The organism is Paracoccus sp. N5 (assembly GCF_000371965.1).
Classification (GTDB): Bacteria; Pseudomonadota; Alphaproteobacteria; order Rhodobacterales; family Rhodobacteraceae; genus Paracoccus.
In genome coordinates this window covers 140001-597353 of sequence record NZ_AQUO01000002.1, presented here as the reverse complement: position 1 = coordinate 597353, position 457353 = coordinate 140001, and the positions used below count along the sequence as shown (strand labels likewise).

At 67.9% G+C, this 457353-nt stretch carries 407 protein-coding genes and 5 pseudogenes (1 of these 412 cut by a window edge); 167 read left to right on the top strand and 245 right to left on the bottom strand.

Annotation, left to right across the window (positions count from 1 at the left end; translation table 11 throughout):
• Nucleotides 1-155 precede the first annotated feature (155 nt).
• The 3 genes from xylB to PARN5_RS0117230 all read right to left on the bottom strand — a co-directional run bounded on the left by xylB (nt 156) and on the right by PARN5_RS0117230 (nt 3334).
• Nucleotides 156-1613, bottom strand: coding sequence for a xylulokinase (gene xylB, locus PARN5_RS0117240; protein WP_018001018.1), 1458 nt, complete (start codon nt 1611-1613; stop codon nt 156-158).
• A 5-nt stretch (nt 1614-1618) separates the two neighbouring features.
• The gene (locus PARN5_RS0117235; protein ID WP_018001017.1) at nt 1619-2656 is read right to left on the bottom strand and encodes an NAD(P)-dependent alcohol dehydrogenase; all 1038 of its coding nucleotides are present in this window, start codon (nt 2654-2656) and stop codon (nt 1619-1621) included.
• A 213-nt stretch (nt 2657-2869) separates the two neighbouring features.
• Entirely contained in the window at nt 2870-3334 is a 465-nt protein-coding gene (locus tag PARN5_RS0117230) for a GatB/YqeY domain-containing protein (RefSeq protein WP_026155534.1), read from the bottom strand.
• Between the two features lie 167 nt (nt 3335-3501).
• On the opposite strand from PARN5_RS0117230, the gene carA reads away from it, so the two are divergent.
• Together carA and PARN5_RS0117220 are read left to right on the top strand one after the other, a co-directional pair.
• Nucleotides 3502-4650, top strand: a complete 1149-nt coding sequence (carA, locus tag PARN5_RS0117225) for a glutamine-hydrolyzing carbamoyl-phosphate synthase small subunit (protein ID WP_018001015.1) — start codon at nt 3502-3504, stop codon at nt 4648-4650.
• 101 nt (nt 4651-4751) lie between these two features.
• Complete coding sequence (locus PARN5_RS0117220; RefSeq protein WP_018001014.1) at nt 4752-6845, top strand: glycosyltransferase; 2094 nt, start codon at nt 4752-4754, stop codon at nt 6843-6845.
• Between the two features lie 266 nt (nt 6846-7111).
• Here the strand turns inward: PARN5_RS0117220 and PARN5_RS0117215 are convergent, their stop codons facing one another.
• On the bottom strand, nt 7112-9913 hold the full coding sequence (locus PARN5_RS0117215; protein WP_018001013.1) for a glutamine-synthetase adenylyltransferase: 2802 nt from the start codon (nt 9911-9913) through the stop codon (nt 7112-7114).
• A gap of 217 nt (nt 9914-10130) precedes the next feature.
• On the opposite strand from PARN5_RS0117215, the gene PARN5_RS0117210 reads away from it, so the two are divergent.
• From PARN5_RS0117210 to ilvN, 3 genes are all read left to right on the top strand, one after another.
• On the top strand, nt 10131-10970 hold the full coding sequence (locus PARN5_RS0117210; protein ID WP_018001012.1) for an arginyltransferase: 840 nt from the start codon (nt 10131-10133) through the stop codon (nt 10968-10970).
• A 167-nt stretch (nt 10971-11137) separates the two neighbouring features.
• On the top strand, nt 11138-12892 hold the full coding sequence (locus PARN5_RS0117205; RefSeq protein WP_026155533.1) for an acetolactate synthase 3 large subunit: 1755 nt from the start codon (nt 11138-11140) through the stop codon (nt 12890-12892).
• A 22-nt stretch (nt 12893-12914) separates the two neighbouring features.
• On the top strand, nt 12915-13475 hold the full coding sequence (gene ilvN, locus PARN5_RS0117200) for an acetolactate synthase small subunit (RefSeq protein WP_018001010.1): 561 nt from the start codon (nt 12915-12917) through the stop codon (nt 13473-13475).
• 6 nt (nt 13476-13481) lie between these two features.
• On the opposite strand, the gene PARN5_RS0117195 is transcribed toward ilvN, so the two are convergent.
• Both PARN5_RS0117195 and PARN5_RS0117190 read right to left on the bottom strand, forming a co-directional pair.
• Nucleotides 13482-13823 carry a hypothetical protein gene (locus tag PARN5_RS0117195; RefSeq protein WP_026155532.1) on the bottom strand — a complete coding sequence of 114 codons (342 nt, stop codon included), beginning with the start codon at nt 13821-13823 and terminating at the stop codon, nt 13482-13484.
• A gap of 240 nt (nt 13824-14063) precedes the next feature.
• Nucleotides 14064-14816: a M48 family metalloprotease gene (locus PARN5_RS0117190; protein ID WP_018001008.1), complete on the bottom strand. Its 753-nt coding sequence runs from the start codon at nt 14814-14816 to the stop codon at nt 14064-14066.
• A gap of 130 nt (nt 14817-14946) precedes the next feature.
• Here PARN5_RS0117190 and PARN5_RS0117185 point away from each other — a divergent pair, with 130 nt between their 5' ends.
• Nucleotides 14947-15198 carry a hypothetical protein gene (locus PARN5_RS0117185; RefSeq protein WP_018001007.1) on the top strand — a complete coding sequence of 84 codons (252 nt, stop codon included), beginning with the start codon at nt 14947-14949 and terminating at the stop codon, nt 15196-15198.
• Here the strand turns inward: PARN5_RS0117185 and PARN5_RS0117180 are convergent.
• Nucleotides 15195-15443 carry a DUF167 domain-containing protein gene (locus PARN5_RS0117180; RefSeq protein ID WP_018001006.1) on the bottom strand — a complete coding sequence of 83 codons (249 nt, stop codon included), beginning with the start codon at nt 15441-15443 and terminating at the stop codon, nt 15195-15197. The genes PARN5_RS0117185 and PARN5_RS0117180 overlap by 4 nt on opposite strands.
• A 101-nt stretch (nt 15444-15544) precedes the next feature.
• On the opposite strand from PARN5_RS0117180, the gene PARN5_RS0117175 reads away from it, so the two are divergent.
• Nucleotides 15545-16111 (top strand): nitroreductase family protein, encoded by a 567-nt coding sequence (locus PARN5_RS0117175; RefSeq protein ID WP_018001005.1) that lies wholly within the window; start codon nt 15545-15547, stop codon nt 16109-16111.
• Complete coding sequence (locus PARN5_RS0117170) at nt 16111-16812, top strand: EI24 domain-containing protein (protein WP_018001004.1); 702 nt, start codon at nt 16111-16113, stop codon at nt 16810-16812. The genes PARN5_RS0117175 and PARN5_RS0117170 overlap by 1 nt, the downstream gene beginning before the upstream one ends.
• On the opposite strand, the gene PARN5_RS0117165 is transcribed toward PARN5_RS0117170, so the two are convergent.
• Together PARN5_RS0117165 and mce are read right to left on the bottom strand one after the other, a co-directional pair.
• Entirely contained in the window at nt 16778-17038 is a 261-nt protein-coding gene (locus PARN5_RS0117165; protein ID WP_018001003.1) for a DUF1467 family protein, read from the bottom strand. The genes PARN5_RS0117170 and PARN5_RS0117165 overlap by 35 nt on opposite strands.
• Nucleotides 17038-17442 (bottom strand): methylmalonyl-CoA epimerase, encoded by a 405-nt coding sequence (gene mce, locus PARN5_RS0117160; protein ID WP_026155531.1) that lies wholly within the window; start codon nt 17440-17442, stop codon nt 17038-17040. Before mce ends, PARN5_RS0117165 begins: the two co-directional genes overlap by 1 nt.
• Nucleotides 17443-17578: 136 nt before the next feature.
• Between mce and PARN5_RS0117155 the strand changes: the two genes are divergently transcribed.
• A complete protein-coding gene (locus PARN5_RS0117155) occupies nt 17579-18307 on the top strand; it encodes a response regulator (RefSeq protein ID WP_018001001.1) in 729 nt (242 codons plus the stop codon).
• Nucleotides 18308-18407: 100 nt separating this feature from the next.
• Here PARN5_RS0117155 and PARN5_RS22520 read toward each other — a convergent pair whose 3' ends face one another.
• Nucleotides 18408-18785: a GNAT family N-acetyltransferase gene (locus PARN5_RS22520; RefSeq protein WP_018001000.1), complete on the bottom strand. Its 378-nt coding sequence runs from the start codon at nt 18783-18785 to the stop codon at nt 18408-18410.
• Nucleotides 18786-18811: 26 nt separating this feature from the next.
• On the opposite strand from PARN5_RS22520, the gene PARN5_RS0117145 reads away from it, so the two are divergent.
• Complete coding sequence (locus PARN5_RS0117145; protein ID WP_276269732.1) at nt 18812-19030, top strand: amidohydrolase family protein; 219 nt, start codon at nt 18812-18814, stop codon at nt 19028-19030.
• 56 nt (nt 19031-19086) lie between these two features.
• Here PARN5_RS0117145 and PARN5_RS0117140 read toward each other — a convergent pair whose 3' ends face one another.
• The 8 genes from PARN5_RS0117140 to PARN5_RS0117105 all read right to left on the bottom strand — a co-directional run bounded on the left by PARN5_RS0117140 (nt 19087) and on the right by PARN5_RS0117105 (nt 28195).
• Entirely contained in the window at nt 19087-20223 is a 1137-nt protein-coding gene (locus PARN5_RS0117140; RefSeq protein WP_018000998.1) for an ABC transporter permease, read from the bottom strand.
• Complete coding sequence (locus PARN5_RS0117135; RefSeq protein WP_018000997.1) at nt 20220-21146, bottom strand: ABC transporter ATP-binding protein; 927 nt, start codon at nt 21144-21146, stop codon at nt 20220-20222. The genes PARN5_RS0117140 and PARN5_RS0117135 overlap by 4 nt, the downstream gene beginning before the upstream one ends.
• Nucleotides 21143-22099 carry an HlyD family efflux transporter periplasmic adaptor subunit gene (locus PARN5_RS0117130; RefSeq protein WP_018000996.1) on the bottom strand — a complete coding sequence of 319 codons (957 nt, stop codon included), beginning with the start codon at nt 22097-22099 and terminating at the stop codon, nt 21143-21145. Before PARN5_RS0117130 ends, PARN5_RS0117135 begins: the two co-directional genes overlap by 4 nt.
• Complete coding sequence (locus PARN5_RS0117125; RefSeq protein WP_018000995.1) at nt 22096-22740, bottom strand: CerR family C-terminal domain-containing protein; 645 nt, start codon at nt 22738-22740, stop codon at nt 22096-22098. Before PARN5_RS0117125 ends, PARN5_RS0117130 begins: the two co-directional genes overlap by 4 nt.
• A 171-nt stretch (nt 22741-22911) precedes the next feature.
• On the bottom strand, nt 22912-24045 hold the full coding sequence (locus PARN5_RS0117120; protein WP_018000994.1) for a carboxylate-amine ligase: 1134 nt from the start codon (nt 24043-24045) through the stop codon (nt 22912-22914).
• A gap of 126 nt (nt 24046-24171) precedes the next feature.
• Nucleotides 24172-26109, bottom strand: a complete 1938-nt coding sequence (locus tag PARN5_RS0117115) for an ABC transporter permease subunit (RefSeq protein ID WP_018000993.1) — start codon at nt 26107-26109, stop codon at nt 24172-24174.
• Nucleotides 26106-27134: an ATP-binding cassette domain-containing protein gene (locus PARN5_RS0117110; protein ID WP_026155530.1), complete on the bottom strand. Its 1029-nt coding sequence runs from the start codon at nt 27132-27134 to the stop codon at nt 26106-26108. The genes PARN5_RS0117115 and PARN5_RS0117110 overlap by 4 nt, the downstream gene beginning before the upstream one ends.
• A 116-nt stretch (nt 27135-27250) precedes the next feature.
• Nucleotides 27251-28195: an ABC transporter substrate-binding protein gene (locus PARN5_RS0117105; RefSeq protein WP_018000991.1), complete on the bottom strand. Its 945-nt coding sequence runs from the start codon at nt 28193-28195 to the stop codon at nt 27251-27253.
• Between the two features lie 176 nt (nt 28196-28371).
• On the opposite strand from PARN5_RS0117105, the gene PARN5_RS0117100 reads away from it, so the two are divergent.
• Complete coding sequence (locus tag PARN5_RS0117100) at nt 28372-29076, top strand: response regulator (RefSeq protein ID WP_018000990.1); 705 nt, start codon at nt 28372-28374, stop codon at nt 29074-29076.
• Here PARN5_RS0117100 and PARN5_RS22515 read toward each other — a convergent pair.
• A complete protein-coding gene (locus PARN5_RS22515; protein WP_157404073.1) occupies nt 29073-31895 on the bottom strand; it encodes an ATP-binding protein in 2823 nt (940 codons plus the stop codon). The two genes, PARN5_RS0117100 and PARN5_RS22515, sit on opposite strands and share 4 nt — an antisense overlap.
• Nucleotides 31896-31971: 76 nt before the next feature.
• Between PARN5_RS22515 and torT the strand changes: the two genes are divergently transcribed.
• Nucleotides 31972-33057, top strand: a complete 1086-nt coding sequence (gene torT, locus PARN5_RS0117090; RefSeq protein WP_018000988.1) for a TMAO reductase system periplasmic protein TorT — start codon at nt 31972-31974, stop codon at nt 33055-33057.
• A 51-nt stretch (nt 33058-33108) separates the two neighbouring features.
• On the opposite strand, the gene PARN5_RS0117085 is transcribed toward torT, so the two are convergent.
• The 11 genes from PARN5_RS0117085 to PARN5_RS0117035 all read right to left on the bottom strand — a co-directional run bounded on the left by PARN5_RS0117085 (nt 33109) and on the right by PARN5_RS0117035 (nt 41132).
• Nucleotides 33109-34095, bottom strand: coding sequence for a beta-ketoacyl-ACP synthase 3 (locus PARN5_RS0117085; protein ID WP_026155529.1), 987 nt, complete (start codon nt 34093-34095; stop codon nt 33109-33111).
• Nucleotides 34082-35335, bottom strand: a complete 1254-nt coding sequence (locus tag PARN5_RS0117080; protein WP_018000986.1) for an adenosylmethionine--8-amino-7-oxononanoate transaminase — start codon at nt 35333-35335, stop codon at nt 34082-34084. Before PARN5_RS0117080 ends, PARN5_RS0117085 begins: the two co-directional genes overlap by 14 nt.
• Complete coding sequence (gene bioD, locus PARN5_RS0117075) at nt 35332-35943, bottom strand: dethiobiotin synthase (RefSeq protein ID WP_018000985.1); 612 nt, start codon at nt 35941-35943, stop codon at nt 35332-35334. Before bioD ends, PARN5_RS0117080 begins: the two co-directional genes overlap by 4 nt.
• The gene (locus PARN5_RS0117070; RefSeq protein WP_018000984.1) at nt 35940-37064 is read right to left on the bottom strand and encodes an 8-amino-7-oxononanoate synthase; all 1125 of its coding nucleotides are present in this window, start codon (nt 37062-37064) and stop codon (nt 35940-35942) included. The genes bioD and PARN5_RS0117070 overlap by 4 nt, the downstream gene beginning before the upstream one ends.
• Nucleotides 37061-38038: a biotin synthase BioB gene (bioB, locus tag PARN5_RS0117065; RefSeq protein WP_232419482.1), complete on the bottom strand. Its 978-nt coding sequence runs from the start codon at nt 38036-38038 to the stop codon at nt 37061-37063. The genes PARN5_RS0117070 and bioB overlap by 4 nt, the downstream gene beginning before the upstream one ends.
• A gap of 119 nt (nt 38039-38157) precedes the next feature.
• Entirely contained in the window at nt 38158-38790 is a 633-nt protein-coding gene (locus tag PARN5_RS0117060) for a GntR family transcriptional regulator (protein ID WP_018000982.1), read from the bottom strand.
• A gap of 75 nt (nt 38791-38865) precedes the next feature.
• A complete protein-coding gene (locus tag PARN5_RS22995) occupies nt 38866-39414 on the bottom strand; it encodes a hypothetical protein (RefSeq protein ID WP_026155528.1) in 549 nt (182 codons plus the stop codon).
• Entirely contained in the window at nt 39375-39671 is a 297-nt protein-coding gene (locus PARN5_RS22990) for a glycosyltransferase (RefSeq protein WP_026155527.1), read from the bottom strand. Before PARN5_RS22990 ends, PARN5_RS22995 begins: the two co-directional genes overlap by 40 nt.
• Before the next feature lie 21 nt (nt 39672-39692).
• On the bottom strand, nt 39693-39821 hold the full coding sequence (locus tag PARN5_RS25160) for a hypothetical protein (RefSeq protein WP_018000981.1): 129 nt from the start codon (nt 39819-39821) through the stop codon (nt 39693-39695).
• A gap of 294 nt (nt 39822-40115) precedes the next feature.
• Nucleotides 40116-40679, bottom strand: coding sequence for a glycosyltransferase family 2 protein (locus PARN5_RS23680; protein ID WP_157404072.1), 564 nt, complete (start codon nt 40677-40679; stop codon nt 40116-40118).
• 246 nt (nt 40680-40925) lie between these two features.
• Nucleotides 40926-41132, bottom strand: a complete 207-nt coding sequence (locus PARN5_RS0117035; protein ID WP_018000979.1) for a hypothetical protein — start codon at nt 41130-41132, stop codon at nt 40926-40928.
• Between PARN5_RS0117035 and PARN5_RS0117030 the strand changes: the two genes are divergently transcribed.
• On the top strand, nt 41131-41412 hold the full coding sequence (locus PARN5_RS0117030; RefSeq protein ID WP_018000978.1) for a hypothetical protein: 282 nt from the start codon (nt 41131-41133) through the stop codon (nt 41410-41412). The genes PARN5_RS0117035 and PARN5_RS0117030 overlap by 2 nt on opposite strands.
• Before the next feature lie 41 nt (nt 41413-41453).
• Here PARN5_RS0117030 and PARN5_RS0117025 read toward each other — a convergent pair whose 3' ends face one another.
• The 8 genes from PARN5_RS0117025 to PARN5_RS0116990 form a co-directional block, all read right to left on the bottom strand.
• Nucleotides 41454-41795, bottom strand: coding sequence for a hypothetical protein (locus tag PARN5_RS0117025; RefSeq protein WP_018000977.1), 342 nt, complete (start codon nt 41793-41795; stop codon nt 41454-41456).
• A 27-nt stretch (nt 41796-41822) separates the two neighbouring features.
• Nucleotides 41823-42008, bottom strand: coding sequence for a hypothetical protein (locus PARN5_RS0117020; RefSeq protein WP_018000976.1), 186 nt, complete (start codon nt 42006-42008; stop codon nt 41823-41825).
• Between the two features lie 27 nt (nt 42009-42035).
• The gene (gene glf / locus PARN5_RS0117015) at nt 42036-43181 is read right to left on the bottom strand and encodes a UDP-galactopyranose mutase (protein ID WP_018000975.1); all 1146 of its coding nucleotides are present in this window, start codon (nt 43179-43181) and stop codon (nt 42036-42038) included.
• 417 nt (nt 43182-43598) lie between these two features.
• Nucleotides 43599-44681 (bottom strand): ABC transporter ATP-binding protein, encoded by a 1083-nt coding sequence (locus tag PARN5_RS0117010; RefSeq protein WP_026155526.1) that lies wholly within the window; start codon nt 44679-44681, stop codon nt 43599-43601.
• 5 nt (nt 44682-44686) lie between these two features.
• Nucleotides 44687-45505: an ABC transporter permease gene (locus PARN5_RS0117005; protein ID WP_018000973.1), complete on the bottom strand. Its 819-nt coding sequence runs from the start codon at nt 45503-45505 to the stop codon at nt 44687-44689.
• The gene (locus tag PARN5_RS0117000) at nt 45502-46347 is read right to left on the bottom strand and encodes an ABC transporter permease (RefSeq protein ID WP_018000972.1); all 846 of its coding nucleotides are present in this window, start codon (nt 46345-46347) and stop codon (nt 45502-45504) included. The genes PARN5_RS0117005 and PARN5_RS0117000 overlap by 4 nt, the downstream gene beginning before the upstream one ends.
• Before the next feature lie 60 nt (nt 46348-46407).
• The gene (locus PARN5_RS0116995; RefSeq protein WP_051071040.1) at nt 46408-47535 is read right to left on the bottom strand and encodes a spermidine/putrescine ABC transporter substrate-binding protein; all 1128 of its coding nucleotides are present in this window, start codon (nt 47533-47535) and stop codon (nt 46408-46410) included.
• 116 nt (nt 47536-47651) lie between these two features.
• On the bottom strand, nt 47652-48545 hold the full coding sequence (locus tag PARN5_RS0116990) for a LysR substrate-binding domain-containing protein (RefSeq protein ID WP_018000970.1): 894 nt from the start codon (nt 48543-48545) through the stop codon (nt 47652-47654).
• Nucleotides 48546-48644: 99 nt separating this feature from the next.
• On the opposite strand from PARN5_RS0116990, the gene PARN5_RS0116985 reads away from it, so the two are divergent.
• Nucleotides 48645-49421: a creatininase gene (locus PARN5_RS0116985; protein ID WP_018000969.1), complete on the top strand. Its 777-nt coding sequence runs from the start codon at nt 48645-48647 to the stop codon at nt 49419-49421.
• 50 nt (nt 49422-49471) lie between these two features.
• On the opposite strand, the gene PARN5_RS0116980 is transcribed toward PARN5_RS0116985, so the two are convergent.
• The 3 genes from PARN5_RS0116980 to PARN5_RS0116970 all read right to left on the bottom strand — a co-directional run bounded on the left by PARN5_RS0116980 (nt 49472) and on the right by PARN5_RS0116970 (nt 53242).
• Nucleotides 49472-50686 carry a M24 family metallopeptidase gene (locus PARN5_RS0116980; RefSeq protein ID WP_018000968.1) on the bottom strand — a complete coding sequence of 405 codons (1215 nt, stop codon included), beginning with the start codon at nt 50684-50686 and terminating at the stop codon, nt 49472-49474.
• 413 nt (nt 50687-51099) lie between these two features.
• Nucleotides 51100-52053, bottom strand: a complete 954-nt coding sequence (locus tag PARN5_RS0116975; protein ID WP_018000967.1) for a hydroxymethylglutaryl-CoA lyase — start codon at nt 52051-52053, stop codon at nt 51100-51102.
• 1 nt (nt 52054) lies between these two features.
• Nucleotides 52055-53242 carry a CoA transferase gene (locus tag PARN5_RS0116970; RefSeq protein WP_018000966.1) on the bottom strand — a complete coding sequence of 396 codons (1188 nt, stop codon included), beginning with the start codon at nt 53240-53242 and terminating at the stop codon, nt 52055-52057.
• 106 nt (nt 53243-53348) lie between these two features.
• On the opposite strand from PARN5_RS0116970, the gene PARN5_RS0116965 reads away from it, so the two are divergent.
• Nucleotides 53349-54281: a LysR family transcriptional regulator gene (locus tag PARN5_RS0116965; protein WP_018000965.1), complete on the top strand. Its 933-nt coding sequence runs from the start codon at nt 53349-53351 to the stop codon at nt 54279-54281.
• Nucleotides 54282-54329: 48 nt separating this feature from the next.
• On the opposite strand, the gene PARN5_RS0116960 is transcribed toward PARN5_RS0116965, so the two are convergent.
• The 5 genes from PARN5_RS0116960 to PARN5_RS0116940 all read right to left on the bottom strand — a co-directional run bounded on the left by PARN5_RS0116960 (nt 54330) and on the right by PARN5_RS0116940 (nt 59633).
• Complete coding sequence (locus tag PARN5_RS0116960; protein WP_018000964.1) at nt 54330-55331, bottom strand: ABC transporter substrate-binding protein; 1002 nt, start codon at nt 55329-55331, stop codon at nt 54330-54332.
• A 14-nt stretch (nt 55332-55345) separates the two neighbouring features.
• Nucleotides 55346-56125, bottom strand: a complete 780-nt coding sequence (locus PARN5_RS0116955; protein WP_018000963.1) for an ABC transporter permease — start codon at nt 56123-56125, stop codon at nt 55346-55348.
• Nucleotides 56122-56871, bottom strand: a complete 750-nt coding sequence (locus PARN5_RS0116950) for an ABC transporter ATP-binding protein (RefSeq protein ID WP_232419443.1) — start codon at nt 56869-56871, stop codon at nt 56122-56124. Before PARN5_RS0116950 ends, PARN5_RS0116955 begins: the two co-directional genes overlap by 4 nt.
• A gap of 406 nt (nt 56872-57277) precedes the next feature.
• The gene (locus tag PARN5_RS0116945; protein ID WP_018000961.1) at nt 57278-59317 is read right to left on the bottom strand and encodes an ATP-binding protein; all 2040 of its coding nucleotides are present in this window, start codon (nt 59315-59317) and stop codon (nt 57278-57280) included.
• 1 nt (nt 59318) lies between these two features.
• On the bottom strand, nt 59319-59633 hold the full coding sequence (locus PARN5_RS0116940) for a hypothetical protein (RefSeq protein WP_157404071.1): 315 nt from the start codon (nt 59631-59633) through the stop codon (nt 59319-59321).
• A 491-nt stretch (nt 59634-60124) separates the two neighbouring features.
• On the opposite strand from PARN5_RS0116940, the gene PARN5_RS0116935 reads away from it, so the two are divergent.
• From PARN5_RS0116935 to PARN5_RS22975, 22 genes are all read left to right on the top strand, one after another.
• Nucleotides 60125-60739: a DUF4255 domain-containing protein gene (locus tag PARN5_RS0116935; RefSeq protein ID WP_018000959.1), complete on the top strand. Its 615-nt coding sequence runs from the start codon at nt 60125-60127 to the stop codon at nt 60737-60739.
• The gene (locus PARN5_RS0116930) at nt 60736-61395 is read left to right on the top strand and encodes a hypothetical protein (RefSeq protein WP_018000958.1); all 660 of its coding nucleotides are present in this window, start codon (nt 60736-60738) and stop codon (nt 61393-61395) included. The genes PARN5_RS0116935 and PARN5_RS0116930 overlap by 4 nt, the downstream gene beginning before the upstream one ends.
• Before the next feature lie 27 nt (nt 61396-61422).
• Complete coding sequence (locus tag PARN5_RS22985; RefSeq protein ID WP_018000957.1) at nt 61423-64233, top strand: phage tail sheath subtilisin-like domain-containing protein; 2811 nt, start codon at nt 61423-61425, stop codon at nt 64231-64233.
• Between the two features lie 23 nt (nt 64234-64256).
• A complete protein-coding gene (locus PARN5_RS0116920) occupies nt 64257-64709 on the top strand; it encodes a phage tail protein (RefSeq protein ID WP_018000956.1) in 453 nt (150 codons plus the stop codon).
• An 11-nt stretch (nt 64710-64720) separates the two neighbouring features.
• On the top strand, nt 64721-66082 hold the full coding sequence (locus PARN5_RS0116915) for a phage tail sheath subtilisin-like domain-containing protein (protein ID WP_018000955.1): 1362 nt from the start codon (nt 64721-64723) through the stop codon (nt 66080-66082).
• Nucleotides 66082-66777: a phage tail protein gene (locus PARN5_RS0116910; RefSeq protein WP_018000954.1), complete on the top strand. Its 696-nt coding sequence runs from the start codon at nt 66082-66084 to the stop codon at nt 66775-66777. Before PARN5_RS0116915 ends, PARN5_RS0116910 begins: the two co-directional genes overlap by 1 nt.
• Before the next feature lie 10 nt (nt 66778-66787).
• Nucleotides 66788-67414: a hypothetical protein gene (locus tag PARN5_RS0116905; RefSeq protein ID WP_026155523.1), complete on the top strand. Its 627-nt coding sequence runs from the start codon at nt 66788-66790 to the stop codon at nt 67412-67414.
• A gap of 10 nt (nt 67415-67424) precedes the next feature.
• The gene (locus PARN5_RS0116900) at nt 67425-67613 is read left to right on the top strand and encodes a hypothetical protein (protein ID WP_018000952.1); all 189 of its coding nucleotides are present in this window, start codon (nt 67425-67427) and stop codon (nt 67611-67613) included.
• Between the two features lie 3 nt (nt 67614-67616).
• A complete protein-coding gene (locus tag PARN5_RS0116895) occupies nt 67617-68888 on the top strand; it encodes a hypothetical protein (RefSeq protein ID WP_018000951.1) in 1272 nt (423 codons plus the stop codon).
• Nucleotides 68885-69439, top strand: a complete 555-nt coding sequence (locus PARN5_RS22980; RefSeq protein WP_018000950.1) for a phage baseplate assembly protein V — start codon at nt 68885-68887, stop codon at nt 69437-69439. The genes PARN5_RS0116895 and PARN5_RS22980 overlap by 4 nt, the downstream gene beginning before the upstream one ends.
• A 12-nt stretch (nt 69440-69451) precedes the next feature.
• Nucleotides 69452-70348, top strand: a complete 897-nt coding sequence (locus PARN5_RS0116885) for a hypothetical protein (RefSeq protein ID WP_018000949.1) — start codon at nt 69452-69454, stop codon at nt 70346-70348.
• A 1-nt stretch (nt 70349) separates the two neighbouring features.
• Nucleotides 70350-70739, top strand: a complete 390-nt coding sequence (locus tag PARN5_RS0116880; RefSeq protein WP_018000948.1) for a DUF4150 domain-containing protein — start codon at nt 70350-70352, stop codon at nt 70737-70739.
• Between the two features lie 2 nt (nt 70740-70741).
• Nucleotides 70742-71161 (top strand): GPW/gp25 family protein, encoded by a 420-nt coding sequence (locus tag PARN5_RS0116875; protein ID WP_018000947.1) that lies wholly within the window; start codon nt 70742-70744, stop codon nt 71159-71161.
• A 3-nt stretch (nt 71162-71164) separates the two neighbouring features.
• The gene (locus PARN5_RS0116870; RefSeq protein ID WP_018000946.1) at nt 71165-73441 is read left to right on the top strand and encodes a putative baseplate assembly protein; all 2277 of its coding nucleotides are present in this window, start codon (nt 71165-71167) and stop codon (nt 73439-73441) included.
• The gene (locus tag PARN5_RS0116865) at nt 73438-76161 is read left to right on the top strand and encodes a phage tail protein (protein ID WP_157404070.1); all 2724 of its coding nucleotides are present in this window, start codon (nt 73438-73440) and stop codon (nt 76159-76161) included. The genes PARN5_RS0116870 and PARN5_RS0116865 overlap by 4 nt, the downstream gene beginning before the upstream one ends.
• Nucleotides 76145-77458 (top strand): hypothetical protein, encoded by a 1314-nt coding sequence (locus tag PARN5_RS0116860; RefSeq protein ID WP_026155521.1) that lies wholly within the window; start codon nt 76145-76147, stop codon nt 77456-77458. Before PARN5_RS0116865 ends, PARN5_RS0116860 begins: the two co-directional genes overlap by 17 nt.
• A gap of 4 nt (nt 77459-77462) precedes the next feature.
• Entirely contained in the window at nt 77463-78635 is a 1173-nt protein-coding gene (locus tag PARN5_RS0116855; protein ID WP_018000944.1) for a hypothetical protein, read from the top strand.
• 4 nt (nt 78636-78639) lie between these two features.
• Nucleotides 78640-80916, top strand: a complete 2277-nt coding sequence (locus PARN5_RS0116850) for a hypothetical protein (RefSeq protein ID WP_018000943.1) — start codon at nt 78640-78642, stop codon at nt 80914-80916.
• Nucleotides 80917-80919: 3 nt separating this feature from the next.
• Nucleotides 80920-82509: a hypothetical protein gene (locus PARN5_RS0116845; RefSeq protein ID WP_026155520.1), complete on the top strand. Its 1590-nt coding sequence runs from the start codon at nt 80920-80922 to the stop codon at nt 82507-82509.
• Complete coding sequence (locus PARN5_RS0116840; protein WP_026155519.1) at nt 82506-89927, top strand: annexin; 7422 nt, start codon at nt 82506-82508, stop codon at nt 89925-89927. Before PARN5_RS0116845 ends, PARN5_RS0116840 begins: the two co-directional genes overlap by 4 nt.
• Nucleotides 89928-89933: 6 nt before the next feature.
• Nucleotides 89934-91310, top strand: coding sequence for an SUMF1/EgtB/PvdO family nonheme iron enzyme (locus PARN5_RS24990; protein ID WP_018000942.1), 1377 nt, complete (start codon nt 89934-89936; stop codon nt 91308-91310).
• A 180-nt stretch (nt 91311-91490) separates the two neighbouring features.
• A complete protein-coding gene (locus PARN5_RS22975; protein ID WP_018000941.1) occupies nt 91491-92030 on the top strand; it encodes a response regulator transcription factor in 540 nt (179 codons plus the stop codon).
• A 516-nt stretch (nt 92031-92546) separates the two neighbouring features.
• Here the strand turns inward: PARN5_RS22975 and PARN5_RS0116825 are convergent.
• The 8 genes from PARN5_RS0116825 to PARN5_RS0116790 all read right to left on the bottom strand — a co-directional run bounded on the left by PARN5_RS0116825 (nt 92547) and on the right by PARN5_RS0116790 (nt 110755).
• Nucleotides 92547-96107, bottom strand: coding sequence for a hypothetical protein (locus tag PARN5_RS0116825; RefSeq protein ID WP_157404069.1), 3561 nt, complete (start codon nt 96105-96107; stop codon nt 92547-92549).
• A 23-nt stretch (nt 96108-96130) separates the two neighbouring features.
• Nucleotides 96131-104128, bottom strand: a complete 7998-nt coding sequence (locus PARN5_RS0116820; RefSeq protein ID WP_026155518.1) for an SdrD B-like domain-containing protein — start codon at nt 104126-104128, stop codon at nt 96131-96133.
• 264 nt (nt 104129-104392) lie between these two features.
• On the bottom strand, nt 104393-106468 hold the full coding sequence (locus PARN5_RS0116815) for an ASKHA domain-containing protein (protein WP_232419440.1): 2076 nt from the start codon (nt 106466-106468) through the stop codon (nt 104393-104395).
• Nucleotides 106452-107411: a methyltetrahydrofolate cobalamin methyltransferase gene (locus PARN5_RS0116810; protein WP_018000938.1), complete on the bottom strand. Its 960-nt coding sequence runs from the start codon at nt 107409-107411 to the stop codon at nt 106452-106454. Before PARN5_RS0116810 ends, PARN5_RS0116815 begins: the two co-directional genes overlap by 17 nt.
• A gap of 30 nt (nt 107412-107441) precedes the next feature.
• On the bottom strand, nt 107442-108554 hold the full coding sequence (locus PARN5_RS0116805; protein ID WP_018000937.1) for a methylenetetrahydrofolate reductase: 1113 nt from the start codon (nt 108552-108554) through the stop codon (nt 107442-107444).
• Complete coding sequence (locus PARN5_RS0116800) at nt 108551-109129, bottom strand: methylenetetrahydrofolate reductase C-terminal domain-containing protein (RefSeq protein ID WP_157404068.1); 579 nt, start codon at nt 109127-109129, stop codon at nt 108551-108553. The genes PARN5_RS0116805 and PARN5_RS0116800 overlap by 4 nt, the downstream gene beginning before the upstream one ends.
• Nucleotides 109130-109318: 189 nt before the next feature.
• The gene (locus PARN5_RS0116795; protein WP_018000935.1) at nt 109319-110029 is read right to left on the bottom strand and encodes a DUF1638 domain-containing protein; all 711 of its coding nucleotides are present in this window, start codon (nt 110027-110029) and stop codon (nt 109319-109321) included.
• Nucleotides 110030-110059: 30 nt separating this feature from the next.
• Nucleotides 110060-110755 carry a cobalamin-binding protein gene (locus PARN5_RS0116790; RefSeq protein WP_018000934.1) on the bottom strand — a complete coding sequence of 232 codons (696 nt, stop codon included), beginning with the start codon at nt 110753-110755 and terminating at the stop codon, nt 110060-110062.
• A 212-nt stretch (nt 110756-110967) separates the two neighbouring features.
• Between PARN5_RS0116790 and PARN5_RS0116785 the strand changes: the two genes are divergently transcribed.
• Nucleotides 110968-112536 (top strand): trimethylamine methyltransferase family protein, encoded by a 1569-nt coding sequence (locus PARN5_RS0116785; protein ID WP_018000933.1) that lies wholly within the window; start codon nt 110968-110970, stop codon nt 112534-112536.
• A gap of 79 nt (nt 112537-112615) precedes the next feature.
• The gene (locus tag PARN5_RS0116780; RefSeq protein WP_018000932.1) at nt 112616-113308 is read left to right on the top strand and encodes a hypothetical protein; all 693 of its coding nucleotides are present in this window, start codon (nt 112616-112618) and stop codon (nt 113306-113308) included.
• A gap of 12 nt (nt 113309-113320) precedes the next feature.
• Here the strand turns inward: PARN5_RS0116780 and PARN5_RS0116775 are convergent, their stop codons facing one another.
• The 8 genes and pseudogenes from PARN5_RS0116775 to PARN5_RS0116740 form a co-directional block, all read right to left on the bottom strand.
• Nucleotides 113321-114277, bottom strand: a complete 957-nt coding sequence (locus tag PARN5_RS0116775; RefSeq protein WP_346420789.1) for a GlxA family transcriptional regulator — start codon at nt 114275-114277, stop codon at nt 113321-113323.
• A 740-nt stretch (nt 114278-115017) separates the two neighbouring features.
• Nucleotides 115018-115791, bottom strand: a pseudogene (locus PARN5_RS24985) (transposase family protein); the annotation flags it as partial.
• Between the two features lie 19 nt (nt 115792-115810).
• Entirely contained in the window at nt 115811-116602 is a 792-nt protein-coding gene (locus PARN5_RS0116765; RefSeq protein WP_018000930.1) for an SDR family NAD(P)-dependent oxidoreductase, read from the bottom strand.
• 43 nt (nt 116603-116645) lie between these two features.
• The gene (locus PARN5_RS0116760) at nt 116646-117233 is read right to left on the bottom strand and encodes a DUF4142 domain-containing protein (RefSeq protein ID WP_051071057.1); all 588 of its coding nucleotides are present in this window, start codon (nt 117231-117233) and stop codon (nt 116646-116648) included.
• Between the two features lie 11 nt (nt 117234-117244).
• On the bottom strand, nt 117245-118639 hold the full coding sequence (locus PARN5_RS0116755; protein WP_018000928.1) for a cytochrome b6: 1395 nt from the start codon (nt 118637-118639) through the stop codon (nt 117245-117247).
• Nucleotides 118640-118763: 124 nt separating this feature from the next.
• Nucleotides 118764-119237 (bottom strand): DUF2269 domain-containing protein, encoded by a 474-nt coding sequence (locus PARN5_RS0116750; RefSeq protein ID WP_018000927.1) that lies wholly within the window; start codon nt 119235-119237, stop codon nt 118764-118766.
• A complete protein-coding gene (locus PARN5_RS0116745; RefSeq protein WP_018000926.1) occupies nt 119237-120526 on the bottom strand; it encodes an SDR family oxidoreductase in 1290 nt (429 codons plus the stop codon). The genes PARN5_RS0116750 and PARN5_RS0116745 overlap by 1 nt, the downstream gene beginning before the upstream one ends.
• A gap of 80 nt (nt 120527-120606) precedes the next feature.
• Nucleotides 120607-121488 carry an MBL fold metallo-hydrolase gene (locus PARN5_RS0116740; RefSeq protein WP_018000925.1) on the bottom strand — a complete coding sequence of 294 codons (882 nt, stop codon included), beginning with the start codon at nt 121486-121488 and terminating at the stop codon, nt 120607-120609.
• A gap of 190 nt (nt 121489-121678) precedes the next feature.
• Between PARN5_RS0116740 and PARN5_RS22485 the strand changes: the two genes are divergently transcribed.
• Entirely contained in the window at nt 121679-122632 is a 954-nt protein-coding gene (locus PARN5_RS22485) for an NAD(P)/FAD-dependent oxidoreductase (RefSeq protein WP_018000924.1), read from the top strand.
• A 190-nt stretch (nt 122633-122822) separates the two neighbouring features.
• Here the strand turns inward: PARN5_RS22485 and PARN5_RS22970 are convergent, their stop codons facing one another.
• From PARN5_RS22970 to PARN5_RS0116710, 5 genes are all read right to left on the bottom strand, one after another.
• Nucleotides 122823-123272: a hypothetical protein gene (locus PARN5_RS22970; RefSeq protein WP_018000923.1), complete on the bottom strand. Its 450-nt coding sequence runs from the start codon at nt 123270-123272 to the stop codon at nt 122823-122825.
• 205 nt (nt 123273-123477) lie between these two features.
• On the bottom strand, nt 123478-124773 hold the full coding sequence (locus PARN5_RS0116725; RefSeq protein ID WP_232419435.1) for a hypothetical protein: 1296 nt from the start codon (nt 124771-124773) through the stop codon (nt 123478-123480).
• 120 nt (nt 124774-124893) lie between these two features.
• Nucleotides 124894-125604: a sulfite exporter TauE/SafE family protein gene (locus tag PARN5_RS0116720; protein ID WP_018000921.1), complete on the bottom strand. Its 711-nt coding sequence runs from the start codon at nt 125602-125604 to the stop codon at nt 124894-124896.
• On the bottom strand, nt 125601-126998 hold the full coding sequence (locus PARN5_RS0116715; RefSeq protein WP_018000920.1) for an amidohydrolase family protein: 1398 nt from the start codon (nt 126996-126998) through the stop codon (nt 125601-125603). Before PARN5_RS0116715 ends, PARN5_RS0116720 begins: the two co-directional genes overlap by 4 nt.
• Entirely contained in the window at nt 126995-128338 is a 1344-nt protein-coding gene (locus PARN5_RS0116710; protein ID WP_018000919.1) for a solute carrier family 23 protein, read from the bottom strand. Before PARN5_RS0116710 ends, PARN5_RS0116715 begins: the two co-directional genes overlap by 4 nt.
• A gap of 140 nt (nt 128339-128478) precedes the next feature.
• Here PARN5_RS0116710 and PARN5_RS0116705 point away from each other — a divergent pair, with 140 nt between their 5' ends.
• From PARN5_RS0116705 to PARN5_RS0116665, 9 genes are all read left to right on the top strand, one after another.
• Nucleotides 128479-129495, top strand: coding sequence for a substrate-binding domain-containing protein (locus PARN5_RS0116705; RefSeq protein ID WP_157404067.1), 1017 nt, complete (start codon nt 128479-128481; stop codon nt 129493-129495).
• 539 nt (nt 129496-130034) lie between these two features.
• Nucleotides 130035-131411, top strand: a complete 1377-nt coding sequence (locus tag PARN5_RS24615) for a DUF6212 domain-containing protein (RefSeq protein WP_232419432.1) — start codon at nt 130035-130037, stop codon at nt 131409-131411.
• Nucleotides 131408-134023: a glycosyltransferase gene (locus PARN5_RS0116695; RefSeq protein ID WP_018000916.1), complete on the top strand. Its 2616-nt coding sequence runs from the start codon at nt 131408-131410 to the stop codon at nt 134021-134023. Before PARN5_RS24615 ends, PARN5_RS0116695 begins: the two co-directional genes overlap by 4 nt.
• Nucleotides 134020-134580, top strand: coding sequence for a hypothetical protein (locus PARN5_RS0116690; RefSeq protein WP_018000915.1), 561 nt, complete (start codon nt 134020-134022; stop codon nt 134578-134580). Before PARN5_RS0116695 ends, PARN5_RS0116690 begins: the two co-directional genes overlap by 4 nt.
• A 57-nt stretch (nt 134581-134637) precedes the next feature.
• Nucleotides 134638-136212, top strand: coding sequence for a hypothetical protein (locus PARN5_RS0116685; protein ID WP_018000914.1), 1575 nt, complete (start codon nt 134638-134640; stop codon nt 136210-136212).
• Nucleotides 136209-137465: a glycosyltransferase gene (locus tag PARN5_RS0116680; RefSeq protein ID WP_018000913.1), complete on the top strand. Its 1257-nt coding sequence runs from the start codon at nt 136209-136211 to the stop codon at nt 137463-137465. The genes PARN5_RS0116685 and PARN5_RS0116680 overlap by 4 nt, the downstream gene beginning before the upstream one ends.
• A 44-nt stretch (nt 137466-137509) precedes the next feature.
• Nucleotides 137510-138352 (top strand): glycosyltransferase family 2 protein, encoded by an 843-nt coding sequence (locus tag PARN5_RS22965; protein WP_157404064.1) that lies wholly within the window; start codon nt 137510-137512, stop codon nt 138350-138352.
• Nucleotides 138352-139158 carry a sulfotransferase family protein gene (locus PARN5_RS0116670; protein WP_018000911.1) on the top strand — a complete coding sequence of 269 codons (807 nt, stop codon included), beginning with the start codon at nt 138352-138354 and terminating at the stop codon, nt 139156-139158. The genes PARN5_RS22965 and PARN5_RS0116670 overlap by 1 nt, the downstream gene beginning before the upstream one ends.
• Before the next feature lie 103 nt (nt 139159-139261).
• Nucleotides 139262-139915: a sulfotransferase family 2 domain-containing protein gene (locus PARN5_RS0116665; protein ID WP_018000910.1), complete on the top strand. Its 654-nt coding sequence runs from the start codon at nt 139262-139264 to the stop codon at nt 139913-139915.
• Nucleotides 139916-140001: 86 nt separating this feature from the next.
• Here PARN5_RS0116665 and PARN5_RS24610 read toward each other — a convergent pair whose 3' ends face one another.
• The 3 genes from PARN5_RS24610 to PARN5_RS0116650 all read right to left on the bottom strand — a co-directional run bounded on the left by PARN5_RS24610 (nt 140002) and on the right by PARN5_RS0116650 (nt 142077).
• Nucleotides 140002-140220 carry a hypothetical protein gene (locus tag PARN5_RS24610; RefSeq protein ID WP_018000909.1) on the bottom strand — a complete coding sequence of 73 codons (219 nt, stop codon included), beginning with the start codon at nt 140218-140220 and terminating at the stop codon, nt 140002-140004.
• A 13-nt stretch (nt 140221-140233) separates the two neighbouring features.
• Entirely contained in the window at nt 140234-141082 is an 849-nt protein-coding gene (locus PARN5_RS25155; RefSeq protein ID WP_081615031.1) for a calcium-binding protein, read from the bottom strand.
• A 305-nt stretch (nt 141083-141387) separates the two neighbouring features.
• On the bottom strand, nt 141388-142077 hold the full coding sequence (locus PARN5_RS0116650; protein ID WP_018000908.1) for a Crp/Fnr family transcriptional regulator: 690 nt from the start codon (nt 142075-142077) through the stop codon (nt 141388-141390).
• Between the two features lie 164 nt (nt 142078-142241).
• Here PARN5_RS0116650 and PARN5_RS0116645 point away from each other — a divergent pair, with 164 nt between their 5' ends.
• Nucleotides 142242-143276 carry a hypothetical protein gene (locus PARN5_RS0116645; RefSeq protein WP_018000907.1) on the top strand — a complete coding sequence of 345 codons (1035 nt, stop codon included), beginning with the start codon at nt 142242-142244 and terminating at the stop codon, nt 143274-143276.
• Nucleotides 143277-143422: 146 nt separating this feature from the next.
• On the opposite strand, the gene PARN5_RS0116640 is transcribed toward PARN5_RS0116645, so the two are convergent.
• The 4 genes from PARN5_RS0116640 to PARN5_RS22455 all read right to left on the bottom strand — a co-directional run bounded on the left by PARN5_RS0116640 (nt 143423) and on the right by PARN5_RS22455 (nt 146968).
• Nucleotides 143423-143965: a hypothetical protein gene (locus PARN5_RS0116640; RefSeq protein WP_018000906.1), complete on the bottom strand. Its 543-nt coding sequence runs from the start codon at nt 143963-143965 to the stop codon at nt 143423-143425.
• Between the two features lie 65 nt (nt 143966-144030).
• Nucleotides 144031-145386, bottom strand: coding sequence for a TfuA-like protein (locus PARN5_RS22460; protein ID WP_018000905.1), 1356 nt, complete (start codon nt 145384-145386; stop codon nt 144031-144033).
• Nucleotides 145383-146600 (bottom strand): YcaO-like family protein, encoded by a 1218-nt coding sequence (locus PARN5_RS0116630; RefSeq protein ID WP_081615041.1) that lies wholly within the window; start codon nt 146598-146600, stop codon nt 145383-145385. The genes PARN5_RS22460 and PARN5_RS0116630 overlap by 4 nt, the downstream gene beginning before the upstream one ends.
• Complete coding sequence (locus PARN5_RS22455; RefSeq protein ID WP_198289618.1) at nt 146597-146968, bottom strand: GNAT family N-acetyltransferase; 372 nt, start codon at nt 146966-146968, stop codon at nt 146597-146599. The genes PARN5_RS0116630 and PARN5_RS22455 overlap by 4 nt, the downstream gene beginning before the upstream one ends.
• A gap of 234 nt (nt 146969-147202) precedes the next feature.
• Between PARN5_RS22455 and PARN5_RS0116620 the strand changes: the two genes are divergently transcribed.
• Entirely contained in the window at nt 147203-148969 is a 1767-nt protein-coding gene (locus PARN5_RS0116620) for a tetratricopeptide repeat protein (RefSeq protein ID WP_018000902.1), read from the top strand.
• Between the two features lie 13 nt (nt 148970-148982).
• On the opposite strand, the gene PARN5_RS0116615 is transcribed toward PARN5_RS0116620, so the two are convergent.
• Nucleotides 148983-149912: a CobW family GTP-binding protein gene (locus PARN5_RS0116615; protein WP_018000901.1), complete on the bottom strand. Its 930-nt coding sequence runs from the start codon at nt 149910-149912 to the stop codon at nt 148983-148985.
• A 2-nt stretch (nt 149913-149914) separates the two neighbouring features.
• Nucleotides 149915-151549, bottom strand: a complete 1635-nt coding sequence (locus tag PARN5_RS0116610) for an amidohydrolase (RefSeq protein WP_018000900.1) — start codon at nt 151547-151549, stop codon at nt 149915-149917.
• A gap of 105 nt (nt 151550-151654) precedes the next feature.
• Here PARN5_RS0116610 and PARN5_RS0116605 point away from each other — a divergent pair, with 105 nt between their 5' ends.
• From PARN5_RS0116605 to PARN5_RS0116575, 7 genes and pseudogenes are all read left to right on the top strand, one after another.
• The gene (locus PARN5_RS0116605; RefSeq protein ID WP_018000899.1) at nt 151655-152599 is read left to right on the top strand and encodes a LysR substrate-binding domain-containing protein; all 945 of its coding nucleotides are present in this window, start codon (nt 151655-151657) and stop codon (nt 152597-152599) included.
• A gap of 106 nt (nt 152600-152705) precedes the next feature.
• Nucleotides 152706-154298, top strand: coding sequence for an ABC transporter substrate-binding protein (locus PARN5_RS0116600; protein WP_018000898.1), 1593 nt, complete (start codon nt 152706-152708; stop codon nt 154296-154298).
• 18 nt (nt 154299-154316) lie between these two features.
• Nucleotides 154317-155288: an ABC transporter permease gene (locus PARN5_RS0116595; protein WP_018000897.1), complete on the top strand. Its 972-nt coding sequence runs from the start codon at nt 154317-154319 to the stop codon at nt 155286-155288.
• Between the two features lie 49 nt (nt 155289-155337).
• Nucleotides 155338-156171, top strand: a complete 834-nt coding sequence (locus PARN5_RS0116590; protein WP_018000896.1) for an ABC transporter permease — start codon at nt 155338-155340, stop codon at nt 156169-156171.
• A gap of 3 nt (nt 156172-156174) precedes the next feature.
• Nucleotides 156175-157164, top strand: coding sequence for an ABC transporter ATP-binding protein (locus PARN5_RS0116585; RefSeq protein ID WP_018000895.1), 990 nt, complete (start codon nt 156175-156177; stop codon nt 157162-157164).
• Nucleotides 157161-158111: an oligopeptide/dipeptide ABC transporter ATP-binding protein gene (locus PARN5_RS0116580; protein ID WP_018000894.1), complete on the top strand. Its 951-nt coding sequence runs from the start codon at nt 157161-157163 to the stop codon at nt 158109-158111. The genes PARN5_RS0116585 and PARN5_RS0116580 overlap by 4 nt, the downstream gene beginning before the upstream one ends.
• 342 nt (nt 158112-158453) lie before the next feature.
• A pseudogene (locus PARN5_RS0116575) lies at nt 158454-158654 on the top strand (efflux RND transporter permease subunit); the annotation flags it as partial.
• A gap of 17 nt (nt 158655-158671) precedes the next feature.
• On the opposite strand, the gene PARN5_RS0116570 reads toward PARN5_RS0116575, so the two are convergent.
• Both PARN5_RS0116570 and PARN5_RS0116565 read right to left on the bottom strand, forming a co-directional pair.
• Nucleotides 158672-159319: a glutathione S-transferase family protein gene (locus PARN5_RS0116570; protein WP_018000892.1), complete on the bottom strand. Its 648-nt coding sequence runs from the start codon at nt 159317-159319 to the stop codon at nt 158672-158674.
• 27 nt (nt 159320-159346) lie between these two features.
• Nucleotides 159347-159790, bottom strand: a complete 444-nt coding sequence (locus PARN5_RS0116565; protein WP_018000891.1) for an SRPBCC family protein — start codon at nt 159788-159790, stop codon at nt 159347-159349.
• A 225-nt stretch (nt 159791-160015) separates the two neighbouring features.
• Here PARN5_RS0116565 and PARN5_RS24605 point away from each other — a divergent pair, with 225 nt between their 5' ends.
• Entirely contained in the window at nt 160016-160297 is a 282-nt protein-coding gene (locus PARN5_RS24605; RefSeq protein WP_198289617.1) for a hypothetical protein, read from the top strand.
• 74 nt (nt 160298-160371) lie between these two features.
• The gene (gene choX / locus PARN5_RS0116560; protein WP_018000890.1) at nt 160372-161310 is read left to right on the top strand and encodes a choline ABC transporter substrate-binding protein; all 939 of its coding nucleotides are present in this window, start codon (nt 160372-160374) and stop codon (nt 161308-161310) included.
• On the opposite strand, the gene PARN5_RS0116555 is transcribed toward choX, so the two are convergent.
• The 3 genes from PARN5_RS0116555 to PARN5_RS0116545 are packed head-to-tail and all read right to left on the bottom strand — an operon-like array spanning nt 161299 to nt 164662.
• The gene (locus PARN5_RS0116555) at nt 161299-162264 is read right to left on the bottom strand and encodes a GlxA family transcriptional regulator (protein WP_018000889.1); all 966 of its coding nucleotides are present in this window, start codon (nt 162262-162264) and stop codon (nt 161299-161301) included. The two genes, choX and PARN5_RS0116555, sit on opposite strands and share 12 nt — an antisense overlap.
• Nucleotides 162265-162320: 56 nt before the next feature.
• Entirely contained in the window at nt 162321-163742 is a 1422-nt protein-coding gene (locus PARN5_RS0116550; RefSeq protein WP_018000888.1) for a carnitine 3-dehydrogenase, read from the bottom strand.
• Nucleotides 163739-164662 carry a 3-keto-5-aminohexanoate cleavage protein gene (locus PARN5_RS0116545; protein WP_018000887.1) on the bottom strand — a complete coding sequence of 308 codons (924 nt, stop codon included), beginning with the start codon at nt 164660-164662 and terminating at the stop codon, nt 163739-163741. Before PARN5_RS0116545 ends, PARN5_RS0116550 begins: the two co-directional genes overlap by 4 nt.
• A 96-nt stretch (nt 164663-164758) precedes the next feature.
• Between PARN5_RS0116545 and PARN5_RS24340 the strand changes: the two genes are divergently transcribed.
• Nucleotides 164759-165718: a helix-turn-helix domain-containing protein gene (locus PARN5_RS24340; protein ID WP_018000886.1), complete on the top strand. Its 960-nt coding sequence runs from the start codon at nt 164759-164761 to the stop codon at nt 165716-165718.
• A gap of 131 nt (nt 165719-165849) precedes the next feature.
• Here PARN5_RS24340 and PARN5_RS24975 read toward each other — a convergent pair whose 3' ends face one another.
• The 4 genes from PARN5_RS24975 to PARN5_RS0116525 all read right to left on the bottom strand — a co-directional run bounded on the left by PARN5_RS24975 (nt 165850) and on the right by PARN5_RS0116525 (nt 168472).
• Nucleotides 165850-165966, bottom strand: a complete 117-nt coding sequence (locus tag PARN5_RS24975) for a hypothetical protein (RefSeq protein WP_232419428.1) — start codon at nt 165964-165966, stop codon at nt 165850-165852.
• Nucleotides 165954-166400: an FAD-dependent oxidoreductase gene (locus PARN5_RS24970; RefSeq protein ID WP_232419426.1), complete on the bottom strand. Its 447-nt coding sequence runs from the start codon at nt 166398-166400 to the stop codon at nt 165954-165956. Before PARN5_RS24970 ends, PARN5_RS24975 begins: the two co-directional genes overlap by 13 nt.
• A gap of 88 nt (nt 166401-166488) precedes the next feature.
• Entirely contained in the window at nt 166489-166794 is a 306-nt protein-coding gene (locus PARN5_RS22960; RefSeq protein WP_018000884.1) for an FAD-binding oxidoreductase, read from the bottom strand.
• A gap of 1030 nt (nt 166795-167824) precedes the next feature.
• Entirely contained in the window at nt 167825-168472 is a 648-nt protein-coding gene (locus PARN5_RS0116525; protein ID WP_018000883.1) for a TetR/AcrR family transcriptional regulator, read from the bottom strand.
• A gap of 191 nt (nt 168473-168663) precedes the next feature.
• Here PARN5_RS0116525 and PARN5_RS0116520 point away from each other — a divergent pair, with 191 nt between their 5' ends.
• Both PARN5_RS0116520 and PARN5_RS0116515 read left to right on the top strand, forming a co-directional pair.
• Nucleotides 168664-169848: an HlyD family secretion protein gene (locus PARN5_RS0116520; RefSeq protein ID WP_018000882.1), complete on the top strand. Its 1185-nt coding sequence runs from the start codon at nt 168664-168666 to the stop codon at nt 169846-169848.
• Between the two features lie 3 nt (nt 169849-169851).
• On the top strand, nt 169852-171444 hold the full coding sequence (locus PARN5_RS0116515) for a DHA2 family efflux MFS transporter permease subunit (protein ID WP_018000881.1): 1593 nt from the start codon (nt 169852-169854) through the stop codon (nt 171442-171444).
• Nucleotides 171445-171451: 7 nt separating this feature from the next.
• Here the strand turns inward: PARN5_RS0116515 and PARN5_RS0116510 are convergent, their stop codons facing one another.
• The 7 genes from PARN5_RS0116510 to PARN5_RS0116480 all read right to left on the bottom strand — a co-directional run bounded on the left by PARN5_RS0116510 (nt 171452) and on the right by PARN5_RS0116480 (nt 179318).
• Nucleotides 171452-172135: a GNAT family protein gene (locus PARN5_RS0116510; RefSeq protein ID WP_018000880.1), complete on the bottom strand. Its 684-nt coding sequence runs from the start codon at nt 172133-172135 to the stop codon at nt 171452-171454.
• Between the two features lie 18 nt (nt 172136-172153).
• Nucleotides 172154-173335: a DUF1501 domain-containing protein gene (locus PARN5_RS0116505; protein WP_018000879.1), complete on the bottom strand. Its 1182-nt coding sequence runs from the start codon at nt 173333-173335 to the stop codon at nt 172154-172156.
• Between the two features lie 3 nt (nt 173336-173338).
• Nucleotides 173339-174706 (bottom strand): DUF1800 domain-containing protein, encoded by a 1368-nt coding sequence (locus PARN5_RS0116500; protein ID WP_018000878.1) that lies wholly within the window; start codon nt 174704-174706, stop codon nt 173339-173341.
• A 130-nt stretch (nt 174707-174836) separates the two neighbouring features.
• Nucleotides 174837-176612: an aspartate--tRNA ligase gene (aspS, locus tag PARN5_RS0116495; protein ID WP_018000877.1), complete on the bottom strand. Its 1776-nt coding sequence runs from the start codon at nt 176610-176612 to the stop codon at nt 174837-174839.
• Nucleotides 176613-176673: 61 nt separating this feature from the next.
• Complete coding sequence (locus PARN5_RS0116490; protein WP_026155513.1) at nt 176674-177330, bottom strand: CPBP family glutamic-type intramembrane protease; 657 nt, start codon at nt 177328-177330, stop codon at nt 176674-176676.
• A complete protein-coding gene (locus PARN5_RS22440) occupies nt 177306-178091 on the bottom strand; it encodes a GH25 family lysozyme (RefSeq protein WP_036744983.1) in 786 nt (261 codons plus the stop codon). The genes PARN5_RS0116490 and PARN5_RS22440 overlap by 25 nt, the downstream gene beginning before the upstream one ends.
• A gap of 252 nt (nt 178092-178343) precedes the next feature.
• Nucleotides 178344-179318 carry a hypothetical protein gene (locus PARN5_RS0116480; protein ID WP_157404061.1) on the bottom strand — a complete coding sequence of 325 codons (975 nt, stop codon included), beginning with the start codon at nt 179316-179318 and terminating at the stop codon, nt 178344-178346.
• Between the two features lie 109 nt (nt 179319-179427).
• Here PARN5_RS0116480 and PARN5_RS23655 point away from each other — a divergent pair, with 109 nt between their 5' ends.
• Nucleotides 179428-180300, top strand: coding sequence for a calcium-binding protein (locus PARN5_RS23655; RefSeq protein ID WP_081615028.1), 873 nt, complete (start codon nt 179428-179430; stop codon nt 180298-180300).
• Nucleotides 180301-180315: 15 nt separating this feature from the next.
• On the opposite strand, the gene PARN5_RS0116470 is transcribed toward PARN5_RS23655, so the two are convergent.
• Entirely contained in the window at nt 180316-181692 is a 1377-nt protein-coding gene (locus PARN5_RS0116470; protein ID WP_018000872.1) for an FAD-linked oxidase C-terminal domain-containing protein, read from the bottom strand.
• A 58-nt stretch (nt 181693-181750) separates the two neighbouring features.
• Nucleotides 181751-182719 (bottom strand): DUF808 domain-containing protein, encoded by a 969-nt coding sequence (locus PARN5_RS0116465; RefSeq protein WP_018000871.1) that lies wholly within the window; start codon nt 182717-182719, stop codon nt 181751-181753.
• 135 nt (nt 182720-182854) lie between these two features.
• Between PARN5_RS0116465 and cobS the strand changes: the two genes are divergently transcribed.
• The 5 genes from cobS to PARN5_RS0116440 all read left to right on the top strand — a co-directional run bounded on the left by cobS (nt 182855) and on the right by PARN5_RS0116440 (nt 189421).
• Nucleotides 182855-183829, top strand: coding sequence for a cobaltochelatase subunit CobS (gene cobS / locus PARN5_RS0116460; RefSeq protein WP_018000870.1), 975 nt, complete (start codon nt 182855-182857; stop codon nt 183827-183829).
• A gap of 26 nt (nt 183830-183855) precedes the next feature.
• On the top strand, nt 183856-184263 hold the full coding sequence (locus PARN5_RS0116455) for a hypothetical protein (protein ID WP_232419423.1): 408 nt from the start codon (nt 183856-183858) through the stop codon (nt 184261-184263).
• Nucleotides 184264-184351: 88 nt separating this feature from the next.
• A complete protein-coding gene (gene cobT, locus PARN5_RS0116450) occupies nt 184352-186214 on the top strand; it encodes a cobaltochelatase subunit CobT (protein ID WP_018000868.1) in 1863 nt (620 codons plus the stop codon).
• Between the two features lie 81 nt (nt 186215-186295).
• Nucleotides 186296-187561, top strand: coding sequence for an exopolysaccharide biosynthesis GT4 family glycosyltransferase EpsE (gene epsE / locus PARN5_RS0116445; protein ID WP_018000867.1), 1266 nt, complete (start codon nt 186296-186298; stop codon nt 187559-187561).
• A gap of 42 nt (nt 187562-187603) precedes the next feature.
• The gene (locus PARN5_RS0116440; RefSeq protein WP_018000866.1) at nt 187604-189421 is read left to right on the top strand and encodes an aminopeptidase P family protein; all 1818 of its coding nucleotides are present in this window, start codon (nt 187604-187606) and stop codon (nt 189419-189421) included.
• Between the two features lie 228 nt (nt 189422-189649).
• On the opposite strand, the gene PARN5_RS22430 is transcribed toward PARN5_RS0116440, so the two are convergent.
• Entirely contained in the window at nt 189650-190720 is a 1071-nt protein-coding gene (locus PARN5_RS22430) for a DUF475 domain-containing protein (RefSeq protein WP_036744981.1), read from the bottom strand.
• Nucleotides 190721-190805: 85 nt separating this feature from the next.
• On the opposite strand from PARN5_RS22430, the gene PARN5_RS0116430 reads away from it, so the two are divergent.
• Nucleotides 190806-191480, top strand: a complete 675-nt coding sequence (locus PARN5_RS0116430; protein ID WP_018000864.1) for a DUF1045 domain-containing protein — start codon at nt 190806-190808, stop codon at nt 191478-191480.
• Here PARN5_RS0116430 and PARN5_RS0116425 read toward each other — a convergent pair.
• From PARN5_RS0116425 to PARN5_RS0116410, 4 genes are read right to left on the bottom strand one after another with little or no spacing between them, the layout of a single operon-like run.
• Nucleotides 191477-192436, bottom strand: a complete 960-nt coding sequence (locus tag PARN5_RS0116425) for a magnesium transporter CorA family protein (protein ID WP_018000863.1) — start codon at nt 192434-192436, stop codon at nt 191477-191479. The genes PARN5_RS0116430 and PARN5_RS0116425 overlap by 4 nt on opposite strands.
• Before the next feature lie 48 nt (nt 192437-192484).
• Nucleotides 192485-193435, bottom strand: a complete 951-nt coding sequence (locus tag PARN5_RS0116420) for a D-glycerate dehydrogenase (RefSeq protein ID WP_018000862.1) — start codon at nt 193433-193435, stop codon at nt 192485-192487.
• A 13-nt stretch (nt 193436-193448) separates the two neighbouring features.
• Nucleotides 193449-194252: a pyrroline-5-carboxylate reductase gene (gene proC / locus PARN5_RS0116415; protein WP_018000861.1), complete on the bottom strand. Its 804-nt coding sequence runs from the start codon at nt 194250-194252 to the stop codon at nt 193449-193451.
• 37 nt (nt 194253-194289) lie between these two features.
• A complete protein-coding gene (locus PARN5_RS0116410; RefSeq protein WP_018000860.1) occupies nt 194290-194790 on the bottom strand; it encodes a YbjN domain-containing protein in 501 nt (166 codons plus the stop codon).
• A 216-nt stretch (nt 194791-195006) separates the two neighbouring features.
• On the opposite strand from PARN5_RS0116410, the gene cobD reads away from it, so the two are divergent.
• A complete protein-coding gene (gene cobD, locus PARN5_RS0116405; protein WP_018000859.1) occupies nt 195007-195957 on the top strand; it encodes a threonine-phosphate decarboxylase CobD in 951 nt (316 codons plus the stop codon).
• On the opposite strand, the gene PARN5_RS0116400 is transcribed toward cobD, so the two are convergent.
• Genes PARN5_RS0116400 through PARN5_RS0116390 form a run of 3 tightly spaced genes read right to left on the bottom strand, consistent with a single transcriptional unit; the run spans nt 195954 to nt 197742 of the window.
• Complete coding sequence (locus tag PARN5_RS0116400) at nt 195954-196997, bottom strand: 5-(carboxyamino)imidazole ribonucleotide synthase (protein WP_026155512.1); 1044 nt, start codon at nt 196995-196997, stop codon at nt 195954-195956. The genes cobD and PARN5_RS0116400 overlap by 4 nt on opposite strands.
• A complete protein-coding gene (gene purE / locus PARN5_RS0116395) occupies nt 196990-197478 on the bottom strand; it encodes a 5-(carboxyamino)imidazole ribonucleotide mutase (RefSeq protein ID WP_018000857.1) in 489 nt (162 codons plus the stop codon). The genes PARN5_RS0116400 and purE overlap by 8 nt, the downstream gene beginning before the upstream one ends.
• Before the next feature lie 45 nt (nt 197479-197523).
• A complete protein-coding gene (locus PARN5_RS0116390) occupies nt 197524-197742 on the bottom strand; it encodes a DUF465 domain-containing protein (RefSeq protein WP_018000856.1) in 219 nt (72 codons plus the stop codon).
• Between the two features lie 185 nt (nt 197743-197927).
• On the opposite strand from PARN5_RS0116390, the gene PARN5_RS0116385 reads away from it, so the two are divergent.
• The 3 genes from PARN5_RS0116385 (at nt 197928) to PARN5_RS22425 (ending at nt 199578) form a co-directional block, all read left to right on the top strand.
• Nucleotides 197928-198338 (top strand): Hsp20 family protein, encoded by a 411-nt coding sequence (locus tag PARN5_RS0116385; protein ID WP_018000855.1) that lies wholly within the window; start codon nt 197928-197930, stop codon nt 198336-198338.
• A gap of 13 nt (nt 198339-198351) precedes the next feature.
• Nucleotides 198352-198588 (top strand): DUF1150 domain-containing protein, encoded by a 237-nt coding sequence (locus tag PARN5_RS0116380; RefSeq protein WP_018000854.1) that lies wholly within the window; start codon nt 198352-198354, stop codon nt 198586-198588.
• 261 nt (nt 198589-198849) lie between these two features.
• Complete coding sequence (locus tag PARN5_RS22425; protein WP_018000853.1) at nt 198850-199578, top strand: Crp/Fnr family transcriptional regulator; 729 nt, start codon at nt 198850-198852, stop codon at nt 199576-199578.
• 7 nt (nt 199579-199585) lie between these two features.
• Here the strand turns inward: PARN5_RS22425 and PARN5_RS0116370 are convergent, their stop codons facing one another.
• The 4 genes from PARN5_RS0116370 to trxB all read right to left on the bottom strand — a co-directional run bounded on the left by PARN5_RS0116370 (nt 199586) and on the right by trxB (nt 202906).
• Complete coding sequence (locus PARN5_RS0116370) at nt 199586-200392, bottom strand: hypothetical protein (protein ID WP_018000852.1); 807 nt, start codon at nt 200390-200392, stop codon at nt 199586-199588.
• On the bottom strand, nt 200389-201168 hold the full coding sequence (locus PARN5_RS0116365) for a hypothetical protein (protein ID WP_018000851.1): 780 nt from the start codon (nt 201166-201168) through the stop codon (nt 200389-200391). Before PARN5_RS0116365 ends, PARN5_RS0116370 begins: the two co-directional genes overlap by 4 nt.
• 71 nt (nt 201169-201239) lie before the next feature.
• Complete coding sequence (locus tag PARN5_RS0116360; protein ID WP_026155511.1) at nt 201240-201899, bottom strand: hypothetical protein; 660 nt, start codon at nt 201897-201899, stop codon at nt 201240-201242.
• On the bottom strand, nt 201896-202906 hold the full coding sequence (gene trxB / locus PARN5_RS0116355) for a thioredoxin-disulfide reductase (protein WP_018000850.1): 1011 nt from the start codon (nt 202904-202906) through the stop codon (nt 201896-201898). Before trxB ends, PARN5_RS0116360 begins: the two co-directional genes overlap by 4 nt.
• A 163-nt stretch (nt 202907-203069) precedes the next feature.
• On the opposite strand from trxB, the gene PARN5_RS0116350 reads away from it, so the two are divergent.
• Both PARN5_RS0116350 and PARN5_RS0116345 read left to right on the top strand, forming a co-directional pair.
• Nucleotides 203070-203570, top strand: a complete 501-nt coding sequence (locus PARN5_RS0116350; RefSeq protein WP_026155510.1) for an Lrp/AsnC family transcriptional regulator — start codon at nt 203070-203072, stop codon at nt 203568-203570.
• An 84-nt stretch (nt 203571-203654) separates the two neighbouring features.
• The gene (locus tag PARN5_RS0116345; RefSeq protein WP_026155509.1) at nt 203655-204434 is read left to right on the top strand and encodes an ATP-grasp domain-containing protein; all 780 of its coding nucleotides are present in this window, start codon (nt 203655-203657) and stop codon (nt 204432-204434) included.
• A gap of 196 nt (nt 204435-204630) precedes the next feature.
• On the opposite strand, the gene pgeF is transcribed toward PARN5_RS0116345, so the two are convergent.
• The 3 genes from pgeF to lgt are packed head-to-tail and all read right to left on the bottom strand — an operon-like array spanning nt 204631 to nt 207325.
• Nucleotides 204631-205395, bottom strand: coding sequence for a peptidoglycan editing factor PgeF (gene pgeF, locus PARN5_RS0116340; RefSeq protein ID WP_018000847.1), 765 nt, complete (start codon nt 205393-205395; stop codon nt 204631-204633).
• The gene (locus PARN5_RS0116335; RefSeq protein ID WP_018000846.1) at nt 205395-206438 is read right to left on the bottom strand and encodes an SAM-dependent methyltransferase; all 1044 of its coding nucleotides are present in this window, start codon (nt 206436-206438) and stop codon (nt 205395-205397) included. Before PARN5_RS0116335 ends, pgeF begins: the two co-directional genes overlap by 1 nt.
• On the bottom strand, nt 206435-207325 hold the full coding sequence (gene lgt, locus PARN5_RS0116330) for a prolipoprotein diacylglyceryl transferase (protein ID WP_018000845.1): 891 nt from the start codon (nt 207323-207325) through the stop codon (nt 206435-206437). Before lgt ends, PARN5_RS0116335 begins: the two co-directional genes overlap by 4 nt.
• A 114-nt stretch (nt 207326-207439) precedes the next feature.
• Here lgt and PARN5_RS0116325 point away from each other — a divergent pair, with 114 nt between their 5' ends.
• Nucleotides 207440-207682 carry an accessory factor UbiK family protein gene (locus tag PARN5_RS0116325; protein WP_018000844.1) on the top strand — a complete coding sequence of 81 codons (243 nt, stop codon included), beginning with the start codon at nt 207440-207442 and terminating at the stop codon, nt 207680-207682.
• Here the strand turns inward: PARN5_RS0116325 and PARN5_RS0116320 are convergent.
• The gene (locus tag PARN5_RS0116320) at nt 207673-207978 is read right to left on the bottom strand and encodes a DUF6476 family protein (RefSeq protein ID WP_232419421.1); all 306 of its coding nucleotides are present in this window, start codon (nt 207976-207978) and stop codon (nt 207673-207675) included. The genes PARN5_RS0116325 and PARN5_RS0116320 overlap by 10 nt on opposite strands.
• Here PARN5_RS0116320 and PARN5_RS0116315 point away from each other — a divergent pair.
• The 3 genes from PARN5_RS0116315 (at nt 207977) to PARN5_RS0116305 (ending at nt 211212) form a co-directional block, all read left to right on the top strand.
• Nucleotides 207977-209002, top strand: coding sequence for a pseudouridine synthase (locus tag PARN5_RS0116315; protein WP_018000842.1), 1026 nt, complete (start codon nt 207977-207979; stop codon nt 209000-209002). The two genes, PARN5_RS0116320 and PARN5_RS0116315, sit on opposite strands and share 2 nt — an antisense overlap.
• A 65-nt stretch (nt 209003-209067) precedes the next feature.
• Complete coding sequence (rpoH, locus tag PARN5_RS0116310; RefSeq protein ID WP_018000841.1) at nt 209068-209973, top strand: RNA polymerase sigma factor RpoH; 906 nt, start codon at nt 209068-209070, stop codon at nt 209971-209973.
• Between the two features lie 219 nt (nt 209974-210192).
• Nucleotides 210193-211212 (top strand): hypothetical protein, encoded by a 1020-nt coding sequence (locus tag PARN5_RS0116305; protein ID WP_018000840.1) that lies wholly within the window; start codon nt 210193-210195, stop codon nt 211210-211212.
• A 4-nt stretch (nt 211213-211216) separates the two neighbouring features.
• On the opposite strand, the gene PARN5_RS25150 is transcribed toward PARN5_RS0116305, so the two are convergent.
• The 6 genes from PARN5_RS25150 to PARN5_RS0116275 form a co-directional block, all read right to left on the bottom strand.
• Nucleotides 211217-212317 (bottom strand): SPOR domain-containing protein, encoded by a 1101-nt coding sequence (locus PARN5_RS25150; RefSeq protein ID WP_018000839.1) that lies wholly within the window; start codon nt 212315-212317, stop codon nt 211217-211219.
• 71 nt (nt 212318-212388) lie between these two features.
• Nucleotides 212389-213021 (bottom strand): uracil phosphoribosyltransferase, encoded by a 633-nt coding sequence (gene upp, locus PARN5_RS0116295; protein WP_018000838.1) that lies wholly within the window; start codon nt 213019-213021, stop codon nt 212389-212391.
• Complete coding sequence (locus PARN5_RS0116290) at nt 213018-213986, bottom strand: adenosine deaminase (RefSeq protein WP_018000837.1); 969 nt, start codon at nt 213984-213986, stop codon at nt 213018-213020. Before PARN5_RS0116290 ends, upp begins: the two co-directional genes overlap by 4 nt.
• Complete coding sequence (locus PARN5_RS0116285; protein WP_018000836.1) at nt 213983-215176, bottom strand: phosphopentomutase; 1194 nt, start codon at nt 215174-215176, stop codon at nt 213983-213985. The genes PARN5_RS0116290 and PARN5_RS0116285 overlap by 4 nt, the downstream gene beginning before the upstream one ends.
• Nucleotides 215173-216450 carry a thymidine phosphorylase gene (locus PARN5_RS0116280; RefSeq protein WP_018000835.1) on the bottom strand — a complete coding sequence of 426 codons (1278 nt, stop codon included), beginning with the start codon at nt 216448-216450 and terminating at the stop codon, nt 215173-215175. The genes PARN5_RS0116285 and PARN5_RS0116280 overlap by 4 nt, the downstream gene beginning before the upstream one ends.
• Nucleotides 216447-216842: a cytidine deaminase gene (locus tag PARN5_RS0116275; RefSeq protein WP_018000834.1), complete on the bottom strand. Its 396-nt coding sequence runs from the start codon at nt 216840-216842 to the stop codon at nt 216447-216449. Before PARN5_RS0116275 ends, PARN5_RS0116280 begins: the two co-directional genes overlap by 4 nt.
• A gap of 148 nt (nt 216843-216990) precedes the next feature.
• Between PARN5_RS0116275 and PARN5_RS0116270 the strand changes: the two genes are divergently transcribed.
• The gene (locus PARN5_RS0116270) at nt 216991-219270 is read left to right on the top strand and encodes an NADP-dependent malic enzyme (protein WP_018000833.1); all 2280 of its coding nucleotides are present in this window, start codon (nt 216991-216993) and stop codon (nt 219268-219270) included.
• Between the two features lie 215 nt (nt 219271-219485).
• Entirely contained in the window at nt 219486-221390 is a 1905-nt protein-coding gene (locus PARN5_RS0116265; RefSeq protein WP_018000832.1) for a propionyl-CoA synthetase, read from the top strand.
• A 131-nt stretch (nt 221391-221521) separates the two neighbouring features.
• Here PARN5_RS0116265 and aroA read toward each other — a convergent pair whose 3' ends face one another.
• From aroA to uvrA, 28 genes and pseudogenes are all read right to left on the bottom strand, one after another.
• On the bottom strand, nt 221522-222856 hold the full coding sequence (aroA, locus tag PARN5_RS0116260; RefSeq protein WP_018000831.1) for a 3-phosphoshikimate 1-carboxyvinyltransferase: 1335 nt from the start codon (nt 222854-222856) through the stop codon (nt 221522-221524).
• A 73-nt stretch (nt 222857-222929) separates the two neighbouring features.
• A complete protein-coding gene (locus PARN5_RS0116255) occupies nt 222930-223631 on the bottom strand; it encodes a tRNA (guanine(46)-N(7))-methyltransferase TrmB (RefSeq protein WP_026155508.1) in 702 nt (233 codons plus the stop codon).
• Nucleotides 223632-223679: 48 nt separating this feature from the next.
• Nucleotides 223680-225356, bottom strand: coding sequence for a ribonuclease J (locus PARN5_RS0116250; protein WP_018000829.1), 1677 nt, complete (start codon nt 225354-225356; stop codon nt 223680-223682).
• On the bottom strand, nt 225349-226128 hold the full coding sequence (locus PARN5_RS0116245) for a type III pantothenate kinase (protein WP_018000828.1): 780 nt from the start codon (nt 226126-226128) through the stop codon (nt 225349-225351). Before PARN5_RS0116245 ends, PARN5_RS0116250 begins: the two co-directional genes overlap by 8 nt.
• A 5-nt stretch (nt 226129-226133) precedes the next feature.
• On the bottom strand, nt 226134-226901 hold the full coding sequence (locus PARN5_RS0116240; protein WP_018000827.1) for a biotin--[acetyl-CoA-carboxylase] ligase: 768 nt from the start codon (nt 226899-226901) through the stop codon (nt 226134-226136).
• Nucleotides 226894-228405: an NADH-quinone oxidoreductase subunit NuoN gene (nuoN, locus tag PARN5_RS0116235; protein WP_018000826.1), complete on the bottom strand. Its 1512-nt coding sequence runs from the start codon at nt 228403-228405 to the stop codon at nt 226894-226896. Before nuoN ends, PARN5_RS0116240 begins: the two co-directional genes overlap by 8 nt.
• Before the next feature lie 9 nt (nt 228406-228414).
• Nucleotides 228415-229956, bottom strand: coding sequence for an NADH-quinone oxidoreductase subunit M (locus tag PARN5_RS0116230; protein WP_018000825.1), 1542 nt, complete (start codon nt 229954-229956; stop codon nt 228415-228417).
• A 1-nt stretch (nt 229957) separates the two neighbouring features.
• Entirely contained in the window at nt 229958-232069 is a 2112-nt protein-coding gene (gene nuoL / locus PARN5_RS0116225) for an NADH-quinone oxidoreductase subunit L (RefSeq protein ID WP_018000824.1), read from the bottom strand.
• Between the two features lie 6 nt (nt 232070-232075).
• On the bottom strand, nt 232076-232381 hold the full coding sequence (gene nuoK / locus PARN5_RS0116220) for an NADH-quinone oxidoreductase subunit NuoK (RefSeq protein ID WP_018000823.1): 306 nt from the start codon (nt 232379-232381) through the stop codon (nt 232076-232078).
• Nucleotides 232382-232473: 92 nt separating this feature from the next.
• A complete protein-coding gene (locus tag PARN5_RS0116215; RefSeq protein ID WP_018000822.1) occupies nt 232474-233076 on the bottom strand; it encodes an NADH-quinone oxidoreductase subunit J in 603 nt (200 codons plus the stop codon).
• Complete coding sequence (locus PARN5_RS0116210; RefSeq protein WP_018000821.1) at nt 233073-233477, bottom strand: carboxymuconolactone decarboxylase family protein; 405 nt, start codon at nt 233475-233477, stop codon at nt 233073-233075. The genes PARN5_RS0116215 and PARN5_RS0116210 overlap by 4 nt, the downstream gene beginning before the upstream one ends.
• The gene (nuoI, locus tag PARN5_RS0116205; RefSeq protein ID WP_018000820.1) at nt 233474-233965 is read right to left on the bottom strand and encodes an NADH-quinone oxidoreductase subunit NuoI; all 492 of its coding nucleotides are present in this window, start codon (nt 233963-233965) and stop codon (nt 233474-233476) included. Before nuoI ends, PARN5_RS0116210 begins: the two co-directional genes overlap by 4 nt.
• Nucleotides 233965-234147, bottom strand: coding sequence for a hypothetical protein (locus PARN5_RS0116200; protein WP_018000819.1), 183 nt, complete (start codon nt 234145-234147; stop codon nt 233965-233967). Before PARN5_RS0116200 ends, nuoI begins: the two co-directional genes overlap by 1 nt.
• A 3-nt stretch (nt 234148-234150) precedes the next feature.
• The gene (gene nuoH / locus PARN5_RS0116195; protein ID WP_018000818.1) at nt 234151-235188 is read right to left on the bottom strand and encodes an NADH-quinone oxidoreductase subunit NuoH; all 1038 of its coding nucleotides are present in this window, start codon (nt 235186-235188) and stop codon (nt 234151-234153) included.
• A gap of 18 nt (nt 235189-235206) precedes the next feature.
• Nucleotides 235207-235980: a hypothetical protein gene (locus PARN5_RS0116190; RefSeq protein ID WP_026155507.1), complete on the bottom strand. Its 774-nt coding sequence runs from the start codon at nt 235978-235980 to the stop codon at nt 235207-235209.
• 5 nt (nt 235981-235985) lie between these two features.
• Nucleotides 235986-238004, bottom strand: coding sequence for an NADH-quinone oxidoreductase subunit NuoG (gene nuoG / locus PARN5_RS0116185; protein WP_018000816.1), 2019 nt, complete (start codon nt 238002-238004; stop codon nt 235986-235988).
• Nucleotides 238005-238091: 87 nt separating this feature from the next.
• The gene (locus PARN5_RS0116180; protein ID WP_232419419.1) at nt 238092-238553 is read right to left on the bottom strand and encodes a hypothetical protein; all 462 of its coding nucleotides are present in this window, start codon (nt 238551-238553) and stop codon (nt 238092-238094) included.
• Nucleotides 238550-238948, bottom strand: coding sequence for a DUF5333 domain-containing protein (locus PARN5_RS0116175; RefSeq protein WP_018000814.1), 399 nt, complete (start codon nt 238946-238948; stop codon nt 238550-238552). The genes PARN5_RS0116180 and PARN5_RS0116175 overlap by 4 nt, the downstream gene beginning before the upstream one ends.
• Nucleotides 238949-239097: 149 nt before the next feature.
• Nucleotides 239098-240393, bottom strand: coding sequence for an NADH-quinone oxidoreductase subunit NuoF (gene nuoF, locus PARN5_RS0116170; RefSeq protein ID WP_018000813.1), 1296 nt, complete (start codon nt 240391-240393; stop codon nt 239098-239100).
• Nucleotides 240394-240397: 4 nt separating this feature from the next.
• A complete protein-coding gene (locus tag PARN5_RS0116165) occupies nt 240398-240661 on the bottom strand; it encodes a DUF5337 domain-containing protein (RefSeq protein WP_018000812.1) in 264 nt (87 codons plus the stop codon).
• The gene (locus PARN5_RS0116160) at nt 240661-241230 is read right to left on the bottom strand and encodes a hypothetical protein (RefSeq protein ID WP_026155506.1); all 570 of its coding nucleotides are present in this window, start codon (nt 241228-241230) and stop codon (nt 240661-240663) included. Before PARN5_RS0116160 ends, PARN5_RS0116165 begins: the two co-directional genes overlap by 1 nt.
• Before the next feature lie 48 nt (nt 241231-241278).
• Nucleotides 241279-241977 (bottom strand): annotated as a pseudogene (nuoE, locus tag PARN5_RS0116155) (NADH-quinone oxidoreductase subunit NuoE); the annotation flags it as partial.
• Nucleotides 241977-243215: an NADH-quinone oxidoreductase subunit D gene (locus PARN5_RS0116150; protein ID WP_026155505.1), complete on the bottom strand. Its 1239-nt coding sequence runs from the start codon at nt 243213-243215 to the stop codon at nt 241977-241979. The gene PARN5_RS0116150 and the pseudogene nuoE, both read right to left, overlap by 1 nt.
• Before the next feature lie 2 nt (nt 243216-243217).
• On the bottom strand, nt 243218-243649 hold the full coding sequence (locus PARN5_RS0116145; RefSeq protein WP_018000809.1) for a thioesterase family protein: 432 nt from the start codon (nt 243647-243649) through the stop codon (nt 243218-243220).
• Nucleotides 243646-244260, bottom strand: coding sequence for an NADH-quinone oxidoreductase subunit C (locus tag PARN5_RS0116140; RefSeq protein ID WP_018000808.1), 615 nt, complete (start codon nt 244258-244260; stop codon nt 243646-243648). Before PARN5_RS0116140 ends, PARN5_RS0116145 begins: the two co-directional genes overlap by 4 nt.
• 4 nt (nt 244261-244264) lie before the next feature.
• Nucleotides 244265-244789 (bottom strand): NADH-quinone oxidoreductase subunit B, encoded by a 525-nt coding sequence (locus tag PARN5_RS0116135; protein WP_026155504.1) that lies wholly within the window; start codon nt 244787-244789, stop codon nt 244265-244267.
• The gene (locus PARN5_RS0116130) at nt 244789-245154 is read right to left on the bottom strand and encodes an NADH-quinone oxidoreductase subunit A (protein WP_018000806.1); all 366 of its coding nucleotides are present in this window, start codon (nt 245152-245154) and stop codon (nt 244789-244791) included. Before PARN5_RS0116130 ends, PARN5_RS0116135 begins: the two co-directional genes overlap by 1 nt.
• A gap of 422 nt (nt 245155-245576) precedes the next feature.
• Nucleotides 245577-248435, bottom strand: a complete 2859-nt coding sequence (gene uvrA / locus PARN5_RS0116125; protein ID WP_018000805.1) for an excinuclease ABC subunit UvrA — start codon at nt 248433-248435, stop codon at nt 245577-245579.
• Nucleotides 248436-248574: 139 nt separating this feature from the next.
• On the opposite strand from uvrA, the gene PARN5_RS0116120 reads away from it, so the two are divergent.
• Nucleotides 248575-248928, top strand: a complete 354-nt coding sequence (locus tag PARN5_RS0116120) for a GFA family protein (protein WP_026155503.1) — start codon at nt 248575-248577, stop codon at nt 248926-248928.
• On the opposite strand, the gene moaA is transcribed toward PARN5_RS0116120, so the two are convergent.
• Nucleotides 248925-249959: a GTP 3',8-cyclase MoaA gene (moaA, locus tag PARN5_RS0116115; RefSeq protein ID WP_018000803.1), complete on the bottom strand. Its 1035-nt coding sequence runs from the start codon at nt 249957-249959 to the stop codon at nt 248925-248927. The genes PARN5_RS0116120 and moaA overlap by 4 nt on opposite strands.
• A 117-nt stretch (nt 249960-250076) precedes the next feature.
• On the opposite strand from moaA, the gene PARN5_RS0116110 reads away from it, so the two are divergent.
• Both PARN5_RS0116110 and PARN5_RS24335 read left to right on the top strand, forming a co-directional pair.
• The gene (locus tag PARN5_RS0116110; protein ID WP_018000802.1) at nt 250077-250634 is read left to right on the top strand and encodes a hypothetical protein; all 558 of its coding nucleotides are present in this window, start codon (nt 250077-250079) and stop codon (nt 250632-250634) included.
• Between the two features lie 82 nt (nt 250635-250716).
• The gene (locus PARN5_RS24335; RefSeq protein WP_157404059.1) at nt 250717-250878 is read left to right on the top strand and encodes a hypothetical protein; all 162 of its coding nucleotides are present in this window, start codon (nt 250717-250719) and stop codon (nt 250876-250878) included.
• A 506-nt stretch (nt 250879-251384) separates the two neighbouring features.
• Here PARN5_RS24335 and PARN5_RS0116105 read toward each other — a convergent pair.
• Together PARN5_RS0116105 and PARN5_RS0116100 are read right to left on the bottom strand one after the other, a co-directional pair.
• Complete coding sequence (locus tag PARN5_RS0116105; RefSeq protein ID WP_018000801.1) at nt 251385-254174, bottom strand: bifunctional aconitate hydratase 2/2-methylisocitrate dehydratase; 2790 nt, start codon at nt 254172-254174, stop codon at nt 251385-251387.
• A gap of 298 nt (nt 254175-254472) precedes the next feature.
• Complete coding sequence (locus PARN5_RS0116100) at nt 254473-255129, bottom strand: GntR family transcriptional regulator (protein WP_018000800.1); 657 nt, start codon at nt 255127-255129, stop codon at nt 254473-254475.
• Nucleotides 255130-255392: 263 nt separating this feature from the next.
• Here PARN5_RS0116100 and PARN5_RS0116095 point away from each other — a divergent pair, with 263 nt between their 5' ends.
• Nucleotides 255393-256907 (top strand): NCS1 family nucleobase:cation symporter-1, encoded by a 1515-nt coding sequence (locus tag PARN5_RS0116095; RefSeq protein ID WP_018000799.1) that lies wholly within the window; start codon nt 255393-255395, stop codon nt 256905-256907.
• 15 nt (nt 256908-256922) lie between these two features.
• Nucleotides 256923-257648: an aspartate/glutamate racemase family protein gene (locus tag PARN5_RS0116090; protein WP_018000798.1), complete on the top strand. Its 726-nt coding sequence runs from the start codon at nt 256923-256925 to the stop codon at nt 257646-257648.
• Nucleotides 257649-257731: 83 nt separating this feature from the next.
• Here the strand turns inward: PARN5_RS0116090 and PARN5_RS24330 are convergent, their stop codons facing one another.
• From PARN5_RS24330 to PARN5_RS22420, 8 genes and pseudogenes are all read right to left on the bottom strand, one after another.
• Complete coding sequence (locus PARN5_RS24330) at nt 257732-258175, bottom strand: hypothetical protein (protein WP_157404057.1); 444 nt, start codon at nt 258173-258175, stop codon at nt 257732-257734.
• Nucleotides 258176-258323: 148 nt separating this feature from the next.
• Nucleotides 258324-259292, bottom strand: coding sequence for a GlxA family transcriptional regulator (locus PARN5_RS0116080; RefSeq protein WP_018000796.1), 969 nt, complete (start codon nt 259290-259292; stop codon nt 258324-258326).
• A gap of 58 nt (nt 259293-259350) precedes the next feature.
• Entirely contained in the window at nt 259351-260913 is a 1563-nt protein-coding gene (locus PARN5_RS0116075; RefSeq protein ID WP_018000795.1) for a BCCT family transporter, read from the bottom strand.
• Between the two features lie 39 nt (nt 260914-260952).
• A complete protein-coding gene (locus tag PARN5_RS0116070) occupies nt 260953-261879 on the bottom strand; it encodes a bifunctional 5,10-methylenetetrahydrofolate dehydrogenase/5,10-methenyltetrahydrofolate cyclohydrolase (RefSeq protein WP_018000794.1) in 927 nt (308 codons plus the stop codon).
• A gap of 345 nt (nt 261880-262224) precedes the next feature.
• The gene (locus PARN5_RS24955) at nt 262225-262581 is read right to left on the bottom strand and encodes a hypothetical protein (RefSeq protein ID WP_232419416.1); all 357 of its coding nucleotides are present in this window, start codon (nt 262579-262581) and stop codon (nt 262225-262227) included.
• Nucleotides 262582-263261: 680 nt separating this feature from the next.
• Nucleotides 263262-263414, bottom strand: a complete 153-nt coding sequence (locus PARN5_RS24950) for a TonB-dependent receptor (RefSeq protein ID WP_018000791.1) — start codon at nt 263412-263414, stop codon at nt 263262-263264.
• A gap of 223 nt (nt 263415-263637) precedes the next feature.
• Nucleotides 263638-263787 (bottom strand): annotated as a pseudogene (locus PARN5_RS25145) (hypothetical protein); the annotation flags it as partial.
• A gap of 64 nt (nt 263788-263851) precedes the next feature.
• Nucleotides 263852-264880, bottom strand: a pseudogene (locus PARN5_RS22420) (TonB-dependent receptor); the annotation flags it as partial.
• 396 nt (nt 264881-265276) lie between these two features.
• On the opposite strand from PARN5_RS22420, the gene PARN5_RS0116050 reads away from it, so the two are divergent.
• The 3 genes from PARN5_RS0116050 (at nt 265277) to PARN5_RS0116040 (ending at nt 266429) form a co-directional block, all read left to right on the top strand.
• A complete protein-coding gene (locus tag PARN5_RS0116050) occupies nt 265277-265615 on the top strand; it encodes a tRNA-binding protein (RefSeq protein WP_018000790.1) in 339 nt (112 codons plus the stop codon).
• 71 nt (nt 265616-265686) lie between these two features.
• On the top strand, nt 265687-265902 hold the full coding sequence (locus PARN5_RS0116045; protein ID WP_018000789.1) for a DUF2945 domain-containing protein: 216 nt from the start codon (nt 265687-265689) through the stop codon (nt 265900-265902).
• On the top strand, nt 265899-266429 hold the full coding sequence (locus PARN5_RS0116040; protein WP_018000788.1) for a DUF488 domain-containing protein: 531 nt from the start codon (nt 265899-265901) through the stop codon (nt 266427-266429). The genes PARN5_RS0116045 and PARN5_RS0116040 overlap by 4 nt, the downstream gene beginning before the upstream one ends.
• On the opposite strand, the gene PARN5_RS0116035 is transcribed toward PARN5_RS0116040, so the two are convergent.
• Nucleotides 266426-266890 (bottom strand): hypothetical protein, encoded by a 465-nt coding sequence (locus PARN5_RS0116035; RefSeq protein WP_018000787.1) that lies wholly within the window; start codon nt 266888-266890, stop codon nt 266426-266428. The two genes, PARN5_RS0116040 and PARN5_RS0116035, sit on opposite strands and share 4 nt — an antisense overlap.
• Nucleotides 266891-266902: 12 nt before the next feature.
• Nucleotides 266903-268111 (bottom strand): NO-inducible flavohemoprotein, encoded by a 1209-nt coding sequence (gene hmpA / locus PARN5_RS0116030; protein ID WP_018000786.1) that lies wholly within the window; start codon nt 268109-268111, stop codon nt 266903-266905.
• A gap of 114 nt (nt 268112-268225) precedes the next feature.
• On the opposite strand from hmpA, the gene PARN5_RS0116025 reads away from it, so the two are divergent.
• Entirely contained in the window at nt 268226-268657 is a 432-nt protein-coding gene (locus tag PARN5_RS0116025; RefSeq protein WP_026155501.1) for an Rrf2 family transcriptional regulator, read from the top strand.
• Here the strand turns inward: PARN5_RS0116025 and PARN5_RS0116020 are convergent.
• Genes PARN5_RS0116020 through PARN5_RS0115990 form a run of 7 tightly spaced genes read right to left on the bottom strand, consistent with a single transcriptional unit; the run spans nt 268654 to nt 279506 of the window.
• Nucleotides 268654-269172, bottom strand: coding sequence for a DUF2478 domain-containing protein (locus PARN5_RS0116020; RefSeq protein WP_018000784.1), 519 nt, complete (start codon nt 269170-269172; stop codon nt 268654-268656). The two genes, PARN5_RS0116025 and PARN5_RS0116020, sit on opposite strands and share 4 nt — an antisense overlap.
• Nucleotides 269169-269984, bottom strand: coding sequence for a peptidylprolyl isomerase (locus PARN5_RS0116015; RefSeq protein ID WP_018000783.1), 816 nt, complete (start codon nt 269982-269984; stop codon nt 269169-269171). The genes PARN5_RS0116020 and PARN5_RS0116015 overlap by 4 nt, the downstream gene beginning before the upstream one ends.
• A gap of 5 nt (nt 269985-269989) precedes the next feature.
• Entirely contained in the window at nt 269990-270790 is an 801-nt protein-coding gene (gene narI / locus PARN5_RS0116010) for a respiratory nitrate reductase subunit gamma (protein WP_018000782.1), read from the bottom strand.
• Between the two features lie 10 nt (nt 270791-270800).
• Nucleotides 270801-271496 carry a nitrate reductase molybdenum cofactor assembly chaperone gene (gene narJ / locus PARN5_RS0116005; RefSeq protein ID WP_018000781.1) on the bottom strand — a complete coding sequence of 232 codons (696 nt, stop codon included), beginning with the start codon at nt 271494-271496 and terminating at the stop codon, nt 270801-270803.
• On the bottom strand, nt 271493-273013 hold the full coding sequence (narH, locus tag PARN5_RS0116000; protein ID WP_018000780.1) for a nitrate reductase subunit beta: 1521 nt from the start codon (nt 273011-273013) through the stop codon (nt 271493-271495). Before narH ends, narJ begins: the two co-directional genes overlap by 4 nt.
• Nucleotides 273010-276768 carry a nitrate reductase subunit alpha gene (locus PARN5_RS0115995; protein WP_018000779.1) on the bottom strand — a complete coding sequence of 1253 codons (3759 nt, stop codon included), beginning with the start codon at nt 276766-276768 and terminating at the stop codon, nt 273010-273012. Before PARN5_RS0115995 ends, narH begins: the two co-directional genes overlap by 4 nt.
• Before the next feature lie 23 nt (nt 276769-276791).
• Nucleotides 276792-279506, bottom strand: a complete 2715-nt coding sequence (locus PARN5_RS0115990; RefSeq protein WP_018000778.1) for an MFS transporter — start codon at nt 279504-279506, stop codon at nt 276792-276794.
• A gap of 251 nt (nt 279507-279757) precedes the next feature.
• Here PARN5_RS0115990 and PARN5_RS0115985 point away from each other — a divergent pair, with 251 nt between their 5' ends.
• From PARN5_RS0115985 to PARN5_RS0115970, 4 genes are all read left to right on the top strand, one after another.
• Nucleotides 279758-280474 (top strand): helix-turn-helix domain-containing protein, encoded by a 717-nt coding sequence (locus PARN5_RS0115985; RefSeq protein ID WP_018000777.1) that lies wholly within the window; start codon nt 279758-279760, stop codon nt 280472-280474.
• A 74-nt stretch (nt 280475-280548) separates the two neighbouring features.
• Nucleotides 280549-281229, top strand: a complete 681-nt coding sequence (locus PARN5_RS0115980; protein WP_018000776.1) for a Crp/Fnr family transcriptional regulator — start codon at nt 280549-280551, stop codon at nt 281227-281229.
• Nucleotides 281230-281308: 79 nt separating this feature from the next.
• Nucleotides 281309-281743, top strand: a complete 435-nt coding sequence (locus PARN5_RS0115975; RefSeq protein WP_018000775.1) for a pseudoazurin — start codon at nt 281309-281311, stop codon at nt 281741-281743.
• Nucleotides 281744-281815: 72 nt separating this feature from the next.
• Nucleotides 281816-283024: an NnrS family protein gene (locus PARN5_RS0115970; RefSeq protein WP_018000774.1), complete on the top strand. Its 1209-nt coding sequence runs from the start codon at nt 281816-281818 to the stop codon at nt 283022-283024.
• 6 nt (nt 283025-283030) lie between these two features.
• Here the strand turns inward: PARN5_RS0115970 and PARN5_RS0115965 are convergent, their stop codons facing one another.
• The 9 genes from PARN5_RS0115965 to PARN5_RS0115925 form a co-directional block, all read right to left on the bottom strand.
• Nucleotides 283031-283531: a DUF2249 domain-containing protein gene (locus tag PARN5_RS0115965; protein WP_018000773.1), complete on the bottom strand. Its 501-nt coding sequence runs from the start codon at nt 283529-283531 to the stop codon at nt 283031-283033.
• 29 nt (nt 283532-283560) lie between these two features.
• The gene (locus PARN5_RS0115960; RefSeq protein WP_018000772.1) at nt 283561-284490 is read right to left on the bottom strand and encodes an FAD:protein FMN transferase; all 930 of its coding nucleotides are present in this window, start codon (nt 284488-284490) and stop codon (nt 283561-283563) included.
• Nucleotides 284480-285010: a nitrous oxide reductase accessory protein NosL gene (locus PARN5_RS0115955; RefSeq protein WP_018000771.1), complete on the bottom strand. Its 531-nt coding sequence runs from the start codon at nt 285008-285010 to the stop codon at nt 284480-284482. The genes PARN5_RS0115960 and PARN5_RS0115955 overlap by 11 nt, the downstream gene beginning before the upstream one ends.
• Nucleotides 285007-285825 (bottom strand): ABC transporter permease subunit, encoded by an 819-nt coding sequence (locus tag PARN5_RS0115950; protein ID WP_018000770.1) that lies wholly within the window; start codon nt 285823-285825, stop codon nt 285007-285009. The genes PARN5_RS0115955 and PARN5_RS0115950 overlap by 4 nt, the downstream gene beginning before the upstream one ends.
• Nucleotides 285825-286658 carry an ABC transporter ATP-binding protein gene (locus tag PARN5_RS0115945; RefSeq protein ID WP_018000769.1) on the bottom strand — a complete coding sequence of 278 codons (834 nt, stop codon included), beginning with the start codon at nt 286656-286658 and terminating at the stop codon, nt 285825-285827. Before PARN5_RS0115945 ends, PARN5_RS0115950 begins: the two co-directional genes overlap by 1 nt.
• The gene (locus PARN5_RS0115940; RefSeq protein ID WP_018000768.1) at nt 286659-287984 is read right to left on the bottom strand and encodes a nitrous oxide reductase family maturation protein NosD; all 1326 of its coding nucleotides are present in this window, start codon (nt 287982-287984) and stop codon (nt 286659-286661) included.
• Nucleotides 287984-289912, bottom strand: coding sequence for a TAT-dependent nitrous-oxide reductase (gene nosZ, locus PARN5_RS0115935; protein ID WP_026155498.1), 1929 nt, complete (start codon nt 289910-289912; stop codon nt 287984-287986). The genes PARN5_RS0115940 and nosZ overlap by 1 nt, the downstream gene beginning before the upstream one ends.
• Nucleotide 289913: 1 nt before the next feature.
• Nucleotides 289914-292193: a NosR/NirI family protein gene (locus tag PARN5_RS22415; protein WP_157404056.1), complete on the bottom strand. Its 2280-nt coding sequence runs from the start codon at nt 292191-292193 to the stop codon at nt 289914-289916.
• Nucleotides 292194-292307: 114 nt separating this feature from the next.
• A complete protein-coding gene (locus tag PARN5_RS0115925; protein WP_018000765.1) occupies nt 292308-292535 on the bottom strand; it encodes a hypothetical protein in 228 nt (75 codons plus the stop codon).
• Between the two features lie 127 nt (nt 292536-292662).
• Here PARN5_RS0115925 and PARN5_RS0115920 point away from each other — a divergent pair, with 127 nt between their 5' ends.
• Genes PARN5_RS0115920 through PARN5_RS0115895 form a run of 6 tightly spaced genes read left to right on the top strand, consistent with a single transcriptional unit; the run spans nt 292663 to nt 298052 of the window.
• Entirely contained in the window at nt 292663-293115 is a 453-nt protein-coding gene (locus tag PARN5_RS0115920) for a cytochrome c (protein WP_018000764.1), read from the top strand.
• Nucleotides 293116-293130: 15 nt separating this feature from the next.
• Nucleotides 293131-294528, top strand: coding sequence for a cbb3-type cytochrome c oxidase subunit I (locus tag PARN5_RS0115915; RefSeq protein ID WP_018000763.1), 1398 nt, complete (start codon nt 293131-293133; stop codon nt 294526-294528).
• A 4-nt stretch (nt 294529-294532) separates the two neighbouring features.
• On the top strand, nt 294533-295336 hold the full coding sequence (locus PARN5_RS0115910; protein WP_018000762.1) for a CbbQ/NirQ/NorQ/GpvN family protein: 804 nt from the start codon (nt 294533-294535) through the stop codon (nt 295334-295336).
• A gap of 4 nt (nt 295337-295340) precedes the next feature.
• A complete protein-coding gene (locus PARN5_RS0115905) occupies nt 295341-297263 on the top strand; it encodes a VWA domain-containing protein (protein ID WP_018000761.1) in 1923 nt (640 codons plus the stop codon).
• Nucleotides 297263-297799, top strand: coding sequence for a cytochrome c oxidase subunit 3 (locus PARN5_RS0115900; RefSeq protein WP_018000760.1), 537 nt, complete (start codon nt 297263-297265; stop codon nt 297797-297799). The genes PARN5_RS0115905 and PARN5_RS0115900 overlap by 1 nt, the downstream gene beginning before the upstream one ends.
• A 7-nt stretch (nt 297800-297806) precedes the next feature.
• On the top strand, nt 297807-298052 hold the full coding sequence (locus PARN5_RS0115895; protein ID WP_018000759.1) for a cytochrome C oxidase subunit IV family protein: 246 nt from the start codon (nt 297807-297809) through the stop codon (nt 298050-298052).
• Here PARN5_RS0115895 and PARN5_RS0115890 read toward each other — a convergent pair.
• From PARN5_RS0115890 to PARN5_RS0115840, 9 genes are all read right to left on the bottom strand, one after another.
• Nucleotides 298049-298747, bottom strand: a complete 699-nt coding sequence (locus PARN5_RS0115890) for a Crp/Fnr family transcriptional regulator (RefSeq protein WP_018000758.1) — start codon at nt 298745-298747, stop codon at nt 298049-298051. The two genes, PARN5_RS0115895 and PARN5_RS0115890, sit on opposite strands and share 4 nt — an antisense overlap.
• A 1550-nt stretch (nt 298748-300297) precedes the next feature.
• Nucleotides 300298-301467 carry a CaiB/BaiF CoA-transferase family protein gene (locus tag PARN5_RS22410; RefSeq protein WP_198289616.1) on the bottom strand — a complete coding sequence of 390 codons (1170 nt, stop codon included), beginning with the start codon at nt 301465-301467 and terminating at the stop codon, nt 300298-300300.
• Between the two features lie 14 nt (nt 301468-301481).
• A complete protein-coding gene (locus PARN5_RS22405; RefSeq protein ID WP_198289615.1) occupies nt 301482-302192 on the bottom strand; it encodes a TetR/AcrR family transcriptional regulator in 711 nt (236 codons plus the stop codon).
• Nucleotides 302193-302298: 106 nt separating this feature from the next.
• Complete coding sequence (locus PARN5_RS0115865) at nt 302299-303621, bottom strand: TRAP transporter large permease (RefSeq protein WP_018000754.1); 1323 nt, start codon at nt 303619-303621, stop codon at nt 302299-302301.
• Between the two features lie 3 nt (nt 303622-303624).
• Nucleotides 303625-304209 (bottom strand): TRAP transporter small permease subunit, encoded by a 585-nt coding sequence (locus tag PARN5_RS22955; protein WP_081615026.1) that lies wholly within the window; start codon nt 304207-304209, stop codon nt 303625-303627.
• Nucleotides 304210-304274: 65 nt separating this feature from the next.
• Nucleotides 304275-305303 carry a TRAP transporter substrate-binding protein gene (locus PARN5_RS0115855; protein ID WP_026155497.1) on the bottom strand — a complete coding sequence of 343 codons (1029 nt, stop codon included), beginning with the start codon at nt 305301-305303 and terminating at the stop codon, nt 304275-304277.
• 15 nt (nt 305304-305318) lie between these two features.
• The gene (locus tag PARN5_RS22395; protein ID WP_018000751.1) at nt 305319-307259 is read right to left on the bottom strand and encodes an AMP-binding protein; all 1941 of its coding nucleotides are present in this window, start codon (nt 307257-307259) and stop codon (nt 305319-305321) included.
• Between the two features lie 69 nt (nt 307260-307328).
• A complete protein-coding gene (locus tag PARN5_RS0115845; protein WP_018000750.1) occupies nt 307329-308093 on the bottom strand; it encodes an SDR family oxidoreductase in 765 nt (254 codons plus the stop codon).
• A gap of 35 nt (nt 308094-308128) precedes the next feature.
• Nucleotides 308129-309106: an acyl-CoA dehydratase activase gene (locus tag PARN5_RS0115840; protein ID WP_036745051.1), complete on the bottom strand. Its 978-nt coding sequence runs from the start codon at nt 309104-309106 to the stop codon at nt 308129-308131.
• A gap of 635 nt (nt 309107-309741) precedes the next feature.
• Between PARN5_RS0115840 and PARN5_RS0115835 the strand changes: the two genes are divergently transcribed.
• Together PARN5_RS0115835 and PARN5_RS0115830 are read left to right on the top strand one after the other, a co-directional pair.
• The gene (locus PARN5_RS0115835; protein ID WP_018000748.1) at nt 309742-310923 is read left to right on the top strand and encodes a 2-hydroxyacyl-CoA dehydratase family protein; all 1182 of its coding nucleotides are present in this window, start codon (nt 309742-309744) and stop codon (nt 310921-310923) included.
• Between the two features lie 26 nt (nt 310924-310949).
• Nucleotides 310950-312320, top strand: coding sequence for a 2-hydroxyacyl-CoA dehydratase family protein (locus tag PARN5_RS0115830; RefSeq protein ID WP_018000747.1), 1371 nt, complete (start codon nt 310950-310952; stop codon nt 312318-312320).
• A 368-nt stretch (nt 312321-312688) separates the two neighbouring features.
• Here the strand turns inward: PARN5_RS0115830 and PARN5_RS22950 are convergent, their stop codons facing one another.
• From PARN5_RS22950 to PARN5_RS0115810, 4 genes are all read right to left on the bottom strand, one after another.
• On the bottom strand, nt 312689-313282 hold the full coding sequence (locus tag PARN5_RS22950) for a PaaI family thioesterase (protein ID WP_081615024.1): 594 nt from the start codon (nt 313280-313282) through the stop codon (nt 312689-312691).
• A 14-nt stretch (nt 313283-313296) separates the two neighbouring features.
• Nucleotides 313297-314922, bottom strand: coding sequence for an AMP-binding protein (locus PARN5_RS22385; RefSeq protein WP_018000745.1), 1626 nt, complete (start codon nt 314920-314922; stop codon nt 313297-313299).
• Nucleotides 314923-314999: 77 nt separating this feature from the next.
• Nucleotides 315000-316382 (bottom strand): enoyl-CoA hydratase-related protein, encoded by a 1383-nt coding sequence (locus tag PARN5_RS22380; RefSeq protein ID WP_018000744.1) that lies wholly within the window; start codon nt 316380-316382, stop codon nt 315000-315002.
• A 123-nt stretch (nt 316383-316505) separates the two neighbouring features.
• Nucleotides 316506-316991 carry a MaoC family dehydratase gene (locus PARN5_RS0115810; protein ID WP_018000743.1) on the bottom strand — a complete coding sequence of 162 codons (486 nt, stop codon included), beginning with the start codon at nt 316989-316991 and terminating at the stop codon, nt 316506-316508.
• Between the two features lie 162 nt (nt 316992-317153).
• Here PARN5_RS0115810 and PARN5_RS22375 point away from each other — a divergent pair, with 162 nt between their 5' ends.
• The 6 genes from PARN5_RS22375 to PARN5_RS0115780 all read left to right on the top strand — a co-directional run bounded on the left by PARN5_RS22375 (nt 317154) and on the right by PARN5_RS0115780 (nt 323023).
• The gene (locus PARN5_RS22375) at nt 317154-317915 is read left to right on the top strand and encodes an enoyl-CoA hydratase-related protein (RefSeq protein ID WP_157404054.1); all 762 of its coding nucleotides are present in this window, start codon (nt 317154-317156) and stop codon (nt 317913-317915) included.
• 66 nt (nt 317916-317981) lie between these two features.
• Nucleotides 317982-318740 carry an electron transfer flavoprotein subunit beta/FixA family protein gene (locus PARN5_RS0115800; RefSeq protein WP_018000741.1) on the top strand — a complete coding sequence of 253 codons (759 nt, stop codon included), beginning with the start codon at nt 317982-317984 and terminating at the stop codon, nt 318738-318740.
• Nucleotides 318740-319666: an FAD-binding protein gene (locus PARN5_RS0115795; RefSeq protein ID WP_017998775.1), complete on the top strand. Its 927-nt coding sequence runs from the start codon at nt 318740-318742 to the stop codon at nt 319664-319666. Before PARN5_RS0115800 ends, PARN5_RS0115795 begins: the two co-directional genes overlap by 1 nt.
• Nucleotides 319667-319800: 134 nt before the next feature.
• The gene (locus PARN5_RS0115790) at nt 319801-320595 is read left to right on the top strand and encodes an enoyl-CoA hydratase-related protein (RefSeq protein WP_018000740.1); all 795 of its coding nucleotides are present in this window, start codon (nt 319801-319803) and stop codon (nt 320593-320595) included.
• Between the two features lie 13 nt (nt 320596-320608).
• Nucleotides 320609-321814: an acetyl-CoA hydrolase/transferase C-terminal domain-containing protein gene (locus tag PARN5_RS22370; RefSeq protein WP_018000739.1), complete on the top strand. Its 1206-nt coding sequence runs from the start codon at nt 320609-320611 to the stop codon at nt 321812-321814.
• Between the two features lie 51 nt (nt 321815-321865).
• Nucleotides 321866-323023, top strand: coding sequence for an acyl-CoA dehydrogenase family protein (locus PARN5_RS0115780; RefSeq protein WP_018000738.1), 1158 nt, complete (start codon nt 321866-321868; stop codon nt 323021-323023).
• 198 nt (nt 323024-323221) lie between these two features.
• Here PARN5_RS0115780 and PARN5_RS0115775 read toward each other — a convergent pair whose 3' ends face one another.
• The 3 genes from PARN5_RS0115775 to PARN5_RS0115765 form a co-directional block, all read right to left on the bottom strand.
• Entirely contained in the window at nt 323222-324262 is a 1041-nt protein-coding gene (locus tag PARN5_RS0115775) for a TRAP transporter substrate-binding protein (protein WP_018000737.1), read from the bottom strand.
• Nucleotides 324263-324421: 159 nt separating this feature from the next.
• Nucleotides 324422-325294, bottom strand: coding sequence for an SDR family oxidoreductase (locus PARN5_RS0115770; protein WP_018000736.1), 873 nt, complete (start codon nt 325292-325294; stop codon nt 324422-324424).
• A 241-nt stretch (nt 325295-325535) separates the two neighbouring features.
• Complete coding sequence (locus PARN5_RS0115765; protein WP_018000735.1) at nt 325536-326741, bottom strand: MFS transporter; 1206 nt, start codon at nt 326739-326741, stop codon at nt 325536-325538.
• 221 nt (nt 326742-326962) lie between these two features.
• On the opposite strand from PARN5_RS0115765, the gene PARN5_RS0115760 reads away from it, so the two are divergent.
• Complete coding sequence (locus tag PARN5_RS0115760) at nt 326963-327373, top strand: VOC family protein (RefSeq protein WP_018000734.1); 411 nt, start codon at nt 326963-326965, stop codon at nt 327371-327373.
• Here the strand turns inward: PARN5_RS0115760 and PARN5_RS0115755 are convergent.
• From PARN5_RS0115755 to PARN5_RS0115745, 3 genes are read right to left on the bottom strand one after another with little or no spacing between them, the layout of a single operon-like run.
• Entirely contained in the window at nt 327370-328179 is an 810-nt protein-coding gene (locus PARN5_RS0115755; protein ID WP_018000733.1) for an SDR family oxidoreductase, read from the bottom strand. The two genes, PARN5_RS0115760 and PARN5_RS0115755, sit on opposite strands and share 4 nt — an antisense overlap.
• A gap of 12 nt (nt 328180-328191) precedes the next feature.
• Nucleotides 328192-329055 carry a MaoC/PaaZ C-terminal domain-containing protein gene (locus PARN5_RS0115750; protein WP_026155493.1) on the bottom strand — a complete coding sequence of 288 codons (864 nt, stop codon included), beginning with the start codon at nt 329053-329055 and terminating at the stop codon, nt 328192-328194.
• Between the two features lie 4 nt (nt 329056-329059).
• Nucleotides 329060-330214: a CaiB/BaiF CoA-transferase family protein gene (locus PARN5_RS0115745; protein ID WP_018000731.1), complete on the bottom strand. Its 1155-nt coding sequence runs from the start codon at nt 330212-330214 to the stop codon at nt 329060-329062.
• 274 nt (nt 330215-330488) lie between these two features.
• On the opposite strand from PARN5_RS0115745, the gene PARN5_RS0115740 reads away from it, so the two are divergent.
• The gene (locus PARN5_RS0115740) at nt 330489-332045 is read left to right on the top strand and encodes an AMP-binding protein (RefSeq protein WP_018000730.1); all 1557 of its coding nucleotides are present in this window, start codon (nt 330489-330491) and stop codon (nt 332043-332045) included.
• A 73-nt stretch (nt 332046-332118) separates the two neighbouring features.
• The gene (locus PARN5_RS22365) at nt 332119-333147 is read left to right on the top strand and encodes a TRAP transporter substrate-binding protein (protein ID WP_018000729.1); all 1029 of its coding nucleotides are present in this window, start codon (nt 332119-332121) and stop codon (nt 333145-333147) included.
• Nucleotides 333148-333307: 160 nt separating this feature from the next.
• Here the strand turns inward: PARN5_RS22365 and PARN5_RS0115730 are convergent, their stop codons facing one another.
• The 8 genes from PARN5_RS0115730 to PARN5_RS0115695 form a co-directional block, all read right to left on the bottom strand.
• On the bottom strand, nt 333308-334066 hold the full coding sequence (locus tag PARN5_RS0115730) for an SDR family NAD(P)-dependent oxidoreductase (protein WP_026155492.1): 759 nt from the start codon (nt 334064-334066) through the stop codon (nt 333308-333310).
• Nucleotides 334067-334104: 38 nt separating this feature from the next.
• The gene (locus PARN5_RS0115725) at nt 334105-334785 is read right to left on the bottom strand and encodes a nitroreductase (RefSeq protein ID WP_018000727.1); all 681 of its coding nucleotides are present in this window, start codon (nt 334783-334785) and stop codon (nt 334105-334107) included.
• Between the two features lie 13 nt (nt 334786-334798).
• Nucleotides 334799-335851: a phosphotransferase family protein gene (locus PARN5_RS0115720; RefSeq protein WP_018000726.1), complete on the bottom strand. Its 1053-nt coding sequence runs from the start codon at nt 335849-335851 to the stop codon at nt 334799-334801.
• On the bottom strand, nt 335848-337092 hold the full coding sequence (locus tag PARN5_RS0115715) for an acyl-CoA dehydrogenase family protein (RefSeq protein WP_018000725.1): 1245 nt from the start codon (nt 337090-337092) through the stop codon (nt 335848-335850). Before PARN5_RS0115715 ends, PARN5_RS0115720 begins: the two co-directional genes overlap by 4 nt.
• 62 nt (nt 337093-337154) lie before the next feature.
• Nucleotides 337155-338792: an AMP-binding protein gene (locus PARN5_RS0115710; protein ID WP_026155491.1), complete on the bottom strand. Its 1638-nt coding sequence runs from the start codon at nt 338790-338792 to the stop codon at nt 337155-337157.
• A gap of 171 nt (nt 338793-338963) precedes the next feature.
• Entirely contained in the window at nt 338964-339752 is a 789-nt protein-coding gene (locus PARN5_RS0115705) for an SDR family oxidoreductase (protein WP_018000723.1), read from the bottom strand.
• 220 nt (nt 339753-339972) lie between these two features.
• The gene (locus PARN5_RS22360; protein ID WP_036744978.1) at nt 339973-341010 is read right to left on the bottom strand and encodes an MBL fold metallo-hydrolase; all 1038 of its coding nucleotides are present in this window, start codon (nt 341008-341010) and stop codon (nt 339973-339975) included.
• Between the two features lie 121 nt (nt 341011-341131).
• Nucleotides 341132-343873 (bottom strand): LuxR C-terminal-related transcriptional regulator, encoded by a 2742-nt coding sequence (locus PARN5_RS0115695; protein WP_157404053.1) that lies wholly within the window; start codon nt 343871-343873, stop codon nt 341132-341134.
• Nucleotides 343874-343997: 124 nt separating this feature from the next.
• On the opposite strand from PARN5_RS0115695, the gene PARN5_RS22355 reads away from it, so the two are divergent.
• The 6 genes from PARN5_RS22355 (at nt 343998) to PARN5_RS0115665 (ending at nt 352569) form a co-directional block, all read left to right on the top strand.
• Nucleotides 343998-345926, top strand: a complete 1929-nt coding sequence (locus tag PARN5_RS22355) for an AMP-binding protein (RefSeq protein ID WP_018000720.1) — start codon at nt 343998-344000, stop codon at nt 345924-345926.
• A 54-nt stretch (nt 345927-345980) separates the two neighbouring features.
• Complete coding sequence (locus PARN5_RS0115685; RefSeq protein WP_018000719.1) at nt 345981-347648, top strand: acyl-CoA dehydrogenase family protein; 1668 nt, start codon at nt 345981-345983, stop codon at nt 347646-347648.
• A 34-nt stretch (nt 347649-347682) separates the two neighbouring features.
• Nucleotides 347683-349227, top strand: a complete 1545-nt coding sequence (locus PARN5_RS0115680; protein WP_198289614.1) for an AMP-binding protein — start codon at nt 347683-347685, stop codon at nt 349225-349227.
• A gap of 46 nt (nt 349228-349273) precedes the next feature.
• Nucleotides 349274-350473 (top strand): ABC transporter substrate-binding protein, encoded by a 1200-nt coding sequence (locus tag PARN5_RS0115675; RefSeq protein WP_018000717.1) that lies wholly within the window; start codon nt 349274-349276, stop codon nt 350471-350473.
• Nucleotides 350474-350749: 276 nt separating this feature from the next.
• Complete coding sequence (locus tag PARN5_RS22350; protein WP_018000716.1) at nt 350750-351529, top strand: enoyl-CoA hydratase-related protein; 780 nt, start codon at nt 350750-350752, stop codon at nt 351527-351529.
• A 23-nt stretch (nt 351530-351552) separates the two neighbouring features.
• Nucleotides 351553-352569, top strand: coding sequence for an NADP-dependent oxidoreductase (locus tag PARN5_RS0115665; RefSeq protein WP_018000715.1), 1017 nt, complete (start codon nt 351553-351555; stop codon nt 352567-352569).
• 55 nt (nt 352570-352624) lie between these two features.
• Here PARN5_RS0115665 and PARN5_RS0115660 read toward each other — a convergent pair whose 3' ends face one another.
• Both PARN5_RS0115660 and PARN5_RS0115655 read right to left on the bottom strand, forming a co-directional pair.
• On the bottom strand, nt 352625-353098 hold the full coding sequence (locus tag PARN5_RS0115660; RefSeq protein WP_018000714.1) for a PaaI family thioesterase: 474 nt from the start codon (nt 353096-353098) through the stop codon (nt 352625-352627).
• A gap of 11 nt (nt 353099-353109) precedes the next feature.
• Nucleotides 353110-353871: a glucose 1-dehydrogenase gene (locus PARN5_RS0115655; RefSeq protein WP_018000713.1), complete on the bottom strand. Its 762-nt coding sequence runs from the start codon at nt 353869-353871 to the stop codon at nt 353110-353112.
• A 276-nt stretch (nt 353872-354147) separates the two neighbouring features.
• Between PARN5_RS0115655 and PARN5_RS0115650 the strand changes: the two genes are divergently transcribed.
• A complete protein-coding gene (locus PARN5_RS0115650; protein WP_018000712.1) occupies nt 354148-355056 on the top strand; it encodes a 3-keto-5-aminohexanoate cleavage protein in 909 nt (302 codons plus the stop codon).
• A complete protein-coding gene (locus PARN5_RS0115645) occupies nt 355043-355951 on the top strand; it encodes an SDR family oxidoreductase (RefSeq protein ID WP_018000711.1) in 909 nt (302 codons plus the stop codon). The genes PARN5_RS0115650 and PARN5_RS0115645 overlap by 14 nt, the downstream gene beginning before the upstream one ends.
• A gap of 89 nt (nt 355952-356040) precedes the next feature.
• On the opposite strand, the gene PARN5_RS0115640 is transcribed toward PARN5_RS0115645, so the two are convergent.
• The 5 genes from PARN5_RS0115640 to PARN5_RS0115620 form a co-directional block, all read right to left on the bottom strand.
• Complete coding sequence (locus PARN5_RS0115640; protein WP_026155487.1) at nt 356041-357684, bottom strand: long-chain fatty acid--CoA ligase; 1644 nt, start codon at nt 357682-357684, stop codon at nt 356041-356043.
• Nucleotides 357685-357756: 72 nt separating this feature from the next.
• Nucleotides 357757-358452: an ABC transporter ATP-binding protein gene (locus PARN5_RS22345; RefSeq protein WP_018000709.1), complete on the bottom strand. Its 696-nt coding sequence runs from the start codon at nt 358450-358452 to the stop codon at nt 357757-357759.
• Nucleotides 358449-359147, bottom strand: coding sequence for an ATP-binding cassette domain-containing protein (locus tag PARN5_RS0115630; protein ID WP_018000708.1), 699 nt, complete (start codon nt 359145-359147; stop codon nt 358449-358451). The genes PARN5_RS22345 and PARN5_RS0115630 overlap by 4 nt, the downstream gene beginning before the upstream one ends.
• The gene (locus PARN5_RS0115625; RefSeq protein WP_018000707.1) at nt 359144-360139 is read right to left on the bottom strand and encodes a branched-chain amino acid ABC transporter permease; all 996 of its coding nucleotides are present in this window, start codon (nt 360137-360139) and stop codon (nt 359144-359146) included. Before PARN5_RS0115625 ends, PARN5_RS0115630 begins: the two co-directional genes overlap by 4 nt.
• A complete protein-coding gene (locus tag PARN5_RS0115620; RefSeq protein WP_026155485.1) occupies nt 360136-360993 on the bottom strand; it encodes a branched-chain amino acid ABC transporter permease in 858 nt (285 codons plus the stop codon). Before PARN5_RS0115620 ends, PARN5_RS0115625 begins: the two co-directional genes overlap by 4 nt.
• 348 nt (nt 360994-361341) lie before the next feature.
• Here PARN5_RS0115620 and PARN5_RS24325 point away from each other — a divergent pair, with 348 nt between their 5' ends.
• The 5 genes from PARN5_RS24325 to PARN5_RS0115595 all read left to right on the top strand — a co-directional run bounded on the left by PARN5_RS24325 (nt 361342) and on the right by PARN5_RS0115595 (nt 366647).
• Nucleotides 361342-361479, top strand: coding sequence for a hypothetical protein (locus PARN5_RS24325; RefSeq protein WP_018000705.1), 138 nt, complete (start codon nt 361342-361344; stop codon nt 361477-361479).
• Between the two features lie 84 nt (nt 361480-361563).
• On the top strand, nt 361564-361935 hold the full coding sequence (locus PARN5_RS0115610) for a hypothetical protein (RefSeq protein ID WP_157404052.1): 372 nt from the start codon (nt 361564-361566) through the stop codon (nt 361933-361935).
• A 244-nt stretch (nt 361936-362179) separates the two neighbouring features.
• Entirely contained in the window at nt 362180-364771 is a 2592-nt protein-coding gene (locus PARN5_RS0115605) for a LuxR C-terminal-related transcriptional regulator (protein ID WP_198289613.1), read from the top strand.
• A 78-nt stretch (nt 364772-364849) separates the two neighbouring features.
• Nucleotides 364850-365560 (top strand): tyrosine-protein phosphatase, encoded by a 711-nt coding sequence (locus PARN5_RS22945; RefSeq protein WP_018000702.1) that lies wholly within the window; start codon nt 364850-364852, stop codon nt 365558-365560.
• 244 nt (nt 365561-365804) lie between these two features.
• Nucleotides 365805-366647, top strand: coding sequence for a DMT family transporter (locus tag PARN5_RS0115595; RefSeq protein ID WP_018000701.1), 843 nt, complete (start codon nt 365805-365807; stop codon nt 366645-366647).
• Between the two features lie 48 nt (nt 366648-366695).
• Here PARN5_RS0115595 and PARN5_RS0115590 read toward each other — a convergent pair whose 3' ends face one another.
• A complete protein-coding gene (locus PARN5_RS0115590; RefSeq protein ID WP_157404051.1) occupies nt 366696-369314 on the bottom strand; it encodes a LuxR C-terminal-related transcriptional regulator in 2619 nt (872 codons plus the stop codon).
• A gap of 212 nt (nt 369315-369526) precedes the next feature.
• On the opposite strand from PARN5_RS0115590, the gene PARN5_RS0115585 reads away from it, so the two are divergent.
• Genes PARN5_RS0115585 through PARN5_RS0115575 form a run of 3 tightly spaced genes read left to right on the top strand, consistent with a single transcriptional unit; the run spans nt 369527 to nt 372313 of the window.
• Nucleotides 369527-370744 (top strand): phosphotransferase family protein, encoded by a 1218-nt coding sequence (locus PARN5_RS0115585; protein WP_026155484.1) that lies wholly within the window; start codon nt 369527-369529, stop codon nt 370742-370744.
• Entirely contained in the window at nt 370744-371277 is a 534-nt protein-coding gene (locus tag PARN5_RS0115580; protein WP_018000698.1) for a hypothetical protein, read from the top strand. The genes PARN5_RS0115585 and PARN5_RS0115580 overlap by 1 nt, the downstream gene beginning before the upstream one ends.
• Before the next feature lie 28 nt (nt 371278-371305).
• The gene (locus tag PARN5_RS0115575; protein WP_018000697.1) at nt 371306-372313 is read left to right on the top strand and encodes a hypothetical protein; all 1008 of its coding nucleotides are present in this window, start codon (nt 371306-371308) and stop codon (nt 372311-372313) included.
• A gap of 139 nt (nt 372314-372452) precedes the next feature.
• Here PARN5_RS0115575 and PARN5_RS22335 read toward each other — a convergent pair whose 3' ends face one another.
• The 15 genes from PARN5_RS22335 to PARN5_RS0115500 form a co-directional block, all read right to left on the bottom strand.
• Nucleotides 372453-373772: an MFS transporter gene (locus PARN5_RS22335; RefSeq protein WP_081615017.1), complete on the bottom strand. Its 1320-nt coding sequence runs from the start codon at nt 373770-373772 to the stop codon at nt 372453-372455.
• A gap of 58 nt (nt 373773-373830) precedes the next feature.
• On the bottom strand, nt 373831-374856 hold the full coding sequence (locus tag PARN5_RS0115565) for a hypothetical protein (RefSeq protein ID WP_018000695.1): 1026 nt from the start codon (nt 374854-374856) through the stop codon (nt 373831-373833).
• A 21-nt stretch (nt 374857-374877) separates the two neighbouring features.
• Nucleotides 374878-375411 carry a hypothetical protein gene (locus PARN5_RS0115560; RefSeq protein ID WP_018000694.1) on the bottom strand — a complete coding sequence of 178 codons (534 nt, stop codon included), beginning with the start codon at nt 375409-375411 and terminating at the stop codon, nt 374878-374880.
• Entirely contained in the window at nt 375411-376625 is a 1215-nt protein-coding gene (locus tag PARN5_RS0115555; RefSeq protein ID WP_018000693.1) for a phosphotransferase family protein, read from the bottom strand. Before PARN5_RS0115555 ends, PARN5_RS0115560 begins: the two co-directional genes overlap by 1 nt.
• Before the next feature lie 249 nt (nt 376626-376874).
• A complete protein-coding gene (locus PARN5_RS0115550) occupies nt 376875-378524 on the bottom strand; it encodes an electron transfer flavoprotein-ubiquinone oxidoreductase (protein ID WP_018000692.1) in 1650 nt (549 codons plus the stop codon).
• 63 nt (nt 378525-378587) lie between these two features.
• Entirely contained in the window at nt 378588-380021 is a 1434-nt protein-coding gene (locus tag PARN5_RS0115545) for an NAD(P)(+) transhydrogenase (Re/Si-specific) subunit beta (RefSeq protein WP_018000691.1), read from the bottom strand.
• A 13-nt stretch (nt 380022-380034) separates the two neighbouring features.
• The gene (locus PARN5_RS0115540) at nt 380035-381612 is read right to left on the bottom strand and encodes a Re/Si-specific NAD(P)(+) transhydrogenase subunit alpha (protein WP_026155483.1); all 1578 of its coding nucleotides are present in this window, start codon (nt 381610-381612) and stop codon (nt 380035-380037) included.
• Nucleotides 381613-381741: 129 nt separating this feature from the next.
• Nucleotides 381742-382386: a 3-oxoacid CoA-transferase subunit B gene (locus tag PARN5_RS0115535; RefSeq protein WP_017999239.1), complete on the bottom strand. Its 645-nt coding sequence runs from the start codon at nt 382384-382386 to the stop codon at nt 381742-381744.
• Entirely contained in the window at nt 382386-383114 is a 729-nt protein-coding gene (locus PARN5_RS0115530) for a CoA transferase subunit A (RefSeq protein ID WP_018000689.1), read from the bottom strand. Before PARN5_RS0115530 ends, PARN5_RS0115535 begins: the two co-directional genes overlap by 1 nt.
• Nucleotides 383115-383185: 71 nt before the next feature.
• Nucleotides 383186-384103, bottom strand: a complete 918-nt coding sequence (locus PARN5_RS0115525; protein WP_018000688.1) for an SDR family NAD(P)-dependent oxidoreductase — start codon at nt 384101-384103, stop codon at nt 383186-383188.
• A gap of 12 nt (nt 384104-384115) precedes the next feature.
• On the bottom strand, nt 384116-385303 hold the full coding sequence (locus tag PARN5_RS0115520; RefSeq protein WP_018000687.1) for an acyl-CoA dehydrogenase family protein: 1188 nt from the start codon (nt 385301-385303) through the stop codon (nt 384116-384118).
• A 2-nt stretch (nt 385304-385305) separates the two neighbouring features.
• Nucleotides 385306-386175 carry a CoA ester lyase gene (locus PARN5_RS0115515; protein ID WP_018000686.1) on the bottom strand — a complete coding sequence of 290 codons (870 nt, stop codon included), beginning with the start codon at nt 386173-386175 and terminating at the stop codon, nt 385306-385308.
• Nucleotides 386172-386624 carry a MaoC family dehydratase gene (locus PARN5_RS0115510; protein ID WP_018000685.1) on the bottom strand — a complete coding sequence of 151 codons (453 nt, stop codon included), beginning with the start codon at nt 386622-386624 and terminating at the stop codon, nt 386172-386174. The genes PARN5_RS0115515 and PARN5_RS0115510 overlap by 4 nt, the downstream gene beginning before the upstream one ends.
• A 13-nt stretch (nt 386625-386637) precedes the next feature.
• Nucleotides 386638-387831, bottom strand: coding sequence for an acetyl-CoA acetyltransferase (locus tag PARN5_RS0115505; RefSeq protein ID WP_018000684.1), 1194 nt, complete (start codon nt 387829-387831; stop codon nt 386638-386640).
• A 4-nt stretch (nt 387832-387835) separates the two neighbouring features.
• The gene (locus PARN5_RS0115500; RefSeq protein WP_018000683.1) at nt 387836-389278 is read right to left on the bottom strand and encodes a hydroxymethylglutaryl-CoA synthase family protein; all 1443 of its coding nucleotides are present in this window, start codon (nt 389276-389278) and stop codon (nt 387836-387838) included.
• A gap of 161 nt (nt 389279-389439) precedes the next feature.
• On the opposite strand from PARN5_RS0115500, the gene PARN5_RS22330 reads away from it, so the two are divergent.
• From PARN5_RS22330 to PARN5_RS0115455, 9 genes are all read left to right on the top strand, one after another.
• Nucleotides 389440-390447 carry a phosphotransferase family protein gene (locus tag PARN5_RS22330; RefSeq protein WP_018000682.1) on the top strand — a complete coding sequence of 336 codons (1008 nt, stop codon included), beginning with the start codon at nt 389440-389442 and terminating at the stop codon, nt 390445-390447.
• Between the two features lie 10 nt (nt 390448-390457).
• Entirely contained in the window at nt 390458-391351 is an 894-nt protein-coding gene (locus PARN5_RS0115490; protein WP_036744977.1) for a MaoC family dehydratase, read from the top strand.
• Between the two features lie 49 nt (nt 391352-391400).
• Complete coding sequence (locus tag PARN5_RS0115485; RefSeq protein WP_017999987.1) at nt 391401-392549, top strand: acyl-CoA dehydrogenase family protein; 1149 nt, start codon at nt 391401-391403, stop codon at nt 392547-392549.
• A complete protein-coding gene (locus PARN5_RS0115480; protein WP_017999986.1) occupies nt 392546-393598 on the top strand; it encodes an enoyl-CoA hydratase/isomerase family protein in 1053 nt (350 codons plus the stop codon). The genes PARN5_RS0115485 and PARN5_RS0115480 overlap by 4 nt, the downstream gene beginning before the upstream one ends.
• Nucleotides 393595-394473 carry a 3-hydroxyisobutyrate dehydrogenase gene (mmsB, locus tag PARN5_RS0115475; protein WP_018000680.1) on the top strand — a complete coding sequence of 293 codons (879 nt, stop codon included), beginning with the start codon at nt 393595-393597 and terminating at the stop codon, nt 394471-394473. The genes PARN5_RS0115480 and mmsB overlap by 4 nt, the downstream gene beginning before the upstream one ends.
• Complete coding sequence (locus PARN5_RS0115470) at nt 394466-395236, top strand: enoyl-CoA hydratase-related protein (protein WP_018000679.1); 771 nt, start codon at nt 394466-394468, stop codon at nt 395234-395236. The genes mmsB and PARN5_RS0115470 overlap by 8 nt, the downstream gene beginning before the upstream one ends.
• A 216-nt stretch (nt 395237-395452) precedes the next feature.
• The gene (locus tag PARN5_RS0115465; protein WP_346420687.1) at nt 395453-396625 is read left to right on the top strand and encodes a DcaP family trimeric outer membrane transporter; all 1173 of its coding nucleotides are present in this window, start codon (nt 395453-395455) and stop codon (nt 396623-396625) included.
• 144 nt (nt 396626-396769) lie between these two features.
• Entirely contained in the window at nt 396770-397741 is a 972-nt protein-coding gene (locus PARN5_RS0115460) for a hypothetical protein (RefSeq protein ID WP_018000677.1), read from the top strand.
• 18 nt (nt 397742-397759) lie between these two features.
• A complete protein-coding gene (locus PARN5_RS0115455) occupies nt 397760-398383 on the top strand; it encodes a hypothetical protein (protein WP_157404050.1) in 624 nt (207 codons plus the stop codon).
• A gap of 22 nt (nt 398384-398405) precedes the next feature.
• On the opposite strand, the gene PARN5_RS0115450 is transcribed toward PARN5_RS0115455, so the two are convergent.
• Both PARN5_RS0115450 and PARN5_RS22325 read right to left on the bottom strand, forming a co-directional pair.
• Entirely contained in the window at nt 398406-399167 is a 762-nt protein-coding gene (locus PARN5_RS0115450) for an enoyl-CoA hydratase-related protein (RefSeq protein WP_018000675.1), read from the bottom strand.
• 66 nt (nt 399168-399233) lie between these two features.
• Complete coding sequence (locus tag PARN5_RS22325; RefSeq protein WP_018000674.1) at nt 399234-399767, bottom strand: MarR family transcriptional regulator; 534 nt, start codon at nt 399765-399767, stop codon at nt 399234-399236.
• Between the two features lie 219 nt (nt 399768-399986).
• Here PARN5_RS22325 and PARN5_RS0115440 point away from each other — a divergent pair, with 219 nt between their 5' ends.
• The 16 genes from PARN5_RS0115440 to PARN5_RS0115365 all read left to right on the top strand — a co-directional run bounded on the left by PARN5_RS0115440 (nt 399987) and on the right by PARN5_RS0115365 (nt 419454).
• Nucleotides 399987-401135 carry an acyl-CoA dehydrogenase family protein gene (locus PARN5_RS0115440; RefSeq protein WP_018000673.1) on the top strand — a complete coding sequence of 383 codons (1149 nt, stop codon included), beginning with the start codon at nt 399987-399989 and terminating at the stop codon, nt 401133-401135.
• Nucleotides 401136-401235: 100 nt separating this feature from the next.
• Entirely contained in the window at nt 401236-402381 is a 1146-nt protein-coding gene (locus PARN5_RS0115435) for an acyl-CoA dehydrogenase family protein (RefSeq protein ID WP_018000672.1), read from the top strand.
• A gap of 117 nt (nt 402382-402498) precedes the next feature.
• Nucleotides 402499-403374 (top strand): MaoC/PaaZ C-terminal domain-containing protein, encoded by an 876-nt coding sequence (locus tag PARN5_RS0115430; protein ID WP_018000671.1) that lies wholly within the window; start codon nt 402499-402501, stop codon nt 403372-403374.
• Between the two features lie 153 nt (nt 403375-403527).
• Nucleotides 403528-404709: an ABC transporter substrate-binding protein gene (locus PARN5_RS0115425; protein ID WP_018000670.1), complete on the top strand. Its 1182-nt coding sequence runs from the start codon at nt 403528-403530 to the stop codon at nt 404707-404709.
• Nucleotides 404710-404917: 208 nt separating this feature from the next.
• Nucleotides 404918-405418, top strand: a complete 501-nt coding sequence (locus tag PARN5_RS22320; RefSeq protein WP_018000669.1) for a TRAP transporter small permease — start codon at nt 404918-404920, stop codon at nt 405416-405418.
• 22 nt (nt 405419-405440) lie between these two features.
• Complete coding sequence (locus tag PARN5_RS0115415; RefSeq protein ID WP_018000668.1) at nt 405441-406733, top strand: TRAP transporter large permease; 1293 nt, start codon at nt 405441-405443, stop codon at nt 406731-406733.
• Nucleotides 406734-406976: 243 nt separating this feature from the next.
• The gene (locus PARN5_RS0115410) at nt 406977-408569 is read left to right on the top strand and encodes a long-chain fatty acid--CoA ligase (RefSeq protein ID WP_051071032.1); all 1593 of its coding nucleotides are present in this window, start codon (nt 406977-406979) and stop codon (nt 408567-408569) included.
• Nucleotides 408559-409347, top strand: a complete 789-nt coding sequence (locus tag PARN5_RS0115405; protein WP_018000666.1) for an enoyl-CoA hydratase/isomerase family protein — start codon at nt 408559-408561, stop codon at nt 409345-409347. Before PARN5_RS0115410 ends, PARN5_RS0115405 begins: the two co-directional genes overlap by 11 nt.
• 69 nt (nt 409348-409416) lie before the next feature.
• Nucleotides 409417-410568: an acyl-CoA dehydrogenase family protein gene (locus PARN5_RS0115400; RefSeq protein WP_018000665.1), complete on the top strand. Its 1152-nt coding sequence runs from the start codon at nt 409417-409419 to the stop codon at nt 410566-410568.
• Between the two features lie 71 nt (nt 410569-410639).
• On the top strand, nt 410640-411839 hold the full coding sequence (locus PARN5_RS0115395; protein WP_026155479.1) for an ABC transporter substrate-binding protein: 1200 nt from the start codon (nt 410640-410642) through the stop codon (nt 411837-411839).
• A gap of 21 nt (nt 411840-411860) precedes the next feature.
• On the top strand, nt 411861-413420 hold the full coding sequence (locus PARN5_RS0115390; protein ID WP_018000663.1) for a long-chain fatty acid--CoA ligase: 1560 nt from the start codon (nt 411861-411863) through the stop codon (nt 413418-413420).
• A 27-nt stretch (nt 413421-413447) separates the two neighbouring features.
• Nucleotides 413448-414209, top strand: coding sequence for an NUDIX domain-containing protein (locus PARN5_RS0115385; protein ID WP_026155477.1), 762 nt, complete (start codon nt 413448-413450; stop codon nt 414207-414209).
• A 410-nt stretch (nt 414210-414619) separates the two neighbouring features.
• Nucleotides 414620-417181 carry a LuxR C-terminal-related transcriptional regulator gene (locus PARN5_RS22940; RefSeq protein ID WP_018000661.1) on the top strand — a complete coding sequence of 854 codons (2562 nt, stop codon included), beginning with the start codon at nt 414620-414622 and terminating at the stop codon, nt 417179-417181.
• Between the two features lie 277 nt (nt 417182-417458).
• The gene (locus tag PARN5_RS0115375; protein WP_018000660.1) at nt 417459-418412 is read left to right on the top strand and encodes an acyl-CoA dehydratase activase; all 954 of its coding nucleotides are present in this window, start codon (nt 417459-417461) and stop codon (nt 418410-418412) included.
• A 2-nt stretch (nt 418413-418414) separates the two neighbouring features.
• Nucleotides 418415-418630 (top strand): hypothetical protein, encoded by a 216-nt coding sequence (locus PARN5_RS0115370; RefSeq protein ID WP_018000659.1) that lies wholly within the window; start codon nt 418415-418417, stop codon nt 418628-418630.
• Nucleotides 418631-418737: 107 nt separating this feature from the next.
• Nucleotides 418738-419454, top strand: a complete 717-nt coding sequence (locus PARN5_RS0115365) for a TetR/AcrR family transcriptional regulator (RefSeq protein ID WP_081615014.1) — start codon at nt 418738-418740, stop codon at nt 419452-419454.
• Between the two features lie 10 nt (nt 419455-419464).
• Here the strand turns inward: PARN5_RS0115365 and PARN5_RS0115360 are convergent, their stop codons facing one another.
• The 7 genes from PARN5_RS0115360 to PARN5_RS24320 form a co-directional block, all read right to left on the bottom strand.
• Entirely contained in the window at nt 419465-419986 is a 522-nt protein-coding gene (locus tag PARN5_RS0115360) for a PaaI family thioesterase (protein WP_018000657.1), read from the bottom strand.
• A 76-nt stretch (nt 419987-420062) separates the two neighbouring features.
• Nucleotides 420063-420770 carry an ABC transporter ATP-binding protein gene (locus tag PARN5_RS0115355; RefSeq protein ID WP_018000656.1) on the bottom strand — a complete coding sequence of 236 codons (708 nt, stop codon included), beginning with the start codon at nt 420768-420770 and terminating at the stop codon, nt 420063-420065.
• 1 nt (nt 420771) lies between these two features.
• Nucleotides 420772-421512 (bottom strand): ABC transporter ATP-binding protein, encoded by a 741-nt coding sequence (locus PARN5_RS0115350; RefSeq protein ID WP_026155476.1) that lies wholly within the window; start codon nt 421510-421512, stop codon nt 420772-420774.
• A 1-nt stretch (nt 421513) separates the two neighbouring features.
• Nucleotides 421514-422443, bottom strand: coding sequence for a branched-chain amino acid ABC transporter permease (locus tag PARN5_RS22310; RefSeq protein ID WP_018000654.1), 930 nt, complete (start codon nt 422441-422443; stop codon nt 421514-421516).
• A complete protein-coding gene (locus tag PARN5_RS0115340; RefSeq protein WP_026155475.1) occupies nt 422443-423339 on the bottom strand; it encodes a branched-chain amino acid ABC transporter permease in 897 nt (298 codons plus the stop codon). Before PARN5_RS0115340 ends, PARN5_RS22310 begins: the two co-directional genes overlap by 1 nt.
• Before the next feature lie 101 nt (nt 423340-423440).
• A complete protein-coding gene (locus PARN5_RS0115335) occupies nt 423441-424604 on the bottom strand; it encodes an ABC transporter substrate-binding protein (protein ID WP_018000652.1) in 1164 nt (387 codons plus the stop codon).
• A gap of 98 nt (nt 424605-424702) precedes the next feature.
• Nucleotides 424703-425848: an acyl-CoA dehydrogenase family protein gene (locus PARN5_RS24320; protein WP_018000651.1), complete on the bottom strand. Its 1146-nt coding sequence runs from the start codon at nt 425846-425848 to the stop codon at nt 424703-424705.
• Nucleotides 425849-426255: 407 nt separating this feature from the next.
• Between PARN5_RS24320 and PARN5_RS0115325 the strand changes: the two genes are divergently transcribed.
• From PARN5_RS0115325 to PARN5_RS0115310, 4 genes are all read left to right on the top strand, one after another.
• Nucleotides 426256-427404 (top strand): 2-hydroxyacyl-CoA dehydratase family protein, encoded by a 1149-nt coding sequence (locus PARN5_RS0115325; RefSeq protein WP_018000650.1) that lies wholly within the window; start codon nt 426256-426258, stop codon nt 427402-427404.
• A 28-nt stretch (nt 427405-427432) separates the two neighbouring features.
• Nucleotides 427433-428800: a 2-hydroxyacyl-CoA dehydratase family protein gene (locus tag PARN5_RS0115320; protein ID WP_018000649.1), complete on the top strand. Its 1368-nt coding sequence runs from the start codon at nt 427433-427435 to the stop codon at nt 428798-428800.
• A gap of 90 nt (nt 428801-428890) precedes the next feature.
• Entirely contained in the window at nt 428891-429715 is an 825-nt protein-coding gene (locus tag PARN5_RS0115315; protein WP_198289612.1) for an SDR family oxidoreductase, read from the top strand.
• 110 nt (nt 429716-429825) lie between these two features.
• Nucleotides 429826-431481: an AMP-binding protein gene (locus PARN5_RS0115310; RefSeq protein WP_018000647.1), complete on the top strand. Its 1656-nt coding sequence runs from the start codon at nt 429826-429828 to the stop codon at nt 431479-431481.
• 126 nt (nt 431482-431607) lie between these two features.
• Here PARN5_RS0115310 and PARN5_RS0115305 read toward each other — a convergent pair whose 3' ends face one another.
• The 11 genes from PARN5_RS0115305 to PARN5_RS0115255 form a co-directional block, all read right to left on the bottom strand.
• Nucleotides 431608-432645 carry a zinc-dependent alcohol dehydrogenase family protein gene (locus PARN5_RS0115305; RefSeq protein WP_018000646.1) on the bottom strand — a complete coding sequence of 346 codons (1038 nt, stop codon included), beginning with the start codon at nt 432643-432645 and terminating at the stop codon, nt 431608-431610.
• Nucleotides 432646-432778: 133 nt separating this feature from the next.
• Nucleotides 432779-433279 carry an acetone carboxylase subunit gamma gene (locus tag PARN5_RS0115300; protein ID WP_026155474.1) on the bottom strand — a complete coding sequence of 167 codons (501 nt, stop codon included), beginning with the start codon at nt 433277-433279 and terminating at the stop codon, nt 432779-432781.
• A 70-nt stretch (nt 433280-433349) separates the two neighbouring features.
• Nucleotides 433350-435665: a hydantoinase B/oxoprolinase family protein gene (locus PARN5_RS0115295; protein WP_018000644.1), complete on the bottom strand. Its 2316-nt coding sequence runs from the start codon at nt 435663-435665 to the stop codon at nt 433350-433352.
• Between the two features lie 20 nt (nt 435666-435685).
• Nucleotides 435686-437839 carry a hydantoinase/oxoprolinase family protein gene (locus PARN5_RS0115290; RefSeq protein WP_232419413.1) on the bottom strand — a complete coding sequence of 718 codons (2154 nt, stop codon included), beginning with the start codon at nt 437837-437839 and terminating at the stop codon, nt 435686-435688.
• Nucleotides 437840-437971: 132 nt separating this feature from the next.
• Entirely contained in the window at nt 437972-439813 is a 1842-nt protein-coding gene (locus PARN5_RS0115285) for a helix-turn-helix domain-containing protein (RefSeq protein ID WP_026155473.1), read from the bottom strand.
• Nucleotides 439814-439959: 146 nt separating this feature from the next.
• Nucleotides 439960-440394 carry a winged helix-turn-helix domain-containing protein gene (locus PARN5_RS22305; RefSeq protein WP_018000641.1) on the bottom strand — a complete coding sequence of 145 codons (435 nt, stop codon included), beginning with the start codon at nt 440392-440394 and terminating at the stop codon, nt 439960-439962.
• A 226-nt stretch (nt 440395-440620) separates the two neighbouring features.
• Nucleotides 440621-441559 carry a pirin family protein gene (locus PARN5_RS0115275; protein WP_018000640.1) on the bottom strand — a complete coding sequence of 313 codons (939 nt, stop codon included), beginning with the start codon at nt 441557-441559 and terminating at the stop codon, nt 440621-440623.
• An 84-nt stretch (nt 441560-441643) separates the two neighbouring features.
• Entirely contained in the window at nt 441644-442165 is a 522-nt protein-coding gene (locus PARN5_RS0115270; RefSeq protein ID WP_346420683.1) for a gluconokinase, read from the bottom strand.
• Nucleotides 442162-443535, bottom strand: a complete 1374-nt coding sequence (locus PARN5_RS0115265) for a GntP family permease (RefSeq protein ID WP_018000638.1) — start codon at nt 443533-443535, stop codon at nt 442162-442164. Before PARN5_RS0115265 ends, PARN5_RS0115270 begins: the two co-directional genes overlap by 4 nt.
• A 98-nt stretch (nt 443536-443633) precedes the next feature.
• A complete protein-coding gene (locus PARN5_RS22300; protein ID WP_018000637.1) occupies nt 443634-443915 on the bottom strand; it encodes a hypothetical protein in 282 nt (93 codons plus the stop codon).
• A 62-nt stretch (nt 443916-443977) separates the two neighbouring features.
• Nucleotides 443978-444739 (bottom strand): FCD domain-containing protein, encoded by a 762-nt coding sequence (locus PARN5_RS0115255; protein ID WP_018000636.1) that lies wholly within the window; start codon nt 444737-444739, stop codon nt 443978-443980.
• Nucleotides 444740-444875: 136 nt separating this feature from the next.
• Between PARN5_RS0115255 and dld the strand changes: the two genes are divergently transcribed.
• Both dld and PARN5_RS0115245 read left to right on the top strand, forming a co-directional pair.
• Complete coding sequence (gene dld / locus PARN5_RS0115250) at nt 444876-446585, top strand: D-lactate dehydrogenase (protein ID WP_018000635.1); 1710 nt, start codon at nt 444876-444878, stop codon at nt 446583-446585.
• 145 nt (nt 446586-446730) lie between these two features.
• A complete protein-coding gene (locus PARN5_RS0115245; RefSeq protein ID WP_036745025.1) occupies nt 446731-447294 on the top strand; it encodes a 2'-5' RNA ligase family protein in 564 nt (187 codons plus the stop codon).
• A 5-nt stretch (nt 447295-447299) separates the two neighbouring features.
• On the opposite strand, the gene PARN5_RS0115240 is transcribed toward PARN5_RS0115245, so the two are convergent.
• Complete coding sequence (locus PARN5_RS0115240; RefSeq protein ID WP_018000633.1) at nt 447300-447983, bottom strand: DnaA N-terminal domain-containing protein; 684 nt, start codon at nt 447981-447983, stop codon at nt 447300-447302.
• Between the two features lie 488 nt (nt 447984-448471).
• Here PARN5_RS0115240 and PARN5_RS0115235 point away from each other — a divergent pair, with 488 nt between their 5' ends.
• The 5 genes from PARN5_RS0115235 to PARN5_RS25140 all read left to right on the top strand — a co-directional run bounded on the left by PARN5_RS0115235 (nt 448472) and on the right by PARN5_RS25140 (nt 452701).
• Entirely contained in the window at nt 448472-449776 is a 1305-nt protein-coding gene (locus tag PARN5_RS0115235) for an AAA family ATPase (RefSeq protein ID WP_018000632.1), read from the top strand.
• Nucleotides 449773-450882, top strand: a complete 1110-nt coding sequence (locus PARN5_RS0115230) for a ParB N-terminal domain-containing protein (RefSeq protein WP_018000631.1) — start codon at nt 449773-449775, stop codon at nt 450880-450882. Before PARN5_RS0115235 ends, PARN5_RS0115230 begins: the two co-directional genes overlap by 4 nt.
• 121 nt (nt 450883-451003) lie before the next feature.
• On the top strand, nt 451004-451243 hold the full coding sequence (locus PARN5_RS0115225) for an AbrB/MazE/SpoVT family DNA-binding domain-containing protein (protein ID WP_018000630.1): 240 nt from the start codon (nt 451004-451006) through the stop codon (nt 451241-451243).
• Entirely contained in the window at nt 451240-451650 is a 411-nt protein-coding gene (locus PARN5_RS0115220) for a type II toxin-antitoxin system VapC family toxin (RefSeq protein ID WP_018000629.1), read from the top strand. Before PARN5_RS0115225 ends, PARN5_RS0115220 begins: the two co-directional genes overlap by 4 nt.
• 67 nt (nt 451651-451717) lie before the next feature.
• Complete coding sequence (locus PARN5_RS25140; RefSeq protein WP_018000628.1) at nt 451718-452701, top strand: DUF1403 family protein; 984 nt, start codon at nt 451718-451720, stop codon at nt 452699-452701.
• Here PARN5_RS25140 and PARN5_RS0115210 read toward each other — a convergent pair.
• Nucleotides 452658-453674 carry an AraC family transcriptional regulator gene (locus PARN5_RS0115210; RefSeq protein ID WP_026155470.1) on the bottom strand — a complete coding sequence of 339 codons (1017 nt, stop codon included), beginning with the start codon at nt 453672-453674 and terminating at the stop codon, nt 452658-452660. The two genes, PARN5_RS25140 and PARN5_RS0115210, sit on opposite strands and share 44 nt — an antisense overlap.
• A gap of 136 nt (nt 453675-453810) precedes the next feature.
• Here PARN5_RS0115210 and PARN5_RS0115205 point away from each other — a divergent pair, with 136 nt between their 5' ends.
• The 3 genes in view from PARN5_RS0115205 to PARN5_RS0115195 are tightly spaced (at most 12 nt apart) and all read left to right on the top strand, a layout consistent with a single transcriptional unit that may run on beyond the window.
• Entirely contained in the window at nt 453811-455463 is a 1653-nt protein-coding gene (locus PARN5_RS0115205) for an acyl-CoA synthetase (protein WP_018000626.1), read from the top strand.
• Nucleotides 455464-455466: 3 nt separating this feature from the next.
• Nucleotides 455467-456234 (top strand): SDR family NAD(P)-dependent oxidoreductase, encoded by a 768-nt coding sequence (locus PARN5_RS0115200; RefSeq protein ID WP_018000625.1) that lies wholly within the window; start codon nt 455467-455469, stop codon nt 456232-456234.
• Between the two features lie 12 nt (nt 456235-456246).
• Nucleotides 456247-457353: the 5' portion of an acetyl-CoA C-acyltransferase gene (locus PARN5_RS0115195; protein ID WP_018000624.1), read on the top strand. The gene runs 72 nt beyond the window's last position; the window shows 1107 of its 1179 coding nt (coding positions 1-1107); its start codon is at nt 456247-456249; its stop codon lies off the right edge, out of view.

Genomic DNA, 457353 nt, shown 5'->3' with positions numbered 1-457353 from the left:
CCGATACTTTTTTGACAGGGAATGCGCCGGAATTGAACCGTTCATCCGGCTCGGGCAAGGGGCTGGCGCCGCAAAGGCGAAACGCCCATGCCGCGATGCAGCGACATAGGCGCAAAGATGCTGCGAAAACCCGGGAAATGCCGGGAAATCCGCGGTCAGGCCGGCCAGCCGGGCAGGTCGCGCAGGGGGCGGTAAGCAGCGCGATAGGCCTCATACTTTTTCGCATAGGCCTCGGCCAGATTTGCATTGGGCACAACCTCCGCGCGAAGCGCCGGCCGCGAGAAGACCCGCTCGGACACATCGCCGGTGGCGCAGGCCGCGGCCAGCTTCGCCGCACCGAAGGCGGCGCCGAAATCGCCGTCCTCGGGCTCCAGCAGCGTGAGCCCGGTGGCCGAGGCGATGATGCGCAGCCAGGCCTGCGAACGCGCGCCGCCGCCGACCGCCCAGGCGGCCTCGATCGGCGTGCCGGCCTTGCGCAAGGCATGGACGCAATCGGCGAAGGCCATGGCAACGCCCTCCATCACCGCCTGCGCCAGGTCCGGCAGCCCGCTGGCACGGCGCAGGCCGATCAGCGAGCCGGCGGCGCCGGGGTCATTGAGCGGCGTGCGCTCGCCCGAGAGATAGGGCAGGAACAGCGCCGGCGAGGGCGCCGTCACATCGCCCACCTGCGCCGCGAGGTCCGGCACGGGTTTTCCGGTGATCTCGGAGAGCCAGGTCATGCTGTCGGTCGCCGACAGGATCACGCCCATCTGGTGCCAGGTCTCCGGCACGGCATGGCAGAAGGTATGCACCGCATCGCCGGTGTTCGGCGCATAGGATCCGGTCGCGGCGAACAGCACGCCCGAGGTGCCCAGCGACAGGAAGCCGGTGCCCGGCGTCATCACCCCCATGCCGCAGGCCGTGGCGGCATTGTCGCCGCCGCCGCCCGCCACCGGCACGCGCGGGATGCCCCAGCGCGCGGCCAGGTCGGCGCGCAGATGGCCGGAAACATCGCTGCCCTCGACCAGCCGCGGCATCTGGGCGCGGCTCAGGCCCGTCGCGGCCAGCAGTTCGTCCGACCAGTCGCGCTTGCCCACGTCCAGCCACAGGGTGCCCGCCGCGTCCGACATCTCGGCCACATGCTCGCCGGTCAGCCACAGCCGCAGGTAATCCTTGGGCAGCAGCACCTTGGCGACACGGTCGAAGATCCGGGGCTCGTTCTGCGCCACCCAGAGCAGTTTCGGCGCGGTGAAACCGGCCATGACCAGGTTGCCGGCAATGCCGTGGAAATCCGCCCGCGCCGTCAGTTCGGCGCATTGCGGCCCGGAACGGCCGTCATTCCACAGGATGCAGGGCCGCAGCACCTGGTCCGAAGCGTCGAGCAGCGTCGCGCCGTGCATGTGCCCGGACAGGCCGATGGCTTGCAGCCGGGCCATGGCGGCCGGATGCTCGCGCGCCAGCTGGCCGATGGCGGCTTCGCAGCCGGCGATCCAGTCGGCGGGCGCCTGCTCGGACCAGCCGGGATGCGGCCGGCTGACGGTCAGGGCCGCATGGGCGACGCCGATGGTGGCGAAATCCCCGTCCACCAGCATGGCCTTGATGCCCGAGGTGCCAAGGTCGATCCCCAGATACATGGCGCTTACTCCGGCATGACGATTTGCAGCTTCACGTCGGTCTCGCGGGCCTCGACGGCGCGGTCGAAGCCGGCGATGCTGTCGGCGAAGGGGATCGAGGCCGAGATCAGCGGCTTCAGGTCCACCTTGCCTGAGGCGATGAGCGCGATAGCCCGGTCATAGACATTGGCATAGCGGAACACGGTCTCGACCCGCAGTTCCTTGGCCTGCAACCCGACGATGTCGACCGGCACCGGATCGACCGGCATGCCGACCAGCACGATGGCGCCGCCGGGCCGGGCAAGCTGGTGCATGGACAGGATCGCCGGCGCGGCGCCCGAGCATTCGAAGACCACGTCCGCGCCCCAGCCGTCTGTCGCCTCGGCCACCGCCTCGGCCAGCGGGCGGTTGCGGATGTTGACGGTCTGGATGCCGTCATAGGCGCCGATGATGTCGAGCTTGGGCTGGGCCAGGTCCGCGACGATGACGCGGGCGCAGCCGCCCGCAAGTGCGGCCAGCGCCACCATCATGCCAATGGGGCCGGCACCGGTCACGACCGCGATGTCGCCGGGCTGGATGCGCGCCCGCAAGGCCGCCTGCATGCCGATGGCGAAGGGCTCGACCATCGCCCCCTCGGCGAAGCTGACATTGTCGGGCAGCTTGTAGGTGAAGGCGGCCGGGTGGATCACCTCGGGCGTCAGGCAGCCATGCACCGGCGGCGTCGCCCAGAAGGTCACGGCGGGATCGACATTGTAGATGCCGAGCTTGGCCGCGCGCGAGGTCGGATCGGGAATCCCCGGCTCCATGCAGACCCGGTCGCCGGGCTGCAGATGCGTGACCTCGGCCCCCGCCTCGATCACCGTGCCGGCGGCTTCATGGCCCAGCACCATCGGCTCGCGCACCACGAAATGGCCGATCTTGCCATGGGTGTAATAATGCACGTCCGAGCCGCAGATGCCGACCGTGTCGATCTTGATGCGGACGTCGCGAGGCCCCAGCGTGCCCGGAATCTCGAACTCCCGCAGCGTGAGCTTGCCCTTCTCCTCCAGAACCAGCGCCTTCATGTTTTCCTCGCTCTTCGCCATGCCGCGCCCAACCGGCGCCGTCCGGGCGGTGTTTGAGGCCGCCCTGACGGCGATGTAAACAAAAACCCGCCGCTTTGGCGAGCTTTTGCCCAATCAAAGAATAATTGTATCACGCATTGCGCCGAAATCGCTGGTCAGTTGCCCGGCGTGGGGTCTGGCAGGGGTTGTAAGCGCAGCCCGATTCGCGGGCCTTCACTTCATCAGCCGTTCCTTGACCATCGGCCCCACGGCGCCGAAATCCATCTGCCCGGCGTGGCGGGCGCGCAGCTCGGCCATCACCCGGCCCATGTCGCGGATCGACTCGGCGCCCAGCTCGGCGATCGCCTTGTCGATGGCGGCGCGGGTCTCGGCCTCGTCCAGCTGCCGGGGCAGGTAGGCCTGGATCACCTTGATCTCGGCCTGCTCGGCCTCGGCCAGTTCCAGCCGGCCGCCCTCTTCATAGGCCTTGGCGGATTCCTGGCGCTGCTTCACCATCTTCGACAGGATCGCCGTCAGGTCGGCCTCGCTGAGCCCGCTTTCGTCGCCGCCTTCGGTGCGGGCGGCGATCTCGCGATCCTTGATCGCGGCCGAGATCAGCCGCAGCGTCGACAGCCGCGCCGTCTCGCGGGCTTTCATCGCGTCCTTGGTATCGGCCAGAATGCGTTCGCGCAGTCCCATCATGTCCTCGCTGGCTTTCGGTTGCGCGGGGCGGATGCCCGGCTTGGTCACCGGCGTCAACCCTGGGCCTGCAGCCCCGGTTCCGCAAGCCCCCTTGGCCGCGGTTCCGCCTTGACGCCCGCAGCCCCTTTCCCTAGGTTCCCGGCGATTTAGCCGGAGAGTCGACGATGCCCCAGAAACCGACCGCATGTCTTGCGCTTGCCGACGGCACCGTTTTCTACGGCCAGGGCTTCGGCGCCACCGGGGAAGTGGTGGCCGAGCTGGTGTTCAACACCGCCATGACCGGCTATCAGGAGATCATGACCGATCCCTCCTATGCCAGCCAGATCGTCACCTTCACCTTCCCCCATATCGGCAATACCGGCGTCACGGCGCAGGATGACGAGGCGGCCGACCCCGTCGCCTCGGGCATCGTGGTGAAATGGGACCCGACCGAGCCCTCGAACTGGCGCGCCACGGCCGATCTGGTCGAGTGGATGGAAAAGCGTGGCCGCATCGGCATCGGCGGCATCGACACCCGCCGCTTGACCCGCGCCATCCGGCAGCAAGGCTCGCCCCATGTCGTGCTGGCGCATGACCCGCAGGGGAATTTCGACATCGCCGCCATGGTGGCGCGCGCCCGCGACTGGCAGGGGCTGGTCGGGCTCGACCTAGCGAAAGAGGTCACCACCCGGCAGAGCTATCGCTGGGACGAGGGGCTTTGGGAATGGCCAGGCCAGTTCGGTTCCGTCCCCGAGCAGAAGCCGTTCCGGGTCGTGGCGCTGGACTATGGCGCCAAGCGCAACATCCTGCGCTCGCTGGCGCAAAGCGGCGCCGAAGTGACGGTCCTGCCCGCCACCGCCACCGCCGAGGAGGTGCTGGCGCATGACCCCGAGGGCGTCTTCCTGTCGAACGGCCCGGGCGACCCGGCCGCGACCGGCGCCTATGCCGTGCCGATGATCCGCGACCTGCTGGAGAAGGACCTGCCGATCTTCGGCATCTGCCTCGGCCACCAGATGCTGGCGCTGGCGCTGGGCGCCAAGACCATCAAGATGAACCACGGCCACCACGGCGCCAACCATCCCGTCAAGGACATGGAGACCGGCAAGGTCGAGATCACCTCGATGAACCACGGTTTCGCCGTCGATGCCCAGACCCTGCCCGAAGGCGTGATCGAGACCCATGTCAGCCTGTTCGACGGCTCGAACTGCGGGCTGCGCATGGCGGAAAAGCCGGTGTTTTCCGTGCAGTATCACCCCGAGGCCAGCCCCGGCCCGCAGGACAGCGCCTATCTCTTCGACCGCTTCGCCGAGGCCATGCGCGCGCGCCGCGCCTGAGTTGCGACGGATTGCGGCCTGATCCGGCTGCGCGATTAACGGCTTCTTAACCCTCGGCGTGCAACAGAGGGTCAGGAAACGTCCAGACCCTGGAATCGCGCATGGCCGGCATCGCCCTTCTCAGACCCCTTCGCCCCGTGCCGCCGTCCGTCCCGGCGGCGGCGCCGGACACGGTCGTCGCGCCGCGCGACCTGCGCCCGCTGGGCCAGATCCTGATCGAGGATGGCGCCGTCGACCCGCGCAACCTGCTGAAGGCGGTGGTGATGCGCCGGCGCCAGCAGGCCCGGCTGGGCGAAATCCTGCTGGCGAACGGCTGGGTCCAGGAAGAGGCGCTGACCCGGGCGCTGTCGCGGCAATGGCGCAGCAGCGTGCTGGACCTGGCGGCGCTGCCGCCCGATCCGCGGCTGATCGACGCGATGGGCGCGCAATTCTGCCTGGCGCAGGGGCTGGTGCCCTGGCGCCGGGTCGGCGGCGTCACCTTCGTCGCCACCGCCCGCCCCGAGGCGTTCGACGCCCTGCGCGAGCGCATGCCGGCGGCTTTCGGCACCGTGCGCATGCTGCTCTGCTCCGAAACCGCCGCGCGCGAGGCCATCCTGGGCCTGCGCCGCACAGCGCTGATTCGCCAGGCCGAGACCCAGGTGCCCGCCGCCGAAAGCTGCCGCACCCGCAACGAGCGTCGCTTCGCCCGGCTGGCGGTGGCGGTGGTGATGCTGGTGCTGCTGGGGCTGGTCATGGCGCCGATCGCGGTCTTCTCGGCGCTGATGGCCTGGGCGGTGCTGACGCTGGTCGCCTCGATGGGGCTGAAGCTCTTGTCCTTCCAGGCGATCCTGCGCCGCACCCACAAGGAAAAAGTCGCGGCACGGGCCATGGCCGCGGGCCTGGCGGCCCGGCCGCAGATGACCGGCCCGCTGCCGGTGATCTCGGTCATGGTGCCGCTGTTCGCCGAGGCGAATATCGCCGACAAGCTGATCGGCCGGCTCTCGCGGCTGGACTATCCGCGCGAGCTGATGGACATCCTGCTGGTGGTCGAGGAAACCGACCGCGTGACCTGCGAGGCGCTGGCCACCGCGCGGCTGCCGCGCTGGCTGCGCGTGGTCAAGGTGCCGGACGGCCCGATCCGCACCAAGCCCCGGGCGCTGAACTATGCGCTGAACTTCTGCCGCGGCTCGATCATCGGGGTCTGGGACGCCGAGGACCGCCCCGAGCCCGACCAGCTGCACAAGGTCGCGCGCGGCTTCCATTTCGCCGCCCCCGATGTGGTCTGCCTGCAAGGCGTGCTGGATTATTACAACCCGCGCACCAACTGGCTCGCGCGCGCCTTCACCATCGAATACGCCTCATGGTTCCGCGGCACCTTGGCCGGGGCGGCGGCGCTGGACCTGGTGGTGCCCTTGGGCGGCACGACGCTGTTCTTCCGCCGCGACAAGCTGGAAGAGGTCGGCGCTTGGGACGCTTGGAACGTGACCGAGGACGCCGACCTGGGCGTGCGCCTGGCCCGGCGCGGCTATCGCACCGAGATGCTGGACACCGTCACGCATGAAGAGGCCAATTGCCGCCTGCTCCCCTGGGTCAAGCAGCGCTCGCGCTGGCTGAAGGGCTTCGCCATGACCTGGGGCGTGCATATGCGCGATCCGTTGGGGCTGTGGCGCGACCTCGGCACGCGGCGCTTCCTGGGGCTGCAGGTGCAGCTTTTCGCCTCGCTGTCGCAATATCTGCTGGCGCCGATGCTCTGGAGCTTCTGGCTCCTGAGCCTGGGGCTGCCGCATCCGATGCGCGGCGTGCTGTCGGGCATGCTGGGCGGCAATGCCATCGCCATCCTCTTCACGCTCTTCGTCTGCTCCGAACTGCTGAACATCGCCATCGGGCTCTGGGCGGTGCGCGGCCGCCAGCACCGCCACCTGATGCCCTGGGTCCCGACGCTGCATCTGTATTTCCCGCTGGGCTGCCTTGCCGCCTGGAAGGCGATCTATGAGGTGGTGGCGAAGCCGTTCTACTGGGACAAGACCCAGCACGGCATTTTCGAGGCCGGGCCCGAGGACAGCCCTGCTGCCAAGCCAGCCACCACGCTGGGCATGGTGCCGCTGCGCCAGGCCGCCCTGTCCGGGACGCATTCGCCCCGGCCCGTGAAGGCCCATGCCGCGCCCGCGCAAGAAGCCACCGGTCTTTCCGTGCTGGGTGAGATCGGAGGATCCTGAAAAGGATCTCTCGGCGGTCAGCGCAGAGGCGACAGCATGGAGGAGATGCTCCAACTTCGGCCAGGATCGTGGTCAGGCATGATCCAGTGCGGGTGATTCGGGCGTTGGCGCAAGCCGGAAGTCGGCCTGCGGCCGTCCCTGCGCTTCAACCTTAGGAAACCAGCCTTCGGCGAGGCCGATTTCGGTTCCCCCGACCGCTGGCTTCTCGCACCTCGCGCCGCGTTCCTCTGGATGTTTCTGCTGCCACCGCCCACCGCGAGCAGGCATCAGACGGCGGCAGCCGCGTCCTGGTTCAGCGCCTTGTCGATGATGCTGCCGGCGGTCTCGACGGTCTCAGCCAGCCGGGCGGCCAGTTGCTCCAGCGTCTCGCAGCCGGTTTCCCGCAGCAGGAAGGCCTGCCCGCCCTTGCCGATACTGTCCATGTCCAGGGCCTTTTCGGTCAGCAGCCGGCCGGCGCATTGCAGATTCCACAGGAAACGCCGGGCCGCGCTCAGCTGTCCGGCCAGATCGGCCGCGATCAGACCCGCGCGCGGGCCGGCCCGCAACTGCGCCAGCGCCGCGCGGGCCGGGGCGGCAGCGCGCAATGCGAAGCTCTGCGCCAGCAGTTCGATGTCCTGAAGCCCGCCGCGGCCGATCTTGGCCTCCCAGGCGCCGTCGGGGGCCTTGGCGGCAAAGATCCGCGCCCGCATCTCGGCCAGGTCGGGCAGGACGCGGGCGTCCGTGCCGCGCGCCGCCAGAACCTCGACCCGCAGCGCCTCGACCTCGGCGGCCAGCGTCTCGGAATCGGCGCCGCAGGTGCCGATCACCCGGGCGCGGGTCAGGGCCAGGTGCTCCCAGGTCCAGGCCTCGGTCAACTGATAGTCGCGGAAACTCTGCACCGAGGTCGCGACCGGACCCTGGCGACCCGAGGGGCGCAGCCGCATGTCCACCTCGTAGAGCCGCCCGGCCGAGGTCGGCGCCGAGATCGCGGTGATCATCGCCTGGGTCAGCCGCGCGTAATAGGCCCGCGTCGCCAAGGGCTTGGACCCGTCGGAACTGTCCTGCCCGGCCGCGTCATAGATCACGATCAGGTCCAGGTCCGAACTGGCGTTCAGCTGCCGCGCGCCCAGCGAGCCCATGCCCAGCACCACCGCGCCGCGCCCCGGCGGCGGGCCGTGCCGGCGGGCGAATTCGGCGGCGACCACCGGGAACAGCGCCGCGACCGCGGCATCGGCGATATCGGCATATTGGCCGCCGGCCTCCTCGGCACCGATCAGCGCGCGCAGGTGATGCACGCCGGTGCGGAACTGCCATTCATGCGCCCAACGCCGCGCCGCGTCCAGCGCCCGCTCATAGCCGCCGTCCGGCGCCGCAAGCACGCCCAGCAGCATGGCATCGAGCTGGCGGCGCAGCTCGATCGCCCCCGGCCATTCCGAGAAGAAGCTGCCGCCCAGCACCGCATCCAGCACCTCGGGGTGGCGGGCCAGATAGGCGGCCAGCGCCGGCGCGGTGCCGCAGATGTCGACGATCAGGTCGATCAGCTGCGGATTGGCCTCGAAAAGCGAAAACAGCTGCACGCCGGCGGGCAGCCCGGCCAGGAAGGCGTCGAAGCGCGCCAGGGCCTCGTCCGAATGGGTGGCGGCGACCAGCCGGTTCAGCAGCTCGGGCTCGATGCGGGCAAAGACCTCGCGGCCGCGCGCCGAACGCAGGGCCGGATAGCTGCGCCAGCGCTCGACCATGGCCTCGGCCTCGGGGGAAAGGTCGGGACGCGCGCGGCTTTCTCCGGGGGCGAAGAATTCGCCGGTCAGCGCCTCGACGCGATGCAGCCGGCCGACCAGGCGCCGGGACCAGGCGGCGGTATCGGCCTCGCCCATCAGGCGGGCGATGGTGTCGAGCCCCTCGGCCGAGTTCGGCAGCGAATGGGTCTGGGCGTCGTTGACCATCTGGATGCGGTGCTCGATCTCGCGGTGCTCGCGGTAATGCCCGGTCAGTTCGGCGGCGACATCGGCGGGAACCCAGCCCTTTTCGGCCAGCCGTGCCAAGCCTTCGACGGTGCCGCGCACGCGCAGGTCCGGGTCGCGGCCGCCGGCGATCAGCTGCCGGGTCTGGGTGAAGAACTCGATCTCGCGGATGCCGCCCTGGCCCAGCTTCATGTTGTGGCCGGCGGCCTCGATGCGGCCGGACAGGCCCTTGTGCTCGCGGATGCGCAGCCGCATGTCATGCGCGTCCTGGATGGTGGCGAAATCCAGGTGCCGGCGCCAGACGAAGGGCTCGAGCTCGCGCAGGAAACGAGCGCCGGCGGCCAGATCGCCCGCGCAGGGCCGCGCCTTGATATAGGCGCTGCGTTCCCAGGTCCGGCCCTCGGCCTCGTAATAGGCGAGCGCCGCCGAGATCGAGATGCAGACCGGCGTCACCGAGGCGTCGGGCCGCAGCCGCAGGTCGGTGCGGAAGACATAGCCCTGGTCGGTATTGTCCGAAATCGTCGCCGCCGCCTTGCGGGTGGCGCGGATCAGCGCCGCGCGGGCCTCGTGCTGGTCGTCGCGGGCATAGGCGCTGTCGTCGTAAAGCACGATCAGGTCGATGTCCGAGGAATAGTTCAGCTCGGCCGCCCCCATCTTGCCCATGGCAAGCGCGACGATGCCGCCGGCATCGGCCTGAGTCGGGGGCAGCTTGCCGCGCGCGCGTTCGGCCGCGACATGCACGCGCAAGGCCAGGTCCGCGGCCCGGTCGGCCAGTTCGGTCAGCGCGCCGGTGACCTGTTCCAGCGGCCAGACCCCGCCCAGGTCGGCCAATGCCGTCCACAGCGCGACCCGGCGCTTGGCGCGGCGCAGCGCCGGGCCGAGTTCGTCGGCAGTGAGGCTCTCGAACCCCGCCGTTTCGCGCGCGACGACATCCTCATGCGCCAGTGCCTCGGCGAGCCAGTCGGCCTCGCGGCCGATCAGCCCGGCGAGATAGGGGCTCGATCCGGCGGCGCCGCGGATCAGGTCGCCCAGGCGCGGGTCGAGGATGCCCGTTGCCTGCCAGGCGGACTGGCCGCGGGCGGGATCGACGGGAAGCGGCAGGCGGGTGATGCGGGCGGCGAAATCCATGGCCGCAGCCTAGCCGCAGGCCCCGCCGGGTCAATGCGGGAAAACCGCAGGCGGCGCGGCAAATCTTATGGTTTTCCATGCTTGGCGCGCGGGGGATCTGTTGCTAGGCTCTGGGCTCAGTGCAACCATCGATAGACGATCCGCCGCCCATGCGCGCCGAAACCACAGCGAACCGAAAGCGGGATTCCGGCCGCCCCGACCGCCGGGGGCGCGGCTGATGCGGCACAGCCTGCCCCATGCGCCGCAGTTCTACGTGACGGCACCGCAGCCCTGCCCCTATCTGCATGGCCGGGCCGAGCGCAAGCTGTTCACCGCGCTGGCGGGCGATTCGGCCAATGAGCTGAACAATGCGCTGTCGCGCCAGGGCTTCCGCCGCTCGCAGAACGTGCTTTACCGGCCCAGCTGCGAAAGCTGCGTCGCCTGCATGTCGGCCCGCATCCGGGTGTCCGAGTTCCAGCCCTCGCGCACGCAGCGCCGGGTGGCGCGGCGCAACGCGCATCTGCGCCGGCTGGCGACCAGCGCCTGGGCGACCGAGGAACAATACGAGCTGTTCCGCGCCTATCTGGACCAACGCCACGCCGACGGCGGCATGGCCGACATGGACATCTTCGAATTCGCCGCGATGATCGAGGAAACCCCGGTCCGCACCCGCGTCATCGAATATCGCGCGCATGAGGGCGGGCAGATGCCGCTGGCGCCGGGGTCGGACCGGCTGGTCGCGGTCTGCCTGACCGATGTGCTGGATGACGGGCTGAGCCTCGTCTACAGCTTCTACGACCCGGCGCTGGAGGAGCAGAGCCTGGGCACCCACATCATCCTGGACCATATCGAGCTGGCGCGCAGCGCCGGGCTGCCCTTCGTCTATCTGGGCTACTGGGTGCCGGGCAGCCGCAAGATGGACTACAAGGCCCGGTTTTCGGCGCTGGAGATCTACAAGGGCGGCGTCTGGCAGCCGATCGGCGATCCGGCGCAGCACAGTTCGGACATCCACCCGCTGTCGATCGACCCCATCGTCGAGCAGGTGGCGCGGATTACCCTGCCCCAGGCCGGCGGATGATTACCGAGAGGCGGCAGTTTCGGTAATTATATTTCAATATTTCGCCGGGTGGGGTCATTTTCTTGGACAATCGGCATTGACCCTGCCACGCGGCCCCCATAGTTTTCCGCGACGCGGCAAGACCCTTCCGGGCTGGCCGCGCCGTGTCTTACAGATGGAGAATGGGCATGTCCCGAGAAATGACCGGTGCAAGGATGGTTATCGAGGCTCTGCGCGATCAGGGCGTCGACACCGTATTCGGCTATCCGGGCGGGGCGGTGCTACCCATCTATGACGAGATCTTCCAGCAGAACGACATCAAGCACATCCTGGTTCGCCACGAACAGGGCGCGGTCCACATGGCCGAGGGCTATGCCCGTTCGACCGGCAAGCCGGGGGTGGTTCTGGTCACCTCGGGGCCGGGCGCGACCAATGCGGTCACCGGCCTGACCGATGCGCTGATGGATTCGATTCCCATCGTCGTACTGACCGGCCAGGTCCCGACCTTCCTGATCGGCACCGACGGCTTCCAAGAGGCCGATACCATCGGCATCACCCGGCCCTGCACCAAGCACAACTGGCTGGTGAAGGAGACCGACCAGCTGGCGGCGACCATCCACAAGGCGTTCCACATCGCCACCTCGGGCCGTCCGGGGCCGGTGCTGATCGACATCCCGAAGGACGTGCAATTCGCCACCGGCGACTATGTCGGCCCGAAGCAGATCGAGACGCCGAGCTATCAGCCGGCGAAGAAGGGCGACCTGGCCACCATCACCCGGCTGGTCGAGCTGATGGAGACGGCCGAGCGGCCGATCCTTTACACCGGCGGCGGCGTCATCAACTCGGGCACCGGCGCGAGCCAGCTCTTGCGCGAGCTGGCCGAGGCGACCGGATTCCCGGTGACCTCGACGCTGATGGGCCTGGGCGCCTATCCGGCCTCGGGCGGGAAATGGATCGGCATGCTGGGCATGCACGGACTTTACGAGGCCAACATGGCCATGCACGACTGCGACCTGATGATCGCGGTCGGGGCGCGCTTCGACGACCGCATCACCGGCCGGGTGGCGGATTTCAGCCCCGGTTCGGTCAAGGCGCAGATCGACATCGACCCGAGCTCGATCAACAAGGTGATCCGCGTCGACCTGCCCATCGTCGGCGACGTCGGCCATGTGCTCGAGGACATGCTGAAGATCTGGAAGGCGCGCGGCCGCAAGACCAATGCCGAGGGCCTGCGGAAATGGTGGGTGCAGATCGAGCAGTGGAAGGCCAAGAACTGCCTTGGCTATCGCGGCTCGGACAAGGTGATCAAGCCGCAATACGCCCTGCAACGGCTGCAGGCGCTGACCGCGGCCAGGAAGCCCTATATCACCACCGAGGTCGGCCAGCACCAGATGTGGGCGGCGCAGTTCCTGCATTTCGACGACCCGAACCACTGGATGACCTCGGGCGGGTTGGGGACGATGGGCTATGGCCTGCCGGCCTCGATCGGGGCGCAGGTCGCGCATCCCGAGGCGCTGGTGATCAACGTCGCCGGCGAGGCGTCTTGGCTGATGAACATGCAGGAGATGGGCACGGCGGTGCAATTCCGCGCCCCGGTCAAGCAATTCATCCTGAACAATGAACGGCTTGGCATGGTGCGGCAGTGGCAGCAATTGCTTCACGGCGAACGCTACAGCCAGAGCTGGTCGGAAAGCCTGCCCGATTTCGTGAAGCTGGCCGAGGCCTTTGGCTGCAAGGGTCGCACCGTCTCGGATCCGGCCGATCTGGACGCCGCCATCCAGGAGATGATCGACTATGACGGGCCCTTCATCCTGGACGTGCTGGTCGAGAAGCACGAGAACTGCTTCCCGATGATCCCCTCGGGCAAACCGCATAACGAGATGCTCCTGGGCGAGGCCGCGACCGAGGGTGCCATCACCGGCGCCGGCGCGGCCCTGGTCTGAGTTTTAGGAAAGCGAGAAGAACATGGCGGCACTGAATATCCAGAAGGGCGCATCCAGCCATTCGGCCTATGACCTGCGCGACCCGAATGCCGAGATCATCGAATCGCACACGCTGGCGGTCCTGGTGGAAAACGAGCCGGGCGTGCTGGCCCGGGTCATCGGCCTGTTCTCGGGCCGAGGCTACAACATCGACAGCCTGACCGTGGCCGAGGTCGACCACTTGGGCCACCGTTCGCGCATCACCATCGTGACGCGCGGCACCCCGGCGGTGATCGAGCAGATCAAGGCGCAGCTTGGCCGCATCGTGCCGGTGCATGATGTCCACGACCTGACCGTCGAGGGCCGCAGCGTCGAGCGGGAACTGGGTCTGTTCAAGGTGGCGGGCAAGGGCGAGAAGCGCGTCGAAGCGCTGCGAATCGCCGAGATCTTTCGCGCCAGTGTGGTCGATTCGACGCTGGAAAGCTTTGTCTTCGAGATTACCGGCACGTCCGAGAAGCTGGATGCCTTCGCCGATCTGATGCGGCCGCTGGGCCTGTCGGACCAGGCCCGCACCGGGGTCGCCGCGCTGGCGCGCGGCGCCTGATTCGCCCTAGCGGGCGGCCGCGATTTTCAGCGGCCGCTCGTGCAATCCCGAATCGGGGTTCGAGATCACCCGCAGCACCGGGCGCGGCATTTCGGGCTTTTCGCCGATCCCCCGCAGCAGGCTTGGCAATTCCGAACGCTTGTTGCCCGAGACGAGGCTCACGCTGCGCGCGTGGCGCAGATCCTTGATCGTCTCGATCTCAAGTTCGACCAGATCGCCCGCTTCGGGCCAATCGCCTGGAAAAACAAGGCTTTCTTTTCCCTGAAGATAAGCCAAGGCGCCATGATCCTCGCACCAGATCACCGCTTTTTCCTTGGCGGGACTGCTCCACAGAATAACCCCGATCATAAAAGCTCCTAAAAACCCGAACCGCTCGTGACCATGAACGGCGCACAACCCAGAACGGAAACTATCGGCAGTTTCTCGCCTATGAAAGCGAATTTTTGCTCGGAACACCACGTTCCTAGGCAAAATTGCGGATGAGCCTCCGGGAGCAGCGACACAACCGCAGGAATGTTGCAGGTTTCGTTAACCTGTCGTTTTCGGCAATCACGGTCCGGTGATGCGGGAATGTCACAAGCGGCGGAATTATCGCACCCGCCCGGCGCGATAGTCGCCCACGGCCCGCGCCACCTGCGCCATGCGCGAGACATTCGAGGGGTGCGTGCCCATGATCTTGTCGCCCGGGTCGGGAATGCGGGCAAAGAACTGCGCCCCGTGCTGCGGATCGAAGCCGGCATTCAGCGTGATGATGGCGCCCAGATAGTCGGCCTCGAGTTCCCAGTCCTTGGAATAGTAGCGGGCGCCGAACTGGGCGCCGAAATCCTGCGCCGACTTCACCGCATCGGCATTGCCGCCATAGGCGCTGGCCAGCCCGCCCAGGATCACCGCGCCCATGGTGGCGGCGCTGCTCTTGCGGTTGATGTGGCCCAGGATGTGGTGGCTGGCCTCGTGCCCGACGACGAAGGCCAGTTCGTCGGCATTGCGCGCCTCGCCGATCAGGGCCAGGGTAAAGCCGATCACCGGGCGTCCGGTCGCGTCCACGGTCTGGAATGCGTTCGGCTCCAACCCGGGGCGGTCGTCGACGACGAACTGGAAATCGCAGCTGATCGGCTGCTTGCGGCGCGCCACGCATTCGCGTTCGACCGCCGGCTCCATCCGGTTGATGACCGCGATGAAGGCCCGGGCTGAGGCGCGGGCCCCCGCCGGCGTGTCCGGCGCCGGCGCGGCCAGTTCGGGCAGCGGCCGTGTCGCGCCCGCCCCCGGCTGCGGCACGGGTGCCGCGACGCAGCCCGCCAAGGCCAGCAGAATCGCCGCCGCCGCTTGCCAGGTTCTGCCCATCTGCCGCCTCATGCCGTGCTTGTCCTTTTTCGCCACTCTAGCCGCCCGCCCGCGACGGCGCCAAGCCCCGCTCTTGCCCCTGCAGCGTTATCACGCAATTGTTGAGGAAAGCTGAACCGGAAAGGCCCGCATGTTCACCATCGAGCACGATTTCGACGCCACCGTCATCACCCTGATCGACGAATTGCCCGAGGGCGAGGCCGGCGCACGGCCGCTGAACGAGGATGTGGTGATCCAGAGCTTCGACGACCGCGTGGTGGTCGAGCAATTCGACCCCGACACCGGCGAGCTGGCCCAGATCGTCCTGACCATCGAGCAGCTCGAGGAATTGCGCGCCGCGCTGAACCTGCCCGAGGGCAACTATCGGCTGGAGCGGCGCTAGTCCAGCCGGAAGACCTTGTCGCGCGACGTGGCGCCGCGCAGCAGCGCCAGCCGCGTCTTGGCGACGCCCATCGCCTTGGCCAGCAGCTTGACCACGGCGGCATTGGCCTTGCCGTCCTCGGGCACGACGGTCACCAGGACGCGGATCGTCTCGCCGTCCAGCACCACCGCATTGCGCGAGGCGCGCGGCGTCACCCGCACGGCGATTTCGGCCCCGGGCCGGGCAAGATGGCGAAGGTCGGTCATGCGCCTTATCAAGCGCCGCGCGGCGAAAAAGGCAATCCCGACTGGCGCCGGCCGGCCTGCGTGGCTATCTGAAGGGCAAAAGCGCGCACCGGAGATCCGCCATGCAGCACACCGACCCCGCCACCCTGGCCTTTCTGCGCCAGCGCCGCTCGCACCCGCCGAAGCTGCTGACCGGCCCCGCACCGGACCGGCACGAGCTGATGAACCTGCTGGAGCTTGCCGCGCGCGTCCCCGACCACGGCAAGCTGGAGCCCTGGCGCTTCGTGGTGCTGGAGCGCGCCACGCTGGACCGGCTGGCCCCGCTGCTGGCCGAGGAGGTCACGGCCCGGGGCGGCGACGCGGCGGCGGCCGAGAAGGCGCGCTCGGCCTTTGCGTCGCCGGTGATCGTCGCGGTGGTCTCGGCGCCGGTCGACAGCCCCAAGGTGCCGGAATGGGAGCAGTTCCTCTCGGCCGGGGCGGTCTGCCTGGAACTGCTGAACGCGGCGCTGGCCGCGGGCTATGGCGCGGCCTGGCTGACCGGACCGGCGGCCGAGCCCGACTTCGCCCGCGCGCATCTGGGCCTTGGCGCGCATGAGCGCATCGTCGGCCTGATCCATATCGGCCAGCGCGGCGCCACGCCCCCCGACCGGCCGCGCCCCGACGTGGCGGCCAAGACGACGTTCCTGTGATGGTGCTCAAGGCGCTGTTCCTGGCTTGGGGCGATCTCGCGCGCCCGCGCATCTTCGGCGTGGTGGCGCTTGGCGTCGGGCTGACGCTGCTCTTGTTCGTGGGTTTGCAGGCGCTGATCTTCTGGGCCGCCGGCCATTTCGCGCCCGAGAGCCTGACCCTGCCCTGGATCGGCACCGTGCCGCTGGCCCCTGCCCTGTCCTGGAGCTCGCTGCTGCTGTTCCCGCTGATGAGCATCTTCCTGATGGCGCCGGTCGCGGCCGGCTTCTCGGGGCTTTTCGCCGAGCGGGTCTCGGAGGCGGTCGAAGAGACCCATTATCCCGCCAGCAAGGGCCTGCCGGTGGATTTCTGGGACGGGCTCTGGGAATCGCTGGCGGTGATGGGCGCGGTGATCCTGGTCACGCTGGTCACGCTGCTGCTGACGCCGCTGCTGGGGCCGCTCGCCTCGCTGCTGTTCTATGGCGGCAACGGCTGGCTTCTGGGCCGCGAGTTCTTCCAGATGGCCGCGCGGCGCCACCTGCACGAACCGCAGGCGACCGAACTGCGCCGCAGCCTGTCGGTGCAGGCCACGGCGCTGGGGGTGCTGATCGCGCTTCTGCTGACGGTGCCGGTGCTGAACGTGGTGGTGCCGGTGCTGGCGGCGGCGGGCTTCACCCACCTTTACCACATCAGCGCGTCCAGGCCTCGAGATCGGCGCGGGTGACGATGCCGGCGATGATGACATAGGCGATCGCGGCCCAGATCAGCGCCGCGATCAGCGTCGCCCAGATCAGCTTTTTCTTCAGCTTGGGCTCATGCGGCGCGCCGGCCGGCGTGCCCGGCGTCACCTGCCCCACGTCGGCCTGGCTTTTCTGGCCGATCGGCAGCAGCACGAACAGCACCAGAAACCACAGCACCGAATAAAGGACGATGCCGCCGGTCAGGCTCATCAGACCTGCTCCAGTTCGATCAGGCAGCCGTTGAAATCCTTGGGATGCAGGAACAGCACCGGCTTGCCATGGGCGCCGATCTTGGGCTCGCCATTGCCCAGCACGCGGGCGCCTTCGGCTTTCAGCTTGTCGCGGGCGGCCAGGATGTCCTCGACCTCGAAGCACATATGATGGATGCCGCCCGAGGGGTTCTTGTCCAGGAAGCCCTTGATCGGACTGTCCTCGCCCAGGGGATACAGCAGCTCGATCTTGGTGTTCGGCAGTTCGATGAAGACCACGGTCACGCCGTGGTCGGGCTCGTCCTGCGGCGCGCCGACCTTGGCACCCAGGCTGTTTTCATATTGCGCGGCCGCGGCCTGCAGGTCCGGCACGGCAATGGCGACATGGTTCAGGCGTCCGATCATCTGGTCCTCCGTCATTTCCCGCCCTTCTAGGCCGGACCGGCGACAGGGGAAAGGAAAAGACGCGGGCGTTAACGCCTTCTTAGGAGAATCGCGCAATCCTGAAGCTGGAAGATGATTCTCGGTAAGGATTTTAGCGATGACGGAACAGGACAGAATCGGTGAGGAAGAATTCCCCACCTGGCGGGTCACCCTGCCCAACCGCCCGCTGACCGGCCTGACGGTGCTGGTGGTCGAGGATTCGCGTATCGCCTCCGAGGCGGTGCGCCTGCTGTGCCTGCGCTCCGGCGCACGCATCCGTCGGGCCGACAGCATCCGCGCGGCCCTGCGGCATCTCCAGACCTACCGGCCCGGCGCAGTCATCATCGACATGGGCCTGCCCGACGGCAACGGCGCCGACATGATCCGCGCCATCGCCGGCGCGCTGCCGCGCGTCCCGGTGATCCTGGGCATCTCGGGCGACCCCGACAATCGCGAGGCCGCGATGCAGGCCGGGGCCGACGGCTTCCTGGTCAAGCCGATCGAAAGCCTGGCGGTGTTCCAGCACGCGATCCTGTCGGCCCTGCCGGTCGAGGCGCGGCCGCAGGGGCTGCGACTGCTGCCCGACGACGTGATCGCCGCCGACCCGGTGGCGTTGCGCGCCGATCTCAGCCATGCCGCGGACGCCCTGTCGCAGGCCGACGATACCGAAGCGATCGAGTATATCGCCCGCTTCCTGGCCGGCGTGGCACGCTCGGCCCATGACCGCATGCTCGAGGACGCGGCGACGGCACTGGCGCGCGACCACGCCGAGGGCCGGGCGCTGGCGATGGATCTGGCGCGCATCAGCGGGCTGGTGCAGGATCGGCTGGCGGCGGTCCGCATCTGAAGGGCCGGGCCACCCGTCGTACCGATGCGGCTTTCGCTGCCCAGGTCAGGTTCCCCGGCAGCTGTCAGCCAAGGCGCGGAGGGATGCGTGTCCTCGGCGATCAGGCTGATGCTGGCATGACCGGCCGCGGGGCTATGATTTCGGCATGCGCCAGCAAGGCGCTGCCCAATCCCCTGCCGCGAAAACTTTCGCAGGTGGCCAGGACGTTCAGATACCACGACCCCGGCGCCAAGGCCTCGAGTTGCAGCAGCGGCACGAAGAGCGGCAGCGTATCCGGGTCGATCGGGCCGGGCGCCGCCTCGGCGGCATAGCCGAGCAGGCAGGCGGCGACGGCACCGTCGACCTCGGCCAGCCAGGCGTTGCGATAGGAAAAATTCCCCGTCTCGCGCGCCGCGCGCTCTTGTCCCAAGGCCCAGGGATCGCCCTCGGGGCCGACCGTCTTGCGCCAGAAATGCAGCGGCAGGTCGTCCGCCGCCATGTTGATGAAGCGCCCGCGACGAGCGGCTGTCCCTGATGCAGGTGCTCCGCGCCTATACGGCGGGCGGTGCCTGGGCCGCGCACCGCGACCATGTCACGGGAACGCTGCGGCCTGGCCTGGCAGCCGATCTGGTGATGCTGGGCGGCGACATCGAGGCCTCGGACCCGGCCGCGATCCCCGATCTGGGCGTGGTCCTGACGATCTGCGGCGGCCGTATCATCCACGATGCCGGCCTGTCGGGCTGACAGCGCGGACCGGCAGTGATCGTCGAGGCGATGTGCACCCGCAACTGCCGCCTTCCTCAGTCCAGCGTCTGCCGGAACCTCAGCAGCGCGACCAGCATCAGCGTGATCGCGAAGAGTGCAAGCGCGGCGAGAGGCTGCGCCACGGCCTCGTAGCCCGCGCCCTTCAGCATGACCGCCCGGATGAAGCGCAGGAAATGCGTGAGCGGAAAGATCTCGCCCAACGCCCGCGCCCAGCCGGGCATGCCGCGGAAGGGGAACATGAAGCCCGACAGCATGATCGAGGGCAGGAAAAAGAAGAACGTCAGCTGCATGGCCTGCATCTGCGTGCGCGCCACGGTCGAGATGAGATAGCCCAGGACCAGAAGCGCCATCACGAAGATCAGGATGCCGCCCAGAAGCAGGGCCAGCGAGCCGATGAAAGGCACATGGAACAGCGCCCGCGCGGCGACCAGGACCACCAGCACCTGCACCGCGCTGACCCCGAGATAGGGCAGCATCTTGCCCAGCATGATCTCGAGCGGCGTCGCGGGCATCGACAGCAGGTTCTCCATCGTGCCGCGCTCGATCTCGCGGGTCAGGGCCATGGCCGTCATCATCACCATGGTCAGTTGCAGGATGACGCCCAGCAGGCCCGGCACGATGTTATAGGCGGTGATGCCTTCGGGGTTGTAGCGGCGATGCACCAGGACCTGCAACTGCGTGTCGCGGGCAGCGCCCGCCTGCGCCTCGGTGCCAAGCTCGCGTTGCAGGGCCTCGGCTGCCACCGTGCCAAGCGTCGAGACAGCGCCCGAGGCGACGGCGGGGTCCGTCGCATCGGCTTCGATCAGCATGACGGGATGGTCGCCGCGCAGCACGCGCCGCCCGAAATCCGACGGCAGCGTCACGACGAAGGAGACCGCGCCTCGTGCCAGCAGACGCTCGGCCTCGGCCGCCGAGACGCCGGGCGAGGTGAAGCGGTAATAGTCGGTCAGTTCCAGCGCGGAGACGATGGCGCGGCTGAAGCGGTCCTGCACCGGCGCGACCAGCGCCGCGGGAAGCTGCTTCGGGTCCGAATTGATCGCAAAGCCGAAAAGCAGAAGCTGCATCAGCGGCACGCCCAGCATCATTGCAAAGGTGATCCGGTCGCGCCGCAGCTGGATCACCTCCTTCCTGAGAAGCGCGAAGAGCCGCGTCAGCGAAAAGAACCGGCTCATCGCACAGCGTCCTCGGAAGCCGCCATGAGCTGGATGAACACGTCCTCCAGCATGGTCTCGGCGGGGTGCATGGTGGTGCCGGTCTCGCGCGCCACCGCCTCGGCCGATTGCCGCAGCGCGGCCGCGTCCCGGCCGACGACATGCAGCGTGGTGCCGAAGGAGGCGACCTGCTCGACCCCCGGCCTGCCCTTCAGGCGGCGCGCGGCCTCGGCGGTGTTCGGACCTGCCAGCACCACGGTGGTCAGGCCCGCCCCCGCCACGACATCGGCGACCTTGCCCGCCGCGATCAGCCGGCCGTTGGCGATGTAGTTGATGCGGTGGCAGCGCTCGGCCTCGTCCATGTAATGGGTCGAGACCAGCACCGTCAGCCCCTCGGCAGAACGGGCGTGGATTTCGTCCCAGAACATCCGCCGGGCCAGGGGATCGACGCCCGCCGTGGGCTCGTCCAGCATCAGAAGCCGCGGCCGGTGCATGATGCAGGCGGCCAGCGCCAGCCGCTGCTTCCAGCCGCCCGACAGCGATCCGGCCAGTTGATCGCGGCGGCCGGACAGCCCCAGATCCTCGAGCGTGTCGCGCACGATCCGCCGCGCAGGGGTCAGGCCGTAAAGGCCGGCGACGAAGGAGAGGTTCTCCGCGATGGTCAGATCCTCGTAGAAGGAAAAGCGCTGCGTCATGTAGCCGACCTCGCGCTTGATCCGCCGTCCCTGGCGCCGGATGTCGAAGCCCAGCACCCGGCCCTCGCCCGCGTCGGGGGTCAGAAGGCCGCACATCATGCGGATGGTCGTCGTCTTGCCCGAGCCGTTCGGCCCCAGGAAACCCGCGATCTCGCCGCGTTCGACCCGCAGCGATACGCCGTCGACGACGCGGCGGTTGCCGAAGATCTTCACCAGGCCGGTGACGGCGATGGCGGGCTCTTCGGTCATTCCGCCGCCCCGGGCAACAGGACATCGACGATCTGCCCCGGCTTGAGGCTGGGGCTCGCGCCCGTCGGGCGGGCCTCGACGAGGTAGACGAGCTTCTGCCGGTTCTCGAGCGAATAGATCACCGGCGGCGTGAACTCCGGGGCATCGGCGACATAGGTGACCGTCGCCGCCAGCCCCTCCGGGCAGCCGTCGCAGCGGACGGCGACGGACGAGCCGACCGCGATCGCCGCCGCATGCGCCGCGGGCATGTAGAGCCGCAGCTTCACCGCGCCATCCGGCAGGAAGGACAGCACCGGCTGCGCCGGTCCCGCGATCTCGCCCGCCGTGCGGATGATGTCGTAGACGGTCCCCGTGGCGGGAGCCGCCAGGCTGCGCTTCGACAAGGCCCAGACGGCCCGGTCGCGTTCCGCCCGGGCGGCGGCGCGGCCGGCTTCGGCGGCGGCTATGGCATGCGGGCGGGCCGGCAGCCTTGCCACCGCCAGATCGGCCTCGATCTCGGCCACCCGCGCCGCGGCGATCTCGGCGGCGGTCGCGGCATCCTCGCGCTGCGTCTGGGTGGCGCTGCCTTTGTCCGCCAGGCTGGCGAGCCGGACGGCCGTGCGCCTGGCTTCCGCGGCTTGCGCGCGCGCCGAGACCAGCGCGGCCTCGATCACCGCGATCTCCTCGGGGCGCTTGCCAAGGCGCAGGTCGGCAAGCTCCGCCTCGGCGCGGGCCAGATTCGCCTCGGCCTCGGCAAGGGCGATCTCCGCGGCCGCCCGGTCGAGTTCCACCAGCGGGGCGCCCGTCTCGAGATGATCCCCCCGGGCGACGAGCAGCGTGGCGATCTCGACCGTCTCGACCGGGGCGACCAGGACATATTCCCCCTCGACATAGCCGGTGGCAAAGGGCAGCGGCGGCGCGCAGGAGGCGAACAGCGCCGACAGCAGCGGGACCGAGCAGATCGTCAGGCTCATCGCGGGCCCCCCTGTGTCAGAAGCCGCAGGTTTTCGGCGATCACATCGCCGATCCGGCCTGCCTCGGCCGGGCCGATGGTCGGCCAATCCATCCTGCGCATGACGATCTCGCGGCCGAGCCGGAAATACAGCACCTGGCCGATCATGGCAAAGATCGAGAGCTTCACCTGCTCGCTGTCGGGATCCGTGCCGCTGGCGATCGCCCAAAGCTCGGAAAGCTCCGTGTGCTTCGGGCCGATGAAGCATTCATAGATCAGCTCGGTGGTCGGACCGCCGCGGCTGAGTTCCGTCAGCGCGAAATTCACCATCGGCCCGGCCTCGGGGGCGCTGCCGATGAAGGTCGCGACCCCGCGCAGCATGATCTGCAGGCGCCGGAGCGCCGCCGCCGGGGTCAGCCCCTCGGCGGATCGCGGCGCCCCCGCGATCGCCATCAGCCGCCGCGCCACTTCGCCGACGACGGCGCGGCGCAGGCCGTCCTTGCCGCCGAAGTGATAGGCGATCAGCGCCAGGTTCACCCCGGCCTTGGCGGCCAGTTCGCGCGTGGAGGTCGCATCGAACCCCTTCTGACCGAAGAGCAGCAAGCCTGCCTCGATCAGCGCCTTCTGCGCCCCTTCGGGCGGCTTGTCCGGAATCTCGATCATGGGTAATTGTAATCAATCGATTGATTAAATTCAAGCGCGACGCTCGTGCCGGGCGCAGTTCTGCACCGCCCTGCCCAACCCCCGGGCGCGGGACCCGCCGTGCCGCAAGATACTGGCCGCCGGATCACCAGCGGATGCACATCGGCAAGTGCTGCCGGGCCGGTGCCGCCGTCAGTCCAGCCCCTCGCGGAACTCCGCGATCAGCGCCTTCACAACCGTGACAAGGGCTTCCTCTCGCGTCGCGCCGGCGTTCATGGCCGCGGCATGCACCGCGCGTTGGCGTTCCGCGGAATTGCCCTCTGCCACCAGGGCGCGCAGCCGCGCCGCAGCGGGCTGGCTGTCGAGCGCATCCGCATCCTCGCCGATCAGTTCCAGCCAGTCCTCGGCCATCTCGGCAGCAGGCTTCAGGCGGTTCTCGCCAAAGTCGATCAGCCCTTCGGTCAACCCATAGCGGGCGGCCCGCCAGCGGTTCTCGGCCAAGAGGAAATTGTCGTATTGCCGCCAGCGCATGTTCCGCCGCGACAGCCGCCACAGCATGCGCAAGCTCGCCTGGATCAGCGCGGTCAGCGTCAGGGTGTCGTCAAGGCGCGGGCAGGCATCGCAGACCCGGGTTTCCAGCGTCGGGAAGCGCGACGAGGGCCGCAGATCCCACCAGATCTTGCTGCTGTCCTCGATCAGGCCCAGCGAAGTCAGCGCCTCGACCGAGCGTTCGTATTCCCCCCAGCTCGCCAGCCGCGGCGGCAGCCCGGTGCGGGGATAGCCGCCGAACACCGTGGTGCGATAGGAGGCGAGCCGCGTATCCTCGCCCTGCCAGAACGGGCTGGAGGCGGACAGCGCCAGAAGCTGCGGCAGGAAATACGAGAACTGGTTCATCAGGTCGATGCGCAGGCTGTCCTGGGGGATTCCGACATGCACATGCATGCCGCCGATCAGCATCCGCCGGGCCACGCCGCCCATCTCTTGCGACAGCTGGTTGTAGCGGCTCTTGTCCGTGTGGTCCTGGTCGCGCCAGTCCGCGAAGGGATGGCAGGCGACCGAGATCGGCGCCAGCCCGAAACCGGAGGCCTGATCCGCCACGGTCCGGCGCAGCCGCGTCAGCTGCCGCCGCGCATCCGTGATGTCCGTGGCGACCGGCGTCGCGACCTCGATCTGGCAGCGCAGGAATTCCGGGCTGACATGATCGCCGAGTTCGCGCCGGCAGGCCTGCATCAGGGCATCGGGCGCCTCGGCCAGATCGCCGGTCTCGGCATCGACCAGCAGGTATTCCTCCTCGATGCCGAGAGTGAAGTCCATGTCGCAGCCCATGCGGCCCTCCCGGCGGGTCGATTGCAGTTCGCCGGGTCAACGCTGCCGGCCGGGCGATGTTCCACGGAACGACCGTCCGGCCGGCGCCGAGCTTTGCGAACACCCCGTCACCGGAGCGGTGGGCGATCAGCCATGCAGCACCGCGCGACGCGCCGCCGACCAGCGCATCAGCAGGTGATCGACCATCAGCCCCATGAAGGCGACGGCCAGCCCCAGCACCAGCCCCTTGCCGACATCGGTGGCCGAGAGCGCCCGCTGCATCTCCTGCCCCAGGTCCTGCGTGCCGATGAAGGCGGCGATGATGACCATGAACAGCGCGAACATCACCGACTGGTTCAGCCCGACCATCAGCGTCGGCAGGGCCAGGGGCAGGCGCACCGACCAGAGCAGCTGGCGCCGGGTGGCGCCGCTCATCTCGGCGGCCTCGACGGTCTCGGGCGGGACGTTGCGCAGGCCCTCGACGGTATAGCGCACCAGCGGCACGGCGGCAAAGACCACCACCGCCGCGACCACTGCCACGTCGTTGACGCCGAACAGCATCACCACCGGGATCAGGTAGATGAAGCTGGGAAAGGTCTGGAACGTGTCGCAGGCCAGCAGCACCGCCTTGGCCCGGGTCTCGCGCCCGGCGGCCCAGATGCCCAGCGGCAGGCCGATCAGCAGCGCCAGCGCCACCGCCGTGCCGACGGTATAGACGGTGATCATCGCCCGGTCCCACCAGCCCGACAGCGCGATGGGCAGGATGAAGCCCAGGCAGACCAGCGCCGAGCGGGCGCCGCCGATGCGCCAGCCCAGGGCCGCCAGCGCCAGCAGCACGCCGACGAAGGGCAACCACAGGATCGCGTCGCGCAAGGGGATCAGCACCCAGGTGATCAGGAACCACCGCAGCCAGTCGGTCAGCGGCCGCACCACGCCCAGCAGCATGTCCATCACCGCGTCGATGGGGCCGGCGATGCTGAGCGCCTGGCTGCGCTCGACGACGTGGAAATAGGGCACGGCGCGGGCCAGCAGGAACCCCGCCAGCACCAGGCCGAACCAGACCAGCAGCAGCCGGTGCCGCGCGACCCAGCCGGCGCTGGCCTCGGCATGGGCAGGCTGGTGCAGCGCCCAGGCCTTGGACAGCCGATCCAGCGCCACGGCCAGCAGCACGATGGTGATGCCGATCTCGAAGGACAGGCCGATCTTCAGCGCCTGCAACAGTTGCAGCAGCTTCTGCCCCAGCCCCGGCATGCCGATGAACGAGGCCAGCACGACCATGGCCAGCGACTGCATGATGACCTGGTTGACGCCGATCAGGATCTCGGTCCGCGCGGCGGGCAGGCGCACCCGCGTCATCACCTGCCAGCGGTTGGCGCCGGCCATCTGCCCGGCCTCGATGATCTCGGGCGCGACGCGGCGCAGGCCCAGCATGGTCATGCGGATCATCGGCGGCACCGAGAAGATGATGGTGACGATGGCGCCGGACTTGGGGCCGACGCCGACAAAGACCACGACCGGGATCATATAGGCGAAATGCGGCAGCGACTGCGCCAGGTTCAGGACCGGGTTCAGCACCCGCTCGAACCGGGGCCAGCGCCAGCCCATGATGCCAAGGCCCAGCCCCAGCGCCACCGCGACCGGGGTGGCGACGGCGATTACCGACAGCGTCTCCATCGCCCATTTCCACTGGCCCATGACGGCGATCCAGACGAAGGTGCCGCCGGTCAGGGCCGCCAGCCGCCAGCCGCGCAGGGCATAGCCTGCCATGGCCATGGTGACGGCGACGACCACCCAGGGGATCGGGCCCAGATGCGGCCAGCGCGAGCGGCCGTAAAGCAGGTTCGCCGTGGTATCCAGCGCCGCCTCGACCGCGCCGGCGAAGGCGCGGGTGACGTGGATCAGCCCCAGGTCGTCGCGCAGGAAATCGAAGACCGCATTGATCCAGCCGGCAAAGGGCAGCACCAGCCAGTCCGGCGGCCTGACCAGCCCGGCCGGCAGCAGCGGCTTGGCCAGCACCAGCGCCAGCGCCAGGCCGGCCAGGATCCAGGCCGCCTGCGCCGGGCGCGCCGCCCTTGCCCCGCTCATGGCCGGTCCCCCAGGATCAGGTCGGTCGCCGCCTGCCGGTCGAGCAGCCCGAGCAGGCTGCCGTCCGCCGCCGCGACCGGGATCTGCGGCCGCGGGTCGGCCAGGATGGCGCGGGCCATGTCATGCAGCACCGCATCCCCCGGCAGCGCCGCGCCGTGCACGTCGCCCGCCGCCGGGGACGCCAGCGCCGCCAGCCGCACCACGCGGGCGCGGTCGATCTGGGCGGTGAACTTGGCGACATAGGGCGTCGCCGGCGCCATGACGATGCGGTCCGGCGTGTCGCATTGCTCGACCGCGCCGTCCTTCATGATGGCGATGCGGTCGGCAAGCCGCAGCGCCTCGTCGAAATCATGGGTGATGAAGACGATGGTCTTGTCCAGCGTGCCCTTCAGCCGCAGGAATTCGTCCTGCATCTCGCGACGGATCAGCGGGTCCAGCGCCGAGAAGGGCTCGTCCAGGAACCAGATCGCCGGCTCGATCGCCAGGCTGCGGGCGATGCCGACGCGCTGCTGCTGGCCGCCCGACAGTTCGCGCGGGAAATGCTCCTCGCGGCCGGTCAGGCCGACCAGCTCCAGCATCTCGCGGGCGCGGGCGATGCGGGCGGCGCGGGGCTGGCCGCGCATCTCCAGCGGAAAGGCCACGTTCTCCAGCACGTTGCGATGCGGCAGCAGGCCGAAGCTCTGGAACACCATGCCCATGCGGCGGCGGCGCAGCTCGATCAGCTGGGTCTCGGTCAGCGAGCCGATGTCCTGCCCCTCGACCGCCACCTGCCCGGCCGAGATGTCCAGCAGCCGCGACATGCAGCGCACCAGCGTGGACTTGCCCGAGCCGGACAGGCCCATCACCACCAGCATCTCGCCGCGCGGAATGGTCAGGCTGACGTCGCGCACGGCGGCGACGCAGCCCGCCGCGCGCAATGCCTCGGCCGAGGGATTGCGGGCCAGCAGCGCCTGCACCTGGTCGGGACGCGGGCCGAACACCTTCCAGACGTTTCGGCAGTCGATCACGGCATCGCGCTGGTTCATCGGGCCTCCGGCGGTGACGGTTCCATCCGGGGCCGTGCCGTGCTGGCCGGGCCGGGGTGACGGCGGGGCAAAGGCCGGGCCCTTGCGGGCCAGCCGATCGGGCGAAAGCAGCTGGTTCATTGCAGCCACGGCTTCCAGACCGTCTCGTTGCTCTCCATCCAGGCCTCGGCGGCGTCCTCGGGTTCCATGCCGTCGACATCGACCAGCTTGGCCATCTCGGCGATCTGGGCATTGGTGAAGGTGACCTTGGCCAGCGCGGCATAGGCGGCGGGCCATTTCTCCTTCATCCCGTCCCAGGCGGCGATCTTGAGATAGCCGTTCGCCGGGTTGCCGCAGTCATAGACCTTGTCCGGGATCGGGCCGACGGCGGGATCCTTGTCGCAGCCCTCTTCCCATTTCGGGAACTCGACGAATTCGCCGGGCCAGACCGCCTCGGCGAAATTCGGCGTCCAGTTGAACAGCACGATGGGGGTCTTGCTTTTCTCGGCCGCGGCCAGTTCGGCCCAGAGCGCGGCGGCCGAGCCGGCATTGACCACGGTGAAGTTCATGCCAAGCGCGTCGACCTTTTCCGCGTCATGCTTGAGCCAGTCGACCGGCCCGCCCAGGAAGCGGCCCTTGTCGCCGGTCTCGGCGGTGGCGAATTTCGCCGCGCAATCGTTCAGGGCGTTCCAGTCGGGCAGGCCCGGACAGGCCTCCTTGGTCCACAGCGGATACCACCAGTCCTCGCGCGTCACCGCCTCGTGGGTGGCGGCGTCATGCAGCCCGCCCTTGGCCAGCGCGGCGTTGAAGGCGGCGCCGAACGCGCCCTCCCAGACCTCGACCTCCAGCGCCACGTCGCCCAGCCGGATGGATTCATAGACCGTCTGGCTGTCGGACGAGACATATTCGACCGAATCGCCCAGTTCCTCGAACATGCGCCCGACGATATGGCTCATCACGATCTGGCTGGACCAGTTATGCGTCGGGATCACGATCGGGTCCGAGGAATCGGCGGCCTGCGCCAGCGAGGCCGTGACGGAAAGGGCCGCTGCCGAAGCAAGCAGCAGAGCTGTGTGTTTCATGGTCTTTCCCTGTTGAAGCGCCCTGTTTCGCGGGCAGGCGGGCGGTTGCATGGCCACCCTTCGTCCTTCGACGCTAGGATCCGGATGTGAACGTGTCAGGCCCTTGTGATGAATGGGCTATGGAATGATGTGAGAAAATGTTAACAGAATGCAGGGAGCAGCCAGGGAAACCGCCGATGACCGGCCGAGCCAGCCATATCGTGATCATCGAGGACGAGCCCGTCACCCGCGGGGCGCTGACCGCCTATCTGCAATCCTTCGGCCACCGAATCACGGAATGCGCCAGCGCCGAGGCGGCGGACCGCGTGCTGGGCAGCGATCCGGCCGACCTGCTGATCGTGGACATCAACCTGACCGGCAAGGACGGGCTGGAGATCACCCGCGAGCAGCGCGCGCGGTCGGAAATCGGCATCATCCTGCTGTCGGGCCGCACCGACGAGGTCGACCGCATCGTCGGGCTGGAACTGGGCGCCGACGATTACGTCTGCAAGCCCTTCAACCGGCGCGAGCTGGCGGCGCGGGTCAAGAACCTCTTGCGGCGCACGGCGGCCATGCGGCAGATGGCGCGGCGCACGGTGGAATTCGCCGGCTTCCGCTTCGACATCGCCGGGCGCCAGCTTTACGACACCTCCGGCGCGCTGGTGTCGCTGACCCGCGCCGAATTCGAGCTGCTGCGCGCCTTCGTCGGCAATCCCGGCGTGGTGATGGACCGCGACCGGCTGCTGGCCAATATCACCCACCGGGTCGATGACAGCAGCCAGCGCACGGTGGACGTGCTGATCCGCCGGCTGCGGCGCAAGCTCTGCGACGACCCCAAGGCACCGCGCATCCTGGGCACCGCGCATGGCGAGGGCTATGTCTTTACCGCCGCGCTGAGCTAGGCCGGCAACAGGGCAAGCTCGCGCCGCATCGCCTCGGCGCCCGCCCGGGCCAGGGCGGCCAGATCGTCCCACAGAGCGCCCGCCGCGCCGGTGCCGTCGGCCAGGGCGCATTCAAAACGCTCCAGCGCCGCCGTCAGGTCGGAAAGGCCGAAATTGCCGCTGGCCCCGCGCCAACGATGCGCCGCGCGGGCCGCCGCCGTGGCATCGCCCTGCCCCAGTGCCGCCTGGATCGCCGCCATGTCGCCGGCCATCCCGTCCAGATAGAGCCGCGCCAGCATGGCCACCTGCGCCGGCGGCAGGTCGGCCAGCGCCGGGGCCAGGACGGCCGCCGGCACCGGCTCCGCATTCGGCCGGACCGTCGCCAGCGCGCGCTGCAGATCGGCCGGAGCCAGGGGTTTCGACAGCACCTCGACCATGCCGGCGGCATGGCAGGCGGCGATTTCCTCGGGCTGGACATGGGCCGAGATGCCGATCACCGGCAGGCCTTCGGCGCGGCGGCGGATCGCGCGCGCCGCCTCGATCCCCGACATGCCGGGCAGGTTCACATCCATCAGCACCGCGTCGAAACGGTCCTGGTCCAGCCGGGCCAGCGCCTCCTCGGCGCAATCCGCCATCGCGAAAGCATGGCCCGCCTCGGCCAGGTAGCCGTCCAGCACCATGCGGTTGACCGGGTGGTCCTCGACCACCAGCAGGCGCAGCGGGCGGGCGGGGGCGGCCGGCGCGGCGGCGGCCGGGGCCTCGGCCGGCGGGAAACCGGCGCGGAACCGGAACAACGCGCCCTGCCCCGGCGCGCTTTCCACCGACAGCGTGCCGCCCATCGCCTCGGCCAGCCGGCGGCTGATCGCCAGCCCCAGGCCGGTGCCGCCATAGCGCCGGGCGGTCTCGGGATCCTCCTGCTCGAACAGGCCGAAGATCCGCTTCTGCGCTTCGGGCGCGATGCCCTTGCCGGTATCGGCGACCTCCAGCACCAGCACGATCCCGGCCGGACCCGGCTCGGTCCGCAACCGCAGATCGACCCCGCCCGCGGCGGTGAAGCGGATCGCGTTGGAGAGCAGGTTGAACAGCACCTGCCGCAGCCGCGCCGCGTCCCCCATCAGCCAGCCGCAATCCGGCGCGTCGATGCGCAGCCACAGCCCCTTGTCCTGCGCCGAGGCCGCCATCAGCATGGCCGTTTCCCGCACCAGCGCCGCCGGGTCGAAGGGCGCCGGCCGCAGCGCGATGTCGCCGTCCAGCGACTTGGCGTCGTCCAGAAGCGTGTTCAGCAGCGACATCAGCCCCTCGCCCGAGGCCAGCGCCGCCACCACCCGGTCGCGGGTCCGCCCCGCCAGGTCGTCCTGCATCAGCCCGTGCAGCAGGCCCAGGACGCCGTTCATCGGCGTGCGGATCTCGTGGCTCATCATGGCCAGGAACTGCGACTTGGCGCGGTCGGCGGCCTCGGCATGGGCGCGGGCCTCGGCATGGGCGGCAACCTCGCCGCGCAGCCGCTCGGTCTGCTCGTCGACCAGCTGGCGCAGCTCCTCGCGGTGGCGGCGCAGCTCCTCGAGATTGCGGTCGCGTTCGGCCGCCAGGGCGCGGTTCTCGAGCGCCTGCAGGCGAAAGACCTCGACCGCCTGCTCCATGCGCGAAATCTCGTCCTCGCCGCGCGGCACCACCTCCTCGTGCAGGTCGCCCGCCCGCAGCCCGCCCATGCGCGCGGCCAGCGCGTCCAGCCGCCGGGTGATCTTGCCGCGGACATAGAACCAGACCACCCCGGCCGAGACCATCAGCGCCAGGAATGAGCCGATGGCCGAGACGATCAGCGTGCGGCGGATGGCGGCCTGCGCCGCCTCGCCGGCGCGCGTGGCCCGGCCGACGATGCTGTCGGCCAGCGCCGCGGCCTGGGTGTCGAGCCGCAGCGCCGCGTCGCGCAACTCGGCCTGCGCCGCCGCCGTCTGCGCGTCCAGCGCGATCAGCCGCGCGGTCAGGCCGGGGAAATCCTCGGTCCCGGGCGGCGAGGCCGCGGCCGGGGTGATCCCGCGCAACAGCGCCAGCGCCCGCTCGGCCCGGCTGCGGTCGGGCACCGTTTCCAGCCGGCGGGTCACCACGCCCAGGCGCGCCGCCAGTTCGGCGCGCAGCTGCTCCAGGTCGTGCTGGCTGCGGGTCTCGCCGATGCGGTTCAGGAGCAGGGCGATTCCGGCGACATGGCCGCGCAGCTCGAACATCTGGCCCAGCTGGAACAGGTCGACCTCGATCAGCTTGTCCAGCATCTCGGCCAGCGTCTCACGCCGGTTCCACAGGTCATAGAGGCTGGCCACCCCGGCCGAGACCGCCACCTCGACATTGGCGGCCAGCGTGTCGGTGATCTCCAGAAGCTCGGTGGTCGCCGTCAGCCCCTCCTCCAGCCGGCGGCGCTGGTCGGCCTCGGCGGCCAGCCGGCGCTGCACCAGCTGGTCCAGCCGGGCGATGCCCTGCCGCACCTCGGATTCCGAACGCGACAGCGGCGCCGGGGGCGGCTGGCCGGTGCTTTCATAGCGCCGGATGCGGTCGCGCAGCGCATCGACCTGGTCGAACAGAAAGGCCGCACGTTCGCGCCGGACATGGTCGTCGGTCACCGCCGCCAGGTCCGGGGCAATGGCGACGACGCGGCTGCTTTCCTCAGCAAAGCCGCGCACCTCGGCGATGGCGGGGATGGTCTGGGCGATCAGCCGGCTTTGCCGGTCCGCCAGGTCGCGCAGCTCCAGCCAGCCCAGCACGCCCATCAGGCCCGGCGCGCCGGCGATGACCACAAAGGCCAGCAAAAGCTGCCAACCCAATCGCGACTTGCGCGTGAACAGCCCCAAGCACTACCCTCCGCCCTGCCGGATGCCCGCAGCGGGCCGGCCAAGGCTAATCGGAACCGGGGCCGAAGTCACCGCCATGTCGACCGCCATCTTCCCAGCCCGATGCCTGCGCGCCCTTGCGGCCGTCGCCACCCTGCTGCTCGCTGCTGGCCCGGCCCGGGCCGAGACTTGGCCCCTGCAGGTGTTTTCGCAGCCCTTCCGGGACGACAGCCCCTCGGTCCGACTGGATTATGCGCCCTTGGAGCACGCCGCGCGGCCCTGGAACCTCTGCGTGCTCTATCCGCATCTGAAGGATGCCTATTGGCTGGGCGTCAATTACGGCATGGTCGAGGAATCGCGCCGGCTGGGCGTCGGCTTCGACCTGTTCGAGGCCGGCGGCTATCCCAACCCGGCGCGGCAGATCGCGCAGCTGCACGCCTGCGCCGATCCGCGCTATGACGCGGTGGTGGTGGGCACGGTCTCCTATGACGGGTTGACGCCGGTGCTGAGCGAGCTGGCGCGGCAGAAGCCGATCATCGCCGTGGTGAACGACATCGAGCCGGGGCCGATCACCGCCAAGGCCAGCGTGCCCTGGCGCGAGATGGGCCGCGCCGCCGGGCTGGAACTGGCCCGCCGCCACCCCAAGGGCAGCCCGCCGGTCAGCGTGGCCTGGTTCCCCGGCCCGCGCGGCGCGGGTTGGGTGGGCTTCGTCGAGGACGGCTTCCGCGCCGCCATTGCCGACAGTTCCGCCCGCGTGACCAGCGTGCTTTACGGCGATACCGGCCGCGAGGCCCAGGCCCAGCTGGTCGAGCAGCTGCTGGCCGAGGGCCCGGCGCCCGACTATCTGGTCGGCAGCGGCCCGATGGCCGAGGTGGCGATCTCGATCCTGCGGGCGCGCGGCGAGCTGGACCGGGTCGGCATCATCTCGACCTATATCAGCCCCGGCGTGTTTCGCGGCATCATGCGCGGCCGCATCCTGGCAGCACCGACGGATTTCCCGGTGATGCAGGGCCGGCTGGGCATCGAGATGGCGGTGCGCGCGCTGGAGCACAGCCTGACCTTTCGCCACGCCGGCCCGGCCATCGTCACGGTCACGCCCGGCACGACGGCGGATTTCGACCATGACGCCAGCCTGGCCCCGGCCAGTTTCTCGGCGCGGTTTTCCTATCACGGCGAGGATTGAGAGCGGCCATGCGCCGGAAGCTGCATCGGCGCGCCGCTCGCCGAAGCGGCCTCAGGCTTGCCAGACGACCGAGCCCCACAGAAGCCCCGCGCCGAAGGCGGTCATCAGCATCGGGCCGGCAGGCAGCGGCCCCTCGGCGGCGCGACACGACAGGGCCAGGGGCATGGTGGCGGCCGAGGAATTGCCATGGCGGGCCAGCGTGCCCAGGCATTCGGCCCGGTCCAGCCCCAGCCGGGCGCCGACCTGCGCCAGGATGCGGCCATTGGCCTGGTGCGCCAGCCAGGTGGCGATCTCGGGTGCGGTCAGGCCCGCCTCGCGCAGCGCCGTCTGGCTGGATGTCGTCATCCCTTCGACCGCGCGGGCAAAGACGGCCCTGCCGTCGGGCATGTCCATCGCGAGCCCCGCATCGCCGGTCCGGAACGGCTGGCGAGAGCCGCCATTGGCGATGCGGATCAGGTCATAGCCCGCCCCGTCCGAGCGCAGGACCGAGGCCCGCAGCCCCTTGGCGGGATCGGACGACGCCGCCAGCACGACGGCGCCCGCGGCATCGGCGAACAGGGCGCGGGTCGCGATGTCGCCCGGCGCGATGCGGCGCGACAGGATGTTGGCGGCGATGACCAGCACCGCCTGCCCCGTCGCCCGGACATGGCCGGCCCCCAGCACCAGCGCCTGCAGGAAGCCCGCGCAGGCCCCGGCCAGGTCCATCGCCCCCGCGCCAAGGCCCAGGCGATGCGCCACCAGAGGCGCGGTCGGCGGCAGCAGGTGATCGGGGGTCGAGGTGGCAAGCAGCAGCAGGCCGATGCTGCCCGGCGCCAACCCCGCCTGCTCCAGCGCCATCCGCCCGGCCGGCACGGCAAGATCGCTGACCGCCTGATCCGGCGCGGCATAATGCCGGCTGTGAATGCCGGTGCGCGCGGCGATCCAGCCGGGCGGCAGGTTCAGATCGGCCTCGATCTCGGCGTTATCGACCCGCCGCTCGGGCAGGTAGTGGCCAAACCCCGCCATGACCACGCCGCGCGCTGCATCATCCAAGGACATCGGCGGCCTCCAGCATGGCGTCGTGACAGGCGCCGAGCTCGGCCTGGGTGCTGCAATAGGGCGGCAGCAGATAGACCGTATTGCCCAGGGGGCGGATCAGCAGGTTGCGCTCGGCAAAGAAGCGCAGCAGCGCCGGGCCGGTTTCGGCCATGTAGCGGCCGGGGCCGCCGATTTCCGCCGCAAGGATCGTGCCCAGCTGACGCGCGCCCGAGATCCCGGGATGCGCCGCCAGCCTTGCCAGCCCCTCGGCCTGCGCGGCGGCGACGGCGTCGATCCGGGCCTGGACCGGCTCCCTCTCCCACAATTCCAGATTGGCGAGGGCGGCGGCGCAGGCGATGGGGTTGGCGGTATAGCTCGAGGAATGGAAGAAGGTGCGCCGCCGGTCGGTCGAGAAATGCGACTGGTAGATCTCCTCGCGGCACAGCGTGGCGGCCAGCGGTAGGTGGCCGCCGGTGATGCCCTTGGACAGGCACAGGATATCGGGCACCACGCCGGCGTGATCGCAGGCCAGGAAGCGCCCGGTGCGGCCCCAGCCGGTCATCACCTCGTCGGCGATCAGCAGGACGCCATGGCGGGCGCAGATCGCCGCCATCCGGGCCAGGACGCCGGGGGGATAGAACAGCATGCCGCCCGCGCCAAGCGCCAGCGGCTCCAGCAGCAGGGCGGCGGTTTCGGGGTTGCGGGCAAAACGCTCCAGCGCGTCCAGGGTCGCCTGTTCCTGCCCCGGCGCGGGAAAGGGAAGGCGGTCCACGGCATAGAGCAGCGGGTCATAGGGTTGGGTGAAGGCGCCGCGCTCGCCCGCCGACATGGTGCCGACGGTATCGCCGTGATAGCCGTTCTGCATCACGACGATGCGGTGGCGCCCTTCGCCCCGGTGCCGGAAATGGCCGAGCGCCATCTTGATCGCCACCTCGACCGCCGTCGAGCCGCTGTCGGAAAAGAACAGCCGCGTCAGGGCGTCGGGCAGGCGCGCCAGCAGCTTTTCGGCAAAGCGCTCGGCCGGCTCATGGGTGTGGCCGGCAAAGATCACCTGGTCCAGCCGCCCGGCCTGCCGCTGGATCGCCTGCACGATATGCGGGTGGCAATGGCCATGCGTCACCACCCACCACGACGAGATGGCGTCGAACACGCGCTGGCCCGTGGCGTCGGTCAGCCAGGCGCCTTGCGCGCTGGCGATCGGGCGCATGGCGGGAAACAGCGCGTGCTGGGTGAAAGGGTGCCAGATCGGGCTCGTGGTCATGAAAAGCGGTCCAAGGGGAAGCAGGCGTCGAAGGCGGTGCGCAGGCTGCCGGGGGCCAGCTTTTGCAGCAGGGGCAGCCGGCCAAGCCGGCGGGTTTCGCCCATGCGGCAGATGGTCGATTCCACCGCGGGCGCCTCGGGGCCGATGAAGGCCACGCCATGCAGCGGCACCCCGGCGGCGCGCAGCGCGGCGATGGAAAGCAGGCTGTGGTTGATCGTTCCGAGCGCGGTGCGGGCGCAAAGGATCACCGGCAGCTGCCAGCGGGCGAAGACGTCAAGGAAGCTGGCGCGGTCGTTCAGAGGCACCATCAGCCCGCCCGCGCCCTCGATCACCAGCGGCCGGGCGGGCGGCAGGGTCAGGGCGGCCTCGTCGATGGTCACGCCCTCGGCCGCGGCGGAGAGATGCGGAGAGGCGGGCAGCGCCAGCCGCCAGGCTTCGGGCAGAACCGGGCAGCCGGACAGGCGGGCGACGGTTTCGCTGTCGGTCTCGCCCTCCAGCCCCGACTGCACCGGCTTCCAGTAGCTTGCCTGCAGGCGGGCGGTCAGGGCGGCGGCAAACACCGTCTTGCCGATGCCGGTATCGGTCCCGGTCACGACGAAGGCCGTCATCGGATCACCTCGTGCAGCGCGGCAAAGACGGCGGCCAGCGCCGGATCCTCGGGGTTCAGGGTCAGCGACAGGCGCAGCCGCTCGGCCCCCTTGGGGACGGTGGGCGCGCGGATGGCGCGGATGTCGAAACCCAGCGCCTGCAACCGCGCGGCGGCGGCAAGGCAGCGGGCGTCGCCGGGCAGGATGACCGGCTGGATCTGGCTGCCCGAGGGCACCAGGCCGATACCGCGCGCCAGGTCGCCCGCCCGCGCCACCCGGGCCAGCAGGGCATCGCGGCGGGTGGAATCGGCGGCCAGATGGGCAAGGGCACCGCGCAGGACCTCGGCCAGCAGCGGCGAGGGCGCGGTGGAATAGATGAAGCTGCGGGCGCGGTTGACCAGCGTGGCGATCAGCACCGGATCGGCGCAGACCAGCGCGCCCTGCACGCCCAGGGCCTTGCCGCAGGTGTGCAGCGTGATGACGTTTTCCCGCCCCGCCCAGGGTGCGGCAAGGCCCCTGCCCTGCGGTCCCCAGATCCCCGTCGCATGGGCCTCGTCCACGATCAGGAAGGCACCCTCCTCGGCGGCCAGATCGGCCAGCGCCCGGACCGGGGCAAAATCGCCGTCCATCGAGTAAAGGCTTTCGACCGCCAGCCAGACTTGCCCGCGCCGCCCTTCGGCCCGCCAGCGCCGCAGGGCGTCGCGCGCGGCGCCCGGGTCGTTATGGGGAAAGCTACGGGTTTCGGCCGCCCCCAGCCGCATCCCGTCCAGCGCACTGGCATGGATCAGGGCATCGTGCAGCACCAGGTCGCGCGCGGCGGGCAGGCTGGAAAAGATCGCTAGGTTGGCGCCATAGCCGGACCCGAAATAGAGCGCGCCGCCGCTGCCGAAATGCTGCGCCGCCGCCGTTTCCAGCGCCGCGAATGCCGCATGATTGCCGCGCAGCAGCCGCGCCGCGCCGGCGCCGGGGGCATGGCCGCGGTCCAGCGCATCGCGCGCCAGATCGCGCAGCAGGTCGGACCCCGCCAGCCCCAGATAGTCGTTCGAGGCGAAATCCACGCCCGAAACCGGCTGCAACGCCCGCGCCCGCCGGCGTTGCACCAAGGCTTCCAGCAGCCCGCGCTGGCCGTCGAGCGGGCTCATGCTTCGGCGCCGTCCCGGGCCGGGGCCTCGGGGCGCAGGCCCAGCCTGTCGAACAGCCGGCGGTCGCGGTCCTCGGCGGGGTTGGCGGCGGTCAGCAGCGTATCGCCCATGAACAGCGAATTCGCACCGGCCAGGAAGCACAGCGCCTGCATCTCGTCGCTCATGCCCGTGCGGCCGGCCGACAGGCGCATGTAACTGGCCGGCATCAGGATGCGGCCCAAGGCCACCACGCGCACGAAATCGAAGGGATCGACCGGAGCCGCCTCGGCCAGCGGCGTATCGGCCATCGGGATCAGCATGTTGATCGGCACGCTTTGCGGGTGTTCGGGCAGCGTGGCCAGCGCCAGCAGCATGTCGATGCGGTCGCCCGCGGTTTCCCCCATGCCCAAGATGCCGCCGGAGCAGACCTTGATCCCGGCCTCGCGCACGCGGGCCAGGGTGTCCAGGCGGTCGGCGAAGCTGCGGGTGGTGATGACCTGCGGATAGAACGCCTCGGATGTGTCGATGTTGTGGTTATAGTAATCCAGGCCCGCATCCTTCAGCCGCAAGACCTGGGTGTCGGACAGCATGCCCAGCGTCATGCAGGTTTCCATTCCCAGCGCGCGCACCCCGCGCACCATGGCCTCGATGGCCGCCATGTCGCGGTCCTTCGGCTCGCGCCAGGCGGCGCCCATGCAATAGCGGGTGGCGCCCGCTGCCTTGGCCTTGCGCGCCTCGGACAGGACCCGCTCGATCTCCATCAGCTTCGAGGCCGGCAAGGTCGAGCCATTGCGCGCCGACTGGCTGCAATAGCTGCAATCCTCGGCACAGCCGCCGGTCTTGACCGACAGAAGGCGGCTCATCTGCACCTGGTTGGGGTCGAAATTGGCGCGATGCACGCTCTGCGCCTGAAACAGCAGGTCCATGAAGGGCTGGTGATAGATCGCCTCGGCTTCGGCGCGGGTCCAGTCGGTCCGCAGGGCGGTGCGCGGCAGGTCTTTCGGCATGGCTCTCCCTTTCGACGCGGGAAATTATCTATAAAAATTCCGATTCCCGCGCCAATATGTGCCGAGAAATCTACCTCCTGTCCATTGCCGCGCGCGGATGGGATTAATTATCTATAATTCAGCCTAAGGCCTCGCCGGATGTGGCGGGACAGGATCTGCGCGGCCAGGTCGATGTCGCGCCCTTGCAGGGCCGAGAGCATGGCGCGGTGGTCGCGGTCCTCGCGCGGCAGGCCCGCCGGATGCCCGGCGCCCAGTTGCCGGGCCATGCGGCTGGCCGAAAGCTGCAGCCGCTCGATGGTCTGCATCAGGCGCGGCATCGGGCAGCCCTGCAACAGGAGGCTGTGAAAGCTCTGGTTCGCCGCCTCCCATTCGGCCGGGGTGGCGGCCCGCGAGCAGGCATGATCGGCCTCGGCAAGCACCGCCAGGTGGCCGGGCGGATAGGCCTCGGCGGCGTGACGCAGGGCCAGTGCCTCCAGCGCGGCGCGCATCTCGATGGCTTCGGCCAGGGCGGCGCGGTCGGCCAGGGCCACCCGCACGCCCCGGCGCGGCAGCGATTCCACCAGCCCCTCGGCCTCGAGCCGCCGGAACGCCTCGCGCACGGGGACGTGGCTGGCGCCGAATGCGGCGGCGATCTCGTCCTGGCGCAGCCGTTGGCCGGGGGCCAGTTCGCCCGCCTCGATCTGGCGGGACAGGGCGGCAAAGACGCGGTCGGCAAGGGTGGGGTCGGGCGAGCGGGTCATCCGGTCCTGCGCATGATGGCAATCCGGCCAGACCTAGCTTGAGACGCCAGGCCGCTCAAGCCTGGCGCGCGGCCTTCAAGCGAGCCGTGCCCGCAGCGCGGTCGAACGACCCGGACGGACGGTGCAGCGCGCGAGGTTCACCATTGCTCGGATCATCTCTCCGGACACCCGGATCGACCGGGCACCTGTGGGCGGCGCCGTCGAGCCAGTCGCGGATGATGTCACGGTGCCGCAAGATGCGCAGCAGCCGTTCGTCCACGGTGGCCATGTATGGCCGGCGCGGGCGACGCGATGTTCGCACAACCGCTCGGGCACAAGCGCGATCCTCTCGGCCTCGATCACCGCCATCCAGTGAAACGGGTTGTCCTCGAAGAAGAAGTCGCCGACCGGGAAGCGAAGCCCGGCCCGTTCGACCAGGTCGCGGCGGTAGAGCTTGCGCCAGGGCACCGAGATGAAACGCAGGATCTCGCGCCGGGTGGCCGGGGTCAGGTCGAGGGTCGTGGCCTGGGGATAGGGCGACCAGCGCCCGGTCTCGGCCGGCTCCTTCAGCAGGCCGTCGGATTCGTCGAGCAGCATGTAGCGGCTCATCGCCAGGTCGGCATCGGATTCGGTGCGGCGCGCCACAGCTTCTCGAACATCTCGGGGGCATAGCGGTCGTCGCCATCGGCAAAGCCGATGAAGTCGCCGGTCGCCACCTCCATGCCGGCATTGGCCGCCGTGGCGACGCCGCCGATGCTGTTGGTCGGCAGCAGGATCGGGCGGATGCGGGCATCGCGGGCGGCAAAGTCGCGGATGATCTGCGGGGTCGAGTCGCCGGACCGTCGTCGACGACGATGATCTCGATATCCTCGAGCGTCTGGCGGGTGATGCAGCCCAGGCATTCGGCGATGTAGCGCTCGATGTCATGGGCCGTGGCGATGATGGAAACTTTGGGCACGTCCGTTCCCTTGGCCGACGAGTTCCTTGACGAAGCGATCCGCGATCTGCGGCGCCTGGACCAGGCGCATGCGCGCGAAATCCTCGATCTCCATGCGGCTGATCAGGTCGCGATAGCGGCTTTCGAATTCCAGCCGATGCCCGACGCCGCGGCGGCCCCATTGTGCCAGCGTGGCGCAAAGGCCTCAGAAATGGTGGATGAAGCGCCGGGTGCGCCAGCAGCAGATCATAGGTCTCGTCCAGCGCGTCGAACATCTGCAGCCGGTCGGCGCTGAAGCGGTTGGTCAGGTTCTGGCCGCCCGGATAGACGATATGCGTGCAGATCACCTGGCTGCCCAGCAGCACCCGGCGCGCGAAGAGCCGCGAATACCAGTGACCGAAGATGTTGTTCACTTTGGTCGCGCCGAAGCGCAGCCCGGCCTCGCGGAAATGCGCGGTGCGCAGGATCTTGTTCCAGGGATAGTAAAGCCGCCGGCCGCATCGCGCTGGTAGCGACAGGCCAGCATGGCGGTGTCGATGTCGGGCTCGGCATCCATCCGCGCCAGCGTGGGCGCGATCGCCTCCCCATGCAGCCGGTCGTCGGCGTCGAAGAACAGCGTGTAGCGGCCGCGCGCATGTGGCCAGGCCAGGTTGCGCGCATGACCCGCGCCCAGGTTGGCGGGTTTGTGCAGGGCCGTCACTTGCGGAATGGCGGCGGTGAGCCGCTCGATCTCTTCGGCGCTGCCGTCCGACGAGCCGTCATCGGCCAGCAGCATCTCGCAATGAAGCCTGTCGAGGCCCAGGCAGGTTTCGACAAGCGGCCGAAGATGGTCCCGGGCGTTGTAGACCGGAACGATGATCGACAGATCGATGGGTCGGGAAGCTGCAAGCGGAACGGCAAAATGACATGACAGCCTCCTTGTCGGCCCGTCTGCGCGCTTCTTTCCGGCGAAACCTGGCGCCCGGCAGAGCATTGCGCGATCCGGCGTTAACGATTGCACCGGATGTAACCCCGCAGCCGGCCTGCCTCCATTCCAAAGCCGGGGCCGTTTCATGGAAATGCATTCCCGCATTTCCGGCTCGCGAGAGAAGAAAACCGCTGCGACCGAGCCGGCCGCAGGCCAAGGGCCCGATCGCGAGCGACCGAAGGGCGGCCTCACCCCTAGCCGCGTGCGTCGATCAGGTGCAGCCGCCGCTTTGCCCGGTGGAAACCCTTGTCTTCAGCCAGAGCGCGGCGATAACTCGTCTCGGCCATATAGGGCAGGTCGCGCCTCGAAGATCAGCCCGCGCTCGAAGAAGCCCTGGGCCGAGAACGGCCAGCCCTGCATGAAGGCGTCATGCGCGCGGAATGCCTGGTCAGGGCGCCGGCTGTGGCGCAGGAAGCGGGTATAGCGCAGCTGCGCCTCGCGCGGGCGCGGCCGTCGCATGGCGCGCGCTCAGGTCGGCCACGGCGTCGGGGCTGCCGCCGGTTTCGGCATATTGCGCCAGCGCCCGGATCCCCGGCACGCGGACGGCCGCGCCGGGGTTTCGGGCGACCGCCGCGCGGATCAGCTCGGCCGCTTCCGCGTGCTGGCCCTCATCGGCCAGCGCGCCGGCATAGTCCAGCCGGGCCGTCGCGTCCTCGGGAAACCGGCGCAGGGCATATTGCAGCAGGGCTTTTTCAGCAGCCGGTGCCGGGACAGCGTGCGGGCCAGTTCGCTGATGTAATAGCTGTTGTGCTTTCTCGAGGCGGTCACCCGGGCCTGCAATCAGGCGATGTCGACGACGGGATCGAACAGCGCCTGGGCGATGCTGCCCAGGATGCCGCCGTTGTTCAGGAACGCAGCACCATATGCCCGGAGCGGGGCGGTCAGGATCTCTTGCACCGGCCAGCGCCGTTCAGGTCCGCGACATGACCGCGGTCCGGTCCTCTGGTCGTAGACGCCGATCCAGCGCCGATCCCTGTCCGGGGGGATATCGGCGACGGGCGCCATCAGCACCAAGCGATCCGCACCAAGCACCCGGGCCGAAATCAACGCGCCATAGCTGCCCATGGAAAAGCCGTAGAGAACGACCCGCCGACAGGCGCGCAACGCGCCCGCCACCGCCATCAGGCAGGCGTCGAGCTCCGGCGCGACCTACCAGTCGTTCGCCAGCGCGCGGATGCAGCAATAGGCGTGCTCGGTGCCGGCCAGCATGGTCTCGCCCGCGAAATCGGCGGGGGCCGGCTCCGTGCGCTGGGCAAAGCTCGCCACCACGGTTCCGGCGGCACGGTGGACGACGAAAGCCTGGCAGGTCGGGCTGGAAAAGATCGTCCGTTTCATCGCGAAGGGTGCTGTGCGGCGCCGGTGTCAGATCGGCGGGCGGGAAAAGCGGGCCGGCTCCCGGCCGGCGGCGAGGCGCCCCAGGAAATCGGCGGCCGTGTCCAGCGCCTCGCGGATGGTGATGTCCATGTCGAGATAGCGATAGGTGCCCAGCCGGCCGACGAAGGTCACGCCCGGCGTTGCCTCGGCCAGCCGGACATAGTTTTCCAGCAGCGTCATCTCGTCCACCAGCCGGATCGGGTAATAGGGGATGTCGTCCGGGCCGGCCGCGCGGCTGAACTCGCGATAGCAGACGCTTTTGCGGTGCTCTTCCCAGGGCGCGAAATGCTTGTGCTCGGTGATGCGGGTATAGGGCACCTCGCGGTCGCCGTAGTTCATCACGGCGCAGCCCTGGTAATCGCCGTCATGCTCGAAACGCTGGAAATCCAGCGTGCGATAGCCGAGCCGGCCGAGGCTGTAGCCGAAGAACCCGTCCAGCGGGCCGGACCAGAAGACATGGTCGTAATCGGCGGCCATCTCCGGCCGATAGGGGGTGCGCAGCGAGACCGAGACGCCGGGCCGGTCCAGGATCGCCTCGACCAGCGCGGTATAGCCGTGGCGCGGCATGCCCTGGAAGCGGTGGAAGAAATAGTTGTCGTCATAGTTGAAGCGCACCGGCAGCCGCTTGAGGATGCTGGCCGGCAGGTCGCGGGGCGAACAGCCCCATTGCTTTTCGGTATAGCCCTTGAAGAACGCCTCGTAGAGTTCGGGTCCGACGAAGCGCAGCGCCTGTTCCTCGAAGTTGCGGGGGTTTTTGATGGTGGTATCGGCCTTTTCCAGCAGGAACTCTCGTGCCTCGTCCGGGCGGAAGGTCTTGCCGAAGAACTGGTTGATGGTCAGCAGGTTGATCGGCAGGGAATGGACCGCCCCCTGCGCCGTGGTCTTGACCCGGTTCTGGAAGGGCACGAATTCGGTGAAGCCGTTCACATAGTCCCAGACCTGCTGATCGTCGGTATGGAAGATGTGCGGGCCATAGACATGGATCATCACGCCGCTGTCGGCATCGCGTTCCGTGTAGCAATTGCCGCCGATATGGGCGCGGCTGTCGACGACATGGCACTGGTGGCCCGCCCGGGCCAGTTCCCGCCCGATGACCGCGCCAGAGAGCCCTGCCCCGACCAGAAGTATCTTCATCCCTGCTCCTTTCGCCGCCGTCCCGCGCTTGACCATGGCTATGGCCGGCAAGGCGGACAGCCGTCCGATCGCGGGCCAGGTGGCGGGACACCGCGGGGCGTAAACTAGCCTGATTGTCTACCATTGCAATCGCCCGGCAGGTCAGCGTCCCGAGGCCGGACCACGCACTCTCTGTCCGCGCCCCGGGGATGCTTTGACATGGATCGGCCGGGGCGATCATGAGCGCATCGAGCCCCGAAGCCGTCACCAGGTTACGATGATGGTCTCGTGCCGCTTGCCGGTCTTTCGGAGGCGATCTGCGAAGGATCACAAGTTCGCGCCGACCAAAGCCGCCCGGTATAGAACAGGCCATATGACGCGGCATGGAAATAGCGGTCAGGAGCGCCGGCCAGGGGACCGGACACGGCGCCCTCCGGCTTATTCCGGCACCAGATGCCCGTCATCGGGCGCCCAGGACAGGTGGAACGCGCGGCCCACGGCCAGCGGAAGATCTGCCAGTTCCTCATGCGATTTCTGTATCCTGATCTCCTGCCCGTCGCCGGTCTCGAAATAGATGGTCGCGGTGGCGCCGACGAATTCCTCGCCGATCATGCGCGCCTCTACCGTATTCGCCGCCGGCGGGGCCGCGTCGGGGTGGATCTGCATCCGGGTGTCCAGCACGGTCAGGCTGGCCGCCTGTCCCGGCGGGACAGCCGCGCCGCCGGGCAGCGCGAAATCGCCATTCCTGGTGGCGATGACAGGCCGTCCGTCCGCGTCCCGCTTGACCTGGCCGGTGAAGATGTTGGACGAGCCGAGGAAATCCGCCACGAAGCGCGTGCGCGGCCGGCGGTAGATTTCCTGCGGCGTGCCGATCTGCTCGATCTTGCCGCGGGACATGATGACGACGCGGTCGGCCATCGAGAAGGCCTCGGACTGGCTGTGGGTGACATAGACGAAGGTGATGCCGGTTTCGCGTTGCAGGGTCTTCAGCACCGATTGCATCCGCACCTTCAACGCCGCATCCAGCGCCGAAAGCGGCTCGTCCAGCAGCAGGATCTGGGGCTCGACCACCAGCGAACGGGCCAGCGCGACGCGCTGGCGCTGGCCGCCGGAGAGCTGGGCGATGTTGCGGCCGGCGAATTCGGCGATCTGCATGCGCTCCAGCCATTGCCCGGCCCGGCGGCGCCGTTCGGCGCGCCCGACGCCGCGCATCTTCAGCGCGAACTCGACATTCTCGATGACGCTCAGGAAGGGGAACAGCGCCAGGCTCTGCCAGACCATCGGCGTGTCGCGGCTCCAGCTCGGCAGGTCGTTGATGGCCTGGCCCGCCAGGCGGATCACGCCCTCGCTGGGCGCCTCCAGCCCGGCCAGCATGCGCAGCGTCGTGGTCTTGCCGCAGCCGGACGAGCCCATGATGGCCAGGAACTCGCCCTTGTGGATCTGCAGGTCCATCTTCTGCACGGCGGTATAGCTGCCGAAACGCTTGGCGACGCCCTCGAAGGAGACCAGGGGTTCTTGCATCGGGTTCATTCCTTGTCGGTTGCGGGGCCGCGCCCCGACAGCAGCAGTTGCGCGAGGATCACCAGGGTCATCGAGGTCACGAAGACGAAGGTGCCGATGGCGTTGATGCGCGGGCTGACCTGGCCTTGCAGGAAGCCCAGCACCTTGACCGGCAGCGTCTCGTTCAGGCCCGAGACGAACCAGGCGATGGCGAATTCGTCGAAGGAGACCGCCATGGTGATGAACAGCGCCCCCAGGATCGCCGGCCGGGTGAAGGGAATGATGACATGGCGCATCGTCGCCCATTCCGAGGCGCCGAGGTTCCAGGCCGCCGGCTCCAGCGAGGGGTCCATCTGCGACAGCCGCAGCCGGATCACCGCCATGGCAAAGGGGGCGCAGATCACCACATGGGCGATGATGACCGACAGCGCATTGCCCGACAGGTCGATGCGCGACAGGTAAGCCAGCATCGCCAGCCCCATGATCACCACCGGAATGGTCGGCGGCAGCAGCGCCAGCGCCAGATAAATCTGCTTGCCGAGGAACTTGTAGCGGTAATCGGTATAGGCGGCGCCGAAGCCCAGCACGGTCGAGATCACCCCCACCGCCAGGCCGATCCCCAGCGTGTTGCGCAGCCCCTCCCAGACCAGCGGGTCCGAGGCGACGGCGCGATACCACTCGGTCGAGAAATGCCCCAGCGGGATCGAGGGAAAGCGGTCCGAGTTGAAGGAGAAGACGAAGCTCGCCAGGATCGGCGCGAAGACGAAAAGATAGGCCAGGATCACATAGAGCTTCAGCCCGGCCTCGATCAGCGGATTGCGGTTCAGTTCGTTCAGTTCGTTCATTTCGTGCGGCCCTTGTAGGCGAAGCGGACGGCCAGGAAGGCCGCGACCATCAGCGTCGCGATCATCGTCAGGGCGATCACCGCCGCGCGGGGCCATTGCTGGCCGGATTTGGTGGTGTCGGTGATCAGGATCGACAGCGTGGTCGGGTCGCCCCCGCCCAGGTAGATCGGGCTGACGAAATCGCCGAAGCACAGGATGAAGCTGAACAGCGCCGCGATCACCAGCCCGACCCGGGCCGAGGGGATCACCACGGCAAAGACCGTGCGCAGCCGCCCGCAGCGCATGTTGTGCGCGGCCTCGATCAGCGTACGGTCGATGAACGCCAGGCTGAACAGTTGCAGCAGGACGACCAGCGGAAAGCTCAGCGTCAGATAACCCACCATCGTCGCGCCGATGGTGTTCAGAAGGCCGAACGGGCCAAGGCCCAGCCAGCCCAGCATGACGTTGATGATGCCGGCATCCGACAGGAAGACCTGCCAGGAATAGACCCGCACCAGATAGCTGGTGAAGAAGGGGATCACCATCAGGAACACCGCCCATCGCTGTGCCTTGGGCGACAGCTTGAAGGCGATGGCATAGGCGCAGGGAAAGGCCAGCGCGCTGGTCAGGGCGGCCGCGGCTGCCGCCATGGCCAGCGTGGTGCCGTAAGCCTGCCAGAACACCGGGCGGCCGAACATCGTCACCCAGTTCACCGTGTCGAACCCGGCCTCGAGCCGGAAGTTGCGCACGGTCCAGAAGCTGAGCGCGACCAGGAAGACCAGCGGGAAGACGAAGAACAGAAGCTGCCAGATCAGCAGCGGCAGCGAGAAGGTCAGTCCGTAAAGCGAGACGGGACGGCGCATCGGGCAGGCTCCGGCGGGGGACGGGCGGCACGGCCGGCGCGGGTGCCGGCCGCGTCGGGTTCAGGCGCTCTTGTAGTCCGACCAGAAGTCGTTCCACTCTTCCAGCGATTGCTGCACCGGCAGCTGGCGATACTTGATGCGGCCCGAGCGGATCAGGTCCATCGCATTGCTTTCCCCCAGCACCATGCCCTGACGCCTGGCCTCGGCGGGGTTTTCCTCGTTCAGCACCTTCCAGCCGGCTTCGCTGGGGATCAGGCAGGGATAGGCCGCCATCTGCGCCGATTTCGCCTGGCCCTTGGCCGAGGTGATATACTGGATCCACTTCTTCGCCAGATCGGCCTTGCTTGATCCCTTGCCGATCGAGAAGCTTTCGGTGAACTGCAAGCCGCCCTGTTCGGGGATCACCGAGCGCACCTTGGCGCCGTTCCGTTCCAGCGTGCCGGTGATCCAGTCGCCGATGCCGGCGAAGGCCAGCATCTGGCCGTTGTTCAGCGACGAGAAGGTGCCGCCGTAATCGAAGAAGCCGCCGACCTGCGGACGCAGGGTCATGGTCTTTTCCTTGACCGCCTCCCATGCCGTCCCGTCGATGTCATAGGGGCTGGCATTGCCGTTGAGCAGGCTCATCTGGCCAAGGTTCGGCAGGTGCCAGTCGAAATGCCCGACCTTGCCCTTCAGCGCCGGGTCCCAGAACACGTCATAGGTCGAGGCCTGCGCCTCGGTCAGCGCATCGGTGTTGTAGGCGACGCCCAGGAAGCCGAAGCGGGTGATGACGGAATAGAGCGTGTCGCCGTCCCAATGGCCGGGGAACTTCTGGAACTCGGGGAAGAACTCGTCGAAGGGATAGTCGGCCGGGTCCAGCGCCTCGATATAGCCCGCCGCGTTCAGCTGCTGGACATATTCGGCATCCGACAGGATCACGTCGAAGGTGCCGGGCGGGCTTTGCGAGATCAGCCCCAGCATGTTGTCGCCGCCGGTATAGTATTTCGGCACGAACTTGACGTTGTTCTCGGCCTCGAACTCGGCCACGATGTCGGGCTCGGCATGGCCGTACCAGGCCAGCATGGTCAGCTGCGTCGGCGCGGCAAAGGCGCGGCGCGACAGCATCGGCGTCGCCAGCGCCGCCGCGCCCAGCGACAGCATTGCACGGCGCGACAGCCCGAGGCGCCCGCCCCGTTCATCCTGTGTCATCTCATCACCCTGTCTGATTGTTCTGATTGCTTGATGCGGTCAGGCTAGGAGAAGGCGCCGCGCATGCAAAATCGGTTCTGCCAATCCTGACATTTGCATGCGTTATGGCGCGGGTTTCACGCCGGAACCGCATGGATGCCCGAGCCCACGCTGTCGAGATCGGCGACCAGGTCGCTGACCAGCTGCAACCCCGCCGCCGACAGGCGCGGATGCTTGTAGAACAGCCCGACCCGCAAGGGCTCCAGCGCCGGAAAACCCTCGGCCTCGGTCAACATGCGCATGCCGGGCAGCATGGTGGCGCGGGTCAGCGCGGTGACGCAAAGCCCGTTCCTGACCGCGTTCTGCAGCCCCGAGATGCCCGGCCCGGTATAGACGATGCGCCAGCGCCGCTCGACGGCATCCAGCGCCTGGATCATCCGGGCGCGATAGTCGCAGCCCTCGGGATGGGCGCCCAGCGGCACCGGCTTGTGGGCGGCCGGCCGGAAATCCTCGGCCGCGGCCCAGATCGGCTGCTCGCTCCACATCCGCGACAGATAGGGCATGCGCGCCGTCGGCATCACCGCGACGATGATGTCCAGATCGTCCGAGCGCAGGTGCTGGTGCAATTCGCGCGACAGATCGCAATGCACTTCCAGCTCGACCCCGGCATGGTCGCGGATATAGCGGGTCAGCGTGCCCTGAAGAAAGGCGACGGCGTAATCGGTGGGCAGGCCGATGCGCAGCACGCCGGTCTTGTCCGAGCGGTGGAAATAGCTGACCGCCTCGTCATTGATGCGCAGCATCTCGCGCGCATAGCTCAGCAGCGCCTCTCCGGCCGGGGTGGGCAGGATGCTGCGCCCCTCCTGCGTGAGCAGCGGCGCGCGCACCAGCTCCTCGAGCCGGCGGATCTGCAGCGAGATCGCCGGCTGGCTGCGCCCCAGCGCCGCCCCGGCCCGCGAATGGCCGCCCAGTTCGACCACGGCGATGAAGCTGCGCAACAGATCGGTTGGAAGGTTGGTGATCCCGGCCATGGATTTGCCCCCGCAATGCAAGGATTGCGACTATATATTTCATTTATATTCAATAGGAAATTCTAATTCCGGCATCCCCCTTTCCCAAGAAGGTGCATCATGCCGAAGAAGACAGCATTCGCGTCCGAGCTTGCCTGGCCCGATTATCACGCCGCGGTCAGGGATGGTGCCACGCCGATCCTCATCCCCATCGGCTCGATGGAGCAGCACGGCCATCACATGCCGCTGCATGTCGATGTGCTGCTGCCGACCGAGTTCGCCCGCCGCGCCGCCTTGCAGGTCGGCGGGCTGGTCGCGCCGCCCTTCACCTATGGCTACAAGTCGCACCAGAAATCCGGCGGCGGCAATCACCTGCCGGGCACCACCAGCCTGGACGGCGCCACGCTGGTCGCGGCGCTGCGCGACGTGATCAAGGAATTCGCCCGCCATGGCGTGCGCCGGGTCTGCCTGGTGAACGGGCATTACGAGAATTCCTGGTTCATCATCGAGGCCATCGACCTGGCCCTGCGCGAGCTGCGCTGGGACGATATCCGCGACATGAAGATCGTGGTGCTGTCCTATTGGGATTTCGTCGGCGAAGCGGATATCGCCCGGCTTTATCCCGACGGCTTTCCCGGCTGGGACCTGGAGCATGGCGGCGTGCTGGAGACCTCGCTGATGCTGGCGCTTTACCCGCAATTCGTGGACCTGTCGCGGGCGGTGGACGTCGCGCCGGCCAGCTTTCCGCCCTATGACGTCTATCCGGTCAAGCCGGAATGGACGCCCGCCTCGGGCACGCTGTCCTCGCCGAAACAGGCCTCGGCCGAGAAGGGCGAACTGCTGCTGGACGTGTGCACCCGCGGCATCGTGGCCGCATTGCGGGCCGAGTTCGGATGAACGAAACGGGCCCGCGACGACGGGCCCGTGCCTTTCCTTGCGGCGAAGGATCAATTGCGGATGACGTTGTGCTCGGGTCCGAAGGGGAAGCCGGTGATGTTCTCGGCCCCGTCCTCGGTCACGATCAGGATATCGTGCTCGCGATAGCCGCCGGCGCCGGGCGTGCCCTCGGGCAGCATCACCATCGGCTCCATGCTGACGACCATGCCCGGCTTCAGCTCGGTCTCGATATCCTCGCGCAGTTCGACCCCCGCCTCGCGGCCGTAATAATGGCAGAGCACGCCGAAGCTGTGGCCATAGCCGAAGCTGCGGTATTGCAGCAGGTCCCATTGCCGGTACATATCGTTGAGCTCCAGCGCGATCTCGTTGCATTTCGCGCCGGGCTTGATCAGCTCCAGCCCGCGCCGGTGCACGGCCACGTTCTTTTCCCAGATGTCGAGGCTGGCGTCGTCCACATGGTCGCAGAACATCGTGCGCTCCAGCGCGGTGTAATAGCCGAAGATCATCGGGAAGCAGTTCAGCGACAGGATCTCGCCCGGCTTGATCTTCTTGTTGGTGACCGGGTTATGCGCGCCGTCGGTGTTGATGCCGGATTGGAACCAGGTCCAGGTATCCATCAGCTCGACGAAGGGGAAGGAGGCGGCAATCTCGCGGATCATGGCATTGGTCGAGGCGATGGCGACCTCGTGCTCGGGCACGCCGGCCTTGACCGCCGCCGCCACCGCCGCGCCGCCCACGTCGCAGATGCGCGCGCCTTCGCGGATCAGCTTGTGCTCCTCGGCCGATTTGATGGCGCGCATCCACATCGAGGGCTGGCCGACATCGACGAACTCGACCCCCGGCAGCGCCGCTTCCAGCTGGCGGCGGAAGTCCAGGTTGACGTGGTCGAACTCGATCCCCAGCCGCTTGACGCCGGGGGTCAGCTGCCGCACCGCGCGATAGAAATTGTCGCGCCGCCAGTCGGTATAGGTGACGTTGCTGCCGAAGCTGCGCCGCCAGGGCTGGCCGCCGTCGATGCCGGCGCTGATCGTGGTCGCGGCGTCCTGGGTGACGACCATGCCGTATTTGCGGCCGAAATAGCAGTAGAGCCAGCCCGAGTAATAGTTGATGCAATGATACGAGGTGAACAGCGCCGCATCGACGCCGTTCTCGGCCATCCAGCGGCGCATGTCGTCCTGGCGCCGCCGCATCTCGGCATCCGAGAAGGGGGAAAACTCCTTCTCGCCATTGTGCCACTCCATGACATGCAGCATGTCGTCGGTCATGAGATCCGTCCTCCGTCGGGTTGATGCGGCAAGGCTAGCCACCGGGCGGCACGGACAGAAATTTGTTTTGGCAATCCCAAGATTTGCGGGGATGAAGGCGAGGGTTGCGGAGAGCTGCCGAGCGAAGAAGTCTCCGATCAATCCGGGGTTCACAGTCCCGAGGCCCCAGGATCGCGCGACCGGCCGCCCCCGGACGCTGGCCATGATGGCCGCCCGGATCACCGCCGGCAGCCTGGGCGCACGCGCGAATATGTCCAGATGGCCCATGGCGACAGAGCGACTTGCCGCCCCTGCACCGAGGGCTGCCCCGCCATCTCGCCGCCGCTCATGTATTTCGCATGGGTGTGAAGCCGTGAAGGGGACGCCGCCCTGCCTCAGACGGCGGCCTGCCCCTGGGCTCCTGTCTTCATGCTTCAGCCATGAGCCGTGCTGACGGCGTCCATGCCGGACAGCGCCAGGCGCGGCCCGGCCTTCATCACCTGGCCGGGCAGTTCCCTGCCCAGGATCCGCTCGGCCGTGCCGGCGGCCGCGATCAGCCGGCCCAAGTCGATCCCAGTCGGAAAACCGGATTCCTCGCACAGATAGACGAAATCCTCGGTGGCGATATTGCCGGTCGCGCGCGGCACGAAGGGACAGCCGCCGATCCCGCCGACGCTGGCCTCGAAATCGCGGATGCCGTGCAGCAGGCCGGCATAGGCGCAGGCCAGGCCGACGCCGCGCGTGTTGTGGAAATGCAGCGCGATGCCGACATCGGGCACCGCCTTGCGCAGCGCATCGAGCGCCGGCAGGACATTGCCCGGCGTCGCCATGCCGGTCGTGTCCCCCAGGGTGATGCGCGAAATGCCGAGGTCGCGATACCGCACGGCCTGCTCGACCAGCCGGGCCACCGGCACGTCGCCTTCGAAGGGACAGCCGAAGGCCGTGGCGATGGCGCCATGCAGCGCGACCCCGGACCCTTGGGCGAGGCGCGCGATCTCGTGGAACCCGGCCATGGAATCGGCGCGCGAGCGGTTCACGTTCTTCCGGTTGTGGCTTTCCGAGGCCGAGGCGAACATCACCGCCGCGTCGATCCCCGCCGCGATGGCCGCTTCGGCGCCGCGCAGGTTCGGCGCCAGCGCGCTGAAGCGGATACCGGCGCGGCCGCGGAAATGCCGCACCAGCTCGGCCGCGTCGCGCATCTGCGGCACGGCGCGCGGCGAGACGAAGGATGTCAGCTCGACCGAACGGATGCCCGCCGCGATCAGGCTTTCGACCAGCCGGATCTTGTCCTCGGTCGGGACGAAGGCCTTTTCGGATTGCAGGCCGTCGCGCGGCGAGACCTCGGTCACCGCGACCTGCCTGTCCGATGCGGATGCGGGGCCGGTCATGTCACGCCGCCTCGCCCGAGGGCGCCCTGGCAGCGGCCGCGATTTCCTCGGGCGTCAGGCCGAGAGCGCCGAGAATCTCGGCATTATGCCCGCCGACATGGTCCACGTCGCCCCCGCCGGCCAGCGAGGCGCCGTCGATCTCGACCGGCAGGGCCGGCGCCCGGAAGCTCCGGCCGTCCGGGGTCTGCGACAGCGCAAGCCCGCCCTGCCGCAGCACATGCTGGTCGCGGAACAGGTCCGAGGGCTTGGCCACCGGCGCAAAGGGGATCTCCATCTTCTCCAGCGCCGGCAGAAGCTCGGCCATGGGCCGCCTTGCGACCGCCGCCGCGACCAGCGGCACCACCCAGGAGCGGGCGTCGATGCGGGCCATCCTGTCTTGCAGCGCGGGATGCCCCAGCAGGTCGTCGAGGCCGAGATAGGTGCAAAGCCGGGTCCAGTGGCCGTCGCTGACCGCGCCGATGAAGACCTGCCCCCCCTCGGCCGCGGCAAAGACGTCATAGATCGGCCAGCTGAAGGCCCGCTCGGGCATCGGTTCGGGATCCCTGCCTTCCAGCTCGAACTGCACCATGTGCTGCGAGACCAGCAGCAGGCAGTTCTCGAACAGGCCGACGCGGATGGTCCGCCCCGCGCCGGTCCTGCCCCGCTCGAACAGCGCCGCGATGACGGCGAAGGCGCCGAACAGCCCGCCCATGATGTCATTGGCCGAGGTGCCGACGCGCAGCGGCCGGCCCTTGGGGCCGGTCATGTAGGCCAGGCCCGACATCATCTGCACCACCTCATCCAGCGCCGTCCGCCGCTCGTAGGGACCCGAAAGGAAACCCTTGTGGCTGGCGCAGATCAGATGCGGAAAGCGGTCGTGCAGGGTTTCGGCATCCAGCCCCATCCCCTGCAAGGTGCTGTCCTTGAAATTGTCGATGAACACGTCGGCCGAGGCCAGCAGCCGGCTCAGCGCCTCCTGGCCGGCCGGGGTGCGGCTGTCCAGGACGACGGATTTCTTGCGACGGTTGAACAGCGGAAAGAACGCGCTGCCCATGCCGGTCAGCTGCCGCGTCTTGTCGCCGCCGGGCGGCTCGACCTTGACCACCTCGGCGCCCAGGAAGGCCAGGAACATGCCGCAGCTTGGCCCCATGACCATATGGCTCATCTCGACGACGCGGACCCCCTCCAGGGGCTTGAACTCGGCTGTCATGCGGCCTCCCATTCCAACGGCGACAGGATAGGGTTGCCCGATTATTCTTACAATTATATAATACTTATAGATACGTTCTAATAATTAGCATCCATGCGAGGCGCTCTTGGACCTGAAGCAATTGCGGTATTTCTGCAGCATCTACGACAACAAGAGCCTGTCCGGGGCGGCGGATGCCGAGAGGATCGCGGTTTCCGCGCTCAGCTACCATCTCGCCAATCTCGAGGCCGAGATCGGCGCGCCGCTGTTCACCCGAAAGTCGCGCGGCCTCGAGGCCACGGCGGCGGGCGAACGGCTTTGCCTGCATGCCCGGACCATCCTGAAGACCGTCGAGGTGGCGAAAAGGGACCTGTCCACCTTCCGCGACGATGTCTCGGGCGAGGTGTCGCTGGCGCTCGCCTATTCCGCCATCCAGGCCATCGGCGTCCAGCTGGCCAAGGTCGTGGTCGAGGATTATCCGAACCTGCAACTCAACATGATCGAAAGCCTGTCCAGCACCACCTTGCTGCACCTGTCCTCGGCCGATGCCGATCTGGGGCTGGCCTACAACCCGCCGCTGACCAGCACCTTCAAGGCCACGCCGATCCTCGAGGAGGATCTGGTGCTGATCGGCAAGCGCGAGATCATCGGCAGCGGCTCCGAGCCGGTGACGGTTCAGGACCTGCTGGATTTCAAGATCATCATGCTGCGCCAGGGCATGGCAGCGCGGGCGCTGCTGGACCATCACAAGACGCTGGAACAGATCTATGCGACCAGCCAGCTGCAGATGAACTCGGTCCATGCGATCTCGGGCGCGGTCCGCGAGGGGCTGGGCTGCACCATCGGCACGACGCTGTTCATGGGCGACGAGATCAGGTCCGGCCGGCTGCACTGGCGGCCGATCGTCTCGCCGACGCTGACGAGGACGCTTTATCTGTGCGAGCAGACCGACCGGCCGCCGACCATCGCGCTGGAGACGATCCGCGACCTGATCCGCGAGCTGATCGTCCGCGCGGTCAGGGACGGCATCTGGCCGGCAAGGCTGGTCGAGGCGGAATGAAAAAAGCCCCGTCCGGGCGGACGGGGCTTTCGAATCGGTTTCACCGGCTTACTGCTGCGCCGAGACCTTTTCGACATAGGCGTTGGTATAGGTCTTGCCCAGATCGATCTTGGCGCCGGCGACCTCGGGCAGGTTGAAACTCAGCATCTTCTGCACCGCTTCGGCGCCCTTCGCATCCACCAGCCCGGTTTCCGACAGCATTTCCATGCTGTTGTTCAGCGATGCGACATAGACCTGCGGGTCGGCGCCGACCAGGTTGGGCGGCATCTTCGCCGCGATCTCCTCGGCCGGGGTGTTGTGGATATATTGCAGCGTCTCGACGATGGCCGCGGCCAGGGCCTGGGCCTGTTCGGGATGCTGGTCGAGCCATTCCGTGCGGGTGTAAAGCGCCGCGCCGGGATAGTCGGCCCCGAACAGGGCATGGGTATCCGCCGCCTTGCGGGTATCGACCAGCACGGGCAGATCGGCATGGCGGTTCTGCAGCTGGGTGATGGCCGGGTCGGGCGTGACCACCGCGTCGATCCGGCCCTGCTCCAGCGCCGCGACCGCGGTGGCGCCGACGCCGACGCCAACGACCGAGGCCGCATCCGGCTCCAGCCCGTTCTGCGACAGCATGTATTTGAGGAAGAAGTCGGTCGAGGAACCCGGCGCGCTGATCCCGACGGTCTTGCCGGCAAGGTCCTTGATCGACTTGACCTCGCCGGTCTTGCCCGGCGCCACGGCCACGGCGATGCCGGGCAACCGCCCCATCAGCACGAAGGAGGACAGCTCCTGCTGCTTGGCCGCCAGCGTGATCGTGTGTTCGTAATAGCCCGAAACCACGTCCGCGCTGCCGCCGACCACGGCCTTCAGCGCCGCCGAGCCGCCCTTGAAATCCACGAGTTCGACATCGACCCCGTGCTTTTCGTAAAGGCCGAGCTGTTCGGCCAGCACCACCGGCATGTAGCAGACGCAGCTGGCCCCGCCGATGGCGATCTTGACGGTTTCGGCCGCCGCGGGCGTCGCGCCCGCCACCAGCGCCGCCGCAAGGATAGTCCTGAGCATCGTCATCTTTGCTCCTCCCTTCAATGATTGTTATCGGGCTGCCAGACCAGCAGCTTCCTTTCCACCAGCGTCACCCCCCAGTCGATGAGAAGGACGAAGGCCGACAGGACGAACATGCCCGCGAACACGCCGGCGATGTCGAACATGCCCTCGGCCTGCGCGATCAGGTAGCCGAGCCCGGCGGATGACCCCAGGTATTCCCCCACCACCGCGCCGACCACGGCAAAGCCGATCGAGACATGCAGCGAGGAAAACACCCAGCTCAGCGCCGAGGGCAGATAGACATGGCGCAGCAGCTGCCGCTCGGACATGCCCAGCATCCGGGCGTTCTGCAGCACGGTCCGGTTCACCTCCTTCACGCCCTGATAGACGTTGAAGAACACGATGAAGAAGACCAGCGTGAACCCCAGCGCCACCTTGGACCAGATGCCCAGGCCGAACCACAGCGTGAAGATCGGCGCCAGCACCACGCGCGGCAGGGCGTTGGCAGCCTTGACATAGGGGTCGAAGACCGCGGCCAGCTTGGGCCGGCGCGCCAGCCAGAACCCGGCGATCATCGCGGCCACCGCGCCGATGACGAAGGCCAGCGCCGCCTCGACCAGCGTGATCCACAGATGCCGCCAGATCTCGCCGCTCCTGAACCAGGCGACGATCTGCCAGAACACGTCGGCGGGGGTCGAGAAGAAGAACTGGATCCGGGCCGGATCGCCCAGGATCGAGGTCTGGGTGATCACCCACCACAGCGCGACGGCGATGACCGCCACAAGGATCTGCAGGGTCGTCAGGACGGTTCTGCTCATGCCCGCTCCTCCCGGTTCTGGTTGCCATAGGCCCTGAGCACCTGCTCCTTCAGCAGGTGCCAGATGTCGCGGTGCAGCTCCTGGAACTCGGGCGAGAGCTTGATCTCGGACACGTCCCGCGGCCGCGCCAGCGGAATGGTGAAATCCCCGATCAGCTTGGCATCCGGCCCCGTCGACATGATGACCACCCGGTCCGCCAGCGCGATGGCTTCCTCGAGGTCGTGGGTCACGAACATCACCGCCTTGCGGTCCTGCTGCCACAGGTCCAGCAGCAGGTCCCCCATGATCAGCCGCGTCTGCGCGTCCAGCGGCCCGAAGGGCTCGTCCATCAGCAGGATCTCCGGGTCGCGGATCAGCACCTGCGCCATGGCGATGCGCTTGCGCTGGCCGCCGGAAAGCATGTGCGGATAGCGATGCCCGAAACCCTTCAGGCCGACCTTTTCCAGCCACTCCTCGGCCCGCTCCAGGGCCTCGCGCCGCGGCGTGCCCGAGATTTCCAGCGCGATGGCCACATTGTCGCGCGCCGTCTTCCACGGCATCAGCGCATCGGCCTGGAACAGGTAGCCCGCGCGCCGGTTGAGCCCGTCGAGCGGCTGGCCCTGGATCTCGACGGTGCCGGCCGAGGGCTTCAGCAGGCCGGCGGCGGCGTTCAGCAGCGTCGACTTGCCCGAGCCGGTCGGCCCGACGATGGCGACGAATTCGCCCTTGGCAACGCCGAGATTGGCGCCGGCAACCGCGCGGAACACGGTCTTTCCCGTCCCCCCGAAACTGATGTCGACATTATCCAGACGCACAGCGTGCTGCATTCATCCTCCCGACTGCCAATGCCCTCATCATCAGCCGGCAGGATGCCGGATCGATCCCGACATGCCCCGACTCCGTGCCGAGCGCTGACTGAAATATTGGCCTACCGCAGACCCTCCTCATGCGGTTCCTGTTACAATATCGATGCGAGAACGTGCTTACAATTATATAAATTCATATGTTTTGTTCTAATTATTTGAATGGCTGTCTGCCGTTATTTCACTGCTGGATCAATCGCGTGAAGCTCGGGCGCCCAAAGCGACGCGCCCTGATGCGGCGCCTTGGTCTGTCCGGCAAACCGCGTCCCGGCATGCTTGTGCCGAACACGCGGTCCCAGTCGCGACTGGCCTAGCGTCCCGCGAAGCGCGTCCGGCCGGGCTCGTCCGCCACCAGATGCTGCCAGGGGCCGAGCCGGGTCCGGTCCGGCAGGCGGCCGATCTTGGCAAGCTCGCGCCACAGGCCCTTGACGCAATGCCGCATGGCCAGGATCTCGCCTTCGCCGGCGGCCAGCAGATGCGCGGTATAGAGCGCATTGCGGATCTCGCCGCCGACCAGTTCGAAACCGTCCGACAGGATGGCGAGGTCGATGTCCTCGGACCGCATTCCGGGCGCGGGCAGCAGCCGCTGCCAGATCCGCAGGCGCTCGGCGGGGCCGGGCGGGCCGAACTCGGCCCTGACCCGGATGCGCCGCAGAAAGGCGTCGTCCATGTTGCCGACCAGATTGGTCGCCAGGATCGCCAGCCCCTCGAAGCTTTCGAGCCGCTGCAGCAGGAAGTCGATGGTGATATTGGCATAGCGGTCGTGGCTGTCGCGCAGCTCGGTGCGCTTGCCGAAGCAGGCGTCGGCCTCGTCGAAGAACAGCGCCACGCGCGACCGCTCGGCCTCGTCGAACAGCGCGGCCAGGCGTTTCTCGCTTTCGCCGATGAACTTGTCGATCACCCGGCTGAGATCGATGCGGTAAAGCGCGAAATCGACCTCGCGCGCGACGATCTGCGCCGCCATGGTCTTGCCGGTGCCGGGCGGGCCGCTGAACAGGCAGGCCAGCCCCTGGCCGGCCTTCAGCCCCGCCCCCGGCCCGTCCTGCGCGAAAAGCCGGCTTCCGTGCCGCGCCCAGGCGATGGCCAGGTCCAGCTCGGCCTCGGTCTCGCGGCGCAGCACGATGTCGTCGCGGCAGAACGGGCAGCTCAGCCGCTGCGCCGAGCCGTCGAACTCGGCGGTCCTGAGCTGGTCGCAGGCCGCCAGCAGGTCGCAGGTGTTCGGGACCTTCCGGCCCTCGATCCGCGCCGAGGTCAGCGCCAGCCGCAGCGCCCGGCCGATCCCGGCGCGGCCGAAGGCGAAGCGCTCGGCGATGCGGGTGTGGTCTTCGGGCACGACCGAGGGGATCGCCTGCCGCCACAGCTCGGCACGCTCGGCCACGCTGCTGCGCGGCACCTCAAGCGAGAGGACCGGCCGGTCGGCGCAGGCGGCAACGGTTGCGAAGGCGCCGGGTGGGGCGATGACGATCACCGGGCCGCCGAGGCCGCGCAGGACCGCGCCCAGCATCCCCGGCTGGGGATCGCCGAGGATGGCGACGGCGTCGTGCATCCGCGCCGTCCGGCGCAGGGCGGCCCGACGGTCGGGCTCGGCCAGTTCGGCCAGCTCGGCCTCGACGGCGGCCGGCCGCAGCGCGGCGGCGATGGCGCGGGCGATGTCGCGGCGCCCGCTGTCCTCGGCCCCGGTCACGACGATCAGCGGCGCGCCCGGGATCTCGCGCCGCGCCAGCATGCGGATCAGCGCGGCGGTGCGATCCGCGACGCCCGGCGGCAGCGGGCGGCTGCGGTCCTCGGCGCCCAGCGGGCGCAGGGGCAGCGCGAAGGCGCCGCGCAAGCCCAGAATGGCCGCCGTCACGTCCGGCGGCACGGCCAGTTCGCGCGTGACGAAGGGGCCGTCGCCGCTGAGGACCAGCAACCCGAAATCGACGATCGGCGCATCCGGCCGCAGCCGGGCGATGAAATCCGCAGGCTGAAGCCCCAGCGCGGCCAGCTGGCCCAGCACCAGCCGCCGCGTGCCGCCCGGCTCGATCAGCGCGATCAGCCGGGCCGCGCCGGCGCTTGCCTCGACCAGCGCGGCGGCCAGCAGCATGTCGCATTCGGGATCGTCCAGGCCGAAAGCCGCGGCAATCCGGTCGAGGCCCGGCAGATGCGGCCTGCCCTGGGCGCCGAACCGGGCCGCGCCAGCAGCACGCTCGAGCGTGGCGGCGCGCTCGGGCGGCACGGTGGCGTGGCCCGACGCGAGGACGCGCGCGGCAAGCCAGGCATCGAGCTCGGACAATGCCGCGGGCGCCGCCGCGCCCGGAGCGGGCGGCGGGACCGGGCGGCCTGCGCCGAACACGCGCCGCGCGCGCAGCATCTCAGGACACCTCGGACGGACCCTGGCGCAGGCAGGCCCGGATCGTCGCGGTTGACACGTCCTCCATCGTCCTTTGCACCTTTCCGGTGGTCAAGATCCACAGCCTGTCGCCCCGGCGCGGGACGACCACGAACCGGTCCGCCTGGACGGCCGGCAGGGCCTGGGGGTCGGGGGTCTCCATGCAGACCAGAACCGCGTCGAACGGCCCCTCCGAGGGCAGGCGCACCACCTCGGCGTCGGACATCTCGGCGACGGCGCTTTCGATGATCGACCGGAGCATGGTCGGCGCGGCGGCGAGGTCCATCCCGAGTCGCACTGGCAGCCCTTTCCGCAAGCCTACAGGGCCGATCCTGGCCGCTGGAGCCGCGACAGGGAACGTCCGCGGGGGTTCATTCGGCGGGAAAGAATGCCCGGACCGCCCGCGCCGCGCGGCGTCCGGGGCGGCGGCCGGCCGCATCTTTGCGCTGCCGCACCGCAGGCAGAGGATGCAGATCCGGCCGAGGCCCCGGTTTTGTTGGTCGCCGCGCTGCCAAGACCAAGGACCGAGGGCGCGAATCCGGCGCGGAGGTCCGGATTTCATGGCGCCGTCGGTCTGGATCGCCCCCGGATCCAGGATCCAGACCCGCCGGACCGTCCGTTCATCCGCCAACAGCAGCAGGCCCCGGCGGGCAAGGCCAAGACCGGGCTGAACCGTTTTTGAACCGCCACCGGCTTTGCCCGGACCCCGGCGCCTCGGGCAGCATGACCTTGAGCCGGCATCATTCGGGCTCGGAGGAATCGTCGTGTTGACAGACCGGGACATCCAGCATGGCTGACTGGCGGGTCATCGAGAATACCGGGCAGACGCTGGTCGGGCTGATCGAGCGCCATGTCGCCCAGCTGGGCATTCCGAATGTCGGCGTGGGCGTCGTCACGCCGATGGCCTTCCCCTCGCTGGCCGACACGACCGACCCCTTCGTCTCGCTGTTCCTCTACCAGATCGCCGGCAATGCCGAGATGCGCTGCAATCCGCGCCGGGTGCTGGCGAACGGCACGCTGGGCCGCCAGCCGCTGCCGCTGGAGCTGTGCTATCTGGTCACCGCCTGGGGCGTGCGCGCCACCGAGGACGTCATCGGCGACCTGCCCGCGACGCAGGACGAGGCGCGGCTCTTGGGCGCGGTGCTGCAAGCCTTCTACGACAATGCCGAACTGGATCGCAGCAGCCTGTTCGAGGTGCCCGGCCTGCCGGTCTGGTCGCCCGAGGACGGGTTGCAGATCGTCATGGAGACCCTGCCCGTCGACGGGCATTACCGCATCTGGGACGCGACCAAGCTCGGCTATCGGCTGTCGCTGGTCTATCGCGTCCGCGTCGCCGCGCTGGAGCCGACCGAGCTCCCGCAGGCCCCGCCCACCAGGGAAGCGATGCTGGAGACGGTGCCATGAGCGTGACGCATGTCCTTTCGCTCGCCGTGCGCTTTCTCGACCATTTCAGCGGCCGGCCGGTGCCGCAGGAGCTGCCGGTGCGGCTGTCGGGAAACCATGCCCGCCCGGTGCGGCGCCCCGACGGCGTTGGCGCGCGCCAAGCCGACGGCAGCTATCGCTTCCTGGGCGCGGAACCGGGCACAAGGCGTATCCTGTGGCGCGATCCCTTCCAGCGCAGCCAGTCCGGCTGGATCCGCTGGGAGGCCGCCGACCCCGAGGTGACGCTGCCGCTGGCCACCCCGGCGCAGATGATCGAGCACGAGCTGTGGCCGACCGCCGGCGCCGAGGTGGCGCCCGGCATCACCGGGGTGCGCGGCCAGCTGCGCGGCACCGATGCCGCCGGCCTCGAGATCCGCATCGCGCGCCAGGGCCGGCCCTTCGATCGCGTGACCCGCAGCGACGCGGCAGGCGAATTCCTGTTCCTGCCGCCCGGCGCGCTGCCGCTGGACGCAACGGGCCGGGTGCCCCTGACCATCGAGGCGCGCATCCCCGGCGGCGCCATCCGCCCGATCCTGTCGGGACGCTTCCTGCCCGCCACCGCGGGCGCGGATTTCGCCGGACCGAACTTCACCATCCTCCCGCAGACGGTGGCGCGGGTGGTTTTCGCGCTGGCCTAGCAAGGCCATAGCCAAGGAGACGAGACGATGCCCGAATATCTCCGCCCCGGCGTCTTCATCCAGGAGACCTCGTTCCGCGGCAAGCCGATCCAGGGGGTCAGCACCTCGACCGCCGGGTTCGTCGGCGCCACCCGCAGCGGCCCGGAAGGCAAGCCGACCTTCGTCGGCAGCTACGGCCAGTTCCGCCGGCTGTTCGGCGACCCGATCACCGCGCCCGCCGGGCTGGGCGATTACCTCGGCCATGCGGTGAAGGCGTTCTTCGAGAACGGCGGCAGCCGCTGCTATGTCGTCCGCGCCCTCGGCCCCGGCGCGGCGGCGGCAGAGCGGACCATGGACCAGGGCACGGTGCTTCGGCTGGCGCGCGGCGTCACCGTCCGCGGCCCGACCGACACGCTGCGCCTGAACACGCTGCGCCAGGTCGCGCCGGGCAGCGTGCTGCGCGTCTTTACCCGGCCCAACGCGACCGGCGCCTTCACCGAGCGGCTGGCCTCGGCCGTCGTCTCGATCGGCCCGCTCGACAATTCGGTGGTGCTGGCCAATCCCGTCGCCGCCGGCATCGTCTTCGAGCCCGAAAACACCCGGATCGAGATCCTGGGCGCCGCCCCGGTCGCGGATGCCGGCCCGGTGATCCGCGCCCGCCATCGCGGCAATGACGGCAACCGGCTGTCGGTCGAGTTCCGGCCCCGCGACAAGGCGCCGGTGGCGCTGGTCGCCTCGGGCGGGCGCCGCGTCGATGCGGCGATCCCGCTGGCGGCCGATGCCAATGCCGGCGACACCACGCTGAGCTTCACCCCGGCCGCGATGCAGAACCTGCGGACCGGCGACCAGATCACCGTCGGGGCCGAGGCGCTGACCGTGACGGCCATCGCCGACGGCAATGTCGAATTCGCCACCAGCGGCGGCGCGGCGGGCCTGGATCATTCCGCCGGCGGCGCGACGGTCGAGCTGATCGCGCGCGGCGGCAATCCGCTCGGGACGGCGCTGCCCCTGGGCGCGGCCCCTGCGGCCTTCGCCATCGACATGACGGGCGGCCCCGGCCCCTATGGCCCGGCGGCGATCCCGCACGACCTGGCCATGATGCTGCAGATCGGCGACGAGATCCGCATCACCTCGGGCGGCAATGCGACCGACGTGACGCTGGCGCAGGTCAGGACGGCACAGGACATCGCGCCGGGCGCCCATGTCACCCTGGGCACCGCGCTGGCCGCCGCGGCCCCGGCCGCCACGCCGACGCGCCTGGTCGCCACGGCGCCGGGCGCGGGCCTGTTCAGCCGCATCTATGTCAACGACGTCTCGGGCCTGGCCGCGCCGAACCGCGCGGGCGGCTTCGAGACCATCGCCGTGCAGAATGCCGGCGGCTTCGCCAATGCCGAGGTCGTGCTGGTCGATCCCACGCATAGCGCGCTCTGGCTCAGCGAAGCCGCGGGGAATTTCCCGGCGGGCGGCGTCGATGCGGCGAACTGGGCGACCTTCGAGGGGCTGCAGGCCGCCGCGGACGGCGGCGACACGCTGTCCGTCGCCTCGACCGCCAGCTTCTATACCGGCGCCAAGGTCGAGCTGGACACCGGCGGCGCCAAGATCGAGGCGACCGTCGCCGCGATCGACAGCGGCGCGCGCACCGTGACGCTGACAGCACCGCTGAGCCTGCCCGCGCCGCTGGACCTGAACCCGGATCCGGCGCAGCGCAACCTGTTCCTGCGCGTGCACGAGATCGACGTCATCGTCTGGCAGGCCGATGCCGAATCCGGTACGCCGGTGCTGGCCGAGACCTTCGAGGGGTTGACCTGGAACGACGACACCGCGACCGATGCCGGGCTGAAGTATTTCGCCGACCGGCTGAACGACCCCGAGGTCGGCTCGAAGCTGATCGAGGTCGCAACCCCGGTCGCCGGCGCCGGCACCGATTTCGCGGACGCGCCCGCCACCGCCGACGGCTTCCCGAAGCCGCTGCAAAACGGCGACAACGGCGCCGCGATCACCGACCTGTCGCTGATCGGCGAGGATCTGGGCCCCGGCCGCCGCACCGGCATCGAGGCGCTGGCGGAGCGCGACGACATCTCGATGGTCGCCGTGCCGGGCGTCACCGTCGAGACCGTGCAGGCGGCACTCATCAGCCATTGCGAGCGGCTGAAATACCGCGTCGCGGTGCTGGACGCGCCCGTGGACGCGGCGGACGTGGTCTCGATCCAGGCGCATCGCAACAATTACGACAGCAAATATGCGGCCTATTATGCGCCCTGGCTGCGCGCGCTGAACACCGCGAACGGCCGGATCGAGAGCTTCCCGCCCTCGGGCTATGCGATGGGCATCTATGCCCGCACCGACAACGCGGTGGGCGTGCACAAGGCCCCCGCGAACGAGGTGGTGCGCAACATCACTGATGTCGCGCTGCCGCTGACCGCCGCCGAGCAGGAGGTGCTGAACCCGGTCGGCGTCAACCTGGTCCGCGACCTGACGCCGCGCGGGATCCGCATGTGGGGCGCGCGCACCATCAGTTCGGACCAGGAATGGAAATACCTGAACATCCGCAGGCTGTTCATCTATGTCGAGCATTCCATCGACCTCGGCACGCAATGGGTGGTGTTCGAGCCGAATTCCGAGGCGCTGTGGGAACGGGTGACGCAATCCATCACCTCGTTCCTGATCGGCGTCTGGAAATCCGGCGCGCTGATGGGCACGACGCCCGAGGAAGGGTTCTTCGTGACCTGCGACCGCTCGACCATGTCGCAGGACGACATCGATAACGGCCGGCTGGTCTGCGAGATCGGCCTCGCCCCCGTCGCCCCGGCCGAGTTCGTCATCTTCAAGATCGGCCAGTTCACCGCATCGACCAGCTAGGCCCAGCAACCGGAGATTGAACCATGGCAACGCCCAGGCCGAATCCCTATTCGAACTTCAACTTCATCGTCGAGATCGACAACGAGGAAGTCGTCGGCTTCTCGGAAATCAGCGGCCTCGACAGCGAGACGGTGCCGATCGAATACCGCGAGGGCTCGGACCCGACCTCGGCGATGCGCCAGCTGGCGGGGACCGAGAAATATTCGCCCGTGATCTTCAAGCGCGGCATCACCGGCAGCCTCTATCTGTGGAACTGGCGCAAGGAGGCCCGCGACGGCGGCACCACCTTCCCGCCGACCAAGACGGTCGTGGTGAAGCTCTTGAACGAAAAGCACGACCGGAATGCGCCGGCGATGACTTGGACCCTGACAAACGCCTGGCCGACCAAGATCACCGGCCCGACGCTCAGCGCCAAGGGCAACGAGTTCGCCGTCGAGCAGATCGACATCGTGCACGACCGCCTGGACATCTCGTGAGGGCATGAGCGATGGCGCAGTCCTACCAGATCCCCGGTGTTTACAGCCGCCCCCGCGCGCGGGCCGAAGGCTTCCCGCGGGTGCGCACCGACATTGCCGGATTCGTCGGCATCGCCGGGCCGCGCCATGTCGGCGAGACGGTGGCGGTGGACGACTGGCAGGGCTATGTCGCGCAGTTCCGCACCGACGAACGCGGCGGCGCCCTGCCGCCCCCGGCCGGCGCGACGCTGGACAAGGCGGTGCGCGATTACTTCGCCAACGGCGGTCGGCGGCTGTGGATCGTGAACGTCGCGCCCGCGGTCGACGCGCTGGCGCCGCAGCAGCTTCTGAACCGCATGCTGGGGATCGACAGGCTGGCGGCCTGGCACGGGCTGGAACTGCTGCTGCGCCAGCCCGAGGTCGCCCTGGTCGCGCTGCCCGACCTCGATGCCGAGACCGTGGTCGAGGATGACCGCTACGAGCCGCCAGGCGGCCAGGGCGATCCCTGCTTTCGCCGCTGCGACGGCCGGACCGCGTCCGGCGTGCCCGCGGCGCATCGCGCCGTCACCGCCACCGGCTACGGCCGCGCCATCCCCGAAGAGGACATGCTCTGGGCGCAGCAATATGTGCTGGCGCGGCTCGAACGCGAGCGCTGGCGCTGGTTCGCGCTTTTCGCACCGCCCGCCGGCCTGACGCTGGCCCGCGCCATCGACTGGCGCCAACGGCTGACCCGCGCCAGCGGCGGCTCGGATCTTGGCGCGCTCTACTGGCCGTGGCTGCGCGTGCAGGACAGCCCGGGCGCACCCGAGGAATTGCGCTCGCCCATCGGCGCCGTCGCCGGGGTCTTTGCCGCGACCGACGTGGCCGAGGGCGCGCATGTCGCGCCGGCGAACCGGGTGCTGACCGGCGTCGTCGGGCTGGAAACCAGCATCGGCGACCGCGAGAATGCGCGCGCCTATGACGCGGGCGTCAACCTGCTGCGCGGCTTCGCGGGACAGGGCACGCTGGTCTGGGGCGCGCGGACGCTGCTGTGGCAGGGGCCGCAGGACGCCGCCGACCCGCTGTCCTTCGTCAATGCCCGCCGTTGCCTGTCGGCCATCGCGCGCAGTTGCGAGGTCATCGGCCAGCCCATGGTGTTCGAGCCGAACACCCCGCTCTTGCGGATCCGCATGCACCAGCTGATGGTCGATTACCTGCTGCGCGTCTTCGCCTCGGGCGCGCTCAAGGGCGCCCTGCCCGAGGAGGGCTTCTTCGTCCAGGTCAACGCGGTCGAGGAAAGCCCCGAGGGCCATGTCGAATGCACCATCGGCGTCGCCCTGGCCCAGCCGGCCGAGTTCATCGAATTCCGCATCGGCCGCGACGGCGGCGTCATCGAACGCGCGGAGGCCGCCTGATGGTCGATTTCCCGCTTTTCCAGCCGGTCCTGAAGATCAACTTCATGGTGACCATGTGGGACACGCCGGATTCCAATGGCGGCGGGGTCGGCGGCGTGCTCAGCAGCGTGGGTTCTGCGGTGCTGTCGGCGGCGACGCAATTCGTGGCCGGCGGCTTCAAGTCGATCGAGGGGCTGGAGGCCGTCAACACGGTCGCCTCCTATAACCAGGGCGGCCAGAACGACACCGAGCTGCGCTTCTTCGACCGCGCGACATACTCCAAGATCGTGATGAAGCGCGGCGTGACCTTCAACACCGACCTGTGGGACTGGCACCACCAGGTCATCACCGGCAAGCGCAAGACCCGCAAGAGCGGCACCATCATCCTGATGGACACCCGCAAGCTGTTCGAGATTCCGGGCGTCGGCGGCACCGTGCCCGGCATGTTCTTCCCGGTCGCGGGCTGGACCTTCCACAATGCGCTGCCGGCCAAGCTCAGCGGCCCGGCGCTGGACGCCACGGACGGGCGCGGGCCCGGCGCCGTCGCCATCGAGACGGCCGAGCTGCATGCCGAGAAGATCGAGCGCCTGTCGCTGTCGCTGATCCCCGGCGTCGCGGACCTGAATTCGGTGCTGTCCGGGCTGGTCGGCCTGGCCGGGGGCGCAGTGCTGGCGGGCGGGGCGGCAGGGGCCGCGGCCGCCGTCGGCGGTTTGTAGGGGGGCGGCGATGGGACTTGTCATGGCCACCATCGTCAACGCCTCGGTCGCCGGGGACAAGGGCGTGCCCGTCCTGTTCAACCCCAGCGAACTGACCGTCACGACGAACATCCTCTATCCCGAGATCTCGGTCCCCGGCCTGCAAACGCCGCTGCTGCAATTCGTGCGCGGCGAGTCGAAGACGCTTGAGGTCGAGCTGTTCCTCGACCGCACCAACTCGGGCGAGTCGCTGAAGGACGATCTCGACAAGCTGCGCAAATACGTCGCCATCGACAGCGACCTGCATGCGCCGCCGGTCTGCACCTTCGCCTGGGGCAAGGAAACCGCATTCACCGGGGTGATGGTCGAGTTCAAGGAAAAGTTCAGCATCTTCGACAGCGAGGGCCGGATCCTGCGCGCCCGGGTGACGATCAAGCTCAAGGCCTATGAGGATGCGAATGCGCAATACAAGCGGATCAACAAGCAGTCGCCGGACCGCAGCAAGACCCGGGTCACGCGGCAGGGCGACCGCTACGACCTGATCGCGGCCGAGGAATACGGCGACGCCTCGCTGTGGCAACTGATCGCCAGCGCCAACGGCGACGACCGGCCGCGGCTCTTGGCCCCCGGCACCACGCTGGCGATTCCGGCGCTTTAGGGAGGATGCGATGGCCCAGACGACCGTCGAGAACATGGTGACCGAGATCACCTTCGAGCCGATGGTGATCACCGCGACGCCGCCCGGCCAGCATGGCGGCGCCGACGACATCGCCCGGTTGCGCGAGATCCTGCGGCCGCTCATCACCGATCTGCTGGTCGAGGAATACGACACCCTGCGTCGGATCATGGGGGGCTGAGGCATGGACGGCGATTTCCCCCGCATCCTGGACGGCAAGCTGCCCGGAACCGCGCTGCACGCGCCGCAGGTGCGCATCGTCACCGACAAGGGCGAGCCCCTGACCGTGGACGGCAACCCGATCTCGCCCGACATCGTCAGTTCGGTGGTGACGCTGCCCGCATCGGGCACGGCGGTCGCCGACATCGTGCTGAACAACCAGCGCAACGACAAGGCCAACCCGAACCGCCCGGCCGCCCCGTCCTGGCGCTACAATGCGCTGAAGGAGGTCTCGTTCGGCAAGGTCTTCCGGGTCGACTATCGCTATGGGCAGGAGCCCTGGACGCCGATGATCCTGGCCCGCATCACCGGCGTGGACTTCAACTTCCCCTCGGCCGCCGGCGCCCAGGTCACGCTGAAGGGCGAGGATTTCTCGAGCCTTCTGAAGGTCAAGCCGCAGGAGCCGATGATCTACATGGAGGATCACGAGACCTTCATCGTGCAAAGCGAGGTCGGCGACGGCGCGCCCGACCTGAAGATGGCGCCCCTGCCCGATTCGCCCTTCTCGGAAACCATCTCGCTGACCCGGCCGACCGACAAGACCCGGCTGCAGTTCATCGCGGAACTGGCCGAGCGGATGGATTTCGAAGCCTTCGTCGCCTTCAACGACGACACGCCGATCAAGCAGACCGGCGCGGTCGAGCGCCCGGTCGCATTCCATTTCGCGCCCGCCCGCTCGGCCACGCTGGGCACCGTGGTGACGCTGCTCTGGGGCCGCGACCTGATCGACTTCAAGCCCGCCTTCAGCGTCTGGGACATCCCGACCCAGGCGACGGCCTCGGGCAATGTGCCGCGCGACCGCGGCGCCATCGACGAAACCGTCTCTTATGACGCCGACCGCGCGCTGGTCGTGAACGACCTGCACGGCGCGCCCGACGGCGCCGCCCCCATGGACGCGGTCAAGGCGCGCAAGGATTTCTTCAACGCCCGGCCCGCGGTCAATCCGATCAGCGTCAAGGTCGAGAACCTCGACAGCGAGCGCGCGCGGCTGGCGGCGGCGGCGGCCATGCGCAAGGGCATCCGCGGCTTCCTGACGGCGGAACTCTCGACCCTGGGCCTGACCACGATCCGGCCCGGCATCCACGTCGATCTGAAAGGGCTTTACGCGCCATTCGACGGCATCTGGTACGTCACCCAGACCGTCCACACGCTGAATGCCGCGGGCTACGTCACCAAGACATCGCTGCGCCGGCCCGGGATGCTGGACCCGGCCGGCTATCCGGGAGGTTCGCAATGACCATCGGCGGACGACACAGCATCTTTTCGGCGGTGCACGACCACGCCTCGATGCGGACCGGCCAGATCCGCGGCATCCGCCTGGCCGAGGTCGAGGACATTACCGACAAGGGCTATATCCTCAAATGGCTCAGCGGCAACGTTCGCTCGAAAAGCGCGCCGGCCCGGGCGGCCAGCTTCATGGCCGGCAAGGAGCGCGGCGCCTATTTCCCCTTCGAAAAGGGCGACGAGGTCGTTGTCGGCTTCGTCGACAATGACGAGGACTATCCGGTCATTCTCGGCGCGCTCTGGTCCTCGCAGGATCCGCCGCCGCCGGATGCCGACACCGCATCGTCGAACAACACCCGCACCATCGTCTCGCGCGGCGGGCACGAGCTGACCTTCGACGATACCGAGAACGCGGGCAAGGTGCTGCTGAAGACCAAGGGCGGCATCCAGATCCTGATGGATGACGCCGCGAAAAGCCTGACCATCAAGCTGGACGACGCCAACAGCATCGTCATCGACACCTCCGGCGTGACCGTCAAGGGCGCGGTCATTAACCTCAACTGAAGGACGCGACGCATGATCATAGAGGCCGCCGACTCTGCGCTTCCGCATCTGTTCCTGCGCGGCTTCCGCGCGCCGGTCGGACAGAAGGTCGCGCATGTCCCGGGCGATCCGGCCGATCCGGCGGATGATGCGACCACCTTTCAGGAGGTCGGCGCCTTCGTCGCGCGCGCAAGGCTGTCCTTCGCCGGCGCCGCGCTGGACCCGGGCGAGGTGGCGACCGAGGACCAGCCCTATGACGGCGCGCCGGCCGCCGGCCCGTTCCGCTATGAGGCCGACATTCCGGTCTGGAAGCCCGACCCCGACGTGGTGGTGGTCGATGCGATCACCGCGATTGCCGCGGTGGTGAACGATCCCGGCCTCGCGCCCCTGCCGCCGCCGCCCTGGAGCGATGCGCTGGAGGCCGAGATCGACGCCGTGCTGGTCGCCGCCCCCTTCGGCACGGTCGAGATCGACCGCGGCGCGGGGTTCGGCCCGGCCGCGGCGCTGAACTTCGGCTGGCTGTCGCGCGGTACGCCGCCGCGCCTGGCGCTGGCGGGCGATGCGGCCACGAATGACCCCTGGCAGTTGAACAAGTTCAAGGCGGACCAGTTCAAGCTGCCCGCCGGCTATGACAACGCCTTCCTGAACGGCCGCCCGCTGGCCGGCCAGCAGGGTTTTGCGCCCGGCGACCGGCTGCGCTTCACCGACACCACCCCGGCCGGACCCGACGTCGTGACCGTCGTCACGATCCCCGCCGCGCCGGTGCTGGCGGTCACGCAGGATGGCGCGGCCCTCGACCCGCCGCTGCTGCTGTCGCCGCGTGCCGATACCGTCGTCATGGACCGCGGCGCGCAGGAATTCCTGATCCTCTGGCGCGCGACCTTCCCCTGGGACGCGCGCTACGAGACCGCGACGCTGGAGGTAAGCTGACATGGGCCGGCCGATCACCACCACCAAGGGCGGCATCTGCTTCGCCTTTCCGAATGTCTGCCAGACGCAGGTCGGCCCGGCGACGGTGCCGATCCCCTATCCCTCCATCGGCCAGCTCAGCGATGCCGGTGGAACCGCAAAGGTCAAGGCCGGCGGCAGCAATGTCGTGCGCAAGGCCGACACGATCGCCTCGACCACCGGCGATGCCGCCGGCCAGGCCGGGGTGACCTCCGGGACGGTCGGGAAAAAGGTCGAGTTCGTCTCCTATTCGGCCACGGTCAAGGCCGAGGGGTCCGAGGTCGTGCGCATGTTCGACCAGACCAGGCAGAACGACGGCAATGCCGTGGGGGTCGTGCTGGGCGGCCTGCCCACGGTCCTGGTGGGGGGCTGAGCATGGCACTGGCTGACCCCCGGCTGATCGGACCCTGCCCGCATCTGGGCGTCGGCTGGGCCTTCCCCGTCCGCCCGGAGGGTGGCCGCCTTGGCTATGCCCGCTACGAGGAGGACGTCGAACAGGCCATCGAGATCATCCTGCGCACCAATCCGGGCGAGCGGGTCATGCTGCCCGGCTTCGGCGCCGGGTTGCGCCGGTTCCTGTTCGCCCCGAACAGCGCCGTCACTCACGGCCGGGTCGAAGAGGCGGTGCGCAGCGCGCTGATCGACCAGGAACCGCGCATCACCGTCGAGCGCGTGACGGCGCTCGCCGCCGAGGACGAGCCGAACCTGATGCGGATCGAGATCGACTATGTCGTGCGGCGCTCGAACGCCTTCTTCAACCTCGTCTATCCCTTCTACCTGACCGAGGCGGATTGAGCCATGCCGCTGACCCCTCCCATCGTCGCAGACCTGACCTTCGCCAGTGTCGAGCCGATGCTGCGCGAGCGCATCCCCATCGTCGCGCCGGAATGGACCGACCACAACGCCTCGGACCCCGGCATCGCCATGATCCAGCTGTTCGCGCATCTCGCCGAACAGCTGGGCTATCGCCTGAACCGGGTGCCGGAAAAGACCTATGTCGAGTTCCTGAAGCTGGTCGGCGTGACCCTGGCCCCGGCTCGGGCCGCGCGGACCCGCATCGCCTTCACGCTCGCCAAGCCCGGCGGGGCGCAGGGCGTGCTGGTCCCGGCCGGCAGCCGGATCAACGGCAAGGGCCCGGGCGGCGCGGCCCCGGTGTTCGAGACCGACCGCGACCTTGATGTCCTGCCGGCGCAGCTGGCCGCGCTGGTGACGGTGCGGGACGAGCTTCTGGACATCAACGGCCCCGGCGACGACGGCCCCAGCGCCCAGAACGCCGACCCGGTGGCCTATGTCGACGAGCGTTTCTCGCTGGCCTGGGACGGCAAGAAGCCCAAGCCGAAGGACATGCCGCTGCAACCCGTAGGCCTGTTCCTCAGGCCCGAGGAAGAGACGCATCGCGCGCTTTGCCTGGGCCTCGCCTTCAACCAGATCCGCTCGGCCGGTTTCCTGGGCGCGCGGGCCAGCCTGCATCTGCAACTGGACGGCGATGAAGAGCCCGACCCGGATTCGCAGGTCAAGGCGGGCGGCACCCCCCTGACCATCGCCAATGCATTTTCCGCTGGGCCGCCGCTGGCGCGCTATGACTATTACCGCCCGCCGGCGATCGGCGAGACGGCGGGAAGCTGGCAGCCGCTGACCATCCTCTCGGACGACACCGACGGCTGGACCCGCTCGGGCACGATCCGCTTCGACGTGCCGGAACGGATCGGCCCGGTCCCCGCCGATGCCTGGGTCGATGTCGAAGCCGACATGCCGCACCCGCTGGTCGACCAGATCAAGACCCCGGTCGCCGGCACGCCGGCCGAGGTGCCGGTCAGCGGCTGGATCCGCGTCACCTTCGCGCTGCCGCCCAAGGTCCGCGTCCGCGCGCTGGGCTTCAACACCATGACGGCGACGAACCTGCAAACCGTCATCGGTGAGCGGCTGGGCCGCGGCACCGGGCTTTCGGCGCAGGTGATGACGCTGGCGAACCAGAACCTCGACGCGGACAGCCTGCGGCTGGTCAGCCGCGACCCGAACCGCTCGCCGGAATACCTGCCCTGGCGGCGGGTGTCCGATTTCGACGCGGCCGGGCCGAACGACCCGGTCTATGTGCTGGATGCCGAGGCCGGTCTGGTGCTTTACGGCGACGGCCAGGCCGGGCGGCCGCCCTTCGCGACCGAGGTGATGGCGGCGGAGCGCTATCGCTACGGCGGCGGGCCGGACGGCAATGTCGACACCGGCGCGGTGGCGCGTCCCGACGCCCTGCCGCCCGCGCTGGACAGCGCCTTCAACGTCACGCCCGCGCGCGGCGGCCATGCCGCCGAGACCGTCGAGGAAGCCAAGCGCCGCGCCCCCGCCGCCTTTCGCCGCCGCGGCCGCGCCGTCACCGCCGCCGACTTCCGCGAGGCGGCGCTGGAATCGCCCGGCGTCGATGTCGCCCGGGCCGAGGTCGTCGCGCGCCACCTGCCCTATCCGCTTGGCCATCAGGTCGACGGGCTGGCCGCCTCGGGCATCGACTTCGAGACCGAGACGCCCGGCGCCCTGACCGTGATCGCCGTCCCCGACCGGCCTGGCCCCTATCCGATGCCGACCGAGGGCGAGCTTTCGGCCATCGCCGCCCATCTCGACGGGCTGCGCTTGATCACCACCGAGCTGCATGTCGGCGGGCCGCAATATGTCCGGCTTTTCGACATGGCGATCACCGTGCTGGCCCTGCCGGGCTATGCCGAAACCGTGCTGCGCGAGGCCGTCATGGACCGGCTGCGCAGGCGCTTTCACGTCCTGACCGGGGGACCGGACGGGACCGGCTTTCCCTTCGGGGCGCGGCTGCATCACGCCGACCTGGTGGCCGAGGTGATGGCGGTGCCCGGCATCGCCCGGGTCGAGGGGCTGGACGGCTATGCCGACGGCAACACGCCCGCGGGCGCCGCGCGGGCGCTGTCCTGGCGGGCCGAGCGGCGCCAGAAGGTGCGGATCACCAATTGCCCGCGCCCCGGGGTCGAGACCGACACCGACCGCATCATGCTGATGCCCGACGAATGCGTCTTCGTCGATCCCGACGGGCTGCTTGTCACCGTGGTGGGGGCGCCATGACCGCATCCCCTCTTGCCCGCCGCCTGCGCCCCGGCCTCGATCCGAACGGCAGTTTCTGGGCCATGCTGCGCTATCCGCAGGACTGGGCGGCGGCCCAGGGCCGGGGCGCGGCCTGGGATCCGGCGCGCGGCGGTCTGGCGCTGGCACCGCTGGCACGGCCGGAACTCGCCGCCGACTGGTTGCCGCTTGCGCCGGTCGCGGGGCCGGACGGGGCCCTCTACCGCTCGGACCCGGCGAGCGGGCGGGTTCTGCGCAAGGGGCCCTGCGACGATGACTTCGGCCTGCCCCCCGGCTTTGGCGGCGAGGGCACATCGTCCGGCCGCTTCCGCACCCCGGCCGGCCTCGCCTTCGACGCGCGCGGGTGGCTTTATGTCGCCGATCCCGGCAATGCGCGGGTGCAGGTGATCGACCCGGCCTCGGGCGCGGTCGTCGCGATCCTGGACGCCGGGCTGCGGCTTCCGACCATTGCCGCCATCGCGCCGGACAGCAGCATTTACGTCTCGGACGCCGGGACAAGGATGATCCACGTCTTTTCCCGGCGCTTCCAGCCCTGCGGCGTGCTGGAGCTCGCCACGCTGGACCCGACCACGAACACGCCCTGGCCCGCCGAGCCGCCGCCGCGGCCGCTGGCGGTGACGGTGCTGGCCGACGGCACGCTGGCCGTCTTCGATCCCTTGCGCCCGATGCTCTGGCACATGACCCGCGACGGCGCCGCGCTGCCGGCGCTCGGCTGGTTCGACGAGGCCGGTTTGCCCGCCGGCTGGTCCCCCACCCCGCGCCGGACCATGGCCGAGGCCGAGCTGATCCTCGGGCCGATCGACGGCGGCATCTACGACCTTGCCTGGCACCGGATCGAGATCGACGCCGACACCCCGCCCGGCTGCGCGATCGAGGTCCAGACCTTTGCCGCGAATGAATCCGAGACGCCCTTGCGCGCCTGGGCGCCCGAACGGCCGATCCCGATGCCGCGCGCGCTGGCCGATGCGCGCGGCAAGGCGCTGGACCGGCTGGTGCTTTCGGACCGGACACTCTGGTCCCTCTGGCGGCTGGGGCGCATGGTCCGCGACCTGCCGGTGATCGCCAGCCTCGCGGGCAGCGGGCCGGTGAATGCCGCCACGCTGAGCCTGCCGCGCGCCGCGGCGGCCCGGCTGCGCGCCGGCGACAGGCTGCGCCTGACCACTCCGGCCGGCGGCGAGGCCATCGCCGAGGTCGCCGCCGTCGCCGCCGCCACCTGGACCGCGGCCGCGACCGGCAACGCCGCCCTGCTCGCCGCGCCGCCGTCGCTGGCGCTGATCGAGCGGGACGGCCTCGCCCTGCCCTACGGCCCGCTCGACCTGTCGTTCCTGTCTCCCGCCGCGCCCGCCCTGCTGCCGTCGCGCACCGACGGCAAGCCCGGCACGCTGGCGCTTCCGCCCGCGCTTGCCGCCGTCCTCGGCGCCGGCGATGTCATCGAGGCAAGGGATGGCGAGGGCCGGGCCCGGATCGAGCTGGTCGAGCCGCTGGACGAGGATGTGCAGGTCACCCTGACCGCGCCCGTCGCCGGCGATTTTTCGACCGCGACCGTCAGCCTTGCGGCCACGCCCGGCCGGCTGGTGCTGCGCGAAGCCCTGCCCATCGGCGGGCCGCTGCCGCCGGGCGCGACGGTCTCGGTCATTTCGGAGGATGGCGCGGCGACCGCCGCCGCCGCCTGGGCCGATGCCGCGACCGGCACGCTGTTCCTGTCCGGGCCGCTGGAGGGCAATGTCACCGCGGCCAACTGGACCAACGCGCTTTTCCACGAACCGGCGGCGACGGATCGCGGCCGCTACCTGTGGCTGCGCCTGCGGATGACCGGCCGCGGGTTGCCGCCACCGGGCCGGGTCGGTCCGCCGACCGTGGCGACCGCGACGCCGGTGATCCGCGCGCTGCGCATCAGCGCGCCGCGCTACAGCCTGCTGGCCTGGCTGCCGCCGCTTTTCGCCCAACGCGACGCGCAGGCCGAACCGCCCGGCGGCAATTTCCTGGAGCGGTTCCTGTCGCTCTTCGAGGACCAGTTCACCGAGGCCGAGGCCGCCTTCGAAAGCCTCTCGCGCCTGCTGAACCCGCGCGCCGCCGATGCCGACTGGCTGGCCTTCGTCGCGGGCTGGCTCGACCTGGCCTTCGACCCCTCCTGGCCCATCGAGCGCCGCCGCCGGCTGGTCATCGAGGGCGCAAGCCTTCAGGCCGGCCGCGGCACGCCCGCCGCGCTGCGCCGCTACCTGGAGATCTATACCGGCAGCGCCGTTGGCATCGTCGAGGCGTTCCGCAACCGCCCGCCCGAGCCGATCCAACTGGGCGCGCGCGGCGCGCTGGGGGTGGCACCGCTGGGCGTGGTCGCAGCCGCGCCGCTGGCGCACCGCTTTTCGGTCAGCGTCACCCTGCCCGGGCGGGCGGACCGCCGGACCGAGCTGTCGGCGGTGCGCAAGATCATCGACGACATGAAGCCCGCGCATACCGAATACACGCTTGCGATTGGCGGCGACAGCGCCCCGCGCATCGGCATGGGCGCGACCGTCGGCTCCATCGTCATTCCCGGCCCCGGCCGGAGCAGACCCTGCACCTGCGACCCCGACGCGCCGCCCGGCGACCGTCCGCAGCCCGGCAATCTTGCCGGCGGCGGTTTCCGGCTGGGCGGCAGGCTGGGCGGCGGGCGCGTGACCGAATACCGACCGCAAGGAGGCGCAGATGTCCAAGTGGCGTGACCTGAACCGGACGCAGGACTGCGGCGAGGGGCATTGCGACCTTCCCGCCGGCTTCTTCCGGGTGAACTATTTCCACGGCAAGGAGATGCGGCTGGCCGATTATGTCGACGAGCAGCGATACCACGCCGGCAAGATGCGCTTCCACCACGCCAGGCTGCACGGGGCGGGCATCCTTTGCGGGCTAAAGCTGTCGGTGCTGGCGCCCGAGGGCACCATCCTGCGCATCGGCCGCGGCGCGGCCGTCGATGCCTGCGGGCGCGAGATCCTGGTCGGCTTCGACCAATGCGTCGATGTCGCCGCCTGGTTCCGCCAGCAAGCCTACAGGTTCCGCGACCAGGACGGCAATCCCTGCAAGCCGGACGAGACGAACCGGGTCGGGCTCTGCGTCGTCATGCGCCATGCCGAATGCGGCGGCGCCCCGGAGCCGGTGCCGCCCGATCCCTGCGGCGGCCATGATGACTGCGGCTGCGGCTGCGGCGGCTCGGGGTCTTGCGGCGGCGCCGATCCCTGCGGGCAGCAAGCCGAATTCGGCCGCGTCACCGAGGAATTCGAACTGCGCCTGATCTTCGCCGACGAGGCGAAGACGCTGGCCCGGCACCGGCTTTTCCCCGCCGCCGAGGTGATCGACGCGGCCGTCGGCACGACCGGCGGCGCCACCGGCCTGCTGGCCGCGCTGGCCCCGCCGATCCGCGAGCGCTGTCCCGGCGGCGACGCGGAATGGCTGAACCTCGGCTGCTTCCACGTCACCGTCAAGGCAGAGCAGCCCGAGGAGGTCGTCGCCATCGACGAGATCGACTATGGCTGCGCCTCGCAGGTGCTGCTGTCGACCGAGGTGATCCAGTATCTTCTGGCCGGCGTCATCGCCGAGGTCGATCCCGACCTGGGCGGGCCCGAGATCACCGCGATCAGCTTCCGCAGGCTCGACGAGCAGCGCCATCAATTCGCCCTGCATCTCAGCGGCAAGATCGACGCCAAGACCCTGGACGACGAAGCCAGCTTCGGCCTGCGCCAGCTGACCGGGGACGGCTGGCTGCATCCGGCGGGCGAGGCGGTCAAGGCGAGCTATTCCGAGAAGATCCTGGGCGAGGCGCATCTCGACGGCCCGGCGATCTATATCGCCGTCGCCAGCAGCTTCCTGGCCGCGGGCGGCCGCTACCAGCTCTTTGCCCGCGAAGACGCCGATCCGGTGGCCGATGCGCTGTTGCGGCGGCTGCGCCCGCGCCACCTGTCCTGGCGCTTCTGCCTTCGGCAGGAAAACCCGGACGACGCGCTGACCATGCATCCGTTGGGAGGGTGACGCCATGGCCGAGACAGGACATATCCGCAACCAGGACGGCGCACCCGATCCCGCCGCCGCGGCCGAGCGGCAGAAGGCCGAGGCCCGGATGGATTCCGGCCTGGACATGCTGAAGACCCTGGGCAAGGTCGCGCTGGCCGGCGCATCGCTGGGCGGCACGACCGCGCTGGTCGGGTTGCGCGGCACCATCCCGCTGCTGGAGCTTTATTCCGGCACCACGCGCCGGGCGGAACAGGACCGCGACAGCGACAGCCAGGGGCTGGAGAAGCTCGGGTTTTCCCGCGGCGAGGCCGGCGTCCTGCGCAAGGCCTTCACCAAGGGCGTTCTTGAATCGCTCGAGATCAGTTCGATCACCCATCCGGTCTATGACGGCGCGCCGGTCTATCGGGCCTATAACGCCGACGGCGTCATGCAGCCGCCGCATATGGTGCATTTCCTGGCGCTGGCCGCGGCGGCCGCGGCCGTCTGGCGGCGGTGGGAAGCCTCGCAGGAGCCGCCCGTGCCCGAGCCTCCCGTCGTCACCATCCCCGCCAGCCAGACCGTCGCCTTCGTCGCCAAGGCACCCGGCGAATACGAATATATCGCGGCCCCGCAGACCGCCTCGGACATCAGGAGATACGCCATGCGTCAGCGCAGTCTGAACCCGCCCCGGCTGGCGATGCTGGCCTCGTCCCGCGACCCGGGCTCGATCGTGCCGGCCGAAACGCGCATGCTTTCCGCGTCCAGCCCGCTGTCCGAAAACCGGGCCTTGTCCAGGACCGGCGCTGCCCCGCAGTCCCGCGCCGCGCCCGCGTCACAGCACCAGGGCTGCGGCTGCGGCTGCGGCGGCACGGCCCCCTGCGGCTGCGGTGGCCATGACGCCCGCAGCTTCCCGCCCGCGCGCTATGACGACGACGGGCGCTGCGTCAGCATCCTGACCATCTCATGCGAGACGCGCTGGCGCATCCGCGACTGCCTCAAGAGCTCGTTCTGCGACTTCCTGCGCTGCGTGGGCGACGAGCTTTGCGACCGCGAGGAAGGCCAGGACATCGACCTGCGCGAATGCCTCGAGGATTTCCTCTGTTCGTTCCTTGCCTGCCTGCCGGACGCGATCTGCCCGCCACCCGAGCCGTGCGCCCCCTGCTGCCCGCCCCGGCCCGTCGAATCCTGCCACTGCAACTTTGCCGTAGGGGAGTGAGACCATGACCGGAACCAAGCATATCTTTGCGCCCTGCGTTCCCGGTGCGCTTCCGGGCGGGCTCAGCCGGACCGAGTTCTATGACGGCATGGTGCTGTCCGAACGCGACATGAAGCGCGAGCAATCCTATTGGCAGATGAAGCGCCGGCTGACCAACCGCGCCTTGGGCAGCGGCGTGGTCTGGGGCCTGTCGGTGCATTGGGACGCCAAGGCGCGCGCCTTCACCCTCTGCCCGGGCTACGGGCTCAGCTGCTGCGGCGACGATCTGGTCGTCGAATGCCCGGCAACCGTCGGCGAGCGCGAGTTGGTCGACATTTGCAGCGAGGACTTCCGCGCGATCCTCAAGGCCGGCACCGGCCCTTGCGAGGATCCCTGCGAACGTCCCGACGGGCCGGTCGAGGCCTGCCTGATGCTGGAATATGTCGAATGCCCCGAGGATTCCCGCCGGGTGTTCGAAGACCCCTGCGCGACACTGCCCGGCGGCTGCCGCCATGGCGCCATGCGCGAGACGGTGCGGCTGCGCCTGGTGCCGCCGCCCTGCCCGTCCGAGCCCGGCGCCGTCGAGCGCTTCTGTGCCCGGATCGGCCAGCTGCGCGAGATGCTGGCCGCGGCCGGACAGGCGGCGCCCGCGCAAGCGGAACTGGCGGGGTCGGGGCCGCCATCGGTGATGATCGAGGTTCGGTTGCGCGACGCCGGCGGCAATGCGCTGGAAAACCGGCGCGACAGGATCGCGAGCATCGCCGGACGGCCGACCGACATCACCTTCCAGAATGCCGCCGCCCGCAGCATCGACATCACGCTGACGCCGCCCCTGGGCTATGGATTCTTCAAGGTCCGCGACGAGGCCGGCATGGAAACGCGGATCGAGACGCTGATGGAGGTCAGGCTGTCCGAAAGCGACCTGGCGCAGAACGGCCGCATGGACCGCCGCCTGACCGTCGATCTGGCGCCGCTTGCCGGTGGCGCATCCTACGCGCTCGACTACCATATCGCGGCGACCGGCGGGAACGCCATCGCCGTCTCGGCGCGGGTCGAGGCCGTCCGCGGGCCGGTGCGGGTCGCCGACTGCGGCACGCTGATGCGGCACTGGGCCTTCGGGCTTGATCCGGCCTGCGCGGCGCGCACGCTGCTTCTGGCCGCGATCTGGGGCTGGTTCCGCGGGCTGACCGGGACCGCGCCCTGCACCGACCCGCCGGACGAGCCGGACCGCACCCGCGCCGCCATCGCCGCGCTGGTGTCCTGGCTGGCTTGGCGCATCCTGTGGCGGATCGACCTCACCGACCCCAAGGCCGCGCAGGCCGAACGCTGCCTGCGCCAGCTCTTCGAGGAGTGGTGCCGCGAGTTCAACTATCGCGGCCCGCGCTGCTGCGACGACCATCACGGCATCCATCTTGGCCGCGTCACCCTTTCGCGCAAGGGCCGCATCCTGTGCTTCGACGAATGGAGCTGCCGCCGCCATGTCCTGACCGGGCCGCTGCTGACGCATTGGACCGGGCTTTTCGGCATCGCGCCGCTGGACGTCATGGCGACGCGGCTGGCGGGCTGGATCTGCTGCGTGGCGCGGACCCCGGACCGCGCGCTCGACCCGGCCGAGATGAAGGCGATCCAGGCGGCGCTCTGGACCGGCAACGAACTTCGCGTCGGCGGCGGAGAGGTGCTTTCCCTGAAGGCCCTGCTGGCGCCCGGCGGCGTCATGGACAGGTTCCAGCCCCTGGACGGCACGCCCCTGACCCCGGCGCCCCCCGCGCCCGCGCCGGCCTTCTCGGCGCAGATCAGCCGCCATCTCGAGGCGCGGCTCGATACGACGCGGATCATGGCCCGGGCGCCGGCCATCGACATGATGCGCGAGATCCGGGCCAGGTTGCCGCTGGCGGAGCTGAAGCCGCTGGGCGATGCCGCGCTGTTCGACGCCACGCTCGCCGCGCTTGGCCGCGCCCAGGTCGCCACGGTGGACGACCTTTTCGGCCGCGATCCCGAGGCGCTGGCCGAGCGGGTCCGGGCCGAATTCACCGAGGACGAAAGCCCCGAGGACGCGGCCGCCGCCGACAAGGCCGTGGGCCTGGTCTATACGGTCGCGCTGCGCACGCTCGAGGCGGTAGGCGATGCCGTGACGGCCGTTGCCGGCGAGCGTGCCGACGACGAACCCTTCACCCGCGCCGACCTCCGCGAAGCCGCGACCACCTCGGCCATCCGCAGGGCGCTGAACGAGCACCTGCGCGGGCGCGGCGTCAGCACCGCGGCGATCAGGGAGATCGCCGGCAGGGTCGCCGAACGGCGCTAGGCCATGGGCGCGCTGACCGTCGGCTCGCTTGCGCTTTCGCTGCGTCTTCCCGACGGCGCGCAGCCCCGCGCGGGTGCGGTCCGGGAGGTCGTCGAACGGCAGTTCCTGCCCGCCGTGCTGGCCGCCCTGACGGGCGAACTCGACGCCGCCTATGGCGAGGCGGCCGTCATCCGCATTCGCAACCTGAGGCTGCGCCTGCGCATCGGCCCCGAGGTCCGCGATGCCGCCGAGCTCGCGCGGCAGATCGGCCAGGATCTCGCCGCGCATATCCGCGACATTGCCGTCGTCGCACAGCCGCGCGCGGACCCGCCGCCCGCCGAGGCCGAGGTGCGGATCTGGCCGACGCCGGGCGCCCGGCACGGCGCGGCGCTGATCGCCGCGCTGCGACACGCGCCGGGCCCCGAGGGTCACATCGACACCCTGCCCGCCCTGGCCGGGAAACTGCTGGATGAACCCGCCGAGGTGGTGGCCGAAACGCTGGGCCACTGTGCCGAAGCGGGCGTCTTGGACGAGGTGATTTCGGCCTTGCCGCCGCCCGTTCTGCATACGCTCGCCGCCCGTTTCGCCACCGCCCTGCCGCCGGCCATCCGGGCCAAGATCCTGGCTGTCGTGGAACGGGCAGGCAGGCCGCAGCCGGAACATCGGGCCGAACCCAGGTCCGCGCAGGATCCGCCCGCGTATCAGCAGCCGTCCGAACAGGCCGATCCCACGCGGCCTTGGCGCGACGAGTTGCCGTCGCAGCGGCAATCCGACGACCATGCGCCGAGCCCGGCCGCCCCGCCCGCCAGCGCACCGCATCCCGACCCGAGCCTTGAGCCATCCACCGCCACCCATCCAGCCGCGCGGGCCGTGGAGGTTCCTGTCCCGCGCCGGCCTGCGACACCTGCGGCCCCGCACGCCGAGGAAACGGTCCTGGCCCGCCGGACCATCCCCAACGGGGACAGCGCGCCGCTGCCCGAGCGGGCCCGCACCGAAACGGAGGCGCCCTCCGCCGCCCTGCCGACCGGCTGGGGCGGCCTCGTCTATCTCGTGACCCTCGCGATGCGCCTTGGCATGCCCGAGGCGCTGTGGCGCATCGGCGTGGCCGAGGGCGCGGCCCTGTCGGCCATGCTCGCCACCATCAGCGGGGCGCCGGACGATCCGGCCTCGGCCGCGCTCACGCACGAATTTCCGCGCCGCCCCGCGCCGCTCGGCCCGGTCCCGGACTGGGCGCGGCGCGAATTCTGCGCGACCGTCACCGCCGCCGCCCGCGCATTGACCGGTGCCGAACTGGCCCCCTGGATCGAGACATGCCGCGCCGCCCTGGCCGAAGGCGGCGCCTGGCACCTGCCCGAATGGGGCGCGGCGGTGCTGATCGCCACGCTGGAGAGCCTGATCGGCCGGCCGCTCGATGCACCGGCCTTGACGGAGCTTCTGGGCATCGCGGGCGAAGTCGAAGTCGGATCCCGCCTGATCCGGGTCCGCCTGCCGCCCGAGGCGGTCGATTTCGACATCCGCCGCGCCGGGCTGGACGCCGATCCCGGCCTGCTGCCCTGGCTCGACAAGCGGCTGGTCGTCGAGTTCGGCTCGGCCGAGGAGGACTGGGCAGGATGACCCGCAGCTTCGCCCCGCCTGCAACCAGGACGCTGCCGCCCGCCCCGGCGCCGCGCCGCCAGACGCCTGCGCCGCGCGGCACCTCCACCCTCATGCCGGAGGAGGATCGCTGGACCGAACTGTCGATCATCCTGCTGGACATGCTCGAAGCCACCGGCCGCGGCTCGGCCGCGGGCCAGCGCGACCCGCCCGCAGCGCCGCCGCCGGCGGTGCCGCCGCCGACCGGGGACGTCACCGATACAGCCACCGACCTGACAGGCACGCCGCGCCCGCCCGCCGCGCTGCCCGGCGGCTCGGACGCGGCGCTGCTGAAGGGCGAGGACAGGCCACGGGCGACCGGGCCGGTGCCGATGCCCGCATTCCCCCAAGGCGGAACGCCCCTGCCCGAGGCCGCGCCGCCGACCGCTCCGCCCGAGGCCGCGCCGAAACCCGCGGGCGTGCCGCCCGCCCCCGCATCGGGCGAAGCCGGGGGGCCGTCGCCCGGCGCCATCGTCCGGCGCTGGCAGGGGCAGGTCCGCGCCACCGGCGCCGCGATCCCGCCGCCCGACGTCAAGGTGCCGCCGGAGGGCTCGGCCCGGCTGGCAAAACTCGGGGCCGGGGCGCAAAAGCGCCATGCGGCGGCGCGCGATGGCATGACCAGGGACGCCGTCGAGACCGTGCCGAAGCCGCCCGAGATCGACACCACCCCGCCCGCCCCGCCGCCGCCGAACCCGGTTCCCGAGCACACGCAAAAGGTGCTCGCCGCCTCGGGCAAGCACCTGCCGGACCAGCAGTCGATTGCGCTGAACGCCTCGCCCGAACGCGAGGTTGAGGGGCAGAAGATCGGCGGCACCGTGCCGCCGCTGGGCGTCCGCCCGGTCGATCCCGACCTGTTCCAGGTTCTCATCACCCCCGCGGCCAGGACGCTGGCCCAGCTTCCGCCGGGCGCCTCGGCCGAGGACGTCAGGAACCAGAAGGAGACGCCGGAACAGCGGCGCGTGCGGATCGCGCTGGAAACGCTGACCCGCACCGGCGACGCGCCCGACCGCAAGGGGCGCGGCCCGGCGGTCATCGCGCCCGATATCGGCCCGTTCAAGGCCGAGGGCACCACGCCCGAGAACCGCGCCCGGATCGGCGAACTGGTCGCGCGGCTGATGGCGAACACCCGTGCCTCCGCCACCGACATTCTTGTCCGCCTGCGCAAGAACGCCTTTGCCCGCGAGGCGCTGTTCAAGAACTTTCCCGATATCGGCGCCGAGATGCTGGACGGGCTCGAAACCGCCCTGACCGGCGACCTCAAGGATATCGCCGATGCCGCCGGGATCAGCGGCGCCGAGCTTGACGAGATGGTCGCCAAGCGCCGCAAGGAACTTGAAGACGCCAAGACCAAGGCCGCCGACACCGTCAACACGCAGGCCGGCGAGGCGAAGAAGACCGTCACCGAGGAGGGGCAGAAGACCTCGGACGCCATCGCCGGCGCGGCCGAGGCGGCCGAGGAGGAGACGCTGCGCCGCCAGACCGCCGTCGCGGGCGAGAACGACCCCGGCGTGGTCCATGCCCGCCGCGACCGGATCGTCGCCTGGTTCCGCGAGCATGTCACCACGCAGATCACCCATTACCAGCGCGCCGGCGACAAGCGGCAGGCCGAGCTGACCACGGCGCGGGGTGAGCAGCAGGACGCCTATCGCACGCTGGCGCAACGCGAAATCTACCAGGTGATGACGCCGGCACCGCCGCGCGCCGCGCGCAACCCGGCCGACAAGCCGCGCGAACAGGCCCTGGCCGACGTGTCGGTGCAGATCCGGCTGTGGTCGGACCAGCAGATCCAGGCCGCGACCGAGCATTTCCGCAAGGCCCTGGCGCTTGCCGCCGCCACCACCGACAGCAATCGCAAGGCGATCGAAGGCGCGGGCTCGGCCGGGATCGAGGCCGCGCGGCAATGGGCCGAGGACAAGATCCTGGCCGGCAAGAGCTGGTGGGAGCGTTTCGTCGCCCGCATCCGGCGCTGGCTGAGCCAGGCCAAGGACGTCAACGAGCAATGGCGCGTGCGGCGCGGCCGCGAGAACGCCAAGGCCATTGCCGACGACCTGCTGGGGGCCGAGCTGGCCGCCAAGGCGCTGGCCAAGGAGGTCGATCAGAACACCGCCCAGCAGATCAACCAGATGACCGACGCCCAGAAGGCGGCCTTCGGGACATTCTACAACAAGGCCAAGGGCAAGCATCCGCTGGACTTCGCCGCCGACCGGCTGAGCGACAACCTGACCCGCGACCACCAGGCCGGCGCGAACGAGACATTCGAGGCCGCGCTGATCGCGATGCCGGTCTCGGGCGGGGACCATGCCACGGCCAACAAGCTGAACGATGTCGCGCGCACGCAGGGCGCGGGCTTCGATGCGGCGCGGATCGCGCAGAACGTCCATGCGGCGATGGATCAATGGGGCACGGACGAGCAGCGCATCTATGACAGCCTGCGCTCGATGACCGCGCTGCAGGGCGCGGTGGTGCGCAAGATGTATCGCGCCATCTTCGACAGCGATCTCGACAGCGACCTGGAAAGCGAGATGGGCGGCGAAGAGCTGGACCAGGCCATGGCCGAGCTGGAAGGCAAGCAGGCCAAAGCCGACGCCATCGCGCTGCACGACGCCATGGCGGGCCTTGGCACTGACGAAGCGACGATCATGCGCACCCTGCGCAACAAATCCGAGGCCGAGCGCGAGGCGATCCGCGCCGAATACCTGCGCATGTATGGCGTCACGCTGGACGCGGACCTGAAGGACGACCTGTCGGACGGCAACGAGATCGCCCAGGCGAACGCGCTGCTGGCGGGCGACAACGAACTGGCCGATGCCATCGAATTCGACGAGGCGATGCGCGGCGGCATCATCAGCACCGGCACCGACGAGAAGCGCATCGAGGAGGTGCAGAACCGGGTGCGGACCGAGGTTCTGGCCATGGCGAAGGGGCAGAACTGGACCTCGGAGGAGATGGAGGCCGAGGTCCGCCGGCGCCTGGCGCTGATCGAGAAGAAATTCGGCGAGCGCTACGCCGATGTCGAGCAATACAACGCCCCCGGCCTGGAAGGCACCACCGTGCTGCGCCGCGCCTTCAGGTCCGAGCTGAGCGGGGCCGAGCTGGATCTTGCCAATGCGCTGCAGGACAACGACCTGATCAAGGCCGACGCCGCCCGGATCGAGATCGAGCGCACCGGCTTCTATGCCTCGGACGACCGGATCAACGGGGTCTTGCGGTCGCAATACGAACGCGCGCTGGAGGCGCGGCGGCTGGACGAGGGACCGGCGCGCAACATGCGGGTGCGGCGGCTGGTGGACGATCTGCGCCATAAGTCCGGCGTCAGCGAGGAAGAGATCTCGCGTCAGCGCATGGCGCTGGAACGCCAGATGGAGAAAGAGATCCAGGACGGCGCCCAGCAGGACAGCCGCCTGTCGATGGACAGCCTGAAGCAGGTCTATCAGGACAAGTATTTCTGGCCGCTGGAATATGTCGTCGAAGTCAATATGTCGGGCGAGGACCGCAACAAGGCCCGCAACATGCTGGAACAGGGCGGCCGGCTGGACCCCCTGCAAGAGATCGAATACGCCACCCGCACCGCCGGCACCGACGAGGAGGCGGTGCGCCGCGTGGTCGGCAGCATGACCAAGGCCGAGCTGGACGTGCTGGCCGCGCAATGGGAAAAGCGGCATCCCGGCCAGAAGTTCCGCGCCATGCTGATCGACGAACTGGACGGCCGCGACCTGTCGGACGTGCTCGATATGTACGACCATGGCAAGCCGACCAGCGCGCTGGAGGCCATCGCCCAGGAAGAGCGGCGGGTCGACCGCGAGGCGAACCAGCTGACCGGCGTCCTGGGCGGCGCCGCGGCGGGTCACGAGGCGGCATGGATGCAGTCCGAGCTCGGCCGCCTGCAAGAGCTCAAGGCAGGCCTGCTGCGCACCGACTGGCCCGACACCGACGAGGCCCGCGAAGAGCGCGCGCAGCTGGGCGAGGAACTCGACTTCCGCGTCGAGCGGGTGCAGGCGGCGGTCGAGGACCACCGGCGCCGCATCGACAGCGTCACCGACATGGCCTCCCAGATCGTCGGGATCGTCGTCGGGCTGGTGGTGGCGGCGCTGATCACCGTGGCGACGGCCGGCACCGCGGGCCCGATCATGGTGGCGGTGCTCGCCTCGCTCTATGCCACCGTCGCGACGATGGCGACGAAACTGCTGATCAAGGGCGGCGCCTATGGCACGCAGGACTTCGCCATCGACGCGGCGGTCGGCGTGGTCGATGCGGCGATGTCGGCCGCGACCGCCGGCATGGGCACCAAGATCCTTGGCCCGATCAAGAGCCTGGTGCGCGGCACCAGGCTGCCCGCGCTGGCCGGCCGGATCGGCAGGACGGGCCTGGCGCAGCGGCTGGCCGGTCTGGAAGGCAGCGGCCTGGTCGCCCGCGCCGGTCGCGCCATCGCGCCCACCCGCGAGGGGGTCGAGCGCGCGGTCGCCCGCTTCGCCGCCGAGGGGATCGAGGATGCGGCCTCCTCGCTGCCCTCGACGGTCATCCAGACCATGGCCGACGACAATATGTGGAAGGGCGATCCGCTCGCCAATTTCCTGACCGGCACCGGCATGGGGCTTTTGCAATCGGTGGCGATGAGCCGCACGCTGGATCTCTCGCTGACGGCGGGCGGCGGGCTGTTCCGCATGGGCCATTCCGCGCTGTTCGAGCCGGGAAACATCGGGCGCGTGCGCGAGCTGAACCGGATCATCGGCGACCATTTCGAGGCGTTCCGGCACGAGAACCCCGATGCCTCGATGGCCGATTTCCTGGCCTCGCCGCAGGGCCGCAAGGCCAGGGCCGAGATCGAGCAGAGCGGCCTGATGCAGGAAATCCGCGCCTCGGTCGAGGCGGCCGAGGCGGCCTCGCGCCGGCCCGCCGACGCCGGGCCGGAGATGGCGCGCACCGCGGGCAGCCCGGACGCGGATGCGCCGCGCGTCGAGGCGATGCGGGCGGTGCTGCCCGAGCTGATCCGCCAGGGCACCTTCGTCACCCCCGACCCCGACCTGCCGGGCCGTTCCGTCCATGTCGAGCCGCTGCGCATCGGCAACCGCATCGTCGGCGTGGATGTCCGGGTCGGGCCGGGGGCGACGGCGCTGGACGTGGCGCTGCACGCCGGGACGATCCATGCCATGCAGAAATACATGGGGGTCCTGGGCAATGTCCGCCGCGTCCTGCACGACCTGATCCACCGCGCCAATGCCACCGGCCTGACCGTCGGCTCGCGCGGATGGGAGGCGCAGCTCGAGCTGGCCAAGCTGCCGGCGATCATCCACGAGCGCATGGAGGCGCTGGCCAGGGCCGGCTCGTCCGCGGATGCGGCCCTGCGGGCACAGGCCGAGGTGCGCTGGCTGGACGCCCAGCTTCTGCGCCACCGGCTGATCCTCGCCGACCCGCGCCTGGCGGCGCAGCAGGGGCGAGGCTTCGTCGCGGCCGAAGATGCGGGCGATGCCGAGGCAGAGGAATCAGCCAAGAAATTGCTGAAAGGCGACCTGCCGGAACGAGTGAATCCCAAGGCGGTGGACACGCTTTTCGCCATGGCCCGACACGCCGATCAGGAGGCGGTGGTCAATTTCCTGGCCAGCCTGCGGCAACGCAACGCGGAATTCGCTCAGCGCGCGGCCAGCGCGGTCGACCAGGTGAGGGGCACGAAATTCGCCGAACTGTTGCAGGCCAGGGCGGCCGACCTCGACGCGCGCGCCAAAAGCCGGCAGGAGCATCTGGACCGTCTGCGGGCCGAGCGGCTGCCCGAGCGCGTCGCACGTTTCATCGAGACCATGGCGAAAGTCGCGGACACGGGCCCGCAGCAGACCACGCGCATGTTCGACGAGACGCTCGACTGGATAACCAACCCGCCAAGACCCGCGGCTGGCGACGATGCCGGCCGAAGCCTCGCGCTCTTCGAGTGGCGCAAGGCGGAAATCGATACGATGCACGAGATGACCGACCTTCTTGGCACGATCATGGCCGACACGGATCTGGCGCTCAGGTTCGTGGATGCGGATGCCTCTCGGGCGGGCATTCCCGAATTCGACCGTTACGACGCGCTGCAAGCCAGGCTGGCAAAGATCCAGGAATTCAACGCGGCCCTGGACGAGGCCATGGCCGATGTCCGGGCCGGAAGACTGTCGCTGGATCGGGTCAAGACCGGCGATGTGCCGTCGCGCCTGCGCGACGCGCTTGCAGGGCTGGACGCACAAGGCCCCGAGAAGGCCCGGACCCTGCTCCAGCACCTGCCGTTCAGCGAGGGATTGCATGGCCGGCGGCCCGCATCGCGCGAGACAAAATGGATCGCCAGGGGCGAAATCGAAGCCCCCGGAACCTCTGACAGGCTGGAAGGCATGTTCGAACGCAGCATTCTTCAGCAAAACATCGAGGCGATGGAAAAACTGCGCCAGTTCATCCGCGATTTCGAACCCGACCTGGTTCTGGGGGTCGAGCGTGGCGGCGCGTTCCTGATCGAATCGCTTGGACCCGGCTTCCCGACCAGGACGGTTCCCAAGGCTCCGGACCTGAAGGGACGCAAGAAGCCCCTGAGCGAATTCGAACAGCCCAAACCGGAAGGATTCGAGGACGTCCAGGGCCAGCGTGCTCCCCATCTGGTCAAGGCCATCATGGACGCCATCGGCGACGGGACGCAGGAGGCCTACCGCTTCGTCGTCGTCGACGTCATCATGGGCGGCGGCGGTATCACCGACATCAGGCGCAACGTCTTCGACGAGGTGATGCGGCGCCTGCCCGACCATCTCCGGTCAAAGGTCAGGTTCGAAAGCATCTGGCTGCGCGAGCAGCACGGCTTCGAGCGCAGCGATCTTGCGCCCGAGGTGAATGATCTGCTGGGTTTCCTGAATGTTGCCGACGATCCGGCGCCGATCATGGGCAGGCTCCGCGATGCCGCGCATCAGTCTCCCGAAGTGTTTCGCGATGCGGTCATGGACTTCGCGCTGAATTCGCTGCCCGACGATCTGACAGGCAGCCAGACTCCGATCAACCAGATCCGGTCGTGGCTGGCCAACTGGCAGAGGCTGACCGACCCCGAGGCACTGGCGATCCTGCGCGACATCTTCCGCGCCGACCCCAGGCAGCGGGCCTATCTGCTGGGCGACGGCCTCGAGGCGCTTGGACCATTCGAAGCCAGGTTCCTTCAGGAGGGGGTCAACCTCACCGAGCGCATCATTCCGGTCCGGCTGGCCGCGGGCGACGACATGAAGATGGTGATGGAACCGGGCACCAGTTCCGACCCCATCGTCATCGTCGACATCAAGACCGGCCGGTCGCATGTCCTGCCGCTGGGGATTGTGGACCCGGTGACGAAAGAAACGCTCACCTCGCAGCGCGCCATCGTCGCGGCCTTGCTGCAAGGCCATTTCAAGCTTGAATGGTAAAGACCGATGCCCAGCCCGCGCCCCGAACCGGAACCGACGACCCCGCAGGTGCTGACGCGCGCCCTGGATTGGGACGCGGCCGTCCGGCGCCTGCGGGCCGCGGGCTGGTCGCCCTTGGACCCGCCGGTCGATCCGGGCCCGGTTGCGTGGCGCAACGGCGGCGCCACGCTGTGGCTGCTGCGCGACCTCGCGACCCGCAACCTGGTCCTGCGCCATGGCCGGGGCACCTTCGTTCCGGCCGGCCTCGCCTTCATGCCGCCGGGCGAGATCATTGGTCTTGCCCGCTCGGCGGATGCCCTGGACCGGCTGGCGGCCTTGCAGGCGGCCGAGGGTGCCGACCCGCATATCGCCGCGGTCTGCGCCCTGGCGCTGGTCGCGGATCCGGAACCGGTGATCGCCGAGCGGGCCCTGGCCTTGCTCGACCGTCCTGGCGCGGGTTTGTCGCCCACGAATGCGGCAGCCGCGCTGTTCGCGCTTCCCGGCTGGCGCCGCGAAAAGCTCCAGGCCATGCGCTGGTGGATGCGCGACCGCCCGGCCGAGCCGGCCCGGGTCGAAGGCGCCCTGGCCCGTGCGCTGACCGACCCCGATTGGGAGATCGCCGTCACCGCGATGCTGGCCGCCGGCAGCTTGCGCCTGCCCCCTCTTGCCGGCGCCGTCGCCCGCACCCGCCTGCCCGAGACGAAATCCGAGGGCGTGACCCATGACGAGGCGCGCATGATCCTCGCCGTGCGCGATGCCGTGCTGGTGCGCCTCGGCGGACCGGCGGGCAAGGCGCTTCCGCCCGGCGTCGAGGCGATGCTGGATGGCGATCCCGACCGCCTGCCACCGGGCCTGCGCGACACGGCCGCGGCGCTGAGCCAGCCGCTGCCGGTCGGCACCCCGCCGCAACCGGCGCCGGGCGTGATCTTCGGCCCCGCCGGGCCGGCCCTTGCCGATGGCGCCCTGCTGACCTGGGTGCCGCCCGGCACCTACCGGCTCGGCACGGCGCTGGCGCCGCGCGGCACCGTGCCGAACCCGCCGCATCGGGTGACGCTCGAGCGCGGCTTCTATATCGACAGCCTGCCGCGCGCCGCCGTTCCCCTGGCCGCCGCGCAGGCCGAGGCGGCCCGGCTGGGTGGACGCCTGCCGACGCCCGACCAATGGGAAATGGCCGCGCGCGGCGCGGACGGCCGGCGCTATCCCTGGGGCATGAATGCCGCAAACCCCGTCGACCTTTCGCCCCTGGGCCTGTCCGGCCTGATCCGCGGCCCCGGCGAATGGCTGGACCCCGGCCCCGATGAGCCGCCCCTGATCGCCGGCGGAGCGGCATCGCCGGTGCCGGCCAACCGGCGGCCTGCCCTGGCGTCAGAATCTCGAAGCCACCGGTTGATCTTCGTGTTATGATATTTCCCTGTGATTGATTGCACTGCCCATGAGGTCCTCCTGAACAGGAGATTACTTGGTATGGATCGGTTCTCGTTACTGCTTTGCATTGAACATCGCATTTACCGGGAGGGGCTTCAGAAGGCGCTCTCCGACCGCCCGGAAATCCACGCCATCCTGGCATGCGACGGTCCCGGCTGCATGGATGGCCGCGCGCTGGAACGGGTCGATTCCGTGCTCGTCGATGTCCGTGCCAGCCAGTCCGGCGACCCGGCGGCAGGCGTCCGGGCCACCTTTGCCGCCGCCCGGGGCAAGCCGGTCGTGGCGCTGGGGCTGGACCGGGACGAATGTGCGCTGCTGGCCTCGGTCGAGGCCGGCGCGGCGGCCTGCGTCACGGTCGACCAGTCGATCGACGATCTGGTGACCATCATCCAGGCCACGCTGCGGGGCGACCTGGTCTGCCCGCCCCGGATCAGCCGGTTGCTGCAGGAACACCTTCTGCAGATCTCGCTGCGCGAACGCGAGGTGCAGCGGCTGACCAAGCTTTCAAGCCGCGAATATCAGATCCTGGCGCTTCTGACCGACAGCCTGTCGAACAAGCTGATCGCGCGCCAGCTTGGCCTCGAGGTCCCGACCATCAAGAACCATGTGCACAACATCATCGTGAAGCTGAACGTCCAGAACCGGGTCGAGGCGGCGGCGATGCTGCGCGGCGCCGGCGAGGCGATGGCGGCGAAATAGCGCCGGATCAGGCATCGGACTCGGCTCGAGCTGGGCCCCGCCGCATGGCAACGCGGCACAGGTCGGCGTCTTGCGCTGGGCTGGCCGGTGACCAGGCCTTGCCCGATGGCCCCTGCCGCGGGCGTGGCGCCTGTCCCGCGGCTGTGGGACGAGATCAATAGCCCTTGCTCAAGTCCATCAGGCGAATCCGAGGCCCGCGGCTCGGGCACCACCATCGGCGCTTCTCGTGATCCGATCCTGGGCAGATCGTCGATCGTGCAGGCCAGAAACGCAGCAGATCGGCCTGGCTGGCTTTGCATTGTCTTGCGCTCATGGGCAACCCGCCGGCGGGCGTGGGTCGGTCGGTGGCGGTAATGGCGCGATGCACATGCGGCCCCCGGCACTGTTCCGGTCGGCCGGCCATACCGTCAGCGCCGCGCAGCCCGGTCGCTGAATCGAGGCAATGCTGCCAGCGAACCGAAGGCGCGCCACTCATGGCCCCGGAGACCGGGTCACGGCCTTTTGGGGAACCGGCGCTCAGAACTTGCCGATCAGGTTCACGAACAGCCCGCGCTTGGCCGGCGCCACCCCGCGCAGATCGTCCGACACTCCGCCCCAGGCCGTGCCGAGGCCGATCCGCGCGTTCGGGCTGATCTCGCGATAGACGGCCAGCAGCGCGCCGTATTCCGTCATCGAGGCGCGCGGCGCGTGAAGCACGCGAAGCTCGGCCATCACGTCCCACCGATGCACGATGCGGTAATCCGCCCGCAGCACTGCCAGATGTGCGGTCGATGTCACCAGATCCGACCGGTCGCGGTCCGCCTGCCGGCGCGTGCGGAAGCCGTATTTGCCGCCCAGCGTCCAGCGCTGGTCGAGATCATAGCTGAAGGCGGCGTTCAGAATATGGCTGCGCTGGCGCGGCCCGTCGGTCTCGCCGTCGATATTGACCTGATCCGCGCCCGGCAGATCCTCGAGGTAGGTATAGCTCAGCAGCGCGTTCAGCCGGTCGCTGTCGATGGGGCGATAGGCATAGCCCAGCATCGCCTCGACATAGCGGCCGTCGCGCAGATCGTCCTCGCCCTGCGAGATCACGGCATCCAGCGCGCCCACGACGCGCCAGTCGTCATCGGTGCGCCAGGTGAACTCGCCCGTGACCATCCAGCTCTCGCGCCCGGCCAGCCGCAGCGGATCGTCCGAGCGCTCGCGCCGCCATTCGGCGCGCAGCTTCGCGGCCTGATCCTCTCCGTTCGAGAATTGCGTGCCCAGGGACAGCCCGCTGCGCCGCATCGTGGTGCCGTCCGGTTCCAGCACCCGCCCGGTGATCAGCCCGGCATCATGGCGCCACCGCCCGTCCGGCGTGTAGCTGATGCCATGGGTCGATGCCAGCGACCGGCGGCTGGCGATGCCGCTGCGGATCGTCTCGGTCGTATAGGTCCAGGCGCGGTTGATCTGCCGCTGCGCGCCGAAGGTCAGGCCGCGCCGCTCGCCGCTGGCAAGGCTGTCGACCTGCGTCGGATCCTCGCGCCAGCCCAGCGTATAGCTGCTGGCCGCGCTGGCGGTCCAAGTCAGCTGCGCCTGCCCGGCGGCGCCCTGGGTGCCCTGCGAAACCTCGGCCAGGGCGCGCAGGCGGTCGAAGACCGCCGCCTCGGCCCCGACGCCGATCCGGTCGTCCCGGCGCAGGTCGCCCGAGCGCGACAGGTTGGCCTGGCCAAAGATCCATGCCGAAAGGTCGTCGTCGCGGTGCCAGGTCAGGCGGGCGGCGGCATCGGTGCTTGTGCCGTTTTCGCCCGCGGCCCGCGATCCGGGATTGGCGCGGCCCCGATGCGCGAGTTCGGCCTCGATCTGCCAATGGCGGCTCAGCCTGTGGTCGATGCCGATGCGCTCGCGGTCGTCGCGCTTTCCGGCATCGTCGCGAAACCGCGTCGCGCCGAAGGTCAGGGCGGTCGCCGGGCCGATCCCGACCTGCCCGTCAAGCCCGGCGCTGCGCTGGCCCACGGTCACGTTCCAGTCGGGCGCGGTGAAGCCCTGGTCCCGCCGGTCCCAGAAGGCAGAGACATGGCCCGCACCGCCGATCTCGGCCAGGTCGAGCCGCCCCTCGACATGCGTCCCGCGCGCCCGCAGCCCCTTGGACCCGGCGGTGGGGCTGGCCGGGTCCAGATCCAGGCCGCCGGTCAGCGACAGCGTCTGGCCGAAGCCCGGCCCCTCGCTTTCGGCGATCTCGGCCGAAAGCCAGCTGTCCTCGTTGCGCTTCCACAGCAGGTCCGCGCCGCCCAGCCGGTTATCGGCCCCGCCGGCCCCTTCCTGCGCCAGCGTGGCGCCGAAGCGCAGATGCGGCGTGACCCAGGTTTCGGCACGCGCGCCATGGCTGTCGCCGGAGCCGGCGCCGCTGGCGGGAACATAGTCGTATTGCGCCACCAGGTTGACGACCCGGTCGCCAGACGTGCCGTCGCCGACCAGCCCCGGCCCGCTGGCCGAAGGCGGCAGCGGCGCGTTAAGGATCACCACGCCCTGCACATAGTCGATGCGGTAGTCCCGCCCCTCGACCAGGCGCCGGGACGAGACGATGGTATTCGAGACCCGGTCGCGCAGCTCGACCAGCAGCGTCTCGGTGCCCGATTCGATGTCGCGGTGCGACAGGAAATAGGTGCTGCCGCCGGTGCCGCGGAACACGTCGCGCTGGCTCAGCCGGTCGGTCGAGGCCGCATAGGCGCTGATCCGGCCGCGCGGGCTGCCATCGGCGGCGGTCTCGGGCGATTGCCAGCCGGCCGAGGCGCCGTAAAGCGTGCGGTCGCTGCGCACCATGCGGTCCAGGTCGCCCTCGGGGCGGAAATCGCCCCACAGCGCATGGCCCTGGTCGTTTTCCAGCCGCAGGAACAGCCGCCCCGAGGTCGGCGCGAGGTTCTCCGCCGTGCTGTCGTCGCCGGTCGCCACCCAGACGTCGCGATCCTCGATCTGGCGCAGCACCTGGTCGGGGAAGCGCCGGGCGCCATGGCGGAACAGGTCGCGCAGTTCCGTGTCGCGCGTATCGACCGAACCGGTCAGCTTGGTTCCGTCGGCCAGAACCCCCTGCACGAAACCCGCGACCCGGCCGTGGCGCCAGTTCTCATCGCTCGCGCCGTCCCGGCCAAGGGTGACCTCGGCGATGCCGGTCGCGAACAGCTCGCGCTGCGGCACGGTAACGCGGCGGATCTGCGACTGGCTGCCCATGGCGATGTCCAGGTTATGCTCGCCCGGCGGCAGGATGCGTTGCAGCACGAAACGCCGGTCGGCATCGGGCGTCACCGCCTCGCCCAGCACGGTCAGCCGCGCGCCGACCGGCAGATCCTGGCCCGAGACCGTGACCACCGCGCCGTGCACCGGGATGCCGCGCCGCGCCATGCGATCCTCGCCCTCGGCCGCCGCGACGACCGGGCCGGTCAGGTCCGGTCCTTCCGGCAGTGCCGAGGCGCGGGTCAGCGGCAGCGGCGCGGTTTCGTCGTAACGCCCGTTCCGGTCATGCACCCGCAGCACATAGAGCAGCTCCTCCGGCCCATCCGCGGGCATCGCCCATTCGATCAGCCCGTTCGGGCGCGCGGGCAGCACGGCGACCGGATGGCCGGGGCGGTCGGGATCGGTCACGATGACCTCGGCCCGCGCGATCCAGCCGGGATAGTTCGACGCGGTGCGAAAGCCTATCACCTGCCCCGCCCGATAGCGGCTGCGCATGTCGACGGTCGAGACGTTCAGGACGGGCCGCGCGCCCAGGCCATCGACGCTGACCTGCAGATCCAGCCGGTCCAGATCGTGATCCACCACCGCCTGCGGCCCGTCCGGCGCCGGCGGCGGGCCGGCAACGGCCCGGCGCGGCGCCGCGGGGGCTGCATCGATCGCGATCGAAAAGCCCAGATCGCCCAGATCCCCGGCCGGTTCGCGCTGCGCGCCGGGCGGCAACGCGGGTGAAGCCGCCAATCCGGCATGGTCATCTGCGCAATCGCCGGGCAGCTCGCCTTGAACGGGCGCGCAGCCCCGGTCGTCCCGCTGGGCCAGTCCCGGTTGCATCGAGAGGATCAGGGCAAGCGCGGTGCAGGCCACCAGCCTGCGCTTGCTGATCGGGTTCATGCTGGGAAAATCCGCCCTCATCATCAGCGCCCCACCGGCCGCGTTTCCACCACCGTCTCGATATGCGGGGCAAATCGTCCGTTCGCGGGCCACAGCCGGCGCAGCGCGGCCTCGACCCGGTGCAGCCGAGCCCTGGCGTCGTCGCGATTCTCGCCCGGGTCCAGCCGATAGCGCAGCCGCAAGACCGAGGGCCGGGCCGCGATTTCGGCGACGAGTCGGCGCAGCCCATCCTGCAACTCGGGGCGCGGATCGTCGCCGCTGAAGGCGCGCGCCGACAGATCCACGCGCGCGACCCGGGACAGGCTGGCTCCGAAGTTCATCTTCGTCAGCATCCCCGGCGTCAGCCGCACCACGCGCGGATTTTCGGAGGTCGGCCGATAACCCTGCGGCAGCGTGCGTTCGTCCAGCTTCAGCATGAAATTGGCGCCGATGTCGCGCGGCAGCGCCGCGCAGGGCAGGCTGAAGCGGCCGTGCCGGTCCGTCGTCACCGCCAGCCCGTTCGGCGCCACCAGCCGCACGCCCGGCAGGCCCTTTTCCGCCCCCTCTGCGGCGGGGCGCGCGTTCCGGTAACCGTCCTGGTCCAGATCGTCGAACACCCGGCCGATCACCGTGGCACAGGCAAGGACCGCGTCGACCTCGACCCGGATCGTGGCCGTCGCCTTGGGTGTGACCGGCCGGCCGGTCGCGGGGCTGAACGCCTGCGCCCGGCTCGCATGAGAACCCGGCCGGACGCCGCCGCCGACCAGAGCCTCGATTCGCACCCGCAGGCTTTCCCCCGCAGCAAGGTTCAGCCCGCGCCAGGTCAGGCGGTTGCCCCGGATCTCGGGCTCGACCCTGGTGCGGCCGACCGTTGCGCTGCCGGAACGATAGCTGAAGCCGGCGGGCAGGGTATCGACCAGGTCGATGGTCGTGCCGATACCGGCGGCGTCATTGGCAAGGTCGAGCACATAGCCGACCAGATCGCCGACGACGGCCGTGCCGCGATCCGCCGAGTTGGTCAGCGTCAGCCCGCCGGCCCGCATCGTCGGCGAGACCACGGTGGCGTCGGACACCGCCCGCACGCCCGCGACCGAACGGCCCGTCGCGGTGGCGGCCAGGTTGATCTGGCCCTGGCGGGCATCCGCGGCCGTGACCGTGTAGCGATTGCCGGCGCAGGTCAGCACCGCGGTCCCGCCCACCGGCAACCGGATCGGCCGGCAGGAGAATCCGGGCATGTCCAGGCTAGGGCTGTCGGGGTCGATGGTGACCTCCTCCAGCGGGACATTGCCGGTATTGGTCACGGTGAAGGCATAGACGATCTGGTCGCCCGCATCGAAGATGCCGTTGCCGTTGAGATCCGGCGTCTCGGCGATGGTGATCTTCAGCAGGACCTCGGGCCGGCCCAGCGTGACCACGGTGGGGTCGTTGGTCGGGTCGCCGTCGGTCCCGCCCTTGCCGTCCGGGGTTTCCACCGCCTGCGGATCGTCCAGCGCCGCGCCCTCGGGATCGGTGCCGGTGTCCGAGACGTCTGTGGCGCCGAGCAGGCCCTTGCCGTCGCGGATCGGCAGGCCCTCCGTCGTCACCGCATGACCGGTGACCCGGGCGGCGTTCTGGACATGGCCGCGCCGCATGTCCTGATCGCCCAGCAACCAGGTCGCGGCAAAGGTCGCGCTGTCGGTTTCGCCCGGCGCCAGGACCACCGGCCCGCCCGAGACCGCGGCCGCCGGGTCGTCGATGGTGGCGATCCGCAGCGCGACATTGCCGGTGTTGGCGACGGCGAAGGCGAAGTTCAGCGTATCGCCCGCATCCGCGACGCCGTTTCCATTGGCGTCGGCAAAGCCGGCATAGCGCTTGATCAAGGCGACCGCCGCCGTCCGGGTCAGCCGCACCACGGTCGGGTCGTTGCCCGGATCGCCGTCGGCGGCACCGGCGCCATCCCGCGTCTCCGTGGCTTCGGGGTCGGGAAGCGCGCGCCCCTCGGGATCGGTCCCGGCATCCGAGCCGGCGCTGATCCGCAGCGGCGCGCCGCCGGGGCCGGCAATGGGGCTGCCATCGCCGCGCACCGCCGTGCCGGTCACCACCGCCGTGTTCTGCACATGGCCGCGATCCAGATCGGCTTGGGTCAGCACATGGCTGGCGGTGAAGCTGCCGCCGTCGCTCATGCCCGGCGCGATGATCGACGGCCCGCCCGAGACGGTCGCGGTCGCATCCTCGATGCTCTCGACATGCAGCGCGACATTGCCGGTATTGCCGATCTTGAAGCCAAAGCGGACCACATCCCCGACATCCTGGATGCCGTTGCCATTGGCATCCTCGATTCCGGCCAGCGACTTGATCAGCCGCGCCCCGGCAGCGGGCGCGATGGGAACGACGGTGGGATCGTCATCCCCGGCCGTGGTGCCGGAAATGTCGCTTGCAAGTCCGCCGCCGTCGGCGGAGCCCGTCACCGTCGCGCTGTTGCGAACCTCGCCCGCGTCGATATCGGCCTGGGTCAGGCGATAGGTCGCGGTGAAACTGGTCGAATCGACCGCACCCGGCGCCAGCGCGGCGATCGGCCCGCCGGTCAGCTCGACCCCGGGCATCGTATCGGTCAGCGCAATGTCGTTCAGCGCCACGCTGCCGGTATTGACCACCGCGAAGCTGTAGGTGATCCGGTCGCCGACGGCGGCCGGTGTCGAGATGCGGCTGGCATCGGCCAGCTTGATCAGCGCGATGGCGGGCCGCCCGGTCAGCGCCACCACGGTCGGGTCGTCGTTCGTGGCGTCCGTGCCCGAGACATCCGTCACCCGGCCGCCGTCCGGGGCCTCGCCCTCGGCGGTCGCGGTATTGACGACCTCGCCCGCATCCAGATCCGCCCGAGTCAGCGCATGGCTGGCCGTCACGGTCCGCGACGCGCCAGGCGCCAGCGCGGCCACGGGGCTTCCCGCGATCGCACCCAGCATCGGGTCGGTCACGGCGACATTCGTCAGCGTCACGTTGCCGGTATTCGTCACCGTCAGGCTGTAGGCGATCTGTTCGCCGACCGCCGCCGGCGCGGAAAGCGCAGAGGCATCCGCCGTCTTGATCAGCGCGATTGCCGGCCGGGCAGCCAGGTTCGTCTCCGTCGGATCGTCATTCGTCGCATCGGTTCCCGAAACATCGTCCACCGTGCTGCCATCGGGCGCCTTGCCTTCGGCGAAGGCGGTGTTGAGGACCCTGCCCCGGTCCAGATCGGCCTGAGTCAGTTTGTGATCCGCGTTCAGGGTCCGCGACGCGCCCGGCGCCAGCGCGGCCACGGGGCTACCCGCGATCGCACCCAGCATCGGGTCGGTCACGGCGACATCCGTCAGCGTCACGTTGCCGGTGTTCGTCACCGTCAGATCATAGCTGATCCGGTCTCCCCGCATCGCCGGCACGGACAGGGCCGAGACACCGGCGCTTTTCACCAGCGCAATCGCGGGCGCGGCGCTCAACGACACCACGGTCGGATCGTCATTGCTCAGATCCGTCCCCGAAACGTCGGCCACCGTGCCGCCATCGGGGGCGTCTCCCTCGGCGGTCGCGGTGCTGACGACCTCGCCGGAATCCAGATCCGCTTGCGTCAACTCATGGACCGCCGTCAGCGCCTGCGACGCACCCGGCGCGAGCGCGGCAATCGGACTGCCCGAAACCGCAGCCACTCCGGAAGCCGCCACGGTGACATTCGTCAGCGTCACGTCGCCGGTATTCGTCACCGTCAGGCTGTAGCTGAGCCGGTCACCCTTTGCCGGCGGCGTGGAGAGGGCCGAGGCATCGACGGTCTGCACCAGCGCGATGGACGGTGCGAAGATCGGGGCCAGCGGCGTCGGCGAGGCAATACCCGGCTGAACCGTCGTGCCGTTGTTGGAACCGTCGGCGAGTGCGGGGTTGCTTGCCCTGGTCTGGCCCGACAGCGCGCCGGTGCCCTCGGCCTGCGCCCTGTTCTCGTAACGGCCGCCCGATGCCTGAACCGGGGGAAGCGGCCCCGGCGGACGCACGCGGATCCGGAAGCCGAGGCTGCACTGCGCCCCGGCAGCAAGGCTGAAGCCGCTGGCCACGCTGTCGTTCGACGCTCCGTCGAAGCCGCCGTTCGCACCGCCGCAACTGCCCGAGGGGGCCGCGACGATGGTATAACTGCCTGGCGCCAGCGGGTCGGTCGCCGGGCTGGCAAGCGCCGCGAAACTGCCGAAGGAAGGCGCGGCGCCGGCCAGCGGGTCGGTGACCTCGATCTGCTCCAGCGCCTCCAGCGAGGGGTTCTGGACGATCAGGGCGAAGCCCGCCGTGAAGCTGCCATCGGCATGGATCGCCAGCCCGCCGGAGAGGGATTTCGCGATTCCGATGCGCGCCCGCGGCACTTTCGGGAACAGGTAGCCGGTCGCGGGCGTCGCGGCGGGCAGCGCGATGCCGCTGATCGTGTCCGCGGTCGCCGTGCCGCCCGCACTGCCTGCGGTCGTCATCCCGTCTTGCAGGTCCGCCTCGCCGATGGTGGCGTGGCTGACGCTGTAATGCCCTGCGGGAAGCCCTGCGAAGACATAGCTTCCATCCGGCGCGGTCGTCGCCGTCCGGTGGACCGGCGTCGTGTCGAAGGCGGTGCCGCTCAGCGTGACGGCAAGGCCGCCGATCCCGGCATCGCCGCCATGCGCCGCGGCATCATTGTCAAAATCGCGGAACACGCGGCCGGCCAGGGAACTGGCGTTGACCGTGACGGTGCCGGATCCGGCATTGTTGGCGGTATTCGCCTCGAAGGACGAGGTCGCGATGCCGGCGGTATTGGTGAAGACCTGCCCGGTGGCCGCGACGGAAATCACCCGCGAGGAGGCGGTGATGCGGAGTTCGGCACCGGGACTCATCGTCCCGAGATTGCAGGTGAAGCCGGTCGCGCCGGCCATGCCGGTGCAGGAGGACAGGCTTGCCGTGCCGCTGACCATGGCGACGGTCGGGGTTCCGGTCAGTTCGACCCCGGGGGGCAGGGTGCCGGTGACGACCACGTCATCGGCTTCGGCCAGGCCGGTACCGGCGATGTTGCGTAGCTCGATCCGGAAATCGAACGGATCGCGCAGATTGACCGTGGCCGGATCCGAGGTGTTCGACACCAACTCGACATCCGCACGGGTGCGCAGCGTGGTCGGCTGGGTCGCGACATTGTCCAGAAGGTTCGCCTCGAATCCGGCCCGGGTTTCGGCCGATGCCACCTCGACCCGGCTCGACGCCACGCCCTTCGCCAACCCGCGCGCCGTCACCTCGATCACCCGGCTGTCGCCCGCCGCCAGCAGGGGAAAGCTGCAGGCCAGCTGCCCACCCGGCACGCCCGCCGTGGGGACCGTGCCGCATGCGCCGTCGCCGGGCAGGCTGTGGCCGAGATAGGCGAGCGCGCCCGGCAGGTCGTGCGTTACCGCGACGCCGGTCGCGGCCAAGGGCCCGGAATTGGTCACAGTGATGCGATAGACCGTGTCGTTGCCCACCGGCAGCGGATCGACGCTGTCGGTCATGTTGACCAGCAGGTTGATCTGCGGGTCGGCGATGGTCGTGTTCAGCGAGAAGCTGTTGTTGCCGGTCTCGGTTTCCGGGCTGGTGGTCGCGACGCTGACGGTGTTGGTCACCGATCCGCCCTGCACGCCCAGGTCGGGCCGCATGCGGATGGTGACGCTGCGCTGCGCGTTGACGGCGATGGCGCCCAGGTTGCAGCTGACCGTATCGTTGCCGGGGCCGATGGCCGTGTCCGCCATCGGCTTGACCGCGCAGCTTCCGCTGCCGGGCGTGGCCGAGATGAAGGTCAGCCCGGCAGGCAGCGTATCGGTGATGGTCACGTTCTCGGCCCGCGAGAGCCCGCTGTTGAGGTTGCGCGCGATGATCTCATAGTCGAAGGGCTGGCCCACCGCGGGCGTCGCCGGAGTCGCGGTCTTGCTGACGGAGACATCCGCCAGCGCGGTGACGACATAGCCGGTGCTGCCCAAATTGTTGCCGGGCACCGGATCGGGGGTGCCGGCCGAGACGGCGCTGGCCGTGTTCGTGCGCGCGCCGGCATTGCCTCCGGGCCTGACGGTAAAGATGATGCGCGGGCAATTGCTGCCCGCCGTGCAGACCGGCAGGGTCGCGATGGCGCAGCTGGCGGTGCGGCCCGAACCGTTGGAGGCGGTCGAGCAGGACGGGGCCGACGCGCTGCCCGGCACCGCCGCATAGCCGACAAAGCCGTTGTTCGGCCCCGCGCTGCTGTTGAGAAGCCCGGTCAGCGCATCCGAGACCGTGACCCCGGTGGCGGTGGCGGGACCGTCATTGACGATCTCGACGGTGAACTGGATCGGATCACCCGAAGGAACCGCGGCCAGGTTGGCGGTCTTGATCACCCGCAGATCGGCGCTGTTGGCCGCAAGCACCGCGGTGCCGGCATAGGTGGTGCTGTTGTTGCCGGTGTTCGACTCATCCGGCAGATCGGGTGAGCCGACCGTCAGGCCGTTCGGCTGCGCCCCGGCCTGCGTCACCTCTGCCGTCAGCGTGACGGCCGGCGTGGTCCCGTTCACGCCCAGGGGCGCGGCGGCGGCATAGTCCCGCTGACAGCTCAGGGCCGCCGGCCCCGTCACCGGCAGGGCGGTGCAGCTCCAGCCGTTCAGCGCCGCATGCGTCACCCGCAGCCCGGCGGGCAGCTGGTCGGTCATGCGCAGTGTGCCCGTGAAGGCCGCGTTGCCGATATTGGTGGTGCTGATGGCGAAGTTGTAGCTCTGGCCCACGACATAGAGCGCCGGCGAGGGCCCGCTCTTGTTCGCGCGCAGATCGACCTGCGGCGCCTGGATGGTCACGCCGCCGTCGCTGGCGCCGTTGTTGGCGGGGTTGGGGTCGTCCGGCGCGGCCGAGGCAATCTGCGCCGTGTTGCTGACATTGCCGGCCGCATCCGCCCGCGCGACGATGGTGATCGGGCCAAGGGCCAGATTGGCCCCTGCCCCGCTGCCGGCGGCCCGCGTTGCCGTCACCGTCTGGCCCGAGGTGGTCACGCTCCAGCCCGGCGCGTTGTAGGATACCAGGCTGTAGTTTGCAGGCAGCGTATCGGTCACGACGATGCCTTGCGGGCTGTCGCCGGAATAGCGTGGCGTCAGTGTAAAGGTGACCTGCTGGCCGACCAGGATGATGCCGCCCGGCGCGCGCGACTTGCTGATGGACAGATCGCTGCCCGGCTCGATCCTGGTGTTCTTCTGGGTGCTGTCGTTGGCCGGAACAGGATCGGGGACCGAGCCGCCGCCGATGCTGGCCGCCGGCGTGACGGTCAGGCCGGAGGCCCGCACAACCTGCGCCTGGAAGCTGCGCGTCACCGTCATGCCGGCCGCGACCGGCCCGGCAATCGGGCAGCTATAGGTGCCCGCAGACAGCGTGCAGCCCGCCGAGGGCGGCGGCACGACATTCGCCAGGCCGGCAGGGACGGCAAAGCCGAGCGTCAGGTTGCTGACCGGATCGGGGCCATTGTTCCTGGCGGCGAAACTATAGGTCACGACCGCACCCGACGGGGCATTGTCGGGCCCGCTCAGCGTCAGCGCCATGTCGGCGCCGGCGGTCAGGCTGGTGTTCTCGGTAACCGCGTTGTTGCCGGGCTGGCCGTCGACCGCCCCGCCCATGCCGGTCGGAATCGAGGCGGTGAAGCCGATCGTCCCCTGCGCCGAGGTCCGCAGCTGCGCGGTGACGCTCGCATGGGCATCCGCCGCCAGCGCCGGCACCGAACAGGACACCGTCTGCGGGCCTGTGGCCGGCAGCGGCGCGCAGCCGGCAATCGCGCCGGTCGTCGCCTCCAGCACCGTGCCGCTTGGGACATCAAGGCCAAGCGTGGTCGCCGGGGCCGGGCTCAGGCCATCGTTCGCGATGCGGATGGTGTAGTCGACAAGCCCGCCGGCCGGCGAAGGATCGGATCCCGAATCGTCGATATTGACGACCCAGTCGACGGACTGCGCAACCGCAGCCTGGGATGCGAATGCCAGCAGCCAGCAGCCCAGCAGGATCGACACCAGATGGCCGAAAAGCGCCCGATGAAAGGGGAACTCGCGATGAGTGAAGATTCTGAACATATGAATCGGGCCCGATCATCGCCCGCCCCAAGCCTCGGCAGCAGGGTCGTTCTGGCAGAGGACCGATGAATAAATCGCTAATGCTGATGATTTTTTCGGAACGCGGCGGGGTCCTGTGCGACGGACCCGCCGCAATGGGCCTGCCGGATCAACGAGCCGTCCGGTATGGCTCCCCCGGATGCTGCGGCATCGCCCAAGTCGTCCGGCACCGGAAGAAGCCCGTGGACCCGCGCAAGAGACCGGCCCATGCTGACAGGCCGCGCCTCAGGCGCGATCGCGGCGGCGGGTCGCGCGGTTCTCGCGCCGCCGGCGCGGGCTGTCCCCGGGCGCGGCGTCGCCGGGATGGCCGCGCGGTGGCAAGGCCATCTCGCGCGCCAGGTGCGGAAAGGCGTCGACCTTGTGCGGCAGGCCCATGGCGTCCACGAAAAACTGCTGGAAATGCGGCTCGAGCGCAGTCTCGATCTTCTCGATGCGCTGCACCGTCCGCTCGATCTCGCGCCGGTGGCCGCGGTTCAGCAGCGCCATCATCGCGCCGGTTCCGGCGGCATTGCCGACCGCCCGGACCTCGGCCAGGTCGCAATCCGGGATCAGGCCCAGCACCATGGCATATTTCGGGTCGATGAACGAGCCGAAGGCCCCGGCCAGCCGGATCGTGTCCACCGCCGCCACGCCCTGCTTTTCCATCAGCAGCCGGATGCCGGCGTAAAGCGCGGCCTTGGCCAGCTGGACCGCGCGCACGTCGTTCTGCGTGACGGCGATGCGCGGCTGGCCGTCGTGCAGCAGATAGGAGAAGGTGCGCCCGTTCGGAACGATCCGCGGGCTGCGCGCCGCCTGCGCACCGCCGATGACGCCCTCCGCCGACAGGATGCCCGAGAGATACATCTCGGCCACGACCTCGATGATGGCCGAGCCGCAGAGGCCGGTGACGCCCAGCCGGGCCGCATCCGCGGCAAAGCCCGGCGCATCCGACCACAGATCCGAGCCGATGATGCGAAAGCGCGGCTCCAGCGTGTCGGGGTCGATGCGCACCCGCTCGATCGCGCCGGGGGCGGCGCGCTGGCCGCAGGAGATCTCGGCGCCCTCGAAGGCCGGGCCGGTGGGCGAGGAGGCCGCGACGATGCGGGCGGCATTGCCCAGCACGATCTCGGCATTGGTGCCGATGTCGACCAGCAGCATCATGCGGTCCTGCCGGTGCGGGCCTTCGGCCAGCGTGGCCCCGGCAGCATCCGCCCCGACATGCCCGGCGATGCAGGGCAGCAGATAGGCGCGCGCCCCGGCATTGGCGGAAAGCCCCAGCTCGGCCATGGTGGTCTGCACCGCGCCCGACACGGCCAGGGCAAAGGGCGCCTGGCCCAGCTCGGTCGGGTCGATGCCCAGGAACAGGTGGTGCATGATCGGATTGGCGACGAAGACCGCATCCAGGATATTGTCCGAATCGACGCCGCCCTCGGCGCAGACCTTGGCGATCAACCCGTTCAGCGCCTCACGCACGGCTTGCGTCATCGCTTCGCGCCCGTCGGGGTTCATCATCACATAGGACACCCGGCTCATCAGGTCCTCGCCGAAGCGGATCTGCGGGTTCGGGGCACCGGCCGAGGCCAGCACCCGACCCGAGAGCAGCGACACCAGATGCAGCGCGATGGTGGTCGAGCCGATGTCGCAGGCGATGCCATAGGCCTGGTTGTGCAGGCCGGGCCAGAGCGCGAGGATTTCCGGGCGCGCGTCCTCGTCCCGATGCACGGCGACGGTGACGCCCCAGCCTTCCCGGCGCAGGGTCTTCTGCAAGCCGGGCAGCAGCCGCAGCGGCACCACCGGGTCGCGGATGCCCCAGTCCCGCGCCAGCACCGCCTTGAGCCGGTCGAGATCGCCCAGCGGCTGGTGCATGTCGGGCTGGTCCACCTCGACATGGCACAGCCGGATCGCCGGGTCGCGCGCGATGACGCGGTCGCCGGCGGGTTTGCGCACCAGCGGCGCGTTGACCACCGTATCCTGCGGCACGTCCACCACCAGGTCGCCCAGCACGGTGGCCGAGCAGGCCAGGCGCCGCCCCGTGGGCAGGCCGCGCAGGCGGTCATAGCGTTCCTCCTTGGCCCCTCGGGCCGAGACGTGGTCGCAGGACGAGATGATGCCGAACTTGGCGAATCTGCCCTCCTGCACCGCGACCTGGCAGCGGCCGCAGCTGGCGCGGCCGCCGCAGACGCTTTCGACATGCACGCCAAGCTGGCGCGCGGCGTCCAGCAGGCTGGTCCCGACCGGAAAGCGCCCGCGCTTGCCCGAGGGCATGAACAGGACCAGCGGGTCTTTCGGGCCGGTCGCCATGGCGTCAGGCGGGCGCGCCAAGCCGGGCCGCCCGGCCGCCGCGCCGGCGCGCGCCGGCTGCCGCGCCGTCCAGCGGCAGCGCGGCGGGCGCGGCATGTTCGCCGGGGCGGAAATCCTTGTAGGTGCGGATCCAGTTGCCGCAGTCCTTGTCGACGCCGGCCAGCACATTGGCGGCGCGCACGGCTTCCATCTCCTGCGGGCGGCAGGGGTTCATGATGGCGCTGGTCATGCCGGCGCCGATGACCATGGGAATGAAGCCTGCATTGATGCCGTGACGATGCGGCAGGCCGAAGGAGATGTTCGAGAGGCCGCAGGTCGTGTTCACCTTCAGCTCCTCGCGCAGCCGGCGCAGCAGGGCAAAGACCTGCAGCCCGGCGTCCCCCAGCGCGCCGATCGGCATCACCAGCGGATCGACCACCACGTCCTCGGGTCGGATGCCGTGGTCCATGGCGCGCTGGACGATCTTCCTCGCGACCTCGAAGCGCACGTCGGGGTCCATGGAAATCCCGGTCTCGTCGTTCGAGATCGCGACCACGGGCACGTCGTATTTGCGCGCCAGCGGCAGGATCGCCTCCAGCTTGTCCTCCTCGCCGGTGACCGAGTTGATGAGGGGGCGGCCGCGCGCGACCTTCAGCCCGGCCTCGATGGCGGCGGTGACTGAGGAATCGATGGCCAGCGGGATGTCCACCAGCTCCTGCACGATCTGCAGCGTCTGCACCATCAGCCCCGGCTCGGTGGCGTTGGGATCGACGGCGGTCACGCCCGCGTTGATGTCCAGCATGGTCGCGCCCGCGGCCACCTGCTCCAGCGCATCCCGGCGCACGGTGGCGAAATTGCCCTCGACCATCTCGGCCGCCAGCTTCTTGCGGCCGGTGGGGTTGATGCGCTCGCCGATGACGCAGAAGGGCTGGTCGAAGCCGATGGCGATTTCCCGGGTCGCCGAGGCGACGATGGTGCGGGTCATGGGTGTTTCCTTTCGGAATGGATGGTTGTGTCAGGGTATGGCGGGATGCGGTGCCGCCTGCGCATCCGTCAGGATCTGCTGCGGCGTCTCGGCGCGGTCGTCGTGCAGGATGTGGTCCAGTCGGCCGGCGACCAAGGCGTCGTCGGCCCTGGGCTCGGAGCGCCAGGGGCGCCGGCCCTTCAGCACGCCCGAATCGTGGACGATCTCGGCCACGTATTCCTCTTGCCGATAGGCCATGACATGGATGCCGGCGACGCCCGCGATCTCCTTCACCTCGTCGATGATGTCGATGCAGAGCCGCTTGCCCTCGCGCTTCCGGTCGGCGGCGCCTTCCAGCCGCGCGATCACCGCGTCGGGAATATGCACACCCGGCACATTGGCCCGCATCCAGCGCGCGGTCCGGGCCGAGGTCAGCGGCCCGACGCCGCACAGGATGAAGCATTGCTCGTGCAGGCCCAGGTCGCGGACCCGGGCCATGTAGTCGCGAAACATCGGCACGTCGAAGCAATACTGGCTTTGCACGAATTGCGCCCCGGCGGCGATCTTCTTGGCCAGCCGCAGCGGCCGGAAGTCGCAGGGCGGCGCGAAGGGGTTGATCGCCGCGCCCAGGAACATCGCGGGCGGCGTGGTCAGCTTGCGGCCGGACAGGAGCCGGCCCTGGTCGCGCATGGTGCGGATCGTTTCCATCAGCGACATGCAGTCCAGATCGAACACCGGCTTCGCGCCCGGCTGGTCGCCCGCCTGCACGCCGTCGCCGGTCAGGCACAGCACGTTCTGCACCCCCATGGCGGCGGCACCCAGCACGTCGCCCTGGATGGCGATGCGGTTCCGGTCGCGGCACGAGATCTGGTAGATCGGCGCATAGCCCATGCGGGTCAGTAGCGCGCAGATCCCGACCGAGGACATATGGCAATTCGCCCCCGAGGCATCGACGGCATTGATCCCGTCCACCCAGCCGTCGAAGACGGCGGCGCGGTCGTAGACATCCTGCGGATCGGCGCTGTCGGGCGGGTTCAGCTCGGTGGTGACGGCGAATTCGCCGCGCCGCAGCACCCGCTCCAGCCGCCCGCGCGAGGCATGGCCGGGCAGCGGCTCCAGCGGCAGATGCGCGCCGGCGGGGTTCTCGTCATGGTGCGGGCTCATGCGGCACCCTCCCGGCGGTCGCGCTCGGCGGCGGCCTGGGCGGTCACGCGCAGCCAGGACGAGGAGCCGGCCAGCGTCCGGTCCAGCGGCTTCTGCACCGTCATGATGGCGTCGCCCTGCACCATGCGACGCGAGCCCTCCCAGGCCTTGACCCAGACGCAGGGCATGTCGGGCCTGACCTCGCAATGCCCGTTGGCGCGCACGCCGCCGCAGGGACCGTTGCGCAGCTGCTTGGGGCAGTTCATCGGGCAGGACATGCCGGTCGAGGACAGCACGCATTGCCCGCACATCCGGCAGTCGAACATGAAGCCCTTGACCTGCCGCTCGACGAAACGCACCGGCCTTTCGACCCGGCCATAGCCCAGCGCCGCCCACAGCGGATGCAACAGCAGGACGGTTCGGGCGAAGCGGCGATAGAACCATTCGAGGCCGCGGGCATGGCGCACCGACCACAGCCTGACCGCATAGCCGCGCCCGGGCCGCGCGCCTTGCGCCGGCCGCCCGGGCCTCGGCGCCTGTGGCACGCGGCCCTGGCCGGCCGCCGGGATCATTGCACGATGGGTCTGGTCGGACATGCTCTTTCCTGCCTGGGTCAAGGAACACCTGCGGGTTCCGCGCGAAAGCCTGGGCGCCGCGGCCGCCTTGCCGGGCGGCCTTGGCATCGTCCTGGGAGTGGATCTCCCCTTCCTTGGGGGCGAGCATCGCCGAAATGGCATCTGCCCCGCTATCCGCGCCGCGACGGCGGCAGCTTCAAAAGCGACGCTTCATCCCCCGCGGCGCAGTGCCGCAGCTTGCAGCGCCGGGGCCAGATCGCCATAGCGCGTCAGCCGGCTTTCATAGGCCAAGCCCAGCATGGCGGCGGCATCGCGCGCCACCTGCTCCAGCGCCGGATCCTCGGTCTGCGCCAGATAGACGACCTTGCGGTAATTGCCGAAGAAGTCCCGCGCCAGCTCCGGGTGCCGGTCCAACCCCAGCGGCCGCACGAAGAAGGCGTCGAACTGGCGGCAGAGGAAGTCGGTCATGTAGAAGGCGGTCACATCGGCATCCGCCACCGCGGCGAAGGCTGCTGCGCCCTGGTAGACGGCAAAGCAATGCGGCCCCGCCAGCCGGGCCACGCCCTGCCGCGCCAGCACCTTGTCGAGCATGCCGCCGCTGCCGCAATCGGCATAGCCGACGAAGATATGGCAATAGCCCTCGGCCCGCGCGGCAACGATCGCCGCATCCACGGCGGCCGCAATGCGCTGGGGGTGGAAATGCAGCTCGGCCGGCAGGCACTTCAGCACCAGATGCTCCAGGCCCATCTGCTGCCGGATCGCGAGGATCTCGCACGCCAGCATGCCGCAGGCGATGACCAGCACCTTGTCCGGCGCCGGCGGCGGACCCTCCGCCCGGACCGCGGCCCGGGCCGGCAGGGGCGCCGTCGCGGCCCGACGGACCTTCGGCCTTGCCGCGCGGCCGCGCCCTGCCTGTTCCATGTCCCCTCCCTGCCCTCCTTGCGTCCCGCTTCAGGCCGCGCGGCTGTTGTGCTTGCGCGTCATGAAGTCCTTGGCCATCTCGACGGTGATGGCGGCGTCGCGGCAATAGGCGTCGGCGCCCACGGCCTTGCCGAAATCCTCGTTCAGCGGCGCGCCGCCGACCAGCACGGTCAGCCGGTCGCGGATGCCTTTTTCCTCCAGGGCGTCGATCACCACCTTCATATAGGGCATGGTCGTGGTCAGCAGCGCCGACATGCCCAGGATGTCGGGCTGGTGCTCTTCGATGGCGGCCAGATAGCTTTCCACCGGATTGTTGATGCCGATGTCCACGACGTCGAAGCCGGCACCCTCCATCATCATGCCGACCAGGTTCTTGCCGATGTCGTGGATGTCGCCCTTGACGGTGCCGATCAGCAGCTTGCCCTGCTTGGGCGCATCTGTCGCGGCCAAAAGCGGGCGCAGGATGGTCATGCCCGCCTTCATGGCATTGGCCGACAAGAGCACCTCCGGCACGAACAGGATGCCGTCGCGGAAATCCTCGCCGACGATGCGCATGCCCTCGACCAGGGCCTTGGTCAGCACGTCATAGGGCGTCCAGCCGCGCTCCAGCAGGATGGTGGTGCCTTCCTCGATCTCTTCCTTCAGGCCGTCATAGAGGTCGTCGTGCATCTGCTGCACCAGGTCGTCGTCGGGCAGGTCGGCAACGCTGATGTCGTCGTCGGACATGGCTGGACTCCAGAAGGTTGCAAGGGGCGCCTGTTTCCGCATCCGGCCAGCGCGCCGACTGGTGATGCGCCCGGTATAGCGCAGCGCCCCGCCGCCCCACTGTCCGGATTGCGACAGCCGCTGCCGCAGCCAGGCCGGTCCGCGCGCCGGGCCTGGCTACAATCCACAGCCAGCACGGCGCTGTGGCCGTGGGGGGAGACGGGAATCACTGCATGACGGATAGCGTGACGACGGCAGAGGACACCGGCAGCAGGCGCGGCCGGGGCGAGCGCGGGGCCTCGGCCCGGCGCGCGGCACGGGCCGGGGGCGGACCGGGCGCGCAACTGACCTATATCAGGCGCCAGGTGCCCTCTTACGAGGTGCTGAACGAGGAAGGCCTGGCCCTGATCGAGGCCAATGCCGACACGGTGCTGGAGGAGATCGGCATCGAATTCCGCGACGACGCCGAGGCGCTTGCGATGTGGAGGGCGGCGGGCGCCGATGTGCGCGGCCAGCGCGTCCACTTTCCGAAAGGGCTGCCGCGGGCGCTGCTGAAGACCGCGCCTTCGGTCTTTACCCAGCATGCGAGGAACCCCGCGCGCTCGGTGCAGATCGGCGGCGATGCGACGGTCTTCGCCCCGGTCTATGGCCCGCCCTTCGTGCGCGACCTGGACGGCAACCGGCGCTATGCCACGCTGGAGGATTTCCGGAATTTCGTGAAGCTGGCCTATCTGGCGCCCTCGATGCACCATTCCGGCGGCACGGTCTGCGAGCCGGTGGACGTGCCGGTGAACAAGCGCCACCTGGACATGCTGCTGGCGCATATGACGCTGTCGGACAAGCCCTTCATGGGCTCGGTCACCGCGCCCGAGCGGGCCGAGGACACCGTCGCCATGGCCAGGCTGCTGTTCGGCGAAGGTTTCGTCGACCAGAACACCGTGACCGTCAGCCTGATCAACGCGAACTCGCCCATGGTCTTCGACGACACCATGCTGGGCGCGGCCAAGGTCTATGCCCGGGCCAACCAGGCCTGCATCGTCACGCCCTTCATCCTGGCCGGCGCCATGAGCCCGGTGACGGTGGCGGGCACGCTGACGCAGGTGCTGGCCGAGGTGCTGGCGGGCGCCGCCTTCACCCAGCTGGTGCGGCCCGGCGCGCCGGTGCTGTTCGGCACCTTCGCCTCGTCGATCTCGATGCAGTCGGGGGCGCCCACCTTCGGCACGCCGGAACCCGCGCTGGTGTCCTATGGCGCGGCGCAGCTGGCGCGGCGGCTGGGCCTGCCGTTCCGCACCGGCGGCTCGCTTTGCGCGGCGAAGATCCCGGATGCGCAGGCGGCCTATGAAAGCGCCAATACGCTGAACTCGACCCTGCTCTGCGGCGCGAATTTCGTGCTGCACGCGGCCGGCTGGCTCGAAGGCGGGCTGTCCGCCTGCTACGAGAAGTTCATCATGGACGTGGACCAGCTGGGCGTCGCGCAGAAGCTGGCCCAGGGCGTCGACCTGTCGGAAAACGGCCAGGCGCTGGATGCGATCCGCGAGGTGGGCCCCGGCAGCCACTACCTGGGTTGCGCCCATACCCAGGCGAATTTCCAGACCGCCTTCTATCGCTCGATCGTGGCCGACAACAACTCGTTCGAGCAATGGCAGGCCGAGGGCGAGAAGACCGCCCCGCAGCGCGCGGGCGCGATCGCGCGGCGCTGGCTGGACAGCCACGAGGCCCCGCCGCTGGACCCCGGCATTCGCGACAGCCTGGACGATTACGTGGCGCGCAAGAAAGCCTCGATGCCGGATGCCTTCACATGAAAGCCGCCGGCCTCGATACGCGACAGGGTCGCGGAGCTGATGCATAACGAGGTCTGGCGCAACCAGGTCCGCCCGCGCGATGGCGGCTGACCGGCCCGCACGCGCGGCCGCCGCGCTGGCCCCCAGCGGCCTGGTGCTGCGCGGCGGCCTGAACTTCGAACCGGGGGAGCCGCGGCCCCCCGGCCCCGGCGGCGCCCCGGCGGCGGCGGTGCTGCTGGTCGGGAATGCGGGCGCGGGCTACTGGCCGGTGTTCAGGCAATGGCTGGACCGCCAGGCGGTGCCACCCGCAAACCCGCTGGACCGCTGGTCGCGCGCGGTGATCGCGCAGGCGGCGGCGCTGGTCGGCGCCCGGGTGGTGATGCCCGGCGACCGGCCCTTTGCCCCGTTCCAGCAATGGGCCATGCGGGCCGGCGGGCTGAGGCCCTCGCCGCTGGGGTTGCTGATGCACCCGCGCTTCGGCCTGTGGCACGCCTATCGCGGGGCGCTGCTGTTCGACGCCCCGCTGCCCGGCACGGCGCTGCGCGGGCTGGACGGGTCCGGCGGCCATCCCTGCGATTCCTGTGCCGCAAAGCCCTGCCTGCGCGCCTGCCCGGTTGCAGCCCATTCGGCCGCCGGCTTTGCCGCCGCGGCCTGCATCGCCCATGCCCGCGGCCCGCGCGGCGGCGCCTGCGCCCGGCAATGCCGCGCGCGCGACGCCTGCCCGCACGGCCGCGCATGGCGCTATCCGGCCGAGGTCCTGGCCTTTCACCAGCGCGCCTTCACCGGCGCATGAAGCCGGGCCGGGTCAGGGCAGGACCAGCGCCTTGCGTTCGCCCCGCTCCTCATGCGGGGAAAGCGCATAGAGCTCACGGTAGCATTTCGCGAAATGCGAGGCCGAGACGAAGCCGCAGGCCACCGCTACCTCGATCACCGGCAGCGAGGATTGCATCAGCAGGTGCCGGGCGCGGTCCAGCCGAATCTCGAGGTAATAGCGTGCCGGAGAGCGGCCCATCTCCTTGTCGAACAGCCGCTCGATCTGGCGGCGCGACAGGCCGACATGGGCGGCCAGCCCGGCCAGCGACAGCGGCTCGGCCAAGTTCGCCTCCATCAGCTCGATGACGCTCAGCACCTTGGGGTTCTGCACGCCCAGCCGCGCCCGCAGCGGCAGGCGCTGGCGGTCGCCCGGGCTGCGGATGCGGTCGGTCAGCAGTTGCTCGCAGACCCGGCTCAGCAGCGCCTCGTCGAAATCCTCGCCGATCAGGTGCAGCATCATGTCGAGCGCCGCCGTGCCGCCCGCGCAGGTGTAGATGGTGCCGTCCACCTCGAACAGGTCGGCATAGGCATCGGCCGCGGGGAAGGTCTCGGAAAAGCCCGCGAGGTTTTCCCAGTGCAGCGCGCAGCGCCGGCCGGCGAGCAGCCCGGCGCGGGCCAGCACATAGGCCCCGGTGCACAACCCGCCGATGGCGATCTTGCGGCTGTTCACCTCGCGCAGCAGGGTCAGGACCGGCTTCGGCTGATAGCTCTCGATCCCCAGGCCAGAGCAGACGATCACCATGGACGGACGGTCCGGCCCCGCCAGTTTGCGCCTTTCATCCTCGATCGAGGTATCCACATGGCATTCGACCCCGTTCGAGGCCTGCACCGGCCGACCATCGAGGCTGGCCAGCCGCCAGCGATAGGCATCGTAGCCCAGCATGCGATTGGCTGCACGCAATGGTTCAAGCGCGCTGGCGAAGGCCATCATGGTGAATTCCGGCACCATGAAGAAAACGATCGAACGCTTGACAGCGCCGACTTGTGACAACTGTGGTGTTCCCCCCGAACAGGCCGCCTGCATCGGATGCCGCGGCCGTTCCAGCTTGGCGGAAAGGCCGGTCCGGTCAATAGCGCGCCAAGCCGCGCCGCTGCGGCATGATGCCGCCGGGGGCGTCGGCTCGCAGACCGATGGCCGCCGCAAAAGCCTTTGTTCGACCCGCGGTCATCTCCGCAGCGGGAACAGAGGTTGCGGGATTTGACAGAGGCGAGGATGAGCAACCTTTCCGGTTGACCGAAAGGAGCGCCTGCGCCCCTTCTCTTCCAGGAACCATGGCAAACCGCCTGTCATGCGCCCCAAGCGTCAATCGCAAGGGATTGTGGCGCGGCTCGGGAGCATGGCCCGCCGAAGCGATGGATGGGCATGCCTGCCCGGATAATGGCGGGGCTGCACGCAAGCCTCTGATCACTCACTTTTCAAGCGCCAAATTGCCCAGCCCGCCGAGGCTCCTGAGACGCCACACGAGCCTTTCCTGTCCTGTCAGGTTCCTGCGGGGTTCCGGACAAGCCTATCTCCTGCAATACCCCCTGCACGACGGCACCGTTCGTGGGACTTGTCCGTCCTCAGAACATTTGGCGCAGATCGCGTCGTGAATCGGCGGAGTGCGGACTTCGCCTTGGGGGTTGACGTCATGCAGCGAGCGTTCGGTGTCGCAAGCGCCAATGCGCGATGGCTTTCCGTTGACCCTATCGCGCTGTTGATGAGGTTATCTGCCTCGTCGAAAAGGCTCCGATCCGGGCTTCGAGGTCACCGGGCGGGAAGCAGTTTTCCAGCAGGATGCGGTTCTGGCGGGCCTGGTGCCAGCGCTCCTGCCTTTCCGAGAATGTATCGGGGCAGCGCACATGGCTCATGCCCTTGGTGCCGATCCATTCGGCCGGTTCCTCGGCGATAGAGCTCGGGCCATTTGTTGCTGAGCGGCCTCGGCTTGCACGAGCTTGGCAGGCGAACGGCCCGAGGCTTCGAGAGCCAGTTCGAGCGTGTCGGGCGTCGCCGGCCCGCATTATGGTGCACGGCTTCCATGCCATGACATAACGGGAGAAGTCGTCGAGCACGGTCGACCGATACACCCAGCCCCAGCCGATGATCTTGACGGAGGCAATATGCCTTTCTTGAGCAGCCGTTTTCCAGCATCGAGTCGGTCACGCATTCTTTCAGGGCGCGGGTTTCGCCGTGCTGATCCTGCACCTCGCCGATAGTCGCGGCACGGGCGGTCGTCGGCCTGACCCCGCTTGCCGTTCGGCGTTGCCCTCGAACCGGCGGCGGCTTACGCCTCCCTCGATGAACTCTTTCGACCAAGGGTAGTCTGGGCGATGCCCTCCTCGCGGCGCAATCGGCGATGCTGTCGTCACGGATCCTGTCCTCGGCCGGGAAGCGGCGCCCGTCTGCCGTCGAATGTCCTTCCCCACCTCCTCCGCAAGCGCCTTCGCCGGTTTCTTCAAATCACAACCCAAGATCCGCGCCATGGGTGCTGAAGGCGGAGAGTCACCCCTCCTCTTCGCTCTCCTGCCCCGAGTTCGGCTCGGCCATGCGGCGATGCTGCTCGGCAAGCATGCCGGCGGGCGTCACATGCGCCGCCGCGACCTGCATCCTGTTCTTCCAGCCGGTGACGATCTGCTCCTCGCCGGCCATCATCGCCTTGAAGCCGGCCTCGGCCACCGCCGCGGCATCGGCTTTCCGGGCCTGGCCGATCCGGGTGTCGAGCAGGCCGGCACGCTGGAAGAAGCGCGTTTCGGTCGCGCCGGGCATCAGCAGCGTCACGCTGACACCGCTGTCCTGCAATTCGTGGCGAAGCGCGATGGCGAAGGAATCGATGAACGCCTTGCTGGCATTGTAGACCGCCTGGAAGGTGCCCGGCATGAAACCGGCAATCGAACCGGTCAGCAGGATGCGGCCGCTGCCGCGCCGGACCATGTCGCGCGCGATGCGCTGCACCAGGTAAAGCGTGCCGACGATATTGGTGTCGATCACATGGCGCGCCTGCTGCCAGTCCTGGTCGATGAAGGCATGGCCCAGCCCGCGGCCGGCATTGGCGAGCAGGAAATCGACGGGCCGTGCGCCCGCCAGTTCGATCAGCCGATCGACCGCCGCCGGGTCCGAGAGATCGCCCTGCAGGGCCTTCGCCTCGCGTCCCATGGCGCGGATTTCCGCGGCGGCATCCTCGATCTCGGGCTCGTCGGCGGCCAGGATCAGGTCCAGCCCGTCGCGGGCGCAGCAGCGCGCCAGCTCCAGTCCGATCCCGCTGGATGCGCCGGTCACCAGGGCAAGTCGTGTCATGAAACCGTCCTCCTTCGTGCCGCGCGGGTCGCGCGCGGCTTGCTCAGCGTGCCGGGCCGCCGGCCCCGCTCAATTCCGCATTCAGGCGCTGCGCCTGTTCCAGATGGCCCAGCACCACCGGCAGCAGCTCGGCCGCGAAGCGCTGCATCTCGCCGTCCTGGCCCTGCCCGACCTCCCAGGCCAGAAGCTGCGCGGTTTTCTGATGCTCGACGACCTGCGCGCGGACATAGGCCAGATCGAAGGCCGTCCCCTCGGCCGCCTCCAGCCGTTCGCGCAACGCCTGCTGATCGGGGGCCAGCTCCTGCGGCAGGGGAATGCGCACAGCCTCGGCCAGTTCGGCCAGCCGGGCATTCGCCGTGCCGTGGTCCTCGACCAGCATCGCGGCAAAATCCCGCACACCCCCGGCCTCGGCCTTGTCGCGCGCCATTTCGCCCAGCTGCACCTCGGCCAGGCCGCCCGCGGCGGCAAGCTGCGCGAACAGGCGATCCTGGGTATTCGTCTGGTGCGGCGCGGGCTTGCCCGGCTCGTTCAGCCGCGTATCGGGGGCCATGCCGGCGGGATTGCCGATCTGGGCCAGGGCCGGAGCGGCAGTCAGTGCAGCGCCCAGCAGAAAAGCGGCAATGCGTGTCATGATGTCCTCCGTCACAGGGTCAGCAGATAGGCAAGCAGGTCGTCCTTTTCGTCCTGGGTCAGCCGGGTGCCGAGGACGAGGTTGAAATATTCGACCGTGTCGGCCAGGGTCAGCAGCCGGCCGTCATGCAGATAGGGCGGCGAATCCTTGATGCCGCGCAGGGTGAAGGTCTTGATCGGCCCGTCCGGCAGCGTCACCATGTCGTTGACGACCTGACCCGGCTTGTAGAAACGCTCCAGCTTCAGGTCGTGCATCTGGTTGTCCATGAAGGCGGTCTCGGGGCGATGGCATTCGGCGCAGCGGCCCTTGCCCAGGAAGACCTGTTCGCCCGCCAGCTCGCTTTCGCTGGCCAGCGCCGGGTCGAGCCGGCCGAACGGGTCGAGCTTCGGCGCCGGCGGAAAGTCGATGATGTTCTGCATCTGCGCCATCATCGCCACCTGGTTCGGCCGGTCGGGCAGGTTCACGCCCTTGCGGGTGGCGCTGACATGGTCGCCGTTGAAATAGGCGGTGCGCTGCTCGAATTCGGTGAAATCCTCGATCGAGCGCAGCGAGCGTTTCGAGCCGTGGATCTGCTGGTTGAACATGCCCCGCAGGCTGGTGGTGTCCAGGCGGAAGCGGTTGGCCTGCGGCCGCACGTCCGGGGTCAGGTGAAACGCCGCATTGCTGTGGAAATTCGAATGGCAGTCCAGGCAGGCCACGCCCAGGCTGGGCTGGGCGACCTTGCGATCCTCGGTCTGGTTGAATTCCTCCTGCGGGAAAGGCGTCAGCAGCAGCCGCAACCCCTCCATCTGCACCGGGGTGATGAGACCATTCATGATCTCGTAATAATTGCGGATGGTCAGCAGCTCGCCGCGCGAGACATCGCCCAGCTGCGGCTGCGTGGTCAGGAAGATCGGCGGCGGGAATTCCGGCGTCAGGTGGACGGGCAGGTCGGCTTCGACGTCGAAACGGCGCAGATCGCGCTGTTCCTGTTGCGCGATCGCGTCGATCTGCAGCGCGGGGAAGACCTGGCCGCCGGTCGCCTGCTTGACATGCGGAAGCGGCAGGAAGCCCTGCGGCAACAGGCCCTGCTCGCGGATCTCGGCGGGCGCCATGGTGGCCAGCGCGTCCCAGCTGCCGCCCTCGGGCAGCCGGACCCGCACGCCGTCCTGGACCGGCTTGGTGCCGCCCGACATCATCATGCCCTGCCGGGGCCGATCCGAGAGGTCGTAGCGCTGCTCCAGCAGCGCGCGCTGGCGTTCCATCACCTGGGGCTTTTGCGCCTCGTCCACCGCCTTGGCCCTGGACAGGGGCATCGTGGGCAAGGGCCGGTAGGTTGCATCGGGCGGCAGCGGATCGGCCTTGACCGAAGAGATGCCGGCCAGGCTGGCGGCGCAAAGCAGGACGAATGCGTGACGGGCCGACATGACTTCCCCTCCCCGGTGTGCGTCAGATGGGCGCCCTAACCACGGCCCGGTCGAAATGTTCCCGGCAATCGCAGGCCGCGTCCAACCGGGACAATCCTTGGGGGATCCCGCCGCGCGGGCATGGCTACCAGATCTGCTGCGGCCGCGCGATCATCAGCCACAGGATGCCCAGGACGGCGGCGAAGGCCGGAAAGCCGAAGACGAACCAGGTGCGGAACAGCCGGAAATAGCGCGGCGGCAGCGCGCCCCCGTCTCGCAGCGCGGCCAGCGCGAGGTCGCGCATCTGCATCTGGATCCAGACCACCGGCACCCAGAAGGCCCCGGTCACCAGATAGAGAAAAAGCGACAGCACGATCCAGTGCTCGCCCAGCCCATATCCCACGTACCAGACCAGCGCGAATCCCGTCACGGGCTGCGCGACGACGGCAGTGGCGGTGAACAGGAAATCCGCGATGACGACGATGCGCGCCACCCCCGCGATCAGCACCCGGTCGCCGGAAAGATGTGCCAGCAGCATGAAGAAGGCGATGCCCGCCCCGGTTCCCAGCAGAACCGAGGCGCCGACGATATGCAGGTATTTCAGGATGAAATACAGCATCAGCGTTCGTCCAGGATCGCCAGCGCGACGAAATGCGCGACCAGGATCGGCCAGATCTTCAGCAAGGGGCCCAATGGCTCATTCCACAATTCGGGCAGCAGCAGGGTGCCGGTAACGATATAGAAGCAGGACAGCGCGATCGCCGCCCACAGCCCGCGCCGCGCCGTGGGCCGCCAGGCGATCGCCAGCCCGATGGCGCCGTCGGCCAGCGCCCCCGCCACCACGCCCGGCCCGGCCAGGGCTCCGGTCTGGGCGCGATGCATCAGTTCCAGCCCGTTCCCGAAACCGGTGGTCAGCGAAATCACTGCCGTCAGCATCCAGAACAGCACCAGCACCACGAACAGCACCGGCTTGATGCAATAGAGCCCGGCGAACCAGCGGTCCTGGACCGTCGCCGGGCGCAGCCGCAAGGACTCGGCCAGGCTGCGCGGCCGGATGCCGGTGATCCGCGTCCAGGGCTCCGGGTCGCCGACGGCGCCGTGCCGGATCTCGCGGCGGGCGGTGCTGCGCAGCGGCGGGCGCCAGCCCAGCAGGCCGGCCAGATCGCCCAGCCGATAGAGCAGGCCCGCCGCCCAGCCCGGCAGCGCCAGTGGCCTGGCCGGGCGCCAGCCGAGCCAGGCGCGATGAAGCGCGACCACCTCGGCAAAGGACAGCCGCTCGGGCCCGGCCAGTTCTAGCGCCACCCGCGCCGGGCTGTCGGGCCGGACAAGCAGGGCCACGGTCTCGGCGACATCCTCCAGCGCCACCACCTGCAAGGGGCCGGTGTCGGGCATCACCGGCAGAACCGGAAGCGCCGCCAGGCCGCGGATCAGCGCGCTGGCACCGAAGACCGGGCCGCCCAGCACGACCGAGGGCCGCAGGATGACCCAATCGAGATCCAGCGCCATCAGCGCCCTGTCGCCCTCGATCTTGCTGGCCGAAAAGGCCGAGGCCTGGTGCCGATCCACGCCGATGGCCGAGAAATGCACCACCCGCCGCACGCCGGATGCCGCGCAGGCGCGAAACAGCGCCGCGGCCCCGCTGGCATGGGCGGCGGCGGTATCCTCGCGCGCGTTGTCTTGAAGCACGCCGACGCAGTTCACCACCGCGTCGATGCCATGCAGATGCGGCAGCCAGGCCTCGGGGGTGCCCGCCTGCCCGAAATCCACCCGCACCCATTGCGACACGGCCCCAAAGCGGGACGGATGCCGGCTGCGGCTTGCACCCACCACGACATGGCCATCGGCCGCAAGCCGGGCGCAGACGCTTTGCCCGATCAGCCCGGTCGCCCCTGTCACCAGCACCTTCATGGCGCACCGGCGAATGGAGGCAGCGGAGGAACCGACCTGGCTTGTCCTGGGGCGTTATCGAGGGTCATCTCTGTCTCCCGTCAAGGATCGCGATAGATGTCGCCGTTTTCGACCGTGGCCGGATTGCGGGCATAGCGGCCGCTTGCGGGCATGGCGATGCGGTCGAAATCCCGCGCCAGCCGATGCAGGGCCTCGCGCATTCCCGCGCCTGCCAGCGCCGGCCCATGACCCGTCATCAGAAGCTGCGGCTCGAGCGCGGCCAATTGTTGCGCCGAGCTCCGCGCCGCGTCCCAGTCGGGGGTGAAATAGCGCGGCGGCCCGTGCATCTCGGGCTGCTGGACCATGACCTCGTAAGCGGACTCCTGGCCGGTGGCGATCACCGCATCGCCCGCGATCAGGCTGCGATCCGCCTCGCGCCACAGCGAAACATGCCCCGGTGCATGGCCGGGCGTGTGAAGCCAGCGCCATCCGGGCATTCCGGGCACCGTCCCGTCCGGGGGAAGCGCCTGCAGACGCGCACCCAGATCGACGGGATCTCGAGGATAAAGCGGCGACAGCAGCGCCATCAGCCCTCCTCCGACCCAGGGATCCGCCGACGGATAGGACGCGGACCCGTTCAGATAGGGAAATTCCAGCAGATGGGCATGGACGGGCACGTCCCATTCCTCGGCCAGGGTGGCTGCCGAGCCGACATGATCGAAATGGCCATGCGTCAGGATGATGGCCGCCGGCCGCTTGCCCGACCCGAAGCGCCGCTCGGCCCGGTCGCGTATCGTGCTGGTCGACGTGGACAGGCCGGTATCGACCAGCACCCAGTCCCCGTCGCCGGGCCGACCGTAAAAGACGCAATTGACGATCGACAGGCGCAGGCAGGCTAGGTCGTCCGTCAGGCTGTTCAGCCCGTCGCCCAGGTCGCTGACCGGGGCAAGGCAGGCGGCGTCAAGCGGGATCTGGCTGCTCATGCTTCGTTCTCCTCAGGATCTTGGACGAGGGCTTGGCGAGGCCGACTGAACCCTTTGCGCCCGCGATTGTTCCCGGCGCCCCGGATTCGGCAGGCCCGGGCGGCCGGACCGGCATCGAGCAGAAGCGGCAGCGGGAACTTTCGCCGCCGTCGCGGGTTGCAACCGCCTTGCAGGAACAAGGAAAAGGAGCATGGGCGACATGAGCACGGCGCCCGAAGACGTCGATTGCCTGGTGGTCGGCGGCGGACCGGCCGGGCTGCTGGCCGCGGTCTATCTCGGCCGGTTCCGCAGACGGGTTCTGGTCGCCGATGCGGGCGATGGCCGGGCGCTGCGGATTCCCTGCCTCAACAACTGCCCCGGCTTTCCCGAGGGCATCAGCGGCCGCGCGTTGGTGGACCGGTTGCGCCGGCAGGCGGCACGTTACGGCGCGGACTTCATCGACGGCCGCGTCAGCGCTATCATCCGCGACGGCAGCGGCTTTGCCGCGACCTGCGGCACGGTCCGGCTGCGGGCGCGGCGCCTGCTGCTTGCCACCGGCGTCCGGGACACCCTGCCCGACCTGCCCGAGATCGATGAGAACATCGCCCGCCGCACGCTATGCGTCTGCCCGGTCTGCGACGGCTACGAGGCGACGGGCAAGCGGATCGGCGTCATGGGCCGGGACGACCACGCGCTGCGCGAGGCGATCTTCCTGCGGACCTATTCGCAGCGGGTTTCGCTGCTGCCATGGCCACCCGGAGAATGCACGGCAAAGCTGCGGGCGGATGCTGCCAAGGCCGACATCACACTTTGCGAGGACATCGTCCGCATCCTCTCCGATGACGAGGGCTATGTTGCCCTGCTTCGCGATGGTAGCCGGGCGGCTTTCGACGTGATCTATCCGGCGCTTGGCTATGTGGTGCGAGGCGACCTGGGCGGCGGCGACATCGACATGCGCCGCGACGATCTCGGGCATGTCCGGGTGGACGCCCATCAGCAGACCAGCGTCCCGGGAATCTATGCCGCCGGAGACGTCGTGCATTCGCTGAACCAGATCGCCGTGGCCTTGGGACAGGCCGTCACCGCGGCGACAGCCATCCACAACGACCTGCGCGCAACGCCGCAGGCCGGCAAGTCCGGCGACGAGGGGATCATCGGCGGCTGATGGGCCGCGAATTGCCGAGGACGCCTGATGGCCGGTGGTGATCGGCGATCATGTGCAGCTTGCCGCAGCGGCCAGCGGGCCGCGCTGGTCGCAGCCCCGCTGGTGGGCTCAACGGCATGTTTCCGCCCCTCGGCTCAGGCCGGGGGGCGGATCCTTGCGCCTTAAGCATCGTTGCATGGCGCTCAACGGATCAGGACGCTTTCGCCTTCTCCAGCGCGGCTTGGCAGGCAGCCTCGTCACCCTTTTCCAGCGCCGCACGGGCCTCTTTCAACGCCGCAGCATGAGCGTCGGAGCCGGTCTCGGCCTGCGCCTGTTCGGCGGCCGTGGTGTCGCCCTCTTGCTGGGCTTGCGCGTCCTGCCCCGACATCGCTCGATCAGCGACATTGCTGCCGGCATCTTGAAGCGGAGCGGTGGAGCCATCCTTGGCGATCTGGTTGCCGTCCTGCCCATTGCTCTCGCCAGCCTGGGCCTGATCGGGCTTTTGCATCGGCGCCGTCGAGCCGTCCTTCGCCATCCCGTCGGCGGCTTGCTGCGGCATTCCGCTCTCCATCTGCGCCAGATCGGCTGCGCAATCGGCATAGGCGCTGCCGGCAGCGGCCAAGGACAATCCGGCTATGAGAACTTTCAGCGATACCTTCATATTCGATTCCTCCCCTGCGCCATGGCGGCGCGGCTGACAACCGGGCAAACGCCGCAATGTTCCCACCCAAATGGCATTTCGCGCTTGCGGCTTTGGATCGTGCCCCCGCGCGAACAGGAAAACGCTGCCTGGCCCCCGGGTCGCCGATGCCCGGATGGTTGCGACAGCCTCCGCCCCGGGCGGCCCGGGGAGGAGGTTTTTGCGCTTAACGACGATAGGACAGCCCGCCCCATACGCGGCCGTCGTCGCGGTCCCGGCCGCCATGGACGGCGCCGATATAGGCGGCGGCGGCGGCGACAAGGGCGGACGCAGCAAGCAAGAACGCAGTCAGGATGCTGGTGATGCGCGCCTTCTCGGCCGCATCGGCCGCCTGCTGCTTCGCTTCTTCAAGGCGCTGTTCGGCTTCGGCCTTCAGCTGTTCGGCCTGAGCCTTGGCCTCCTCGATCTTCTGCTCCGCCTCCTGCCGGATCGCCTGCGCCCGGTTCACCGCCTCGTCCACGCGGGCATTGACCTCCTGCTCGCTCAGACCGGTGCGGGCGGCGACCTGCTGGCGCAGGTAATCGCGATCCGCATCCGAGATTTCGCCGGTTCGGACCAGGTTCGCGAAGATGCCCACCATCTGGCGCTGGGTCTCGGTCGCATCGGCCGCCGCGTCCTGTTGCAGCGTGGTCGACGGGCTCTGGCCATCCGGGCGCAGCAGGGTGTCGGTGATATACTCCAGCGGATTGGCCTGCATCCCTGCGGGCATGGCATCCTCCAGCGCGGGGGCGGCAGCTTGGCCGACGCCTTGCGCCACGCCGCCGATCGCCTGTCCCGCACCCGAGACCACGCCGCCGGCCAGCTGGCCTGCACCCTGGGCAATCCCGCCTACGGCCGATCCGGTCGCTTGCGCGGCGGTTTCGACGGCACTTCCGGCCGCACGCAAGCCGCCGGTCACGGCGGATGTGGCCAGAACGGCGCTGACGATGATGCCGATGCCCCAGACAGCCAGGCCGTTGATGCCGTCGCGAACGCTGACCTCATCGCCCGTGGCGGCGCCGACGGGCCGGCGCATCCGGCCCGCGATATAGCCCCCGAGCCAGTTCGCCGCGACAAGCGAGATCACGACGAACAGCGCGGTGACGATGAGCCAGCCCATGCTGATGCCGCCATCTTCCCCGACCGAGACCGAGCCCAGTCCCAAAGCTGCAGCGAATGTGGTGAAAACCACGGCGAGACCCGCCGCCACCACTGCCCCGGCAAAGACAGCTGCCCAATCGACGTAGCTGCCAGCGGATTTTTGCGGAATATCCATCTCGGCCATCAGCGTAACCCCAGCAAAGACAAAATAAAGAGGACAACGACGACCAGGCCGACCAGGTAAATTATCGAGTGCATGTGCTTCGCCCCTCCAACGATGTGGTTCCCATCGCGTTAAACGTGTCACGAGGGCGATTGGTTGCCGCATGGCCTGAGCAACCAGAGCGAGAGCTGGCAATAGCAGGGCGGATTTTCTTGCCAATCCAGCATGTTAGCGTCTGGACCGGCGGTGAAATTCACCTAGCGCACCGCGCCGCTTGCCCAGACAGCAGATAAAATAGGTTAAGGCGGTCGCAAAAACAGCAGCCGGCGGATTCGGCAGTTATCCCTTCAGCATCAGGGCCGCGCCGCTGACGATCGAGAAGATCAGCACCGCCAGGCGCAAGGCGGGCCCGTTGATGCGGGAATGAACGCTGCGGGAAAGCGCGCTGCCGATCAGCACCGCCGGAATCAGAGAGAGCGCCGCCAGCATCTGGTCCTGCCCGATGCGCCCGGCGATCAGCAGGATCACCAGCGAGATCGCCTCGCCCACCAGAAAGCAGGTGGCGACGGTCGACCGCAGGATCGGGCCCGGCGCGTGCTGGTAGAGAAGCGCAAGCGGCGGGCCGCCGATCCCCGTCGCGGTTTCCGTGACCCCCGTGAACAGGCCGACGCCCAGGGATGCCTGCGGGCGGGGGGCGAAGGGCGGCGACAGCAGCGCCACGACGGCGGCCAGCACGGTCAGCAGGCCGACCGCGATCTCGAGCTGGCGGACGGACAGCGCGATCAGCACCGCCATGCCCAGGAAGGTGCCGAAGAACCGCCCGAGCGTGATCCAGCCGGCGCCGCGCCGGTCGATCATGTGCCGCTCGCGCCAGGCGACTAGGAAATTCAGCGGCAGCATCAGGACCAGCAGCGTCACCGGAAGATAGCTCGCGTCGATGAAGCCGAAGACCGGCGCCATGATCAGGGCAAAGCCGATGCCGACCGCGCCCTGCACGAAGGCAGAGGCAGCAACCAGAAGCGAGAGCATGAGGAAGATCGTCAAGGTCACGCCAACCCCCCGGCGAACAGGCTGTCTGCCGTTGCATGAATCCGCTGGATCGGGGCCTTGGCAATGGCAGGCGCGGCAAGGCCGCGGATCTCGGCCAGCAGGGCGCGGGCGTCCCAATCGACCGGCCAGCCCTGCACCATGCGCAACCGGCCATTCGTGAACACCGCGTCGATCTGGTCGCGGTTGCCATAGCGCACCAGTTCCCAGGTCAGGTCATGGGAGGGCGTGAACTCGGGCCGGTCCAGATCGACCAGCAGGAAATCCGCCGCCAGGCCCGGCGCGATGCGGCCGGTGACGGCGGCCAGACCGCTGGCCTCGGCCGCCATGCGCGTGGCGGCATCCAGCCACAGCCAGCCGCCGCCGCAGGAACTGTCGCCCGAGGCCAGGCCATAGGCGGTGCGCTGCATGGCTTCCGCCGCATCCATCAGCCGGAAGCCGTCGGCGCGGGTGCCATCGGTGCCCAGGCCGAAGCGGATGCCAAGCGCCTGCATCTGCAAGGCGGGCGCCACCGCATTGCCCTTCCAGACCGAGGCCACGGGGTTATAGGCGACGGCCGCGCCGGTCTCGCGCAGCAGGTTCATCTCGGACGGCGTGATCAGCGTCGAATGCGCGATCAGCGTCTGGGGGCCAAGCGCGCCGACATGGGCCAGATGCTCCAGCGGGCGGCGGCCATGGGCGACCAGCGAGCGTTCGACCGCCACCAGATGCTCGTTCACATGCGTCTGGAACGTCGCGCCCGCCGCCGCCGCCATCGCCGCGATGTCGCGCAGCATGGCGTCGCTGGCCACTTCGGGGATCGAGATCGCCAGCGACGGATGGATCAGCGGATCGGCCTGATAGGCGGCCAGGTGCGCTTCGGCCAGGCGCAGGATCGCGGCGCGGTCGGGAACCACCGCCGCGCCACCCAGATCGTTGCAGATCTGGGCCACGACCAGGCGCAACCCCGTCTCGCGCGCGGCCTCGACCAGCTTGCCGATATGCCCGGCGGAGCGGGTGCCGGCATCGACGGCCGTGGTGAAGCCGCCGCGCAGACATTCCAGGGCCGCCAGTTTCGAGGACAGATAGACCATGTGCTCGTCCAGGCTGCCCTCCAGCGGCACCCAGATCCGGCGAAAGATCTCGGAGGGTTCGCCAAAGACCAGCGACTTGCCCAGCGACTGCGTCAGATGGGTATGGGTGTCGATGAAGCCCGGCATCATCAGGTGATCGGGCAGCTCGGCGACCCTTGCATCGGGATGGCGGGTGCGCAGCGCGGCGGCCGTGCCGATATCGGCAAAGCGCCCGCCCTGCAGCAGCACGGCCATGCCCGGCTGCGGCCCGTCATCCGCCAGCAGCCGGCCGGGCGCGACGATCAGGTTGTCGGTCCGGGCAAAGGTCGGGCGCAGGTCGGTCATTGGGCATGCTCCGTGTTTTCAAGGGGTTTTGGGGCGTTGAACTGGAAGAAGGCATTGACGAGCGCCGCCGTGATCGTGCCCATCGCCAGGCCATTGCCCAGGATCATCTGCGACCATTGCGGAAACTGGCTATAGACCCCGGGCACCAGGATCGGCATCAGCCCCATGGCCAGGCCCGAGGCCAGCGTGAACATCGCGCCGTGTTCGCGCAGGTCCACGCGGGACAGGACATGGATGCCAATCACGCCGATGATGGAAAACACGATGATCGCCGTGCCGCCCACGACCGGACCGGGCAGGACGCTCGCCAGCCGCGAGACCGGCGCGATCAGCGCGATCACGACCAGGATCACCCCCGCCATCGCCGTGACATAGCGTGAGCGGACGCCCGTGGCGCGCACGATGCCCACGTTCTCGCCCGAGGTGATGATCAGCGAGGTTCCGAACATGCTGCCCACGATCGAGGCCACCGCATCGCCGCGGATGGTGCGCGGCACGATGGCATGGGCGTCGCCCTTGCGGTCCACGATCTCGGCCGTGGCGATGGTCTGGCCGGTCGCCTCGGCCATCGAGATGATCGAGAAGATGATCAGCGGCAGCGCCGCAACGATATCGAACTTGGGCATCCCGAAGGGGAACAACTGCGGCACCGCGATCAGCGGACCCTGCATCACGCCCGACACATCCAGCCTGCCCAGGGCGGCCGCCAGCAGCGTGCCCGCGATCAGCCCCAGCATGACCGAGATGCGCTGCAACGTGCCGGTGAACACGCGCGAAAAGATCACGGTCAGCGCGATGGTCGCCAGCGCCAGTCCGACATTGACCGGATCGGCGAAATGCGCCTCGCCCGAGCGCCCGGTGATGGTGCCACCATAGATCTTGACCAGGTTCACCGCGACCAGCAGCAGCATGGTGCCGACCACGATCGGCGGAAAGAACCGCAGCAGGCGCCGAAAGACCGGCAGGGCCAGGAAATAGAAGACGCCGGTCATCAGCACCGCACCGACGGCGGTCTGCACATCGGTTTGCGTGGCGATGGCGAGAAAGATCGCAATCGGCGCGCCACCCGGGACCATGATGAAGGGCAGCCGTGCGCCGAAACCGGCAGGCCCGAAACTTTGCAGGATCGAGCCGAGGCCGCAGACCAGGAAGGTGGCGCTGATGATCGAGACGGTCAGGCCCGCATCGAAGCCCAGGGTCTGCGCGACCAGAAACACCGCCGTGATCGGCGAGGCGGCCATCACCAGCACATGCTGGAACCCGTAAAGGATCAGATCCTTGAGCGGCAGCCTTTCGTCCACGGGATCGGTTGGCGGAACGGAATCTATCGCGGTCGGCATGTTGGATTTCCCCTGTTGAGATGCGTTCGTCTGCTTATGCAAATCGTTTTGCTAACGTGCGGAATAGCACGGAAACCGATTCGTGCAAATCGTTTTGTTGCGATGGCGGCCGATGCTGGTAATGTGGCGGCGGGGATCAGATGAATGAGCAAAGAGTGAACAAACCCACCATCTCGGATCTGGCGAAGGCCGCGGGGGTTTCGGTTACGACCGTGTCCCATGCCTTCAGCGGCCGCCGCCATGTGGATCCCGAAACCGCCAAGCGGATCCAGGCGCTCGCGGACCAGATGGGCTATCATCCAAGCTCGATGGCACGGGCGCTGCGCAGCGGGCGGACAGGCGTGATCGCGCTTGCCTCGTCGATGCCCTTTGCGGTCGCGGCGGGGCCGTCGCGGCTGGGCTTCCTGATGGAGATTGCGGCTTCTGCCGCGATGTCGGCCCTGACGCGCGACCTTGCCCTGTGCCTGATCCCGCCGCATCCCGCGGCGCAGGGCAAGGGGTCGGTCGGTTTCGACGGCGTGATCCTGGTCGAGCCGATGCGCGACGATCCGCTGGTCGCCTATTTCGAGCAGCGCAAGACGCCCATCGTCTCCATCGGGACGGTGCCCGATCGTCCCGACATCCCGGCGGTGAACATCCGTTCGCGCGAAACCGCTGCCCTGTTGCTGGATCATCTGGCACAGCAGGGATGCCATCGGGTTGCCGCGCTGATCGGCGCGGCCCCCCGAACCAGTCAGATCGAAAGCGCCGCAGCTTATGAAGCTTTTGTCACGCGATTCGGCGGGTCGTCGCTGCTCGTCCGGATGGGCGAGGAGGAGGCCGAGGACACCGCGTATCAGGAAACCTTGCAGCTGCTGCGCGCGAACCCGTCGATCGACGGCATCTTCGCGGCCATCGACGCCTTCGCCAGCGGCGCGATGCGCGCGGCGCAGGAGCTCGGATGGACGGTGCCGGATCGCCTGCGCCTGGTCACCCGCTATGACGGGGTCAGGGCCAAGCTGTCCCAGCCTCCCCTGACGGCGGTCGATCTGCACCTGCCGGCAATCGCCGAAAAAGCCGTCCATCTGCTGCTGGACCAGATCGAGGGCTCCAGCCGCATGATCGAGGCCGACCTTCCCGAGCTGATCGTCAGGCGTTCGTCGCAGATGCCGGCCTAAGGTCCACCCGGCATGGTTCATCCATGCGGGCTTCGGCGATCCCATGCAGCCTCGAACGCCAAGCGCCGCCTTTCCGCGCCTGCACTCACCCGGCTGCGAAGCCGATCCCGTCCTTCACGAAATGCGCGACCTTTGGACAGTTGCCGCCTCCTGTGGCGAAGGCGCCAACAGCCGGTCACCATCATGGCTCGGCGGATTCTTGCGTTCCATACAAGCATAACGCGTTTTTCGGATGCATCCCGAGGCATATGATCCATATTTCGCAGTCAAATTAAACCAATAAGGCTCCTTATCACGCGCAAACTGTCATATAAAATTCAATTTGTTCACCCATTAACCAATTGACGCCTCTGCGGTTCCGGCCTATTGCAGCCTGGCGTTGAGTGATCGTTTGACAGCTCGATCGCACCGGGGCGGTTCGGCACGATCCCTGCCCGCAAGGATGCACAATTTGTATGGGTAAGGTGCATTCGTAATTTATTGGTGTTCATATAATCTCTTCGAGACGCCATCTGTCTCTGTTCGGAGGTCGTACTACAATGCGCGCGGTCGTGCTGGTCCAAAACGGGCTCAAGAGCCTCGTTGAGGAAGTAATTCGTTCCTGTTCAATATCTTGCATAGAGATCGGCAGCCAGAGTGCAAATGAGTTTCTACCGCCAGGACAGCGGCCCCTGGCCATCGTCCTGAAAAACACGGCGACCCGGAAAACCGTCAAGCTGCCGGAATTCCTGAACGATGTGCCCCGATTCCTGTTCGATCCCGAGAACCAGGAGAAACTCTTTCTCGATATTATCGAACTGCTTCTGGCCCAACTCAATGCCAGCGAGGAAGACGCCGGATGCGCACGGCTTTCTGCCGCGATATTACGCGCGGAAAATCAGTCCCTTGAGCAGAATCTGAAGTCCGTCGAGGATTTCCTTTATACGCTGGGCAATCCGCGATTCATGCGCGCCCTGTCCTGGGATCCCGTTGGCGTGATGGTCAGCCTCGACCCGGGCGCGGCGCTGGCGCAGCGCCTGCCGACGGGCGCCGCTTCGATCGCCGCGGTCGATCTCTGGGTGCCGGCGGCGTTGCAAGAGGATATCGCGCGGCTCGAATGCCGCATCCTCTGCGCCTCGGGCAACAGCATCGCCCTGGAGCCCGCGCCGGCCTTGGCCGGGGTCGAGGCGGGCTGGCTGCGCTTTGCGCTGTCGACGCCGCTTCGCGGACCCGAACAGGATTGCGCCCTGCAACTGACCTGGCGGGGCGAAGGTCCCTGTGTGCTGGGGCTGGGCCATGCGGTGCCCGATCCCGCCTTTGCCGTCCGGGCAGAGGGCGAGGCCGCACAGGACCACGTCCTGGCGCTGCGGGTCTGGAAATCGCTGCCCGGCGTCCATTTGCCCGAGGTGGCCGCGGTCGGCCTGGGCAAGGGCAGCCATGGCGCCGGGGACGCGAATTTCATCACGCCCTCGGAACTGCCGCGTCCCGAACTGTTCTCGACGCCGCCGCTGGCCCGAGACCACATCTCGGCCGCCTTCTGGGAGAACGAGGATGCGATCCTGGTGCATCCCTCGCGCCACGGGCCGGTCTGCGCGGTGATCCGCGACGTCGAACTGCCGGCGCTGTCGCATATCTCGGCGCTGGTGAACGTGGGCCACCCCCGCGCGCCCAGCCTGAACTTCAGCGTCGGCGTGGCGCCGCATGGCCAGGTGGACGAGGACGGCTATTGGCAGCGCCGCATGGGCCCCTGGGTGCATGGCCTGCCGCCGCATGGCTGGTCGCAGGCGCATTGCATCCCGGTCGAGCCCATCGTCGGGCGTGCCGACATCCTGCTGGCCGTCTCGTTGGCCACGGACCAACCGAACGATCTGAGCTGGGGCCTGTTCCGCGGCTTCCGCATCGCCCGCCGCAACAACGTGCCGCAGGCGCTGCAATGACCACGACGGGGCAGATCTCGATCATCATCCCGACCAAGGGCCACCCGGTCCTGCTGGACGATGCCATCGCCGCCGTGCATCGCGAGATGGCTTCGGGCGTGATCCGCCGGCTGGTGGTGATCGACGACGGCTGCGAGCATGCCGAGACCCGCGCCAGCCTTGCCAGCTGGCAGGCGATCATGGGCGATTCCATGCTGGCACTGCATTTCCCGAACGCCGGGCTCAGCGCGGCGCGCAACCGGGGCATCAAGGCGGCGCTGGCGGCGGACCCGGACATCGAGGCGCTGTTCCTGCTGGACGCCGACAACACGCTGGTCGAGGGCGCAGCCGCCGCCTGCCAGCGCGCCCTGGCGCAGCATCCCGACCAGGACTGGTTCTATCCCGAGTTCGACTTCTTCGGGCAAAGGGCGCATTACATCGCCGACCACGACCCCAGCCTGCTGTTCCACGCCCATGTCAACCTGTGCGAGGCCGGCAGCCTGATCCGGCGCCGGGTCTTCGATGCCGGCATCCGCTTCGACGAGGCGATGAAAAAGGGCTACGAGGACTGGGATTTCTGGCTCTCGGCGGCGCGGGCCGGGTTCCGGGGCCGGCCACTGGCCGCGCCGGTGCTGCTGTATCGCAAGCGCCCGGCCAGCATGCTGTCGCATTCGCACGACCTCGACGGCGAGCTGCGGCGTTTCCTGGAAAACAAGCATCGCTGGCTGTTCTCGGCCCCGGCGCTGCTGGCGCTGGAAGCGCAGCGTTTCCCGCGCTATGCCATCATCGAGGGCGACAGCGCGATCCTGTGCACCGACCCCGACCACAGCGAGACGGTGACGCTGGCCGATCTCGAACGGCGCTTCTTCGCGCATTTCGCCGATCCCTATGCCCATCACGCGCCGGCGCTGCTGATCGTGCTGCGCGAAGGCGTCAGCGCGCGGCTGAAGCAGGCCCGCCTGATGCGCAATTTCCTGTGGCTCTGCGAAAGGCGGCAGGCCCGGCAGGGCGGCGCGGCGGATCTGGACCTGTTCTTCGTCGAGGCCTCGGAATCCGGTCACCAGGTGCATACCGACCTGGGCAATCCGGCGGCCATGCCCGATGGGGTCGCCGTCGGCCTGGAGCGGCTGCGCGAGATCGTGATGCGCGACGACGCCGGCTGGATCCGCGAGATCGAGCGCGTGCCGAACCCGCACGCCGTCACCGGCTGGGGCATGGAGATCGACGGCATGTCGCCGCTGCGCCCGCAGGCCGAGGCCGCGACCGAATTGCTGCGCGGCTTCCTGATGCAGCTGCATCGCAGCCGCTTCCGGCCGGCGCTGGCGCAAAGCTGGCAATGGCGCGCCCCGGGCGGCGCCGCCAGCCGCGCCATGGCGGTCGAGATCCCGCGCAGCGCCGCCTCGGGCGGGGTGATCTTCCCGCTGCTGAAACAGCCCGGGCGCAAGGACATCGGCCTGGTGCTGCCGATCTTCGACTTCGGCGGCGTGGAAAAGGTCGCGGCCAGCCTGGCGCGCGAGCTGGCCGCCGCCGGGCACCGGCTGCACCTGTTCATCGCCAGCGACCGGCCGCTCCATGGCGACGGCTGGGCGCTGGAGGCCTTTTCGACCGTGAACTGGCTGCCCGATGCGTCGACGCTGGACTGGTCCGGCCCGGAATACATGGGCACCGCCGAGCCGCGCTGGGGCGAGGGCATGGAGCGCGCCGACCTGGTCGGGCTGCTCTGCTCGATGGATGCGGTCATCAACGCCCATTCCGCCGCGCTGCACAAGGTCGCCGACCGGCTGAAGCGGCAGGGTGTCCTGATGATCGACCACGAACACCTGGTCGAGCGCAGCGTCTATGGCCGCAACTACGGTCCCCCCAAGCTGGCGCTGGCCTATGAACATGCCTATGACCTGTTCCTCAGCTGCTCGCAGACGCTGTCCCGCTGGCTGAACGCCCAGGGGATTCCGCGCAGCAAGCTGATGCCGGTGGTCAATGCGCCGGGCTATCCGCTGGCCCCGGCCCGCGTCGCGGCGCTGCTGGAACGGCGCGAGGCCCAGGCCTGCGACACGGCCCCGCTGCGGGTGCTGTTCATGGGGCGGCTGGACCCGCAAAAGGGCGTCGGCCGGCTTGCGACGATCTATGCGGCGCTGGCGCGGCACCTGCCCGGCGTCCAGCTGTCGATCGCCGGGCAGTCGGTGGTCGATGCCGCGGGCGAGCTGAGCTTTCCCCGGCAGACGCGGATGCTGGGCGCCATGCGCGGCCCCGAGGCGCTGACCGAACTGCTGGCCGCGACCGACGTCATGGTGCTGCCCTCGCATTACGAGGGGCTGCCGCTGTCGGTGCTCGAGGCGCAGCGCCTGGGGGTGACGGTGCTCGCGACCGAGGTCGGCGCCATGCATGAGGCCATCGAGGACGGCGTGACCGGCTTCGTGATCCCCGAGGAGAATTGCGAGGCGGGATTCGTGCACCGCATCCTGGCGCTCGACGGCGACCGCGACCAGCTGCGGCGGATTTCCCGCGCCGCCTCGGACGGCGCGCGCGACTGGGCGATGGCGGCGGCCCCGCTGCTCGCCTGGCTCGCAACGAAATGGGAGGAGCCGATCTGCGGTGAAAAGCAGATGCATGCTCAGGAAAGGACGAGTAATTGACGACCATCTATGCTGCTGCCCTACGCAATTACGAAGCGGCCGCCTCGGTTCTGACGGCCCTGCAGTCCAGCCGCATCGACCTTTTGGCCGAGGCACGCTCGGCCCTGGTGGGCCGGCCCAAGCTGGCGCTGACCGGCGGCTACAACACCGTGACGCCGGCCCTGGGCATCTGCCTGCCGAACGGGACGCGCTGCGACGTCATGGCCACGCCGGATGATCTGCGCGCGGTCGAGCTGCGCGGCGCCGGCCAGCAATGGATGACGCTGGAAACACCGCTGCCGGACTCCTCGAAGCTGGCCTCGAAATGCTTCATCGAATGCAACCTCGCCGCCGAAACGCCGCTGGTCGCCGACGTATTCCTGCGCAGCTTCGACGAGGACGGCTCGACCGAGGACAGCGGCCATGTCGAATGGCGCATCATGCGCGATTCCCTGTCGCTGTGCAGCCTGCCGCTGCCCCAGGTCTCGGAGGGCAATACGGCGCGGCGGATCATCATCCACCTGCGGCAGCCGGCATCGCGCCTGATCCTGGGCGGCCTGGCGGTCACGCTGGTCTGAGCAACCCCCCGGTCGTGCCGGCGCGGCACGGCCCCCTTGCCGACAAAGGAAACGGTCTTGGCCCTGAACATGGATTTCTGCTTTGGCGATGGCGAAGCGATGCTGGTTGTCGCCGGCTGGAGCAGCGATCACTGGCTCGATCTGGAACTCTACATCGACGAGACGCGGCTTGCCCCCCGTCTGGTGACCCGGCATGCGCGGCGCGACCTGCGCACCGCCGAGCGGTTCGGCGTGCTGGCGGTCTTCGATCTTGCCGGCGTCGACATGGCCGGCAATGCCACGGTGCATGTGAAATCCGGCCAGGAATTCACCGAGATCCAGCCCGAACGCCTGGTCACCGACCAGCAGCGCCTGGTCGAGATCGGCGTGGACGAGGTGTTCTTCGCCTGGCTGCGGCTGCTGGCGGCGGGCGAACTGACCATGCCGACCGGCGAGGTGGCGCAGGCCGCGGTGGCGCGCCTGCGTTTCGCGCCGCTGCTGCCGCGCGAAGGCGACGAATTCGGCCTGGGCGTCGACCGCTGCCTGACCGATCCGGCGGGACAGGGCCTGGTCTCGGGCTGGTTCCTGCCGGCCATGGGACAGGTCCAGCCGCTGACGGCGCTGGCGCTGGACGACCAGCAGCTTTGCCGGGTCCGGCTTTTCGCCGGCGCCCTGCCGCGCACGGACCTGGAACCCTATGGCGGCCGCTACCTGTTTACCGGCAGCGACGGCTATGCCGGCGCCTTCCTCATGCCGCAGCCGGTCCGCGGCCAGGTGCAGGTGCTTTTCGTGATCCCCGGCCAGGAAAACGCCGCCGGTGTGCAGGCCCCGGCCGGGCCGCGGCCGCCGACCGATTTCGCGGCCGAGCTGTGCCAGGTCCAGCTCGACCTGCCCGACCCGGCGCACAAGACCGGGCTGCGCGCCGCCATGCTGCCGCCGATGCCGGCCTGGCAGCCGCCGGCCGCCGCCGCGCCCTGGCCGCGCAGCGGCCCGGTGCTGCTGCTTCTGGACCACGACCTGCCCGACATCGACCTGCGCGACGTGCTGCGCCGCACCGGCCAGAGGCTGGGGCGCCCGGTCGAGCTGTTCCTGCTGCGCGACCGGCTCGGCAGTGTCCTGGTCGAGGCCATCGAGGGCGCCACCCGCGAACTGCCGCAGGGGCTGCGGCTTGCCGGCTCGGGCATGGCGCTGGACCTGCAGGCCGCCCTGCCGGAAACGCTGCTCTTCGGCCGCAGCTCGACCCTGTTCCAGATCGAGGCCGGCGCCGGGGTCTTTGCCCGCGGCACCGCGCAGATGCCCTTTCACCTGACGCTGCTCGACCCGATCGGCGCCATCGGCCGCGACGGCGGCACGCCTACCGGCGATCCGGCCGCGCGCTTCCAGCGCGACCTGCTGCCCTTTGCCCTGAGCGGCCCGACCGCCAGCCTGAAACCCATGCTGGCCCGCGCGCCCCAGGCCTTCCTGACCCAGGAAGCCCGGCTGCGCCACATCGCCGAGCGCCTGCTGCGCGCCGATCTCGCCGGCGCCGAGATCCTGGGCGGCACGCCGTATTTCGCCGGCCGCGCCGGACCCTCTGCCCGCACCCTGCCCGGCGGGCTGGACCTGCATCTCTACGATGCCGAAAGCCGCAAGCTGATGGAGGCCGCCGCATGAGCCGCATCGTCATCGTCTCGCATTCCCATCCGAACCTGCGCTACGGCGGCGGCGAGGTCGCGGCCTATCGCCAGTTCCAGCACCTGCTCTCGCTGGGCGAGGACGCGCATTTCGTCGGCTCGACCATCGGCCCCGAGGACAGCGACAAGTTCTTCGGCCGCAGCCAGCAGGTCATCGCCTTCGGCCCGCGCGACTATTGCCTGCAGGGCCGCGGCATGGACGGTTTCCAGATGGAGCACGCCCGCATCGCGGACGAGGACTGGCTGGTCGAGTTCCTGCTGTCCTTCGGCGCCGACATCTATCACTTCCACCATTTCTGGAACATCGGCGCCGGCACGATCCGGCGGCTGCGGGCGGCGCTGCCCGAGGCGCGCTTCCTCTGCACCCTGCACGAGATGACCGCGATCTGCGCCAATCACGGCCAGATGGTGAAACGCTCGGGCGAGCTCTGCCATGCCGCAAGCGAGGTCGCCTGCGCCGCCTGCCTGCAACGCCCGCCCGCCGATTTCGTGCTGCGCCGGGCGCGCATGTCGGAGATGCTGGGGGTCTTCGACCAGTTGCTGTCGCCCAGCGAATTCCTGCGCGGCCGCTTCGAGGACTGGGGCATCGCCCCCGGCCGCATCGCGGTGATCGAGAACGGCCTCGACCATGCCGCGGACCCGCTGCCCGAGACCGAGGACGACCTGCTGCGCAAGAGCGGCCGCTTCGCCTTCTTCGGCCAGGCGACGCCGACCAAGGGCCTGGACGTGCTGATCCGCGCCGCCGCGCTGATCGAGGCACAGGGCCACGACAGCGACCAGCCGCTGGCGATCGAGATCCACGGCCTCGACGAGGCCAGTTTCCGCCGCATGTGGCCGGACCTGAAGGTGCCGGAATGCGTGCGCTTCTGCGGCCGCTACCGCCCGCAGGACGGCGTCCAGATCATGCGCGGCTATGGCTGGATCATCATCCCCTCGGTCTGGTGGGAAAATTCGCCGGTGGTGATCCAGGAGGCGCGCGCGGCCGGCACGCCGATGATCGCCTCGGACATTGGCGGCATGGCGGAAAAGACCGCCGGCTGGAGCATCCCGTTCCGCACCGCCGATGCCAATGCGCTGGCCGCAGCGATCCTGTCGGTGCATGGCGACGCGCAGGCGCTGGCAGAGCACAAGGCCCGGATCACCCCGCCGCTGGACCTGGCCGGGTTCCATCAGGAGTGGCAGCGGGTTTGTCACAAGAGACCGCAGAATGAGTTAGGCGTGCAGGTGGCCTGATACGGCATCCAGGCGTTTCCTAGAACACAGAAAGGATCACAGTGTTGAAGTTCGCCGTAACGACAATGGCATACAACGAAGGGGTGATGCTGCCTCTTTGGGTGAATTACTACGGCCGCATCTTCGGCAGGGAGAGCCTTTACATTTTCGACCATGGCTCCAACGACGGCTCCACGCTGGGACTCGAGGGTGTAAATATAATCCGCTTGCCGCGCACGCCTTTCTCGGACATCAAGCGGTCGAACCTGATTTCGGACACCTGCAAGAACTTCCTCAATTTCTTCGACTATTTCATCTATACTGATACCGATGAGTTCATCTGCGTTGATCCGGACGACCATGGCGATCTCAGGCAGTATATCGAAACGAAAAGGCCAGATTACGAAACCAGCATCGGCGTGAACATCTTTCACAGCTATGACGACGAAGGCGAGCTGAACCTGAGCAGGCCAATCCTTGCTCAAAGAGGCTACGGCTATTTCCTTGGCGCGATGTGCAAGACACAGGTGACGAGTGTTCCACTATCCTGGGGCGGCGGATTTCATACCTGCGACAAGCATCAGCAATTCGGAGGGATCTACAACTTCCATCTGAAGCAGATGGACAGGTCGATCGCCCTGGATCGGCTCCGCTTTCTCAGGAGTATCCCGAGAGACGGCAACTTCGGCATTCACCAGATGATCGAGGATGAAAAGATGAAGAACATATTCCGCCAGATCAACGGTCGCGACCGCGTGGAAGACTTCGACTTCTCGATGCATGTGCAAGAGCTTCTCGGGCTGATCAAGGAAAACCACGCCGGCAAGTTTGCCTTCGAGGTCGATTTCCCATCGAAATATCCTCCCCATCTTCGCCGCATACCGGATCAGTTCAAAGGAGTTTTCTGATGTTCGTTTACGTCAAAGTGTTCGGAGAACGCAATAGCGGCACTATTTATCTGACGGCGCTCGTGCGTGAAAACACCAACGCCATCATGATGGAAGGTGATACCAGGGGAAAGGCGGGCCTGCTCAAGGCTGAAAACCGCCTTTTCCCCGAGGCATACACCCATGACAACGACTATGTGCAGGATCTGGACCATTTCCGCATGCTCCATTCCGATTTCGGGTGGAAACATGCCAGGCCGCCGATCGACGTGATCGAATTTTCTGCATACAGTCGCCTCACGAAATTCATCTATACTACCAAGCATCCATGCTTCTGGTTGCAATCCATGTTCAACAGGCCATACAACCCTCGGCTTTCGCGTGCCGCAAGCTTTTCGGATTTTATCAGGTCGCCTTGGCCGCTCTCTCGTCGCGACAACATCGACGGCACCACGGTCGCCACGCCCATCGAGTTGTTCAACAAGAAGGTTCGCTCATACATGGAGATGCTCCGAAGGTATCCCGATAACTCTGTCTTCGTGCGATACGAGGATCTTCTGGAAGACACCGAACAGACGGTGGCGCGCGCCTGCTCGAACGTTCTCGGCTTTGGCGAGAGTGCGTTCAAGAATATCCTGAACTCCACCAAGTCGGCGGGAGAAAACTTCGATTTCTATCGGAAAAAGTATCTGTCCGAGGATTATGTCGACAGCATATCGGACGAGGATCTGGATTTCATCGACAGCAAGCTCGACAAGAACATCATGGAGCGGTGCGGTTATTCGGTCCGTCGAAAGATCGACGCAGACCTGGAAGCCGCGAGCTAGGCGTGGGTGATCTGGCAGCGCGCTTTGTCGAAGCCCGCTTCCGCGGCGATCAAACTTCCCTTGAGGCACCTACCGGCGAGGTGCTTGATCCGGAGCGGATTTCATGGCCCTGATCCTGCCCAAGCAGCGCATCGCCTATTTCCCGGTGCCGAAAGCCGCCTGCACCTCGATCAAGACGATGTTCTTCGAGATCGAGAACGGCGTGCCCTTCAAGCCGATGCAGCGGCATGGGCAGATGTTCCATATCCACAACTTCTATGGCACCCAGCCCTTCAACCGCCAGAACACCGGGCAATTGCAGGATTTCTGGCGGTTCGCGGTCTATCGCGACCCGGTCGCCCGCTTCCTGTCCTGCTATTCGAACCGCGTGCTGCATTTCCGGGAACTGTCGCCGGGAATGCTTTCGCAACAGGCGCAGGCGGCCGGGGCCCTGCCGGATCCGGACCTGGATACTTTCGTCGAACGGATCGAGCTCTATCGCGAATTCTCGCCCTCGATCCGGCATCACGTCGCGCCGCAGGTCAATTTCCTGGGCCGCGACCCGGGCTATTTCCAGCGCATCTATGTCATGTCCGAATTGCCGCAGCTTGTGCGCGACATGGAGGCTCGAACCGGCCGCACCCTGCACCTGCCGCATGAACAGCGCGGCGGTCCCAAGCTGGTCCCCGGCGATCTCAGCGCGAATGCGCGCGAGAGCCTGCTCCAGCTTTACCGGGCGGATTTTCGCTGGGGTGAAAAGGCCGGGCTGAGCCAATAGCGCCGGGCCTGCCCTCGAAAGGCCGGTTGTTGATTTGCGAAGGCCGAAGTCTTTGGACCAGCGACCACTCGAACAGCCGGTTCCACCTAAATCTGCAGCAGAAAATCGGAACCCGTCAGATCGACGGGCTTGCCGATGACGATCGCCAGATCGGCCACGCGATCACCATTCGCATCGGCCCGGATATAGGTCGCGTCGGCCGTGCGCAGCCAGCGCAGTTCTCCAGCCGTTCCGCTGAAACTCTGTTCGCCGATACAGGTGAACGCCTGGTTGCCATCCGCCAGGCTGTCGGCGTCGATCGCCACGAGGTCGATCCGGTCACCCTCGACATGCGTGAAATCGTCGATATGATCCGCGCGCGCCGCGTCGAATCCGAAAGGCCGGCAAAGACGAAAAGATCGGCGCCAGCGCCGCCATACAGGCTGTCCGCTCCGACCAGGCCCACCAGCCGGTCGTTGCCTGTGCCGCCGAACAGCTGGTCATTGCGGGGCCACCCAGCAGCCTATCGGCGCCGGCCCCGCCGCCCAGCCAGTCATCGCCCAGCCCACTGCCGAGCAGATCGTCGCCCATATCGCCGTAAAGCGTGTCATTTCCGTTGCCGCAGAACAGGCTGTCGTTGCCAGCCTGGCCATAGAGCCTGTCGGCGCCGTCGCCGCCAAGCGACGCGGCGGGATCGAGTTGCGCCGCCGGGCGCAGGCTGGCGGCAAGCTGGGCGGCGGCAAGGTGTATCCGCGCGGGATCGGCCGCCTGCGGACCGGCCTTGACGCTCGGCGTGGACAGGCCCGACAGCGTCGCCGCCAACCCCGGTAGACGCATCGCGGGCGAGCGCGGCACCGTCAGGCTGCTGTCCCGGGCGATCACCAGCATGTCGGTCTGGCGCGGCGGGCAGGCGCTATAGGGCGGGTTGCCCGGCACCATCATCTCGCAGCTGGGCGGGTTCACCCCGGCATGCAGCAGCCGGGCGGCAAAGCCCACCGGCAGGGGCGCCAGCGACATCATCAGCAGGTTGATGACCGCCCAGACCCCGACAGGCCCGACGCCGATGCTGTCGGCCAGAAGCGGCGCCAGCGCCTGCTGCTGGTCGCCGGGCACGCAATTGCGCAGCATGATGTCCATCACCCCGGCATCGCCGGGCAATTGCCGCATGCCGGCGTTCAGCCGCCGCATCCCCAGCACGATGTGGGAATCGTTAACCAGAAACGATTTCGCGCTGAGATTGTGCGTCAATCATCGGCGAAGGCAGCCCGGTCCGCACATTGGTTGCCGCTTGTCAGCCGATGGTTGCTGATTTGGCGCAGCGAACCGGGGCTCGCCGGCGACGCGGCAGGCGGCAAGGGCGGGAGAACGCTCGGTCGACGGCGAACTCCCGCGAGTTCTCCTTGCGGTCGACGACAGGGCGGCCATATGCGCCGAAGCGGTCCTGATAGCTGGCGCAATGCTCGGCATCGATCCCCTCGAAGGGGTGCCACGGGTCAACCGTCCTTGCCCATCTCGTCCCGGATCAGGGCATCGGGCTGCAGGATGCGCAAGTATTTCCGCCCGGATTCGATGATGCCCGCCCGGCTGAGCTTGGCCAGCACGCGGCTGACCGCTTCGCGATTGGCACCGATCATGTTGGCCATTTCCGCATGGGTCGGCGGATCGGGCATCCGGCGCCCCGGCTCGAGCCCGCCGTCCTCCAGCGAGACGCGCAGCAGATAGGCGCGCAGCCGCTCCTCGACATCCAGCGAGGTCAGCTCTTGCACCCGTTCGGTCAGATCGTGGATCCGCCGGACCAGGCCCTGGATCACCGCCTGCCGGACCGGCGGCTGCGTCTCCATCAGCCCGGTCAGCAGCGGGCCCGGCATCTCCAGCAGCACGCAGGCCGTGCGCGCGTAAAGCGACAGCGAGCGCGGCGACCCGGACAGCACCGACAGCTCGCCGAAGGCGCTGCCAGAGGCGATCTCGCTATAGACGATCTCGCGCCCGCTCGGCGTCCATTGCACGGCCAGCACGCGCCCCGACAGGACGAAAAGCACCGAGTCGCCGGGATCGCCCCGTTCGAGGATCAGCTGGCCGCGGGCGACATGGCGGCGGCGCGAACCGGCCTCGATTCCGGCCAGAACCTCGCCCGGTAGCCCGACGAACCACGGCAGCTCGGCCAAATCCAGAATCCGCTTCATGCTTTCCCCTTACTCTTCAATCTTTTACCCGAGCGAGCCCGGCTTTGTGCGCCCGCGCACAGAACCGCGGCGGCGGTTGTGCCAGGATCGGGGCCAAATCCAGCAACCAGAGGGCGTGTTTCATGTCGACCGGACATTCCGCACCATGTTTTGCCAAGGACCCGTTGGCTGCGATCGCCGGCCTGCTGCGTCAATTGACCATGGCTGCCCTGCATGTGCAGGTGCGCGCCCGTTTTCAGGGCGATCTGCCGCAGATCCTCGCCGGCGGGGCCGGGGTCATGGCCCACGCGGCTGTCGATGGTCAGGCCAGCCTGCGCGCGATGTCGCATTATTGCCTCGAGCAATTGCTGCCGCGCGTCCAGTCGGTGATGACCCATGTCGAGGACGCGGCCGATCTGGCCACCACGCTGGCCGAGGCGCCGCGGGCCGATCCCGCGCCGCTTTTGAACGGCGTCGCCGCCAATCTGGATCACGCGCGCGCATCACTGCGCGGCCGCAGCCGTTCGCCGCACAACAGGGCGGGGGTGATCCGGCTGAGCGAGCAGCGGCTCTGGGGCGCGCTGGCGGTCGAGCTGCAGCGGCTGGAAGGCGCCGACGGCCCGATGATCCGCGCCTGTGCCCGGATCGAACCCGCCGCCTTCGCGCTTGCCGCGGCGATCGAGGCGTTCCTCGAACGCGGCGACGGCATGGCGGTGGCAGGGCGCCAGGACCTGGCGCAGGTGCTGGTCCGGCTGGAAAGCCAGGCGGCCGCGACCCTGTTGTCGCGTGACGACATCGCCCGCCAGCTTGGCCCGACGGCCGGCCGCCTGCAGCACCTGGTCGGGCTGCTTGCCGGGCTGTCCGAGGAATACCGGCCGCTGCGCGAAGCCGCGCCGCAGATTGCCATGGCCCTGTCCGTTGCGACCCAGACCGCCAGTCAGTCCCGCGTGACCCAGCGGCTGGAACAGGCCATGCAGGACCTGGAGCGGCTGCTGGGCGGGCTTGTCGCCGATTACCGGGTCCTGGCCCGGTCCGCCCAGCGCCCGCAAGGCAAGGCTGCCGCGCGGCAGCTGATCGCCGCCGAAGCGCCGCTTTGGCAGGCGGCGGCAAGGGTGCTGGCCGATCCGCCGGCCCTGGTTCCGGACAGCCCGGCGGCCTGTCCCGCCGCCCGGATCGGGGGCCGCACCGGCGGGGAAGTCGGGGCAATGGTCCGGGCCTGATGCGCCCTTTGCAGAAATTTCAGAGTATTTAACCATTTCCTTTTTTGACGAGTCTCTGAAAGAAGGGTCGGGATCATGTCGATCCTGACCCGCATTCCCCCGGATTGTCCAGCCGCCGCGGAAAAGGGCGGCGGCCGTGGGCGTGGCTAGTCATCCTTGCCGTCGCTGCGGGCGCTCATGCCCTGCACGCTCATCCCGTGGACGCTCATGCCGCGATCCGGCCCACCGCGCGGGTCCAGCAGCAATTGCTCGAACATGCCCGAATGCACGTCCAGGCGGATGGTGTAATCGGCCTTGTCATAGGACCAGACCATCAGGTCGTCGGGCTGGGGAAGCCCGCGCCCGCCGCCGGTGCGCTCGGTCTTGTCGGTCGGGGCGGCCTGCGGCAGGCGCAGCTGCGACATCACCTCGCCGGCATCCAGCCCCGGCCCGTGCACCAGAAACAGCGCCGGGCGCGGCAGGACGTGATACAGCCCCTCGAAGGCAAAGCCGTAAATGCGGGCGAAATTCGCGTCCTCGGCCTGCAATTGCCGTTCCAGCTGGCCGGGCGTGCCGCCGCGGGGCTGGGGGAACGGCCCGTGCCGGGGATCGTCGTGCTTGCCCTGCGCCGAGGGCGGGCGGATCTGCAAATCCTCGACCACGCGACCGAAGAGCAGCAGGTTCGAGGGGCTCAGCAAGGTCTCGGGCATCGGAACCTCCGCCAGGAAGGGATTTTTCCGCCGCCGCGCAGGGCAAGGCCTGCGGGCCCGGAGCTTCAGGTTACGGTGCCGGGCGGCCGCTGTCGATGGGTTTGTCGCCCGGCACCCGCATCGTCAGCCGGCGGCTGCCCGTCTTGCAGCCACAGCGCATGGTCCCGCGCCAGCGCGGCATGGAAATGCCCGAGATCGCGGAAACCGAGGCTGCGGGCATGGTCCTCCAGGTCCTCCGGCAGGTCGCGGCCAAGGCGGGTGCGGAAATACCAGGCCAGCAGCACGGGCAGCGGCGGCGGATCGGGATCGGCGCAGCCGGCGATGCGCTCGCGCAGGGCGGCATAGCCGCCATCCAGCCGCAGCTGGTCCAGGATCGCCGGCCCCAGCGCCGCGTCGCGGTCCTGCGCCATCGCCTCGACCGTCGCCAGCCGGGCCATCAGCCGGTCGAACCCCGCGCGGTCCAGGCCGTTTTCGGCCGCCCAGCGTTCGATGTCCTGCCCGCGCAGCAAGCCGCGCGGCAGGCGAAACTCCAGCGCGGCCTGGGCGATGCGCGCCGGATCCGGCCCGGACCGCTGGCGCGCGGCGGCCTCGGCGGCGAGGTGCTGCAGCAGGGCGGCGCGGCGCAGCTCCAGATAGGGCTCGCCCTGCAGGCGCAGCGCATCGAGCAGCAGCGCATCCGTCGCCCCGGCGCCCTGCTCATGCGCCGCGAGCCAGGGCGCATTGGCCCAGGCCTCGGTCCATTCAAAGGTGAAATCCGGTGCCGGGGCCGGTTCGCCGCGCGCGGCATGCGCCTGGATCTCGTGCAGCAACTCCAGCGCGTCGGCGCGTTTCTGGTCGATGCGGCCGCCCGGCAGCCAGGATGCAAGGCGGTCGCGCATCGCGGGGGACAGCCGGGCCGCGGCCGCCAGGACGCCGGGCCAGTCGCGTTGCTGATAGAACTGCGCCTTGGCGGTGGCCAGCAGATGCGCGGCACCCGCATCGTCGACGATGCCCGCCGCCCGCGCCGCGGCGACGGTGGCGCGGATATTGACCATCGGCTCGCTCAGCGCGGCATGGCCGGTCTCGGCCGGCCCGTGCAGCAGCGCCACCTCGTCGTCATCCGTCAGCAGGCCATCGCGGAAATCCCGGAAGATGCGCCCGACGCCGCGCATGCCGAAGGGGGCAAGCTCGACGGCGCGCAGGGCGCCCATGCTGGCGGCGCCGAAAACGGCGATGCGCTGCGAGAGCGCCCAGAGCACCTCCTTGTGCCAGACCGCGGGCACGCCGTCGAAACGGCCGTCGATCAGGCCGATCGCCACCGGCCGCCCCCGCGCGGCGCGGTAAAGGTCGCCCTGCTGCGCGGGCGGCAGGAAGCAGATCTGCGGAAAGGCGGCACGGTCGCGCGCGCTGAGCGAGGGACCGGAAAAGACGATCACGCTCATGGCGCGGCCTGCCCGGCGGCGCGCGCCCGGGGGCCGGGCCGCCAGCCGGGATGGTCGTGAGGCGCCTCCAGCCCCGGCACCACCAGGCGGACGACCGGCAGGTCCAGCCCCGGCTTGCGCAGGTCCACGGCCACCGCCTCGTCGATGCCGACCGCGCGCAGGCGCGACAGCAGCCAGTCCAGGTCCCTGGCGAAATCCAGCGAGAGGAACTCCTCCACCGCCGCGAAATCCGTCGCCGGCCGGTGGTTGGCGCGCATCTCGGCGGCCCGCCGCGCCTTGCGGGACAGCTCATGCGGGCTGAAGTCGTCCGGGCGCAGATCGTCCCGCGCCCCCGAGATATAGGTGCAGCGCACCTGCGCCGCCTCGGTCAGGGCGCGCAGCAGCGCGATGGCGCGCGCGGGATGCGCCCCGGCGCCGATGCCGTGATGCGATCCGGGCTCGCGCCGGTCCGAGAGCAGGCAGTAGAAGGCCGGCACCGCCATGTCGCCGACCAGATGCCAGACATGCACGTCGAAGCCGGCGCCCCGCATCCGGTCCAGCACGGCGCGGCAGGCGAGGTCGTCGACGCTGGCGAGGTCCAGCCCGGTCGCGGCCCGGCGCTCGGGCGGCAGCAGGTGCCACAGCGTGGTGGCGTCGCGCTCGATCAGTTCGCAGAGGGCGTGACAGGTCGCCTCGGCCATGGTGTTGCCCGAGGCAAGGCCGTTGCTGCCGCAGGGAAAGCAGCCGCTGCCGGGCGGCGGCGGCAGGGTGAAGTTCGCCCGCACGCATTCGAAGGGCAGCCAGCGCGGCCGGCCCGACAGCAGGTCCCGCCCCTCGATCCACAGCATCGGCAGGTCGCGGTGGAAACGGTCCGAGATCCGGGCCAGCCGGTCCACGTCGATCATGGCATGAGAATGCGCGAGCTCGTTCAGGCTGCCCAGCTTCAGCGGCGCCTCGACATGCTCGGCGTGGTAAAGCTCGGCCGCCTCCATCAGGCCCGAGGCGATGGCGGCATCCAGGTCCAGCCCCTTGCCCTGCGACACCGCCAGCGAGCGGGCGTTCGGACGGCAGACCATCACCACCGGCACGCCGATTCGGTCCAGCCCGGTCACGTCGGCGATGCGGGTGATGCCCATCCGCGCCATCAGCGGCCGCACCCGCGCCACGGTCTGCGCAGGGGCGACGCCGCGGTGGCAGCCGCGGCGATAGCCCTTGGTTGCGGCCCCGCGCGTCAGGGCCGCAATCCTTCGGGCGTCCAGACCATGTCCAGGATCGGCGTGGCATCGGGGTCGATCATGCGAAAGCCCAGCCGCAGGTAAAGGCCGATGGCCCGGTTGGTCCGCACCACCGACAGCGAGACGGTCCTGCCCTCGGCCGCGGCCCGGTGCAGCAGGTCGCGCAGGATGCGCGAGCCGATGCCCCGGCCGCAATATTCCGGCAGCAACTGCAACTGCGCCAGGTTGTAATCGGCATCGCGCTCGGTGACCTGCATCCAGCCGATATCCCTGCCCTCGAGGGTGATGATGCAGGAATCCGCCGCCTTGAACGAGCGCCGGATCGCCGCCCGGCGCATCGGCTCGTCCCAGGCGTCCAGTTGCTGCATCAGGGGCCGCATTGCGTCGATATGGACCGACTCGGCAAAGGGAAATTCCTCGGGTCGCGCCGGACGCAGGCCGAATTGCGGAACAGGGTGCCGGTCATATGTCATGCGGACAGTATAGACCCGCGCCGGCCGCTGTCACGGGCGCCGTGACTTGACGCGGCGGCGCGATCCGGGCTTGACAGGCCGGGCGCCTGCGCCTTTCTCGGTGCCAGTGAAAGGAGCCTTGGACAAGCCATGACCGAACAGCCCGGTTTGACCGGCCCCCGGCTTCAGGCGGTGCTTTATGCCGACATCCACGGCTATACCCGCCTGATCGAGCAGGACGAGGCGGGAACCATCCTGCGGCTGACGCGCTCGCTGGCGCTGATCCGCAACCTGGTCGGGGATTACGGCGGCACCGTGGTCAATACCGCAGGCGACGGGCTGGTCGCCGTGTTCGAGGACGTCCACAAGGCGCTGCATTTCGCTGTCGAGATGCAGCGCGAACTGTCCTGCGAATCCGCCTGGGCCGAGGCGCGCGAGCCCATCGCCTGGCGCGTCGGCATCTCGCTGGGCGAGACCTTCGAGGGCCGGGACGGGGTCTATGGCCACAGCGTCAACCTGGCGGCGCGGATCCAGAGCTTCGCCGATCCCGGCGGCATCTGCGTCACCGAAACGGTCTACCGCATGGTGCGCGACAAGGCGCAGCTGGCGATGCGCTCGCTGGGGCGGCGGCGGCTGAAGAACATCTCGGCCCCGGTCGAGGTCTATGCCGTCATGCCCCCGGCCCCCGCCGCCGCACCCGCGACCCCCCTGCCCGGCGGCCTGCTGCGCCGCACCGATCCCAGCCAGCCCGACGCCTCGCTGGCGATCCTGCCGATGGAGAATCTCTCGGCCGATCCCCGCGACCGGCATCTGTGCCAGGGCATCGTCGCCGACCTCATCACCAATCTCAGCCGGTTCCGGCAACTGATGGTGATCGCGCGGCATTCCTCGGTCCTGGCCGCGGCGCAGACCACCTCGCTGCGCGAGATCGGCCGCCGGCTGGGCGTGCGCTACCTGCTGACCGGCGGCTTTCGCCGGGCCGGCAACCGGCTGCGCATTACCGTCGACCTGGCCGAGGCGGAATCCGAGAATGTCATCTGGTCCGAACGCTATGACGGCGTGATGCAGGACATCTTCGACTTCCAGGACGACGTGACCGCGATGACCGCGGCGCGGGTGGCAATCCAGCTCGACACCGCCGAGCGGCGCCGGCTGGCCGAGCAGGCGCACCCGGCGCTTTACGCCTATGGGCTGGTGCTGCGCGGGCAGGACATGGGCCTGCGCTTCCTGCCCGATGCCAACCTGCACGCCCGGCGGCTGTTCGAAGAGGCGCGCGACCTCGATCCCAGCTATGGCCGCAGCTATGCGGCGATGTCGCGCACCTTCAACGTCGAATGGCGCTACAACTGGACCAGCGACCCGGATGCGGCGCTGAACCAGGCGCTAGTCCTGGCCAAGCGGGCGGTGCAATGCGACAGTCTCGATTCGCGCGGCTTTTCCGAGATGGGCCTGGCGCATCTCTACAAGAAGCAGCATGACGAGGCGCTGGCCGCCTATGAACATGCGCTGGACCTGAACCCCAACGACGCCGACCTGCTGGCCTATACCGGCGATTGCCTGGCCTATGTCCGGCAGGGCGACCGCGCGGTAAAGCTGCTGGAACGGGCGATGCGGCTCAATCCCTATTGCCCGGACGCCTATCTGTGGTTCCTGGGCGATGCCTATTTCCACCATGGCGACTATGCCAGGAGCATCGAGACGCTCCACAAGATGCGCGACCAGTCCGAGGCGCACCGGCTGCTGGCCGCCAGCCACGCGCTGCTGGGCCAGATGGACGAGGCCCGCCGCCATGCCCGCGCGGTGATGCAGGTGCATCCGAACTTCACCATCGCGCATTGGCGCAAGGTGCCGCCGCTGAAACATCCCGAGGATCTGGAGCTTTACGTCGAGGGGCTGCGCAAGGCGGGCCTGACCTGACGGCCGGCCGCAATCAACCAGGCCGGGCCGCGCAGGACGGTGCCGGCGCGAGATCGGCGGCCATTTGCGCCAGCGCTTCCGCATCCGGCGCGATGGCGACCAGCCGGTTCGCGACCATGCCCTCGGGCGGCGCGGCCGGGTCCAGCGACAGCACGCCGCCGGCCAGTTGCAGCAGGTGCGGGCCGGCCGAGCCGGGCAGCAGGACATAGCCCTTGAGCCGATGGACCGCCCGCCGATGCCGCTCGATGATCGCGACGAGTTGCCCGCGATCCGGGGGCGGGACAAGGCTGATCGTGCGGCTGGCGAACAGCCGCCCATGGTCGGGGTCCGGGACCAGGGCGGCAAGGCTGCGGCCGTCATGGGGCGCCGCCAAGGCCTGCATGAAGCCGCTGTCGGTCGCCACATGCTGGCTGGCCAGCGGATTGAGCCGGGCGACCAGTCGCGCCGTGCGGCGCAGCGCCGTGCGGCCGGCGATGTCGGCGCGCGACAGAAAGACGGCATCGGCACCGCGGATCTGGCTTTCCGCCACCCGCCCGATCCGGGGATCGGCCAGCCGTTCGGCCAAGCTTTGCGGATCGACCACGGCCACCACCGCCCGGCAGTCCAGCTCGGGCTCGGCCAGGGCGAAGGCGGCCAGCCGCCGAGGCTCGGCGACGCCGCTGGCCTCGATGACCAGCCGGTCCACCCGGTCGCGCAGGCTCAGCGCCCGCTCGAAGGCGTCGAACAGCCCGCCGCCTATCGAGCAGCAGATGCAACCGTTGCTGAGCTGGATGGTGTCGGCCGAGCGGCCGGCAATCAGCGCGGCATCGACCGCGATGTCGCCGAAATCGTTGACCATGACCAGGATCCGCTCGCCCTGCCGATCCAGCAGCCGGTTCAGCAGCGTGGTCTTGCCCGCGCCCAGATAGCCGCAGAGCAGGTTGACGGGCAGCGGCGCGGCCATGGTCAGAACGACCCGGCCGCGACCGGGCTGCCGCCGAAGACGGTGCCCCAGACCCGGACCTCGCGCAGCCGCTCGGGACCGAGGGCGTGCGGATCGTCCTCGAGCACGGCGAAATCGGCGCGCTTGCCGACCTCGACCGAGCCCAGCTCGCCGTCCAGCTTCAACGTATGGGCCGCACCCAGGGTGATGGCGTAAAGCGCCGCGTCCAGCGGGATGCGTTCCGAGGTGCCCAGCTGCCGGCCGCTGTCGGTCAGCCGATTGACCGCGCACCAGGCGGTAACCAGCGGCGCCAGCGGCGTGATCGGCGCATCGGAGTGGATGGCCAGCGGAATGCCCATCTCCAGCGCGCTGGCGCAGGGGTTCATGCGGCAGGCGCGCTCGGGGCCGATGGTGATCTCGTAATGCTTGTCGCCGAAATAATACAGGTGGTTGGCGAACAGGTTCACGCAGCATTGCAGCGCGGCGATGCGGCGCAGCTGGGCGCGGTCGGCCATCTGGCAATGTTGCAGCACATGGCGGTGGTCGGGGCGGAAATGCCCGGCGAGGGCCGCTTCCAGCGCCTCGATGGCGGCCAGGCTGGCGCCGTCGCCGTTGACATGGATATGCATCTGGATGCCCTGGCGGTTCAGGTCGTCCACCAGGACGTTCAGCGCCTCGGGGGCGATGTTCCAGATGCCATTGTCGGTGCCGCGATGATAGCCCGGCGCCAGCAGCTGCGCGGTGAAACCCTGGATCGAGCCGTCGGTGACGATCTTGACCCCGCCCAGCCGCACCCGGTCGGTCGATTGCGCCCGCAACTCCTTCGCCCGCGCGGCCACCGCCTCGGGCTGCAGCGCCAGCGCCGAAAGCATCGGCACCAGCCGCAAGGGATAGCCGGCCTCGGCCGTGGTGGCGAACAGGTCGGCCAGCACCTCGTCGCCCAGCTCGTTCAGCAGGTCGGTCGAGGTCGTCACCCCTGCCCGGCAGGCCGAGCGCGCGAAGTTCCAGATCGCCTCGGGATCGCCGCCCATGGCGCGGAAGCTGGCGCCGACCCGGCGCATGACCGGGAACATGGCGCCCATCTCGTGCAGCTCGCCGTGGAGTTCGCCGTCCTCGGTGTGGATGACGCCGGGGACGTCGGTGTTCTCGTCATAGCCGGCCAGGTCCAGCGCCACGCTGTTGGCGGTCAGCAGATGCATGTTGGAATGCAGCACCACCACCGGCCGGGAGGTCGAGACCCGGTCGAGGTCCAGCCGCGACAGCCGGTCGCCGGGCACGAAAAGCGGATCGAAGCCCCAGCCGACGACGGGCCCGTCGCCCAATTCCGCGGCGCGGTCGCGCAGGCGCTGGACCAGCGCGTTGGTGCTGGTGATGCCCTGCCAACGCCGGCCGTCCGGGGCCACGCGGTCATAATGGCCCAGATAGGTGAAGCGCCAGACCGAACCCTCCATCATATGGGCATGGCCCTCGACGAAACCGGGCATCAGCACCTTGTCGGCGAAACGGTCGTCGTGGTGCAGCTCGCCCCGGCCGCGCATGTCCTCGGGGCCGCCGACGGCAAGGATGCGCCCATCGTGGGACACCATGACATGCGTCGCCTCGGGCCGCGACGGGTCCATGGTGATGATGCGGCGTGCTGAAAAAACGGTCGGGATCATGCAATTTCTCCGTCGGATGCGGCGTCGCGGGCAGATTAGCCGTGACAAACATCCTGCGTGAAATGCATAATTGCGCGGGATTTCCGCTATTTTCCTGAGGGTCGGATGCACTATACCCTGAAGCACCTGCGCTATATCGAGGCAGCCGAGCGGCACCAGTCGATCACCGCCGCGGCCGAGGCGCTGGCGGTCTCGCCCTCGTCCATCGCCGCTGCCATTGACCATGTCGAGGCGCAGCTGGGCCAGCCGGTCTTTGCCCGCGTGCCCTCGCGCGGGATCGGGGCGACCAGCTTCGGCCGCAAGATCATCGACGAGATCCGGCTGCTGCTGGTGGCGCAGGCGCGCTTCGACGGCAAGATCGCCGATCTGGAGCAGCGCATCGACGGCACCGCGCGCATCGCCTGCTTCACGCCGCTGGCGCCGATCCTGCTGCCCACGATCCTGTGCGAGGTGCGCGAGCGCTATCCCAACCTGATGATCGAGGTGATGGAGGGCAATTGGGAAGAGGTGGTGCGCGCCGTCGATACCGGCGACGCCGATTTCGCCTTCTGCTACGGGCTGATCAACGAACTGGCCTATCGTTTCCTGCCGCTTTTCGTCGGCCACCCCCATGCCGCGCTGCCGGCGGCGCATCCGCTGGCCAGCGGCCGTTTCGTCACGCTGGAACAGCTTGCGCCCGAGCCGCTGGTGGTGCTGGACCTGGACCTGTCGCGGCGCTACCTGATGGACCTGTTCGCGACGCGGGGCCTCAAGCCGAACGTGGTCTATTCGGCGCGCTCGACCGACATGATGCGGGCGCTGATCGCGGCCGGCATGTGCTACGGCATCTTCAACATCCGCCCGATGAGCAAGCAGACCTATGCCCGCGGCGACCTGGTGCGGTTGCCGCTGGCGGGTGAGCACGACGCCCCGCGCGCCGGGGTTCTGACCCGGCGCGACGTGCAACTGACCCCGGTTTGCGAAGCGATCATCGCCACTTGCGAGATGCAGGCGATGCGCGGCGAATTCGACCGCGCCTTCGTGCGGCCCTACATTCCACAGGATTTCTGAGGAATTCGGGCGCAAAAATGCATTTGCCGCAAAGCCCGCCGATGACCGATCCATAAGGGCGCAGCGTCAACGCAGAATTCGGCGCGCGCCCAACACGGAGAACCAGATGACCCTTCCCCCCGCCTTCTCGCGTCGTTTCCTGCTGGCCGGTGCCGTGGCGCTGACCGCGCTCGCCACCGCCCCCGCGCTTTCCGCCCAGGAGGCGCAAAAGGGCGGGACGCTGGTGCTGGCATCCGTGCACAAGCCGCGCCACCTGAACTCGGCCGTGCAGTCGGGTGTCGCGACCGCCGTGCCGGCGGCGCAGATCTTTGCCACGCTTCTGCGCTATGGCGAGGATTTCACGCCGCAACCCTATCTGGCCGAAAGCTGGGAATTCAGTGACGACAGCAAGGTGCTGACGCTGAAGCTGCGCCAGGGCGCGACCTTCCACGACGGCTCGCCCATCACGGCCGAGGACGTGATCTGGTCCTTGGGCGTGGTCAAGGAAAACCACCCGTTCTCGAGCATGCTCGAACCGGTCGAGGCCTTCGAGGCGCCCGATCCGCAGACCGTGGTCATCCGCATGAAGCAGCCGCATCCGGCGATCCTGCTGGTGCTGTCGGCCTCGCTGACGCCGATCCTGCCCAAGCACGTCTTCGACGACGGCCAGGACATCAAGTCGAGCCCCAAGAACAACCTGCCGGTCGGCTCGGGCCCCTTCAAGGTGACCGCCTTCGAGCCGGGCCAGCACATCATCCTGGAGCGCTATGACGGCTTCTTCCTGGAAGGAAAGCCCTATCTGGACCGCATCGTGATCCGGCAATACCAGGATGCCAACTCGGGCGTGCTGGCGCTGGAATCGGGCGAGGCGCAGATGTTCCCGCTGCTCGACGGCACCCGCCTGATCCGGCGGCTGGAAAAATCCGGCGACCTGACCGTGACCGACAAGGGCTATGCCGGCATCGGCCCGCTGAACTGGCTGGCCTTCAACACCAAGCATCCGGCGCTGTCGGACGTGCGGGTCCGCCAGGCCATCGCCCATGCCATCGACCGCGACTTCGTGACCAAGGCGCTGCATTCGGGCCTGTCCAAGCCCTCGATCGAGCCGGTCGTGCAGGGTAGCCCCTTCTATACTGAGGATGTCGCGCGCTACGACTTCGACCTCGACAAGTCCAAGGCGCTTCTGGCCGAGGCGGGCTATGGCGAGGGCGGCAAGGCGCTGGAACTGCGCATCGACTACATGCCCGATGTCGAGGAACAGCAGCGCGCCGTCGCCGAATATGTCAAGGCGGCGCTGGCCAAGGTCGGGGTCACGGTCACCGTGCGCTCCTCTCCCGACTTCCCGACCTGGTCGCAGCGCGTCTCGTCCTATGACTTCGACATGACCATGGACCAGGTGTTCAACTGGGGCGACCCGGTGATCGGCGTGAACCGGACCTATCTCTGCTCGAACATCCGCGAGGGGATCATCTGGTCCAACACCCAGCAATATTGCAACGAAGAGGTGGACAAGCTGATGAACGCCGCCGGGGTCGAGCCGGACCCGGCCAAGCGCCAGCAGCTTTACGCCCAGGCCTTCAAGCAGATCACCACCGACATCCCGATCCATTTCATCAACGAAGTGCCCTATCACACGGTCTATTCGCAGGCCGTGCAGAACCCGCCCGTCTCGATCTGGGGCACGATGGGGCCGATGGATGAGGTCTGGCTGAAGCAGTAACCGGCGGAGGCAATCCCGATGTTTCGACGTATCCTGCGGCAGTTGCTCTATGCGGCTGCCCTGATCCTCGCTGTCCTTGTCCTGAACTTCCTGCTGATCCAGCTCGCCCCCGGCGACCCGGCCGAGGTCATCGCCGGCGAGATGGGCGGCGCCAGCGCCGAGGTCATGGCCGCGATCCGCCAGCAATACGGGCTCGACAAGCCGCTGCTGACCCAGCTGGGGTTGTATCTGGGCCGCGCGCTGCAGGGCGACCTGGGCATGTCCTATTTCTACAACCGCCCGGTGGTCGATCTGATCCTGTCACGGCTGGGGCCGACCATGCTGCTGGTGGCGACCGCGCTGGGTTTCGCGCTGGTCGTCGGCACGCGGCTGGGGATGCTCGCCTCGCGCAATCCGCGCGGCATCGCCTCGGCGCTGGTCACGGTGCTGTCGTTGGTGGGCTATTCGGCGCCGGTGTTCTGGACCGGGCTGATGCTGGTGATCCTGTTCGGCGCCACCATCCCGCTGTTCCCCATCGCCGGCATGATCGACGTGGTGAAACAGGGCGGCTTCCTGAGCCGGATCCTGGACATCGCCCACCACCTGGTGCTGCCGGCGCTGACGCTGGGGCTGGTCTATCTGGCGCAATACAGCCGGCTGACCCGCGCCTCGATGCTGGAGGTGCTGGGTGCCGACTACATCCGCACCGCCCGCGCCAAGGGCGTCAGCGAGCGCCAGGTCTTCGGCCGCCACGCCTTCCGCAACGCGCTGCTGCCGGTCGTGACCGTCGCGGGCATGCAGTTCGGCGCCATCATCTCGGGCGCGGTGCTCGTCGAGACGGTGTTCAGCTGGCCCGGCCTCGGCACGCTGGCCTTCCAGTCGATCCTGGCGCGCGACTATCCGACTGTGCTGGGCATCCTGTTCTTCTCCACCCTGATCGTCATCATCGCGAACCTGCTGACCGACTTCGTGTCGCGCCTGCTGGACCCGCGCCTTGCCGGAGGACGCTAGAGACATGACCGCGCCCGCCAGAACCACGGTTCCAGCCGCCCGCGGTCCCATGGCCGAAGCCTGGGACATCTTTCGCCGCAGCCCCTCGGCCATGCTGGGCCTGGCGCTGCTGATCCTGGTCATGGCAATGACCTTCGCCGGACCCCATCTCTACCAGATTGATCCGTTCGAAATCGTCTGGGCGCCGCTGACGCCGCCCGGCGAAGAGGCGACGATCCCGCTGGGCACCGACAACCTGGGCCGCGACATCCTGGCCGGGCTGATCGCGGGCGGGCGCGCCACGCTGGCCGTGGGCTTCGCCGCCGCAGCGATCACCATGCTGATCGGGGTGCTGGTCGGCGCCTATGCCGGCTTCTACGGCGGCTGGGTCGACGACATGCTGATGCGCGTGACCGAGTTCTTCCAGGTGCTGCCGCCCTTGCTGTTCGCCATGGTCGTCGTCACGCTGTTCCAGCCGACGCTGGTCAACGTGGCGCTGGCCATCGGCATCGTCAGCTGGCCGCAGACCGCGCGGCTGACCCGGTCCGAGTTCCGCCGCATCCGCACGCTGGAATATGTCAGCGCCATGCGCGCCATCGGCGCCGGCGACGGCAACATCATCTGGCGCGTCATCCTGCCCAATGCCCTGCCGCCGCTGATCGTCTCGGCCACGCTGACCATCGGCATGGCGATCCTGTTCGAGGCCGGGCTCAGCTTCCTGGGCCTCTCGGACCCGAACGTCATGTCCTGGGGGCTGATGATCGGCTCGGGCCGGGAATACCTGCTGGACGCCTGGTGGGTGGTGACGCTGCCTGGGGCGATGATCTTCCTGACCGTGCTGGGCGTCAGCCTGGTCGGCGACGGGCTGAACGACGCCTTCAACCCCCGGATGAGGGAACGCTGAGCCATGACCGAACCCGTTCTGGACATCCGCAATCTCAAGGTCGATTTCACCACCCGCCGCGGCGTGGCCCATGTGCTGGACGACGTGTCCTTCAGCGTCGCACCGGGCGAGTTGCTGGCCATCGTCGGCGAATCCGGCTGCGGCAAGAGCATGACCGCGCTGTCGGTGCTGGGGCTGATCCCCTCGCCCCCCGGCAAGGTGGTCGGCGGCAGCATCCTGTTCCAGGGCCGCGAGCTGACGAAGCTGCGCCAGTCCGAGATGCGCAGGATCCGCGGCGGCGACATCGCCATGATCTTCCAGGAGCCGATGACCTCGCTCAATCCGGTCTTCACCTGCGGCGAGCAGATCGCCGAGGCGGTGCGCCTGCACCAGAAGGTCAGCCCCAGGGCCGCCTTCGCCCGCGCCGTCGACATGCTGCGCGCCGTCGGCATCCCCGAGCCGGAGCTGCGCGCCCGCGCCTATCCGCACCAGCTTTCCGGCGGCATGCGCCAGCGGGTGATGATCGCCATGGCGCTGTCCTGCGAGCCGAAGCTGCTGATCGCGGACGAGCCGACGACGGCGCTGGACGTGACCGTGCAAGCGCAGATCTTCGGCCTGCTGGACGAGTTGCGGCAAAAGACCGGCACCGCCATCATCCTGATCACCCATGACATGGGCGCGGTGGCGGAAATGGCCGACAAGGTCGCGGTCATGTATGCCGGCCGCGTCATCGAGCGCGGCCCGGCCGACGCGGTGCTGGACGATCCCGGCCATCCCTATACGCGCGGCCTCTTGGCCAGCATCCCGCGCGTCGATGCCGACCCGGATGCCGACCTGCCGGAGATCCCCGGCATCGTGCCGGCGCTGACCGACCTGGGCCGCGGCTGCGCCTTCGCGCCGCGCTGCCCGCTGGCCGTCGAGGCCTGCCTTGCCGCCCAACCCCGCCACGTTCCCATGTCCGGCGATCACTCGGCCGCCTGTATCCAGCTTGAACCCCGCGAGGTCCCGGCATGACCCAGCTTCTTTCCGTCCGCGACCTCAAGGTGCATTTCCCCACCGCGAACGGCGGCACCGTCCATGCGGTGGACGGGGTCAGCTTCGACATCCGTCGCGGCCAGACGCTGGGCATCGTCGGCGAATCCGGCTCGGGCAAGACCACCACGGCGCTGGCGGTGATGCGCCTTGCCCCGATCACCGGCGGCGAGATCGACCTGGACGACACCCCCATCAGCCGCATCGAGGGCGAGGAGCTGCGCCGCGCCCGGCCACGCTTCCAGATGGTGTTCCAGGACCCGTTCTCGTCGTTGAACCCGCGCGACCGGGTGGGGCGGATCATCCGCCAGCCCATGGACCTCCTGGGCTTGGGAGAGCCCGCCAGCCGCGACGCGCGGGTCGAGGAGCTGCTGGCCCAGGTCGGCTTGCGCCCCGAGCTGAAGTCGCTCTATCCGCACCAGTTTTCCGGCGGGCAGCGGCAGCGCATCGGGCTGGCGCGGGCCCTGGCGACCAAGCCCGACCTGATCGTCTTCGACGAGCCGGTCTCGGCGCTGGACGTGGCGGTGCAGGCGCAGGTCCTGAACCTGATCCGCCGCCTGCAGCGCGAGACCGGGCTGACCTATCTGTTCATCAGCCACGACCTCGGCGTCGTGCGCCACATCTGCGACGAGATCGCGGTGATGTATCTGGGCCAGATCGTGGAAAAGGCGCCGGCGGCGCAGATCTTCGCCGCGCCGCGCCATCCCTATACCCAGGCGCTGATCGCCGCGGCGCCCTCGCTCGCGCCCGAGCATCGGCGGCGGGGCGGCGGCGCGCGGCTGCAAGGCGACCCGCCCAGCCCGGTGAACCTGCCCAAGGGCTGCCGCTTCGCCTCGCGCTGCCCGATCGCGGTCGAGGACTGCCGGCAGCGGATGCCGGCCCTGCGCCAGCTTGCCCCCGGGCAGGCGGTGGCCTGCCATCTGGCCTGACGGCCGGCCGGGGGGCCTGCCCGCCCGGTCAGGCCCTTTCGCCATTCAGAGGTCCAAGGCGATGCGACCGCGCGCAGCAGGATGGCCGCGGCCAGCAGCACGGTTACGGCCAGCACAACTGCCAAGGACGTCCTGCTTCCAGCGAATCCATCCGGCACGAGGGCGATGCCGACCGCCCGCTTGCGCTTGGAAACAGCGACCGGCCGTTTCCAAGCTTGGTCTTTCCTGTGTCGAGAAGTCTCCCGCCGAGGCCGAATTTGTAACGAAGCGTTTCCCCGCTCCGCTTGGAAACAATTCCTTACAAATCATCGCGTGCACCGGAGCGATTGTCGGGCATCATGGGTGCGGGGCGTGCTGGACGGGCTGCAATCCTCGCTGCCGGCGGGCGTGCAGATCGTCTATTCCTACGACACCTCGCCCTTCGTCGAGGAATCCATCAGCCAAGTCTATCACACGCTGATCGAGGCGGTGGTCCTGGTCTTCCTGGTCATCCTGGTCTTCCTGCAAAGCTGGCGGGCGACGCTGATCCCGACCCTGGCGATGGCGATGTGACGCCCCGTTCAGCCCTGCGATGCCGTGAACACCGCCCGTTGTGCCTCGAAGGCGCGCCGATAGGCCGGACGCGCCTTGCCGCGGGCGACATAGGCGCGGAGGTTCGGAAACGTCTCCAACATACCGCTTCCCTCCGGCCTGCGCAGCACCGACACCATCAGCAGGTCGCCGGCACTGAAGGTGCCGTCGAGCCAGTCTGCCTCGCCGAAGGGGCGGGAAAGCTGCTCCAGACGATCGCGGATGCGCTTCTCCAGCAGGGGAAGGCGCGCCTGGTGCCAGGGCCTGTCGCGCTCAAGATACGCGGCCTGTTCCCACTCGGCGATCGGCGGCTCGACGGTGTTGAGTGAGGCGAAGATCCACATGATGGCCCGCGCCCGCGCATTCGCTTCCTCGGGCAAGAGGCCCGGATGGCGTTGCGCGACATGCAGCAAGATGGCGCCCGACTCGAACAGGGCAAGATCGCCCTCCTGATAGGTCGGGATCTGCCCGAAGGGGTGCAGTGCCAGATGCGCGGGCTGCTTCATCTCGTCGAAGGAGAGCAGGCGCGTGTCGTAGGCCTGGCCGACCTCTTCCAATGCCCAGCGGACACGCATGTCGCGCGCCAAGCCCTGGCCGCGGTCGGGGGATCGCGCGAAGGCGGTGATGATGGGGGTCATCGCACGGCTCCTGTGATGCGGTCGTGCCTATTGGCTGATTTCCGGCTCGACCAGTTTCGCCAGCTTGTGCAGCGAATCCTGCCAGCCGAGATAGCAGGCCTCAGCCGGGATCAGGTCCGGCACGCCCTGCTGCTCGATGCTGATCTCGGTTCCGACCGAGACCGGCTTCAGGTCCACCGTGACCGTCATTTCGCCCGGCAGGTTGGGGTCGTCGAACCGGTCGGTATAGACGAGGCGCTGGCCCGGGATCAGTTCCAGATAGCTGCCGCCGAAGGAATGGCTGTCGCCGGTGGTGAAGTTGCGAAACGACATCCGGTGCCGGCCGCCGACCCTCGCCTCCAGCTCGTGGACGGTGCAGAGAAAGCCCCAGGGCGGCAGCCAGCTTGCCACCGCGTCGGGTTCGATGAAGGCGCGATAGAGCTTTTCGGGTTTCGCCGCGATGACGCGGTGCAGTCGGATCGTGCTGGGCATGGTATCCTCCGTGTCTGGTTTGCAGGGCTCCACATCGGTGGTGCTTGCACCGTAACGCGCGACAGTCGGGCAAGGGTCCGGTCCAGAACCTCGACGGGCTTGCCGCACAAGGCCTGGACCTGGCCAGCCCGATGAAACTGGCCCCGGCCGAAGCGCGGAGCCTGGCCGGCGTGGGGCCGCCGGGGTCACGCAGCGCGGACCAAGGACGGGCCGGGCGGAATCGACGTGCCGATCTCGCTCAACGGCACGGTGGTCGAGCCCCCGGATCTGCTTCTCCAGCACCGCGCGGCCACGCAGCCGCGCATCACCGCGGCACCGGGCGATTGCACAGCGCGCGCCGACCGGCGTGAACGACCGAAAGGCTCCGGCGACAGGATGAAAGACCCGCGGCAGGGCCGGTCCACGCCCCGCACCAGCCCACCCGGCGCGCGAAGCGGCAACCAATTGCCCAAAACCCGCCGTTCCCTGCGCAAATCGCAAAAATTGCTGCGCAACGGGTCAACCTGATGCGGAACTCTCGGCTATCCTTTCCCCAGGGCTGACCCTGGCGGATCGGCTGGACCAACAACGGAGGAGAGAAAATGAAGCGCAAGATCGCCGTCGCAGTCCTGGCCTCGCTGGCCGTGCTGCCCAGGGCCGAGGCCGCCGAGCCCGCCGCCTGCCATTCCCCCAGCTTCTCGGACGTGGGCTGGACCGACATCTCGGTGACCACCGCCATGTCGGCCATGGTGTTGCAGGCCCTGGGCTATACACCCGAGGTGCAGATCCTGTCGGTCGCCGTCACCTTCGAATCGCTGAAACAGGGCGATACCGACATCTTCCTGGGCAACTGGATGCCGCTTCAGGAACCGATCCAGAAGCCGCTGGTCGATGCCGGCCAGATCGAGGTGGTGCGCCCGAACCTGGAAGGCGCGCTGATCGGCTTCGCCGTGCCCGCATACACGCATGAGGCCGGGCTCAAGACCTATGCCGACATCGCCAAGTTCAAGGACCAGCTCGGCGGCAAGATCTACAGCATCGAGGCCGGCAGCAGCGCCAACAGCACGATCCTGCAGGCGATTTCGGACAATGCCTTCGACCTGGGCGAATTCGAACTGGTCGAATCCAGCGAACAGGGCATGCTGGCCCAGGTGCAGCGCGCCATCCAGGCCGAACAGCCGATCCTGTTCTTCGGCTGGCGGCCGCATCCGATGAACGTGCGTTACGAACTGGCCTATCTGACCGACGGCAACGACACGTTCGGACCCGACGACGGCGCCGCGACCGTGCTGACCAATACCCGCGCCGGCCTGTCCGCGGAATGCCCCAACCTGGGCAAGTTCCTGTCGAACCTCGCCTTCACGGTCGAGGCCGAGGACGTGATGATGTCCTATGTCCTGGACGAGGGGCTGGAGCCGAAGGCCGCCGCCGAGCGCTGGCTCAAGGAAAACCCGGCCGCGCTGGACGCCTGGCTTGCCGATGTCACCACCGTTGCGGGCGAGCCGGGCCTGCCCGCCGCCAAGGCGGCGCTAGGTCTTTGAACCGCGTCTGGCGGCGGTCGGCGGATGGCCGAACCGCCGCCGGAAGGCGCGCGACAGCGAGGCGATCGAGGCGAAGCCGGTCCTGACCGCGATCTCGGCCATGCCGAGGTCGGTGTCGGTGATCAGTCGCCGCGCCGCCTGCAGCCGCAGCGACTGGTAATAGGCGGCGGGCGAGGTCTGGACGATGGCGCGAAACAGCCCCTCCAGCGTCCGACTGGAACATTTCACCTGCGCGGCGATGCGGGCGACGGGCAGCGGGCTGTCCAGATGCGCCTCCATGATGCCGATGGCCTGGGCGACACGGCTCTCCATCCGCCCGGCCCGGCCCAGCGAGACCAGGGGCTGCGCGTCCGAGGGCAGGCGCATTTCTTCGTAGACGTAAAGGCTGGCCACGTTCAGCGCCGCGTCGAAGCCCTGGCGGGCGCGGACCAGCGCCAGCATGAAGTCCAGCGTGGGCGCGGCGCCGCCGGTGGTGAAGACCGGGCCGTCGATCACCCAGCGGTCGGGGATGGCGCGCAGCTGCGGGAAGCGGGCGGCGAAATCCTCGAGATCCTCCCAATGCGTCGTGGCCTGGCGCTGGTCCAGCAGCCCGGCGCGGGCCAGAACCCAGCTGCCGGCCTCGACGCCGCCGACCAGCGCCGCCCGCCGCGCGCCCTGCCGCACGGCGGCCAGCACCGCCGGGGCGACATGGCGCGCGACGTTGAAGGCCGCGACCACGATCAGCAGGTCGCATTCCTGCTGCGGCCGGAAGGCTCCATCGACCTGCACCGGCAGGCCGCAGCTGGTCGCCACCGGCTTGCCGTCGACCGAGACGACCTGCCAGCGATAGCATTCCGCCCCCGACACGCGGTTTGCCGCCCGCAACGGGTCCAGCGTGGCGGCAAGGCTCATCAGCGAGGCATCGGGCAGCACCAGGATGGTGACGCCGAGCGGCCGGTCAGAGCGCCGGAACACCCCTTCCGCGCCCGCCGTCACCTCGCCCGCGCCCCAGGCATGGCGCGCCCCATGCGTCAGGACCTGGGCTGGCCGACGAAGCGGCCCGCCCCCTCGGCCGGCATGGCGGCATGGCGGCCGGCCCAATCGGCCAGCGCCGCCGCCACGGCGGGCGCGGGCGCGCTGGTGCGGCGGGTGCCGAGGTCGGTATGCAGAAGCAGCGTCTCGACCGTGGCGGCCAGCACCTCGCCGCGCCAGAGCCGGTGGAACAGGTGCAGCCGCTTGCCCTGCCCGTCCAGCACCTGGGTCGTCACCACCAGCCGGTCGCCGGCGTGGATCTCGTCCAGGTAACGGATATGGTTCTCGACCGTGAAATAGCTCTGTCCCGAGCCGATATAATCCGCGTCGGCGCCGATCATCTCCATGAAGCGGTCGGTGGCCAGCGAGGCGGCTTCCAGGTAATGCGTCTCGTTCATATGGCCGTTGTAGTCGGTCCAGGTCACCGGCACCTGGCGCGCGCCGGTGATCGGCAGCCCGTCGCGCTCGCCCGGGTCGGGCAGCTGCGCCTCATGCGCGCGCAGGACGCCGCCGGCGCCGCTGCCCGAGCGGCGCAGCGCGCGGAGCATGCCGACGACATTGTCGTCGCGCAGCCGCTCCAGCTCGCGGATCGAGCGGTGGCCGGATTGCGCGTCGGACTGGCTGGCGATCAGGTCGACCAGTTCGTCGTTGAACTCGGGCACGTCCATCAGCTTGGTCCAGGGCCAGGACAGCGCCGGGCCGAACTGGGCCATGAAATGCTTCATCCCGGCCTCGCCGCCGGCGATGCGATAGGTCTCGAACAGGCCCATCTGCGCCCAGCGGATGCCGAAACCCATGCGGATCGATTCGTCGATCTCCTCGGTGGTGGCGATGCCGTCCTTGACCAGCCACAGCGCCTCGCGCCACACCGCCTCCAGCAGGCGGTCGGCGATATGGGCGTCGATTTCCTTGCGCAGGATCAGGGGAAACATGCCGATGCCGCGCAGGATGTCGGCGGCCCGCGCGCAGGTGGCGCCATCGCCCACCAGCTCGACCAGCGGCAGCAGATAGACGGGGTTGAAGGGATGCGCCACCACCGCGTGGGTGCCGGCCGCATTCAGCTCGGACGGCTTGAAGCCCGAGGTCGACGAGCCGATCACCGCATCCGGCCCGGCCGCCGCCGCGATGGCGGGCAGGATCTTGTGCTTCAGCGCCAGAACCTCGGGGACGCTTTCCTGGATCCAGGCGGCGCCCGCCACCGCCTCGGCCATGTCGGCGTGAAAGCTCAGCCGGCCTTCGGGCGGCAGCGCGCGGTCGTAGAGCGCGGGCAGCGCCCGGCGGGCGTTCGCCAGCACCTCGCCGATCTTGCGCTCGGCCTGCGGGTCGGGGTCGAAGACCGCCACATCCCAGCCGTTCAGCAGGAAACGCGCGGCCCAGCCGCCGCCGATGACGCCGCCGCCGATGATCGCCGCCTTGCTCATGCCGCGGCTCCTTTCGGCGCGCGCTTCACCAGGCCCAGGCGTTCGCGCACCTCGGCAGGGCCGATCACGCGGGCGCCCAGGTTCTCGATGATGGTCGCGGCACGCTCGACCAGCTGCGCATTGGTGGCAAGCTGGCCCTTGCCCAGCCACAGATTGTCCTCCAGCCCCACGCGGACATTGCCGCCCGCCAGCACCGAGGCACCGACGAAAGGCATCTGGTCGCGGCCCAGGCTGAAGGCCGACCAGGTCCAGTCCGCGGGCACCGCGTTCACCATCGCCAGGAAGGTATTCAGGTCGTTCGGCGCCCCCCAGGGCACGCCCATGCACAACTGCACCAGGGCCGGGCCGGCCAGCGTGCCTTCCTCGACCAGCTGCTTGGCGAACCACAGGTGGCCGGTGTCGAAGGCCTCGATCTCGGGCTTGACGCCCAGGGCGGTCATCATGCCGCCCATGGCCCGCAACATGCCGGGCGTGTTGGTCATCACGTAATCGGCCTCGGCGAAGTTCATCGTGCCGCAATCGAGGGTGCAGATCTCGGGCAGGCATTCGACGACATGGGCCATGCGCTCGGTGGCGCCGACCATGTCGGTCGCGGCGGCGTTCAGCGGAAACGGCGCCTCGGTATTGCCGAAGACGATGTCGCCGCCCATGCCGGCGGTCAGGTTCAGCACCACGTCCACCTCGGCCTCGCGGATGCGGTCGGTCACCTCGCGGTAATAGTCCAGCTTGCGCGAGGGGGCGCCGGTCTCGGGGTCGCGGACGTGGCAATGGACCACCGCCGCGCCGGCCTTGGCCGCCGCGATGGCGCTTTCCGCGATCTGCTTCGGGCTGCGCGGCACATGCGGCGAGCGGTCCTGCGTGCCGCCCGATCCGGTCACGGCGCAGGTGATGAAGACGTCCCGATTCATGGCAAGGGGCATGGCGAACTCCTGGTTGGCAGGCCCGATGCTAGGGGGTTGCACGGCTTCTGGATTATCCTATCCTGTCACCGGATTGTCCAAACAGGTCAGCATTTCATGGTCCGCGTCGGCTTCCTGCTTTTCGACGGCTTCTCGAACATGGTGCTGTCCTGCCTGCTCGAGCCCCTGCGGGCGGTCCGCGACCAGGCCGGGATCGACATCCGCTGGCAGGTCATGACCCCCGACGGCCGCCCGGTGCGGTCCTCCAGCGGGCTGTCCGTCGCGCCCGACGACGCTGCGGCGGCGGAGTTCGAGCTGCTGGTGGTGGTGGCGGGCTATGGCTATCGCGACCACGCCGGCGGGGCGGGGCCGCGCCGCATCCTGGCGCTGGCGCGGCAGGCCCGCATCGTGATCGGCGCCGACAGCGGGCCCTGGCTTCTGGCGGCGGCGGGCCTGCTGCGCGGGCGACGCGCCACCCTGCACTGGTCGCTGCTCGGCGAATTCGCCGAGGCCTTTCCCGAGGTGCAGGCCGACCCCGCGCCCTATGTGATGGCAGACCGCTTCTGGTCCTGTGGCGGCGCGGCCGGTGCGCTGGACCTGATCCTGGCCTTCATCGCCCGGCGGTTCGGCCAGGCCAATGCCTTCGTCGCCTCGTCGATGTTTCTGCATGACGCCGGCCGGGGCGAGGCCGGCCCGGCCCTGCCCGGCCTGCCCCGCAAGGGCACGGCGCGGCTGCGGCAGGCGATGAACCTGATGATCGGGTCGATCGAGACGCCGATGCCGCTGCCCGAAATCGCCGCGCGCTGCGGGGTCTCGCTCAGCAAGCTGGACCGGCTGTTCCGGGCCGAGACCGGCATGGCGCCGGGCCGCTATTTCCAGATGCTGCGGCTGTCGCAGGCGCGCGAGCTGGCTGCCAGCACCGGGCTGGGCCTGCGCGAAATCGCCCTGCGCTGCGGCTATTGCGACGCGGCTTCGCTGAGCAAGGCCTATCGGCGCGCCCACGGCCACCCGATCAGGCAGTCGACCGGCCACACCGGCGAATGCGGAGACGATCCTCTTGTCTCGGTGCGTGCCTAAGGGCGACTTCATTCGGCCGATGGACGCCCCTTGCGCAGACGAGGCTTGGCGCGCCGTGAAACGTTCCGGCGCAGCCCGCCTGGTCGAGGGCATGGCCGACAGGCCGCGCCACGGGATTCTCCTCGGAGTTTTCAGGGCCGGCCGCCCCGGCGGTGCAGCAGCATGCGCGCCAGCCCGGTCGCCAGCGTCGGCCCGAGGATCACCATGGCGAACATGCGGATGGTCCGCAGGCTCATCACGAAGGCCATGTCGGCGCCGGCGCCGCGGGCCAGGACGGCGATGGAATCGATGCTGCCCGGCACGGCGCCAGAGTCCCGCTCATCAGGCTGACGCCCGCGATCCAGGACAGGACTACCCCCGCCCGCGCCATTTCGCCAAGATCGCTGCCATCGGTCATGCGGTCATGCCAAAAGGGCTGGATCGACCGAGGGCGCGACGCCCGGATCGGCTCGGCCACCAGCCGGCCCGCCGCGGGACCGATGCCGAAGCCATGCCCGCTGTGCCCGGCCGAGACGAACAATCCCGGGTGCGTCCCGACCGGCCCGATCACCGCGATGGCGTCGGGCGTGCAATCGACCATGCCGCCCCAGGAATGCGCCACCTGCGCCCGGCGAGCGGGGGGGCGGGCCAAGTCGGCCATGCCGCGTCTCAGCAGCCGCGCCTCGGGCTTGGGGTCCAGCACGCGGATGCGCTCGAAGGCCGAAACCCGGTCGGCGCTCCAGCGCCGCAGCGCATCCGGCCGGTGAAGAAACTGGCGCCAAGGCTGTAGGTCAGCTTCGCCGGCGCTTCAGGAAGGTCTTCCAGAACGGCCGCATCTGCATGATCCCGCGCGGCGAGACATGCAACCGGCCAAAGCCCGAAGTGCCGACCGTGCAGCCGCCGGCGGTCACCTCGGGCATGGGCGCGGTCGCACACGAGGTGGACTGGATCGAGGCCTGCAGGAAAGGCACGCCATGGCGGCGCGGCGGCATTCCGGCCCAGGCGCTGCCCGCGACTAGCACCGCGTCGCAGCCGATGCGGCCGCGCTCGGTCAGCACGCCGCCGACCCGGCCGGCCGGGAACTCGATCTTGCGCACCGCGCAGGATCGATGGACGGTGGCGCCAAGCCTGCGCGGGCTCGGCCATCAGCGGCGCGGGCGTCGGTCGGCGAATGCACACCGCCTTTCCAGCGCGCGCGGCGGCGGGGAGCATCGCGGCGATCTCGGCGCCCGAGATCATCCGGGTGCCCACGCCATGGCCGCGCGCCATGCGGCCCCGTTCCTCCCACTGGGCCAAACTCGCCCTGTCGTTGCTGGCATAGAAGAGCCCCGAGCGGCGAAAGCCTGGGTTCTGCGACAGCGTCTTCCCCATGCGCAGAGCCAGGATCGCCAGCGGCAGTTGGCGCTCATCCCGGTTCTTCTGGCGGCACCAGCCCCAACTGCGGCAGGTTGCTCGGCCCCGACAAGGCCCTTTTCCAGCAGCGCGACCCGCAATCATCGCGGCGTCGGGCCGGGGGTCGAGGATGCGCATCCGCTCCATCGGCGTCGGGCGGTCGCGCCACATCCGCCGAGGTGCTCTCGGGCGCCGTCTCGGCGAGCATCGCCGCCACCGCGCGCTCGTTCTCGGGTCGCGGCAGGAATGCGGAAAGGCCACGCCAATGCCCGCAGCCCCTGCCGCCCGTGCCGCGGCCAAGGCGCGGGCCACATCCGCGCGGTCGGGGCGCGCGCGGGATCGCGCCGGGCGCCTCGGTGCGCTCGTCGATGCCGACGTTGTCGCGCGGGATCAGCGGCTTCGGGCGCACCGAATGGAGGTGTGGATCTGCGGCCGGGCGCCATGGCCCGCGCCCACCGCGCGAGCGAGTTCCCCTTGGCCGAGGAACTGGACGCCTGCCGCCGGAATGATGCGGGGCCTGGCAATGGAACTGCTCGCTTCCGCGTGGCTGCAAGGCGGGGCCGGCGGAGATTCAGGGCTCGGCATGGCAGCGCCCTGCTCGCCGGCCATGCAGTGCTGCGCGATGGCCCGATCCGCATGTCCGGTCTGCCGCCGCCTGCCCAGCTTTGCCGGGTCGGGCTCGTCCTCGACCGCCTCCGTCGATTGCCCGAGCCGCTGGGCCTGCCGAAGGCAGACTCAGCCCGGCGGGGCATAGACCGCGAGGAAGCGCGCGACGCGGCGCTGGACGAAGCGGTCGATCTGCGCGGGCTCCAGCGGGTCCATCATCAACAGCGCCCGGCGCTGCAACCCGGCCAGCACCAGGTCGACGAATTCCGCGCCGGCCTCGGTGCAGTCGGGGATCGCCAGGTCGCCGCGCGCCACGCGGCCCTGGAAATACTCCGCCAGGGTCTCGATCGAATGCATCGGGCCGGCGCGATAGATGCGGCGTGCGAGGTCGGGGAACTTCTCGCCCGCGCCGATCATCATGCGCATCGCGGCCAGGACCTCGCCCTGCAGCAGCGTGTCGATCATGGTGCGGGCAATCTGGCGCAGCTCGTCCTCGACTGCGCCCTTGCCGCTGCCCAGCTCGCGGATCGTGCGTTGCAGCCGGCCGCATTCGTGCAGGACCAGGGCCTCGAACATCGCCTCCTTGCTGTCGAAATAGACGTAGAGCGTGCCCTTTGAGACCCCCGCCGCCCGGGCGACGTCCTGCATCGAGGCGCCCTCGAACCCCTGCGACAGGAACATCCGCCGCGCGCCGTCCAGGATCTGGCGGCGCTTGGGATTGTCCTCGACGCCCGCGCGCGGGTCGCAGTCGCAGCCGGTGCTGACGGGATCGTTCAAGCCTGCCTCCTGACGGGTTGCGCGGCAGATTACGCCGCCGCCGGCAGCGCGGTCCAGCCCACCGACGCCCCCGGATACCATTGACCGAACCGTTCGGTCAATGGTATGGAGCCGCAGCCGACAGCCCGACTCGCCCCCATGCCATGCCGGGTCCGCGCGCAACGGCGGCTTGCGTTCCGAAAGGCCCAGTGATGACTTCGACCCCCGACGCCCCCCCGGCCCCCGCGAGCAAGCCGAAATCCGGCAAGGCCAAGCGCATCCTGGGCATCGTCGCCCTGCTGGTGCTGGCCGTGGTCGGCTACGAGGGCTTTCGCTGGTTCACCCATGGCCGCTTTCACCAGGAAACCGACGACGCCTATCTGCAGGCCGACCTGGTGATGCTGCAGGCCCGCGACACCGGCTATATCGCCGAGATCCTGGTCGCGCCCAACGCCCCGGTGGCCAAGGGCCAGGTGATCGCCCGCATCGACCCGCAGGATTACCAGCTGGCGCTGGAAAACGCCGCCAATACGCTGGCGAGCGCCGAAAGCGCGACCCGCCAGCTCGAGGCGCAGATCACCGCCGGCCGGGCCGGCATCCAGCAGGCCGAGGCCGCGCTGGCCGCCGCCCAGGCCACCAATGACGGCGCGCAAAAGGCCTATCGCCGGGCGCGCGAGCTGAAGACCACCTCGGTCGGCACCCAGGCCGCGCTGGATTCGGCCGAGGCCAGCGCCAAATCCGCCGCCGCCCAGGTCGAAAGCGCCAGGGCGGCGCTGGCGCAGGCCGAGGCGCAGCTGGCGGTGCTGAACGCCGAAGCCGACAGCGCGAAACTCCAGGTCCGCGCCGCCCGCACCGGGCTGCGCCAGGCGCAGCGCGACCTGGACTTCACCCAGATCCGCGCGCCCTTCGCCGGCATCCTGACCGAGCGCCAGATCGAGGTCGGCTCCTATGTCGCGCCGGGCTCGCGCATCGGCACGCTGGTCCCGGTCGAGAACCTTTATGTCGGCGCGAACTTCAAGGAGACGCAGATCGCCGGTATTCGCCCCGGCAGCAGCGTCCAGATCCGCGTCGATGCCTGGCCCGATGCGGTGCTGCACGGCACGGTGGAAAGCCTGACCGCCGGCACCGGCCAGGTGTTCAGCCTGCTGCCCTCGTCGAACGCCACCGGCAATTTCACCAAGGTCGTGCAGCGCGTGCCGGTGCGCATCCGCATCGACGACCAGGACCGCACCCGCCTGCCGCTGCGCCCCGGCATGTCCGTCGTGGTCGAGGTCGACACTCGCACCGGCGAGGATCGGCCGCTGATGCCCACCCCCGCCGCCAACCCGGCCCGGGTCGAACCCGGCGCGGCCGCGACCAGCGCGCTGGACTCCGGCGCCCCCGGCATGCGGGGCTAGGCCATGGCCGCCGCCAGCCCGGCCGCGACCCTGCCGGGCGCCCTGCCCGCGCCGGATCCCGACCGCATCGACCCGCGCCGCCTGGTCACCTTCATGCTGATGGTGCTGGGCATGTTCATGGCGATCCTGGACATCCAGATCGTCTCGGCCTCGCTGTCCGAGATCCAGGCCGGGCTGGCCGCATCCAGCGACGAGATCCCTTGGATCCAGACCTCATACCTGATCGCCGAGGTCATCATGATCCCGCTGTCGGGCTATCTGTCGCGGATGCTGTCGACGCGCTGGGTCTTCACCATCTCCTCGGGCGGCTTCACGCTGATGAGCCTGCTTTGCGGGCTGTCGAACTCGATGTCCGAGATGATTGTCTGGCGCGCCTTGCAGGGCTTCGTCGGCGGGGCGATGATCCCGACGGTCTTTGCCTGCGCCTATACGATCTTTCCGCGCTCCAAGATGCATATCGTCTCGCCCATGATCGGGCTGGTGGCGACGCTGGCGCCGACCATCGGGCCGACGCTGGGCGGCTATCTGACCGAATATCTCAGCTGGCACTGGCTGTTCTTCATCAACGTGGTGCCGGGCGTCATCGTCACCACGGCGGCCTTTCTGCTGATCGACTTCGACAAGCCGGAGCTGAGCCTGTTCCAGCGCTTCGACTGGTGGGGCTTCCTGGGGCTGGCGCTGCTGCTGGGCGCGATGGAATACGTGCTCGAGGAAGGCGCCGGCGACGACTGGTTCGCGGACGAGGGCATCGTCGCCATGACCGGGGTGATGCTGGCCGGGGGCTTCCTGTTCTTCTGGCGCGCCTTCACCGCCGATGAGCCCATCGTGCGGCTGGAAGCCTTTGCCGACCGCAACTTCGCCATGGGCTCGGTGTTTTCCTTCGGCCTTGGCATCGGGCTTTACGGGCTGATCTACATCTTCCCGGTCTACCTGTCGGGGGTCCGCGGCTACAACTCGCTGCAGATCGGCGAGGCGATGATGGTCTCGGGCATCTCGATGTTTCTGACCGCGCCCGTCGCCGGGCGGCTGTCGCAGAAGCTGGACCCGCGGCTGATGATGGGGGCGGGCTTCGCGCTGTTCTCGCTCAGCTGCTGGATGATGGCCGGGCTGACCGAGGACTGGGATTATTGGGAGATCTTCCTGCCGCAGATCCTGCGCGGGGTGTCACTGATGATCTGCATGGTGCCGGTGTCGAACATCGCGCTTGGCATGCTGCCGCCCGAGAAGGTCAAGAACGCCTCGGGCCTGTTCAACCTGACCCGCAACCTGGGCGGCGCGGTCGGGCTGGCGCTGATCAACACGATCCTGCGCAACCGCGAGGATTTCCACTATGCCCGCATCGCCGAAAGCGTGCATCCCGGCAACCAGGCCGCGACCGGCGCCATCGGCATGCTGGAGCAGGCCTATTCATCCTTGGGCGAGGCGGCCGAGACCGCGGCGCTGGCCAGCATCTCGGGCATGGCGCAGCTGCAGGCGGTGGTGATGTCGCTGGCCGACATTTTCGTGCTGCTGACCGGGGTTTTCGCCGCGCTGGCGCTGTTGCTGCTGTTCGTGGAAAAGCCGCAAGCCGGCGCGGGCGGCGGCGGCGGTCACTGAGCCCGCGTCACCGGGCCGTCAGCGCCGACAGGCTTTGGCGCTGGCCGCCCTTGTCGTCGAAGTTCCCGGGCGCGAGCCAGTCCGCATGCGCCCGGGCCAGACGCGGCCAGTCGCGGTCGATGATGGCAAACCAGGCGGTGTCGCGGTTGCGGCCCTTATAGATCATGTGCTGGCGGAAGATGCCCTCGAAGCTGAAGCCATAGCGCAGGGCGGCGCGACGCGACGGCGCGTTCAGCGCGTCGCATTTCCACTCGACCCGGCGATAGCCGGCGCCGAAGGCCCAGCCGATCATCAGCGAAATCGCCTCGGTCGCGGCGGGGGTCTGCTGCATCGGCGGAGCGATCTCGATATGGCCGATCTCGATCACGCCATTGCGCGCGTCGATGCGCAGGAACGAGGCGAGCCCGCCCACCTTGCCGCCGGCGCGGTCGCGCAGGGCATAGAAGAACGGGTCGCGGCTTTCCGCCATGCCCGCCTGCCAGGCGCGATAGGCCTCCAGTTCGGCGAAGGGGCCATAGCCGAGATAGTCCCAGACCCAGTCCTGGCCTTGGTTGGCCGCGAACAGATCCTCGGCATGGCGCGCCGGGTCCAGCCGTTCCAGGGTGACGAACCGGCCCTCGATCCGCTCCGGCCCGGGGGCGGGCGGCGGGACGAAGCCGGTGACGGCGGGGCCGGTCGGACGCTCTGCCATGCTGCTCTCCCTGAAGGTTCAGGCGAGCATCCCCGGATCGCCGCCAAGGTCAAGCCCCGGAAACACGGCGCGCTCCAGCACCCCGGGCTCGAGCCCGAAAAGCCCGCGCATGGCCCAGGCGGCATAGGCGCGGATGTCGCGCAGGGGCATCAGGTCGCGGCCGGCGTAAAGCTGGCCCTCGCCCAGACCGGGCCAGTCGCCATAGGCGCGCCCGCCCTTGATCGCACCGCCGGCCATGATCAGCGCGCCGCCGGTGCCGTGGTCCGTGCCGCCCGAGCCGTTCTCGCGCACGGTGCGGCCGAATTCGGTCATCGCCAGCACGGTGGTGCGCTGCCAGTTCGCGCCCAGGCCGTCGCGCAGCGCCAGGATCGCGGCGGCGAGCCGGTCGAAGCCGCGCCCGATCACCGGCGCCTGATTGGCGTGGCTGTCCCAGCCCGGAATCGAGAAGGCGGCGATGCGGCTTTCGGCGTTCAGCCGGTTGGCGGCAAAGGCGGCCAGCGACTGCGCGTCGCCGGTCGGGCCGGTGGTCTTTTCCATGGCCGGGCTCTCGGCGCCGATCTGCACCGCATCGCGCGCGGCGTCGCGGAACAGCGGGTCGTCGTGATAGATATGCTCCAGCAGCAGCTGCGCCTGCGGCGACAGGTTCAGCGCGGCGCGCGGCGCCCAGGCCATATGCGCGGCCTTGCCTTCCAGGATCTTCATCTGCTCGATCCCGACCGCATAGGCGGTTTCCGAGCTCGCCCCCGGCACCGCCTGCAACAGCCGGTTCAGCCAGCCGCCCAGCCGCCGGTCCACCGGCAGGTCATTGCCGGTCCCGGCCTCCAGCACGTCCTGGCCGTCGAAATGGCTGCGCTTGTCGCGATAGGGGGTCGAGACGGCATGGGCAAAGGCCAGCTCGCCCTTTTGCCACAGGGGCAGCAGCGGCCCCAGCCGCGGGTGCAGCGCATAGAAGCCGTCAAGGTCCAGCGCCCCCGCATCGGGGCCCAGCGACAGGTCGCGGCGCAGCTTGCGCAGCATCGTGTCGCCATAGGGCTGGATCGCGTCCAGCCCGTCCATGGCGCCGCGCAGGATGATCACCACCAGCCGGTTGTCCGAGGGCAGCGCGGCAAAGGTCATGCTGTTCATCAAGGGATGCGCCGCGGCCGAGCAGCCGAGCAGCGCCGCGCTTTTCAGAAACAGCCTGCGGTCCAGTTGCAGCATCGCCTACCTCCGGTTGAAATCGCTCGAGGCGAGGATCAGCACCACGCCCTCGGCCGCGCTTTCGGCCTTGGGCACCGCCCAGGAAAGTTGCTCGGATTGCGTGCCGCCGAAGGCCGAGACCAGCATCTCGCGCGGGTCGGGCAGCTCCGGCAGCAGCAGGCGCGGCATGCGCAGCGCCCAGTTGATGCGCGCGGCCATGGTCTGCGGCGCGATCCAGGCCTCGGCCTCCTCGGGCCAGCCGTCCGGGCCCTTCGGCTGGTTCCAGGGCTGGCCCATCAGCGGCAGGTGGTTCCAGACCGCGCGGCGAAACATCTGCTCGTCCAGCGCCGCGATCTGCTGTCCCGTCACCCCCAGCGCGCGCAGCCCGGCCACCACCAGGTCGAAGGGCTGGCGCACCTTGGCGCGCAGGTTCCGGGTCAGCGCCGGATGCGTCACCAGCACGCGATAGACCTGCGGCAGGTCGCCGTTGGTGTCGCGCCAGACATCGGCCATGGCCTGCACCAGATCCCGCGGCGGATTGTCCGAGACGAAATGCACCGCCAGCTTGCGCGAGATGTAATGCGCGGTCGCGGGCCGGCGGGCGAGGTCGCGGAAGGCGGCGCGGATGTCCTCGAGCCCGCCGCGCCGCTTGCCGCCATAGCTCTTGCCCAGCACCGTCTCGGCCCCCGGCTCGGCGAGCGCCGGCTTGAAGGCGAAGCCCCCGTCATGCGAAAAGGTCAGCCCGGTCAGCAGCTCGGCCAGCTGGCGCACGTCCTTCTGGCTGTAGGGGGCGCCGACGCCCAGCGTGTGCAGCTCCATCGCCTCGCGCGCCAGGTTCTCGTTCAGGCCGAAACGGCGGTCGGGCCGGCGCTTCACGAAGGGCGAGTTCGGGCCCCGGCTCGACACCTGGTCGAGATAGATCAGCATCATCGGATGCGTCTCGGCGGCGAAGAGCATGTCCTCGAAGCGGCCGTTCACATGCGGGCGGATCGCCTCGTCCTGATAGGCCAGCCCAAGGCCGATATTGACCTTGTTGATCGAGCGCGCGGTGAAATGGTCGCACCAGAACTGCACCAACCGCTCGCCGAAGCCGATGGGGTCGTCCACGGCACGGATCACCCGGCGGCGCAGGTCATCGACCTGCAAGGTGCCAAGCTGGCGATTGGCCTCGATCGACTCGGGCGGTTCGGGCCGGCCTTCGCGGCGGGCCTTGATCCCCTCGCGGAAGGTGCGGGCGATGCGGCTGGCCTCGGCCGTGGTCATGGCCTCGGGGCCCGGGCCGGCATTAGCGGGGCCGGTCAAGACCGCCGCCGCATCGGCCGGCGGCGGCATCAGCGGCGACAGTCCGAAGCCCAGCCGGATCGCCGCCATCTCGGGAAAACCAATGCTCATGCGTGCCTTCCATCGCCGGGGATCGCGCCCCCGGATCTGGTTATGGCACGGCCGGCGGCAAAGGTCAGTTCACGCTTTCTTCAAATGCCGCGATGCGGCAAGAGCCCGCGCATGGCGCGGGCCGCAGCCGTCATTCCTTCGGCAGCACGCGCAGCCGCAATTCGCGCAGCTGCTCGTTGGTGGGCTCGCTGGGGGCGCCCATCATCAGGTCCTCGGCGCGCTGGTTCATCGGGAACATGATGACCTCGCGGATGTTCTGCTCATCCGCCAGCAGCATGACGATGCGGTCGATGCCGGCCGCGCAGCCGCCGTGCGGCGGCGCGCCATAGCGGAAGGCCTTGACCATGCCGCCGAAGCGCTTTTCGACCTCGTCGCGGCCGTAGCCGGCCAGTTCGAAGGCCTTGAACATGATCTCGGGCTTGTGGTTCCTGATCGCGCCCGAGATCAGCTCATAGCCATTGCAGGCCAGGTCATACTGATAGCCCTTGACCGCCAGCGGATCGCCCGACAGCGCCTCGAGACCGCCCTGCGGCATCGAGAACGGGTTGTGCGAGAAGTCGATCCTGCCGTCATCGCCTTTCTCATACATCGGGAAATCGACGATCCAGGCGAATTTGAACTGGTGCTCGTCGGTCAGGCCCAGCTCGCGGCCGATCTCGTTGCGGGCCCGGCCGGCGACGGCCTCGAAAGCCTCGGGCTTGCCGCCCAGGAAGAAGGCGGCATCGCCCTCGCCCAGGCCCAGTTGCAGGCGGATCGCCTCGGTCTTTTCGGCACCCAGCGCCTTGGCGATGGGACCGGCGGCCTCGGTCGAGCCATCCTCGGCCTTGCGCCAGAAGATATAGCCCATGCCCGGCAGGCCCTGCTGTTGCGCAAAGGCGTTCATGCGGTCGGCGAACTTGCGCGAGCCGCCGGTCGGCGCGGGAATGGCACGCACCTCGGTGCCCTCCTGTTCCAGGAGTTTCGCGAAGATCGCGAAGCCCGAGCCGCGGAAATGCTCGCTGACCACCTGCATCTCGATCGGGTTGCGCAGGTCGGGCTTGTCGCTGCCGTATTTCAGCATCGCCTCGGCATAGGGGATGCGCGGCCAGTTCGCATCGACCGGACGGCCGTTGCCGAATTCCTCGAACAGGCCCTGGATCACCGGCTGGATGGCGGCAAAGACATCCTCCTGCTCGACGAAGGACATCTCCAGGTCGAGCTGGTAGAAATCGGTGGGCGAGCGGTCGGCGCGCGGATCCTCGTCGCGGAAGCAGGGCGCGATCTGGAAATACTTGTCGAAGCCCGCGACCATGATCAGCTGCTTGAACTGCTGCGGCGCCTGCGGCAGGGCGTAGAACTTGCCCGGATGCAGGCGCGAGGGCACCAGGAAGTCGCGCGCGCCCTCGGGGCTGGAGGCGGTGATGATCGGGGTCTGGAACTCGGTGAAGCCCTGGTCCCACATGCGGCCCCGGATCGAGCGCACCACCTGCGAGCGCAGCATGATGTTGTTGTGCAGGCTCTCGCGGCGCAGGTCGAGGAAGCGATAGGCCAGCCGCGTCTCCTCGGGATAGTCCTGGTCGCCGAAGACCGGCAGCGGCAGGTCGTCCGAGGCGCCCAGGACCTCCATGCCGGTGGCATAGACCTCGATCTCGCCGGTCGGCAGCTTGGGGTTGACCAGGCTCGCATCGCGCAGCTTGACCTTGCCGTCGATGCGGATCACCGTCTCGGCGCGCAGCCTTTCCAGCGCGGCAAAGGCCGGGCTGTCGCTGTCGGCGATGACCTGGGTGATGCCGTAATGGTCGCGCAGGTCGATGAACAGCACGCCGCCATGATCTCGGACCCGGTGGACCCAGCCCGACAGGCGGATGGTTTCACCGGCATTGGCGGCCGTCAGCTGGCCGCAGGTGTGGCTGCGATAGGCGCTCATCAGTTTTCCCCTTGCGTATTCGGTCACGCATGAACCGCCTGCGCCGGGGGAAGTCAAGCGATCAGAACGGCCGCACCACGTTGCCGGAATAGAAATAGACCCCCATGCCGACGGTGAACAGCGCGTTCCCGGCCACGGCATGCAAGGCCCAGGCCGCCGGGAAGCCGAATTTCAGATAGGCGCGGGCGAAGAACCAGCCGCCGACCAGCGTCAGCGCCGCGACGATCCAGGACCAGTACATCAGATGCGCAAAGGAAAACACCGCCGCGTTCAGCGCGATGGCCGCCTGCCCGCGCGGCAGGATGGCGCCGTAGCGGTGAAAGAACAGCGGCCGGAAGATCAGCTCCTGCGGCAGGGCGGAAAGGATCGGGTAGAGGCTCCAGATCACCAGCAGGAACTCGGGCCGCTGCCGCGCCATGCTGAAGATGGCCCCGGGGCGCGAGAACCACAGGATCGCGGCACCCAGCGCGGTGGTGACCAGGATCATGCCCAGGATTTCCAGCCAAGGCAGCCGGCCCCAGCCGTAGACCAGCCCGCGCCAGTCGAAGCCGCCGGTGAACCACAGAAGCGCCAGCCCCGCCAGGCTGAACAGCGCGAGCGCCCCGAACAGCAGATGCCCGGGCATGAACAGCGCAATCGCCAGCGGCGCCCCGATATAGAGCGCCGCGAACTCGGCCCGGAGCAGGGCGCGGTTTACTGAAGCCGCCGGTTCAGCCATGCCCGCCACTGGGCGGGCGAACCCGCAAACACGTTCAGGTCCACGTTGCCGCCGATGCCCGGCACCACGCCGGTCCCGGTATATTGCCAGAAGCTGTAGGGCTGGCCGGGATAGACGATCCGCGGATGGCCGGCGACCGAGCGCAGCCAGAATTCTTCGGGCCAGCGCGACAGGTTGTTGTCGCGATAGAAGTCCACGGTGGTATAGATGATCGGGCGCTGGCCGTAGTATTGGTGCAGGATGTCCTTGAATATCTTGGCTTCCCGCAGCACCTCGTCGGCCGGCGGCCGGCGCGGGCAGGTCTTGGAGGGCGTCCATTCCAGGTCCACCACCGGCGGCATGGCGCCGCGTTCGCGCGGCACGTTCTGGATGAACCAGGCCGCCTGCTGCGTGCCCGAGCGGCAGAAGTAGAAATAGTGATAGGCGCCGCGCGGGATGCGGGCCTGCGCCGCCTCGGCCCAGTAGCGGCGGAAGTTCGGATCGACCCAGTCGCCGCCCTCGGTCGCCTTGATGAAGGCGAAGCTGATGCCGGATCCGCGCACCGTGCCCCAGTCGATATTGCCCTGATAGCGAGAGATATCAATGCCATGCACCGGATGGTCATAGGGATGGCCGCCGACCCAGGCATGGGGGGCGCTGTCGCCGAACTTCGGCCCCAGCCCCTGCCCCGCCATCACCGCGCGGCTGTGCGACGGGCCGCGCCCGCAGGCCGCCACGGCGACCAGCAACAAGACCGTCAATATCCTGCCGAGAATTCTCATCTTGCCCTCTGCCCCATGCGCCTGTCCTCGGCGCTTTCGCCCCTTATCGCAAAGCCGGGACGCCATGTCACGATGCCGTGACGCTCACGAGTTTGTGCGGGATGCGGGGCCGGAAGGGCGCGGATCGGCAAGCCGCTGGAAAGCGGGGATTTTCGGGTGCGACAAGCGTGCAGCGGGCGTACACAGGCCGTACACCGGGCGTATGCCATCCGCGCTGCCAGGACGGCGCTGACCGGGCTGGACCGGCTGGCGTCAGACGCGCACCACCCGGCCCGAATCCTCGCGCTTCAGGCCCAGGCTGGCAAGCTCGGCGCGGTCGTCGGCCTGCCGGATCATGTCGTTGTGCAGTTCCGGGATGCCGCCGTCGATCTTGGCGGCGTCGTAATCCTCGGCCGTCCAGGCGGTGCCTTGGGCGTCATAGAGCGTGATCTTGCCATTTGCATCCACGTCCATGACCTTGCCCAGCGTGCCGTGGCTGATGCTGAAGCCCTGGAAGCTGCCCTCATAGGCCCCCGTGGTCACGCTGGTGGTGTCAAAGCTGAACATATTCGCCAGCGATGCCGCCATGCTTTCCATCTTGTCACGGTAGAACAGCATCATGTCAGTGCCCTGCCGCATCGCGGCCTCCCAGTCGCCGCCGAGAGTCCCGCCACCGGCGCCCGCGCCGTAAAGCTGGCCGGAAGCGTCGAGATAATTGTCGGGGTGCGCAGCGATCTCGCGCGCGTCGGCAACGACGTAGTTTGTCGTTTCCACCAGCGCGGTGGCGAAATGATAGGCATTGGCCATGGCATCGCGCCGCGACAGGAAAGCCGCATCGCGCTGCGGGGCCTGGGTGCCCGCCGCTACGCCCGGCGAGGAGATGAAGACGCCAGGGAAAACCAGGCGCGAATCGGAGTTGCTGGGCGTCCAGGACCGCTCGGCTCCTATATATTCGATGATCTCTGCGTCGAACGGGCTTCTGGAGCCGTCTGCAAGGGCCGCATGAAACTCTCCCAGCCGACTCCATCTGGTCTGAATTTGCTCAAAGCGTTCCATATCGGCAATGACTTCTGCCGGGACATACTTGTCAGAGCCTGTCGACTCAGCGGTGGTCGCAGTTGCAGCCGCCGGTGCAACCTGATGCGACGGCGATCCGTCACCTGCTGCTAATTTCCCGACAGCGAGTGCAGAGGGCGAACTGTCTTGGTTCAGGAGCGTCAAGGCAATCGTGGCAGATGAAATTTGCATGAACTGTTCCGTTCATCTTAAAGAGTTGCGTTGTCCACTAGAGATAGCTAACCCTTGCAAGGAAGCAATCCAAAGTTGTTTATAGTTTTACTGAAAGCGGGAGAGTGTCTTGGCGAATTTCTACGGAAGCAGCGGAAATGACAGCATCACCGGCAGCGGCAGCAATGACTATATTTCCGGCGGCGACGGCAACGATACGATATATGGTCTTGACGGCGCCGATCTGATCATGGGCGGGAGAGGCAATGATGTTATTCTTGGAGGAAATGGCCGTGACACGATTTATGGCGACCCAGGAGATGACACGATAAGGGTGACGGATGCCAGCGATTATTCTACCAGCGCGGGCGACGTCATTGATGGAGGTGAAGGAACTGATTACATCTACGCAGAAACCACCAGCAGCAGTGGTTCGCTTTGCACCATAAGACTGGGACAGGTTTCCTTCGTGGAATGGTTGGTCAATACGACCAACAAGACACTGACCATCGAAGGAACCGGATACATAGACGTTTCAACCATAAAATTCTATTCTACCGCGGGCGGCGCGCTTGGTCAGATCTGGGGTGGCTCTGGAAATGACACCATCCTGGGGTTCAATTTTGCCGGCCATTCCGACACCATTACCGGCGGCAGCGGCAATGACTCGATCAATGGCATGGCCGGGAATGATTACCTGCTCGGCATGGCCGGAGACGATACGCTGTCGGGCGATGCGGGCAATGATACGCTGACCGGATATACCGGCAGCGATGTTTTCCTTTTCAATTACAGCCTGAACCAGGGCAGCGACCGGATTCAGGATTATGCCGACGGCGCCGACAAGATCCGGTTCACCAATTCCGGCGGCGCGGGATTTGGCGATCTGGTGCTGACGGATATTGGCGCGGATTGCCAGATCAGCCTGGCGAGCGGCGGCTCGATCCTGCTGGCGGGCGTCAATGCGGCTGCGCTGGACGCCGGGGATTTCGTCTTTGCCTGAGCCGCGCGGCCGGGGCTAGTTCCCCGGCACCAGCTTGCCGGGGTTCATGATGCCCTGCGGGTCCAGCGCCTGCTTGATCGCGGCCATGACCGCGACCGCCTCGCCGTGCTGGGCGCGCATCAGCGGCAGCTTGCCGATGCCCACGCCATGCTCGCCGGTGATGGTGCCGCCGACGGCAAGCGCGCGCTCGGCCATGCGGGTGGCGACGCGCTTGGCGGCGGCGAGCTCGGCCGCGTCGCCGGGCATGACCAGGATCTGGGCGTGGAAATTGCCGTCGCCGACATGGCCGACCATCGGGCCCGAAAGGCCCTCGGCGCGGATGTCCTCGGCCGCCGCCGCCACCGCCGCCGGCAGGTGCGACATCGGCACGCAGACATCCGTCACCACCGCCGTCGCGCCCGGCCGCAGCGCCAGGCAGGAGCGATAGGCGTTGTGGCGCATCTTCCACAGCGCGGCGCGGGCCTCGGGCGTGGTGGCCCAGTCGAAGCCGGTGCCGCCGAATTCGGCCGCCAGCGCCCCGAAGGCCTCGGCGTCGCCCTGGACCGAGGCGGGGGCGCCGTGGAACTCGACCATCAGATGCGGGCCCTCGTGCATATGGGTGCCGGCGAAGGTGTTGAAGGCGCGCACCACGTCGGCGTCGATGAACTCGATCCGCGCCATCGGGATGCCGGACTGGATCGTCGCGGTCACGCATTCCACCGCCTGCTCCAGCGTGGCAAAGCCGCAGACCGCGGCGGCGACCTCCTCGGGCTGGCCGTGCAGGCGCAGGGTCAGCTCGGTGATGATGCCGAGCGTGCCCTCGGCGCCGACGAAAAGCCCGGTCAGGTCGTAGCCGGCCGAGGATTTCGCGGCGCGGGTGCCGGTGCGGATCACGCGGCCATCGGCCAGCACCACCTCGAGCGCCAGCACGTTGTCGCGCATGGTGCCGTAGCGCACCGCCGTGGTGCCCGAGGCGCGGGTCGAGGCCATGCCGCCGAGGCTCGCGTTGGCGCCGGGATCGACCGGGAAGAACAGGCCGGTGGCGCGCAGCTCCTGGTTCAGCGCCTCGCGCGTGCAGCCGGGCTGGACGGTCGCCTGCAGGTCGCCGGCGCGGATCTCGAGCACCCGGTCCATGCGCAGCATGTCGAGCACCAGCCCGCCCTGCGTGGCCAGCGCCTGCGCCTCGAGCGAGGTGCCGGTGCCCCAGCCAATCAGCGGCACCCGGTGGCGATGGCAGATCGCGGCGACCTGCGCGACCTCCTCGGTGGTCTCGGGCCAGGCCACGGCATCGGGCGGCGGCGCGCGGTGCCAGGATTCGGACTGGCCATGCAGCTCGCGGTCGGCGCCGCTGGTCGAGAAGCGGGGACCGAGCAGCGCGGCAAGGGCCTCGGCGGCGGCGGCGGGAATCGGCATGGGTTCCTCCTGGCTGGGCATGGCCGTTCTTAGAGCCGACCGCGCGCCGCCCGCAAGGTCAGGCCCCAGCGCCGAACAGCCCCTTGACCGCGCCGATGGCGGGCGAGACGAGGTAATGCGCGACCGGGATCAGGACCATGCCCAGCATCACCCCGAAGATGCCGTCGAAGAAGGCCGTGGTCACCCAGGCGGCGGCGCCGGGCGCGGCGGGCAGGGCCTGGGCCGCGGCCTCGGCCATGTGGTGGATCCATTCATAGGGCTGGTGCTGGCCCAGCACGTGCAGCCCGTGCACGACGATCTGGCCGCCGACCCAGATCATCGCCGCGGTGCCGACCACGGTCAGCACCTTCATGAAGCCCGGCATGACATGCACGATGCCCCGCCCCAGCGCCGCGGTGGGGCCGCCGCGCTCGTGCAGGTGCAGGCCGAAGTCGTCGGCCTTCACGATCAGCGCCACGAAGCCGTAGACCGCGGCGGTGATGCCCACCGCCACCACGGCGAGGATCAGCGCCTTCATCCAGATCGCGTCGCCGTTCGGGATCGCGGCGAGCGCGATGGTCATGATCTCGGCCGAGAGAATGAAATCGGTCTTGATCGCGCCCCGGACCCGCTCTTCCTCGAGGCCCGCGGCGCCCTCGGGCGTCACGGTCAGATGCGGGTCGTTGCCGTGGTCGTGGGCGAGCGCGTGGAAGATCTTCTCGGCGCCCTCGAAGCACAGATAGGCGCCGCCGATCATCAGCAGGGGCGTGATGAGCCAGGGCGCGAAGGCCGAGAGCAGCAGCGCGATGGGCAGCAGGATCACCAGCTTGTTGAAGATCGAGCCACGCGCGATCTTCAGGACGATCGGCACCTCGCGCGCGGCGGAAAAGCCGTGCACGTATTTCGGCGTCACCGCCGCGTCGTCGATCACCGCGCCCGCCGCCTTGGCCCCGGCCTTGGCCGCCTGCCCGGCCACGTCGTCGACCGAAGCCGCCGCAATCTTGGCGATCCCCGCCACGTCGTCCAGCAGCGCCAGAAGTCCGCTCATCCGTTTTCCCCTTTGATCCTGCCTGCCGAAACTGCGGGGATAATCCGGCAAGGACAAGGCCGGTTCCGCATGTCCGCTTGCTTATGCCCGGCGAATGCGCAATCTAGGCCCCGTTGCGATGAAAGGGCCGAGGCTATGCTGGACGTGAACGCGAAACCGACCGAGGAAATCGACCTGCGCGAGGTCTTCGGCCTTGACAGCGACATGAAGGTCAAGGGCTTTGCCGAGCGCACCGACCGCGTGCCCGAGATCGACACCACCTACAAATTCGACCCCGACACCACGCTGGCGATCCTGGCCGGCTTTGCCTACAACCGCCGGGTGATGATCCAGGGCTATCACGGCACCGGCAAATCCACGCATATCGAGCAGGTCGCGGCGCGGCTGAACTGGCCCTGCGTGCGGGTGAACCTGGACAGCCACGTCAGCCGCATCGACCTGATCGGCAAGGACGCGATCAAGCTGGTGGACGGCAAGCAGGTCACGGTGTTCCACGAGGGCATCCTGCCCTGGGCGCTGCGCAACCCGACCGCCATCGTCTTCGACGAATACGACGCCGGCCGCGCCGACGTGATGTTCGTGATCCAGCGCGTGCTGGAGGCCGACGGCAAGCTGACGCTTCTGGACCAGAACGAGGTCATCACGCCCAACCCCTATTTCCGCCTGTTCGCGACGGCGAACACCGTGGGCCTGGGCGACACGACCGGCCTTTATCACGGCACGCAGCAGATCAACCAGGGCCAGATGGACCGCTGGTCGCTGGTCTCGACGCTGAACTACCTGAGCCATGACGCCGAGGCCGCCATCGTGCTGGCCAAGAACCCGACCTACAACACCGAGAAGGGCCGCAAGATCATCAACCAGATGGTGACGCTGGCCGACCTGACGCGGACCGCCTTCATGCAGGGCGACCTGTCCACGGTGATGAGCCCGCGCACGGTGATCGCCTGGGCGCAGAACGCGCGGATCTTCGGCGACAACGTGGGCTATGCCTTCCGGCTGACCTTCCTGAACAAATGCGACGAGCTGGAGCGCCAGACGGTGGCCGAGTTCTACCAGCGCCTGTTCGACGAGGAACTGCCGGAAAGCGCGGCGGTCAAGGCGGGGTGATGCGGGGGGCGGTCAGTATTTGCGCGATGGCCATTGCCCTGCCGGCGATGGCCGCGGCCCTGACCGCGAAAACCCCGAACAAGAATGCGTCGGAGACTTTGATACCCCTCGCGGCAGATCCGAAAGCCGACGATCCGGCCTATGTGCAGACCCGTTGTCGGGACTTCGTACAGGCTACAATCGCGGTCGGAATGGTCCTGCGCAGCAATCCTGTCACCGGGCGCGACGAAAGGCGTGGGGGTGCAGTTCGCTGGGCTCTGAAGGTCGATGCGGACAAGAGCTTTCCGCTGGCTTTGCCGATGAAAGAAACCAGCTTTGCGGAAGCCTATCTTGATGCATTCGGTGGCTTCCAAGTCCATCAACCCGAACCCACGGCAATAATCTATGCGCAAGACAAAGCCTCCTGCGCACCGCTGCTGAGGTTTTACGAATGATGGAAGAACAACCTCGCTCCGCTCGCTTCTTGGCCTTGGGCTGCGGATATAGTGCAATGGCGGACAAAGGCGATTTCGGGAACAGCCCATGAAAAAATCCGACAACCCCGCCGATCCGTTCAAGAAGGCCCTGACCGAGGCCACCCGCGCCATGGCCGAAGAGCACGAGCTGAACGTGACCTTCAGCGCCGATCCCTCGGGGGTTTCGGGCGACACCATGCGCCTGCCGCAGGTCAGCCGCCGCATGACCCGCGACGAGGTGCTGATGGCGCGCGGCACGGCGGATGCTCTGGCGATGCGGCTGCGCCACCACGACGCCTCGACCCATGCGAAATACGTCCCGGCCGGGCCGATGGCGCGCGACCTCTACGAGGCGATGGAGACGGCGCGCTGCGAGGCCCTGGGCGCGCGCGACATGCCGGGCGCGCTGTCGAACATCGACGCCAAGCTGGGCCAGGAGGCCGAGCGCAAGGGCTATGGCCAGATCAAGGCCCCGGCCGACGCGCCGCTGGCCGTCGCGGCGGGCTATCTGGTGCGGCAGGCGGCGACGGGCCGCACCCTGCCCGCCCCGGCGCAGCATGTCGCCGACCTGTGGCGCCCCTTCGTCGAGGAACAGGCCGGCGCCGATCTGGACCAGGTGCGCGAGGTGCTGGCCGACCAGGCCGCCTTTGCGCGGCTGGCGCGCAAGGTGATCTCGGATCTCGGCTATGGCGACCAGCTGGGCGAGGACCCGGACGAGCCGCAAGAGGACGAATCCGACGAGAATGCCGAGCAGGACGAGGAGGCCGGCGACAACCAGTCCCGCGACCAGAGCCCCGACGACGAGGCCGAGGCCAGCCCCGAGCGCAGCCAGGACCAGACCCAGGAAGAGCGCCAGGCCCAGGTCAGCATGGACGACCAGTCGGACGAGGAAATGGCCGACGAGGCCGAGATGTCCGAGGCCGACACGCCGCCCGACCTGCCGCCTCCGGTCAGCGACGCGAGCCCCGACTACAAGGTCTATACCCAGGAATTCGACGAGGAGATCCGCGCCGAGGACCTGGCCGACCCGGCCGAGCTGGAGCGGCTGCGCGCCTATCTCGACAAGCAGCTGGAGCCGCTGCGCGGCGCGGTCTCGCGGCTGGCGAACAAGCTGCAGCGCCGCCTGCAGGCGCAGCAGAGCCGCAGCTGGGAATTCGACAAGGAAGAGGGTGTGCTGGATGCCGGCCGCCTGGCGCGCGTGGTGGCGAACCCCACGACGCCGCTGAGCTTCAAGGTCGAGAAGGACACCGAGTTCCGCGACACGGTGGTGACGCTGCTTCTGGACAATTCGGGCTCGATGCGCGGCCGGCCGATTTCCATCGCCGCGATCTGCGCCGATGTGCTGGCGCGCACGCTGGAGCGCAGCCAGGTCAAGGTCGAGATCCTGGGCTTTACCACCCGGGCCTGGAAGGGCGGGCAGAGCCGCGAGAAATGGCTGGCGGCCGGGCGGCCGGCGCAGCCGGGGCGGCTCAATGACCTGCGCCATATCATCTACAAGGGCGCCGATGCGCCCTGGCGGCGGGTGCGGCCGAACCTGGGCCTGATGATGAAAGAGGGGCTGCTGAAGGAAAACATCGACGGCGAGGCGCTGGAATGGGCGCACCGCCGGCTGGTGCGGCGGCCCGAGCAGCGCCGGATCCTGATGGTGATCTCGGACGGGGCGCCGGTGGACGATTCGACGCTGTCGGTCAACCCGGCGAATTTCCTGGAGAAGCACCTGCGCGACGTGATCACCATGATCGAGAAGAAGAAGCAGGTGGAGCTCTTGGCCATCGGCATCGGCCATGACGTGACGCGCTATTACCAGCGCGCCGTCACCATCACCGATGCCGAGCAACTGGCCGGTGCCATGACCGAGCAACTGGCCGCGCTGTTCGAAAGCGACCCGAGGAAGCGCGCCCGGGCCATGAACCTGCGCCGCGCCGGCTGAGCCTGTCCTTTCCGCCTGCTTGATTGCGCCCCCGTCCCGTGCGACCACTCCTCCGGGACGGGTATTGTTGCGGGTTTTCAGGTGCTCAAGATTGGTTTCTTCATCCCCGAGTTTCCGGGCCAGACGCATATCTTCCTGTGGCGCGAGCGGCAGGCGCTGGCCGAACTGGGGATCGAGGCCGACCTGGTCTCGACCCGGCCGCCGCCGCGCAAGGTCGCCTCGCATGCCTGGGCTGCCGAGGCGCAGGCGCGGACGCGCTATCTGATGCCGCTGCAGGGCGGCGCGCTGGGAATCGTGACGGAGTTCCTGCGCTCGGGGCCCCTGGGCTGGGCGCGGGGCTTCGGCGCGGCGCTGACGGCCGAGGCGCCGGGCGTGAAGGGCCGGGCGCGGATGCTGGCGCTGCTCGCCATGGGCGCGCGGCTGAAGCGCATCGCGCGCGAGCAGGGCTGGAGCCACGTCCATGTCCACAGCTGCGCCGACAGCCTGAACATCGCCATGTTCGCCGAGCGGCTGGGCGGGCCGAGCTACAGCCTGACGCTGCACGGCCCGACGCTGGAGGGCTATGGCCCGAACCAGCGCCAGAAATGGCGCCATGCCCGCTTCGCCACCATCATCTCGCGCCTGCTGACCGGCGTGGCGCAGCGCGACATCGGCCCGGACCTGCCGGCGGTGGTGAATATCGCGCCGATGGGGGTGGATCTGTCGCAGATCCGCCGCGCCGCGCCCTGGCAGCCGCCGGCACCGGACGAGCCGCTGCGCCTGTTTTCCTGCGGCCGGCTGAACGCGGTCAAGGGCCACGACCACCTGATCCGCACGGTCGAGATCTTGCGCGCGCAAGGCATCGACGCCCGGCTGGAGATCGCCGGCGAGGATGAACAGGGCGGTTCGGGCTATCACCGCCAGCTCGACGCGCTGATCGCCGGGAAGGGCCTGGGCGACGCGGTCACCCTGCTGGGCGCCGTCAGCGAGGACCGGGTGCGCGCGGGGCTGGAGCGCGCGCATGTCTTCGCGCTCGCCAGCCTGAACGAGGGCATCTCGGTCGCGATCATGGAGGCGATGGCGATGGAAATGCCGGTGGTCGTCACCGATGTCGGCGGCAATCACGAGCTGATCGCCTCGGGCCAGGACGCGATCCTGGTGCCGGCCGAGGCGCCCGAGGTGATGGCCGAGGCGATCGCCGGGCTTTACGCCGACCCCGAGGGCGCGCGCCGGCTGGCCCGGGCCTCGCGCGCCAAGGTCGCGGCCGCCTTCCACCACCGCCGCAGCGCCGAGGCGGTGGCCGACGGGCTGGCCCGCACCGTCCCCGGCGCGTGCGAGGCGCTGGAACCCAGCCCCGCGCGGGGGTAAGACGGGCGGGCCAAGACGACAGCACAGCCCCAGGACAACCCGATGTTTCAGACCTATGACAGCGATTCCGATCCGGCCCTGCACCCCCCGCGGCTGGAGGCGCTGCGGCGCGAGCTGGCGGCGCGCGCACTCGACGGCTTCCTGGTGCCGCGCGCCGATGCGCATCAGGGCGAATATGTCGCGGCCCGCGACGCGCGGCTGGCCTGGCTGACCGGCTTCACCGGCAGCGCCGGCTTCTGCATCGTCACCCCGGACCGCGCCGGCGTCTTCATCGACGGCCGCTACCGGGTCCAGGTCAAGGCCGAGGTCGACGCCGCCGCCTTCACCCCGGTGCCCTGGCCCGAGGTGAAGCCCGCCACCTGGCTGCGCGAGGCCCTGCCCGAGGGCGGCCGCATCGGCTATGACCCCTGGCTGCACAGCCGCGCCGAGATCCGCACGCTGGAACAGGGCCTGGCCGGCTCGGGCATCGCGCTGATCGCGGTCGAGCACAATCCGGTCGATGCGATCTGGCAGGGCCAGCCCGAGCCGCCGCTGGGCGCGGTGCGGCTGTGGCCCGATGCGGTGGCGGGCGAGACGGCGGCCGAGAAGCGCGCCCGCATCGCCGCCGCCCTGCGCGCGGCCGGCCAGCGCGCGGCGGTGCTGACCCTGCCCGATTCGCTGAGCTGGCTTCTGAACATCCGCGGCGCCGACGTGCCCAGGAACCCGGTGGTGCAGGGCTTTGCCATCATCGAGGACGACGGCCATGTCGCGGTCTTCGCCAATCCGGCGAAATTCGGCGCCGAGGTGCGGGCGGCGCTTGGCAACGCGGTCTCGATCCTGCCGCCCGAGGCGCTGACCCCGGCGCTGACCAATCTCTCCGGTCCGGTGCGGGCCGATCCGGCCAGCGCGCCCGACCAGGTCTTCACGCTGATCGAAAGCATGAACACCCCCATCGCCGAGGGCCCCGACCCGGTGATCCTGCCGAAGGCGCAGAAGAACCCGGCCGAGATCGCCGGCATGCGCGAGGCGCATCTGCTGGACGGCGCCGCGGTGACCGAACTGCTGCACTGGCTCGACAGCCGCGCCCCGCAGCTGGACGCGCAGCCGCTGACCGAGATCGGCGTCGCCGAAAAGCTCGAGGAACTGCGCCGGGCGCGCGGCATCCTCGACATCAGCTTCGACACCATCTCGGCCACCGGGCCGCATGCCGCGATCCCGCATTACCATGTCAGCCGCGCCAGCGACTTGCGCATCCTGCCCGGCCAGGTGCTGCTGGTCGATTCCGGCGGCCAATATGCCATGGGCACCACCGACATCACCCGCACCCTGGCGATGGGGCCGGTCGATGCCGGTGTGCGCCGGCCCTATACAAGGGTGCTGCAAGGCATGATCGCGGTGTCGCGGGCGCAATTCCCGCAAGGGGTCGCGGGTTGCCACATCGACGCGCTGGCGCGCGCGCCGCTCTGGTCCGAGGGCATGGACTACGACCACGGCACCGGCCACGGTGTCGGCGCGGGCCTGTCGGTGCATGAAGGGCCGGTGCGGATCTCGCGCATCTCCGAGATCCCGCTGGCCCCCGGCATGATCCTGTCGAACGAACCCGGCTATTACCGCGAGGGCGCATTCGGCATCCGCATCGAGAATCTGGTCGTGGTCGAGCCGCGCGAAAGCGCCGACGGTCGCGCCATGCTGGGCTTCGAGACCCTGACCTTCGCCCCGATCGACCGCCGCCTGATCGATCCCGCGCTGCTGTCGCAGGACGAGCGCGCCTGGCTCGACGCCTATCACGCCGAGGTCTTCGACAGGATCGCGCCGCTGGTCCCGGACGCCACCCGCGACTGGCTCTATCTCGCGACCCGGCCGCTGGGCGGCGGCGCCTGACGACCCGGCCCGGCGCTTTCACCGTTTTGCAAATACCCATCCGGCGCCGAGGCCGGACGGCATGATTTCTTTGCTCCTGAAATACCCCTGCAACAGGGCATCCCGGCACGGTCGCAGGGGTATTTGCAAAACGGTGAAGCGCCAGGGGCTACCCGGCGCCGCCCCGCGGCTGGCGCGGTTGCCGGGGTATTTGGCGGAGCAAAGAAGGCCGAGGCGGGTGCCCCCGGCTCAGTCCTTGTCGAGGCTTTCCCGGGCGGCTTGCGGGTGGCGGCGGCGCCAGGCCACCGAGCTGATGAAGGCCATGCCGATGAAGCAGGCGCCCAGAAGGCCGGTCACGGCCTCGGGGATCGGGCGCAGGGTCTGAACGAACATCAGCACCGACAGCACCAGGATCGACCAGAAGGCGCCGTGCTCGAGATAGCGAAAGGCCGCCAGCGTGCCGCGCTCGACCAGCATCACCGTCATCGAGCGCACATACATCGCGCCGATGCCCAGGCCGATGGCGATCAGGAACAGGTTCTGCGTCAGGGCGAAGGCACCGATCACCCCGTCGAAGCTGAAGGAGGCGTCCAGCACCTCGAGATAGAGAAAGGCACCGAGGCCGCCGCGCGCCATGTCGCCCGAACTCGGCCCACCGCCCCAGCGGTCCAGCACATGGCCCAGCATGTCGACGCCGAGATAGGTGATCACGCCCCAGACCGCCGCGATGATGAAGGTATGTTCGCGGTCATCGGGCAGCCAGTGCAGGATCGCCAGCATGCAGATCAGCACGAAGCCGATCTCCATGCCGCGGATCTCGCCCAGGCGGCGCAGGAAGGATTCGACGCCCTTGATCCAGTCGACATCCTTGGCCTCGTCGAAGAAATAGTTCAGCGCCACCAGCATCAGGAAGGCGCCGCCGAAGGCCGCGATGGGCAGATGCGCCTGGTGGATGATCTCGGAATATTCCTGCGGCCGGGTCGCGGCCAGGCGCAGCGCCTGCCATGGCGCGAGGCGGGCGGCGATGACCACCACCAGCAGCGGAAAGATCACCCGCATGCCGAAGACCGCGATGACGATGCCCCAGGTCAGGAAGCGGTGCTGCCATTTCGGCGTCATCTGCTTCAGCTTCTGCGCGTTCACGATGGCATTGTCGAAGGACAGCGAGATTTCCAGCACCGCGAGGATGGCCGCGATCAGGAAGAAGCCCAGCGCGCCGCCGCCGGTGCCGCTGTACTGCCAGCCCAAGGCCGCGGCCAGCGCCAGGCCGATGCCGGTCACGATGAAGGGCCAGATCATGTAGCTGAGGGTCGATCTCATCCGGGCTGTCCTTGTGCGGCGGTTGGCCAGGTCATAGGCTCTGCCATGACGGCGGGCAAGGCAAGGCCCGCTTTGGAGGTGCGCGATGCGGTTCCGGCGCTATGCGGTCTATCACCTGCCCGGCGGCGCGCTTGGCGATTTCGGCAGCGCCTGGCTGGGCTGGGACGCACGCAACGGCCTGGTGCATCTGCGCCCGGACGGCCTGCCGCCCGAGGCCGAGGCCCTGACCGAAGCGCCGCGCCGCTATGGCTTCCATGCCACGCTGAAGGCACCGTTCCGGCTGGCCGAAGGCCGCAGGCCCGAGGAGCTGGCCCTGGCGCTGCGGCTGGCCTGCGATCCCCTGGCGCCCTTTGCGCTGGCGCTCGAGCCGCGCATCGACTGGGGCTTCCTGACGTTGCGCCCGCGCCGGCAGCCGCCCGAACTGCTGGCGCTGGAATCGGCGCTGGTGACGCGGCTCGACATCTTTCGCGCGCCCCTGACCGGGGCCGAGCGCGACCGCCGCAACCCGGACGCCCTGCCGCCGCAGGCCCGCGCCCATCTGGACCATTGGGGCTATCCCTTCGTGCTGGAGCTGTTCCAGTATCACCTGACGCTCTCGAACCAGCTTTCTGCGCCCTTGGCCGAGGCGCTGCGCCTGGCGCTGGCGCCGCATCTGGCGCCGCTGATCGTCCGGCCCATGCCGGTCGAGGCGGTCGCGCTGATGGGCGAGGATGAGGAGGGCTTCTTCCACCTGGTCGAGGAGGTGCCGCTGCGCGGCTAGAGCCAGTTCTTCCACTTCAGCACCAGGAAGGTGACGACGGCCGAACCGACCATCAGCCCCAGCGCCATGGGAAAGCCCCAGCTCAGCTCGAGCTCGGGCATATGGGTGAAGTTCATGCCGTAGATGCTGGCGATCAGCGTCGGCGGCAGGAACAGCGCCGCCACCACCGACAGGATCCGCACCCGGTCGTTCTGCTGCAGGCCGATCATGCCCATGGTCGCATCCACCGTCATGGCGATGCGCGAGCCCAGGAAATCGGCATGCACCTCCAGCGCCTGGATGTCGCGTTGCAGCGCGGCATGCTGCGGCCGCAGCCGGCTGCTTTCCGGCTGATGCGCCGAATTCGCCGCGTGATAGGCGAGGATGCGGTCCATCGACAACAGCCCCATGCGCACCCGGCTCATCAGCTCGGCCTGCTGGCCCACCGTCACCAGCGAGACCTGCAGCGAGGCCGCGTCGCTGGCCGCGGTCATGGTCAGCACCTGGGCCGCCGTCGCGTCCAGCGCGCGCGCCACCCCCTCGGACAGGTCGGCGAGCCGGCCGATGATCTCCTCGATCAGCCCCAGGAAGAGCCGCGCCGGCGAGCCGCAGCCGCTGCTGGAGCGGTCGGCCCGGGTCGGGAAGGTCTCGAAGGGCCGCGGGGCGTGGTGGCGCACGGTGACCAGCCGGTGCGCGTCGATGATGAAGCTGACCGGCATGGCGACCTGGGTGCCGTCCGGCAGTTGCCCCGGCAGCACGGCGGTCATGTAGATGGTGCCGTTGTCGGTATAGAGCCGGTTCGAGATCTCGATCTCTTCCATGTCGGCCAGGGTCGGGATCTCGTAGCCCAGCGCAGCGACGGCGCGGACCTGCGAATCGAGCGGCCGGTAAAGGTCGATCCACAGCGCCTCGTCCAGGGGCGCGCCCTCGGGCAGCGGCTCGAGCCCGGCGCCCCGACTGATATGGCTGTAAAGCATCCGTCCAGACCCCTCGCGCGCCCAGGGTGAAAGCGCCGGCCGGCCGGGTCAGTTCACCCGGTCGGGCAGCGCCCTGCCCTCGTCGAAGGCCAGCAGATTGTTCATCGCCCGCATGGCCATGGCGGTGCGCACCTCCTCGGCGGCGGTGCCCAGATGCGGCAGCAGGGTGACGTTCTCCATGGCGCAGAGCTCGGGCGCCACCTTCGGCTCGAACTCATAGACGTCGAGCCCGGCGCCACCGATGCGGCCCGCCGCCAGCGCCTCGACCAGCGCCGCCTCATGGACCACGTCGCCGCGGGCAATATTGACCAGGATGCCGCGCGGCCCCAGCCGTTCCAGTTCGGCCGCGCCGATCAGGTGCCGGGTGCCGGCGCCGCCCGGCACCGCCACCACGGCGAAATCCGACAGCGCCAGCAGCTCCTTCAGGTCGCCGACCTGCCGCGCCGGGAAATCCAGCGCGGAGACGGCCGAGCGGTTGTGGAACACCACCTCCATGCCAAAGCCGAAATGGCAGCGCCGGGCGATGGCCTTGCCGATCCGGCCCATGCCGATGATGCCCACGGTCTTGCCCGAGACATGCCGGCCCAGAAGCTGCGTCGGCTGCCAGCCGGTCCATGCGCCGCGCCGCAGCAGGCGCTCGCCCTCGCCGGCGCGGCGGGCGGTCATCAGGATCAGCGTCAGGGCGATGTCGGCGGTGGCCTCGGTCACCGCGTCGGGGGTATTGGTCACGGCGACCCCGGCCGCGGCGGCGGCGGCCACGTCGATATGGTTATAGCCGGCGCCGAAATTCGCCAGCAGCCGGCAGCGCGGCGCCCGGGCGAAGGCCTCGGCGATGAAGCGGTCGCCCAGCGTCGGCACGATCGCGTCGTAATCGGCCAGCGCCTGCGCCGCCTCCTCGGCCGAGAAGCCGGTGTCGCGATCCAGGATCGTGGTTTCGAACCGCGCCTTCAGCGCCTGTTCCGCCGCATCGGTCATGCGGCGCGTGACCAGAAGTTTCATCGGCCTGTCTCCCTCACTTCCCCAGTTCGCGGCCGCGCGCCGCGGCGGCGGCCACGGTGCGGCGCATCAGCGGCGGCAGGCCGGTCTCGGGGTCCATCAGCTCGCGCAGGCCCGCCGCCGTGGTGCCGCCGGGCGAGGTGACATTCTCGCGCAGCTTAGCGGGATCCTCGTCCTCGGCCATGGCCAGGGCGCCGGCGCCGGCGACGGTGGCGCGCGCCAAGGCCAGCGACAGCTCGGGCGACAGGCCCTCGGCCGCGCCGGCCGCCGCCATGGCCTCGATCATGTGAAAGACATAGGCCGGTCCCGAGCCCGACAGCGCCGTCACCGCATCCATCTGCGATTCGTCCTGAAGCCGCACCACGCGGCCGACCGCGCCCATCAGCGCCTCGGCCAGGTCCATCTGCGCCGCCCCGGCCTTGGCGTTGCCGATGATCGCGGTGATGCCCTGGCCGATGGCCGCCGGCGTGTTCGGCATCGCCCGCACCACGCTCGAAGCCGGAAACGCCGCCTCATAGGCGGCGATCGTCACCCCCGCCGCGACCGAGACGACCAGCGTATCGGCCCCGACCGCCAGGCGCGGCAGCACATCCGCCATCATCTGCGGCTTGACGGCGATGACCAGCACGGCGGGATTCCCGGGCAATTCACCGTTTACGGAAATACCCAGATCCGACAGTTCCGCCCGGGGATTCGGGTCCAGCACATGCACCGAACCCGCCGCCAGCCCGGTCTTCAGCCAACCATCCAGCAGCGCGCCGCCCATGCGGCCGCAGCCGACCAGCACCAGCCCGCGCGCGTTCACATCCGAAAAATCCATGCCCTGCCCCATGCCTGCCCGCGCCTCGCGGCGAAAATCAGGCGCGACCGTAGGCCTCGGACAGGGCGATGTCCATGGCCGCCTCGGGCGAGGCATCGCCCCAGCAGGCCAGCTGGAAACAGGGATAGAAGCGCTCGGCATTCTCGACCGCGTTGCGGATCATCTGGTCGATCTGCGACGGCAGCGCGATGGCCTCGCCGGACAGCACCAGGCCGTAACGCCAGACCATCAGCTTCTGCGGCGCCCAGAAGGTAAAGCCGCCGTCCCAGACCTGGTCGTTGGCCAGGTTCAAGACCTCGTAAAGCGCCGGCAGCTTCTCGGCCGGCGGGTCCATGTCGAAGGTGCAGATCAGCCGCAGCACCTCGTCCCGCCCCGACCAGGCCAGGGTGATGGAATAGCTGCGCCATTGCCCCTCGACCGCCATGGCGATCTGGTCCTCGGCCAGCCGGTCGAAATCCCATTCGTGATGGGCGGCGACCGTCTCGACGATATCGATGGGATGGATGTCCTCGCTGTGGATGAAATCCAACTGTGCCATGTCCTGTCCCCCTGCCTGACTGCGGGTCAGAGTTATCCCCAACCCTTTGTGGCCCGGACTACACCCGGCGTGCCTTGCCCGGTGCGCCTACCATATATCGTGGTGCGGTTCCATGAGGGTGTAAAGCGAAAATTCCGTTACCGGCGCCGGTCCGGCGCTTGACCGCGGGGCGCGGCCGGGCTTCAACCGGCGCCGGAAACGGCGGGAGGGCGAGGGATGCGGGACCATGGCGGCGACATCGACCGGGCGGCGGGCCGCTTTGGCGGAGGCGACTGGATCGACCTCTCGACCGGGATCAACCGCCGGCCCTGGCCGGCCGGGCCGCTGTCCGCCCATGCCCTGACGGCGCTGCCGACCCAAGCCGACAGGACCGCGCTGCATGCCGCCGCCGCCGGCCGATTCGGCTGCCCGACGGATCAGGTGCTGGCGCTCGCCGGCGCCTCGGCGGCGATCCAGCTTCTGCCGCATGTGCTGATGGGCCATCGCGCGGCGGTGCTGTCGCCGACCTATAACGAGCACGCGGCCAGCCTTTCCGCCGCCGGCTGGCAGGTGCAGCAGGTCACCGACCCCATGCGGCTGGCCGCTGCCGATCTCGCGGTGATCGTGAACCCGAACAACCCGGACGGGCGCAGCTTCACCCCGGCCGAGATCGCCGATATCGCCGGCATGGTCACGCATCTGGTGGTGGACGAAAGCTTTGCCGATGCCCGCCCCGACCTGTCGGTGGCAGGCCGGCGGCCGGCGAATGTGACCGTGCTGCGCTCCTTCGGCAAGTTCTGGGGCCTGGCCGGGCTGCGGCTGGGCTTCGCCTTGGGCGAGGCCGAACTGCTGGCCCGGCTGGCGCAGCGCGCCGGACCCTGGAGCGTCTCGGGCCCGGCGATCCAGATCGGCACCCAGGCTTTGGCGGACGACGCCTGGCACGCCGACGCCGTGACCTGGCTTTCCGAGGCGGCGCTGCATCTCGACCAGATCGTGACGCCGCACTGGCCGCTGGTCGGCGGCACGCATCTGTTCCGGCTCTACCGGACGCCCGACGCCACGGCGGCGCAGGGCCGGCTGGCCCGCGCCGGGATCTGGAGCCGGATCTTTCCCTGGCATCCGCACTGGATCCGCCTTGGCATCCCCGGCGACCGCGAGGAATTCGACCGCGTGGCGCGGGCGCTCTAGAGCACCCGGTTGACGTGGCCCATCTTGCGGCCGGGACGCGCCTCGCCCTTGCCATAAAGATGCAGCTGCGTGCGCGGGCGGCGCAAGAGCTCGGGCAGGCGCAGGATGTCGTCGCCGATCAGGTTCTCCATCTCGACATCGGCGTAACGCTGGCCGTCGCCCAGCGGCAGGCCGGCAACGGCACGGATATGCTGCTCGAACTGGTCCACGGCGCAGCCCGCCTGGGTCCAGTGCCCCGAGTTATGCACCCGCGGCGCGATCTCGTTCACCACCAAGCCTTGCGGCGTCACGAACAGCTCGACCCCCATGACGCCGACATAGTCCAGCGCATTGACGATCTTGGCCGCCATCAGCACCGCATCGGTCAGCAGGCGCGCCGGCAGGCCGCAGGGCACGGTGGTGGTGCGCAGGATGCCCTCGCGATGCAGGTTCAGGCCTGGATCATAGGCTGCGACCTGGCCGTCCGCGCCGCGCGCGACGATGACGCTGATCTCGGCCGAGAAATCCACGAACCCCTCCAGCACCGAAGGCGCCCCGGTCCAGTCGCGCTGGCCCGCATCCGAAAACCGGATCTGGCCCTTGCCGTCATAGCCCATGCGCCGGGTCTTCAGGATCGCGGGCGCGCCCAGGGCCGCCAGCGCGGCGGGCAGGTCGGCCTCGGTTTCCACATTGCGATAGGGCGCGGTGCGCAGGCCGATGCCCGCCAGGAAATCCTTCTCGGTCAGCCGGTCCTGCGACACCGCCAGCGCCCGGCGATTGGGCCGGATCGGGCGCAGCGATTCCAGCAGATCCAGCGCCGAGGTCGGCACATTCTCGAATTCATAGGTGATGACATCGACCGCGCCGGCGAATGCCCGCAGCGCCGCCGCGTCCTCATAGGGCGCATTCGTCACGGCATGGGCCACGTCGCCGGCGGGGGCCGCGCCCGGCTCGTAGACATGGCAGCGATAGCCCAGGCGACTGGCCGCGACGGACAGCATCCGCCCCAGCTGCCCGCCGCCCAGGATGCCGATCACCGATCCTTGCGGCAGCTCACTCATCTTTCGGCTCCTCGGGGATGGAATCGCTCAGCGCCTGGCGCCAGGCCTCCAGCCGCGCCGCCAGATCGGGGTCCGAGAGCGCCAGGATGCCCGCCGCCATCAGCCCGGCATTGGCCGCGCCGGCGGCGCCGATCGCCATGGTCGCGACCGGATAGCCCTTGGGCATCTGCAGGATGGAATAAAGCGAATCGACGCCGGACAGCGCCCTAGTCTGCACCGGCACGCCGATCACCGGCACCCGCGTCTTGCTGGCCATCATGCCCGGCAGATGCGCGGCCCCGCCGGCGCCGGCGATGATGACCCGCAGGCCGCGCGCCACCGCCGTCTTGCCGTAATCCCACAGCCGGTCGGGCGTGCGATGGGCGCTGACGATACGCGCCTCGTAGCCGATGCCCAACTCGTCCAGGATCGCGGCCGCCTCGCGCATGGTGGGCCAGTCGGACTGGCTGCCCATGATGATTCCGACGGGTTTTTCCATCATCGCCCCCTTTTTTCCCGCCCTAGCGCGGGCAGGGCCGGGATGCAATCAGGCGATGATGTCGGGGGTCAGCTCGTCCTCGAGCCGGGCGATGCGGTCCTTCAGCACCAGCTTCTGCTTCTTCAGCCGCTGCAGCGTCAGCGAATGGGTCAGCGACTGGCTGACCAGCGCGGCGATGGCCTCGTCCAGGTCGCGATGTTCGCGACGAAGCACCTCGAGCCGGGCGCGCGCGATCTCTTCGTGGGACATCTCGTGTTGGGCGTTCATGTCGGGCCTCGGGCTGGACTCGATTGGTTATAACGCACCGATACCGCGGTGTTAATGGCTTTGCCAATCTGGGTTAACGCGGGCGCCGCCCCTTGCGGAGGGCCCGCCGCGTTCACATATTGGTCCTGCCGGATCGCCGTTCCGGGGTCCGGCCGACAGTCGCTTTGATGTAAAGGGCTTGGCGAATGACCAAGATCAGTCTGGCCGCTCATCCGTTCCTGCTGGGGTTCGACCAGTTGGAGCGGCTGGCCGAACGCGCCGCCAAGGGCGCCGAGGGCTATCCGCCCTACAATATCGAACACCAGGGGCCGAACGGCTTCCGCATCACCCTGGCCGTCGCCGGTTTTTCCGAGGACGACCTGGCCATTACGCTCGAGGATCGCCAGCTGGTGATTCGCGGCCGCCAGGCCGAGCCCGAGGATGAGCGGGTGTTCCTGCACCGGGGCATCGCCGCCCGCGCCTTCCAGCGCAGCTTCGTGCTGGCCGATGGCGTCGAGGTGGTGGCGGCCCGGCTGGAAAACGGGCTCCTGGACATAGACCTGCGCCGCGCGGTGCCCGACAGCATCGTCCAGACCATACCGATCAGCCGCAAGTGAAAGGGGATCGCCCATGAACGAGAAATTCGATTTCGGATCGGCGCTGAACGACAGCACCGGCAATACCGTCTACATCCGCCGCGTGGCCATGGACACGCTGCCCGACGAGGTGCGCCGCCAGGTGCCCGGCGTCGATGCGCTCTATGCCGTGCATGGCATCGACGGCGAGCGGCTGGCCCTGGTCAAGGACCGCAGCCTGGCCTTCATGCTGGCGCGCCAGAACGAGTTGACGCCGGTCAGCGTCCACTGACCCCCTTGCGGTGCGGAGAAATTGACGGTCGATGAATTTTTCCGCAGCGAATGTCCGGTAGGTGACACAATTCCGGCTGAAATCCGCTAAATCAGAAGACACGTCTGGGGATCCATTATCGTTTGCGTCGGGTCATGAGTGCGGATCCCCTGGCGCGTAGACCGGCCTGCCCGCATTGCTGCGGGTTTTTTGTTCCTTTCAGGCCGGTCTTGTGCGATCTATCCCTACCATCACCAAAGGCTGGGTCGGGGAGGCGCCGTTTTGCAGGAGACGACAGGCAAGACCTCGCGCGGTCCCGGGATCGCCCGCGATCCGCATCACGGCCTGCCCTGGTTTCCCTATGCGCGCTGGGACACCCTGCTGCCCGACCTGCTGGACGGCATATCCCCGGAACGCCGCCGCGCCTTCTATGCCGAATGCACGCCGCGCGCCTATCCGCAGGGGGCCGAGATCCTGCGCCAGGGCGAAGAGGCCTATGCCGCCTTCCTGATCGTCGAGGGTCGGGTCGAAGTCACCTTCGTCGACGTGAACGGCAACACCGTGCTCGCCCATGTCGCGGGCCCGGGCGAGGTGATGGGCGAGGTCGAGCTGTTCTCGGGCAAGACCTGCGCCGCGAGCTGCCGCGCGCTGCCGGACAGCAAGCTGCTGATCTTCAACGAGGCGCTGCTGATGAAATATGTCTCGGCCCAGCGGCTGCTGAAGAATTTCGCCGCCATCCTGCATGGCCGGCTGGTGCGCGACAACCGGCTGCACGCCATCGCCCAGTTCTACCCGGCCGAGGCGCGCATCTGCCTGCATCTCTTGCGGCTCAGCAGCGACCGGGCCGAGGTCCACGTCAGCCAGTCGCAGATCGCGCTGCTGGCCGGCTGCACGCGCCAGACGGTGAACCGCACGCTGGCGCAGCTGCGCGATCAGCGCATCATCGAGATGGGGCGCGGCATGATCCGGGTGCTGGACCCGGGCCGGCTGACCCACAAGCAGCTGGTCTAGGCGCGGCTCAGCCCGGAAAGCCGTAATGCGCCAGCATGGCGGCGACGGCGCGGTCGTTGCCGTCGCCCGCCAGGTTGCCGGCGCGCAGGTTCTGCGTCTGCGAGCCCGGCCATTCCAGGATGCGATAGCGCCCGCCGATCTTTTCCGGCCGCGAGCCGCGCAGCCGGTGCATCCAATACAGCCAGACATCATCGGCCGAGGGCGCCAGCCGCTGGAACAGCCCGGCATCGGTCACATCGGGATGGAACACGCCCGGCGCATAGAGCACGCCGCCGACCCCGGTCGGAAACACCAGCGGCCCGGCCTCGGGCGCGCCGATATTGCGCTGCCAGTCGCCATAGGGCGCCGGGCGGCCGTCCCGCAGCAGCACCCGGTGCGCGCGGTGGCAGACCACGCCCGCCCCGGCCCGCGCGACCAGCCCCTCCAGCCAGTCGGCGCGGTAATGCACATCGTCGTCGGCGGTGACGATATAGGCATCGGGCGCCTCTGCCAGGGCCGGCACGATCTTCTTGTAGCTGCGCCAGTTCGGGCAGATCCGGGTTTCCACTCCCAGGTCGCGGATGCCGGGCGGCAGCCGGTCCTCGTCGCCCGCGTCCAGCCACAGGATCACCCGATCCGCCGCCACGCTCTGCGTCAGGATCGAGCGCAGCACCAGTTCCAGCGCCGCGAAGCGCGCGGGATAGCTGGTCAGGCTGACGACCAGCGGCGCGTCCAGCCCGTGCGGCCGCGGAGTGCTGCGCCGGGCCAGGATCTCGGCCTCGGCCGCCCTGATGCGCCGAGCCTGTTTCAGGCGCCGGAAGGCATCCGCGATCATCCCTGCCAGGCCCGGCGCAGCCAGTCGATATTGCCGATGCGGCGATACCATTTGTGCCCGCGCCCGGCAAAGACGTCCTCCATCTTCGGCGCGCCGGCGAACAGCACGATCTTCGCCCCCTCGGGCAGCTTCGGATCGGACAGATAGCTCAGCAGGTTGCGCGGCACGCAGTCGTTCTTGAAGCTGACGCACCAGCCGCGGGGCCAGTAATGCAGCTTGCCATGCGCCGCCAGCTGCGCGCTCTGGAACTGCTGGCTGATCTCGTAATGCGCCGTCGCCGCCTTGGGATCGGCCAGATAGGCGTCGAGGATATAGCCATGCGCCCCCACCTCATAGCGAAAGACCGAGGAATTGCCGACCGAATGCAGGAAGCGGTCGCGCGCCGGGTTCACCTTGCGCAGCGGCTTCGGCCGGAACAGGTCGTCATCGCGGATGATGAAGAAATCGCCCGGCAGATCGAAAAAGGGCGCCAGATCGTCCACCACCACCAGGTCCAGGTCCAGAAACAGCGCCGTCGCCCCCGCGAATCCGCCCAGGTCGCGGCGGAACAGCGCGAGCTTGCGCCAGCGCGTGTCGCCATGGCCGGGCGGCAGGCCCAGTTCCGGCAGGGGTAGCGCCTCGACGCCCGGATCGATGCCCTGCGCATCGTCGGTGAAGCAGATGAAGCGATGCGGCCGCGCCAAGTGGCGGCGCACCTGCCGCGCCAGCCGGTTCACGTCCTCGGCCCCGTAGAGGGTGCCCCATTTCATGGTCAGGATCAGGACGGGCTCGGTCATCGGCGCTCTCATGTTGCTGGCCACAGCGATAGGCGATGCCCCGGCCCCGGTCAACGCGGGGCGCGCGCGCGCTAGCCCAGCGGTTCCAGCCCGACCTCGACCGCCAGGGCCCGCAGCGCCGCATCGCCGCCGGTCGCCAGATGCGTGGCGCCATGGTTGCGCGCAGCGATCGCCTGCCAGGCGGCCGCGCCGGCAATCGGCAGCGCCAGTGCCGCGCCCGCATCGGGGCGCAGCACCACGCCCTCGCCCAGTTCCGCCACCACCCGGCCCGCGCCGGCGTCACGGAATCGCGCCCGCAGCGCATTCGGCGTCAGCGCGCCGTCGCGTCCCGGCACCGGCGCCAGCCCCTTGACGCGCCCGCCCAGCCGCACCGGCCCGGCGCCCCAGCGGTCCGTGACCGACATCATCGCCAGCACCGCCCCGTCCGGGCCGCAGAGCGCGATGTCCTCGCCGGTCTCCAGGTCATGGGCGAATGCGTCCGAGACCTCCAGCACCAGCGCCAGCGGCCAGAGCGCGCCCGAGGCCAGCCGCCCGCCCGCCAGCACCGCCGCGTGATCCGCCGCGGACAGATAGCCGCGCAAGGGCAGCATGGCGCCGTCCATCAGCAGGCCCAGATCGCGCAGCTGCCCGGGCGTCAGCCGCCATTGCAGCCGCCGCACCGCCTCGTTGCGCAAGCCCTCGGCGGCCGCCTCGGTGACGTAAAGCTCGGGCAGCGGGGCGAAGGCGCTCACGCCGGGATCTCGGCCGCCTGCGGGTTCGGGGCGCCGGCCATGTCATGCTCGGCCAGCCAGCGCTCGGCATCCAGCGCCGCCATGCAGCCCATGCCGGCGCTGGTCACCGCCTGGCGATAGACGTGATCGGTCAGGTCGCCCGCCGCGAACACGCCGGGGATCGAGGTCCGGGTGCTGCCCGGCTCGACCTTCACATAGCCGCCGTTGTGCAGCTCCAGCTGATCCGCGACCAGCTCGGAAGCCGGCGCATGGCCGATGGCGATGAAGACCCCGTCCGCCGGGATCACCTGCTCGGTCCCCTGCGTGACGTGGCGGACCTTGACCCCGGTCACGCCCAGCGGCGCCTCGGTGCCCTCGACCTCGGCCAGTTCATGGTCCCACAGCACCGAGACCTTGGGATGGCGGAACAGCCGCTCCTGCAGGATCTTTTCCGCCCGCAGGCTGTCGCGGCGATGCACCAGCGTCACCTTGCTGGCGAAATTGGTCAGGAACAGCGCCTCTTCCACCGCGGTATTGCCGCCGCCGATCACCACCACCTCGCGGTTGCGATAGAAGAAGCCGTCGCAGGTGGCGCAGGCCGAGACGCCGAAGCCCTTGAACTTCTCCTCGCTCGGCAGGCCCAGCCAGCGCGCCTGCGCCCCGGTGGCCAGGATCACCGCATCGGCGGTGATGCGCGCCCCGGAATCCAGCGTCGCGACAAAGGGCCGCACCTGCAGGTCCAGCCTGGTCACCGTATCGACGAAGATGCGCGCGCCCATCGCCTTGGCATGGGCCTCCATCTTCACCATCAGGTCGGGGCCCTGGATCTCGGTCTCGCCGGGCCAGTTCTCGACCTCGGTGGTGATGGTCAGCTGGCCGCCGGGCTGCATGCCCTGGATCAGCACCGGGCTCAGCATGGCGCGCGCGGCATAGACGGCGGCGGTATAGCCCGCCGGGCCCGAACCCACGATCAGCACCCTGGTATGGGCGGGCAGCACGGCATCGGGGCTTTCGGCGGCATGTGACATGGGATGTGGACCTTTCGCGTTGCGCCGCCTAGGTAATCACCCCCGCCGCCTCATGCAATCCGTCCCAGGGCGCAGGACGATGGCGGAAAGAATATTGCGCAAACCTGCCCATCGGGGTAGCTTCCCGCATGATTTTGGCCGGAAGACGGCCCAAGAGGAAAAGATGAGCGGCGCCAGACTTGACGAGATCGACCGAAAAATCCTGGCAGAGCTTCAGGGCGACGGTCGAATGACCAATGTCGAGCTGGCGCGGCGGGTGGGGATTTCGGCCCCGCCCTGCCTGCGCCGGGTCCGCGCGCTCGAGGAGATGGGCTATATCCGCGGCTATCACGCCGAGATCGACGCCCGCGAACTGGGCTTCGAGGTGCAGGTCTTTGCCATGGTCCGGCTGCAGAGCCAGTCCGAGCGCGACCTCTCGGCCTTTGAAGCGCTGGCCCGCGACTGGCCCTTGGTGCGCGAGTGCCACATGCTGAACGGCGAGATCGACTTCATCCTGAAATGCGTCTCGCCCGACCTGCCGAGCTTCCAGCGCTTCCTGACCGAAAGCCTGACCGCGGCGCCGAACGTGGCCTCGGTCAAGACCTCGCTGGTGATCCGCTGCGCCAAGGACGAGCCGGGCGTGCCGTTCCAGATCGTCGAGGAACGCGCGGCGGCGGTGGGGTGAGGGGGGACGGGCGGTCATTGCGGACATTGGCTTCGCATCGCCCCTGCGTTCTCTGGTCAACAGATCGAAGGGTCGCGAAGCAGGATGCAGTGGATTCTTCAGCAGTTCGAGGACACTCGGAAGCTTGCGGATGCGCTTGACCGACTGCGTATCGGCTACTCATGGCACAAGGTCGTGCCATTCGTGGGTGAACTGGTGCCCGAACCGGAAGTGCGTGACCCGTCGGCGGTGGTGATGTTCGGTTCCTACACGCTGTGGCGCTACGCCGAAGCCAGGGGTCTTCGTCCGGGTGTTTTCCGGATAGCGCCGTTCGTTCATGAACAGCCTTGGCAACCCTTCATGCTTAACGGCCCGGATGCGGTATTTCTTCGTGTTGGCGAGATCGAGGCAGCATTGCCTGACGATGGCCGCGGCTGGTTCATCCGCCCCGTCGCCGACAGCAAGGAACAGGCCGGAGCCGTCAGGACCGCCGCGGACATTCGCGAGACGGCGCGCAAGGTCATGTCGCTCGACGCGGACGAGATCTCCCATGGCTCATTGCGCCCCGACACGCTGATGATGCTGACCCCGCCGGCCCGGATACTGAAGGAATGGCGCATCTGGATCGTGAACGGCAATGTTGTCACCTACTCGCTCTACAAGGAGGGAGCGCGGGTCACCTACCGCCACGAGATCGACGAGGATGCGTTGGAGTTCACCCGGACCCTGGCGCGACTGAACGCAGGCTATTCGCCCGCCTATGTCATGGACATCTGCCGCACGGAACAAGGCCTGAGGCTTCTGGAAACGAACTGCATCAATGCCGCCGGCTTTTATGCGGCTGACCTCGCGAAGCTTGCCGCAACGCTGGACAGGCTGGCCTGAGGCCGGCAAGCATCGCGACCGCTTCGTCCCGCAGCGCGGACATCGCCCGGCCGGCGCCGCCCTTCGCAACGCACCGGCAACGTCCGCCCCCCGGTGCACGCCCTGTGTACGCGCGGTGCACGGTTGTCACAGGCGGTTTTTCAACAAAACCAATCCCTTGGCACCGGCGTTGCGCGACCTGCGCACGCCCGTTGCGTCACAGCGCGATGACCGAGATCAGCCGTCCGTAATCCGCCTCGTTCTGATGCGTGCTGCGGCGATAGGAAAAGAACCGCTCCGGGTCGGAATAGGTGCAATGCCGGGTCCATTCCGCCTCGGCCCCGGCCTCGCGCAGCCGCATCAGGCCAAAGCCCGGCAGGTCGAACATCGGCCGGCCGTTCGGGCCTCCGGCGAAGAAGCGCTGGTGGCCGGGATCCTCGGCCAGCACCTCGTCCATGAACTCGGGGCCGACCTCATAGGCGCGCTGGCTGATCGTCGGGCCGATCACGGCGCGGATGCGGGTCGCGCCCAGGTCCTGCATCGCGGCGACGGCGGCCTCGATCACCCCGGAAAGCGCGCCGCGCCAGCCGGCATGGACGGCGCCGATCACCCCCGCCTGCGGGTCGGCCAAAAGGATCGGCTGGCAATCGGCGGTCAGCACCGCCAGCGCCACGCCGGGCTGGTCGGTGACGATGCCATCGGCGCGAATCGCCGTGAAATCAGCGGCTTCGTCGCCGGCGCGCAGCACCGCGACCTCGGCCGAATGCACCTGATGCACGGTCGCGAGCCGGCCGGGCGCGACGCCCATGGCCTCGGCGACGCGGGCACGGTTGATGGCCACGATCTCGGCCTGGTCGCTGGAGCCGAAGCCGCAGTTCAGCCCGGAAAACAACCCCGAGGAGGCGCCGCCGCGCCGGGTGAAGAAGCCGTGCCGCACCGTGTCGAGCAGCGGATGGGTCAGGATTTCCAGCGTCGTCTGCATCACTTGTCCAAGGGTTCGAAACCGGGCGGCACCGGCGCGCCGGGTTGCCAGAAGGCCAGCGCCTTGAACAGGTGACCCATTTCCCCGGGCGCGGTCAAGCGATGAAGCGCGGCCTTGGCACCGGCGTCTCCGGCCGCGGCCAGCCGCTCGGCCCGGGCAGCGATGCCCAGCCGCTGGAGCCATTCGCCCTGCGTCACCATGCGCGAAACCTGCAGGCCCGCGCCGGCCGCCAGATCGGCCAAGCTGCGGAAATCGACATGCGCGGTCAGGTCGGCCTCGCCGGGATGGGCCAGGACCGGCTCGGGGCGGTGGCGGCGCAGGGCCTGGAAGGTGTCGCCCTGCCCGTCCCAGTCGCCATAGTCGATGACCAGCGCCATACCGCCATGCCGGGCGATGCGGGCGGCGATGGCGGCGACGACGGGCGCGGCCTCGGGACAGGTTTCGCGGATCTGGCCCTCGGGCGCGGCGGGGCCGGGCGCGGCCGGGCCGAGGCCCAGGGCCAGCGCGCCCGTGTCGTCCAGCGTGACCATGCGCTCGGCCCAGCCCTGCGCGACGCGCTGGAACTGCCGGATCGGCAGGGCGTCGAAGAACTCGTTCGCGACCAGGAACAGCGGCATTTCAGGCAGTTGCGCGGCGTCGTCCAGATGCGTGACCGCGCCCAGCCGCTCACGCTGCACCTGCCGCAGATGGGCCGAGGCCTCGACCAGATGCACCTGCGCCGCCTCGGCCATGCCGGGCAGGATGCGGATGGCGCGCAGGATGTCGGCCATCAGCGTGCCGCGGCCCGGCCCGATCTCGGCCAGGGCAAAGGGCGCGGGGCTGCCCTGGTCCAGCCAGGCCTGCGCCAGCGCCAGACCGATCATCTCGCCGAACATCTGGCTGATCTCGGGCGCGGTGGTGAAGTCGCCCTGCGCGCCGAACGGATCGCGCGTCGCGTAATAGCCGTGCTGCGGATGCAGCAGGCACAGCCGCATGTAGTCATCGAGCCGCATCGACCCCGACAGCCGGATCTGCGCCGCGATCAGGCGCGCGAGCGGGGTCATGGCGCGGCAGCGGGCACCGCGGGGCGCATCCGCGCGCGCAGCAGGAACGCCAGCCCGACCAGCACCATCGGCAGCGACAGCAACTGGCCCATGGTCACGCCCCAGACCGGCCCGCCCAGCACATGGCCCAGCGGGTTGTCGGGCGTGATGAATTGCGCATCGGCCTGGCGGAAGAACTCGACCACGAAGCGCGACAAGCCATAGCCCATCAGGAAGACCCCCAGCGCCTGCCCCGGCCGGCGCAACCCGCCGGCGCGGACCAGCAGGAACAGCAGGGCCGCCAGCACCACGCCCTCGAGCCCGGCCTCGTAGAGCTGGCTCGGGTGGCGCGCGCAGGGACCGGTCACGCCGGGGCAGGCCTGCGCCGCCTCGCCCGGAAAGATCACCCCCCAGGGCGCATCGGTCGGCCGGCCCCACAGCTCGGCATTGATGAAATTCGCCACCCGGCCCAGGCCCAACCCGATCGGTGTCGCCACCGCCAGCGCATCGGCCAGCCGTAGCGCCGGAATGCCGTGGCGCCGGCAGAACCACCAGGACGCCAGCACCACGCCCAGGAACCCGCCGTGAAAGGACATGCCGCCCTGCCACAGCAGCGGGATCTGCGCGGGGTTGGCGAGGTAATAGGCCGGCTCGTAGAACAGCACGAAGCCCAGCCGCCCGCCCAGCACCACGCCCAGGATCACCCAGGTCAGCAGCTCCTCGACCTGGCCCGGCCGCATCGGCGCGCGGTCACCCCACAGCGCCGGCCGGCGCATCAGCCCGACCATGATGCGCCAGCCGGCCAGCAGCCCCACCAGATAGGCCAGCGCATACCAGCGCAGCGAGAACTCCATGCCGAACAGGTGGATGGTGAAGATCTCGGGCGAGATCCAGGGAATGTCGGTCATGGGGTCCTCATCTGGCGCCGGCGCAGGCTACGCGGGGGGCGGCGGGTGTCAACCGATTGAACAGCCGCGCCCCCGGGGCCATATAGGGGACAACATGGAATCGAAAGGCCCGCCATGACCGCCAACAACCGCTTCTTCGACGATCTCTCGAAATTGATGACCAATGCCATGGGCGTGGCCCAGGGCGCCAAGGACGAGGCCCAGACCGCCTTCAACGGCTGGATCGACCGCTGGCTGGCCGACCGCGACTTCGTCACCCGCGAGGAATTCGAGGCGGTGCGCGAGATGGCGATCAAGGCCCGGGCCGAAAACGCCGAGCTGCGCGCCGAGATCGAGGCGCTGAAGGCTCAGGGCTGAAGCCGCTCGCGCAGCTTGCCCTGGCGGTCGTAAAGCAGCACCTCGCCGGTTTCGGTGACCACGACCAGCCAGTCGCGGGCGAAGGTGACGGCGGCGGGCCTGGCGCCTTCCGGCAGGGCGACGCTTTCGGGCAGTTCCGGCAGCGGCGCCTCGGACAGGCGCAGCCACAGCAGTGCCGCGATCACCAGCACGCCGAGCCCCATCACCACCGCCAGCGAGGTCACCAGCAGGCGCAGCCAGCGCAGCATCGGCAGCGCTTCCTCTGGCCCCGCATCCGCCCTATCATCCCGCGCCATGGCCGAAATCCTCATCACCATTCCCGAAGGTCTTTCCGACCGGCTTGATAAGGCGCTTGCGCTTTGCGCGCCAGAGCAGGCGGCGCTGTCGCGCTCGCGCCTGACGAAACTGATCGCCGAGGGCGCGGTGCGCGGCCCTTCGGGGCCGGTGACGGACGGCAAGGCCCGGGCCGAGACCGGCAACTACCGCGTCGAGATCGGCACCCCCGAGCCGCTGGACGCGCTGCCCGAGGCGATTCCGCTGAGCATCGCCTATGAGGACGAGGAACTGATCGTCGTGGACAAGCCCGCGGGCATGGTGGTGCATCCGGCACCGGGCAGCCCCTCGGGCACGCTGGTCAATGCGCTGCTGCACCATTGCGCCGACAGCCTGTCGGGCATCGGCGGCGCGGCGCGGCCCGGGATCGTGCACCGCATCGACAAGGAGACCTCGGGCCTTCTGGTCGTGGCCAAGACCGACCGCGCGCATCAGGGCCTGGCGCGGCAATTCGCCGACCATTCGGCGCATCGGCGCTATCTGGCGCTGGCGCATGGCGCGATCGACCCGGCCGATGCGCGGCTGCGCGGCCTGCCCGGCATCGCTTTCGAGCCGGGCGGCGTGTTGCGCATCACCACGCTGCTGGGCCGGCACCCGACCGACCGGCAGCGCCAGGCGGTCAGCTTCCAGAACGGCCGCCATGCGGTGACGCGGGCGCGGCTGATCGAGGCCTTCGGCACGCCGCCGGCGGTGATGCTGGTAGAATGCCGGCTGGAAACCGGCCGCACCCATCAAATCCGCGTGCATATGGCGCATGCCGGGCTGGGGCTGGTGGGCGATCCGGTCTATGGTGGTGCAAGACGCGCCTCGGCCCGGGCGCTCGGGCCCGACCTTGCCGCGGCCGTCGCGGCCTTTCCCCGCCAGGCGCTGCATGCCGCCGAGCTGGGCTTCGACCATCCGGTCAGCGGCGAATCGCTGGCCTTCTCCAGCCCGGTGCCGCCCGACATGGCCGGCCTTCTGGAAAAACTGCGCGGGCGGACCGCGTGACGGAACCCGCCCCGGCATGATAGCGTTCACAAAGGCCCGCGACCGCGCGGGACAGGGAATTTCAGATGGCGAACTATACCCAACTTCCGGCACCCAGCCCCGAACAGGGCCTGAACCGCTACCTGCAGGAGATCCGGAAGTTTCCCCTGCTGGAGCCGGAGGAGGAATACATGCTGGCCAAGCGCTGGACGGATCACGAGGATCCCGAGGCGGCGCAGAAGCTGGTCACCTCGCACCTGCGGCTGGCCGCCAAGATCGCCATGGGCTACCGCGGCTATGGCCTGCCCCAGGCCGAGGTGATCTCCGAGGCGAATGTCGGCCTGATGCAGGCGGTCAAGCGCTTCGACCCGGAAAAGGGTTTCCGGCTGGCCACTTACGCGATGTGGTGGATCCGTGCCTCGATCCAGGAATATATCTTGCGGTCCTGGTCGCTGGTAAAGATGGGCACGACGAGCGCGCAGAAGAAGCTGTTCTTCAACCTGCGCAAGGCCAAGTCCAAGCTGGGCGCGCTGGAAGAGGGCGACCTGCGGCCGGAAAACGTCGCCCAGATCGCGCATGACCTGAACGTGTCGGAACAGGAAGTCATCGACATGAACCGCCGGCTGTCGGGGGGCGACGCCTCGCTGAACGCGACGGTGGGTTCGGGCGATGGCGAATCGACGGCGCAATGGCAGGACTGGCTCGAGGATGACAGCGCCAACCAGGCCGAGGCCTTTGCCGAGGCCGACGAGATGTCGGCGCGGCGCGAGATGCTGATCGCCGCCATGGACGTGCTGAACGACCGCGAGAAGGACATCCTGATGGAGCGGCGCCTGCGCGACGACCCGATGACGCTCGAGGATCTGTCGACGCGCTACGACGTCTCGCGCGAGCGGATCCGCCAGATCGAGGTGCGGGCTTTCGAAAAGCTGCAAAATCGCATCCGCGAACTGGCGCGCGAGCGGGGCATGGCGGTGCCTTCCGCGCTCTGACGCGGAGCTCGGGGCTGCGCCGCGCCCCGGCGCGGACCGCCAGGCCAGCCTTGCCAGGCGGGGAAAGGCGGGGTGGTTTCCGTCGCAAGCCGGCTTCGGCCCTTCCGCGCATTTCCCCCTCTGGCGCCGGGCGGGAATTTCCTTGAAAAGCGGGGCCGTTGACCGGCGCCGGGCTTGGCTTATGGTCGGGACAGGGCAGCGGAGGCCGATGGCGCAGGAATGACAGCGCTGAACCAATATCAACGGCTCGAGGCCGCCGGCATCTGGCGCGAGACGCCCAAGGCGCAATTGCGCGATGTCATCGTCTCGTTCGGCGACGCGACGCTGGTGCTGACCGATCCGCGGTCCGAGGTGCCGCTGACGCATTGGTCGCTGCCGGCGGTGACCCGGCTGAACCCCGGTAAGATGCCGGCGCGTTATGCGCCCGGCGGGCCCGAGGCCGGCGAGGAGCTGGAGATCGAGGACGAGCTGATGATCTCGGCCATCTCGAAGGTGCATCGCGCCATCGAGGCCAGCAAGCCGCATCCCGGCCGCTTGCGCGGCGGGCTGATGCTGGGCGCGGCGGCGGTGATGGCGGTCCTGGCCCTGTTCTGGGTGCCACCGGCGCTGGTGCGCCACGCCGCCGACATCGCGCCCCCGGCGCAGCGCGCCGAGATCGGGAGGCTGATCCTGGCCGAGATCGCCAAGACCACCGGCAGCCCCTGCTCGCGCCCGGCCGGGGACATGGTGCGCCAGAAGCTGGCGACGCGGCTGATCGGCCCGGAGGCCGAGATCGCCGTGGTCCCTGCCACGCTGCGCGGCGCCCTGCGCCTGCCCGGACCGATCACGGTGATCGGCGAAGACCTGATCGAGGGCCAGCTGTCGCCCGAGGTCGCCGCCGGCCATATCCTCGCCGCCCAGGCGGCGGCGGTGTCCGACGATCCGATGCTGGCGGCGCTGCGCTATGCCGGGCCGCGCGCCACCTTCCACCTGCTGACCGCCGGCACGCTGCCGGGCAAGGCGCTGTCGGGCTATGGCGAGAAGCTGCTGGCCGATGCCGTGCCGCGTCCCGACGACGAGCAATTGCTGGCCTATTTCACCCGCGCCGGCATTTCCAGCGAGCCCTATGCCCGGTCGCTGGACCCGACCGGCGAGGCGGTGCTGGGGCTGATCGAGGCCGATCCGTTCCGCACCGCGATCCCGAAGCCGGTGCTGAGCGACCGCGAATGGATCGCCCTGCAAGAGATCTGCGACCAATGACGGCTCAGCGCGGGAAGGCATCGCGATAGCCGGCGCGGCGGATGGCGTTCAGCGCGCGCACGATGCCCTCGCGGTCGTCGAAGGGGCCGGCCATGATGAATTGCACCTCGCGCCCGTTCACGCGGTCCTTGCCGCGCAGGACCGGATAGCCCAGGCCCGCCACGCGCTGCACCGCCCGATCCGCATTGCCGGGATCGGCGAAGGTGCCAAGCTGCACATAGCGGGCGCCGGCCGGGATCGTGCCGACCACGGGCGCAGCGGCTTTGCCGGGTTTCGCGGCCGGCCCCTGGGGGTTGGCCGCCGCCCGCTTGCCGGCCACGGCAACAGGTCCGGCGGCGGGTTTTGCCGCGCGCGGCGTCCTCGGGTTCGATGGGACGGTAGCGATCCTTTCCGCCGCCGCGGCTTTCTCGGCCGCCGGCTTTGCGCCCGGGGCAGCGGGCTTCGCATCCGCGGTCTTGTCCTCCGCGGCGGGCGTGTCGCCGGCACTGCTGCCGATCGGGCGCGCAAAGCTCAGCCGCGACAGATCCGCCGGCGGCAACGAGCCGCAATAGCCTTGCGACGGATCGCTGCCCAGTCCCGCCGCGCCGGGCTGGCCGTCATAGCCCAGCAATTGGCAGAGCCGCAGGTTCGGCTTCAGCCCGCCGCCCATTTCCTGGCGCAGCGCCGGTGCGGCCGCGACCACGGCCTGCAACGCATCGGCCGGGCCGGAAGGCGAGGGCTCGGGCCCCAGGTCGGGCAGTTTTTCCATCGGCTGCGGATCACCCGCAAGCTCGCCGGGGCGCAGATTGGTCAGCACGGTTTGCGACAGCGCCTCGGACAGCAGCTCGGCCCGGCTGCGCCCGGCATCGGGGTCCAGCGCCCGCAGCCGGGGCTTGCCGTCCAGCCCCCGCGCGGACAGCGTCGGCGGATAGCCGCAGATCGGCGTGCCATCGCGCGAGACGCGCGCCTGCCAGCCGCCATCGTCGCCCCGCAGGAAGACGCAGCCCTTGCTGTCGATATATTGCCGGGCAAAGAAATCGGCCGGAGGCGTCTCGGCCGGGCGCAGGTCCTGCGCCAAGGCCAGTCCCGGAGCCAAGACCAGCATCACCCGCAGCATCCACAGCATCGTCCCATCCCCGAATCGGCCCTTTGGGACGGTGATAGGACGAAAGCCCTGAACAGCCGGTTAACGCAGGCCTATTTCGTGCCGAACATGCGGTCGCCGGCGTCGCCCAGGCCGGGCACGATATAGCCGTGATCGTCCAGCCGCTCGTCCAGCGCGGCGGTAAAGATCGGCACGTCGGGATGGGCCCCGCGCATCCGCTCCACCCCCTCGGGCGCGGCCAGAAGGCACAGGAATCGCAGGTTTTTCGCCCCGCGCTCCTTGAGCATGTCGATGGCCGCGACCGAGCTGTTGCCGGTGGCCAGCATCGGGTCGACGACGATGGTCATGCGCGCGTCCAGCTCCTTCGGAACCTTGCAGTAATATTCGACCGGGCGCAGCGTCTCGGGGTCGCGGTAGAGGCCGACGAAGCCGACGCGGGCGCCCGGGATCAGTTCGAGGATGCCGTCCAGCAGCCCGTTCCCGGCCCGCAGGATCGAGATCAGCGCCAGCTTCTTGCCCTCGAGCGTGGGCGCCCGCATCTCGCAGAGCGGCGTCTCGATGGTGATCTCGGTCAGTTCCAGCTCGCGCGTGACCTCATAGGCCAGCAGCAGGCTGATCTCGCGCAGCAGGCGACGGAAGCCGGCGGTCGAGACGTCCTTCTGGCGCATGATGGTCAGCTTGTGCTGGACCAGGGGGTGATCCACGATGGTCAGATGCTGGCTCATGTCAGTTCCTTTCGCAGGCGTGTCTTGGTGGTCTCGTCACAGAAGGCCGCGTCGACGGCCCAGAGGTTCATCTGGCGGAATTCGGCCTCGGCCCAGCCGAAAGCATCGGCAAGCCGCTGGTATTCATGGGACAATGTGGTGTGGAAGAAGGGCGGATCATCGGTCGAGACGGTGACCCGCACGCCCGCATCGGCCAGCCGGGCGATGGGATGCGCGGTCCAGGACGGCACCAGGCCAAGCGCGACGTTCGAGCCCGGACAGAGCTCCAGCGTCACGCCGCGCTCGGCCAGGTCGCGGACCAGAGCCGCGTCCTCGACGGCGCGGATGCCATGGCCGATGCGGCTGACGCCCAGGCTCAGCGCGTCGCGCACCGACTGCGGGCCGCGCCATTCGCCGGCATGCGCGGTCAGGCCCAGCCCGGCCTCGCGCGCGCAGTCGAAGGACCAGGCGAAATCCGGCAGTTCGCCCGCATCCTCGGCTCCGCCGATGCCGAAGCCGGTGACCCAACCGCCCGAAGTCTCGGCCGCGCAGATCGCGGTCTTGCGCGCGCGCTCGGGACCGAAATGCCGGATCGCGGTCAGAATGGCGCGGCTGGAGATGCCGCCCTGTTCGGCGCGTTCGGCAACCTCCTGCATCGCCGCCAGATAGTCGCGCCAGGCCGAAAGATCGGCGCCGCCGCAGAACGCAGGCGAGACGAAAAGCTCGGCATGGATCGCGCCTTGCTCGGCGCATTCCGCCAGCACCTCGGCAAGCAGGCGGGCATAGTCGCGCGGGCTGGTCAGGACCGAGGTGGCGGCCTCATAGACCCGCAGGAACTCCTTGAAATCGCGATAGGCATAGGCGCCGCGCTCGTCGAAGATGCCGCCGATGTCCTGATGCTTTTCCGCGGCCAGCGCGCGGATGAAGGCCGGCGGCGCGGCGCCCTCCAGGTGCAGGTGCAGCTCGATCTTCTTCAGCGACCTCACAGGAACGACCTCCCTGGCCCGACCGGCCCCAGGCCCAGATGCGCGGCGACCGAGGCGCCGATGTCGGCGAAACCCACCTGCCCCACGGCGCGCGGGCCGCAGCCCCAACCCAGCACCGGCACACGTTCGCGCGTGTGGTCGGTGCCGCGCCAGGTCGGGTCGTTGCCGTGGTCGGCGGTGAAGATCGCCAGATCCCCCGGCCGCAGCCGCGCGATCAGCGCGCCGGCCACGCCGTCGAACCATTCCAGCGCCCGGGCATAGCCCTCGACATCGCGGCGATGGCCGTAAAGCGTGTCGAATTCGACGAAATTGGCAAAGGTCAGGCTGCCCGGCTCGGCCTCGTCGCCCAGGCGCAAGAGCTGGCCGGCCAGGTGGGCATCGGACTTGCCCTTGTGCAGCTGCGCGATGCCCCGATGCGAGAAGATGTCGCCGATCTTGCCCACGGCATGGGTGATGCGGCCCGCCTCATGCGCGGCGTCCAGGATGGTCCGGCCGGGGGGCGCGATGGCGAAATCGCGGCGGTTCGGGGTGCGGGCAAAACTGCCCTCGGCGCCCAGGAAAGGCCGGGCGATGACCCGACCGACGCGCATCGGATGCACCATCCCGGCCACATCCTGGCAGAGCCGCAGCAGCCGCTCGAGCCCGAAGGCCTGCTCATGCGCGGCGATCTGGATCACGCTGTCGACCGAGGTATAGCAGATCGGCCAGCCGGTGCGCAGATGCTCGGCCCCGAGCCGGGCGATGATCTCGGTTCCCGAGGCATGTTCGTCGCCAAGGATACCCTCGGTGCCCGCAGCCCGGGCGATGCGGGCGGCAAGATCGGGCGGAAAGGCCGGGCGGGTGTCGGGGAAATAATGCCAGTCCCAGGGCACCGGAACCCCGGCGATTTCCCAATGGCCCGAAGGCGTGTCCTTGCCGCGCGACACCTCGGTCGCAGCTCCCCAGAGCCCCCGCGGCTGGGCCCCGAGCCCCGGCGCCGCCAGTCCCGAGGCCAGCCGGATCGCCGCGCCCAGCCCCAGCGCATCCAGATGCGGCATGGCAAGGCCCCGGGCCTGGGCGATATGGCCGATGGTATTGGCGCCTGTATCGGGCAGCCTGTCGTTGAAATACTGCGCGGCATCGGGGGCGCCGCCGATGCCGGCGGAATCCATCACGATCAGAAAGGCGCGCCGCTGGTCTTGCCGGCTCATGTGACCTCGCATCGGATCAGGGGGCCGGGGTCGGGTCCGTCGCCCAGCAGATAGGCCGATTGCACCGTGGCGATGGCGGCCTCGGCAGCGGCCTCGGTCGCGGCATGCACCATCGCCAGCGGGCGGTCGGGACCGGCCTCCTGCCCGATCTGCAACAGCTGCGCAAGGCCCACGCGCGGGTCGATGCGATCCCGCGCATGCAGCCGGCCGCCGCCCAGGGCCACGACGACATGACCCAGCGCCTCGGCGTCGATGGCGGCAACGCGGCCACGGCCGGGCACCGGGCGGATGATCGGGGCCGGCGGCAGGTGGCGGTCGGGGGCTTCCAGCAGATCCGCCGGCCCGCCTTGCGCCACGACCATGCGGGCGAAACGCTCGGCCGCCGCGCCGCTGTCCAGCGCCGCCGTGGCACCCGCGCGGCCCGCCAGGCCCAGGCATGCCTCGGAAAGCGCCAGCGACAGATCGCGCAAGGGGCCCGGGGCGCCCTTCAGCACGGCGATAGCTTCGCGCAGCTCCAGCGCATTGCCGGCGGCAGGGGCCAGCGGCTGGTCCATGTCGGTGACATAGGCCCGGACCGCGCAGCCCGCGCCGCGCGCCACCTCGACCAGCGCGCGCGCCAGCGTCATCGCCGCCTCGGGGCTGTGCAGGAAGGCGCCCGAGCCCTGCTTGACATCCAGCACCAGCCCGTCGAGCCCCGCCGCCAGCTTCTTGGACAGGATCGAGGCCACGATCAGATCGACCGAACCCACCGTCGCGCTTTCGTCGCGGATCGCGTAGAGCCGCGCGTCGGCCGGCGCGAGGCCGGGCCCTGCCGCGACGATGGCGCAGCCCACCTGCCCGACCACGGCGCGGAAATCGGCCTCGTCCAAGGCGCAGCGGAAGCCGGGGATCGCCTCCAGCTTGTCCAGCGTCCCGCCGGTATGGCCCAGGCCCCGCCCCGAGATCATCGGCACATAGCCGCCACAGGCCGCGACCAGCGGCGCCAGCACCAGGCTGACCGTGTCGCCGATGCCGCCGGTCGAATGCTTGTCCAGCACCGGCCCCGGCAGATCCCAGCGCAGGACGTGGCCGGAATCGCGCATGGCGCGGGTCAGCGCCACCCGGCCCGCACCGTCGAGCCCGCGCAGCAGCACCGCCATGGCGAAGGCTGCTGCTTGGGCATCGCTGACCCCGCCGTCGGCCAAGCCGCGCGCCATCAGCTCCGCCCCGGCCTGGTCCAGCCCCTGTCCATCGCGGACCCGGGCAATCACCGGACGCGGATCGGCTGGCGTCATTCGTTGCCCGACATATGCGAAATGTCGAAACGGCCGGGCAGCAATTCGCCGATGGTGGTGGCCAGCGTCCGGCCCGCGGTGGTCGCCAGCAGCACCGGCGTGTCGGCGCGGCCGAACTCGGCCAGTTTCTGCCGACAGCCGCCGCAGGGCGGCACCGGGCTGGGACTGTCGGCGATGACCGCGACCTCGACCAGTTCGGTCTCGCCGCTGGCGACCATCAGCGCGATGGCGCCGGCCTCGGCGCAGGTGCCCTCGGGATAGGCGACGTTTTCCACGTTGCAGCCATGATAGACCGTGCCCGAGGCGCCCCGCACCGCCGCGCCCACCTTGAAATGCGAATAGGGCGCATAGGCCCGTTCCCGCACCGCCCGCGCCGCATCCAGAAGCGTCATCCCCTGCGCCTTTCGCCCTGTCGTCCTTGCCTGCCGACACATTGCGCCCGCCCCCGGCACGATGCAAGTCCGCCGCGAAACACGGACCCCCTGTTCGCGGCCGAAAAAATAGTTTAACGCTGAACCATCTTGAGAGGAGGGTCTGGCCATGGAAGAACGCCGGCAGGACAACGCCAGACAGGCGGCACTGGATTATCACGAATTTCCGCGTCCGGGTAAGCTGGAGGTGCGGGCGACCAAGCCGCTGGCCAACGGCCGCGACCTGAGCCGCGCCTATTCCCCCGGCGTGGCCGAGGCCTGCCTGGAGATCAAGGCCGATCCCGCCACCGCCGCCCGCTATACCGCGCGCGGCAATCTCGTCGCCGTGGTCTCGAACGGCACGGCCGTGCTGGGGCTTGGGAATATCGGCGCGCTGGCCTCGAAGCCGGTGATGGAGGGCAAGGCGGTCCTGTTCAAGAAATTCGCCAATATCGATTGTTTCGACATCGAGCTGGACCAGCCCGACCCGGAAAAGCTGGCCGAGATCGTCTGCGCCATGGAGCCGAGCTTCGGCGCCATCAACCTCGAGGACATCAAGGCCCCCGACTGCTTCATCGTCGAGAAGATCTGCCGCGAGCGGATGAACATCCCGGTCTTCCACGACGACCAGCACGGCACCGCCATCGTGGTCGGCGCCGCCGCCACCAACGCGCTGCACATCGCCGGCAAGCGGTTCCAGGACATCAAGGTGGTCTCGACCGGCGGCGGCGCGGCCGGCATCGCCTGCCTGAACATGCTGCTGAAACTGGGCGTGAAGCGGGAAAACGTCTGGCTCTGCGACATCGCCGGCCTGGTCTACGAAGGCCGGACCGAACAGATGACGCCGCAAAAGGCCGATTACGCCCAGGTCTCGGACCTGCGCACGCTGGACGAGGTCATCGGCGGCGCCGACCTGTTCCTGGGCCTGTCGGGCCCCGGGGTGCTGACGCCCGAGATGGTGTCGAAGATGGCGCCGCGCCCCATCGTCTTCGCCCTGGCCAACCCGACGCCCGAGATCCTGCCCGAGGCGGTGCGCGCCGTGGCCCCGGATGCGATCATCGCCACCGGCCGTTCGGACTATCCGAACCAGGTCAACAACGTGCTGTGTTTCCCCTTCATCTTCCGCGGCGCGCTGGACGTGGGTGCGACCACGATCAACGACGCCATGCAGCTGGCCTGCATCGAGGGCATCGCCGCGCTGGCCCGCGCCACCACCTCGGCCGAGGCCGCCATGGCCTATCGCGGCGAGACGCTGACCTTCGGCGCCGAATACCTGATCCCGAAGCCCTTCGACCCGCGGCTGATCGGCGTCGTCTCGACCGCCGTTGCCAAGGCCGCGATGGAAACCGGCGTCGCCACCCGGCCGCTCGAGGACATCGCCGCCTACAAGCGCAAGCTGGACGGCTCGGTCTTCCGCTCGGCCATGATCATGCGCCCGGTCTTCGAGGCCGCCGCCACCGCCAACCGCCGCATCGTCTTCGCCGAGGGCGAGGATGAGCGCGTGCTGCGCGCCGCCAACGCCATGCTCGAGGAAACCACCGACGCGCCGATCCTGATCGGCCGCCCCGAGGTGATCGAGATGCGCGCCGAACGTGCCGGCCTGCCGATCCGCCCCGGCCGCGACTTCGAGATCGTGAACCCGGAAAACGACCCGCGCTATCGCGACTATTGGGGCACCTATCACGAGCTGATGGCGCGCCAGGGTGTCACTCCCGACATCGCCCGGGCGATCATGCGCACCAATACCACCGCCATCGGCGCGGTCATGGTGCACCGGGACGAGGCCGACAGCCTGATCTGCGGCACCTTCGGCCAGTATAGCTGGCATCTGAACTACATCACCCAGATCCTGGCCCGCGACGGGCTGCGCCCGCATGGCGCGCTGTCGCTGATGATCCTCGAGGATGGGCCGCTGTTCATCGCCGACACCCAGGTCCACCAGAGCCCGACCCCCGAGCAGGTGGCCGAGACCGTGATCGGCGCCGCCCGCCACGTCCGCCGCTTCGGCGTGACGCCCAAGGTCGCCCTGTGCAGCCAGTCGCAATTCGGCAACCTGAACTCCGCCTCGGGGCAAAAGATGCGCGACGCGATGCAGATCCTGGAATCGCGCGCGGTCGACTTCGTCTTCGACGGCGAGATGCAGGTCGATTCGGCACTGGACCCGGCGATCCGCGAAAGGCTGCTGCCGCATTCGCGCATCGACGGCGCCGCGAACGTGCTGGTCTTTTCCAGCACCGACTCGGCCTCGGGCGTGCGCAACGCGCTGAAGATGAAGGCGAATGGGCTCGAGGTCGGGCCGATCCTGATGGGCATGGGCAACCGCGCCCATATCGTGACGCCTTCGATCACCACGCGGGGCCTGTTGAACATGAGCGCCATCGCCGGCACCCCGGTCGGCCATTACCGCTGATTCGGGCCTGACCCGACCCGCCGCGCGGCGATTTTGCAAAACGCCGCGCGGTTTTCCATCCCAAGCAAAGCCCACCTGCGTTTGCAAACTTCTGTCCGGAACTGAGACAGTATCTGCAAAATTCTGCATCCCCGCGGCCGAGTTTGGCCGTTAACAGCCTTGCCGCCCCGCCCCGCCCGCGCCTAGATCTCGGCTGTCTGTGAGGAGGAAGAGTGATGGGGTATCGCGAGATCTATGCCGCGTGGCAGGCCGATCCCGAAGGGTTCTGGATGCAGGCCGCCGAGGCGATCGACTGGCAGCAGAAGCCCTCGAAGGCGCTCGATGACCACAAGGCGCCGATCTACGAATGGTTCTCGGATGGCATGATCAACACCTGCTGGAACGCCGTCGACCGCCATGTGCTGGCCGGGCGCGGCGACCAGATCGCCATCATGCATGAAAGCCCGATCACCCATTCCACCAAGGGCATCACCTACAAGCAGTTGCAGGACCGCGTCGCCTCGCTGGCCGGGGCGCTGCGGATGCGCGGCGTGGAAAAGGGCGACCGCGTCATCATCTACATGCCGATGATCCCCGAGGCGCTGGAGGCGATGCTGGCCTGCGCCCGGCTCGGCGCCATCCATTCGGTCGTCTTCGGCGGCTTCGCCGCGAACGAATTGGCGGTGCGCATCGACGATTGCCAGCCCAAGGCGATCATCGCCGCCTCCTGCGGGCTGGAACCGAACCGGGTGGTGCATTACAAGCCGTTGCTCGACGCCGCCATCGACATGGCCGAGCACAAGCCCGAGTTCTGCGTCATCTTCCAGCGCGAGCAAGAGGTCGCCAAGCTGGTCGAGGGCCGCGACTTCAGCTGGCACGGCTTCCAATATGGCGTGAAACCCGCCGATTGCGTCCCGGTCGAAGGCAACCACCCGGCCTATATCCTCTACACCTCCGGCACCACCGGCCAGCCCAAGGGCGTGGTGCGCCATACCGCCGGCCACCTGGTGGCGCTGCAATGGTCGATGACCAATATCTACAACATCGGCCCCGGCGACCGCTTCTGGGCCGCCTCGGACGTGGGCTGGGTCGTCGGGCATTCCTATATCTGCTACGGCCCGCTGATCGCCGGTGCGACCACCGTGGTCTTCGAGGGCAAGCCGGTCGGCACCCCGCATCCGGGCGTCTTCTGGCGCATCATCCAGAACCATCGCATCAAGAGCTTCTTCACCGCCCCCACCGCCCTGCGCGCCATCCGGCGCGAGGATCCGAACGGCGAATGGATCCGGCGCTACAAGCTGCACGACCTGCAGGCCCTGTTCCTGGCCGGCGAGCGCGCCGACCCCGACACGGTGAAATGGGCGCAAGAGCACCTCGGCGTGCCGGTGGTCGATCACTGGTGGCAGACCGAGACCGGCTGGGCCATCGCCGCCAATCCCATCGGCATCGAGACCCTGCCCACCAAGCCCGGCAGCCCCTCGGTGCCGATGCCGGGCTATGACGTGCAGGTGCTGGACGAGGGCGGCAATCCGGTCCCGGCCGGCACGCTCGGTGCCATCGCGATCAAGCTGCCCTTGCCGCCCGGCACGCTGCCGGGGCTGTGGAACGCGGAAGGCCGCTTCCGCAAGAGCTATCTCGAGCATTTCCCGGGCTATTACGAGACCGGCGACGCCGGCTATATCGACGAGGACGGCTATCTCTACATCATGGCCCGCACCGACGACGTCATCAACGTCGCCGGCCATCGCCTGTCCACCGGCGCCATGGAAGAGGTGCTGGCCAGCCACCCCGATGTCGCCGAATGTGCGGTGATCGGCGTGGCCGACAGCCTCAAGGGCCAATCCCCGGTCGGCTTCCTGTGCCTGAAGGCGGGGGTCAGCACGCCGCATGCGCAGGTGGTCAAGGAAGTGGTCAAGCTGGTGCGCGACCGCATCGGCCCGGTCGCGGCCTTCAAATCGGCCTGCGTGGTCGAACGGCTGCCCAAGACCCGCTCGGGCAAGATCCTGCGCGCCACCATGGCCAAGATCGCCGACGGCCAGCCCTTCAAGGCCCCGGCCACCATCGACGATCCGGCGATCCTGGACGAGATCCGCGAAGCGCTCGCGGGCCTGGGCTATCCCGAAGCCGCGAAAGCCGGCTGAGCCGCCGCCGCAGCTGGGGTATCTGAAACGGAAAAAACGCGGCGCGGGCTCATCCCTGGCGCCGCGTCCTTGCTTCTCTCTTGTGGAAATATCCTCGGGGGCCCGGGGGCAGACAGCCCCCGGCGCTGACCTCATTCGATCGCGGCGCCGAGCCTCTGCATCAGCGGCAGGAAATCCGGGAAGGAGGTGGCGATCGGGCCGCCGTCATCGACGCTGATCGGCTGGTCCGAGGCGAGCCCCGCCACCAGGAAGGACATGGCGATGCGGTGGTCGAGATGCGTCACCACGCTGGCGCCGCCGCCCGCAAGCCCGCCGCTGCCTTCGACCGTCATGCTGTCCTCGGTCGATGTCACGCGGGCGCCATTGGCGATCAGCCCGGCCTCCATCGCCGCGATGCGGTCGCTTTCCTTGACGCGCAGCTCGTGCACGCCCCGCATCACCGTCGCGCCCTCGGCAAAGCAGGCCACGACCGACAGGATCGGGAATTCGTCGATCATGCTGGCGGCGCGCTCGGGCGGCACGGTCACGCCCTTCAGCGCGGAATGACGCACCAGCAGGTCGGCCACCGGCTCGCCGCCCTCCTCGCGCGGGTTTTCGAAGGTGATGTCGGCGCCCATTTCCAGCAACGTGACATAGAGCCCGTCGCGGGTCGGGTTGCGGCTGACGCCCGGCACGCGGATCTCCGAGCCCGGCACGATCAGCGCCGCCGCCACCGGGAAGGCGGCGCTGGACGGATCGCGCGGCACCGCCACCGGCTGCGGCTTCAGCTCCGGCCGGCCCTGCAGGGTGATGACATGGCCCTCGCCGGTGGTTTCGGTGCGGATGCTGGCGCCGAAGCCGGCCAGCATGCGCTCGGTATGGTCGCGGGTCGGTTCGGATTCGATCACCACCGTCTCGCCCGGCGCATTCAGCCCCGCCAGCAGCACCGCCGACTTGATCTGCGCCGAGGCGACCGGGGTCCGGTAGCGCACCGGCACCGGATCGGCCGCGCCCTTGATGGTCACCGGCAGGCGCTTGCCCTCGCGCGCGGTGACCTCACAGCCGAACAGTTCCAGCGGGTCGGTGACACGACCCATCGGGCGGCGCGACAGGCTGGCATCGCCGGTGAAGGTGGCGGTGATCGGCGTCGTGGCCATGGCGCCCATGATCAGCCGCACGCCGGTGCCCGAGTTGCCGCAATCGATCACGCCCTCGGGCTCGGCAAAGCCGCCGACGCCGACGCCGTTGACCTTCCATTCGCCGGTCCCCAGCCGCTCGACCTGGGCGCCGAAGGCCTGCATCGCCTTGGCGGTATCGAGCACGTCCTGGCCCTCCAGCAGACCGGTGATATGCGTCTCGCCCACCGACAGCGCGCCCAGGATCAGCGCGCGGTGGCTGATCGACTTGTCGCCGGGCACCCTAGCCTCGCCGGTCAGGGGGCCCGAGCGGCGCGCGGTCATCGGAAGCGGTTCGGCGGAATGTGACATCGGGGCCCCCTGGTGCTTGTCGCGCAAGGTGATAGCGGTCACGGACGCCCGGTGCAATCAGCCCGCCCGAAATTCATCCCCGCCGGCGGAAGGTCACGTAATGCGGCACACGCCCCTCGCGCAGCGCCTTCTGCTCGTAGCGGGTCGAGAGCCAGTCGTCCCAGGGCTCCGGCCCCTCTTGCACCAGGTCGAAGCCGGCGCCGGGCACTTCCTCCAGCGTCTGGCGCACGTAGTCGGGAATGTCGGTCGCGACGCGGAATTCGGCGCCCGGCCGCATGACGCGGGCCAGCGGGATCAGGTGCTCGGGCGTCACGAAGCGGCGGCGGTGATGGCGCGCCTTGGGCCAGGGGTCGGGATAGTTCAGGAAAGCCTTGCTGATCGAGGCATCGGGCAGCACGTCCATCAGGTCGCGGGCATCGCCGGGATGCACACTGACATTCGTCACCCCGGCATGGCGGATCTTGCCCAAGAGCATGGCGACGCCGTTGATGAAGGGCTCGCAGCCGATGATGCCGATCTCGGGGTAACGCGCGGCCATGTGGACCATGTGCTCGCCGCCGCCGAAGCCGACCTCCAGCCAGACCGGGCGGTCGTCGCCGAAGATCGTGGCCGGCGCCACCGGCTTGCGCTCGGGGTTCTCGGCATGGGTAATGCCGCGCGGGCGCAGCTCGCCCAGATCTTCGGAAAGATAGCCCTTCTGCGACTGGCGCAGGGTCTTGCCGTGGCGACGGCCATAGAAATTGCGGCGCGGAGGGTTCGGGTCGAATTCAGTCATGCCCGCGCCCATGCCCCGGGCGCGGCGCAAGGTCAAGTCATTCCCCGATCATTCCGCCGCCAGGCGCGAGATCACCACCGTCACCTCGGGCTTCTTGCCGATCTCCTCCATCGAGACCTGGCGGGTGATCCTGCGAACCCCCTCCTCCAGGCGGTCGTCGTCCATCACCGTGCGGTCGTCGGCGCGCTCCAGGAAGGCTGCGAGTTCCGATTCGATGTTGCGGGCCAGCGGCACGCCGGCGCGGCCGGTCTCGGGCAGGCCCGAAAGCTCGACCCAGGCGTCGGGCAGCGGGCTGTCGTCCTCGTCGATGATGATCGAGACCATGGCATGACCGTTCAGCGCCATGCGGATGCGGTCGCGCACCACGCCGTCCATGGCGCCGATCAGCCTGGTGCCGTCCAGGTAGACCCGTCCGGTGTCGATCTGGTCCACGACCCGCGGCGCGTCGCCGGTCAGGTCCAGCATGGTGCCGTTGGTGGCAATGGCCGCCGGGATGCCGCGGGCCTGCGCCAGCTTCACATGCTCGCGCAGGTGCATGTGCTCGCCATGCATCGGGATCACCATCTGCGGCTTCAGGAGTTCATGCACCGCCTCGATATCCGGCCGGTTGGCATGGCCCGAGACGTGATAGACCCCGTCGTCGGCATCGAACAGGTCGACGCCCATCTCGGACAGCTGGTTCTGGATCCGGATCACCCCGCGCTCGTTGCCAGGGATGGTGCGCGAACTGAACAGGAAGCTGTCGCCATCCTTCAATTGCAGGCCCAGGTAGCGCCCGCGCGACAGCTGGGCACTGGCGGCGCGGCGTTCCCCCTGGCTGCCGGTGACGATCAGCATCACCTTGTCGCGCGGCATTTCCGAGGCGTCCTCGGGGCTGATGGTCGCCGGGAAACTGGTCAGCACGCCGGTCTCGATGCCGACGGTGACCATGCGGCGCATGGCCCGGCCCAGCAGGCAGATCTTGCGGCCCGAGGCGGTGCCGGCCTCGGCCAGGGTCTTGAGCCGGGCGATGTTGCTGGCGAAGGTCGTCGCCACCACCATCTGCTTTTGCGAGGTCACGAAATCCAGCAGCGGATTGGCCAGGATCGCCTCGGACCGGCCGGGATGGGGCACGAAGATATTCGTCGAATCGCAGGCCAGCGCCTTGACGCCGTTGCCTTCACCCGCGATCTCGTGCCACAGGATCGGGTCGAAGGCCTCGCCCACCACCGGGGTGCCGTCCAGCTTGAAGTCGCCGGTATGCACGATGCGGCCGGCCGGCGTGTCGATGATCAGCGCCGAGCTTTCCGGGATCGAATGGCTGACCGGGACGAATTGCACCTGGAACGGGCCGGCCGTCACCACTTCGGGGCGCGGCGCATGGATATGCAGCTGATCGACCGGCTGGCCGGCCTCCTCCAGCTTCAGCCGGGCTAGGGCGCCGGTGAAGCGGCGGCAATGCACCGGCTTCTGGATGCGGCCCCAGAGCAGGCCAAGCGCGCCGACGTGATCTTCGTGCCCATGGGTGATGAAGATCGCCTCGATGCGGTCGCGGTTGGCTTCCAGCCAGCCGACATCGGCCATGATCAGGTCGATGCCCGGCGCCGTGTCCATGTCGCCGAAGGTCACGCCCAGGTCGACCACGATCAGCCGCTCGCGGCCCGGCTGGCCATAGCCGTAGACATAGGCGTTCATGCCGATTTCGCCCGCGCCGCCCAGCGGCAGATAGATCAGGCGCTCAGCCATTGCCCATCTCCTTGTTGTAATCATGGATCAGACGCAGACCATGCATGGTCAGATCGTCCTCGATCGCGTCGAACAGATCAAAGCCCTGATCGAACAGCGGCGCAAGCCCGCCGGTAGCTATTACCTGCATCGGCCGGCCGCGTTCCTCGCGGATCTTCTCGACGATGCCCTGGACGAGGCCGATATAGCCCCAGAAGATGCCCGACTGGATGCAGGCCACGGTATTGGTGCCGATCACCCTGGCCGGCATGGTCACATCGACATGCGGCAGGCTGGCCGCACCCATGTGCAGCGCCTCGAGCGACAGGTTCACGCCGGGCGCGATGACGCCGCCGACATAGGCGCCGTCGGTGTCGACCACGTCGAAGGTGGTGGCGGTGCCGAAATCGACCACGATCAGGTCCGGCCCGTGCCGGTCGAAGGCGCCGACGGTGTTCACCAGCCGGTCGGGGCCGACCACGGTGCCGAAATCGACGCGCGGCGCCACCGGCAGCAGGCAGTCGGGCTTGCCCACCACCAGCGGGCGGGTGTCGAAATAGCGGTTGCAGAGCACGCGCAGGTTGAAGACCACGCGCGGCGCGGTCGAACTGATGATGCAATCGGTGATGTTCAGGTCCAGCTTCTGCAGCTGGATCAGCGTCGAGAGCCAGACGAAATATTCATCCGCCGTGCGGCGATGGTCGGTCGAAATCCGCCACATGCCGGCGAATCTCTCACCGTCCCAGACCGAGAAGACAGTGTTGGTGTTGCCGGTGTCGATGCAAAGCAGCATGGTCGTCAGCCTCCGAAGAACACGTCGGCAGCGGGGATCACCTGCGGGCCGGCGGGCGTGCGCAGGATCAGCGCGCCGCTGTCGTCGATGCCCTCGAAGACGCCGCGACGCTCGGTCGCGCCGGTGCGGGCCAGGATCGGCTCGCCCAGCCGGGCGGCGCGGGCCAACCAGGCATGGCGGATCGGCGCGAAGCCATAGGTCTGCATCTGGGCCAGCCAGCGCGCGAAGGCCGGCGCCAGCAGGTCCAGAAAATCCTCGGGTGCGACGGCATGGCCGGTCTCGGCCAGGACCGAAACGGGGGTGACGGCGCCGGGCTCGACCTGGCCGCTGCCGGGTGCGGCCGCCAGGTTCACGCCGATGCCCACCGCGACGGCGCCCATGCCCCGTCCTTGGCCCTGGCCCGGGCCGGCGCTTTCCAGCAGGATGCCGGCGACCTTGCCGCCGTTCAGCAGCACGTCGTTCGGCCATTTGATCGCCAGCCGCGCGGCGGGGCCGCAGGCATCGGCCAGCGCGTCGTAAAGCGCCAGCGCCGCGACAAAGGACAGCTGCGCCGCCGCGACGCCGCCCGGGCTGCGCAGGACCAGCGTGCCGGCGAAGTTCCCCGCCGGCATCGCCCAGTCCCGGCCGCGGCGGCCGCGTCCGGCGAATTGCTCGCGCGTCATGATCCAGGCCGGGCCGGACAGGCTGGGCGCCAGCCTCAGCGCCTCGGCATTGGTGCTGTCGGTGCGGGCCAGCACATGCCGGCCCACGCCCTCGGGCCAGGCCTCACTCAACGGGTTCGGGCTCTGCCACCGCGCCGGGTGCCGGCTCGGTAATGATCGTCACCTCGGTCACGGCTGGCGCGACCAGCGTCTCGGCCGCGCGACCGGCAGCGGCATCGACGCCCATCATGTTGATCGCGCCCAGCAGCATGGCCAGCGCCGGCAGCATCAGGCTCAGGTATTGCGCCGGCGCCATGCGCGAGGTCACGCCCTGCCCCTCGGCACCGAAATACATATAGTAGACGATGCGCAGGTAGTAGAAGGCGCCGATGACCGAGGCGATCACGCCCGCCACCGCCAGCCAGCCCAGCCCGGCATCGACCGCGGCGGTCAGCACGCCGAACTTGGCGAAGAAGCCCAGCGTCGGCGGCACGCCGGCAAGGCTGAACAGCAGCACCAGCATGGCCAGCGCCTTGACCGGCTCGCTCCAGGCCAGCCGGTTCAGCGAGGCAAGGTCGGTGACCGGCACGCCGTCACGCTCGAGCGACAGGATGAAGGCGAAGGTGCCGACGTTCATCACCGCATAGATGGTCATGTAGATCAGCATCGCCTGCACGCCCAGGCTGGTGCCGGCGGCCAGGCCGACCAGCGCGAAGCCCATATGCGCGATCGAGGAATAGGCCATCAGGCGCTTGATGTCGGTCTGGCCGATGCCGGCGACCGAACCCAGGAACATCGACATGACCGCCAGCGCCGCGACGATCTGGCTCCAGTCGCCGATGACATGGCCGAAGGCGTCGAAGACCAGCCGCGCGATCAGCGCCATGGCCGCGACCTTGGGCGCGGTGGCGAAGAAGGCCGTCACCGGCGTCGGCGCGCCCTCATAGACGTCGGGCGTCCACATATGGAAGGGCACGGCTGAGACCTTGAAGGACAGGCCGACCAGCATGAACACTAGGCCGAAAAGCACGCCCAGCGACAGGTGTCCGCCCTCGATCACGGTGACGATGCCCGAGAAGCTGGTGGTGCCGGCAAAGCCGTAGACCAGCGAGGCGCCATAAAGCAGCAGCCCCGAAGAAAGCGAGCCCAGCACAAAATACTTCAGCCCCGCCTCGGACGAGCGCACCGAGCCGCGCCGCATGGCCGCGACGACGTAAAGCGCCAGCGATTGCAGCTCGAGTCCCATGTAGAGCGTCAAGAGGTCGCCGGCCGAGACCATGAACATCATGCCGATGACCGCCAGCGCGACAATGATCGGGAATTCGAAGCGCAGCATGTTGCGCTGCGCCATGTAGTCGGCGCTCATCGCCAGCACGGCGGCGGCGGCGACCAGCATCACCACCTTGGCAAAGCGCGAGAAGCCGTCGTCGATGAACATGCCGTAGAAGGCGGTCTGGTCGGCCCGGTTGCCCAGGCCCACCATGGCGGCTACGACCAGGAAGGCCGCGACCGTGGCCCAGAGCAGCGTCCGGGCCAGCCCGTCCTTGCCGAGATAGGCGCCGGCCATCAGCGCGGCAAGGGCGTAAGCGGCCAGCACCACCTCGGGCAGAATGGTCGAGAAATCGAGCGAGGTCATGTCTGTCCCCTAGTGGCTGGTCGTCGCCGCGGCGGTTTCGACCACCGGCTGGCTTTGGTGATAATGGGTAAGCAGGCCTTCCACCGCCGGCCCGGTCATATCGGTGACCAGCCGCGGATAGACGCCCAGGATCAGCGTCATGGCGATCAGCGGCACGAAGATCCAGCGCTCGCGCGGGGTCATGTCGGCGATCGACTTGAGGCTTTCCTTGATCAGCTGGCCCAGCGTGACGCGGCGATAGAGCCACAGCGCATAGGCCGCCGACAGGATCACGCCCGAGGTCGCGACCAGCGCCACCCAGGTGTTCTCGCGGAACACGCCGATCAGCGTCAGGAACTCGCCCACGAAGCCCGAGGTGCCGGGCAGGCCGACGTTGGCCATGGTGAAGAACATGAACACCATGGCGTATTTCGGCATCCGGTTCACCAGGCCGCCATAGGCGTCGATCTCGCGCGTGTGCATGCGGTCGTAGATCACGCCGACGCAAAGGAACAGCGCGCCCGAGATGAAGCCGTGCGACAGCATCTGGAAGATGGCGCCGTCGACGCCGATCTGGTTCGCCGCGAAGATGCCCATGGTGACATAGCCCATGTGCGCCACGGACGAATAGGCGATGACCTTCTTCATGTCCGACTGCGCCAGCGCCACCAGCGAGGTATAGACGATGGCGATGGCCGAGAGCCAGAAGACATAGGGCTGGGCCACGCCGCTGGCGACCGGGAACATCGGCAGGCTGAAGCGCAGGAAGCCGTAGCCGCCCATCTTCAGCAGAACCGCCGCCAGCAGGACCGAGCCGGCGGTCGGCGCCTGGACGTGCGCGTCGGGCAGCCAGGTATGCACCGGCCACATCGGCATCTTGACCGCGAAGCTGGCGAAGAAGGCCAGGAACAGCAGCATCTGCGTGCCGCCGACCACCGTCACGCCCAGCAGGCGATAGGTCTCGGACGGGAAGTCGAAGCTCAGCAGCGTCGGGATGTCGGTGGTGCCCGCCATGCGATACATGGCGATCATCGCGACCAGCATCAACACCGAGCCGAGGAAGGTGTAGAGGAAGAACTTGAAGGAGGCATAGATGCGGTCCTTGCCGCCCCAGATGCCGATGATCAGGAACATCGGGATCAGCCCGGCCTCGAAGAACAGGTAGAACAGCACCAGGTCCAGCGCGGTGAAGACGCCGATCATCAGCCCTTCCAGCACCAGGAAGGCGATCATGTATTCCTTGACCTTCACCTCGACATCCCAGGTCGAGAGGATGGTCAGCGGCATCATGAAGGTGGTCAGCAGCACGAACAGCACCGAGATCCCGTCCACGCCCATCTTGTAGCGCAGGCCCATGATCCAGGCGTGATCCTCGACGAACTGGAAGCCCGTGTTCGCCGGGTCGAAGCGGAACAGCACGAAGAGCGAGATCACGAAGGTCGCCGTCGTGGTCAGCAGCGCCAGCCATTTGGCGTTGCGCGCCGCGGCCGAATCCTGGCCGCGCAGGAACAGCGCCATGATGATCGCGGCGACGATCGGCAGGAAGGTGATGATGGAAAGAAGGTTCGTCATGTCAGTGCGCGCCCCGCATCATCACCCAGATCAGCAAGCCCACGATGCCGAGCACCATCGCGAAGGCGTAGTGGAACAGATAGCCCGACTGCACGCGGACCGCCGCGCGCGTCAGCCTGGGGATCAGCCCCATGGCGACCCCGTTGATCGTGCCGTCGATCACATCGCCATCGCCCTTCTTCCACAGGAAGCGGCCGATCCACAGCGCGGGACGCACGAAGATGAAGTTATAGATCTCGTCGAAATACCACTTGTTGAGCAGGAACCGATACAGCGCCGGCTGCTGCGCCGCCAGGCGCTTGGGCAGCGTCGGGTTGACGATATAAAACAGCCAGGCGGTGATCAGGCCCAGAACCATGGCGATGAAGGGCGAGACCTTGACCCAGACCGGGGCGTGGTGCGCCTCGTCCATGACGTGGTTGTCGGGATGCATGTAGATCGCACCGCCGACCGGCGCGGCGACCGCGGCATGCGCCTCGGCTTCGGGGGCAGGTTCGCCCTCGGCGGCCGGCGCGGTGGCGGCGACATGCTCGACCGGGGCCTCGGCCGTGGCATGGCCCTCGGCGGCTTCGCCCTCGGCTTCATGCGCGCCGGCGATGTGGAAGAATTCCGTGACCTTGTGGTGGTCGCCGAAGAAGGGCGCATACCAGACCATGCCGGCAAAGATCGCGCCGATGGCCAGCACGCCCAGCGGGATGGTCATCACCGGCGGGCTTTCATGCGCGTGGTCATGGGCATGATGGTCGCCGCGCGGCTTGCCATAGAAGGTCAGGAAGATCAGCCGCCAGGAATAGAAGCTGGTGAAGCAGGCGGCGATGACCAGCATGGCGAAGGCATAGCTGCTGCCGGCCCAGGCGCTCTCGATCACCGCGTCCTTGGACAGGTAGCCGGCAAAGCCGATATGGGTCAGCGGGATGCCGACGCCGGTGATGGCGAAGGTGCCGATCATCATCGCCCAGAAGGTCAGCGGGATCTTCTTGCGCAGCCCGCCATAGTTCCGCATGTCCTGCTCGTGATGCATGGCATGGATGACCGAGCCGGCGCCCAGGAACAGCATGGCCTTGAAGAAGGCGTGGGTCAGCAGGTGGAACATGGCGACCGAATAGACGCCGACGCCCGCGGCCACGAACATATAGCCCAGCTGCGAGCAGGTCGAATAGGCGATCACCCGCTTGATGTCGTTCTGCACCAGGCCCACGGTCGCGGCGAAGAAGGCCGTCGTGGCGCCGATGATGACGATGAAGTTCTTGGTGTCCGGCGCGAATTCGTAAAGCGGCGACATGCGGCAGACCAGGAACACCCCGGCGGTCACCATGGTCGCGGCGTGGATCAGGGCCGAGACCGGGGTCGGGCCCTCCATCGCGTCGGGCAGCCAGGTGTGCAGGAACAGCTGCGCCGATTTGCCCATGGCGCCGACGAACAGCAGGAAGGCCAGCAGGTTCGCGGCATTCCAGTCGCGCCACAGGAAATGCAGGTTGGTCTGCGCGATCTCGGGCACTTGGCGGAAGATCTCGTCGAACTGGACCGTGCCGGTCAGCCAGTAAAGCCCGAAGATGCCCAGCAGGAAGCCGAAGTCGCCGACGCGGTTGACGATGAAGGCCTTCATCGCGGCCGCGTTCGCGCTGGCCTTCTTGTAGTAGAAACCGATCAGCAGATAGGAGGCGACGCCCACGCCCTCCCAGCCGAAGAACATCTGCAGCAGGTTGTCGGCGGTCACCAGCATCAGCATGGCGAAGGTGAAGAAGGACAGATAGGCGAAGAAGCGCGCCTTGTAATGCTCGTCATGCGTCCAGTTGTCGTCATGGGCCATGTAGCCCATCGAATACAGGTGCACCAAGGCCGAGACCGTGTTCACCACGATCAGCATGATCGCGGTCAGCCGGTCCAGCCGGATGCCCCATTCGGCGTGGAAGTCGCCGGCGACGACCCAGTCCAGCACCGGGATGTGCCGTGGCGTGCCGTCGAAGCCCAGGAACAGGTACCAGCTGAGCAGGCAGCACAGGAACAGGATGCCGGTGGTCAGGTATTGCGCGGCTTTCTCGCCGATCAGGCGCCAGCCGAAACCGGCGATCAGCGACCCCAGCAGGGGCGCAAAGAGGACGATCTTTTCCATGCCGCCTTAACCCTTCATCACGTTCACGTCTTCCACCGCGATGGTGCCGCGGTTGCGGAAGAAGACCACCAGGATCGCCAAGCCGATGGCGGCCTCGGCCGCGGCCACGGTCAGCACGAACATGGTGAAGACCTGCCCCGCCAGGTCGCCCAGATGGGTCGAGAAGGCGACGAAGTTGATGTTGACCGAAAGCAGGATCAGCTCGATCGACATCAGGATGACGATGACGTTCTTTCGGTTCACGAAGATGCCGAAAATGCCGGTGACGAACAGTATCGCCCCCACGACAAGGTAATGTGTCAATCCGATCATCGTCCTGGTCCCTCCGGGTCGTTCACCCGTTGAATATCCGTTCGCTACTTATGGACCGCACAGGCAGCGGCCCGCATTGGCTGTGGCGGGGCTTAAAGCCCCTGCCCCGGCTTCACGTCCTTCAGCTCCATCGCCTTGGCCGGGTCGCGCCACATCTGCTCCAGCACGTTCTGGCGCTTGATGTCGCGGCGGTGGCGCATGGTCAGCACGATGGCGCCGATCATCGCGACCAGCAGGATCAGGCCGGCCAGCTGGAACATCAGCGCATAGCGGTCATAAAGCACCATGCCCAGGCCCCGCGTGTTCTGCACGCCCTCGACGATCGGCGCGGCGCGCAGCGTCTGCGCATGTTCGGACGGCGTCCAGCCCGAAAAGGCGATGCCCAGCTGCGCCAGAAGCACCAGCCCGATCAGCAGCGCCAGCGGCAGGTAGCGCGCCAGCTCGCCCTTGAGCTCGGCGAAATCCACGTCGAGCATCATCACCACGAACAGGAACAGCACCGCCACGGCGCCGACATAGACCACGACCAGCAGCATGGCGACGAATTCCGCGCCCTGCAGCACGAAGAGCCCGGCGGCCGAGAAGAAGGCAAGGATCAGCCACAGCACCGAATGCACCGGGTTGCGGCTCATCACGACCATGAAGCCCGCGACGCAGGCGCAGATCGCGAACAGGTAGAAAGCGAAGGTCATCATTCCTCGTCCTCCTCGGCATAGACGCTCTGGGCGATCTCGAGCGCCTTCTGCATCGCAGGCAGCCCGCCGAACATGCTCATCTGAAAGATCGTCTCGGCGATCTCGCGTTTCGTGGCGCCGGCCGCCAGCGCCTGGCGGATGGTCATGCGCAGCTGCGGCTCGGCCAGCGCACCCTGGACGGTGATCGCGCCGATGGTCAGCAGCAGGCGCGTCTTGGCGTCCAGCCCCTCGCGGTTGAAGGTCTTGCCGAACCACATTTCCAGCATGTCCGACGGCATGGTCGGCACCAGCTTTTCCATGGCGCGCATGTCGAAATGTTCCAGCGCCGGGTTGAAGGCGCGGGCCATTTCCTGGCCGGAAGCCATCATCTGCGCGAAAAGCTTGGTGAACGCATCGGTCATCGGTAGGGCGCATCCATCTGAAGGTTGCGGGCGATCTCGGCCTCCCAGCGTTCGCCGTTCGCAAGCAGCTTCTGCTTGTCGTAGAACAGTTCCTCGCGGGTCTCGGTGGCGTATTCGAAATTCGGCCCCTCGACGATGGCATCGACCGGGCAGGCTTCCTGGCAGAAGCCGCAATAGATGCACTTGGTCATGTCGATGTCGTAGCGCGTGGTGCGGCGGCTGCCGTCCTCGCGCGGTTCGGCGTCGATGGTGATGGCCTGGGCCGGGCAGATCGCCTCGCACAATTTGCAGGCGATGCAGCGTTCCTCGCCGTTCGGATAGCGGCGTAGCGCGTGTTCGCCGCGAAAGCGCGGCGACAGCGGGCCCTTCTCATGCGGATAGTTCAGCGTCGGCTTGGGCGAAACGAAATAGCGCATGCCCAGGCCGAAGCCCTTGATGAAGTCCCACATCAAAAAATACTTGGTCGCCCGCGCGAAATCGAAGGCCATCAGAAACGCTCCCCTTCCCGCGGCGCCGCGAAACGGTCGAACGCGGCGACATATTCCCGCACCCGGGCGCTGTCATGCGCATGTTCCACGCTGTCGAGATTGTTGGCGAGGAAATGCGCCAATTCCACCTTGTCGGTCTCACTGGCTGCCGCAAGAGCCTCGGCTAGCTTGTTGGAATACATGGCTTATCCTCCGACCGCGAAACGGGCCCAGAAACCGCCCAGCACTTCGTAGCGGGCAAGGATGGCGACCAGGACGACCCAGCCCAGCGACAGGGGCAGGAACACCTTCCAGCCGATCCGCATGAGCTGGTCGTAGCGATAGCGGGGCACGATCGCCTTGACCATGGCGAACATATAGAACCAGAACCACATCTTGATGACCATCCACCACCAGCCGTCGGCGATGAACGGCACCGGCGACAGCCAGCCGCCGAAGAACAAGAGCGACAGCAGCGCGCACATCAGATAGATGGCGATATATTCGCCGGCCATGAACAAAAGGTAAGGCGTGGACGAATATTCGACCATGTGGCCGGCGACCAGTTCCGATTCCGCCTCGGCCAGGTCGAAGGGCGGCCGGTTGGTTTCCGCCAGGGCCGAGACGAAGAACAGCACCACCATCGGCAGGTGCGGCAGCCAGTACCAGTTCAGCAGGCCATAGCTGCCCTTCTGCGCCAGCACGATCTCGGTCAGGTTCATCGAGCCGGACGAGATGATGATGCCGATGACGATCAGCCCCATCGAGACCTCATAGGAGATCATCTGCGAGGCCGAACGCAGCGAGGCCAGGAACGGGTATTTCGAGTTCGAGGCCCAGCCGCCCATGATCGAGCCATAGACCTCGAGCGAGGACGCCGCAAAGACGAAGAGGATGCCGACGTTGATGTTCGCCATGACCCAGCCCTCGTCGAAGGGGATCACGACAAAGGCGAACAGCGCCAGCATCATCGACAGGAAGGGCGCCAGGAAGAAGATGAACTTGTCGGCGCCGGCCGGGATGACGATTTCCTTGACGATGTATTTCAGCGCATCGGCGAAGGTCTGCAGCAGGCCCCAGGGACCGACCACGTTCGGACCGCGCCGCATCTGCACCGCCGCCCAGATCTTGCGGTCGCCATAGACCATGAAGATCAGCGAGCCCATGACAAAGGCGATGACCGCCAGACCCTGCAAGAGCAGGCTGAGCGCGAAACCATAGGGCGAGGCCCAGAATTCAGCCATGATCTTTCGTCCCTTCTCTCACGCCGCGGGAATGCCGCGCGCCTTGCATTCCTGCAAGGTCTCTTTCGTTGTCATCACCGTCAGGCCCATCGGTTTCTTCTCGGACAAGGTAAAGACCGAGCCGACGATCATCTTGCCATCACGCTTGTCGCTGAGCGTGCGGATGTGGCGGGCATAGGGTGTCCCTTTCGATTCCGCCCAACTGGCCAGCGCGCATGTGGCATAGGCGAAGGCGGTATCGGCGTCCACCCCACCCCGCAGGTTCGCGCTGACTTCGACCAGGCTGTCGGCGCCCTTGCGCGAATTCGCGAGGCCGGTGATGCGCGCGCCCAGGAAGTCCTTGGGCTCGGCTTCGAAGCTTTTCGGCAGGTTCAGCCGCATCGGCTGGGTGCGGGCCGCGAAATCCGCCAGCGCCTTTTCCTGCGCCGTCGGCGCGCGCTTCTTGACCGGACCCAGATTCGGCATGCCCGACAGGTCGAGGTCCAGGTTGGCGTTCAGCGCCAGCAGGTCTGCCTCGGTCACGGCGAAGGCGTCGCGGCCCTCGGCGCTGTCCAGCTGCATCTCGCTGACCGAGCCGTCGGGCTCCAGAATCAGGATGTCGCCGGATTTGGTCGAGATGCGGCCGCGCGACAGCACCTTCTTGTCGGGCGCGCCGGCATCGCTTTGCAGCACGCTGACCGCCAGCTCGGCGGGCTTCGGCTGCGGCCGCGAATCGCGCGCGGGCTCGTCGCCGCAGCCGGCGAGCAGGGCCGAGGCTCCCAGTCCGATCAGAAGGGCAAGACGAGGCCGCATGCTGTTCACTCCGCTGCCAGGGCCGGCGCCTTGCGCGCCGCCGCCATCGCCGAAAGCTCGCCCATCAGCGGCGAAGAGCGCGCGATGGGGTTGGTCAGGTAGAAGTCGCGGATTGCCGGGCGGAAGCTGGCTTGACCCATGTCGAGCCGCTGGAGCGGCTGCCATTCGTTTTCCGGCACCTGGTCGATCAGCGCCAGATGCGGCACCGCCTCGACCAGCTTGCGGCGCAGACCGGCCAGGCTGTCCCAAGGCTGGGTCTTGCCCAGTTCGGCGGAAAGCGCGCGCAGGATCGCCCAGTTCTCTTTCCCCTCGCCCGGCGCGAAATTGGCGCGCATGGCCAGTTGCGGCCGGCCCTCGGTGTTGACGAACAGACCGTTTTCCTCGGTGTAGCAGGCGCCGGGCAGGATGATGTCGGCGCGATGCGCACCGCGGTCGCCATGGCTGCCCTGATAGATCACCACCGGGCCGGCGGCGATGTCGACCTCGTCGGCGCCGAGGTTATAGACCACCTCCGCGCCGTCGATGGCGGCAAGCAGGCCGCCCTCGGTCACCGCGCCCACGTCCAGGGCACCGACGCGGCTGGCGGCGGTGTGCAGCACCAGAAGCCTGCAATCGCCCAGCTCGCAGATGCGCATGGCATTGGCCAGAACCGCCTCGCCATCGGCCTCGCGCAGCGCGCCCTGGCCGACGATGACGATGCCGGGCGTGCCGTCCTTGTTCGCCAGATCCTCGTCCAGCAGCTTGGCCAGCGCGGCGCGGTCATTGCCGAAATGGTGGTAGTCATAGGTCAGGTCCATCGCATCGCCGACCAGCGCGACCTGCGCGCCATGCGCCCAGGCCTTGCGGATGCGGGCGTTCAGCACCGGCGCCTCGTCGCGCGGGTTGGTGCCGATCAGCAGGATGCGCTTGGCATGGTCGATGTCCTCGATCCGCGCCGTGCCGACATAGGCCGAGCGGTTGCCGGCCGGCAGCCGGGCGCCGTCGGTGCGGCATTCCACCGTGCCGCCCAGACCCTCGACCAGCTGCTTGAGGCTGAAGGCCGCCTCGACCGGCACCAGATCGCCGATCAGCCCGGCCACCTTCTTGCCCTGCATGGCACGCGCCGCGGCCTCCAGCGCCTCGGGCCAGGAGGCCGGGCGCAGCTTGCCGTTCTCGCGGATATAGGGGCGGTCGAGGCGCTGGCGGCGCAGCCCGTCCCAGACGAAGCGGGTCTTGTCGCTGATCCATTCCTCGTTCACGCCGTCATGGTTGCGCGGCAGGATGCGCATGACCTCGCGGCCCTTGGTATCGACGCGGATGTTCGAGCCGAGCGCGTCCATCACGTCGATGGATTCGGTCTTGGTCAGCTCCCAGGGCCGGGCGGTGAAGGCATAGGGTTTCGACACCAGCGCGCCGACCGGGCACAGGTCGATGATATTGCCCTGCAGGTTCGAGGCCAGCGTCTCGTTCAGGTAGCTGGTGATCTCGCTATCCTCGCCGCGGCCGGTCTGGCCCATCTGGGTGATGCCGGCGACCTCGGTGGTGAAGCGCACGCAGCGGGTGCAGGAGATGCAGCGCGTCATATGCGTCTCGACCAGCGGGCCCAGGTTCAGGTCCTCGGAGGCGCGCTTCGGCTCGCGGTAGCGGCTGAAATCGACGCCATAGGCCACGGCCTGGTCCTGCAGGTCGCATTCGCCGCCCTGGTCGCAGATCGGGCAGTCGAGCGGGTGGTTGATGAGCAGGAACTCCATCACCCCCTCGCGGGCCTTCTTGACCATGGGGCTGTTGGTCTTGATCTCGCTCGGCGCGCCGTCCGGGCCGGGGCGCAGGTCCTTGACCTGCATGGCGCAGGATGCGGCGGGCTTGGGCGGGCCGCCCACGACCTCGACCAGGCACATGCGGCAGTTGCCGGCGATGGACAGCCGCTCGTGATAGCAGAAGCGCGGCACCTCGATCCCGGCCTGTTCGCAGGCCTGGATCAGGGTCAGGTTCGGATCGACCTCGACAATTACATCGTCGATCTTGATCTTGCGAAGATCTGCCATCTTTCGTCTTCCCTCATGCCCCGCGGCGGCCGGCGGCCGATGCGGGTTTCAAATGCTGGCCCAAGGCTGGCCCGGTTTCGTGCGCCGTCATTCCTGCACCCTCACGAAGGCGCGGGGATAGACGGTCGGCACCAATCTGTCGCTTTCGCCGTCGCGCCGGACCAGGATGCTGCCGGTATCCTGGCCGGGCTGAAAGGTCACCGTCGCCCGGATCGCGCCGGCGGTATTATAGGGCAGCGTCCGGTTCAGGTCGGTGGTGTAGCGGCTGCCGTCCGGGCGCGAACACAGGATCCGCGCCTGGTCGGCATTGCCGGTGATGCGTAGCAGCGGCGCCCCGGTGATCCCGCGCGAGACCTTGGTGCGCACGCCCGGCCCGGTCGCGTCGCAGGTCAGATCGCCCGGCGCGAAGATCGAGAATTGCAGATAGAACTTCTGCGCCGTCGGCTCCCAGCCCTGCGAGGGCTCGCCGGCCATGACATCGGCGGCGATCATCGAGCCGGCGGCCGCCGCCATCAGTCCCAGGCCGATCCAGTTCAACCACTTTCTCATTTCGCCACCAGAAGGCTGCCGATGATGGTCTTGTTCGCGATCTCCTGCCGGCCGATGGCGCAGAAGCTTTGCGGATCGCCCGGCCTGGCGCCCTTGCGCTTCAGATAGTCCTCGGCCACGGCATAGATGCGCGTCTTGTCGTCCTTGCTGTCCAGGAAGGCGTCGATCTGGGCGTTGGAATAGCCCTTGTTGCGGGCATAGGTCTTGAGCTTGCGCGCCTCGCCATAGGCGTAAAGGATGCGCCCGTCGATGGTCGGGCAGGTGCGGCGGATCCGGTCGGCGATGCGCGCCGCGATCAGCCGGTCGTTGATGTATTTTTCCTTAGAGAGCGACTCCAGCGCGGCGGCGGGCGTCGCCAGCAGCGCCCCGATCAGGGCAAGCGGCAGAAGTTTCATGGCTTTGGCCTTTCCGTCATGACACCCGGTCATAACACGGCCGCGCCCCGCGGGTTCGACACCTTGTCTTGAGCGCCGCCCGGACATGCGGCCGCGATCCCCCCGGGGGGTCCGTCCTGCCGCGCTGTGCCGGGTCGAAACCATGCGCCTTACTCCGCCGCCATCGCGCCCATGCGCCCGGTGCGCTTGGCCTTGATGCGATCCTCGATCTCCTCGCGGAAGTTGCGGATCAGGCCCTGGATCGGCCAGGCGGCAGCATCGCCCAGGGCGCAGATGGTGTGGCCCTCGACCTGCTTGGTCACGTCGAAGAGCATGTCGATCTCCTCGACCTCGGCATCGCCGCGCACCAGCCGCTCCATCACCCGCATCATCCAGCCGGTGCCTTCGCGGCAGGGCGTGCATTGGCCGCAGCTTTCATGCTTGAAGAATTTCGACAGCCGCCAGATCGCCTTCACCACGTCGGTGGACTGATCCATGACGATCATGCAGGCGGTGCCGAAGGACGAGCGCAGCTCGCGCATGCCGTCATAGTCCATGATGGCGTTTTCGCATTGCTCTGCCGTCAGCACCGGGCAGGAGGCGCCGCCGGGGATCACCGCCTTGAGGTTCTTCCAGCCGCCGCGCACGCCGCCGCCATGCTTCTCGATCAGCTCGCGCATCGGGATCGACATGGCTTCCTCGACCACGCAGGGCGTGTTGATGTGCCCGGTCATGCCAAAAAGCTTCACCCCTGCGTTGTTCGGCCGGCCGAAGCCGGCGAACCACTCGGCGCCGCGGCGCAGGATGGTCGGCACCACGGCGATCGACTCGACGTTGTTCACCGTGGTCGGGCAGCCATAAAGACCCGCGCCGGCCGGGAACGGCGGCTTCATGCGCGGCATGCCCTTCTTGCCCTCCAGGCTTTCCAGCAGCGCGGTTTCCTCGCCGCAGATATAGGCGCCGGCACCGTGGTGCAGGTAAAGGTCGAAGTCCCAGCCCGACTGGGCGGCGTTGCGGCCCAGCAGCCCGGCGTCATAGCATTCGTCGATGGCGGCCTGCAGCGCCTCGCGCTCGCGGATGAACTCGCCGCGGATGTAGATATAGGCGGCATGGGCGCCCATGGCGAAGCTGGCGATCAGCGCGCCCTCGATCAGCGTATGCGGATCGTGGCGCATGATCTCGCGGTCCTTGCAGGTCGCGGGCTCGGATTCGTCGGCGTTGATGACCAGATAGGACGGGCGGCCATCGGATTCCTTGGGCATGAAGGACCATTTCATCCCGGTCGGGAAGCCGGCGCCGCCGCGCCCGCGCAGGCCCGAGGCCTTCATCTCGTTCACGATGCCGTCGCGGCCCTTGGCGATGATTGCGGCGGTGCCGTCCCAGCAGCCGCGCTTCTTCGCGCCGGCCAGGCTGCGGTCGCCCATGCCGTAGATATTGGTAAAGATCCGGTCCTGATCGTTCAGCATCGTCTTATCCTTGTCCCTGCGACAGCGCCTTGCGCCGCCGCCAGATCCGAAAGGTCACCATCAGCGACCAGATCAAGGCCCCAATCGCCATCAGATCGGCGAGAAAGGCGTATTTCGCGGGCCAGCCCTGCTGGCCCCCCAGCCATTGCAGCCCGAGCCATGCCACCATGGTCAGGGCGATCACCACCGCGACCAGGCGCATCTGCCGGGCGTCCGCCGCCGCGGCCATCGCCGCCTGCGCCGGGTCCTGTTTCACCGGGCGGGCCATCAGCCCGGCTCGCCCTTGTCGACGCGGCGGGAATGCTCGGTCTCGCCGCCCGCCGCCAATACCTTCGCCTGACCGACCCAGTCGTCGGCCTCGATCCGGCTGCCCATGCGCCCCATGCGCTGGACGAAATCCGCGACCGCCACCGCATCCCAGCTGGCGATCTGGTCATAGCGCGTCACGCCATTGGCGTTCAGCCAGTCCGAGATCTTGGGCCCGATGCCCTTGATCCGGCGCAGGTCGTCCACGGCATCCCCGGCCCGCAGCGGCATCTGCACCGGCGCCGGGGTCTCGGGCAGGCTGGCCGAGACCAGCAGCGCCTCGGGCTGGCTGTCGGCCTGGCGCCGGCGCCAATCCTCGGGCGGCGTGGCCTCCAGCGGCGGCACTGGCAGCGGCATGTCGTGGCAGACCAGCCAGACCATCAGCGACCCGAACAGCATGAAGGTCACGAAGCCCAGGAACAGCCCGCCCAGCCAGTTCAGCTCGCCCAGACCCGAGACGAACAGCAAGACCACGGTCCCGGCGATGGCCGCCGAGATCCAGCAGTTCCTGTTGCACTCTGCCCGTTCCATGGCGATCCGAACTCTTTACCCCTGGGATTAAGCCTGCTTTTCCGCGGCAAGCCAAGGCGTGGTGATCGGAACCTCGGTCCCGTCAATACGCTTGATCGTGTCGCGGATCTGCACCGCGCGCGCGACGCTGCCATTATACTGCTCGCCGCCCTTCAACCCGGCCAGCGCGGTCGGCCCCCCCAGCGCCTCGGCCGAGAAGCGGCCGTTCTGCGGCCCGGGCAACGGCACCTCGCCGGCGGCGAAGCTGTCGATCAGCGCCGAGAGCTTCTCGACCGTCAGATCCTCGTAGAAATCCTTGCCGATCTGGGCCATGGGCGCATTGGTGCAGGCGCCCAGGCATTCGACCTCTTCCCAGCTGAAGCGGCCGTCGGCCGAGACCTCATGCGCATGCGGCGCGATCTTTTCCTTGCAGACGCGGATCAGGTCCTCGGCGCCGCAGATCATGCAGGTCGTGGTGCCGCAGATCTGGATATGCGCCACGCTGCCAACGGGTTGCAGCTGGAACATGAAGTAGAATGTCGCGACCTCGAGCACGCGGATATAGGGCATGCCCAGCAGGTTGCCGACATATTCGATGGCCGGCCGGGTCAGCCAGCCCTCCTGCTCCTGCGCCCGCCACAGGATCGGGATCACCGCCGATTGCTGGCGCCCTTCCGGGTATTTGGTCATCTGGGCGCGGGCCCATTCCAGGTTGGCGGGCGTGAACTCGAACGAGTCCGGCTGGATGGGGGACAGACGGCGCAGCATCAGCGGTCAACCTCTCCGAAAACGATATCAAGGGTGGCGATGATGGCCGGAACGTCGGCCAGCATGTGACCCTTGGACATCCAGTCGATGGATTGCAGATGCGTGAAGCCCGGCGCCCGCAGCTTGGCGCGCCACGGCTTGTTGGTGCCGTCCGCGACCATGTAGACGCCGAATTCGCCCTTGGGCGCCTCGACGGCGGCATAGACCTCGCCGGCCGGGACGTGGAAACCCTCGGTATAGAGCTTGAAGTGATGGATCAGGCTTTCCATGTCGCGCTTCATGTCGGCGCGCCTGGGCGGCGTCAGCTTGCCGCGCGCCAGCACGTCGCCGGCGGGTTCGGCGCGCAGCTTCTGGATCGCCTGCTTCATGATCCTGGTCGACTCGCGCATCTCCTGCATCCGGCAGAGATAGCGGTCGTAGCAGTCGCCATTGGTGCCGACCGGAATCTGGAAGTCGAATTCGTTATAGCATTCATAGGGCTGCGCGCGGCGCAAGTCCCAGGCCAGGCCCGAGCCGCGCACCATGACGCCGGTATAGCCCCAGTTCAGCGCGTCTTCCTCGGTCACCACGCCGATGCCGACCAGACGCTGCTTGAAGATGCGGTTCTCGGTCAGCAGCGTGTCGAGGTCATCGACCAGCCGCGGGAAACGTTCGCACCATTCCTCGATGTCGTCCAGAAGGTCGGGCGGCAGGTCCTGGTGCACCCCGCCCGGGCGGAAATAGGCGGCGTGCAGCCGCGCCCCGCAGGCGCGTTCATAGAAGATCATCAGCTCTTCGCGCGCCTCGAAGCCCCACAGCGGCGGGGTCAGCGCGCCCACGTCCATGGCGCCGGTGGTCAGGCCCATCAGGTGGTTCAGGATGCGGCCGATCTCGGAATAGAGCACGCGGATCAGGCTGGCCCGGCGCGGAATCGTGGTGCCGGTCAGCCGCTCGATCGCCAGGCACCAGGCATGTTCCTGGTTCATCGGCGCGACGTAATCCAGCCGGTCGAGATAGGGCAGGTTCTGCAGATAGGTGCGGCTTTCCATCAGCTTCTCGGTGCCGCGGTGCAGCAGGCCGATATGCGGGTCGGCGCGCTCGACGATCTCGCCGTCCAGCTCCAGCACCATGCGCAGCACGCCATGCGCGGCCGGGTGCTGCGGGCCGAAGTTGATGTTGAAGTTGCGGATGCTCTGCTCGCCGGTCAGGGCGTCGACCGAGCCGTCGTCATAGCTGTTCTTGCGGATGTCGCCGTCCATGGTCATCCCTCCAGCCCGGCCGTGGCGCGCTTGGCGGCCAGCCGGTCGTTGAATTTCGCGGTCTGGATCAGCGCGCGGCGGTGCCGTCCTGCGCCGATCCGGTCGATGCCGTCATGCGCCTCGACCCGGAACCAGATGAAGCGGCCGTCGATCTCTTCGATCTCGGTCTCGACCGTCACCACCTGCCCGGGCAGCGTCGGCGCGGTATGGTCCACGTCGACATGCACGCCCAGCGAATCCTCGCCCGGCTCGTAATGCGGCCGCAGCTGCTCGACGCAGGCCCATTCCATCAGCCCGACCATCTTGGCGGTGGCAAAGACCGCCGGCATCTCGGGGAAGGCGCCGCGGTCCGCGAACAGCGCGCGCACGGTATCCTGCCCCTGCACCGCCATGCTGAAACGGGCGCGGTCGCCGGGTTTCAGTCCGGGCTTCACTTCTTGGCCTCCGGCGCCTTCTCGTCGCCGGGCAGCACGTATTTCGCGCCCTCCCACGGCGAGAGGAAGTCGAACTGCCGGTATTCCTGAACCAGCGCCACCGGCTCGTAGACCACGCGCTTCTCGACGTCGTTCCAGCGCACCTCGGTATAGCCGGTGGTGGGGAAGTCCTTGCGCAGCGGATGGCCGCGGAAGCCATAGTCGGTCAGGATGCGGCGCAGGTCCGGGTGGCCCGAGAACAGGATCCCGAACATATCGAAGACCTCGCGCTCATACCAGTTGGCGCCGGGGAAGATGCCGATCAGGCTGGGCACCAGCTCGTCCTCGCGCACCTGGACCTTCACCCGGATGCGCTGGTTGCGATACATCGACAGCAGGTGATAGACCATGTCGAAGCGCGCCGGGCGGGCCGGATGGTCCACGGCGGTGATGTCGATCAGCGTGGCAAAGCGGCAATTTGCGTCGCTGCGCAGGAATTCGATCAGCCCGGTCAGGCCGGTCAGCGTCGCGGTCAGCGTCAGCTCGCCAAAGGCCACCTCGGTCGCCACCAGGTCGCCCTCGCGGCGCAGCGTGATGTGCTCGGCCAGTTCCAGCAGGGATTCGTCGGACATGGCCTTACCTCACCAGCGTGCCGGTGCGCCGGATGCGGCGCTGAAGTTGCAGGATGCCGTAAAGCAGCGCCTCGGCCGTGGGCGGGCAGCCCGGGACATAGATGTCCACCGGCACGATGCGGTCGCAGCCGCGCACCACGGAATAGGAATAGTGGTAATAGCCGCCGCCATTGGCGCAGCTGCCCATCGAGATGACATAACGCGGCTCGGGCATCTGGTCATAGACCTTGCGCAGCGCCGGCGCCATCTTGTTGGTCAGCGTGCCCGCGACGATCATCAGGTCCGACTGCCGCGGCGAGGCGCGCGGCGCGGTGCCGAAGCGCTCCAGGTCATAGCGCGGCATCGAGGTCTGCATCATCTCGACCGCGCAGCAGGCCAGGCCGAAGGTCATCCAGTGCAGCGAGCCGTTGCGGGCCCAGTTGATGATGTCCTCGGTCGTGGTCAGCAGGAAACCCTTGTCCTGCAACTCGCGGTTCAGCTCGGCCGTGGCGAATTCGCGGTCGGGGCCGGCGGTGTTCAGTCCGGTCATCACGCCCATTCCAGCGCCCCCTTCTTCCATTCATAGGCAAAGCCAACCGTCAGCACGCCCAGAAACAGGATCATGCCCCAGAAGGCCACGTCCGTGAGCCCGGCGAAGCTGACCGCCCAGGGAAACAGGAAGGCCACTTCCAGGTCGAAGATGATGAACAGGATCGACACCAGGTAGAAACGCACGTCGAACTTCATCCGCGCGTCGTCGAAGGCGTTGAAGCCGCATTCATAGGCGCTGACCTTCTCCGGGTCCGGGTTGCGGACGGCCACGATCACGGCGGCCAGAATCAGCACGATGGCCAGAGCCGAGGCCATCCCCAGAAAGACCAGGATGGGCAGGTATTCTTGCAGCAGGTATTCCACTGGGTTGGGCTCCCTTTCGCTCGCAGGAACCCGACTGGCGCCCCGCGATGGGTTTGGCTTCCGTCCGTTTATCCCCGGTCGCCGGCAGGGTCAACGGCCCGCCCCCGCGTCACTTGGGGTTTCGGACGGCTTGCGGGCAAGAAAACCGCCGTTTTTCGCGGCGCATTTTCATGGTGTTTTACTCAGCTTTGCCGCAGGCAGCTGGAGGGTCCGGGGCGGGCCTCGCACCCGATTTCAGCGCGAAGCCCCAGGCCGTCGATCTTCACGGGCATGAAGCCGGGCATGGAGACCTCTGCCGGAATACTCGGCCGAACGCGCCGGCGGGTCTGCCGCCGGGGTATTTGGGGAGCAAAGAAGCCGTCATGGCCGCGCCGGCGAGAGGCTCGCCTGATTCATCTTTTAACGGCCACGGCGCGCCAAGGTCACTCCGCCGCCCGCGCGGCGGCCGCCTCGAGCATCGGCGCCAGATAGCGGCCGGTATGGCTTTCCGGCACTTCGGCCACCTGTTCCGGCGTGCCGGTGGCAACGATGCGGCCGCCGCCGTCGCCGCCCTCGGGGCCGATGTCGATGATCCAGTCGGCGGTCTTGATGACGTCAAGGTTATGCTCGATCACCACCACCGTATTGCCCTGGTCGACCAGCGAGTGCAGCACCTCCAGGAGCTTCCTCACATCCTCGAAATGCAGGCCGGTGGTCGGTTCGTCCAGGATATAGAGCGTCTTGCCGGTCGCCCGGCGGCTGAGTTCCTTGGACAGCTTGACCCGCTGCGCCTCGCCGCCCGACAGCGTCGTGGCCTGCTGGCCGACCTTGATATAGCCCAGCCCGACCTCGACCAGCGCATCCATCTTGTCGCGGATCGAGGGCACCGCCTTGAAGAATTCCTGCGCATCCTCGACCGTCATGTCCAGCACGTCGGCGATGGACTTGCCCTTGAAGGTGACCTCCAGCGTCTCGCGGTTGTAGCGCTTGCCCTTGCAGGTCTCGCAGGTGACATAGACGTCGGGCAGGAAATGCATCTCGATCTTGATGACGCCGTCGCCCTGGCAGGCCTCGCAGCGGCCGCCCTTGACGTTGAAGCTGAAGCGGCCGGGCTTGTAGCCCCGCGCCTTCGACTCGGGCAGGCCGGCATACCAGTCGCGGATATGGGTATAGGCGCCGGTATAGGTCGCGGGGTTGGAACGCGGCGTGCGTCCGATGGGGCGCTGGTCGATGTCGATGACCTTGTCCAGCAGCTCCAGCCCCTTGATCGTCTCGCAGGGCGCCGGGGTCTGGCGTGCGCCATTCAGCCGCAGGCTGGCGGTCTTGAACAGCGTCTCGATGGTCAGCGTGGACTTGCCGCCGCCCGACACGCCGGTGACGCAAACAAACTTGCCCAGCGGGAATTCGGCGGTGACGTTCTTGAGATTGTTGCCGGTGGCGCCGACCACCTTGATCGCCTTGCCATTGCCCTTGCGGCGCTGGTCCGGGACGTGGATCTCGCGCTGGCCCGAGAGATACTGGCCGGTCAGGCTGTCGGGGTTGGCGGCGATCTCGGCCGGGGTGCCCTTGGCGACGACCGCGCCGCCATGCACCCCCGCCCCCGGGCCCATGTCGAAGACGTAATCGGCATGGCGGATCGCATCCTCGTCATGCTCGACCACGATGACCGAATTGCCCTGGTCGCGCAGCCCCTTGAGCGTGCCCAGCAGCCGGTCGTTGTCGCGCTGGTGCAGGCCGATCGAGGGCTCGTCCAGCACATAGAGCACCCCGGTCAGGCCCGAGCCGATCTGGCTGGCGAGGCGAATCCGCTGGCTTTCGCCGCCCGAGAGCGTGCCCGCCGCGCGGGACAGCGTCAGGTAATCAAGGCCCACGTTCACCAGGAAGCCCAGCCGCTCGCGGATCTCCTTGAGGATCGCGGCCGCGATCTCGTTCTTCTGCTTGGTCAGATGGGCGGGCGCGGCCTCGACCCAGGCCAGCGCCTCGCGGATCGACAGCTCGGTGACCTGGCCGATATGGCTATCCGCGATCTTGACCGCCAGCGCCTCGGGCTTCAGGCGATAACCGTGGCAGGCGCCGCAGGGGCGGTTGTTCTGGTATTTCTCGAACTCCTCGCGCACCCAGGCGCTGTCGCTTTCGCGCAGCCGGCGCTGCATGTTCGGGATGATGCCCTCGAAGCTGCGGGTAATCTCATAAACCCGGCCGGCATCGTCGAAGCGGAAGGGGATTTCCTCGCGCCCCGAGCCGTGCAGGAACATCTGCCGCACTTCCTCGGGCAGATCCTTCCAGGGCGTCTTCTTGTCAAAGACATAATGCTTGGCCAGCGCGTTCACGGTCTGGGTCAGATAGGCCGATTTCGACTTGGCCCAGGGCGCCAGCGCGCCCTGCGCGATGGACAGCGCCTGGTCCGGCACGATCAGCCGTTCGTCGAAGAACAGCTCGACCCCCAGCCCGTCGCATTCCGGGCAGGCGCCGAACGGCGCGTTGAAGGAAAACAGCCGCGGCTCGATCTCGGGGATGGTGAAGCCGCTGACCGGGCAGGCGAAATTCTCGGAGAAGGTGATGCGCTCGGGATCACCCTCACCCCCGACGGTTTCCAGCAGCGCGATGCCGTCGGCCAGGTCCAGCGCGGTGCGGAAGCTATCGGCCAGCCGCGTCTCCATGCCCTCGCGCACGACGATGCGGTCCACCACCACGTCGATATTGTGGCGGAATTTCTTGTCGAGCGTGGGCGGCTCGTCCAGTTCGTAGAATTCGCCGTTCACCTTGACGCGCTGGAAGCCCTGCTTGCGCAGCTCGAGGAATTCCTTCTTGTACTCGCCCTTGCGGTCGCGGACGATGGGCGCCAGCAGATAGGCGCGGGTGCCCTCGGGCAGTTCCATCACCCGGTCGACCATGTCCTGGACCTGCTGCGCCTCGATGGGCAGGCCGGTCGCCGGCGAATAGGGCGTGCCGGCGCGGGCGAACAGCAGCCGCAGGTAATCGTAGATCTCGGTCACCGTGCCGACGGTCGAGCGCGGGTTCTTCGAGGTCGTCTTCTGCTCGATGGAAATCGCCGGCGACAGGCCGGTGATATGGTCCACGTCCGGCTTACCCATCATGTCGAGGAACTGCCGGGCATAGGCCGACAGGCTTTCGACATAGCGCCGCTGACCCTCGGCATAGATGGTGTCGAAGGCAAGGCTGGACTTGCCGCTGCCCGACAGGCCGGTGATCACCACCAGCTGGTCGCGCGGAATATCCATATCCACGTTCTTCAGATTGTGCTCGCGCGCGCCGCGAACCTCGATGAACTTCTGTTCCATCGTGCCGTCCTGATTCCGCCAAGCGCATCAGATAGGCATGATCGCGGAAATGACAACCGTTAACGGAACATCAAGCGAACATTTCCGCTTGCGCTGGCGGCCGGCCTGCCCCACCATGACCGAAAACCCGGAGGAAAGCATGGCGAGACACCATTACAAGGGAAGCTGCCAATGCGGCGCCGTCGCCTATGAGGTCGAGGCCGATCTGGACCAGACCGTGACCTGCAACTGCTCGCGCTGCAAGCGGCTGGGGTCGGTGCTGACCTTCGTGCCGGCCGCCGACTTCGGGCTGACCGCCGAAGGGCCGGTGACGGAATACCTGTTCAATCGCAAGGCGATCCACCACCTGTTCTGCCCGACCTGCGGCATCGAATCCTATGCCCGCGGCACCAGTCCGGACGGCACCGAGGTGGTCGCGGTCAACGTCAATTGCCTGGAAGGCGTCGATGCCCGCGCCCTGCCCAGCCAGGCGGTGGACGGCGCCAGCTTCTAGCCGCCGGTGTGGCTCATGAAGCGGGTCACCTGGCCCGCAACATGCTGACGGGAATAGTCGAAATCATGCCCCTTGGGCTTGCGCGAGATCGCCTCGCGGATCGCCTGCCGCACCGGCTCGTCCTCGGCGCTGGCGCGCAGCGGCGCGCGCAGGTCGGCGCGATCCTCCTGCCCCAGGCACATGAACAGCTCGCCCGTGCAGGTCAGGCGGACGCGGTTGCAGCTTTCGCAGAAATTATGCGTCAGCGGCGTGATGAAGCCGATCTTCTGCCCGGTTTCCTCGATGCGGACATAGCGGGCGGGCCCGCCGGTGCGCTCGGCCAGGGGCGTCAGGGTCAGCCGGCTTTCCAGCCGCCGGCGCAGGTCCGACAGCGCCCAATACTGGTCCAGGCGCTGCTCCTCGCCCATTTCGCCCATGGGCATGACCTCGATGAAGGTCAGGTCGTGGCCTTCGCCCGCGCACCAGTCGAGCAGCGGGAAAAGCTCGTCCTCATTGAAGCCCTTCAGGGCGACGGTGTTGATCTTGACCCGCATGCCGGCGCGTTTCGCGGCCGCGATCCCGTCCAGCACCTGCGGCAGCCGGCCCCAGCGGGTGATCCGCGCGAAACGGTCGGCGTCCAGCGTATCGAGCGAGACATTGACCCGCCGCACCCCGCAACCGGCCAGTTCATCGGCAAAGCGGGCCAGCTGGCTGCCATTGGTGGTCAGGGTCAGCTCGTCCAGGCCTGCGTCCAAATGCCGCGACATGGCCCGGAAGAATTCCATGATATTGCGCCGCACCAGCGGCTCGCCCCCGGTGATGCGCAGCTTGCGCACGCCCAGGTCGACGAAGGCGGAACAGAGCCGGTCCAGCTCTTCCAGCGTCAGCAGATCCTTCTTGGGCAGGAACTGCATGTGCTCGGCCATGCAATAGGTGCAGCGGAAATCGCAGCGATCCGTCACCGAGACCCGCAGGTAGCTGATCGGCCGGGCAAAGGGATCGACAAGGGGCGCGCGCGTGTCCATGCCGTCAAAATAGGCGCGCGTCGGCATCGGCGCAAGCTGGCCGATCCGTTGATGGTCTCGTAACCAAGAAAGCGGGTAGCGGTGGACAGGGCCGCACCCCCGGGTCTAGCCTTGCCAGGAATTTCCGAAGCACGAGGGGGTTTCATGACCGATCCATTCCGCCGCATGCTGGGCGTGCTGCTGCTTCTGGCGCTCGCCGCCTGCGCGCAGACCGACAAGACCGCGCAGCAGGCCCGGGCGGTGCCCGGCGCGCCGCTGGACACGATGACCGATCCGGCGACCGGCCAGCCGGTGATCCGCGGCCCGGTGCTGACCGGAACCGCGCCGCGCACCCCGGGCAAGACCAGCGGCATCTCCTCGATCGGCGAGCCGGCCGCGCAGGCGGCCGAGGCGCTGAACACCACCACCCGCAGCGAACGCCGGCAGGCCGCCGCCGCTCCGGCGGGCGGCGAGCGCCGGCTGGGCACGACCATCGCCTCGCTGGGCGATCCGTCGCAGCCGGGCTTCTGGGTCAAGACGCCGCTGGTCCAGTCGGAAACCCAGGGCCGGATCGTGAATCCGGCCAATGGAAAATCCGCCAAGGTGCGGCTGATCCCGCTGGGCGGCGCGGCGGGCGGCGGCAGCCAGGTCTCGCTGCCGGCCCTGCAACTGCTGGGCGTCAGCCTGACCGACCTGCCCGCCATCGATGTGTTCGCCGGCTGAAGAAGGCCATTTTCCGCTCCTGCGATCCGCGGCGGGAACATCACCCGGTGCTGCCGGTTGATCCATCATCCTGGAGGCGGACATGACCAAAGACCCAGATCGGACGACCTATCCCGCAGAGATGGAAGAGGAGCGCAAGGAGCCTGATGGACCGGGCCACGCCAAGCCCAAGCCGTCAGATGCGCCCCCTTCGACCATTCCGACGGATGTGGGGAAAACCAACAGGGTGAAACCCAAGGATTAACGCCACCGGCGGCCACCTGTGCGGCGCTTGGCGATGGGATGGAATGGCTTTCTGCGATAGCCCCGGCAAGGGCTTGGGCGGGATGGCGTGAGAATCTCGCGAGCCTGGCGTCAATGTTCCTGGCAGTCCCGCGGGGGCCAAGGGCGCTCCTGAAGTGCCGGCCGGGCCGGGCAGTCCGATGCGAAAAAGAGCACGCCGCTCTCGTTCCCGGCGACGGGCCCAGCGGTGCGACTGACCAGGCGGCCTGATCCGAAGCGGACGGCTTTGCCCGTTTCCCAATCCCGGCGCGGCTGGACCGCAAAAGGCACGGATGCGAAGCTTATACCGGAGCAGCCGGCGCCGTCGTCGCGAACGGCCTTCGATAACTGCTGCTTTCGCCGTATCGAGAGTCGGCAGATGAACCGTGGCGGCGGAAGAACCGCCATGTCCCGCAAACCGCGCCTTAACCCCGCCCCAGGACAGGAAAAGGGCCGCGTCGCCGCGGCCCCTTCCCTTTTCCATCCCGTTCAGAAATGCACCGACCGCGCCAGGCCGGGGTTTTCCAGCGGCGGGGCAAAGCGGGTCAGCTCGATCCCTTCGACCGCGGCCTTGTATTCCTCGGCGCTCGGCGTGCGGCCCAGGATCGCCGACAGCACCACCACCGGCGTCGAGGCCAGCAGCGATTCGCCCTTCTTCTCGGCGGTGTCCTCGACCACGCGGCCCTGGAACAGCCGGGTCGAAGTGGCCAGCACCGTGTCGCCCTTTTCGGCCTTTTCCTGGTTGCCCATGCACAGGTTGCAGCCCGGGCGCTCCAGATACAGGATGTTCTCGTATTCGGTGCGGGCCTTGCTCTTGGGCGCCAGGTCGTCGAATTCGAAGCCCGAGTATTTCTGCAGGATCTCCCAGTCGCCCTCGGCCTTCAGCTCGTCGATGATGTTGTAGGTCGGGGCGGCGACGACCAGCGGCGCCTTGAACTCGACCTTGCCCTGGGCCTTCTCGATGTTCTTCAGCATCTGGGCGACGATCTTGACGTCGCCCTTGTGCACCATGCACGAGCCGACGAAGCCCAGGTCGACCTTTTTCGTGCCGCCGTAATAGGACACCGGGCGGATGGTGTCATGGGTGTAGCGCTTGGAAACGTCGGCGTTGTTCACGTCCGGGTCGGCGATCATCGGCTCGTCGATCAGGTCCAGGTCCACGACGACCTCGGCGAAATATTTCGCATTGGCATCGGGCGCCAGCGCCGGCCGCTCGCCCGAGCGGATCTGGGCGATGCGCGCATCCGCCTTGGCGATCAGGCCGCGCAGCGTGCCGGCCGGGTTCTCCATGCCCTTGTCGATCATGATCTGGATGCGCGACTTGGCGATCTCCAGCGATTCGATCAGCGTCTCGTCCTGCGAGATGCAGATCGAGGCCTTGGCCTTCATCTCGGCCGTCCAGTCGGTGAAGGTGAAGGCCTGGTCGGCCAGCAGCGTGCCGATATGGACCTCGATCACCCGGCCCTGGAACACATTGTCGCCGCATTGCTTGAGCATCTGCGCCTGGGTGGCGTGGACCACGTCGCGGAAGTCCATATGCGGCTGCATCCGGCCCTTGAACGTCACCTTGACCGACTCCGGGATCGGCATGGTCGCCTCGCCCGTGGCGAGCGCCAGCGCCACCGTGCCCGAGTCGGCGCCGAAGGCCACGCCCTTGGACATGCGCGTGTGGCTGTCGCCGCCGATGATGATCGCCCAGTCGTCCACGGTGATGTCGTTCAGCACCTTGTGAATCACGTCGGTCATGGCGTGATAGACGCCCTTGGGGTCGCGCGCGGTGATCAGGCCGAAATTGTTCATGAAGGCCATGAGCTTCGGGATGTTCTCCTGCGCCTTGCGGTCCCAGACGGAAGCCGTGTGGCAGCCCGACTGATAGGCGCCGTCGACCAGGGGCGAGATGACGGTCGCCGCCATCGCCTCGAGCTCCTGTGCGGTCATCAGCCCGGTGGTATCCTGCGAGCCGACGATGTTCACGCGCACCCGCACGTCGGAACCGGCATGCAGCACCTTGCCCGGGGTGACGCCCACGGCATTGGCGTTGAAGATCTTCTCGACCGCGGTCAGGCCCTGGTCCGGGATGCTGATCTCCTTGTTCGGGGCGAAGACCGGCAGCGGCTCGACGCCCAGCGTCTGCGCGGCGAAGGTCTGCAGCTTCTTGCCGAAGACGATGGCATAGGAGCCGCCGGCCCGCTGGAACTCCAGCCGCTGCGGCGTGAACGAGGCGGCGATGTCGACCAGTTCCCTGCCGGTCTCGTCGCGCAGCGTCCTGTTCTTCGCGTCGATGGTCAGGACGGTGCCGGTCTCGACCGAATAGGCCTGCTCCAGGATCGGGTTGCCGTCATTGTTCAGGATCGGCTTGCCGTCCGGGCCGGTCTTCTTGACCCAGTTCTTCAGGTTGATGCCGATGCCGCCGGTCACGTCCACCGTGGTCAGGAAGATCGGCGAGATGCCGTTCGTGCCCGCGACCACCGGGGCGATGTTGACGAAGGGCACATAGGGGCTGGCCTGCCGGCCGGTCCAGAGCGCGACGTTGTTCACCCCCGACATGCGCGAGGAGCCGACGCCCATGGTGCCCTTTTCCGCGATCAGCATCACCCGCTTGTCGGGGTGCCGGGCTTGCAGCGCGACGATCTCGGCCTGCGCCTCGGGCGAGATCATACATTGGCCGTGCAATTCGCGGTCCGAGCGCGAATGCGCCTGGTTGCCGGGCGACAGCAGGTCGGTCGAGATGTCGCCCTCGGCGGCGATATAGGTCACGACCTTGATCTCGTCCGGGACCGGGGGCAGCTTGGTAAAGAACTCGGCCTTGGCATAGCTTTCCAGGATGTCGCGGGCGACCGGGTTGCCGGCCTTGAAGGCCTCGGCCAGCCGGCCCATGTCCGCGTCGTAGAGGAACACCTGGGTCTTGAGCACCTCGGCGGCCTGCCGGGCGATGGCTTCATCGGCCCCCAAGGCCAGATCCAGCAGCACCCCGACCGAAGGCCCGCCCTTCATGTGCGACAAGAGTTCGAAGGCAAAGGCCACCGGGATCTCCGGCACCACCGCCTCGCCCAGGACGATGCGCTTGAGAAAGCGCGCCTTGACCGCCGCCGCGCTGGTCGTGCCGGGCAGGGTGTTGTAGATGAAGAATTGCAGAGAATCGGCCCGATACGGGCTGTCGGGCTGTTCGATCTGCGCGATCAGCTCCTGCACCAGGGCGCCATCGTCGATGGGCTTGGGGTGCAGCCCGGCGGTCTTGCGCGTTTCGATCTCGGTTAGGTAGTCGGTGTACAAGCTCATGACGATCCCTACGATTCAATGCCGATTGAGCAGGAACACCGGGTCGCGGTCACGTCTGGCGGGCGGCGGCAAGCTCATTGTATGCCGAGGTATACTAAAACGCCCCGCCTCGCAAGAGGTTCGGCGCCGCTGATCGCGCTGCGGGCGGCGGGAAAATCACCGGCAAGCGCCGTTTCGGCGGCCGGTGTTTCAGCTCGCGGTTCGGGAAGGTGCCGCCGATGCGCGCCGGCATCAGCATCCGGCGCCGCCTGCCCAATAGCGAGACCGCAGCCCTGACCAACACCCGGCAGAACCCTCCTCAGGCCGGGCTGACGCCCCACCAATGCTGCGTGCGCTCGCAGTGATAGGCGATGGCGTCGGTGGTCGCGGCGCTGTCGCGGCGCTCCAGCGCGGCGATGATCGCCAGGTGCTCCTCCATCGCCGAGCGGACGCGCTCCTGCACGAAGGGCCGGACGCGCTGGAAGATGGCGATGCGGATGCGGTTGCTTTCGTAATCGGCGCGCAGCATCGGATTGCCCAGCCCGCGCGCCAGGAAGTCGTGCAGCGACAGATCGACCTGGATCGCCTGCGCCGACAGTTCGGGCGTGCCGGCGCCGCGCGCCGTCTCGCGCATCCGCTCATGCGCCTGGCGCAGCGCGGCCAGCTCGCCGGCATCGAGGCCGCCGCGGATCCAGCGGCGCGCGCCCTCCTGGTCCAGCACCATGCGCAGGTCGAGGCTGTCGCGGATCGTCGCCGGCTCGGCCTCGAGGATCTGCACGCCGCGCTTGGGGATCACGTCCAGCCAGCCCGAGACCTGGCCGTGGCGCGTCGCCTCGCGCACGGCGGCGATGGGCACGCGCAGGATCTCGACCAGCTGCGGCATGGACAGGAACTGCCCGGCGCGCAGCGCGCCCGAGCGCAACGCCTCGGTCAGCGCCAGCAGCGCGCGCGTGTTCAGCATCTCTTCCTCGCCCATCGCCAGCCCAATCCTTCCCGTCAGATTCGCCCCAGTCTAGCGCCTTCATTTTCAAATTATCCAGTAAGGTTATACCAGGAATTCTATATAGACGCTTTCATAGAATAATATGTAACATTTTAGTTGCAAGCTCAGATACCGGCCTGCGCCGCCGCACTCCGGCGGCTGCCATCGGAACGGGAGGTAACCATGGCACCTGAGACAATGACGGCGCGCTGCCCTGCATGTGGCGCGCGCAACCCCGCGGCGATCGGGGGGTGACGATGGACCAGAACATCCTGCGCGACAAGCAAGCGCATCATCACGGCGCCGCCCTGGACGAGGCGATCCCGCCCGGGGTCTCGGCCAATCTCTACAACCGCGACCTGGCCCCGACCCTGAAGCAGGGCCGGACCTGGAGCGCCTACAACATCTTCGCCCTCTGGGCCAATGACGTGCACAGCCTGGGCAATTATTCCTTTGCCATCGGGCTTTTCGCGCTGGGGCTGGGCGGATGGCAGATCCTGGCCGCGCTGCTGTTCGGCGCGGCCTTCCTCTTCGTGCTGCTGAACCTGTCGGGTTTCATGGGCATCAAGACCGGCGTGCCCTTCCCGGTGATGAGCCGCATCAGCTTCGGCACGCGCGGCGCCCAGATCCCGGCGCTGATCCGGGGCGGCGTCGCCATCGTCTGGTTCGGCATCCAGACCTATCTCGCCTCGATGGTGCTCGACGTGCTGCTGATCGCGCTGGTGCCCGGCCTTGCGCCGATGGCGCAGCAGATGGTGCTGGGCCTGTCGGTGCTGGGCTGGATCAGCTTCACCCTGCTCTGGATCGTCCAGGTCGTCATCGCCTGCTACGGCATGGAAAGCATCCGCAAATACGAGGCTTTCGCCGGCCCGGTGATCCTGGTCACCTTCGTCTCGCTGGCGGGCTGGATGCTCTACAGCGCCGGCGGCCGGCTGCAATGGACGCCGCCGAACCCGCTGAGCGGCGGCGCGATGTGGGCGCAGATCCTGGGCGGCGCCTCGCTCTGGGTGGCGATCTATGGCACCTTCGTGCTGAACTTCTGCGACTTCACCCGCGGCGCCACCTCGCGCCAGGCGGTGGTGCGCGGCAATTTCTGGGGCATCCCGATCAACATGCTGATCTTCGGCCTGATCGTGGTGATCCTGACCGGCGGCCAGCTGTCGATCGACGGCACGCTGATCCAAAGCCCGACCGACGTGGTGCAGAAGATCCCGAACACCTTCCTGCTGGTGCTGGCCAGCCTGTCGCTGCTGATCCTGACCATCGCCGTGAACCTGATGGCGAATTTCGTGGCCCCGGCCTTCGCGCTGGCGAACCTGTTCCCGCGTCACCTCGACTTCCGCCGGGCGGCGGTGGTCAGCGCGGTGATCGGCTTCGTCATCCTGCCCTGGAACCTCTACAACTCGCCCATCGTCATCGTCTATTTCCTGGGCGCGCTCGGGGCCTTCCTGGGGCCGCTGTTCGGGATCGTGATGGCCGACTACTGGCTGATCCGCAAGCAGCGGGTCGACGTGCCGGCGCTCTACAGCGACAGCGCCGCCGGACCCTATCACTATGTCAACGGCATCAATCCCAAGGCGATCCAGGCGCTGATCCCCTCGGCCGCGATCTCGCTTCTGTTCGCCTTCCTGCCGGCGCTGCATTCGCTGTCGCAATTCTCGTGGTTCATCGCCGCGGGCCTGGGGGCGCTGTTCTATTACCTGATCGCGCCCAAGGGCCTCAGCTACGCCGACCGCGACGGCGAAGCCATCGCCGTCGCCACCAGCCACTGAACGGAGACCGTCGCAATGCGTATCCTTGTCGTGAACGTCAACACGACCGAAACCATGACCCATGGCATCGGGGAGTCGGCCCGCAAGGCCGCCGCCCCGGGCACCGAGATCGTGGCCCTGACCCCGCGCTTCGGCGCCGAATCGGTCGAGGGCAATTTCGAGAGCTATCTCGCGGCGGTGGGGGTGATGGACGCGGTCATGCGCTATGACCAGCCCTTCGACGCGGTGATCCAGGCCGGCTATGGCGAGCACGGGCGCGAGGGGTTGCAGGAACTGCTCGAGGTGCCGGTGGTGGACATCACCGAGGCCGCTGCCGCGACCGCGATGTTTCTCGGCCACAAGTATTCGGTGGTGACCACGCTCGACCGCGCCGTGCCGATGATCGAGGACCGGCTGAAGCTTGCTGGCCTTTACGACCGCTGCGCCTCGGTCCGGGCCAGCGGCATGGCGGTGCTCGAGCTGGAAACCCAGCCCGAGCGCGCGGTCGAGACCATCGTCGAGCAGGCCGCCGCCGCCGTGACCCAGGATCATGCCGAGGTGATCTGCCTGGGCTGCGGCGGCATGGCCGAGCTCGAGGCCAAGATCCGCGCCCGCACCGGCGTGCCGGTGGTGGACGGGGTCGCGGCCGCCGTCACCATCGCCGAGTCGCTGGTGCGGCTGGGGCTGAAGACCTCGAAGGTGCGCACCTACGCCCCGCCGCGGCCGAAACGCATCACCGGCTTCCCGCTGACCGCGCTCTGACAGCGGCCCGTCCTGACCGGCGCCGCGCGGGAAAACCCCTCGCGCGGCGTCGCGATTCCGCCCGGGGTTTCGGCTGGCGCGGCTCAGTCCAAGCCCGGCTCGGTGATCGTCAGGATGGCCCGCGCCAGCGCCAGCGCCTGTTCCAGCGGCAGGGCGAACTGATGCACCTGCGCAGCCGACAGCCGCGCACCGGGCGGCAGGTTCTGCTGGCCGTCGAAACGCAACAGCACGCAACGCTGATCCTGCATCCTGGCCTCGACGGCGACGCAGCCGTGGGACACAAGCGCCACCGGCTGATCATCCTCGCAGTCGACGACGAAACCCTGGTTGTTGATGCGGAACATGCCGATGCCTTCTTCGGACGCGGGAACGGCAAGAGCGCCGAACCGGCTATTTCCGGTTTCCCTGTTGACGCAACGCAGGATAAGCCCGCCGCGCCTGAAAATCACATCGGTCGAAGAAAAAAACAGCGGATAGATGTCGTTAGGCCACGGCGGCGCCACGCTGACAGGGGGCGGAAACGGCAAAGGCAGCCCCGGGGGCTGCCTTCATCGGACCGGAACGGCTGCCTGGCTGCCGCCTGCTCGGCGGCGAACCGGATCGCGCATTCCCCGCAGCGGTCGTTCGACCTGACCACCGGCCAGAAGCCGCCGGCGCGCGCCGCCGGGCCGAGGCTCAGGCCCTGCCATCCCTTTTGCGATAGGGCGTCTTGCCATATTGTGCGCGGTAGCATTTCGAGAAATGCGCGGTGCTGGCGAAGCCGCAGGCGAGCGCGATCTCGATCACGCTCATCTCGGTCTGCAGGAGCAGGTTCTGCGCCCGCTCCAGCCGCAGCGCCATGTAATGCCGCTTGGGCGAGCGGCCGAGATAGCGCGCGAACAGCCGCTCGAGCTGGCGCGGCGACAGGCCCGCGTCCTGCGCCAGCCGCGCCGGGCTCAGCGGCTCCTCGATATTGGCCTCCATCCGCGCCACCACCTGCGCCAGCCGCGGATGCCGCGCGCCCAGCCGCACCGGCACCGACTGGCGCTGGTGGTCCTCCTCGGAGCGGATCGCGGTGTGGATCATCTGGTCGGCCACGCGCCCGGCCAGCGCCTCGCCGTGGTCGCGGGCGATCTGGCGCAGCATCAGGTCGATGGCCGCGGTGCCGCCGGCGGCGGTCAGGCGGTTGCCGTCCTCGACGAAGACGGTGCGGATCAGGGTGGCGTCGGGGAATTCCTCGGCGAAGGCGTCCTGGTTCTCCCAATGGATGGTGCAGCGCCGGCCGGCAAGCAGCCCGGCCTCGGCCAGCACCCAGGCGCCGGTGCAGAGCGCGCCGATGCGGGCGCCGCGCCGGGCCTCGCGCCGCAGCCAGGCCAGCACCGGGCGCGAGGTGGCGCGGGCGATGTCGAGCCCGCCGCAGACCAGCACGGTATCACCGCGATTGCCGTCCTCGAGGCCCCCGTCCAGCATGATGCGGGCGCCGTTCGAGCAGCGCGCGAAGGCCCCGCCCTCGCCCACCAGCCGCCAGTCGTAGAGCGGGCGCCCGGCGATGCGGTTCGCCAGCCGCAACGGCTCGATCGCCGCCGAAAAGGACACCAGCGTGAACCGGTCCAGCAGCAGGAAGACATAGCGGGCGGGGCGGGGGACGGGCGCGATCTCGGTCATGGCTTGGGCAAGGCGGTTGCGGCTTGCCGCGCCAGAGCGGCGCGACAGGCCCGTTTCGTCAATGCAGGCGGTCCTTCAACCCGCCGGTATGCGGGTCGATCTCCTCGAAATGGCCATGCACCTCGATATCGTCCAGAAGCCCCTTCCAGAGCGAGCCGCAAAGCCCGACCATGACCAGCAGGAAGGGCGCGGCCGCGATGATCGAGGCGGTCTGGAGCCCGTCGAGCCCGCCCATGACCAAAAGCACCGAGGCCGCGGCGGCGGCGAGCACGCCCCACAGCACCACGATGCCGGCCTGCGGATGGCTGGTCCCGCGCGAGGACAGCATCCCCATCACCACCGAGGCCGCATCGGCGCCCGAGACGAAGAAGATCGCCACCAGGAACATCGCCACCACCGAGGTCAGCGAAGCCAGCGGATATTGCTCCAAGAGCGCGAAGAGCGAGACCGGCGCGCCCTTGTCGGCGATGGCCTCGACCAGCCCGCCCGGGCCCATCAGCTCGGAATGCAGCGCGCTGCCCCCCATGACGGTGAACCAGACGAAGGTCACGGCGCTGGGGATCACCAGCACGCCCACGACGAATTCGCGGATGGTGCGGCCGCGCGAGATGCGGGCGATGAACACGCCGACGAAGGGCGCCCAGGAAATCCACCAGGCCCAGTAGAAGATGGTCCAGCTGGCCAGCCACTTGCTGTCGCTGAAGGCCGAGGTGCGGAAGGACATCGACACCAGGTCGCCGAAGTAATAGCCCATCGCCTCGATCAGCGTGTCGAGCATGAAGACCGTCGGCCCCAGCGCCGCCAGGAACAGCAAGAGCAGCAGCGCGATCAGCATGTTCATGTTGCTGAGGAACTGGATGCCCTTGCCGACGCCCGAGACCGCCGACAGGATGAACAGCACCGAGAGCACGGCGATGACGGTCAGCGCGATGCCCGCGCTTTCGCCGGTGCCCCACAGGTAGTTCATGCCGCTGTTGATCTGCTGCGCGCCCAGCCCCAGCGAGGTCGCGGTGCCGAAGAGCGTCGCGATGATCGCCAGCACGTCGATGGTGCGCCCGATCGGCCCGTGGATGCGGTCGCCCAAGAGCGGGTGGAAGGCGCTCGACACCAGCGTCGGCAGGTCGCGGCGATAGCTGAAATAGGCCATCGCCAGCCCGGCCATGGCATAGATCGCCCAAGGATGCAGCGCCCAGTGGAAATAGGCGTATTGCATGGCGACCAGCGCCGCCTCGCGCGTCTGCGGCTGCGCCAGGCCATGCGGCGGGGTGCCGAAATGGCTGACCGGCTCGGCCACGCCCCAGAACATCAGCCCGATGCCCATGCCGACGCTGAACATCATGCAGATCCAGGACCGGGTCGAGAATTCCGGCACCTCGTCGTCATGGCCCAGCTTGATGCGGCCGAAGCGGCTGAAGGCCAGGAAGACCGCGAAGGCCAGGAAGAAGGCCGTCGAGATGACGAAGCTCCAGCCGAAGACCCGGATGATCCAGGCCAGCACGGCGCCGGCGGTGCCGGCCAGGCTGTCTGGGGCGGCGACGCCCCAGAGGACGAAGCCCAGGGCGATGGCGATGGCGGGCCAGAACACGCCCGCGTCCAGCCCCCTGCCGGGTGTTTCCTTCATGCGAAATCCTCCCTCTGTCAATGATCTGCTCAAGAAATGTCAGGCCCGGCCGGGCGCCTCCCCGCCCAGCCAGCCGGCGTCGACCTGGCGCCGATGCGCGGTCAGCGCGTTGCGCATCAGCATGGCGACGGTGACCGGGCCGACGCCGCCCGGGACCGGGGTGATCCAGCCGGCGACCTCGCGCACGCGGTCGGTGTCCACGTCGCCCAGGATGCGGATGCCGCCCTCCGCATCGGCGACCTGGTTGATGCCGATGTCGATCACCGCCGCGCCGGGCTTGATCATCTCGGGGCCGATCAGATGCGGCTTGCCCACCGCCACGACCACCGCATCGGCCCGGCGCGAATGCATCGCGACCGAGCGGGTCATGTGGTGGCAGACGGTGACGGTGGCGCCCTCGGCCATCAGCATGAAGGCGGCGGGCTTGCCGACGATCTCGGAATGGCCGATCATCACCACCTCGAGCCCCTGCAAGGTAAGGCCGGTCTGGCGCAACAACTCGACCGCGGCGGCCGCGGTGCAGGGCGCCAGGGCGATGTCGTTATAGACGATGTTGCCGATCGAGGCCGGGTTCATGCCCTCGACGTCCTTCAGCGGATGGATCGCCGATTGCAGCGAGCGGACATGGATATGCGCCGGCACCGGGCGTTGCAGGATGATGCCCAAGACGGCGCCGTCGTCGTTCAGCGCCAGGATCCGGCGCTTGGCCTCTTCGGGCGCGATCCCGGCGGGCCAGACCTGCTGCTCGAAGGGCAGGCCGGCGCGCTCGGCGCCGCGCGCCTGGTTGCGGACATAGACCTCGACCTCGGGCGAGGGCCCGATCGAGACCGAGACCAGCCGCCCCACCGGCCGCCGCTGCCGCTCGCAGGCGAAGGCCTCGTTCAGCCCGGACAGGATGCGGCGCTGCACGGCCCGGCCGTCGATCAGGCAGTGGTCGGTCTGGCGGTGATCGGTCTGGGTCGGCATGCCGGGCGATCTTTCCTGCTGTGGCGTCTGGGTCCGTGGCGGGTCGCGGCGCATCGGCCGGGCAGGCGCCGTCGGCCGCGACCATGCGGCACGGCCGGCCGCATCTGCGGCAATCAACCGACATGTCAGGGGAAAAAACCGTCACGCCGCCGGCATTGGCGGCGGATGGCGGATCAGGGCCGGCCAGCGCCTCGACCGGGCTCGGCCTGGCGGCGCGGATCTCCGGCACCATGCCGAATCCCGCGCCCATCAGCGCGGGGCCGGCCAGCGCACCAAGCGCGACCGTGACCGAAAACACCACCGGCATGCCGATGCCCCAGACCGCCGCCTCGGTCAGGAGCCGGATCAGGATGTCGCGCATCGAGGCGCCGGTCGCGGCGCGGATGCTGATCTCGCGCGTGCGCTCGCGCACGGTGGTGAACATGATGTCATCACCCCGATACCGCCGACGAGGATCGAGATCGCCGCGATGGCGCCAGTTGCCCGCCGACATCTGCGCCGGCCGGGCATGCAGCCGGTGCCCCAACTCCAGGCTGCCCCGCAAGCCCGCCGCCCGGTCGCGCCGCGCTGCGCGCGACAGGCCGGCACGGGCAGCTTGACGTTTTCCAGCGCCGACTGCGTCGGGATCAGGTTGTATTGCTGAAAGACGAAGCCGAACAGCCGGTCGCGCAGGTCGGCCTGCGCATCGCGCGACAGGATCACCACGTCCTGCCCGGCCAGATGATAGCCGCCCGCCGTCGGCCGGCCGAGAGCCCAAGATATTTTCAGCGGCGGCCGCGCTCATCGCGCGATCCGCAGCAGCGGGTCGTCCTCGGTCGCGCGGATGTCGGTGACGACCTGCGCGCCCTCGGCGAGGCCCGAACCGACGGCGACGAAGGCGCGGGTGCGCATGCCGCGTCTCGACCCGGCCCGAGGCGCCCTGCCCCAGGACGCGGCCGTCCTCCAGCGCCGGGACCGGCACGGTCAGCACCTGCGCGGCGCTTTTCGGGGACGAAGAACACCTGCGCGGTGATGCCGGGCAGCAGCGCGCCGCCCGGGTTCTCGACAGCGAAAAGCACGGCATGGGTCACGACGGCGCTTTCGGCCTCGCCGTCCTTCCTCACCGGCGGCGCGGGCAGCACCTAGCACAGCGTGGCGCGGAAAGCGGCGGAAGGTGGCGTTCAGCGCCTCGACCCGGATGCGCAGCGCATCGCGGTCGCGCCCGGATTCCTCCAGCGTTTCCTGGCTGGCACTGCGCCCGACCCGGCTGCGCGAGACGACCGGCCCCGGAAAGGCGACCGTGGCTCCGTGCCCGAGAGCATGGCTTGGCGCCGGTCCTGGCCCCGGGAAAGCCAGGGCGTAGCCGGGCCGACGGCGAGACCACGCCCCGCCATCGGCTCGGCTCAGAACTGGCCGCGCAGGGTCAGGGTGGCGTTCCTGGGCGCGCCATACCAGTTGCCGCCGCCGGGCGTGCCGAGCGTGGCGTAATAGTTCCTGTCGAAGACGTTGTTCACGTTCAGCGCCAGGTTCCAGCGGTCGTCGATCTGGAAATTCACATGCGCGTCCCAGACCGCATGGCCGCCCTGCCGGATCGCGAACTCCGGCTGGGTCCAGCCGGCATCGGTCCAGGCCTAATAGGAGCCGGTATTGGCATGCCTGCTTTTCACCGTCACGCCGCCGCCCACGGTCCATTTGGAATGGGCGCCCGGAAGGTTGTAGTCGGTCGTTCTGGTTCCAGGTATAGCCGGCAAAGACCTGCCAGCCCGGCGAGACCTCGCCCGAGACCTCCAGCTCCAGGCCTTGGCTGACGATCTCGCCCAGCGGCAGATAGAAGCGGCTGTTCTCGCCATAGGCCAGGTCCTGAATGGCCTCGCCCTTGCGCTCGATGCGATAGAGCGCGGCCGAGACGTTCAGCGCCCCGTCCAGCACCGCGCCCTTTGGCACCCAGTTCGACGTTGCGCCCGGTGATCGGGTCCAACTGCGTGGGGTTCTCGGGCGGGCCGGCAAACATATTGCCCTGCGGCTTGTAGATCTCGGTCAGGCTGGCACAGGCGCTCCAGCCCGGCGTCACGTCATGGTTGACGGCGGCATAGGGCGTGAAGATGCCGGTTTCCTGCCAGCGGTAGCTGGCGTCGCGCTCGACCAGATCGCCGTTGTCGTCGTAAAGTTCGTAGATGTCGCGATGCTTGTAGTTGCCGTAGCGGCCGCCGACGATGACATGCGCCGTGTCGGTCAAGGCCATGTCCAGCCGGGCATAGATGCCCTGCTGCTTGCCGCCCCAGGCCGGCCAGCCGTGGTGGCGCCGCAGGAAGGTCGGTTCCGGCAGCACCACGCCGGGGAAATCGTCCGGGCCAAGCTCGCCGTCCGGGAAGGCCGTCTGGTAGCGGTTGCGGATCTGCTTGCCCTCGCTCATCCGCCAGTCGGCGCCGGCGGTCAGCTTGTAATCCACGCCCCAGGCGCGGAAGCGGCCGGTGACGCTCAGGTCCACGCGCCTGGAGTGATTGCCGTCATCCTCGGACGAGACGCTCGGCGCGCCGAACAGCCCCGTTGCCGGATCGACCGGGCCGCCGACGTTCAGCTTCAGGTAGCCGAAATCGTATTTCTGCTGCATGGCGTTCAGCTTCACCGACCAGTCGTCGTTGATGCGGTGTTCGGCGGTGAAGAAGGTCTCGCGGATGGTGGTGTCGCGCCTGGCCCAGTCCGGGTTCAGCGCCGGGTTGCGCGGCAGGCCAAGCTGGCTGCCGTCGAGGAAGGTCGGCAGGCCCGTTTGCCAATGCGTCCCGTATTGGTGCTGATAGGTCACCCCGCCGCTGATCGTGGTGTCGGGCGTCAGGTCGTATTCCAGGATGCCGTAGAGCACCTGCTTTTCCTCGTCCGCCGGCGCATGGAAATAGTCGCGGTCCTGCCAGACGCCGGCCACCCGGCCGCGCAGCCGGCCGTCGAAGCCGATGGGGCCGCCGATATCGGCCTCGATGCGGCGGTTGTCCCAGCTGCCATAGGCCAGCGACACCGCCGAGCGCATCTCGTCCGTCGGCCCATTGCGCGTCAGGTTGATGGTGCCGCCCGGCTCGCCCGCGGCCAGGTTCCGCGTCACCGCCGCCATGGCCGAGTTGGCGCCGAGCGGGTCGTTGACCGGCACCTGCGCGGCGTCGTGCAGCGCCGCCTCGGCCGAGCCGGTGGTGGGGAAGATGCACGGCGACTGCCGCACCGCGCAGTCAAGGCGCTACGCCAGATCGGCGCCGAGCGCCTCGCCCTCGAAATCCGACGCGGCGGCATAGACCCCGGTCGGCAGCGTATGCGCCTCCTCAGGGCGCGAAATATTTCCGCTGCATCGTCATCCAGACCTTGCTGGATCGCGGATATGTGCCGATCAAGTCGCTGATACGACAGGCTGAGGGCGCCAAAGAAGGAGAATACCATGTCGGAACACCAGATCGTCCATGACGACTTCGCCAGGGTCGAGATGCGCGTCGGCCGCATCGTCGCAGTGCTGCCCTTTCCGCGCGCGCGCAATCCTTCCTACAAGGTGCAGGTGGATTTCGGCGAGCTGGGCACGCGCTGGTCCAGCGCGCAGATCACCAATTACCCGGAATCCGCGCTGCTGGACCGGCTCGTGGTCTGCGTCGTGAACATGCCGCCGCGCAATATCGCCGGCTTCCAGTCGCAGGTCCTGGTGCTGGGCGCGCCGGATGCCGCAGGCCGGGTCATGCTGCTGCAGCCCGATGCCGGCGCCGTTATCGGCGCGCGGATCTTCTGATCTCGGGCGCGGCAACCTTGCATCGCCGCCGCGGCTCTGGCCTAATCGCAGTCCTTCTGCTGGAGAGCGTCATGTCCAGATCCTTCAAGGTCGGCGATCATGTCGGCTGGAATTCCGAGGCCGGCGAGGTCTCGGGCGTCATCACCGAAATCAAGACCGCCGATTTCGACTACAAGGGCCATACCCGCCGTGCCTCGCCCGACGAGCCGCAATACCTGATCCAGAGCGACAAGACCGACCATGTCGCGGCGCACAAGGGCAGCGCGCTTCACCTTCTGAGGCCATGAAGCGGCCTTTCCATACCATCGGCCATTCCAACCGCAGCCTTGCGGAATTCATCGCTTTGCTGGCCGAGGCCGGGGTCGAGCGGGTCGCCGATATCCGCAAGCTGCCCGGCTCGCGCGCACATCCCTGGTTCGACGGCGACACCTTGGCGCCGGCGCTGGCCGGGGCCGGCATCGGCTATGAACGGGTCGCGGAACTGGGCGGGCTGCGCGGCAGCAATCCCGGCGTCCCGCCCGAGTTGAACGGCTTCTGGACCAACCGCAGCTTTCACAACTATGCCGATTACGCGCTGTCGGAGCGGTTCCGGGCCGGGCTCGACCGGCTGCTGGCCGCCGGCCGGGCACAGAGCTGCGCGACCATGTGCGCCGAGGCGGTCTGGTGGCGCTGCCATCGCCGCATCGTCAGCGACTACCTGATCGCGGCGGGCGAGACGGTGATCAACATCATGGGCCCGGGCCGGCTGGAAGAGGCGCGGCTGACCCCGGGCGCGGTGATCCGCCCCGATGGCAGCGTGGTCTATCCCGCCTAGAATAGCCCGTGCGCGCCGCCGACCCCGCCGATCACCGCGATCAGCGAGGCGGCCAGCAGCAGCACATGCATCCGGCCCATGCGGTCGAAATCCGCCGCCGGATCGGCCGAGACCTTCATCCGGCGGTGCAGGAACAGCGGCTCGATCAGGAACAGCATGGCGGCAAAGACCAGCCAGACCGCGACCATGGCGTGCATCCACCAATAGCCCGCCTCGGCAAAGCGGTCCCACATCGCGCCGCGCCAGATCATCCACAGCCCGCTGAGCCCGGCCAGCGCCACCCAGAGCCGCGCCTGGACGGCAAAGCGGCCCTCGACGCGGTGAAAGGCGGCCAGCCGGCGCTCGGGCGGCTCGGCCCCGCGGATCGCGGGGATCAGCACCAGGGTCACGAAAGCCACCCCGCCGATCCACAAGAGCACCGCGACCACATGGACGATCCGCGCGATGGTCAGGTCGTCCATGGCCGTGGTCCCTCAGGCTGCCAGAAGCTCGTCGGCCGGGCCGAAGAACTCGTAATGGATGCGCGCCGCCGGAACGCCGGCCAGCGACAGGGCCGAGACCGCCGCCCGCAGGAACGGGCGCGGGCCGCAGATATAGTAATCCGCCGTCTCGGCCGGCGTATTGGCCAGCAGCCATTCGTCGGTGATCAGCCCTGCGATGTCATAGTCGCGCCCCGCGACCTCATCCGCAAGCGGGGTCTGGTGGAAATCCGTGACGCGGATGTCGCTGCCCTGCTCGGCCAGCGCCCGGACATGGGCGCGCATGGCATGGGTGTCGCGGTCATGGGTGCCGTGGATGTAATGCACCGGCTGCTCGGCGCCCTTCTCGACCAGCCATTCCAGCATCGCCACCATCGGCGTCAGCCCGACCCCGCCCGAGAGCAGCACCACCGGCCGCTGCGGCAGCGCCTCGATGAAGAACTCGCCCGCCGGCGCCGCGACCTTCAGCACCGTGCCCGGCGCCTGTTCGTGCAGCCAGCCCGAGGCCAGGCCCTGGGCCTCGCGCTTGACGCTGATGCGATAGCCCTGCCCGTCCGGCGCCGACGAGATCGAATAGTTGCGCTTGGCCGGCGGATGGCCGGGGATGTCGAACCAGAAGGTCAGGTATTGCCCCGGCAGATGCGCCATCACCGGGCCGCCGTCGACCGGGCGCAGCACGAAGGACTTGATGACGCTGCTTTCGGCCACGACCTCGGCGATGCGGAAGTCGCGCCAGCCGTTCCAGCCGCCGGGCGCGGCGTTCTGCTCGCCATAAAGCCGCTTTTCCCGGGCGATCAGGATATTGGCCAGGAACCAATAGGCCTCGCCCCAGGCGGCCAGGATCTCGTCGGTGGCGGCATCGCCCAGCACATGCTTGATCGCGCCCAGCAGCGCCTCGGCGACATGCGGGTAATGCTCGGGCAGGATCTGCAGGCCGACGTGCTTCTGCGCGATGCGCTCGACCGCCGGGGCCAGCGCGGCCAGGTTCTCGATATTGCCGGCATAGGCCAGGATGGCGCCGGTCAGGGCGCGCGGCTGGGCGTCGCTGGCGCCGTGATGCGACTGGTTGAACAGGTCGCGGATCGCCGGGTCGCGGAACATGCGCGCATACATCTCGTGCACGATGGTCATGCCATGCGCCTCGAGCGCGGGCACGGTGGCCTTGACCAGTTCGATGGTGCGGGGGCTCAGAGCCTGGGTCATCGGATTCTCCTTGGCGCTGCGGCCGCGGGCGCGACTCGCAAATCATGTATTGCGGATACATCTATGCGGCAGGATCAAATCATGCAATCAGGATGCATGTTTCAGGAAGGCGCCATGCGACTGACACGCTATACCGATTACGCCATGCGGGTGCTCTTGTATCTGGGCCGCCAGCCCGACCGGCTGTGTTCCATCGCCGAGATCGCAAGGGCTTATGGAATCTCGCAAAATCACCTGATGAAGGTGATCAACGACCTGGTGAACGCCGGTTGGCTGGCCAGCACGCGCGGCCGGGCCGGCGGCATCCGGCTGGCGCAGCCGGCCGAGCAGATCAGCCTGGGTGCGGTCATTCGCCACACCGAGGCGGATTTCGACCTGGTCGGCTGCGGCAGCTGCATCATCGCCCCGGCCTGCGGGCTGACGCTGGCGCTGGACGAGGCGATGGAGGCGTTCCTGGCGGTCCTGGACCGCCAGACGCTGGCCGACGTGCTGGCGCGGCGCGGCGATTTCCTGCCGCTGCTGCACCCGGCCGGCGACGCGGCCTAGGCTGCAGCCATGGCCGGCAGCCGCGCGGCCAGGCACCAGTCCAGCACCGCCCGGGGTTCGGGCGGCAACGCCTCGGCAAGGCCGCCGGCGAAGTCCAGGAAGGGCGGCAGGTTCAGCCCGTTCACGCCGACCAGCACCGGCAAGCCGCGCTCCAGCGCCGTGGCGATGGTGCCGGCCAGGCCGCGGCCCTCGGCCTCCTGCTTGCCGAACTTGTTCACCACCAGGAATTCCGCGCGGTCGAGCGCCGCCTCGGTCCAGGCTACCGAGCGCTCCAGCGCATCGGGGTTCAGCCGGCAGCCGCGCGCCTCGGGGCCGCGATCGACGCTGATGCGCACCATCGGCCCGTCCGGCAGCAGCCGCAGGTCCATGTCGCACAGCGCCCGGTCGGCGCGGTCCACGTTGCTTTGCACGGTGCCGGCCAGGCGCAGGCCCTGCGCCTCGAGCGCCTCGACCACCTCGGACAGCAGCGCATCGATGGCGCCGCGGCCCGACAGCGTGACATAGGCCAGTTTCATGCCGCGCCCCCTTCCGCGTCAGCGCCCAGCGAGACGCCCGTCACCTCGGCCCGCGCCACCAGCGCGGCGGTAAAGGCGCGGCTGGCGGCAACCCAGGCCGCCTTTTCGCGGGCCTCGCGCAGATGCGGCAGCACCGCGTCAAAGGGCAGGACGGCGCCCTCGGCCCTGGCGTCCAGCCGGATCAGGTGGATGCCGTAGCGGGTCTCGACCGGCGCGCCGATCTGCCCTTCGGGGATCGTGGCCAGCGCGGCCTCGAACTCGGGCACCGTGTCGCCCGAGGACAGCTGGCCCAGAAGCCCGCCGCTGTCCTTGGACGAACAGGCGCTGTGCCGCGCCGCCAGTTCCGCGAACCGGCGCGGTGCCCGGCGCAATTCCTCCAGCACCTCGGCCGCCGCCGCGCGGGCCGCGTCGCGCGCGGCCGGGTCGCCGGGCGCGGCGGGGAACAGGATATGCGCGGCCTCGTAAAGCGAAGGGGCGCGGAAACGCTCGGGATGAGCGTCATAGATCGCGCGCAGCGCCGCCTCGTCCGGGGGTTCGGGGGCGATGGCCTGATCCAGCAATTGCCGGATCAGCGCCTCGTCCTCGGTCTCCCACTGGCCGGGGGCCAGTTCGGCGGGATCGGCGGTCAGGCCCCGGGCGCGGGCCTCTTGCAGCAGGATCTCGCGCAGGGCCAGCGCCCGGGCGGCCGCCTTCCACGCGAGGCCCGGCTTGCCCTTGGGCGCGGGGTGGTTCTGCGCCTCGGCCGCGATGCGTTCGGGGCTGATGGTGACGCCGTTGACGGTGACGGGGGGCAGCAGGGGTTTCATCTCCATCGCCGTCACTCCGCCGCCTGGCCCAGCGGATCCTGCGGCGCCTGCCGGTCACGGCCGGCGGCCTTGTGGGCCAGCGCCTCGCGCCCGGCGACGGTCGCCGCGATCGGGTTCAGCCCGGCGCCCGAACGCGCGCCGCGTTTCGAGCGCACGATCTGATAGCCCGGCCGCCACAGGTAGCGCACCGGCGCGGACAGCATGTGCACCAGCCGGGTGAAGGGAAACAGCAGGAAGATCGTCAGCCCCAGCAGGATATGCAGCTTGAAGATCAGCGCGACGCCCTCCAGATGCGCGGCCGGATCGGCGCCGAAATAGGCGATGCCCTGCGCCCATTGCATCAGCTTGACCATCTCGTGCCCGTCGAGATGCTGGGCCGAGACGAAGATGGTGCAGAGGCCCAGCGTCAGTTGCAGCATCAGCAGCACCAGGATGCCGGTATCGGCCAGGGTGGAATTGGCGCGGATGCGCGGGTCCGTCAGCCGGCGGTGCAGCAGGATCAGCCCGCCGACCATGGCGAGGATGCCGGCAAACCCGCCCATCGCCATGGCGAAGACCTGCTTGGCGCCATGGCTGACCCCCAGCGCGTCCCAGACCGCGACCGGCGTCAGCAGGCCGACGAAATGCCCGCCCAGGATCATCAGCACGCCGACATGGAACAGCACCGAGCCCAGCACGAACTGCTTGCGGCGCAGAAGCTGGCTCGACGAGGATTTCCAGGTGAAGGGCTCGGTCTCGTAGCGGACGATGGCGCCCAGGATCATCACCGTGATGGCGATATAGGGGAAAACTCCGAACAGGAAATGGTTCATCTGTCGCTCCTCAGCTTGCGGCCCGCGCCGCGGGGGCGGCGGGGTCCATGCGGGCAAGAAGATCGCGGCTGACCGGGCAGCCGGCATTGGGATCGGGGCCGAAGGTCACCTGCGCCTCGGACCAGACCGCGTCCAGCGCGGCCAGGTCCTCGGGGTCGTCGTCCTTGATGGCCAGCAGGGTCTGGACCTCCTCGGCGGCCGGGTCGGCCTCGGCAATGGCCACCAGCACCTCCAGCACCGCGGCATAGGCGGCGTCGCGCCGCACCAGGCGTTCGCCCAGCGCGACCAGGATGTGGCCGGCACCCTGCAGGATCTCGCGCGCCTCGGCCAGCGGCCGGGTCGAGAGATATTCCAGGAGCACCGGCAGGTGGTCGGGCAGTTCCGTGCCGCCCAGATCGAAGCCGCCGGCGCGATACATCTCCAAGAGATCGACCATGGCGCCGCCGCGGTCGCGGCTTTCGCCATGGATATGCTCGAACAGGTTCAGCGACAGCGTGCGCGAGCGGTCGAACAGCAGCACATAACGCTCCTGAAGGTCGTAGAGATCGCCCCGCGCCAGGTCGCGCAGCAGCGGCGCCAGCGTCTCCATGCGCCGGGGGCCCAGCAGCCCGTCGGCATGCAGCAGCGCGTCGATTTCGGGGATCGCCTGCTGCAATTCGGCCGAGGGATAGCTCAGCAGCAACGAGAGTGCCTTGAAGGTTTTCATGCGATGAACTCCTGCGGGCTGCGGAACTTCTTGCCCGAGAACAGCTTGGCGCCGCTGTGGCCCGACGAGCAGCCGTTGCCGTCGGTGAAGCTGCAGCCGCCCTTCAGGTCATAGGCATCCTCGACCAGTTCGCGATGCGTGGTCGGGATGACGAAGCGGTCCTCGTAATTGGCGATGGCGAGAAGGTTGTACATCTCGTCGATCTGGTGCGGGGTCAGGCCGACGCGCTTGGCGACGCCCAGGTTCACCACGCCGTCCACGGTCTTCGAGCGCATGTAGCTGCGCATCGCCAGCATCCGCTCCAGGGCCGAGGCGACCGGGGCCTCGTCGCCTGCGGTCAGCATGTTCGCGAGGTAACGCAGCGGAATGCGCAGCGACCGCACGTCGGGCATGTCGTCCTGCGCGGCGATCTTGCCGGCTTCGGCGGCGTTCTGGATCGGCGACAGCGGCGGCACATACCAGACCATCGGCAGCGTCCGGTATTCGGGATGCAGCGGGAAGGCGATCTTCCACTCCATCGCCATCTTCCAGATCGGCGAGTTCTGCGCGCCCTTGATCCAGTCCTCGGGGATGCCCTCGGCCCGCGCGGCCTCGATCACCGCCGGGTCGTTCGGGTCCAGGAACACGCCGAGCTGCGCGTCGTAGAGGTCCATTTCCGACTCGGTCGCGGCCGCCTCGGCGATCTTGTCGGCGTCATAGAGCATCACGCCCAGATAGCGGATGCGCCCGACGCAGGTTTCCGAGCAGACCGTGGGCTGGCCGCTTTCCAGGCGCGGATAGCACAGGATGCATTTTTCCGATTTGCCCGAGGACCAGTTGTAATAGATCTTCTTGTAGGGGCAGCCCGAGACGCACATGCGCCAGCCCCGGCATTTCTCCTGGTCGATCAGCACCACGCCGTCGTCCTCGCGCTTGTAGATCGCGCCCGAAGGACACGAGGCGACGCAGGCCGGGTTCAGGCAGTGTTCGCACAGCCGCGGCAGATACATCATGAAGGTATTCTCATACTCTCCGTAGATGTCCTTCTGCACGCCCTCGAAATTGTAGTCCTGGCTGCGTTTCTCGAACTCGCCGCCCAGGATCTCTTCCCAGTTCGGGCCCCATTCGATCTTTTCCATCCGCTCGCCGGTGATCTTGGAACGCGGCCGGGCGGTCGGGAAGGCCTGCATCTCGGGCGCCGATTTCAGGTGGTCGTAGTCGAAATCGAAGGGCTCGTAGAAATCGTCGATCTCGGGCAGGTCGGGGTTGGCGAAGATATTGGCCAGGATGCGCCACTTGCCGCCCTGTTTCGGTTGCAGGTGGCCGGCCCGGGTCCGGGTCCAGCCGCCGTTCCAGCGCTTCTGGTTCTCCCAATCCTTGGGATAGCCGATGCCGGGCTTGGTCTCGACATTGTTGAACCAGGCGTATTCGACCCCCTCGCGCGAGGTCCAGACGTTCTTGCAGGTGACCGAGCAGGTATGGCAGCCGATACACTTGTCCAGGTTCAGCACCATGCCGATTTGCGCACGCACTTTCATTCCGCTGCCTCCACGTTTTGGGTTGCGGTGTCGGCCGGCTGGTCCAGCCAATCGACGTTGTCGAGTTTGCGGACGATGACGAATTCGTCCCGGTTGGCCCCCACGGTGCCGTAATAGTTGAAGCCATAGGCCAGCTGCGCATAGCCGCCGATCATATGCGTGGGCTTCGGCACGATGCGGGTGACCGAGTTGTGGATGCCCCCGCGCTTGCCGGTGACCTTCGAGCCGGGCGTGTTCACGATCTTTTCCTGCGCGTGATACATGAACATGCTGCCTTCCTTGATGCGCTGGCTGACCACCGCGCGGGCGGTGATGGCGCCGTTCGCATTGAAGACCTCGACCCAGTCGTTATCGACCACGCCCGCCTTCTTCGCGTCCAGTTCCGAGATCCACACCACCGGGCCGCCGCGGTTCAGCGTCAGCATCAAGAGGTTGTCGGTATAGGTCGAGTGGATGCCCCATTTCTGGTGCGGGGTCAGGAAGTTCAGCACGACATGCTTTTCCGCCGAGCCCAGCGAACGGGTCGCGGCATGGCCCACGGTCTTCAGGTCCACCGGCGGGCGCCAGGTCACGAAACCCTCGCCAAAGGCGCGCATCCATTCGTGGTCCTGATACAGCTGCTGGCGGCCGGTGACGGTGCGCCACGGGATCAGCTCATGCACATTGGTCCAGCCGGCGTTGTAGCAGACCTCCTCGCTTTCGATGCCCGACCAGGTGGGTGACGAGATGATCTTTCTGGGCTGGGCAGCGATGTCGCGGAAGCGGATCTTCTCGTCCTCCTTGACCTCGGCCAGGTGCTTGTGGCTGATACCGGTGGCCTTGGACAGCGCCTCCCAAGCCTTGACGGCGACCTCGCCATTGGTTTCGGGGGCCAGCATCAGCACCACCTCGGCGGCGTCGATGGCGCTGTCGATGCGGGCCATGCCCTGGGTCGCGCCCTCTTCCGTCACGGTGCCATTCAGCGCCTTCAGGTGATGCACCTCGGTCTTGGTGTCCCAGGCGATGCCCTTGCCGCCGTTGCCGATCTTTTCCATCAGCGGGCCAAGCGCGGTGAAGCGCTTGTAAAGGTTCGGGTAATCGCGCGTGACCTCGATATAGGCCGGCGCGGTCTTGCCGGGGATCAGGTCGCATTGGCCCTGTTTCCAGTCGGCGACGAAGGGCTGGGCCAGCTCGCCCGCGCTGTCGTGCTGCAGTGGCAGCTGCACCACGTCGGTTTCCACGCCCAGCACGCCCGGCGCCAGGTCCGAGAATTTCTTCGCGATCGCCTTGAAGATCTCCCAGTCGGACTTCGACTCATACGCCGGATCGACCGCCGCTTGCAGCGGGTGGATGAACGGATGCATGTCCGAGGTGTTCATGTCGTCCTTTTCGTACCAGCTGGCGGTCGGCAGGACGATGTCGGCATAGACGGCGGTGGTGGACATGCGGAAATCGATGGTCACCAGCAGGTCCAGCTTGCCCTGCGGCGCATCGTCGTGCCAGACCGCCTCGACCGGCTTCACGCCGCCTTCCTCGCCCAGGTCCTTGCCCTGCACGCCGTGGTCGGTGCCGAGCAGGTGCTTGAGGAAATATTCGTGCCCCTTGCCCGAGGAGCCCAGCAGGTTCGAACGCCAGACGAACAGGTTGCGCGGCCAGTTCTGCGGCGCATCGGGATCCTCGCAGGACATTTCCAGCCGGCCGGATTTCAGCTCGCGGGCAACGTAATCCTTGACCTCGATGCCCTCGGCCTTGGCGGCGCGGCCCACCTCCAGCGGGTTCGTGCGCAGTTGCGGGGCCGAGGGCAGCCAGCCCATGCGTTCCGCGCGGATGTTATAGTCGATCAGGCTGAGCCGGTCCCAGTCGCCCTTGGGCGCGGTGGGCGACAGCAGTTCGCGCGCCGTCACCGTCTCATAGCGCCATTGGTCGGTATGGGCATAGAAGGCGCTGGTCGAATTCATGTGCCGCGGCGGCCGCGCCCAGTCCAGCGCAAAGGCCAGCGCCGTCCAGCCGGTCTGCGGGCGCAGCTTTTCCTGGCCGACGTAATGCGCCCAGCCGCCGCCGGACTGGCCGACGCAGCCGCACATCACCAGCATGTTGATGACGGCGCGATAGTTCATGTCCATGTGGAACCAGTGGTTCATCGCCGCGCCGATGATGACCATGGACTTGCCGTTGGTCTTTTCGGCGTTGCCGGCGAATTCCCGCGCCACCTGGATGATCTTGTCGCGGCGCACGCCGGTGATGCGTTCCGCCCAGGCCGGGGTGAAGACCACGTCCTCGTCATAGCTGGTCGCGACGTTCTCGCCGCCCAGGCCGCGGTCGAGGCTGTAGTTGGCGCAGAACAGGTCGAACACCGTGGCGACCAGCGCCTCGCTGCCGTCGGCCAGCACCAGGCGCTTGACCGGCACGTTGCGGGTCAAGACCTCGCCGCGGTCGTCGACGGCAAAGCCGTTGGTCGCGGCGCCGCCGAACCAGGGGAAATCGACCGCGGCCACGTCGTCGCGGTCCTCTTCCAGGATCAGGCTCATCTTCAGCCGGACCTCGGCGTCGCCGGCCTTCTGCTCCAGATTCCAGCGGCCCTGCTCGCCCCAGCGGAAGCCGATCGAGCCGTTCGGGACCACCAGGTCGCCGGTGTTCTCGTCGATGGCGACGGTCTTCCATTCCGGGTTGTTCTGCTGTCCCAAGGACCCGTCCAGGTCCGAGGCGCGCAGCTGCCGGCCCGGCACCAGCCGGCCGTCCTGTTCGTCCAGCCGCACCAGCATCGGCATGTCGGAATAGCGCCGGCAGTAATCCTCGAAATATTCGGCCTGCCGGTCCAGGTGGAATTCGCGCAGGATGACATGGCCGAAGGCCATGCCGATGGCAGCGTCGGTGCCCTGCTTGGCGTTCAGCCAGATGTCGCCGAACTTCGCCGCCTCGGAATAGTCGGGGCAGATCACCGCCGACTTGGTGCCGCGATAGCGCGCCTCGGTATAGAAATGCGCGTCGGGCGTGCGGGTCTGCGGCACGTTCGAGCCCCAGAGGATCAGGTAGCCGGCGTTATACCAGTCGGCCGATTCCGGCACGTCGGTCTGCTCGCCCCAGGTCTGGGGCGAGGCCGGCGGCAGGTCGCAATACCAGTCATAGAAGGACATGCAGGTGCCGCCCAGAAGCGACAGGTAGCGCGTGCCCGCGGCATAGGAGATCATCGACATGGCCGGGATCGGCGAGAAGCCGAAGACCCGGTCGGGGCCGTAGGTCTTGGCGGTATAGAGGTTCGCGGCGGCGGCGATCTCCAGCGCCTCGTCCCAGGTGGCGCGCACGAAACCGCCCTTGCCGCGGATGCGGGTATAGCTTTCGCGCGCGGCCGGGTCGTTCTGGATCGCGGTCCAGGCCTCGATGGGCGACATGGTCCGGCGCTTTTCGCGCCAGAGCCGCATCAGCCTGCCCCGGATCAGCGGCGTCTTCACCCGGTTCGCGGAATACAGATACCAGCTGTAGCTCGCCCCGCGCGCGCAGCCGCGCGGTTCGTGGTTGGGCAGGCCGGGCCGGGTCCGGGGATAGTCGGTCTGCTGGGTTTCCCAGGTCACGATCCCCGACTTGACGTAGATCTTCCACGAGCAGGAGCCCGTGCAGTTCACCCCATGGGTCGAGCGCACGATCTTGTCGTGGCGCCAGCGGGCGCGATAGGTGTCCTCCCAGTCGCGGTTTTCGATGGTGGTCTGACCGTGCCCGTCCGCGAACGTGTCCTTGCGCAGCGGCGCCAGGAAGTTCAGGCGATCCAGAAGATGGCTCATGGCTCTCTCCGTTTCTTTTCAGGTTATTCGGCGGGGGCGGCGATGGCCGCGCGCCCGTGTTCGATGTCGTGCAGCAATCCGCCGCGCCGGGTGTAGACGCCCCAGGTGACGGCGATGCAGAGCACATAGAAGACCAGGAAGCCCCAGAGCGCCGCGCCAGCACCGCCGGTCAGCTGGATGGAGCTGCCGAAGGCCTTCGGGATGAAGAAGCCGCCATAGCCGCCGATGGCCGCGGTAAAGGCGACGATGGCCGCGGATTCACGCTCGGCCTGGCGGCGGCGCTCTTCGGCGGTGGCATTCGGGTAGAGCCGCGCGATCTCCTTGCGCATGATCACGGGGATCATCTGGAAGGTCGAGGAATTGCCCACGCCCGAGAAGAAGAACAGCGCCATGAAGCCCGCGAAGAACAGCGCGAAGCTGCCGCCGTTCAGCCCCTGGATGATGACCACGACCGAGGCGATCATGCCCAGGAACACGCCGAAGGTGACGCGCCCGCCGCCGACCCGGTCCGCGAGCCAGCCGCTGCCCGCCCGGCTGAGCGCGCCGATCAGCGGCCCGAGGAAGGCGTATTGCAGCGCGTTGACACCAGGGAAGGCCAGTTTCGTCAGCATCGGGAAGGCGGCGGAATAGCCGATGAAGCTGCCGAAGGTGCCGACATACAGCAGGCACATGATCCAGTTGTGCCGGCGGCTGAAGATCACCGCCTGTTCGCGGAAGCTCGACTTCGCATCGGCGATGTCGTTCATGCCCAGCCAGGCAGCTATGGTCGAGGCCAGGATGAAGGGCACCCAGACGAAGCCCGCGTTCTGCATCCAGACCTGGCCGCCGTCCGACAGTTGCTGCGGTGCGCCGCCAAGCGCGCCGAAGACGCCCATGGTGATGACGACCGGCACCAGGAACTGCATGATCGACACGCCCAGGTTGCCCAGACCCGCGTTCAGCGCCATGGCATTGCCCTTTTCCGAGCGCGGGAAGAAAAAGCCGATATTGGCCATCGAGGACGAGAAATTGCCGCCTCCCAGGCCGCAGAGCAGCGCCAGCACCACGAAGATCAGATAGGGCGTTTCCGGGTTCTGCACCGCATAGCCAATGCCCATGGCCGGGATCAGCAGCGAGGCGGTGGAAATCGTCGTCCACAGCCGCCCGCCGAAGATCGGCACCATGAAGCTGTAGAAGATGCGCAGCGTCGCCCCCGACAGCGCCGGCAGCGCCGCCAGCCAGAACAGCTGGTCCTGGCTGAAGTTGAAGCCGATGGCGGGCAGCCGCGCGATCACGACCGACCAGACCATCCAGACCGCAAAGGCCAGCGTCAGCGCCGGGATCGACAGCCACAGGTTGCGGCGCGCGATCCGGCGGCCCTTGTCGGCCCAGAACTGCGCGTCCTCGGGGCGCCAGTCCTGGATCGTCTTGGGCATCTCGGTCTTGCCGGGAACGTGGATCTCGGCCAGTTCGGCAAAGGCCGGCAGCTGGTCCAGCGCCTTGCCCTGGGCTTGCCGCTCCATGGCGCGGATCGAGAAATGCATCCAGGCCATCGACACGACGACCACCACCAGCAGCAGGACGAAGCACGAGGTATAGACGCCGGTCAGGTCCAGCAGCGCGCCGAAGACGATGGGCAGGATGAAGCCGCCGAGGCCGCCGATCATGCCCACCAGACCGCCGACGGCGCCGACGTGGTTCGGATAATAGACCGGGATGTGCTTGAAGACCGCGGCCTTGCCCAGGCTCATGAAGAACCCCAGCGCGAACAGCGTGGCGACGAAGGGCCACAGGTCCATCCGGGTCGAGAAGGCGATCATGCCGTTCTTGCCATGGATGACGTAATCGGTCGGCGGATAGGACAGCATGAACAGGAAGACGGCGGCAAAGCCGAAGGTCCAGTACATCACCGTCCGCGCGCCGAAGCGGTCCGACAGCGCGCCGCCATAGGCGCGGAAGACGCTGGCCGACAGGCTGAAGGCCGCCGCCGCCATGCCGGCCGTGCGCACCTCGACGCCATAGACGTCGGTCAGGTAATGCGGCAGCCACAGTGCCAGCGCGACGAAGCCGCCGAAGACGAAGAAATAATACAGCGAGAAGCGCCAGACCTGCAGGTTCTTCAGCGGCGCGAATTGCTCGGCCAGGGTCGGCGCCTTGACGCCGCGGGCCTTGCGCTCGGCGAAATCCGGGTCGTCCTTGGCCAGCAGCCAGAAGGCCACGCCCATCAGCGCGATGGCGGCGGCCCAGATCTCGGCCACGCCCTGCCAGCCCATGGCGACCATCACGAAGGGCGCCAGGAACTTGGTCACGGCCGCGCCGACATTGCCCATGCCGAAGGTGCCGAGCGCCAGGCCCTGCCGCTCGGCCGGGAACCATTTCGACACATAAGCGACGCCGATGATGAAGGACCCGCCCGCCAGGCCCACGCCAAGCGCGGCCAACAGGAAGGTGGCATAGCTGTCCGCCCAGGTCAGCAGATAGGTCGCGACGCCGGTCAGGATCATTTGCAGCGCGAACACCAGGCGGCCGCCGAAACGCTCGGTCCAGACGCCCAGGATCAGCCGGGTCAGCGAGCCGGTCAGCACCGGCGTGGCGATCAGCAGCCCGTATTGGAATTCGGAAAGGTCCAGCTCGGCCTTGATGGTGATCCCGATGATCGAGAAGATCGTCCACACGGCGAAGCACAGGGTAAAGGCCAATGTGCTGAGCCAAAGCGCGCGCTGCTGGTCGGCGCGAGACGGGGAATGGTGTTCCGGCATGACTTGCTCCTGTCATCCGCTTCGCCTGTCACGCGAAGGGTCGAAGGATGCGAAGCACGCAGGGGAAAAACCATGTTTGATGTAGATCAATCAATAATCCACCACCCCCGGAATCGCACGCGGATTGCGTTTGGATCGTCGCCTGCACGGCGAAAGTCGATTAATGATTTGCATGAAGACGCGCTTGTGCTTGTCTTTTCCAAGGGAATGAGTTATCAAAAATCAAGCATCAAAATGACAAAGATCGATTCATGCGCGAAGAGGACAAGGCCGGCATCCGCGAACTGCCGCTGTTCCGCGAGGTTTCCACCGAAACCTTCCAGGGGCTGATGGCGGCCAGCTATTCCCAGGTCTTTCCGCCGAAGCTGGACCTGTTCGGCCAGGGCGACCGCGCCGATTTCCTGCATATCCTGATCGAGGGCGGCGTGGCGCTGCATGCGCAATGGAACGGGCGCGACGCGGTGATGACGCTGCTGCGGCCGGTGTCCAGCTTCATCCTGGCCGCCTGCATCCGCGACATGCCTTATCTCATGTCGGCGCGCACGCTCGAGCGTTCGACCATCGTGATGATTCCGGCGGTGGACCTGCGCGCGGCGATCCGCCGCGACAGCGACCTTGCCGCGGCGGTGATGTTCGAGCTTGCGGGCAGCTATCGCAGCATGGTCCGGCAGGCCAAGAACCTCAAGCTGCGCACGGCGCGCGAAAGGCTGGCGGCCTGGCTGCTGGCGCAGGCGCATCGGCAGGGCCGGGTCAACAGCTTCCTGCTGCCGGTGGAAAAGCGCGACCTGGCCTCGTATCTGGGCATGACGCCCGAGAGCCTGTCGCGCGCGCTCGGCGGGCTCAAGTCCGATGGCATCGCGCTGGACGGCGCCCGCGTCATCATCACCGACTGGAATCGGCTGGCCGCCGTCGCCGCCTACGACCCGTTGATCGACAAGCTGATCGACAAATGGGGCGAGGACACCTGATCCGACCCATTCGGGCTGTGATGCGGCGCCGGTTGTGCTAGCCCTTGGGCAACCCCTGCCCTGCCGAGACCCGCATGCCGCCCGATCTTGCCGAACTGCCGTTCTTTTCCGCCCTGACCCCGGACCAGCTGGCCGTCGTGGCCCAGGGCATGACCCGCGTGACGCTGGACCAGGGCGAGAACCTGTTCCTGCAGGGCGATCCGGCGGCGCGCTTCTTCCTGCTGATCGAGGGCCGGCTGAAGGTCACGCAGCTGACCGAGGACGGCCAGCAGTTCATCGTCCGCATCGTCCACCCGGGCGAGCTTTGCGGCTTCGGGCCCGCCATCGGCCGCACGATCTTTCCGGGCAGCGCCGAGGCCATCCTGCCCTGCCGCCTGCTGGCCTGGCCCCGCGCGCGCTGGGAGCCGCTGATCGCCGCGGCGCCGGCGCTGGCCGTCTCGGCCATCCAGGCGGTCGGGCGCAAGCTCGACGAGGCTCATACCCGCCTGCGCGAGATGACGACCGAGGATGCCGGCCGGCGCATCGCGCATCTGCTCTTGCGCTTGGCCCGCCATGCCGGCCCCGGCCCGGACCCGGTCGAAATCCCCTTTCCCATCACCCGCCAGGACATCGCCGACATGAGCGGCAACACGCTGCACACCGCCTCGCGCATCATGGCGGCATGGGAGGCCGAGGGCATCCTGCTGCGCGCCCGGCGCAAGGTCATCATCGCCGACACCGCCGGGCTGGCCGCCATCGCCGAAACCCGCGACTGACCGGCGCAATTTGACCCAGCGCAAAGTCGGGGCCTGCCGGGCTTGCTAGGCAGCGACCGTGTTTGCAAGGAGACAGGACATGAAACGCATTCTGAGCATCGCCCTCGCGCTTGGCGTGTTGGCCGGTCCGGCGCTGGCCGCCGACCATCAGGTGCAGATGATGAACAAGGGCGCCGACGGCGCCATGGTGTTCGAACCGGCTTTCGTGAAGGCCGAGGTCGGCGACACCGTGACCTTCGTTCCCAAGGACAAGGGCCACGACGTGGTCTCGCTGCCCGGCATGCTGCCCGAGGGCGTGGCCGAATTCGAATCGAAGCTGAACGAGGAATTCGTGCTGACGCTGGACAAGCCCGGCCTCTATGGCGTGAAATGCAAGCCGCACCTGCCCATGGGCATGGTGGCGCTGATCCAGGCCGGCGCCGACGCCTCGAACTATGACGCGGTCGCCACGGGCAAGCTGCCCAAGAAGGCGCGCGCGCGCATGGACGCCGGGCTGGCGCAGGTCACGCGCTGAGACGATGCCGCGATGCCCGTCGCCGGCCCCTGCGGGCGACGGGCGATGCGTCGAACACGAAAGGGCACGCGGATGACGAAGACCAAGGTTGCACCGGCCCGGGGCGGCATTCCACGCGGATTGTCGCGCACCGGGCCGGTGCTGTTTTCCTATGGCTTCCGGCCGTTCTTCCTGGGCGGCGCGGTCTGGGCCGTGCTGGCCATGGTGCTGTGGATCGCGGCCGTCAGCGGCCATGCCCAGCCGGGCGGCGATTACGGTGCGGCGAACTGGCACATGCACGAGATGCTGTTCGGCTTCGCCTCGGCGGTGCTGTCGGGCTTCCTGATGACGGCGGTGCCGAACTGGACCGGGCGCATGCCGCTGTCGGGCCGGCCGCTGATGGCGCTGGCGGCGCTGTGGCTGGCCGGCCGGCTGGCGCTGACCTTCCCGCCCGCGGGCGCGGTCTGGCTGGGAGTGCTGGCCGATGCGCTGTTCCTGCCGGTCATGGCCGCGGTCTTCGCGATCGAGATCATCGCCGGGCGCAAATGGCGCGACCTCAAAGTCGTGGGCGCCGTCACGGTGCTGGCGCTGGCGAACCTGGGCTTTCACCTCGCCGCGCTTGGCGGCGGCGATACCGGGATGGCGGCGCGGCTGGCGATCTCGGCCTATATCATGCTGATCGTCATCATCGGCGGCCGCATCACCCCCAGCTTCACCCGCAACTGGCTGGCGCGGCGCGGCCCCGGCCCGCTGCCGATCCCCTATAACCGTTTCGACACGCTGGTCGCCTGCGCCTCGGGCGCGACGCTGGCCGCCTGGGTGCTGGCGCCGGAAAGCCCGGCCGTGGCCGTGCTGGGCCCGGTCGCGGCGGCGCTGAACCTGGCGCGGATGCTGCGCTGGCGCGGCTGGCGCACCTGGGCCGAGCCCTTGGTGCTGGCGCTGCACGGCGGCTATGCCATGCTGGCCCTGGGCTTCGCCGCCATCGGCCTGTCGGGGCTGGGCCTGCTCAGCACTGCGGGCGCGCTGCATGTCTTTGCCGTCGGCGCCATCGGCGGCGAGATGCTGGCCGTCATGGGCCGCGCCACGCGGGGCCATACCGGGCGCGAACTGACCGCCTCGACGCTGACCGGCATCAGCTATGTGGCGATCTGGGCCGCAGCGGTGCTGCGGCCGCTGGCGGAATTCGGCGATTACGACATGCTGGTCCACCTGGCGGGCGGGGCCTGGATGCTGGGCTTCGGCCTTTACGTGCTGGAATATGCCCCGATGCTGATCCGGGCGCGCAAGGATCTGCGCGCCTGATCCGTCTCAGCCCTTTCGGCGCAGCAGAAGCCGGAACCCGCTGCCATCGGCGGCGGGGTTTCCGGCCCATTGGTGTCCGGCCGCGCCCAGCTCGGCCAGCAGCGCCGCCGGCTCCTGGGCCAGCAGCGCGAACAGCACGTCGCCCGGCGGGATGCGCTGGAAGGTCGCGAGCAGGCGTTGCGCCGCCTCGTCCGGGCCGCGGTCGGTCAGGTCCAGATGGGCCATCGGCTCGGGCCAGCCGAAGGCGTCGAGCGCGCTGCCCGCGCCCAGCCGATGCGCGGTCGGGGCGAAATCGATCTGCCAGCCCTTGTCGGCCAGCCGGGTCTCGCTGTGGTCATAGCCGCGCCGGGCCATGACCCGAAACAGCGGCACCGGGCGAAACGGCGCGATCAGACGCAGCACCTGGCCTTGCGACAGGCCATCGACCGCCGCCAGGATCACGCCCAGCGGCTCGTCGCCCTGGGCCAGGATCGGGCGGACATCCAGCGTGACGATCTCGGGCTCCATGGGCTCTCCTCCCCTGTGGCTGTGTCGTATCAGGTAAAGCGCAGCTCCCGCCCGGCGGCGTCGAGTGCCCGCACCTCGACCCCCGGCAGGCGGTCGAGCGCCGCGCGGATCGACGCTTCGGGGGCAAGGCTGAGCCCGGTGGACAGCCCGTCCGCCAGTCCGGCGCTGTCGGCGATGACCGAGACCCGCGCCCAATCGGCGCGCGCCGTGCCGGTGGCGGGATCGATCAGCTGCGGCAGCCGGCCCTCGGCGTCGAAGGTGAAGCCGCGCGCTTCGGTGGTGGCCAGCGCGCGGTCGGTGAGCAGCGCCTGCCCGCCGCCGGCCAGCGTGACCGCCCAGGGCTCATGCGCGCTGCGCCCGCCGATGGCGCGGAATTCGCCCATGTCGACCAGCGTGTGCTCGGCCCCGCCGGCGCGCAGCAGATCGGTGATGCGGTCGGTGATGACCCCTTGGGCGATGCCGTTCAGCGTCAGCGCCTGGCCCGGCGCCATCAGGATGCGTTCGCGGCTGATGCGGATGCGCTGGAAACCCAGGCTGGGCCGCGCCGCCGCAATGGCCTGCGCATCCCCTGCGGCATAGGCGCGCCACAGCGGCTGCACGGTCGGGTCGAAGCGGCCGCCGGTCGCGGCATGGACATCCGAGGCCAGCCGCAGCGCCGCCAGCATCTCGGGGGTGGGGGCCAGCAGGTATCCGTCGCGGTTCAGCCGCGACAGCTCGGATTCGGCGCGGTAGAGGGTGAAGATCGCCTCGAGCCGGCGCAGCTCGGCCGCGGTCTCGCGCAGCAGGGCCTGGGCGCGGACCGGGTCGGGATGGTTCAGGATCAGCGTGGTCGGCGCACCCATGGCCTGGCCGCGCCAGACCGTCGCCTGGGGCGCCGCCAAAAGCCCGCGCGGCGAAAGCAGCGCCGCCCCGGCGACGGCGGCCGAGATGGTCAGGAAGCGGCGGCGGTCAATGCGCATGGTCGGCGTCCTCCTGGTCGGCATCGGCCCCGCCGCCCAGCACCTCGTCCGGGGTCAGCTCGTCGAAGCTCTGCACCGTGCCGCCCTTTTGGCGGGCGAAATCCTCGGCACCGGCGCGGGTGCCGAAGGGCACGATCTCGGCCCCGCCCATCGCCGCCTCGACCTTGGCGCCGACGACATAGAAGGCCTTCCGGGCGTCGATCCAGTTGTCGGCGCCGGGATCGGCCCAGCTTTCCGCCTTGGCCATGTCCGAGACATAGAGCCCGCCGTAATCCTTGACCTCATCCGGCATCATGGTGAAGGCCACCGTGTCGCGGGCCGAGGAGAACCAATAGGCGCCCATGTCCTTCGACAGCACCACCTGGCCCTTGGGCCCTTCGTGCTCGATCAGGTTCATGCCGCAATAGCGGCCCACGGCCTCGGCGGTCATGGTCTCGGGCGGCAGGGTGGCGGTGGCGTCCTGCTTGCAGCCCATCAGCGGCAGCACCAGCAGGGCGGCGATCAGCAAGGGTTTCATCATAGGTTCCTCCGCGCGAATACGGTCATGGCCAGCGCCAGCGGCGTCAGGCACCAGGCCAGCAGCGCCACGGCCAGCAGCCCGGGCGTCAGGTGGGAATTGTCATAGACCCCGCCCATGCCCGACAGCAGGGCGGAACTGCCCTCGCCCAAGGTCAGCAGGCGATAGGCATCGGTCGGATTGGCCAGCAGCGCCAGGTCCATCAGCCCGCCCGGCACGGCATGGCCGCCGCGCGCCACCAGCGCCGCCAGCAGCGCCATGTCGTAAAGCGCGACGAAGAACAGCCACAGCCCGATGGCGATGCCGGCGGCGGTCGAGCTTTCCTGCACCATGCTCGAGGCCAGCACCCCCAGCCCCAGGAAGACCGCGCCCAGCAGCACCGAGACGGCGGTCATGAAGGCGAAGGCCTGCCAGCCCTCGGCGCCATGGCGCCAGATCACGAAGACGGCGGCGCAGCCGAAGCCGATCACGGTGGCCAGGGCCAGGATGGCCAGCTGGCCCAGGAACTTGCCGGCGACGACCTGCCAGCGCGCCAGCGGATGGCTGAGCAACAGCAGCAGCGTGCCGCGCTCGGCCTCGCGGGTGATGCTGTCATGCGAGAGCAGCAGCGCAATGAGCGGCACCAGGAAGATGGTCAGGCTCGCCAGCCCCACCACCACCACGTCCAGCGCCCCGGTCGCGGTCGAGCCGGTCGGGGCCGAGCCGAGCGCCGCGATGGCCCCGGCCAGCGCCGCCATGACGGCGGTCATCGAGACCACCCAGCGGTTGCGCACGCCTTCGGCCAGTTCGCGGCGGGCAATGGTCAGGATCGCGGACATCAGGCGGCCTCGCATTGCAGGAAATGGGCATAGATGTCGTCAAGGCTGGGATCCTCGAGCGTGATCCGGGTCGCGCCCTGGTCCAGGAGCGACCGCAGCACGGGGGGCTTTTCGGCCTGGGTCAGCTCGATCCGCCGCGGCGCGCCGTCGATGACGCAATGCAGGCGCGAGGGCAGCCCGGCCAGCGCGCGCAACTCCTCCAGCGTGCCGTCGGCGATCTTGCGGCCCCGGTTGATGACGATGACCCGCTCGGCGTGGCCTTCCAGCTCGGTCAGCGCGTGCGAGGACAAAAGCACCGTCGCCCCCGCCCGTGCCCGCTCGGCGACGATGCCGTAAAGCTCGCGCCGCAGGGCCGGGTCGAGGCCCGAGGTCGGCTCGTCCAGGAGCAGCAGGCGCGGGTCGCCCAGCAGCGCCTGCGCCAGGCCCAGGCGTTGCCGCATGCCCTTGGAATAGGTGCGCACCGGCCGGTCGGCGGCCTCGGACAGGCCGACGCGGGCGAAAAGCGCGTCATGTCCGCGCGCCGGCAGGCCCTTGAGCCGGGCATAGAAGCCCAGCGTCTCGCGCCCGGAAAAGGCCAGGTGGAACTGCACGCTTTCGGGCAGATAGCCGAGCGCGCGCCGCGCCGCCTTGTCGCCGGGATCGGCGCCCAGCACGGTCAGCTCGCCGGCATCGGGGCGGGTCAAGCCCAGCATCATCTTGATCTGCGTGGTCTTGCCGGCGCCGTTATGGCCGACCAGCGCCACCACCTGCCCCGGTTCCAGCGCATAGCTGAGGTCGCTGACCACGGCGCGGCCGCTGTAGAGCTTGCTGACGCGGTCGAGGATCACGGTCATCTACAGCGGCCTTTCGGAATTCGGGCGCATCAGCGCATGGCTGTCGGTGACGCCGCCCGGCAGCAGCGCCGGAAAGCGGCTTTGCGCGAAACGCAGGATCTGCACGGCGGGGCTGGTCAAGAGCAGCCGGGCCTGCGGCGCGGTCCACATCACCTTGTCCACCATGTCGTTCGGGCGATAGGGGCTGTCGGCCAATCCGTCGCCGTCCAGGTCGAAGGCGGCATTGTCGGACCAGTAGTTGCCGATGCCGTCCAGCGACCATTCCAGATAGCGGGTGCCGACATATTTCACTTGGATGCGGTTGCCGATGAAATCGTTGCGGCTCATGCGGTTGCCCTCGGCGCCGGCGGTGAAATGCACGCCGATGGCGCAGCCCTCGAAGCGGTTGCCGATGAAGCTGTTCTTGTTGGTGTCATAGATGAAGACGCATTTTTCCGGCGCGATGCGGCTGCCCGCCGCGGCCGGATCGGCGGCGGGGACGCCGGCCTCGGCGCTTTGGCCGCTGTCGCGCCAGCGTTGCTCGGCGGCGGGATGGCCGGTGACGACATTGCCCTCGATCACCGAATGATTGGCCGAATTCAAGAGCAGGCCATAGTCGCGGTCGTTATCCGAGCTATTGCCGACGATCTTCAACCGGTTTGAGAACATGATCGCGTAACCCATTGTATTGTCGCGCGAGCGGTTCCCCTCGATCGTGCTGTCGGCGGTGTTCATGTAATGGATGGCGAAGCGGGTGCCCTGGATGTCGTTGCCCCGGAACACGTTCTTCTTGGAGACCGAGACGAAGATGCCGTCGCGGCCAAGGGTGATCTTGTTGCCCTCGACCACGGCGCCGGGGGCGTTCCAGACGCTGACGCCGTTGCCAAGCTCGGATTGCCGGCCGCGCCGGCCCTCGATGCGGTTGTCGGCCACCAGGCTGTCGCGCGCGCCCTGGATGCGGATGCCGTGCAGGTTGTCGGTCAGCACATTGCCGTCCACGCGCGCACCGGTGGCGCGCTTGGTCAGGAAGATGCCGGAATCCATCCGGTCGAGGTCGCTGCCCGAGCCGGTGACGGCAAGTCCGGTGATGCGCACCTCCGGGGCATCGACCGCGATCACATGGCCCTGGCCCCGGCCGTCCACCACGGCGCCGGCTTCGCCGCGCAGGGTCAGCGGCGTCTCGACCAGCAGGGGGCCGCGCCAGCGCCCGGCCCCCAGCACGATCTCGTCCCCTGCCCGCGCCTGGGCCAGCGCCGATGCCAGCGCGGCATCGTCGGCCGGCTGCCAGACCCGCGCCGCAAGCGGCGAGGCCAGGCAGATCAGCAGCAGGGCAAGGGACAGGCGCATCAGGCTTTTTCCACCAGCATGCGGCCCTTCATCTCCATGTGCATGGCATGGCAGAACCACGAGCAGTAATACCAGTAGACGCCCGGCCGGTCGGCCTTGAAGGTGACGGATGCGGTCGCCTGCGGCGCCACCTCCATGTTGATGCCGTAGTTGATGATCGAAAAGCCGTGGGTCAGGTCCTCGACATCGTCGATGTTGGTGACATAGACCGTGACCTCGTCGCCCTGCTTGACGGTGAAGCTGTCGAGCCCGAAGGCCGGCGCCGAGGAGGTCATGTAGACCCGGACCTTGTCGCCGTCGCGGATCACCTCGCTGTCGGCCGTCAGGTCGATGCCGTCGGCCTCGGCCTGTTTCACGGCATCGGCAAAGAACGGATCGTTGCGGTCCCAGACCGAGACCGGGTTGATCTTCGAGGCATGCACGATGGTCGCGTCATGCGGTTCGGCAAAGGTCGGGTTGTCGTGCACGATCTTCATCTCGTCGCCCGAGATGTCGATCAGCTGGTCGCATTCCGGCTTCAGCGGACCGACGTTCAGGAAGCGGTCCTTCGAGAACTTGTTGAGCGAGATCAGCCATTTGCCATCCGCTTCCTTGGTCTGGCCCATCGAGCTGTGGTTGTGGCCGGGCTGGTAGTGCACGTCCAGCTTCTGCCGGATCGGATCGACCTTCTCGCCCTGATAAGCCTTGATGGCGTCCTCGATGTTCCACTTGCAAATCTGGCTGTCGATGAACAGCGTGGTATAGGCGTTGCCCTTGCCGTCATAGGCGGTGTGCAGCGGGCCGAGGCCCAGCTCCGGCTCGGCCACCACGCAGTCGCGGCCCTCGATCTTGTCGGCGAAGAGGTCGTCGAACTTGCGCACGTCGAAGACGGTGACCGTAGGCGACAGCTTGCCGGCGGCGACGATATGGATGCCGTCCGGCGCGGTGTTGATGCCATGCGGGCCGTTCGGCACCGGGATATAGCGCACCAGCTTGTTCTTTTCGCCGGTGCCGTCCAGCACGCGCACGCCGTTCATGACCTCGCCTTCCTCGGCCTTCACGGCGGCCTCGATGGCCTGGATGTTGAAGACGGTCAGCCAGTCCTGGTCCTTCTCCATCGTCTCTTCCAGCGTCACGCCGCCTTCCGAGTTGTAGCAGGTCGCAAAGGCGTATTTGCCCTGGTAGTCGGCATCGACGTTGTCGAGGTTGCCGTCCACCTTGATCTGCCAGGCCACCTGCATCGTGTCGCCGTCGATGGCCGAGAAGATCGAGAAATACTGCTTGGGATCATCCAGCACGGTGCCGTCGTTGGGCAGCGGCACGCCGTCCTCGCCATTGGCGAATACATAGCCGGTGCGGGGATATTTCTGCACCCGCAGCCCGTGCACGGTGTGCTGGTTGGGCAGTTCGATGATCTTGTCGCATTTCATCACGTCCAGACGGACGCGGCAGACGCGGGTATTGGCCTTGTCATTGGCAAAAAGATAGCGGCCGTCATAGGTGCCGTCCGTTTGCGACGGATGCGGATGGTGCAGATCGCCGTTCAGGTAGACGCCGCCCTTGTCCTTCAGGAACTCGACCGTCTCGGGGGTCAGCCCCTCGGTCAGCACCTTGCGCGATTCGTTGGTCTGGCCCCAGCCGGTGGCGCCGTCGCGGTTGAAGACCGGAATGCGCATCAATTCGCGCATCGAGGGCAGGCCGACGATGCGGATCTCGCCGGACTGGCCGCCCGAGACAAAGACATAGTATTCGTCCAGCTCGCCCGGATGCACGACATATTCCTGGTTGCCGGGTGAGCCCTGCGCCAAGGCCGGGCCGGCGGCGGCAGCCGCGGCAAGGCCGGCGCCCGCACCGATCACGGCGCGCGGCGCCAGGCCGCCGGCGGCGGCGGCCACCGTGCTGCCAAGCAACTGGCGGCGGTTCAGCCGCATATCACTGTCTTCGGTCATCTCAAGCTCCTTTGAGATCGGGGGGTTGCGTTGCGGCCTGCTGCGCGCGGAAGGCCGGGGGTTGTTCGCGGGCCGTCCCGGGCGCCGCGGCGGGCGCCGGCTTCGGCGCGGCGCTGCGGGCGATCTTTTCGCGGCGGGCCTTGACGGTGATCATGTGCGGGCAGCGGGTGTCGTCGTGATAGAGCACCTGGCAATTCATGCAGTAGATGCATTCGTTGACGTTGATCTGGCCCTCGGGGTGGATGGCCTGGACCGGGCAATCGTTGGCACAGCGCTGGCAGGGGCTGCCGCATTCCGGCCAGCGTTTCAGCCATTCGAACATGCGCATCCGCCCCGGGATCGCCAGCGCCGCGCCGAGCGGGCACATATAGCGGCAATAGAAGCGCTCGATGAACAGCCCCGGCAGCAGGCAGGCCAGCGCGAACAGCACGAAGCCCCATTCGCGCATGAATTTCAGGATGATCGCGGTCTTGAACGGCTCGACCTCGGCATAGATCTCGGCATCCGAGAGCGAGTAAAGCGACAGGCCGAAAAGCCCCAGGAAGATCATGTATTTGATCGGCCACAGCCGCTCGTGCAGCCCCCAGGGCAGGGTGATCTGCGGAAAGCGCAGCCAGCGCGCGACGGTGTTCGAAAGCTCTTGCAGCGCGCCGAAGGGGCAAAGCCAGCCGCAGAACGGCCCGCGGCCCCAGAACAGCAGCCCAGCCGCGACCGAACACCACAGGATGAAGACCAGAGGCGCCGACAGGAAATATTCCCAGGAAAAGCCCGAGAGCAGCGCGTTGAAGAAGGTCAGCACGTTCACGACCGACAGCTGGGTATGGACCATCCAGCCCAGCCAGACCAGGGTGAAGGTCAGATAGGCGCGCCGCACCCACAGGAAGGTGCGCGGGTATTTCGTCAGCACGTCCTGGAAGAAGAAGATCGCCGTCAGCACCGCCAGCGCCACGCCAAGGATGGCGATCTGGACATGGTTCATCTGCCACATGCTTTTCCACAGCGCCGGGCCGTCGTCCTCGGGCGCGGGCTGGCCGACCTGGGCGCGGGCCTGCGGCTCGGGCTGGGCGGCGGGCGTCGGCTCGGGCTCCGGGGCCGGCAGCAGATAGCGCTCCGGGATCTGATAGGCCAGGTCGAAGGGCAGCGTGGCCTTGTCGCGGCCCTGGGTCTGGCGCTGGACCAGCAATTGCAGGTCGAAGGGCTGGGTCACGTCGAAGGTGAAATCCTGCGGCACCACGAAAAGCGCGATCTCCTTCAGCCGCGGCGCGCCCGCTGCGGCCAGCACCGGGATGCGGGTGTGGTCGTGGTCCTTGAAGCGCAGGCCCTGGCCGTCCTGCATCAGCTCGATGCGGTCGAAGATGCCGCCGCGCACATAGCCCGAGCCCTTGAAGGAATAGGCGCCGTCGCCCGCCACCAGCAGCGCCGACTGGCCGGGCTTCAGCCTGGCGGCCAGCCGGTCATAGGCGACGTCGCCCAGCAGGCTGCGGCCGATGGCGGGGACCGAGACCGGGGCCAGGTAAAGGTCGATGAAACCCGCCTCGGGGTCGGCGGACTCGGGGTGGCCGGCGGCGGCGGCCTGGCCGGCATCGGCGAAGGCCTTGCTGACCTCGCCCACGCTCAGCACCAGCCCGCGCACCGAGCCGTCGCCCAGAAGCGTCTGCCAGTCCGCGGTCTGGGTCACGGCCGGGTCCAGCTCGCGCCGCACCGCCTGGGGCGCGGGCCCGGCGGCGCTGCCGTCGAGCCGGCCCGAGCGGATCAGCTTGACCGCCGAGCGCACGATGCTGTCACCCATCACCAGCACCGTCACCGTGGCGCCCGAGACGATCTCGGCCTGCGGCGGCTTCACCTCGCCGCGCGCGACGCGGCCCAGGTCGGTGCCGATCAGCCCGTTCAGCGCCGCCAGGACCTTGGCCTCGGGGATGCCGATCAGCACGATCGGCTCGTGATGCTCGACCAGGTTGATGCCGCGGATCACGCCCTTGGCGTCAATGCCGACGACGATCCGGATCGGCTTGCCGGAATAGCCGGTCGAGGCGGTGAAATCGCTGTTGAGATAGGCGTATCCCAGCGTCTCGCCGCCCTTCAGCACCGGCACGATGGCCGGATCGCCCTGCGGCGCACCATAGGCATCGGCCTCGGCGAAAAGCTGCGTGGGCGGGGTCTTGTCCAGCGCCTCGGCCAGGGTCAGCGCCTGGGCGGCGCCGCAGACAAGCGGCAAGAGCAGGCACAGCGCAGCCAGCCACAGGCCCCGGCGGGCAGATTGCAGAAGATGCGAAATGGCCATCTGACGCTCCGGCTGGACAGCATGCGCACCGACCATGGCGCGGTTGGGTGTCGGTAACATTGCGCCAGAACAACTTGGCCGGTATCGACATGAAAACCGCTGAATTGCCTTTGGTCAACCTTCGCGGGCTTCATCCAGAAGGCGAGAGACCCAGCGCCCGGCAAGCCAGGCCGCGGGAACGCCCAGCGGCACCGACCAGGCCAGCGCGGCGCGCGGCGACAGCGCCGTCAACCCGAAGGCCTGGCTGAGCAGGCCCAGCATGAAAAGATTGATCGCCACCGCCCCCGCCGCAAAGACATAGAGCAGGATCGCGAGTTTCCAGACGGGCCATCGGGTCGGCATGGGGTTCTCCTGTGATGTCCCATCATGCGCAGAAAGGATTTTTGTCATCCTTGACTTCCGTCAAGGCAACCGCACCCCCGCACCGCCATATCAGGGCCATCGCCAACAACTCCCGGAGGTCTTTGCCATGCGCGAAGTCCTGACGAAGAGCATGGCCCGCAACATCTTCTATGGTGGGTCGCTGTTCTTCATTCTCATCTTCATCGGCCTGTTCGTTCACGGCCACTGGTACATCACCCATGTCTCGACCGATCAGGCGGGGCTCACCGACAGCGTCAAGCGCGGCAAGCACGTCTGGGAGGAGAAAGCCTGCGTCAACTGCCATTCGATCCTGGGCGAAGGCGCCTATTTCGCGCCCGAGGTCGGCAATGTCATGAAACGCTGGGGCGTCGACGACGATCCCGACATGGCCTTCGAGACGCTGAAGGGCTGGATGGATGCCCAGCCCTCGGGCACGCCCGGCCGCCGCCAGATGCCGCAGTTCAACCTGAGTGACGAGGACGTCCGCGCGCTGTCGGATTTCCTGCTGTGGACCGGCCGCATCAACACCCAGGACTGGCCGCCGAACGACGCCGGCTGAGCGAAAGGGAACATCATGAAATACCAATCCCAGAAGATCGCGCTGGCCTATATCTATGTCGCGCTGATCCTCTTTGCCGTCCAGGTCACCATGGGGGTGGTCATCGGCTATATCTACGTCAACCCGAACTTCCTGTCCGAGATCCTGCCCTTCAACATCGGCCGGATGCTGCACACCAACTCGCTGATCGTCTGGCTGCTGACCGGCTTTTTCGGCGCCGCCTATTTCCTGATCCCCGAGGAGGCCGAGCGCGAGATCCACTCGGTCAAGGCCGCCTATATCCAGCTCGCCATCCTGGTGATCGGCACGGCGGGCGTGGTCGTGACCTATCTCTTCAACCTGTTCGAAGGGAACTTCCTGCTGGGCCGCGAGGGGCGCGAGTTCCTCGAACAGCCGCGCTGGGTCAAGGCCGGCATCGTCATCGCGGCGCTGATCTTCCTGTGGAACGTCAGCATGACCGTGCTCAAGGGCCGCAAGACGGTGATCTCGTCGATCCTTCTCCTGGGGCTCTGGGGGCTGGCGCTGCTGTTCCTGTTCTCGTTCTACAACCCGTCGAACCTGGCGCTCGACAAGCAATACTGGTGGAACGTCGTCCACCTGTGGGTCGAGGGCGTGTGGGAACTGATCATGGCCTCGATCCTGGGCTTCCTGATGCTGAAGCTGACGGGCGTGGACCGCGAGGTCGTGGAGAAATGGCTCTATGTCATCGTCGCCACGGCGCTGTTCTCGGGCATCCTCGGCACCGGGCACCACTATTACTGGATCGGCCTGCCCGCCTATTGGCAGTGGATCGGCTCGATCTTCTCGTCCTTCGAAATCGTGCCGTTCTTCGCCATGATGGCCTTTGCCTTCGTCATGGTCTGGAAGGGCCGGCGCGACCATCCGAACAAGGCGGCGCTGCTCTGGAGCCTCGGCTGCTCGGTCCTGGCCTTCTTCGGCGCGGGCGTCTGGGGCTTCCTGCACACGCTGCACGGGGTGAACTACTATACCCACGGCACGCAGGTCACCGCGGCGCATGGGCACCTGGCGTTCTATGGCGCCTATGTCTGCCTGAACCTCGCGCTCTTTACCTATGCGCTGCCGATCCTGCGCCGGCGCGACCCCTATAACCAGGTGCTGAACATGGCCGCCTTCTGGCTGATGTCCGGCGGCATGCTGTTCATGACCTTCGTGCTGACCTTCGCCGGCACGCTGCAAACCCACCTGCAGCGCGTCCTGGGCGAATACTACATGGACGTGCAGGACCAGATCGCGCTGTTCTACTGGATGCGGCTGGGCGCGGGCGTCGCCGTCGTCATCGGCGCCTATATGCTGATCTATTCGCTCTTGGTGCCGCGCCGCGAGGTGGTGCGCCCCGGCCCGGTCGAGCGTGAACGGCTGGCCAAAGACCCCGACCATGTCGCAGCGGAGTGAAACGATGGACGGAACCTTCGACATGAAGGGGGCGAGCGCCCCCTTCTACCTGCCCCAGGGCGACGAATGCCAGATCTTCGCCGCCGCCCATGCCGCCGACCTGCCCCTGCTGCTGAAGGGCCCGACCGGCTGCGGCAAGACCCGCTTCGTCGCCCATATGGCGGCGCGGCTGGGCCGGCCGCTCTATACCGTCGCCTGCCACGACGACCTGTCGGCCGCCGACCTGATCGGCCGCTATCTGCTGAAGGGCGGCGAGACGGTCTGGGTCGACGGCCCCCTGACCCGGGCCGTGCGCCAGGGCGCGATCTGCTATCTCGACGAGGTGGTCGAGGCCAGGAAGGACGTAGCCGTGGTGCTGCACCCGCTGACCGACGACCGCCGCATCCTGCCCATCGACCGCACCGGCGAGGAATTGCAGGCGGCGCCCGGCTTCATGCTGGTGGCATCCTACAACCCCGGCTACCAGAACATCATGAAGACGCTGAAGCCCTCGACCCGGCAGCGCTTCCTGTCGGTCGAATTCGGCTTCCCCCGGCCCGAGCACGAAATCCCCGTGGTGGCGCGCGAAAGCGGGCTGGACGAGGATCGCGTGGCGCTGCTGGTGCGGCTGGCGGGCAAGCTGCGCGGGCTCAAGGGCCAGGATCTCGAGGAAGGCGTCTCGACCCGGCTGGTGGTCTATGCCGCGACCCTGATCGCCGGCGGCATGGCGCTGGACCGCGCCATCCTGGCCGCGATGATCGAGCCCCTGACCGACGACGCCGACACCCGCAAGGGTCTGCTTGACCTGGCCGTGGCGGTGACGGGATAGCGCCATGGCCCATATCGAGATCGCCCCCTGGGAGCCCGAGGAAACCGTCGGCAAGCTGTGGCACCTGATCGCCTCGCGCATGGACCCGCCGCAGCGCTACCCCGAGGCCGCCGTCCGCTTCGACGACATGCGCGGCCGCATCGCCGTGCTGTTCCGGGGTCTCGGCGGGGCGGCCGATGTCGAGCTGAAGCCGGTGGCCGACCAGTCCGGCCGCCACCGCATCTCCTGGCGGCGCCGGCTGGCCTTTGAACAGGAACGCCTGGCCCGCAGCAGCTTCGACGGCGACGCCCTGCGCCTGCCGGCCGAGCTGGCCGAATTCCCGCGGACCCAGGATAACGAGGGGCTCTATTTGTGGCTGGCCGCGGCCTCGGCCCATGCCCCGGGCTTTGCCGCCGAGACCGATCCGTTCCGCGCCGATCTGGCCGGCATCGCCGCCGGCATGGCGATGGTGCGCGCGACGCTGGATGCCGCGCCGGGCCTGGCGGCGCTGTGGGCGCGGCTTTGTGCCGCGCATCTGCAGGCCCGCCGCCGCCCCGCCCTGCGCGGGACCGAGGCGCAGGTCGAGATCCTGGTCCGCCATCTCCTCGGCGATCCGCAGCCGCCGGAGCCCGCGCTGCTGTCGGGCCATGCCGCCCCGCCCGCGCATTGGCAGGCGCCGCGCGGCTATCGCCCGGTGCTGCCGGTGCCGATGTGGCCGGACCTGCGCGGCCTGAGCCGGGCCCCCGGCGAACAGGTCGCGAGCCTGCCCACGGACGGCAGCCCCGAAGAAGGCGGCGACGGCACCGCCCGCAAGACGCGGCGCATGAAATCCGACCAGGCCGAGCGCAAGGACAGCATCATCCTCTACAAGTTCGAGGCGATGCTGACCTGGGCCGAGATGATGAACATCAACCGCCGGGTCGAGGACGACGATCTCGACAATGCCAAGAAGGCCGCCGACGACCATGAGGAGATCGTGCTGGGCCAGGTTTCGAAAGCGCCGGCGACCAAGCTGAAGCTGCATCTCGACCTCGCGCCCGAGGACGTGGACCGCGAACGCATCGCCGGCCGCTTCACCTATCCCGAATGGGACGCGAGGGGCGGCGTCTGGCTGCCCGACCATTGCCGCGTGCTGGCCGCCCCGGTCGAACCGGTGCCCGATTACGCCGGCGTCGCCGACCCGGCCGCCCGCCGCCGCATCGAGGCCGTGCGCCGCCAGTTCCAGGCGCTGCGGCCGGCCAGGGCGATCCGCCACGCCCAGCCCGACGGCGACGAGCTGGACCTTGACGCCGCGCTGCGCAGCATCGCCGACCTGCGCGCCACCGGGCGCGGCAGCGACCGCATCTGGCAGCAGGCCCGGCCGGAAAACCGCGACCTCGCCGTCTCGATCCTGCTCGACGTGTCGCGCTCGACCGAAAGCGCCGTCACCGGCCGCCCGGTCATCGACATCGCGCGCGAGGCGCTGACCGCGCTGGCCTGGGGCCTGGACGCCTGCGGCGACCGCTTCGCCATCCAGGGCTTTTCCTCGCTGAAGCGCGACCGGGTCTGGATCCACGACTGCAAGCCCTTCACCGAGCCGATGTCGCGGGCCGTCGAGGCGCGCATCCATGCCCTGCGCCCGGGCTTCTATACCCGGGTAGGCGCCGCGATCCGCCATGCCGCGGCCGGGCTCGCCGAAGAGGGCCGCTCGCGCCGGCTGCTGATCGTCATCACCGACGGCAAGCCCAACGACCTCGACCATTACGAGGGCCGCCACGGCATCGAGGACAGCGCCATGGCCGTGCGCCAGGCCCGCCGCGCCGGCCACGCGGTCTTTGGCATCACCATCGACAAGGGCGCGCAAAGCTGGTTCCCGCGCATCTTCGGCCAGGGCGGTTTCTCGGTGATCCGCGATCCCGACCGGCTGACCGGCGCCCTGCCCGAGATCTATCGCCAGCTGGTGCTGTGATGCGGATCGACGACCTGCCGGGAGAGCTGATCCTGTGGATCCTGATCGCCTCGGAAGTGCTGGTCTTTGCCGCCGGGCTTTCCGCCATGGTGGCGATGGGGCTGCGCGACCCGCAGGGCTTTGCCGCGGCGCAGGGCCATCTCGACGGGCGCATGGCGGCGCTGAACACGGTGATCCTGGTCACCTCGGGCCTGTTCGCGGCGCGGGCGGAACGCGACGCCGCTGCCGGCCACCGCCGGCGCGCCCGGATCGGGCTGGGGCTCGCCGGTCTCGGCGGGCTGATGTTCCTGGCGCTGAAGGCGGTGGAATACGCCCGCGACATCCGCGCCGGGCTGGGGATGGACGGCCACCCGTTCTATACCTTCTACTACCTGCTGACCGGCTTTCACGCCGCCCATGTCATCGCCGGCGTGGCGGTGCTGGCGCTGGTCGCGCTCCGGGCCCGGCCGGCGCCGGTGCAGGCCGGGGCGATGTTCTGGCATATGGTGGATCTGGTCTGGGTGCTGATCCTGCCCGTCATCTATCTGATCTGGTAGGAAAATCATGGACGCCCTGACCCGAGCCTGGCTGATGCTTCTGGGGCTGACGCTGGCAACCGCGCTGTTGGCGGGCATCGATGGAAGGTTGGCGGCCGTGGCGCTGCTGGCGCTGGCCTGGCTCAAGGCGCGGGCGATCCTGGGCGGTTTCCTGCATCTGCGCACAGCACCCGGCTGGCTGGGCGCGGCCATGCTGCCGCTGGGCATCTGGCTTGTCGTGATCGGCGCGCTGTGCCTTGTCGCGCCCGGCTAGGGCGCGGTGTCGGCATGGGCGACCTCGCGCAGCCGCGCGACCGAGTCGATGACGGCGCTGGCCTGGTCGATGCGCACCCCGCATTGCCGCAGCCGGGCAAAGCTGCGGCTCAGGCTTTCGGGCTTCATGCCCAGCCGGCCGGCGATCAGCATCTTGTCATAGGGCAGCATCACGGTCGCGGCCTCGGCATCCGGCGGGCAAAGGCCCAGCAGGAACTCGGCCACACGCTGCGCGCCCGAGCGGGCCTTGAGCTGCTCGATCTGCTCCACCAGCCCCTGCAGATGCAGGAAGGTCGCCGACAGGATCGCGATCGCCGCCTCGGGATGGGCTTGCAGCAGGTTCAGGAAGGCCTGCGCCGGCACGGCGACCACCTCGCAAGCGGTCGAGGCCTCGGCCGAGACCGGATAGGCGGCGCGGCGCAGGGCGATGGGCTCGCCAAAGCTCTGGCCGCGGGTCATCACGCCCACCACCGCCTCGGCGCCGTTCGGCGCGATGCGATAGAGCTTCAGCCAGCCCTCGGCCATGATGTGGATGGCCTGCGCCGGGTCGCCCTGGTGGAACAGCGCCTGCCCGCGCGCGAGGCGCCGGACCTGGGCCACGTCCAGCAGCCCCTCGATCATGGCCGGCGGCAGGCCGGCGAACAGCCGCGACTCGCCGGCGATCCGGCGGTGCAGGGCAGTCAGTTTATGGCTCATGGCATGGCTTTCCGGTCGCGGATCGCCAGAGTAGGGGTAAGCCCGCGCGCAGACAAGGCTAAGCCGGCGCGAGCCGTGCGCCTGGGCTCTGGCGGCCACACCCGGCGTCCGCGTCCGACGGGTGTTGGAATGCGCGCGAACACCGCCCGGCGCGCGGATGCAGATCCTGAAGCATGAAGCACGCCATACGGTGCCGCTGCCGATGCCGGCCTCGGGCGCGTCGCCTCCGAAAAGCTGCGGGAAATACATCAACTTCCGTCGCTGAATACCCAGGGCGAGCCCGCCCATTCCCAGGCCGCGCGGTCGTGGTTATCCGCGACAGCAACGGCGCTTATGGCCGTTGGCGAATGGGCGACCAGTCAGAGCCGAGGCGAAAGGCCTTGCGCGCTGGAGAATCGCCAGCAGCACGGCGGATCGCGCGCCTTCTGACCGTTGGGCGATCACCTAGGCAGCGCGGATGCCGTCCTGGTGGCCAAGCCGAACCGCGATGCCGGCTTCGGCACAAGCCAGCAGGCGGACAGACCAATTCGTCTCCTGGCTCGCCAAGGCAGGGGGCAACCTGCAGCGCGTCTTCGGCCGTGACCTGAAAGGATCAGGCCGCCGTTTCCGCAGCCTGAAAGATGCAGATCATCGATGCGGCCAGACACGTTCTTCAACGCCTCGCGCTCGCGAAGCCTGACAGTCGCTGCCCGAATGGTGCCGATGCGTCGCATCGGGCAGGGCCGGTTTCCTCGGTCGAAACGCCGATGGCTCCCTGTCAATTCCCGATTTCACCGGAAACCGCTTCTTCAACACCCTCGGCAACATCCCTGACGATGGCCGCGTCGGCCTGTTCATTCTGATTGCCGGGCTCGTCGGCATCGCCTGGGGTTCTGCACCGCCGCGTAATTGGCCGGCGCCGAACGGATCATCGATCTGGTCCCGGAGGCGATCTGGCCGGCCGAGCGGGCCCTGCTGCGTCCCGCTCCAAGAAGCCTGTCCGGCCATGAGACGGCCAACTGGCGGGAAGCGCGGGTATCGCCGGTTCCGCCTTGCCCGGGAACAGGCCGGAAGCCGCAACGCCGTCTCCTTCCATCGGGTGCCTGCGGATGGCAGGCCGATCGAACCCCGTCTGCCCCGGAAAGGTTCCTGCCAATCCGGCTGGAAACCGCCGACGGGATTCTGCTGCGGCGCCATACGATTTCCCAGGCGCCGAGCGGGATCGATTGCCGGATCACGGTCACGCGCGAGCAAGATGGTCGCGGATCCACGGCGCCGCAGGACCGGCTTGAGCCTGGGGCCTTCTCGAAGCGGGTTCGCCAGCGTGCGATGATGGCGACGCTGAAGGGGGTGGTCGCCTGGGCGGAAGCAGGTTCAGCGCCTCCGGTCTATTTCCTGCATGCGGGCCCGGAACCCCAGCGGACATCCATTCCGCGACCGGCTCGAAACCCTTGCTCATTATCATTGCGGCTCGGACGGGTGATCATGGCGCTGCCGTGCCGAACCCGTTCCACAGGGCTTCCCTCCATTCCACAGAAAGGATCGCGCCATCGAACCGTAGGATCGAAAAGCTAGGGCATCGCAGCGACTGCCTCGCCCGCGACAACCCTGCGGCGGATCAGGTCGGCAATGCGATCAGCGTCGATCCCGCGCTGCCGAAGCGCAGGACCGCCAGTCCGCGCAGCGACAGGAGGCGGGCGGATCCCGGCCGGGGCCGAACGGCTGAAACGCGGCGCGGGGGCTGGCTCGATCACGTCATCGTTGCATAGGAACGCACCGCGGCTCCGCGCCAGCTCATGACCCGCCGCCTCGGCCATGTCCAGAACCGGGCTGACGCAGGCATCGGTTCCGGCGAAGGCCGCTTCCCATTCGTCGCGGCTCCGAGTGGCGAAAACCTCCGCGAAAGCAGCGCGCAGCCGGGGCCAGCCTTCGCGGTCATGCTGGTCGGGCAGATCGGCGTCGGCAAGCCCCAGAACCGACAGCAGCTCGGCATAGAACCGTTTTTCGACCGCACCCACGGCGACGTAACCGCCGTCGCGCGTACGATAGGTCGTATACCAGGGCGAACCGCCGTCCACCGTATTGCTGCCGCGCTGCAGTTCCCATTGTCCGGCCTGCCAATAGCCGTAATGCATCGCCATCATCGAGCCGACGCCGTCCACCATGGCGGCATCGATGACTTGGCCAAGCCCGGATTGCCGGCGTTCGTGCAGCGCCGCCAGCAGCCCCATGGCGAGATAGAGAGAGCCGCCGCCGAAATCGCCGATGTAATTGAGCGGAACCGCCGGCGGACCCCCGGGCTCGGAACCGATCGCCGCCAGCGCGCCGCTCATCGCGATGTAATTGATGTCGTGACCGGCGCGGGCGCTCAGCGGGCCGGACTGGCCCCAACCCGTCATGCGGCCATAGATCAGGCCGGGATTGGCTGCCATGCAGGCCTCTGGCCCAAGGCCAAGACGCTCCATCACCCCGGGGCGGAAGCCTTCGATCAGCAGATCGCTGCCGCGCACCAGGTCGAGCATGAGCTCTATCCCCTCGGGGGACTTCAGATCGACCGCCACCGCCTCCTTGTTGCGGTTCAGCAGGTCGTAGCGGGTCGGGATGTCGAAACCCAGATCGGCACTGGCCAGCCGCTGGACGCTGAGCACCTCGGCCCCAAGATCGGCCAGCAGCATGCCGCAGAACGGGGCCGGGCCGAGACCCGCCATTTCCAGAACCTTCAAACCTCGCAAGGGGCCCATGTCTTTTCCTCTTATCATGATGTTCGGGGTGCGGCCCGCGATCCGCCGCCGCGATCGGCGGACAAGGCTTCGGCTTCCAGCCGCGCCAACCGCGCCTCGATGCGCTCCAGCCGCTCGGGCAAAGGCAGGGATCGTTCGGGCAGCACCTCGCGGTTGCGCATGCCCTCGTAGATCAACTCGGTCAGTTCACGCGCGACATCGGGAACCGAGAAATGCCCCTCGCCACGCAGATGGCCCCAGGTTTCGTGCTCCATGGCCCCGAATACCGCCGAGCGGATCAGCCGGGTCGAGATCGTGTCGTGGAACTCGCCCGAGGCGATGGCCTGCTGACAAACCTCGCGGATAGCGGCGGAATAGGTGCGGGCCAGCTCGTAAATCCGCATCTGGCGATAGTTCGGATCCGGCCGCACCTCGGTCAGCACGAAGCGGGACAGGCCGGGGAAATCATAGGTCGTGCGCAACGCCGCATGGATCAGGTAATAGATCCGTTCGCGCGTTCCCGTAAGATTGGCATATCCCGCACCGATCCGGTATTCCTGCTCCATCCAGTCCTCGGCCACGCGCAGCATCAGGTCGCGCTTGGTCTTGAAGAAGCGGTAGATCGTTCCTTCGACGATGCCGCATTCCGCCGCGATCTCGGCGATCGATACGGAGTTGTAGTCACGTTCGGCCAGCATCCGCCGCGCGACGGACAGGATCATCGACAACCGCTGCTTCTGCGGCATGCGCGACCTGCGCGGGGCCAAGTCCGTCATCGATCCGGTCGACTTCGCGGACGGGCTGGCAATGGTTTTCTGGGCTCGGGGCAAGGCGGAAATCACTTTCTGCTGCTTACATTGTCCGGACCAGTATCAGCGAAAGCGCCGGCACCACCAGTAGCAACGCGATCCGCAGCAGATCGGACATCAGGAAGGGAAATACGCCGCGAAAGGTTTCCATCATGCTGACATCCCGGGCCATCTTGTTGACGACAAAGACATTCATGCCGACGGGAGGGGTAATCAGCCCGATTTCCACCACGGTCATCGCAAGAATGCCGAACCAAAGCGATTTTTCCGGCGGCGCCAGCCCAAAAAGATCGAGGTGCATGACGATCGGAAAGAACAACGGAATGGTCAGCATGATGATCGCCATGGATTCCATGACGCAGCCCAGCACGATGAAAATGATCATCATGCCAAGCACGACCATGATCGGAGCGACGCCGCTGTTGACGATGATATCGGCGATCTGATGGGTCATGTTGGTAAGCGCCAGCGCCGCATTCAGCATATCGGCCCCCAACAGGATGATAAAGATCATCACCGTCGCCTCGGCGGTCCCCAGCAGACACTGCAGGAAGGCGGCCGGCCGCAGGTCTCCCGACAAGGCGGCAACCACGCCACAACCGACGACCCCGACGGCCGAAGCCTCGGTCGGGCTGGCCCAGCCCAGATAGATGCTGAGGATGACAAAAAGAAAGACCAGGCTTACCGGCAGCACGCCGACAAAAGAGCGCAGGATCTCGCCCGGCGATGCGGGAATGCTGGCGGGGCCCGCGTCGGGGTTGCGGGCGACGATCATCATCACCACCAGCATATAGCCCAAGACGGCGATGAGCGCGGGCACGATGGCGGCGATGAACAGCTTGCCGATCGATTCCCCGGTCAGGATTGCATAGATCACCAGCGGCACCGAAGGCGGAATCAGGATGCCCAGCGTGCCGCCCGCCGCGACCGTTCCCGTTGCCAGCCGGGGCGAATATCCGCGCTTGCGCATCTCGGGCAGCGCGACCTGCCCCATGGTTGCCGCCGTGGCAAGGGAACTGCCGCAAACGGATGCGAAGCCGGCACAGGCGCCGATGGTCGCCACGGCAACCCCGCCGCGAAACCTGCCGAGCACGGCATTCACGAACCGGAACAGCGCGCGCGACAAGCCGCCATGGGTGGCGAACTGTCCCATCAGAACGAACATCGGAATGACGATCAGGTCAAAGTTGGACAGCCGGGCATAGGTGACGTTCTTGACCCAGGCCAGCAGGATGTCGACCGAGCCCGTCACATACAGAAAGCCCACCGCGCCACACAGGAACATCGCGGCGCCCACCGGCATGCGCAACAGGATCAGCAGAACGGTGACGCCAAGAAGCAGAAGCCCAAGGGTGATCGGATCCATGCGTCAATTCCCCCCGCATGAAAAGGCATGGGCCATGTCATCGACCACCTGCCGGGGCGCGAAGGACTGAAACAGGCCGATCACGCCGAACAGCGCCAGCCCGGGCACCATCGCCAGTTGCCAATATCCCTCGATCCAGGCGAGCAAGGTCGACACCGCGTGGTTTTCAAGGCTGCCCAGACCCAGCGCCACCGTGCGCACCGCCAGGAGCAGCCCGAGGCAGCCAAGGATGAAATAGCCGGTCCGGTCCAGTATCTGCTGCACGCCCGAAGGCAGCGCTTTGGTGGCGAAGTCGACCGCGACATTGCCATGGCGGACCTGACACCATGCAAACAGCAGCGACGAGGCCACCGCGCCGCCCATCTGGACGATCTCGACGTCGCCGCGCACCTGCCAGCCCATGGTCTTGCGCGCCAGGATCGAGACCGTCAGCATGATTGCAAGCCCGCAGAGAGCCAGGCCGCCGAGCGTCGCTGACATCATCGCGGCCTTCCGCAGCACCGTCGCCGCACGATGCCAAGACGAGCGCATGCCTCCCAGCGGCATACCGTCGACCGGCTGGCCGACCCTTCCTGGAATGTCCATCATTTACCCTCTGCAGAGATGGTGGTCGAACGCAGCGGCCAGGCCACAGCGACCCGCGGGCCAGATCTTCACTGGTTCTCGAATTTCTTGATCAGGGCGGTGGCGGTGTCATAGAGCGCCGCCCCGTCTGCTCCGCTGCGGTCGACTTCCTCGATCCAGCGTTGCCGGACGACATCCATCCGCTTCACCCATTCGGCATACTGGTCCTCGCCGATGACATGGACCTTGGCACCGCGGGCCTTGGCAGCTTCCTGATCCTCGATCCCCTTCTGGCGGTAGATTTCGCTCATATGGCGGGAAGCCTCGAGCCCGGAGGCCTCGTCGATGACGGCCTGCAAATCCGCAGGCAGGCGATCATAGGTGCTCTCGCTGATCAGAAACATTGCGATCGAGCTGGTGAAGGGGCGGCGACCCGGCGGAAAGACGCTGTGGGCGTTTACCTCCTCATCCATGTTCAACATGCGAACCGCGCTCCAGGGGATCATGACGCCGTCGATCACGCCGCGGGAAAGCGATTCCGTAATTGCATTGGCGGGCAGTTGCACCGGAATGGCGCCGACCTGTTCAAGCGCGATAGCGCCGTAGCGGCCGGGCGAGCGGATCTTGGTGCCCTGCATTTCAGCAACCGTCTTCAGCGGTTCCGCCTTGAAATGCAGGACCGAGGGATCGCCCACCGCGACCCAGAGCGGGCGGACGCCCTTGTACTCGTCAGGCACATGCTTGGTGACGTATTCATACATCGCCATCGCTGTCACCGGCTCGGTTCCGGCGATAAACGGCAGCTCGAAGACCTCGCTGCGCAGATATCCCCCGGGCTGATAGGATGGCACGGTGAAGACCGCATCGGCGATGCCATCGCGGGCCTGGTCGATCAGCTGCGCCGGCGTGCCGCCGAGCTGCATCGCCGGGTAGATCTGGCAGGCGATCCTTCCTTCGGACCGCGTCTTGATCGTTTCGCACCAGTGCACGACCATATCCGTCGCCGGAAAGGCCGTCGGCGGCAGGAAATGGTGCACGCGCAACGTGACTTCCTGCGCCATGGAGGGGCCCGAGATCGCGATCAGGGCCGAGGTGACGAGTGGCAATAGGGCTTTCATCTTGGGTCCTCGAGGTCAGGATGCAGGGTCGATATTGATCTGGCATTGCAGGCGAGAGGCGATCCCGGCGATCTCCGGGGCGACGTTGCCGGGGAGCGGGTCGGCGAATTCCGCCTGGTCGCCCCTGGGGCCGGCGCTCAGTTCGAAGGCCGGGGCGGCGGCGCCGAAACGATCGCGCAGAGCGGTCTCCAGGGCGCATCTTTTGGCGTCCAGGCGCAGCGCGACCTTGGATATCTTGCCGACCGGGGTCAGGGGCAGCGCCTCCAGGATGCGGATCTCGCGCGGCAGGGCGGCGCGTTCGGCGATCCTCTCCGCGCACCAGGCGCGCAAGGCCGCACCGCCGATCCTGGCCCCGTCCATCAACTCGACATAGGCCACGGGCATCTCGCCCTTTTCCGCATCGGGTTCGGCCACGGCGGCGCACAGGCGCACCGCCGGATGGGCGTCCAGAACATCCTCGATCAGGCGCGGGTCGATATTGTGGCCGCCGCGAATGATCAGATCCTTGGCGCGGCCCGAGAGCCACAGATAACCTTCCGCATCCAGCCGCCCGATGTCGCCCGAGTTCCCCCAGACCGTGCCGTCGCGCGGGTCGGTGACAAAGAATTCGGGGTCGCGGTCCGGCATGTTATAGCCCAGCATGAGGGTTGGCCCCCGCGCCACCACGACCCCGCAGGTGTCCGCGGGAAGGTCGCGGATGATCCGGCTGTGGTCGTCCAACTCGACCACCCTCAGGGCATATCCGGGCAAGGCCCGGCCGACCGATCCCACCTGCGGGCGCCTGGACGGATCGAGATGGCCGGTGATGGTGCCATGCATCTCGGTCAGGCCCCAGTTCTCGCGCAGCCAGATGCCGAAGCGGCGGTGGAACCGCTCCATCAGATCGACCGGGATGGTCGATCCGCCGCAATGGTAATCGCTGATCCGGTGCGGGATCTCGCCGTCGGGGCTGGCCTGCAGGATGGCGGCGGCCGTCGTCGGCGTGGAAAGGACCGAGGTGACGCCGAATTCCTGCATCAGCGGCCAGAAATTGGCCACCACCTCGCGGTCCCGGAACCCGAGCGGCGTCAGCGTCAGCAGGGTCTGGCCGAACAGCAGGCTGCGGGTCGCCAGCGGGATCAATCCGCCGCAGTGGAAATTCGGCATGCCGTGGGCAACCACGGCATCGGGCTCTGGCCCCATCAGGATGCCCGTGTTCCAGGCAACCGTCAGCAGCCCCTGCTGCGACATCCGGACCAGCTTGGGCATTCCGGTCGTCCCGCCGGTCGGCATCGTCACGACGACCTCCTCGGGACCGGTCAGGTTCGTCAGCGGCGCGTCCGTTCCCGCACCGGCCAGCGCGGCATCGAAACCGCAAGCGGGATCCGCTGCGCCGACCAGCAGGATGTGGTTCAGCTCGGGCATCATCGCCCGCAGCCGGTCCAGGTCGCGCCAGACCCCGTCGCCCCCGGCGGCGGTGGTCGTGGTGACCAGGGTGGTCACGCCCCCGGCGCGCAGAATCGCCGCCAGCGCCTCGACTTCCAGATAGGGATTGACCGGCAGCAGCGTGCCGACCGCCATCGCCGCCCAGGAGGCGATCAGCCCTTCGGCCACCATCGGCAACACCACGCCCACGACTGGCCGGCGGCGCGGCCCGGCATGGGCCTGAAACACCCGGCCCGCGCGCTCGACGCGGTCGAGCAGATCGCCATAGGACAGGCCGCTGCGCGGGCCGCCGGGAATGCCCCGGTGCAGCTGGATGATCGCGGTCTTGTCGGGCAGCATGTCCGCCGCGGCCCGCAGGCAGGCCAGGATGGTCGTCGCGGGCAGCAGGGCCTCGAGCGGCCAGCGGGCGATTTCCCTGCGGTCTGCCTCGGTCAGGCAGCGGGCGCGCGCCACCCGGCCGGGACTGGGCGCATGCCCCGGCAGCCAGGGCAAAACCGCGGCATCCGCCGCGCTGCGCGTCAAGGTTTCCATCTTGCCTCCTCCCAAAAGCGCTGGAACTTGTTTCATCCTCCCCCGGCAGTGCGAGAGCGGCGGCCGATCTCAGGCGGCCGAGATGCCTCCGTTCACCGAAATCACCTGCCCGGTCAGCCGTGCGGCCGCGGGACTGGCCAGGAACACCAGCGTGGGTGCGATGTCTTCCGGGCGGGTCAGTCCCAGAGAAGCGGCCTTCTCGGCCCGCTGAAACAGCTTGGCTGCGAAGGGGTCTTCCATGATCCGGTCATAGGATTGCGTGTCCGCGATCAGCGAGGGCGTCACCGCATTCACCCGGATTCCGTCGCGCTTGGCCTCCATCGCCAGCGTGGTTGCAAAGCGGGTGATGGCGGCCATGCCGGCGCCGATCACCGACTCGCCCGGGGTCGGCACCCTGGCCGCGTCCGAGGCGACCAGGATGATGGCCCCGCGCCGACGCTGACGCATCCCCGGCAATACCGCGCCGGACAGCAGCAACGCGGGCAGTGCCTGTTCGTTCAGCTGGGCGACGATAGTGGCGGGGTCGAGCAAATGAAACAGCTTGGGGACACCGTTGGAATTGGCGGCGCTGATGGCGATGTCGATCGGGCCGATCTCGTCCTCGATGGCGGCGATCGCCGGGGCGACGGCCGCCGGGTCGCACAGGTCGACGGACCGGAAGCTGGCCACCCCCGCATGCCCTTCGGCGTTCAGCGCCGCCGCTGCCGCCGCGCCCTTGTCCGGGTTGCGACCGATCAGCACGACCGCCGCCACGCCTTCGCGCAGCAGCAACCGGGCGGTTTCAAGCCCGACGCCAGAGGTGCCGCCGCCGATGACGGCGTTGCTGTTGCGCAAGGCGAACCCCGGGTGTTGGCCAGCTTCGGTTCCTGTCATTTTTTCCTCTCTTCCCGTCGCGACGGGCTCAACTGACCGATGAACCGGGCCAAGGGGCCGGTTGCCCGCGGTGCGATGGTTGCGGACGGGTCATGGCCCGCGCCACCGGGGCGGCATTTCGGGGCGTCCGAGCCCGGGATCGCGACGGCCGAAAGCCGATCTTCCTCGGCCTGCTCGCTTTCCTGATCGGCAACCCGCAACGCATCCAGTGCGAAAAGCGCGGCGCCAAGCGCACCGGCGATCTGCGGATCGGGCGGAACCGTGATCTCCGTCCCCAGCTCCTTGGCGATGGCGCGCACCGCCGCGGCGTTGCGTGCGACGCCCCCCGTCATCGCTATCGGCTCGCGCAGACCGACCCGCGACACCAGGCCGAGCGTGCGGCGCGCGACCGAGCCGTGCACCGCCGCCGCCACGTCGGGCTTCGAGGATCCTTCCGCCAGCAGAGAGATCACCTCGGTTTCCGCGAAGGTCGCGCAGATGCTGGAGATCGCCAGTTCGGCCTGCGCCTGCAAGGCCATGGCGCCCATGTCCTCCAGCGGCACTTCAAGGGAACGCGCCAGCGTCTCGAGGAACTTGCCGGTGCCGCCGGCGCAGCGGTCGTTCATGGCAAAGGTTTCCACCAGCCCGTCGGAGGTGACCGCGATCACCTTGCTGTCCTGGCCGCCGATGTCGATCACCAGGCGTACGCCCGGCACCATATGGGCCGCACCACGGGCATGGCAGGTGATCTCGGTATAGGATTTCGAGGCGCCGTCGATCATCCGCCGGCCATAGCCGGTCGCCACGGTATTGGCGATCTGCGCTTCGGTCAGCCCGGCATCGGCCAATGCCCGCCGCTTCGCATCCATCATCGCGTCGCCGCTGACCGCGCCCATCTGGACCACCTCGCGGGCGACGATCCGGCCATGCTCGTCCAGGATGACCGCCTTGGCCGTGGTCGAGCCGAGATCGACCCCCATCACATGCCGGTTCATGCCCATGATGCCCTCGCCGCCCGGCACGCGCCGGCCTCGGGGACTTCCGGCTGAACGCCCCGCAGTTCGGCGATGTCGACTTCCAGCAGAGTTTCCCAGAACATCACGCTACCTCCCTGCTGCCCCTGGATCGTGGCGGCATCTGGTTGCAACCATGAGCACAGCTCACTTCAGCAGCCATACTGATGAGCACCGCTCATTCGGTCAACGATTATTTTTGCGTTGCAACATTTTACAAATCTAATATACTGTTTTATTTATATAAATTTAGTGTGCTACAGAACTTTTTTCTTTCATGCAGATGCGATTCCGTGCCAAAGTCGTTGCCGGGCCTGCGGCCGCCTGACCGGCGCATGATCAACTCAATCACAGCCGGCAGAAGAAATCACGGATGGAAGATCATAGCGGGCGGGCCAGACGTCGTCGGTCGCCGGTCTGCGGTCATACAGCTGAATTCACATGATATTTCTTCCAACATCGAATCGCGGCAAAGAATAAACGGTTGACAGAACGCGATTCGCAACGAATGTTCGCCCGGAAAAGATACGCTACCTTCCCACTTTCAGGCGTTCTCGGCGGCGACAGGCGCTGCATCGCGTTTCGGAGTGGGACTCACCAGAAGCTGGAGGAGCTGAATGGACCAGGCAGCCAAAATTGACGAAATCCTCGGGGTTCTGGCCGGGATCGCCGCATGCCCAGGCGCCTATGCCAGCGACTGGAAGGCCCGCACCGGGCGCAAGGTCATCGGCATATTGCCGATGAACTTCCCCGCCGAGATCGTGCATGCGGCCGGCGCGCTGCCTGTGACGGTGCAAGAGGACGACGCGCCCATCACCTATGGCCGCCGGCTGTTGCACGAATTCTATTGCGGCTACACGCGCAGCCTCGTCGATCAGGCCGCGACCGGAAGGCTCGCGCCCTATGACGGGATTTTCCTGGTCGACCATTGCGTCGCGCTGCTGGGCGCGGCGGATGCGATTCGCTTCGAGATGCCGGACATGCCGGTCTTTCTTGCCCAGTTCACCGCCTCGATGGACGAGACCACGACTCGACCGCAGATCCTTGGCCGGATCGCCGAACTGCGCGAAAAGCTGGAGGAGCTTTGTGGCGCTCCGATCGAGAACCAGGCGATCCGCCGCAGCATCGAGGCCTACAATCGCAATCGCGGCCTGTTGCGCCGGGTCTATGAAATGCGCCGTTCGGGCCTCATCAGGCTGACCAGCCGGCAGATGCAGGTTCTGGTGAAATCGGCCATGGTCATGGATGTCGATGAACACAGCGCCCGGATGGATCATCTCCTGGCGCTGTTCGAGGCGCAGCCGGCGGCGCCTTCCTTATTGGTCAGGCTGCATCTCTCGGGACATTTCTGCCACGCGCCCAAGCCCGAATTGCTCGACATGATCGAAAGCTGCGGTGCGACCGTGGTCGATGACGATATCTATACCGGCTATCGCTACATCTCGACCGATGTCCCCGAGGGTTCTGATCCGGTCGCGGCGCTGGCTGGTTGGTATTTCAACCGCAACACCAACGTCCCCTGCTCGACTCGCGCCCAGATGACGGTGGACTGGGAAAGCTATCTGGCCAACGCACTGGAAAAGAGCGGCGCGCAGGGTGTCATCGTCCTGGTGGCCAAGTTCTGCGAACCCCACATGCTTTATTATCCGGAACTGCGCAAGGAATTCGTCAGGCGGGGCATTCCCCATCTGCTGATCGAGACGGAACACGAGGGGCTGGCGCTTGAAATGCTGAAAACCCGGGTCGAGGCCCTGATCGAAGTTATCCGCCGCCCTGCCCTGTCCAGAGAAATGGCCTGAGGCTTAACGACTTCGGAGGAACACAAATGTCTGCCATCACGGAACACGCAAATTCCGGACAGCCCCCGGCCCGCACCGCACCGCTGGCCAACCGCCTGGTCAGCACCCGTGCGGGCGGGGAAATGATCAAGAACTACTGGGACAATCTGTTCACCGCGCGCGAACGCGGTGCCACGGTCGTGTGGTACAATGGCGCCGCGATCAACCCGATCCTGCAGGCGGCAGGTGTCGAGTGGTGCCATGGCGAAGCCTTCGGCGCGCGCCTTGCGGCGATGCATCTGGAACGGCCCGCGCAGCAGGCCGGCGAGGCCTATGGCTATATCAACGAACTCTGTTCCTATGCCCGCACGACCCTGGGCTGCGCGCTGCTGACCAAGAAGGAAGCGGTGGACCGGGTCGAGATCGACGGCTCGCCCAATATCCCCGACAAGGAGGTTCTGGCCGCCCGCCTGCCGCCGCCGGATCTTTTCGTGAACGCCTATGCGGGATGCAGCACCGGCCAGCAATGGGACGAGATTTCCTATCGCGTCTTCGACAGGAAGCTGCCGCTGTTCAAGGTCTCCTATCCCCTGCTTTGGGGCAACAAGTCCGATGCGGGATATCTGCGCGGCGAGGAATGGGACAATGCGTCGAAATACGTCGCGGGCCAGATCTACAACCTGATCGAGTTTCTTGAACACCAGACCGGCAAAAAGTTCGATTGGGAGGGATTGCGCGAATCGATGCATTACATCAAGCGCGCCGCGCAATTGCGGCTGGATGCGCTTGAGCTGTGCAAGGCCAAGCCGGCCCCTGCAGTATTCTGGGACTGGGTGGCCAGCATCGCGCCGATCAACTTCCTGCCCGGCAATCAGGCGCTGGTGGATTACTTCCAGGGCGTAAAGACCGAGATCGAGCAGCGGCTGCAAGACGGGGTGAGCGCGCTGCCGAACGAACGCTACCGCCTTGCATTCGACGGCATCATGAACTGGAACAAGGTGGGCTGGCTTGCCAACAAGTTCGCCGAGCGTGACGCCGCAGTCGTCTGCGGGCGCTATACGCACAACAGCTTCTGGCACGAACCGCATCTGATCGACGAGGACGATCCGATCCTTGGCATGGCGCAGCACTACCTGCTGTGTCCCTTCAACCATAGCGCAAAGAACCTGGCCGAGCAGGTGCTGCGCGATTGCGAGACATATGGCATCGACGGCATCGTGTTCCACGCGACCCGGACCTGCCGGTCAGCCACCAACGGCCAGCTCCTGCTGGCCCGGATGGCGCAAGAGAGGGGGATCCAGACCATGTTCTTCGAAGGCGATGTAGCGGACGAAAGCTTCTACAAGGACGAGGTCCTGCAAAGCCGCCTGGAGGCGATGCTGGAAACCATCGACGTGCAGCGGACCCGCGCCGCGTGAAACGGCCGTGGGCTTCCGGCCAGGGCCTGTCGGTCCGACGGATGGGAAGCCCACGCCACCCCCGGCTGGGCGACCGCGATCGATCGGCCGAGGCCGCGCCGTTCGGCGCAAGCGTGAAGCAACATCAGGCGCACGGCGGACCATTCGGCCGGCCGGGCCGCAATAGGGGCATCCCCAAGCGTCACGACGCTGCTGATCCGGAACTGCTCCGCGGTTGTCATGGAGAACTGTGCGGCGGCTGGCGGGAGCCGCACGCGCAGGTCGCGATAGCAGAAAGCCGTAAAGGCAGCTCCATGGCATCGATATCGTGAATTCACCCGGGCCGCAGGGGTCTGCCTTTGCAAGACCGACCGCCGCCTTGACCGCGCCTATCCGTCCTCGGCATCGATCAGCACCCGCGAGGGCCAGAGTTCGGCGCATCGGACATAGAACGGATGAGCAATATGCTCGGCCCGCGACGAAATCTTGAAGATGCCGCGCGAGTTCATCACCGGCTCGTCCCCCACCCGCGCCACCATCTGGGTAAAGCACATCTTGCGGGTCTGGCGGATGATATCGACCCGCGCCGCCACCCATTGGCCCGGCAGGATCCCTTGCAGGAAATCGACCGACAGGGTGACCGTCGGGGTGACGATCCGGGAAAGGCCGACGGCATATTGCGCCCCAAGCGCAGCGTAATCCGCGAAAGCCGCGATCGCGCCTCCGTGACACATGCCCAGCGGATTCAGATGGCGTTCTCCGCAGCGGAAACCCAACTCCAGACGCTGATCTCCGGTTTCGCGGAAACTGACCTGACCGAAGGATCGGGCAAATCCGAATTCCAGATCAAAGGGCGTCCATCCCGCAGGGATGTCCGTTCCATCTGCCATGAAATCGGCTGTCATGCGTGTCTCCCTATCTGCCGTGTGGCCGAACGTTCCGGAAAATGGTCGATGGGGGGCCGGGCGGTCGGCCCCTGCCATCGCTCCTGCACGGATCACGACATCAGCATGTCGCGCAGCAGGAATTTCTGGATCTTGCCGCTGGGCGTGCGGGGCATCGCCTCGATGATCTCGACCCGTTCGGGCCAGTATTGCTTGGCGACCCTCTTCTCGTCCATCCAGGGGCGCAGATCGTCCAGCGATACCGCGGCGCCGTCCTTTACCGTCAGGAAGGCGCAGGCCCGCTCGCCCAGGCGCTCGTCGGGATAGCCGACCAGCGCGGCGCCGGTGATGGCGGGATGCTCGAGCAACAGGTTCTCGATCTCGACGACGGGAATATTCTCGCCGCCGCGGATGATGACGTCCTTGGTCCGACCGGCGATGCGGATATAGCCGGAGCAATCCTCCTCGGCCAGGCAATAGGCCAGATCGCCGGTATCCATCCAGCCCTCGGCATCGAAGGTCTGCTCGGGCGGAATGCCCATGTAACCGACATGAAGCTGGGCGCCGCGCACCAGAAGCCGCCCGGGCTTGCCCGCCGCCAGGGTTCTGCCCTCATCATCGACGACCTTCACCTCCATCCCGGCGACCGGCCGGCCGTCCGAGATCGAGGACAGCTGCCCGGCCCGCTCGGGCTCGGTCATGGTCGAGGCCAGGCTTTCCGTCATCCCCCAGACCGAGGTGACGGTGGTGCCCAGCACCTCGCCGGCCTGGCGGACCAGCACCGGCGGGATCGGCGCGCCGGCGCAAAGGAACAGGCGCAGGCTTTCGGGACGGGGCGCGCCGGCCTGGACCTCGCGCACCAGATCGGCAAGGAAGGGCGTGGCGCCACCGCTGAAGGTAACCTTGTATTCATTGATCAGGTCCAGCGCATGCCTGCCGTTCCAGCTTTCCTGCAGGACCATGGTCGCGCGGTTGAAGATCGCCAGCAGCACCCCGGCGGCAAGACCCAGCATGTGGCCGACAGGCGAGCCGACCAGCAACACGTCGTCATTGGACAGATGGCCGCGCTTAGTCATGCTGCGGGCGGCGTTCACCATGCTGTTGACGGTATGCTGCACCCCCTTGGGCGAGCCGGTGGTGCCGGAGGTATACATCAGCATCGAGGGCTCGCCCGGATCGGTAAGCGGCGGCGTGCCCTCGGGCGCCAGGTCCACCCGTTCGCCGGAGTTCAGCAGCGCCTCGAAACTGTCGCTGCCCGTGCCATGCGCCACCACGACATGCTCGAGATGGTCCAGCTCGTCACGCAGCAGGCGGGCGGTGCCGGCCAGGTCCAGCGACCCGAAGCCCTCGGGCACGATGAACACCTTGCAGCGCGCGAAGCCCAGCATGAAACGCAGTTCCCGTTCGCGGAAGATCGGCATCAGCGGGTTGGTGATCGCCCCAAGCCGTTGCGCCGCCAGCACGGCGACCACGAACTCCCACCAGTTGGGCATTTGCAGGGCCACCACGTCCCCCTTGCCCACGCCCAGCTTGCGCAGCCCGCCGGCGGCGCGGGCGATGCGATCCTCAAGCTCGCGAAAGGTCAGCCTGACAACGCCCGAGGCGCGATCCCCGACCACCGCCAGCTTGTCGGGGTGGTCTTGCAGCGCCTGGCGCAGGAAATCGTCGTAATGTTCGTCGGTCCAGTGGCCGAGGTCGCGCAGCTTGCGCCTATGCGCGGCGAGGTCGAATTTGGTCATGCATTGTCCTCCCATGAAACAACAGGATCGCCCCTGCAATCAGAGGCGACCTTGGGAAACGGCGGGATCGCGCCGTTTCAGCCGGCGACCGGCGCGATCAGGCGCCGGACGCCCTCGCTGCCGATGGAATCGTAAAGGGCGAAAGGGCCACCCAGATAGGCAGGGAAACCTGCGGCATTGATGCTGTGGAAATCGGCCGCCCGGCGGCTGTCGGGGTCGAGTTCCCTGCCGTGTTCCAGCGCGGCCACGACCGCAGCGCCCAGCAATGCGCCGGCAATGATCTGGTCCTGGCCTTGCGGCGCATCGATCCAGGTCCCGGTGGCGGCGATGCCTTGATGCTCTCCCAGAACCTCGGCCGGAACCGGCCGGGCCTGGCCGTCCGTCGGCATCGGGGCGGTCAGCCGCGCCCAATGCGCCGCGCTTTCGACCGCCTGCGGCTCGAAACGCGCCGCCACATCGGCCCAGGTCTTGCGTATGGCGGCGGCGATGGTGTCGTAAGCCTTGGGCAGCGCATCCGCCTTGCGCTGCTTTTGCCAGATCTGCTTGCCCAGAAACAGGCTCGAGATCATGTCGCGCGGCTCGGGGCGCTTGATGAGATCGGCGAAGATGTCGATTTCCTTGCTGACGGCGGCATCCATCGCCAGCGGCATGCCGAATTCGACGCAATCCAGGATGGCGGTGATCGCCGGATAGTGGCCCCCCGTCTCCTCTTCTCGGGCACGGCGCAGCTCGGCCAGCTGGGCGCTGACTTCGGCGGCCGAGGGAATGACGTAATCCTCCCGGTCCCAGGGTTGCTGCGGCTGGGGATTGCCCTTGATCCACTCCACGCAGGCGGCGATTTCCTGCCCGGCGGGAACCACGCGATGCGCGACCCCGGCCGCGACCGCATCGGCGGGCGTGAAGCGCGCCGCGTCGAGCAGCACCGGCATGGCCGCCTCGATGCCGACGAGCCGCGGCATGCGTTGCGTGCCGCCGCCGCCCGGCAGCAGGCCGACCAGCGATTCCGGCAGCCCCAGCGCGGTCGAGGGCGTATCGGCCAGCACGCGGTAATGCCCGGCCAGCGCGAATTCGCAGCCGCCGCCCAACGCCAGCCCGTTGATCGCGAAGGCCACCGGCACGCCCGCGGTTTCCAGCTTGCGGAACGAGCGGCCGATGGGCGCGAAATGATCGCGCCCGATCTGCCAGCGCGCGCTTTCCGGGGCGGCGATGATCATCGCATAGGCCTGCGCCAGCTCGCCCAGGTCGGCCCCGGCGCAGAAGGCGCTGCTTTTCCCCGAGGACACCACCAGCCCCTTCAGCCCGCTTGTCTTCAGCCAGTCGGCCACCGCCTCGGATTCATGGATGGCGCGATTCGAAAAGACATTCATGCTCCGGCCGGGCATGTCGAAGATCAGGTGGCCGATGCCGTCCTCGAGCAATTCAAAGCGAAACTCCACGAGTTCGGGCGGTTGCGTGGTCATGTCCTGTCCTCCCCAGCAGATCTAGGCGCCGGCACCGATATAGTGCGCTACGATATAATGCATATGCATACGTAATGCGTCAATTCCCCAGAGCCGGTCGATGCCAAGATCTGCGGACGATGCTCAGCCGGCAGCCGGCTTGCGCAGGAAAATCCCGGTGGCGATGGTGCTGTAGACGGCCGTCCCGTCCTGATTCTCGCCCTCCATCCGGAACGAGACGATTCCCCGATCCGGCTTCGACTGCGAAACCCGGGCCGAAAGCACCGTCACGCGCAGCCGCAGCCTGTCGCCGGGCCGCACCGGATGCAGCCAGCGCAATTCGTCGCAGCCGGGCGCCGCCAGCCCGGCCCGCCCCGGCAGGAAGCCATCGACCAGCAGCCGCATCATCAACGCAGCCGTCATCCAGCCCGAGGCGATGACGCCGCCATGCGGCTCCGCCGCGGCGGCTTGCGGGTCGATATGGAACGACTGCGGATCATAGCGCCGCGCGAAGGCGATGATTTCCTGCTCGGTGACCTCGATCGGGCCGAAAAGATAGGCATCCCCCGGCCGGTAATGCTCGAACCAGCGATCTGCGGCGGAGGTCTCGAAACCCGTTTTTGGCGCCATGCCACCTGCTCCCTCGCGGCCAAAGGACGCCGCGTCAATTGAATTGCTAGCTTACGATATAGTTGCATATCTATTTTAGACGATCTATTGTCGCCCTTGCAACATAGCTCAGGGGGGCCAGAGGAGAGCATGGAGTTTCGCGGGCAATCTGTCAGGATGACCATGGAAGACGGGCTCGCCCGGGTGGTGCTTTGCCAGCCCGAGCGCGGCAACCCCATCGACGCCACGCTGGGCGCCGAACTGCTCGAACTGTCGGGCATGCTCTTTACCGCCGCGCAGGTTCGCGCGGTGCTGATGACCGCCGAGGGCCGCTTCTTTTCCGTCGGCGGCGACCTGAACAGCTTCAAGGATCGCATCGACGAACTGCCGCGGCTGATTCTCGACTGGACCTCGGACTTCCATACCGCGCTCGTCCGACTGCGCCGCATGGATGCCCCCGTCGTCTGCGCGGTCGAGGGCGGGGTTGCCGGCGGCGCCGTTTCCATGATGGCCTTCGCCGATGTGATCCACGCCGCCGACTCGGTCAAGTTCACCGCCGCCTTTCCCGCCATCGGCTTTTGCGCCGACAGCGGCACCACCGTCTCGCTGTCCGAACGGATGGGCATCGCCAGGGCGCGCCGCTTCATCCTGTGCAATGAAACGATTACCGCGGCCGAGGCCCGCGACGCAGGGCTGGTCGATCACCTGCATCCGCTTGCCGAGGTCCGCGCCGCGGCCGAGGCGACGGCGATGCGCCTGGCCCAGGGTCCGACGCGCGCCTATGGCATGATCAAGCGCAGCTTCTCGGGCGCGCTTGGCCGCAGCATCGACGAACAGCTGGAGCTGGAGGCGCAGTCGCTGTCGCAGGTCGCCGGCTTTGCCGACGCGCGCGAGGGGATCGAGTCTTTCGTGCAGAAGCGCAAGCCGGGCTTCACCGGCAGATAGCCGCACCGCCGGCTGGCGATTGGAATCAATGCCCGCCGAGCCGGGCAATACTAAGGAGGAGCAACCATGAAGGTTCTCGTGCCAGTGAAGCGCGTGATCGACTACAACGTGAAGGCCCGGGTGAAGGCTGATGGCACGGGTGTCGATCTTGCGAATGTGAAGATGTCGATGAACCCGTTCGACGAGATCGCGGTCGAGGAGGCGATCCGGCTGAAGGAGAAGGGCCAGGCCGAGGAGGTCATCGCCGTCAGCATCGGCGTCAAGCAGGCCCAGGAAACCCTGCGCACGGCCTTGGCCATGGGCGCCGACCGGGCGATCCTGGTCGTGGCCGCCGAGGACGTGCAGCAGGACATCGAGCCCTTGGCGGTGGCGAAGATCCTCGCCGCGGTGGCGAAAGCCGAGGGCACCGAGCTCATCATCGCCGGCAAGCAGGCGATCGACAACGACATGAACGCCACCGGCCAGATGCTGGCGGCGATCCTGGGCTGGGGCCAGGCGGCCTTTGCCTCGAAGCTGGAACTCGACGGCGCCAAGGCCCGCGTCACCCGCGAGGTCGACGGCGGGCTCCAGACCATCGAGGTCGCGCTGCCGGCCGTGGTCACCGCCGACCTGCGCCTCAACGAGCCGCGCTATGCCAGCCTGCCCAATATCATGAAGGCCAAGAAGAAGCCGCTCGAGGAAAAGACCCCGGGCGATTACGGCGTCGATGTGGCGCCGCGGCTGGAAGTCGTCTCGGTGCGCGAGCCCGAGGGCCGCAAGGCCGGCATCAAGGTCGGCTCGGTCGACGAGCTGGTGTCGAAACTGAAAGAAGCGGGGGTGATCTGATGGCCGTTCTTCTGTTGGGTGAAGTCACCGATGGCGCGCTGAACCGCGATGCGACCGCCAAGGCGGTGAACGCTGTCAAGGCCCTGGGCGATGTGACCGTGCTGGTGGCGGGCGCGCAGGCGCAGGCCGCCGCGGCCGAGGCGGCGACGATCGCCGGCGTGTCGAAAGTGCTGGTGGCCGAGGCGCCGCTCTACGGCCACCGCCTGGCCGAGCCGACCGCGGCGCTGATCGTCGGCCTCGCCGGCGACTACAGCCATATCGCGGCGCCGGCGACGACGGATGCCAAGAACATCCTGCCCCGCGTCGCGGCGCTTCTCGACGTGATGGTGCTGTCGGATGTCTCGGCGGTGATCGATGCCGAGACCTTCGAGCGGCCGATCTATGCCGGCAACGCCATCCAGGTGGTGCGCTCGAAGGACGCGAAGAAGGTCTTCACCCTGCGCACGGCGAGCTTCGACGCGGCGGGCGCGGGCGGTTCGGCCGCGGTCTCCGAGGCGGCGCCGGCGGCCGATCCCGGGCTGTCGGCCTGGATCTCGGACGAGGTGGCGCAATCGGACCGCCCCGAGCTGACCTCGGCCAAGCGCGTGGTCTCGGGCGGCCGCGGCGTCGGCTCGAAGGAGAGCTTCGCGGTGATCGAGGCGCTGGCCGACAAGCTCGGCGCCGCGGTGGGTGCCTCGCGCGCGGCGGTCGACTCGGGCTATGCGCCGAACGACTGGCAGGTCGGGCAGACCGGCAAGGTGGTGGCGCCCGAGCTTTACGTCGCGGTGGGCATCTCGGGCGCGATCCAGCACCTGGCGGGGATGAAGGATTCGAAGGTGATCGTGGCGATCAACAAGGACGAGGAGGCGCCGATCTTCCAGATCGCCGACTACGGCCTGGTCGGAGACCTGTTCACCACCGTCCCGGAACTGACCGGGAAGCTTTGAGCCGGACGATATTTCGTCCTGCGCAGCCCTCGCCCGAGGGTCGCAGGACAAGATGCCTGTTCATGATGTGCATGTGAACGATAGTCGTGACAAGCAAGCGCAACCGCAGCCTTGCGTAACTGGAGGAAGAGACCATGGCAAACATCCCCGCTTTCGAGGACATCATCTACGAGGTCCGCGGTCGCGCGGCCTGGATCATCATCAACCGTCCGAAAGTCTATAATGCCTTCCGCGGCCAGACGCTGGAGGAAATGATCCAGGCGCTGAATCTGGCGGGCAACGACAAGGACGTGGCCTCGATCGTCATCACCGGCGCCGGCGACAAGGCGTTCTGCACCGGCGGCGACCAGTCGGCGCATGAGGGCAATTACGACGGCCGCGGCGTCGTCGGCCTGCCCATCGACGAGCTGCAAAGCCTGATCCGCGACGTGCCGAAGCCGGTGATCGCCCGGGTGAACGGCTTTGCCATCGGCGGCGGCAACGTGCTGGCGACGCTGTGCGACCTGACCATCGCCTCGGAAAACGCCATGTTCGGCCAGGTGGGTCCGAAGGTCGGCTCGTTCGACGCCGGCTGGGGCACCTGCCTGCTGGCTCGCATCGTCGGCGACAAGAAGGCGCGCGAGATCTGGTATCTCAACGATCGCCTCTCGGCCCGCGATGCCATGGGCTACGGGCTGGTGAACAAGGTCGTGCCGCTCGAGGAACTGGACGCCGCCGTCACGCAATGGACCGACACGCTGGCGGAACGCTCGCCCACCGCGCTGGCCTTCCTGAAGCGGTCGTTCAATGCCGACAGCGACTCGATCCGCGGCATCTCGAACCTCGCCCTGCATGCGGTCAAGCTGTATTACGCGACGCCGGAATCGCAGGAAGGCGTCAATGCCTTCAACGAGAAGCGCAAGCCCGATTTCTACAAGTTCGTGGAATAAGGCGGGAACGGTCATGGCACCCTTGCGGATCGGTTCGCGCGACCTGGCCGGCCACCTTCCCGCCGGTGCCCGGATCTGGCTGCATGCCTGTTCGGGGGAAAGCGCGCTGATCCGCGAGGAGCTGGAGGCCGCGGACCTGCGCGGCCTGACCTTCACCGGCATCTTCGTGCCCGGCCTGAACCGGCTGGCCGGGCTGCTGGCGGCGGGCGCGCGGGTCGAAAGCTATTTCATGATGCCCGAGTTCTCGGGCCATGAGGCGCAGGTGGATTTCCTGCCGTTCTGCTATCGCGAGATCCGGCTGCATCTGGCGGCGAACCCGCCCGATGCGGCACTGGTCATGGTCTCGCCCCCGGACGAACAGGGCCTGTGCAGCCTGGGCCCGGTCAATGATTTCATCGGCGACATCTGGCCGCATATCCCGCGGATCATCGGTCATATCAACCCGCTGGTGCCGCGGACGCAGGGCCGGTCCATCCCCCTCGACCGCTTCCATGCCGTGATCGAGGGCGAGGCGGCGCTCCCGGTCTCGGACCCCGGCATGGACGAGGTTTCGGCCCGCATCGCCGCACTCGCCGGCGAGTTGGTGCCCGAGGGCGCGACGGTCCAGGCCGGCCTTGGCCGCACGCCCGAGGCGGTGCTGCGCGGCCTGACCGGCCACCGCAACCTGTCCATCCATTCCGGCCTGATCGGGGATTCGACGCTGGACCTGCTGGAGGCCGGGGCGCTGCGCGCGGACGCGCCGATCTGCGCCGGCGTCGCCATCGGCAGCCAGCGGCTTTATGATGCCGTCGGCCGGCCCGAGTTTCGCTTTGCCCCGCCTTCGGTCACGCATGAGCTGGCGCAACTGGCCGGCATCGGGCGCTTCGTCACCATCAACTCGGCCATCGAGGTGGATCTGGCCGGCAACGGCCATGCCGAAGCCACCCGCAAGGGCCTGGTGTCGGGCCCCGGCGGCGCTTCCGATTTCGCGGCGGGCGCCCGCGGATTGCAGGGGCTGCGCGTCCTGGTACTGCCCGCAACGGCGGCGGGCGGCAAGATCAGCCGCATCGTTCCGTCGGGGCAGGCGCCCGGCCCGGTGTCGCTGGGCCGGTTCGATACCGATGTCGTCGTCACCGAATACGGCTTTGCGGACCTGAGGGCGGCAAGCCCGGCGCAACGCCGCGAAAGACTGATTGCCATCGCCGCCCCGGAACACCGGGCCGAACTGGCGGACACCTGACCCCATCCATTCGGCGAGGCCTTGCGGCACCCGTTACCAGAGGAAACCAAGATGATCGAACGCAGCCTCTTCAACCAGGAACACGAGCTTTTCCGGGAAACCGTCCGGCGTTTCGTCGAGAAAGAGATCACGCCCTATCACGCGCAATGGGAAAAGGACGGCATCGTCCCGCGCGAATTGTGGCTGAAGGCCGGCGAACAGGGCCTGCTGTGCTGCACCGTGCCCGAGGAATATGGCGGGCTGGGGCTCGACTACCTGTTCGACGTGGTGGTGTTCGAGGAGCTGTGGCGCGCCGGCGCCTCGGGCCCCGGCTTCCTGATCCACACCGACCTGGTGGCGACCTATATCCTGTCCTTCGGCAGCGAGGAGCAGAAGCGCAAGTTCCTGCCCAAGATGGTCACCGGCGAATGGATCGGCGCGCTTGGCATGACCGAGCCGCATGCCGGCTCGGACCTCAAGGCCATCCGCACCCGCGCCACCCGTGACGGCGACGATTACGTCATCAACGGGCAGAAGGTGTTCATCTCGAACGGCCAGCACGCCGACGTGCTGGTCTGCGCCACCAAGACCGACCGCGACGCCGGCGCCAAGGGCGTCACCCTGTTCCTGATCGAGGGCGACCGCGAGGGCTTCCGCCGCGGCCGCAACCTGGAAAAGCTGGGCATGCACGCACAGGACACTTCCGAGCTGTTCTTCGACAATGTGCGCGTGCCCGCCGCGAACATGCTGGGGGCCGAGGGCGAGGGCTTTGCCCTGATGATGACCAAGCTCAGCCAGGAACGGCTGGCCCAGGCCATCCGCTCCGCCACCGTGGCCGAGACGATCATCGAATGGACGCTGGACTATACCACCCAGCGCGAGGCCTTCGGCAAGACGATCTTCGACTTCCAGAACACCCAGTTCAAGCTGGCGGAGCTGAAAACCCAGGCCACGCTGGCCCGCGTGTTCACCGACAAGTGCATCGAGCTGTTCATGCAGGGCAAGCTGGATCCGGTCGATGCGGCGATGGCCAAGATGTACACCACCGAACTGCATTGCAAGGCGGCCGACGAATGCCTGCAACTGTTCGGCGGCTGGGGCTATATGTGGGAATACCCGATCTGCCGCGCCTATGCCGATGCGCGCATCACCAAGATTGCCGGCGGCTCGATCGAGATCATGAAGACCATCATCGCCAAGGCCATGAAAGCCGAACACGATCGGCGCTGAAAGCATGGCTTCCGGCCATGGCCCTGCGGATCGACGCCTTGCCGCGCCGATCCCGCGTCACGGTCACGGCCTTTCCTGACCGAAATCACCGTGAACCAAGCTGCAAGAGGCTGCGCCGCAAGGCGCGGCCTTTGGTCGGCAGGATCGCAGCGGCAGCCTGGACATCGCCTGAAGCTGCCCCCGATCACGCCTTTCGCCCTATTGGGCCGCCTTTCCGGCCGCATATTCGGTTTCGAAAAAGCGGACCATCGCCTCGGGGTCTTCCAGCCCGGATTTCCGCGCCACTTCAAACCAGTTGGAGCGGATCGGCTCCAGCCGCTCTTGCAGCGCGGCGACAAGGCTTTCCGGCGGGGTTTGCACCCGCACGCCCTCGCCCGGCATGGCCGCCAGCGCATCGGCAAGCGATCGCGCATAGACCTCGCCCATCTTCGTGACCAGCGCCAGCCCCGAAACCTCGCGGATCGCCGCCTGGTCCTGCGGCGAGATGCGGTCCCAAGCCTCCTGGCTGAAGGCCAGCATATTGACGGTGTTCACCACCCCGCCCGGCACCAGCACATATTCCTTCATCGTGCCCGCCAGCTTGAAGCTCAGCAGGGTGTCAGGGGGAATGATGCCACCGTCGATCGCGCCGCTGGAGGCAAGCTCATAGACTTCGGACATCGGCTTCGACACCGGCACCGCCTCCAGGAGGTCGATCGAGGCCGAGGCTGCCTGCTGCGGGCTGCGCAGCTTTTTCCCGGCCAGATCGGACAGGGCCGCCACTTCGCCCGAGCGCAGCGCGATATGGGCCGGATTGCCGGTGAACACGGCCAGCGGCACGATCTCCTTGAAAAGCCCCGTCGGCTCCAGATAGGTTTCATAGGTGCGATAGCTGACCGGCATCGAGACGCGCGGGTCGTCGCCCAGGAACGGAAGCTCCAGTCCCTCGGACAGCGGAAAGCGCCCCGGCGTATAACCGGGCACCACCAGCGCCACATCGGCAAGGCCGTCCGCGAGCACGTCATATTGCCCGGCTACGGCACCGACGACTTTCGGCGTCGGGACGATGGTCACCCTGCCCTCGGTCACCCGCGCGATCTCCTCGAACCAGGGCGCGATGATCTCGGCATGCAGCGGATAGGATGCGGGCAGCCATTGCGAATAGCGCAAGGTTATCGATTCCGCCCGGGCCGGCCCGACGGCCGAGGCCATGGCCACCAGCAGAATGCCCGGCAGCAGGTGTCTGGATATGAATGTCATATGTCCCCTCCCATGGGTCACGAAGGCAAACGGCTCTCCTCCACCAATTTGCAAGCTTATGGTATGCATTAATTCAATAAGCGCCACCCTTAAGCTGCCCGCCGGAATAGAAAGGGCCCCGGCGACGGCGGGGCCCTGTTCGTGATGCTGCGGCCGGCCTCAATCCCGGTTCTTGAGGATCTCCGGCTGCACGGCGCGGTGAAAGCCGTTGTATTCGGGGATATTCGTTGCCGGATAGTTCTGGGTCCAGGTCTGCCGGCGGTTCGGCGCGCCGCCGTCGACGCGCAGGCAACTGCCGGTCACATAGGCCGCCGCGGGCGACAGCAGATAGGTGATCGCGGCCGAGATTTCCGATTCGGTGCCATAGCGCGGCAGCGGCACCTGCGCCGGATAGGCCAGGATCCGCTCGGTGATCTCGGGGGCGTATTGGTCGAAGCCCGAGGAGGCGATTCCGCCCGGCGCCACCGCATTCACGCGCACGCCGGAATGCGCCCATTCGCAGGCCGCGGTTTCGGTCAGGGTCCACATGCCGCCGCGCGACGCGCCGGAATGCCCCATCTCGGGCCAGCCGTTCCAGATGTCGGCGATGACATTGACGATGGCGCCGCCATTGGCTTCCATCCAGCGGTTGTAGATTTCCCGCATGAAGATGAAGCCGCCGGTCAGGTTGTTGCGGACCACCGCCTCGAATCCCTTGGTCGAGATGGTCTTGAGTTCGGCCCGGTATTGCCCGCCAGCGTTGTTGACCAGCGCGTTGATGGCGCCGAAACGCTCCAGCGTCTGATCGATCACGGCGACGACCTGCGTTTCGTCGCGGATGTCGCAGGTCGCGATGTGAACCTTGCCGCCGTCCTCGGTGATCTCTTGCCGGACGGATTCCAGCTTTTCGGGGTTGCGGCCGACGATCACGACCTGCGCACCCAGATGGGCCAGCTCGTGCGCGGTGCAGCGGCCGATGCCGCTGCCGCCGCCGGTGACGATAATGGTCTGGTCCTTGAACAGGCCTGGTGCATACACGGAATTGTAAGGCATTGGGATCTCGCTCGTGCTGCGGCGGACCCCGGGAGGCCGCCTGTTGTCATCTTCCCGGCAGAGCCGGAATCGGAATGGCGCCGGGTTGCGGGCGGATATGCGATGGCTCTCGCGGGACTTCAGCCGCGCCCTCCCCCTGCCTTGCCTGTCCTGCCGCCCCCCTCCTCGGTGCGGGCAGAGCATATAGTGTGCTTACATACTATATGGTATTGCAGGCGGTGCAACGATTATTTGCCGCTCCTCACAGGGTCTGCCCGGCCCGGCGATACATGCGTTCGCTGTAGATGGAGACAAGGACGGCGAGCCCCGCCACCACACCACCCGCGACACCCAGCCAGTCATAGCCCAGGCCCGCCACGACGAGGCCGCCCAACGCCGATCCCAGCGCGAAGCCCAGATAGTTCATCGTCGCGTTCAGCCCCAGGACCACCGCCCCCCGCTCGGGATCGCGCTGCATCAGCAGGATCTGCTGCGGGATCATCATGCCGCCGGCCAGCAGATGCCACAGCAGCGCCTGCACGATCAGCAGCGATCCCGGCAGCGGCGCGATGCCGACCAGCGGCAGCGACAGCACCGGAAGGATCACCACCTGCGAACCCAGGGCAATCATCCGCGCCCGCGCCGCGCCCAGCCGCTGCGTCACGCGCCCCATCATCAGCCCGGCGACGACCCCGCCGATGCCGAATGCCCCGACCGTCAGGCCGACATTGCCGCCGTGCCGCATGACCAGCGGCGCGATCAGCCCATAGCACAGGATCAGCGCGCAGGCATGCAGCGCCATGATCGACACCGCCGCCAGCGCCTTCGGATCGCGGCCCGCATCCAGCAGCGTGCGCAGCGAGGTCACCGGGACCACGACCCGTCGGGGCAGCGTCCACCACAACCCGATTGCCGACAGCGCGCCCAGCCCGCCGACGATCAGAAAGGCGGCGGGCCAGCCCAGCTGATGCGCGATGACGACGCCCAGCGGCAGCCCGGCCGCCTGCGACAACTGAAGCCCGGCAAAGACAAGGCCCAGCGCCCGACCCCGCCGCGGTTCGGGCACGGCGGCAAAGACGACGGAGGCGGCGACCGGCGTGTAAAGACCGCCGCCAAAGGCCGCCGCGGCCCGCGCCGCCAGCATCACCTCGAACGAGCGGGTGAAGGCGCAGACCAGCGCCGAGGCCACGACGATCGTCATGGCGGCAAGCAGCAGCCGCCGCCGCCCGATCCCCCCGGTCATGGAAATGAGCAGCGGCGAGCCGACGGCGTAGGCCCCCGCATAGACGGTGAACAGCAGCGCCCCCTGAGCCAACCCGATACCCAGCCCGGCGGTGATCTCGGGCAGGATGCTGACGACGATGAAGCCGCCGGTGCCGACGACAAAGTTCCCTGCCGCCAGAACGGCGATGGCCAGGGGCGATGCGGCCGCCGGCTGGCATCGGCCCTGCTGCGCCGGACCCGTCACGATGTGGCCCCGTCCCTTGGCCTGCCGGCTACGGGGCCGGGCCAAAGTGTGTCAGCCTGCGCGGAGCGGCCAGCGCACAATGCGCCATCCCGCGGCCATGCACGGGTCCGCCACCGGTTGTCCGGATTGTTCATCTTTCTCCAGCCGCCCGTTGCCGGACGCGCCCCCATATTGTAATCTGATTTATAATAAATATATGCATCATATGGGAGGCAAGGAAAATGACGCCGGTCCTGGACCATATCGGCATCGCGGTCGCTGCGCTGGAGCCCGCGCTGGAATTCTATGGCAGCACGCTGGGGCTGGGCGAGCCGATCATCCGGCAAATCCCGGAACTGGGGCTGCGGCTTGCGTTCTTCGACAACCCCGCAGGACCGATCATCGAACTGGTCGAAGCCTCGGGCAAGACCGAACTGCGCCACGGCGACGTGGTGGTGGCGCTGGAGGTCGAAAATCTTGACGCCGCCATCGCCGAATACCGCGCCCGCGGGCTCAAGGTCTACGATCAGCCGCCGACCGCGAACCTGCCGCTGCGCCGGGGCTGGATCACCAAGGGCGGCGGGCACGGCACCATCATCGAGCTTTGCCAGCGAGGCGAGGTCGCGGGCTTCGTCCGGGGCGAGCGCGCCTAGCTGGGCGTCAGCACCGCCCCGCCGCAGACCGAGATCACCTGGCCGGTCACATAGCCGGACAGATCGCCGACAAGAAACTCCAGCACGTTCGCCATATCCTCGGGCGCGGCGAAACGGCGCAGCGCGATAGCCTCGAGCTGTTCGGGCGTGCCGACGCCGGTTTCGGAGTCCAGCTTCATGAGCCGCGCGGTCAGCGTGATGCCCGGCGCGATGGCGTTCACCCGGATGCCTTTCGGCCCCAGCTCGGCGGCCAGATTGCGGGTATAGGTGTTCACCGCCGACTTGGCCGCGCCATAGACCGCCATCGCCCCGCCCTTCAGAGGCTCCAGCGCGGTCTGGGACGAGATGTTGACGATCACCCCCGCGCCCTTGGCCGCCATGATCGGCGCGGCGGTCTGGCAGCACATCACGCAGGATCGCAGGTTCACATCCACCAGGAAGTCGAAGCCCTCCTGCGTGGTCTGGCTGGGCAGCGGGCTCTCGTGGCGATAGACGCCCGCGCCGGCATTGTTGACCAGAATGTCCACGCCGCCGAAAGCGTCGACGGTTTCCCGAAACAGCCGCTCGACGGTCTCGGGTTTCCTCAGGTCGCCCTCGACCCCCAGCGCGCGGCGGCCAAGCGCCTCGACCTCGGCCATCACGGTTTCGGCGGTCAGTTCCTCGCCGATCCGGGCCGCGCCCTGCATGTTCAGGTCGGCCACCACCACATCGGCACCCAGCCGCGCCAGCCGCAAGGCATAGGCCCGGCCGATGCCGCGCGCCGCGCCGGTCACGATGGCCGTCTTGCCCAGCAAGGGTTTCGTCATTCGCCTCTCCATTCACTCGCGCAACGTCGCATGGCCGTTGCTCAGGACAATCACCTGGCGCTCCGCCACCCGCGCACGGAACTGAACCGCCTGCCAGTCACGCCACAATTCGACCCGCAGCGTCTCACCCGGATAGACCGGGGCGCTGAACCGGCAGCCGATTTCGGCGATGCGGTCGGGATCATAGCCGCAGACCAGCCGCAGAATGGCGTGGCAGGCGATGCCGAGGCTGCACAGCCCGTGCAGGATCGGCCGCTCGAACCCCGCCGCGCGCGCCACGGCCGGATCGGCGTGAAGCGGGATGCGGTCGCCGCTCAGCCGATAGATCAGCGCCGATTGCTGCAGGGTGGGCAGATCGCAGAACAGATCCGGCGCCCGGTCGGGAACGGCGGGCAAGGGCGCGGGCCTTTCGCCATGCAGGCCGCCGAAACCGCCGTCGGCGCGGGCAAAGGCGGTGCGCAGCGTGGTTGCGATCAACGCGCCGGTCCCGGCATCGCGCAGTTCCTTGCGGCTGTGGACCAGCGCGCCGCGGCCCGGGCCCTTGTCGGCCAGGCCGATCACCCGCGTTTGCCCGACGACTCGCCCCTGCGGCGCAAGCGGGCGGTGCAGGATCACCCGCTCTTCGCCGTGAAGGGACTGGTTCACGTCCATCCCCAGGCCGGGATCATGGACCCAGTCCATGGTTTCGCCCAGGACCACCGCCATGGTGGGAACCGCCTTCAACCCCTGTTCGTAGACAAAGCCCAGTTGTCCCGGATCGGTGCTGTCATGTCCGAACCCGATGCCAAGCGCATAAAGGATGGCATCCCGCTCGGTATAGTTCTGCGCCAGTTCGGGCATCCTAAGCGCCAGCGCCCGGTCCGGGTCGATTGCCATCCCCTCAGACGGTCCCGACCGCGGACCGGGGCGTCCCCGCCCCGCGCTCCAGCCGCTCGCACAGCGCCTGCGGCAGGCCCCAGTCGGCGCAGATCTCGCGGCTGTTTTCCCCCGGTGCCGGCGTGGCGCGGCGCAGGCTGCCCGGCGTCCGCGACAACCGCGGCGCGGGGGCGGGATGCACCAGCCCGTCGAATTCGGCATGCACTCCGCGCGCCTGCATCTGCGGATGCGTCCAGGCTTCCGCGATGCTCAGCACGGGCGAGAAACAGGCGTCGCGGCCAGCCATCGCCGTCTCCCATTCGGCGCGGGTCCGCTGCCGGAAGCGTTCGGCGAAAAGCTGCTTCAGCGCCGGCCAGTTCGCCCGGTCCGTCCGGTCGGGAATGGTTGCCGGGTCAAGGCCCAGCACGTCCAGAAGCGCGGCATAGAACTGCGGCTCGATCGCGCCGACGGCGACATGCCTGCCATCCGCCGTCTCATAGCAGCCGTAGTCGGGCGAGCCGCCGTCAACGATGTTGTCGGCCCGACGCTCGGTCCAGGTGCCCTGCTGGGTGAAGGCCATGAAGGCGGACATCAGATGCGACACCCCGTCGATCATCGCCGCATCCACCCTTTGCCCCTGCCCCGAGCGCCGGGCTTCGTGCACCGCAGCAAGGATGCCGAAGGCAAGATACATCCCGCCGCCGCCCAGGTCCGCGACCAGATTCAGCGGCGGCGCCGGCGGCCGGTCGGGATAGCCGATGGCATCCAGCGCCCCGGTCAGCGCCAGATAGTTGATGTCGTGCCCCGCCTCTCTCGCCATCGGTCCGTCCTGGCCCCAGCCGGTCATCGAGCCGTAGACGATGCGCGGGTTGGCCGCGGCGCAGGCGTCGTAGCCAAGGCCCAGCTTGTCCATCACGCCGGGGCGGTAACCTTCGATCACCACGTCGGCGGCGGCGATCAGCGCCAACGCGGCCTGGTGCCCGGCGGGGGATTTCAGGTCCAGCGCGATGGACCGCTTGTTGCGGTTGTAGAAGTCGTACTTCGGCGGCAGCAGCGGCTCGGCCGGTCGGTCGATGCGAATCACATCGGCGCCGAAATCGGCCAGAAGCCCGCCGGCGAACGGCCCCGGTCCCTGGCCCGAAAACTCGACGATCCGCAGATCGGACAGCGGTCCTGTCATGGCAGCCTCCCTCCTATTGCGAAGCAAACGTCCCGGACGCGGCGGCCGGACGCCAGAATTGTCCCGCTGCCGCGTGTTCCAAAACGATGCTTGCGTTTTATATTCTCTATCATACAGTAATATTGCGAAACAAATTTGGCAAGCCGGCGCAATGATCGGTCCGCCGCTGGGGAATTGCGCCTTCTTGAGGAGGAAGACAGGCGCAGGCCCGGCCGGAATGCCGGCGCCGGAATGTCGATGAGTATGTCGTGAACGAGAGAGGGAGGAGAACGGGATGCAGGGAACGCTGCTGCTGAAACAGGCGGTGCATCGCAACCCGCAAGGCGTCGCCACGGTCTGCGGGACTCGCAAGCGCCACTGGCACGAGCTGGGTGATCGCATACCGCGCATGGCAGCGGCGCTGCGCGGGTTGGGTCTGGAAAACGGCGGCTTCGTCGCCACGCTGGCAATGAACTCGGACAATTACCTGGAGCTGTTCTACGCGGTGCCTTGGGCGGGCGGCAGCTTCGCACCGATGAATGTCCGCTGGTCGGCGCAGGAGAATCTCTATGCGCTGCAGGATTGCAACGCGGTGATCCTGTGCGTGGACGACGCCTTCGCCGAGCAGGGCCAGCAATTGCGCCGCGAGTTCCCCGGGCTCAAGGCCGTGATCCATATCGGCGACGCGCCCACGCCCGAGGGGATGCTGTCCTATGAGGACCTGATCGCCAGCCACCAGCCGGTGGCGGATGCCGACCGCAGGGGCGACGACCTCTATGCCGTGTTCTACACCGGCGGCACCACCGGCCAGCCCAAGGGCGTCGCGCTGAGCCATGCCGCGCTTGGCCATGCCGCGACCGCCTGGCTGGCGATGATCCCGGATGTCGAGGACCTGAGCTTTGCCTATGTCGGCGGCTTCTTCCATTTTTCGGGCGCGAGCCCGGTGCATTACATCACCATGGCCGGCGGCACCCATGTCGTGCTGCCCAAGTTCGAGCCGCTGACGATGATGCAGGCCATCCACGAGCACAAGGTCAGCAATGCGGTGATGGTGCCCACCATCGTCAACATGCTCATCAGCCATCCCGATTTCGACAAGTATGACCTGTCGAGCCTGCGCACCTGCGTCTATGGCGGCTCGCCCATGCCCGAGGCGCTGATGGCCGCAGCGGCGGCGAAACTGCCGCACCTGCGGTTCTACCAGATCTACGGCATGACCGAGACCGGCGGCTTCGCCACCATGCTGCGCTGGCGCGACCATGTTTTCAGCGGCCCCAAGGCCGAGCGGATCCGCTCTTGCGGCCAGCCGGGGCCCGGGGTCGAGGTCAAGATCGTGTCGCCCGACGGCGAGACCTTGCCACCCCGCCAGCTGGGCGAGATCGCCATGCGCTCGGACTATCTGATGATGGGCTATCTGGGCAAACCCGAGCAGTCCGCCGAGGTGCTGCGCGACGGCTGGATGTATTCCGGCGATGCCGGCTATCTGGACGAGGACGGCTATCTCTATGTCGCCGACCGCGTGAAGGACATGATCGTCACCGGCGGCGAGAATGTCTATTCGATCGAGGTCGAGCGGGCGCTGTTCCAGCATCCCGCCATCCACGAGGCGGCGGTGATCGGCATCCCGTCCGAGGAATGGGGCGAGCAGGTCCATGCCGTCGTCGTCCTGAAACCCGGCGCGACCGCCACCGAGGCAGAGCTGATCGCGCATTGCCGCACCCTGATCGGCGGCTACAAATGCCCCAAATCGGTCGAGTTCCGCACGGAGCCGCTGCCGCTGGCGCCCAAGAATACCGTGATGAAGAACCTGCTGCGCGATCCCTACTGGGTCGGCCACAAGCGCAAGATCTGACTCGACGGATGGTCTGCCCAAACGAGGCAGACCTTTCCTCCGCCCCCGCGGCGGCAATAACAGGGAGTATCGAATGACGTTTTTCAACCGTGCCGGTGTCCTTGCCGGCCTCATGCTGGCGGCCGGTGTCGCGGCAGCCCAGGCGCAGGAGGTCACGCTGCGCTATTCCAACTGGCTGCCCGCAGGCTATGCGCTGGACGTCGCGTTGATGGAGCCGTGGATCGCCGCCATCGAGCAGGCGACCGAGGGCCGGGTGAAGATCCAGAAAAGCCCCAAGGTCGTGGGCAGCGTCGCCTCGCAATACGACGTTGTGGCCGACGGGATGGCGGATATGTCGCTGATGGTGCTGAGCTATGCCCCGGGCCGCTTCCCGCTGGTCGAGGGAATGGAACTGCCCTTTGCCAGCGACGACGAGTCGCGCACTTCGCCCGCCGTCTGGGCCACTTACGAGAAATTCCTGGCCGACAGGGACGTGTTCCCCGATGTCGTGCCGCTGGCCATATTCCAGACCGGCGTGTTCCACGCCTTCACCACCGGGCGCGACCTGTCGCTGGTGGACAACTGGGCCGGCGCCAAGATCCGCACCTCCAGCCCGTCGCTGACCCGCATCGTCGAGCTGATGGGCGGCGCGCCGGTCAACAAGCCGGTGTCCGAGGTCTATGAGCTGGCGTCCGGCCGGGTGATCGACGGCGCGACCACGCCCCCCGACGCGCTGCTGGGCTTCAAGCTGGACGACGTGCTGAACACCATGACCTTCGTGCCGGGCAGCCTCGGCTCGACCACGGTTCTGGTTTCGGTCAACCCCGACGCCTGGGACAGGATTTCCGAGGCAGACCAGCAGGCGATCCGCAAGGTCTCGGGCGCAGCGGTCGCCAGGATGTCGGGCGACCTGCACCGCAAGGAAACCGAGGCCGCCATCGCCAAGATGCAGGCCAAGGGCATGACCGTGAATCGCATGGGCGACGCGGAACTGGCGAAGATGCAGGAGCGGGTGGCGCCGCTGACCGCCGAATGGCTGGAGAAGGCCAAGACCGCCGGACTGGAAAATCCGCAGGAGATGCTGGATTTCTTCCGTTCCGAACTGAACCGGGCCGCGCAGTAAGTTCCCTCTTGTCTCGCGCGGATCGGGGGCGAGCCTTTCGAGGCTCGCCCTACTTGCCGGAACACGAACCAGGTATTTTCGCGATGTGCCGCCCATCTTGCGACACCGCCCGGCTTGCGCCGCGCGGTTTCGCTGTTGCGAGATAGCGGCGCCCCGCGGGTCAGATATGATCGGTGGGCCGGACCACCACCTCGGCCAGCGCGACGCGGCGGGGGCGGGTGACGATATGGGCGATGGTTTCGGCCACGTCCTCGGGGTGCAGGTATTCCACATCCGCAAGGATGCGCGACAGTCGGGCTTGCGCCGCCGGCGCCTGATGGTCGAACAGCTCGGTCTGCACGGCGCCGGGCTCGACGACCGAAACGCGGACATTGCGCCGGGCGAACTCTTGCCGCAGCGCCTCGCTGAAGCCGTTGACGCCGAACTTCGTGGCGTTGTAGACGCCCGCCGTCCCCGCCGCGACCCGGCCCGCGACAGAGCTGACGTTCACCACGTCGGCGACGCCGCGGGATCCCTGGGCCGCCTCGACCAGATGCGGCAGCGCCGCCTTGGTGATGGCCAGCAGGGCCATCAGGTTCAGATCGACCATCTGCTCCCATTCGGACAGCGGGCGTTCGATCGAACTGCCGTTCAGCATCACGCCGGCCGCGTTGACCAGGATATCCAGCCGCCCCTCGGCCGCGACGACATCCGCCACCAGTTGCGCCGGGACATCGCGGCAGGCGATGTCGGCGGCCAAGACCCGCGCCGCGCCCCCCGCTGCGGCGACCCTGTCGGCGACCTCGGCCAACCGCTCGGCACGCCGCGCCACCAGAACCACCCTGGCGCCCTGCCTCGCAAGTTCGACCGCCGTGGCCGCACCGATCCCGCTCGAGGCGCCGGTCACCAGCGCCACACATCCTTCCAGCCGTGCCGTCATTCGCTTCTCCTCAGACCATGATCGCATTCCGTCGCCGGTCAGGCCGAATATCCGTCGCGATGGAAGACCACCGTTTCATCCAGTCCGGCGCGGCCGACCCGCGCCCGGTTGGCATCCACCGCCGCGTCCTCGTAGCCGAACGAGATGCCGAAGATCAGCCGATGCGTGTCGGGCAGGCCGAGATGGTCGCGGACGATTCCGGGATACAGCCCCAGCGCCCCCTGCGCACAGGAGGAGATCCCCCGCGAGGTCAGCAGAAGCATCAGCGTCTGCGCATAGATGCCCAGATCGACCGCCTCGCGCTCCTCGAACGTATGGTGAAGGAAGATCAGCGCGGCATGCGGCGCGCCGAAGAAATCGAGATTGCGGCGATAGGCCCAATCCCGGCGCGGCCGGTCGTGCCGCTCGATCCCCATCGCTCCGTAAAGCTGCATGGCGGCATCGATCTGGCGCGCACGATAGACGCCCTCGAACTTGCGGTCTGCGGCGAAATCCGGGTCCGGCGGAATCTCGGCCTGGGCTGCCGCCACCATCTTCTGGCCAAGGCTGCGCAGGCTTGGTCCCGACAGGACATGGGTGATCCAGGGCTGGATATTGCAGTTCGAGGGCGCCTGCTGGGCCAGGCCCAGCACCTGGCGCAGGATGTCCTGCGGCACCTCGTCCGGCAGATAGCCGCGCACGGAGCGGCGCTTTGCCACGGCATCGTCGATGTTCATCATACCGTGTCTCCTCCTAGAGGCCGCTGCGGGCGGCGATCTCCATCCCCCGGCGCGCATAGGCGGCGGCCAGCCGGCGGCCAACGCTTGCGGAATCGGGTAGCGTGCTGTTGCCCTGCTCACCGCGCCAGGCGACCCCGGCGCTGCCGACCGCGGCGCGGAACATGGCAAAGACCCGATGGAAATCGGTCATCCGCTCGGTAGTTCCGGCTTCGGAATAATAGCCCTCCAGGTAATCCGCCTCGGTCGGGATGCCCTCGGCCGCCAGGTCGAGGCCCAAGAGACCGCCGTTTTCATCGGGGGCCATGTGCCAGGCCTGGGTGTTGAAGGCGACGTCGACCAGCGGATGGCCCAGGGTCGAAAGCTCCCAGTCCAGCACGCCGATGACGCGCGGCTCGGTCGGGTGGAACATCAGGTTGCCGATCCGGCAATCGCCGTGGCACAGCGACAGAAGCTCGCTGTCGGGGATGCGGCCGCCCAGCCAGCCCAGCATCCGGTCCAGATCGGGGTTGTCGTCATCGCCCTTGCGGTATTGCTGCCAGAGCTGCGACCAGCGGCTGATCTGGCGCTGGAAGTAATTGCCGGGACGGCCGAAATCGCCAAGACCCGCCGCTTGGAAATCCAGGCTGTGGATCGCGGCCATCGTCCGGGCCATCGCGCCGTAGATCGCGCCGCGCTGTTCCGGCGCCATGCCGGGCAGCGAATATTCGGTGAAGACGCGACCGTCGAGCCATTCCATCAGGTAGAAGGGCGTGCCCAGCAGGCTGGCGTCCTCCTCGTAGTGAAGCAGTTGCGGCACCGGGACGGCGCTGTCGCCAAGCGCCCCCATCACCCGGAACTCGCGGTCGATGGCATGGGCGGACTTGGCAAGCTTCATGCCCGGCTGCTTGCGCAGCACCGCCCGCCAGCCATCGGCGGTGACGAAATAGGTCGGGTTCGACATGCCCCCCGTGGTCGGCACGACGGCAAGATCCTGCACCGCCCGCCCCAGGAAGCCGGTCAAAAAGCCGCGCAGGGCCTCGATGTCGAAATCGGCGCCGGGCGCACGGGCTGCGGCTTGCGCGCTCATTCCGCCCCCCTTCCGCCAAAGCCGAACAGCTTCTGCGCGATGCGGCGCTTCTGCACCTCTTCCGAGCCCTCGGTGATCTTGTAGCGCCGATGGTGGCGGTAGATGTGCTCGAACGGCATGTGGCGGGAATAGCCCAGGCCGCCATGCACCTGCATGGCGAAATCCGCCGCCCGGCAGACCAGGTTGTTGGCCATGTAGTTGCAGATCGAGACCTCGTCCGACATGGTGGCGGGGTCCTGCCGGTCCATCTTCCAGGCGGTGCGGAAGACGTAGTTGCGCACCACCTCGCATTCGGCGTGCAGCTCGGCCAGCGGGAACTGGATCGCTTGGCGCGAGGCGAGGGATTCGCCGAACAGCACCCGTTCCTTGGCGTATTTCACCGCCTCCTGGATGCAGTAGCGCGCGGCGCCCACGCTGCCGGCCGCCTGGCGGATGCGGTTTTCGTGGATGAACATCATGGCGATCTTCAGCCCCTCGCCCTCGACATGCAGGATGGCGCTGTCGGGCACGCGGACATCCTTCAGCTCGACCTCGGAATGGTCGGTGGGCATGTTGAAGGTCCAGTGGTTCATCACGATGCGATGACCGGGCGTGTCGGTCGGCACGATGAAGGCGGTGATGCCGCGGGCCTCGCCGTCCTTGCCGCTGGTGCGGGCAAAGACCAGGTTCGCCTCGGCGCGGCCGACCTGGCTGTTCCAGCGCTTGCGGCCGTTGATGATCCAATGGTCGCCGTCCCGCACCGCCCTGGTCTCCAGCCAGGTCGCGTCCGAGCCGTGGCGCGGCTCGGTCAGGGCAAAGCTCAGGTGGCGCTCGCCGGTGATGATGCCCTCGATATAGACCTTCTGCGCCTCGGTGCCGTATTTGGCGATGGCGGGCACGATGGGAAAGTTGCCGACGACCGAGTTCTCGTCCTGAAGATCGTTGTGCAGGCCCAGGCCCTTGGCCGCCAGATGTTCGCGGATCGCCGCGTTCATCAGGTTGCCCGCCGCCTGGCCGCCGCAGCTTTCCGGCAGGCACAGCCGCAGGTGCCCGGCCTTGTCGGCCCGGCGCTCCATTTCCGACAGCAACGCGCGCCACTCCTTGCTGGGTGCGCCGTCGTTTTCCCAATCGGTGCGGTAATATTCGCGCCGGTGGTCGAAGAACCGGACGTTTTCGCGCTCGAGCGGCTTGATCTCGGCCTCGATGAAGGCGTCGAGTTCGGCCAGCTTGTCGGTGACGGCCTGCGGCAGTGTGAAATCCATGTCACTTTCCCGGGTGATTGCAAGGGTGCGGGGTGGATCAAGGCGCCCCCGCGGCGCGCGTTTCAGCAGGCGGCGTATTTCGCCGCCTGTTCCTTCAGCGTGAATTTCTGGATCTTGCCGGCGGCATTGCGGGGCATCGTCTCGATGACCTCCACGGCCTCGGGCCAGTATTGCCTCGCCGCCCCGCTGCCCTCCATCCAGGCGCGCAGGTCTTGCATGGTGAAGGGCGCGCGGTCAGCCAGCACGAGAAAGGCGCAGGCCCGTTCGCCCATGCGCCGGTCGGGATAGCCGACGATCGCGGCATCGGTGACGCGGGGGTGGCGATAGAGGATCGTCTCGATCTCGACCACCGGGATATTCTCGCCGCCGCGGATCACAATGTCCTTGGAACGGCCGTTGATCCGGATATAGCCCTCGGCATCCATATAGGCGAGATCGCCGGTGTCGAACCAGCCGTCCGGCCCGCGGCCATCGAGCCCCGGCCGCTTGTAATAGCCCAGGAACTGCTGCGCGCCGCGGAACCAGAGCCGCCCGGTCTCGCCCTGCGGCAGGGGGTTCAGGTCCTTATCGGCGATCAGCAGTTCGACCCCCTCGACCGCACGACCGTCGGTGGTGGCGGATTTTTCCTGTGCGCGCTCCGGTTCGGTCAGGCTGCCCGCCAGGCTTTCGGACATGCCCCACAGCGAGGACACGCCCAGGTTCATCATCTGCCGCGCGCGCTCGATGACCACGGGCGGGATCTGCGCGCCGCCGCACAGGAAGCTGCGCAGATCCGGCACCGGCCCGCCCCTGGCGATGACGTTGCAGATGTCGGACAGGAAGGGCGTCGCGGCCGCCATATGGGTTGCGCCCTCTCGCGCCATGATCGCCACCCCGGCCTCGGGCTCCCAGACGTCCTGAAGCACCAGCGTGCCGCCGCAATGGATGCCCTGCAGCATCATCGCGGTATAGCCGGTCATGTGCCCGAAGGGCGCGACGGCGAAATGCACGTCCTCCGGCGTCAGGCCGAGACGGTTGCCCAGCGCGGTGACGCAGGCGACCTGGGTGTTGAAGCAATGCATCACCCCCTTGGGCTCGCCGGTGGTGCCCGAGGTATACATCAGCAACGCCATCTCGCCCGGATCGGCGGGCGTGCCCGCGGCCGCCGGAACCGGCGCGGCGCCGGAGTTCATGACGAGCCGGTCGAAGGACTGCGGACCGTCGCCATCCACGACGATCACGTGCTGCAACGCGGGAAGCTCGGGCCTCAGCCGATCGATCATCTGCGGAAAGTCGTGGCCGCGAAAGCTTTTCGGGATCAGGATCGCCCTCGTCTCGGCAAAGCCCAGCATGAAGCGCAATTCGCGTTCGCGAAAGATGGGCATCAGCGGATTGGGCACCGCGCCGATCCGGCAGGCGGCAAAGGCAGCGACCACGAATTCCCACCAGTTCGGCAGCATGAGCCCGACGACGTCGCCCCGGCCGATGCCCAGCGCCCGCAGCGATCCCGCCGCCTGCGCCACCGCATCGCCCAGTTCGGCATAGGTCATCACCTTGGCGGGGATGTCGAAGCCCCGATCCTTGCGATAGGCGACCACCGCCTTTTTCCGGGGCGATGCGGCGATCGCCGATTCCAGCAGATCGTCGAAGGTCCTGTCCTGCCACCAGCCAGCCGTCCGCATGGCCCGGGCATGCGCCGCGAGATCGAATCCGTCGGACATGATTTCCTCCTCCTGCCGGGCATCGGCGCGGATATCGGCTTGGCGCATTCCGCAAATGATACGCTGGACTACTATATCCAAGCATAGCAAATTCGGCTGCGTCAAGCTTTCTGTGCCGCGCTGAAGACCGGGTTGCGCCCGGCTTGCCTGGGCGCAGGGCCCGGTGCTGCTTCAGTAAACGAACTTTCCGGCCGGATGGGTGGCGGAAATTCCCCCGTCCACCGGCAGCAGCTGACCGTCCATATAAGACGAATCGTCCGAGGCCAGGAAAGCCGCCACGGCGGCCATGTCATCGACATGCCCCGGCCGCTGCAGCGGGGTCAGCCTGCCCAGCCGGTCCTCCTTGCCCGCATTGCGCGCCCAGTCGAACATGGATTTGGTCAGGCCCGTCTCGGTCAGGCCGGGCAGGATCGCGTTCACCCGCACCTTCTGGCCGGCAAAGGCGCAGGCTGCCGTCATCGTCAGGTGGTTCACGGCAGCCTTGGCCGCGCCATAGGCCTCGGTCCCGCCCCGCGCCCGCAGCGAGCCGGTCGAGGAGTTCAGGATGATCGACCCGCCGCCATGCGCGGCCATGTAACGGCCCGCGAGCTTGCAGGCGATGAAGGCCGGGATCACGTTGTCGCGGAACATGCCCTCCCATTGCTCCACCGTCTGTTCAAGGAAGGGCATGACGGAATCGGTGTTGCCGGCATTGGCGAAGAAGATCTCCAGCCCGCCCAGATCCTGCACGCAGCGGTCGATGGCGGCCTGGACGGCGGCCTCGTCGCCGGCGTCGGCGACATGAGCGATGCAGGTGCCGCCTGCGGCGCGCACCAGTTCCGCGGTTTCCTGCAACGGAGCCTCGCGCCGGCCCGCGGCGAGCACGAGCGCGCCCTCGGCCGCGAACCGCAGCGCGCTGGCCCGGCCGATCCCGCTGCCCGCACCGGTGATGATTGCCCTTCGGCCTGCAAGTCGTTTCATGTTCCCCCCTCTCGGACCTTCCACCCCCGGTCCGCTATGGCTTATTCTAAGCTATAATATTATAATGAAGCTTCCCATATTCAGCGCCGAAAGCAAGAACTTTTCCCCGGTCACCATCCGCAATCCGCCATTTCCCGGCGAGCCGGCCCGGACCGTTGATCGCGCGTAGCGGATGCAAAGCCGGGCTGATGCTTAACGGCCTGCGCGCGGGCTTCGCGCGTCACCGCGCAAGGGTCATCAGGCTGCGGCCGTGCTCTTCGACGATGGCGAGCTGGCCGCGGCGAATCAGCCGGTTGGCATGGGCGAGAGTCTCGGTGAAGGCGAAGCCCATCTGGTGGGGGTCGAGCTGGCGGTGGAACAGCAGGGGGATCAGCTCGGCCGCCGAATGCGGGCGGTCGGCGCAAGCAGCAAGGATGATGTCGCAGCGGTTTTCATGGTGCCGGATCAGTTCGCGGCAGCGGGCATGCAGCCCGCGGAACGGGCGGCGGTGCCCGGGCAGCACCAGGACGTCGTCCGGAATCTCGGTCTCGATCAGCCGCAGGCTGCGCAGGAAATGCCCCAGTGGATCGCTGGTCGGCTCGGTCGCCTCGACGCTGATATTGGGGCTGATCTTTTCCAGCACCTGGTCGGCGGCCAGGAACAGCCTTTCCTCGGCGCAATACAGCATGACCTGTTCCGGCGCATGCCCGTCCCCGGTCAGGACGCGAAAGTTGCGGTGGCCGATGGCCAGGCTGTCGCCATGAACCAGTCGCTGGAAGGTCATGGGCAGGGGCGCGACCCGCAGAAGGTATTCCTTGCCCTGGATCGCGACCAGCCCGGCGGTTTCCGCCGTCATTCCATGGCGCAGGAAGAAATCGAAGTTCTGCCGCACCGCCTGCTCGCTGCGCCCCTGCGAGATCAGCTGAGCCAGCGCATAGCTGCTGAGGCTGGTCAGAAGCTGGGCGCCGTGCTGTTCATGGAACCAGCCGGCCAGACCGATATGGTCGGGATGGTAATGCGTGATGATGACCCGGCTGATCCGCAAGCCCGACAGCGGACCGGCGAACAGGGATTGCCAGACGGCAAGCGCTTCCGGCGTGCGGATGCCCGTGTCCACCACCGCCCATCCGTCATGGTCCCGCAGCAGGAACACGTTCACATGGTCCAGCAGATAGGGAAGCGGAATCCTGACCCACAACAGCCCTTCCGCAATCGCCTGCACCTCGCCATAGGCGGGCGGCTCGGCAAACGGAAATTCCAAGCCAGAAAAGTCGGTCACAGGGAAGCTCCTCGCAGCGGGTTGATCCCGGACCAACCTGTTTCATCACACCGGCGCCCCCGATCCAGGAATTCGCATCCATGGAGCCGGTCACGCACCGCCTTGCCATCCATAGCGCAGTTCATTCGGAATAGACCATGGCCGCGACGGTGCGGTTCGGGACATCGAGCTTGGTGAAGATGTTCTTGAGATGCCATTTGACGGTGTTCCGGCTGAGATTCATGATCTCGCAGATCTCGGGATTGCTCAGTCCCGACTGGACCAGCCGCATCAATTCCCGCTCGCGCCCCGTCAGCGGCACGCCAGCATCCGCAGGCCGCGGGGATTCCGTGCTGCCGGGCTCTTCAATGCCCAGGTGCGCCAGCAGGCGCGACAGAAAGGCGCGGTCGTCGGGATTGGGAAAATGCTCGGCGCGGAAAGCCCGGCTGGCCAACAATGCGTCGATGTCCGGCCTGTGGCGCCGGAACGCCTCGACCATCTGGCGGCGGCGCGCCAGCAGCAGCGCCGTCCGCAGCCGGTTCGCCGCTTCGGCGTCGTCGCCGCGCTGCCGCGCCAGCGCCATCAGCACCAGTTCAAGGCGGGCCTGGCGCAGGGTGCGGCCGTCATGCTCGGCCACGTCCCGCTCGCGCTCGGCCAGCTTGCGGGCGGCGCCGGAATCGCCGATGCCCAGCAGCAATTCGATCGCGGTCATGGTGATGATGTCGCGGGTGCGGGGCAGTATTTCGCCCCCCGCGAGCCTGACGCAACCCTCGGCCGGATCCAGGCCGATCGCCGCCGCCTCGGCCTGCGCATCTGCCACCCGCCCGAGCGAAACCAGCCGGCGGATCAGATAGCAGGAGAACATCAGCCGAAGCCGGAATGAATAGCGCGTCACCACGGATTTCAGCCGGAGAAGGACCGGATCGCTCTCGTCCCCGTTCCAAAGCTGCAACGCGGCATCGACGGCGCACATGCTGGTTCCGACGTTCCCGTGCTTGTGCATGCTGCGCAAGGCCCGGGCCAGCAGCTCGCGCGCCTTCTCGTGATCGCCCGCTTCGATGGCGCATTTCGACGCCACCGAGCTGATGAGGTCACACAGATCGGCATCCGCCCCCAGTGCCTGCTCGGCCCGGGCGAGCGCCTGATCGATGATCTCGCGCGCGCGAAAGACATTGCCCTCGTAAAGATAGCTGGCGCCCAGGATCAGGTCGCACCAGCCGGTCAGATAGGGCGAGCGCACCTCATGCGCCAGGGCCCGAGCCCGCCACAGGCAATCCCGTGTCTCGGCAAAGCGATAGGCCGTCAGGTGATAGGCCGCCATGACCGACAGGACCCAGGCGTGATCGAACGGGTCCTTGTCATGGCCGGAGTCAAGCCATTGCCGCGCGTGGCGCCCGGCCAGCGGCAGGTCGTCGCGCAGAAAGGCCAGCGCCACCGAAAGATGCTCGACCCGGTGCATCAGGCTGCCGCCGCCCTCGCCTCCACCGCGGGCCATGCTGCGCAGCTGCTCCAGATGGCGGCCGGCCGAGGCATGGCGCAGGTAGAAGGTCAGGGCGAAGACATGCCAATAGCGGGTCTCGAAGCCCAGCGGAACGCCGGCCGCGATCAACTCGTCCACCACCTCGACGAAATAGCGCATCCGGCACATGTCGCGCACCAGGCTGGGCGCGGCGCGTTCAAGGACCTGCGCGATCAGGCTGTCGCTGCGGGTGCTGCGGGCCGCGGCGATCGCCTCCTCCCACAGCCGGTTCTCAAGCGCCCGCAGGGCCATGTCCCGGCAGAACGCCACCCGTTCGGTTTCGGGGATCGTCTGTTCGGCCTCGGCCCGCAGCCTGTCGCGCAGCAGTTGATGCATGCGGAAGCGCTTGCCCCGGCCCGCCACCGGCATGATGAACATGCCCTGCGCCAGCATGCTGTCCATGTGCTTCTGGACATTGCCCGCGCCGATCGCCTTGCCGACCTGCCCCGGCTCGAAGCTGGGCAAGAGCGAGGCGAACAGAAGGAAACGGTGCATCTGCGCCGGCATTGCCGCCAGCACCTTGCGGTCGAACCAGTCCCGCAGTCCCGGTGCCGCGCCGGAAAACCGGCTGAGCATCCCCGATCCGCCCTCGGGCCCGTCCAGCAGCATCGCGACCAGCCGCAGCCCGGCGGCCCAGCCCTCGGCGCGCTCCAGCAGCGCCGGAAGCTCCTCGGACCCGATGGACTGCACCGCCCTGCCCAGCATCTCGCGGGCCTCGGCATCGGCAAAGGCCAGCTCCTCCACGCCATGCTCGCGCAAGGCGCCGCGCATCAGCGCGCCCACCCGGTCATAGCCCAGGCTGCGGTTCGAGGTCAGCAGGAAATGGATGCCGGGGGGCGCAAAGTCGAACAGCGCATCCAGCGCACCGGGGGCCAGCGATTGGGTGCAGTTGTCGATATTGTCGATGCAGATCAGGAAAGGCCGGGGCAGGCTTTCCAGCAACGGCCACAGGATGCGGTCCTGCGCGCCATAGATCGGACCCTGTTCCGTGAGCAGGCTCGGCGCCACGCCGGGCACCCATGCCGCGATCTGCCGCGACAATTGCAGGATGACCGTGTCCAGATCGTCGTCCAGATAGCCCAGCCCCAGCCAGACTCCCGGCAGGCCCGCATCCCGGCGCCATGCCCGAAAGACCTCGGCCAGGACCACCGTCTTTCCCCATCCGTGCGGAGATAGCAACGTCTCCACCGTCGCCAGCCCGCTGGGCTTTTGCAGGGCGCGGCTGACAAGGTCGGCCATGAGGCGGGTCCTGACGACGGGAAAGCGGAAATCGGGCGGCGCATCGACAAAGCTGTCGTGATCCGTCCGGGTGACGTCGGGCGCCCGCACCGCCGGGGCTTGCATCCTCCTTGCCTGCTGCTTCATTGGCCCGCTCCTCCCGCCAAAAGCATAGCCCAGGAAATTCGGCTTTGTCCCACCCACGTGGGTGGCGGCCGGAACCGGGCGCGGAGCTAGCTTCCGATCAGGGGAAAAGGAGGAGGAACCTGGCATGCGCGTTTCCGGATCAGCGACCGAGAGGCCCATCGACAGCGCTGTCGCGGGCAAGGCGATCCACCGCATGCGGCTGCGCACCGTCGAGGACCGGCTGGCACTGGAGACGATGGCGCCCGCCAGCATGCTGCCCGACGACAGCATCCACGGCTGCATCGCCGCGGCGGCGGCCATCGAGCCGGACAAGGCCGCAATCATCTTCATGCCCGGCGCCGAGACCGGAGAGGCCATTTCCGTCAGCTATGCCGAGCATCTGGACCAGATCGAAAGGGCGGCGGTGCTGTTTCACCAGTCGGTCAACCCGGATGGCGGCAGCCGCCCGCCGGTGGTCTCGGTGATCGCCCCGCTGCATCCGCTGGCCATGGCCGCGACCTGGGGGGCGCAGTCGGTGGGCCTGGTCAATCCGGTCAACCCCTTTCTTGCCCCCGCGGGCATCGCGGCGCTGCTGAAGGCGTCGGGAACCGATATTCTGGTCTGCGCGACCTCCGCCCTGGGCCAGGGCGTCTGGGACCAGATGGACGAGCTGCTGGCGGCGGCGCCGAACCTGCGGGCGGTGTTCCTGATCGGCGATCCCGACGATCCGCGCTCGCTGGAACGCGCCCTTGCGGGCGTGGACCGCGCCCGCTTCGCCGCGCTGCCCCGGCGCGGCGGCAATGACGAATGCACGCTGATGCCGACCGGCGGCACCACCGGCGCCCCCAAGCTGGTCCGGCACACCCATATCAAGACCCTGCTGAACGCCTGGATGATGGGCGCGCTGATGGGCAGCGCACGCGAGGATGTCGTGGGCCAGGGGATGCCGCATTTCCATGTCGGCGGGCTTGTCTGCGCAGCATTGCGGGCCCTGATCTACGGGCAAACGGTGGTGCTGATGTCGCCCGACGGCTATCGCAACAGCCAGGTCGTCGCGCGCTTCTGGCAGATCGCCAGGACATTCGGGCTGACCAATGTCATCGCCACTCCGACCAGCGCCGCGGCCTTCATGAACCTGCCGGACGCCGCCGAGGGCCATGGCAGCATCCACACTTTCGCCTGCGGCGGCGCCACCATCCCGGTAGAACTGCTGCACGGCTTCCATGCCAAGTTCGGCATCCATCTGCGCGAGGTCTGGGGCATGACCGAATTTCACGGCGTGGTCTGCGGCCATCCCGACGATGGCAAGATGCCCCGGCTGGGCTCGACCGGGCGGGCGCATCCCTGGCATGAGGTCAGGGCCTTCAAGCTGGACGGGAACCGCTTTCTTGGCGAATGCGCGCCGGGCGAGCAGGGCGTGCTTGTCGTCCGGGGCGCCTGCGTCGGCGAGGGCTATCACGGCGACGGCGCGGATGAGCTTTTCGTCGCCGATGCTCCCGGAGAGGAGGTCTGGGGCATGACCGGCGACCTCGGGACCGTCGATGAGGACGGCTATGTGTGGATCCACGGCCGCGAAAAGGATCTCATCATCCGCGGCGGGGCCAATATCGACCCCAAGGTGATCGAGGAGGCGCTGCAAAAGCATCCCGCCGTGCTGATCCCGGTGGGCATCGGCTATCCCGATCCCCGGCTTGGGGAAAAGCCCATGGCCTTCGTGCAATTGCGGGAAGGATGCAGCGCGACCGAGGACGAGTTGATGGCCGTCGCCGCCGCCCATATCGCCGAGCGCGCGGCCCTGCCCTGCCGGATCTCGATCCTCGACCGCCTGCCGATCACGGGCGCGGGCAAGCTGGACAAGCCCGCCCTGCGCCACCGCGCGATCCAGGACGCCGTTGCGGATGAGTTGCGGCGCCTCTTTCCCGGCGTTTCGCCGGAAATCCGCATCGACGCGCTCAACAAGCGGCCGGTCGCGCTGGTCAGCGGCCTGGCCCCGGTGCTTCGCGACGACGCAGGGCGCCAAGCCTTCAAACATGCATTCGCACCCTATGCATTCGCAGTCGAGGCACGGGACTAGCGCCGGATCGGTCGCGCCCCCCTGCCCATCACCACAGGAAGAAATGGATCAAGAATGGCATATCTGCAGCCCCGCACCGAATTGCGGACCCACAGCGTCGAAAACCAGTCCGGGCCGCTGGAAGGGCTCAACGCGTTCGAAAACGACATTGCCCTGAAGGAAGCGGTCCGGCGCGGCGGCGCCAGTTGGGCCGAGGCCAACCTGACCAGCCTCGGGGCCAAGATCTATGACCCCGCCTGGATGGAGCGCGCCGAACTGGCGAACCGGGTCACGCCCGAACTCAAGCGGTTCGACCGTTTCGGCAGGCGCGTCGACACGGTCGAGTTCCATCCGGCCTATCACGACATTATCGGCATGGCCTTCCAGCACGACCTGCACGCCCTTGCGGCGCGGGAAACCCGGCAGGGCGCCCATGTCGCGCGCAGCGCCGCCGAGCTGATGTTCGCCCAGCTTGAATGCGGGGTCCTGTGCCCCATCGACATCACCTATGGCGTGATCCCGATGCTGCGCATGCATCAACCGGACCTGGCCGAACAATGGGTGCCGCTGATGCTGTCCCGGGACTATGACCCGCGGCCGATCCCGCATTGGGAAAAGACCGGCGTCACCATCGCCTTCACCTCGACGGAAAAGCAGGGCGGCTCGGACATCCGCCGCAACTCGACCTTTGCCACCCCGGTCGGGGAGCCGGGGCCCGGCCGGGAATACCTGATCCGCGGGCACAAGTGGTTCTGTTCGGCCGCCGGGGCCGACGTGATCTTCGTCGTGGCGCAGGCCGAAAAGGGACCGTCCTGCTTCCTCGTGCCGCGCTGGCTGCCCGACGGCAGCCGCAACCCGATCCAGCTGGAACGGTTGAAAGAAAAGATGGGCAACCGCTCGAACGCCTCGACCGAGCTGGAGTTCGAGAACACCCATGGCTGGATGGTCGGCGAGGAAGGCCGCGGGATTCCCACGGTGATGGAGTTCATGCGCCACACCCGGCTGGGCTGCGGCTTCATCCCCGCCGGCATCATGCGCATGGCGCTGACGCAGTCGATCCACCACACCCGCCACCGCTCGGCCTTCCAGCGCCGGCTGGTGGACCAGCCGCTGATGCGCAACGTGCTGGCCGACCTGGCCATCGAATCCGAGGCGGCGACCACGCTGATGATGCGGGTGGCCGAATCCTTCGACGGCCACGCGCACGACCCGCACGAACGCGCCTTCGGCCGGATTTCGGTGGCGGTCGGCAAATACTGGATCAACAAGCGCGTCGTGCCCTTTGTCCATGAATGCATGGATACGCATGGCGGGGCGGGCTACATTGAGGAATCGCCCATCGCGCGCTATTTCCGGGAAAGCCCGCTGAACGGCATCTGGGAAGGCCCCGGCAATGTCATCAGCCTGGACATCCTGCGTGCCTTCCGACGCGAGCCCGAGTCGGGCGAGGCGTTCTTCGCCGAGCTGAACCGGGTCAAGGGCGAGAGCGCGCCGCTTGACGCGGAAATCCGCGACCTGGCCGAACGGGTGCGGGATTCCGAACTGTCGGACCTGACGGCGCGCCATCTGGCGGAAAGGATGGCGATCGCATTGCAGGCCAGCCTGCTGCTGCGCCACGCCCCCGAGGCGGTGTCCGAGGCCTTCCTGCGCACCAGGCTTTGCCGCGAGGGCGGCACCTGCTTCGGCGCCTTGCCCGCCGACATCAAGTTCGACGCCATTCTTGAACGCGCATTGCCGGAATGACGGCACGGGCTGCATGGGAGGACAAGCGATGCGCATGACATCGGTATTGCACAACTGCGAAAAACTGCACGCGGCCGCGCCTGCGGCGATCCATGGCGACAGGATCACCACCTGGAAGGAACTGGTCCGCCGCGTCCGCCGCCAGGCGGGCATGTTCACCGCACTCGGCATCAGGCCGGGCGACCGGGTGGCGGTGCTGGCGCTGAACAACGACCGCTATTTCGAGCTGCTCTATTCGGTGCCGTGGATGGGCGGGGCCATCGTGCCGCTGAACACCCGCTGGTCGCTGGACGAGCTTGACCGCGCCATCAGGGATTGCGGCCCCACGATTCTGGTGGCGGACGATGCCTTCCTGGACATGGCGCGCCAGCTGATCGCGAAGAATACCGGCCTGCGGGGCATCTTCATCGGCGAGGCCCCCTGCCCCAAGGATTTCCTCGACCTGGAAGCCGAGCTTGAGCGCCATCCGCCGGTCGATGAACATCAGGGCTCCGGCGACGACGTCTGGGGGATCATGTATACCGGCGGCACGACCGGCCACCCCAAGGGGGTCACGCTGACCCATACCAACGTGTTCCTTGCCGGGCTGTTCCTGCTTTCGACCTGCGGCTATACCGATGCGACGCGCTATCTGCATATCTGCGGGTTCTTCCACATCATCTCCACCATGCCGCTGGTCGCGATCTCGGTCGCCGGGGGCTGCCATGTGATCGAGCCGAAATTCGATCCCGTCCCGACCATGGCCGTGATCGAAAGGCACAAGGCCAATGCATCGACCTTCGTGCCGACCATGATCAACATGATGCTGCATCATCCGGAATTCGACCGCCACGACCTGACCAGCATGGGCAAGTGCATCTATGGCGGATCGCCCATTCCCGACGTGCTGATCGAACTGATGATCCGGAAGCTGCCGACCTGGGAATTCATCCAGGGCTACGGCCAGACCGAGGTGGCCGGGATCCTGACATGCCTGCCCTGGGCGGCGCATTTCGGCGAAGGCTCCGCCAACAAGCGCCGGGCCACCGGCCGCAGCGTCTATGGCGCGCATTTCAGGCTGGTCGATCCCGATGGCAACGAAGTCCCGGCCGGGATGCCGGGCGAGGTGGTGGTGCGCGGTCTCAACGTGATGAAGGGCTATTGGAACAACCCGCAGGCCACCGACGAGGCGATCCGCGACGGCTGGCTTCATACCGGCGACGTCGCCGTGATGGACGAGGACGGCTATATCACCGTCGTCGACCGCCTGAAGGACATGATCGTCTCGGGCGGCGAGAACGTCTATTCGGTCGAGGTCGAGAACGCGATCCGCTCGCATCCCGCCGTGCAGGAATGCGCCGTCATCGGCCGCCCCGATCCGCGCTGGGGCGAGGCGGTCCATGCGGTCGTGGTGCTGAAGCCCGGCCAGACCGCCTGCGAAGGCGAACTGATCGCCCACAGCCACAGCCGCATCGCCAATTACAAATGCCCCCGCTCGGTCGAGATCCTTGACGAGATGCCGATGTCGGCCGCGGGCAAGATCCAGAAGGGGGATCTGCGCGAACGCTTCTGGGCGGAGCATAAGCGTAGCGTTCACTAGCTTTCCCGACAGCCTGCGAAAAAGCTCATCAAACTGGGAGGATATAATGAGCAAATGTTTTCTTGCCGCGCTGGCACTGGCCGGAACGGCAATGCTCGCGCCGCCCGAGGCGCGCGCCGAGGAGGTTCTGAAGATCGGCGCCCTGCTGATCGACAGTGGGCCGCTTGCCGGGTTCTACGAAGGCCAGGTCCGGGCGCTCGAGCTTGCCGAGACCGACCTGAATGAAACCCGCGCCCCGGATGCGCCCCGGATCGAGATCCGGCGCGCGACCTACGCGGGCACGCCGGAAACGGCGTTGCAAGCCGCGTCCCGGCTGGTCAAGGAGGACGGGGTGCAGGTGATTACCGGCATGATGCCTTCGTCCACCTCGATCATTCTGGCCGCGCGGGCCGAGGCCATGAATGTCGCCGTGCTGGACGGCTTTGCCCAGGCCGCGTCCCTGACCGGCGAGCATTGCCGCAAGAATTATTTCCATATCGCCACCACCGACCAGTTGGTGCTCAGCGCCTATGACCAGATGATTGCCGAGCAGGGCCCGATCTCCTGGGACATCCTTGCTGCCGACTATACGACCGGCCGCAATGCCTCGGAATCCTTCCAGAAGATGGCGGCCGCGCATGGCGGCTCTATCGGCCATGTGGCCTATGCGCCGCTGGGCACAAGCGATTTCGGCACCTCGATCACCCAGCTGGCGGCCTCGCCCTCCAAGGGGCTGTTCATCTCGACCTTCGGATCGGATGCGATCAATTTCGCCAAGCAACAGCGCCAATTCAAGCTGGACAAGAAATACGACATCATCCTGGGCCACAGCTACATCACCCGCACAACCCTGGGCGGCCAGGCGGACAACGTGGTCGGGAACTACCAGACCTTTGGCTGGCTTGCCGACTTCCCGACCGAGGACAGCAGGAAATTCGCGGACCGCTATATGGACAAGTTCCACGAGATTCCGGATTACGTGGCGGCCGATCAATATGTCGCGGTGCAGGCGGCGCAGGCGGCCGCGCAAAAGGCCGGAAGCCTTCAGGCCGCGGACATCGCTTCCGCCCTTTCCGGCCTGACCTTCCAGTCGCTGCTGGGAGAATTGTCGATCCGGGCCGAAGACCACCAGCTGCTGCGCCCCGTGGTGATTTCCCAGGTCGTGATGACGGACGGAAAGCCCGACCTTGCCGTCCGGACCATCGTTCCCTGGCAAAAGGTGGCCGGAAACCCCAATCCGGAGTGCAAGCTCGGCAGTTCTTCGTGATACCGACCGGGCCGATGCAAGACAGTTGTGCCGCATTCATGATGCGGCACATCCTGGCAAACGCCCGGCCAGAGCAGTGCGAACAGCCCCTCTGGCGCGGGCGTGGTCAGGCCGGGCGAATTGTCCGGGCCGAAGAAGGCATGCCCCTTCGCCGGGCGGCCCGGCGTGATCGGTGCGGGCAGAATTCAGCCCATGCAGCGGCGGGGCTTGCTATTTGTTTGCATGCTTACCATACTCCTCGAAAATCAATTCCCGAAGCCGGCACAAGAGGCGATCATGCTGCAAGACCCCATCGTCGTGGACGATACGAACCCGCGAGTGGCCGTCATCCGGTTGAACCGTCCCGAGCGGCTGAATGCCTTTGACGACGCTGCGGTCGATGCGTTCTTCGCCGCGCTCGACCGGGTCGGCGGTTCGGAAGCCAGCGCCGTGATCGTGACCGGCGAGGGGCGCGGCTTCTGCGCGGGCTTCGATCTGGAGGCCGCGGATGAGACCCAGGGCGATGCTGTCGAAACCGCCGCCCACTGGACCGGCCGCCAGGAACATTTCGCCGGGCTGGTTACGCGGCTGCGGGCCTTGCGCCAGCCGGTGATCGCCGCGGTCAACGGCCCCGCCTGCGGGGCGGGACTTGGCCTGGCGCTTGGTTGCGATCTTCGCATCTGCTCGGACCGGGCGAAATTCAACGCGGCTTTCATCAAGGTCGGGATGACCAGTTGCGACATCGGCGTCAGCTACCTGCTGCCGCGCGCCATCGGCACCTCGCGCGCCTTCGAGATGATGCTGACCGGCCGCATGGTCGGTGCCGAGGAAGCCGGCCGCATCGGGCTGGTGCACCTGACCACCACTGCCGAGGGCCTGTTGCCGGCCGCCTTCGAACTGGCCGAAACCATCGCCGAGAACGGCCGGCTGAACACCTGGCTGACCAAGCGCGGCATGTGGGCCAATCTGGAAGCGGGCAGCCTCGCCGCCGCGATCGAGCTGGAGAACCGCAGCCAGATCCTGATGCAGGGCACCGGCAATCTTGAGCGCATGGCCCGCGCCCGCGGGTTCCTGTAAGCATTCACCGGAAGGAAAGCAGCATGAAAACCAACCGCGGCTGGGTGCTGGACAGCTACCCCGAAGGCCCGGCGCGGGCCGAGAATTTCCGGCTGGTCGAGAATCCGGTCCCCGAGCCGGGCCCGGGGCAGATCCTGGTCCGCACGCTGTGGCTGTCGATGGACCCCTACATGCGCGGACGTATCAGCCCGGCGAAGAACTACACCGCCGGCGTTCGCCCAGGCGAGGTGATGCATGGCGGCGGGGTGGGCGAGATCGTCGTCTCGAATCATCCCGGCTGGCAGGCGGGCGATCTGGTCGAGTCGATGAATCTCGGCTGGCAGGAATATGCGGTGATCGCGCCCGACCAGGGCGGCACCGCCGCCGCCAATCGGGTGCTGCCCGACACGCCGCCGCAGGCCGCGCTGTCATGGCTGGGGATACCGGGATTGACCGCCTATATCGGCCTGTTCGAGATCGGCCGCCCCAAGCCGGGCGACACGGTGGTGGTCTCGGCCGCCTCGGGCGCGGTCGGGCAGATCGCCGGCCAGATCGCCCGGCTGATGGGCGCGCGGGTGGTCGCCATCGCCGGCAGCGACGACAAGCTGGATTATTGCCGCTCGATCGGCTTCGACGCCGGGGTCAACTATCGCACCGCGCCGGACCTGTCGGCCGCCATCGCCGAGGCCTGTCCCGAGGGCGTGGATTTCTTCTTCGACAATACCGGCGGACCGATCCACGACGCGGTTCTGGCCAATCTGGCGAATTTCGCCCGCGTCGCCATCGTCGGGCGTATCGCCGTGATCGACAAGCCGGCGTCCGAGGACATCGGCCTGCGTTCGAGCGCCCGGCTGGTCGTGACCCGTGCCACGGTTCAGGGGTTGGTCGTCTTTGACTGGTGGCACCGCCGCGACGAGGCCTTCGCCCATCTGCTGAAATGGCAACGCCAGGGCCATCTGCAATTCCGCGAGGACATCCTCGAGGGCATCGGCGCGGCGCCCGAGGCGTTCCTGCGCATGATGTCCGGGCGCAATAGCGGCAAGCAGCTGGTCCGGCTCTAGCGGGATCGGCGCCGCTTTCGGTGCCGCCCCACCATCGCGGGGCGGCGAGCCGCAATCAGGCCGCCCCTGCCGGCGGCTTTTCCGCATCGCGCGGGCGTCCGATGCGATAGACCACACTGGCGCGCACCGAGGGCACCCCGTCCGCGGTCAGCACGCATTGGCTGAACAGGATGTTGCGGGTGCGGCGCAGGATGTCGGGCTGCGCCTCGACCCATTGCCCCAGCAGGACCGGCGCGAAGTAATCCAGCGACATCGAGATCGTCGGATTGACTTCGGCCAGATCGTGACTGCGGTTGATCGGCGTGATGTTCATGTCGGCCAGCGTCGCCAGAACCCCGCCATGGCACATGCCGGCGCGATTGAGATGGCGGCGCTGGACACGAAAGCCGATGGCCGGCGCATCCTTGTCCAGCCGGACATAATAGGGCCCCGACAACCGTTCGGATGCGGAACTGTCCACCAGGGGCACGAAACCGAAAGGCGGATCGTCCGCCTCTTCGGTCTGCGCCGGGATCGGCTGATCGTTCATCGCCGTTACCGTCAGATCATGTTCATGCCGCCCGAGACCGAGATGGTCTGGCCGGTGATGAAACCCGCGTCATCGGAGGCCAGGAAGGCGACGATGCCGGCATAATCCTCGGGTTCGCCCATGCGGCGCAGCGGGATGCCGCGCACCATGGCGTCCTTCCATTTCACCGCATCCTCGCCGGTGCCCAGCACCGAGGCCATCATCGGCGTATTGGTCGGCCCCGGGCAGACCGTGTTCAGCAGCACGTTGCTGCGCGCCAGCTCTCGCGCCATGGACTTGGTAAAGGCGATCACGCCGCCCTTGCAGGCGGAATAGACCGCCTCGGTCGAGGTGCCGACGCGGGCCGCATCCGACGCGATGTTGATGACCCGGCCGCCCTTGCGGCCGACCATATGCGGGCAGACCGCCTTGTGGGTGTTCAGCGGGCCGCGCAGGTTGATGGCGATGATCTTGTCCCAGAGATCGCTTTCGGTCTGCAGGAACATCGCGGGCTTGTCCCAGCCGGCATTGTTCACCAGCACCCAGACCGGGCCAAGATTGGCCTCGACATCGGCGACCGCCGCATTGACCGCAGCCTCGTCCGCCACGTCCAGGCCATAGATCTTGACCTCGACGCCATTGGCGCGGGCTTCGGTGGCGGTTTCCTCGGCCAGTTCGGGCTTCAGGTCGAAGATGGCGACCTTGTAACCTTCCTTGGCAAGGCGCAGGGTGATGGCGCGCCCGATTCCCTGCCCGCCGCCGGTGACGATGGCGGTTTTGCTTGTGCTGGACATTGGTTTCTCCTCCGATGGCCGTAATACAGGATGAGCCCGGCGGACAATCCTTGCCCTGCCGTGAATTTAGCATGAATACGATATGCTAGCGTATATTTCTTGGCAACAGATTTTTTTGCGCCCGCGGCACGCCCGCCGCTTTACAGATATGGTGCATGTCAATATCATAATGAAGCAAACAATATGCGTTGAAGGTGGCGGCCATTGCCTCGATGCGCCGGTGCCCGCGTGATCCTTGAGGAGGAGGAAGCCTTGCAACCATCCAGGAAGGTTATCGTGAGTTGCGCCATCACCGGCTCGATTCACACCCCGACGATGAGCCCCTATCTGCCGGTCAGCGCCGAGACCATCGGCACCCAGGCCATCGATGCCGCCCGCGCCGGCGCGGCGATCCTGCACCTGCACGCCCGCGTCGAAGGCACCGGCGCGCCCTCACAAAAGCCCGAGGACTATGCCCGCTTCCTGCCGCGCATTCGCGACAATTGCGATGCGGTGGTCAACATCACCACCGGCGGCGGCCTAGGCATGTCGCTCGAGGACCGGCTGGCCCCGGCGCTGGCCTTCGCGCCCGAGCTCGCCTCGATGAACATGGGCTCGCTGAACTTCAACATCTCGGGCGCGGCGGCCAGGATCAAGGAGTTCCAGCACGACTGGGAACGCCCCTATCTGGAGATGACCAAGGACTTCATCCTGTCCAACACCTTTACCCAGATCGAGCGCGGCATCCGCGCCCTGTCCGAACAGGGCACCCGGTTCGAGTATGAGTGCTACGATGTCGGCCATCTCTACAACCTGGCGCATTTCCTGGATCGCGGGCTGGTCGACGGGCCGCTGTTCGTGCAGGGCGTGTTCGGCATTCTCGGCGGGATCAGTGCCGAAGCCGAGCATCTGCTGCATATGCGCCGCACCGCGGATCGGCTGTTCGGCGACCAGTATGTCATGTCGGTGCTGGCGGCGGGCCGCCACCAGATGACGATGGCCGTGACCAATGCCACGCTGGGCGGCCATGTGCGCGTCGGGCTTGAGGACAGCATCTATATCGGCAAGGGCGAACTGGCCAAGTCGAATGCCGAACAGGTCGAGAAGATCACCCGCATCCTGAACGAATTGTCGATCGAAACCGCCACCCCGGACGAAGCCCGCGCCATGCTGGGCCTGAAAGGAGCCGCCCATGTCAAATTCTGAAATCCGCGCCCAAAGCCCCTACAAGCCCGACCTGCTGGCGGGCAAGCGCATCCTGGTCACCGGCGGCGGCACCGGGCTGGGGCTGGAAATGTCGCGCGGCTTTTCCGCGCTTGGCGCCCATGTCTTCATCTGCGGCCGGCGCGAGGATGTGCTGGCCGAGGCCTGCAAGACCATCGCGGCCGAAGGCGGCGCGGCCGACTATCTGATCACCAATGTCCGTGACCCGGAAAGCGTCGATGCGACCGTGGCGAAGATCTGGGAAAGCGGCCCGCTGACCGGGCTGGTCAACAATGCCGCGGCGAATTTCATCGCGCCCACCGAGACGCTCAGCCCGCGCGGCTATCAGGCGATCACCCAGACGGTCATGGACGGTTCGTTCTTCGCCACGCTGGCCTGCGGCAAGCGCTGGATCGCCGGCGGGCTGCCGGGCACCGTGCTGTCGAACCTGGTCACCTGGGTCTGGACCGGCTCGGCCTTCGTCACCCCCTCGGCCATGTCCAAGGCGGCGATCCAGGCGATGACCATGTCGCTGGCGGTCGAATGGGGTCCCAAGAACATCCGCCTGAACGCGATCGCGCCGGGCCCGTTCCCGACCCCGAACGCCTGGGAAAAGCTGAACCCGATCCCCGGCTCGTCGGTCGGCGCGACGCAAAAGGAAAAGGTGCCGCTGCGCCGCTTCGGCGAGATGCACGAGCTGCGCAACCTGACTGCCTTCCTGATGTCGGACGCCTGCACCTATATCAACGGCGCCACCGTCGCCGTGGATGGCGGCCACCACCTGGCCGCGCCCTCGACCTTCGCCGATCTCTCGGACATGAGCGCCGAGGACTGGGCGGCCGCGCGCGAGGCACTGCGGGCCTCGGCCGAGAAGGAAAAGCAGGGCCGCAAGGCCTGATCCCTTCCCGCGCCAACAGGAAAGCCCGCCAACCGGCGGGCTTTTTCATGCGCAAAGCAGCGCGGGTCTTGTCCGCGCCGCCCGTGCTGTCAGGCCTCGGCCTTCTGGTTGTAGTGATCCGCAAAGGTCTCGCGCAGCTCCATCTTGCGGACCTTGCCGGTCGCGCTCAGCGGGAACTCGGCGATCTGCACCACGTCGTCGGGCACCCACCATTTCGCCACCTGGCTGCCGATCAGTTCCAGGATGGCGGGCGCATCCAGCACCGCGCCCTCGCGCAGTTGCACGATCAGCAGCGGCCGCTCCTGCCATTTGGGATGATTGACCGCGATTGCGGCAGCCTGGACCACGTCGGGGTGGCTGGCGGCGATCTTTTCGAGATCGGAGGAACTGATCCACTCGCCACCCGACTTGATGAGATCCTTGTCGCGGTCCACGATCTTCAGATAGCCGTCGGGGTCGATCGTCGCGATGTCGCCGGTGATCAGCCAGCCGTCGCGGTCCAGCGTGCAGTTCTCGGGCTGGTTCAGATAGCCCTTGGCCGCCCACTGGCCCCGGACGCGCAGATGGCCCCGCGTCTGGCCATCGCGCGGCAGCACATTGCCCTCGTCATCGACGATGCGGATGCGGGTCAGCGCGGTCTGGCGGCCGTCCTTCAGCAGATAGGGCATGCGCTCGTCCAGCGGCAGGTCGGCGTGGGCACTCAGCAGCGCGCCCGAGGTGCCGAACATGCATTCCGTCATGCCCCAGGTGTGGGTGGTGGCGATGCCGTTCTCGTGCAGCCAGGCGATCAGCCGCGGCGCCGCGCCGGCGCCCGAGGTCACGACGGATTCCAGCCGGCCCAGATCCAGTCCGTTCGCCCGGACATGCTCGATGATATTGGTCAGGATCGAGGGCACCATGGCCGCGCAGGTCACGCCCTCGGCCGCGATGACCCGCTGCAGGTTCTCGGGCGACAGGTTGCGTCCCGGCAGCACCAGCGGAACCCCGGCGTAAAGCGCGCCGAAGGGGAAATTCCAGGCGTTGGAGTGGAACATCGGCGCGACCGCCAGCAGCACCGGCTTGCCGCGGCGCGTCGGCGGCAGCCAGCCCATCGAGGTGAAGGTCATCGTCTGCAGCACCGTCGCCCGATGCGAATAGACCACGCCCTTGGGCAGCCCGGTCGTCCCCGAGGTAAAGCAGATGGTCGAGGCCGAACGCTCGTCGAATTCCGGCCACTGGAATTCCTCGGGTTCCGCCGCCAGCCAGTCCTCGTAGGATTCCAGCGTCAGCGGCCCGCCATCGGGCAGGTTCTCGCGCGGCTCAAGCACCACGAAATGGCGCAGATGCGGCAGTTTTCCGGCAAGCTCGATCACGCGCGGGACAAGATCCGCGTCCAGGAACAGCACCTCGGCCGCGCCTTCGTTGATGATATATTCCAGATGCTCGGTGGTCAGGCGCGGGTTGACGGTGTGGATGGGGCAGCCCATCCCGGTCGCGCCATAGAAAATCTCCATATGCCGGTGCGTGTTCCAGGCCAGGGTGGCGACTCGCTTGCCCAGAGTCATGCCCCGCCCCGTCAGGGCATTGGCCAGCTGCTTGCTGCGCCGGTTCATGTCCAGAAAGCTGTAGCAGTGGCGCCGGCCGGCCAGATCGTAAGAGACGATTTCCGTCCGCCCATGCGCCTCGGCGCCATGCTCGTTGATCGCCGAGATCAACAGCGGCAGGTCCATGCTCAGACCCAGAAGATGTGACATCGCTTTCCTCCCGCCCGCGGGACTTTCTGCCACGGACCCAATTTCGATCAGGCCCCGGCGGGGCCGGAACTCTTACAGTTCGAACAGATGGGCGTTTTCCTCGGCCGCCATGTCGGCGCTGTTGCCGCCGCCCCGGATTTCTCCCTTGGCCATCACCACGAAGCGGTCGGTGACCGCCCGGATCAGCGCATGGTGCTGCTCGACCACCAGGATGCCGGTGCCGCTGGCGCGCACCTTCAGCAGCGCCTCGGTCAGCACGTCGACCAGCACGGGCGCCAGCCCCTCGGTCGGCTCGTCCAGGACCAGAACCTCGGGATTGGCCATCAGCGCCCGGCCGATGGCCAGCATCTGCAGCTGCCCGCCCGACAGCGCCACGCCCGGCTGGCGGGCGCGCTCGCGCAGGATCGGGAACAGGTCGAAGACCGCCTCCAGGGTCCAGTCGCCCTTGCGGCCCGTCGCCAGGCTCATGCACAGGTTTTCCTGCACCGTCAGGTTGGGCAGGATCATCCGCCCCTGGGGCGAGAACGACACGCCCAGATGCGCGGCGCGATAGGCGGGCAGCCGGTCGATGCGGGTGCCGGCGACATGGATCTCGCCGCCGAAGATGCGGGTCTGGCCAAAGATCGACAGCAGCAGCGTCGATTTCCCGGCGCCGTTGCGTCCCAGGATGCCGACGGATTCGCCGCGATCCACCGATAGCGACAGGTTACGCAGGATGGTCGCCTTGCCATAGCCCGAGGACAGGCCCGAAATTTCCAGAAAGCTCATGCTGCGGTCCCCAGATAAGCGGCCACGACCTGCGGATTGGCGCGGATCTCGGCCGGGGTGCCGGTGGCAAGATGGCGGCCAAGGTCAAGGACCGTCACCACATCCGACAGGGCGAAGACGGCCTCGACGTCATGCTCGACGACGACGGCGGCGATGTTGCGCTCGGCCGCCAGCTTGCGCAGGTGCCGGAACAGGTGGGCGGTTTCTTCGGCGGAAAGCCCGGCGCCCGGCTCGTCCAGCAGCAGGATGTCGGGCATGCCGATCAGGCTCAGCGCGACATCGACGCGGCGCTGGACGCCATAGGCGGCCCGCGTCGCCTCGACATGCAGCAGCTCGCGCAGGTCCATCGTGTCGATGATCGCGTCAAGGTCGGGTTCATCCAGATGCTTGGCGACCAGGTCGAGTTGCTCGAAAATCGTCAGCCCGGGAAAGATCGAGGTCTTCTGGAAGGACCGCGCCATGCCGTTCTTGCGGCGCCACTGGATGGTCTCGCGGCTGATGTCGCGGTCCTTGTAGAAGATGCGCCCGGCACTGGGCCGGCGCTTGCCGACGATGGCATCCATGAAGGTCGATTTCCCGGCGCCGTTCGGCCCGATGATGGAATGGACCTGCCCGCGCTGGCCCAGATCGACCGAGATGTCGGTCAGCGCCTTGAACGCGCCATAGGCGACGGTCAGATTCTCGACGCGGATCATGCCCGGCCTCCTTTGCGCAGCAGCAGCCGCAGCGGATGCAGAAGGCCGCGCGGGATGAACAGGATGACCAGGATCACGGCGATGCCGGTGAACAGCTGGGAATAGCCCATGGCGCCGAATTCGCTGATCGCCCAGGTATAGATCACCCCGCCCAGGACCGGCCCGACGACCGAGGACACCCCGCCGGTGATCGCGGCCAGCAAGGCATTGGTCGAGGTGATGATGCTGAACATCTCGGGCGAGGCGAAACCGCTTGCCAGCGCCTGGATGACCCCGGCGACTCCGGCAGCCAGCCCGACCCCGGCAAAGGCGAAGACGCGCGGCCAATAGGTGTTGAAGCCGGAAAAGCGCATGCGCTCCTCGTTTTCCTTGATGGCGCGCAGGCGAACCCCGAAATGCGACAGCGCCACGACCAGGAAGAGGCCGGCGATCACCCAGGCCGCGGACCAGATCAGCGGCCAGACGCGCGAAGCGTCCAGCAGGTCCATCGCCTCGATGCCGAAGACCCGCCCCTCGGGCATGAACAGCAGCCCGTCGCTGCCGCCGGTGGTGCTGCGCAGGCTGGGCAGCGCCACCAGATGGCGCATCAGCTCGGCCAGCGACAGGCAGATCATCATGAAGGCCAGCGGCTTCACCCGGATGACGATCGCCCCGATCAGGAAGGCCGCGGCAAGCGTGAAAAGCAGCGCCAGCGCGGCCGCCGCCATCGCCGAGAACCCGAAGCTGTTCACCAGGATGGCACAGGCATAGGCCGCGAGCCCGTAATAGGTGGCGATCCCGAACAGCACGAGCCCGCATTGATGCATGACGAAGGCCACGCAAAGCGCAAGAATGCCGGTGATGAAACCATTGTTCAGCATCGACTGCAGGTAGCCCCCCTCGAGATAGCCCGGCAGCAGGAAGCCGGCGAGGAAGACGACCAGCGCAACTCCGCCAAGGATGGGCAGGCGCGCCCGCGAAGCGGTGCGAAGGGACAGGGCGGCGCTGCTCATTCGGCGCTTCCTCCGAAGTTAAGGCCCTGCGGACGCCAGACCAGGATGGCGATCAGCATCAGATAGGGGATAAGGACGGAAATCTCGTGCAGGTAGACGGTGCCGAAGGTCTGCACGAAGCCGAAGATCAGCGCGGCGAAGATCGCGCCCCAGATCGAGCCGGTGCCGCCGATCACCACCACGATCATGCAGGTGATGATCATCGCGACATCCATGCCGGGGTCGATCGAGAGATAGGGTCCGACCAGCACCCCGGCCAGTCCCGCGAAAGCGGTCGAGAGGGTCGAGATCAGCAGGCTCAGCCGGTTGGCGTTGATGCCCATCATCGAGGAGACGTCGGGCGCATGGCTGACGGCGCGGACGAACATCCCCGTCCGGGTCGCGTTCAGCCAGACCGCCAGCGCGACGACCGAGCAGAGGCCGATCACGGTGATGAACAGCCGATAGACCGGATAATCGGCGCCGAAGACCTTGACCGAGGACGCCAGCAGCGGCGGCGCCGACACCGAAAGCGGCGTGCCGCCATAGATTCGGATCACGATCTGCGCGATGACGATGCCGATGCCGAAGGTGATCAGCGCCACCTCGATCTGCTGGCGCTTTTCCAGCGGCCGCAGCACCAGAAGCTCCAGCAGCACGCCAAAGACCGACATGATCAGCGGCACCAGGATCAGCGCCGCCCAGAAGTTCATGCCCGAGGCAATGGTATAACCCAGATAGGCGCCGACCATATAGATGGCGCCATGGCCGAAATTCATCACCCGGCGCAGGCCAAAGATCAACGCCAGACCGCTGGCCATCATGATATAGAGCGAGGAAACCGCCAGCGCGTTCAGAATCAATGTGGGTATCATTCCCGCCCCTCCCAAAGCGAAGAAGTGCCGGCAGGCCCGTTGACCAAGTCCCTTCCGGTTCCCGCTGCGGCGTATCGGCTGCCGTCACAGTCGGGACTTTAAAACGCTAGCAAACTATACGCTAGCAGTCAACATCCCGCATCTGACTTAGGCTCCCTGCCTCGAACCGGGCGCACCAGCGGCGGAAACGGCCCTTATCCCGATCTGCATAATCCCGCACCCCGCCATTGCCGCCACAGTTAGGTGTGGCTGGAGCGGCGGTCCGCATCTCGGAAAGTCCGGGCTGTTCCGGCAGTGGTGCGGTTGCGCCCTGCCACGGATCGACAACAGGAAGACCAAGAGACTTCGATGATCACCGCCGACATGATCGACTTCCAGGCACCGCCCGATGCCGATCACAACTGGGTCGAGACCATGGTCCTGCCCTTCGTGATTCCCGAGGAGGGGATTTCCGCACTGGTTTATGTCTGCGTCCGTCCCGGGTGATGATCAACGGGGCACTGTCCGACAACCGCATGGACCTGCTACACTATTGTGACCAGCAGCACATGCCCGCCCCTGGGCGCGCTGATGATCGACACCGGCCCGTTGGCGCCCTTCTATGAAAGCGGCCGCAACGCGGTGCCGCCGGCAGAGGAAGAGATAAACGCCGAAGGCAGCATCGACGGCGACACGATCAAGGTGGTGATCGCCACCCATGCGGGCACACCCGCGACTGCCGTGACCAGCTGGGCGCGGCTACGACCGAGGCGCTGCGCGAACTTGGCCGGACTGAGAAAAGCCCGCGCGATCCGCCACGCGGTTCTGGCAGGAAGCAGGACCCGGATCACGCGGGAACGGCTCTGGTTCCAACCGCTGGGCTTCGACCAGATGCAGGCCGATGCCGCACAGCTGCGCCCCCTTCTGCAGCACGATCCCAAGCGCGCGACCGGAGACCTCTGACGCAAGGGCTTCCATACAGGCAAATAATTCACTAGCATACATTTTTGCTGAAACGCGAGGGGAGGCGCGGATGAAAGCCGAATCCATGATCGCCTTGACCGGTGCAGAGCCTGTGCTGCCCCGGCACCGATCCCAGGACGGCCTGTTCTCGGCGGCGCCGCAGATGTTTCATTTCCGGCCTGTCAGGACATGCCTGGTCTCGGCGATCCTGCAGCGATTGGGCACGGCCGACGCCAGGGCTGGAATGATCGACCTGATCGTTGCCCCGAACGGCTGGGGAAAGACGGTTGCCGCAAGTCAGGTCTATCACCATTGGGTCGAGGGGCTGAAACGCCCGGGGCTGTGGCTGGGGATCAACCGGGCCAACACCGGCTCCGGGGCGCTTTTCACCCATCTGATCGCGCGTCTTGATCGTGCCGTCGCCGACGCAAGACGCTCTTCGGCTCCGGCCAAGGCCGGAATCGAGCAGCCCTGTCCCTCGTACCTGGCCCATCTTCTGGAACGGCTGCCGCGCCCGTTCCTGATCTGCATCGACAATCTCGATTATTGCACCGGCAATGCGGAGGCCGGCGATGCCCCCGATGTCCTCGCGGAACTGGTCCAGACCGCACCGGCTGGCGTGCATCTGCTGGTCACCGCGAACCGTCCGACCGGCAGCGACCTGACGGTCGCGCGGCTGAACAACCGGCTTTGGTCCCATGGCACGGCCGACCTGGCGCTGACCGAGGGCGAGGCCCGCCAGATCCTGGAGGAAGGCCTGCACCCGGTCGAAGACACGGTGCTGAATACGCTGATCGCCCGGACCGAGGGCTGGGCCGCCGGGCTGCGGCTGGGCCGGCTGTTGCTTGACCATGCTCCGGACGGCGCCGCCCTGGCCAACTGGCTTTCGGGTGACGCCCCGGACCTGCGGTCCTGGTTCGACCATCATGTGCTCGGGGCGATCCCGGCCGAGACGCAAGACTTTCTGTACCATGCCGCGCTGTTTCCCCATTTCGGCGCCGCGCAGATGGCCGAGGTCGCGGGCATCGCCGATGCCCCGCAGCACCTGTCGATGCTGCTGGACGCGGGCATGTTCATCATCCCCGTTTCGGCGCAGGAGCAGACCTATCGGTTTCACAGCCTGTTCCTGGGCCGGCTGCGGTCCGGGGCCGAGCAGCGGATACCCGCCGCGCGGCGCCAGGAATGCCACCGCCGCATGGCCCGATGGTCAATGCGGCAAGGCGCTTGGCAGACAGCCATCGATTCGGCTGTCCAATCGCGGGACCATGGCTTCATCAGCGCCGTTCTGGAGCAGGCGGCACCGCGGTTGGTTCAGGACCAGGGCCGCCTGCAAGCTTATATGCAGATCGTGGACGACCTGCTGGCGCAAGGTATATCGCTGGGGGTGGAAGCCCGATACTGGTATGCTTTTGCGCTGTCGTTCCAGCTGCGCCATGCCTCGGCGGACACGCAGCGACGGCGGCTGGCCGACCTGCTGGACGCGACAGACCCCGGCCATGCCGATTTCTCGCATCGGCTGGCGCATCTCATGGTCGCCTTCGCCTTTCTGGCCGACGACATCGCGGCGGCGGGGTGCCATGCCCAGGCCTGGCTCGATGCCCCCGCGGCGCAGGATCCCTTTGATCGCGGTTGGGTGCTGTCGATCCTGGCCGTTCACCACTTGATGTCCTATCGCTTTGCCGAGGCCCGCGAATGCCTGCGCAAGGCCGCGCCAATGATACGCGAAGCCGGCTCTCCCTATCTGACGGCCTGGTGCGAACTGATCCGCGGCACCGTCTGCGTCTATGAAGGCAACTTGTCCAAGGCGCGCCAGATCGTCGACGCCACGCTGGCCGCGGCCGAGCAAAGCATGGGGCCCGAAGCCGAGATTTGCGACACGATCTGTGCGATCGGCTCGAAATGCGCCTTCGAACAGGGCGACCATCTGGTCGCGCGGGCGTGGCTGGAGCGCGGCCTGCGCAGCATGGATCGTCACGGCACCGTCGGATCCAGTGCCTATGCCGTGGAAACGGCAATCGCCTATTGGAACGGCGACGAAACGGCCTCGTCCTTCCAGCGCCTTGAAACGCTGATCGGCACCCATGCTCCGCGTCTGGCGCTGACCTTCCGATGCCTGGTGGCCCGGCGGCTGGTCCAGCTTGGCCGGGTGCAGGATGCGGAAGCGGTGGCCCGAGAAATCGACCTCGACCTGCGCAAGGCGGTTCTGCGCAGCCATCGCGATGAACAGCCCGCCCGCTTCCGCGACCTGCTCGTCATGACCTCGATCGAGGTGCTGCACGGCCGGGGCGACCATGCAGGATCGCTGAAACTGGCCGAGCGGGAGCTGCGCCGGGCAAAGCAGGCGGGCCGGATGCTGCGATGCGTCCGGCTTGAGCTGACGCTCATGTCGATCAGCTTCCAGACCGGCCGGCAGCCTGACGCCCTGCGCCATCTTCTGGCCGCGCTTCGACAGGCCGAGCGGTGCGGCATCCTCCAGCCGTTCCAGAACCACCGTGCCGTCATCGCGGCGCTTGTCGGCCGTCTGGGGCAGCGGCTGGAAAGCTGCTTTCCCAAGCGCGAGGAAAGGGCCTTCGTCACCCGGGTTCTGGAGTTGCTTGGCTTGGACGAAGGTCCGGCGGTCCCGAAGCCCGAGGCTGGTTGCGGTCTCCTTGGCGCGCTGAGCGAACGCGAGCACGAGCTGATGCAGCTGGTCAGCAGCGGCATGAGCAATGCCGTGGTCGCAAGATTGCTTGGCCTCAGCGAGAATACGGTCAAATGGCACCTCAAGAATGTATTCCGCAAGCTGGACGTCGTGAACCGGACATCGGCCGTGCGGCGCTTCATGCAGGATGCATAGCCCCGCGATGGCTGGACCCGAGGCGACACGGGCTTCGCAGCCGCATATGTCAAACCAGCCTCCAGAAAGGATGTGGCGATGCTGTTGAACTTCCGCGAAATCTCGGGCCTTCGGGGCCACGAAGGACGCAGGATCCGGCCGGGAATGATCTTTCGCGGCGGCGCCGTCACCGATCCCGCGGCGGCCGGCCTCGTGGAGAACCGGCGCGTGACGACGGTCTATGACCTGCGCAACCGGCGCGAAGAGGCCGAGCGTCCCTCGGCCCTGCGCGGGCTGGGGCTGCGCCATCCGATCCGCCACCATGACATCGATCTGGCCGCGCCCATTCGCATGGCGCGCGAGGGAGCCGCCCGAGCCGAAGGCAACCGCACCGCGATGCTGGCGATCTATGGCGAATTCCACAGGACGTTCCAACCGACCTTCGAGGCCGTTTTCGCCGATCTGCTGTCAAGCGAGGGCCCGATCTATATCCATTGCGCGGTGGGCAAGGATCGCACCGGCGCCATGGTGGCGCTGCTGCTGGGTGCGCTTGGCGTCGGACGCGAGGCGATCAACGACGACTATCTGCTCAGCAACGATGCCTATCCCGAGATCGCCGCAAGCGTTCGCCTGCGCCACCCGCATCTGCCGGCGCGGGACAATCCGGCGCTGCGCCCGATATTTCAGGTCGAAACGGCATATCTGGATGCGTTCCTGGCCAGCATCGGATCGCCCGAAACCTATCTGCGGCAGAGGATCGGGCTTGATGAAGCCGCCTTTGCCGCATTGCGCCGACGCTTTCTGGATTGACCGTTCCGCCCAGGCGGGCCGGTCCTTGCCTTTAATCCTCTAGCAAATAGTATCCATGCGTATATGATTTACCCATGCCGCTGGCCTGTCCCGACAAGGCCGCATCCGGCATCCGTTCCCGCACAAGCCTTGCAATGACCGGCAAGGGGCTTGCGCCCAGGCATCCATCCTCCGGCAGAAGGCAGCCCAGATGAGCTTTCCCATGAACGCACCCGCGAGCCCGCCCTGCGGGCCCGGGCAACGAATGCGCGGCTTCTATTGGGTGATGCTGACCTTCTTCCTGTTTTCCCTGTGCGATGTGATGAGCAAGCAGATCTCGACCAGCTATCATCCCGTGCAGGTGGCCTGGGCGCGGCAAGCGGGCCTTTTCCTCGGCGCGCTCGGCCTGCTGTGGACGGGCGGCCTGTCGGCATTGCATTCCCACCGGCCCGGATTGCAGATCCTGCGCGGCGCGACCTCGATCATCTCGACCGTCTGCTTCGTCGCCGCGCTGCGCTATCTGCCCCTGGCGGATGCGACGGCCGTCACTTTCGTAGCGCCGCTGCTGATCACCGCGCTGGCCCCTTTCCTGCTGAAGGAACAGGTCAGCCCGGCACGCTGGTGCGCCGTCGGGGTCGGGCTGGTCGGCACGCTGATCGTGCTGCGCCCCGGAGCGGGAGTCGCCCATCCGGCAACGCTGCTGGTCCTGCTTTGCGCCGTGGCCTATGCGCTGCGGCAGATCCTGTCGCGCTTTCTGGCCAGCGCGGATCCCATCCGCACGACGATTGCCTGGTCCAGCATGGTCACCACGCTTTCGCTGACGGCCGCCCTGGTCTTCGTCGGCACCGTACCGGGCAGCCTGCGGGATCTGCTGATGTTCTTGGGCATCGCGCTCACGGCAGGTTGCGCCGAGTTGACCCTGATCCGGGGGTTTGTCCTGGCCGAGGCCGCGACGCTTGCTCCGGTTCAATACACGCTGATGATCTGGAGCGTGCTGTGGGGCGTCCTGATCTTTGACCAGTTCCCGGATTTCTGGACGCTGGCGGGCGCGTCGATCATCATCGCCTCTGGCGCCTACGGCGTCTGGCACGAGACGCGGCAACGCTAGCCCCCGCGCGCCCTCCAGCCGCTGCCTGACGGGACCGGCAGGCAGGGCTCAGGGATCGATCACCCCGGCTTCCCGGGCGAAACGCAGGGCCATGGTGCGATTGGTGGCGCCGAGCTTGCGATAGACATTGCGCAGATGCCATTTGACGGTCTTGTCCGAGATCCCCTCGAGCCGGGCGATCTGCGGATTGGACAGGCCCTGCCCGACCATTGCCAGGATGCGCTTTTCGCTGCCGGTCAGCGCCTCGGAGGCCAGATCTTCGGGCGCGGCCCGACCCTCGGAGGTCGCAAGTCCCAGCCGCTCCACCAGGCGCAGGAAGAATTGCTGCTCGGAGCGCACGGTGAACCAGGCCGTTCCGATGGGCGCGCGGTTCGACAGGCATAGCAGCGTCTGCCGGTGTTCCAGAAACGGGCGCCAGATTTCACGCGCATGGGCGTGCCGGATGGCCGAAATCAGCATCCGGTTGGCCTGACGTTCGTCGCCCAGTTTCAGCGCGCGGGCCAGCTCCAGCAGCTCGTATTGCACCAGTCGGCCGATCCGGCCATTGCATCTCGCGCGCTCCTTGTGAGCGGCCAGAAGCGGGACGGCGGAATCCCAGTCGTCGATGGCGATCAGCAACTCCAGCGAGGTCATGACGATCAGGTTTCTTTCGTCATGCGCGCGCGTGCCCGAGGGCAGGATGATGCTGGCCCGCACCGGGTCCAGCCCGGCCAGCGACGCCTGCCGCAATGCCCCCGAGACATCGCCCTGCCGCAACAGCCGCCGGATCAGGTAGCAGTCGAAGGTCACGGTCAGCCGGGGCGTATGCGCGCCGATGGCGCGGCGGACCTCCTCCAGCACCGCAGGCGCCTTGCCGTCCCACAGATGCAGCGCCACATCCGTCGCGCAGGCGCTGGCGCCCAGGCTTTCGTGCCGCGTCAACAGCCGCATCACCTGGGGCAGAAAGGCGCGCGCACGGTCGTCCCGTCCCGCCTCGATGGCGCATTTCGCGCAGAAGGCGGCAAAGACATCGACGATCATCGCATCCTCGGCCAGAAGCTGGCGCGCATGTTCCAGCGCCAGCGAGGCGCGCCGGTCGCTTTCGCGGCAATTCCCCTCGTAAAGCAGCAGCGCGCAATGGATGGCGTCGTCCATGCTGCTGAGAAACGGCAGCTTCATCTTTTCCAGCAGCGGCACGGTCTCGATCAGCGCGGCCCGGGCGAGGGCGAATTGATAGGTTCGCATCAGCGCGGCGGCCTGGATATGACGGACCCAGACGATCTCAAACGGCTCCTTGTGCCCGGCCGAGGCCAGCCATTGCCCGATGGTCCGATGCAAGGCTTCGTCGTCATTGTGCCAGAACAGCCGGCAGATCGCCTCGGGCGTCGGAACAGCCGGATCGCTCCCCGGAGATGCGGCAAGATCCTGATCCCAGGTCGCACGGTGGATGTCGTGCAGGCGGAAGGTCTGGCAGAAGGTATAAAACCGCATGATGCCAGCGGATGGCCGCTGTCCGGCGGCAATCAGCGCCTGGACCGCAGCGACATAGGTCTCGGTGTCGCCAAGGCGCAGCACCAGCTTTTCGCCGCCGCAGTCAAGGATGGTGGCCAGCGCGGTCCAGTCCCCGGCCTCAAGCGCGTAATGCAGCCCGTCCTGCCATTCCCCGAAGCTGACGCACCACTGGATCAGGCGCTGCCGCAGCCGGTCGCGGGCGGGCGGGGCCAGCCGCCTTTGGGCCACGCGGCGCAGATGGCTGCGCAGGGGTTCGCGCAGGCGGCACCGACCATCCTGTCCCAACGGCATGAACAGACCGGGAAGCTGCGCAACCACCGAGGCCAACCGCGCCCCGGTCTGCGGATCGTCGAAAACCCAGTCGGCCTGACGGGTGTCGAAGCTGCGGAACTGCGCCAGTTGGCATAGCAGCAGTTGCTGTTCGAGTGAAAGAGGATCAAGCAGGTTGCGCTCGATCCACGGGTCCAGGTCGTTCAGCAGCTGGTCCAGATCGTCCAGATACAGTTCCGGGCATGATCTCTGCCGCAGCTGCAAGCCGATCATCCGGGCGGCGATCAGCCAGCCCGAGGACGCCCCGGCGACCCGCGCGAGACCGCCCGGACCGACGCGCGCGACCACCTCCGGCGGCAACCCGGCCTCGATCTCGGCGGCACCCAGCCGGAAATGGCCGTCGTCGAACAGCAGAAGCTGGTCGCGGATGCGCAGTTCGATCTCGCTGAAAGACAGGCGGCTGGCGCTGGCCACGATCAACCGGTCCTCGCCGCCCAGCATCACCAGCAGGTCATCAATGAACCCGCCGCCTGTCGCCTCGGGGCAATAGTCCAGGTTATCGATCAAGATGAGGCGGCGCTGGCCGCCAGCCGCGCCTTCCGAGTCCAGCCTCAGGGTGATCTGGCTTGCCGGAGTGCCCGGCTCGCGCAGCCCGATCCAGACGACATTCTCGCCAGCCTCCTGCAGTTGGCGGAACAGCCGGGCCAGCAGCAGCGTCTTGCCCGAGCCCGGGATGGCGCAGAGCCATGTCAGCGCGGGCAGGCCGCAGGGCGTGGCAACGGCGCGGGCGGACAGCTCGCCCAACAGCCGCTCCAACTCCATCCGGCTGTCTGCGTGCTGCCCGGTGCCGTCGACCAGCTTCGGCATGGTGTCGAATACGGATGGGAATTGGAGCGGTCCGTCCATCTTCTGCATCTCCCCCTTCGTGGTATCCGTCCGCCCTCCCCGGCGGCCGATGGGGTGATTCTAGCGCAAGGAATAATCCGGCCACCCCCTCCTCTGGGCGGGGGCGGGCGGGAAAAGACGCGGCTAGCCTGACCTGAGACAGGACCGGCAAGCCGAATCCTACGCCACGCCCGCCGTCCTGGTCCGCAACCCGCCCAGTCCGAGAGAGGCCCATGACCGTTCCCGCACAAGCCCCATCCGACATACGCGACGCCCCGACCGAGGATTTCATCGCCCGGTCCCGAGCGCTTTTTCCGGTCGAGGCGGAACTCGACCGCATGCTGACTCGCAAGATGCGCAAGCGCGCCGAACCCCGCAATCCGGCCGCCTATTCGCTGGACGCGCTGATAGGCTGCCTGGAACGATTCCTGGTGGATCACGGCGGCCCCGGCCAGCGCATCGGCAACCCGCGCTGGATGGCGGGCGGGGCCTCGAAGATCCAGGTCGCGTTCACGCTGGACCGGCCCACAAACGGCGGCGGAACCGAGCGGCTTGATCTGGTGATGCGGATGGAACCGGCCGAGTCCGTCAATACCACCAGCCGCCTGCGCGAGGTTCAGCTGCTGGAGTTTTTCCAGAACAAGCTGCCGGTTCCGAAAGTGCGCTGGCTGGACGATGATGCGCGCTGGTTTCCTGAACCCGCGATCATCTATGACTGCGCTTCGGGCGTGACTCGGCCCACGGATCAGGAAAACCGCGTCAGCGGCATTGGCCAGCGATTTTCCCCCGAGTTGCGGCAAGAGCTTGCGCCCCAGTTCATGGATGCGCTGGCGCGCATCCACACCGCCGATCCCGCCGCCGGGCTGGAGGCCTTTCACCGGCCGGAGCCTGGCACCACGGAAAGCGCGCTGATGCAGCTGAACCGGGTGCGCCGCGTCTGGCACGAGGATCACAACTTCAGCTTCCCCCTGTTCGACGCGGCAGGCAACTGGCTGGAACGCAACTTGCCGGTGCTGGACCATGCGACGATCCTGCACGGCGACTTCCGGGCAGGCAATTTCCTGTTCGACGAAGGCTCGCGTCGGATCACCGCCTGGCTGGACTGGGAGCGCGGCCATATCGGTGACCGCCACCGCGACCTGGCATGGACGACCACCAGCTCCTTTGGGAATCTGGCCGAGGACGGCAAGACCTTTTTGGTCAGCGGCCTGATCCCGCTGGACGAATTCTATCGCGAATATGAACGCCGCACCGGCCTGCCGGTCGATCCGGCAAGGCTGCGCTATTACCGCATCTTCAACTGCTACCAGCTCATCGCCACGGCGCTGTGCTCGGCCTGGCGCATCGTCCACCTTGGGAAAACCCACCAGGACGTGCTGATCGCCTGGGTCGAGGGCGTGGGCTACAGCCAGGCGCAGGAGCTGCGCCGGCTTCTGCTGGAGGAACTCTGATGCCCGACACCATCGACAATGCTTTCCTGGCCTGTCAGCGCGCGCTGGAGGACATGATCATTCCAGCCATCGACCGGGCCAACCCGCTGGCGGTGGAACAGGCGCAGCTGGTGCTGCGCATGCTGGGGCTGCTGCGCGCCCGCGCCACCCTGCTGCATCCCAAGGCCCGCAAGGAGCTTGAACTGAACCGGTCCGCGGCTCTGGCCGTGGCCGGGCCGCTGCGCAGCCTGGACCCCACCGCTGCCGACAGGCTGGAGGCCGAGGCGAGCACCGCCGGGCACCTGCTGGCCGATCCCGCGACGCCGACCGATGCGTTGAACCAAGCCGCCGCCGGTATCGCGGCCCATCTCAGCGCCGCCATCGCCACCTGTGGACCGCGCGACGACCCCGCCGCGCGCCAGGTCGAGCGGATCGCCATCGACAGCCAGGGGGCGCTGATCGACCTGCACCGGGCATGGTTCGCGCCCACCGGCTTCGACGACACCGCCGACCTGCCGCCGCTGGACATCCTGCTGGCCGCGCCGACGCCCTGATTTCCCTCCCTCAACCAAGGACATATCCATGATCACACCGCAAATGGTCGATTTCCAGAACGGAGCCGATGCCGGCCCGGCCTGGGTCGAAACGCTGCTGATCCCCTTCATCGCCCGCGAGGCGAATATCTATTGCCTGATCTATGTCTGCGTCCGGCCGGGGCTGGGCGTCATGGCCAATCAGGTCTGGATCTGCGGGTCGCTCTCCGACAACCGCTCGGACCTGCTGCATTATCAGGACAACCAGCATCTGCCCGCGCCGCAGCGCCTGACCGATTTCGGCTCCGACATCGGGCTGCGCGTCAGGTTCACCAATGCGCCGCGCGATTTCACGCTGGACTATGAAGGAGGTGACGGAACCGCCTTCCATATCGACTGGAAAGGGTTGATGGATCCCTTCGACATCCACGACCCCAACCACAGCCCGCAAGCCGCGCAGGTCGAGGACATGCATGCCGACATTTCGGTCGGGCAAAGCCACAAGGCGGGGCATTACGACCTGACCGGCCATGCCACGGGCACGCTGACCATCCGCGGCAAGACCTATACCGTGGACAGCATCGAGCGGATGGACCACAGCTGGGGGCCGCGCAACCCCACGATCATCAAGAACATGTATATCGTTTCCGCCACCTTCGGCGAGGACCTGTTCTTTCACATGATCTGCCCGTGGAATCCCGACCTGCCCAAGGCGAACCAGTTCCAGCTGACCCATGGCTATGTCTGCGAGAACGGCCAGGTGCACGGCCTGACCAGCGAGGTCGAGATGACATCGCAGCATCTGGGCCTGCCCTGCGTCGGGCTGCAGATGACGGTCAAGGACGTGCGGGGCAAGTCATGGCGGATGAACGCCTCGCCCAATCTGGGCGCGCCGTGGATGCCCTATCCCAGCGCGATCACCTATAACGGTCTGATGAATTTCTTCATGGACGGGCGCGAGGGTTATGGCGTCGTGCTGGCCAATTACTCGCTGCCCTGGCTCAACGCCAAGAAGGGCCGCCTGACCGAGGAACTGTGTCCCAAGATCTGGGTCTGACCGCAACCGCGCCGAATGCCCGAACACCCCCTGGCAACAGGGGGTGTTCCGCTTTCGGCGCGCAAGCGTCCGAGGATGCCGAAACAGGCCGCCGGGTTCCGACGGCCTGCCGCGGCGGCACCCCGACGCGCGGGAGCGGTCACATCCGGCTGAGATCTATCCCCTTGGTTTCCCGGATGAAGCACAGCGCGAACAGCGTAAAGCAGATGCAAAACATGGCAAACAGCGCCGGTGCGTTCATATTGCCGCTGCGTCCGATCAGCCACATGGCCAGCATGGGCGCCGGGCCGCCGAAGATCAGCGTCGAGAACTGCCAGCCCAGGTTGATCCCTGTCGAGCGGTTGTCGGTCTTGAACATTTCAGCAAACATCGGCCCCAGCGAGGCCGAAGCCATCGAGGCGAAGGGGGCCGCGACGATGATGGCGATATAGGAGGCCGTCGGGCCGACGCCGAAGGTCAGATAGACCGGGTAATACAACGCCATCAGGCCCAGGCTGCCCAGCCACGCCACCGGCTTGCGTCCCCACCTGTCCGTCAGCGCCGCCATCGGCAGCATGAACAGCGACCAGACCAGAAGCCCGCACAGCGCGATCGACATCGCCGTTGCCGGCGGATAGCCGAGATTGCGGATCAGATGGGTCGGGACGAACAGGAACAGGATCGACGCGGTGATGACATGGGTGGCGCCCACGCTCATGCCCAGCAGCACCGCGCGCCAATCGCGCCTGACCGTCGTGCGCAGCGGGGTCTTCTTCTTGTCATGCGCCTTTTGCGCCACCTTCTGGAAGACCGGCGTTTCCTCGAGTTGCAGCCGGATGTAAAGCCCGATAAGCCCCAGCGGCAATGCCAGCAAGAAGGGTACGCGCCAGCCCCAGTTCTGCATCACCTCGGCCGAGGTCATCTTTGTGATGAACAGGCCCAGACCCATACCCACCGCCATCGCGAGCGAGATCGTCAGGGTCAGGTAGCCCGAATAATAGCCACGCTGGCGGGCCGGGGCATATTCGACCACCAGGGCCGAGGCGCCGCCATATTCGGCGCCGGCCGACAGGCCCTGCAACACCCGGCACAGGGTCAGCAGGATCGGCGCCAGGATGCCGATCTGATGATAGGTCGGCAACAGCCCGATGGCCGCCGTCGGCAGGGTCATCAGCGCGATAACGACCAGAAGCAGGGCCTTTCGCCCGTAGATGTCGCCGATGGGGCTGATCAGCATCGCCCCGAGAGGGCGGACGAAATAGCTGACGGCATAGGCGCCGAAGGTGATCAGCAGGCTCGTGACCGGATCGTCGCCCGGAAAGAACAGCCCCGCCAGGATGGTGGCAAGAAAGCCGTAGACGATGAAATCGTAATATTCGACGAAGGTGCCGAAGCTGGCCGAGAATATCGCCCGGCGGCTTTCCGGCGTCATCCTCTCGGACCGGTCCGGCATCGCCATGGCGGAAGTCTGGATTGTCATGTTTCTCCTCCCTGAAAGACCCGGCACGGGGTCGTGCCGAGCCGTTTGTTGATTGGTGTCAGGCCAGAATCCGCGGGCAGGGATCGTTCAGAAACCGGCCGCGGGTCTGGTTCAGCCAGCCCATGTTGTGATTGGCCATGACGATGCCGTAGCCGCGCTGCCCGTCCATGAAGAACCGCATCAGCGACAGATAGGTCACCGCACTGGGAAAGCCGTACCAGGGCGCACCCACATTGGGCGAGGCGACCAGATCCCATGTCTTGCCGCGGGTGTCCGCGACCTGCATCTGCAACCCCACGGTGATATTGCCGAAATGCTGCGCCTCGATCCGTGCCACATCCGTCAGGCCGAAGACCTCGCCGCCCTCGCAGACATAGCCGTGGCTGAGCCGAAGCTGCTCGCCCGCCGCGACCGAGGGATCCCAGGGGCAGATCATGTGAAAGAACAGGTCCCGGGAGAACGTCGCCGAGACGATATAGGTCGGCCGGATCACGGTGGCGTCGCGAGGTCCCCAGCTGTGGTCCATCCGCTCGATACAATCGATGCGATAGGTCTTGCCGCGCAGCGTCAAGGTTCCGGCCACGTGCCCCGTCGCGTCGAAATGCCCAGCCCTGTGAGTTTGCCCCGGCTCGATGTCGGCATGGATGTCGCGGGCCTTTCCGGCTTGCGGGCTATGGGCGGGATTGTGGATGTCGAACGGGTCCATCAGGCCGGTCCAGTCGAAATGGAACTCGGTCCCGTCCCGGCCGACATAATCCACCCGGAAATCCCGCACCCCGCTGGTAAAGCGGACCGAAAGCCCCAGCGGCGTGGTAAAGTCGCGGAAGGTCGAGATGGCGGGAAGCTGCTGGTTGTCCACGTAATGCAGCAGGTCGCCGCGGCTGTCCGACAGCGAACCGCAGATGATGATCTGGTTCGTCATCACCCCCAGCGCGGGCCGGACATAAAGATAGATCAGCCCGTAGATCCCCTCCTCGGGCAGGACAAAGGGGATCAGCATCGTCTCGATCCAGTGATGGTCCGCATCGGCGGGCGCCTGGAAATACAGCGTTCGCGGCGTGATCGGCGGATAGGAAGCGTTCATTGCAAAACCTCGTTCAGGGTGTCATTCGCCGCGCGGGAAAAGGCTCGGCAGCGGGGGGATCTCCTCCGGCCGGGTCTCGAACCCCGACAGGACATGCCAGGAGCGGTTCAGCCGGTTGATCGCGGGGCTGTGGCGCAGCACCGCGCATTCGATGCGGCGCGCCGCCGCGCTGTCGTCGTCGCGGCACGACCGGACCAGCGCCGCGATCCGCGCGGCCAGTTCTTCCGCGCAAGCGTCGATCCGTTCCAGTCCGGCATGGGGGTCGTGCCACAGCGCGTCGGCACGGGCGATCTCGTCCTGCAAGGCGGGCAGTTCCGCCGGAGCGACGGCGGCCATGTCGGACACGAGATCCTCGGCCATCTCCTGGTACAGGCGCATCTCCTGGCGCGAGCGGGCCACGACATGGGGCAAGCGCGCGATGGTGAAGCGGATCGTCCTTGCAATCAGCGTCGCCTGTTCCAGCGCCAGCGGATTGTCCGGGTCGATCGCGGGCACGATCATCTGTTCAAGCCCGCGGACACAGGCCTGCAGCGTATTGCCAAGCGTGTTGGGCATCAGAAATCCTCCTCGAGCAGGCAGCAGATCTCGTCGGCCTGCGCATGGCCTATGCCTTCGAGCATGGCGACCAGAACGTCCTGATGGGTCTTGCCCAGCCGGACGACGCGCCAGGCCGAGGCCAGTGCCGCAAGGACGTTTTGCAGAGAGTTGAAAACGCGATAATATTTCAACCGCGCCGGGTCGATGCTCAGCCCCGACAGCCGTTCATACGAGGATAGGAATTCGTCTAGGGGCACCAGGCCCGAGACCAGGAAGGTCTTGCCGTCCTCGGCCAGGTTCCCATAGCTCGACAGCGTGGTCCAGGCCAGGTCTCGGTGCCGGTCGCCGATATAGCCGCGCTCGAAGTCGAGCCAGGCGGTGATCTGCCCGGTCGCCTCATCGAACAGGAAATTGCCGGCGCGGAAATCCCCGTGCAGGATGCTGGGACGATCCAGCACCGGCAGGTTGCGCCGCAACCAGCTTACCGCCAGGTCAAAGACCGGAAACTCGAAACCGCGATCCTCTTCCCAGATGCGCAGAACGCGGTTCAGATGCAGCAGGGCGGATTCGGTGCTGTTCGCGGCAGGCACCTGGAACGCGCTCAGATCCCCTTGGCGATAGTCGGCGGTGTGAATGCGGACCAGCGCTTCCAGAAACTGCGGACCCAGCTTCTGGCGCAGTTCCGGCGGAAAGCTTTGCCCGATCCCGGCGACGCGGCGCTCCTTGCGGCTGGGGGTCGAAACGCCGGGCAGCCATTCATAGATGATCGCGGCCTGCGGCAGCCAGGTGCCGTCCTCGTCCAGCCAGAAGACCTTCGGCACCGGCAGGATGCCTCGGAAAAAGCTGAAGATCTGCTGCTCGCGCAGGCGGCTGGTCGAGTTGAGCGATTCCTCGGGCTCCATCCGCATGACCAGCCGCTGCCGCTGCGCCACGCCGGCTTCCGACCAGTCCAGGGTGAAGGCAAGCTGGATCTTCGACGCCCCGCCCATGAGCCAGCGCAGGTCCGAAATCTGATAGGGCCCCTGCAGCTTGGCATCGAAAAAGCGGCGCAACGCCCGGTCCAGTTCGGGCATGGAATAGCGGCCGGGCTGGGACGGCTCCATCCGGCGCAACATCTTGCGCGTCAGCATGCGGTCGAATTCGGCCTCGGTCGGATAGTCGCGGCGCAAAGCCTCGATCCATTCGCGGCTGGGGTGGTCCCTTCTGTCCTCGACAATGGCCGTTTGCAGCATCCGTGCCCTCCTCCCTGCGTGTCGGTGCAGCATGCGGCCGAACAGGCGACGAAGCCTGTGGACTTCGCGGTGCCGGGCTGGGCGCCCTTATGGACGCATGCGGAATGTCATCTAGCTGATGAAGGCTAGGACGATTCGCCCGCGCACGGCCCATCCTTTAGGAGGGGAGGAGGGTGTTTTTGACGTTCGGCAGGCATTCCAGATGCAATCCGCAAATGCTCAGCCGCGGCCAAGGCAGCCCGGCTGCGATCACATATTCGGGTAGTTCGGCCCGTCGCCGCCCTGGGGTGTGGTCCAGTTGATGTTCTGGCTGGGATCCTTGATGTCGCAGGTCTTGCAATGCACGCAGTTCTGGAAGTTGATCTGGAACTTCGGCCCCTCGGGGCTTTCCAGCACCTCATAGACCCCGGCCGGGCAGTAGCGCTGCGCCGGCTCGGCATAAAGCGGCAGGTTCACCGCGATCGGCACCGCGGGATCCTTCAGCTTCAGGTGGCAGGGCTGGCTTTCCTCGTGGTTGGTGAAGCTGAACGCCACGTTGGTCAGGCGGTCGAAGCTCAGCTTGCCGTCGGGCTTCGGATAGTCGATGGGCTGGAAATCCGCCGCCTTGCCGGTGGCCTGCGCGTCGGTCTTGCCGTGTTTCCAGCTGCCCAAGGGGTTCCAGCCGGTCAGGTTCGCCACCCACATGTCGAAGCCCCCCAGCGCCAGGCTGGGCCAGAGACCCAGCTTCGACCAGACCGGCTTGACGTTCCTGACCGGCTTCAGGTCGCGGGCGATGGCGCCGGTGCGGAGCTCGGCCTCGTATTCGGCCAGCTCGTCGCCCGCGCGGCCGGCGGCGATGGCCGCCGCCGCCGCCTCGGCCGCGGCGATGCCCGAGAGCATGGCATTGTGGTTGCCCTTGATCCGCGGCACGTTCACCAGCCCGGCCGAGCAGCCGAGCAGCGCCGCGCCGGGCACCGTCAGTTTCGGGATCGACTGCCAGCCGCCCTCGGAGATGGCGCGGGCGCCGTAGGCCACGCGCTTGCCGCCCTCCAGCAGTTCCGCGACCATGGGATGGTGCTTGAAGCGCTGGAACTCCATGTAGGGATACAGATACGGATTGGCATAGTTCAGGTGCACGACGAAGCCGACCAGCACCTGGTTGCCGCCGAGGTGATAGATGAAGCTGCCGCCGCCGGCATTCTTGCCCAGAGGCCAGCCCATCGTATGCGTCACCGTGCCGGGGCGGGCCTTGGCCGGGTCGATCTCCCAGATCTCCTTCATGCCGAGGCCGAATTTCTGCGGCTCGTGATCCTTGGAGAGGTCGTATTTCTGGATGAGTTCTTTCGCCAGCGAGCCGCGCACGCCCTCGGCGATGAGGACATATTTGCCGCGCAGCTCCATGCCGGGCTCGTAGCCGGGGCCGGGGCTGCCGTCGGCATTCAGGCCCATCTCGCCGGCGACGACGCCGACGACGCGCTCGCCCTCGTAGACCAGCTGCGAGCAGGCCATGCCGGGGAAGATCTCGACCTCCAGCGCCTCGGCCTGCTCGGCCAGCCAGCGGCAGACATTGCCCATCGAGACGATGTATTTGCCGTGGTTCGACATCAAGGGCGGCATCGGCCAGTTCGGCACCCGGACCTGGCCCTGCGGGCCGAGGATGTAGAAATTGTCGGTCGTGACCTCGGTCCCGACCGGGGCGCCCTTGTCCTTCCAGTCCGGGATCAGCCGGTCGAGGCCCGAGGTGTCGAGCACGGCGCCCGAGAGGATATGCGCGCCGATCTCCGAGCCCTTCTCCAAGAGCACGACGGAGAGCGCGGGGTTCACCTGCTTCAACCGGATCGCCGCCGACAGCCCCGCAGGCCCGCCGCCGACGATCACCACGTCGTATTCCATGGATTCGCGCGCGGGCAGATCGGGCATGGCGAGGGATCCTCCTTGCTGATGGCTGGGGTTCTGATCGGGGTGGGCCAGTTTGCCGCCCCCCTATTCGATCATTGGCAGGAGCTGGTCGAGGGATTTCTTGGCGTCTCCGTAGAACATGCGGGTGTTGTCCTTGTAGAAGAGCGGGTTCTCGATGCCGGAATAGCCGGTGCCCTGGCCGCGCTTGCTGACGAAGACCTGCTTGGCCTTCCAGACCTCCAGCACCGGCATGCCGGCGATGGGGCTGTTCGGGTCCTCCTGCGCCGCCGGGTTCACGATGTCGTTCGAGCCGATCACGATCACCACGTCGGTATTCGGGAAATCCTCGTTGATCTCGTCCATCTCCAGCACGATGTCATAGGGCACCTTGGCCTCGGCCAGCAGCACGTTCATGTGCCCGGGCAGCCGGCCCGCCACCGGGTGGATGGCAAAGCGCACGGTCTTGCCGCGCGCGCGCAGCTTGCGGGTCAGCTCCGACACCGATTGCTGCGCCTGCGCCACCGCCATGCCATAGCCCGGCACGATGACGATCTCGTCGGCGTCGTTCAGCGCCGCCGCGACGCTTTCCGCGTCGATGGCGATCTGCTCGCCCACGATCTCCATCGCCGGGCCCGCCTCGCCGCCGAAACCGCCCAGGATCACCGAAACGAAGCTGCGGTTCATCGCCTTGCACATGATGTAGCTCAGGATCGCACCCGAGGAGCCGACCAGCGCACCGACCACGATCAGCAGGTCGTTCGACAGCGAGAAGCCGATCGCCGCCGCCGCCCAGCCGGAATAGCTGTTCAGCATCGACACCACCACCGGCATGTCGGCGCCGCCGATGCCCATGATCAGGTGATAGCCGATGAAGAGCGCCGCCAGCGTCATCACGATCAGCGCCAGGGTCGAGCCATTGGCCAGATAGACCAGCAAGAGCACCAGCGACAGCGCCGCCGCGCCGGCGTTCAGCACATGGCCGCCCGGCAGCTTCCTGGCCTTGCCGTCGACCTTGCCGGCGAGCTTGCCGAAGGCGATGACCGAGCCGGTGAAGGTCACGGCACCGATGAAGACGCCGAGGAAGGTCTCGACCCGCAGGATCGACTGCTCGACCGGGGACTTGTGCGCCAGCACGGCGGCGAAGCCGGTCAGCGCCTCGCGTCCGGCGGCGTCGAGGCCCAGCACATGGCCAAGCTCGACATGGGTGTTGAAGCCGATGAAGACCGCGGCCAGGCCGACCAGCGAATGCATGGCGGCGACCAGCTGCGGCATCTCGGTCATCTGCACGCGGGTGGCGACGATCCAGCCGATGACGCCGCCGACCGCGACCAGGATCAGCGACAGAAGCCACAGGCCCGAGCCGGGGCCGATCAGCGTGGCGGCGACGGCCAGCGCCATGCCCACGATGCCGTACCAGACCGCGCGCTTGGCGCTTTCCTGGCCCGAAAGCCCGCCCAGGGACAGGATGAACAGGATGGCCGCGACGACATAGGCGGCGGTGGTGAAACCGAATTCCATTGCGCCGGCCTCCTCAGGATTTCTGGAACATGGCAAGCATCCGGCGCGTGACCAGGAAGCCGCCGAAGATGTTGATCCCGGCCATGAACACCGAGAGCGCCGCCAGCACGATCACCAGCCCCGAACCCGAGCCGATCTGCATCAAGGCGCCCAGGATGATGATCGAGGAGATCGCGTTCGTCACCGCCATCAGCGGCGTGTGCAGGCTGTGGCTGACGTTCCAGATCACCTGGAAGCCGATGAAGACCGACAGCACGAAGACGATGAAATGCTGCATGAAGCTCGCCGGCGCCACCAGCCCCAGCGCCAGCATCAGCACGCCGCCGACGGCCAGCAGCCCGACCTGGTTGCGGGTCTGGGTCCTGAAGGCGGCGGCGGCCTCGGCCGCGCGGCGTTCCTCGGGGGTGGGCTCCTTCGGCTTTTCCTTGGGCTTCGCGGCGGCGATGGCCGCGACCTTGGGCGGCGGCGGCGGCCAGGTCACGTCGCCGTCATGGGCCACGGTCGCGCCGCGGATGACGTCATCCTCCATGTTCTGCACGATGACCCCGTCCTTGCCCGGGGTCAGGTCGGCCAGCATGTGGCGGATGTTGTTGCCATAGAGTTCAGAGGCTTGCGCCCCCATCCTCGAGGGAAAATCGGTATAGCCGATGATCACCACGCCATTGTCGGTGACGATGCGCGCGTCCGGCACGGTCAGGTCGCAATTGCCGCCGCGCTCGGCCGCCAGGTCGACGATGACCGAGCCGGTCTTCATCGCCTCGACCATGTCCTCGGTCCAGAGCTTCGGCGCGTCGCGGCCGGGGATCAGCGCCGTGGTGATGACGATGTCCATCTCGGGCGCCAGCTCGCGGAACTTCTTCAGCTGCGCCTCGCGGAACTCGGGGCTCGAGGGCGCGGCATAGCCGCCGGTCGCGGCGCCGTCCTGGGCCTGCTCGGCGAAATCCAGATAGACGAATTCCGCGCCCATCGATTCGATCTGCTCGGCCACCTCGGGGCGGACGTCGAAGGCATAGACCTGGGCGCCGAGGCTGGTCGCGGCGCCGATGGCGGCAAGCCCCGCGACGCCGGCGCCGACGATCAGCACCTTGGCCGGCGGCACCTTGCCGGCGGCGGTGACCTGGCCGGTGAAGAAGCGGCCGAAATTGTTCGCCGCCTCGATCACCGCGCGGTAGCCGGCGATATTGGCCATGGACGACAGCGCGTCCATCTTCTGTGCGCGCGAGATGCGCGGCACCATGTCCATGGCGATGGCGGTGACGCCCTGCTCGCGGGCGAGCTCCAGCAGCTCGGCATTCTGCGCCGGATAGAAATACGAGATCAGCGTCTGACCACGCCGCATCGCCTTCAGCTCGGCGGCCTCGGGCGGCCGGACCTTGACCACGACATCGACCTCGGCGATCAGCGCCTGGGCATTCGGCGCGACGGTGATGCCGGCGGCCTGGTAGGCGGCGTCGGAAAACCCGGCCCCCGCCCCCGCGCCCGATTCCACGAAGACCTCGTGGCCCAGCTTCTTCAGATGCGCGGCCGAGGACGGCGTCACCGCAACACGCGCCTCCCCCTCGTAATGCTCTCTCAATGCGCCGATCTTCACGAGGCAACCTCCCATGTTGTTCCATTCCGATCGAACGCCATGCGCCTTCTTTCTTGCCCAAATATCCTCGGGGGTGAATTGCGGCGTCAGCCGCAAGAGGGGGCAGACAGCCCCCTCCCCCCTGAAAGCTCAGCCGACGATCGCCGCCTCGGTCGCGGCGCGCAGTTCGGCCTCGCTGACGCCATCGGCCAGTTCGACGATCTTCAGCCCGCCCTCCACCACGTCCAGCACGCCCAGGTTGGTGATGATGCGATTGACCACCTTCTGCCCGGTCAGGGGCAGCGTGCAGGCCTTCAGCACCTTCGATTCGCCATGTTTCGAGGTGTGGTCCATCACCACCACCACCCGCTTCACCCCGGCGACCAGATCCATCGCCCCGCCCATGCCCTTGACCAGCTTGCCGGGGATCATCCAGTTCGCCAGGTCGCCGTTCTCGGCCACCTCCATCGCGCCCAGGATCGCCATGGCGATCTTGCCGCCGCGGATCATGGCGAAGCTCTCGGAACTGTCGAAATAGGCGGTCTGCGGCAGCTCGGTCACCGTCTGCTTGCCGGCATTGATCAGGTCCGGGTCCTCCTCGCCCTCATAGGGGAAGGGGCCGATCCCGAGCATGCCGTTTTCCGATTGCAGCGTCACATGCACCCCCTCGGGGATATAGTTCGCCACCAGCGTCGGGATGCCGATGCCCAGGTTCACATACCAGCCGTCCTGCAGCTCCTGCGCGGCCCGCGCCGCCATCCGGTTGCGGTCCCAGCCCTTGGTTTCGGCGGCCATCAGACGGTCTCCTTCTTCCGGGTCGTGTCGGAGACGCGCGAACGGGTCGTGCGCTGCTCGATGCGCTTCTCATGCTGCCCTTGGATCAGGCGGTGGACATAGATGCCCGGCAGGTGGATGGCGTCGGCATCGAGGCTGCCGGTCGGCACGATCTCCTCGACCTCGCAGACGCAGACGCGGCCGCATTTCGCCGCCGGCACGTTGAAGTTGCGCGCGGTCTTGCGAAAGATCACGTTGCCCGACTCGTCGGCCTTCCAGCCCTTGACGATGGCCAGGTCCGCGACGATGCCGCGTTCCAGGATATAGGTCTCGCCGTCGAAATCCTTGTGGTCCTTGCCCTCGGCGATCACCGTGCCGACGCCGGTCTTGGTATAGAAGCCCGGGATGCCGGCGCCGCCGGCGCGCATGCGCTCGGCCAGCGTGCCCTGCGGGTTGAACTCCAGCTCAAGCTCGCCGGACAGGTATTGCCGCATGAATTCGGCGTTCTCGCCGACATAGGAGGAGATCATCTTGCGGATCTGCCGCGAATCCAGCAGCTTGCCCAGCCCGAACCCATCGACGCCGCAATTGTTCGAGGCGATGGTCAGATCCTTCGTGCCCGCCTTCAGGATCGCCTCGATCAGCAGCTCGGGAATGCCGCAAAGCCCGAAGCCCCCGGCCGCGATCAGCATCCCGTCCCGCAGCAGGCCGTCCAGAGCGGCATCCGCGTCCGCATAGACCTTCTTCATGCAAACCTCCGTTGTTGGACGGGCGCCGCCCCGGCGAGGGGTGGCGCCCCGATCAGAACCCTCCGGTCTGTTCAGACCGGATCCCAGGTGAAGACATCACCCGACTTGTGCAGCGGATAGAAATCGTTGCGGAACATGGGAAAGACCCGTTCGGCCACGGTTTCCGGCGTCCAGCCGTCCGAGGTATGCGCGGTGCGGATCGGACGCGGCTGCGAGAACAGGTAGATCTCGTTGTTGCGCACACCGAAGATCTGGCCCGTCACCTCCTTGCCCGCGTCCGAGGTCAGCGCCACGACGAAGGGGGCGATCTTTTCCGCAACCAGCTTCTTGAGGCCCTCGACGCGCTTCTTCTGTTCCGGAGTCTCGTCCGGGATCGAGGACACCATGCGCGTCCAGGCGAAGGGCGCGACCGCGTTGGAACGCACGCCGAAACGCTGCATGTCGATGGCGATGGCCTTGGACAGGCCGGCAATGCCCAGCTTGGCAGCGGTATAGTTGGCCTGCCCCAGATTGCCGATCAGGCCCGAGGTCGAGCTCATATGCACATAGGCGCCCGAGCCCTGCTCCTTGAAATGCGGCGCGGCGGCGCGGCTGACGTTGAAGGTGCCCTTCAGATGCACCGCGACGACCGAGTCGAACTCCTCTTCGGACATGCGGTGGAACAGCACGTCGCGCAGGTTGCCCGCATTGTTGACCACCGCGTCGATGCGGCCGAACTGCTCGATGGCGGATTGCACCATTGCCTGGGCGCCGTCCCAGTCCGCGACGGAATGGCCGTCGGCGATGGCCTGGCCGCCCATGGCCTCGATCTCGGCCACCACCTCCTGCGCCGGGCTCAGCCCGGTTTCCGAGGCGCCGCTCAGCGCCACGCCCAGATCGTTGACCACCACGGCGGCCCCGGCCCGCGCCATGTCCAGCGCAATGCCGCGCCCGACGCCGCGGCCGGCGCCGGTTACCAGGACGACCTTGCCTTCCATTGCCTTGGTCATGAAAACAGCCTTTCAGTAGGATTTCGGCAGGCCGAGAACCTTCTCGGCAATGAAGCTGGCGATCAGTTGCTCGGTGATCGGCGCGATGCGGGTCACGGCCACCTCGCGGAACAGCCGCTCGACATGGTATTCCTTGGCATAGCCAAAGCCGCCCATGGTGAAGATGGCCCGTTCGCAGGCCTCATAGCCCGCGCGCGCGCCGAGGAACTTGGCGGTGTTCGCCTCGGCGCCGCAGGGTTGGCCCGCGTCGTAAAGCTCGGCCGCCTTCATCGCCATCAGCCAGGCGGCTTCCAGATACATCCAGCGTTCGGCCAGCGGATGCTGGATGCCCTGGTTCTGGCCGATGGGCCGGTCGAAGACCACCCGCTCCTTGGCGTATTGCGTGGCGCGGCGCAGTGCGTCCTGGCCGATGCCGATGGCCTCGACCGCGATCAGCACCCGCTCGGGGTTGAGGCTGTCGAGGATGTAGGAAAAGCCCCTGCCCTCCTCGCCGATGCGATGCTCGTCGGGCACGAACAGGTCGTCGATGAAGATCGCGTTGGAATCCACCGCCTTGCGGCCCATCTTGGGGATGCGCTGCACGTCGATCTTGCTGCGGTCGAGATCGGTGTAGAAGATGGTGATGCCGTCGGTCGGACGCTTGCAATCCTCGAATTTCGTGGTGCGCGTCAGCAGCATGATCTTGTTGGCGACCTGCCCGGTCGAGGTCCAGACCTTCTGCCCGCGCACGCGATAGCCGCCCGGCACCTTTTCGGCGAAGGTCTTGATGCGAGTGGTGTTCAGGCCGGCGTCCGGTTCGGTAAAGCCGAAGGCGACCTGGTCCGAGCCCGAGATCAGCCGCGGAATCCATTCCGATTTCTGCTCATGCGTGCCGTGAACGACGATCGGATGCGGCCCGAACAGGTTGATGTGCACCGACGAGGTCGCGGCCATGCCGCCGCCATGGCTGGCGACTTCGTGCATCATGATCGCGGCCTCGGTCACGCCAAGGCCGGCGCCGCCGTATTCCTCGGGCATGGTGATGCCCAGCCAGCCGGCATCGGCCATGGCGCGGTGGTATTCGCGCGGGAACACCCCGTCCTCGTCGCGCGCGAGCCAGTAGTCGGCGTCGAAGCGCGAGGCGACGGCGCGCACACCCTCGCGGATCGCTGCGCGGGTTTCGGCCAGTTCCTCGGCGGATTGGTTGGTGGTCTGGGACATGGTTATCCTTCCTGCACACTGGCGAGGGTGCGCCGCGCCTGCTTCAGATGGGGGATGTCGTACATCTTGCCGTCGATGCCGATCGTGCCGAGGCCGGGATCGGCATCGAACGCGGCCACGATGCGGGCGGCCAGCGCCAGATCCGCATCCGAGGGGGCAAAGGCGCGGTTGATCGGGTCGACCTGGGCCGGGTGGATGGCGAGCCGGCCGGCGAAACCGTCGCGACGCGAAATCCCGCAGGCTTCGGTCAGCCCGGCTTCATTGCGGAAATCGGCATAGAGCGTGTCCAGCGCCGGCACTTCGGCCGCCGCTGCCGCCATCAGGCACAGGCTGCGCGCCAGCTGATAGGGCTGCGACCAGTCGCCGTCGGCGCCCTTGTTCGAGGTCGCGCCGACGACCGCCGACAGATCCTCGGCGCCCCAGGTCAGGGCCGCGAGCCGCGGATGCGCCGGCGCATAGGAGCCGAGGTTGAACATCGCCGGGCCCGTCTCGGTCGCCACGACGATGATGCGGATCGCCCCGGCCGGCAGGCCGGCGCGGGCCTCCAGCGCGTCGAGGTAATGGCCCACTTGCGCGACATCCTGCCCGCCATTGGCCTTGGGCAGGATGATCCCCGCCAGCCCCGGCCGGACCACCGTCGCCAGATCGGCCAGCGTCAGCCCGGTATCGAGCGCGTTGACCCGGATCCACAGCGCGGGCCCGTCCAGCCCCTCGTCCAGCCAGCCCGCCACCATGGCGCGGGCGGCATCCTTGTTGGGCAGGGCCACGCTGTCCTCGAGGTCGAGGATCAGCCCGTCGGCCGCGGTCTCGCGCGCCTTGCGGTATTTCTTCTCGCTGTCGGCGGGAACGAAAAGCAGCGATGTCAGCCTCATGACGGGCGCTTCATCATCAGGGCAAGGCGCCTGCATTCGCAGACCACCTCGTCGCGCTGGTTCAGGCCGCGATGCAGGAAGGTGACGATGCCCTGCGTCGGGCGCGACTTCGATTCCCGCTTGGCGATCACCTCGGTCTCGGCGCGGATGGTGTCGCCGGCGAAGACCGGCCTGGGGAACTTGACTTCCTCCCAGCCCAGATTGCCGACCGTGGTGCCCAGCGTGGTGTCGCCGACCGACAGGCCCACCACCAGCCCCAGCGTGAAGACGCTGTTGACCAGCGGTTTGCCGAACTCGGTCGTCTTGCAATATTCGTGGTCGATATGGATCGCCGCCGGGTTCATGGTCATCGTCGAGAACTGCATGTTGTCCCAGTCGGTGACCGTGCGGCGCACGTCATGGCGGATGACGTGGCCGACCTCGAGCTCTTCGTAATACTTGCCTGCCATGTGCTTTCCCTTGTTATTCCAGCCGGCCCAGCACCGACACCGCCGCGACCGAGTTCGACGGCTGGCCGCCCAGATTGTGCGTCAGGCCAAAGTCGATATTCGCAAGCTGGCGCGCGCCGGCGCGGCCCTTCAGCTGGGTATAGACCTCATAGGCCATGCGCAGGCCCGAAGCCCCGACCGGATGGCCGAAGCATTTCAGCCCGCCGTCGACCTGGCTCGGCAGCCGGCCGGTGGCGTCGAAGGCGCCATCCAGCACGTCGAACACGGCCCGGCCGTCCTGCGACAGGCCCAGATCCTCCATCGTCACCAGTTCGGTGATCGAGAAGCAGTCATGGACTTCGGTCAGGCCCAGATCGGCGGGGGTGATGCCGGCCTCGTCATAGGCGCGGCCGGCGGCGATGCGGGTGTTGCGGACGTAAGAGCCGTCCCATTCGCCATATTGCATCTCCCAGCCGTTCGAGGCGCAGACCTGCACCGACTTGACCGAGACCAGCGCGTCCTTCGAAAGGCTGCGGGCGATTTCGGGCGTGCAGATGATCGCGGCCGCCGCGCCGTCCGACACGCCGCAGCAATCGTAAAGCCCCAGCGGATCGGCGACCATCGGCGCGTTCAGGATCGTCTCCATCGTGACCGCCTTGCGCAGGTGGGCCTTTTCGGCATGGACGCCGTTCTGGTGCGACTTCCACGACACATGCGCCATCGCCCGCTTCAGGTCGGCCGCGTCGATGCCGTGGCGCGCCGCATAGGCGCCGGCCAGTTGCGCGAAGGTGCCCGGCGCCGAGCCATAGGGCATCCACAGGTCGTTGACCGAGCCCTTGGTGCGGATCGGCAATCCGCCGAAGCCGGTATCCTTCAGCTTCTCGACCCCCAGCGCCAGGGCGATGTCCACCGCGCCCGAGGCGACGGCATAGGTCGCGGCCCGCAGCGCCTCGGTCCCGGTCGCGCACATATTCTCGACCCGGGTGACCGGCATCGGCGGCAGCCGCAGCGCCGTGGCCAGGGGAATGGCCGAGTTGCCGACGTTCACGTCGTCCAGGGCCGAGCCGAGCCAGGCCGCGCCGATCTGGTCGCGCGCGATGCCGGCATCGGCCAGCGCCTCCTCGAAGGCTTCGGCCATCAGCATGTCCGAGCTCATGTCCCAGCGCTCGCCAAAGCGGGTGCAGCCCATGCCGAGGATGACGGCCTTGTCGCGGATACCTTGTGCCATGGCGTTACTCCTTTGCTGCAAGCTGCGGACGCGCCAGGGGCGCAGCCTTCCAGAAATAGCTGCGGAACTGCCGCTGCCGGTCGATGGCCTTGATGCGGAAGCGCATCCGCAAGGGGGCGCCGACCTGCTGCGCCTTGCCCTCGACGTCGCAATGCTCCATCACCACGCGCGCCCCGTTCTCGAACTGCACCAGGCCGAAATAGAAGGGCGGATCGGGGGTGAAATTCAGCCGATCCGCGGTGATCGAGACCACGCGGGCCGGTTCGTCGCGCAGGATGACATCCTCATAGACGCCGGGCTCGGCCAGCGCCGGGTTGACCGGCATCGGCGTCTTGGGGAACTGCACGTTGCCGCCTTGATCGCGACCGCCGACGAAGCCGTGCATGTCGCGCCCGTGGCGGGCCAGGACGCTGGCGGAAACCTTCTGGTTCACCTCGGCACGCGGGCCCCAGTCCAGATCGATGCCGCCGGTCAGGGACAGCAGGCGGGAATAGCTGGTCAGCGGCACACCTTCGTCCAGCGCCTGGTGCGCCGGGCGATTGCGGGTCTTGGCGGTCACCTCGAACACCAGCACGTCGCAGCCGTTGCCGCAGCCCGCCAGCAGCACGATCTGGCCCGGCTCGGCCTGCTCCAGCGCCAACGCGAGCCCGAAAAGCGGCGCGGCGGTGCCCAGTTCGCCAGCCTCGGGGGCCAGCCGGTCGATGACGTTCGGCGCCGTCATGCCAAGCTTGCGCGCCGCCGCGGCATAAAGCCCCGACACGGCCTCGGGCACCACGGCCAGCGCGACATCCTCGCCGCGCAACCCCGCCTCGGCCAGCGCGGCCTGCGCGGCAGGGATCAGCGCCTCGGATACCATGGAATCGCGCGAGAAACGCTCCTCGGCGGCATAGGGCAAGCCGCGCGCAGCCGAGGTATAGCTGTCGAGCAGGTCCAGGTTGACCCGGCCCGCCCCCAGCAGGCGCGCCAAGCCCGGACCGTCGCCAACGACCGCCGCCGCGGCGCCGTCGCCCCAGGACAGATGCGCCGCGCTGCCGGGCTGGGTCAGGCGCTTTTCCCCCGCAGCGATCAGTTCGGTCCCCGGCGCGCCGCGCAATGCGCGCAGCAGCGCAGAGACGGCCGACCGGCGGCAGTTGGCCAGGTCGGCCGTCTCTGCATCGCGGGCGATGTTCAGCGCATCAGCCATGATCACCGCCTGCGAGCGGTCGGAAAAGGCCGAGGAGGTCGAGGCGAACACCACCCTCGCGATCGCGCCCTGCGCCTGCGAAAGCGCCTCGCGCGCCGCCTCGACCGCCTGGGTCAAGGCGTCCTCGTCCCAGCCCGCGACCGCGCGGCGGCCCTTGCCGTTCCCGCCCAGGCCCGACCAGGCCAGTTCGGCACGCGCCGCCTTCCGCTCGAATCGCAGCAGTGGCAGGTAAGCGCCGGTGCTTTGGATAGATCTGTTCGCCATGCCTTTTCCTCCCGTGCAATGCAAATATGCACTAATGCATACGATACGCAAGCATAACATTTATCTTGAACTATGTTCTTTGCATTATAATATGCCAGCAGTCAAAGTAACATGCCGGCCCGGCCCGGGCATGCGCGCAAACCTGCAGACAGGACGACGACATGGAGTGGAGTTGGACCGAAGCCGACACGGATCGGCTGATCTCCTGGCTCAAGGCCCGGGGACTGGCGCCGCAAGGCGGCCGGCCAGAGGTGCGGATCATCGGCGAGGGGCATTCCAACATAACCTCGCTGGTCGATCTGGGCGATTTGCGGTTGATCGTGCGCCACCAGCCAGTGATTCGCGCCAATGCGCCGGATGTGCTGCGCGAGGCGCGCCATATCGCCAAGCTCAACACCGCGGGCGTCCTGGCGCCCCGGATCCTGGCGATGGCCGCGGCGGGCGAGGCGCTGGACGTGCCGCTCTATGTGATGGAGCATGTGCCGGGCATCGTGATCTCGGGCGACCTGCCCGAGCCGTTGCGGCAGGATCCCCGCGGCATGGCCCATGCGATGATCGACGCGCTGGCCGATCTGCATGGCATCGACGCCGCCCGGATCACCGCGCGCCCGCTGGACGAGCCCGAGGCCAACCGCCAGCACTTCGCCATGCTGCGCGGCCTGATTGCCGATCTTGCCGGCCACGAAGGCGAGGCCCTGCGCGCCATGGCCGGGCGCCTGGAGGAAAGCGTTCCCGACGCGGTCCGGCAATGCGTGGTTCACAGCGATTTCCGGCTGGGCAACCTGATGTGGGCGGCCGGGCTTCCGCCCCGGCTGGCGACGGTGCTGGACTGGGAACTCAGCACCATCGGCGACCCGCGGCTGGACCTGGGCTATTTCATGATCGCCTATCCCGCGCCGGGGATCGCGCGCACGCCGTTGCAGGATCTTGGCCGGGCGCTCTATCAGGCGGAATTCCCGGCGATCTCGGATCTGCTGTCCCGCTACGGCGAGCGCACGGGCCGGGCACTGGCCGATCTGGACTGGTTCGCCGCCTTCGTGGCTTGGAAGACCGCGGTATTCTACGTGCTGTCGCGCCAGCGCGGCGAGGACAGCTATTACGACGACGATGCGCATTGCCGCGCCTTCCTGGACGCCGCCGCCGATTACCTGGCCCGCCGGGGCAAGTGACGAGAGAAGAATGGATATTGAAGTATTGCGCCGCTTCCGGTTCGACGAGACCCGGCAAAGCTATTCGACCAAGGACAGCATCCTCTACGCCCTCGGCATCGGCTTCGGCAGCGACCCGCTGAGCCAGGACGAACTGCGCTTTACCTATGAGGAGGATCTGCGCGCCGTTCCCTCGATGGTCAATATCCTGGCGCATCCGGGCATGTGGGTGAAGCGCCCGGAACTGCGGCTGGGCTGGCAGAAGCTGCTGCATGCCGAGCAGCGTTTCGACATCCTGCACCCCCTGCCGCCCGAAGGCGAGGTCAGCGCGAAGTATCGCGTCACCGGCGTCGTGGACGGCGGCGCGGCAAAGGGCGCATGGCTCTATTTGCGCAAGACCTTGACCGATGCCGAAGGCCGGCCCGCCGCCCGCGTCAGCTCGACCTACATGCTGCGCGGCGATGGCGGATGCGGCATGTTCGGCGCGCCCGAGCCGCCGCTGGCGCCCATGTCAGCGCGCGCCCCGGATCACGTCCTGAGCCACGCCACCCTGCCGCAGCAGGCGCTGCTCTATCGGCTCAGCGGCGACCTGAACCCGCTGCATGCCAGCCCCGAACTGGCGCGGCAGGCCGGTTTCGATCGGCCGATCCTGCACGGGCTATGCACCATGGGCATTGCCTGCCGGGCGCTGATCTCCGTGCTTTGCCCCGGCGCGCCCGAACGGCTGCGGCATATGTCTCTGCGCTTCTCGAGCCCGGTCTATCCCGGCGAAACCATCCAGACCGAGATCTTCGATCTTGGCGGCGGCGAGATTCGCTTCCGGTCGCGGGTGGCCGAGCGCGAGGTGATCGTGCTGGATCGCGGCCGGGTCGAGCTGGCGCCGGCAATGGCGACGGCGCCCAACGAAATGGAGACTTCGCGCTAAGGCGAGCGCTCGCCCGCCGGCCGGGAAACACAACGATACGGGGGACATCATGGATTTCGGATTGACGGATGAGCAGGGGGCGATTTTTGGGCTGGCTCGGGATTTCGGCGCGGCCGAGATCGCGCCCAACGCCCGCGCCTGGGAGGAAGCCGGCACCATGCCGCGCGAGCTGTGGCGGCTGGCGGCCGAGTTGGGCTTCGGCGGGGTCTATGTCGGCGAGGACCAGGGCGGCACCGGGCTGTCGCGCCTCGACGCCACGCTGGTCTTCGAGGCGCTGGCCATGGCCTGCCCCTCGGTCGGCTCGTTCCTGTCGATCCACAATATGTGCGGCGGCATGATCGACAAGTTCGGCACCCCCGCGAACCGCGCCCGCTGGCTGCCGCGCCTGTGCAGCATGGAGACGGTGTTCTCCTATTGCCTGACCGAGCCGGGCTCGGGCTCGGACGCCGCCGCGCTGCGCACCCGCGCCGAGCGGGTGCCGGGCGGCTGGAAGCTGAACGGAACCAAGGCCTTCATCTCGGGCGGCGGCTATTCCGACGCCTATCTGGTCATGGTCCGCACCGGCGAAGCCGGCCCCAGGGGCATCTCGACCGTGGTGGTCGAGGCCGGCACGCCGGGCCTGTCCTTCGGCGCGCCCGAGCACAAGATGGGCTGGAAGGCGCAGCCGACCGCCCAGGTGCAGTTCGACGATTGCGTCATCCCCGAGGAGAACCTGATCGGCGAGGAGGGCCGCGGCTTTGCCTATGCCATGGCGGGCCTGGACGGCGGGCGGCTGAACATCTCGGCCGGGGCGCTGGGCGGCGCGCAGGCGGCGCTGGAGGCGACGCTGCGCTACATGGGCGAGCGGCGCGCCTTCGGCCAGACGCTGGACCAGTTCCAGGCGCTGCAGTTCCGCCTGGCCGAGATGGAGACGGCGCTGCAATCTTCGCGCATCTTCCTGCGCCAGGCGGCCTGGAAGCTGGACCGGGCCGAGCCGGATGCCAGCAAGTTCTGCGCCATGGCCAAGCTGCATGTCACCGACCGCGCCTTCGAGGTGGCGAACCAGTGCCTGCAACTGCATGGCGGCTATGGCTATCTGGCCGATTACGGCATCGAGAAGATCGTGCGCGACCTGCGCGTGCACCAGATCCTGGAAGGCACCAACGAGATCATGCGGCTGATCGTCGGCCGCGCCCTGCTGGCGGAGCGAGACCGATGACCGAGAGGCCCGAAGCCGAGATGCCCGGATCCGAGATGCCCGGATCCGAGATGATCGCCCGCAAGGACCGCCGCGCCGGACGGCTGACCTTCAACCGGCCGCAGGCGCTGAACGCGCTGAGCCACGAGATGGTGCGGGTGATCGACGCGGCGCTGCGCGCCTGGCGGGACGATCCCGAGGTGGCGCTGGTCATCATCGACGCCGCGGGCGAGCGCGCCTTCTGCGCGGGCGGCGACATCGCCGCGGTCTATCGCGCCGGGCTGGCGGGCGACCACCGGGTCGGGCGCGCGTTCTTCCGCGACGAATATGTCATGAACGCCCGCATCGCCGGCTATCCCAAGCCCGTGGTGGCCTTCATGCAGGGCTTCGTCATGGGCGGCGGCGTCGGCGTCGGCGGCCATGCCAGCCACCGCATCGTCGGCGAGACCACCCAGGTCGCCATGCCCGAGACCGGCATCGGCATGATCCCGGACGTCGGCGGCAGCTGGCTGCTGGCCCATGCCCCCGGGCGCTGCGGCGAATACCTGGGCCTGACCGGCGCCCGCATGGGGCCGGGCGACGCGATCTTCGCCGGCTTCGCCGACAGTTTCGTCCCCGAGGCGGACTGGCCGGCGCTGAAGGACCGGCTGGCCGAGACCGGCGACGTGGCGGCGATCGAGGGCCACCCCCGCCCCGAGGCGCCGCTCGGGGATCGCGACCTGTCGGCTTTCGGCGCCGCCTCGGTGGCCGAGATCCTGGCCGCGCTGCAGGCCGCGGGCGACGACGCGGCGCTGAAGGTGCTGGGCCGCAACTCGCCCCTGTCGCTGGCGGCGACGCTGGCGCTGGTCAGGGCGGCGCGCGGCGACCGCGACATCCGCGAGAGCCTGTCGCGCGAGCTGCGCTTCACTGCCCGCGCCACGGCGGAAGGCGATTTCCTGGAAGGGGTGCGGGCGCAGATCATCGACAAGGACCGCAACCCGCGCTGGTCGGCCGATGCCGGTCCGGCGCATGTCGCGGCCATGCTGGCGCCGCTGGGCGAGGGCGAATTGAACTGGGAGGACAGCGAATGAAGATCGGATTCATCGGGTTGGGCAACATGGGCGGGCCGATGGCCGCCAATCTGGCCAGGGCCGGGCACGCGGTCGCGGGCTTCGACCTAGCCGCGCCGATGCCCGAGGGCGTCGCCAGGGCGGCGACGGCGGCCGAGGCGGCCCAGGGCGCCGAGGTGGTCATCACCATGCTGCCGAACGGCGCCATCCTGCGCAGCGTCGCCGAGGAGATCGTTCCGGCCATGGCGCCGGGCGCGGTCTTCTGCGATTGCTCGACGGTCGACGTGGAAAGCGCGCGCGCCGTGGCGGCGCAGGCGCAGGCGGCGGGGCTGGGTGCGCTGGACGCCCCGGTCTCGGGCGGCATCGGTGGTGCTGCGGCCGGCACGCTGACCTTCATGGTCGGCGGTTCGGACGCGGCCTTCGACAAGGTGAAGCCGCTCTTCGAGATCATGGGCCAGAAGGCGGTGCATTGCGGCGTCTCGGGCGCGGGCCAGGCGGCGAAGATCTGCAACAACATGATCCTGGGCGTGACCATGATCGCCACCTGCGAGGCCTTCGCCCTGGCCGACAAGCTGGGGCTGGACCGGCAAAAGATGTTCGACGTGGTCTCGACCTCCTCGGGCTACAGCTGGTCGATGAACGCCTATTGCCCGGCGCCGGGCGTGGGCCCGCAATCGCCCGCCGACAACGGCTACAAGCCGGGCTTCGCCGCCGAACTGATGCTGAAGGACCTGCGCCTGTCGCAGCAGGCCGCGGGCTCGGCCGATGCCGATACGCCGATGGGGGAACTCGCCACCGCGCTCTATGCCCGATTCGTCGAAGACGAGGACGGAAAGGGAAAGGACTTCTCCGCAATGCTCCCGAGATTCGAGAAAAGGGGGAAAGCCCATGGCTGACCTGGTCGAGGTTTCCCGCGACGGGAACGTGGCGCTGATCCGCCTGAACCGCCCGAAGCAGCTAAACGCGCTGAACCGCGCCCTGGCGCAAGAGCTGATCGCGGCGGCCGAGGAACTGGACCGCGACCGTAATATCGGCTGCCTTGTGGTCACGGGGTCCGAGCGCGCCTTTGCCGCCGGGGCCGATATTGCCGAAATGGCCGGAAAATCCGCGGCCGAGATGAGCGAACTGGACTATTTCGGCGAATGGAGCCGTTTTGCCGATCTGCGCCTGCCCAAGATCGCCGCCGTGAACGGCTATGCGCTTGGCGGCGGCTGCGAGCTGATGATGATGTGCGACTTCGCCATTGCCGGGGAAGGCGCGAAATTCGGCCAGCCCGAGATCAAGCTGGGCGTGATCGCGGGAATCGGCGGCACGCAGCGCATGACCCGGCTGATCGGGCGGGCGCGGGCGATGGACATGCATCTGACCGGGCGCAACATGGATGCGGCCGAGGCACTGGCGGCCGGGCTGGTCGCCCGGGTCGTCCCCGACGACCAGGTCCTGCCCACGGCGATGGAAGCCGCGCGGCAGATCGCTTCCTATTCGCGCCCGGCCGCGCGGCTGGCGCGCGAGGCGGTGCGCCGCGCCGAGGAAGGCCCGCTGTCCGAGGGGCTGCTTTACGAACGCCGCCTGTTCCACGCCCTGTTCGGCACCCCCGACCAGGTCGAGGGCATGGCCGCCTTCCTGGAAAAGCGTCCGGCGGCGTTTCGCCGGAACTGACCCGCCCTCCGGGCGTGCGTGACCGCGGCGGGGGCCCTCTTCCCGTCGCGGGTTCTGCTGCCGGCCTGCCATCCCCAGATTCAAATGCGATAGTTGCTTTTATGCAAGCATATCGTTAGTATGTAATATAAATCGCTTGGTTACTATGTTTGCTGCATGTAATCTCCAATTTGTGCGCCGAGACGGAGCACACCACATACTCTGGGAGGAGAAAACATGCTCGGTAATTACCGATCCCCCGCCGCGGTCGCGGTGGGCCTGGCTGCGGCATGCTTGTCGATGGCGGCAAGCGCAGAAGCGGAAACCCTGACGCAACTCGAGGCCCGCATCGCCGCGCTGGAAGCCAAAGAGCAAGAGCCGGTGCAGATCACCAATCGCTACGGCATGCAGCTGAGCTTCTATGGCAAGGTCAAGGTCGACGCCGTCATGGACAACAATTACGGGCTTGGCCCGTCGTCCGGCGGGATCGCCCTTGTCACCGACAGCACCCCGGAGAACAGCGACCAGCAGATCCACGGCTATCAGACGCTGTTCGGCTTCCGCGCCGAACAGGACACCGAATACGGAAAACTGCGCTTCAACATCGAAGGCGACTTCTTCGGCGGCGGTGGCGGCACGGTGCGCCTGCGTCATGCCTATGGCCAGATCGGCGGCTGGACCATCGGCCAGACCTGGTCGACCTTCTCGATCCTGAACGAGTCGCCGGCGGTCTGGGACTTCAACGGCACCGCAGGTCCGGCGAACTTCCGCGTTCCGCTGATTCGCTACTCGTCGGATTTCGGCACCGGCACCCATATCGATGCCTCGATCGAGGAAGATTACCAAAGCTGGGGCGACCGGCCGGCCGCCGCCTTTGCGATCAGCCAGAAATTCGACAGGGGCAGCCTGCGCTTCGCCTATATCAATCGCGAGCTTCGCAGCGCCCAAGGCACTGTCGACGGCTGGGGCGCGAATATCGGCGCGACCTTCAAGCCCTGGGAAAACGGGCTGATCCAGGCCAGCTATACCCGCGGCGAAGGCATTTCCTCGATCATGGGCTTCAGCGGCTATGCCGGCCAGCAAGCCGGTCCGACCGGCGGCAGGACCTTCTATGATGTCGATGCGGACGGGAATGCGGTCGAGATGGACGGCTATCTTGTCGGCATCAGCCACAAGATCCAGCCCAACCTGTCGGTGCTGGCAGCCTATGGCGCGCAAAGCTATGATCCGTTCGCCGGCGCCTTGGCGACCGATACGAAAAAGCTGGAATCGGTTCACGTCGGCGGAAAATACAACCTGCTGGATAATATCGCCCTGGGCGGAGAGGTGATCTGGGAGAAGCGCACGCAGTTCGACCGGCAGACGGTGGACAACACCCGGCTGCACCTGAGCGCGACCTTCGAGTTCTGAAGGACAGGGGCGGCGAGCCAGGGCACGGCTCGCCGCCGAACCGCAGGGTTCGATACGCAAAGCGGTTGAACCGATGCATATCATATGCTAGCAAACCATAAACGGCCGGAAGCCACTCCGGCCGTCTTGGCATAGGGGCTTCGCATGACCGGAACCAATTACCTGCATCGCCTCGATCCCGCTCTTGCGGGCCTGGTTCGCGCCGAGGACGATCTGCGCCACCGGCCTGCTCCGGGCGGCCAGATGCGTGATTCGCTGTTCTGGCAGGTCAGCATGGCCGAGGAGCGGATCTGTCTTCAGATCTATGTCTTCGCGACCGATGACGGGAATGCCGGCTGCAACATATGCCTTTGGGGCGCCGACATCGAGCCGGCCGTGGTCGATTTCCATTCCGGCAGCATTCCCGACGACTGCGACTTCTCGACCATCAGCCTGGGCGGGCTGTCGGTCCAGCAGGACCTCACGGCCCAGCGTTCGACGCTGTCCTATGCCGGCGCGCGGCTGAAGCTCGACTTCAGCTTCAGCGCATTGCACGAGGCCTTCAGCTATCATGCCAATGCGGATGGCCTGCCGGCATGGATGGCGGCGAACCGCATCGAGCAAAGCGGAATCCTGCAAGGCTGGCTCGAAATCGACGGCAGGCACGTGTCCTTGGACGGCCGGATCGGCCATCGCGACCATTCCTGGGGCCTGCGCGAATGGGCCATGCCGCAGCACTGGAAATGGCTGGCCGCCTATACGCCGGACGGATCGATCGCCATGAACGGCTGGATCTGGATCGCGGGCGGTGAACGCGGCGTGGCGGGCTATGTGGCGCGGGACGGCAAGGTCAGCCCGATCACCGCGATCCGCGACCATGCCGAATACGATGCCGAGATGATGCAGCAATCCGCCAGCATGAGCATCGACTATGGCGCCGCGCAGCCGCTCGAACTGAAATTGAACACGTTCTCGGCCATCCGCTTCCCGAGTTCCAAGCGGAATCCGGTCACGATTACCGAAGCGGGCTGCGCCGCGACCCTGGATGGCATTGCCGGATCGGCACAGTTCGAGACCCATTGGCCGACCCCCTATCTGGATTATCTGCGCCAGCGCAAGCAGGGGGCGCAGGGCTGACCCGCGATGGATTTCGCCTTGCATGACGAACAGCATGCGGTTGCCGACCTGATCCAGGATCTGGCCGCCTGCGTGGAAAAGGCAAGCGACGATGCGGAAGGCCTGGAGCATCTGCTGGACGAGGCGGCGGCGCTGGGGCTTCTGCCGGTTCCAGACACCATTCCCCTGCCCTGGCTGGACCTGTTCCTGTTCATCGAGGCGGCCGCCGGCCAAAGCCCTCGGCTTGCGCGATTGCTGGTCCGAAGCGAGTTCCTGAACCGGCTGGGCTCACAGGATTGCTGCCAGCCGCTGAAGATCCTGCTCCGCTCTGCGATCCTGCTTGGCCGGGCCGGCGCCGCGCTGGCGACATGCTGTTCGGATGCGGCGGTCGCGCGGCGCAACGCGGCGAGCGCCGGCATCGGCGCTGGACCAGCCGAACTGGAGCTTTTCGAGGCACGGCTTCATGCCGCCCGGCTGCTTCTGCGCGAGGCCGCCTGGTGCATCGACAAGGGCGATGCGACTGGCGTGCCGCGCCTGGCCCGGGCGGAAACCAACCTGCGCATCACACTGGGCGAAATCATCGGGGCCGCGAAACGCCGGGAATGGCGCTATCCGCTCGTCGCTCATCTCCAGGCGCTGGTCGCCGCGGAAGGCCTGGACTGACGACCCCCAGCTGGTCCCAAACCTATCCCCTGCCCCGCAAGGCGGCGATCCTGGCCTGGATTTCGGCGGCCGTCACTTCGGAATTCACCGCTATCGCCGTGGCGCGTTCCAGGGCCAAGGCCTCCTCGAAGGGCAGCGCCGAGCCTTGCTGCAGCAAGGCCTTGTAGGCTTCGGCCCCGCCCTTGGGCGCCGCCAAGCTCTGCCGCGCCAGGTCCAGGGCCGTGGGCAAAAGCGCATCGGCCGGCACGAGATGGTTGACCAGTCCCCAGTCGAGCGCCTCCTGATCGGACAGGAACCGCGCGGTCAGCGCCATTTCCATCGCCCGTGCCGGGCCGATGCGGCGGGCGAGCCGAACGGAACCGCCCCAGCCCGGCAGCAGGCCGACCCGGCTGTGCGTATCGGCGAAGCGCGATCCCCGCGCTGCGACCAGCAGGTCGCAGGCCAGCGCCAGTTCAAGCCCGCCGGTCACGCAAAGGCCATTGATGGCCCCGATCACCGGCCCTGAAAAACCCCGCAGGGCTGCCACCGGGTCATGGACCCAGGCACCCGCCGCGGCGGCTCCAGCGCTGTCCCACTCCGAAACCTCCAGCCCGGCCGAAAAGGCCCGGCCGCTCCCGGTCAGGATCAGGACGCGAACCGCCGGGTCCGCCTCGAGCCGGGCCACCTCGGCGATGAGCGCCCTGCGCAGGGAAACCGACAGCGTATTGAGCCGTTCGGGCCGGTTCAGGCGCAGAATGGCCCAGCCCTCCGCGGAAATTTCCGTCAAAAGCGCCGAGTCGGACATGACACCCCCATTTTTCATGCAAGAGCATCATATGCATGCGAACCAGATATGCAAGGCTGGGCGCGCCTAGAGATCGTCCTCCGTCATCTCATCCTCTCCGCCATTGCTCCCATGCAGTTCCTGCATGATATTGGTCTTCATCTTCGCCAGGACCTCTTCCGCCAGATGGATGGATTCCTGCGGGATATCCTTCAGGATCATGGCGTTGAGTTCTTGACTGACGCTTTGCATCTGCCGCAGCGTGGCACGCCCCGCCTCTGTCACGACCACTCTTTTCGCGCGACGGTCGTTCGGGCACGGCATGCGACGCACGAACCCACCCGCCTCCAGCCGGTCGATCAGGCCGCCGACCGTGACCTTGCCGACATCTAGGACATTGGCCAGCTCGGTCTGCAACATGCCCTGCTCGCCCAAGGTCTTTTCCGACCGGCCAAGCTGCGCCAGCACCCACCATTGCGAGCGCGTCACGCCCAAGGGCTTCATCTTCTGGTCGAACAAGGTGCGTCGCAAGCGCGAAACATCATGCACGAAGTAGCCGATCCGAAGATCGTTCGTGGCGCGCCCGGTCTTGTCCGCGACCGCCGCCTTCTTGCCGCTCATGGCAATCCTTTCGTTCATGCAAATGCTCCGTTTCCTGTCGCCGGAGGATAACCGGCGTTTTCCTGCGCGCGATAATACTCAAGCATATGTTGAGTGACCAGTTCCAATAGACATACGGTTTACAATATGGTCAGCATGCATAATGTCATGAAACGTCTAATTCTGTCTGGCTTCGGGCGCGATGCGGCCGGATCACGACTTCAAGGGGGGATTCTGGAAATGCTATTCTCGGAAGAACAGGACGCCGTCCGCGACATGGCCATGCGCTTCGCGCGCGAAGTGCTGCAGCCAGGCTATCTGGCCCGCGAACAGCGCGGCGCGCTGGACCGGGACCTGATCCGCGAGCTGGGCAAGCTGGGCTTTCTGGGCACCGACCTGCCCGAGGATCTTGGCGGGCTCGGCGCCGATTCGATCATGGTCGGGCTGGTGGCCGAGGCCTTGGGCTATGGCGATTTCTCGATCAGCCAAGTGCCGGTGAACGTCTCGTTGAATGCCGCGATCCTGCGGCGCCACGCGCCGCGCCCCATCGTCGAGGAATGGGTGCCGCAGATGGTGCGCGGCGAGAAGATCATGTCGATCTGCCTGACCGAGCCGCGCGGCGGTTCGGATGCCGCCAATATCCAGCTGCGCGCCCGCAAGCGCGGTTCGGATTATGTGCTGACCGGCGAAAAGACATCGATCACCTTTGCAACCGAGGCCGACATCCACCTGGTCTTTGCCCGCACCGGCCCGGCCGACAGCGGAGCGCGCGGGATCTCGGCCTTCTTCATCCCGGAGGGGGTGGCGGGCATCGCCACGACCGGCTTTGACGACGTGGGGTGCCGACAGATCTCGCGCGGCTCGGTGTTCTTCGAGGATGTCGTCGTGCCGGCCGAATTCATGCTGGGCGACGAGGGGGGCGGCTTTTCGCAAGTCATGCAGGGCTTCGACTATTCCCGCGCCCTGATCGCGCTGGAATGCTGCGGCGCCGCCCAGGCCTCGCTGGACGAGGCCTGGGCCTATGCCCGGACGCGCGAGGCTTTCGGCCGGCCGATCGGCCAGTTCCAGAACGTCTCGGGGCCGCTGGCCGACCATGACACCCAGGTCGCGGCGGCGCGGCAACTCGCCTGGCATACCCTGCAACTGCGCGAGGCCGGCAGGGACCACACTGCCGAAGCCGCCATGTGCAAGTGGCTGGGCCCAAAGGTCGCCTTCGATGCCATCCATCAGGCCCTGCTGACCGAGGGGCATTATGGCTATGTCACCGACAGCGCGCATCAGCAGCGCATGCGCGACGTGCTGGGCCTGCAGATCGGCGATGGTACGGCGGGGGTGATGAAGCAGATCATCGCCCGCAGCCGCATCGGCCGCGCCGCGATCCAGTATTGACGCCGCGTCCTTCGAGGCGTCGGGGTGAAATACCCCTTTACCGTGGCCAGACATATGGTATGCAATATTACTATATTGAGGAGACCAGAGGGTGGAGCCGATGCTGTCCAATCGCGCGATCTATGACGACGAACACCAGCAGTTGCGGGACACCGTCCGCCGCTTCATCGCGGCCGAGGTTGCCCCCAATTTCGCCGGCTGGGAAGAAACCGGCATTGTCTCGCGGGAATTCTGGACCAGGGCCGGCCAGGCCGGCCTGCTCTGCCCGACCGTCCCCGAGGAATATGGCGGCATCGGCGCCGATTTCCGCATGAACATGGTCGTTTGCGAGGAAATGGCCTATTCCGGTTTCGCCGGTCCGGCTGCGGACATCTCGGTCCATTCCGATGTCTGCCTGGGCTACCTGATCAAGCACGGCACGCACGAGCAGAAGGCCCGCTGGCTGCCCGGCATGGTGGACGGCTCGGTCGTCTGCGCCATCGCCATGACCGAACCGGGCACCGGCTCGGACCTGCAAGGCGTGCGGACCACCGCAGTCCGCGACGGCGACGATTATGTCATCAACGGGCAAAAGACCTTCATCTCGAACGGCCAGCATTGCGACATCGTGATCGCCGTCACCCGCACCAATACCGAACGCGGCTCGGGCTCGATGAGCCTGATCGTCATCGAGACCAACCGCGAGGGCTTCCGCCGCGGCCGCAACCTCGACAAGCTGGGCCAGCTTTCGGCCGACACCTCCGAGATCTATTTCGACGATGTGCGCGTGCCGGTCGGGAACCTGCTCGGGGCCGAAGGCCGCGGCATGAACATCCTGATGTCGGAACTGCCGCAGGAACGCCTGACCATCGGCGTCACGGCCCTGGCAGCGGCACAGCGCGCCTATGACATCACCCTGGCCTATGCATTCGATCGCAAGGCGTTCGGCAAGCCGATCGGTGAATTCCAGGTCAACCGCCACAAGCTGGCGGACATGAAGACCGAGTTGACCATCGGCTGGGCCTTCGCCGACCAGTGCATCGCGCGGCATGTCGATGACCAGCTGAGCGCTTCCGAGGCCTCGATGGCCAAGCTGTGGCTGACCGAGATGCAGGGCCGGATCGTCGATCAGTGCCTGCAGCTGCATGGCGGCTATGGCTTCATGCGCGAATACGACATCTGCCGCATGTATGCCGATGCGCGCATCCACCGCATCTATGGCGGCACCTCCGAGATCATGCGCGAACTGATCTCGCGGGCGCTCTAGCCGACCGGGCCCGCCGCAAAGGCGGGCATCCCGCAATTGACAGAATGATAATTACGGATACGATACGCTTCCGAAACAAATCTTCCCGCCCGCCGCCAACTGTGGAGTGGATGCCGAATGCCGATCCGCTATCCCGACATTCTGGACTATGCCTTTCCAGAAGGGCGGCAGAGCTATGGCTCCAGGGATTGCATCCTTTATGCCCTCGGCACCGGATTCGGCCGCGATCCGCTGGACCCGGACCTGCTGCGTCATGTCTATGAAAAGGATCTGCGGGTCTCGCCCAGCTTCGCTTCGGTCCTGGGCGAGAATACCGATTGGAGCAGCGATCCCCGGCTTGGCCTGACGACAAGCGGATTGCTGCATGGCGAAGAGCATCTGGTCCTGCACCGACCGCTGCCGGTCTCGGGCGAGGTCCGCTGCCACACCCGCTTCAGCGAGGTTTTCGACCTGGGCGCGGAGCGCGGGGCGCTGCTGGTCATGGATCGCCGGATCGAGACAACTGCGGGCGAAGTGCTGGCCGAACTGCGCCGCATCGAATTCGCGCGCGCCGATGGCGGCTTTGGCGGGCCTGCCCCCGGCCGGGGCCGGGTGGACCTGGCGGCCCTGGCGGCCATGCCCGAACGGGAGCCGGACCGGCAGTTCGTCTTCGACATCGACCCGGCCACTCCGCTGATCTATCGGCTGTCGGGCGACCTTGTCGCGATCCATGTCGATCCCGAGGCTGCAAGGCAGGCCGGATTCGACCGTCCGATCCTGCACGGGCTGTCCACCTTCGGCTTTTGCTGCCAGGCGGTGCTGCTGGCGGCGGCGAATGGCGACGGCGCGCGCCTTGCCCGCATCGGCGCCCGCTTCACCGCGCCGGTCTATGGCGGCGACCGCCTGGTCGTCAGCCTGTGGACCGAGGGAGGGCATGTCCGGTTCCAGGCCGACGTGCCCGCCCGGCAGGCCAAGGTGATCCGTGGCGGCTATGCCGCGCTGAGGGAGGGCTGAACCTGGACAACCGGGACATGGGCCTCGGCTGCCAGAATCCCCCGCACCGCCGGGCGCTGCTTGCGGAAGACATACCGGGTGCACCCTTGGCGGAAGCACAGCGCCAAGCGTGGGGAGGTCACGATATCTGATGTTCCAGAGGAGGAGAACGGGATGAAACTTGCAGTTGCCGCCCTGTCGGCGGCGGCGCTTTCGGCGGCAGCCGGGGCGGCCTGGGCGCAGGAGACGGTCAAGATCGGGGCGCTGATGATCGACAGCGGCCCGCTGGCCGCCTTCCATCAATATTCCGTCGCCGGGCTGGAAACAGCGGTGGCCGAGATCAACGAGGCCGGCGGCATCAACGGCCGTCCGGTGGAACTGGTCTCGATGACCTATTCCGGCACGCCCGAGACCGCCCTGCAGACGGCCACGCGCCTGGTCAAGAACGACAAGGTCGCGGCCATCACCGGCATGATCCCCACCGCCGTGGCGCTGGCGATCGCGGGCCGGGCCACCGCGCTGGATACCATCATCATCGACCCGCTCTCGGCGGCGGGCACGCGCTGCAACCAGAACTATTTCCGGGTCAAGGCGTCCAGCGCGATGCTGGGGGCCAGCTACAAGGCGTTCCTGAAGCAAAACCCGGTGGAATCCTGGGACATCATCGCGGGCGACACCACCTCGGGCCACGACAACGCGGATTCCTTTGCCAAGGACGTGCAGGACCTGGGCGGCGAGGTCAGGACGCAGCTTTTCACCCCGGTGCCCAGCGCCGATTTCGGCACCTATGTCACGCAGCTGAACCAGGAACCGGCCAAGGGGCTGCTGGCGATCGTCTATGGCGCGGATGGCGTGACCTTCGCCAAGCAGCAGCAGCAATTCGGCCTGCTGGACAAATACGAGGTCGTGCTGGGCAACAACTTCGCCATTCCGGCCGTGCTGCCGGCGATGGGTGAGGCTGCGCTCGGCGTCATCCAGAACGTCACCTATATCCCGCAGGTCGAGAGCGAGAAGCCGCGCAAGTTCGCCGACGCTTTTGCGAAAATCGCGGGGCACGAGCCGGACGATGTGGCGTTCGATATGTATACCTCGATGATCGCGCTCTCGCAGGCGATGAACAAGGCCGGCACAGAAGACGCCTCGGCGGTGTCCAAGGCGCTGGAAGGCCTGGTGATCGAAAGCCCGGTCGGCCCGCTGGAGATGCGGGCGCAGGACCACCAGCTGACCCGCCCCTATATCTTTGCCGAGGTGGTGGCGGGCAGCCCCGACAGCGGCAAAGCGGTGGATTACAAGGTCAGGACCATCATCCCGGCCGAGGACTACATGCCGCCGCCCTCGCCGGAGTGCAAGATGTGAACCCAACGCCCCTGCGGAAACGCGGGGGCGTTCCTTTTCACGGCAGGCCCTACGCGCAAGTGCGGCCCGTGCCGCCGTCATCCGCCGGATGGAAATATCTTGACGGACTCGTTGTGCTTGCTGACAATATGCTTAATAATTTCCTTGCCCATGAAAGGCGGGGAATCCGATTCCCCCTCGCGGCGGGATCGCGATCAAGGGGGGTAGAATGCGCTTTTTCCAAGGGGCCGTCACCACGGCCGCGGCCGTGCTGGTCTTTGCGTTGATGCTGCTGACGCTGTTCGACGTGATCGGGCGCAATATCCTGAACCAGCCCATTCGCGGCGCGACCGAACTGACCGAGATCGGGCTGGCCACCCTCAGCTTCCTGCTGTTTCCCATCGTCGCGATACAGCAGCGCCATATCGTCGCCGATATCGCCGACGTCTTCCAGAGCCGGGTTCTCGATGCGCTGCAACTGGTGCTGACGGCGGGGCTGGGTTGCGGGTTTTTCGGGCTGATCGCCTGGCGGATGTGGCTGATGGCGGGACGCTCGGCGCGCTATCACGACGTGACGGCCAGCCTGGGGATCGGGATTGCGCCGGTGCTCTACCTGGTCGCTGTGCTGGCGGGCTTCGGTGCGCTCTGCTTCCTGGCGCCGCTCCGCAACCTGCCGGGCGTGCTGCGGGCGCAACCCAAGGCACCGAAACCCGAAAACAGCATTCTCTGAAGATCAAGGAGCGGATAGGTCCATGTTGCTTGCCGGTATCGGTTTCGTCGTCTCGCTGCTGCTGATCTTCCTGCGGGTGCCCATCGCCATCGCCCTGGGCGTCACCGGCTATGTCGGCTTCGGCTATATCGTCGGCTGGAACCAGGCGGGCGCCATGCTGGCGCTGATGGCGCGGGAAAGCACCATGTCCTATGGGCTGGTGGTCATTCCGCTGTTCATCCTGATGGGCAATTTCGTCGCCGGGGCCGGGATTTCCGGCGACCTGTATCGCGCCGCGCAGGCTTGGTTCGGGCACCGGCGCGGCGGGCTGGCGACGGCCACGGTGATGTCCTGCGGCGGTTTCGCGGCCGTCTGCGGCTCCAGCGTGGCGACGGTGGTCACCATAGGCAAGGTGGCGCTGCCCTCGATGCGGAAATACCATTACGCCGACGGGCTGAGCACCGCCTCGGTCGCGGCGGGGGCGACGCTGGGCATCATCATCCCGCCCTCGATCATGCTGGTGATCTACGGCATCCTGACGGAAACCCATATCGGCATGCTTTACGTCGCGGGCTTCGTTCCCGGCATGCTGGGAATGCTGGGCTATGTGCTGGCGGTGCGCTGGACGGTCTGGCGGCGGCCTGAAAGCGCACCCGTGGCCGAACGTGCCGAGCGAAGCGAGAGAATCCTGTCCCTCAAGCGGATCTGGTCGATCTGCGCGCTGTTCGTGCTGGTGATCGGCGGAATCTATGGCGGGTTCTTCACCGCGGCCGAGGCATCGGGGATCGGCGCCTTCGGTGCCTTCCTGCTGGCATGGTCGATGGGCCGGCTGAGCTGGAGAACGCTCCACGACATCCTGGTCGATTCGGCGCTGACCTCGGCCATGCTGATCGCAATGCTGATCGGGGCCTCGGTCTTCACCGAATTCCTGAACTATACCGGCGCGCATGACGGTCTGCTGCGCTTCGTCAACGACTCCGGCCTGCCGCCTGTGGGTGTGGTGCTGCTGATCTGCGCGATCTACATCGTGCTGGGCGCGCTGATGGAGGAGCTGTCGATGATCCTGCTGACCGTGCCGCTGTTCTTTCCCATCGTCACCGGGCTGGGCTACGACCCGGTCTGGTTCGGGGTGCTGGTGGTGGTGCTGTGCGAACTGGGGATGATCGCGCCGCCGGTCGGGGTGAACCTGTTCGTGGTCCGCTCGATCGCGCGCGAGGTGCCGCTGACCGCGATCATCAGGGGCGTCGCCCCCTTCGCCACAGCCAACATCATCCGCATCTTCATCCTGGCGATCTTCCCGGCGATCAGCCTGTTTCTGCCACGACTGCTGTTCTGACCGACCGGCAAGGCCCGGCGCGGAAGGCCGGGCCTTGCGGCGCCTTGCTTGCCGCCCGGCTCCGGTGCGTCTTTGACGGTCCCGACATTGCCGGCTTTTTCTGGGACTGGAGCAGAAAAGCCCGCCGCGGGCGTCGTTTCGGTCAACAAAAACCTCCAGCCCCTTCTTTCGGGTGGTCCATGGTCCGCCGGACCTGCGCTTTCCTTCGCCGACGCAAGACGAATGCGCGAAGGAGAATGAGCAGTGGCCGAGGATTGCTTCACCGCAACCGCAATGACCGGGGCGCCGAGCATCACGCATTGGTTCGATCGGCGTTGCCGGGATGCGCAGCCACGCAAGGCCATCACCCATCAGGACCGAACGCTCAGCTATGGCGATCTGAAGGCCAAGGTCGACGGGCTGGCGGGTTATTGGTCCCAGCTTGGCATCGGCAAGGGGGACCGGGTCGGCATCCTGGCCTTCAACTGCCCCGAGGTGCTGATCGCCCTGCTGGCGGCCGCGCGGATCGGGGCGATCTTCGTTCCGGTCAATTTCCGCCTCGCCCCGGCCGAGCTGACCTATGTCATCAATGACGCCGGGATCTCGCAGCTTCTGGTCGGGCCGGAATTCGAGGATGTGATCGAGGCGCTGCGCGACTCGCTGTGCACCGCCGGCTATATCGCGCTGGCCGCAAGCGACGGCGCGATGGCGGATCGCCGTGGCTGGACCAGCTTCGACGAGGCAGTCCGTGCCAGGCCGCAGCCGCCCTTTCCCGTGCTGCCCGACGATCCGGTGACGATCCTCTACACCTCGGGCACGACCGGAAAGCCCAAGGGCGCGATCATCACCCATGGCAATGTCTGGGCCAACAACCTGAACTGGATCCTGGGCTACGGCTGTTCGCTGGACGAGGTGATGCTGACCACCGCGCCGATGTTCCACGCCGGCGGGCTGTTCGCCGAAGTGCTGACCGTGCTGATGATGGGCGGGCATCTGGTCATCCAGTCGCAATTCGACCCCGGCGCCTTCCTGGCCGCCATCGAGGCGCATCGCGTCACCATCACCTTCGGCGTGCCCACCATGCTGCTGGCGCTGACCCGGCATCCCGATTTTGCCAGCGTCGACCTGTCGTCGCTGCGGCTTTATATCGTCGGCGGCGCGCCCTCGCCCGTGCCATTGCTGCGCATCTGCGCCGATCGCAACATTCCCGTGACCCACACCTATGGCATGACCGAGGCGACCTCGCTTCATTCCTTTCTTCGCCCGGCACAGGCGCTGGACAAGATCGGCTCGACCGGCCGGCCGGTGCTGCTGGGGGAAACCCGGCTTGTGGATGCCGAGGGCGGCGTCGTCACCGCCGAAGGCGAGAAGGCCGAGATCGCCCTGCGCGGCCCGCATATGTTCGCCGGATACTGGCAGTTGCCCGAAGCCACCGCCGCGGCCTTCCTGCCCGGCCGCTGGTTCAGGACCGGCGATGTCGGCTATCTCCAGGACGGCTTTCTGTATGTCTGCGACCGGGTCAAGGACATGATCATTTCCGGCGGCGAGAACGTCTACCCGGCCGAGGTCGAAAGCGTTCTGGCCGGCCATCCGGCGATCGCAGAAGCCGCAGTAGTGGGCGCCCCTGACCCCGTTTGGGGGGAAAGCGTCGTCGCGGCGGTCGTGCTGCGACCCGGCGCCAGCCTGGGGCTGGAGGAACTGCGCGCATACTGTCGCCAGATGCTGGCGGGCTACAAGCTGCCCAAGCATCTGCACCTTCTGGAGGCGATGCCGCTCAGCGGCTCCGGCAAGATCCAGAAACAGATCCTGCGCGAGCAGGTCAGACATGCATTCAAGGAGACACAAGATGACCAATGAAGCCACGCGCATCGCGTTCAGCGACGGGATTGCCGAGATCGTGCTGTCGCGCCCGGAGAAGGGCAATCCCTTCGACGCGCTGTTCAACGCCGAGCTTTGCGACCATGCCAGCCGCCTGACCAGCGACCCGGCGGTGCGCGCCATCCTGATCCGGGCCGAGGGCAAGTATTTCAGCGTCGGCGCCGATTTCAAATGGCTGGGCCGCGACCGCGAGGCGCTGCCGCGCCTGTTGAAAGAGGCGACCGCCACGCTGCATTCCGCCATCGTCCGGCTGACCCGCGGCGACGCGCCGGTCATCGTCGCGGTGCACGGGCTCTGCGTCGGCGGCGCGACCGCGCTGACCGCCTCGGCCGATTTCGCGCTGGCGGGCGAAAGCGCCAGTTTCTATGCCGCCTATAACCGCATCGGCTTCGTGGCCGATGGCGCGGGCACGCATTTCATCCCCCGCCGCGTCGGCAGCCGGCGCGCCACCGAGTTCTTCCTGCTGAACGAGACCTGGGACGCCGCCCGCGCCGCCCAGAACGGCCTGATCAACCGCGTCGTGCCCGACGACGCCCTGCTGGACGAGGCGCGCGCCCTGGCCCGCCAGCTGGCCGATGGCCCGACCCGGACCTATGGCGAGATGAAGCGCCTGATGGCGACCTATATGGACCGCTCGATCGAGACGCAGCTCGAGGACGAGGCCCAGGCCATCGCCCGCTGCGCCCGGACGGATGACTGCTGGAACGCCTTGCAGTCGCTGATCGAGCGCAAGCCGATCACCTATCAGGGCCGCTGAGCGGCCGCGACCCGAGACGTGGCGCGGTCTTCCTGGGCCGCGAAACACATTCCTGCAAGGACCGATTGAATGACCGCGACCGAACTGTCCGAACTCTATGACCAGATCCGCGATACCGCCCGCCGCTTCTCGCGCGAGAAGCTGCTGCCCTTCTACATGCAGCGGGAAAAGACCGAAAAGACCGTGGATCGCGCCCTGCTGCGCGAGATGGGGGCGCTGGGGCTGATCGCCCCGGAACTGCCCGAAGAGTTCGGCGGGCTCGGCATCGGCTCGGAGGCCTCGGGCATCATCGTCGAGGAAATGGGCTATGGCGATTTCAACATCGGCTATCTGCCGATCATGGGCTCGCTGATGGGCAAGATCATCGCGGATCATGCGCCCGCCCATGTCGCGGCGGACTGGGTGACCCGCATCGTCGCCGGCGAGGCCATCGTCGCGGTGGCGCTGACCGAGCCGGGCGGCGGCTCGGACGCGGCCAGCCTGACCATGCGGGCGGACAAGGTGGATGGCGGCTGGCTGCTGAACGGCGAGAAAACCTCGTGCTCGACGGGCGACCAGGCCGACGGGATCCTGATCTTTGCCCGCACCGGCACGCGCGAGGAGCGCGCCCATGGCATCAGCGCCTTCCTGCTGGACACCAGCGCCAAGGGCCTGTCCCGGACCCGTTTCGACGATCTGGGCAGCCATATCCTCGGGCGCGGCTCGCTTTATCTCGATGACGTGTTCATTCCCGACGACCACCTGATCGGAGAGCCGGGCAAGGGCTTCACCAAGATCATGCAAGGCTTCGACTATTCCCGCGCGCTGCTGGGGCTGGTCAGCGTCGGCGCCGCCCGTGCCTCGCTGGACGAAACCTGGCGCTATATCCAGGAGCGCCGCGCCTTTGGCCAGCCGCTGTCGGCCTTTCAAGGCGTGACCTTTCCGCTGGCGGAATACGAGGGCCAGATCGAGGCGATCCGCCAGCTGTGCATCCAGACCCTGCGCCTGCGCGACGCCGGCCTGCCCCATACCGCCGAGGCGGCGATGTGCAAGTGGATGGGACCGAAATTCGCCACCGACGCGATCCAGCAATGCCTGCTGACGCATGGTCATTACGGCTGGTCCAAGGACCTGCCCCACCAGCAGCGCATGCGCGACGTGCTGGGCATCCAGATCGGCGACGGCACCGCCCAGATCATGAAGATGGTCATCGCGCGCCAGCGCCTGCGGGAAAACGCCTGAGATTTCCGAATTGCCGCTTCTGCGCGCCCTTGGGCCCGCCGATGCAGATTGAACCAGTGGGAGGAGAAACGATGTCCATGAAGCGAAACCTTGCTGCGGCCGCCCTTGCGCTGCTGGGCCTGGCCATGGGGCCGACCGCCGGCCTTGCCCAGGACAAGATCACCATCGGCGCCGTGCTGATCGACGCAGGCCCGATGGCCGCCTATTACGAGCGCAGCAACAATGCGTTGAAGCTGGCCGTGGACCAGATCAACGCGGGCGGCGGCATCGACGGCCGGCCGCTGGAGCTGAAGATCGCCACCCATGCCGGCACGCCTGAGGCGGCGGTTTCGGCCGCGGTGCGCCTGCGCCAGCAGGACGGTGCCCGCATCATCACCGGCATGACCGGATCGGCGATGGCCATTGCCCTGGCGGCGCGCGCCAAGGTGGCGGATTACGTGCTGTTCGACCCGTTTTCGCAGACCGACATCCTGAACGGCAAGAACTGCCATCGCAATTATTTCCGCGTCTCGACCCCTGACGCGCTGATCAACAACGGCATGGAGGCGGTCGTCGCCGCCTCTCCGGCCTCGCGCTTCGACATCATCGCCTCGGACCATCCGGCCGGGCACGATTCCGCGGCCAGCTTCGCCGCTCTGCTGGAGCGGCACGGCAAGAGCTCGAACCCGCCGATCTTCGTTCCGGCGGGGACGCCCGATATGGGCAGCTTCATCATCCCGATGAAATCCTCGGACGCCGATGGCGCCATGGTCGCGATCTTCGGCACCGATGCGGTCAATTTCGCCGTGCAGCAGCAGGGCTTCGGCCTGTTCGGCAAGTACAAGCAGGTGATCGGCAACGGTTTCGCCACCCCGGCGACGCTGCCCTCGCAGGGCGCGGGCGTCGAGGGCGTGATCCAGCTGCTGGGCTGGACGCCCGAGATAGACACGCCCGAGAACAAGGCATTCGTCCAGGCCTATCGCGATGCCTTCGGCAGCGATCCTGACTATGTCGCCGCCGATCAATACAACGCCATCCAGCTGATCGCCGCCGGCTTGCGCGCCGCCGGCACGGACGAGGCCGGCCCGCTGGTCTCGGCGCTGGAAGGCACGGTTGTCGCGACCACCTTCGGCCCGACCGAGGTCCGCGCCCAGGATCACCAGCTTGTCCGCCCCCTGACCGTCAACGAGGTCGTCAAGAACGGCGACGGCTCGATGGGCTACCGGCTGGAACGGGTGCTGGCGGCCGACGAGGCGATGCCCGCGCCCAGCCCCGACTGCACCCTCAAGTAATCCGAGCGCGGAAAGGACGGAATGATGCAGGTCACCCAGATCCTCATGCATGCCGCGCTGGAACAGCCGCAGCGCATCGCGACCATCTTTCGCGACCGGCAGCGCAGCTGGTCCGAGGTCGCGGCGCGCGTCCCCCGGCTGGCCGCGGCGCTGCATGGCCTTGGGGTCCGCCCCGGCGAATGCGTGGCCGCCCTGGGGATGAATTCGGACCGGTATTTCGAGCTGTTTTTCGCCATCCCCTGGTGCGGGGGGGTCTTCACCCCTCTGAACATCCGCTGGTCGCCGCGCGAAAATGGCTTTGCGCTGGCGGATTCCGGGGCGAGGATCCTGTTCGTCGATGACGAGTTTCTGGACCATGCCGCCCAGATCGACGGCATCGGGGCCGTGCAACTGATCCATATCGGCGAGAAACAGACCCCGCCCGGCATGCTTTCGGCCGAGGATCTGATCGCCGGGCACGCGCCGATGCCGGATGCCGACCGGCGGGGCGACGATCCCTATATCGTGCTTTACACCTCGGGGACGACCTCGCAGTCCAAGGGCGCGGTGCTGTCGCATCGCAACGTGATGGCGGTCTCGGTCGCGTTTCTCGCCACCCTGCCCCGGCGCGAGGACCTGACCCATCTGCATGTCGGCGGCATGTTCCACCTGTCGGGGGCGGGACCGGCCTGGTATGTCACCCTGTCGGGCGGCACCCATGTCATCCTGCCGAAATTCGAACCCGAGCCGGTCATGCAGGCGATCGCCACCCATCGGGCGACGAATATCGTGCTGGTGCCGACGATGATCAACATGCTGATGCTGCATCCCCGTCTGGGCGATTACGACCTCACCAGCATCCACACCTGCGTCTATGGCGGCTCGCCCATGCCCGAGGCGGTGCTGCAGGGCGCGCTGAATGCCCTGCCCGGCTGGGGCTTTCACCAGATCTATGGCATGACGGAAACCGCGGGCTATGCCGTCGCCTTTCGCTGGCAGGATCATCAGCAGGCGCTGGCGCAGGCACCGCATCGCCTGAAGGCGGCCGGGCGGACCGTGCCGGGGATGCGCATCCGCATTACCCGCCCCGACGGATCGGAGGCCGCGCCCGGCGAAACCGGCGAGATCCTGATCCGGGGCGACAATGTGATGACGCATTATCACAACAACCCCGAGGCCAGCGCCGCCACGCTCAGGGACGACTGGATGCATTCGGGCGATGCGGGATATTTCGACGCGGACGGCTATCTCTATGTCGCCGACCGGATCAAGGACATGATCGTCAGCGGCGGCGAAAACGTCTATTCCGTCGATGTCGAGCGGGCGATCTATGCCCATCCCGCCGTCAGGGAAGCAGCCGTCGTCGGCATTCCCAGCGAGAAATGGGGCGAATCCGTCCATGCCGTCGTGGTGCTGAAGGACGGGCAATCGCTGAGCGAGGCCGAGCTGATCGCGCATTGCAAGGCGCTGATCGGCGGCTATAAATGCCCCCGCAGCGTCGAGTTCCGGCAGGAGGCCCTGCCGGTGACGCCGGTCGGCAAGATCCGCAAGAACCTCCTGCGCGATCCCTATTGGCAAGGGCACGACCGCAAGATCAACTGACCTCACCTTGTAACAACGGAGCTGCCCATGCTGGAAGACCTGCCCGTGAGAACCGCCTCGACCATGATGCTGGTGCGCGAAGCGCCGACAGTCGAGGTCCTGATGGTCAAGCGCAACTATGCCATCGACCATTTCTCGGGCGCGATGGTCTTTCCCGGCGGCAAGGTCGAGCCCTCGGACACCGATCCGGCCTGGGCCGGGCAGGCCCAGGGCTGGGACGACATCCCCGAGGCGGAACGCGGCCCCCGCATCAGCGCCATCCGGGAAACCTTCGAGGAATGCGGCATCCTGCCCGCCGTCCACGGCTATGCGGCGGATCCCGAAGGCACGAAGGCGCTGCGCAGCGCCATGGATCGGGGCGAGGCCAGTTTCCTGGGCTATCTTCAGGCCCAGGGGCTGCGGCCCGACCTGCGGGCGCTGTCGCTGTTTGCGCGCTGGCGCACCCCGCCCGTCGTCGCAAAGCGGTTCGACACCTATTTCTACCTGGTCGAAGCCCCGGCCGAGCAGGTGGCGCAGGCCGACGGGCGCGAGACGGTCTCGGCCGAGTGGATCGCCGCGGGCACGGCGCTGGAACTGGCGGCGCGGGGCGAGCGGACCATCGTCTTTCCGACCCGCATGAACCTGTCGCTGCTGGCCAGGACCACCAGCATCGCCGATGCGGTCGCGGCGGCCGCGCTGCGCCCGGCGCATGTCGTCGAACCGGCGATCGAACTGCATGGCGGCGCGCGATTCCTGCGCCTGCACGATGCGGACGGATATGGCCCCGTGCTGGAGCCGCTGCACATCTGAACCGCCCTGCCTCTGATCGGACCCCCTGTCGCCATCCATCCCGCTTTGTCACGGGTGGCGAAATTCCCATAGGCAAATCAAGTTCGCTTGTTTACAATAATCTCGATTCCTTGCCGCATCGGCTTGTGCCGTCGGCCGGGCAACCAGAACGAGAAAGGCGGGCAGGAACCGAGCCAGGGGAGGAAGCCGGGGCTTGATGGCGCGCGGGGGGACAGATGCACACCGGCATATCCATGGCGACCAACCTTTCGACTGGCTGCGAGAAGGCTCCCTATCCTTCGCCCGGACCTTATGATCTGTCCGACGCGCCGCCGCCTCTTTGTTTCCAGGTCGTCACCACCCGGCTGATACACGATCTCTGCCGCCGTGCCCTGACGGGGGATTGTGGGCTTGCCCCCGTCGAGACCCTCGTGGCCCCGCACGGCTGGGGAAAGACCGTCGCCGTCGCCCGGCTTTACCGCTGCTGGATCCAGAGCGGCCACGCCGGCCTTTGGCTCGGGCTGAAGGAACATGCACCGGATGTCGAGGGGCTGTTGACGCAGCTGGCCCGACAGGCCGCGGCCTTCACACCACGCATGGGCGGGCCGGATGGTCCAGAGGCACGGCTGCGGGGAAGCGCGGGCCGGCTGGCCGATGTCCTGCGGCAGGTGCCGAAACCTTTCCTGATCTGCATCGACAATATCGACCATTGCACGGCCAGTCTCGCGCCGGGCTTCCTGGACGATTTCTTCGCACTGGCGCCGCAGGGCGTGCATTTCGTCCTGACCGCCAATCACCGGCTGGACTTCAACCGCACCGGAATCGGCCTGAGCGGCCAACTGCGGGAACACGGATCCGGCGATCTTGCGCTTGCCGCGGACGAGGCGCGGGCCCTGCTGTCGAGCAGCGGCCAGACCTTTGACGCCGAAGCCCTGCAAATGCTGCTGAGCAAGACCGAAGGCTGGGTCGCCGGCCTGCGGCTTTGCGCGATCCTGCTGGACAAGGCCGGCAACGATCCGGCGCTGATCGCGAAGCTGTCCGGGGACATTCCCGACCTGCGCGACTGGTTCGACCACCACGTTCTCGGCGCGGTGCCCGACGACCTGCTGGATTTCCTGCATCATGCGGCGCTGTTTCCCGCCTTTTCCGCCGAACAGCTCAGCGAGATCGCCGGGCTCGCCGATGCGTCCCGGCATCTGCAAACCCTCATGCGCCGCGGAATGTTCATCCACCCCCTGTCCGTCCTGGGCGGCAAATACCGCTTTCACAGCCTGTTCCGCGACCGCCTGCTTGCCGATGCGGCGCGCTGCATTCCCGCCGCCAGGCTGCAGGAATGCTACCGCCGCATGGCGGACTGGGCGTTGAACGAATGCGCATGGGAGGAAGCGGTCGACGCCGCCCTGCTCAGCCAGGACCAGGCGGTGATCGTGCGGACGCTGGATTGCGTCGCGCCGCATCTGGTGCGCGACCTGGGCAAGCTGCGGGTCTTCGTCGACATCGTCGAGCAATTGCTCGCGCGCGACCTGCCGCTGGGGTTCGAGGCGAGATACTGGTATGTCTATGCGCTGACCTATCGGCTGCGCCTCGTCTCGGCCGACAACCAGCGCCGCCGCCTCGTGCGGCTGCTCGCGGTGACCGGAGGCGAGGATGCCTATCACCGCCACCGGATCGAGCATCTGCACATCGCGCTGGCCTTCCTGGCCGATGACATGCAGGCGGCGGGCAGGCATGCAATGAACTGGCTCGCCTCGGACATCGAACGCGAACCATTCGACCTGGGCTGGGTGCTGTCGATCCTGTCCGTGCATCACCTGACCGCCTATCGGTTCGCCGAGACGCGCGATTGCCTGCGCCGGGCGGCGCCCATCGTGCGCGAGGTCGGCTCGCCCTATCTGGCGGGATGGTGCGACCTGATCCTGGCGACGGTCTCGCTTTACGAGGGCAATCTGCCCCGCGCCCGCGAAATCATCGAGAGCACGCTGGCCCGGACCGAGGCGAGCCTGGGCCGGGATGCCGATCTGTGCGACACCATCTGCGCCATCGGCTCCAAATGCGCCCTGGAGATGGGCGACCAGAACCGCGCCCGCGAAATGTTGGCGCGCGGCCTGCGCAGCATGGACCGGCACGGCACCGTCGGCTCCAGCGCCTGCGCCGTCGAGACTGCCTTGGCCTTCTGGAACGGCGATGAAAGTGATCCGGTCTTTCAGCGCCTCTCACTGCCCATCGGCAATTACGCGCCGCGGCTCGCAGTCATGTTCCGCTGCCACATCGTCCGGCGACTGGTGCAGCTTGGCCAACTCGACCGGGCCGCGGCCTGGATAAACGAAATTGATCTGGACGTGCACCGGGCAAGGCTGCGCACCGGCGCGGCCGAGCTCTTGCCGCGTTTCCGCGATCTTCTCGTGATGACCTCGGTCGAGTTCCTGCACACCTCTGGCGAGAACGCTGCCGCGTCGGCGATGATCGGCCGCGAATTGCGCGAGGCGAAACGCGGAGGCCGGATCCTGCGGGCGGTCAGGCTGGAGCTGATCCAGATGTCGATCTCGCTTGCCGAGGGCAGGCCGGCCGATGCCAGCCGCCAGTTCGGTTCGACGCTGCGGCAAGCCCAGGACCGCGGCATGGTCCAGGCGTTTCAGCGTCACCGCGCGGCCATCGCGGCGCTGTTGCAGCAGGCACCGCTGCGCATGGAGCTTTTCCCCCGCCGTGAGGACCGGGCATTCGTTTCCCGCATCCTGACCGCGCTGGATCTGGACGAGGAGCACCGAACCTCCTCGCTTGCCGAAGAGGACGTCCCCTGCGAATCGCTGACCGCGCGCGAGCAGGAACTGATGGAACTGGTCGGAAGGGGGCTGAGCAATGCCGACATCGCCGAACATCTTGGCGTCAGCGACAACACCATCAAATGGCACCTGAAGAACGTGTTCCGCAAGCTCGGCGCCGCGAACCGCACCTCGGCCGTCCTGCGCTATTCCGCCCGCAGTGCGGGTGCCTGATCCCCCCAGAAGCATGGTAAGTAAAGCTTTTAATCCTGCCCAACCCGTGGCAGGCCGGCCATACTTCGCCCCGACCCGGGACAGGTGCGGGAGGAAGGCGATGGCGTCCCGACAACCCGGATTTTCTCCAGTTTTATCAGAAATTGCTAAGCCACCCTCTCCCGAAGCCGCCATGTGGAAAGCTTGCCAGAAGGCCCCGAGCCGATCCTCAAGATTGACATTTCGCGAAGGTAAGTTACATTTACCATATTAGCTACTGTGCCGAGAGGATGATGGAATGAAGTCCTATGTCATGGGTATCGACTTCGGCTCTACCACTGCCAAGACGGTGATCCTCGACCTGCAAGGGCGCATGCTGTCCTCGCAGGTCGCCCATATGGGTGCCGTCAGCGGCGAGGGGGTGGCGGCTGCCATCGCAGGCGCGTTGGACTCGGCCGGGCTGGCGCAGGCCGATATCGGCCGCACGGTGGCCACCGGCTATGGCCGCCGGATGCTGGACATCGCCGACAAGAACTATACGGAAATCACCTGCCACGCCCGCGGCGCCGTGGCCATGGTGCCGCAGGCGCGGGTGGTCATCGACATCGGCGGCCAGGACAGTAAGGTGATCGCGGTCGACGCCCAGGGCCTGGTCATGCAATTCACCATGAACGACCGCTGCGCCGCCGGCACCGGCAAGTTCTTCGAGGTTCTGGCGCGGGCGATGCAGATCGAGCTGGAGGATATGGGCGACCTGGCGCTGCAGGCAAAGCAATCGCTGAAAATTTCCAGCATGTGTGCGACCTTTGCCGAAACCGAGGTCATCTCTCTGCTGGCCGAGGGGCAGTCCAAGGCCGATATCCTGGGCGGCGTTCACGCCGCCGTCGCCACGCGGACGGTCGGGCTGGTCGGTCGCGTGGGCCGCAAGGGCCCGATCGTCATGACCGGCGGCGTGGCCCGCAACAAGGCCGCCGTGCATTACATCGAGGAGGCCCTGGGCGAAAAGCTGATCCTTCCCGCAACGCCGCAGATCGCCGGCGCGCTTGGCGCCGCGCTTATCGGTCTGGACGACTATCGCAGCGAACACGGCTATGTGCCCTCGGCGTCGGACGATGACGCCTTGGAGGCGCAAATGGCCTTGGACAAGGCCTGTGTCCCGGGCTGCAAGGGCGTGCCGGAACTGGCAGCCCGGCCGTCGGCTCGGCGCGACAATGCCGCCGCGCTGTGGAAGCGCATCCAGTCGCATCTCTGATCATGCAGAATTTTCCCGCATTGCGCCTGATCCTGAAGCTGGGCCGCTGGTGGGCCCTGTGCTGCGGCCTGTTGTCCTGCACCGTCGCCATGCTGGCGCTGTATCCTCTGCTCGGCCTGCTCGCGATCCTGCCCGCGGTTTTCGCGCTCGGCTTCGGATATTATCTCGGCAAGAGCTATGTCGAACTGATCACCATCATCGTCACCACCGTGAACTGACCCCGCGCGCCCGGGCGGGCCTTCGCCGGAGCGCGTTTCGACCGCCGGCGCTGGACTTTTGCCGGTGTCCGTGATCCTCTGCAAAGAGCTGCCTCGGGATATGTTCGTTGAGCTCCAAGACACCCTCCAGATCCGCCCCGCGACGTCTTTCCCGGCAGGACCGCACCACCCTCATTCTTCGAACCGCGCGCGAGGTCATTCGCGAGAAGGGTTTCGAGAACTTCCTGCCGCTTGAAGTGGCGCAGCGCAGCGGCATCTCCGAGGGGATGGTCTACAAGTATTTCAAGAGCAAGCGCGAGCTGATGGAGCGCGTCGCCGAGGACTGGTTCGAGGAGTTCCTGAGCGAAGCGCCCCCTCCCGCGCAGGACCTGCCGTTGCGCGACCAATTGTTCCAGGTGATCTGGAGCTCGCTGATGTCGATCCAGCGCGAACCGGCCCTGACGCGCTTCGTGCTGATGGAACTGCGGGCCGATCCGAATTATCGCAACCTGCCCACCTATCGGCAAAGCCGCCGTTTTGCGAAATCGGTCGTCGACGTGATCGAACTGGGTGTCGAGCGCGGCGCGATCCGGGCGGACCTGAACCGCAAGCTGGTGCGCGACATGATCTTCGGCGCCATCGAGCATTCGACCTGGGCTTTCCTGCGCGGCGAGGACGAGGCCTTCTCGGTCGAAATGACCGCGCGGGGCATCACCGACATGATCCTGGATGGGATCAGGACGCCGAAGCCGCCCACCAGCGAGCTGGTCGAGCGGCTCGAGCAGTTGACCCGTCAGCTTGCCGAGGAATTGCGCCATTCGGCGGCGGCCGGCAGCGCCGACTGAGCGCCGGCCATCAGTCGCTGGCGGCGTCGATGCCGCCGGCTTCGATATTGCGCAGCAGTTCCAGTCCCACCGCGTCCGGGATCGGCCGGATCATGAACACGCCGCGCGACTGGAACACCGTTTCGGTGCCGACCCGGCCGGTGAAATGGCTGAATGCCATGTTTCCCGCGTTGCTGACCATGTCGCCCTGCCCCTCGACCCACGCCCCATAAGGGATGGCGGCCAGATACTCGATGGCAAGCGAAACCGTGGGCACGAGGAAGGATCTGTATTGCAGTTCCTTCTGCGCACAGAGGCCCTGATAGTCGCAGAAGGATGCCGTGACGCCGCCGTGGCAGATGCCGAGCGGATTGAGATGGCGCTTCAGACAGCGAAATCCGATCAGGATGCGGCCATTGCGCCGCCCGCCATAGACCGGGCCCAACATCTGGTGAAAGCCGGCACCATAGGTCAGGGGATACCATCCGGCAGGCGGCGGAGCCGCAGTTTCCTCGTCGAACAATGCGGCAATCGAGGCCGGCAGATCGGTCATGACTCTTCCATGGGCTGGGTCTTTGCTAGCGGGCCGGCACCGCCCGCACCCGGGCGATTGCCGGGCCGCGGGGCCGTCAGATGTGCAGGTGGCGGTTCTGGATCTCCTCGTTCTGGCGCAGTTCCGCGGCGGTGCCGTGATAGACCACGGCCCCCTTCTCGAGAACGTAGCAGCGATCGCTGAGCGCAAGGACGAAATCGAGATTCTGTTCGGCCATGATGATCGAGACGCCGGAATCGCGCAGTTCGCGGATCTTCTCGCCGATCTGGGCGACGATCAGCGGCGCCACCCCTTCGGAGGGCTCGTCCAGCAGTATCAGCTCGGGGTTGCCCATCAGCGTGCGGGCGATGGTCAGCATCTGCTGCTGCCCGCCGCTGAGCAACCCGCCGGGCCGGTCCCGGAACCGTTCGAGGTCGGGGAAGAGGGCAAAGACGCGCTCCTCGTTCCAGGGCTCGAAACCCGCGCGCGGCGGCAACCGGGCCACGTCGAGGTTTTCCCAGACGGTCAGCGAACCGAAGATGCGCCGCTCCTCGGGGACATAACCCAGCCCGTCGCGCGCGTTCAGATGCGATGGCCTGCCGGTGATCTTGCGGTCCTTCCAGGTCACCGCGCCCGAGGCGGGCGGCGTGATTCCCATGATGGCCCGCATGGTGGTGGATTTGCCGACGCCATTCCGGCCCACCAGCGCGACCAACTCGCCCTTTTCGACGTTCAGGGACACGTCATGCAGCACCTTGCTGAGACCGTAAGAGACGTTGATCGCCTCGACTTGCAGCAGGCTCATCTCATTCCCTCCCCAGATAGATGCGCTGGACGTCATCATTGGCGCGGACCTCGTCCGGCAGGCCGGTCGCGATGATCTCGCCGTGGTGCAGGACGGAAATCGTGCTGGCGATCTCGAACACCACATTCATGTCATGTTCGGTGAACAGCAGCGTGATGCCGCGTTGCTGCACGATGTCGCGGATCAGGCTGATGCTGGACAGCGTCTCGGCAATGGACATGCCGGCCGTAGGCTCGTCGAGCAGCAGGATCCTGGGGTCGGCCGCCAGCGCGACGGCCAGTTCGAGCTGCTTCTGCTTGCCATGGGCCAGCTCGCCCGCGCGGCGGCCGGAATCGGCGCCCAGCCGGACCTGCTCGAGCAGCTGCATGACCTCGTCGCGGAACAGGCCGGCGGCGTCGCGGAACGGGTTGAACTGCAGGTTGCGGTTGGCGATCAGCGCGACCTGCACGTTCTCGAAGGCGGTTTTCCGGGGAAAGACGTTCACCTTCTGAAAGGACCGCGCCATGCCGATGCGCACGATCTCGTGCGGCTTCATCCGCGACAGGCGCTTGCCGTCCAGCGTGACGCTGCCCGTGGTCGGCAGGATCAGCCCCGAGATCAGGTTGAAGAGCGTGGTCTTGCCGGCGCCGTTCGGGCCGATGATCGCGTGACGGGCACCGCGTTCGACGGCAAAGGACACGTCATTGATCGCGACGAAGCCGCCGAATTTCTTTGTCGCACCGGTGATTTCCAGAAATGCCATGTCATTTGCGTCCAAGGCGCGCATAGAGTTTGCGGAACAGTCCGATAAGCCCCTCGGGCAGGACCAGGACGACGAGCAGCAGGATCAGCCCCATCACCAGCGGCCAGTATTGCGTATACTGGTGGATGGTGACCTCCAGCAGATACAGCAGCGAGGCCCCCAGGATCGGCCCGACAAAGCTGTGCACGCCGCCCAGCAGCACGCTGATGACGATATGGCCGGACTGGGTCCAGAAGGCCGATTGCGGATACATGCCGCGCAGATACATCGCCATCAGGCTGCCGGCGATGGCCGCGAAGATGGCCGCCAGGACGAAGGCGATCAGCTGCATCTGCCGGACATTGACCCCCAGGAAGCTGGCCCGCGTCTCGTTCTCGCGGATCGCGACGAAGGTCTGGCCCATGGTGGATTTGCTCAGCAACCACATCAGCGCCGTCGAGATGCTGACGATGGCCAGCGTGAACCAATAGAAGTTCTGCGGCGTGGCCAGGAACTGCGGCAGGGTGATGCCGACAAAGCCGTCATCGCCGCCTGTCACGGGCTTCCACTTGATGATGACGCCCCAGACCAGCATCGAGAAGGCCAGCGTCAGCATGGCAAAGTAGATCGCCTTCAGCCGGACGCAAAGAATGCCGATCACCAGCGCGAAGGCGGTGGCCAGAATGATCGCCAGCGGCATGGCGACGCCCAGCGGCAATTGCCAGCGGCTCAGGAAGAAGGCCGTGGCATAGCCGCCGATGGCGAAGAACGCGGCATGGCCGAACGAGATCAGCCCGACATGCCCGGCCAGGATGTTCAGGCTGAGCGCCAGCAGGCTGAGGATCATCACCTGCACCGCCAGTTCGGTCAGGTAGCGCGAGCCCAGGAAGGGCACGATCAGAAGCGCCAGGAACAGGCAGCCAAGAAAGATGAGTTGTGGACGGCTGGTCATCAGTGGCGCTCCTCGTCCGCTTTGCCGAAAAGACCCCAGGGGCGCACCAGCAGAATGACCACCATCATCACGTAGGACGCGACGATGACCCATTCGCCCAGATAGATCGAACCCATGACGGTCAGGAAACCCAGGATCAGCGCCCCGACGAAACTGCCCAGCAGACTGCCGAGACCGCCGATGATGACGATGATGAAGGCGTCGATGATGACCAGGGCATCCATGCCCGGATCGACCGCCGAACGCGGGGCGGCCAGCGCGCCGCCCATCGCGGCCAGGGCCGCGCCGGTGACGAACACCCCGGAATAGACCATCTTCACATCGATGCCCAGCGCGTTCAGCATCACCCGGTCCTCTCGCGCCGCCCGCAAGATGCGCCCCCATCGCGTGCGCTCCATGAAAAACCAGATCGCAATCGCGATGATCGGGCCCAAGGCGCACAGGAAAAGCATGTATTTCGGGTAATAGGTGATGCCCAGATTGACGGCGCCGCGCAGGAAAGGCGGGGCGCCGATGCTGTATTGGCCGGTTCCCCAGATCATCTTGACGATGTCCTTGATGACCAGCACCAAGGCAAAGGTGAACAGCAACTGCAGCATATGCTCCTTGTCATAGAGGCGGGACAGCAGGCCCCGCTCGACGACAAAGGCGATCGCGCCCATGACGACGCCCGACCCGAGCACCCCCAGCAGAAAGCCGAGATCGGTGTCGCCGGTGACGCGCAGGATCGACAGCGCGACATAGGCGCCGACCATGTAGAAGGCTCCATGCGCGAAATTGACGATACGCAGGACACCGAAGATCAGGGTCAGGCCGGCGGCGATGATGAACAGGTTCATCGCCAGAGAGACAGAGTTCATGACCTGTATGAACAGGACGGTCGGATTCGTGAACATGCAGCGCACCTTGCGGTCGTTCAGCGCATTGCGCGGGTAAACGACCTGCATTGCTGGGAAAGGGGCGCGCGTCCGCGCAAGGACGCGCGACTGCGACGATATTACCGCACCAGCCGAAGATCGGTCATCCGCGCGATGTCGGATCCGTCTTCATGCTCGAACCGGCCATAGAATTCCGGCGAATTGGCGCGGTTGGTCTTGGGGTCGATGGTGATCTCGCCCAGCGGGGTCTGCACCGTCAGCCCGTCCAGGGCCGCGGCCACCGCGACAGGATCGGTCGTGCCGGCGGCTTCGATCGCGGCAGCCAGGAACTTGACGGCATTGTAGCCGGTGATCGGCCACATATCCGTTTCCTTGCGGCCCTGATGAGCGGCCAGCGCCTTCTGATAGGCCGCGTGCGATTCCAGCCCGTCGAAATACCACACATCGGCGGCCGAGGCCCACAGCCCGTCGGGAAGCTCGGTGCCGAGCGCCGCCGCAACCGCGTGGTCGCCGGTGTTCGAGCCCCACAGAACCTTCTTGGTCTGGAACAGGCCGAAGGGGGTGGCCTGCTTGACGAAGGCGATGAAGCTGCCGCCGTATTGCGTGCCGATGATCGTGTCGCAATCCGAGGACAGCAGTTGGGTGATCGTTGCGCTGAAATCGGTCGCGTTCATCGGAACAAGGAACTCGCCGGCCTCGCGGATGTCGCCCATGTTGGCCCGGATGGCCTTGAACCAGTCGTGGCTGTAGGCATAGTCGAAGCCGGTAAAGCAGACGCTTTTCGCATCCATGCCCTTCAGAACCTCGACGGTCCGCGCGCCGTCCACATCGGTCGTCGGCGCCAGCTGGAAGATGAAGTCGTGCAGGTTATCGCCGGCCGTCAGGGCTTCGGTCTTGGCCGAGGGCGAAATGTTCACGACCTTCTCTTCACGCGCGATCTGCGAGTTCGCAAGCGAGGTCGCCGAGGTCGCCGGACCGATGAAATGCTGGACGCCCTCGAGCGTGATCAGTTCGCGCATCGCCGCGGTAGACACGTCCGGGCGCAGCTGTTCGTCGCGGAGCAGGATCTGAAACGGCCGGCCAAGCACGCCGCCGGCATCGTTGACCTCTTTCACGGCCATCTCGACACCGGCATTGATGCCTTCCCCGACATAGGCACCGCCGCCGGACATCGGCAGGATGACGCCGATCTTGATCGGCCCGTCCTCGGCCACGGCCGCGGTGCCCAGGACCGCCACGCCCAGCGCCAGCGCGCCGGCCTTGATTGCCTTGCTGTATATCATGGTCCGTCAACCTCCCATTGACGATTGCAAACAACTCCGACGGACGCCCACATTATTTTTCCGCCCATCGTCTTCTTCCGTCTGCGCGACGCTGCCGCTCAGACGAACTCCCGCCCGTAAAGATGTCGGGCGATGATGATTTTCTGGATCTGCGGGGTGCCGTCCGCGATCAACTGGCCGCAGACATCCCGCAGCCGCTGCTCGATCGGCAGGTCCTGCGTATAGCCGTAATGGCCATGCAGGACCAGGCAGTTGCGGATCACGTCGACGCAGATGTCGGGGACGACGCCCTTGCAGACCGCCGCCTCGGCATTGTGCGGCTGCTCCCGGTCCCGCAGCCACAGCGTCCGCAGGCAGTGCCAGCGGGCCATCTGAAGCCGCGACCAAGCCTCGGCCACCGGAAAGGCCACCCCTTGATTGCGCGAGACCGGCTGCCCGAAGGCGGTCCGCTCGCGCGTATAGGCGATGGTTTCGTCCAGGGTCTGCGCCGCGGCACCCACGCACATCAGCCCGATCAGGGCGCGCGTGTATTCGAAAGTCTGCATCGCCGATCCGAAGGCGCCGTTGAGTGTGCCGATCAGATTGGTCTCGGGCACCCGCACGTCATTCAGGAACAGCGAGCCGCGCTGAATGCATTTCGAGCCCATGTCGGCATAGGGATGGCGCGTCACGCCCGGATCGTCGAAGGGCACGAGAAAGGCCGACACGCCGCGCGCGCCCGCTTCGGGGTCGGTGCGGGCGAAAACGATCCCCGCATGGGCCGCCATGACCAGCGTGACCGAGGCCTTTTCTCCGCTCAGCACGAAATGATCGCCGTCCCGCTTGGCGCGGGTGCGGATCGCCGCCGCATCCGAGCCGCAATGCGGCTCGGTCAGGCAGACGCTGATGCGCGCCGCGCCGGACGCAAGGCGCGGCAGCCATGCCTCGCAGAGTTCCCGGCTCGCATTGCGCGACATCAGGTCGCCGACGAAGGCGCTGTTCAGAATGCCGTAGCACAGGTTGAAATCACCGCGCGCGATCGCCTCGATGGCGATGCCGGCAGTAACGCAGTCCAACCCCTGCCCGCCATATTCCTGCGGGATGCGCAGGCCGAACAGGCCCATTTCGCCCATCTGTTGCCAGGCCGCCTGGGGAAACCCGCCCTCGCGGTCCCGCGCCATGTAGCCGGACAGCAAAGCATTGGCCGCGAACCCTTCCAGGGCAGACGCGATGCTCGCCTGATCCTCGGTATAGGAAAACTCCAACGATATTCCTCCTCCTTGCACTTGCGCCCGCGCCGTCCGCTGGGACGAAGTGCCGTTCCGTCCGCCGTCTATCCCGCCTTGCCCGCTTCGCTCCCGTCCGCAAAGGCGCGCGGCGACGCCGTCCAGCGATGATCTCCTCCGATTCGCGAGGTCCGAGCTCTCGGGGTCCAACCGCAGCCTGCTGAGACGATAAAGGTAACTTTCACTTACCAAATCCCCGCATGGATCATGGGTGCTCCCGGAAAACTCGATTGATTCCCTGCATGAATCTAAACAAAATACCGCATAATTGGCAATAGTAATCTTGCTTCCTACTTTCGATTGCCGGATGGAGATAGGTAAGTTACACTCAACTATGCGAATCGTAGCCCCGCCCACCCATCGGCAGGCGCGAGGAGGAGGAAGCGATGGACGAGATCCTGGCAACAATGGCCGCCGTGGCGGCCGACCCCCTGGGTTATGCGCGTCAGTGGAAGAACGAGACGCAGGGCCGCGTGATCGGCCTGTTCCCCATGCATTTCCCGGGCGAGCTGGCCCATGCGGCCGGCGCCTTACCGATGATCCTGCAAGAGGATGACGAGCCGGTCACGGTCGGCCAGGCGCAGGTGTTCAACTTTTACTGCGGCTACAACCGCTCGATCATCGACCAGGCGTTGCGTGGCGAGTTCGAGGTGCTGGACGCGATCCTGTTCGGCGATCATTGCGTGCAATTGCTGGGCACGGCGGACGTGATCCGGGCCAGCCTGCCCAAGATGCCGATTCTGTTCAACCAGCTGTGCTCGATCCTCGACGCGGAATGGGCCAAGGCCGAGACGACCCGCACCTTTTCGCAACTGTGGAAAGAGCTCGAGGCCCTGATCGGGCAGCCTATCGCCGCCGAGCAGGTGCAGGCCTCGATCCGCCTGTTCAACCGCAACCGCGCGCTGATCCGCGAGCTTTACGACCTGCGGCGGGCCGGCAAGATCGCCCTGACCGGCCGGCAGATGCAGGACGTGGTGAAATCCTCGATGGTGATGGACCGCGAGCAGCATACCCGCCTGCTGGAGAAGCTGGTCGCCGGGCTCGAACGGCGCCCGCCGCCGGCCAATGCCGTGCGGGTGTTCCTGTCGGGGCACCTGTGCCACGCGCCCAAGCTGGCCGTGCTGGATCTGGTCGAGGAATGCGGCGGCGTGGTGGTGGACGACGATCTCTATCACGGCTTCCGCTTCGTGTTCTGGGATGTCGCGGAAACCGGCGATCCGGTCGAGGCGCTGGCGGACTGGTATCTGCTGCGCTCGACCAAGGTTCCCTGCCCGACCCGCGCGGTGAAGGGACTGGACTGGGAAGACTACCTGCTGCGCAGCGTCGCCGCCTCGGGGGCCCAGGGGCTGATCGTGCTGATGGCCAAGTTCTGCGAGCCGCATATGTATTTCTATCCCGAGATCAAGGACGCCTTCGACCGGCACGGCATTCCCCATCTGCTGGTCGAGACCGAGCATGAGGAAATGCCGATGGAGGCGCTGAAGACGCGCGTCGAAACCTTCATCGAGATCGCGAAACGCAGATTGGCCGCGTGAAGCGGCAGACCAACCGGAGGAAGCAAGGATGCAGAGAGTCGCAGAAACGCAGGAACATCCCAAGGCCAGCCCGGTCTTCGGCAACGGCGAACGGGCGAACCGGCTGAAGAGCACCCGCTTTGGTGGCAAGCTGGTGAATGATTACTGGGAGAATCTTTTTGCCGCCAAGGAACAGGGCAAGAAGATCGTCTGGTATAACGGCACCTATATCCCGCCCTTTTTTCACGCCCATGACGTCGCCTGGGTCCATGGCGAAGCCTGGTCGGCCATGCTGTCGGCCAAGCATCGCGAAGTCACGGCGCAGGCGCGCGGCGACCAGAAGGGCTATGACCGCGAGCTTTGCTCCTATGCCCGGACCCATATCGGCCAGTTGCTGATCGAGCTGGACAAGATCAAGGCCGGCACTTCGGACCTGGCGCCGGACGATCCGCGCATCGAGACGCTGCTGAAGCTGCCGCCGCCGGACATGATCATCAACGCCTATCCCTATTGCTCCTCGGGGCAGCAATGGGACGACATCACCTATCGGCTGTTCGGCAAGAAGGTGCCGATGATGACGATCTCGATCCCGCTGCTGTGGGGCGGACGTCCCGATGCCGGCTATCTGCGCGGCGAGGAATGGAACGAGCGGTCGCGCTATGTGGCCGACCAGCTTATCGCCATGACCAGGTTCATGGAGGAACATACCGGCCGCAAGTTCGACTTCGACCGCCTGTCCGAGGTCATGGGCTATGTCAAGAAGGCGGCGCAGCTGCGGCTCGAGGCGATGGAGCTTTGCACTGCCCAGCCCTCGCCCGCATCCTTCTTCGACTGGATCGTGTCGATCGCGCCGGTCAACTTCCTGCCCGGCGACCAGAACATCGTCACCTATTTCGAGGGCGTCCTGGCCGAGTGCAAGGAACGGATCGCCCGCGGCGAGGGCGCGGTCAAGGACGAGAAATACCGGCTGTTCTTCGATGGCATGATGAACTGGAACAAGGTCGGCTGGCTTGCCGACAAGTTCGCCGCCGTCAATGCCTGCGTCGTCGCCGGGCGCTACACGCATATGTCCTTCTGGCAAGAGCCGGAGCTGGTCGATCTGAAGGATCCGGTCCTGGGCATGGCACAGAACTATCTGATCTGCCCCAACAACCACGGCGCCCCGATCATGATCGGCGAGATCGAGCGGATCTGCGACAAGTTCAAGATCGACGGCATGGTCATGCACGCCGCCCGGACCTGCCGGGGCATGACCAATTCGCAGTTCCTGATCGCCGACAGCGCCAAGCGCCACGGCCGCCAGACGCTGTTCTTCGAGGGCGACGTGGCCGATGAATCCTTCTACAAGGACGAATTGCTGAACACCCGGCTTGAAGCCATGGTGGAGGCGCTGGACGCAAAGGCCCGCGCTGCCTGAGCAGATCGGGTCGGACCCGTCCCGACAGCGGGACGGGTTTTTTCTCCATAACAAAATACGCTTGCATATGGTATTGTTGGGAACAACCATATGAGCGAAGTCGAGAGGACACAGGACATGACCGAGGCGATCAAGCGTATGCCTATCACTTTTGACAAGGCCAGCGCGCTGATAACCGGCGGCACATCGGGCGTCGGGCTGGAAACGGCCTGCCAGCTGGCCGAGGCCGGTGTGCCCCGCATCGCGATCGTCGGCCGCAACCAGGAGCGTGGCCAGGCCGCACGGGACAGCATTCTGGCCCGCAAGCCGGGCGTCGCGGTAGAGTTCCTGCAGGGCGATTGCAACAAGACCGCGGATGCGGTCCGCGTCTGCGAAGCGGCCCGGGCGGCATTCGGCTCCGTCGACATTCTGATCAACTCGACCGTCGGTCCTTACGGGCCGACCCTGCTGCACAACATCCCGGTCGAGCAAATGCAGAACATCATCCTTGAGCAGATGATGGCGCCCCTGCTGACCAGCCGCATCGTGCTGCCGTGGATGGCGGAAAAGGGCGGCGGCGCAATCGTCAACATCGCCTCGGACGCCGGCAAGCTGACCACCCCGGGCGAGGCGGTGATCGGCGCGGCCATGGCCGGGATCATCATGTTCAGCCGCACCATGGCCATGGAGGCCAAGCGCCACGGCATCCGGGTCAATATCGTCACCCCCTCGATCATCGAGGGAACGGCGACCTACCAGCATGTCATGTCGGCCGAATTCTCCAGCAAGCTGTTCGGCAAGGCGATCAAGATGGCGCAGCTGGGCGTGGTCAACCCCGCCGACATGGCGGCGCTGATCGTCTTTCTGGCCAGCCCGCAGGCCGCCAAGATCAGCGGCCAGGCCATCAGCTGCAACGGCGGCATCTCGGCGGCATGAACGCCCGCGCGACAGGGCGGCAACGCCGCCCTGTCCCCCGTGACAATAACGAGACACGAGCATTCCACCCCGGTTGAGGAGTCGGCGGAATGCAAGGGAGGAAACCGGAAATGCCCCAGACCCAGAAGTTCACCATGTCCTATTTTCCGGCCGAGCCGGGAGAGCCGCTGTGGGATATGTCCGTTCCCGAACTGATGCAATGGAACGCCAAGGACCATCCGGACCGCATCGCGCTGGTCGAAGGAATCGCGGACCCGGCCCGTCGGCGGCGCTGGACATACCGGCAACTGGTCGACGAGGCGACCGCGGTTGCGCGCGGGCTGCTGGAACGCTTTGTCCCGGGCGACAAGGTGGCCATCATCGCCCCCGAGACGCCGGAATGGGTGATCTTCCAGCACGCGATCTGCATGGCCGGGCTGATCATCGTTCCGATCAATCCCGCCTATACCGAACGCGAGTTGGAATTCATCCTGCGCAATGCCGAGGCCAAGGGCATCGTCTTCGCGGAAACCTCGCGCGGCAAGGATCTGCGCCCGATAGTCGAGGCGGTGCAGACCAAGATCCCGGATCTGGTCCATGCCATCTGCATAACCGATCTGGAGCAGCTCAAATCCGAAGGCAGGCCCGAGCGCGAGCTGCCCCGGCTGGACCCCGGCGACATGATGCAGATCCAGTATACCTCCGGGACCACCGGCTTTCCCAAGGGGGCCTGCCTGCATCACCGCGGCGTCATCAACTCGGCTCGGCTGATCGTCGAGCGCGCCGATTTCCCCGTGGGCGGGGTGTGGATCAACTCGATGCCGATGTTCCACATCGGCGGCGGCATCGTGTCCGCCATCGGCACGTTCAGCCGCCACGGCACCTTCGTGCTGATGCAGCAGTTCGACCCCGGCCTGTTCCTCGAACTGATCGAGGCCGAACGGGTGAACTGTTCGCTGATCGTGCCGACCATGATCGTGGCCTTGCTGAATCATCCCGACATGAAGACGCGGGACGTCAGCAGCTTCCGCTCGATTCTGTCCGGTGCAGCGGCGGTTCCGGCGGCGCTGGTGCATCGCGCGAAAAGGGAATTCGATGCCGATTTCGCCATCATGTTCGGCCAGACCGAAAGCAATGGCCCGTTCATCGAAACGCTGACGACCGACCCGGTCGAGCTTCAATGCGAGACCATCGGCCGCCCGGTCCCGCATGTAGAGGTCAGGATCGTCGACCTCGAAACGCTGGAAACGGTTCCGGTCGGCACGGTCGGAGAGCTGTGGATGCGCGGTTTCGGCACCATGAAGGGATATTACGGGCAGCCCGAGGCGACGGCAGCGGCTCTGACCAAAGATGGGTGGCTGCGCACCGGCGACCTGTGCACGATGGACGAGAACGGCTATCTGCGCATCGCGGGCCGCCTCAAGGAGATGATCATCCGCGGCGGCATGAACCTGTATCCGAAGGAGATCGAGGAGGTCATCTTTGACCATCCCCAAGTTCAGCAGGTCGCGGTTCTGGGCCTGCCCGACGAAACCTGGGGAGAGATCGTGGCCGCCGTGGTGCTGCCCAAATCCGTCGACGACCGCCCGGCCGTGGAAGACCTTTATGCCTATTGCCGCAAGAACCTGTCTCCGCAGAAGACACCGGAGAAATGGTTCATCGTCGAGAGCTATCCGATGACCGCGACCGGCAAGATCCAGAAGAACGTGCTGACCGACATGATCCGGGCCGGCGCGCTCGCCGAGGAGATCTGGACGCGCCCGGTCCGCAACTCGGCGATCGCCTAGGCCGTTCTGGCGCTGAGCGTGATCCGAGCTGGTCTCTGCAAGGGAGACCAGCTTGGCACGAACCTGATGCCGGACGACATCGCCTGAATCAGGGCGTTCCGCGCCCCATGTCGCCCATGAACGCGCTCAGGCGCTGAGGATGACCTTCATGGCCTTTTCGCGCGCGGCATTGGCGAAGACGTCATAGGCCTGCAGGATCTCGTCCAGCTTGAAGCGGTGCGTCACCAGCTTGCCGGGATCCACCCGCCCCGACCGGAGCGTCTTCAGCAGCATCGGCGTGGTATTGGTGCAGACCAGACCCATGGCGATGTTGATGTTCTTGATCCACAGCTCCTCGATGTGAAGCTGCACGGGTTTGCCGTGCACGCCGACATTGGCGATATTGCCCCCGGCCGAGACGATCTTCTGGCAGATGTCGAAGGTTGCCGGGATACCCACCGCCTCGATCGCGACATCGACACCCTGCCCGCCGGTCAGCTCCATCACGCTGGCGACCGCATCGCCGTCGCCGACCCGGATCACGTCGGTCGCACCGAATTGCAGCGCCAGCTCCAGCCGCGCCGGGTCCATGTCGATCATGATGATGCGTTCCGGCGCGTAGAATTGCGCGGTCAGCAGCACCGACATGCCGACAGGACCGGCGCCGACGATGGCAATGGTATCGCCCGGCTTCACCCGACCGGCCTGAACGCCGATCTCCATGCCGGTGGGCATGATGTCGGACAGCATCACCAGCGCCTCTTCATCCACCCCTTCGGGAATCGGATAAAGCGAATTGTCGCCATGCGGGATGCGGACGTATTCGGCCTGGGTGCCGTCGATCCTGTGTCCAAGGATCCAGCCGCCATCGGCGCAATGCGCGTAAAGCTGGCGCTTGCAATTGGCGCAGCGCCCGCAGGAGGTGACACAGGAAATCAGCACCGCATCGCCGGGTTTGAAATTGGCGACGGCTTCGCCCACGTCCTCGACGATGCCAACACCCTCATGGCCCAGCGTGCGCCCCGGGGTCACCGCGGGCACGTCCCCCTTGAGGATATGCAGGTCGGTGCCGCAGATCGTGGTTTTCGTCACCCGCACGATCACGTCGGTGGGTTTCTGGATGTCGGGTCTTGGTTTCTCGACCCATTCCTTGCGACCAGGACCTTGATAGACCAGAGCTTTCATTTGATGCTCTCCTGCTAGACATGGCTGGCACAAGACTACCCGGTTTCGCCGCGCCTTGCCTGTCCGATTTTCGGACATTGCCGGGGTGGCCATGTCGCCATGGCCACCCCCTTTGCGGATCGGGATCGGCGGCTCAGGCGCGTTCCGGGACCGGCAGCCCCAGCCAGTCCTTGTAGAACGCCTCGATATCGGGCTCGAAGTCGTGGATCACCGGATACCACGGCGTCGGCGCCTCGACATCCAGCAGGTCGCCCGAGATCGGACAGAAATATTCGCGGATCACCTGCCATTCCGGCGAGGGCGCCATCAGCCGGGGATAAAGCTCCTCCATCTGCGCGGCGGTCTCGCGCACGCGGACACGGGCGTGCAGTTTCCAGTTCTGGTCCCATTCGCAGAAATCGTGCCCGGCCTGGCTGCGGATGATCCATTTCCTGTCGGATTTGCGCTGCACGATATAGAGCTTGGGCCCCAGCGGCAGGATGATCGGATCGTCCCATTCGACCTGTTCCTGCAGGATCTCCAGATAGATCTGGAAGCGTTCCTTGTCCTTGGGGGTCGAAAGCATGGTGTGCAGGGTGTCGCGGTCGATCTTGCCGTCCACCAGGTCTTTGATCTTGGCTTTGGTATAGGCCATCTGTTCCTCCATTGGATGGGCCTTGAAAGGGTCGGCTGCGCCCAAGGGGGGACGGGCGCAGCCGGGGCGGTCATTCCTCGACGAATTGCACCGTCTTCACATCGGGAAGCTCGGAGATATCCATCGAGTATTCGCGCCCGTAGGAGGGGATCGGCAGATCCGCTTCCATCAGCCGCCAATCGGCCGGCAGGTCCCAGAAGCTGCGGAACTGCTGCTCGAAGCGCGGGCCGAGCTTGAACGACGCGGCAAACATCTGCTGGACATGCACGCCGGCCTCCTTGGCCAGGATGCGCTTGCGCTCGCCCGCCATCCAGTCCTGGGTCGGCACCGATTCCTCCAGCCGCTGCTTGCGGATCCGCTTGCGCAGGGCCGTGGTCGCGGCCTGATCGACGCCTTGCAGCCCGTCTCCGGCGGCCGCCAGCACCACGCCATAGACGCTTTCGGCAAAGCGGGGCAGCAGATAGCCGCCGTTCACGTCATCGACCACCTTCTGCGGCTCGCGGTCCAGGGGATCGCCGAAGCCCGGCCCGCCGCGCATGTAGTTCAGATAAAGGTCATAGTCCTTGAACATGGCCTCGGTGGTGATGGCCTGCTTGTCGCGCTTGATCCGCGCGTCGGGCAGCATCGCCTCCCAGACCGGGTGCTCGGGGTCGGTGTCGCCGCCATGCGGGATGGCGCCGCCCTCGGCGATGATCTCTTTGAGCCGGGTGTCATGCGCCTCGAAACGATAGCCCGAGGCGGCGGGATAGCCGCCCATCAGCCCCCAGTCGGAACTGATATGGCCGTTGCCCATGAAGAACATCGTCCAGTCCTTGGCGTTCCAGACCATGCGCAGGCTTTCGAAGCCGCAGCCGCCGCGATACTTGCCGGCCCCGCCGGAGCTGGCCTTGATCTGCCGGCCCAGATAGACCAGCGGCTCGGCCAGTTCCCAGATCTCCATGTCGCCCATGTCGCCTTCGGGGTTCCAGACCGCGGCGGCATGGCTGATGCCGTCCATGTGGGCGGTGGCGCCGACGCCGTTCGCCGCGCATTCGAACGAGTTCACGGCATGGATCTCGTCATACTGGTTGAAGCCGCCGCCTTGCAGCCAGTTCGAGGTATTGGCATTGCCCGCGTTCACCTCTTCCAGGTAGCCGCGCCCGAAATAGGCCCGGCTGAGGCCGCGCCACAGCGCCGTCCAGGAACTGACCAGGAAGTGCCAGCTATAGCTGAAGGCGACGCGGCGGTCGTCGGGGTTCATCCAGGTGCCCTTGGGCAGGCGGAACTCGGTGCCGTAGGCGGCGCCGTCGTTGATCATCTCGGTCGGGATCAGCGATTGCGTCATCATCACCCAGATGCCCGAGGTGAAGCTGACCTGATGCGCGTTGTAGGTGTGCCAGCCCCAGCGGGACGAGCCCTCGAAATCCAGCCGCCAGGTGCCGTCCGGGCGGATGGTGATCTCGGAGGGCGTGTGCATGATCGTGTCGACCTTGGCGAAATCGGACGGCACCCGCACGTCGTCATGCGCATAGGGCACGTCCACGAAGCCCACCTGCCGGTACTTGCCGGGAATGGTCATCGCCTTGATGCGGGCCTGCAGGCCGATGCGGCCATGCTCGACCGATTCATAGGCGAATTTCCAATAGGCCTCGATGCCCTCGTCCGCGATCACCTCCTCGACCAGCTTGCGGATCATGTGGCAGCCGGCGACGCGGGTGCGTTCGTCCAGCATCCAGTAACGGGTGGTGCGCACCATGCGCTGGCTTTCATGCAGCCAGTCGCGCTTCAACTCGTCGTTCTCGCCGATCTTGCGGCAGGTGATGGAATAGCCGTCGCCGAAACGCTGCACCTGGCCGGTGGACATCGAGCCCGGCCCGACCGAGCCGGTGTCGATCACATGGGTGACGCCGCCGACCCAGCCGATCAGCTCGCCCTCGTGAAAGATCGGCACGATGGTGTGGATGTCGCAGGGGTGGACATTGCCGATCAGGCTGTCGTTGTTGCAGAAGATGTCCTTGTCCTTGATGCCGGGGTTATGCTCCCAGCCGTTCTCGATCATGTATTTGATCGCCGCGCCCATGGTGCCGACATGGATGATGATGCCGGTCGAGGTCAGGATCGAATCGCCCGCCGCGTTGTAGAGGGTGAAGCACAGCTCGCCCTCCTGCTCGACGATGGGCGAGGCGGCGATCTTCTTGGCGGTCTCGCGCGCATCGACCACCCCGGCCCGCAGCCGCGAGAACAGCTTGTTGTATTTGATCGGATCGCTGTCGCGCAGCTCCAGGCGGTCGAGGCCGGCGTAATGTTTCGTCCGCTTGGTGGCCTCCATCAGCCGGTCGCGGTGCTGCTTCAGCGTCTCGCCGCCGCGGACGATGCCGCGCGTCTCGACTTTGGATTGCATGTTCATGATGTTTCCTCCCCGGGAAATCAGACTTCTTTCAGGTGGAACAGGCGGTGACCGTCCAGGAACGTCTCGAAACCGCCCGGCACCACGAAGGTCGTCGCGTCGGATTCGATCACGGCGGGGCCGGTGATGCGGTTGCCAGGCTGCAGTGCCTCCATCCGGTAAAGCTGGGCATCGACCCATTGCTTGTGCCGATAGAACTTGCGCGTGCCGAGCTTGGCCTCCTCGGGCGGGGTGGGGCCGGCCTCGGGCTCTTTCGGGATCTTCGGCTTCGGGATCGGCACCGTGCCGCGCATGATCGCGCCGGTCACCGAATAGCCCAGCTCGGGCGATCGGGCCGAGGCGGCATAGACCCGGCCATAGGTATCGTTGAAGGCCTCGACCAGCTTGTCCCAATCCCCGGCGGAATGGGCGTGCAGGATCGGGCTTTCGATTTCCAGGTCGTTCAGCTGGCCGCGATATTGCATCCGGAAACCCGGCTGCAGTTGCACGCGGTCGGCGGTGTAGCCGTTGATCTCGAATTCCTCGAGCACGCGCTCCTTCAGCTCTTCCCAGGCGGCTTGCAGGGTTTCGGCCTGCGTGACCTTCAGGTCGGCCGAGGCATCCTCGGCGATGTTGATGTCCAGCGACTTGTCATAGCGGTATTCGAAATCCGCCGCCGCGCAGCCGAAGGCGGAAAAGCCCGCCGCCCAGGCCGGCACGATCACGTCCTCGAAGCCCAGTCCCTCGGTATAGCCATAGGTATGGACCGGGCCGGCGCCGCCATAGCTGAAGCAGACGAAGTTGCCCGGTGTCGAGCCCTTGCCCGAGATCATCGAGCGCAGATAGTCGCGCAGGTCGCTGTCCAGCAGTTCGATGACGCCCGCCGCCGCATCCTCGACCGAGAGGCCCAGCGGGTCGGCGATCTGCTCCTTCATCGCGTTCCAGGCGCGTTCACGGTCCAGCTTGACCTGCCCGCCCAGGAAATTGTCGGGGTTCAGATAGCCCAGGATGACATGGCAGTCCGAGATGGTGACCGTCTCGATCCCCGACTCAGCCCAGCAGACGCCGACGCGATAACCGGCGCTGTCCGGGCCCAGCTTGATCGCCTTGGTATAGGGGTCCAGCCGGATGAACGAACCGGCGCCCGCGCCGACCGAATCCATCGCCACCAGCGGCAGCGATAGCACCAGCCGCGCCATGTCGGGGTCGTTGCGGATCGTCAGTTCGTTCTGGGTGATCAGCGCCACGTCGAACGAGGTGCCGCCGATATCCGAACAGGCGATGTTGGAATAGCCCAGCACCTCGCCCAGGTATTTGGCGCCGATCACGCCGCCGATCGGACCCGAGACGATGGTGCGCGCCAGTTCCTTGGCCTTCCACGAGATGGTTCCGCCATGCGTCGCCATGACCCGGAAATCGAATTTCGAGCCGTTCTCCTTGAAGGCCGAGGTGATCTTGCTCAGCGTCTGGCGCGAGGGCTCGGCGGCATAGGCCTCCAGGATCGTGGTGTTGGTGCGGTGCGTTTCCTTGCGCACCGGATAATAATCGGTCGAGGCAAAGACCGGGATGCTCTTGCCCGACGCATCCACTTCCTCCTGCACGATATCGCGCACCCGGCGCTCATGGCCCGGGTTGCGATAGCTGTGCAGCAGCGAGATCACGATGCCCTCGACATCCTGCGCGATCAGGTCGCGGGCCGCCTGGCGGGCGGTATCCTCGCGCAGCGGGATGACCACGGTGCCGGACATGTCCACCCGCTCCATGACGCCGCGCGTCAGGTGGCGCGGCACCAGCGGCTCGTCGTAGTAATGCGTGTTCAGGTGGATGCGGTCCTCATAGGCAAAGCCCAGATAGGCCTGGATCGCGCGGCCCATGCGGTGGAAATCCTCCATCCCGGCATTGACGATCAGGCCGCAACGCAGGCCCTTGCGCTGCACGACGCGGTTCAGCATCGCGGTGCCGGAATAGACGCCGGTCTGGATTTCGGACAGCGCATCCTTCAGCGACAGCCCCCAGTGATCCAGCCCCTCCCTGGCGCTGGCGATCAGGCCGAGCGCCTCGTTCTGCGGCGTCGATTGCGCCTTGCCGACGACGAAATCGCCGTCGCTGTCCACGAAGAACGTGTCGGTCATGGTGCCGCCGGCGTCGATGCCCAGCACCTGCACTTTTCGATTGTTGGATTTGTCCAATGGCACGGTTTGCTCCTCCCATTGCGCCACCTCCCCGTGGCGTAGGGTCAGGATGTCGTGCCGGCCGGCGCCCGTGTTGTCCGGTTTTCGGACAGTGCATCGGACATGCTGCGGACGCAGCGCCGCAGCGCGGAAGGCTCAGCCGCGACGGCTGCGCGGCACGCCGTATTGTTCCAGCTTGAGATACAGCGTCGAGCGCGAGATCCCCAGCCGCCGCGCCGTCTCGGTCATATTGCCGCCGCATTGCGCCAGGGCATCCAGGATCTCGGCCCGCTCGCGATCGCGCAGGGTGTCGTCGCGCGCCTTGCCCGGCCCCTGCGCGATGGCCTGCGGCAGGTCGGCCACGTCGATCAGCCGGCTGAACGAGGTGGCCGACAGCGCCTCGATCAGATTGCGCAATTCGCGCAGGTTTCCCGGCCAGCCATGGGTCTGCAGGCGCAGCATGGCGGCGGGGGTAAAGCGCAGGACGCTGCCCTTGCGCCGGTCCGAATACAGGTCCGAGAACCGTCTTGCCAGCGGCTCCAGGTCGGCCCGGCGCTCGGCCAGGGCCGGCAGGCGCAGGACGGCGCCGGACAGGCGGAAATGCAGATCCGCCCGCAGCGCGCCGGCCGCCAGGCGCTCGGACAGCGGGACCGAGGACAGGCTGATGAACTGCACCGGCACCCCGGATTCGCGGCCCAGATGTGCCAGCGCCTGGGCCAGCAGCGCCTGCACCCCGAGCGGCGTCTCGGCCGGCTCGTCCAGAACCAGCGTGCCCCCGGTTTCGGCCAGCCGGGCCAGCATGCCGCCCGCCGCACCGGCAAGACCGCCCTGCGCTGCGCGCAGGCCCTCGGCATCCAGCAGGCTGCAATCCACCACCTCCAGCGGCAGTTGCGCCAGCGGACCCGCGGCATGCAGCGCGCGGGCCAGGGTTTCCTTGCCGCTGCCGACCGCGCCCTTGATCAGCAGGGGAACCCCGCTTTTCACCAGCTCCAGCGCCTCGGCGCAGATCGCGGCCAGCGCCGGGCCGGTTTCGGCGATGGCGGCAAGCCCGGCCTGCGCCGCGGCCTGGCGCGGACGCTGGCTGGCAAAGGCCAGCATCAGCCCCAGGGCCTCGCCGTTTTCCGAGATCAGGTTCACATCGGCCTCGGGCAGCGCCTCGCGCATCCGCCCGGCCAGCGCGCGGGGATCGCTTTCATCGCCCGGGGCGGGGCTGGCGGCAAGCTCATCCAGCACGCGCCCGCCGGCGCTGATGCGCTCTTCGATGCGGGCGAAGTTCTCGCTGGCCCAGACCCGGTTGCCGTAGCGGTCCAGAAGCAGCAGCTCCTCGCCGCCGCGCCCGCGCCGCGCCAGCAAGCGGTCGATCAGGATCTGGTGCTCCTGCAGGCCCAGCAGACGCAGCGCGTCCTCGATCTGCATGGCCAGGCTGACCGACAGCGCCGCACCTTGGCGCAGGTTTTCATCCGAAGGCGCCGAGATATCGACCGCGCCCAGGATACGCTTTGTCATGGGGTCGCGAACCGGAGCCGCGGCGCAGGACCAGCGCTGGATCTCTTCGCAGAAATGCTCGACCCCGGCGATGCTGACGGGCTGGCCCAGATGCAGCGCGGTGCCGATCGCATTGGTGCCGATGGCGCGCTCGTCCCAGCGCCCGCCCGGATGCAGGTGGTTTTCCGCGCCTCGGGACCGGACACGGGCGTCGCCGGTGGCGTCCAGCACCATGCCCGACCGGTCGCAGAGCAGCAGCATGGCCCCGGCGCCGTCCAGCATGTAGCCCGCCCGCGCCACCGCATCCCGCGCCGCCCGCCGCAGCCGGTGGTTGCGCTGACGGATGGCGCGCAATTCGTCATCCGCGACCGAGGGCGCGCATTTCAGCCCCCTCAGCCCGACGCTGTCCCGTGATCTGACCCAAGACCTGAGCACGATTTCGCGAATGCTTGGGGGCACGCTCCCCAAGGCGCGAAAGCGTTCCCAGTCCTCCTTCTGGATGCTCTCAGCCATGTCCGGCCTCTTGTGAGGTGGGGAGTATAAGGCAACCTCGGACCCCTCATGTCAAGAAACGGATCGGAATCATGCGGACGCCGGGCAAGCATCATCCCGCCGACCGCTCCCTGTCTTTCCCCAAGCACCGCAGAGCGGCACCGCAGTCATCCAGGCGTCGGGCAACGGCATCGAACAAGCCAGCGGCGCACCAGTTTCAGCACCAGCGGCGCGGTCGTGCCGATCATCACATCGACCGAGCGGTCATAGGGCGCCCAGTTGCGGCTGACGGTCAGGTCCAGCAGCTGGTCGCGGCTCAGCACCCGGCCGGGCCGCTGCGCCAGCACGCTGAGCAGGTTGAACTCCTGCGTGGTCAGGCTCTGCGCCCTGCCCCGCGCGTCCCGCAGCACGCGGGCGTCGAGGTCCAGCAGCCAGCCGTCGAAGCCGATCTGCCGCGCCGCACCATCCTGCGACGGGCTCGCGGCCGCGGGCAGGCGGCACAGGAAAGCGCTGAGCTTGCGGTCATCCTCGACGAAGAGAATGCGCTGCGGCGGTTCCATCTCGGGCGTCTGGACCGGCACACCGGTCGGGCTGGGCATCATGGCGGGGCGTTCCGTCGGGCTTGGCTGCGGGTGGTTCAAGCGTCGGGAAGTCTGGAGATTTCCTGAACATAGCCGAGCAAAACCGGCCTTCATAGCCCCCCCGCAGAGCCGTTGGCGCCTCCGCCCGTTCAGCCGGCCCGACCTCGCTGGATCATCCTTCGCACCGCTGCTCATCCACCGGCAGGGCCCAGCCGCGACCGCCGCGTTCGACACCTGTGCCGCCTTCCTAGCGATCCGGCAGCGGGATGAATTCGTCGCGGTCGGTCGGCGGCAGGTCGAACAGCCCCTGCCCCCAGTCGGCCGCGCGCCATTCCGCCTTGGCATGTTCGATCCGCTCGCGCGACGAGGCCACGAAATTCCACCAGATATAGCGCGGCCCGTTCATCGTCGCCCCGCCCAGCGCCATCAGCCGCGCGCCCCGAGGCCCGGCAGCCACAGTGATGCGGTCGCCGGGGCGGAACACCATCATCCGCCCGGCCTCGAATTCCTGCCCGGCGATGCCGACCGAGCCCTGGGTGATGTAGAGCCCGCGGTCCTCGTGATCGTCCGGCAGCGGGAAGCGCGCGCCGGGTTGCAGGACCACGTCCAGGTAGAAGGTGTCCGAATACAGCGTCACCGGCGCCCGCTCGCCATAGGCATGGCCCAGGATCAGCCTGGCCTCGACGCCCTCGGCCTCGATCCGGGGCAGCGTGTCCTTGCCGTGATGCTCGAAGGTCGGGTCCATGTCCTCGCGGTCCTCGGGCAGCGCGATCCAGGTCTGGATGCCGAACAGGCTGTGCGGGCCCGCCCGGCCCTGGGTCGAGGTGCGCTCGGAATGGCTGACGCCCTTGCCGGCCACCATCCAGTTCACCGCCCCGGGCAGGATGACCTGGTCGCTGCCGATGCTGTCGCGGTGGTGGAAATCGCCGCGATACAGATAGGTGACGGTGCCCAGGCCGATATGCGGATGCGGGCGGATGTCGACGCCCTGCCCGGTCAGGAACTCGGCCGGCCCGGCCTGGTCGAAAAAGATGAACGGCCCGACCATCTGGCGGCGCGGCGCGGGCAGCGCCCGGCGCACCTCGAAACCGCCCAGATCGCGCGAGCGTGGCACGATCAGGGTCTCGATCTGGTCGATGCCGATCGCATCGGGGCAACCTGGCTCAAGCGCGGGGTTCCAGCTCATCTCGGCTCTCCTCGTGGTGGACATGGCCCAAGTGACGGGGCCCAGGTGACAGGGCCCAACGCGGCGCGGGCCATGTCGGGTCCGTCACGCCGCCTGCGACGTCAGCCCCAACAGGCGCAGGGCCAGCGCGACCTGCTCCTCGACCGGCAGCGCCATGTCGACGACGACGCCGTCCTCGTCCGGGCCCAGCATCTCCAGCGTCGCAAGCTGCGAATCGAGCAGCTTCGCCGGGAAGAAATGCCCCTCGCGATGCGCCAGCCGCTCTTCCAGGATGGCCCGCGTGCCATGCACATGCAGGAACCGCACCCGGGGCGCGCCGCTGCGCAGGATGTCGCGATAGCTGCGCTTCAGCGCCGAACAGCCCATGACCGAGCTTTCCCCGGCCGCCTCATTGCGGGCGAACTCCGCCGCCAGCGCCTGCAGCCAGGGCGCGCGGTCCGCGTCGGTCAGGGGGATGCCGGCCGCCATCTTCTCGACATTGGCGCGCGGGTGGAAGCTGTCGCCCTCGATGAAGCGCCAGCCCAGCACCTCGGCCAGCGCGCCGCCGGTGGTGCTTTTCCCGCTGCCGGACACGCCCATGACGACGATATGCATCGGCGCGCTCACAGCAGCCACCAGCCCAGCAGGGCAAAGCCGAAGGCGATGCCGCCCAGCAGCGTCTCCATCACCGTCCAGGTCTTCAGCGTGGTCTTTTCGTCCATGTTCAGAAAGCGCCCGACCAGCCAGAAGCCCGAATCGTTGAAATGGCTCAGCACGGTCGCGCCGCCGGCGATGGCGATGACCAGGAAGCAGCGGTCCAGTTCGGACAGGCCGGTGGTCGCGGCGACGGTCGGCGCGATCAGCCCGGCGGTGGTGGTCAGCGCCACCGTGGCCGAGCCCTGCGCCACCCGCAGCGCGGTCGCGATCACGAAGGCCGCGACGATCAGCGGCATGCCGACGCTGTCGAGGCTACCGGCCAGGGCCTGGCCGATGCCGCTGGCGCGCAAGACGCCGCCGAACATGCCGCCGGCGCCAGTCACCAGGATGATGGCGCAGATCGGCCCCAGCGCGCCGTCCATCAGCTTCTCGACCTCGGCCGCGTCGCGGCCCTTGCCCAGCAGCGCCATGGCGGCGATGACGGTGATCAGCAGCGCCACCGAGGTCTGGCCGATCAGCCGCAGCACCGTGACCCAGCCCGCCTCGGCATCGATCGCGCCCATGGTCGCCAGCGTGTTCAGCCCGGTGTTCAGGAAGATCAGCGCCAGCGGCAGCAGCAGCACGAACAGCACCGTGCCGAAGCTGGGCGGCACGCGGTCGTGCTTCGCCTCGGTCGCGCCCAGGATCTGGGGCACCGGCAGCACGAAGCGATGCCCGGCCCATTTGCTGAACAGATAGCTGCCCAGGAACCAGGTCGGGATCGCCACCACCAGCCCGACGATCAGCAGAAGCCCGATGTCCGCGCCCAGCAGGTCGCCGGCCGCGACCGGGCCGGGGTGCGGCGGCACCAGGGCGTGCATGACCGCGAAGGCCCCGGCCGCCGGCAGCGCGTAAAGCAGCACCGAGCCGCCGAAGCGCAGCGCCACGCTGAAGATGATCGGCAGCATGACCACCAGCCCGGCGTCGAAGAAGATCGGAAAGCCGAACAGCAGCGAGGCCACGCCCAGGGCCAGCGGCGCGCGCTCGGCGCCGAACTGGTTGATCAGCCGGTCGGCCAGCACCTGCGCGCCGCCGGTGACCTCCAGCAGCCGGCCGATCATCGCGCCGAAGCCCACGAGCAGCGCCACCGTCGCCAGCGTCGAGCCGAAGCCCTCGAGCAGCGTCGAAATGACCTTACCCATCGGGATGCCGGCGATCATGGCCGTGACCAGGCTGACCAGCACCAGCGCCACGAAGGCATGCAGCCGGAAGCGCATGATCAGGACCAGAAGCAGCAGGACCGCGCCCGCCGCAATCATGAGCAGCACCGGGGTGCCATAAACGGGTTCAACCGCGTTCATCAAATCTCCTCCCAAGCAAAGTCCCTTGCGTCACCGCGCCGGCCAACCGGCTATGTTAGCGGTAACGTGCGCCGCAATACGCGATCCGAGGCGAAAAGTTAATATGTTTTTGTCTCCTGCCCGCTCGTCTCCCGCGCGCTGGTCAGGGCGGCATGGATCAGCCGCATCTCGTCCGACAGCGCCAGCTCCAGCGCCGCGCCCTCGGGGTCCAGCGCGCCGGGATCCTCCTGCCCGTCCGGCATGATCTCGCGATCCTCCAGCCATTCCAGCAGCGCCGCGCGCAAGCCCGGCGGCGACAGCGCCAGAAGCTGCGCCAGCAGCCGGCGATGCGCGATCAGCCGGCCTTCGAGCGCATCGAGCCGGGCGTCGAGCCTGTCCATCCGCGTTCCCTCCCTGATTGCAGGGCCATCATGGCATGGAAGCGGCGCCCGGCAAAGCCGGCTCAGCGCGGGGTCAGGCTGCCGCCCTCGATCCGGCGCAGCGACACGTCCAGCCGCGCCTCGGCGGCGGCGATCTCGGCCAGCGCCTGGCGGGTATAGCGCATATGCGCCTCGGCCGCGGCCGAGGCCGCCAGCGGGTCGCGCGCCATCACGCCGTCATGGATGGCACGGTGCTGGCGCCGCAGCACCTCGCGCACCTCGGCCCGGGCATAGAGCTTGTCGCGGTTGTGGAACACGCCGCGCCGCAGCATCCCCGACAGCGCCCGCATGATCTGCAGCAGCACGACATTGTGGCTGGCCTCGTAAAGCGCGACATGCAGATCGACATCCGCCTCGGCCTCGGCGCGCGGGTCGGCGGCATCGTGGGCGGCCTCGATGCGCCGCATGCAGCCGGCCAGGGTCTCGCGGTCCAGGTCGCTGGCGCGGCGCGCGGCCAGGCCCGCCGCCATGCCCTCCAGCGTGGCGCGCAGTTCCAGATAGTCCTCGACCACCTCGACGCGCGAGGCCATCAGCGCGACCAGCGGATCGGTGAAGCTGGTCGCAAGCGGCGCCACCCGGCGCCCGCCGCCGGGATCCGCGACCAACAGGCCGCGCTGCTCCAGCAGCTTCAGCCCCTGGCGCAGCGTCGGGCGCGAGACCTCGAGCCGCAGCGCCAGCTCGCGCTCGGCCAGCAGCGGATCGCCCGGCCGCAGCGAGCCCTCGAGGATCAGATCCTCGATATGGCGCGCCGTAGCCTCGGCCGCCGTCCGGTTCTCGTCGCCCATGCCGCGCCCCCTGCCCCGGCCCCGCGCCGGCAGGTCAAGCTAACCGCAGCATCGGTCCTGGTGCAATCGGTTTTCCCGGTTGACGGCAATGGTCAACTGACTTTACCACGGACCGGCGACGACCCGGAGCCAGACCATGACCGCACCCGTCCCCACCGCGCGCGCCGCCCTCCTGGAGCAGCTGCGCCAGATCGTCGGGCCGGCGCATGTGCTGACCGCGCCACGCGCCACGCGCCGCTTCACCCGCGGCTTTCGCTATGGCGGCGGGCCGGTCGCCTGCGTGGTGCGCCCGGGCTCGCTCATCGAGATGTGGCGCGTGCTCAATGCCGCCGTCGCCGCCGGCCGGGCGGTGATCCTGCAGGCCGCGAATACCGGGCTGACCGGCGGCTCGACCCCCTGGGGCGATGACTACGACCGCGAGATCGTGCTGATCTCGGTCATGCGGCTGAAGGGCATCCACCTGATCGACGGCGGCGCGCAGGTGCTGTGCCTGCCCGGCGCCACGCTGGACGCGCTGGAAAAGCGCCTGCGCCCGCTGGGACGCGAGCCGCATTCGGTCATCGGCTCCAGCTGCATCGGCGCCTCGGTTCTGGGCGGCATCTGCAACAATTCCGGCGGCGCCCTGGTCCAGCGCGGCCCGGCCTATACCGAGCTGACGCTTTATGCCGAGGTGCGCGCCGACGGTTCCGTCGCGCTGGTCAACCACCTGGGCCTCGACCTGGGCGATACGCCGGAACAGATCCTCGCCCGCGTCGAATCGGGCGAACTGCCCCTGCCCTCGCCGACCGAGGCCTGGGCCTCGGACCGCGACTATGCCGACCATGTCCGCGACATCGCGGCCCCGACCCCGGCCCGCTTCAATGCCGATCCGCGCCGGCTGCGCGAAAGCGCCGGCTGCGCCGGCAAGCTCGCGGTCTTTGCCGTGCGGCTGGATACATTCGCGGCCGAGACGGACAGCGCCGTCTTCTATATCGGCAGCAACGACCCGGACGAGCTGACCGCGCTGCGCCGTCACATGCTGGCGCATTTCGCCAACCTGCCGATCGCCGGCGAATACATCCACCGCGATGCCTATGATATCGCGGCGAAATACGGCAAGGACACCTTCCTGTTCATCCGCCACGCCGGCCCCGACCGCATGCCCGCGCTTTTCGCCGCCAAGGCGCGGATCGACGCGCTGACCGAGCGGCTGGGCCTGGGCAGCACGCTGTCGGACCGGCTGGCGCAGGGCATCGCCGCGCTGATGCCGCAGCACCTGCCGGCGCGGATGAACGGCTTTCGCGACCGTTACGAGCATCACCTGCTGTTGCGCATGGGCGGGGCCGGCATCGCCGAGGCGCGCGCCCATCTTGGCGCGGTCTTCCCCTCGGCCAGCGGCGCCATGTTCGAATGCACGCCCGAGGAGGGCCGGGCCGCCTTCCTGCACCGTTTCGCCGTGGCCGGCGCCGCGGTGCGCTATCGCGCCATCCATGCCCGCGAGGTCGAGGACATCGTGGCGCTGGACATCGCCCTGCCCCGCAACAGCCGCGACTGGTTGGAACGGCTGCCGCCCGAACTGGACGCGAAACTCGCCAGGAAGCTCTATTACGGGCATTTCTTCTGCCATGTCTTCCACCAGGATTACGCGGTGAAGAAGGGCGAGGACTGCCTGGCGGTCGAGCACGCCATGTGGCGCCTGCTGGACGCGCGCGGCGCCGAGTATCCGGCCGAGCACAATGTCGGCCATCTCTATCAGGCCAAGCCCGCGCTCGCGGAGTTCTATCGCCGGCTCGACCCGACGAACAGCCTGAACCCGGGCCTGGGCCAGACCGCGAAATGCGCGCATTGGCATATGCCGGAAGGCTGAGTCCCGGCGGCGCGCAAGCGGCCGGGGGCGCTGCCCCCGGACCCCCGGGATATTTGGACAAGAAAGAAAGACGCGGCGCAGTGCTGGCGTTTGTTCTGGTTATGTTCTAATATTGGAGGTCAGCCAGAGAGGAATCGTCATGTTCATGGACAAGTCGCAGCCGCTCCCCCCGGCCGGGCCCGCGCACAAGATCTTCTTCGCCGCCGTGCCGCCCGAGCCGGTGGCGGCGCGCATGGCCGAGGTCTGGCGCCTCAGCGGCATGTCCGCGCCCTTGCGGCGGCGGGTGCTGCACATGACCATCCAGATGGTCGCCGAAGCCGAGATCGTCGATGCGGCGCTGGCCGGGTTCCTGAGCCGGCCGATGCAGGATTTCCGCTTTCCCGCCTTCGACATCACCTTCGACCGCATCGCCAATTTCGGCAGCCGCGCGGCGCGGCGCCGGCCGCTGGTGTTTACCACCCGCGGCCAGGAGGCGACGCCGAACGCCTTGGCCCGTGCCATCCGCCGCCGCTTCGCGCCTTCCGGCTGGCCCTTGCCGGCGATGTATGTCACGCCCCATGTCACCGCCGCCTATGGCCGGGCGCTGCCGGAATCGCTGCGGCTGGTGCCGCCGATCCATTGGCATGTCGACGAGCTGGTGCTGATCGACAGCCTGCAGGGGCTGACCACGCACCTGCCCCTGGCCCGCTGGCGGCTGGACGAGGCCTGAGCGGCTCACGGACCCAGCACGCGCACTTTCGCGATGCGGCCGTCGCTGCGGCGCACGGCGATGCGCAGCCGCTCGATCAGATGCGTCTCGACATAGCTGGCGTGAAAGCGGCTGGGGGCAAAGAGCGTCAGGCAGTCGCCGGCGACGCCCGCCTCGGTCAGGCCGGCGAACCAGGCGTCGAACAGCGCGCGATCCTCTTCGGCGAGCCGCGCCCGGGCCTCGCCCCAGAGGCTGCCGGGTTCGGCCGGCAGGGCCGGTTCGGCGCGGTGCAACGGCACGACATTGCTGGCGGGAGGCGCGCTCTCGCCGCCGATGCGGGCGACGAAATCGGGGCCGATGTTGTCCCATTCCGGCTTGGTGTCCAGCAGGATGCGGTCGAGGTTCAGCCCCAGCACCGAGACGCGGCCGCGCGCGCCCTGCTGCTTGATCTCGAGCCAGCCGAGCGCGCGCAGCTTGGCCATCTCGCGTTTCACCGTGCGTTCGTCGACGCACCACAGCCGGGCGATCTCGCGCTGGCCGATGGTCAGTTCGTCGCGCTGCCAGTTGTAGCGCGTGGTGATGAGGACCATCAGGCGCAGGATCAGCCGCTGGCGATGCTTGTCGCCGGCGAGCCCATGCGCCATCATCGCGCTGAGCAAATCATATTTCTTGGCCGCGGCCTCACGACCGACGGCGCGGATCACCTGCATGGCTCGTCCTGTCCCCGGCTGGTGCCGGATGCCTTCATTCACTGCTCGCAGAAGTCCCGCCTTTTGACGGTGACCCCGGGATGGCGCCGACGATCTGCTGTCGTCTGAAACGCTTTTCGCCATCTGGAGCTCATTTGCGTCCTGTTCGCCGATTCTGTCAAGCGCTTTGCCGGCGGAGCGGAATTGCAGCCCAAATCATCAAAGAAAAAACGGTATCAATGGTATAGGGGGACTCGTTGGGCGTCCCTCTATGCGGGGCTTTTGTCCCCCAATCGGGCGGCGAAGCGGACGCTGCGTCCCCCTTTTCGTCCGCGGGATCGGCGTGCTGCGCGGCGCCGGGGGCTTGGGCGATTCGGCCGGCAGGGGCTGGAAATCGCGGGTTTTCCGGGCTTTGACGCTTTCAGTTAAAACGGCTTTTGCCAAAAGCGCAAATCCGGCGTAAAAGCGGATTGGAACGAAATCTGCGTCCTAATAAATACAGGCATCCTATGTATACGCATGAAGACCTCGCCAAGCTGCAGGCGCAATCGCTGAAGATGCAGGGCTGGATCCGGCGCCAGACCTTCAGCCCGGCCAGTGAGAAGACCCTGCGGCGGTTCTCGAGCTGGGAGGTGGCCGAGCTGATCTTTCGCATCAACCAGTCGACCTTTCGCGGCAAGCTGGCCGCCGACCCGAACCTTCCCCTCGGGGAAGTCGAGGAGGACGGCCGCCAGCGTTGGTTCTCGCTGGACGAGATCAACGAGCTGCGCCGGCGGGTGCGGATCAACCGCAAGACGCTGATGCCCTATCGCCCGGAGGGCAAGCGCGCCTTTCGCGCCGCCATCGCCAATTTCAAGGGCGGCGCCGGCAAGTCGACGGTGGCGCTGCATTTCGCCCATGCCGCGGCGCTGGACGGCTATCGCGTGCTGGTGGTCGACTTCGACCCGCAGGCGACGCTGAGCCATTCCATGGGCCTGACCGACGTCGGCGAGGACCATACCGTCTGGGGCATCATGGCCCGCGACCTGGAGCGCGAGACGGACCGCATGAACAATGCCGCCGCCGGCGCCGAGTCGGGGACCGCCCTGCCCCGCCGCAAGCTGCCGACCTCGATCCGCGCCATGGGCCTGGGCAGCCTGCGCCCGGCCGATTTCATCAAGCCGACCGCCTGGTCCACCATCGACATCGTGCCGAGCTGCGCCAACGCCGCCTTCGTCGAGTTCGCCAGCGCGCAATACCGGCACCTGAACCCGGAATGGACCTTCTTCGGCGCGGTGTCGCGCTTCCTGGATAGCCTGGCGGACGACGCCTATGACCTGATCCTGTTCGACTGCCCGCCGGCCATCGGTTACCAGTCGATGAATGCGGTCTTTGCCGCCGACATGCTCTATATCCCGTCGGGGCCCGGCTATTGGGAATACGACTCGACCACCAGCTTCATCGGCCAGCTCTCCGAGGCGCTGGAGGACCTGGCGCATGGCTTCGACAACTTCCCCACGGGGAAGATCAAGCTGCCCAAGGCCTTTGCCGACATCCGCTTCCTGATGACGCGCTATGAGCCCTCGAACGAGCTGCACCAGGCGATGTTCGGCGCCTTCAAGCAGGTCTTCGGCGAGCATATGGCCGAGCATCCGATCGAACTGACCCGGGCGGTGGAGCAGTCGGGCCGCTTCCTGTCCTCGATCTACGAGATCGACTATCGCGAGATGACGCGCGGCACCTGGCGCCGGGCGCGCGCCACTTTCGACCAGGCCTATGAGGAGTTCCGCACGCGCCTGGTCGCGGCCTGGGACAAGCTGGAGGGTGAGGCATGAGCCGCAAGCGCCGCGTCTTTGAAATCGACATGCCGGACGAGCCGGCGGCGGAGCCGCCCGCCGACTTCCCCGCGGGGAAGGACGAACGCGAGCAGCGCCGCGGCCCGATGGCGACCGCGATCAGCGAAACCGCCGAGTCGACGCGCGACCGTGCCCGGCTGGAGGCGCAGATCCGCGCCGAGAACGACGCCCTGGCGCAGGAGCATGTGCGGCTGAAGCGCGCCGGGTTGATCACCGACATGATCCCGCTGGATGCGATCGACACCCGCAAGCTGATCCGCGACCGCGCCCCGGGCGCAGATTACGAGCTGGCCGAACTGGTCGAGTCGATCCGCGACATCGGCCTGTCGAACCCGATCCGGGTCGAGCCGGCGGGCGACGGCCGCTATGAGCTGATCCAGGGCTGGCGCCGGCTGTCGGCCTATCGCCAGCTGCTGGAAGAGACCGGCGACGCCGAAACCTGGGGCCGGATCCCGGCCGGGATCGCGGCGCGGGGCGACGAGCTGGAGAGCCTGTATCGCCGCATGGTCGACGAGAACCTGGTGCGCAAGGACATCTCGTTTGCCGAGATGGCGCAGCTGGCCTTGCATTACGCCATGGACCCGATGACCGAGGAGCACGACCCGGAAAAGGCGGTGGCGATCCTGTTCAAGTCGGCCGGCTATCAGAAGCGCAGCTATATCCGCAGCTTCATCCGGCTGATGGAAGGCCTGGGCGAGACGCTGATGTATGCGCCCGAGATCCCGCGCGCGCTGGGGCTGGCGCTGTCGCAGCGGCTGGACGAGGTGCCGGGCACGGCGGCGGCGATCCGGGCCGAGCTGAAGGACTGGGACACGCGCAGCATCAAGGACGAGCTGGATATCCTGCGCCGCTATGCGGGGCAGGGCGGCGACGAGGGTGCGGCCAAGCCCGCGCCGCGCGCCCATGCCCCGACCGTCCCCGCGGGGAAGGCGCGGACCACCTTCCAGATCGAGCGGCCGCAGGGCAGCGCGAAATGCACCGCCGCAAACGGCCGGCTCGAGATCCGGCTGCCGCGCGATTTTACCGCCGTGGACCGGCGGCGGCTGGAGGCGGCGGTGCGCGCCATGCTGGAGAGCCTCGACTGAGCGGCGGGCCTGCTGGGCGGGCCTTCCCCGTGGGGAAGGTCGCGCCGTCTTCCCCGCGGGGAAGGCTTGCGAGGCCGGGGTGCGCGTGGTAATACTGGCGGTAATACCAAGGAGAATCGCCATGCGCATCACCATCAAGGGCCAGGTCACCATCCCGCAGGAAGTCCGCGATTTCGCCGGTTTCCAGCCCGGGACCGAGGTCGAATTCCTGATCGGCGACGATGGCGTGGTGCGCGTGGTCGCCGCCGATAGCGCGGGCGACAGCCGCGGCCGCCGGCTGGAGACGGCGCTGGCCGGCCTGCGCGGCAGCGCCGACACCGGGCTTTCCACCGACCAGATCATGGCGCTGACCCGGGAATGACTCCGGTCCTGGTCGACGCCAATGTCCTGATCGACATTGCGACCGACGATCCGCGCTGGGGCGGCTGGTCGGCGCGGATGCTGTCGATGCTGGGGCAGGGCGCGCGGCTGGTCATCAACCCGCTGATCTATGCCGAGGTCTCGGTCGCGCATAGCCGCATCGAGACGCTGGACGCCGTGCTGCCCGAGGACGTGTTCCACCGCGAGCCGCTGCCCTGGCCGGCGGCTTTCCTTGCCGGCAAGGCCTATCTCGCCTATCGTCGGCGCGGCGGCAGCCGGCAGGCGCCACTGCCGGACTTCTATATCGGTGCCCATGCCGCGATCCGGGGCTATCGGCTGCTGACCCGGGATCGCGGCCGCTACCAGAGCTATTTCCCCGGCGTGGCGGTGATCTGTCCCGACAGCTGAATGGGGCTTCCGGTAGTCCGCGCGATCGGCTTATTCTGCGGATATGAAGCGTTGCGAGGCAGCAGGCGTGCCGTCCGATCCCGACCCATCCTATCACGGCAAAGCGGCTCCTGGCCAGCTTTTCGACGCGGCCGCCTGGGGCGCGGCGCAGGCGGGGCTGGCCGAGGCGCTGGCGCGCGCGAGCCTGGCGCTGGGGCGGCTGGACGGGATGCTGGCCGCGCTGCCGGACGCGGCGCGGGCGGGTGCCATGACGCGGCTGGCGCTGATCGAGCTCGAGGCGATGCTCTGGGCGCAGGGCACGCCCTTGGAGCGCGAGGAGATCGGCCGCGACCTGATGGAGGCGCGGGCCGGCGCCGACCTGGAGGCGATGCGGCTGGCGCGCTGGGGCCTGCGGCGGCTGGAGGGGCAGGGCAATCCGGCCGACCTGCGCGGCTTTCTGGGGCTGCATCGGGCCGAGGTCTCGGGGCTGGACGAGATGCTGGCGACGCGGCCCACGGGCGGCAGTTTCGACGCGGCGGCGGCGGAGTTTCACGACATGGCGACGGGCTTGGGCGCGGTGGCGCCGCTGGCGCGGGGGCCGGCGCTGCGCATGGCCTGGCGGATCTGCGGGCTGTCGGCGCCCGAGGTGCTGGCCGAGCCGGCGGTCTGGACCGCGCGCGACATGGCCCAGGGCTGCGAGGCGCTGCGCTTCGTGCCCTTCGGCCGGCACGGGCGCGGGGTCTGGGTCGAGGGCGGTCCGGCGCCCGAGCGCATGGCGCGGCACCTGGCGGCGGTGACGGCGGGGCTGGTCGAGGCGCGGCAGGAGCTGGTGCGGGTCGCCGACTGGCAGGCGCGGGCGCTGGCGGCGGTGGCGCGGATCAAGGGCGAGAACCCGGCCCGCGTCGTCTCGGCGCTGGCGGCGCATCCGATCCTGAGTGCTTCGATGCTGGAGGGGCTGGCCGGCATCAGCCGCGACACCGCCGAGCGGCTGCTGCTTCGGCTGCAATCGCTGGGCCTTGCGCGCGAGATCACCGGGGCGCGGCGCTTTCGGCTGTGGGTGCTGGCGGGCTGAGCCGGCGGAAGGCGCCGGGCGGGATGCCGGCCTGTTTCAGGAAGGCGCGGTGGAAGGCGCTGGGTTCGCCGTAGCCCAGCCGATGCGCGATCTCGGCCACGCTGAGGGGGGTGTCGCGCAACAGCTGGCGGGCGGCGCGCAGGCGGATCTCGGCCCGGATGGCGCCGTAGCCCTGGCCCTCGGCGCGCAAGCGGCGGCGCAGGGTGGCGGGCGACAGGCGCAGATCGGCGGCGAGGCGGTCGAAATCGGGCCAGTCGGCGGGGGGCGTCGCCTGCAACCGGGCACGGATGCGGGCCGTCAACCCCTGGTCGTGGCGATAGCGGATCAGGATATTGGCCGGCGCGCCGCGCAGGAAGCCTTGCAGCGCCTTTTCCTGGCGGATGATCGGCAGGGCCAGGTAGCTGGCGGCAAAGCGCAGCCGGCTGGCGGGCTGGTCGAAATGCACCGGCGCGCCGAAGAACTGGAGGTAGTCGCCGCGATCCTCGGGCGCGGCGCAGGCGAAATCGACCCGCATCAGCGGGATGCGCCGGCCGATCAGCCAGCACATCAGCCCGAGCAGGATCAGCCAATAGGTGCGATAGGCGAAGGCGCGGCGGGGCGCGGCGCGGTCGGTCAGGCGGATCTCGGCCATGCCGTCCTGCACGGCCAGCGCGCCCGTCGGGTCGTCGAGCAGCACGGCAAGGAAGCTCAGCGCCCGGCGCAGGGCGTTTTCCAGCGTGCCGGCATGGACGGTCGCCTGGCACAGGAGCTTGAAGCTGCCCGGGCGCATCGGCCGCGCGCCCTCGGCGAAGAACTCGTCGCCGACCGCATCGGCGATGGCGAGCCAGAGCCGGCCGTATTGCACGTTCGAGACCGGCTGGCCGCGGTCGTGGATGCCGGCCGCGGCCAGGAGCGGCCCCGGATCGATGCGGCGGCGATAGAGGCAACCCAGCGCGTCCTCGACGAAGCCGGGCGAGATCATGCGGCGTTCCACGGGCGGTCCATCTTGCAAAACCGATCAGATAATCTGGCCGGGAATGACATTGTTTGCAATGCCGGGCGCGCTAAGCTGGCCGGGAACTCGGAGGAGCCGCGCCAAGCTTGGGTTGGGCGGTGAGTGGGAGAAACACATGATGGCGAAGGATCTCGCCCGGTCGCGGCCGGGTTATGAGCAGGCCGTGGCGCGGTTCAGCATCGCGGCGGCGATGGAAGGCTTGCAGGGCGATCTGCAAGGCGGGCTGAATGCTTGCGTCGAATGCTGCGACCGGCATTGCGGTGCGGGCCGGGTGGCGCTGCGCTGCGTCTCGGCCGAAGGCGCGTTGCGGGACTATACGTTCGAGGAGCTGCGCGACCTGTCGGCGCGGGCTGCGAACCTGTTTCGCGACAAGGGCGTCAAGCCGGGCGACGTGGTGGCCGGGCTGCTGCCGCGCACGGTCGAGCTGGTCGCGGTGGTGCTGGGCGCCTGGCGGCTTGGGGCGGTCTATCAGCCGCTGTTCACCGCCTTCGGGCCCAAGGCGATCGAGCACCGGCTGGCGACCAGCGGCGCCAGGCTGGTGGTGACGAATTCCGCCCAGCGGCCGAAGCTGGACGAGATCCCCGACCATCCGCTGGTCGCCACGGTGGGCGAGGCGGTGCCGGCGAGCGACGTGGATTTCCGCGCCGGGCTCGACGCGGCCTCGGACCAGTTCGAGCCGGTGATGCGGCGGGGCGACGATCTGTTCATGATGATGTCGACCTCGGGGACGACCGGCCTGCCCAAGGGGGTGCCGGTGCCGCTGCGGGCGCTCTTGGCCTTTGGCGCCTACATGCGCGAGGCGGTGGACCTGCGCGAGGGCGACGTGTTCTGGAACATCGCCGATCCGGGCTGGGCCTATGGGCTTTATTATGCGCTGACCGGCCCCCTGCTGCTGGGGCAGGCGACGATCCTTTACGAGGGCGGGTTCACGCCGGAGTCGACCTATGGGCTGATTGCGCGGCTGGGGGTGACGAACCTGGCCGGCTCGCCCACCGCCTACCGGATGCTAATCGCGGCCGGGCCGGAGGCGGCCGCCGCGGTCAAGGGCCGGTTGCGCGTGGTCAGTTCCGCCGGCGAGCCGCTGAACCCCGAGATCATGCGCTGGTTCGCCGAGCATCTGGCGGTGCCGATCCATGACCATTACGGCCAGACCGAGATGGGCATGTGCGTGAACAACCACCACGGGCTGGAGCATCCGGTGCGTCCGGGCTCGGCCGGGCTGGCCATGCCCGGTTATCGCGTGGTGGTGCTGGACGAGGCGGGGCGCGAGCTAGGGCCGAACCAGCCCGGCGTGCTGGCCATCGACCTGGAGCAATCGCCGCTGATGTGGTTTTCCGGCTATCTGAACCAGCCGAAACTGTCCGGGCGCTATTACTCCACCGGCGATTCCGTCGAGTTCGAGCCCGACGGCTCGGTCAGCTTCATCGGCCGGGCGGATGACGTGATCACCAGCTCGGGCTATCGCATCGGGCCCTTCGACGTGGAAAGCGCGCTGATCGAGCATCCGGCGGTGATCGAGGCGGCGGTGGTCGGCGTGCCCGACCCCGAGCGGACCGAGATCGTCAAGGCCTTCGTGATCCTGGCGCAGGGGGTCGAGGGGACGGACGCGCTGCGCGAGGAATTGCAGGGCCATGTCAAGCGCCGGCTCTCGGCCCATGCCTGGCCGAAGCTCTTGGATTTCGTCACCGAGCTGCCGAAGACGCCCTCGGGCAAGATCCAACGCTTCATCCTGCGCAGGGCGGAAGTCGAGAAACAGGCGAAGGCGTAGGACATGGATATTCGGGACAAGGTGTTTCTGGTCAGCGGCGCGGGCTCGGGCCTGGGGGCGGCGGTGGCGCGGATGGCGGCCGGCGCCGGCGCGCGGGTCGCGCTGCTGGACGTGAATGCCGAGGCGGGCGAAGCGGTCGCGGCGGAACTGGGCGCGGCGGCGCGCTTCCTGCGCTGCGACGTGACCAGCGCCGAGGACGGCGCGGCGGCGGTGGCGGCGGCGGTCGCGGGTTTCGGCCGCGTCGACGTGGCGGTGAACTGCGCCGGCGTGGCGCCGGGCGAGAAGATCGTCGGCCGCGACGGGCCGCACCGGCTGGAGAGCTTTGCCCGCGCCATCCAGATCAACCTGGTCGGCACCTTCAACATGCTGCGGCTGGCGGCCGATGCCATGGCGAGGAATGCGCCGAATGCCGGGGGCGAGCGCGGGGTGGTGGTGAACACCGCCTCGGTTGCGGCCTATGACGGGCAGATCGGGCAGGCGGCCTATGCCGCCTCGAAGGGCGGCGTCGCGGCGCTGACCCTGCCCGCCGCGCGCGAGCTGGCGCGGCACGGCATCCGCGTCGTCACCATCGCGCCCGGCATCTTTGCCACGCCGATGATGGCCGGGCTGCCGCAGGAGGTGCAGGATTCCCTGGGCGGCACGGTGCCCTTCCCCTCGCGGCTGGGGGATCCGGGCGAATATGCGGCGCTGGTGCGCCATATCGTCGAGAATGCCTATCTGAACGGCGAGGTCATCCGGCTGGATGGCGCGCTGCGCATGGCGCCGAAATAAGGAGAGTTTCGCATGACCGATCCGATTGTCATCACCGGCGCGGCCCGCACGCCGATGGGCGGCTTCCAGGGCGATTTCGCCGGGGTCGAGGCGGCCGCGCTGGGCGCGACCGCGATCCGGGCCGCGCTGGGGGGCCTTGATCCGCAGGCGGTGGATGAGATCATCATGGGCTGCGTGCTGCCCGCCGGCCAAGGCCAGGCGCCGGCGCGCCAGGCGGCGCTGGGCGCCGGGCTGCCGCTGGGGGCCGGGGCCACGACCGTCAACAAGATGTGCGGATCCGGCATGAAGGCCGCGATGCTGGGCCATGACCTGCTGCTGGCCGGTTCCGCCGATGTCGTGGTCGCGGGCGGCATGGAGAGCATGTCGAACGCGCCCTATCTGCTGCCCAAAGCGCGCGGCGGCTATCGCATGGGGCATGGCCAGGTGCTGGACCATATGTTCCTGGACGGGCTCGAGGATGCCTATGACAAGGGCCGGCTGATGGGCACATTCGCCGAGGATTGCGCCGAGGCCTATCAGTTCACCCGCGAGGCGCAGGACGAATTCGCCATCAGCTCGCTGACCCGGGCGCAGAAGGCGATTGCCGAAGGGCGCTTCGCGGCGGAAATCGCGCCGGTGACGGTCAAGGGCCGCGGCGGCGACACGCTGGTCGAGATCGACGAGCAGCCGGGCAAGGCGCGGCTCGACAAGATCCCCGGGCTGAGGCCGGCCTTCCGCAAGGATGGCACGGTGACGGCGGCGAACAGCAGCTCGATCTCGGACGGGGCGGCGGCGCTGGTGCTGATGCGCCAGTCGCAGGCCGAGCGGCGCGGGCTGGTGCCGCGGGCGCGGATCATCGGTCACGCGACATTCGCCGACAAGCCGAACCTGTTCCCGACCGCGCCCATCGGTGCGGTGCGCCGGCTGCTGGAGCGGACCGGCACGGGTCTGGGCGATTACGACCTGTTCGAGGTCAACGAGGCTTTCGCCGTGGTCGCCATGGCGGCGATGCGCGACCTGGGCCTGGCGCATGACGTGGTGAACGTGAACGGCGGCGCCTGCGCGCTGGGCCATCCGATCGGCGCCTCGGGCGCGCGGGTGCTGGTGACGCTGCTGTCGGCGCTGGAAGGGCAGGGGTTG

Coding starts and splice junctions, on each gene's coding strand:
- PARN5_RS0117130 (WP_018000996.1), bottom strand. CDS start 22,099: ATGAGCCTGACGATCTGCTCGGTCCCGCTGCTGTCGGCGCTGTTCGCC.
- ilvN (WP_018001010.1), top strand. CDS start 12,915: ATGGCGGCACTGAATATCCAGAAGGGCGCATCCAGCCATTCGGCCTAT.
- PARN5_RS0116070 (WP_018000794.1), bottom strand. CDS start 261,879: ATGCCGACCCAGACCGATCACCGCCAGACCGACCACTGCCTGATCGAC.
- PARN5_RS0115605 (WP_198289613.1), top strand. CDS start 362,180: ATGATCGACCTGATCGTTGCCCCGAACGGCTGGGGAAAGACGGTTGCC.
- PARN5_RS0116605 (WP_018000899.1), top strand. CDS start 151,655: ATGCACTATACCCTGAAGCACCTGCGCTATATCGAGGCAGCCGAGCGG.
- PARN5_RS23680 (WP_157404072.1), bottom strand. CDS start 40,679: ATGCTCTGCCGGGCGCCAGGTTTCGCCGGAAAGAAGCGCGCAGACGGG.
- PARN5_RS0115745 (WP_018000731.1), bottom strand. CDS start 330,214: ATGACAGGACCGCTGTCCGATCTGCGGATCGTCGAGTTTTCGGGCCAG.
- PARN5_RS22980 (WP_018000950.1), top strand. CDS start 68,885: ATGACCATCGGCGGACGACACAGCATCTTTTCGGCGGTGCACGACCAC.
- PARN5_RS0115385 (WP_026155477.1), top strand. CDS start 413,448: ATGCTGGAAGACCTGCCCGTGAGAACCGCCTCGACCATGATGCTGGTG.
- PARN5_RS0115305 (WP_018000646.1), bottom strand. CDS start 432,645: ATGAAAGCTCTGGTCTATCAAGGTCCTGGTCGCAAGGAATGGGTCGAG.
- PARN5_RS0115585 (WP_026155484.1), top strand. CDS start 369,527: ATGACCGTTCCCGCACAAGCCCCATCCGACATACGCGACGCCCCGACC.
- PARN5_RS0116400 (WP_026155512.1), bottom strand. CDS start 196,997: ATGAGTGAGCTGCCGCAAGGATCGGTGATCGGCATCCTGGGCGGCGGG.
- PARN5_RS0115310 (WP_018000647.1), top strand. CDS start 429,826: ATGCCCCAGACCCAGAAGTTCACCATGTCCTATTTTCCGGCCGAGCCG.
- PARN5_RS0116980 (WP_018000968.1), bottom strand. CDS start 50,686: ATGACCGACGACATGCTGCATGTCATGGAGTGGCACAATGGCGAGAAG.
- PARN5_RS22460 (WP_018000905.1), bottom strand. CDS start 145,386: ATGAGCGTGATCGTCTTTTCCGGTCCCTCGCTCAGCGCGCGCGACCGT.
- PARN5_RS0117205 (WP_026155533.1), top strand. CDS start 11,138: ATGTCCCGAGAAATGACCGGTGCAAGGATGGTTATCGAGGCTCTGCGC.
- PARN5_RS0116805 (WP_018000937.1), bottom strand. CDS start 108,554: ATGAGCCCGCACCATGACGAGAACCCCGCCGGCGCGCATCTGCCGCTG.
- proC (WP_018000861.1), bottom strand. CDS start 194,252: ATGGATTTTTCGGATGTGAACGCGCGCGGGCTGGTGCTGGTCGGCTGC.
- PARN5_RS22415 (WP_157404056.1), bottom strand. CDS start 292,193: ATGGCCATTTCGCATCTTCTGCAATCTGCCCGCCGGGGCCTGTGGCTG.
- carA (WP_018001015.1), top strand. CDS start 3,502: ATGCCCCAGAAACCGACCGCATGTCTTGCGCTTGCCGACGGCACCGTT.
- PARN5_RS22335 (WP_081615017.1), bottom strand. CDS start 373,772: ATGACAATCCAGACTTCCGCCATGGCGATGCCGGACCGGTCCGAGAGG.
- PARN5_RS0116245 (WP_018000828.1), bottom strand. CDS start 226,128: ATGCTGCTTTGCATCGACACCGGCAACACCAACACTGTCTTCTCGGTC.
- cobS (WP_018000870.1), top strand. CDS start 182,855: ATGCTGGACGTGAACGCGAAACCGACCGAGGAAATCGACCTGCGCGAG.
- PARN5_RS0116315 (WP_018000842.1), top strand. CDS start 207,977: ATGGCCGAAATCCTCATCACCATTCCCGAAGGTCTTTCCGACCGGCTT.
- PARN5_RS0116565 (WP_018000891.1), bottom strand. CDS start 159,790: ATGCCCAGCACGATCCGACTGCACCGCGTCATCGCGGCGAAACCCGAA.
- PARN5_RS0116200 (WP_018000819.1), bottom strand. CDS start 234,147: ATGTATTCCAACAAGCTAGCCGAGGCTCTTGCGGCAGCCAGTGAGACC.
- PARN5_RS25150 (WP_018000839.1), bottom strand. CDS start 212,317: ATGCTGTGGATGCTGCGGGTGATGCTGGTCTTGGCTCCGGGACTGGCC.
- aroA (WP_018000831.1), bottom strand. CDS start 222,856: ATGTCACATTCCGCCGAACCGCTTCCGATGACCGCGCGCCGCTCGGGC.
- PARN5_RS24990 (WP_018000942.1), top strand. CDS start 89,934: ATGCCCAGCCCGCGCCCCGAACCGGAACCGACGACCCCGCAGGTGCTG.
- PARN5_RS0116905 (WP_026155523.1), top strand. CDS start 66,788: ATGGGACTTGTCATGGCCACCATCGTCAACGCCTCGGTCGCCGGGGAC.
- dld (WP_018000635.1), top strand. CDS start 444,876: ATGACCGCACCCGTCCCCACCGCGCGCGCCGCCCTCCTGGAGCAGCTG.
- PARN5_RS0115990 (WP_018000778.1), bottom strand. CDS start 279,506: ATGCCGGAACACCATTCCCCGTCTCGCGCCGACCAGCAGCGCGCGCTT.
- PARN5_RS22485 (WP_018000924.1), top strand. CDS start 121,679: ATGGGCGACATGAGCACGGCGCCCGAAGACGTCGATTGCCTGGTGGTC.
- PARN5_RS24615 (WP_232419432.1), top strand. CDS start 130,035: ATGCGCGCGGTCGTGCTGGTCCAAAACGGGCTCAAGAGCCTCGTTGAG.
- PARN5_RS0115895 (WP_018000759.1), top strand. CDS start 297,807: ATGGACGCCCTGACCCGAGCCTGGCTGATGCTTCTGGGGCTGACGCTG.
- PARN5_RS0117105 (WP_018000991.1), bottom strand. CDS start 28,195: ATGAAACACACAGCTCTGCTGCTTGCTTCGGCAGCGGCCCTTTCCGTC.
- PARN5_RS22325 (WP_018000674.1), bottom strand. CDS start 399,767: ATGAGCGGCAAGAAGGCGGCGGTCGCGGACAAGACCGGGCGCGCCACG.
- PARN5_RS0117115 (WP_018000993.1), bottom strand. CDS start 26,109: ATGAGCGGGGCAAGGGCGGCGCGCCCGGCGCAGGCGGCCTGGATCCTG.
- PARN5_RS0115415 (WP_018000668.1), top strand. CDS start 405,441: ATGTTGCTTGCCGGTATCGGTTTCGTCGTCTCGCTGCTGCTGATCTTC.
- PARN5_RS22350 (WP_018000716.1), top strand. CDS start 350,750: ATGCTGCAAGACCCCATCGTCGTGGACGATACGAACCCGCGAGTGGCC.
- PARN5_RS0116910 (WP_018000954.1), top strand. CDS start 66,082: ATGGTCGATTTCCCGCTTTTCCAGCCGGTCCTGAAGATCAACTTCATG.
- PARN5_RS0116900 (WP_018000952.1), top strand. CDS start 67,425: ATGGCCCAGACGACCGTCGAGAACATGGTGACCGAGATCACCTTCGAG.
- PARN5_RS0116370 (WP_018000852.1), bottom strand. CDS start 200,392: ATGATCGCGGATGCCTTCCGGCGCCTGAAACAGGCTCGGCGCATCAGG.
- PARN5_RS0117110 (WP_026155530.1), bottom strand. CDS start 27,134: ATGAACCAGCGCGATGCCGTGATCGACTGCCGAAACGTCTGGAAGGTG.
- PARN5_RS0115525 (WP_018000688.1), bottom strand. CDS start 384,103: ATGACCAAGGCAATGGAAGGCAAGGTCGTCCTGGTAACCGGCGCCGGC.
- PARN5_RS22375 (WP_157404054.1), top strand. CDS start 317,154: ATGGAAGACGGGCTCGCCCGGGTGGTGCTTTGCCAGCCCGAGCGCGGC.
- PARN5_RS0115725 (WP_018000727.1), bottom strand. CDS start 334,785: ATGATGAACATCGACGATGCCGTGGCAAAGCGCCGCTCCGTGCGCGGC.
- nosZ (WP_026155498.1), bottom strand. CDS start 289,912: ATGACCGAAGACAGTGATATGCGGCTGAACCGCCGCCAGTTGCTTGGC.
- PARN5_RS0116550 (WP_018000888.1), bottom strand. CDS start 163,742: ATGAGCAAGGCGGCGATCATCGGCGGCGGCGTCATCGGCGGCGGCTGG.
- PARN5_RS0116670 (WP_018000911.1), top strand. CDS start 138,352: ATGTTCGTTTACGTCAAAGTGTTCGGAGAACGCAATAGCGGCACTATT.
- PARN5_RS0115685 (WP_018000719.1), top strand. CDS start 345,981: ATGGCATATCTGCAGCCCCGCACCGAATTGCGGACCCACAGCGTCGAA.
- PARN5_RS0115950 (WP_018000770.1), bottom strand. CDS start 285,825: ATGTCCGCGATCCTGACCATTGCCCGCCGCGAACTGGCCGAAGGCGTG.
- PARN5_RS0115760 (WP_018000734.1), top strand. CDS start 326,963: ATGACGCCGGTCCTGGACCATATCGGCATCGCGGTCGCTGCGCTGGAG.
- PARN5_RS0115905 (WP_018000761.1), top strand. CDS start 295,341: ATGGCCCATATCGAGATCGCCCCCTGGGAGCCCGAGGAAACCGTCGGC.
- nuoK (WP_018000823.1), bottom strand. CDS start 232,381: ATGATCGGATTGACACATTACCTTGTCGTGGGGGCGATACTGTTCGTC.
- PARN5_RS0116320 (WP_232419421.1), bottom strand. CDS start 207,978: ATGGCGCGGGATGATAGGGCGGATGCGGGGCCAGAGGAAGCGCTGCCG.
- PARN5_RS0117180 (WP_018001006.1), bottom strand. CDS start 15,443: ATGACCGACCTTCGCCATCTTGCCCGGCCCGGGGCCGAAATCGCCGTG.
- PARN5_RS0117035 (WP_018000979.1), bottom strand. CDS start 41,132: ATGCGACGGCCGCGCCCGCGCGAGGCGCAGCTGCGCTATACCCGCTTC.
- PARN5_RS0116875 (WP_018000947.1), top strand. CDS start 70,742: ATGGCACTGGCTGACCCCCGGCTGATCGGACCCTGCCCGCATCTGGGC.
- PARN5_RS0116710 (WP_018000919.1), bottom strand. CDS start 128,338: ATGCCGACCGCGATAGATTCCGTTCCGCCAACCGATCCCGTGGACGAA.
- PARN5_RS0116500 (WP_018000878.1), bottom strand. CDS start 174,706: ATGAGCATTGGTTTTCCCGAGATGGCGGCGATCCGGCTGGGCTTCGGA.
- PARN5_RS0115200 (WP_018000625.1), top strand. CDS start 455,467: ATGGATATTCGGGACAAGGTGTTTCTGGTCAGCGGCGCGGGCTCGGGC.
- PARN5_RS0115450 (WP_018000675.1), bottom strand. CDS start 399,167: ATGTCCGACTCGGCGCTTTTGACGGAAATTTCCGCGGAGGGCTGGGCC.
- PARN5_RS0115675 (WP_018000717.1), top strand. CDS start 349,274: ATGAGCAAATGTTTTCTTGCCGCGCTGGCACTGGCCGGAACGGCAATG.
- PARN5_RS0115340 (WP_026155475.1), bottom strand. CDS start 423,339: ATGTTCACGAATCCGACCGTCCTGTTCATACAGGTCATGAACTCTGTC.
- PARN5_RS22440 (WP_036744983.1), bottom strand. CDS start 178,091: ATGAGAATTCTCGGCAGGATATTGACGGTCTTGTTGCTGGTCGCCGTG.
- PARN5_RS0117220 (WP_018001014.1), top strand. CDS start 4,752: ATGGCCGGCATCGCCCTTCTCAGACCCCTTCGCCCCGTGCCGCCGTCC.
- PARN5_RS0115375 (WP_018000660.1), top strand. CDS start 417,459: ATGAAGTCCTATGTCATGGGTATCGACTTCGGCTCTACCACTGCCAAG.
- PARN5_RS0116100 (WP_018000800.1), bottom strand. CDS start 255,129: ATGGGCGAGGAAGAGATGCTGAACACGCGCGCGCTGCTGGCGCTGACC.
- nuoI (WP_018000820.1), bottom strand. CDS start 233,965: ATGGCCTTCGATTTCGCGCGGGCGACCAAGTATTTTTTGATGTGGGAC.
- PARN5_RS0116790 (WP_018000934.1), bottom strand. CDS start 110,755: ATGTCCGACGACGACATCAGCGTTGCCGACCTGCCCGACGACGACCTG.
- PARN5_RS0117025 (WP_018000977.1), bottom strand. CDS start 41,795: ATGGCGGTGGCGGGCGCGTTGCGCGCCTGTCGGCGGGTCGTTCTCTAC.
- PARN5_RS0115595 (WP_018000701.1), top strand. CDS start 365,805: ATGCGCGGCTTCTATTGGGTGATGCTGACCTTCTTCCTGTTTTCCCTG.
- mce (WP_026155531.1), bottom strand. CDS start 17,442: ATGATCGGACGCCTGAACCATGTCGCCATTGCCGTGCCGGACCTGCAG.
- PARN5_RS0116745 (WP_018000926.1), bottom strand. CDS start 120,526: ATGAAGGTGCTGGTGACAGGGGCGACCGGGCTGATCGGGCAAAGCGTC.
- PARN5_RS0115370 (WP_018000659.1), top strand. CDS start 418,415: ATGCAGAATTTTCCCGCATTGCGCCTGATCCTGAAGCTGGGCCGCTGG.
- PARN5_RS22300 (WP_018000637.1), bottom strand. CDS start 443,915: ATGGACAGGCTCGACGCCCGGCTCGATGCGCTCGAAGGCCGGCTGATC.
- hmpA (WP_018000786.1), bottom strand. CDS start 268,111: ATGACCCAGGCTCTGAGCCCCCGCACCATCGAACTGGTCAAGGCCACC.
- PARN5_RS22975 (WP_018000941.1), top strand. CDS start 91,491: ATGGATGGCCGCGCGCTGGAACGGGTCGATTCCGTGCTCGTCGATGTC.
- PARN5_RS0115355 (WP_018000656.1), bottom strand. CDS start 420,770: ATGAGCCTGCTGCAAGTCGAGGCGATCAACGTCTCTTACGGTCTCAGC.
- PARN5_RS0116585 (WP_018000895.1), top strand. CDS start 156,175: ATGACCGAACCCGTTCTGGACATCCGCAATCTCAAGGTCGATTTCACC.
- PARN5_RS22985 (WP_018000957.1), top strand. CDS start 61,423: ATGCCCGAATATCTCCGCCCCGGCGTCTTCATCCAGGAGACCTCGTTC.
- PARN5_RS0115530 (WP_018000689.1), bottom strand. CDS start 383,114: ATGAAGAAGGTCTATGCGGACGCGGATGCCGCTCTGGACGGCCTGCTG.
- PARN5_RS0115800 (WP_018000741.1), top strand. CDS start 317,982: ATGAAGGTTCTCGTGCCAGTGAAGCGCGTGATCGACTACAACGTGAAG.
- PARN5_RS0115755 (WP_018000733.1), bottom strand. CDS start 328,179: ATGACGAAACCCTTGCTGGGCAAGACGGCCATCGTGACCGGCGCGGCG.
- PARN5_RS0116020 (WP_018000784.1), bottom strand. CDS start 269,172: ATGAAACTGGCCTATGTCACGCTGTCGGGCCGCGGCGCCATCGATGCG.
- PARN5_RS0116955 (WP_018000963.1), bottom strand. CDS start 56,125: ATGAGCAGAACCGTCCTGACGACCCTGCAGATCCTTGTGGCGGTCATC.
- PARN5_RS0115715 (WP_018000725.1), bottom strand. CDS start 337,092: ATGGATTTCACACTGCCGCAGGCCGTCACCGACAAGCTGGCCGAACTC.
- PARN5_RS22430 (WP_036744981.1), bottom strand. CDS start 190,720: ATGAGATCGACCCTCAGCTACATGATCTGGCCCTTCATCGTGACCGGC.
- rpoH (WP_018000841.1), top strand. CDS start 209,068: ATGGCGAACTATACCCAACTTCCGGCACCCAGCCCCGAACAGGGCCTG.
- PARN5_RS0117020 (WP_018000976.1), bottom strand. CDS start 42,008: ATGAAACGGACGATCTTTTCCAGCCCGACCTGCCAGGCTTTCGTCGTC.
- PARN5_RS0116665 (WP_018000910.1), top strand. CDS start 139,262: ATGGCCCTGATCCTGCCCAAGCAGCGCATCGCCTATTTCCCGGTGCCG.
- PARN5_RS0116755 (WP_018000928.1), bottom strand. CDS start 118,639: ATGTCGGCCCGTCACGCATTCGTCCTGCTTTGCGCCGCCAGCCTGGCC.
- PARN5_RS0116180 (WP_232419419.1), bottom strand. CDS start 238,553: ATGAGAAAGTGGTTGAACTGGATCGGCCTGGGACTGATGGCGGCGGCC.
- PARN5_RS0115275 (WP_018000640.1), bottom strand. CDS start 441,559: ATGAGCTGGAACCCCGCGCTTGAGCCAGGTTGCCCCGATGCGATCGGC.
- PARN5_RS0115590 (WP_157404051.1), bottom strand. CDS start 369,314: ATGGACGGACCGCTCCAATTCCCATCCGTATTCGACACCATGCCGAAG.
- PARN5_RS0115625 (WP_018000707.1), bottom strand. CDS start 360,139: ATGAGCAGCGCCGCCCTGTCCCTTCGCACCGCTTCGCGGGCGCGCCTG.
- PARN5_RS0115580 (WP_018000698.1), top strand. CDS start 370,744: ATGCCCGACACCATCGACAATGCTTTCCTGGCCTGTCAGCGCGCGCTG.
- PARN5_RS0117185 (WP_018001007.1), top strand. CDS start 14,947: ATGTTCACCATCGAGCACGATTTCGACGCCACCGTCATCACCCTGATC.
- PARN5_RS0117140 (WP_018000998.1), bottom strand. CDS start 20,223: ATGAGCCGGTTCTTTTCGCTGACGCGGCTCTTCGCGCTTCTCAGGAAG.
- PARN5_RS0116350 (WP_026155510.1), top strand. CDS start 203,070: ATGAGCGGCGCCAGACTTGACGAGATCGACCGAAAAATCCTGGCAGAG.
- PARN5_RS0115425 (WP_018000670.1), top strand. CDS start 403,528: ATGAAACTTGCAGTTGCCGCCCTGTCGGCGGCGGCGCTTTCGGCGGCA.
- PARN5_RS0116325 (WP_018000844.1), top strand. CDS start 207,440: ATGACCGCCAACAACCGCTTCTTCGACGATCTCTCGAAATTGATGACC.
- PARN5_RS0115435 (WP_018000672.1), top strand. CDS start 401,236: ATGCTGTCCAATCGCGCGATCTATGACGACGAACACCAGCAGTTGCGG.
- PARN5_RS0116935 (WP_018000959.1), top strand. CDS start 60,125: ATGGCTGACTGGCGGGTCATCGAGAATACCGGGCAGACGCTGGTCGGG.
- PARN5_RS0115550 (WP_018000692.1), bottom strand. CDS start 378,524: ATGCCCGATCTGCCCGCGCGCGAATCCATGGAATACGACGTGGTGATC.
- upp (WP_018000838.1), bottom strand. CDS start 213,021: ATGAGCCAGCATCTGACCATCGTGGATCACCCCCTGGTCCAGCACAAG.
- PARN5_RS0116335 (WP_018000846.1), bottom strand. CDS start 206,438: ATGACCCCGCTCGCGCGCCTGATCGCGGCGCAGATCCGGCTGTCGGGG.
- PARN5_RS0117210 (WP_018001012.1), top strand. CDS start 10,131: ATGCGGCACAGCCTGCCCCATGCGCCGCAGTTCTACGTGACGGCACCG.
- PARN5_RS0115335 (WP_018000652.1), bottom strand. CDS start 424,604: ATGATATACAGCAAGGCAATCAAGGCCGGCGCGCTGGCGCTGGGCGTG.
- PARN5_RS0115915 (WP_018000763.1), top strand. CDS start 293,131: ATGAAATACCAATCCCAGAAGATCGCGCTGGCCTATATCTATGTCGCG.
- PARN5_RS0115490 (WP_036744977.1), top strand. CDS start 390,458: ATGGATATTGAAGTATTGCGCCGCTTCCGGTTCGACGAGACCCGGCAA.
- PARN5_RS0116640 (WP_018000906.1), bottom strand. CDS start 143,965: ATGCCCGAGACCTTGCTGAGCCCCTCGAACCTGCTGCTCTTCGGTCGC.
- PARN5_RS0117135 (WP_018000997.1), bottom strand. CDS start 21,146: ATGACCGAAGAGCCCGCCATCGCCGTCACCGGCCTGGTGAAGATCTTC.
- PARN5_RS22410 (WP_198289616.1), bottom strand. CDS start 301,467: ATGGGCCCCTTGCGAGGTTTGAAGGTTCTGGAAATGGCGGGTCTCGGC.
- PARN5_RS0117000 (WP_018000972.1), bottom strand. CDS start 46,347: ATGCGCCGTCCCGTCTCGCTTTACGGACTGACCTTCTCGCTGCCGCTG.
- PARN5_RS0115285 (WP_026155473.1), bottom strand. CDS start 439,813: ATGGCTGAGAGCATCCAGAAGGAGGACTGGGAACGCTTTCGCGCCTTG.
- PARN5_RS0115325 (WP_018000650.1), top strand. CDS start 426,256: ATGGACGAGATCCTGGCAACAATGGCCGCCGTGGCGGCCGACCCCCTG.
- PARN5_RS0117120 (WP_018000994.1), bottom strand. CDS start 24,045: ATGGGCTGCGACATGGACTTCACTCTCGGCATCGAGGAGGAATACCTG.
- PARN5_RS0115775 (WP_018000737.1), bottom strand. CDS start 324,262: ATGACATTCATATCCAGACACCTGCTGCCGGGCATTCTGCTGGTGGCC.
- torT (WP_018000988.1), top strand. CDS start 31,972: ATGTCGACCGCCATCTTCCCAGCCCGATGCCTGCGCGCCCTTGCGGCC.
- PARN5_RS0116975 (WP_018000967.1), bottom strand. CDS start 52,053: ATGACCGGCCCCGCATCCGCATCGGACAGGCAGGTCGCGGTGACCGAG.
- PARN5_RS0115230 (WP_018000631.1), top strand. CDS start 449,773: ATGAGCCGCAAGCGCCGCGTCTTTGAAATCGACATGCCGGACGAGCCG.
- moaA (WP_018000803.1), bottom strand. CDS start 249,959: ATGCCGACGCGCGCCTATTTTGACGGCATGGACACGCGCGCGCCCCTT.
- PARN5_RS0115680 (WP_198289614.1), top strand. CDS start 347,683: ATGACATCGGTATTGCACAACTGCGAAAAACTGCACGCGGCCGCGCCT.
- PARN5_RS0117010 (WP_026155526.1), bottom strand. CDS start 44,681: ATGCAAGAACCCCTGGTCTCCTTCGAGGGCGTCGCCAAGCGTTTCGGC.
- PARN5_RS0115560 (WP_018000694.1), bottom strand. CDS start 375,411: ATGCCCAACACGCTTGGCAATACGCTGCAGGCCTGTGTCCGCGGGCTT.
- PARN5_RS0115295 (WP_018000644.1), bottom strand. CDS start 435,665: ATGAACATGCAATCCAAAGTCGAGACGCGCGGCATCGTCCGCGGCGGC.
- aspS (WP_018000877.1), bottom strand. CDS start 176,612: ATGAGCGCCTATCGCAGCCACACCTGCGGCCAGCTGACGGCCGCCAAT.
- PARN5_RS0115945 (WP_018000769.1), bottom strand. CDS start 286,658: ATGACCGTGATCCTCGACCGCGTCAGCAAGCTCTACAGCGGCCGCGCC.
- PARN5_RS0116465 (WP_018000871.1), bottom strand. CDS start 182,719: ATGAGCGGACTTCTGGCGCTGCTGGACGACGTGGCGGGGATCGCCAAG.
- PARN5_RS0116775 (WP_346420789.1), bottom strand. CDS start 114,277: ATGGTGCCGGAATTCACCATGATGGCCTTCGCCAGCGCGCTTGAACCA.
- PARN5_RS0116520 (WP_018000882.1), top strand. CDS start 168,664: ATGACTTCGACCCCCGACGCCCCCCCGGCCCCCGCGAGCAAGCCGAAA.
- PARN5_RS0116545 (WP_018000887.1), bottom strand. CDS start 164,662: ATGCCCCTTGCCATGAATCGGGACGTCTTCATCACCTGCGCCGTGACC.
- PARN5_RS0117005 (WP_018000973.1), bottom strand. CDS start 45,505: ATGAACGAACTGAACGAACTGAACCGCAATCCGCTGATCGAGGCCGGG.
- narJ (WP_018000781.1), bottom strand. CDS start 271,496: ATGAAAACCTTCAAGGCACTCTCGTTGCTGCTGAGCTATCCCTCGGCC.
- PARN5_RS0116420 (WP_018000862.1), bottom strand. CDS start 193,435: ATGAAACTTCTGGTCACGCGCCGCATGACCGATGCGGCGGAACAGGCG.
- PARN5_RS0115835 (WP_018000748.1), top strand. CDS start 309,742: ATGGACCAGGCAGCCAAAATTGACGAAATCCTCGGGGTTCTGGCCGGG.
- PARN5_RS0116620 (WP_018000902.1), top strand. CDS start 147,203: ATGACCGAACAGCCCGGTTTGACCGGCCCCCGGCTTCAGGCGGTGCTT.
- PARN5_RS0116750 (WP_018000927.1), bottom strand. CDS start 119,237: ATGCTGTATTTCATCCTGAAATACCTGCATATCGTCGGCGCCTCGGTT.
- PARN5_RS0116160 (WP_026155506.1), bottom strand. CDS start 241,230: ATGGAACGGGCAGAGTGCAACAGGAACTGCTGGATCTCGGCGGCCATC.
- PARN5_RS0116150 (WP_026155505.1), bottom strand. CDS start 243,215: ATGGACGGCGACATCCGCAAGAACAGCTATGACGACGGCTCGGTCGAC.
- glf (WP_018000975.1), bottom strand. CDS start 43,181: ATGAAGATACTTCTGGTCGGGGCAGGGCTCTCTGGCGCGGTCATCGGG.
- PARN5_RS0115460 (WP_018000677.1), top strand. CDS start 396,770: ATGACCGGAACCAATTACCTGCATCGCCTCGATCCCGCTCTTGCGGGC.
- PARN5_RS22345 (WP_018000709.1), bottom strand. CDS start 358,452: ATGAGCTTTCTGGAAATTTCGGGCCTGTCCTCGGGCTATGGCAAGGCG.
- PARN5_RS22945 (WP_018000702.1), top strand. CDS start 364,850: ATGCTGTTGAACTTCCGCGAAATCTCGGGCCTTCGGGGCCACGAAGGA.
- PARN5_RS0116995 (WP_051071040.1), bottom strand. CDS start 47,535: ATGACACAGGATGAACGGGGCGGGCGCCTCGGGCTGTCGCGCCGTGCA.
- narH (WP_018000780.1), bottom strand. CDS start 273,013: ATGAAAGTGCGTGCGCAAATCGGCATGGTGCTGAACCTGGACAAGTGT.
- PARN5_RS22380 (WP_018000744.1), bottom strand. CDS start 316,382: ATGACCACGCAACCGCCCGAACTCGTGGAGTTTCGCTTTGAATTGCTC.
- PARN5_RS0117175 (WP_018001005.1), top strand. CDS start 15,545: ATGCAGCACACCGACCCCGCCACCCTGGCCTTTCTGCGCCAGCGCCGC.
- PARN5_RS0115980 (WP_018000776.1), top strand. CDS start 280,549: ATGCCGCCCGATCTTGCCGAACTGCCGTTCTTTTCCGCCCTGACCCCG.
- PARN5_RS22355 (WP_018000720.1), top strand. CDS start 343,998: ATGCGCGTTTCCGGATCAGCGACCGAGAGGCCCATCGACAGCGCTGTC.
- PARN5_RS0116265 (WP_018000832.1), top strand. CDS start 219,486: ATGGGGTATCGCGAGATCTATGCCGCGTGGCAGGCCGATCCCGAAGGG.
- PARN5_RS0116190 (WP_026155507.1), bottom strand. CDS start 235,980: ATGCGGCCTCGTCTTGCCCTTCTGATCGGACTGGGAGCCTCGGCCCTG.
- PARN5_RS0116820 (WP_026155518.1), bottom strand. CDS start 104,128: ATGTTCAGAATCTTCACTCATCGCGAGTTCCCCTTTCATCGGGCGCTT.
- PARN5_RS0115975 (WP_018000775.1), top strand. CDS start 281,309: ATGAAACGCATTCTGAGCATCGCCCTCGCGCTTGGCGTGTTGGCCGGT.
- PARN5_RS0115865 (WP_018000754.1), bottom strand. CDS start 303,621: ATGGATCCGATCACCCTTGGGCTTCTGCTTCTTGGCGTCACCGTTCTG.
- PARN5_RS0116715 (WP_018000920.1), bottom strand. CDS start 126,998: ATGACCGACCTGCGCCCGACCTTTGCCCGGACCGACAACCTGATCGTC.
- PARN5_RS0115620 (WP_026155485.1), bottom strand. CDS start 360,993: ATGATACCCACATTGATTCTGAACGCGCTGGCGGTTTCCTCGCTCTAT.
- PARN5_RS0117215 (WP_018001013.1), bottom strand. CDS start 9,913: ATGGATTTCGCCGCCCGCATCACCCGCCTGCCGCTTCCCGTCGATCCC.
- PARN5_RS0116505 (WP_018000879.1), bottom strand. CDS start 173,335: ATGCTGCAACTGGACCGCAGGCTGTTTCTGAAAAGCGCGGCGCTGCTC.
- PARN5_RS0115890 (WP_018000758.1), bottom strand. CDS start 298,747: ATGAGCCATAAACTGACTGCCCTGCACCGCCGGATCGCCGGCGAGTCG.
- PARN5_RS0116035 (WP_018000787.1), bottom strand. CDS start 266,890: ATGGACGACCTGACCATCGCGCGGATCGTCCATGTGGTCGCGGTGCTC.
- PARN5_RS0116480 (WP_157404061.1), bottom strand. CDS start 179,318: ATGCAAATTTCATCTGCCACGATTGCCTTGACGCTCCTGAACCAAGAC.
- PARN5_RS0116840 (WP_026155519.1), top strand. CDS start 82,506: ATGACCCGCAGCTTCGCCCCGCCTGCAACCAGGACGCTGCCGCCCGCC.
- cobD (WP_018000859.1), top strand. CDS start 195,007: ATGCGGGACCATGGCGGCGACATCGACCGGGCGGCGGGCCGCTTTGGC.
- PARN5_RS0115265 (WP_018000638.1), bottom strand. CDS start 443,535: ATGAACGCGGTTGAACCCGTTTATGGCACCCCGGTGCTGCTCATGATT.
- PARN5_RS0115770 (WP_018000736.1), bottom strand. CDS start 325,294: ATGCCTTACAATTCCGTGTATGCACCAGGCCTGTTCAAGGACCAGACC.
- PARN5_RS0115315 (WP_198289612.1), top strand. CDS start 428,891: ATGAGCGAAGTCGAGAGGACACAGGACATGACCGAGGCGATCAAGCGT.
- PARN5_RS0116045 (WP_018000789.1), top strand. CDS start 265,687: ATGTCCAGATCCTTCAAGGTCGGCGATCATGTCGGCTGGAATTCCGAG.
- PARN5_RS22395 (WP_018000751.1), bottom strand. CDS start 307,259: ATGGAAACCTTGACGCGCAGCGCGGCGGATGCCGCGGTTTTGCCCTGG.
- xylB (WP_018001018.1), bottom strand. CDS start 1,613: ATGTATCTGGGGATCGACCTTGGCACCTCGGGCATCAAGGCCATGCTG.
- nuoG (WP_018000816.1), bottom strand. CDS start 238,004: ATGGCAGATCTTCGCAAGATCAAGATCGACGATGTAATTGTCGAGGTC.
- PARN5_RS0117165 (WP_018001003.1), bottom strand. CDS start 17,038: ATGAGCCTGACCGGCGGCATCGTCCTTTATTCGGTGCTGTGGTTTCTG.
- PARN5_RS0116120 (WP_026155503.1), top strand. CDS start 248,575: ATGGCGAGACACCATTACAAGGGAAGCTGCCAATGCGGCGCCGTCGCC.
- PARN5_RS0115390 (WP_018000663.1), top strand. CDS start 411,861: ATGATGCAGGTCACCCAGATCCTCATGCATGCCGCGCTGGAACAGCCG.
- PARN5_RS0116140 (WP_018000808.1), bottom strand. CDS start 244,260: ATGTCCGACGAATCCCTGCTGGAACTGGCCGAGCACATCACGCTGCGC.
- PARN5_RS0116615 (WP_018000901.1), bottom strand. CDS start 149,912: ATGGCCGCGCCGCTGCCCGTCAACCTGCTCTGCGGCTATCTGGGCGCG.
- PARN5_RS0116610 (WP_018000900.1), bottom strand. CDS start 151,549: ATGATCCCGACCGTTTTTTCAGCACGCCGCATCATCACCATGGACCCG.
- PARN5_RS0115780 (WP_018000738.1), top strand. CDS start 321,866: ATGATCGAACGCAGCCTCTTCAACCAGGAACACGAGCTTTTCCGGGAA.
- PARN5_RS0115575 (WP_018000697.1), top strand. CDS start 371,306: ATGATCACACCGCAAATGGTCGATTTCCAGAACGGAGCCGATGCCGGC.
- nuoH (WP_018000818.1), bottom strand. CDS start 235,188: ATGGCTGAATTCTGGGCCTCGCCCTATGGTTTCGCGCTCAGCCTGCTC.
- PARN5_RS0115710 (WP_026155491.1), bottom strand. CDS start 338,792: ATGTCCGACGGATTCGATCTCGCGGCGCATGCCCGGGCCATGCGGACG.
- PARN5_RS0116970 (WP_018000966.1), bottom strand. CDS start 53,242: ATGACAGCCGAGTTCAAGCCCCTGGAGGGGGTCCGCGTCGTCGAGATG.
- PARN5_RS0116305 (WP_018000840.1), top strand. CDS start 210,193: ATGACAGCGCTGAACCAATATCAACGGCTCGAGGCCGCCGGCATCTGG.
- PARN5_RS0117030 (WP_018000978.1), top strand. CDS start 41,131: ATGGCGCGCGCTCAGGTCGGCCACGGCGTCGGGGCTGCCGCCGGTTTC.
- PARN5_RS0115405 (WP_018000666.1), top strand. CDS start 408,559: ATGACCAATGAAGCCACGCGCATCGCGTTCAGCGACGGGATTGCCGAG.
- PARN5_RS0116855 (WP_018000944.1), top strand. CDS start 77,463: ATGGCCGAGACAGGACATATCCGCAACCAGGACGGCGCACCCGATCCC.
- PARN5_RS0115995 (WP_018000779.1), bottom strand. CDS start 276,768: ATGAGCCATCTTCTGGATCGCCTGAACTTCCTGGCGCCGCTGCGCAAG.
- PARN5_RS22990 (WP_026155527.1), bottom strand. CDS start 39,671: ATGCCTGGGCTGCATCACCCGCCAGACGCTCGAGGATATCGAGATCAT.
- PARN5_RS0116510 (WP_018000880.1), bottom strand. CDS start 172,135: ATGGCAGAGCGTCCGACCGGCCCCGCCGTCACCGGCTTCGTCCCGCCG.
- PARN5_RS0116885 (WP_018000949.1), top strand. CDS start 69,452: ATGATCATAGAGGCCGCCGACTCTGCGCTTCCGCATCTGTTCCTGCGC.
- PARN5_RS0117195 (WP_026155532.1), bottom strand. CDS start 13,823: ATGATCGGGGTTATTCTGTGGAGCAGTCCCGCCAAGGAAAAAGCGGTG.
- PARN5_RS0116175 (WP_018000814.1), bottom strand. CDS start 238,948: ATGAAACTTCTGCCGCTTGCCCTGATCGGGGCGCTGCTGGCGACGCCC.
- PARN5_RS24335 (WP_157404059.1), top strand. CDS start 250,717: ATGACCAAAGACCCAGATCGGACGACCTATCCCGCAGAGATGGAAGAG.
- lgt (WP_018000845.1), bottom strand. CDS start 207,325: ATGACCGACATTCCCTGGATCTCGCCCGAGATCTTCACCATCCACCTG.
- PARN5_RS24975 (WP_232419428.1), bottom strand. CDS start 165,966: ATGGCCTTCGTGATGAGCCTGCGGACCATCCGCATGTTCGCCATGGTG.
- PARN5_RS0117235 (WP_018001017.1), bottom strand. CDS start 2,656: ATGAAGGCGCTGGTTCTGGAGGAGAAGGGCAAGCTCACGCTGCGGGAG.
- PARN5_RS0115555 (WP_018000693.1), bottom strand. CDS start 376,625: ATGCTGCAAACGGCCATTGTCGAGGACAGAAGGGACCACCCCAGCCGC.
- PARN5_RS0116365 (WP_018000851.1), bottom strand. CDS start 201,168: ATGACCGAGCCCGTCCTGATCCTGACCATGAAATGGGGCACCCTCTAC.
- trxB (WP_018000850.1), bottom strand. CDS start 202,906: ATGTCACATGCCGCCGAAAGCCCCGATGCCGTGCTGCCCGCCCATACC.
- PARN5_RS0115440 (WP_018000673.1), top strand. CDS start 399,987: ATGCTATTCTCGGAAGAACAGGACGCCGTCCGCGACATGGCCATGCGC.
- PARN5_RS0116040 (WP_018000788.1), top strand. CDS start 265,899: ATGAAGCGGCCTTTCCATACCATCGGCCATTCCAACCGCAGCCTTGCG.
- PARN5_RS0115695 (WP_157404053.1), bottom strand. CDS start 343,873: ATGAAGCAGCAGGCAAGGAGGATGCAAGCCCCGGCGGTGCGGGCGCCC.
- PARN5_RS0115660 (WP_018000714.1), bottom strand. CDS start 353,098: ATGAACGATCAGCCGATCCCGGCGCAGACCGAAGAGGCGGACGATCCG.
- PARN5_RS0116165 (WP_018000812.1), bottom strand. CDS start 240,661: ATGGCCCGCCCGGTGAAACAGGACCCGGCGCAGGCGGCGATGGCCGCG.
- PARN5_RS0115910 (WP_018000762.1), top strand. CDS start 294,533: ATGGACGGAACCTTCGACATGAAGGGGGCGAGCGCCCCCTTCTACCTG.
- PARN5_RS0116425 (WP_018000863.1), bottom strand. CDS start 192,436: ATGCTTTACAGCCATATCAGTCGGGGCGCCGGGCTCGAGCCGCTGCCC.
- PARN5_RS0116895 (WP_018000951.1), top strand. CDS start 67,617: ATGGACGGCGATTTCCCCCGCATCCTGGACGGCAAGCTGCCCGGAACC.
- PARN5_RS0116600 (WP_018000898.1), top strand. CDS start 152,706: ATGACCCTTCCCCCCGCCTTCTCGCGTCGTTTCCTGCTGGCCGGTGCC.
- PARN5_RS0116705 (WP_157404067.1), top strand. CDS start 128,479: ATGAATGAGCAAAGAGTGAACAAACCCACCATCTCGGATCTGGCGAAG.
- PARN5_RS0116785 (WP_018000933.1), top strand. CDS start 110,968: ATGACGGATAGCGTGACGACGGCAGAGGACACCGGCAGCAGGCGCGGC.
- uvrA (WP_018000805.1), bottom strand. CDS start 248,435: ATGGAACAGAAGTTCATCGAGGTTCGCGGCGCGCGCGAGCACAATCTG.
- PARN5_RS22405 (WP_198289615.1), bottom strand. CDS start 302,192: ATGCCGCAGAAGCAGCGGTTGTCGATGATCCTGTCCGTCGCGCGGCGG.
- PARN5_RS0116380 (WP_018000854.1), top strand. CDS start 198,352: ATGAACGAGAAATTCGATTTCGGATCGGCGCTGAACGACAGCACCGGC.
- PARN5_RS0116075 (WP_018000795.1), bottom strand. CDS start 260,913: ATGAAGGAAACACCCGGCAGGGGGCTGGACGCGGGCGTGTTCTGGCCC.
- PARN5_RS0116230 (WP_018000825.1), bottom strand. CDS start 229,956: ATGACGAACCTTCTTTCCATCATCACCTTCCTGCCGATCGTCGCCGCG.
- PARN5_RS0115470 (WP_018000679.1), top strand. CDS start 394,466: ATGGCTGACCTGGTCGAGGTTTCCCGCGACGGGAACGTGGCGCTGATC.
- PARN5_RS0115235 (WP_018000632.1), top strand. CDS start 448,472: ATGTATACGCATGAAGACCTCGCCAAGCTGCAGGCGCAATCGCTGAAG.
- nuoN (WP_018000826.1), bottom strand. CDS start 228,405: ATGACCTCGCTCGATTTCTCGACCATTCTGCCCGAGGTGGTGCTGGCC.
- PARN5_RS0115655 (WP_018000713.1), bottom strand. CDS start 353,871: ATGTCCAGCACAAGCAAAACCGCCATCGTCACCGGCGGCGGGCAGGGA.
- PARN5_RS0115395 (WP_026155479.1), top strand. CDS start 410,640: ATGTCCATGAAGCGAAACCTTGCTGCGGCCGCCCTTGCGCTGCTGGGC.
- PARN5_RS0116590 (WP_018000896.1), top strand. CDS start 155,338: ATGGCCGAAGCCTGGGACATCTTTCGCCGCAGCCCCTCGGCCATGCTG.
- PARN5_RS0117230 (WP_026155534.1), bottom strand. CDS start 3,334: ATGGGACTGCGCGAACGCATTCTGGCCGATACCAAGGACGCGATGAAA.
- pgeF (WP_018000847.1), bottom strand. CDS start 205,395: ATGCAGACGACGCTGGAAATCCTGACCCATCCGCTGCTCGACACGGTG.
- PARN5_RS24325 (WP_018000705.1), top strand. CDS start 361,342: ATGATCACCGCCGACATGATCGACTTCCAGGCACCGCCCGATGCCGAT.
- PARN5_RS0116410 (WP_018000860.1), bottom strand. CDS start 194,790: ATGGCACAGTTGGATTTCATCCACAGCGAGGACATCCATCCCATCGAT.
- narI (WP_018000782.1), bottom strand. CDS start 270,790: ATGAACCATTTCCTGTTCGGAGTTTTCCCCTATATCGCCATCACGGTG.
- PARN5_RS22455 (WP_198289618.1), bottom strand. CDS start 146,968: ATGCAGCAACTGGACGCCTGGGACGAGCCGATGCGCCGGGCGGCGATC.
- PARN5_RS0115925 (WP_018000765.1), bottom strand. CDS start 292,535: ATGCCGACCCGATGGCCCGTCTGGAAACTCGCGATCCTGCTCTATGTC.
- PARN5_RS22520 (WP_018001000.1), bottom strand. CDS start 18,785: ATGGCGGCGGACGACCTGCCGCTGCATTTCTGGCGCAAGACGGTCGGC.
- PARN5_RS0116390 (WP_018000856.1), bottom strand. CDS start 197,742: ATGAACGCCCAACACGAGATGTCCCACGAAGAGATCGCGCGCGCCCGG.
- PARN5_RS0116275 (WP_018000834.1), bottom strand. CDS start 216,842: ATGACGCTTCTGGATGCGGCGCGGGCGGTGCGGGAACGGGCCTATGCG.
- PARN5_RS0115985 (WP_018000777.1), top strand. CDS start 279,758: ATGCGCGAAGAGGACAAGGCCGGCATCCGCGAACTGCCGCTGTTCCGC.
- PARN5_RS0115965 (WP_018000773.1), bottom strand. CDS start 283,531: ATGGAGCCCGAGATCGTCACGCTGGATGTCCGCCCGATCCTGGCCCAG.
- PARN5_RS0116800 (WP_157404068.1), bottom strand. CDS start 109,129: ATGTCCGACCAGACCCATCGTGCAATGATCCCGGCGGCCGGCCAGGGC.
- PARN5_RS22950 (WP_081615024.1), bottom strand. CDS start 313,282: ATGGCAGGGGCCGACCGCCCGGCCCCCCATCGACCATTTTCCGGAACG.
- PARN5_RS0116025 (WP_026155501.1), top strand. CDS start 268,226: ATGCGACTGACACGCTATACCGATTACGCCATGCGGGTGCTCTTGTAT.
- PARN5_RS0115205 (WP_018000626.1), top strand. CDS start 453,811: ATGATGGCGAAGGATCTCGCCCGGTCGCGGCCGGGTTATGAGCAGGCC.
- PARN5_RS0115955 (WP_018000771.1), bottom strand. CDS start 285,010: ATGATGAAACCCTTGCTGATCGCCGCCCTGCTGGTGCTGCCGCTGATG.
- PARN5_RS0115430 (WP_018000671.1), top strand. CDS start 402,499: ATGCCGATCCGCTATCCCGACATTCTGGACTATGCCTTTCCAGAAGGG.
- PARN5_RS0115500 (WP_018000683.1), bottom strand. CDS start 389,278: ATGGCGAACAGATCTATCCAAAGCACCGGCGCTTACCTGCCACTGCTG.
- PARN5_RS0115225 (WP_018000630.1), top strand. CDS start 451,004: ATGCGCATCACCATCAAGGGCCAGGTCACCATCCCGCAGGAAGTCCGC.
- PARN5_RS0115255 (WP_018000636.1), bottom strand. CDS start 444,739: ATGGGCGACGAGAACCGGACGGCGGCCGAGGCTACGGCGCGCCATATC.
- PARN5_RS0116215 (WP_018000822.1), bottom strand. CDS start 233,076: ATGATGACCTTCGCTTTCTACCTGTTCGCGATCTGCGCCTGCGTCGCG.
- PARN5_RS0115240 (WP_018000633.1), bottom strand. CDS start 447,983: ATGCAGGTGATCCGCGCCGTCGGTCGTGAGGCCGCGGCCAAGAAATAT.
- PARN5_RS0116860 (WP_026155521.1), top strand. CDS start 76,145: ATGTCCAAGTGGCGTGACCTGAACCGGACGCAGGACTGCGGCGAGGGG.
- PARN5_RS0116850 (WP_018000943.1), top strand. CDS start 78,640: ATGACCGGAACCAAGCATATCTTTGCGCCCTGCGTTCCCGGTGCGCTT.
- cobT (WP_018000868.1), top strand. CDS start 184,352: ATGAAAAAATCCGACAACCCCGCCGATCCGTTCAAGAAGGCCCTGACC.
- PARN5_RS0117080 (WP_018000986.1), bottom strand. CDS start 35,335: ATGACCACGAGCCCGATCTGGCACCCTTTCACCCAGCACGCGCTGTTT.
- PARN5_RS24340 (WP_018000886.1), top strand. CDS start 164,759: ATGGTCCGCGTCGGCTTCCTGCTTTTCGACGGCTTCTCGAACATGGTG.
- PARN5_RS0115970 (WP_018000774.1), top strand. CDS start 281,816: ATGACGAAGACCAAGGTTGCACCGGCCCGGGGCGGCATTCCACGCGGA.
- PARN5_RS0115520 (WP_018000687.1), bottom strand. CDS start 385,303: ATGTCCCAGACCACCAACCAATCCGCCGAGGAACTGGCCGAAACCCGC.
- PARN5_RS22970 (WP_018000923.1), bottom strand. CDS start 123,272: ATGAAGGTATCGCTGAAAGTTCTCATAGCCGGATTGTCCTTGGCCGCT.
- PARN5_RS0115630 (WP_018000708.1), bottom strand. CDS start 359,147: ATGATCCGCGTCGAGAATCTGACCGTCGCCTATGGCGCGTTCAAGGCG.
- PARN5_RS0116695 (WP_018000916.1), top strand. CDS start 131,408: ATGACCACGACGGGGCAGATCTCGATCATCATCCCGACCAAGGGCCAC.
- PARN5_RS0116810 (WP_018000938.1), bottom strand. CDS start 107,411: ATGACCCGCACCATCGTCGCCTCGGCGACCCGGGAAATCGCCATCGGC.
- PARN5_RS0115220 (WP_018000629.1), top strand. CDS start 451,240: ATGACTCCGGTCCTGGTCGACGCCAATGTCCTGATCGACATTGCGACC.
- PARN5_RS0115350 (WP_026155476.1), bottom strand. CDS start 421,512: ATGGCATTTCTGGAAATCACCGGTGCGACAAAGAAATTCGGCGGCTTC.
- choX (WP_018000890.1), top strand. CDS start 160,372: ATGAAGCGCAAGATCGCCGTCGCAGTCCTGGCCTCGCTGGCCGTGCTG.
- PARN5_RS0115855 (WP_026155497.1), bottom strand. CDS start 305,303: ATGAAAGCCCTATTGCCACTCGTCACCTCGGCCCTGATCGCGATCTCG.
- PARN5_RS0115245 (WP_036745025.1), top strand. CDS start 446,731: ATGGACAAGTCGCAGCCGCTCCCCCCGGCCGGGCCCGCGCACAAGATC.
- PARN5_RS0116795 (WP_018000935.1), bottom strand. CDS start 110,029: ATGGAACAGGCAGGGCGCGGCCGCGCGGCAAGGCCGAAGGTCCGTCGG.
- PARN5_RS0116865 (WP_157404070.1), top strand. CDS start 73,438: ATGACCGCATCCCCTCTTGCCCGCCGCCTGCGCCCCGGCCTCGATCCG.
- PARN5_RS0116515 (WP_018000881.1), top strand. CDS start 169,852: ATGGCCGCCGCCAGCCCGGCCGCGACCCTGCCGGGCGCCCTGCCCGCG.
- PARN5_RS0115610 (WP_157404052.1), top strand. CDS start 361,564: ATGATCGACACCGGCCCGTTGGCGCCCTTCTATGAAAGCGGCCGCAAC.
- PARN5_RS0115515 (WP_018000686.1), bottom strand. CDS start 386,175: ATGAGGCTGACATCGCTGCTTTTCGTTCCCGCCGACAGCGAGAAGAAA.
- PARN5_RS0115920 (WP_018000764.1), top strand. CDS start 292,663: ATGCGCGAAGTCCTGACGAAGAGCATGGCCCGCAACATCTTCTATGGT.
- PARN5_RS0115810 (WP_018000743.1), bottom strand. CDS start 316,991: ATGGCGCCAAAAACGGGTTTCGAGACCTCCGCCGCAGATCGCTGGTTC.
- PARN5_RS22305 (WP_018000641.1), bottom strand. CDS start 440,394: ATGATGCCCAGCCCGACCGGTGTGCCGGTCCAGACGCCCGAGATGGAA.
- PARN5_RS0115545 (WP_018000691.1), bottom strand. CDS start 380,021: ATGGAATTCGGTTTCACCACCGCCGCCTATGTCGTCGCGGCCATCCTG.
- PARN5_RS0116455 (WP_232419423.1), top strand. CDS start 183,856: ATGGCCATTGCCCTGCCGGCGATGGCCGCGGCCCTGACCGCGAAAACC.
- PARN5_RS0116680 (WP_018000913.1), top strand. CDS start 136,209: ATGAGCCGCATCGTCATCGTCTCGCATTCCCATCCGAACCTGCGCTAC.
- PARN5_RS0116250 (WP_018000829.1), bottom strand. CDS start 225,356: ATGGCTGAGCGCCTGATCTATCTGCCGCTGGGCGGCGCGGGCGAAATC.
- PARN5_RS0116095 (WP_018000799.1), top strand. CDS start 255,393: ATGGACCAGAACATCCTGCGCGACAAGCAAGCGCATCATCACGGCGCC.
- PARN5_RS0115900 (WP_018000760.1), top strand. CDS start 297,263: ATGCGGATCGACGACCTGCCGGGAGAGCTGATCCTGTGGATCCTGATC.
- PARN5_RS0116920 (WP_018000956.1), top strand. CDS start 64,257: ATGGCAACGCCCAGGCCGAATCCCTATTCGAACTTCAACTTCATCGTC.
- PARN5_RS0116440 (WP_018000866.1), top strand. CDS start 187,604: ATGTTTCAGACCTATGACAGCGATTCCGATCCGGCCCTGCACCCCCCG.
- PARN5_RS0116015 (WP_018000783.1), bottom strand. CDS start 269,984: ATGGAGATGAAACCCCTGCTGCCCCCCGTCACCGTCAACGGCGTCACC.
- PARN5_RS0116945 (WP_018000961.1), bottom strand. CDS start 59,317: ATGCTGCGCGCGCGGCGCGTGTTCGGCGCAGGCCGCCCGGTCCCGCCG.
- nuoF (WP_018000813.1), bottom strand. CDS start 240,393: ATGCTGAACGATCAGGACCGGATCTTTACCAATATCTACGGCATGGGC.
- PARN5_RS22385 (WP_018000745.1), bottom strand. CDS start 314,922: ATGACCAAATTCGACCTCGCCGCGCATAGGCGCAAGCTGCGCGACCTC.
- PARN5_RS0115300 (WP_026155474.1), bottom strand. CDS start 433,279: ATGGCCTATACCAAAGCCAAGATCAAAGACCTGGTGGACGGCAAGATC.
- PARN5_RS0116595 (WP_018000897.1), top strand. CDS start 154,317: ATGTTTCGACGTATCCTGCGGCAGTTGCTCTATGCGGCTGCCCTGATC.
- PARN5_RS0116960 (WP_018000964.1), bottom strand. CDS start 55,331: ATGACGATGCTCAGGACTATCCTTGCGGCGGCGCTGGTGGCGGGCGCG.
- PARN5_RS0116050 (WP_018000790.1), top strand. CDS start 265,277: ATGTCGGAACACCAGATCGTCCATGACGACTTCGCCAGGGTCGAGATG.
- PARN5_RS0116345 (WP_026155509.1), top strand. CDS start 203,655: ATGCAGTGGATTCTTCAGCAGTTCGAGGACACTCGGAAGCTTGCGGAT.
- mmsB (WP_018000680.1), top strand. CDS start 393,595: ATGAAGATCGGATTCATCGGGTTGGGCAACATGGGCGGGCCGATGGCC.
- PARN5_RS0117100 (WP_018000990.1), top strand. CDS start 28,372: ATGACCGGCCGAGCCAGCCATATCGTGATCATCGAGGACGAGCCCGTC.
- PARN5_RS0116255 (WP_026155508.1), bottom strand. CDS start 223,631: ATGACTGAATTCGACCCGAACCCTCCGCGCCGCAATTTCTATGGCCGT.
- PARN5_RS0117060 (WP_018000982.1), bottom strand. CDS start 38,790: ATGACCCGCTCGCCCGACCCCACCCTTGCCGACCGCGTCTTTGCCGCC.
- PARN5_RS0116780 (WP_018000932.1), top strand. CDS start 112,616: ATGGCGGCTGACCGGCCCGCACGCGCGGCCGCCGCGCTGGCCCCCAGC.
- PARN5_RS0116490 (WP_026155513.1), bottom strand. CDS start 177,330: ATGGCTGAACCGGCGGCTTCAGTAAACCGCGCCCTGCTCCGGGCCGAG.
- PARN5_RS0116580 (WP_018000894.1), top strand. CDS start 157,161: ATGACCCAGCTTCTTTCCGTCCGCGACCTCAAGGTGCATTTCCCCACC.
- PARN5_RS0115645 (WP_018000711.1), top strand. CDS start 355,043: ATGTCAAATTCTGAAATCCGCGCCCAAAGCCCCTACAAGCCCGACCTG.
- PARN5_RS0116990 (WP_018000970.1), bottom strand. CDS start 48,545: ATGGCCGGGATCACCAACCTTCCAACCGATCTGTTGCGCAGCTTCATC.
- PARN5_RS0116880 (WP_018000948.1), top strand. CDS start 70,350: ATGGGCCGGCCGATCACCACCACCAAGGGCGGCATCTGCTTCGCCTTT.
- PARN5_RS0115480 (WP_017999986.1), top strand. CDS start 392,546: ATGACCGAGAGGCCCGAAGCCGAGATGCCCGGATCCGAGATGCCCGGA.
- PARN5_RS0115795 (WP_017998775.1), top strand. CDS start 318,740: ATGGCCGTTCTTCTGTTGGGTGAAGTCACCGATGGCGCGCTGAACCGC.
- PARN5_RS22955 (WP_081615026.1), bottom strand. CDS start 304,209: ATGATGGACATTCCAGGAAGGGTCGGCCAGCCGGTCGACGGTATGCCG.
- PARN5_RS0115940 (WP_018000768.1), bottom strand. CDS start 287,984: ATGCGCCTGTCCCTTGCCCTGCTGCTGATCTGCCTGGCCTCGCCGCTT.
- PARN5_RS22370 (WP_018000739.1), top strand. CDS start 320,609: ATGGCACCCTTGCGGATCGGTTCGCGCGACCTGGCCGGCCACCTTCCC.
- PARN5_RS0116915 (WP_018000955.1), top strand. CDS start 64,721: ATGGCGCAGTCCTACCAGATCCCCGGTGTTTACAGCCGCCCCCGCGCG.
- PARN5_RS0116135 (WP_026155504.1), bottom strand. CDS start 244,789: ATGACCGGACTGAACACCGCCGGCCCCGACCGCGAATTCGCCACGGCC.
- PARN5_RS0116765 (WP_018000930.1), bottom strand. CDS start 116,602: ATGACACGACTTGCCCTGGTGACCGGCGCATCCAGCGGGATCGGACTG.
- PARN5_RS0116845 (WP_026155520.1), top strand. CDS start 80,920: ATGGGCGCGCTGACCGTCGGCTCGCTTGCGCTTTCGCTGCGTCTTCCC.
- PARN5_RS0116080 (WP_018000796.1), bottom strand. CDS start 259,292: ATGACCGAGATCGCGCCCGTCCCCCGCCCCGCCCGCTATGTCTTCCTG.
- purE (WP_018000857.1), bottom strand. CDS start 197,478: ATGATGGAAAAACCCGTCGGAATCATCATGGGCAGCCAGTCCGACTGG.
- PARN5_RS25160 (WP_018000981.1), bottom strand. CDS start 39,821: ATGGAGATCGAGGATTTCGCGCGCATGCGCCTGGTCCAGGCGCCGCAG.
- PARN5_RS0115510 (WP_018000685.1), bottom strand. CDS start 386,624: ATGGCAGGCAAGTATTACGAAGAGCTCGAGGTCGGCCACGTCATCCGC.
- PARN5_RS0116985 (WP_018000969.1), top strand. CDS start 48,645: ATGCCGAAGAAGACAGCATTCGCGTCCGAGCTTGCCTGGCCCGATTAT.
- PARN5_RS0116105 (WP_018000801.1), bottom strand. CDS start 254,174: ATGAGCTTGTACACCGACTACCTAACCGAGATCGAAACGCGCAAGACC.
- PARN5_RS0115505 (WP_018000684.1), bottom strand. CDS start 387,831: ATGGCACAAGGTATCCGCGACAAGGCCGTCATCCTCGGCATGGGCTGC.
- PARN5_RS0115400 (WP_018000665.1), top strand. CDS start 409,417: ATGACCGCGACCGAACTGTCCGAACTCTATGACCAGATCCGCGATACC.
- PARN5_RS0116110 (WP_018000802.1), top strand. CDS start 250,077: ATGACCGATCCATTCCGCCGCATGCTGGGCGTGCTGCTGCTTCTGGCG.
- PARN5_RS0117190 (WP_018001008.1), bottom strand. CDS start 14,816: ATGGGCAGAACCTGGCAAGCGGCGGCGGCGATTCTGCTGGCCTTGGCG.
- PARN5_RS22365 (WP_018000729.1), top strand. CDS start 332,119: ATGACGTTTTTCAACCGTGCCGGTGTCCTTGCCGGCCTCATGCTGGCG.
- PARN5_RS0116090 (WP_018000798.1), top strand. CDS start 256,923: ATGCGTATCCTTGTCGTGAACGTCAACACGACCGAAACCATGACCCAT.
- PARN5_RS0116650 (WP_018000908.1), bottom strand. CDS start 142,077: ATGAAGCGGATTCTGGATTTGGCCGAGCTGCCGTGGTTCGTCGGGCTA.
- bioD (WP_018000985.1), bottom strand. CDS start 35,943: ATGACGGCCTTCGTCGTGACCGGGACCGATACCGGCATCGGCAAGACG.
- PARN5_RS0117170 (WP_018001004.1), top strand. CDS start 16,111: ATGGTGCTCAAGGCGCTGTTCCTGGCTTGGGGCGATCTCGCGCGCCCG.
- PARN5_RS0115720 (WP_018000726.1), bottom strand. CDS start 335,851: ATGAGCGCGCAAGCCGCAGCCCGTGCGCCCGGCGCCGATTTCGACATC.
- PARN5_RS0115320 (WP_018000649.1), top strand. CDS start 427,433: ATGCAGAGAGTCGCAGAAACGCAGGAACATCCCAAGGCCAGCCCGGTC.
- PARN5_RS0115485 (WP_017999987.1), top strand. CDS start 391,401: ATGGATTTCGGATTGACGGATGAGCAGGGGGCGATTTTTGGGCTGGCT.
- PARN5_RS22320 (WP_018000669.1), top strand. CDS start 404,918: ATGCGCTTTTTCCAAGGGGCCGTCACCACGGCCGCGGCCGTGCTGGTC.
- PARN5_RS0115535 (WP_017999239.1), bottom strand. CDS start 382,386: ATGGCCGCCGAAACCAAGGGCTGGGACCGCAACCGGATGGCGGCGCGG.
- PARN5_RS0116930 (WP_018000958.1), top strand. CDS start 60,736: ATGAGCGTGACGCATGTCCTTTCGCTCGCCGTGCGCTTTCTCGACCAT.
- PARN5_RS0116870 (WP_018000946.1), top strand. CDS start 71,165: ATGCCGCTGACCCCTCCCATCGTCGCAGACCTGACCTTCGCCAGTGTC.
- PARN5_RS22310 (WP_018000654.1), bottom strand. CDS start 422,443: ATGACCAGCCGTCCACAACTCATCTTTCTTGGCTGCCTGTTCCTGGCG.
- PARN5_RS0115360 (WP_018000657.1), bottom strand. CDS start 419,986: ATGACCGATCTGCCGGCCTCGATTGCCGCATTGTTCGACGAGGAAACT.
- PARN5_RS0116385 (WP_018000855.1), top strand. CDS start 197,928: ATGACCAAGATCAGTCTGGCCGCTCATCCGTTCCTGCTGGGGTTCGAC.
- PARN5_RS0117070 (WP_018000984.1), bottom strand. CDS start 37,064: ATGAGCCCGCTCGACGGCCAGCGCGGGCTGCTGGAAGCCTTGGTGCAA.
- PARN5_RS0117155 (WP_018001001.1), top strand. CDS start 17,579: ATGACGGAACAGGACAGAATCGGTGAGGAAGAATTCCCCACCTGGCGG.
- PARN5_RS0116280 (WP_018000835.1), bottom strand. CDS start 216,450: ATGACGCCAGCCGATCCGCGTCCGGTGATTGCCCGGGTCCGCGATGGA.
- PARN5_RS0115665 (WP_018000715.1), top strand. CDS start 351,553: ATGAAAACCAACCGCGGCTGGGTGCTGGACAGCTACCCCGAAGGCCCG.
- PARN5_RS0117125 (WP_018000995.1), bottom strand. CDS start 22,740: ATGATCGAGATTCCGGACAAGCCGCCCGAAGGGGCGCAGAAGGCGCTG.
- PARN5_RS0115465 (WP_346420687.1), top strand. CDS start 395,453: ATGCTCGGTAATTACCGATCCCCCGCCGCGGTCGCGGTGGGCCTGGCT.
- PARN5_RS0115830 (WP_018000747.1), top strand. CDS start 310,950: ATGTCTGCCATCACGGAACACGCAAATTCCGGACAGCCCCCGGCCCGC.
- PARN5_RS0116760 (WP_051071057.1), bottom strand. CDS start 117,233: ATGACACGCATTGCCGCTTTTCTGCTGGGCGCTGCACTGACTGCCGCT.
- PARN5_RS0117085 (WP_026155529.1), bottom strand. CDS start 34,095: ATGTCCTTGGATGATGCAGCGCGCGGCGTGGTCATGGCGGGGTTTGGC.
- PARN5_RS0115960 (WP_018000772.1), bottom strand. CDS start 284,490: ATGCGCATTGACCGCCGCCGCTTCCTGACCATCTCGGCCGCCGTCGCC.
- PARN5_RS0116740 (WP_018000925.1), bottom strand. CDS start 121,488: ATGAGCAGCCAGATCCCGCTTGACGCCGCCTGCCTTGCCCCGGTCAGC.
- PARN5_RS0115640 (WP_026155487.1), bottom strand. CDS start 357,684: ATGTCACATCTTCTGGGTCTGAGCATGGACCTGCCGCTGTTGATCTCG.
- PARN5_RS0116285 (WP_018000836.1), bottom strand. CDS start 215,176: ATGAGCCGGCAAGACCAGCGGCGCGCCTTTCTGATCGTGATGGATTCC.
- PARN5_RS0115790 (WP_018000740.1), top strand. CDS start 319,801: ATGGCAAACATCCCCGCTTTCGAGGACATCATCTACGAGGTCCGCGGT.
- PARN5_RS0115840 (WP_036745051.1), bottom strand. CDS start 309,106: ATGAACCGGCATGTGATGGGGGTCGATCTCGGCTCGACCACGGCCAAG.
- PARN5_RS0115565 (WP_018000695.1), bottom strand. CDS start 374,856: ATGAACGCTTCCTATCCGCCGATCACGCCGCGAACGCTGTATTTCCAG.
- PARN5_RS0116570 (WP_018000892.1), bottom strand. CDS start 159,319: ATGACCCCCATCATCACCGCCTTCGCGCGATCCCCCGACCGCGGCCAG.
- PARN5_RS0116210 (WP_018000821.1), bottom strand. CDS start 233,477: ATGACCGATGCGTTCACCAAGCTTTTCGCGCAGATGATGGCTTCCGGC.
- PARN5_RS0115705 (WP_018000723.1), bottom strand. CDS start 339,752: ATGAAACGACTTGCAGGCCGAAGGGCAATCATCACCGGTGCGGGCAGC.
- PARN5_RS0115750 (WP_026155493.1), bottom strand. CDS start 329,055: ATGGCAATCGACCCGGACCGGGCGCTGGCGCTTAGGATGCCCGAACTG.
- PARN5_RS22330 (WP_018000682.1), top strand. CDS start 389,440: ATGGAGTGGAGTTGGACCGAAGCCGACACGGATCGGCTGATCTCCTGG.
- PARN5_RS25155 (WP_081615031.1), bottom strand. CDS start 141,082: ATGCGGCGGCTGAACGCCGGCATGCGGCAATTGCCCGGCGATGCCGGG.
- PARN5_RS0115740 (WP_018000730.1), top strand. CDS start 330,489: ATGCAGGGAACGCTGCTGCTGAAACAGGCGGTGCATCGCAACCCGCAA.
- PARN5_RS0115730 (WP_026155492.1), bottom strand. CDS start 334,066: ATGACGGCACGGCTGGAAGGATGTGTGGCGCTGGTGACCGGCGCCTCG.
- PARN5_RS0116430 (WP_018000864.1), top strand. CDS start 190,806: ATGCGGTTCCGGCGCTATGCGGTCTATCACCTGCCCGGCGGCGCGCTT.
- PARN5_RS0116270 (WP_018000833.1), top strand. CDS start 216,991: ATGGAAGAACGCCGGCAGGACAACGCCAGACAGGCGGCACTGGATTAT.
- nuoL (WP_018000824.1), bottom strand. CDS start 232,069: ATGGAAAAGATCGTCCTCTTTGCGCCCCTGCTGGGGTCGCTGATCGCC.
- PARN5_RS0116470 (WP_018000872.1), bottom strand. CDS start 181,692: ATGCCGATTCCCGCCGCCGCCGCCGAGGCCCTTGCCGCGCTGCTCGGT.
- PARN5_RS0116825 (WP_157404069.1), bottom strand. CDS start 96,107: ATGAACCCGATCAGCAAGCGCAGGCTGGTGGCCTGCACCGCGCTTGCC.